Raw genomic sequence first — 461,373 nt, 5'->3', positions numbered from 1 at the left:
AGATCAAGGCCGCCCGCAAGGCGGCGGTCGCCGATGCCGCCATCCGCCGGGTGATCCAGTATGCCCGCCAGGGCTACAAGGACATCGACATCGCCATCTACGACACGGACTGGGACGGCGAGGCCTATCTCACGGTCGCCGGCCAGAATTCCAACAATTCCGTGCGCGTGACCGATGCCTTCCTGCGCGCGGTGGAGGAGGACGCCGACTGGAACCTCATCCGCCGCACCGACGGCAAGGTGGCCAAGACCATCAAGGCGCGCGAGCTGTGGGAGAAGATCGGCGGCGCCGCGTGGCACTGCGCCGACCCCGGCATCCAGTTCCACACCACCATCAACGACTGGCACACCTGCCCGGCGGGCGGCGACATCCGCGCCTCCAATCCGTGCTCGGAATACATGTTCCTGGACGACACGGCCTGCAACCTCGCCTCGCTGAACCTGCTGCAGTTCCGCGACGCCGCGAAGCAGTTCGACGTGGCGAGCTACGAGCATGCGGTGCGGCTGTGGACCATCGTGCTTGAAATCTCGGTGCTGATGGCGCAGTTCCCCTCGCGCCGCATCGCCGAGCTCTCCTACGAATACCGCACCCTCGGCCTTGGCTACGCGAACATCGGCGGCCTGCTCATGTCGGGCGGCATTCCCTATGATTCCGCCGAGGGCCGCGCCATCTGCGGCGCGCTCACCGCCATCATGACCGGCGTGTGCTACGCCACCTCCGCCGAGATGGCGCGCGAGCTGGGGCCGTTCCCCGCCTACAGCGCCAACGAGGGCGCCATGCTGCGGGTGATCCGCAACCACCGCCGCGCCGCCTATGGCGAGGCGGAGGGCTATGAGAACCTTTCCGTGGCCCCCGTTCCCCTCGACCGCGCCGCCTGCCCGGACGCGCGGCTGGTGGTGCATGCCGCCGCGGCCTGGGACAAGGCCCTGGAGCTGGGCGAGCGCCACGGCTTCCGCAACGCCCAGGTCTCGGTCATCGCCCCCACCGGCACCATCGGCCTGGTGATGGACTGCGACACCACCGGCATCGAGCCCGACTTCGCGCTCGTGAAGTTCAAGAAGCTGGCCGGCGGCGGCTACTTCAAGATCATCAACCGCGCGGTGCCCGATGCCCTGCGCGCGCTCGGCTACGGCGAGGCGGAGATCGCCGAGATCGAGGCCTATGCGGTGGGCCACGGCTCGCTCGCCCAGGCGCCGGCCATCAACCACTCGACCCTGCGCGCCAAGGGCTTCACCGACGCCGCCATCGCGAAGGCGGAAGCGGCGGTGAAGACCGCCTTCGACATCAAGTTCGCCTTCAACCGCTGGACCTTCGGGGAGGAATTCCTGAAGGACGCCCTGAAGGTGCCGGCGGCCCAGCTCGCCGATCCCAAGTTCGACCTGCTCGCCTTCCTCGGCTTCTCGAAGGCCGACATCGAGGCGGCGAACATCCATGTGTGCGGCGCCATGACCCTCGAGGGCGCGCCGCACCTGAAGGCCCAGCACCTGGCCGTGTTCGATTGCGCCTCCCCATGCGGCCGGCTCGGCAAGCGCTACCTTTCGGTGGAAAGCCACATCCGGATGATGGCGGCGGCCCAGCCCTTCATCTCCGGCGCCATCTCCAAGACCATCAACATGCCCAATGAGGCGAGCGTGGAGGATTGCAAGGCCGCCTACCTGCTCTCCTGGCGGCTCGCGCTGAAGGCCAACGCGCTCTACCGCGACGGCTCCAAGCTCTCCCAGCCCCTCAACGCCCAGCTGGTGGCGGACGACGAGGACGAAGAGGACGCGGTGGACGCGCTGATGGCCCAGCCGGCCGCGGCGCGGGCCGCCGCCGTCACCGAGAAGATCGTCGAGCGGGTGGTGGAGCGCATCGTCGAGCATCGCGTGCGCGAACGCGAGAAGATGCCCGATCGCCGCAAGGGCTATACGCAGAAGGCGCTGGTGGGCGGCCACAAGGTCTATCTGCGCACGGGCGAATACGACGATGGCCGCCTCGGCGAGATCTTCATCGACATGCACAAGGAGGGCGCGGCGCTCCGCTCGCTCCTGAACAACTTCGCCATCGCCATCTCCCTCGGCCTGCAATACGGCGTGCCGCTGGATGAATACGTGGACGCCTTCACCTTCACCCGCTTCGAGCCCGCGGGCCCGGTGCAGGGCAACGACACCATCAAGTACGCCACCTCGATCCTGGACTACGTGTTCCGCGAGCTGGCGGTGTCCTACCTCGCCCGCAACGACCTCGGCCACGTGGACCCCCACGACACCGGCTTCGACGCTCTGGGCAAGGGCGCGGACGAGGGCAAGGCGCCCACCAATCCGGCGGCGCGCATCGTCTCCAAGGGCCTGGTGCGCGGCAAGACGGTGAACCTGCTCGCCACCGCCCAGCCCGCGCCCGGCCCCGAGCCGCGGGCCGCGGGCGACAACGTGACCGTGCTGCGCGCCCGCACCGAGGGCGCCACCGCCCTGAAGCCCGAGGCTTCGGAGCTGAAGGCGCCCGAGGTCGAGGTCCACGAGGAACCGGCCGCGGCCGAGGCCGGGCTGGAGACGACTCTCTCCTGGAGCACCTCGGCCCGCAAGGCCGAGGCTCGCGCCGAAGCCCGCGCCAAGGGCTACGAGGGCGAGGCCTGCCCGGAGTGCATGAACTTCACGCTGGTCCGCAACGGCACCTGCCTGAAGTGCGACACCTGCGGCGCAACGACAGGGTGCAGCTGAGGGGACGCTGCTCCTGTTGTGAGCCTGACGCGTCATTCAATCTCGCTCTACGACGCGAAAGTTCGCTCGAACGTCATTCAAAGTTCGCTCACCCCCAAATTCCGGGGGGTTAGGCTGGTACGGAGCGGCGTTTGAAAGAAGTGTGCGATCTGCGGCGACACGACCGAGACCGTGGTGTCGTGGAACCCAAAGTGTGGTGGCACCCAAAGTTTGGCAAATCCGGGCCATAGTTCGGCTCGATGCCAGCCATAGATTGGCGCTGCCGACGAACGAATGAGAAAGGGGCCGTTGCGAAAGCATCGGCCCCTGTTTCATGACGAGCGAGCTCTCGGGACGAGGAGATGTAGACGTCACCAAAGGATGGTCAGAATCCACCCATAGTGCGCCTCGTTGAGAGCCAAAGGTTGGCGCAGGTTTAGAAAATCGAGGGCTGAAGACGTTTCTATGCGTCGTCAGCCCTTATTTTCTTTCTTGATAATCTCTCGGCGAAGGGTTGCTTGTTTAGCTTAGAAAGTGGCTGGCTCTGACGCTGCGGTATTGCCTCGTTGGGGAACGTCGAGGGAACCCAGCGGCACGTTCACCTCAAGCAGTTGGCCGGAGCCGAACAAGTTCGAGCCGAATGGAGCAGGGAGTGCCATCCCGATATCAAATTTTCAGGCATGGGGGTATGTTGACGAGAAGGACGTCTACCGGCGTTCGACACGCGATGGATGGTAGGATTTGTTCTTCGTCACCGGCATTTCTGGGGTAGGAAAGACCTACACAATTCAACGAGCGCGACAGCTCAGGCCGGACTTCGGTTATGTTCGCGCCAGTGCTCTTCTTCAGGAGGTTGGCCAGCCCGTGCGCAACTTGTCCCCGGAAGAGATGCACGAAAACCAAATCGTGCTGAGGGACGAACTCCTTCGCTACTATCTCCTGCACTCTGGCAAGCTGATTTTCGATGGACACGCAATGATCGAGACGGTCGATGGACCGCTTGCAACGTGGCGGGAGCTCGGATCCGAGTTGCCTATCACTGCCATCCTCATGATCGAGGCCTTGCCCTCGGAGCTCGTCGTGCGCCGAAGAGGTAAAGGAAAGAACGACACGGAAGAGGGTATTGTTTCCCTTCAAGACTTCGAAAAACGAGAATCCCGCGCATGGGCAGAGTTCACCCGCGTTCCATTCACAATCATCGAAAGCGGTGATGTCCCATCCTTGCTGAGCATCATGGATGAGTTCAGTGGCGCGGCCCCGTCAGGTGCCCGTTAAAGACCAACTCTTTCTTGCCGGTTCGATAGAAAGAATCGAGACACTCGGTGAGCTCGAAGCCAAGCCTCGACAAAACCGCCGCGAATTCGGGCATCCGTTCCTCGGGGACGGTCGCGAGGGGACGCGATGTCCCGAGCCAATCGCAGCCATGACGAATGAGCCGCACTCCCATTCCCGTTCCCTTGTAGGCGTCATCAACCCACACGGTGCAAATCTTTCGCTCGCATGCTTCAAGCTTGGCAATGAGTACGCCCACGATCCGCCCGTCGCGGATAACCGTGTGAACAAGGCGCGTCCCGTTAAATGTGCCTGGAACGACCAAGCCCCAGAACCAATTATCGAACGCGGGATAATAAGCGGACAGATGGACGATACGCTCGTGAACAGTCGCCATTGAGACGAACGAATTCGTCCCCGTCGCGACGGGGGCTATAAGATTCGATCCGGGCACCATCATTTCCATGCCGAAAGACTACACCAAGGGAATGAAAATGTCATTCCCGCCGGCGCTCTTGGCGCGCGATGCCGATCAGTCGGTGGCACCGCCGGAAGCCCCACGGGATGGACAGAAGGACGACAAGAATACACGCGAGGACGAGGAAGGCCCATGCATCGCCGTTCATCCAGGAGCCTTGATTGGCGAAACAGTTCGCCAAAAATCCCTCGAAGCCACTTCCGAGGCCGCCCAGGAGGACGATCCCGGCTACGTACCAGATGATCGGCTCACGTAGTCGGCGGAATCGCGCCAAAGCCACGAAGCTTTCGATTCCCGAGCTTCCAGCACCGCTTGTGCTACGCCAATGGTAGACGATCATCTTCCTCAGGTCGCTTTGGGGAAGCGACGGAGGCAGATACCCGCTCCAAAGGTTTTCCTCCATGCGACGCATCTTGTGCATCGAGGCATGCGATGCGACGAGCTCGAAGCTCGTATCGCGGATTAGGAAGCAATGTGCGGACGTGACATTGAAGGCATGGGCGTCGCCCCCTCCCATCCGCTGCGCGATCTTGAACGGAAGGTTTCGCACCTCGTTGAAACGCAGCTCCGTGAATTCCTCGCTGAGGACGGAGGAGGTAATGAAGTCGCCCCATCCCTCCCGCTTGATGCTGAAGTCCTTGGCCCCGCTCTCGTCCAAATCGAAGCGGAGCCTCACGTAATGCTCCCCGGGCTCGTGCAATTTCCGGCAGAATTCGCTGCTGAACTCAAGCGATGTCCCCAGGTTATCGCCCCTCTCGCGCACATCCGTCAGCACGAAGTCTTGGCCTGGGGTTGCTGAATGGAAGGTGAGATAGTGTGTTGCCCGCCGCGTCGTGGCGTATCCGCCATGCTCGTAGACGTTCCCAACCTTGATAACGTCATTGAATACGGCGCTCAGCAAGGTGTCGTCGCACAATTGCTTGCTGAGGTCCCTTACTGAGTCCTTCGTTACTTGCGTCGGCAGGAAGAGATGAATCCTTCCGATCTCGTAGGTGTTGGATAGGAGCAGGCCGACGTCCAGGAAGTTCGATTCCAGGCTGCGCTTGCCGATGTGGCGCCAGAGGTTCAGGTGGACCTCCACCTCGGCCGCGGATCCGTCGGAGGCGGTCGTTCTCCAGCGCTCGTACCAGAGCGCCATGCTGTTTGCCATCTTGCCCCGAACTCACGTCGTCGCGCTGAGCGGAATATATGCCACAAACGCCTTGTATCGGTGAAGATCCATTTAGGGGCCGCGTGTAACATGGAATCAGTATCGGGGCAGTCCATCTCGCGAGGACTCATTGTCCGCGAGCCCTGGATCTCCCTCATTCTCGACGGCGGGAAAACGTGGGAGCTTCGAGGCAACCGCACGACCATTCGAGGCCGCATCGGACTGATCGCATCGGGCAGCGGCAAGGTCATTGGCGCGGTCGACCTCGTGGATGTCGTTGGCCCAGTCGATCGCGAGATTCTGTCAAGGACCGTCGATCGGCATCAGATCCAGATCGATTGGCAGGCGGAACGTCTGCCCTATTCGTCAGTCTTCGCTTGGGTGCTTCGGGAACCCCAACGGTTCGCGACGCCCAGATTGTACGTGCACCGTCCCGGCGCAGTGATTTGGGTGAGACTCGGAGATTGACGATACCATCCTACGATTCTGATTGCCGGATTCACGAGGGTGAAATCGGCCCAGACGCGACAATTTGTCGTTGTCGTGGCACCCAAAGTTTGGCAAATCCGGGCCATAGTTCGGCTCGATGCCAGCCATAGATCGGGGCTGCCGACGAACGAATGAGAGAGGGGCCGTCGCGAAAGCGTCGGCCCCTTTCTCATGACGAGCGAGCTCTCGGGACGAGGAGATTTACTCTGTCATTGGAACCGGGCCTCATTGCCATGATTCCGATTTGGACTATGTCTGAAGTCGGACATGGAGGCCGAGATGCCCAAGGTTGAGGCCCGAAGGCCCGTTCCATCCGGACCGCAGATCGTTGGGGATGAGATTTTCACGCCCGCCAAGCGTCGCCAGGTGAGTGGACCCGGCCTGCGCACGTTCGTTGCGCTCGCCAACCTCTGGGACCTCACCGAGGAACAACGCCTGCGCATTCTCGGCAGCCCATCGCGTTCGACCTATTACAATTGGGTCAAGGCGGTGCAGCAGCACCGGGACCTCACGCTCGGCTTCGACACCTTGGTGCGCATTTCCGCGGTCCTGGGCATCTGGTCGGCCCTGCGCATTCTCCATGAAACCGAAGTCCAGGGCATCGCGTGGCTTCGCGGCCCCCATCAGGCATTGGTCTTCGGCGGCAGAACCCCTCTCGAGGTGATGGCGAGCGGAACGCAGGACGCTCTTCTGACGATCCGGCGCTTCCTGGATGCCGCCTCCGACGGCCCCTACATGGAACCCAATCAGGTGGACGAGAACTTCGAACCCTATCGGGATGAGGACATCGCCTGGTCGTGACCTACAGATTCTCGGACACTCCGGAGCCGTCCTACCGGGTCATTCCGTCCCGCTTCCCCCGATCTCGGTGTTCGACACAGTCGCGACGGCCTCCGACCTGGAAGCGGTCATGGACCTTGCTGGGTGGACGAGCGATCGACTCTTTGTCGTGCAGACCCGAAATCTGACTCCACACGCCCCAGATCGGGCGCTGCTGGTATGGGAGTTCGGACTCCAAATGCCGAAAAGCATGACTTAGGCGGTGTGGACGGATTTGGCGGGGTCGAAGCGGGGGGATTCCCTTCCGGCTGTTTCGGTGATTCATAGAGGGTCGGCTTTTGGCGAGGTCGACCATGCTGACGCGGATGACGGACGAGGATTGGGCGGTGGCGCTGGATGTGTTCCACGCCTGCCGCTCGCGGCGGGGCGACAAGGGGCGAGACGACCGCAAGTTCCTCGAAGCCATGCACTATTTCACCGTGCACAACATCTCCTGGCGGGCGCTGCCGGCGGAGTTCGGGTCCTGGAACAGCGTCTGGAAACGGTTCTGGCGGCTGCGCCAGGCCGGCGTGTTCGAGCTGTTCTTCGAAACGCTGGCTTCGCTCAGCCGCACCGCGCATCTGGTTCAGATGTTCGATTCCACCGTGGTGCGTGCCCACGTCTCCGCCGCCGGGGCAAAAGGGGGCAGCAAGGCCACGCCCTCGGGCGCTCACGCGGCGGCTTCTCCACTAAGATCCACCTCAAGAGTGACTTCGAGGGCCACCCGATCGCCTTCCACCTGACCGGCGGCGAGGCCGGCGACAGCCCGCTGTTCAAGCTGCTGCTGGATCTTGGTCCCGATGTGAAGCCCCGCGCGGCGCTCGCCGACAAGGGCTATGACGCCAAGGCCAACCGGGCGCTGGCCCGAGCGCGCGGCATCGCGCCCGCCATCCCGTTCAAATCCAACGCGAAGGATCGTCCCGCCTTCTTCCCGAAGGCGCTCTACAAGGGCCGGGCCCGCATCGAGCAGTGCTTCGGAAAGCTCAAGCGTTTCAAGCGCGTCGCCCTGCGCTGCGAGAAGACAGAGCGCGGCTTCGCCGCAATCGTCGCGCTCGCCTTCTCATTCATCCTCATCAAATCCGTCCACACCGCCTAGGCGTCGTGGACAAAGCTTGACGTGAGGCGCGTTGGTTGATTCAAGGCTGTCTTTTGGAGGCGGCGTTGGGCGAGCGGATCGGGGTATCGGACGAAGAGTGGGCGCTGATCGGGCCGTTGCTGCCACCCGAACATGGTCGCGGATGCCGTCCGGCGGATGACAACCGGCGCTATTTCGAGGGCATGATGTGGATGGCGCGGTCAGGGGCGCAGTGGCGTCTGCTGCCGGACGATTATGGCAAGTGGAACAGTGTCTTCCGGCGCGACCGGTGCTGGGTCGAGACCGGGGTCTTCGACGCCCTGCTGGAGACGCTGGCCCAGATGGTGGAGCGCAACACCAGCGCCGACATGATCGACAGCACGGTGGTTCGAGCGCATCATTGCGCCGTCGGGCTTAAAAAGGGGATCAAGAGGCCCAGGGGCTTGGCCGGTCGCGCGGCGGCTTCACCACCAAGCTTCACGCCCGCTGCGAGGGACACGGCCGGCCGCTCGGCTTCGTCCTGACGCCGGGCAGAGACATGATGTGAAAGGCTTCGGCCCGCTGTTTCGGATGCTCGGCGACCGCATCGAAGCACTGCTCGCGGATAAGGGCTACGACACCGATGCCATACGGGCTGAGCTTGCGGCAGCCGGTGTCGAGGCGGTCATCCCCACCAAGAGAGCAATCGGCGCATCCCGATCCCGCTCGATCGCGCGAAATACCGCTGGCGTCATCTCGTCGAGCGCCTGTTCAGCAAGCTCAAAAACTGGCGGCGCGTTGCCCGCCGCTACGACAAAACCAAGGAATCCTACCTCGGCTTCGTCGCCCTCGCTTCAATCAAGCTCTGGATACCCTTTGTCCACAACGCCTAGGCGGTGTGGACGGATTTGATGAGGATGAATGAGAAGGCGAGCGCGACGATTGCGGCGAAGCCGCGCTCTGTCTTCTCGCAGCGCAGGGCGACGCGCTTGAAACGCTTGAGCTTTCCGAAGCACTGCTCGATGCGGGCCCGGCCCTTGTAGAGCGCCTTCGGGAAGAAGGCGGGACGATCCTTCGCGTTGGATTTGAACGGGATGGCGGGCGCGATGCCGCGCGCTCGGGCCAGCGCCCGGTTGGCCTTGGCGTCATAGCCCTTGTCGGCGAGCGCCGCGCGGGGCTTCACATCGGGACCAAGATCCAGCAGCAGCTTGAACAGCGGGCTGTCGCCGGCCTCGCCGCCGGTCAGGTGGAAGGCGATCGGGTGGCCCTCGAAGTCACTCTTGAGGTGGATCTTAGTGGAGAAGCCGCCGCGTGAGCGCCCGAGGGCGTGGCCTTGCTGCCCCCTTTTGCCCCGGCGGCGGAGACGTGGGCACGCACCACGGTGGAATCGAACATCTGAACCAGATGCGCGGTGCGGCTGAGCGAAGCCAGCGTTTCGAAGAACAGCTCGAACACGCCGGCCTGGCGCAGCCGCCAGAACCGTTTCCAGACGCTGTTCCAGGACCCGAACTCCGCCGGCAGCGCCCGCCAGGAGATGTTGTGCACGGTGAAATAGTGCATGGCTTCGAGGAACTTGCGGTCGTCTCGCCCCTTGTCGCCCCGCCGCGAGCGGCAGGCGTGGAACACATCCAGCGCCACCGCCCAATCCTCGTCCGTCATCCGCGTCAGCATGGTCGACCTCGCCAAAAGCCGACCCTCTATGAATCACCGAAACAGCCGGAAGGGAATCCCCCCGCTTCGACCCCGCCAAATCCGTCCACACCGCCTAGCGGGAGATCAAACCCATGCGAACCTTCCTGCGCGACAACGGCCTGACGCTGGTGCTGAGTCTGATGTTCGCCGTTTGCGTCGCCGGCATGCTTTTCGCCGGCCAAGCCACCTATAATAAGCAGTTCGCGGATCAGGGGCAATCCGGACTGGATTTGCTGGGCTATGTGAGCAGCGGTGAATTCCTATCCGCGCTGTTCGAGAACTGGGAAAGCGAGTTCCTGCAGATGGCGGCCTATGTCGTGCTGACTGTCCGTCGTCAGAACATTTGGCGCAGATCGCGGCGTAGATTAGCGGAGTGCGGGCCTCGTCTGGGGTTTGATGTTAGGCGGCGAGCATACGGTGCTGCAAGCGCCGATGTTCGATAGTCTGTCGCTTGATCCTCATCCGCTGTTGGATGATGGCCGGAGCCCTGCCGAAGTAGGCGTCGGCGGGCGTCACGTTGGCCAGGCTCTCGTGATAACGCTGGTGATTGTAGTGCTCGACGAAGGCCTCGATCTGGGCCTCGAGGTCGCCGGGCAGGAAGTAGTTCTCCAGCAGGATGCGGTTTTTCAGGGTCTGATGCCAGCGCTCGATCTTGCCCTGGGTCTGCGGATGGCACGTGGCGCCGCGCACGTGGCTCATATTGTTGGCCTCGATATATTCCGCCAGTTCGCCAGCGATGTAGCTGGGTCCGTTGTCGCTGAGCAGCCTGGGCTTGTGTAGCACCGTGGCGGTGTCGCAGCCTGAGGACTTGAGGGCGAGGTCCAGCGTGTCGGTCACATCCTCGGCTCGCATGTTCGTGCACAGCTTCCAGGCGATGATGTAGCGCGAGAAGTCGTCGAGCACGGTCGACAGATACATCCAGCCCCACCCAATGATCTTGAAGTAGGTGAAGTCGGTCTGCCACATCTCGTTCGGGCGGGTGGTCTGGGTGTGGAACTGGTCGGCCGCCTTGATCACGACATAGGCCGGGCTGGTGGTTAGGTCGTGGGCCTTGAGCAGCCGGTAAACCGTGGCTTCCGACACGAAGTACCGCTGCTCGTCGGTGAAGCGCACGGCCAGCTCCCGGGGGCTCAGCTCGGACTGTTCCAGCGCCAGCTCGATGATCTGGTCGTGGATCCTGGCCGGGATGCGGTTCCACACCCGGCTCGGCGCCGAAGGCCGATCTTCCAGCGCTTCCGGCCCGCCCTCGAGGTAGCGATCATACCAGCGGTAGAACGTTCGGCGGGGGATACCGAGCTGGTCCAGCGTGCGCTTGGCCGACAGGCGTGACTGCTCGACGATCCTGATGATCTCGAGCTTCTCGGATGCAGGATACCTCATTCGTCGTCGCCCCCATCCGCGATCATGCTTTTTTTGAGCAGACGGTTCTCGAGGGTCAGGTCGGCCACGCATTCCTTCAGGGCGCGGGCTTCGCGGCGCAGGTCCTGGACCTCACCGGTGGTCGCGGCACGGGCGGTGTCCCCCGCCAGGCGGCGCTTGCCCGCTTCCATGAACTCCTTCGACCAGGTGTAATACAGGCTCTGGGCGATGCCCTCCTTGCGGCACAGCTCGGCAATGCTGTCATCGCCACGCAGGCCTTCGAGCACGATGCGGATCTTGTCCTCAGCCGAGAAGTGGCGCCGGGTCTGGCGCCGGATGTCCTTCACCACCCGCTCTGCAGGGGCTTTCGTCGCCGATTTTGCATCGGAGGATCTGGGCTTCATCTTCGTTCCTTCGTCACTGCGACGAAGCCCAGATCCTCCTTAAATCACAACCTCAAATCTGTGCCATTAGTGCTGACGGGGGACAGCAATGCCGGACCAGAACCACTGCAGCTCAGTTCGCGTGGCCGACGGAGGCCGCCCGGGAGAAGGCAAAGGTGGACGTCCCGACCGATCCGATTTGCGCCGTTTGATACCCACCGCAACCTCCTTCGTTCGGGTGTTGCGACGACCATTTGAATCCGCCCAATATGCTGCCGAGGCCTGCCGACGGGCGCTTGCCACAGCGGGCATCCCCCATCCATGAGCCGAGTAAGCACTATTTCTGCGGCAGGATCCTTGCGGTGTTCCCCAGATCCAATCAGAATTAACCAGCCTATTGATTGGAGTACAGCATGTATGAACCGCATCCGCTAAAGCGCGCAGGATTGAGGAGGTTTCTCATTTGCGTCCATTTCAAATCCATACATATAAAATGGTTGCGGTGGATTTTTTATTTCAAAAATTTCTATAATGTTGAATCTGCTCGAGGTGTATTAATATTGACCACGAGAGATAAAAACTCTTTTATTTTTGTTCGACGGAACGAATGGAGGGTGCTGCAATTGATGCCAATACTGCACGCAATCCGCCATCATTTTCATCAATTCTGCATAAGGTCAGATATCTGAAAGTTGATCCAAAGGCGATAGTGGGCTCGTGTCGGGATGTAGTTATAACCGGCAAATCGATATCGTTACCTTGGTTTACCAAATTAAATGCACCCAAAAGAGTTAAGTCGATTATTGTATCATTTACTGATATCCATGCGTGAGCGTTTTTTATTGGATAATATATGCCTCGTTTTATTGAATTATAGGCGTATTTGCACTCTGCATGTGCGCTATCTGTGCTCCATAGAAATTTATCGTCCATTGATATATTTCCGAGCTCTAAATAAATTGTATGATTTTCCATCTCGGGCAAATTATTTTTTATAAAGCTTTTCACGATATCAAATAAGTATATATGGGCAAGAAGGCGCTGATCGTTTGGAGATATATTTTTATTGTCCTAAAAATTTCGAGTCCATATAATAAGTGGTTTCCAAAATTTTCGCTGGGGTTCGGTGATGAGCGCTTATTTTGATTGTGTCGACTAAATAAAAACAATTTTTTAATTAAATTTGCAAACATGATTTGCCTATGTATCTTTGCACTTTGTGGGGGGTATTGTGGTCGGTTGCCGTCGCGATCGCCTTCGAGGCGGAGAAGTTTTGGTATATCCTGGGACCAATATCACCCCCCGCCGCGGTGACGCAGCTGCTGAATTTTCAATGCGCCCGTGCGCCGCCACCCTCAGCATACCGCCGGAGCACAAAATCCCAGACCTGCGCCACCTTCGCGTCCCATAGGGCCTGCGGATAGGGTTCTTCGGGAAGGTCATTCAGGCGCACGCGGATTTCGCTGAACACGGCGCCTCGTGTTTCCTGCCCGCGCACCCAGTCTATCGTCTTCACCAGCCCATCCAGCTTCGTCAGCAGTTCCCGGGCAACCCGCTTCACCTCGGCCTCCTGCGCAGGGGTCAGCTTCGGTTCGGGGGTGGTGAGCAGGTCGAAGATCGCCAGCTCTTCCTCATTCAGGCCCTCTCGCGCGGCTCGCTGTTCCTCCTCGTCGAGGTCGGCAACAAACCCCTTGAGCGCTTCAAAGAACCGTTCGGTATCGATGGACCCGGCGTTGTATTCGGCAACCAGCTTTTCCAGCTTCTCGACCAGATCGATGCGCGTGGGGTTCGCTTCGGCCATCTGCCGGGTCTTCCCCTCGGCCTCGGCGCGCAATTGTTCGGCGGCGACCTTGGGGCTGCTCTCGAACAGCGTGGCCAGTTTCCCGAAGTCTATGCCGGACAGATCGACGCGCCCGTTCGCACCCTCGCCCTCGACAATGGGCGTCAAGATCGCCACGCCTTCCAGCTTGTCATCGAGCAGTTCGGCGATCTTGGTCCGAATGGCCGAGAGGTCCGCCGGCCCCAGCTTTGCCCTCACCGCGTCGGCGAGCATGTGGAACGCGGCGACCCTCTTCAGGTAAGGCGCGGCCCGCTCGTCAGGCAGCAGCGCCTTGTAGGCTTTCGTCACGGCGCCGGCGAGCTGGAGGAACTCTCGCCGCCGCTCGTCGGGCGCGACCAGGATCTCCACCGCCCTGGCAATCAACCCCAGCCGAGAGAGCGCATCCGCCGCCATGATGGCGGGAATATCCACACCGAGCGGCTGCACGAATGCGCCAGCCTGATCCAGCACGTCCTCCAGAGCCTCGACGAGCGCGGCCTTGTCCTTGATCGGCGTTTCGTCCGCCCCGCCGCCGGTGCTGCCAGCGTAGATCGCCAGCGCCTTTTGCAGGTTGTTGAACACGCCCACGTAGTCGACGATCACGCCGCTGGTCTTGCCCGGTGCATTGCGATTGGCCCGCGCGATGGTTTGCATCAGCGTGTGGTTCTTCATCGGCTTATCGAGATAGACGGTCCCGATGCTGGGAACGTCGAAGCCGGTGATCCACATGGCGCAAACGAAGACGAGGCGGAGCGGGTCGTTCTTGTCCTTGAACTTCGCCTCCAGGTCCTCTTTCTGCATCCGCTCCCGATGGGGCAGGATGTCGAGGCCCTTCTTGCGAAGGTCGTCCACCTCGTTCTGGCCCTGGCTGACCACGACCGCCATATCCAGCTCGCGTAGCCATTGCAGCCGCTCTGCAATGGCTGCGCCTTCCGCCTCATGCGCCGTCCTGAGCGCAGCCTCGTCCGCCATGATCAAAAGTCCGACGGCCCGCTTCACCCGGTCATGCATGGAGACGGCCGTCGCCTTGTCGATGGCGACGAACATGGCCTTCCCGCGATAGCCGCGCATGGCAAAGTGGTGCGCAAGGTCTTCGGCCACCTTGTCGAGCCGGTCCGGGTTGGTGATGAGCGTATATTGCCGGGCGAATTCGCGCTGGAGCTTCTTTTCCTGCTCCTCGGTCAGTTCTACTTCGTCGAGCAGTTCGTCCAGCTCCGCCTTTAATTCATCGGCATTGAGCTGGAGTTCGGCTTTGCGCGATTCATAATAGAGCGGTACCGTCGCGCCATCGCGGACCGACTGGGCGAAATCATAGACCGAGACATAGTCGCCGAACACTTCGCGGGTCCGGCTTTCCTCGCCCTGGATCAGCGGCGTGCCGGTGAAGCCGATGAAGGCGGCGTTGGGCAGTGCGGCCCGCATGTTGGCCGCCAACTGGTCATACTGGCTGCGGTGCGCCTCGTCCGTGATGACGATGATGTCCGAGCGGTCCGAAAGCACCGGCATTGCCTCCCGGTCGGCGGTCGAAAATTTCTGGATCAGCGTGAAGACGTAACGCTCGTTTCCCGCCAGCAATTCCTTGAGATGAGCGCGGCTCCCCGCCTGGGCCTGATCGATCTGCTTGGTGAGCGCGCCGGCGCTGGCGAATTGCCCGGCGATCTGGTCATCCAGCTCAGTCCGGTCGGTGACGATCACGAAGGTGTAGTTGCCGCCGAGGCGGCGCAGCACTTTCTCCGCGAACATCACCATGGAAAGGCTTTTGCCGGAGCCCTGGGTGTGCCAGAACACGCCGAGGCGGCCCTTGTTGGCGGTGACATGCTCCACCGCCGATATGGCGCGGTTCACGCCCAGAACCTGATGATACTTGCCGACGATTTTCCGCAAGCCGCCTTTGGCCTCGTCGAACAGCGTGAAGTTCTCGATCAGGTCGAGGAAACGCGCGGGGGCGCAGGTGGCGCGCAGCATGGTGGCGAGGCTCGGGTCTTCCGGCCCGTCCTCCTCCAGCCTTTTCCAAGGAGCGAAGAAGTCGAACTCCGTATGCGACCCGCCCATGAGCGAGTCATGGCCGTTGGAGAGGATCACGAAGCCGTTGAACGGAAACAGTTGCGGGATGGTGTCGCGGTAATCCCGCAGATTATCATCATACGCATTGAAAACGGGCTTGGAGAGCGCCTTCCACTCGGCCAGCAGCAGTGGCAGGCCATTGATGAAGCCGACCGTATCGGGGCGCCTTCTGTGCAGCAGGCCCTGAATCCACATCTGGCTGGCGACCAGAAAGTCGTTCGCCCCCACATCCTTCCAGTCGATCACGCGAACGGTGAGCGTTCTGGTCTTGCCGTTGTCGGGGTTCTTCACCTCCACCCGCACGCCTTCACGCAGCAGATGGTGGAACGCGCGATTGGCTGCGATGGGGGAGAGGGCCGAGCGATCCTCCACCAGCGCCGCCTCGGCCAGCGCGAGGGCTTCCGGCGGCAGGCCGGGATTGAGCCGCGCGAGCGCGGCCTTCAGCCGGGCCGGGAGAAAGGCCTGCTGGAAGTTGGTGCGGCCCGTGGGATTTTCCGGCCCCGCTACCTCTTCCCGCAGATTCAGATGCTGCCAGCCGAGCTCTCGCAACAGCTCAAGGGCCGGCTGCTCCACTGCGCTGTCTTCCGAATATTGGCCGGAGAGCGACGTGGAGACCATGTCAGGCGGCCTCCAGTTCGCGTTCGGCCTGGGCGACCGAAAGCTGGCCAGATATTAGGCGGGGGAGAAGGAGGTCGCGGGAGGCGGCGAGGCGTTCGTTAGACGATCCGATTTGGCCGACGAGTTCCAGCATCGGCCATGCGGCCTTCTCGAACAGATCGAACAGGTTATTCATTGGCGGAATGGCGATAACGAAATCCGCGACGCTATCGGTGCGGGCGCGCTGCCGCCCGCTCGCACCTGACATCGACATTCGCGCGTGATCGCGAAAGGCAGGCAGGCGCGATAGGCAATAGGTGAAAGCAGGACCTGCTCTTCCACCGCGCATGACGATAAATTCGGTTGAACCAAAACCCACGCCATCGGGGCCGGGAAGATTGCGCACAAGGCCGGTCTTCCCATTCTCAAGGCAGGGCGTGATCCGAGCGAACAAGGTATCGCCGTTCTGAAACTTGGATCCGGAATTACCGTCGCGCGTTTCCGGTTCCGCGATTAGAGAGGTTGAGGTGTCGAGGTGCCCCATCGGGATAAAGGGTTTCTCGCCTTCACGCGGAACGCGGGTTCGAGGATCGAACAGAAGCAGATCGCTAGCAGTTCCCCAACTCCAACCCGTCGGCAGGGAGCCATCAGGTGTATCCTCAATGGGCAACACTTCATGGCCAGGGAAACGGAAGCGGACGAACCATTCCTCGAACAGCCCGCGCGCCATCTCCTCAAGCACCGCGATCCGCCGCCGGTTGACCTCGATCAGGTCGTCATACGCCCCAAGGATTGAGGCGATGCGGCGCTGAATTTTCAATGAGGGAATTCGAATCTGTGCTTCGTTCAGAATGCCGAGCGTAAGAAATTTTGTTGCCGCCCCTGTAGAAATAGATCGGAATTCAGAAAGTTTTAGTCTCAATGAATAATATAGGAACCTAATATGCAGAATATCTTTTTTTAGCGGCGTGATAATGTACGTCCTTTGATACGCATCGAATTTTCCATCGAAATATTTTAGAGGAAATATGCCTGCCGCATTATTTCCAGCCAACAATACACATTCCGTATCAAAACTAAATGTATTGGTTCTGAGTGTTTCTTGCGAACACGTAAAAAATGGGTATTTTCCATCCAACACAGCAGCATTTGAATCAAGCTTACCTGTCTTGAAGCGGGCGATATCCCCTAGTTTTTCGGTTCGCCAATCCGGTTGTGACTTCATATTAACACCTCAGCCACATTCGCCGCGATCACATCCTGCAAGCGCGCCGCCTCGGCGTTCAGCCCTTCCAGTTCCTCCTGCAAGGCCTCCAGCCGCTCGCGGAAATCCTCGTCTTCCACCTGCTCGCCCGGTGCGACGCCGACATAGCGGCCGGGATTCAGGCTCCAATCCTGCGCGGCGATCTCGGCGCGGGTGGCGACTTTGCAGAGGCCGGGAATATCCCGATAGTCACCCTCATCCCCGAACAGCCGGGTCATTTCCGGGCCAGAACCGGCCTCCAGTTCCTCCTCCTCGCCACGCCATAGCCGCACGATATTGCCCAGCAGTTCGATCTGTTCAGGCGTGAAATCGCGGTGCGCCCGCGTCACCTGGTGGAAGATATGGCGGGCGTCGATGAACAGCACCTCGTCGGCGCGATTGGAGCCCTTCTTCCCCTTGTCGAGGAACCACAGCGTCACCGGCAAAGTGACGGTGAAAAACATATTGGGCGACGTTGCAACAATGACATCGACCGCGCCGCCCTCGATCAGCTTGTGCCGCATCTCCCGCTCGGAACCGCCCGCATCGCTGGCGGAATTGGCCATCACGAAACCGGCGCGGCCCTTCTCGTTCAGCGCGGCGGCGAACAGGCCGATCCAGAGGTAATTTGCGTTGTTGACCGTGGGGATGCCGAGGCTGAAACGCGCGTCCACCGCGCCCGCCTCATTCACCAGCCGGGCCTGATCGACCTCCTTCTGGTTGAAGGGCGGATTGGCCATCACGAAATCGAAGGCGCCGACCATATGGTGCGGGTCTTCATAATAGGACGACGCCACCCGCACATCGCCGCTGAGGCCGTGGACCGCGAGATTGAGACGGCAGAGCTTTTGCGTGTCCGCCATCTTCTCCACGCCGTAAATGCTGATGGCGCGAGCGGGATTTTCATTATGTCGGCGGACGAACTCGGCGGAATGAACGAACATGCCGCCGGAGCCGCAGGCGGGATCGAAAATCTTGCCGTGGTATGGCTCGATCACTTCCACGATCAGCTTCACGATGGAGGATGGCGTGAAATATTCCCCGCCCTTCTGCATGAAGGCGCTGGCGAACTCGCCCATGAAATATTCGAAGATCAACCCGTAAGCGTCGCCGGTGATCTGAAGCGGCTGCAACAGCCGCAGCAGCTCACGCAGCACCGAATTGGGCAGCGAGCCGTAACCCTGCGGCAGCACACCGGCGAGATCGGGATTGTGCTCGGCAATCGTCTTCATGGCCTCGTTCAGCGCATCGGCCAGGTTCTCCGTCTCCGGCAGTCCGAGCAGATGGGAGAAGCGCGCGTGGGGCGGCAGGAAGATGGCGCCCTTGGCGTGATAATCGGCGGGCACGGGGTTGCCCAGCCGCCCCCCGCGCGGCAGCCCCGCGTCCACCAGATCGAACCGCGCTTCCATCTGGCGCAAGGCGATGAGCGCCAGAACCGGCTGCGCATATTGATCCGGCCGCAGCTCGGTATTGGTCCAGAGCTGGTTCGCCGTCTGGAACAGGCGCCGGGAGAGGTCTTGCAGGTCGATGTCTGCGGTGTTGCTTCTGGTTGCGGCGGGCTGCGGCGCGACACGAGAACGCGGCGGCGCAGATGGCCGAGGGGGCGCCTCGTGTTCCACGGCCTCGTCGTCCTCAGAGGATCCGTCCGTGTCCGCTATGGAAACCGAGCCGCCGCGACCGCGCCCGATCTTCAGGAGGCCCTCTTCAACAAGCTCTTCCTTCACACGGACGTAGGTCGTTTCCGCCCACCCCAAGGTATCACGAAGCCGCCCGTTTCCCGCAGACCCACCCAAATCAATGAGAGTTGCCAGCAATTTATCCCTGAGCGTCAACCGCGACATACCCGAAACCCCCATCTTCACCGCCGCCACATTCAAGTGTCGGAGGTGAAGCTGAATCAAACACCCTGCGTTGCAGCCTAGCTGCACGCGCTGCGCAATCTGTGCCAAACTGCGGCCCGATGCCAAGAGCGTTTTCCGCCTCGGCAGGAGCAATCAGCCGTGAGAGTTTGAGGCGCGCCGTCTCGACGCGCCAGCGGGCTTGGCGAGGATCATGTCATCGCGTTCCTTGGCCTCGGCCTTCGGGATGTTGTCGACGGGTGTCGGTGACTACGCAGACGGTGTAGATCGACGTAATTCTGTATATGCGGCTCACATCCCATCGGGAAATGTGGGCGTTACTGTTCAGAATCTCTCCTGAGCACAACGCCGATAGTCGCTCCTTCTTGAACAAAGACTATTCCGGCGTCTCCCAATGCGCATCCTACTGCCTCGCGAACACGCCTTATGGGTTGTCGAGAGCCGTCCTCGAAAGCAGAAATGGATCTGACAGCGACTCCGGCCTTCTCTGCCAGCTCACGCTGATCCCAGCCGAGCAGGTTGCGCGCCGCCTTAATCAGGCGCCCGTTAACCATGTCGAGGCTTAAAGGTTGCATAAAATACGCAACTTTTGCAGTCTCGGACTGTGAACGGGAAGGCGTCTGATCGTCGGTCGGCATCGCCTTCGTCTCGTAGTGGCAACTGAGATTTCGCACGGCAGGCCCCTTCCGCCGAAGCGCGAATCCACCCGTTTCTAAACCCTACCACGCCAATTCGTCACCCAGAGCCCTGGGCGCGAATCCATTTCCACGTTCGGAGTCCTTCTCCGGCGATTGCGGAGCTATGCCATGTTCGCAACCGTTGAAAATAGATCCAGGATTCCCTCCGGTCCGAGGCATCGGTGTCCAAGGGATTGGCTGGCCGATGCGCTGGACACGCACCTCATCATGGCGCCGCGGGTCATTCATTTCCGACCCGATCATCGAGCCAAGGAGAGACTGCGTTCAGCCATGGCTCCTCGAGGCACGATTGTGCGTCTCGCGAGGCTGACCGATCGAATTCTCATCGTCGTGGCGGTTCCCGGGGAGGGGGCTGCACCCGCGAGCCTACGGCGAAGGCTGGCCGCGAACTGGGGCACGAGAAATGTGCTGGTGGTGAGGGAGGCCTGGCTTCTGCGGGAGCCCCGGCTCGAGGTCATGTCGACGGCGGTCGCTTGCGTTGATCAGATGCCGTCTGGGACAGACTGGCTCCGGATCGAGCGTCACCTGTTGGAATTAGGTGGAAGCTCATGCCTTGAGGAGTGCGCCGCTCAGGTTCGCCAGCATGAAGATCCGGTCGGCGCGGTGCTGGCACTCGTTGCGGCCGGATGGCTGCGTATTGAGATGCATCGGCCGCTCTCCGGTGACAGCGTCATCTCGCTGCCGGTTCGCCGTGATCGGGGCCGTTCGGTGGTGGGAGGCTGAGCTATGGCGATGGGATCCTACGAGAAATCCGTACGCACCCGCGCCGCCCGCGCCGCCGAGAGCTGGCGTCGCATGCCATATGGGGAGCGGGATGGTTTCGGCTACGAGGCCGTGCGTGTACGGCCCCTCCCGTCACAACTGCTCTTCGGCCTGCTATTCGCCCGCATGCTGGACCGACAGCCTGACGTCGCGCATGCCATTGGCGCCGCTCCCTCGGTCATCTCTGTGAAGGTGCCATCGGAGCAAGCGGCGGAAGTACTTCTCAAAGTCGCGCCATACGTCGCGCAGAAAAGATTTCCTCGTCGTGAAAAGGAACGCGAGGCTGCGGACTCGGCACGGAGGGTCTGTACGCTCAAGGAGCATGAACGCGGCGTCGGTGGCATGCGGAAGGAGGAGGCCAGGGAGCGTCTCGCGGGGGGCGCTTCGGTGCTCCACCTCTGGTATGAGAGCGAGGGGACCATGCCGGCGGAACTGCTCGCGGTTGTTACGGATAGCGTGACATTGCCCAAGATCGACGTATCGACACTACGGTGGCTCGGCCGCGTCGTAACGGGCGAGGCCTGTCATATCACAATCGGGCATCCATTCGAGGCGCTGACGCCGGCGCAGATCGATGTCGCGTTCGCCTACGGCCTCACCGCCGCCGAGTGTAACGGGCGCTTGGCGGCTTTCGCTCCAGTCCCTCTGACCGAAGCCGTGATGCCGTCGGCCCAAGACGAAGCCAAGCCCTCGACACTGCGCGAGTTGCGCGCATTCGGCGCCGCGACGGACTGGGGCCTTCAGCTTGCTGATGATCTGGCGGCATTCAAGGCGGGGCATCTATCCTGGAGTGAGGTGGATCGCGGCGCGCTTCTTTATGGTGCGCCCGGTGTCGGCAAGACCACGTTTGCGCGAACTCTTGCAGCTACCTGCGACGTCCCCCTGATCACGACATCGGTCGCTCAATGGAATGCTCGTGATCATCTTGGCGCAACGCTCAAGAAGATACGAGAGGATTTTGCTGAGGCAGCCAAGGCGGCGCCCAGTATACTGTTTATTGACGAGATCGATGGCGTGGGTGATCGTAATCAGATCGGCGACAGACACAGAGAATATTGGACCCAAATCGTAAATTGCGTGTTGGAATCGTTGGATGGGGCGGACCGTCGGCAGGGCGTCGTGGTCGTGGGCGCATGCAATGATCCGGGGCGCGTTGATCCTGCTCTCCGTCGTCCTGGCAGGCTTGACCGGTCAATCAGGATTCCGCTCCCCGACGCGGAAACGCTTGAAGTCCTTTACCGGCACTACCTCGGCGCAGACCTGCCCGGTCTGGATCTGGGGCCACTCGCAGCGATCTCGGACGGCCGGACCGGCGCCGAAGTCGAACAACTGGTCAGGCAGGCCCGGAGGTCGGCGCGGAGGGAAAGGCGCCCGCTTGCCCTGTACGACCTCGTCAATGAGGTGCGGGGTAATGCTCAGTCGATGTCACCAGACACTATGTGGCGGATCGTGGTCCACGAGGCCGGACATGCTGTCGTGGCTATCGTTCTGAACATCGCTCCAAACATCACCGTCAGCGTGGGCAACGGCAAACTCGGGGCCACTCGATTTGAACGGCCGGCGGATATCATCGATACGCGCGCCACTGCGCTGAACATCGTGCGTCACGCCCTCGCTGGACGTGCCGCCGAAGAGGTGATCATTGGCGACGTCAGCGGCGGCTCCGGTGGTGTACAGGGCTCGGACCTCGCGCAGGCGACACGGATCATCGCCGCGCTCGAGGGAGCGATGGGTCTTGGAGAGCACTCATCGCTGACGTTCTGGGGCGACGCGAGCGACACCTGGCGTCATCTCGTCCAACCCCACATCGCCGTGGCCGTCGAGACGACCCTCGCGAGACTCTACGAAGAAACCCGCGAACTCGTCATCGCCCACAGAGAGAGCGCGATCCGCGTGGCGGAGGGCCTGAAGACAAAACTTCATCTCTCTCATTCCGAGCTCGTCGAACTCATCGGCAGCGCCGCCACCAGCTCTGCCTCCGATTGTGAAGCGGCGTGAGGGGGTGGCGATGAACCTCTGGATCATGAGCGACCTACACCTCGATGCTCATCCCCTCGAGCTTCTGGCACCGGAGACGAAGCCGAACGTGCTGGTGGTCGCTGGAGACATCTCCACACCGCTATCGGCCGGTATCCGATGGTTAAGCGAGACCATCAAAGTGCCTATCGTTCTGGTCACCGGCAATGCTGACTTCTATGGCACCCGAATTGCGGACGAGAGGGACCTTGCCCGCCAGCTTGCAGCGGAGGCCGGGATCGTCCTCCTCGAGGAGGATATGGCCATCATCGAAGGGGTCCGGTTTCTCGGAGCCACGCTCTGGACCGACTACCGGTTGGACGGCGACTACTCGGGCTCCGTGAAGGCGGCCGCCATGGGCATGGCAGACCACCGGGAGATCGTTACGGCTTACGGGTCCTTTCGTCCTGAAGATGCGGAGGCGGCTCACCGGCGGGCAAGGGCCTGGCTCGATGCGATGCTTGCTGAGCCCTTTGATGGTTCGACCGTTGTCATCACCCACCATGCGCCGACGCTGCGCTCCATCGGTTCGCGCTTTGCCGGAGATCCATTGAACCCGGCGTTCGCGTCGGATCTTAGCGATCTCATCCTTCGGCATCAGCCCGCGCTCTGGGTTCACGGGCACGTGCACCAGAAGTGCGACTATCAGCTCGCGGCGACACGTGTCGTCTGCAATCCGCGGGGATATCCATCGGAAGTGAGCGGGTTCGATCCGGAGTTTGTAATTCGCTTGCAGTGAAAAATCGACGGGAAATGCCTACGAAGCAGCGTTGCGCCGGCACACCTCTGCATCACCATGGTCATATCGGTTGTGTGTTTTGAAGAGGAGATTCTACATGGAGATTGGTAACATCGAAAAGATGGACATTAGAGCGATGGAGCGAGGGCGAATTCGAGTGCTTACGAGGCTTCTCGACGCGGGATCAACGCGAATTTTCGATTGTTGGATGGAGCAATTCATCCCCTCTCTCCAGATGTCGAGAAGCGATGAAATTATTGCCGCGCTGGCAGAAATCAATGCGCGGGCAGCGCAAGCAAAGGAAATCGAGAAGCAGTACGGAAGGGGAAGTGCTCTTAATCTCGACCACCCCTTCGCGCAAGCAGCGATCCATGCCTATATGCAGAGGGGCAGTCGAGCCATCTCCGGGGAAGAGATCTCCGCTGCAATTTTACACAAATGCACGCGATCAAGGTTCTCTTGATGATGCATTCTGCTCGATGAGTAGTTCATCTATGGTGTCTCGCTCTGCGCCAAATAAAATTCGATAAGTGGTCTTGTTATAAATATATCCTATACCTTCATTATTTTGATGCGCGAACAATACAACCTCAGAATTTCTGTCGGCCAAAGTGCTTATAATCCACATTTGTTCAAAAATGGCATCTAGTAATCTTTTTTTCATTGCATTTATCTGGGCTTGGTCTATCTCCGCTCTCTCGTTCGCTGCGCCTTTCTCCTGCTGAAATCTTATCTTATATCTCCTAATATCGTCGAGCGCTCTGAGCAATCCGTCGTATCCAGGGTGCGGTCCTCCAATTTTCACTCCATTAAAGCAGGCGAAAAATACGCAGTAATCAGCCTTTTCGCCGAGAAAAGAAACTCCAATACTAAACATTTTTATCTCCAATACTTGACGGTGGAGCTTATCAATGGTGGCTTTCCCGAAGCTTGGCGCATGTCAGAGGTCGGTCGCGCGAAGTGTCGACCGCACCCTCAGCCGCCGTTAATGTCCGGTCGCACAAAATATTTCTCTGGTATGCATTGAGATCTTGCGCGGAAAACCGTTCCCGGATATCAACCGCGTCCCTCGCATCGGAGCCCCCATGCTCACCCTGAACACCATAGCGATACTCGACCGGCGGAGTGCCCGCGGTCGGATGCTCGTTCAGGCGGTGCGCACCGCCTGAGGGCGGTCCGATCCAGCTCCGCCCGGTTGCTTCCCGGTCACTGACCAGGGAGTGAGTTCCGAGGTGGGGACATTAAAACCCCTTCCTATCGACAAGAGCCGACGGATAGTCCGTTGGCTCGCCATGTGGGGCGTTGCGACCTGTCTCAAGCGCCAGTGATCGGCCTTGGGCAGACGTTGACTTCGGCCCGGTTCAACTTGCGCCCGATGCGCGAACCAGAGGAGTGGTCATGTTCAACAACATCTACAGCATCCACTGCCTCCCGCGCCCGGCTTCTCTCCTGACCGATCGCTCGATACGCCCCGCGGCCTGACCGCAGGACGCGTATCCGCCCACTCCGAATTCACGGGATGGCCGGCCCGCAGCCAAGAGCTGCGGGATGAGGAGACACGTGCCATGGACAGCAAAATCGGACAGCCTTGGCGACCTCCTGAGGAAAGTCGGGCCTGCCGGAAGATCAGCACGCGTATGCGGTCGACGTATCGCGGCCACATCGTTGATGGCTTGCGGAGCCGCGTCCTTCAGTATGAGAGCAAGCTGGAGAGGGATTTTCTCTCTATTGCACTGGTCTCTTCCTCTGTCGCTGAAGTCGTCGAGCAGCCGACTTACCTCGAGTATCGGGATTCCGCCGGTCATCTCCGGACCCATGTCCCTGACGCGTTGGTGACTATGGTCTCCGGCACGCGCATCGCTGTGGCATTGAAGCCAGCCGCCAAGGTCGAGAGCAGTCAGATCGAACAGATCCTCGATTTGCTCGCAAAGCAGGTCGGCGCAGATTTTGCTGATCGCTACGTCGTACGCACCGAGCGGCATCTCCATCCCGACGACGTGTTCGACGCCAGGACGATCCTTCGTGCGCGGGCATTGCCTGACACCGCCGCAGACGACGCCATCGCCGAACTCATCCGCACCCAGTGCGGCTGGTCCCGCTTATCCCACCTTGTTGCAGCCAGCGCGGCCGGGGCTGCCGGCTTCAACGCCATCGTGCGTCAGATTGGAAAGGGCCATCTCGTTGTCAGGGATGGCAAGCGCATTTCTCAGAACTGCCTGGTGCGGCCGAAATATTGAACGGAGGTTCCGATGAGCATTTTACATAAGATGATCCGGAGTTTTGAAAACTACACGCTCCCCCCTGGCCACATCTTTGCGATCAGGAATCCGGAGGAGACACTCTACGAGTTCATCGATCGCAATCGTGACGGGGTTAACATTCGCCGTGTCCAGCCTCCTCATCTCTGCGAGGCGCTCAGCAGCGAGGAGTTCGATGATCTGGTGAAGCGTGGACTGGTGGATCCGCACATCGGGTCGAGCGCCCCCATGCGTGGTGACCGTCGGCACGCTGGCCAGAGGAGGGGCGATCTGCCGCCCGAAGACCGCGAAGCCGTCGATTTCTATTTTGAGCTCTGCCGTCGCGTAGATGCCAAGTACAACGCGAGGGAGCTCCGGCTCACCGATGCGTCCCTCCGCGAAAACCTTCCCGCGATTGCCGCGGATCTCATGTTCGGTGGCGGCGCCGGCAAGAGGCTTTCGACCGGCGGGCCTGCAAGGCGTGGAAGCAAGAAAACTGCGCCGAGCTCGGATCATAAAATCTTGGCTCGCAAGCGGCATGCTGTTTTCCATTTGCCGAGCGCAAGCACGATCAGGTCGTACATCCGGCGCCTCAAAGCCAAGGACTGGGACCCGCTGGAAATCCAGGACCTGCGCAAGGGACGCCGCCGGCAGGTTGGCTCCCGGTACGACAGCTCAGTCTGGGGCATCATGGGCCCCTGGGTGAACGCGTACATGTGCGCGAGTAAGCCGAGCAAGGCACTCCTGTACAAGCTCATGGTGGGTAGCCTTGCTGTTGAGAGCGCTAGGGTCCAGACTCGTTCAGAGCCAGAAGGCCAGAGCAGTGGCGAGGGCAACGCCGGACAGGAAGTTGATGGCGAGCTTGTCGTAGCGGGTAGCGACGCGACGGAAGTCCTTTAGTCGGCCAAAGGCGTTCTCGATCAGGTGGCGTTCCCGATAGCGCTCGTGGTCGTAGCGGATACGGGGCTTTCGGCTCGCCCGGCCGGGAATGACGGGCACGGTGCCGACCTGACGCAGCGAGCGGCGCAATGCATCGGCGTCGTACCCTTTGTCAGCCAGCAGGTAGCGAGCGCCTCGGGCACGGGCGAGCAGTTCAGGCGCTGCGGTCACATCGGCGACGTTACCCGGCGTGAGGATCAGCGCGTAGGGGCGGCCGATGACATCGGTGAGCGCGTGGACCTTGGTGGTCTGGCCGCCGCGCGACCGACCGATCGCTTGCGCTTGCGCCCCCCTTTTCCTCCGAAGGCTGATCGCTGCGCCTTCACGTAAGTACTATCGATCGCGGTGCTTTTGGTCACCGCACCAGCCTCCACCAGTGCGTCAAGCAACCTGAGCCAGAACCCTCGGCGCGACCACCGGTTGAAGCGATTGTAGATCGTTGTGGCGGGACCATAGGCAGCCGGGCAATCAACCCACCGACAGCCACTCTTCAGCACGTGGAAAATCCCCGAGATCACCCGGCGATCGTCCACCCGCCTGGCTCCGGGCTGGTTATGCGGTAGATGCGGCTCGATCGAGGCCCATGCCTCGTCAGTCAACCAGAACAGCGACGCCATCATCACCTCAGTCGCCCCCGCAATGGAATGAATCACCAAACTCCAACCGTATCAATCCGGTGATTGGGTTCTGAGCCTAATATGGAGCGTCTGCGCAACAACAAGCGCACCGTCCCGGTCGACGATCTTCGTACGTTCGCTCTCGAGAACGATGAACGTGCGCGGAAGGATCTGGATCTGCTCCCCGTTCCCTCAAAGCGGACGTTCGAGCGCGAGATCGAAAAGCTCAACCAGTTTCATGTTGTGGCCGCGCGGGACGGTGAGAACGCTGCGCGTCGGAAGTTCCGTATCGGCGGTCGCAGGGAAGGGGCTCTCACCGCTGGCGAAAAGATCCTAATCGATTGCTGGCGTGTCCAGCTTAAGAGCCTGAAGTTACCGGGACAGTTCTGGGTGGGCCTGGCAGAAGAAGAGATCAATCAGCTCAAGCGGCTGAGGTTCGCTGTGTGTGCCGCCATGTGCGAAGCCAGCAAGGTCGTTGTTGGCATCCGGATCTGCCTCAATCCGGATGAGGAGACGGCGATCGAGACCCTCGAGATGATCTGCCGCGATAAGACGAATATCGCGCATGAGGCCGACTGCATCAGCACTTGGTCCCAGGCGATCACGCCGGGCGAGGTCGGTGTCGATAACGGGAGTGAATTCATCGGTGCTCGGTTCCAGGATGCCCTCATTGGGATCGGGGCACAGTACGAGGCGGGTCCTGCTCGCCAGCCCGATGCGCGTCCTGGCATCGAGCGCTTTTTCCGTACTGCGGACAACCAGCTTATGCCCCTTTTTCAGGGGCGCACGTTCGGTAACGTGGCAGCGAAGGGCGACTACGACTCGGATGCCAAGGCCAACGTCACTATCGACACGCTGAGCCGGGCTTTAATCCGTTGGATCGTCGACGTTTACCACAACACGCCGCACGAGGGGCTTGGCGGAGAAACGCCGAAAAATGCCTGGGACAGGCTGGTCAGCACCTATGGCGTTCTGCCCCCGCCTTCTGCGGAGACGATGCGTGCGGTGTTCGGTGTGTCCACGACGCGTCGCATTCAGAACCGGGGCATTCGTGTCATGGGGCTGTTCTACCGCCGCAGTGAGGACAACCGCCTCGGCAAGCTGCGGATCAAGATCGGCCAGGGAGATGTGCGGATCAAGATTGACCGCCAGAACCTTGGGTCAATTCTGGTCCGTGAAAATGTCAACGGCGCCGAGTGGTTCCAAGTCGCATGTGATCTCGACGAGATGGCGGGCGTGGATGCGCTCTCGTGGATCGAGACATACCGGAGCATCCGCCGGCGCAACCTTGACCAGAGCAAGCTGAGCGAAGCGGTGGTCCTGGGGGCCCTTCGGGACATCCGGCGGCTGGGACTGGAGAGCGCGAGGGCGGCAGGTCTCGGGCCGTCGACAATGACGAGAGAGAGCTTGCTGGAGATCGAGGAGCGCGAGTTCCGGGACGTCAACATCGTGGCGCCTAGGCGGTGTGGACGGATTTGATGAGGATGAATGAGAAGGCGAGCGCGACGATTGCGGCGAAGCCGCGCTCTGTCTTCTCGCAGCGCAGGGCGACGCGCTTGAAACGCTTGAGCTTTCCGAAGCACTGCTCGATGCGGGCCCGGCCCTTGTAGAGCGCCTTCGGGAAGAAGGCGGGACGATCCTTCGCGTTGGATTTGAACGGGATGGCGGGCGCGATGCCGCGCGCTCGGGCCAGCGCCCGGTTGGCCTTGGCGTCATAGCCCTTGTCGGCGAGCGCCGCGCGGGGCTTCACATCGGGACCAAGATCCAGCAGCAGCTTGAACAGCGGGCTGTCGCCGGCCTCGCCGCCGGTCAGGTGGAAGGCGATCGGGTGGCCCTCGAAGTCACTCTTGAGGTGGATCTTAGTGGAGAAGCCGCCGCGTGAGCGCCCGAGGGCGTGGCCTTGCTGCCCCCTTTTGCCCCGGCGGCGGAGACGTGGGCACGCACCACGGTGGAATCGAACATCTGAACCAGATGCGCGGTGCGGCTGAGCGAAGCCAGCGTTTCGAAGAACAGCTCGAACACGCCGGCCTGGCGCAGCCGCCAGAACCGTTTCCAGACGCTGTTCCAGGACCCGAACTCCGCCGGCAGCGCCCGCCAGGAGATGTTGTGCACGGTGAAATAGTGCATGGCTTCGAGGAACTTGCGGTCGTCTCGCCCCTTGTCGCCCCGCCGCGAGCGGCAGGCGTGGAACACATCCAGCGCCACCGCCCAATCCTCGTCCGTCATCCGCGTCAGCATGGTCGACCTCGCCAAAAGCCGACCCTCTATGAATCACCGAAACAGCCGGAAGGGAATCCCCCCGCTTCGACCCCGCCAAATCCGTCCACACCGCCTAGCGACCGCAGTGGCGCATTGACGGACTTCGAGCGTCCGGCAGAGCCGCTCCGGGACGACGAAGGCCGCTCTGGTGGCAATGTCGCGCCTGGGCCTGAAGCCGCACCGGCAGAAGTCCCCTACACGCGCCGTCGGGGCGGTGTTGGCAAGAGCTTCCTGGAGGATTGAAATTGGACGCGACCCAGGAAACCAAGGATGACGTCTTCTTTCGCCGCCTCCTGACGAACCAGAGCGAGGCGCGTCGCCATGTAAACGAAGCGATGGCGCGTTTGCTCTCCATCTACGTGCCCAACCGCTTCACGCGGCTCATGGACGAGCATTTGGACTGGCTGTTCGACACGATGGCGCTTGAGCTGGGTCGCCAGCCGGGCATGCCTCATCCTGAGGAGGCAGTGCGCGGCGGTCGCGCGTTAGTGCTGATTGGAGAAGCGGGTGCAGGGAAGTCGCGGACGTTGCGCCACGCCTTCCGCACGCGGCCCGAATTCAGTGGTTATGAGGAGGGTATCCAGGCTTCCTCGTTGCTGTCTGTCGTTGCGCCCTCGCCCTTCACCATGAGCGCGCTTGGCAACGAGATCGTCCGAAAGCTGGGGTACGCGGCCAACAGGGACATTCCCCATTCGAAGGTCTGGCCGGTTGTCCGTTCGCTCATCAAGGAGCAGCAGATCCGCATCATTCACATCGACGAGGGGCAGCATGGTGACGAGCTCTCCTCGGCTGGCATGCTTCAGGAGATGGAAAACACCCTGAAGCGGATGATGGAGGAGGCGGATTGGCCGACGTGGCTAATCCTGTCTGGGGGGCCCGCGCTCGCCAGTTTCTGTCAGGCGGATCCCTCCATGCGACGGCGCGTCCGTGTGCTTCGGTTCCATCCACTGTCTCTGGCCGATCATGGGGAGGACGTGAAGCAAATCGTGAGGTTGATCGGCAAGGAATGTCCGTCGATCTGTTGCGAGCAGATCCTGACCGTCGACTTCGTCGGGCGGCTCCTGCACGCCGCGTTCCACCAGTTCGGCATCGTGATCGAGTTCGTGCAGGACGCGTTTGGCGAATGTCTCGCTGCATCTCACGACACGCTGTGCCTCGGCCATTTTGCCGATGTCTACACCGCCCGCACCGGCGAGCCCGCTGATGATCTCAATCCATTCCTCGCGCGCGATTGGGCTTCGATCCGGGTCGAGGAAGCCTTGTTTGAGGAGGTCACGAACAGCCGAAGCAATAAGGGCGGGAGGGTGCGCATGAAGGATCGTCGCAACAAGGGGGGGCTTTGATGAGCATCCCCTGGACACTTGAACCCGGTGACAAGGAAATGCCGTCGGATTTTGCATCACGGTTAAGCGCCCGCGTCTGCCGAGACGACCTTTCGGGCTTTTGTCGCGACTTCGATCTTGATTGTCGAGGCCTCGTTGATGGAGTGCGACCTGCGGTCGACGGGCTTGCCGCGCTGGCTGGGGTGGATGCGGAAGGCATTGCGAGGGAGGCCTTTACCCGGCTCGACGGGCAAAAGCGATTTCTGCACAAGGGCCACCAGGTGATCCAGCAAAACCTGCCGCGGGATAGGGTGCGGGCATGTCCTGCGTGCCTACAAGAGGATCTGGCAAAGTACGCGTTTCGAGAGGCCGCGCGGCCGCACCGGCGCAGCACCTGGCTGATCGAGTATGTGAGGACCTGCCCGCGTCACGGAATGGCGCTGATGGCGCTTGGTTCGGCTTCCCTGAAGGCGCGTAGGCACGATACGTCGCTTGTCCTGGCAGCAGCCATTCCCGGGATCGACGCGCTCGCAAGAGCCGCGGTGCGGAGGCCTGTATCTGCCTTCGAGACGTATCTTCTGGAGCTCCTCGAGGGCACTGCGCGTCCGGTGCCCTGGGTCGATGCCCTCCCGTTCCATGCGGTGATGCGCCTTTCAGCCATGGTGGGTGGCGCAGAAGTTCTTGGCCCCCGGGTCGCAATAGATTCTCTTGAGGACCATGCGCGTTGGGAGACCGAGGCTGTTGGCTTTGATATCCTGCTCGGTGGCGAGCAGCGCATCCTCGCCTTCCTGGATCGCCTCCAGTCGTCCTTTACTGAAGGACGGGTGCGGTGCGGCCCGCATCCGCTGTTCGGGCACCTCTATGAGTGGCTCGCGCACCAGACGGACGATCCTGCCTATAATCCGATAAGGGACCTGATGTGGCTTCACGCGCGTCAGACGTTACCCATTGGGCCCGGCGACCGGATGTTCGGATGTGAGATCCAGGGCAGGGACCTCCATTCCGTTCGCTCTGCGTCGCAGGAGCATGCTCTCCATCCGAAGACGACCCGGAGGATCCTGATGGACGCAGGACTCATTGCTGCCGCGTCCGACGCGCTGCCCGATGATCGGGTCGTGTTCGACGCCGCGGCAGCCGACCGTCTGCTGTCTGACGTTGCGGAGTCGGTCAGCCTCGCGGCTGCGGCCAGGTATCTGGGAATGACCAAGCCGCATCTCATGCTGTTCGTGGATGCCGGTCTTGTCAGCCCCTGGATCGCCGGCGCGCGCGGAGAGCGCAATCACGGGTTCCTGCGTGCTGATCTCGACGGCTTCCGGGGCCGCCTGTTCGGGGCGTGGCCGGTCATGCCCGAAGCACCTGCGGGGTACGTCGCACTGCCCGTTGCAGCAAAGCGTGCCTGTTGCTCCCTGACTGAGATTGCGAAGCTGGTCATCGAAGGTCGTTTGGATCGCATCGCCAGGGTCGAGGGCTTCGAAGGATTGGCCTGCCTGGTCGTTGATCCCGCCGAAGTCCGCCCGTTGGTGGTAGGCAGAAGGCACGGAACCCTGACGCTTCGGGAGGCCGAAAGGGAGCTCGGAATGTCGACCTCCGCGGTCAAGAGGCTTATCGAGGAGGGGTTCCTCGCGACCGTATTGGTTGAGAACCCGGTGCGTCGGCAGGCGCAGCGGGTTATCGAACCGGAGGCCTTGCTGGAGTTCCAGCGTCAGTACGTGTCGCTCCACGCGCTGGCGAAAGAGCGGCGGAAGGCCATTCGTTCTCTGGGCCGCGAACTCGCGACGGTTGGCGTGGTCCCGGTCCGAGATCCGGCTGCCCTTCACCTCACGCTCTATGATCGCGCAGACATTCCGTAATCACCACAGGCTAGAGCTTCCCATCGACCCCCGACCTGCCAAGGCCGGGGGTTTTCTTTTGCCCTCGCTTAGGCGGAGTTGGATTCTGAGCGATCTTTCAGTGACGTAAAGCCGAGCGAGGGTAATGCAGTCAAAAATAGTCATTTCAAATCAATGAGTTATTTTAGTTCTGAGCGAGAATGAATGACGCGTCAGGGTGAGCCTGACGCGTCACTGAATCTCGCTCAACGGCGCAAAAGTTCGCTCAAACGTCGCACGAAGTTCGCTCACCCCCTTTTTTCGAGGGGGTGAGCTTGGTCCGAAGCGAAGTTTGCGTGAAGTGTGCCATCTGCGGTTTCACGACCGGGTGACAACGCCACTTTCGCGGCGCTTGTTGTTGTGAAGGCATCCAAAGGTTGAGCAATCTGCGCCATAGTTTGGCGCAGTGGCAGCCAAAGGTTGGCTCACAGGCCTGAAGTGGTACTCGAACAAGGAAAAGGCCCGTAGCTGGTAAGGTAACGGGCCTTTTCGCGTCGCAGGGCGCGAGCGGTCACCCAAGGCTCTCAGCGGATTCGGAAGGGGTAGCGTCCTCGCCCTGCGACTGAGGGGAGGATGTCGCGGGCGAGCGGTGCATGAAGAACCACTACATCCCGCAGTTTTATCTGAGGCGCAGGGCGGGGATGGCTGCCTCGTCGAGATCGCGCGCCGTCGACCAGTGTGGATTTACGCGTATTTGAGCTCATTCACCCTTCACGGGCTCAATTGACCCATAGGCCGTGCTCAGGGGAAATTTGTAGATGCTGTGCCGAGGCGTTTGAACGAGCTTCGGCGTGAGGCTCAGGCATAGGCCCGCCCCGACGAATACCGCGGCATTGTCCTCTCGCAGCTCGGTCAGGAATTTTTGGACAAACTCCTCGCGCCCCATACCGATCCATCCCCCATGCAATGCACTTTGTCATTGCCTCGTTCTAGGTCCTGTTGACGAATGTACGCGTCCATAGACGGACGGCGGCGATGAGGACGAAGCCCAGGTAGCTGTCGGCGGTCTTGTCGTAGCAGGTCGCCAGACGGCGCTAGTTCTTCAACCTGTTGAAACAACGCTCGATCCGGTTCCGGAGCGTGTAGACATGGTCGTCTACGGGCAACTGGACCTTCCGACTTCGCCGCATCGGAATGATCGGGTGACGCCCCGCGCTTCCATCTCTGTGCGAATGGCATCTGCATCGTAGCCGCGATCGGCGAGAAGAAGCTTCGGCTCTGGCCCGCCGGCGTCGAGGAGAGGCAGAGCGCCGGTGTAATCGGAGGCTTGGCCGGGTGCGATGTCGACGGCTATGGGGAGACCGGCGCCGTTGGTGCGGAGATGAATTTTGGTCGAAAACCCACCTCGCGAGCGCCCGAGACCCTGCCTCGGAGTCCCCCCCCCCTTGCGCCGGCGGCGCAGTGGTGCGCCCGGATGACGGTCCTGTCGATCATCTGGACCGTCTCGCCGACGCCCTCGGTGTCGTTCAACACCTCAAGCAGCAGATCCCAGAGCCCGGAGAGGGTCCATCGGCGAAACTGGCGGTAGACCGACGACCACTTTCCGAAGAACTCGGGCAGATCACGCCACTGCGCGCCGGTGCGGGCGATCCAGAAGACGCCGTCGAGCACACGACGATGATCCTGAGCCCGTCGGCCGCTGTGTGGGCCTCGTCTCGTCACGAACGGCTCGAAGAACGTCCATTCCTCGTCGCTCATCAGGTCTCGAATCAACGTCGCTGCCCTCCGAAAGCGACGTTGAATCACTCCTCGGCCCAAAGGGGAATCATATTCGTCAACAGGACCTAGCGACCCGTCCACAGCGGCCTGTTGCGACGCTAAGCGGAGACCGATATCGAAACCACCTATTCTAGGCTACCGACGGTGCCCCGCGAAGGCCGTCGAGCTTGAAGTTTGTTCTGGCCATTGCGTGGGCCGGGACATGAAGCGCAGCCGCTTTTCGGAAGAGCGGATTATCTCGATGCTGAAGGCGCATGAGGCCGGGATCCCGGTGGCGGAGCTGTGCCGCGCCAGCATCTAGAAATGGAAGGCGCGCTTCGACGGCATGGAGGTGTCCGAGGCCAAACGGTTGCGGGCGCTGGAGGATGAGAATGCCAAGCTCAGGCGCGTGCTGGCCGATGCCACGCTCGACAATGTGGCACTGAAGGATCACTTGGGAAAACGGACCTTTTTGGAAAAAGAAGTGGTGACGCCCGCAGCCAGGCGGAAAGCCGTCGCGCATCTCGTGGGGCGTCGCGGGATGAGCGAAGGGCGAGCGTGTAAAGCCGCCGGCTTCTGCCGCATGACGATGAGATGCCAGGCGAAGTCGGGCGACGACGGGGCCCTGCGTGAGCGCAACGGGGCCATCGGGACGCGAGCGCCCATGATGACCCCGACGCGTCCCCAGGCGCGCTGGTCGCTCGATCGTCGCGATGAGCGGCTGGGCTGTGCCTCTCGAGGAAGCATAGCCCGGCCTTCTTCATGCCTGCTGGTTCAGGCCGAATGCCGGGTGATGGAGCAGCTCTCCGCGCGGCGCCGTGCCGTCGAACGGTAACGCCTGAACCACCTCGGGCGGGCAGCCGGTCACCCCCAGGCCGGGGAAGGCTCGAAAGCCGAAGCGGCCGTAATAGGCGGGGTCGCCCACCAGCGCCGCGCCCCGGCTGGTCGCCCGCAGTCGGCGGAGGGCTTCGGCCATCAGGGCCGTGCCGATCCCCTGGCGATGCCTCGACGGCAAAACGACAAGGGGGCCGATCAGGCTCCAATTGTCCTGCGTTCCGACCCGCGCCGGTGAGGCGGCGAGATAGCCGATCGTCTCGCCCCCCTCTTCGGCCACGAGCGAGAGGGCCAGCGCACCCTCTGCCCGCAGCTTTTCAACGATGCGCGCCTCGGTTCCGGTGGATTGCGCGAGCATCCTGAGGGCTTCGGTTACAAGTCGGCTGATCGCCGGGATGTCGCTGGCCGTTTCATCGTGGATCAGCATGTCATGCCCCCTGGTTGTCGAGTTGCGCGCGGACTGTGGCGCGACCGCGTTTCGATATCCGATACGGGCTGCCTGACCGGGATTCGATCAGCCGCTTCCGCCGCAATCGGGTGAAGACACTCAGGTCGAAGTCGACCAGGAGCATCCCCCCGCGTGTGAAGCATGTCACGGATGTGATCTTGGGCCCGTCGCCGCGCGCGTGGAGAATGCAGCCGCCAAGGGCCAGAACGTGCAGCGCACGTTGTTCATTTTGCGAGATGTTCATGGAGGTCTCGTACGACAGACGTGAAAACGCGCCCCGGCGCACATGCACCGGGCGATTTTGAATTCACGAGGCCCTCTGAGATTCAGAGAGCCCTGTCACACAAGCTCCGACATCCAGTCTCCATCAGCCGGGCAATGCGCATCATCGTCGCCCGGATCGCTAATCTAGGGAACGTGGGCCCTTGGAACAACCCCGTGGAATGACGGGTGGTAACGGCCAGCGCGGCGCTTCAATTGCCAGTTTCGCGCCGTGCCATGGCTGCCGGCACCGGCTGACTATCGCGGCGGGCAAGCGCGGCGCGGTTCAGGGTTTCGCGCAGGGAACGTTCCTCGCCGTGTCGCGGGTGACGGCTCCGCTTTCATACCAGCCCTTGGAACGGTTCACGATCCAGACGACGGACAGCATGACGGGCACCTCGATCAGCACGCCGACGACGGTGGCGAGCGCCGCGCCGGAGGCGAAGCCGAACAGGGAGATGGCCGCCGCCACTGCCAGCTCGAAGAAGTTCGAGGCTCCGATGAGGGCGGAGGGGCCGGCGACGCAATGCGCCTCTCCGGCGATCCGGTTCAGCGCGTAGGCGAGGCCGGCGTTGAAATAGACCTGCAGGAGGATCGGCACCGCCAGCAGCGCGATCACCAGAGGCTGGGCGATGATGGCTTCGCCCTGGAAGCCGAACAGCAGCACCAGCGTCGCCAGCAGCGCCGCCAGCGAGAGGGGGCCGAGCCTGGCCAGGAGCCGGTTCAGAGAGCCCGGCCCGCCCACCGCCAGCAGCCGGCGGCGCAGCAATTGCGCGGCGATCACCGGAACGACGATGTAGAGCACCACCGAGAGCACCAGCGTGCCCCATGGCACGGTGATGGCGGAAAGGCCGAGGAGCAGGGCGACGATGGGGGCGAAGGCCACCACCATGATGGCGTCGTTCAGCGCCACCTGCGACAGGGTGAAGTGTGGCTCGCCCTTCGTCAGGTTCGACCAGACGAAGACCATGGCGGTGCACGGCGCCGCCGCGAGAATGATGAGGCCGGCGATATAGCTGTCGATCTGGTCGGCGGGCAGCAACGGGCGGAACAGCCAGCCGATGAACAGCCAGCCCAGGAGCGCCATGGAAAAGGGCTTCACCGCCCAGTTCACCAGCAGGGTCACGCCGATGCCCCGCCAGTGCTTGCTCACCTCGCCGAGGGCTGCGAAGTCGATCTTCAGCAGCATGGGCACGATCATCAGCCAGATCAGCACCGCCACCGGCAGGTTCACCTGCGCCACCTCGATGGCGCCGATGGCATGGAACACCGCCGGCGCCAGATGGCCGAGCAGCACGCCCGCGACGATGCACAGGCCGACCCACACGGTGAGATACCGTTCGAACAAGGACATGCGGGTTCTCCTCGGGTTCAGCCGGCGATGCGACGGCCGGCCTCGTCCACCACCCGCGCGCCGTCCTCCTTGGTGAAGGCGCCCCGCTGGGGCGGCAGCAGGTCCAGCACCAACTCGGACGGGCGGCACAGGCGCACGCCTGCGGGCGAAACCACGATGGGCCGGTTGATGAGGATGGGATGGGCCATCATGGCGTCCAGCAGCGCATCGTCGGAGAGGGCCGGGTCGCCGAGGCCGAGTTCGGCATAGGGCGTTCCCTTCTCTCGCAGCACATCCCGCGCCGAGAGGCCGGCGCGGGCGATGAGCTGCTGGAGCAGCGCGCGCGATGGCGGCGTTTTCAGATACTCGATGACATGGGGCTCGATGCCGGCGTTGCGGATCATGGCCAAGGTGTTGCGCGAGGTGCCGCAATCGGGGTTGTGGTAGATGATGACGTCCATGGCGGTTCCTCAGGCTGCATCGGGGCGGGGCGCGGTCGCGCCATTCAAGTTGCCGTTCCCCTTGTTCGGCTCACAGGTGCAGGACAGGGCCGCGACGGCGGGCGCGCACACCTCGGGATGCCCGTTGCAGCAGTCGCGCATGAGGAAGGCGATGAGAGCGGAGAGCGCGGGCAGGGCGGCGCTGTAGATGATGGAGCGGCCTTCGCGGCGCGACTGAACCAGCCCGGCGTGCTCCAGGTGGCTCAGGTGGAAGGACATGCGCGATGAGGAGGCGCCTTCCATGGCGGCGCCGATGGCGCCGGCAGGCATGCCTTCGGGGCCGGCCTGCACCAGAAGGCGCACGATGCGCAGCCGCGTCTCCTGGGAGAGTGCGGTGAAGGCCGTGAGGGCTTGGGCTTCGTCCATCGGTCAATATATCAACTGATATTGAGATATGAAGTTGATACGCCGGCACGAACGGGAGATCAACCCTCCGGATGGGCCTGGGGTGCCTGATCCAGGGTTTGGGCGGCGCGCTCCTTTCGCGGGAGCGGAGGGATGCGCCATGGGCCGGGTTCCGCGCGGGTGCGTCAGGCCGACGGCGGCGATCCGGCGGGCGATGCTGAACCGCCTCATTCCAGCGTCTTCAGGCAGTCTTCTCGGTTTGAAGTGACTGCCCGAAGTGCATGGGATGTATAATTTCGTCCTGAGCTTTACATCGTGCGGTCTTCAGCAGGAGGTTTCGCCCTCCCGCTCTGCCAGCAGGGTCGCTTCATTCTCCATCTCCTTTTCCAGCGCTTCCAGTCGTGCGGCATGGGAGGCATGGCGGCCGGCCAGAAAGCTCACGATGATGAGCTGGAGAAAGTGGTAGATCATGATCGGCGTGATGATCAGGGACATCTGCGGCAGTGTGCTGAACATCACGGTGGCCATGGGCAGGCCCGTGGCCAGGGACTTCTTGGAACCGCAGAAGGTCACCGCCACGGTATCCGCCCGGTCGAACCCGGCAATGCGGCACACCAGCAGCATGAGCAGATACACTCCCGCGAACAGCAAAGCCGAGCCCACCGCGATTTCCACCAGAAGCGCGGGGCTGCGGTCGCTCCAAAGGCCCGCGGCCACGCTGTCGCAGAAGGCATTGTAGACAATGGCGAGGATCACCGCCCGGTCTGCGATCTTGACGATGACACGGTGCTTTTCCACGACCTTCAGCAGCGGGGGACGCAGCAGCTGGCCAATCACCAGCGGCACGATGACGATCATCACCAGCTTGAGAATGACATCTGCGAGCGCCAGCCCTTCGCCTGTCGAGTGGAGATACCAGGCCATGAGCAGCGGCGTGACGAAGACGCCGATGAGGCTGGAAACGGAGGCATTGAAGATGGCCACCGGCACGTTTCCCCGCGCCAGCGAGGTCATGGCCACCGATGATGACACGGTGGAGGGGAGGGCGGCGAGGAAGAAGAACCCCGTCGTCACATCCTCTGGAAAGATGTTCCGCAGCAAAGGCATGGCGAGCACCACCACGAGCGGAAACACCACGAAGGTGGCGATCTGCACCAGCAGGTGCAGCTTCCACCGGGTTGCGCTCTGAATGAGCTTCTTCGTGGGCAGGGAGATGCCATAGAGGAAGAAGACGATGGCGATGCCCCAGTTGGCGGCCTTGTCGGCATGGAGCGGGCCGCCTGTCACGCCCGGAGCCGGCCACAGCAGCGCCAGCACCACGACAATGACGAGGGACAGCAGAAACGGATCGATCTTGGTGCGCGCCAGCATGATGCTCAAAACACTTGGCAGAGAAAACAGCCGGGCTTGCGCCCTCCAGGGCCGTGTTTCTCTGGCTCGGGGCATGCAGCCTGCCGGCTGCCTGGGGTGACGGGCCGGAAATCCGGCCCGCGGGGTTCAGTCGATGGCATGGCCGGTGTGGCGCGGGAGCGTCTGCACTAGGCATGGCCATGTCCGGTCATTCTTCAATGAAGCCCGGCCTTCCGAATGTAATGTTATGTATTTTCGGTTGGTTTGGACTTCACCGGAGGCTGATTCCATCGGGTATTGCATGGCATCACCATGCCGCGACGCTGCCATCGCTGCGCGGATCTTCGCCGCCCTCGATCCAGCCATCGGGGTGCAGCACCAGCGCGCCGGCGTGGCCCATGCGCTCGTCGAACTCCGCCGCCACCTCCACCGGGTGGCCCATGGCGCGCAGGGTTTCGATGATATCGTCCGGGTAGCGCGCTTCCAGCTTCAGGCTGGTGCTGGCCTCCGCCCATGTGCGGCCCAGAAGCCAGCGCGGGGCCGCCACCGCGGCGCGGATATCGTGCCCGCCCCAGACATAGCGCGAGAACACGGCCGCCTGGGTCTGGGGCTGGCCTTCCCCGCCCATGGTGCCGTAGACGAGCAGCCGCCCATCCTTCAGCCGCGCCATGGCCGGGTTCAGCGTATGGAAAGGCTTGCGCCCGGGCGCGAGCGTGCGCAGTCGGCCCGGCGCCAGATCGAACGCGCAGCCGCGGTTCTGCCAGACGATGCCGGTTTTCGGCAGCACCACCCCGGAGCCAAACTCGAAATAGATGCTCTGGATCATGCTCACCGCGCGCCCGTCGCGGTCGATGGCGCCCATCCAAGTGGTGTCGCCATCGGAAACCGGAGCTGGCCAGGGGCTGGCCTGTTGCAGCGGAATGGCGGCGGCACAGGCGGCGATGGTCGCGTCATCCAGCAGGTGGGCCGCGTCTATCTCCATCAGGGCGGGGTCGCCGATATGGTGGTCGCGCAGCACGAAGGCCTGCTTGGTGGCTTCCACCAGCGCGTGGATGCCGGCGGCCGTGTCGGGCGTCCATCCCGGCTGGCGGATGCGATCATAAATGGACAGGATGAGCAGGGAGGCGAGCCCCTGCGTGGGCGGCGGCATGTTGAAGATCCGCCCGGCGCTGATCTCCCGTTCCAGCGCCGGCTTCAGCACGGCGCGGTGCGCGTTCAGGTCTGCCTGCGTGACGGGGCTGCCCACCGCTTCCAGATCCGCGCCGATGCTGCGCGCGAGGTCTCCGGTGTAGAAATCCTGCGCGCCGGCGCGGGCCAGTTGCTCCAGCGTGACGGCAAGGGCGGGCAGATTGTGGCGCGTGCCATAGGCCGGCACGTCGCCGCGGGGCAGGAAGGCTTCGGCAAAGCCCGGCTGCGGTTCCAGCTCGGCGCGCTTGGCGCGGGTGTTGGCCTCCTGGCTGCGGGTGACGGGGAAGCCGGCGCGGGCATAATGGATGGCGCTTTCCAGCAGGCGGGAGAAGGGCAGCCTGCCGCCCCAGACGCCGCGGCTGTGCTCATAGGCCCGCCCCCAGCCGGAAATGGTGCCCGCCACCGTGCAGGCCGCCAGCGGGCCACGCCAGGGAATGGTGCCGTGCCCCTCGTAAAGCGCGGGCGTGGCGTGCGCGCCGGCCGCCCCGCAGCCATCGATGGCCTGCACCGGCGCGCCGGGCGCATGCAGCAGCCAGAAGCCGTCGCCACCGATGCCGGTCATGTGCGGATAGACCACCGCCAGCGTCGCCGCCACCGCGATGGTGGCCTCGATGGCGTTGCCCCCTTCGCGCAGAATGTCGAGGCCGGCCTGTGACGCGAGAGCATGGGGCGCGACAACGGCCCCGTTTGTGCCGAGGATCGGGTTCATCTGTGTTCTTTCACCCAATATCTTCTTTGACCCAGGCATGTTCGAGCGACGTGGGGGTCAGTCTGTGCGGGGAAAGTCCAGCCACTCAACTCGTGGAGGTTTTCTCTTGCACAATGAAATGGAACTGAGCTCTGGCGTCACCATGCGCTGGCGTTCATCTTTCCAGGTACGGGCGCGGTCCAGGCGGCAGATGTGAGTGTGGCGGCGTTGCGGGCGGCCAGGAGGTGGGCGCGCATCTCGCGATAGGCCGTGCTGCCATCGTGTTTCAGGATGGCGTCGACAATGGCGCAATGTTCCTCGAAAGAGGCGCCCATGCGCTCCAGATTGCGGAATTGCGACCGGCGGAATGGCGCCACGCGGTTGTGCAGGCTGGTGATCTGTTCAATCAGTATGCTGTTGTGGCAGCCCTGCAGAATGCTGTTGTGAAAGGCGCGGTTGGCCTCGTCATACTGGTCGATGTCGCCGGCCTGCAGGGCTGCCCTGTTGGCATCGTGAATGGCGGCCAGCTCTTTCAGCTCATCCGCGCTCATGCGCACGGCGGCATGGCGCGCGCATGCCGCCTCCAGCTCGCCGATGGCCTCGAAGGCCATGTCGAGCTGCGTGATGGAGAGGCTGGTGACAATGGACCCGCGATTGGGCCGCGTCTCCACCAGCCCCATGCTGGAGAGCTTCTTCAGCGCTTCGCGAATGGGCGTGCGCGAGACCTGGTAGCGCTCGGCCAGCGAGACCTCATCGAGCCGCGTGCCGGGTTCGAGCTGGCCGATGACGATCTCATCCGCGATGCACTGGCTCACCTCATCGGCAAGGTTGCCGCGGTTGCGGCCGGGCCGGGAACGCGGGGCGCTCATGGCGTTGCCTCCGTCTTGAGCTCCTGCGCCGTCTGCCAGCAGCTCACGGTGCCCTGCGCGGTCGGGGTGCGCGGCGGCACCTGGCTGCGGCAGCGCTCGTCGGCCAGCGCGCAGCGCGGTGCGAAGGAGCAGCCGGCGGGCAGGCGGGCGAGATCAGGTGGGGAACCGGGAATGGCGGCCAGCGGCCGGCCGCGATCCTCCGGGCCCACGGTGGCCGCCAGCAGGCCGCGCGTGTAGGGGTGGCGGGGCGTGCGCACGATATCGCGCACCGGCCCTTCCTCCACGATGCGCCCGGCGTACATGACGGCAACGCGGTCCGCGACCTCGACAGCGGCGGCGATGTCGTGGGTGACGAAGATCATCGACATGCCGGTTTCCCGCTGCAATTGCCGCAGCAGCAGAAGCACCTGGATCTGCACGGTGGCATCGAGCGCGGTGGTGGGCTCATCCGCCAGCAGCAGCTGCGGGCGGCAGGAGAGGGCGAGCGCGATCATGGCGCGCTGGCGCATGCCGCCGGAAAGCTCGTGCGGATAGGCATCGAGACGCTGGCGCGCCTGGGGAATCTGCACATGCTCCAGCATCTGCAAGGCCCGCTCGCGCGCGGCTTCGGCGGAGATCTTCTCATGCGCCCGCACCGCCTCGCCGATCTGGCTGCCGATGGTGTAGACCGGATCGAATGCGAGCCCCGGCTCCTGGAAGATCATGGAGACCTTGCCGCCGCGATACTGCTCCAGCGCCTTTCCGCGCAGGGCCAGCACATCATGGCCATCCATGGTGATGCGGCCATTGATGCGGGTGCGCTTTTCCGGGTGCAGGCGCAGCAGGGTGCGCAGGGTGACGCTCTTGCCTGAGCCGGACTCGCCCAGCAGGCACAGCACCTCGCCCTTGCCCAGCTCGATGTTCACGCTGTTGAGGGCGCTCGCGGTGCGTGCGCCCTCGAAGCGCACGGTGAGATCCTGAATGGACAGCAGCGGCGCGTTCATGCGGACAGTCTCCCCGAAGCGGCGCCGTGGCCGGAGGCGGGATCGTTCATGTGGCAGGCGGCGCGGTGCTCGCCGTCATTCCCCACCTGCATCAGGGCGGGGGCACGGGCGGCGCACACCTCTTCCGCGAAGGCGCAGCGGTCGCGGAAGCGGCAGCCGCTGGGCGGATTGATGGGGTTGGGCGGATCGCCGCTCAGGGGCGGGGCCTCGGTGCGGTGATCCGGGTCCATGGAGGGCACCGCGGAGAGCAGGGCGCGCGTATAGGGGTGCGCGGCGTGGCTGTAGATGCGTTCCACCGGGCCGGATTCCACCACCTGCCCCAGGTACATCACCATCACCAGATCGGAGATGTAATGCACCACGTGCAGGTCGTGGGAGATGAACAGATAGGTGAGGTTGCGCTCGGCTTTCAGCTCCTGCAGCAGGTTCAGCACCTGCGCCTGCACGGATTTGTCGAGCGCGGCGACGGATTCATCCAGGATGACGAGGCGCGGGTCGAAGGCCAGGGCGCGGGCGATATTGATGCGCTGGCGCTGGCCGCCGGACAGCTCATGCGGATAGCGGCTCGCGAACTGGCCGGGCTCCATGCCGGTGCGGGCCAGCAGGTCCCGCGCCAGCTTCATGGCCTGTGCCGCCCCCATGCCATGCACGCGCGGCCCGAAGGCGATGGTCTCGGCGATGGTCAGGCGCGGGTTGAGAGAGGCGAAGGAATCCTGAAACACCATCTGCAGGCTGCGCCGGAATTCCTTGTGGCTGATCTTGCGAAAGTCCGCCAGCGACTCGCCGTCGAAGATCATCTCGCCGCTGTCGGCCTTCATGAGATGGGCGATGAGGCGGGCGGTGGTGGACTTGCCGCAGCCGGATTCCCCCACGATGCCAAGGGTCTTGCCCTTGGGGACGGAAAAGCTGACGCCATCCACGGCATGCACCACCCGCTTCTCGCGGGAGAGGAAGCCGCCGCGCACGGGGAAGTGCTTGGTAAGCCCTTCCACGATCAGCAGGGGCTGGGCCGGTCCGCCGCGATCCTCGTTCGCGAATGCGGGCTGCGGCTGCGCGGCGACGGGCGCCTGGGGCGTGTGAGGCTGCATCATCATGCCCGGATATCCATGGCGGAGCGCACGCTGTCGGCGAGCAGGTTGAAGGCGATGGAGGTGGCGAAGATGAACAGGCCGGGCAGGGCGGCGACCCAGGGGTTGCCGTAGATGGCCGAGCGCAGCGTGTTCAGCATCAGCCCCCATTCGGGCTCCGGCGGCTTCACGCCAAGGCCGAGGAAGGACAGGCCCGAGGCCAGGATCATGCTCACCGAGAGCAGGCCGGTGGTGTAGACGAACACCGGCCCCAGCACATTGCCCAGCACATGCACGCGGATGATGGTGAAGGCCCCCGCGCCGCTCATGCGCGCGGCCTCGATGTAATCGAGCTTGCGCACCTGGGTGGTGGCGCTTTCCGCCACGCGCACCACCTGCGGCACGAACACCAGCGTGAGCGCGATCAGGCAGTTGCTCATGCCGGAGCCGAGCGCGCCGGAAATCGCCACCGCCAGCAGCACGGAGGGGAAGGCGTAGAAGATATCCAGCGAGCGCATGATGAGCATGTTGACCCGCCCGCCCGCATAGCCCGCGAACACCCCGATGAGCGAGCCGAAGACGAAGGCAGCCAGCACCGGCACCACGCCCATGAGCAGCGAGAGGCGCCCGCCATGCATGAGGCGGGTGAGCATGTCGCGTCCCAGCTCATCGGTGCCGAGCAGGTGCCCCGTCGTGCCGATGGGCTGGAGACGGCGGATCATGGAGCCCTTGTAGGGGTCTGCCGGCGAGATCCACGGGGCGAGAAGCGCGGCGCCGATGATGAGCACCAGCACGGCGCCGCTGATCCAGGCCATGCGGTCGCGCTTCAGGCGCTGCCACACCATGGCCCAGTAGCTGCGGCTGGGCGGGGCGACCTCGACGGGCGGGACCGGAGCCGCGACGGGAAGTTGGGTCAGGGCGGTCATGTCAGGCTCTCCCCATGCGGGGGTCGATCAGGGGCTGCAGGATGTCCACCAGCAGGTTGAGCACCACGAAGAACATGCACAGCACCAGGATGGTGCCCTGCAGCAGGGGAATATCGCGCTGGAAGATCGCGGCATTCAGCAGGAAGCCGGTGCCGGGCCATGCGAAAACGGTTTCCACCAGGATGGAGCCGCCCATCAGGTAGCCCACCTGAAGGCCCGCCACCGCCAGCACCGTCGGCGCGGTGTTCTTGATGATGTGGAGGAAGATGCGTCGGCCGGAGAGGCCGCGGGCGCGCAGCGCCGTGACGAATTCCTGCTGGAGCATGTCGGAAACCAGCGCCCGCACCGTGCGGGTGATGATGCCCATGGGAATGACCGCGAGGGTGAGCGCCGGCAGCACCAGATAGCGCATGTGCTCCCAATCCCATTGCCATGCGGAGGACCCGCCTGGGCCCGCGCCCATGGCCGGAAAGATGGGCAGCCAGATGGACAGGCAGATGGTGAGCACCAGCCCGAGCCAGTAATGGGGAATGGACACGCCGATCACGGAAGAGCCGGTCGCCATGCGATCGATCCAGCCGCCGTGAAAATAGCCGGCGACGGCCCCGAGGACGCAGCCGATGACCACCCCGATGAGCGCCGCCACGCCCGCCAGCAGCAGGGTATTGCCCACCGCCTTCATCACTTCCGCCACCACCGGCCGGCCGGAGGCGATGGAGGTGCCGAGGTCTCCCTGCACGGCATGCAGCAGCCACAACGCATACTGGACGACGACCGGTCGATCGAGCCCGTAGCTTTCACGCAGGGCGTTGATGACTTCCTCGGGCGCATCCGCCGGGGCGATGGCGTTGAGCGGGTCGCCTGGCGCCAGATAGACCAGCATGAAGGAAATGACCGTCACGCCAAGGGCAATGGGAATGGAATACAGAACGCGTTTCAGCACATAGGCCAGCATGGCAGCTTTCCCTCATGGGGCCGGCGCATGGTGCGCCGGCCCCGTCTCGGTCACGGGCGGGAGATCACTTCTTGGCCGTTTCCATGCCGATGGTGGTGAGGTCCTGGAACCAGTGCTGGGCCTGGATGAACTGCTTCACCTTGGGGGAAAGGGCGTGCGGGTTCACGTCATGCACCACCCAGAGCATCAGGGCGTCGTCGACCATGTTCTGGTGAACGGAGGCGAGCAGCGCATCCTGCTCCTTCGTGTCGAAGGTGGTCTGGATCTTGTTGATGGCCGCATCGACCTTGGGGTTGGAATAGCCGCCCCAGTTCACGCCCTTGGGCGCCACGTAACCCGAATAGGCGAAGCGGGTGATGGCGTAGAACGGGTCGGCCGTGACATAGCCGAGATTGATGGCCGTGATGTTCTTGCCGGCATTCATCTCGTTCTTGGCGCCCGCGCGCCAGTGCAGATAGAGGTTTTCCAGCTCCACGACTTCGAACTCGACATCGATGCCGATTTCCGAGAGGCTCTGCTGAATGAACTCGTTCATCGGCAGGGAGAGCATCTGCCCCGTGCCGCCCTGGGCGATGATGACCTTGGCCTTCAGCGGCTTCTCCGGGCTGTATCCGGCTTCCTTCATCAGGGCCTTGGCGGCCGCGGGGTCATACTTGATGTCGAACTCGGGCTTGCCGAACCACGGGCTGGTGACATCCACCTGCCCCTTGGCGGGCGTGGCCAGGCCGCTCAGCAGCGCCACGACAGCGGCGCGGTCGACAGCAAGATTGGCCGCCTTGCGCACGCGGATGTCGGCCCAGGGCGAACCCTCCTGCGTGGAGAAGTGATAGGGCCACACATGGGGCGTCACGTTCTGGACGATGGAGAAGCCGTTGGCCTTCAGCTGCGGCAGCACATCCGGCGGCGGGGTTTCGATGATGTCCACCTGGCCGGTGAGCAGCGCGTTGGCGCGGGTCATGGCATCGGGAATGGGCAGCAGCACGATGCGGTCGGTCTTGGCCTTGCGGCTTTCATTCCAATAGGCGTCGTTCTTCACGAGCTCCGCACGCTCGCGCGGCACCAGCTTGTCCAGCTTGAAGGGGCCGGTGCCGGAAGGGGTGCTGGCGAACTTGTTCCAGTCGCGGCCCACGGCCTCCCACTGGGCGGGGCTGGAAATGAGGAACCACGGCAGCTGATAGGGGAAGAGCGCGTCCACCGCCTTGGTGGTGATCTCGACCTTGTTGTCGCCGATCTTGCGATAGGAGGCGATGGAGGGAATGCGCGGCACCACCTGCGCGGCCTGCTTGGCATCGAACTGCGGGGACTTGCTGTCGAGAACCTTGTCCAGGTTCCAGATCACCGCATCGGCGTTGAAATCAGAGCCGTCATGGAACTTCACACCGTCCCGCAGGGTGAAGACCCACTTGGTCTGGTCGGACGGGTTCACTTCCCACGCGGTGGCGAGGCCGGGCACCAGCTTGCCGGGGCGGTCTCCCACATTGGCTTCCCAGGCGATCAGCGGGTCGTAAAGGGTGTGGCCGGTGAACTGGTAGGCGCCCGCGCCACGGTCCGGCTGGCCGGTGGTGAGGGGAATATCGGCCATTGAGATGCCATAGCGGGCAACAGTTTCCGCATACGCGCCGCCACACAGCATCATGGCGACAGGTACGGCCGCCAGCCAGCCCGCCACTCTCTTACGTCCACGCATATCGTCCATCTCCACGCAGTTGCTGCCATGGAGTTTGCATGCAGTGTGCCATTTGAAAGCTGGCAAAGGATGTATTTTCGAACCTTCAAAAATAACAGTGAGTTTAAGGGTATTGTACTGATTTTGCCCCGCCTCCGGCGCCTGCCATCCGCAGAATGGACGTGCTTAGTTTGCATGCAAGTGTGGTATTTATCGGCACTTTCCAGTTGATATTGAATGCAATCCGCGCGGCGCATATCGGGTGCGAACGGGCTGTGCCGCATTGTCGGAGCGGGCGATACGGGCCCTTGAGTGGGCTCTGAAACGCTGTTGAAGGTCGGTGAGCAGTGCGTGAACGCCCGATCGAGGACGCGCGGCTGAACGTCCGTCTCGTTACAGCCGTTCTCCAGTTCATCGGTCACGGACTTGTCTTCGTGCCCAAAGAACCGGCTGCAGCCCACATTGGCGGTCTTCCGTGGGGGTTGGAGGCCGGCTCGAATGCGCGGCATCCCGCCGGCGCTGCTGTTGGGGCACGCGTGCCGCAACGGCCGAACGGCTCAGGGGAACGTCACCACTTGCCGGGAAAATGTCTGGCCGCCTGTCGCGCGCGGGCAAGGTTCCCGGGTCACAGGCCCGATCAATCCAGATCAATCGGGCGCGTCAGGCGGAGGCCGGCGTTATAGATGACCTGAATGGGCAGTTCCAATCCCGCCGCCCGAAACCTTGCCCTGAGACGCGTGAGGGCGGCGTCGATCATCCGGCTTTCCGCCGACAGCTCCGTCTTGCCGAATATGGCGGCGATGTCGTCGCGCGACACCGTCATTCCCGGCCGCTGCGCCAGATATTCGAGAAACAGGGTCTCACGCGGCGAGAGCCTGAGGAGCGTGCCGTCCGGCGCGAGCAGGGTGTGGCGCCGCCGGTCCAGAACCAGGTGAGGCGCGGCGGGAATTTCCTCGGCCGCGGGGGGCTGCGTCCTCGCCGTGTCGGACCGCCGCGTGCGGCGGGTGAGGTTGGTGATGGCGAGGGCCAGTTCCTCGCTGTCGACCGGCTTCATGAAATAAAGGTCCGCGCCCTGCTGATAGCCGTGTATCCGGTCGTCGCGCCGGGCGCGGGCGGTTAGCATGATGATACCCATGTCGCCAAGGGCCGAGAGCTGGGCCGCCAGATCAAATCCGCTTGTATCCGGTAAGTTCACGTCGAGAACTGCAATGTCGTAACTGCCATGGATCAAGTGGGTGCGGCATTCCGATCCAGAGGCAGCCTCGGTTACATCCACGCCACGCAGGCGTAGATACTCCGATATGCTCTTCCGTAGAACATCATTATCTTCGACAAGAATGATGCTCGGCCGAAGCCCGGCGGTGCTGTCCTTATCTGGCGTCAAGGCTTGCATCGCAATCCACGATTATGCTTGATTATTCCTATTTTCGTGGGCGACCATATCAGGGGTGCTTGAATTGGCACAAGTGGGCGGGTTTCATTCCGTGTTTCTCCCGGTGGGCCGCAGCCGCGAGAAGGTTCTCTGTTTCATGACGCAGTTTTTGCTGCTGTTCTCGTTCCTGACGCTGTTCTTGTTTCCCGCCGCCGGACGGGCGAACGACCTGCCGGACGCTGCGGGACTTCCCGCCCTCAAGGGGCACATTGCGATTCTGGAGGACCCGACGTCTGCCCTGTCGCTCGCCGATATTCTCGATCCGGAGCGGCAGGCGGCCTTTCGTCCGGTCGTCGGTGATGGCGTCAATTTCGGCTTCATTCGCCATGCGGCCTGGGTGCGGCTGTCGCTGCCTGCCGCGGGCGATACGCAGGGCGTGCTCTCGCTGACGCCCAATTTCCTCGATCTCATCGATGTCTACACGGCTATGCCCGGCATGGGCGGGCGGGCGGAGGATTATACGCGATACGAGGCGGGCGATCACCGCCCGCCATCGCGCAACAACCTATCCAACATCGAGGATGCCGTGCGGCTGGATTTCGCCGCCGGAAAGACGACGATGGTATTCATCCGAATCGTCAGTCCGACATCTTCCGTTCATATCAATTTCTCTCTCACGCCGGTGGATGATTATTCATACGAGAGCGTTTCCAGATCCAGTGTATTCGGTGTCTGGTTCGGTGCGATGGGTGCCCTGGTCATAATACAGTTCGTTTTCTTTTATTTCGACAGAAGGATCGAGTATCCGCTGCTGGCGTTCAGCACGCTTGGCATCATGCTCATATATTTCGGAAATCTCGGCTACAGCCACGTCTATCTGTTTCCCACGAACGGAGCGGCCAACGACATTTTCCTCGGCTTCAATGCCTGGGCCGGCCTTGCGGCGAGCGCGCTGGCCTACGACCGCATCCTCGACCTGAAGCGCCGGAGCCCGTGGTTGCACCGGATCTATCTCGGGATCGCCGTCATCGGCGCCATCGGCGTGCTGCGCGCCTTTCTGGAGCAGGGCGCGGCCTTCGGCAGCTTCGGTGTGTCGCTCAGCATTCTCGTCGGCGCGCTCAACATGGGCGCGGGCCTGCGCTACGCCAACAGCGAGGGCGCGGCGAGCCGGCTGACGGCCGCAGCCTTCAGCGCCATCTTCATCGGCATCTTCCTCTCGATGCTGCAACGGCTTGGCATCGCAGGGGTCCCGAACTGGGTTCACAACAGCTATGGCGTCGCCGGCCTGGTGCAGACCATGCTGCTGACCGGGGCGCTCGCCGTGCGGCTGCGCGCCGCCGAGGCGTTGAACAGCAGCATGAAGGACCGCCTGCTCGAAGAAGCCCAGAAGGCCGAGCGGATCGCGGAGGGGCTGGTCGAGGAGCGAACGCGCGAACTGGTGGCGGCGCGTCGGGTCGCCGAGGACGCCCTGAATGCGGAGCAGCAGTCCCAGCGGCGGCAGGTGCGCTTCATGGAGGTGGTCTCGCACCAATATCGCACGCCGCTTGCCGCCATCCGCACCGATATCGACAGCATCGGCCTGTCCCTCGCAGGCGATGACGGAGCGAACCGCAGCCGCATCGAGAGGGTGCGCCGGTCAATCAGCTGGCTGGTCGGCATCCTTGAAGTCAATCTGGAGCGCAGCCTGCTGCAAGGAGCCTCCTTTCGTCCGCAGTTCGCCTCGGTGTCGCTCGGTGTGGTGCTGCTGGCGGCACACCAGCGGGCGCGCGACCTCCTCAATGGCCCGGCCATTCGCCTCGACATGCCGCTGGCCGTCGCCAATCTGCGCATCCGCGCGGATGCGGGCATGCTTGAGCTGGCCGTCTTGAACCTTCTGGAAAACGCGGTGAAATACACTGCCCTCAAAGGCGAGGCGGCGGTAACGCTGGCGCTCAAGACCAGCGCGGAAAGCGGCATCGTCATTTCGGTTCGGGATCAGGGCATCGGCATTCCCGCAGCCGATTTGCCGCATGTATTTAACAGCGCCTTCCGCGGCTCCAACACCGGCCGGGCGGACGGCACCGGCATGGGCCTGCCGCTCGTCGCGAAGATCGCCGAGGCCCATGGCGGAACGGTGGATGTCGAAAGTGTCGAGGACGAGGGCACCTGCGTTCGAATGACCCTGCCGCTGCACGGCGGCTGAGTATTCGCGAGTCTGCGCCGGATTGCGAGACGCGATTCGACTCTCTCTATTTCCCGTGGAAACGGCGGAAATCCCGGCGGGCAAGTTCCGCGTGGTCCTTCGGGGCGCGCGCCGTCCCTGTATCTCCTGGCTGCGCGATTTGGCGCGCGCTGTGACGCAAAGGCAACGGATTCTGTTACATTCGTTGCGGGGCGTTACATTCGTAACAATTGATTTCTATTGGTTCCCAGGGGCTTATCTATACTTGTGCTCAATGGCCGTGAGGTGCTGACAAGCCGCGTGAGGCGGTATCATGTTGGCGCATGAGGTGCGTTCGCGAGGACGCGCCGGGTGGCGGCGGACTGAGCGCGGGGGAAGTCATGGTGCCGGGAAATGTCTTGGGCGGACGGCGGAAGCTTGATGTTGGCGCGGGCTTCATGACCCCGAGGCATGCCGGTGCCGATCGGGCATCCATCCGGCGTGGACTGCTGCTCACCTCGGCCCTGGTGCCGGCCCTGGCTCTCTCGCTGGCGGCGGTGGCCCCGGCGTTCGCAGCGCCCACGGGGATCTTGATTCCTGTCGAAGCGGGTGGTGCGGGTGGTGACGGCGGCGTGGGTCGCAATCTTGGCAGCGGTCCGGGCGGTGGCGGTGGTGGTGGCTCGGGCGGTGGTGGCGGCGGTGGCGGCGGTAGCGGTGCCGCCACCAGCGGCGGCAGTGGCGGGCAGGGGGGGTACGATGGCACGTCGGCGTCGGGTGTTGGTGGCACCTCGGCCGGAGGTGGAGCGGGCGGGATCGGCGGTGGGACTTCCGGCGCTGGCGGCTCCGGCGTCTCCACCAGCGGTGCGGGCGGTGCGGGCGGCGGCGGCAACGCCGACGGCCAGAGTGGTGTCAGCGGCGGTTCCGGTGGCGGTGGTGGCGGCGGCGGCGGCGGCGGGCACGGCTATTTCGGGAGCGCGCTGCCCACCGCCAGCGTGAATGGCGGAGCGGGTGGTTCCGGCGGTTTCAGTGTTGCGGCCGGCGGCGGGGGTGGTGGTGGCGGTGGTGGCTTCGGCGCCATCGTGGTCGGGGGTGGGAACCTCGGCGAGCTGACAACTTCCGTTATTGGGGGGGCGGGGGGCAGCGGCGGCGGTTCCGGTGGCCCGCCGGCCCGCGCCGGTAAGGGCGGGGCAGGCGGTGGCGGTCTCTTCATCTCCAGCGTCGCGCTCGGGGCCGCGACCATCAATGGCGGCGTGCTTGGCGGCCAGGGCGGCGCGGGGGGCGATGGCGCGGGCAGCGTGGGGGGCGCGGGCGGCAGCGGCATCTATGTGGATAACGCCAGCGGAGGCGATACATTCGCCCTCGACCTGAAGAATCTCGCTGTCGTGGCAGGTGGTGCCGGCGGAGCGAACAGCCTCTACACAGGAGGGGCGGGCGGCGTCGGCATAGCGGGCAGCAACCTTTCGATCGCCCTCGCTGCGGGTGCGCAGGTGCGCGGCGGCGCGGGTGGCGATGCCACGAATGCGGGAGTGGGCGGCGTCGGAATTTCGGGTAGCAGCCTGTCGATCACCCTCGCGGCGGGCTCGGCTGTGTCGGGCGGTCTTGACGGTTTCGGTGTCACGCGGGCCAATGCGATCCACTTCACGGGCGGAACGAACGTTCTGACCCTCATGAGCGACTCGTCCATTTCCGGCTATGCCCAGATCACAGGCAATGTGGTCGGCGGCGGCAACGACACGCTTCGGCTCGCCGGCTCCGGTGCCGCCTTGTTCGACCTAACGCAACTCGATGGTGGTGCGGGCGGCAGCACCAAGTTCCAGTCCTTCGAGGCTGTCTCGATCACCGGTGGCGGGACGTGGGCTCTGATGGGAACCCAGGGCGGCACTGACGATATCGCCTGGACGATCGATGGAGGAACTGCGCGGCTTGGAAGCTTGGGCCCGGCTACGCTGCGCGGCACCGTCACTGTCAACACCGGAGGCACGCTGACGCACGTCTATCCCGGCGGCACCCAGACCATCCAGGGCTCGCTCATCGTGAACAGCGGTGGCCGGCTGGTGTTGACTGCGCAGCAAGGAATGCCAGCCATCAACGTGACCGGCGGTTCTTTGAATTTGAACACCGGATCGTTTCTGTTCGTCACCCTCCTCTCGCCGACGGCGACCCCTTTGCTCACGGTTCAGAACGACTTGGAGTACAAGGGCACACTCTATATCCCCGTCAAGGGACAGCTGGCGGAAGGGACTTATACGCTGGCCAGTTATGGTGGGAACATTATTTCCGGCTCTGGATTCTCGGACATCAGCGGGCCGTCGGATTTCGATTACGCGGTCAGCGTCGACACCACGAATAAGCTGCTCCTTCTGGAAGTGGCCACCCCGATACTCTATTGGAACGGGACCACGACGGACGGCAGCACGTCTGCCGTGGTTGGCGGCTTCGGCACCTGGAGTGCCGCCGGCACCACGAACTGGACCAATTCCGGCGGAACCAGCCATGTCGTGTGGGCCAGCGGAAAGGCCGCCGCGTTCGCAGGCACCTCCGGCATCGTCCGGGTGGACACAAGCGCGGGCGCCGTGGTCGCCAAGGGGCTCGAGTTCATCACCTCGGGCTACCAGATCGCGCCCAATTCCGCGGGCGATCAGCTCACCCTGGCGAATGCGTCGGCGAAGCCCAAGGTGAATGTGGTGGGGGCCTTCTCGTCCGCCGGCATCTCCGTGGGGATCATCGGCTCCGACGGCCTCGAAAAGACCGGTGACGGCAGGCTGATCCTCCTCGGCGAAAACAGCTATACTGGCGGCACCACCATTACGGCGGGCACCCTGCAGCTTGGCGGCGGCGGCACCTCGGGCTCCATAACGAGCGATGTGGTGAACAACGGCACGCTCGTGTTCAACCGCGCCGACGACGTGATCTTCGCCGGCGTCATCTCCGGTACCGGCAAGCTGGAGAAGCAGGGCGGGGGCACGCTGAGGCTGGCGGGTGCGAACACTTACTCTGGCGGCACGAGCGTGTCGGCTGGCACGGTCCAGGTTTATGACGGGGGTGCGTTGGGGGGTGGTTCTCTGGCGCTTTCGGGGGGTGGGACGCTTCGGGCGAGCGGGAGCTTCAGCTATGGGCAGGCGATCTCGCTGACGCCGGTGGGCGGGGTCGGCGGGGGCACGTTCGAGGTGGACGAGGCCGAGACGCTGACCCTGAGCGGGGCCATCGCCGGGCTCGGCAGCCTGGCCAAGACCGGCACCGGCACCCTGGTGCTGGGCGGCGCCAACAGCTATGGCGGCGCCACCGACGTGACGGCGGGCACGCTGGTGGCCACCGGCGGCGGCGCCATCGGCGATGCCAGCGCGGTGAGCGTGGCCGCGGGGGCGCGCTTCGTGCTGCAGGCGGCGGAGACGGTGGGCTCCATCGCCGGGGCGGGCGGGATCGAGCTCGGCGCCAGCCTCACCATCGGCGGCAACAATGCCAGCACCACCTTCGCGGGGGCCATCACCGGCACCGGCGGCCTCGCCAAGACCGGCTCCGGCACCCTGACGCTCTCGGGCGCCAGCACCTACAGCGGCCCGACCGCGGTGAACGCCGGCACCCTCGCGGTGGACGGCAGCCTTGCCGGCGATGTCTATGTCCACGACCAGGCGACGCTCTCCGGCGGCGGCACCATCGCGCAGACGGTGCACGTGCTCAACGGCGGCACCCTGGCCGGCACCCAGGCGAGCGGGCTGACCATGGGCGGGCTCGACCTGTCGTCCGGCGCGACGCTGGCGGTCGGCCTCGGCGCGGTGAGCCAGAGCGCGGTGTTCAACGTGAACGGCAACGTGACGCTGGACGGCACGCTGGACGTGAGCGCCAGCACCGGCTTCGGCCTCGGCATCTACCGGGTGATCCGCTACACCGGCGCCCTCACCGACAACGGCCTCGAGGTGGGGACCATGCCGCTCGGCTATGCCGGCAGCATGCAGACCGCGCTCGCCGGGCAGGTGAACCTGGTGGTGGAGGATCCCAACAGCCCGATCCTGTTCTGGAACGGCCCGCACACCAGCCCGACCCAGGCGGTCGAGGGCGGCACCGGCACCTGGACGGCGGGCCCGCAGACCAACTGGACCAATGCCAGCGGCACCCTCTCCAAGGCGTGGAACAGCGGCTTCGCGGTGTTCCAGGCCGGCCCCGGCACGGTGAACGTGGACAATGGGCAAGGCCAGGTCACGGCCCTCGGCATGCAGTTCGTGGACACGGGCTATGTGGTGAGCGGCGGCGACATCCTGCTCTCCGGCGCCGCGCCGGCGCCCATCCGCGTGGGTGACGGCACCCAGGCGGGGGCGGGCACGCGCGCCACCATCGCCAGCGTGCTGAAGGGCGCGAGCGGCGTCGAGAAGAGCGATTTCGGCACGCTCGTTCTCACCGGCGCCAACACCTACACCGGCGGCACCACCATCTCGGGGGGCACGCTGCAGCTGGGCGACGGCGGCGCCACCGGCTCGATCCTGGGCGACGTGGTGAACAACGCCACGCTGGCGTTCGACCTCTCGGGCGAGAGCACCTTCTCCGGCGCCATCTCCGGCACCGGCCGGGTGGTGCAGCAGGGCGCCGGCACGGTGACGCTGAGCGGAGTGAACAGCTTCTCGGGCGGGCTCTCCATCGCCTCCGGCACGGTGCGGGCGGCGTCGGCGGGCGCGCTCGGCAGCGGGGCGCTGGGGCTCAGCGGGGCGGGCGCGCTCAGCGCCGCCGCCACCTTCGCCTATGGCGGCGGGGTGACGCTGGCGGCGGCGAACGGCAGCGGCGGCGGCACCTTCGCGGTGGACACGGCCCAGGCCCTCACCCTCTCGGGCGTGGTCTCGGGCAATGGCGCGCTCACCAAGTCCGGCGGCGGCACGCTGATCCTGACCGGGACCAACACCTATGCCGGCGGCACCGTCATCGCCGCGGGCACGCTGCAGCTCGGCAACGGCGGCACCACCGGCTCCATCGTGGGCGACGTGGTGAACAACGCCAGCCTGGTGTTCAACCGCTCGGACAGCTACGCCTTCACCGGCTCCATCTCCGGCGCCGGGCAGGTGACCTTCACCGGCGGCGGCAACGTGGTCTTCTCCGCGCCCTACCAGGGCCCGGTGGCGGTGGACAACAGCGCGGTGGTGCTGGAACGCGGCACGGTGACGGCCTCGCCGTTCACGGTGAACGCGGGCGGCACCCTCGGCGGCACCGCGACCATCGGCGGGCTGACGGTGAACGCGGGCGGCATCGCGGCGCCCGGCTACTCGCCGGGAATGCTGACGGTGAACGGCGCGGTCGCCTTCAACGCGGGCGCGGTCTACCGGGTGGACGTGACGCCGGCCGGCGCCCACGACCTCATCATCGCCTCCGGCGCCGTCACCCTCTCCAATGGCGCCACGGTCGAGGTCCTGGCCGAGAAGGGCCGGTATCCCGCGTCCAGCACCGTCGCCATCCTCACCACCTCCGGGACCGTGAGCGGCACCTTCGGCGGGGTGACCTCGGACTACGCCTTCCTGGACCCGACGCTCAGCTACGACGCGCAGAACGTCTACCTGACGCTCGGCTACACCGGCATCGACTTCATCTCCTACGCGCGGACCATGAACGAGGCCGGGGTGGCGGTGGCGGCGCAGGCGCTGGGGGCGGGCAACGCCATCTACGACGCCATCCTCTCCCTGCCGGAGGGGGCGGTGGCGCCGGCCTTCAACGCGCTCACGGGCGAGGTCTACGCCTCGGTGGACGGGGTGCTGCAGCAGCAGTCCATCTATGTGCGCGAGGCGGTGGGCACGCGCCTGCGGCAGGCGGCGGAGGGCCCCGACGCCCTCGGCCGCGCGGCGCAGGGGGCGGGCCCGGCCACGGCGCGGCTGAGCAAGGATCTCGACGTGACCCTGTGGGCGCACGGCTACGGCGGCTGGGGCAACGGCTTCGGCAACGGCAACGCGGCCTCGGTGTCGAGCAGCCTCGGCGGCTTCCTCATCGGCGCGGACGTGGCGGTCGCGCCCAATGCGTGGGCCGGCGTGTTCGGCGGCTACAGCCGCTCGAGCTTCGACGTGGATGCCCGCGCCTCCAGCGGCAACAGCGACAATTACGATGTCGGCTTCTACGCCGGCGGGCAGTTCGGGGCGTGGGCGCTGCGGGGCGGCTTCGCCTACGGCTGGCACGACATCTCGACCAGCCGGATGGTCTCCTTCCCCGGCTTCAGCCAGAACGCCAGCGCGGGCTATTCCACCGGCACCACGCAGGTCTTCGGCGAGGTGGGCTACGACGTCGCGCTCGGCGGCTACGCCTTCGAGCCGTTCGCGGGCCTCGCCTATGTGAACGTGGCCGGGGCGTCCTTCTCGGAGGGGCTCTCCAGCGCCGCTTTGGCGGTGGACACCGCCGCCATGGACACGCTCTACAGCACGCTGGGCGTGCGGGCGGCGACCTCGGTGCAGCTGTTCGGCCGGGCCCTGACCCCGAGCGTGACGCTGGGCTGGCAGCACGCCTTCGGCGACACCGCGCCCTCGGCCGCCATGCGGTTCCTGGGCGGGGCCACGCCGTTCGCGGTCTCCGGCGTGCCGATCGCCGCGGACACGCTGCTGGTCAACGCCGGCCTCGCCTACGGCCTGACGGACGCGGCGACCCTCGCCGTCACCTACTCCGGCCAGTTCGCGACAGCCGCAACCCAGAACGCCTTCTCGGCCCAGTTCTCACTCAAGTTCTGAACTCAAGCCCCCCCGGCCGCTCCACCCCGCCGGGGGGCTCCAATGACGACAAACGGCCTTCCAACGCGCGTTCACCGATCATCCCCGCGTGGCCGAGCCCCTCGCGAATAGCGGAAGCACCAGGGCAAGCGCGATGGTGACGAGCGCGGCGTTGACGCCGACTGCCATCGGGTCGGCCGGACGAATGCCCCAGACCAGCCCATGTGCCGCGACGACCGCCAGGATCGCCAAGGCCGTGGCAAGGCGCAATCCGTGTCCCGCTTGGGCCGCATCCCTGGTGAGCCGGGCATAGGCGAAGGCGGCGACCATGGTTCCGGCGTAGATTGAGAACGGCGGGACAGCGGCGACGAGGGACGCCAGGGCCGTCGTCGCGAAGGCGAGCGGCTGGCTCCATCCAAGGGCGGTCCAGGCCTTTTCCCAGCCCGGCAGCGGACGCCCCTTGTCACGCCGGCGCACGAGCCAGATGGTGACGCCATTGTAGGCGATGATGGACAGCGCCAGCCCCAGCACGCCATAGGCGAGCTTCACCGGAATGCCGCCGAACCAGCCGAAATGGAGTGGTTGCAGCATGCCGAGAATGCGCTGGCCGACCCCGCCCGTCTCCAGGCCGCCATCGCCCAGCGGCTGTCCCGCGCCATTGAAATAATAGACATTGGACAGGGCGAGGTGCCCCGGCGTCTTCATGCCCAGGTGCACCACCTGCCCCGCCGTGGCCACGTGCTGCAGGTTCGCGCTCACGAATTCCGCATCGGGTGAGGCGAGCTTCACGTGGCGGACCATCGCGGCGATGTCGGGCACGGGCGCGGGGGTGTCATCCGCCTGCGGCATGGGCCCGAGAATCGCGGAGAATGCCTTTTCGGAATTGCCGTCATAGGCCGCCAGCGCCAGCACGCCGACGATCAGCGTCGACAGGCCGATCAATGCGCCGGTGAGCGACACGGCGATGTGAAACGGCAGGCCCCACACCGCAAGACGGTTGTGCAGGTCCGCCTCCCGCAGGCGACGCGATCCACCCCAGCGCAGCGCGAAGGCATCCTTGAAGATGCGGGGATGCGAGAGCACGCCCGAGATCAAGGACGAGAGCAGAGCCACGCCGACAAGGCCGACAAGCAGAAGCCCCCATGTGCGCGGCAGGTGCAGCGCGGTGTGAAGCTCGGCAACGAACTCCGACCATGGCGCGGAGATGGGTGTGACGAGCTCGCCCCGCGCATTCGCAAGCCACGCGCCCTCGACGCCGCTCGCGTCGTCGTGGAAATAGACCGCGAGGCGGGAGCTGTTCCCGCCAGGGCCCATGACGAACAGGTCGTGGGCCCCGCCCTCGGCTTTCGCCTTTTCATAGCCGTTGGCGACAACGGCGGCGATGGCATCGATGTTCAGGCCCGGCGCGACCACCGGTGCATCCGGCTGCTCCCAGCGCTGCAGCTCGTTCACGAACACGGCGAGCGTGCCGCTGAGGCAGACGACGTAGATCAACGCCGCAAACGCCAGCCCCAGCGCCGAATGGCCAGCCAGCATCTCGCGCACGAAGCCGGGAGAAAGGAAGGGCCGGCGGGCGGGCCGTATATTCGCTTGCTTATCCATCATGAAAACAGCCCGGGCAGGAAGGCCACGCCATAGCCGAAGGCGCTGATGGCCAGCAGGGCGCAGGCGGCGCGCAAGAGCCTCGCGTCGCACAGCGTCCACGCCATCCCCGCGCCCCACAGCACCGGCACCAGAAGCCCCCCGAGCACGATGCGGTCGTGGATTTCGAGGGGCATCGCGAGCGCGAACGCGATGCCGAGGCCGATGGCGGCGACGCCCGAAAGCACGATGGCGAGAAACGCCTTGGCCGCGCCGCGTCCCCAGTTCGTGCGCCGGGCCTGCGGGGCGAGGGATGTCGCGTGCGTCGCCCGCAGGCGGGCGGATCCATAGTCCCCGCCCGTGAACACGACGAGGTAACCCACGAGCGAGAAGGCGATCAGCCCATAAGCGAGCCCCGGTTCCGGCCTCCAGCCGAGCACCATCGCAACCCCGCCGGCCAGGATCAGCAGCCAGCCGAACGCGACATAGGGCGGCCCGGCATCCGCCCTGCGCTTCCAGCGGCGGCGCAGGGCGAGCACACCCGCGAGCATGGAGATGACGCCCCCGAGCGTCAGCGACACCTGGACCAGAGGCAAAGTCGACATTGGACTTCCCCGCGCTCCCTTCAGAATTCGCAGATGAGGCTCGCCGGGCGGAGCGGACATGGACCGCCGCGGCGCGCGCGTTTCCGCATTCAACCGCTGCGTGACAGCAGGCCGCGTCCGGTGCGGCCTGTCGTGGCCGCCCCAGCCTTCGCCTTGCGCGCGCGGCCGACACGCCCGGCCCTTTTCTTCCACCAGATCACCACCCCCGTCACCGAAAGCCCTGCGATGGCCACGCCCGTGATGGCGATGAGGATGCGGCCGGGCAGGCCGAGGATGCGACCGCCGTGGATGGGCAGCTGCATCTGCAGGAAGATGTCGCCTGCGGTGCCGACACCGGGAATCATGGACCCCGTGGGCTTGGCGGTGACGCCGTCGAAATAGAGCCAGCGCAGGCCGAGCGCGGCATCGTGGTCACCGAAGGACGCACCGAAGGTGTTGTAGTGCGGGGAATAGAAGACCTCGTGCGGCGGCTCGTTCCAGCCGCGCGCCCGCGCGTCCTCGCGCGCCGTTTCCAGCATGGTGTCGAAGCTCAGGACGCGCGGGCTGGCCTTCTCTCCCGGCGGCCCCGAGAACGGCCCCGGCGTGAGCCGCGAGAACAGGCTGACGACGGGCTCCAGCACCTCGTACCGCAGGTTCATGGCCACGGACGAGACCGCCACCAGCAGCAGCACGACGAACAGCCACAGGCCCGCCGCGCGATGCAGATCGAGGTTGAGGCGGAAGCTGGAACCACCCTTCACGCCGAAGGCCGCGCGCCATTTGGCGAAAAACGGGCGCCCGCGCGGAAAGGTCAGCGCCAGCCCGACCACGCTGTCGATCACCCACAGCACGGCGACGAGCCCCATGAACACCACGCCGTATTCACCGGGCAGGCTGAGGTTGTGGTGAAACTCATAAAGGAACGGGATCAGCCGTTCGCGCGAGAAGCAGCATTCGCCCCACAGGCGCGCGGAGAGGATTTCGCCGCTCACCGGGTCGACGCTGAACCAGTCCTTGTCCAGCTCCACCGGAATGCCGGTGACCGGGTCGGGCCGCCCCGTGGCCCCCACGCGCGCCGCCCGGCCGGGCTCGCGCGGAAGGTCCATGTACCAGACGGAACGGTCGGGATGACCCGCCTCCACCCGCCGCGCCAGCTCCTCCGCCGGCAGGGGCATGCCCTCGGCCGTGGCACGGTAGACTGCGGGGTTCAGCCACTCGTCCAGTTCCTGGTTGAACGCCAGCACGCTGCCGGTGAGGCCCGCGATGAACAGAAACAGTGCCGTGGAGAGGCCGAGAACGCGGTGGCTCCACACGAGAAGCGGGCGCAGCGTGAAGCTGCGCGCCACCCTCCTGTTCACGCCTGCACTGCCCATGGGCATCACCAGCGGTACTTGGCGGAGGCCAGCACGGTGCGGCCCTCCGTCCAGTACCAATAGCCCTCGTTCAGTAGCGCCACTTCATCATCGAAGAGGTTCTTCGCGTTCAACTGGAATTTCCAGGCGTCCTTTTCATAATAGAGCGCGGCATCGACCATCGTCTGTGCCTTGTTCTTGTAGGTATTGGTGTTGTCGGCCCAGAACTCGCCGATGTAGCGTACGCCAGCGCCCACGCCGAAGCCCTTCAGCGCCTGATCCTGGAACATGTACTTCACCCAGACGGAGCCGGTATTTTCCGGCATGTTCACCGGGACCTTGCCGATAGTCGCGGGATCGAGGGAGGAGATGATCTCGCCCTTGGAGAAAGTATAGGCCGCTGTCATATCGAGGCCGGGCAACGGCGCCGCGGAGGCCTCGAACTCGATGCCGCGGACCCGGACATCGCCCACCGAGGAATAGTAAAGGTTGGCGGGTGGCACCGCCACGGCGTAGTTGGTCTGGGTGATCTGGTAGGCGGCGAGCGTGAACAACGCCTTCATGAAGGTCGGCTGATACTTGAGGCCGGCCTCATACTGCTCGCCGTAGGACGGCGCGAGAAGGTTGCCGGAAATATCGACATTGGAGGACGGCAGGAAGGACGTCGCGTAGCTCGCGTAAGGTGCAACGCCGTTGGAGAATTCGTAGAGCAGGCCGGTCTGCCACGTGAAGGCATCGTCATCGCGGCTCTGGCCGATGATCGAGTAGGAGTTGGTATTGTCCTGCGAAGCGAAGTCCTGCCGCACGCCGATGTTGAAGTGCCAGCCGTCGCCGAACTTCATCTGGTCGCTGGCATAGAGGCCGAGCTGGTTGGTGGTGATGTCGGTGGTGCTGCTGATCGCCGGCATGATGGCGTGCATCGGCAGGTTGGGCATGAGCAGGTAAAGGGGCGTGATGTCGTTCACGCCGCCGTAGCCGAGGCCCTGGTTGTTGTTCATCCAGAGATAGTCGAGCCCGAACAGCACCCTGTGGTTCACGGGGCCGGTTGCGAACTTCGCCTCCGCCTGATTGTCCACGGCAAAGGTGTCGAGCGTCTCCTTGAGGTTCACGGGGTAGCGCCCGATCACCAGCGGCGAGATGAAGCCGTAGAGTTCGCCATAATAGGCGTGCTCGTCGATGTGCCCATACCTGAGGTTCTGGCGAACGGACCAGACATCGTTGAACTCATGTTCGAGCTTGTAGCCGATCTGTTCCTGGGTCTGCTCGATGTCGTTGAAGTTGGTCGATGCGGGAATACGCGACGGCGGCACGCTGGGGCCGAGCTGAAGGTAGTAATTCGACGCCGGCACATTCGCGTCCAGAATGCTGGCGATGATGGTGAGATTGGTGGAATCGTTCCGGAAGGTCACCGAGGGCGCGAGGTAAAGCTCATTGTTGGGAGAGTCGGTGACCGAGCCATCCGCCTTGCGCGCGACGCCGGTGATCCGGTAGAGGACCGATCCGTTTTCGGTCGCCGGCCCGCCGAAATCGAACGCGACCTGATACCACGCGGGATCGCCGACCTGCACCTCCGCCTCGCCGAACGCCTTGTCGGTCGGCAGCTTCGAGATGCGGTTCACGAGGCCGCCGGGAACCGTCTGGCCATAGAGCACGCTGGCCGGGCCCTTGATGATGTCGATGCGCTCCAGGCCATAAGGCTCGGTGCGGAAGTAAGCGAATGAGCCGTTCGCCTGCCGCAGGCCGTCCTTGTAGTCGCCGAGCTGGGTGGTGGGGAAGCCGCGCACGTAGATGACGTCGAACCGGGGCTCGTAGCCATAGATGCCGGTCACGACACCAGCCGTATAGCCGACGGCATCGACCACGCTCTGCGCGCCGCGATCGCTCATTTCCTCGCTGGAGACCACGGAAATGGAGCGTGGCGTCTCGATGAGCGGCGTGTCCGTCTTGGTGCCGGCAGCGCTGTTCGTCGCCACATAGCCGCCCACGGGCCCCCAGGCCGTTGCCGTGTTGGCCTGCACCTCAACCGCGGGCAGGTCGACGTTCTCGGCCTGCTGAGCTTGGGCCGCTGCGGCCGTGACCAGCAGTGCGCCGAGTGCAGCCGGCAGGTGCGCCGAAGAAAGAAGTTTATTTTTCAGGTCGCGCATATTTTTCCGCCGCGCAAATGTAATTAACTCAGCGGAAATATAGGCAAAACGCTCTTTTCCGCAATGGAATGCGGCGCAAATGTGCTTAATCTATATTTCTTCTATTTCGAAAGAGGCCGGCAGTCAGCGCTGGACGACGGACTTGGTGGCCGGCGGCGATGTCGTGGATTCCACCGACTGGGCGTGGGTCGCCGGTTCGGGGCGGAGCATGTGGGTGCCGGACCGGTGCGGGATGTCGATGGCCCCTGTGGTTCCGATCGATCGCGCGAACCCGAAGCGCACGCATCCCGCCCGGAACGTTCGCGCGCCCTGCCGGTCATTCAAGCGACAGCATCCGATCCGACGCGTCCGCCCGTTCCGCGCCACCGGCATCCCGAGCCCCCGAAGGTTCGCGCTCCACCCTCTGTTTTCCCGTTTGGCCCAACCTGTTACAGGCACGGGGGTCGCTCCCCATGCGGGGGCGTGGATTGAAACGCTTCGCGCCTTCTCGAGCCGTACAGGCGCATCTCGGTCGTCGCTCCCCATGCGGGGGCGTGGATTGAAACGCGAATGTATCCGGCAAGGTCGGCCAGAGAGTCCGCGTCGCTCCCCATGCGGGGGCGTGGATTGAAACGCTGGACGCGGCATAGCTCCCTCATCTCCTCAAATCGCTCCCCATGCGGGGGGCGTGGATTGAAACACCGGCGAGGTCGCGCGCATCGGCGCCTGGCTCGTCGCTCCCCATGCGGGCGGCGTGGATTGAAACGGCGCGCATCGCGTCACATCGCGGCCGCGCTCCACGCGGCGAGGGGCGTCCATGGAAATGCGGCCCTGCGCTGGGGCTTGGCGGAGCGGGTTTGCGCTGGCGTGGACGCCGCCCTCGCGCACGGCGCCTCCTCGGCGCGCCGGCCATTGCGCGAATGGACGATCCTTGGGCATCTCACTGTAAGCAGCTCACAATATCTGCCCACTTTGGCGGCGGAGGAATATCATATATTTGATTTAAAATGATATTTTAAAAATCGTGCTGCTCTCACTTTGACCTTTCAGTGTGCCAATCCTCTTCGTAAGCTGCTCACAGATCGGCTGAGGAGTGATCAGCATGGGCGAGAATCACGACCACGGGGCAGGTTCGGCGGCGGTGCTCGAAGTGCCCAGCGCCACCCTGAAGGGTAACCAGGCGTACGACATGCTTCGGCGCGAGATCGTGTCGTGCCGTTTCCTGCCCGGCACCCGCTTCACCGAGGCGGAGCTGATGGAGCGGCTGGAGATCGGCAAGGCCAGCTGCCGCATCGCGCTCCAGCGGCTGATCCAGGACGGCTTCGTCGTCTCCATGCCCCGCCACGGCTATCGCGTGGCGCCGATCACCGTGAAGGACGTGGAGGAGGTGTTCGCGCTGCGCATGGTCCTGGAGCCGCTCGCGGCGCGAGGGGCCGCCGGCCGCGTGAACCGCGCGCACCTGGAGCGGCTGGAGGAGGCGTGCCGCGTGAAGGTGCCGATCGACGTGGGCAACCAGATCGACTTCTTCCTGGAGGCCAATCGCAGCTTCCACATGGCCATCGCCGAGGCCGCCGGCAACCAGCGCCTGTGCCGCACCCTTTCCAGCCTGCTGGATGAGATGACCCGCCTCGTCGCGCTCGGCTTCGGCGTGCAGCGCGTGCGGCCGAACATCGCCGACGATCACGTGCTGCTCATAGAATACCTCACCGCCGGTGACGCCGCCGCCGCCGCGGAAGTGGCGCGCCGCCATGTGGAAACCTTCCGCGAGATGACCATGGAAAAGGTCATCGCCAGCCTGCGCGACTCCTCCTCCCTGGTCCCGGTGGGGTCCTCCTCGAGCGTGATCGGGAGCGAGCGTTGAGCGTCGTGCGACTGGAGAGCGTCGGCAAGTCCTTCACCCGGCGCGATGGCGAGCAGCTCGAGGTTCTGCGGAACATCGACATCGAGGTGCCGGATCGCTCGATCGTGGCGCTCGTGGGCGCCTCCGGCTGCGGCAAGAGCACCCTCTTGAACATCGTGGCGGGCCTCGTCTCGCCCGATCAGGGCACGGTCTACCTGAAGGACACCAAGGCGAGCGCGTTCAAGGACTGGCGCTCCATGACCTACATGTTCCAGGAGGATCGCCTGTTTCCCTGGCGCACCACGGCCCAGAACGTGGCGCTGGGCCTGGAAGCGTTCGGCGTGCCGCGCGCCCGGCGGCGCGAGCGGGTGATGCAGGTGCTGGAACTGGTGGGGCTGGAGAAGTTCGCCGAGTCATTTCCCCATGAGCTGTCCGGCGGCATGCGTTCCCGTGCCGCGCTCGGGCGCAGCCTCGTCACCGAGCCCTCCATTCTGCTGATGGACGAGCCCTTCTCCAAGCTCGACCCCTCCATCCGCTCGCAGATGCACGGGGAGGTGCTGCGCATCGCCGCCCTGAAGGGCATGTCGGTGGTGTTCGTCACCCACGATGTCGAGGAAGCGGTGGTGCTCGCCGACAAGATCGTGGTGCTCATGCCGCGCCCCGGGCGCGTCAAGGAAACCCGGCGGATCGACCTGCCGCACCCGCGCAACCCCCTGTCGCCCGAGGTCGCGGAAGAGGTGCGCCAGCTGCGCCTCGCCCTGTGAGCCCGCCCGTCCCTCCCGTCAGCAGAACCGGTGCCATGACGCGCTCCCAACTCCAGATGATCCAGGATCGCCGGCTGCGCCTGATCGGCCTGCGCATGCTGCTGCTGTTCGGCCTTTTGGCCGCATGGCAGCTCGCCTCGCTCAACGCTCCCGCCTTCATCCTGCCGAGCCCGGAGAAGGTATGGGGCGTGTGGACCCGGCTGGTGGTCACGTCGGGCTTCTGGGCCGATTTCGGCATCACCTTCTATCGCATCGCCATGGGCTTCGCGATCGCCACCGTGGTCGGGGGGGCGCTGGGCCTGGTGCTGGGGGCCAGCCGCACCTTCGGGGAGTTCTTCGAGCCGCTGCTGGTCATCATCAACACCGTTTCGTCCTCCATCTGGGCCATCTTCGCGCTCATCTGGTTCGGCCTGTCCAACTGGTCCACCATCTTCGTGGTGTTCATGACGGCGATGCCGCTGATCCTGACCAACGTCTGGCAGGGCACGCGGACGGTGAACCGCGAATACATCGAGCTGGCCCAGACCTTTCGCATGTCCAAGGCGCAGGTGCTCACCAAGATCTACCTGCCCACCATCCTGCCCCTGTTCTTCGCCGGCGCGCGTCTCGCCTTCGGCTTCGGCGCCCGTGTGAGCATCGTGGCCGAGACGCTCGGCGCGTCGAGCGGCATCGGCTATCGGCTCCGGCAGGCTGCTGACCTCGTGCAGACAGATCAGGTCTTCGCGTGGACGCTGACCCTGGTCGCCCTGATGATCGTCCTCGAGGCGGTCGTTCTAAAGCCTCTTGAAAGGCATCTGTTCTCCTGGAGGGAGCGTCGGTCGGCCTAAACAAAAAGAAAAGTACGACGAAAACAACCTTTCACCTAAGGGGACTTGTTATGAAGCGTCTTACTCTTCTCGCCGCGGCGATTGCCGTCGGCCTGTCGGTCCTGCCCGCCGAGGCCGCGAAGGTGCGGATCGGATACTGGAGCTCCGGCGTCAGCCTCGGCTTCGGCTCCTTCCTCGAGAGTGGAAAGTTCATGGAGAAGCAGGGGCTTGAGGTCGAGTACGTCAAGTTTCCCGATGTGAACGCGCCGACCAAGGCCATGGCCGCCGGCGCCATCGATTTCGCCATCGGCGCCAGCGCCGGCAGCGCCTTCGCCGTGGCCTCGGAAGGCCTGCCCATGAGCATCGTGCTCGCCACCCAGGTGGCGGACCTCGATTTCGTCGTGTCGGCGGATTCCCCCATCACGAAAATGGAGGAGCTGAAGGGCAAGAAGATCGGCATGTCGCCGGCGGGAAGCGCCACCGCGGCCATCACCTCCGCCATCCTCGTCAAGAATTACGGCATGTCGCCGAGCGATTTCGAGGCGGTCCCCGGCAACGATTCCCGTCTCGCCCAGTTCCTGGCCCAGAAGAACATCGATGCCGCGGCCCTGCGCACCGTCACCATCGCCCTCCTGCCGGACATGAAGCTGCGCACGCTCTCCACCTTCCGCGCCGAGTGGAAGAAGATCACCGGCAAGGAGGCGCCGCCCGTGCTCGGCGTGGGCCTGATGCGCAACGCGTGGCTGAAGGAGAATCCTCAGGCCGCCGCCCAGGTCATCGCCGCCATGCGCAATGCCTATGACGCGGGCAAGGCCGACAAGGCCGCCGTCGCCAAGGCCCTCATGGTTGCAGGCAACATTCCGGAAGCGGACGCCAAGGCCTACGCCGCTCTGTGGGACGGCATCTATACCGTCACCATGGACCCCGCCGCCATCGCCTCGCTGAAGGCCGAGTTCGACGTGTTCAAGAGCGTCGGCGTGGTGCAGGGCGCGCTGCCGGACGCTGCCCTCGATCCCGCGCCCTACGAGGCCTCCAAGTCCATCAAGTGAGGGAAGGGGCCATCACGTGGGGAACGGGGCCAGTGTGCCCCGATCCCATCCGCTGAAGACGTGCGGCCAATAAGTCCAAAGATTTGAAAATCCCCAAGAGAGAGAAGTGGAATGCCCGAGACCCTGCCCAAGACCATGAAGGCCCTGCTGCTGAAGCAGCACGGCGACGTGAGCGATCTTGTCGTCGTGAACGACTATCCGGTGCCGGCCCCCAAGGCGGGCGAGGTGGTCATCCGCGTCGGCGCCTCTTCCTTCAATTATCACGACGTCTTCACGGTGAAGGGCATGCCCGGCATCAAGGTGCCGCTGCCCGTCATCATCGGCCTCGACATGGCCGGCGAGATCGTGGAACTGGGCGAGGGTGTCTCCGGCTGGGCCGTGGGTGACCGCGTTCTCGTGAACCCGCTCAACCCCGCCAAGGGGCTGATGGGCGAGATGCTGGATGGCGGCATGGCGCAGTATTGCGCCGTCACCGCCGGCCAGCTCATCAAGATGCCCAAGGACGTGAGCTTCGTGGACGCCGCTTCGCTGCCGGTGGCCTACGGCACCGCGCACCGCATGATGGTGACCCACAAGACCGTCAAGCCCGGCGACAAGGTGCTCGTGCTCGGCGCCTCCGGCGGGGTAGGCACCGGCTGCGTGATGCTGGCCAAGCAGATGGGCTGCGAGGTGATCGCCTGCGCCGGCTCCGACGACAAGATGGCCCGCCTGAAGGAACTGGGCGCCGACCATGTCGTGAACTACCGCACCACCGATTTCTCCAAGTGGGCGATCGAGAAGTACGGCAAGCCCCAGCGCCGCACCTATGAAGGCGGCGTCGACGTGGTGGTGAACTTCACCGGCGGCGACACCTGGGCGCCCTCCCTGAAGTGCGTGAAGCGCGGCGGCACCATCCTGGTGTGCGGCGCCACCGCCGGCCACGACCCCAAGGAAGACCTGCGCTACATCTGGAGCTTCGAGCTCAAGGTCGTCGGCTCGAACTCCTTCTACCACGAGAACCTCTCCGCCCTCATGGACATGATCCAGGCGGGCGAGCTGAAGCCGGTGGTGGACAAGGTTCTGCCGCTCGAAGAGGCCGCCGAGGGCCTGCGCATGATCCGCGACCGCGAGGTCATGGGCAAGATCGTCGTCACCCCCTGAGAGGCCGCCATGTCTGATACCCCCCTGACCAAGGAACAGGTGGAAGCCCTGCTGCTGAAGGGCCCGTTCCACCAATGGCTCGGCCTCACCGTGGAAGAGGTGGGCGAGGGCACCATCCGCCTGCGCGCCAAGTGGCGGCCGGAATGGGTGGTGAATGCCGAGAAGGGCTATGCCCATGGCGGCATCCTCGCCACCCTGGTGGACCTCACCGCCGACTGGGCGCTGGTGTCCAAGACCGGGCGCGGCGTGCCCACTGTGGACCTGCGCGTGGATTATCACCGCGCGGCCATGCAGCATGATCTCATCTGCGTGGGCAAGGTCATCAAGTTCGGCGGCCAGCTCTGCGTTTCGGAGGCGCAGATCCTGGACGAGGCCGGCAAGCTGCTCGCCAGCGGGCGCGGGGTCTACATGATCCCGCCCAAGGCCTGAGGAGAAGACCCGTGGCCGCGCTCGACCATGTGGTGATCAACACCCTCAAGTCCATGGACGCGGCCGCGGACCTGTTCGCGGCGCTGGGCTTCACGCTCACGCCGCGCGGGTACCATTCGCTCGGGTCCATCAACCATCTGATGATGACGCCCGGCGCCTATCTGGAGCTGGTGGGCGTTCCCGAAACCGGCCCGCAGCGCCAGGAGGTGCTCTCAAGCCCGCTGGGCCTCAATGGCCTCGTGTTCCGCACCGATGACGCCGACGCCACCTTCGCCACCCTTGATGCCGCCGGGCTCGCCCCGGTGGGGCCGGTCGCCTTCTCGCGGCCGGTGGAGGTGGAGGGCGCCGTCCACGATGCCCGCTTCCGCACCGTGCGCCTGCCGCCGGAGGCGTTTCCGGGCGGGCGGGTCTATTTCTGCCAGCACCTCACGCCCGAACTGGTGTGGCGGCCGGAGTGGGAAACCCACCCCAACGGCTTCTGCGGCATCGATCGCTTCGTCATCGAGAGCCCCGACGCCGAGGATGAGGCCCGGCGGCTGGCCGCCGCCTGCGGCGCGCCGGCCCGGCCGCTGGCGGCCGGGTGGCATCTCGAGCTCGGCGATGCCGAGGTGCAGGTGGTGCAGGGGCCCAAGGCCAACTTCCTCACCACCCACCTGCGCTTCTCCAGCCTCGACGAGATCGAGGCGCGGGCGGTGCCGCGCCGGGACGCGATCTGGCAGCGGCATTCCCGAACCGTCGGCACGCTGATCCTGCCGACGCTTTTCCTGAACCTGACCTGCCGGAGCCGCCGATGAGCGCACCCGTGAACCTCGGCGACTTCGTCTGCCGCACCAATGCGCCGGATCACCCGCTGTTCATCGGCCTGGACCTGGAAGGCGGCGTCACCGTCATGACCGGCGCCGCGTTCGATGCCTTTGCCGATGCGGTCGCCCGCGGCCTGCTGCGGGCGGGACTGCTGCGCGGCGACCGCGTCGCCATCCTGGCCGCCAACCGGCCCGAATACGTGGCGGTCGTCATGGGCGCCATGCGGGCGGGCATCGTGCCGGTGCCGGTGAACTTCAAGTTTCCGCCGTCGCGGATCGCCGAGGTGATCGCCGATTGCGGGGCGCGCATCGTCATTCACGACGCCGAGCGCCGCGCCGCGCTGAACGCGGAAGCGCCTCCCGGCGTCACCTTCGTCGATTTCGACGGGACCGGCGCCGCGAGCCTCTCCGCGCTGCTCGCCCCAGGTGCGTTCGAGCCGGTGGTGCCGGCCCCGGACGAGCCCGCCCTCAGCCTCTACACCTCGGGCTCGACCGGCCGCCCGAAGGGGGTGCTGCTCTCCCACGCCGCGCACATCTGGGTGGCCGGATCGCGCATGCGCGATACCGATCTCTCCCGCGAGCGCATGCTGATCGCGGCCCCGCTCTACCATATGAACGCGCTCGCCCTGGCGCTGCTGGCCTGCGCCTCCGGCACCACCGCCGTCATGCTGCCGCAGTTCAAGGCCGTGCCCTACATCGAGGCGATCAGCCGCCACGGCTGCACGTTTCTCACCGCCGTGCCGCCGATGATCGCCATGATGCTGCGGGAGAAGGAGGCTCTGGCCCATGCGGATCTCTCCGGCGTGCGCACCGTGCGCATGGGCTCTGCGCCGGTGACGGACGCGCTTTCCGAGCAGATCCGCAGGCTGCTGCCCAATGCCCGCATCATCAACGCCTACGGCACCACCGAGGGCGGGCCGATCGTGTTCGCCGGCCATCCCGAGGGGCTGGCGACGCCCGTGGGCTCGGTGGGCTATCCCCATCCGCAGGTCGAGGTCCGGCTGGAGGGGCCCGATGCGCCTCGGGCCGGCGCGCTGGAGATGAAGAGCCCGGCCGTCATGCTCGGCTATCACAATCGGCCGGATGTCTCCTCCCCCATCACCGCCGACGGATACTACCGCACCGGCGACGTGTTCCGCCGCGACGACCAGGGCTTCTACTATTTCCTCGGGCGCACCGACGACATGTTCGTGTGCGGGGGGGAGAACATCTTCCCCGGCGAGGTGGAGGCAGTGCTGGATCGACACCCGCAGGTGCTTCAATCCTGCGTCGTGCCGGTGGATGACGAGATCAAGGGCGCCAAGCCGGTGGCCTTCGTGGTGCGCCGGGCGGGGGCGGACATCGGCGAGGAGGCGCTCAAGCGATATATGCTGGCCAATGCTCCCGCCTATCAGCATCCGCGGCGGATCTGGTTCCTCGACCAGATGCCGCTCGCCTCGACCAACAAGATCGACCGCGCGGCGCTGAGGCGCCAGGCCGATGCGGACCTCAACGACACCCAGAGCCGGACATGAACACCATTCTTCCCCCGCGCCCCATTCGCGACCGCGCCTGGGTGGCGGAAGCCATCGGCCGCATCGAGGCGGACATCAACCGCTCGGCGGATACCCACCTCATCCGCATCCCGCTGCCGCGCACGCCGGGCATCACGCTGTACCTGAAGGACGAATCCAGCCACCCCACCGGCAGCCTCAAGCACCGGCTGGCGCGCTCCCTGTTCCTCTATGCGCTCTGCAACGGCTGGATCGGGCCGGACACCACCATCATCGAATCCTCCTCCGGCTCCACCGCCATCTCCGAGGCCTATTTCGCCCGCCTGCTGGGCCTGCGCTTCATCGCCGTGATGCCGCGCAAGACCTCTCCGGAGAAGGTGGCGGCCATCGCCTTCGAGGGCGGCGAGCCCCACCTGATCGATGGCTGGAACACCTCGGAGGAGGCGCGCCGGCTCGCCGCCGAGATCAACGGCCATTACATGGATCAGTTCACATTCGCCGAGCGGGCCACCGACTGGCGGGGCAACAACAACATCGCCGAGAGCATCTTCGCGCAGATGTCGCGCGAGCCGCATCCCGTGCCGGCGTGGGTGGTCTGCGGCGCGGGGACCGGCGGCACCGCCGCCACCATCGGCCGCTTCATCCGCTATCGCAAGTTTCCCACGCGCCTGTGCGTCGCCGACCCGGAAGCCTCGGTGTTCCATCGCCACTATGCGGACAGCACGGTGCAACGGGTGGAGACCTGCAAGAGCGCCATCGAGGGCATCGGCCGCACCGTGGTCGAGCCCTCCTTCATGCCCTCCATCATCGACCGCATGGTGGCGGTGCCGGACGCCGCCTCCATCGCCGCCGCCCGCCGGGTCAGCGCGGTGACGGGCCGCTCCTGCGGCGGCTCCACCGGCACCAACATCTCCGCCTGCCTCGACATCATCTCCGAGATGGACGCGCGCGGCGAAGCCGGCTCCATCGTCACGCTGCTGTGCGATTCCGGCGCGCGCTACAATTCCACCCTCTATGACGACGCCTGGCTCGCCGGCCAGGGCATCGACCTTTCCCCGCATCAGGCGCGGCTCGACGCCGTGTTCGGTCCGCGCCCCTGAGCCCTTCCGTTCCTCGCTTCCGGGACGATCCGTGATGAACGCTTCCTTCGACTGGACCGCCGGCTATCCCTCGCGGCGCCTGCCGGTGTTCGGGAACAATGTGGTCTCCACCTCCCATCCGCGCGCGGCGCAGGCGGGCCTGCAGATGATCGCGAACGGCGGCAACGCGGTGGATGCCGCCATCGCCGCCGCCGCCGTCATGACCCTGGTGGAGCCGTGCAGCAACGGCCTGGGCTCCGATGCCTTCTGCATCCTGTGGGATGGCCGGCGCCTGCACGGCCTCAACTCCTCGGGCTTCGCCCCGGCCGCGTGGACGCCGGAATATTTCCGCGCCAAATACGGCGCCGACGCCAAGGCCCTGCCCATGCGCGGCTGGGACGCGGTGACCGTGCCCGGCGCGGTCGCGAGCTGGGTGGCCCTCTCCGAGCGCTTCGGCAAGCTGCCGTTCGCGGACCTGCTGGAACCCGCGATCCGGATCGCCGAGCACGGCTATCTCGTCTCCACCAACGTGCAGCACAAATGGGCGGCGGCCGCGACCTTGCCCCAGCTCACCGCTCAGCCCGGCTTCAGGGAGGTGTTCCTGCCGAAGGGCCGGGCGCCGTTGGTGGGCGAGCATTTCCGCATGCCGGGGGCGGCGCGCGCGCTCGCCCGCATTGCCGAGACCAGGGGCGCGGCGCTCTATGGCGGTGAGATCGCCGAGGCCCTGGAGGCCCACGCGAAAGCCCATGGCGGCGCGCTCACGGCGGCCGACATGGCGGCCTTCGCCCCCGAATGGGTGGAGCCGGTGGCGCAGGATTATCGGGGCTATACGGTGCATGAGATCCCGCCCAACGGGCAGGGCATCACCGCGCTGATGGCGCTCGGCATGCTCTCCCACTTCGATCTCGGGGGGCTGGGGGTCGACAGCGTGGAGGCGCAGCATCTTCAGATCGAGGCGGTCAAGCTCGCCTTCGCCGATGTCTATCGCTACGTGGCCGATCCGGTGGCCATGCCCTTCACCCCGGAGCGGCTGCTGGACCCCGCCTATCTGGCCGCGCGGGCGCGCCTCATCGATCCGCGCCGCGCCCAGCCGTTCGCGCCGGGCAATCCGGTGAAGGGCGGCACCATCTATCTCACCGCGGCCGATGCCTCGGGCATGATGGTGAGCTTCATCCAGAGTAATTACATGGGCTTCGGCTCCGGCGTGGTGCTGCCTGAATGGGGCGTGTCGCTGCAGAACCGGGGCTTCGGCTTCAGCCTGGATGCGGCGCACCCGAATGTGGTGGCGCCCCGCAAGCGCCCGTTCCAGACCATCATTCCCGGCTTCCTGACCAGGGATGGCGCCCCCGTGATGAGCTTCGGCGTGATGGGCGGCAACATGCAGCCGCAGGGCCATGTGCAGACCCTGGTGCGCATGCTGGACTTCGCCCAGAACCCGCAGGCCGCCTGCGACGCGCCGCGCTGGCGGTTCGACCAGGGGCTGTCCATCAATCTGGAGCCCGGCAGCCCGCCCGCCTTGCTGGAGGGGCTCGCGGCCCTGGGCCATGAGGTGGCGGTGCTGAACGACACCTACCAGGACTTCGGCGCCGGCCAGTTCATCTGGCGCATGGGCGATCCCGCCGTGGAAGGCTATGCAGCCGCCAGCGACCCGCGCCGGGACGGGCAGGCCGCCGTGAGCTGAGCCTCGCCGCGCGCTTTGGCCCCGGCGGGCCCGGCCCGGCGGGGGCGGCCGCGCCGGCGAGCCTCACACCAGCCCGGCGGCGATCTTCTCCGCCATCATGATGACGGGGATGTTGGTGTTCGCCGTCGGCAGGCGCGGCATGGCGGAGGCGTCGGCGACGAAGACGTTCTCGGTGCCGATCACGCGGCCGGCGGGGTCCAGCACCGCGTCCGGGTCGTCCGGGGCGCCGAGGCGGCAGGTGCCGCTGGCGTGCCACACGCCGAAGACGTTGCCGCGCACGAAGGCTTCCAGCCGCGCATCGTCCGTGACCAGCTCCGAGAGCACGACGCCGGAGGACATGAAGCGCCGCAGCGCGGCCTGCCGCAGGCGGGCGGGCACGTCCAGCATGGCGCCCAGCAGCTCCGTCACCATCGCATTGGCCGGCGACACGCGGCTGAGCCGCTTCACGAACGGGGAGAAGGCCGCCGGGAACAGGTCGCCCGGATCGGGGTTGAGGGCCGGCGACACCAGCAGCCCCACCAGCGTGCGCACGCCCGCCGCCATCCGCGCGAGATCGTCGGGATGGCTCAGCAGGCCCAGGTCGGCCTCGGGATAGGCCTCGGGATCGGGCGAGACGAGCCGCACCCGGCCGCTGGACTTCGGCCGGTTGCACCACAGGAAATAAAGGCCGAGGCGCCGCCCCAGCCCATGCCAGCCGGCCCGCGCCGATGCCGTCGCGTACATGTCCGAGGCTTCCCCGCCCGGCAGGCCGGAAGAAAAGCGCAGGGCGCTGAAGGCGGCGCGGCGATAGGACATGGACAGCCGCAGGCGCGCCGGCAGGTATTGGCAGAAGGTGAGCGTGGGGTGGTCGCGCAGGTTCTGCCCGACGCCGCGCCGCTCCACCGCCACGGGAATGCCGAGGGCGGAGAGCGCCGGCCCCGGCCCGATGCCGGCCCGCATCAGGATGGCGGGCGTCTGTAGCGCACCGGCCGTCACCACCACCCGCCCGGCGGAAACCTCCAGGCGCGCGCCTTCGCGCACCAGGGCGACCCCGGTGGCGCGCGCGCCCTCCATCACCAGCCGCGTCACGCGGGCGCGGGGCCAGATGGCGAGGTTCGCCCGCGCGCGCGTCGCGGCATCGAGATAGGCGACGGCGGTGGAGACCCGCCGGTCGTGCGCGTTGTTGAACGCGGGCGGGAACACCCCGTCCTCGAAATCGCCGTTCTGGTCCAGCCGGCGCGGCAGGCCCGAGGCGGCGAAGGCCGCGGTGGCCGCCTCGGCGAAGGGCGGCCAGCCGGGCGGCAGGATGCGGCGGATGGGAATGGGGCCATCCGTGCCGTGCAGCGGGCCCTCGCAGTCGAGGTCCCGTTCCAGCCTGCGGAAGAAGGGCAGCACGTCGTCCCAGCCCCAGCCGCCGGCGCCGAGCGCGGCCCATTCGTCATAGTCGCGGGGCAGGCCGCGATTGGCGGACTGCACGTTGATGCTGGAGCCGCCGCCCATCACGCGGCCCTGCTCATAGGCCCGGCTGCCGCGCGTACCATCCTGGCGGCGGGTGGTGAAGGCGGAAAGGCCGGGCCAGATGAAGCGGTCGCCATGGAACAGGCCCATGGGGTAGCTGTCGGCGATGGGCTCGGGCACGGCATCGGGGGGCGTGTCCTCCCCCGCCTCCAGCAGCAGCACCCGGTGGGCGGGATCGGCCGAGAGCCGGTTCGCCAGCACGCAGCCGGCGGAGCCGCCGCCGATGATGACGGTGTCGAAGAAGGGAACCTCGGAAGACGCCATGGCGCGCCGGCTCCTGCGGCCCCTCGGGGGCGCCGCGGCTGGAAATGGGGGACACGGGGGAGGAAAAGCCTCACGCCATCGGCCCCGGCCTTCGACCGGTGCCAGGCGGGTTTCGCCCAATTGCCGCGTGGGTTTAGCCGGAGGTCCGCGAGCCGCGCCCGTGGACCTCCGGCGTCAGACGACGCCGGCCTCCTGGTAGATGTGCTTGATCTCCATGAAGTCGATCAGCGCGTCATAGCCGTGCAGGCGGCCGAGCCCGCTGCGCCGGTAGCCGCCGGTCTCGGCCTCCGCGAACAGCTTGTTGTGATCGTTGATCCAGACCGTGCCGTTGCGCAGCGCCCGCGCCACCCTGAGCGCCCGCGCGCCCTCGCGGGTCCACACGCTGGCGGAAAGGCCGTATTGGGAGTGGTTGGCGCGGCGCACCGCGTCCTTCTCGTCGCTGAAACGCTCGATCACTACCAGCGGGCCGAAGATCTCCTCCTGCACGAAGAAGGCCCCGGTGTCCGCGTGGGCCACCAGCGTCGGGGTGAGGAAGGCGCCGCCCTCCGGCCCCCCGGCGGGGCGGGTGCCCGCGAGCACCACCTCGTCGGCGATCGCCATCGCTTCCGCCGTGCGCTGCTCCACGGCGGCGCGGGAGGCGGTGTCGATGAGCGGGCCCATCTGCGCGCCGTCGGCGTCTCCCGGCGCCACCTTGAGCGCCGCGAGGGCGGCCTTTAGCGCGCCCTTCATCTCGTCGTAGCGGCTCTCGTGCACCAGCACCCGGCGCGCCGCCGTGCACTGCTGGCCGGAGATGATGGTGGCCGCCGCCGCCAGCCTCGGCGCCACGGCGGGGATGTCCGCATCCTCGAACACGAGGCAGCAGGACTTGCCGCCCAGCTCCAGCGAGAGCTTCTTCATGGTGGGCGCGGCATCGGCCATGATGCGGGCGCCGGTGGCGTTGGAGCCGGTGAAGGAGATCACGTCCACGTCGTCCGAGGTCACCAGCGCCTGCGCCACCTCGTGGCCGGTCTCCGTCACCAGGTTGACGACGCCCTTCGGCAGGCCCTCCACCTCGGTCAGGGTGCGCAGGATCTCGGCGGTGACGAGGGCGGTCTGCGGCGCCGGCTTCACCACCGCCGTGCAGCCGGCCGCCAGCGCCGGGGTCAGCGCCCGGACGAGCAGCACCGCCGGCGCGTTCCAGGGGATGATGAGGCCCGCCACGCCCGCCGGCTCCTTGAGAAGGGTGGCGAAGGCGCCCGGCTCCACCTCGAACACGTGGCCGGGGATGTAGCGGGTGATGCCGGCGTAATAGCGGATCTCGGAGATGGAGCCTGCGATCTCGCCCCGCGAGTGGGCCAGCGTCTTGCCGTTCTCGGCCGTGAGCAGGCGGGCGAGGTCCTCGGCGCGGCGCTCCATGGCGTCGGCCCAGCGCAGCATCACCATCTGCCGGAGGCGCGGCGCCTGGGCCCAGTCCGGCCGCTCGAAGGCGCGGCGGGCGGCGGCGACGGCGGCCTCCGCATCGGCCCGGCCGCTGGCGGGGAAATGGCCCAGCACCGCCCCGGTAGCGGGGTCGAGGCTCGGCGCGGTGGCGCCGGAGACGGCATCGACCCAGGCGCCGTCCACATGGTTGCGGGCCTTGAGTGAGGTGATGGCGTTCATTGTTCTTCCTCCCGCTTTCCGGTGGCGCGCCTCGGTGCGGGCCGCGTTCGTTCCCGGATCGTCCATGCCGCGCGGCGCCCGCTCTTTCCGGCGGGCGCCCGGTGGATGCCTCAGCCCTTGCCGTGCCCGGCCTTCAGCGCCGCCGCGCGCAGGCCGGAAAGGGTGGCGGAAGGGGTGATGGCTTCCGGGTCGATGACCAGCTCCAAAAGGGCCGGGCGCTTCTCCTCCGCCGCGAAGGCGCGGGCGCGGGCGAAGGCATCGGCGAAGGCGGCCGTTTCCTCCACCCGCTCGCCGAACGCGCCATAGGCTTGAGCCAGGGCCGGAAAGTCCGGGTTCTCCAGGCTCGTGGCGTACACCCGGCCCGGATATTCCCGCTCCTGGTGCATGCGGATGGAGCCGTACATGCCGTTGTTCACCACGATCACCACCACGCCCGCCCCGTATTGGCGGGCGGTGATGAGCTCCTGCCCGCTCATGAGGAAGCAGCCGTCGCCGGCGAAGCACACCACCTCGCGCCTGGGATCGTGCAGCTTGGCGGCGATGGCGGCCGGCAGGCCGTAGCCCATGGCCCCCGAGGTGGGCGCGAGCTGGGTGCGGAAGCCGCCGTAGCGGTGGAACTTGTGCACCCAGATGGCGTAGTTGCCGGCGCCGTTGGCGATGATGGCGTCCTTCGGCAGGGTCGCGCGCAGGTGCTCCATCACCGCGCCGAGGTCGAGCCGGCCGGGCATGGCGCCCGGCGTCTGGTCGGCGAGATATTCGGCGCGCGCGGCCTTCACGGATGCGCTCCAGGGCATGGGGGAGCGCCAGCCGGCGGGGCCCTTGCCCTTCAGCGCGGCCGCCGCCGCCGCGAACTCGCGCATGCCGGCGTTGATGAGCAGGTCGCCCTGGTAGACGCGGCCCAGCTCCTGCGGATCGGCATGGACATGGACGAAGCGCTGTGCCGGGCGCGGCACGTCGAACAGGGTGTAGCCGCCGGTGGTGGTTTCGCCCAGGCGCGGCCCCACCGCCAGGATGAGATCCGCCGCGCGGATGCGCGCGACCAGCTTGGCGCTGGGCCCGAGGCCGGCATGGCCGATGTAGTTGGGGTTATGGTTGTCGAGGATGTCCTGGCGGCGGAAGGCGGCCGCCACCGGCAAATCGAATGCCTCGACGAAATGCCTGATGTCGCGGCACGCCTGCGCGTCCCATCCGCCGCCGCCGACGATGACGAGGGGGTGGGCGCTCGCCTCCAGCATCGCCCGCAGGCGCGCCATGTCGGCCGCGCCCGGATGGGCGGCGACGCGCTTGTAGGCGCCCGCGTCGCGCGCTTCGGCGCCGGCCGCCAGCACGTCTTCCGGCAGCGCCACCACCACCGGACCGGGACGGCCCGAGACCGCCACGTGGAACGCGCGGGAGACCAGCTCCGGAATGCGTTCGGGCCGGTCGATCTCCACCACCCACTTGGCCATGCCGCCGAACATGGCGGGATAGTCCACCTCCTGCCAGGCTTCGCGCTGGCGCATGTCCGAGCCCACCTGGCCGATGAACAGCACCATGGGGGTGGAATCCTGCGAGGCGGTGTGGACGCCGATGGCCGCGTGGCTCGCCCCCGGCCCGCGGGTGACGAAGCACACGCCGGGCCGGCCGGTGAGCTTGCCGTAGGCCTCCGCCATGTTGGCCGCCGCCGCCTCGTGGCGGGTGACGATGGTGCGGATGGCGCCCGCCGCCCCGGCCAGCGCGTCGAGGGCGGCGAGGAAGCTCTCGCCCGGCAGGCAGTAGACGGTGTCGACGCCGTGGACCTTGAGCGCGTCCACCAGGATTTCGCCGCCGGTGCGGATGTTCGCGGAGTGCTGCATGGTGTTGCCCGTTCTTGCTTTTGCGCGGACCCCGCGCGAGGCGGTCCGCGCCGGCCCCGAAGGCCGGCGCGGTCGATGTTAGCGGAAGTTGCCCTTGGTCTCCGGCACGATCAGCGCACCGACGAGGTAGAGGACGAACACCGCGCCCGCGAAGATGGAGAGCGACAGCGGCAGCGCCGACGGGGTGGGGCTCGCCAGCGAGACGAAGGTGGGCATCATGCCGCCGACCGCGAAGCCGATGTTCCAGGACAGGCCGGTTCCGGTGGCGCGCATGGCCGTGGGGAACCGCTCGTTCAGGAAGATCAGCACCGGGGCGTAGCCGGCATTGCCCATGAAGGCGATGCCGAGCGCATAGAGGACGATGGTCTTCAGGTCGCTCGCGCCCGCCATGCCCATGTAGAAGGTCGGCAGCAGGACGATGGCGGCGACGCCGACCAGAAGAAAGGTCTTCTTGCGGCCGATGATGTCGCTCAGCGTCCCCACCAGCACCGCCGCGACCAGCGCGGAGACCGAGCAGGCCATGAGGATGTAGGACGAGGTCTGGTTGGGAAGCTGGTTGATGAGCTTCAGGAAAGTGGGCATGTAGCCGGAGGTGAGGTAGTAGCCCGCGCCGCCGCCGACGGTGATGAAGAGGTTCACCAGCAGCACGTTGCGGTAGCCGCCCGCGAACAGGGCTTTCAGAGGGGTGTGGCTTTGCTCACCCTGCGTCTTCTTGGCGGCCTTCTGCTTCTGCATTTCCTTCCAGTAGGGGGATTCTTCCAGGTTACGGAAGATGAACCAGCCGAGGAAGGAGGAGAGCAGGCCGGAGAAGAACATCACGCGCCAGCCCGTCTCCGCGAACGCCTCGCCGGGGAACAGGGTGGAGGTGACGAGGAACACGACGGACGCCAGCAGCGCGCCGATGCCCGCGCCGCCGCCGCCCACCAGGCCCGACATGAAGCCGCGCCAGTTGGCCGGCACCGATTCCGTGCCGATGGTGTGGGTGGAGGCCACCACGCCGCCCACGAACACGCCCTGCACCAGCCGCAGCAGGATGAAGATGACGGGCGCGATGGCGCCGACCTGGTGGATGGTGGGCAGCAGGCCGAATGCCGCCGTGGACAGGCCCACGCCGATAATGGCCACCAGCATCGCCCCCTTGCGGCCGTGGGCATCGGCGTAATGGCCGAACACCGCCGAGCCGATGGGCCGCATCAGCAGCGTCACCGCGAACGAGGCATAGACCGCCGCCAGCGACCACGTGGGATGGGTGGAAGGGAAGAACAACTGCCCGACCACCGGTGCCACATAAAGCAGGATGAACAGGTCGAACAGATCGAGGGACCAGCCGAGCACGGAGGCCACGATGGCGCTGTTGCGCTGGCGGTTCCCCACCGCCATGGCGGTGGGGGAGAGGGATGTATCTTGCGCGGACATTTTTTCGTTTCCTCCCGTGGGCTTCTCGCGTCCGTCAGAGGCCCTTGAACGTGGGCTTGCGCTTTTCGTGGAAGGCCTCGACGCCCTCCTTGAAGTCGTGGGACTGGCGCAGGCGGCTGTAGCAGTGGCCTTCCAGCTCGATGGCGATGGAGAGCGGTGAATCCTCGGTGTCGTTCAGCAGCTTCTTGGCGGTGCGCTGGGCGATGGGCGAGAAGGCGACCAGCTCCGCCACCAGGGCGTCGGTGGCCTTTTCCAGGTCGGCGTCGGCCACTTTCTCGGTGGCGATGCCCCAGGCCAGGGCCTCGTCGGCGCTGATGCGCTTGGAGCGCATGACGATGTCCTTGGTGCGGGTGATGCCGACCATCTTCTGCAGCCGGGCCGAGCCGCCGGAGCCGGGGATCTGGCCGAGCTTCTGCTCGGGCAGGGCATATTGGGTGGTGTCGGTGACGATGCGGAAATCGCAGGCCAGCGACAGTTCGAAGCCGACGCCGAAGCAATAGCCGCGGTTGGCGGCGATCACGGGCTTGGCGGCGCGGGCGGGGGCGGCGATGTTCCAGGCGAGCCTGGAGACGTGCTCCGGGGAGGCCTCCATGAAGCCCTTGATGTTGCCGCCGGAGGAGAAATGCTCGCCGATGGCGCGCACGACGATGACGCGCACGCGCTCATCCTCGTCGAGGGTCTCGAAGGCGATGCGGAGCTGGTCGCGCTGGGCCATGGAGACGACGTTGTAGGGCGGGCGCTCCAGGATGATGTCGGCGCGGGCTTGGGCCTCGTCGATCTCGACGCGGAAGCCGTCCAGGGCCGAAAGGCGCGGATCGGCGAAGGGGTAGGCGGCGGGCATGTGCTTCTCCTTGGGGTAACTGGCTGATGAGGGAAATCGAGGGTCAGGCCGCGCCGCGCGCGGAGGGCGTCTCGGGCGCGTATTCGCCGGCCACGAGCTGGCGGCGCAGCAGCTTGCCCACGGGCGATTTCGGGATGTCCTGCACGAACACGAAGCGGCGCGGGCGCTTGAAATTGGCGAGGCCGCTGTCGCGACACCAGCGGTCCAGCTCCTCCACCTCCACCGGCGCCTTCCGCTTCAGGAAGGCGACCACGATCCGGCCCCACTTCTCGTCGGGCAGGCCCACCACCGCCACTTCGGAGACGGCGGGGTGCAGCGACAGGCAGCTCTCGATCTCCACCGGAGAGACGTTCTCGCCGCCGGTGATGATCATGTCGTCCACGCGGCCGGTGACGAAGAGGTCGCCGTCGGCATCCATGAAGCCGGTGTCGCCGGTGAAGTACCAGCCCCCGCGCAGGGACTTGGCGTCGGCCTCCGGGCGCCGCCAGTAGCCCTCGAAGGCTTCGTCGCCGGCCAGCAGCGCGATGATCTCGCCCTCCTCGCCCGTCGGCGCGGCATCGTCCGGCGTCCGGGCGTTGAGGCGCACCACGCGCACCATCTGGTTGATGCCCGCGCGGCCGGCGGAGCCGGGCTTCAGCACGGCCTTCTGGTCGATGGAGAAGGTGTAGATCTCCGACGATCCGTAGTGGTTCACGAACAGCTCGGGGTGGAACGCGGCATCGAGCTTCTTCAGCAGCCCGTCGGTCATGGAGGCGCCGGCGAAGCCGAGCTTGCGCACGCTCGACACATCGGTGGCGGCGAAGGCGGGATCGTGCACGAGGTCGTGGTAGAGGGTGGGCACCAGGTAGAGGTTGGTGATGCCCTCGCGGGCGATCAGCTCCAGCGCGGTGCGCGTGTCGTAGCGCGGCAGGCATACGAAGGTGCCGCCGATGAGCGACATGGCGATGAGCGAGCGCACCCCCATGGTGTGGTAGAGCGGCATCACGCCCAGCGTCACCTCACCCCGCCGGTAGAGGTTCTGCGCCACATGGGCGACGCCGGCCGCGCGCTCCGCCCGGTGGCGGCGTGGCACGCCCTTGGGGCGGGAGGTGGTGCCGGAGGTGTAGAGCATGATGGACCAGGCATCCGCACCCACCCGCGCCACCGGCGCGCCGCCCTCGCCGGCCACCAGCTCCGCGAACGGCAGGGCGCCTTCCACGTCGGCGCCGATCGAGATGCGCACGAGGCCGGCGGCCAGCTTCGCCTCGGCGGCGGCCTCGGCCGAGACGGGCTCGAACACCAGCGCCTTGGCCTCGGCATTCTCCAGGCAGAAGTCGATCTCGTCGCCCTTCGCGCGCCAGTTGATGGGGGTGATGACGAGCCCGGCGAACTGGCAGGCCCAGTGCAGCGTCGCCGCCTCCCAGCGGTTCTGGAGCACGGAGACGATGTGGTCTCCCGGCCGCAGGCCGAGGCGGTCGAAGGCGCCCACCAGGGCCGAGATCCTGGCCAGCCACTGGCGGTAGGTGAGGCGCAGGTCGCCGTCCACGACGGCGATGGCCTCCGGATCTCGTTCCACGCTGGCGAGGAAGCTGGTGCCGAGGTCAAGCATGGGCGGTTTCCTCTTTGTTTTTCTGGAGTTCCGCGGCGGCCTCCAGGGCGGCGCGGACGATGGGCGTGTAGCCGGTGCACCGGCACAGGTGGCCGGAGATGAGATCCCGCACGGCGGCCTCGTCGGGCTCGGGGTTCGCCTTCAGGAAGGCATCGAGGGACATGAGGATGCCGGCGGAGCAGAAGCCGCACTGCAGCGCGTGGTTGCGCCGGAACGCGGCCTGCAGCACGGAGAGCCGGTCCGGCGCGGGCGCGAGGCCCTCCACCGTGCGGATGGCGGCGCCCTCCACCTGCACCGCCAGGGTGAGGCAGGAGCGGGCGAGCATGCCGTCCACCTCCACCGTGCAGGCGCCGCACACGCCGTGCTCGCAGCCCACATGGGTGCCGGTGGCGCCGATCTCGTGGCGCAGGAAATCCGAGAGCAGCGTGCGCGGGCTGGCGAGGCCCGCGACCGGGCGGCCGTTGAGGGTGAAGGACACGGTGTGGCGGCGGTCGGCGGTCAGGCGCGGCATCGTTTCGCCTCCTCGATGGTCGAGCGGCCGATGCGGCGCACCAGCTCGCGGCGATAGCGGGCGCTCGCGTGCACGTCGTCGCGGGCGTCGAGCTCGAAGGCGAGGGTGTTGAGCGCGTCGTCTAGGGCGGAGCCGTCGAGGAGCGGTAGGTCGCGCGCCACCGGCATGTCCGCGACGCCGCCCACGGCGAGCCGGATGCCCCGCGCGCTCACCCGCGCGCCGCAGGCGACGATGGCGAAATCCCCGTGTCGGCGGGCGATCTCGCGGAAGGCGGTGCCTTCCCCTTCCGCGACCGGGAAGGAGACCGCCTCGATCATCTCGTCGTCGGCCTTGGCGGTGGCCATCATGCCGGTGATGAACTGCTCGGCGGCCACCTTCCGCCGCCCGGAGGCGCTGGCGAGGTGCACATGGCCCTTCAGCGCCACCAGGCAGAGCGGCAGCTCCGCGCTCGGGTCCGCATGGGCGATGGAGCCGCACACGGTGCCGCGGCTGCGGGTCTGGGCGTGGCCGGTGAAGGGCAGGGCCCTGGCGATGAGCGGCAGGGCGCGGGCAAGCCCCTCCCATCCCAGCAGTTGCGCCTGCCGCACGCCGGCGCCCACCACCACCTCGCCCTTGTGCGCCTCGATGGTGGTGAGGTCGTCGAGGCGCATGATGTCCACCAGCACCCTGGGGCGGGCGAGGCGCATGTTGAGCATGGCCATGAAGGACATGCCCCCGGCCAGGATGCGGGCGTCGGCGCCTTCCGCCTTCAGGACCGCCAGGGCTTCCTGCCGGCTTTCGGCACGCACGTAGTCGAAGGGGGCCGGCTTCATGGTTCGCGCCTCCCGAAAAGAGCGGAGAGCCGGGCGAGCAGCCGGGACAGAAGTCCCGGCGCCGCTGCCCCACCGCCCCCCGCTTTGCGGGCGAGGGCAGCGAAGAATTGGCCGATGATCACTTTGGCGGCGCCGTCCAGCAGGCGGCCGCCGACGCTCGCCACCTTGCCGCCCACGAAGGCCTCGTAGGTGTAGGCGAGGTGGGTTCCGCCGGCGCCGTCCGGGGTCAGCGTGACGGCGCCCCTGCCGCCGCCGAAGCCGAGGTTTCCATCCACCCGGCCGCTCAGGGTCACCGCCTTGGGCGGGTCGAGATCGGAGAGGGCGACTTCCGCCTTGTAGCGGCCCTTCACCGGGCCGATGCCGAGGGTGACGTCGGCGCGGAAGGCGGTGTCCGATACCTTCTCCACCCCATGGGCGCCGGGAATGATGGCGGCGAGGGTCTCGGGGTCCAGCAGCATGGCCCAGATGGCCTGCGGTGCGGCGGCCACATGGGCCTTGCCTTCGCCGCGCAGGAGCCGCTCGCCCTTTCCCCCGCCGGCCGGCGGTGCCGTGACGGGCCGCAGGCCGGCGGGGGCGGGCGCCTCCGCCCCGTGAATCAGGGCGGCCAGGGCGGAGGGCACCAGGGGAAGGCGCACATCCTGCACGCCGAGGGCATCGGCCACCGCATTGGCGAGGCAGACGGGGGTGGACATGCAATTGCCCTCGCCCACGCCCTTGGCGCCCAGCGGGGTGAAGGGGGAGGGGGTCTCGGTGTGGACGATGACCGGCTCCGGCACCTCCATGGCGGTGGGCACGAGATAATCGGCGAGCGTGCCGGTCAGGAAGCTGCCGTCGGGGCCGTAGGCGTATTCCTCCAGCAGCGCCGCGCCGAGCGCATGGGCGAAGCCGCCGCGGATCTGCCCGTCCACCATGCCGGGGTGGAGGATGGTGCCGCAGTCGTGGGCCGTCACATAGCGGTCGATGCGGATCTCGGCCGTGTCGCGGTCGATCTCGATGCCGCAATAATCGAAGATGAAGCCGTGGCAGAGGGAGGAGTTGATGTGGTCGGCGTCATCCGCCGCCGTCAGCTCGGGCGGGGTCCAGAACACGGTTTCGCGGATGGTGGGGGCGGTGTCCTCCGGCAGCTGCGCCGGCGACCAGTGGGACAGCGCGGCGACGCGGGAGAAGGCGAGCGCGTTGGCCGGGTTCGAGCGGGCGCAGAGCTTTCCGCCCTGGAACACCACCTCCTCCGCCGGCACGTTGAGCTGGGCGGCGGCGATGCGCGCGAGCCGGGCCGCGACGCGATCCGCCGCGAGCCGGGCGGCCCCCGCCACGGCGGCGGCGAAGCGGCTGGAATAATTGCCGGAGGCGATGGACCAGGCGTCCTTCGCCGTGTCCATCTCCGCGTTCACCTTGATGTCGGCGGGCGCGAGGCCCAGCACGTCGGCGACCACCTGGGAGAGCACCGTGCGGTGGCCCTGGCCCTGGGGCACGGAGGCGACGTGCACGCTCACCGAGCCTACCGGATCGATGGCGATGGTGGCGGTGGCCTGGGCGCCGTTCTTCGGCCCCGCCTTCCTGCGCTCCAGGGGGGTGAGGACGGTGGCGATGTAGCCCATGTTCGACACGGAGGGCTCCACCGCGGCGGCAAATCCGATGCCGTAGAGCCGCCCTTCCGCCCGCGCGGCATCGCGCCGGGCGATCAGCTCGTGGAGCCGGCCCGCCTCGATGCCCTTGGCGAGGGTCGCCTGGTAGTCGCCGGAATCCAGCAGGGCGCCCGGCGCGGTGCGATAGGGGAAGGCGCCCGCCGGGATGAGGTTGCGGCGGATCACCTCCAGCGGATCGAGGCGAAGCTCCACCGCGATCCGCTGCATCAGCCGTTCCAGGGCAAAATAGACCTGCGGACCGCCGAAGCCCCGGTTCAGTCCCGTGGGGCACTTGTTGGTCACCACCACGCGGTTGCGCACCGCCAGATGGGGGATGGCATAGGCGCCCGTGAGGTTGCCGTGCATGCGATAGAGGGTGGCCGGCTCCGGCGCGCGCAGGTGGGCGCCGCAATCCTCCACCTGGTCGTAGTCGAGGGCGGTGATGCGGCCGTCTTCCGCCACCGCCGCCGAGATGGTGGTGGCGCGGTTGGTGGCCGAGACCGAGGCCATCAGGTGCTCCAGCCGGTCCTCGATCCACTTCACCGGGCGCCCGCTCACCCGCGCCGCCACCGCGCCGAGCACGATGTAGGGGAAGATGCCCTGCTTGACGCCGAACGAGCCGCCGCTGTCGCGCGGGGTGCGCAGGCGCAGCCGGTTTCCCGGCACCTTGAGCGCCCGCGAGATCACCGCATGGATGGAGAACGGACCCTGGAAATTGGCGAGGACGTCGTATGTGTCCTCGTGCGGATCGTATTCGGCCACCAGCCCGTAGGTCTCGATGGGCGTGCAGGAATTGCGGGGATAGGCGACCGAGATCGACACCTTGTGCGCCGCCTCCGCGAAGGCGCGCTCGGGATCGCCGTAGCGGAATGTCCGGTCGGAGGCGACATTGCGGGGGAAGCCGTCGTGCAGCAGCGGGGCGCCCTCGGCGATGGCGTCGAGCGGGTCCACCACGGCCGGGCGGGTGTCGTAGGCCACCTCGATGAGGTCGAGCGCGTCCTCGGCCACGTAGCGATCCCGCGCCACCACCAGCGCCACCGGCTCGCCCACGTAGCGCACCCGGTCCACCGCCACGGGCCAGCATTCCACCGGCGCCTTCACGCCCACCACCAGGGAGGAGGTGTGGCGCTGGACGTCCGCCCCGGTCAGCACGGCGGCGACGCCGGGCAGGGCCTTGGCGGCGGCGGTGTCGATGGCGCGGATGTCGGCATGGGCGTGGGGCGAGCGCAGGATCGCCATGTGCAGCGTGCCCGGCTTGACGCCCAGGTCGTCCAGGTAGCGCCCGCCGCCGGAAAGGAGGGCGGCATCCTCCACGCGCTCAATGGCGCGGCCGACCCATCCATTCTCGCGGGTGACATCCAGCATCTGGGCTTCCCTTCCCTGGGGCGTCATTCGGCGCATCGGGTGCGCCGTGTGATGCAGGAAGGTGCAGGGAGGGAGCGGCCGGAACCATGCCGAGCCGTCTCATCATTTACCCTGGCGTCTCATTCGCCGTTTTGCGATGCAGTATTCATGCGGGTGAGACGGTATTCGGAAGCTGAGATGAGCGCTCTGGATGCACCCGTGCAGATCTATCGTTATATATGTGTGAATATAAAGAAGAGCGCCGGACCTTCCGTTTCGGGAAGGGCGGTGCGCAGGCGGAGGGAGCCGGGCCCCCGCGCGATGGGTTCGCGCGGGGTCATCTGATCAAAGGGCCATGCGGGAGATGCTGCGGAACGCGCTCGGCGTCACGCCGGTATGGTCGCGGAAGAAGCGGGTGAAGTGGGAGGGCGCAGCGAAGCCCAGCCGCTCGCCGATGTCGGAGAGGCTGCCCTCTTCCGCCGTCACCGCCGCCACCGCCGCCTCCACCCGCATCACGTTGAGATAGATGCGCGGCGGCACGTTGGTGGAGGCCTCGAACAGGCGGAAGAAATGGGCGCGCGACAGGCCCGCCTCCTTCGCGAGGGCGGTGGCGTCCACGTCCTCGCCCAGGTTGGCGCGCATGCCCTCGACCACGCGGCGGATGCGCCAGTCCATGCGCCGCTGCGCGTCCAGCGTGCGGATGGAGGAGAAGGAGCGCCAGGGCGTGAAGCGCTCCACCACCGCGATCATGAGATCGGCCAGGAGCGCCTCGTGCGTCTTCGCCGCGTCCGGCCGCGCCATCATCTCTTCGGCGAGATCGTGGGTGAGGCGGAAGATGCGGGGCGAGACCTCGCCGCATGGCTGCTCGAAGAAGCCGGGTATGCCCGAGGCGCCCCATCCGGGCCGGAAGGTCTTCAGCCATTCCGGCTCGATGTAGAGCGCGAGGATCACCGTCTTCGGCTGCTCGGGCTCGTGAACATAGGCATGGGGTTCCCAGCCGTTCACCAGCACGCAGGTGCGGTCGGTGAGGGGGGCGACCCCCTCACCGACCGCGAAGCTGGTGTCCGCGCCTTCCACCTTCAGCAGCACATGGCAGTGGGGGTGGGCATGGCGCACCAGGGGGCGGTCCATGTCGAGCAGGGCCACCCGCCCGAACGCGCCGTGCGCGATCCTCAGGGCATTGGACATTGACGCCTCTCCGCGCTCACGCCCGCGCCTTCCAGGGGATCAGGAACCGCTCCACCTCGTCCAGGATGGCGGAGAAGACGAAGCCGAGCAGCGCGATCACGAGCAGGCCGACATACATGGTGTCAACGGTCAGCACCTGCCATGCGTTCCAGATCATGTAGCCGATGCCGTCGGAGGCGGCCACCATCTCGGAGATGGCGATCAGGATCAGCCCCATGCCCATGGCCAGCTTCACGCCCGCCATGATGGAGGGCAGGGCGCCGGGCAGGGCGATGGTGCGGAACACCTGCCAGCGGTTGGCGCGGAAGTTGTGGCCGACATCCAGGTAGATCTTGTCGATGTTGGAGACGCCCATCACCGTGTTGATGAGGATGGGGTAGAAGGCGCCCAGCGCCACCATCACCACCTTCGACATCTCGCCCAGGCCGAAGATGAGCAGCACCAGCGGCAGGATGGCGCTCTTCGGAATGGGGTAGGTGGCGGAGATCAGCGGGTCGATGGCCGCCCGCAGCGGCTTCGAGATGCCCATGGCGAGGCCCAGGAACAGGGCGGGCACGCCGCCCACCAGCATGCCCAGCAGCAGGCGCCGCAGGCTGGCGAGGAGGTTGCTCCACAATTCGCCCGACGCGATCAGCGCGCCGAAGGTGTGGACGATGCTCGACGGCGGCGGGAAGAAGCGCGCATCGATGATGCCGAGCCGCGCCGCCGCCTCCCACAGGCCCAGCAGCACCAGGGGGGTGAGGAAGCCGATGAAGCGGTCGCCGAGGGGGAAAGCCTTCTTCTGTGCCATCACTTGCCTCCCTCGGCATTCAGGCGGGCGCGCTGCACTTCCTCGCGCAGCTGCTCCCAGATGTGGAATACCAGCTCGCCGTAAGCCGGGTCGTGGCGCAGCTCGATGACGTTGCGCGGGCGGGCGAACGGCACGTCGATGATGGCCTTCTCGCGCCCAGGATTGGCGGTCATGATCATGATGCGGTCGCCCAAGGTCACCGCCTCGTCCACCGAGTGGGTGATGAAGACCACGGTCTTCTTGGTGGCCTCCCAGATGCGCAGCAATTCTTCATGGAGCAGCATCTTGTTCTGCTCATCGAGGGCCGAGAAGGGCTCGTCCATGAGCAGGATCTCGGGGTCGTTGGCGAAGGCGCGCACGATGGAGACGCGCTGGCGCATGCCGCCGGAAAGCTGGTTCGGGTAGCGGTCGCGGAAGCGGTAGAGGCCGATGCGCTCCAGCCACAGCTTCACGCTCTCCTCCACCTCCTTCTCGTGCACGCCGCGCATGCGCAGGCCATAGGCGGCGTTCTCGTACACCGTCATCCAGGGGAACAGGCTGTCGCCCTGGAACACCATGGAGTTTTCCGGCCGGCTCGGGTCGATCCGGTTCAGGGTCATGGTGCCTTCGCTGACGCTCTCAAGGCCCGCGAGCATGCGCAGCAGCGTGGTCTTTCCGCAGCCGGAAGGGCCGACGATGACGAAGAATTGTCCCTGCGGGATGTCGATGTCGATGCCGTCCACGGCGATGAAGCCCGACGAGCCGAAATACTTGCGCACGCCCCGAAGCGAGATCTGCACGGGCACCTGAGCGGGGGCGACGCTCGGTTTCGGGCTCAACATGCTCACGACGGCCATAATCTGGATCCTCCCGGTCCATCTGGAGCCCCGTGGCCGCGGGCGCGGGCCGGGGTCTTCTCGTTTGGGGTTCGGAAAACGGGCGGGCGCCGGGCTGTCGGCGCCCGAGGGTCGCGTCAGTTCTGGGCGGCCTTGTCGGGGCCGAGCACCTTCACGGCGGCGATGGCGAACGAGGGGTCCACCACGTCCTCCACCTTCGCGGGCTTCTCGAGATAACCGTTCTCGGAGAAGAACTTGAGGTCCGCCGCCATGGAGGCGGTGTCCACCTTGCCGTCCGGATCGATGCCGTTGGGGATCATCTTCTTGAACAGGTCGGCGTCTTTCAGGCCGGTGGTGCGCATGATGGTCTTGACGACCTCGTCCGCGCCCTTGCCGTCGAACCTGCCGCCGGCGGTGGCATCGTTGAACACGCGGGCCGACTTCACATAGGCGTTCATGAAACGCTGGGCGACGTCGCGGCGCTTGGCGATGAAATCGCCGCCATAGAGCAGCACCGCCACCTGCTGGTTGGGGTAGCCATCCACCACGAAGCGCACGGCGACATTGTTGTCCACCGCCTGGGTGGCGGAGGGCTCGGTGGTGATGGCGGCGTCGATGGCGCCGGTGGTGAAGGCGGCGATCTGCTGGGGGTAGCCGATGTAGTTGTTGTTCACGTCCTTGTAGGTGAGCCCGGCCGTGCCGAGGATGTGGGCGAGCTTGGCGTTGGTGGCCGCGCCGGGGCCCACCGCGCCCACCTTCAGCCCCTTCAGGTCGGCCACCGTCTTCACCTTGCCGCGGTCCACCAGGTCCTTGCGGACCATCAGGGGCATATAGTCGTAGCCCTTGGGGGTGGAGCCCTTGTCGGCCACCACCTTGATGTCGATGCCGCGGGCGGCGGCATTGTAGAGACCGGCCGAGGAGGCGCCCGCGCCCACGTCGATCTGGCCGGCGCCGAGGGGGGCGATCATCTTCGGGCCGGAATCGAAGGTGACGAGCTCCACCTCAAGTCCCTGCTCCTTGAAGAAGCCTCGCTCCTGGGCGAGGTGGAACACCACGTCGGAGATCACGTTGTTGATCCCCACCCGCACCTTGTCCGCAGCGCTGGCGGGGCCGGCGGCGATGAAGGCTGCCGCGAGCGCGCCGGCGGCGAGGAAACGCCTTCTGGTCGTCATGAGCTGTGGTCCTCCCGGTTTCGCATGTCCGGTGCGTCGTCGCGCCCGGCTTCTGTGATTTCAGAGTGGGGCTTGGCGACCCCGTCGAGCTTCTGGCGCCGTCACGACACCTGTGCCGTCACGATACCTGCGCCACGATGCGCGCGAAGGCGGCGTTGGGGTCCTTCACCAGCACCTCGGAGAGGTTCACCTCCTCCTCGCCCTTCACATGGATGCGGCGGAAGGCCAGGGGATCGTCGGAGAGGGGCGCGGTGGCGTCGAGGCCGAGCTTGGCGCCGATGCCGTCGTCGGTGGAGGGGTCGAGCTTGGAGCCCTGGGCGCCGGAGACCACCACCATGTCGCGGTCCGCCTGGAAGCGGGTGGCGATGGCCCATTCGATCTCGTCGGCGCTGGAAATGTCCACGTCCTTGTCCACCACCACCACCTGCTTCACGTCGTAGTGGCCGCCGAACGCGCCGAGGATGATGTTCTTGGCCTCGCCCTCCCGCGTCTTGTCGATCTTCACCACCAGGTGGTAGCGGCAGGTGCCGCCACGGGTGAGGCGCACGTCGAGCACGTTGGGGAAGGAGCGCTTCAGGTGCTGGAGCAGCGTCGCCTCGCGCGGCACGGCGCCGAGCACCAGATGCTCGAACGAGCCGCCGACGATGGTGTGGAAGATGGGGTGGCGGCGGTGGGTGACGGCATCCACCTCTATCACCTCCCGCGCCGCCCGCGGGCCGTAATACTGCGGGAACTCGCCGAACGGGCCTTCCGGCTCGCGCACCTTGGGCAGGATGCGCCCTTCCACCACGATCTCCGCATGGGCCGGCACGCGCACCGAATTGGTGCGGCACTTCACCATCTCCACCGGGCGGCCGAGCAGCGCCCCGGCGATCTCCATCTCGTCCTCGTCGAGGGCGCAGATGGCCTGGGAAGCGAGCAGCAGCGCCGGATGCACGCCGATGACGATGGCGATGTCCAGCGCCTCCCCCGCCTCTTCCGCCATGCGGTAGTAGGCGAGGGTGTGGCGCGGCAGCAGCAGCACGCCGATGCGGTCCGGCCCGCTGATCTGGCAGCGGTGGATGGAGACGTTCTGCACGCCGGTGACGGGATTGCGGGCGATGAGCAGGCCGGCGGTGATGTAGGGCCCGCTGTCCAGCTCGTTGTGCTTGGGAATGGGGAGCTGCTTCAGCAGGTCCACGTCCGTGTGCACCACTTCCTGCGCGGCGGCGGAGGTCACCTCCACCCAGGGCAGCGGATCGCGCGCAGCCGCCAGGAAGCGGGGCAGCAGCGCCTCCTCGCTCACCTCCAGGGCATCCGCCACCCAGGCGCGCTGGGTGAACAGGTTCACCACCACGGGGATGTCGTGCCCGTCGGGGCGAGGGAACAGCACCGCCTTGTCGCGCTCGGTGCGCTTGGCCACGGCGGCGAGCTCGTCGGCGAGGGCGACGTTCTCGCGCGCCACCGCCAGCTCCCCCCGCGCCGCGAGGGCGGCGAGCCAGGAGCGGAGATCCGCGGGGGTCTGGGCATCGGCGGGACGAAGGCGGGGTTCGCTGGACATGGCTGGCCTCTCGGTCGGCGGACGTGTTGGCTGTGGTGGCACGGGCGGGCGCGCGGCGCTCTGGCGACTCAGGCTCTCGCGATTCATGCCCTTACTTGGCGCAGCGGCGGCGTGCGGCGCTTCAGGTCCGCATCCTCGCCCCAGCGGCGCACCACGCCGAGGTCGATGTCGAACAGGTCGAGCACCCGCCCCACGGTGTGGTCGATCAGGTCGTCGATGCTCTCGGGCTTGGCGTAGAAGGCGGGCACCGGCGGGGCGATGATGGCGCCCATCTCGGAAACGGCGGTCATGGTGCGCAGGTGCCCGGTGTGCAGCGGCGTCTCGCGCGCCATCAGCACCAGGCGGCGGCGCTCCTTCAGCACCACGTCGGCGGCGCGGGTGAGCAGGCCGGTGGTGACGCCCGAGGCGATCTCCGACATGGAGCGCATGGAGCACGGCGCCACCACCATGCCCATGGTGCGGAACGAGCCGGAGGAGATGGCGGCGGCCATGTCGTCCTGGGCGTGGCAGACGGCGGCGAGCGCCTTCACGTCGGCCACCTTCATGTCGCTCTCGTAGGCGAGGGTGATCTCCGCCGTCCGGGACATCACGAGGTGGGTCTCCACCCCCGCGTTGCGCAGGAGCTGGAGCATGCGCACGCCGTACATGACGCCCGAGGCGCCGGAAATGCCGATGATGAGGCGCTTCTGATCCAACATGGCGACATCCTTTCCGCCCACGGGCAGAGCATGTTCGACATCCGGAGCGCGCGAAGGGGTTCGGAGCGCATGGCGCCCGGCCTTTCCCGCCGTCTCCTCCCGTGCCGTGCAGCTTCTGCCGTCCGTTTTTCGGAAGCGGCTGCGTTCCCGGCGCATCGGCACATGTTTCGTGCCGTTGATCGATTCATAGACAAGGGCGATAATCACTTCAAATAATGAATGTTTATCGCGGCGATCATTTATGATGATTGCATGACGCAGCGTGGCGCCGCGGTCGGGGAGGATGGGAGAAGCCCATGGATCTCAAGCAGATGCAGTATTTTCTCTGCCTCGCCGAGGTCGGCAACGTCACCCGCGCGGCGCGCCAGCTCAACATCGTGCAACCGGCGCTGAGCATGCAGATCGCCAAGCTCGAGGCGGAGTTCGGGCAGCGGCTGTTCGACCGCACGGCGCATGGCGTCGCCACCACCGTGGCCGGCGAGGCGCTGGTGCGGCTCCTCACCCCCATCGTGCGCGACGTGGAGCACGCGCGGCAGGAAATGGCCCGGTTCGACGGCCGCGTCTCCGGCCGCGTGGTGGCCGGGCTCATCACCTCGGTGGCGCAGAGCACGCTGGCCAGCTCCTCGGCCCGCGTCGCCGCGCAGTTTCCGGATGTCGCCCTCTCCGCCTGCGAGGGTTACACCGAGACGCTGATGGACTGGGTGACCACCGGCCAGCTCGACCTCGCCATCATCAACGTGCCGAAGCACCGGCGCGGCCTCAACGCCCACCACATCCTGGACGAGGAGATGGTGTTCGCCTGCCGGCATTCCGCGCCCGCCCCGGTGCCGGCGCACCTCACCTTCGCCCACCTCGCGCGGTGCGATCTGGTGATGCCCTCGAAGCGCCATGGCTTGCGGTTGATCCTGGAGGAGCAGGCGGACGCGGCGGGCATCGAGCTCAATCCGCGCATCGAGATCGACACGCTCTCCGCCATCTGCGAGGTGGTGGCCACCACCGATCTCGTCACCGTTCTGCCCACCATCGCGCTGCACCAGTTCCTGGCGGCGGGGCGGGTGCGCGCGCACCATTTCGCCACGCCGCGCCTCACCCGTTCCATCGCGGTGGTGCACCACCCTCGCCGCTCGGTCTCGGCCGCCGCCGATGCCGTGGTGGACGTGATCCGGGACGATCTGGTGGCCGCCGCGTCCTCCGCCGCCCGCCTCGTCCATCCCGCGGGAGAGACGGGCGCGCCGGCGGCGCGGCCCAAGGGGACACGCAAGCGCGCGCCAGCCCGATCATGAACAGTGATCGCAGCGATAATTCCTAATTATTTGCGGTGATGAGCCGCACGGCTCTACCAAGAAAGGCAACAAGAACAGACACGAGGAAACGCGCCATGACGCGCATCTCATCGGGCACGCTGCCGCCGCAGGCGTCGGCGCCCGCAGGCTCTCCGCCGCAGCCGCCGTCCGCCCAGGCGTGGGGGGCGGGCTCCGGCACCAGCGCCGCCGCCCGGCTTCGGCAGCGCATGCCGACGCTGGATCATCTGGAAAATGCCGCGCGCCGCCGCATTCCCCGCTTCGCCTTCGATTTCATGGACGGCGGCACCGGCGCCGACGTGGGCGTGCGGCGCAACCGCGCCGCCCTCGATGCGGTGGAGCTGGTGCCGCGCTATGGCGCGCCCGCGCCCGCGCAGACCGAGGTGGAGCTGTTCGGCACCCGCTATGCGGCACCCATCGGCATCTCGCCGGTGGGGGTGGACGGGCTGGTGTGGCCCGGCGCGACGCGGCTCCTGGCCCGCGCGGCGGCCACGGCGCGCATTCCCTACATCACCGGCACGCTCGCCGGTGCGTCCATCGAGGAGGTGGCGGCGCTGGCCGGGGACTGCACATGGTTCCAGCTCTACGGGCTGCCCCGGCAGGACCACCGCGTCACCTTCGATCTGGTGCGCCGCGCCGAGGCGGCCGGCGCTCGCGCGCTGGTGGCGACGCTGGACGCCCCGGTGCGCTCCAAGCGCCCGCGCGACCTCGCCAACGGCCTCGTCGTGCCCTTCCGCGCCACCGCCCGCACGGTGGCCGACGTCGCCCTCGCATGGCCGTGGGCGCTGGCGCTGCTGAAGGCCGGCACGCCCGCCTTCGCCAACATGATGCCCTATGTGGACGCCCCCGCCACCCTGGCGCGGACCGCCGGCTTCGTGCAGAGCGAGATCAAGGGCACCTTCTCCTGGGAAGCGGTGAAGCGCCTGCGCGACGCCTGGCCCCGTGTCCTGGTGATGAAGGGCATCATGCACCCCGCCGATGCGGAGATGGCGATCTCCATCGGCGTGGACGGCATTCTCGTTTCCAACCACGGCGGCCGGCAGCTCGATGCCGCGCCGGCGGCCATCGACGTGCTGCCGGCCATCGCCGCGGCGGTGGCGGGGCGCGCCACCGTTCTGTTCGACAGCGGCATCCGCTCCGGGCTCGACGTGGCGCGGGCGCTCGCCCTGGGCGCGCATGGCACCTTCTGCGGGCGCGCCTTCCTCATCGGCCTCGCCGGCATCGGCGCGCGCGGGGCGGACCATGTGGCGGATCTCCTCATGGAGGAGCTGCAGGTGGCCATGGGCCAGCTCGGCGCGGCGGACCTTCCCGCCCTCGCGGGCGTGACGCGGCGCCATGGCGGCGCCTTTTCCTTCGGCGCGGCGGAGGTCCGGCCATGAGCGACCCCCTGCTTTCCCCGCCTGGAGATGATGTGCTCGATCGCCTGAAGGCGGTGGTCGGCCCCGCTGGTTTCTTGGAGGCGCCGGCGGATACCGAGCCTTACCGCACCGGCTTCGGCGGCACCTTTCGCGGCGCCGCGCGGCTGGTGCTGCGGCCGGCTTCCACCGTGGAGGCGGCGGCCGTCGTCGCCCTCTGCTGCGAGGCGCGCATTCCCATGGTGCCCCAGGGCGGCAACACCGGGCTCGCGGGCGGCGCCGCGCCCGACGGGTCGGGGGCGGCGGTGGTCATCTGCCTGGATCGCATGCGGCGGGTGCGGGCGGCGGATGCGGACAACGACACCCTCACCGTCGAGGCCGGCGTTACCCTTTCCGAGGTGCAGGCGGCGGCCGCGGGCATCGACCGGCTGTTCCCGCTGTCGCTGGCCTCGGAGGGCTCGTGCCGCATCGGCGGCAACCTCGCCACCAATGCCGGCGGCACGCAGGTGCTGCGCTATGGCAACATGCGCGCGCTTACCCTGGGGCTGGAGGTGGTGCTTCCGGACGGGCGCGTGTGGAACGGCCTGCGCGGCCTGCGCAAGGACAATGCCGGCTATGACATGAAGCAGGTGTTCATCGGCTCGGAAGGCACGCTCGGCCTCATCACCGCCGCGACCCTGCGGCTGTTTCCCCGCCCCCGCGCGGTCGAGACGGCCATGCTGGCGATCGCGGACGCTGGCGCTGCGGTTCGGCTGCTCGGCCGCGCCCGCGGCCTGCTGGGCGAGAGCCTGACCGCCTTCGAGCTGATGCGCGCGCCGAGCCTCATCCACGCCATCGCCGCGGTGCCCGGCCTCGCCTCGCCGTTCGCCGCCGCCCATCCCTGGTACCTGCTGGTGGAAGCGAGCGGGCAGGACAGGGGCGACGGCCTGAAGGCGGCGCTGGAAGCCTTTCTGGAACGGGCGTGCGAGGACGGGCTGGCGGCGGATGCGGTGGTCGCGGCATCCCTTGCCCAGCGCCAGCGGCTGTGGGCCCTGCGCGAAGCCCAGGCGGAGGCGCAGAAGCACGCGGGGCAGGGGGTGAAGCACGACATTTCCGTGCCGGTCTCCGCCATTCCCGCCTTCATCACCCGCGCCGATGCGGCGCTGGCGCAGGCGTTTCCGGGCATCCTGCCCTTCACCTTCGGCCACGTGGGGGATGGCAACCTGCACTACAACCCCGTCATGCCCGCCGGCTGGTCGGCGGACGAGCGCGCGGCCGGGCCGGCGGCCATCACCCGCATCGTCCATGATGTTGTGGCGGACCTCGGCGGCTCCATCAGCGCCGAGCACGGCCTCGGCCAGCTGCGCGTGGCGGAGGCCGAGCACTACAAGGCGCCGGTGGAGCTGGCGATGATGCGGGCGCTGAAGGCGGCGTTCGATCCCCTCGGCCTCATGAACCCCGGCAAGGTCCTGCGGGCGCTGCCGGAGGCCGTGCCATCCCCCGCCCCCGGCGCGCCCGGAGCGGACCCGGCGCGCCATTGACGCCTGCCGGGCGGCTCTGTGCTCCGCGCCGTGCGTGGGGCGCGGGCTTGGCCGGGCGCGCCATCAGGAGCCCGGCCCGTCCGGGCGCGGGCGTGCCATGACGTCGGGGTGTTTCCGCTTTGAGAACCCGGCGGTATCTTGTGCCCGATGACCTGCCCGTCCCGTGGCAGACGGATGCCACGCCATGGCGAAGCGGCGCGCATGCGCTTGTTCGCCATGGCCTTCCACTATCGGCCCCGGTGAAGCTTCGTCCAAGCGCCGCGCGGGTTTAGCCAGAGGTCCGAGAGTGGAGCTCAGGGGCTTTCGGTCGTCCTGATTGCCCTGCGCGGCAGGCGGCGGCACCGATCCGCCGGTCGCGCCGTCGCCCGTCCGTGATGGGGTTTCGCCGTTTCGGCTCAGGCCACCTTCACCACCGCCATCATGCCGGTGGCCATGTGGTAGAGGTGGTGGCAATGCAGGAACCATTCGCCCTTCGGCCCGGCGTCGAAAGCGATGGTCACCGGCATGTGCGGGGGCACCATCACCGTGTCGCGCAGCGCGCCCGAGAATCGCCGCGCGCCGATGCCCACCACCTGGAAATGGTGCCCGTGCAGATGCATGGGGTGGCTCATGGAGGTGGGGTTCATGAAGGTCATCTCCACCCGCTCGCCCTGGCTGACGGCAAACGGCTCCGCCTCGCCATAGGTGCGGCCGTTGATGGTCCAGCGATAGCCGGCCTCTTCGCCGAGCATGATGGGGAAAGCCTTGTCGGCCGCGCGCGGCGCGAGCGGCCTGGCGGCGGCGAGGCGCCCTTCGAAAGTCAGGTCGAGAAGGCCCTGCGGCTGCTCCGCCGCCTCGGCGATGCGGGCGACGGACGCGCCCGCGGTCGCCAGCATGATGCCGGTGCGGCGGGGCGAGGCTTCCACCTGCGCCAGCACCGGGAAGGCGCCGCCGCCCGCCGGAATGTCCGCGAGAAGGTCGATGCGCTGGCCCTGGGCCAGGGGGAATGCCTCCGCCTCCAGCGGGAGGCAGGGCGTGCCGTCCACGGCGACGCAGCGGGGCTTCAGGCCGGGTACGGTGATGAAGAAGGCGGTGGCGGTGCCGCCATTGATGATGCGCAGCCGCACGCGCCCGCCCTTTTCCACCGTGACCACCTCCGGGTCGGCGAGGGTGCGGCGGTTGGCGAGGAAGGCGTCGTAGTCGACATCGTTGGCATGCGCCGTCATGCCTCCCATGCCGCCGCTTGCCCCGCCCCCCGTGCCGTGCGCCATGTGGCCGTCTTGCCCGCCCGGCGCGGCCCCCGTTCCGCCCATGGCGTGGCCCGAATGGTCCATGCCCGGCATCGCCATTCCCGCCATGCCCTGCATCTGCTGGCCCATGCCGTGGCCCCCATGGGCGCCGTGCGCGTTGGCGCCGCCGAGGCTGGCCAGGATCTCCTCCGGGCTGCGGAAGGAGAAATCGTGCAGCATCACCACCACGTCCTGCACGTCGCCCGCATCCGCCTCGCGGGTGACAAGGGGGGCGGCGAGCAATTGCTGCTCGCTCAGGGTGTGGGAGTGCATCCAGTGGGTGCCGGGGGTGAGGAGGAAATCCACATGGTCGCTCGCGCCGGGGGCCAGCTCCCCGCCTTTCGGGCGGGCGCGGTCCTGGTCCGCCGGGGCGAAGATCTGGCCGTGCCAGTGCATGACGGCGGGGGTCTGCGAGGCGTTGAGGACCGCGCCGGAGAGGCGCTCCCCTTCCTTCGCGAAGATGCCCTCGCCGGAGGGCCCCTTCACGGCGAACACCCTGGCGGCCTTGCCTTTCACGTCGAGGGTGACGCTTTCCACAGCGAGGAGCGGGGCGGCGAAGGCGCGGTTCCACCCGCCGGAAAAGGTGAGGGCGCCGGCGGCGGCGCTACCGGCGAGAAAGGCGCGGCGGGAGAGGTGGGGCTGGATCAGCGGTCGGTTCACGGTCGGCCTCCTTGGCCCGCTCCCTGCCGGGGAGGCGAAGCGGGGCGGGATCGGGTTTCCGGGAGCTGCCTCGGTCCTTGGCCTGGGCGGAGGCGCGGGTGCGCACGGGCGAGGATCTCGCCTGCCGCCACCTTCATGCCGAGGGGCTTGAAGCGGCCTCGGAGCGGCGAGGCGGCTGGCACGGTGAGTGCGAGGTCGTGCATCCGCGCGCCCGTCGCCGGGACCGCGTCGGCGCGAGGGCTGGCGCCCGCTTTCCGCCGCTGAGGGAAACCCATGCCTCGACCCGTCCGTTGGCAACTCCGGTACGGGAGCCTGATAACGCTGCAGTTGTCACCGCGCGTATCGCTTCTGTATCAGTTTGTTTCAGGCCGGGAGCCGATCGCCGTCGCAAAGCCTTCGGCGCAGGCTTCGCACCCGCTCCGGCACGGCGTGGATGCGGGCGAGCGAGGCGCGGGGGTGATGGGCTTGGCCAGATGGTCGTCCACCTCTGGTCCAGTCCCACGGTCCATTCACTGCCGCGCGCGGCTAGCACGATGATGGGCATGTGGGAGGGCGGCGGATGTCCCGGCACAGGGCAGGCCCGCGCGTGCCGGGCCGCATGATGTCGGGGATAGCGAGGTTCGCGGGGCCGTGGTCAGGGTTTCCCGTATCCCACGCCCATCCTGCGCGCAGCCGCCTTCAGCTCGTGCGATCTGGCCGGAGGCGGGAGGCCATGCGGCTTCTCCCGCCTCCTTCCCCCGCGCCGCCGCCGCTCGCTATCGGCCCCGGACGAGGTCTTGCCCGGTGCGCACGGTCGCGGCGGCGGAGGGGGTGTTCAGAACACCTGCATCAGGCGCAGCGAGCCGCGGAAATCCTCCGGGAACCCGCCCGAAGTGTTGAAATCGCGCTGCACCGACGCCATGGCCTGGAACGTGGGCGTGATGAACTTGGACAGCTCCAGCCGCACTTGGTCGCGCTCGGTGGCGTTCCCGGTGGCGACGCCGGCCAGATACTCGGTGCCGCCCCAGAACCGCGAATATCCGGCGGCCGCCGACCATGTGGGCGCAAAGGCGTAGGAGAGCCACGCCTGGAACTGATAGGTGTTGTCCTGCGTCAGGGTCAGGTTGCCGCCGCCGGCCTCGGTGTTGGAGCCGTACCAGATGACGTCGCCGGAGAGCTGCAGGGCGAAGCCGTTGCCGAGGCCCTGGTACCACGCGCCTTGCAGGTCCAGCTTCCAGCGGTTCTCACCCATGTTCAGCGCCTGGCTGGAATCGTACTGCCCGAGCGGCACGAACAGGTAGGGGGCGAGGGCAACGTAGCTCTCGCTCGCCTTGTTGTTCACGAGCCAGACCACGCCGGAGAGGATGGGGTCGCCCGCGCCGGCCGCGGAGCCGAGGTCTGCCCCATCGAGGCGTCCGTTGTAGAGCGTGCCGGCCGGCAGCAAGGCCTGCGCCGCCATCCGCACCCCTACGAAATCGAAATAATGCACGTAGCGCAGGATGTTCACGTAGGAATCGAGGTTCGTGTCCCGCGAGATCGTCGTGCCCGAGGCGCTCACATATTCGCTGCGGGTGGCGTATTGGCTGTAGAACAGCAGCAGGTTGGTGCCGGCGGGCGCGGGCAGGTAGTCGGCGGAATTGATGTCGATGGCGTGCGCGGCCTGGGGCCCGGCCAGAAGGCCGAGAATCCCCCAAAGGCGCGCAAGCTTCCGGATGCGGCTCATGTGTCCTCCCGTCATTTGTTTTTTGATTGGTGACCGCGGCGCCGGCCGTCGACCGGCGCCGCGCGGCCGCTTCAGGCGCGCAGGCGCGCGAGCTGGTGCAGCACCGCCTCCGGCTGGGCGCTCTCGGGGATCTCCGCGAAGTAGAACTGGCCGGCGCCGAGGGGCGCGAGCGGCTCCTCGTCCCAAAGCGCGGCGCTGACATCGAGCCCGCTGGCGAGATCCCCGCCCTCGGCCGGCACCGGCGAGATGACGGTGTCGAAGTCCGCCGCCGCGCCATTCGCCGCGCCGCGCAGGGCGACGCCCCAGCGGTAGTGCCGGGCGGTGTTCACCAGCGTCCGGTAGGCGCCGGCATCGCCCGCCGCGCCGCTGGCATCCTCCTCCAGCAGCAGCCCGCCGACGGGATGGCCCGACACCGCCCGCACGAGGTCGGCCATGTACATGGTCGCATCCTCGATCAGGCCGGCGTCGATCTCGATGCCGGTGCGGCCGGCGGCGGCCGCCGCTTCCGTGAGCCAGCGTCGCGGCGCGGGCAGGGCGAGCACCAGCGGCGCCTGCCCCCGCAGGCTCGCCGCCACCGCTTCCACCACCTCGCTCAGCAGCCGGCGCGGGCCTTCCTCCTCCAGCATGCGCTTCAGGGGGAAGGCGGGGCGCTTCTTCGCGCCCATCTCGGCCTTCAGGGCGGGATGGCGCGCGAGCCAGGAGCGGTAGAGGTCGCCCACGTCCACCACCGCCACGTCGGGGCGCAGCAGGCCCTGGGCCTGGTTGAAGAAGGCGAGGTAGCCGGCCGCGCTCTCCCAGGGGTCGCCATCTCCCCCCAGGAGGAGCCGCCGGGCATAGCCCGACGACTTCAGCCATACGCGCAGCCCGCTCGCCCCGGAAGGCCGGGGCAGGGCATCGGCGAGGCAGACGCTCATTGCTTCTCGCCTCCCATCGCGCCCACGGCGGCGAGGCGTGCCTCCAGCTCGGCGATGCGCACGTCCTTCGGGTGCGTCATGTAGTTGGGGCGCGGGGTATCGGCGGCGCGGGTCTTTTCCGGCGAGCCCATGTAGAGCACGGAGACATCGTCGCCCCACGCGCCGAAATACTGGAGATGGGACGGGGGCCTGGGCTTGCTCCAGCCCTTCACGAACTCGGAATAGGGCCTGGAGCGGGCGATGCGCGCCTTGCGCTCGGCGGCGCGGGCCGCCTCGGTCGCGGCGTCATCGATGGCGAGGGTCTCGGGGTCGAACACCACCTTGTAGAGGCGCGCCGCCACCGCCGGGGAGATCAGGCCCTCCTCGATGTCCTTGATGACGCCGCGCGGATCGCGCTCCAGGAGATCGCCATAGCCCGCGCCGGCGCCCTGGGAGATCATGAACAGCTCGCCGCGCTTCGAGATCTCGAAGCCCATGCCCATGTGGTGGGTGGTGTAGCTCGCGCCCTCGAAGGGCCGCTCGTTCATGATCTCCTCGATGGAGTGCTTGAACTTCTCCGGGGTGTTCATGAGCACCTCGTAGACGTCCACGCCCTGCACCTTGGAGAGCGGATAGGTGCCGCACGCATAGCCGCCGAACAGGCCCTGGAGCGGCGGGATCTTGGCGCCCTGGGCGGTGGTCATGAAGCCCCACTGCTCGCTGTCCTTGGTGGCCACCATCATGGTGTAGCCCTGGCCGCCGCGATACTTGCCGGGGGCGATGGCATCACGCGTCATCTTCTTGGACACGAGCTGCAGGAAGGGCACTTCTTCCTCGTTCAGCTCCTGCTCGCCGATGTCGGCCATGGTCGCGAAGATGGGGGCGAGGGCGTGCTCGCCGTCGCGGTCGATGGTGGCGCCGGCGCCCATGCCGTTGAGGTCGGCGCAGAGGTTGCCCAGCGTCTCGCCGTGCTGGGAGACACCACCCCAGATGAAGGTGTTGATCATGTTGAAGGTGGGTGCGTGCACCTTCGTGAACTTCTCCGGGCAGGAGTAGAGGAACTTCGCCACCGCGTGCTGGCCGGCGGTGAAGCCCGTGAAGATGGACATCAGCGACTGGGAGTTGGGCGCGTCATAGGAGCAGTTGACGATGGAGTGCGGGTCGGTGATGACCTCGATGGGCGCGAACGCCGCCTGGCCGCGCGGCAGATCCGGCCACACGTAGCACAGGAACACCTGGGCCAGCATGCCCTTGAGGCCGGCGACGATGGTATTGGTGGCGCGGTTGGTGAATTCCGGAGAAGAGCCGCGGAAATCGAAGATCAGCCGGTCGCCGGTCTTGGTGAGCTTACAGTTGATCTTGACCACGCAGTTCTCGCGCAGGGTCGAGTCCTGGATGATATAGGTGCGCACCGTCATGTCCGGCCATTCGGAAACGCGGCGCTTCACCTCGGCGCGCACGTTCTCCATGGTCAGGCGCAGGGTGGAGACGAGGGCCTCGGGGCCATCGGTGTTCAGCGTCTCCTCGAGGCGCTGCTTGATGCGCAGGCAGGCGAAGAGCTTCACCTTCATGTCTTCATACTGCAGCTTCGGCTCGCGCACCGAATTCTGCAGGAAGGTGAGGATGTCGCGCTTGATCTGGTAGTTCTCGACCACCTTGAAGGGCGACATCTTCAGGCCCTCGTCGGAGGGGCTCTCCGCCATGGAGGGCATGCCGCCCGGCTCGATGGCGCCGTTCTCGCCCTCGTGCACGGTGGAGGCCACCCAGCACACCAGCCTGCCCTCGTGGAAGATGGGCAGGATCATGGACTGGTCGGTGTTGTGCACGTTGCCGTAGCGGCTGTCGTTGTGGATGAAGCCGTCGCCCTCGCGCACGCCCACGGTGGGGTCGTTCATCCAGTTCTTGATGATGAACTTGATGGGGTGGTGCACCAGCGCCGAGAAGATCAGCACGCCGCCGGCCGAGGCAATGGCAAGATCGCCGGATGCCGAATACACGCCGGTGATGACGTCGCCCCACTTGGCGCCGGGCGCGGCGCCCATCTGCTCCACCATCTCATAGCCTTCGTCGCAGCCGGACTGGATGCGGTCGCGGATCTTGGCGATGATGTGGCTGTCGGCCACCTTGGCGATGGCCTCGTCCTCCTGCGCGCTGCGCGGCATGAGGTCGTGGTTCTGCATGATCTCGGGATCGGGGCCGAGGAACAGGGTGGTGTCGTTCAGGAACTTCTGGACGAGGGCCACGTCCTCGGCGCTGGGCAGCTTGCCGCGGCCGGTGTTGCTCATGTCGTTCATGGGGTGTCCTCCCGGACTGTCTTCGCGGATTGTTTCGCGATGGGCGCTTGCCCCCCGCCGTGGCGGGGGGCCGGGTGTCAGTGCGTGAGCGCGGGCGTCTTGGCGCGCAGGAACCAGGAGGCGCCCTGCCTGGCGGCGACGAACGTCCAGCCCGGATTGACCAGGAAGGTCGTGACCTCGGAGGCGACGATGGCCGGCCCCTCGATGGCGACGCCGGGCAGGATCGAGGCGCGGCTCCACACCGGCGTCTCCACCGGCCCGTCCTGGCCCACGAAGTGGCACACGCGGGTGGAGGCGGGCGGCGGCGGCGCCTTGCGCTCGGCCTCGGGCACCGGCTTGATGTCCTCGAAGCGCACCGTCTCGTGGTGCACGTAGGCGGCCACGCGGATGGTGTTGATGCGGATGCCCGCCTCCGGCGCCTGGGAGCCCTCGCCGAACCGCTTGCCGTAGTCCGCCGAGAACTGGGCGATGATGGCGAGCACCTCCGCCGGCCCGTGGACCTCGTGCTTCTCGATCACCGCCGTGGTCTGCACGAGCTGGTTGCCGTAGCGCATGTCCAGCTCCAGATTGTGGCGGATGTCGGCCAGCGGCACGCCCTGGCGCAGGAGGTCCTGGGTGCCGCGCTCCTTCAGCTCGGCGACGATGGCGTTGAAGCGCTCATAGTCGTCGAACAGCGCGCGGGTGTTGCTGTCGTACAGCACCATGTAGAGCGACTGCTCGTGGATATGGAGCTGGTGCATGTTGCCCGCGCCCACCGCCGAGAAGACAGAGGAGAGGGGCGGGGCCAGGATGCGGTCGATGTTGAGGTTCTGGGCGATGCCGCAGCAGTGCAGCGGGCCGTTGCCGCCATAGGCGAGCATGGTGAAGTCCTTGGGGTCGTAGCCCCGGGCGCGCAGCTCGGTGAAGAGCCCGTTGGCCATGTTGTCGTCCACCTTCTCGCGGATCAGCAGCGCCGCCTCGATCACCGAGCAATCGAGCTCGTCGCACAAGGTGTCCTCGATGGCCGCCTTGGCCCGGCGCGGGGTGAGCGGAATGGAGCCGCCCGCGTAGTTCTCCGGATCGAGATAGCCGAGCAGCAGGTCGGCGTCGGTGACGGTGGGGCGCATGCCGCCGCGGTCGTAGCAGGCGGGGCCGGGATCGGAACCCGCGCTTTCCGGGCCGCACTTCACGGTCTTGTACATGCGGTCGTAGGAGGCGATGGAGCCGCCGCCGGCGCCGAGCGTGACGAGGTGCACCATGGGCACCGACACCAGCCAGCGGTCGATGACGGGGTTGAAGTCGTAATGCTTCACGCCGCCTTCCACCACGATGCCGATGTCGTAGCTGGTGCCGCCCATGTCGGTGGCCACCACGTTGCCGAGGCCGGTGAGCATGGCGAGGTGCTCGGAGGCGCCGATGCCGGAGACCGGGCCGGAATGGATGGTCTGCAGCGCGTCGGTGGAGTTGAGCTGCGCCATGCCGCCGGAATTGTGGATCACCAGCATGGGCTTCTCGTAGCGATGGGCCCTGAGGTTCTGCTCCAGCGCCGAGAGCGCGTGGTACATGGTGGCGTGCAGGTAGCCATCCACGATGGCGGAGGTGGCGCGCACGTATTCGCCCTTTCGCCCCGCCACCTGGTGGGAGAGGATGACCGGAATGGCGCCGAGCAGGTGGGAGGGGTATTCCTCCAGCAGGATTTCCTCGATCCGCTGCTCGTGGGCGGGGTTCACCACCGCGTTCACCAGCGCCACCACGATGATCTGGGCGCCGCGATTGACCAGCTCGCGGATCTGGACGCGCACGTCCTCCTCGTCGAGAGGCATCACCAGCTTGCCCTGGAAGTCCACCCGCTCGCGGATGCCGCGGATCATGTGGGCCTCCACCAGCGGATCGGGCCGCTTGGCGTTGGGCATGTCCTGCTGGCCGAGGTTGTCGAGCCCCTCGCCATAGCCGCGGGCGCGGCTCAGCGGCACGGTCGCCTCATAGCCGGCGGTCACCAGCATGCCGATGCGCGGGCCCTTGTGCTCGATGAGGGCGTTGGTGCCGAGGGTGGTGGCGTAGCGCACGCTGTCCACCGCGCCGAGAATTTCCTCAAGCTGAAGCCCCAGCACGTTGCACGCCTTGCCCAGCGCTTCGTTGAAGCCCATGGCGAGGTTGTGGTGGGTGGTGAGGGCCTTGGCCTCGATATACTGCTGGTCCCAGACCACGAAGCAGTCGGTGAAGGTACCACCGATGTCGACGGAAACGCGTTTCATGTCTCCTCCCTGAGGCATTGGGGTGGGCGCCGGGCGCCGCTGATGTTGTTGTGTTCGCCGCGAAGGGCTGCTCCCCCTCCCGTCGGGGAGGGGGAGGATTGTTCAGTGGCCGTGGCCGTCCTCGCGGGCGACCGCCGGGCCGGCGTAAGGCGCGGCCGCTTCGCCCCGCGCGGCCCACTGGGCCTTCAGGGCGTCGACGTCCACTTCCATGTCGTAGAGCGGGGGGTGGCCGGGAACGGCGTATTCGGTCTCCACCTGCGTGCCGCAATGCGGGCAGCAGTATTCGAGAATGCGCACCCACTCCGGGTCCGGGCTGAAGGTGAAGCGGTACTTCTCGGGATCGATGATCGGGGGATGGATCTCGGTGGGATCACGATCGTGGACGAGCAGTCCTTCCTTGTAGTTCCCGCGCGCGGGCGCGATCTCGTGATCGCACACCCGGCATTCCCATTTCTCCGATCCAAGGTCGATGCGGAGATACTCGGTCATCGCGACTTTCATTCTCTCAATCCTTCCGGCTCAGCAGGATGTCTCCCGCATCGCTGATGACGAACTGCCAGCCCTCGGGGACGCGGCAGGTGAAATAGTCTTCCTCCAATACGGCCGGCCCGGCCGCGAAATGGCCTGCGGCGAGATCGGCGAGGCGATAGACCGGCACATCGATGCGGCCGTGGCCGCGGATCAGCACGTTGCGCTTGCCATGGGCGGGCGCAGGCGCCTTGGGGGCGAAGGCGGCGGCCTTCTCGGCGGCCGAGCGCAGGCTCTTCACCGCCTTCAGCTCCAGCTCCACAGAGCGTGCGGCGGTGAAGGCGGCCGGCACCACCGGCTGGTCGCCGAGCACGAAGGTCTCGGTGCGCCCGTCGCCGAAATCCGCCACCAGGCGGGCCTCGAGGGTGTAGCTGCCCTCGGCGCAGCCTTCCGCGAACATGTCGCGGGCGGCCTTCACCTTCAGCGTCGCCAGCGTCTCGGCCAGCATCGCGGGATCGGAGATCGTCACCTGGTAGCGCTGGGAAATGTCGCAGGCGCCGATGCCGTAGGCGGAGAACACCGCCGCCATCTGCGGGATGGCGACGCGGCGGATGCCGGCCTTGTCGGCCACGCCGCAGGCGTTGAGCGGCCCGGCGCCGCCGAAGGCGAGCATCACCGTCTCCGGCGAGATGGCGGTGAAGCGGTGCAGCTCCGCCGCGATCTTCTCCTCATAGGCGAACTCCATGCGCAGCAGCGCCTCGTCGAGGCTCGCGCCGAGCGGCGTCGCGATGCTGGCGGTGACCGCCGCCGCCGCGCGGTCCAGGTCGAGCCCCATGCCGCCGCCGAAATAGGAGGTGGGGTCGAGCAGGCCGCTGAGCAGGCTCGCGTCGGTGATGGTGGCCTCGCGCCCGCCGCGGCCGAAGCAGGCCGGGCCCGGCACCGCGCCCACGCTCTCGGGGCCGATGACGATGCGCCCCTCCACTACCTTGAAGATGGAGGAGCCGCCGGCGCCCGCGCTCAGGATCTCGCACAGGGGGAAGGACACCGAGATGCCCTCCACATGGCCGCGCCGCACCTCGGCCACGGTGCCGTCCTTGTACTGGCCGATGTCGGTGGTGGTGCCGCCCACGTCGATGGAGACGGTATCCGTGAAGCCGTAGCGCCGCGAGAAGGCCTTCATGCCCTCCATGCCGCCGCGCGGGCCGGAGGAGTAGGTCTTGATGGCGATGGTCTTCGCCACGCGGGAGGCGTCGCCGTCGTTGCGGAAGATCAGCAGCGGGTTCTTGGTGCGGTAGGCGCGCAGCCGGTTCTCCGCATTGTAGAGGAACGCCTCCATGGAGGGGTGCAGGAAGGAGTTGATGAGCGCGGTCCAGGTGCGCCGCTCCCCTTCCACGTCGGTAGTGAGGTCCGAGCCGTAGAGGATCGGCACCGCGCCCAGCAGGTGGCGCGGATACTTGCGCAGGGCGATGAGGCGGAAGCGGTCTTCGAGGGCGAGGAAGTCCGGCCCGTCGAAGCTCACCACCAGCCGGTTGGCGCCGGTGGCGGTGAGGGCGTTGATGGCCTTGACCACCTCCACGTCGGCCGCCTCGCCGTTGATCGTGGCGGCGTCGAGGAACACGATGCGGTCGCCCACCAGGGCCTCGAACACCTCGGCGTCATGGGCGGCGAGGCGGCTCGGCAGGTCGCGGGCGGCGGCATCGAGGATGAGGCCGAGGCGCGGTCCCTTGCGCTCGCAGATGGCATTGGTGCCCTGCGTGGTGGAATAGCGGATGAGATCCAGCTCTTCCAGCAGGCGTTTCACGTCCGGCGCGCCATAAAGCACGCCGGATGCCTTGGTGAGCCCCTCGAAGAAGCATTTGCTGAGGTCGTAGGGGGTGGTGAGGACCTTGGTCTTCTTCACCACGTCATCCGCCATGATGCAGATGTCGGTCAATGTGCCGCCGTTGTCGATATTGATCTGCAGAGCCATGCGAGCTGTCTCCTCCCTTTTCTTTTGGGGTGCCGGTGCGCGGCCGCGTGTCCCGCCCTCGTTGCGGGGCGGTCGATCGCGTCGCCGCTCTGATCGCAAGGCGCGTGCCAGGAGGTCTGGCTCAGGGCTGGGTCAATATTTCCGTTGAGTCCGCTCTATTTCGAGACGGGCCGAAGAGATCTTCCTCCGCGTGCGCGACTGCTTTGCGAATACGCGTCCGAAAACCGGACGCTCTTGTGCGACGCGGGAGCTTCCTGCCGCGGTGCGAAAGGGCGCGCGGCGCAAAAAAGAACGCCGCCGGTTGGGGCCGGCGGCGTGGAGGAGGTCTTTCGGGGGAATCGAAAGCGGCTTTCACTTGGCAAGCGGCGTGCCACGGCACAGATGGCCCGCCGCGGGCGTGCTACATCTGCGTGCGGCGGACCTCGTCCACCGCTCCTTCCAGGTCATAGCGGCGCAGCTTGGCGTACACGGTGCTCTTGGCGATGCCGAGGCTGCGCGCCACCGCCGTCACGTTGCCCCGGTTGGCCTGCATGGCGCCGATCAGCGCCGCGCGTTCCGCATGCTCCATGCCGCTGAGGCCGGGCGCGGGCGGGCGCGGGCCGAAGGCGGCGTCCGCCGGCGCGACGGCCGGCTCGGACGGCGTGCGGATTTCGTCCGGCACGTCGGCTTCGCCCAGCTCGGGGCCTTCGCCGATCAGGAGCATGCTCTCGATGACGTTGCGCAGCTCGCGCACGTTGCCGGGCCAGCCGTAGGCGGCGAACAGCTCCAGCACCCGCGGCGAGAGCGGGCGCGCCGGCACGCCCTGGCGTAGGGCGAGCTCGTCCACCAGCCGCGACGCGATGAGGGGAATGTCGCCGGCACGCTCGCGCAGGGCGGGAATGGTGATGGAGGTCACCGCCACCCGGTAGAACAGGTCCATGCGGAACTGGCCGGCCTGGATCTCCTGCCGCAGGTCCCGGTTGGTGGCGGCGATGAGGCGGAAGTTCACCTTGCGCGGGCGCGTCTCGCCGATGCGGTAGACCTCGCCGGCTTCGAGCACCCGCAGGAAATGTGGCTGCATGTCCTTCGGCATCTCGCCGATCTCGTCGAGGAACAGGCTGCCGCCGTCGGCGGCTTCGATCTTGCCCATCATGCCGCCGCGCCGGGCGCCGGTGAAGGCGCCTTCGGCATAGCCGAACAGCTCGCTGGAGAGCAGCTCGCGCGAGAGGCCGCCGCAGTTCAGGGCCACGAACGGGCCGTCGCGGCCGGGGCTGGCGGCGTGCAGGGCCTGGGCGAAGACGTCCTTGCCCACGCCGGTCTCTCCCAGCAGCAGCACCGGCGCGCGGCTCTTGGCGAGCTGCTCGGCGCGGGCGACGGCCTGCCGGAGCGCCGGCGAGCGGCCCACCAGCCTGCCGAAGGGGCCGGAGGGGGCCGGGGCCTCCGCGGCGCGCCGCGCCGGCGCGGGTCCGGCTCGGCCGGGAATGGCGAGCACCACGCCGAGCCGCTCGCCATCCGCCACCACCGGCTCCAGCCACTCGCGGCGCACCCAGGCGGGCAGGCCGCGGGGCAGCTCGTCGTCCCGGCGCCAGTCGAGGCGCAAAGCGGAGATGTCGGTGGAGGGCAGGTCGCCATGGCGCCGCTTCAGGTCGATCAACGCGTCGTCCGCGGCGCCGTTGGCCTTCACCGCGCGCCCGCGCCGGTCGAACACGATCACGCCGTCGGTGGTGCCGCCGGAGAGGCGCTCCATGCAGCGTTCCAGCAGCCGCAGGCGCGCGTCCATCTCGATCTGCGCGAGCCGGTTCTCGATGCGTCCGGCGGTGGCCACCACCAGGGCCAGGCTGTGCCGGTTGAAGGTGTCCGAGAGGCCGGACACGTCCACCACGCCGAGGATGGAGCCGTCATAGGGATCGCGGATGACGTCGGCGGAGCAGGACCAGCGCTTGATGCCCGAGCAGAAATGCTCGGCCGAATGGATCTGCACGGGCTGGCCGACCGCGATGGCGGTGCCGATGGCGTTGGTGCCGCAGGCCATCTCGCTCCAGGTGGCGCCGGAGAGCAGGTGGATGTTCTCCGCCGCGCTGCGCAGGCGCTGGTCGCCCTCCAGGTTCAGGATGACGCCGGCATCGTTGGTGAGCACCATCACCGTTCCGGTTTCCGCGAGGAACTCCCGCGCGGAGGCCATCACCGGCGCGCTGGCCTCCAGGAGGTCGCCGCACCGGTCGCGCAGGGAATAGAGGCTGTCCTCCCGCATGGGCGGCGGGGCCTGGTCGCGTCGCGGGTCCACGCTGCCGGAGAGGCAGCGGCGCCAGGAATCGTCCACGAGGCGGCGCAGGGCGTCGGAGCCCTCCGGGTCGCCGCCGAGGAAACGCTCCCACGACGTCATGATCTTCTGGTCGTTCTCGGGCACCGAGAAACGCTGTCCGGGCCTTGAGAAAGGCATTGTCTTTCCTCCCCCTGCGCCGCTCCCGCGTGGCGGGACGGGCGTGCCGCCCGGGACAGATCTCGAGTCTGGCTTCCTGGGGCGGGCTTTGGCGTGTGTCGTGCGCGGCTGCACGGGTCCAGGCGTGCGTTCCCAAGCCGCGGGCCCAGGCTGCGGGCCGGTGTGCGGACGTTCCGTCGCGGCGCCGTTGAGGCGTCCGCGCGGTGGCGAATGTGAAAGCCTAGCATCGATCGTGCCAGCGCGCATCGGGGCGCGGGCGGGAACTTTCAGGTTTCCGGGGCGCGCCATGCCCTTGCGTCCGGCGATTGACGGGGTGGCCGATTTTCGAACCCGGCCGGCTGAAAATCGAACGCTCCCGGTGCGCGCGGTTGTCGGGGCCCGCCTTCGGCGCCGTGGCACGCCGGTTGCTGCGCCCGCCGGCAAAGCACCGGGCGAAGGCCCGGACGGAGGAACGCCATGACCGACCCCGCCCTCGACGCGCGCATTCCCGTGACCCTGCTCACCGGCTTTCTCGGCGCCGGCAAGACGACGCTGCTCAACCATCTGCTGCAGCAGGACGCCTTCGCCGGCACGGCGGTGCTCATCAACGAGCTCGGCGCCATCGGCATCGACCAGCACCTGGTGCAGCATGTGGGCGAGACCACGGTGGTGCTCGAATCCGGTTGCATCTGCTGCGCCGTGCGCGGCGACCTGGTGGCCGCCCTGAAGGAGCTGCACGAGAAGCTCTCCCGCCGCCAGCTCCCGCATGTGCGCCGGGTGGTGATCGAGACCACCGGCCTCGCCGACCCCGTGCCCGTGGTGTGGACGCTGATGGAGGAGCGCTTCGTCGCCGCCCGCTTCCGCTGCGATGGCGTGGTGACGGTGGTGGACGCGGGCCTGGGCGCGGCCCAGCTCGACGCCCATGAGGAGGCGCGCCGGCAGGTGGCCCTGGCCGACCGCATCGTGATTTCCAAGCCGGATCTCGCCGGCCGATCCGCGCGCGAGGCGCTGGAGGCGCGCCTTGCCGCGCTCAATCCCGCCGCGCCGCGCATGACGGCATCGCACGGCGCCATCGCCACGGGCTGGGTGGCGGGCGCCGGTGTCTATGCGCCCTCGGATCGGGCGGCGCGGCTCGGGGCGTGGCTCGGCACCGAGGAGGCGCCGGCGGCGCAACACGAGGGAGGCGTCGCCAGCTTCACCCTCCATTTTGGCCGGCCGGTGCCCTGGAAGGGGTTCTGCGTGGCCCTCGGCGGCGTGCTGGCGGACCACGGCGACCGCATCCTGCGCCTGAAGGGGCTGATGAACGTGGCGGGGCTGGCCGGGCCGGCGGTGGTGCAGGCGGTGGGCCGCGTCGCCTATCCGGTGGTGCGCCTGCCGCGCTGGCCGGGGCACACGGGCCGTCTCGACCGCGGCCGCTTCGACATGCGCGGGCGGCTGGTGTTCATCACCCGGCACCTGCCGGAGGAAGGGGAGGCGGACATCCGCCGGCGGCTCGATGCGCTGCCGGATGACGGCGCCGCCCTGCGCGCCGCCGCCACCACGCCGCTGCTGCCGACCCGCTGCTGGCTCGGCGCCCGGATGCCCCAGGCCGGACGCGGCGGCTTCGAGACCGAGGGCTGGCGGGTCCAGCCCCTGCGCCCCGCCGCCCGCCGTCCCGTTCCGGCCTGAGCCGAAACCGGAGCGGCGCCGCGTGTCGTCGGGCGCGCCGGTTCTGCCGGTGGCGGGATGTTCCGGCAGGACAGTAACATCATCGCGAGTCTTCATCCTTCTTCTTCGTGAACGAGAAGATCGGGCTTCCGGATACAGTGTCACGGGGGAATTCTTTTGTGCAGTCCCCGGTTCGCGCTGCTTGACAGGCCGGCGATTTTCGAGCCATTGAACGACATGCTCCGCTTCGCGAACCGCATGATGATCCTTTTCCGCGCCCTGGCGTTTCGCCGGAGCGTGGTGATGGCGCTCGTCATCGGTCTCGTCGCGGGCCCGATGCTCAATGCGGTGAGCGCGCGCCACGTGGATGAGGCGAAAGCCGCCGCCGTGGGGCTGGACCTGGGCTTTTCCGATCCCGGCGGCCTCGTTCCGGACATCGCCTTCGCCGGCCATTCAGCGGATCAGGCCCAGCGCGACGATACGTCCTCGCCCTTGGCCGACGCTTCCGCCGTCGACCATGGCTGCCATGGTTGCGTCGCCTTCATGCTGCCGACTGTGGCCGCTGCGCGGTTCGAGCGCCTGACATCCGCCGCCAAGGCGGGCAAGCCGGTGCTCACCGCCGGCCGCATCGTCCCCACCGAAATCCGTCCTCCCTGCGCCTGATCTGATCTCTGTCCGCGCGCGGGCGCCCTGCGCCTGCGCTCAGCTCACAGTCATCGGATCAGACCATGCCGCCTCGTGCCCTCGCGCGTGCGCTTGCGGCAGCCCTCGTGCTGCTGCCGGCGACGCAGGCGCGCGCCGAAACCGCGCGTCCTCAGCCCACGCGTTCCCAATCCGCGCGTCCCCTTGTCTTGACCAGCGCGCTGGCGAGCGCGCTCGCCGCCAATCCGCGCCTCACCGCGGCGGAGCGGGATATCGGCATGGCCTCCGGCCGGTCCACGCAGGCCGCCGCGCTGCCCAATCCCGGCCTGTCGCTGGAGGTGGACAACGCCATGGGGTCCGGCTCCTACCAAGGGTTGGACCTGGCGGAGCAGACGCTTCAGATCAGCCAGCTCGTGGAGCTGGGCGGCAAGCGCGAGGCGCGCATGGCCGCCGCCGGAGCGGGCGTCACGGTCGCGCGCTGGGAGCGGGAGGCGACCCGCCTGCAGGTGCTGGCGGAAACCACAGCCGCCTTCTCCGCCGTGCTGGGCGCGCAGCAGCGCGTCTCCATCCTCGATCGGCAGGCGGCGGCCATCGCCCGCCTGTCTCCGCTGCTGCAGACGCGGGTGGAGGCGGGCGCCTCGTCTCCGGCGGAGATTTCCCGCGCCCGCGTCGCCGCGGATTTCGCCAAGGTGGAGCTGGACCGGGCGAAGGCCGCCCTCGGCACCGCGCGGCGCGATCTCGCACTGCTCATGGGGCTGGACGAGGCGAAGTTCGGCAGCGCCACCGGCAACCTGTTCAAGGTGAGCGCGCCGCCGCCCCTGCCGCGGCTCGTCAAGGACGCGCAGGGCAATCCGCAGCTCACGCGCTTCACCGCCATCCAGGGGCAGCGCCGGGCGGAGCTGCGCGCGGCCCAGGCGAAGACCGTGCCGGACGTGACCCTGGGCGTCGGCTATCGCCACTACAACGAAACCGCCGACAGCGGCATGCGCCTCACCCTCTCGGTGCCGATCCCCGTGTTCGACCGCAACGAGGGCGGCATCTACGAGGCGCAGGAATCCCTGCGCCGGGCCGAGGCCGAGGAGGCCATCGCCCGCAGCGCCCTGATCTCCCAGCTCGGCCGCGCCCATGACACGCTGAAGGCGGCCTATGAGGAGATCAGCCTCCTGCGCGCCAGCACCATTCCCGGCGCGCGCAGCGCCTTCGAGGGCGTGGAGCGCGGCTATGGCGAGGGTCGCTACACGCTGCTGGAGCTGCTGGACGCCCAGTCCACGCTCACCGATGCGTCGCTGCGCGAGCTCGACGCGCTGGTCAATTTCCACACCGCGCTCGCCACCATCGAGGGTCTGACCGGCCGGCCGGTGAACCTCAACAAGGGAAAGACGAAATGAGCCGCACGGCGCGACGCGACCTGGCGATGCTCGTGGTCGGCCTCGTGGCCGGCGCGGGTGCGCTTTATGCCTTCCAGGGCCCCACGGCGCCTGTCGCCGGCACGGTGGCCGCCGAGGGCGGAGCTGGCGCCGAAGGCGGCCACGGGGAGGGCGGCGAGTCCCACGGCGAGGGTGCCGTGGAGCTGAACGACGCCAAGCTTTCCGCCGCCGGCATCGGCCTTGAGACGGCGGGGCCGGAGCAACTGCGGCAGAAGCTGCGGCTCAACGGCCTGGTGCAGACCAACCAGGAAACCGTGGTGCAGGTGACACCGCGCTTCCCCGGCATCGTGCGCGAGATCAGGGTGCGCATCGGCGACACCGTGCGCAAGGGCGATGTGCTCGCGGTCATCGAGAGCAACCAGAGCCTGACCACCTATGACCTGAAGGCGCCCATCGGCGGCACGGTGGTGGACCGGCAGGTGGCGCTCGGCGAATACGTTTCCGAGCAGAAGCCGGCCTTCGTGGTGGCGGATCTCTCCACGCTCTGGGTGGATCTCTCCGTCTACCGCCGTGATTTCGCGCGGGTGCGCGCCGGCGACAAGGTGGAGGTGGACCCGGACGACGGCGGTGCGCCGATCGCCGGCGAGGTGGCCTATGTGTCGCCCATCGGCGCCTCCGATACGCAGACCGCGCTCGCCCGCGTGGTGATCCCCAATGACGGCCTGCGCCTGCGCCCAGGCCTGTTCGCGGTGGGCACCATCACCCTCGCGGAGAAGCCGGTGGACCTCGCCGTGCGCACCGGCGCGCTCCAGACCATCGACGGACGCACCGTGGTGTTCGTGCGCAACGGCGATGCCTTCGAGCCGCGCGACGTGGAGATCGGCGCGCGCGACGCCGAATGGGCCGAGGTGCTGTTCGGCCTGATGCCGGGCGATGTCTATGCCGCGAAGAATGCGTTCGTGGTCAAGGCGGAGCTCGCCAAGGGGAGCGCCAGCCATGAGCATTGAGAACGCTGCGTCCGAGGGCCTCAGGCTGCTGACCGCCCTCATCCATCCCCACCTCGAGGAAAAGGTGGTGCGCGCGTTGCAGGAGCGCGCGGAGTTCCATGGCTTCACCATCGTCGAGGCGCGCGGCCAGGGCCGCGGGCGCGGCGTCGGCGGCACTTATGTGGCGAGCGAGTACGACCTCGTCTACCAGCGCCACCTGCGCCTGGAGATCGTCTGCCACGCCCATGAAGTGGAGGCCGTCAGCGCCGTGATCGCCGCCGCCGGCTGGACCGGGCGCCGCGGCGACGGGGTGGTGTTCGTCACCCCGGTGGAGGGTTTCGTCCGCATCCGCGAGGCGGGCGCCCCGGCCGAAGGCACGGAGGCGGCGCGATGATCGACGCCATCCTCGCCTTCTCCATCCGCCAACGCTGGCTGGTGGTCATCGCCTGCCTCATCGTCGGCGCGTTCGGCGCGTGGAACTTCACGCGGCTGCCCATCGATGCGGTGCCGGACATCACCAATGTCCAGGTGCAGATCAACACGTCCGCGCCCGGCTTCTCGCCGCTGGAGGTGGAGCAGCGCATCACCTTCCCCATCGAGACCGCCATGGGCGGCCTGCCGGGGCTGCAATACACCCGCTCGCTCTCCCGCTACGGCCTGTCCCAGGTCACGGTGGTGTTCCGCGACGGGACCGATATCTACTTCGCTCGCCAGCTCGTGAACGAGCGCATCCAGCAGGCGAAGGACCAGCTTCCGCCCGGCGTGGAGACCGCCCCCGGCCCCATCTCCACCGGCCTCGGCGAGATCTACATGTATACGGTGGAAGCGAAGGAGGGCGCGAGGAAGCCAGACGGCACCCCCTTCAGCCCCACAGACCTGCGCACCATCCAGGACTGGATCATCAAGCCCCAGCTGCGCACCGTGCCCGGCGTGGTGGAGGTGAACACCATCGGCGGCTCCGCCCGGCAGTTCCACGTGCTGCCGGACCCGGCGCGGCTGATGGCCTACAACATCTCGTTCCGCGACGTGATGACCGCGCTGACCGCCAACAACGCCAACGTGGGCGCCGGCTACATCGAGCGCAACGGCGAGCAGTACCTGGTGCGCACGCCGGGCCAGGTGGCGAGCGTGGAGGAAATCCGCGACATCGTCATCGGCAGCCGCGACGGCACGCCCATCCGCGTCGGCGACATCGGCGAGGTGCGCGAGGGCCGCGAGCTGCGCACCGGCGCGGCCACGCTGAATGGCGAGGAGGTGGTGCTGGGCACCACCATGCTGCTGATCGGCGAGAACAGCCGCACCGTGGCCCAGAGGGTGGCGGCGAAGCTTCAGGACATCTCCCGCTCGCTGCCCGAGGGGGTGGTGGCCCGCGCCGTCTACGATCGCGCCCATCTGGTGGAGGCCACCATCGCCACGGTGGAGAAGAACCTGCTGGAGGGCGCGCTGTTCGTGGTGGTGGTGCTGTTCGTGCTGCTCGGCAATTTCCGCGCCGCCATCGTCACCGCCTGCGTGATCCCGCTGTCCATGATGCTCACCGTCACCGGCATGGTGGAGAACAAGGTCTCCGCCAACCTCATGAGCCTCGGCGCCATCGACTTCGGCATCATCATCGACGGCGCCGTCATCATCGTGGAGAACTGCCTGCGCCTGCTGGCGGAGGAGCAGCACAAGCGCGGCCGGCTGCTGACGCGGGCGGAGCGGTTCCAGACCATCCTCGCCGGCGCGAAGGAGGTGATCCGCCCGAGCCTGTTCGGCACCATGATCATCGCCGTCGTCTACCTGCCCGTGCTCACCCTCACCGGGGTGGAGGGCAAGATGTTCACGCCCATGGCGGTCACGGTGCTGATGGCGCTGGCGGCGGCGGCTCTGTTCTCCATGACGTTCGTGCCGGCGGCGGTGGCGCTGCTCGTCACCGGCAAGGTTTCGGAGCACGAGAACATCATCATGCGCACGGCGCGGCGCATCTACACGCCGCTGCTCGACGCCGCCATCAACTATCGCGCCGTGGTGGCGCTGGCGGCGGCGGGGCTCATCGTCGCCACCGGCGTCGCGGCCTCGCGCATGGGCGGCGAGTTCATCCCGAGCCTCGACGAGGGCGATGCCGCCATCCAGGCGCTGCGGGTGCCCGGCACCAGCCTCACCCAGTCGGTGGAGATGCAGGAGGCCCTGGAAAAGCGCCTGCTGCAGGTGCCGGAGGTGAAGGAGGTGTTCGCCCGCACCGGCACGGCGGAGGTGGCGACCGATCCCATGCCGCCCTCCATCTCCGATGGCTACGTCATCCTGAAGCCGCGCGCCGAATGGCCCGATCCGCGCAAGCCCAAGGCCCAGGTGATGACCGACATCGAGGAAGCCGCCGAGGACGTGGCCGGCAGCAATTACGAGCTGTCCCAGCCCATCCAGCTCCGGTTCAACGAGCTGATCTCGGGCATCCGCTCGGATGTGGGCGTGAAGATCTTCGGCGACGACCTCGACACCCTGCTTCAGGTGGCGGGGCAGGTGGAGGCCGTCATCCGTGCCGTTCCCGGCGCGGCGGACGTGAAGACCGAGCAGGTCTCGGGCCTGCCCATGCTCACGGTCTCGCTCAACCGCCCGGCCATGGCCCGCTACGGCGTGAGCGTGGCGGAGGTGCAGGAGCTGATCGAGGTGGCGGTGGGCGGCCGCTCGGCGGGCGTGCTGTTCGAGGGCGACCGGCGCTTCGACATCATGGTGCGCCTGCCCGAGGAGCTGCGCACCGACATCGAGGCCCTGCGCGCCCTTCCCGTGCCCCTGCCGCCAGCGACCGCCGACCGGGAGAAGCCGCGCCCGGCGGTGTGGGCTTCGGGCGCCAACGCGCAGATCCGCTACGTGCCGCTCGCCTCCATCGCGACCCTCTCCATCTCCCCCGGCCCCAACCAGATCAGCCGGGAGGATGGCAAGCGCCGCATCGTGGTGAGCGCCAACGTGCGCGAGCGCGACCTCGGCTCGTTCGTCACCGAGGCGCAGCGCCAGGTGGCCGAGAAGGTGAAGCTGCCGGAAGGCTACTGGATCGGCTGGGGCGGGCAGTTCGAGCAGCTGGTCTCCGCCACCCAGCGCCTCGCCATCGTGGTGCCCATCGCGCTCGCGCTCATCTTCCTGCTGCTGTTCATGAGCTTCGGCTCGGTGGCGGATGCGGCGCTGGTGTTCTCCGGGGTGCCGCTGGCGCTCACCGGCGGCATCGCGGCGCTGCTGCTGCGCGACCTGCCGCTCTCCATCAGCGCCGGCATCGGCTTCATCGCGCTCTCGGGTGTGGCTGTGCTGAACGGCCTCGTCATCATCGCCTTCATCCAGAGGCTGCGCGAGGAGGGGCGGGAGATCGTCGCCGCCGTGCGCGAGGGCGCCCTCACGCGCCTCAGGCCCGTGCTGATGACGGCGCTGGTGGCCTCCCTGGGCTTCGTGCCCATGGCGCTCGCCACCGGCCCCGGCGCGGAGGTGCAGCGGCCGCTCGCCACCGTGGTCATCGGCGGCATCGTCTCCTCCACCATCCTCACATTGCTCGTGCTGCCGGCGCTCTACGTGCTGTTCCGGCGCGAGACCAAGGCTGCCGCGCCCTCGCACGCGGCGGCGGAAAACCCTGCCTCCTGAACATCTGAGAACGGAGACCAACCCATGTTGAAGCATCTGATCGTCGCGGCGAGCCTCCTGGCCGCCAGCCCCGTGCTCGCCCAGGCCAACGCCGAAAGCGGCCATGCCCACGGCGCCCAGAAGGGACCCCATGGCGGCGCGCTGGAGGATATCGCCGGCGTGCACGCCGAGATCGAGGTGTCCGGCAAGACGCTGACGGTTCACGTGCTCGATGGCGCGGGCAAGGGCGTGGACACCACCGGCTTCTCCGGTTCCGCGATGCTGGTCCTCGGCGGGGCGCGCCAGACCCTCGCCCTGAAGCCCTCCGGTGAAACCCTCGTCGGCGAGGCGCCCGCGCCCATCGCGCCGGGCACCGCCGTGACGCTGGTTCTCAAGACCGCCGCCGGCAAGTCCGGCCAGGCGAAGTTCACGACGCACTGAGGAGACGTCCCATGACCATGATCGGAAAGCTCGCGCCGCGCGCCGCCGCGCTCGGCGCCCTTGCGGCGCTGGTTCTGCCGGCTGGCGCCGCCCTCGCGCTCGATCCGCAGCCGAAGACCTATCGCGAGAAGCAGGAGCACCAGTTCCGCGACGCGCAGCTCGGGCTGACCCACCCCGCTCCGCACGGCCGCAGCACGCCAGCGAACGCGGGGTCGGGCGGCGGCGCGGATGGCAGCAAGGACAACGCAGGCGCGCCGGCACGCAGTGGCCAGCCCGCGGCCGGGCAGCCTTCGCGGGACGGAGCCGCCCGGTGACGGCGCCTGCGCTCGACCGGCCGGCGGGAGTTGCCAGGTGAGCAGGCTGCTGCGGCTCGTCCTGCTGCGTCTGCTGCTGGTGGCCGGGTTGTGCCTGGCGCCCCTCGGCGCCGGCGATGGCCTGTATGCGTATGCGCAACCCGCGGCGGCCGTGAGCCTGACCGATGCCGCGCATCACGAGGAGCGGGATTCGTCCTCCGGACAGCCGATCTGCGCGCTCGTGCGGTGCGAGTGCCATGCCTGCCCGCATCTCGCCGTGATGGTACCGCCCAGCTGGCCGATCCGGTGGGATGTGAGGGGCCGGTGGCTGAGCGCCGATCGCGTCGCGGCCGGCGTCGCCCCGGAGGTGGAGCCGCCGCCGCCCCGAGCCACGAATGTTGAAATGGCCTGAACAGTTCAAGACGACATTCAACATTCGAGGTTCAATCATGAAGCGTTACATCATCGCCCTGGGTTTCGTCCTTCTCCCCGTCGTGGCTTCGGCCGAGCCCTATTCCCCGACGCTCAGCGCCGAGGAGCAGGAGCGGCACGAATTCATCGACGCCCAGAAGAACAACTATCCGAGCGGGAAGGCCGAAAGCGCCTCGACCGCGCCCCGGCCTCAGCCGACCGACGCCAGGAGCCAGGCCGGCCGCGTCGGCGGCACGGCTTCCGGCACCCAGCAGTGATGCTGATGGCATGACTCGAGAGGGGCGGCACCGTCGCCCCTCTCACCCTTTCATGGCCCCGGCGCCCGAAGGGGCGGGGCCGCCCTCTAGCGACCGCCGATGGCGTCGAAGCGGTAGTTCACGGTGAGGGCCACGGTGTCCAGGCTCAGGCCGTCGGGCGCGAGGTTGACGCCGGCCAGGGAGGGCGGCGCGGTGGTGGTGAAGGGCGAGGAGCCGCCAAAGTCGAGATGCTTGTATTCCAGCCCGACCGACAGGTTCGGCAGCAGGGCGTATTCCACGCCGGCACCGAGGGTCCAGCCGGTATTGGTGCTGTTGTCGCGGAGGATCTGGCCGACGAAATTGTAATTGTTGAACAGGTCCCTCTGGCGGTCCCAGGCGAAGCCGCCACGGGCATAGACGAGGGTGCGGTCGAAGGCGTAGCCCAGGCGCCCCGTCACGGTGCCGAGGGCGTTGACACGGCTGCCGCAGTCGAAACCGGACTGGGAGCCCGCCTCGGCGGTCGAGAAGCAGGTGTTGGTACCCACGAAGTCGGCCCAGGCGGCGGTCGCCTCCACGCCGAAGACGAACGCGCCCATCTGGTAGTCGCCGCCCACGGCGACGCCGGCCAGCGCCCCGCCGAGGTCCGCCTCGTCGCCGCTCACCGGGGGCGGGAAGGGGGAGGCGTAGGTGGAGCGCCCCTTGCCGCCGCCGAGCGCGCCGCCGACATAAAGGCCGGTCCAGCTCACTGGGGCCGGAGCTGCGTTTTCCGGGCTGGTCGCGGCCGGGCCGTCGATCGGGGGAATGTCGCCGAAGCGATAGGAGGCCTGCAGGAACGCCCCGTAACGCTCGGTGTAGAAGGTCATGGGCGAGCGGAAGAGCGTGCCGGGGAACTGGGTGGAGGCGCTGTCGGTGGTCATGAACCAGTAGCGGCCGCCGAGGCCCACATCCAGCCTGTCCGTCACCGCATAGCTCAGCACCGCCTCGATCTGGGCGCCCCATCCGGAGCCGCTCTCCACCTGCGGGTTGATGTCGGCGCGAAACCAGTGGTTGTCCATGCTGGAGCGCGTGACATAGGGCAGGTAGGCGGCATTCACCTCCAGCCGCAGCCGCTCCGAGAGCGCGAGGCGGGTGTTGAGGCCGAGCGCCACGCCCTGCCAGGTCTCGGTCTCGCTGAGGCCCAGATTGTCCAGCAGCGCCGGCTCGCTCGCCGCCGATTGCACGGCGCAGGTGAGGTCGCTTGCGATCTGCCGGCAGCCGAAGCCGTTCACGCTCTGGTACAGCGCCCGATAGCCCACGAAGGCGCCGAGGCTGCCCCCGCTCTGCCGCAGGATGTCGTAGCCCACATCGAGCCCGCCATAGGCGAGCTGGCCGTTGCGCAGGCTCGACAAGGTGTTCGAATAGACGACCTCGGCCGGGAAGTCCTCGTCATAGAGGCTGCCGCCGGAGAGCGTGCCGAGCCCGGCGAAGCCCTTCAGGAACAGGCCATCCTTGTTCTCGAAGCGGAAGAAGGTCTCCAGCGATCGGCCGGTGGTGTCCTCGTAGATCAGCCGGGAGTTGAGGCGATCCGGGGGCAGGGGCGACATCAGGTCCTTCTGCTGGCGGCCGGTGCTGAGGAAGGCGCGCGCGCCCACCTCGGTGCTCCAGCCGGCGGGCGGCTGCGGTGCCTTCATCCCGCCTGTGCCGCCGTCTTCGGCGCCTCCGAAGCGATAGTTGAGGCCCATCCGCACCACGTCGAGCCGCTGCTTGAAGCTCGCGGAGGCACTCTTGCCCGAGCCGGACAGCGTCAGGTCCTGGGTGCCGAAGTCGTAATAATCGTATTCGATGAAGGCCGAGAAGCTCCGCGTCAGCGCATATTCCACGCCCGAGCCCAGCATCCAGCCCCAGCGGGTGCCGGAATCCGTGAAGCGGCGCAGGTTATGGGTGGGGAACACGGTGCTCATGCCCGAGGCCCAGGCGGCGCCGGCCTTGCCGTAGAACAGGAGATCGCCCCAGCTCTGCCCCAGCCGCCCGGTGATGGAGCCGAGCCTGTCGATGCCGTTCTGGCAGCCGTGGCTCTCGGGCCAGCCGAGATTGCCGGAGATGCACTTCGCATAGCTGTTGAGATTGGCCGCGCTGGCCGAGACGTCGAGGCCCGCCACCCAGGGCCCCACCTGGTAATTGTAGCCGAGCTGGGCGCCGCCGATGAGCCCCATGGCACTGCCCGAGCCCGGAAAGCTGCCGCCGGCGGTGTCCGCCAGCAGGAAGCCGGTGCCGGAGGTCCATTCATCCCGGCCCCAGGCGCCGCCGGCGTGGAGGCCCAGGTAGAAGCCGCTCCAGTCCCGTCCCGGCACGGCCAGGGCCGGCCCCGTCTTCGGCAGGGGCCCGCCCCAGGGGCGCCAGTTGAGCCCCAGCTTCACCATCTGCGCCGATTGGGCGATCGCGGCCGAGGACGCCTGGGGCGGGTTCGCCAGGGTGGTGCCCTCGGAGCCGAAGTCGAGATAGGCGTATTCCGCCTTGGCCGAGAGCTGCGGCGTCAGCCCCACCTCCACGCCGCCGCCCGCCGTCCAGCCGGCGCGCGCGCCGGAGCCGGTGAACACGCCGGGATAGGCCACGCCGCTCACCGTATAGCTGTTGTTCATGAACGCCGCGCCGAGCTTGCCGTAGAGCAGCACATTGTCGAACGCGTAGCCGAGCCGCCCGGCGATGGTGGCCAGCAGGTCGGTGTCGGAGGTGCAGACGGAGACCCATTCGCGCAGGCACCGCGCGCGCGAATAGAGCGAGCCGAGGCCGATATCTCCTTCCACGCCCGCGACAAAGGCACCGAACTGGTAGTTGTAACCGAGCTGGGTGCCGATCATCGCCCCGGCCGTGGAGCCCTCGCCGGGTGCTCCCGCCGGCTGCGGCCCGAGAATGCCGGAAGCGGGGCCCCAGCGGGTGTCGACGCTCGCGGAACCCACGTAGCTGCCGATGTAGAAGCCGGTCCAGCTCCCCGCCTCCTGGGGCGCCGCCGTCACCTGCGCGTGGCCGGGTTGTTGGGTGGCGACCAGCGTCGCCAGCGCGGAAACCGATGCCAGAAGAATGCCGCGCGCCATCATCGCTTCGCCCCCGTCGCGATTCCCGAAGAGCCCGGAATGTGCCGTGTCGCGTCGGGCCAAGGAAGCCGCCGGCGAGACCTGTGCCCAGGCATTCAGCCGCATCCCGGATTGCTTGCGAGAGGTTCCGCGCGCGGTGCGGGTTGAGGCCGGTTGGGGGCGGTGCTGCTGGTGCTGCGGGAGATGGCGTCTTTCGCCCAGAAGGGAATCGCAGTGCGGGCTGTTGCCGGTGCGCAGCGGGCGGAGAATTCCCCGACTGGAAGACGGTACGCACCCTCAGGTGCGTGTTGCTCCCATGATGCAATTCATAATTGCGCCATGTTGGCCTTTGCGCGGACATTTCGCGCCGGCAAACTGATACCGAAAAGACACATTATGACACTTTCATGCTTTGCCGACGCAAATGCGTCGATGACGGGGCAATCTCCCGGGGAGCGCGCGTTGCTCAACCGCAGGTCGCCTTCTAGACAATTGAGGTCGTGAGCAGACGACGGGCTGTTTCTCAAGGCCGCGCAGACGGCCGATCCAGGCTTCAGAGGGGCGGATGATGGGGCGGGCGGCATTCGGGGACGGGCAGGCGGATCGGAACCTGATATCGGGCGCGGCGCGGGGCTCGCGTTCGTCGTGCCGCTGGCGGCTACTCGTGACGTCCGCCCTCGTGCCGGTGCGCGATCTGTTGCCGCGCGGCGCGGCGGGCGCATTGCCTCTTCTCGTGGCCGGTCTCCTCGGCATCCAGCCGGCGTCCGCCGGGTGCACGGTCGAGGGCGCCACTACCCTCTCGCACTGCGACACGGATTACGTCAGCGTGTTCGTGGCGCCGGGAACCGGTGCGCTGACGGTGGACGGGGTGACGACCGGCTATGTCGCCTATGTTCCGCCCTCCATCCCCGGCAGCTACGACCAGACGCTCAACCTCACCGGCGGCACGGTCATCGACAGCACCACACATACCGGGGTGGTCATGCAGCAGGCACCGGCGCCCGGCGTCACCATGAATTCCGTGGTGAACATCGAAAGCGGCGTGCGCGTCACCTCGGTCGGCGGCGATGGCGCCGTCTGGCTGCGCAACGACAATGCCGGCACGGTCACCATCAACAATGCTGGCACATTGCAGGGCACGACCGGAACATTACGCGTCGAAGCATTTACCCTCTCCGGCGTGACCAACCTCGGCGCCGTGACCATCACCAACAGCGGAACGGTCACCGCCGCCAACAATCGCGGCATCTATGCCGACGGCAATCACGATGGGGCCACAGCCGCGACGGTTTCGGTGACCAACACGGTCACAGGCACGGTCACCGCCTACACGGCCGGCATCCGGGTCATCGATTATCTCGGCCTCGCCACCATCGACAATGCGGGCACCGTCAACGCGACCCTGCAGCAGGGCCTGATCGCCTGGTCGAACAATGGCGACGCCACCATCACCAATTCGGGCACCGTCACCTCCGGCAACGACAACGCGATCTACGCCGCCACCGAGACCGGCAAGGCCACGGTGACCAACAGCGGTTCCGTCACCGCCGAGGGCGATCCCGCGCTCGATGCCGACCATGCGGCCCTCAAGCCCCCGCAGGGCTACAACGGCCTGCGCGGCTCGGCCGACACCACCGGCGACATCGCCATCACCAACACCATCACCGGCACGGTGGAAGCATCGCGCGACAGCGGCATCCGGGCGGAAACGCCCCAGGGCGATGTCACCATCGTCAATGCCGGGCAGATCACGGCCTTGACCGGCATCGTCGCCAACAGCGGCCTCGCGAGCGGCGTCACCAACGCGACCGTCTCCACCATCGACGGCGCCATTTCCGTCACCAATTCCGGCACGGTGAATGCCACCGATCTGGCGGTGTCCCTCGATGGCACCACCAATGAGCTGATCAACACCGGCAGTCTCGTCACCACCGGTGCCACCGCCGTGCAGACGGGCAATGGCAACACCACCGTCTTCAACAGCGGCACCATCTCCGCCGGCTCCGCCTCCGGCACGGCGATCAGCATGGGCAGCGGCAGCAACCGCCTCGTGCTGGCCGACACGTCCGTCATCGTCGGCCGGGTGGTCAACGCCGGCTCCGGCAACACGCTGGAGCTGACGGGCACGGGCACCGGCACGCTCTCGCTGGCCGATGTCGGCGGGAGCGGCGCCTACCAGGGCTTCGCCGACCTCGACAAGTCCGGCACCGGCCAATGGACGCTCACGGGCGGCGGCTCCAGCCTCACCGGCACCGTGAATGTGAAGGCGGGCACGCTGGCTCTGGCCTCCGGCGGCCAGCTCTCCTCCCTCGGCGTGACCATCGGCGGCGCCGCGGCGACGAGCGGCGCGGTCATCGTGGACGGCGCGACCTCCGCCTGGACCGTGGGCGCCAACCGCATCGGCGTCGGCGTGGACGGCACCGGCACACTGACCATCCGCAACGGCGCGAGCGTGACCTCGCCCGGCGCGGTGCTGGGCTGGAACGCGACCGGGGACGGCAGCGCGACCGTCACCGGGCCGGGCAGCAGCTGGACCAACACCGCCGCCCTCTATGTGGGCAACCTGGGCGCGGGCCACCTTTCCGTTCTCGACGGCGGCGTCGTCACCAGCACGGATGCCTATGTCGGCACGGTCAGCGGCGCCCAGGGCACGGTTTCCATCTCTGGCGCCGGCTCGGCGTGGACCCTCAGCGGTGCCTTCATCGCGGGCTACGAGAGCGGCACCACGGCGAACGTGACCCTGAGCGCCGGCGGCCGGCTGAGTGCCGTAACGGGCACGCTGGGCGACCTGAACGGCGCCTCGGGAACCATGACCGTGACCGGCGCGGGCTCGACGTGGACGGCGGTGGGCGACGGCACCGGCTATTCGGGCTACATGAACATCGGCCGGCTCGGCGACGGCAGCCTGACCGTCACCGACGGCGGCGCGGTTGAGGCCTATCGCCTCTATATCGGCAACGACACCGGCTCCACCGGCACGGTCACCGTGAGCGGGGCGGGATCGTCCGTCACCACCGCCAGCAACCTCTACATCGGCACCGGCGGCGACGGCACGCTCACCGTTTCCAACGGCGCGCAGGTGAGCGCCGAGATCATCAAGATCGCCTATTTCAGCGGCGTGAACGGCACCCTCAACATCGGCGCCGCGGCTGGGCAGGCGGCGGTGGCGGCCGGCGCGGTGTCGGCGGACGAGATCCTCTTCCTGGACGGCACCGGCAAGATCGTCCTCAACCATACCGACACCGGCTATGTGCTCGGCGCCGCCATTTCCGGTACCGGCGAGATCGACGTGCTGAGCGGCACCACCATCCTCAGCGGCGCCAGCACCTATTCCGGCGCCACCCGCGTGACGGGCGGAAAGCTGGTGGTCACCGGCTCCGTCCTGCCCACCGGCGGCCCTTCGACCATGGACCTGACGGTGGCGGGCGGCGCGGTGGAGGTGAGCGGCGGGGGGCTTCTCTCCACCCGCGGCGCCTTCATCGGCGGCACCTCCGGCACCAGCGCGGTGACCGTCACCGGGGCCGGCTCCACGTGGGTGAACGGCGACTGGGGCGTCTACCTCTCCACGTCCGCCGGGCAGTCCGGCTCGCTCACCGTCAGCGACGGCGCGAGCCTCCAGCTGCGCACCGGTGCCTTGTTCATGGGAGCCGGCGGCGCGCTGCGCGTTTCGGGCGCAGGCACCCGCGCGGAGATCGGCGACCCCGCGGTGCCCAACGGGCGCAACTGGCTCTATGCCAACGGCGGCGTCATCACCGTCTCCGGCGGGGCCAGCCTCTACGCCAACGGCGCCTATGTGGGCGGCGACGGCGGCGCTCTGGCCACCATGACGCTGACCGGCCAAGGCACGACGCTGAACGCCGAGGAGCGCCTCTATGTGGGCGGCCAGAACGGCACCTACGATCTCAACCCCGTGAACGGCAATGGCGCGCTCACAGTCTCCGCCGGCGCCACGGCGACGGCGGGAACCGTCGGCATTGGCATGGACCCGTCCTCGACGGGCACCCTGCTGCTGACCGGCGCGGGATCTCAGGTGTGGGCCAAGGCCAACGCCGCCATCACCCCGGCCCCGACCCTCGGCAATTTCTACGTGGGGTATAATGGCGCCGCCCTGGTGGTGGTGGCCGACGGCGCGACGCTGAAGGCCGACAACGAGGTGCGCATCGCCTACGACACGCAGGGGTCAGGCGTGCTGGCCATCGGCGCCGCGCCCGGCGCGGTCGCGACGGCGGCGGGCAGGGTCGATGCGGCGCGGGTGGTGTTCGGTCCGGGCACCGGCGCCCTGGTGTTCAACCACACCGATGCGGCCTATGTGTTCGCGGCCGAGATCAGCGGCGGCGGCTCCCTCACCCAGGCGGGCAGCGGCACCACCATCCTCACCGGCGCCAGCAGCTACACCGGCGGCACCACCATCTCGGGCGGCACGCTGCAGATCGGCAACGGCGGCACCTCGGGCTCCATCGCCGGCAATATCACCGACAACGCGGCCCTGGCGTTCAACCGCGCTGACGACATCACCTTCGCGGGCGCGATCTCCGGCACCGGCACGCTCCTGAAGGCCGGCGCCGGCACGCTGGTGCTGACGGGGAGCAACACCTACGCGGGCGGCACCACCATCACCGCCGGTACGCTGCAGATCGGCAACGGGGGAACCTCGGGCTGGATCGCTGGCGATGTGGCGAACGCCGGTACGCTGGCCTTCGCCCGCGCTGACGACATCGCCTATTCGGGGGCGATCTCGGGCACCGGCACGCTTCTGAAGGCCGGCGCCGGCACGTTGGTGCTGACAGGGAGCAACACCTACACGGGCGGCACCACCATCGCCGCCGGCACGCTGCAGATCGGTAACGGCGGCACCTCGGGCGCGATCACCGGCGACATTGTGAACACCGGCGCGCTCGTGTTCAGCCGCGCGGACGATAGCGCCTATTCGGGGGCGATCTCGGGCACCGGCACGCTCCTGAAGGCGGGCGCCGGCACGCTGGTGATGACGGGGAACAGCACCTACACTGGCGGCACCACCATCGCCGCCGGCACGCTGCAGGTCGGCAACGGCGGCACCTCGGGCGCGATCGCCGGCGACATCACCAACAATGCGGCCCTGGCGTTCAACCGCGCGAACGATAGCGCCTATTCGGGCGTGATCTCGGGCACCGGCTCGCTCCTGAAGGCCGGCGCCGGCACGCTGGTGCTGACGGGGAGCAACACCTACGCGGGCGGCACTACCATCACCGCCGGTACGCTGCAGATCGGCAACGGGGGCACCTCGGGCTGGATCGTCGGCGATGTGGCGAACACCGGCACGCTGGCCTTCAACCGCGCGGACGACATCACCTTCGCGGGCGCGATCTCCAGCTCTGGAAGCGTGGTTCAGCAGGGCACCGGCACGCTGACCCTCAGCGGCGCGAGCACGTTCTCCGGCGGGCTGCGGCTCGCCTCCGGCACGGTGCGGGCGTCCTCTGCGGCGGCGCTCGGCGTGGGCCCGCTCGCCCTCCAGGGCAGCGCGGTCCTGAGCGTCGGCGGTACTTTCGCCTTGGGCGGGAACGTCACGCTCTCGCCGGCCGGCGGCACGGGCGGCGGCACGTTCCAGGTCGACGGCGCGCAGGTGCTCACGCTGTCCGGTGTCGTTTCGGGCGCGGGCGGGCTCACCAAGACGGGCGCCGGCACACTGGTGCTGACCGGGAGCAACACCTACGCGGGCGGCACCACCATCGCCGCCGGCACGCTGCAGATCGGCAATGGCGGCGCCTCGGGCGCGATCGTCGGCGACGTCTTGAACACCGGCGCGCTCGTGTTCAACCGCGCGGACAATTACACCTTCACCGGTTCCATCACCGGCGATGGCGACGTGTCCTTCACAGGCGGCGGCACGGTCGTCTTCTCGGCCCCCTACCAGGGGCCGGTGACGGTGAACGACGCGACGGTGAAGCTCGTGCCGGGCACTGTGACCACCTCTCCCTTCTCCGTGAACGCGGGCGGTAGCCTGGGCGGAACGGCCACCATCGGCGCGCTGACGGTCAATTCCGGCGGCACGGTGGCGCCGGGCTACTCGCCGGGAACGCTGACCGTCAGCGGCGCAGTGGCCTTCAATGCCGGCTCCGTCTACCGCGTGGACGTTACCCCCGCCGGCGCGCACGACCTCATCATCGCATCCGGCGACGTCACCATTTCCAGCGGCGCGACCGTCGCGGTGAACGCCACGGCGGGGCGCTATCCCGGATCGAGCCTAATCCCGATCCTGACCACCTCGGGCACGGTGAACGGAACGTTCGGCGGGGCCACATCGGATTATGTCTTCCTCGCCCCGACCCTGACCTATGACGCCCAGAATGTTTATCTGTCCCTGATCTACAGCGGGGTCGATTTCATCACTTACGCGCGGACGCCGAACGAGGCGGCCGCGGCCCTGGCCGCGCAGGCGCTGGGTGGCGGCAATCCCGTGTACGATGCCATCCTCGCCCTGCCCGAAGGGGCGGTCGCCCCGGCGTTCAACGCGCTTTCGGGCGAGATCCATGCCTCGGTCGGCACGGTGCTCCAGCAGGAGGCCATCTATGTGCGCCAGGCGGTGAACGCGCGCCTGCGGCAGGCGGCAGCGGGCGCGGACGCGCTGGCGCGGGCGGCTGACGCCGCCGGCCCCGCCACCGCGCGGCTGAGCCGGGACCTCGACGCGACCTTGTGGGCCCACGGCTATGGCGGCTGGGGCAACAGCTTCGGCAACGGCAACGCGGCCACCATCTCCAACAGCCTCGGCGGCTTCCTCATGGGCGCCGACGTGGCGCTGGCGCCCAATGCCTGGGCCGGCGTGTTCGGCGGCTACAGCCGGTCGAACTTCGACGTGAACGCCCGCGCCTCCAGCGGCAACAGCGACAATTACGACCTGGGCGCCTATGCCGGGGTCCGGCTCGACGCGCTCGCGCTGCGGGGCGGCTTCGCCTACGGCTGGCACGACGTTTCCACAAGTCGCCAGATCTCCGTTCCCGGCCTCTACCAGAGCACCGAGGGCGGCTATTCCCTCGGCACCACCCAGCTGTTCGGCGAGGTGGCCTATGGCCTGCCGGCGGGCGCCGCCACCTTCGAGCCGTTCGCGGCCCTCGCCTATGTGAATGTGGGCGGCGCCTCGTTCTCGGAGGCGCTCCGCAGCGGCGCGCTGGCGGTGGAGAGCGGCTCCATGGACACGCTCTACGGCACGCTCGGCCTGCGGGCGGCATTCTCCACGGCGCTGCTGGGGCGAACCCTGACGCCGAGCGTGACGCTGGGCTGGCAGCACGCCTTCGGCGACACCACGCCCGCCGCGGTCATGCGCTTCCTCGCGGGGACGACGCCGTTCTCCGTCTCGGGCGTTCCGATCGCGGAAGACGCGCTGCTGGTGGACGCAGGGCTGGCCTACGACCTCTCCGACGTGGCAAGCCTGTCGGTGGCCTACACGGGTCAGTTCGCCGCGTCGTCCGCGCAGAATGCCTTCACCGCGCAGCTCTCGGTAAGGTTCTGATCCCTCCGGCGGGGGCGGCGATCGCGCCGGCCCCACGTCCTTTCGTCCTGGGGGCCGGCTCCGGGCCTCTTCGAGTGTCCCGGGTTGCGGCGGTGCGCGCGGTCGCTGTCGCCTGAAGCACCTCCCGCGCACGCCGCGCTGCGGCGGACGCCGCAGGGCCGGGCGAGCTACTTTTCGCCGGTGACCTGCTTCGGCTCGCTTTCCTGCGCGCGCGCCTCCGTGCATTTCGTGGACCTGGAGCTGCCCGTTGCGTCCGCGGGATGGCAGAGGCCGAGCTGGACATCCCTGAAATCATGCCGCGCCCGCGACTTCTGGGTGGCCGGGCGCGGGTCGAGCGCGCTGGCGGTGTCGGCAAGCGGCAGGGCCAGCAGCGCGGCGGTGGCGAAGGCCGCGCCGGTGGATGCGGTCCAGTGTCTGCGCAGGGGTGTCTTCATCGTCTTGTTCCTCAATGTGATGGAATGAAATGCCCGCGGCCGTCGGCCGGGCCGGCGCGGGAAGCCGCCTGCCGGAAGGCGATCAGGCCGCGCCCTTGTCGATGCGCGCGGGGGTGTTGGCGGCGGCCGGCGCATGCTCCTGGCCGGGCACGCGCCGGCGGCGCGGCTGGCGCGCCCAGGGCCGGCGCAGATCGAAGGTCGCGACGTAGGGATAGATGACCGGCAGCACCACCAGGGTGAGCAGTGTGGCCGAGACCAGCCCGCCGATGACCACGGTGGCGAGCGGGCGCTGCACCTCCGCCCCGGCGCTGGTGGAGACTGCCATGGGCAGGAAGCCGAGGCTCGCCACCAGGGCCGTCATCAGCACCGGGCGCAGGCGCATGGCGGCGGCCTTCTGGGCGGCGGCGCGGGGCAAGAGGCCTCGCGCCTCCTCGTCGCGCACATAGCTCATCAGCACCACGCCATTCAGGATGGCGATGCCGAAGGTGGCGATGAAGCCGATGGCGGCGGAGATGGAGAAGGGCATGTCGCGCAGGTAGAGGGCGATGATGCCGCCGGTGGCGGCCACCGGCACGTTCAGGAAGATGAGGGCGGCAACCCGCGCATCGCCGAACATCACCACCAGCGCGACGGCGATGGCCGCCATGGCCGCGGGCACCACGATGGCGAGCCGGGCGGTCGCATCCTGCATGTTCTGGAACTGGCCGCTCCAGACCATGGAATAGCGCGGCGGCAGCCTCACCTTGGCGGCGACGGCGGCCTGCGCCTCCGCCACGAAGCTCTGCACATCCCGCCCGCGCACGTTGGCCTGCACCGAGATGCGACGCTGCAGGCGGTCGCGGCTCACCTGCGCGGGCCCGGACGCCACCTCCACCGTGGCGACGCGGGAGAGCGGCACCATGGCGCGGCCGGAGCGGCCCACCGGCAGGTTGCGCAGGCGCTCGGCATCGCTGCGGTCCTCGGGCGGCACCCGCACCACGATGTCGGTGATGGAATTGTCGTCGCCGTAGACCATGCCGGCCGTGCGCCCGCCGATGCTCTCGACCACGTCGAGCACCTCGGAGACGTTGATGCCGTAGCGCGCGGCCATGGCGCGGTCGATGGCGATGGAGAAGGAAGGCTGCCCGGCCTGGGATTCCGCCTTCACGTCCGCCGCCCCCTCGACGCCCGCCACCACCCGCACGATCTCGTCGGCCTTCTCCCGCAGGAGCTTGAGATCGTCGCCGTAAAGGCTGATGGCCACGTCGCCGCGCACCCCTTCCAGCAGGTCGTCCATGCGCATCTGGATCGGCTGGGAGAAGCTGAAGGCGACGCCCGGCACCTTGGCCCGCAGGCGCTCGTCGATGGCGGCCACCAGCGCGTCCGGGGTGTGCGCCGTGGTCCAGGTGGCGGGGTCGGTGAGGGTGATGAAGCTGTCGGTCGCCTCGACCCCCATGGGATCGGTGGGGATCTCGGCGCTGCCGGTGAGCGAGACCACGCGCTTGACCTCGGGAAACTCCTTCAGCACCTGCTCCATGCGGTTCACCGTGCGCACGGAGGCTTCGAGATTGATGCCCGGCAGCTTCTCGGAGGTGATGACGATGGAACCTTCCGAGAGCTTGGGCAGGAACTCGCCGCCGAGCCGGCTGGCCAGGAACACGCTGGCGCCGAACACCGCCAGGGTAAGCGCCACCGTCATCGCCGGATGGCGGGTCGCGCGCTGGAGCGTGGGCGTGTAGAGCCAGCGCGCCGCCCGCACGAGGCGCGTCTCATGCTCCGAGATCCGGCCGCGGGCGAGGAACAAAGCGGCGAGGGCGGGGATCACCGTCATGGTCAGCACCAGCGAGCCGGCGAGCGCCAGGATGACGGTGATGGCCATGGGGCGGAACATCTTGCCGGCCACCCCGTCCAGCGACAGGATGGGCACGTAGACCACGATGATGATGGCCACCGCGAACAGGATGGGCTTGGCCACCTCGGCGGTGGCGTCGCGGATCACCTCATAGGGGTTGCGGCCCGGCTCCTCGGCGCGCCGGCGCATGACGTTCTCGATCATCACCACCGCGCCGTCCACGATCAGGCCGAAGTCGATGGCGCCGAGGCTCATGAGATTGCCGGAAAGGCCCAGGGCCCGCATGCCGGCGAAGGCGATGAGCATGGACAGCGGGATGGCGGCGGCCACGATGAGCCCGGCCCGGAGGTTGCCGAGGATCAGCAGCAGCACCACGATGACCAGCACCGCGCCTTCGATGAGGTTGTGCGTCACCGTGGTGATGGTGCGCTCCACCAGGGTGCTGCGATCGTAGAAGGGGCGGATCTCCACCCCGGGCGGCAGCTGGGCTTGCAGCTCCGCGACGGTGGCCTTGATGGCGCCCACCACGGCGCTGGCGTTGGCGCCGTACTGCATCATCGCCACGCCCACCACGGTCTCCCCGGCCGCGTCGTGGGTGACGGCGCCGAGGCGCACCTTGGGCGCCTCCACCACCTCGCCCAGGGTGCGCACCGTGATCGGCACGCCGCCCTCGCCGGTGGCGACGACGATGTCGGCGATGTCGCCCATGGTCCGCACGAGGCCGAGGCCGCGGATGACCTCCTGCTGGTCGTTGTGGCTGAGATAGGCGCCGCCGCGGGCGGAATTGTTTTGCTCCAGCGCGGTGAAGAGCTGGGCCATGGTGACGCCGTAGCGGCGCAGGGCGTCGGAGGAGACGCGCACCTCGTAGGTGGGCATCTCGCCGCCGTAGATGTTCACGTCGGCGACGCCGGGCGTGAGGCGCAGGCGCGGCGCGATGGTCCATTGCAGCAGGCGGCGCAGCGCCATGGGGGAATGGCCGGGCCCGCGCACCTCGAACTGGTATACCTCGCCGAGGCCGGTGGCCATGGGCCCCATCTGCGGGTCGCCCACGCCGGGCGGCATCATCGCCTTGGCCTGGGTGAGGCGCTGGAACACGTCGTCGCGCGCCTGGGCGAGCGGCACCCCGTCCTCGAAGGTGGCGTAGACCGCCGACACGCCGAAGCGCGAGACCGAGCGCACGCTGTCGAGCCCCGGCGCCCCGGCGAGCGCATTCTCCACCGGGAACGTCACGAGCCGCTCCACCTCCAGCGGACCGAGGCCGGGAGACTGGGTGAGGATCATCACCTGCTTGGGCGAGATGTCCGGCACCGCGTCCACCGAGAGGGCCCTGAGGCTGACCAGCCCGGCCAGCGCGCCGGCGAGCACCAGCACCAGGATCAGCCGGCGGCGGGCGATGAGAAGGGAGAACCAGGCCTTCATGGGTGCCTCCTCACTCGCCGGAACCCAGGAGGGCGCGCAGCAGCACGGCCTTGAGGGCGAAGGAGCCCTCGGCGGCGACCATCTCGCCATCGGCGACGCCCTCGCGGACCTCCACCCAGTCGGTGCGCTGGAGGCCGAGCTTCACCGCCCGCCGCTCGAACGCGCCGTCGGTCCGCTCCACGAAGACGATGGGCCCCTCCTCGGTCTGCTGCACGGCGCCCGCGGGGACGGTGACGCCGCGCCGGCCGAGGTCGGCGGTGATCTCGACGGTGACGTACATGTTGGCCTTCAGCGCCCCGCCGGCATTGCCGATCTCGACGCGCGCGAGGGCGGTGTTGGTGGCCATGTCGAGGGCGGGGTTCACGGAGGCGACGCGCCCCGCGTAGCTGCCGTCCAGCACGCCGGGCGCCGCCACCACGGCCGGGTCGCCCGCCTTGACGAGCGAGATGTCGTCGCCGAACAGATTGGCCTTCACCAGCACCTGGGAGGGATCGGCGACGGTCAGCGCGTCGCGGGTCGCGTCCACCACGTCGCCGAGGGTGACGCCGAGATCCACCACCACGCCGGAGATGGGCGAGACGATGGCGCTGGTGCCGGGCTCCTCCCCCGGCGGCGGCGCCAGCCGCTGGTACTGGGCGGCATAGAGGTCCACCTGCGCCTTCGCCGACTGCACGGCGGCGCGGGCCTTGGCCGCATCCACCTGCCGCCGCTCCAGGTCGATCTGGGCCACGCGCCCGCTCTGGATGAGGACATTGCCCCGGTCCAGCGCGGTCTCGGCGATCTTCTCGCCCACCTGCGCCTCGGCCAGCGCGGCCTGCGCGGCGGCGAGGCCGTTGCGCGCGTCCAGCACCCCGCTCGCGTCGAGGGTCGCGAGCACGGCGCCTGCATTCACGGTGTCTCCGGGGCGCACGGCGAGGGAGAGCACGCGGCCCTGGGTGCGCGCCTTCACGCGGGCGATGCGCCGCTCGTCGAAGGCCACCGTGCCGGGCGTGCGGACGATCTTGCGGATGTCCCGCGCTTCCGCCGGGGCGGTGGCGATGCCGAGGTCGCGGCGGGTCGCCGCGTCGAGGGTCACGAGACCGGGGTCGGGCACGGGCGTGGCCGCGATCGGCTCCGCCGGCGCCTCCGCCGCCGTGAGGGGCATGTCATGGGATGCGGCCATGCCGAGCGCAGCCAGGGCGATGACGCTAACGGCGCCGCGAATAATGTTTTTCATGCCCATGTGTCCCAGGATGCGCAGATGTTCAGCAGCGGATGGCGCGTGAAAGCTTTCATGCGATTGGCGCATGAACCCGCAGAAACGAGATGGTCTTGCGCTATGAAAGGCGTCACTTCCGCAAGTCGTCCATATCCATGGGTTAGAAGCCATGGCGCGCGGCGAAGCCATTAAATTCGAGTTTAGAGTTATCTCCCGCGGGAATGCGCTATGACTGTTTCCATGAGCCGGGCGGATGGGCGGGAGAACCCGGCGAGGGACGCGCGTGATGGCGAAGGTGCTGTTGATCGAGGACGACCGGGAGACGGCGGAGGAGGTGCTCGGCGACCTGCGCGGGCGTGGGCACGAGGTGCATTGGGCCGCCACCGGCCCCTCCGGCCTCGACCTCGCGCGGGAGCGCGCCTGGGACATTCTCGTCACCGACCGGCTCTTGCCGGGGCGGGACGGGCTGAGCGTGCTCCAGGAACTGCGGAGCGAGGGCGTGCGCACCCCGGCGCTGGTGCTGAGCGCGCTCAGCAGCGTGGACGAGCGCATTCGCGGGTTGCGGGCGGGCGGCGACGATTATCTCGTCAAGCCCTTCGCCTTCGCCGAGCTGGCGGCGCGCATCGAGGCCCTCCTGCGGCGGCCGGCCGAGCCGAAGGAGACCCTGCTGCGCGTCGGCTCCCTGGAGCTGGACCTGATCTCCGCCGCGGCACGGCGCGGCGAGCGGGAGATCGACCTGCTGCCGCGCGAGTTCCGGCTGCTCGAATATCTGATGCGCCGTCCGGGGCAGACCATCACGCGGGCGATGCTGTTCCAGGACGTGTGGAAGTATAATTTCGTGCCCAAGTCCAACCTGGTGGATGTGCACATCGGCCGCCTGCGCCACAAGCTCGACGCTCCCGGCGAGCCGAGCCTGATCGAGAATGTCCGTGGCGTCGGCTTCGTGTTCCAGCCCGATGCGTAGGCTCCTGAAGACCACTGCTTTCCGCTGGGCCTTCGCCATCGCCGCGTGGTCCAGCCTGCTGTCGCTGGTGCTGTTCGCGTTCGTCTACTGGCAGACGGTGTCCTTCGCCCGCGAGCGGCTCGACCATCTCGTGCTGCACGAGGCGGGGTTCGCCGCGGAGGCGCCGGCCGAGGCGGCCCACCGCCTGCAGATGTGGCTGCAGGAGGACTTGCACAGCGTGCGCTTCGCCGGCCTGTTCTCGGCCGAAGGCGCCCCCCTGGCCGGCAATCTCGGCTATTTCCCGCCGGACCTGCCCGTGGACGGGATCGCGCGCCGCATCCAGATGACGGTGCAGCTCGGCGGGCAGGACATTTCAGAGGAACTGCGGGCGGTCGCGGTGCGTCTCGACGACGGGCGGCGGATCGTCGTCTCCCACGACCTCGACGAGGTCCAGCGTGGCCGGGGCGTCATGCTGCGGGCACTGGCGCTGGCCATGGGGCCCATGCTGCTGCTTTCCGTCGTCGGCGGCGTCTTCCTCGCGGCCCAGGCGCGCAGGCGGGTGGGGAAGGTGGAGGCGGTGCTCGCCAAGCTCATGCGCGGCGACCTGCGCCACCGCCTGCCGGTGAATGGCACCGGCGACGAGTTCGACCGCCTTTCCGCCGGGGTCAACAGGCTGCTGGCGGAGATCGAGCGGCTGATGGACGAGGTGCGCGGGGTCGGCGACAGCATCGCCCACGATCTGCGCACGCCGCTCACCCGCCTGCGCGCGCGCCTGGAGCGCAGCCGCGACGGCGCGCGGAGCGTGGAGGAATTCCAGCAGGCCATCGACCAGGCCCTGGTCTGGCTCGACCAGACCCTCTCGCTCATCACCGCCGTGCTGCGCATCGGCGAGATCGAGCATGAGCGTCGCCGCGCGGCCTTCCATTCTTTCGATCTCGGCCCGATGCTGCGCGAGGTGGCGGAGCTCTACGAGCCGACGGCGGAGGAGAAGGCGATCCGCCTCACGCTGGACACGGCGGACGGAGAGGCGGCGATCACCGGCGATTGCGACCTGATGTTCGAGGCCGTGGCCAACCTCGTGGACAATGCGGTGAAGTTCACGCCCGCGGGCGGGACTGTCCGCCTGGGCCTCGGCACGCGCGCCGGCGCGCCGGTGATCTTCGTGGAGGACACGGGGCCGGGCATTCCGCCCGCGGAACGCGCGGAGGTCTTCAAGCGCTTCTACCGCTCCGCGCCCGAGCGCCACAGCGATGGAAACGGGCTCGGCCTCAGCATCGTCGCCGCCATCGCCGGGCTCCATGGCTTCACCGTCGGCGTCGTCGAGGCGCCCGGCGGGGGCTGCCGCTTCGAGCTTTTCTGCCGGCGCTCGCCCGCCGGGGACCTCGACGGATCGTTCCGGCCGGCCGGCGTGGATGGCGCCGAGGCTGACGGTATCGGCTCGGCCGAGGTCCTGCGGCCGCACCGGCTGCCGTAGGCCCGGGGCGGCGAGGTCCGGTCCATGCCCCGTGGCGGGCGGTGCGGCCTCCGTTGCCGCCGTTTCGGAGCTTTCTTGATCCTAAGGCGAGCTTGAAACGTATCTCGGGAGATGGATAGGCTAGGGCCGCCGCCGGCTCGCGCGAGCCGGCGCAACGCCCCCACGGCACCCGCAAGAGGTGCCGGCGGGCGGGGACGAGCCCGGATGGATCGCAGAGGTCCGTTGCGCGTGGTCTCGTCCCGGAGGGATGGGAGCACGCCATGTGGGGATTTCCGGGCAGGAGCACGGCCAGGATCGAGGCCGCCGTCGCATCGGCGCAAGCGGGCGCGGCCGAACAGCGGGATGGCCAGGGCAAACCGGCGGCCGACGAAGCCGCGACGGCGGAGCCGGCGGCGCTGCGTGCCGATGCCGACCTGATCGGCCTGCTGGAGGCCGACATCCGCCGCGCGGAGGCCCGGCTGGCGCGTGCCGGCGCCGACATGCGCGCCAGCGCCGCCGCCGGCGTGCGCGACATGGCGCGCATCCGCGGCGATGCCGAGGAGATGACGGCCGAGACCGCATCGGCCAAGGAGAATGCCGCCGGGCTCGCCCGCGCCATCGGCGCCTTCGCGGAAACCACGCTGGAAATCGGCCGGCAGGCCCAGGTTTCCGGCCGCCTTGCGGGGGAGGCCGAGGCCGCCAGCCGCGACGTGAGCGCCGCCACCCAGGAGCTTCACGGCGCCATCACGCAGATCCAGGCCATCGTCGCGCTCATCGCCGACATCGCGCGCCAGACCAACCTCCTGGCGCTGAACGCCTCCATCGAGGCGGCGCGGGCGGGCACGGCGGGAGCCGGCTTCGCGGTGGTGGCGAACGAGGTGAAATCGCTGGCCGGCCAGACCCAGAAGGCGACGCAGGACATCTCCCAGAAGATCGACCGCCTCGCCCTCGCGGCAAAGGCCAGCGATCAGGCCATCGGCCGGATCGGCACCACCATCGCCGAGATCAGCCCGGTGGCGGCCCGCGTGGCCGATGCCGTCGCCGGGCAGGCGGACACCATGGATCAGATCCATCGCAGCGCCGAGGGTGTGGAGCGCTTCGCCGAGACGGTGGCCTCCCGCGCTCTCTCCATCAGCGCCGCCACCGGCGCCGCCGCCGAAACCGGCGCCGAGATCGAGCGCAGCACCGGCGAGGTGGCTGACGGCGTGCGGGAGATGGCGCGCCATCTCCTCAGCGTGCTGCGGCAGACCGCCATGGGCGATCGCCGCCGGTTTGAGCGCTGGCCGGTGGAGATCCACGGCCGTGCCAGCTTCGCCGGCTCCAGCCAAGGCGCGAAGACGCTGGACCTGTCGCAGGGCGGGGTGCTGCTCGCCGCGCTTTCCCCCGCGCCGGCGGTGGGCGCGCCGGTGCGGCTGGAGCTGGGCGGCATGGGGCTGCTCGCCGGCCGGGTGGCGGGCATCAGCACGCTCGGCTGCCATGTCGCCTTCGACGACTGCGAGAATGCGGGCGTCAAGGCGCGCCTCGCGGCGCTCGCCGCGGAGGCGGCGCCTGCCATCGCCCGTGCGAGCGCGGGGGCGGAAAAGGTGCGCCTCGTCCTCGAAGAGGCGCTGCGGAACCGCCTGATCTCGCAGCCGGAGCTGTTCGATACCCAATACCGGCCGGTGCCCGGCTCCGATCCCCAGCAGGTGACGACCGCCTCCCTCCCGCTGCTCGAAAGGCTGCTGCCCGCCGTGGTCGAGGCGCTGGTGGAGGAGGACCGCAGCCTGGCCTTCTGCGTGGCGGTGGACATCAACGGCTATCTGCCGGTGCACAACGCGCGCTATTCCAGGCCCCAGCGGCCGGGCGATCCCGCCTGGAACAACGCCAACAGCCGCAACCGCCGCATCTTCGACGATCGCGCCGGCCTCCTGGCCGCGCGCAACACCAAGCCCTATCTGGTGCAGGTCTATGCCCGGCAGATGGGCGGCGAGGTGGTGATGATGCGCGAGGTGGATGCGCCCATCTTCGTCGCCGGCCGCCACTGGGGCGCGTTCCGCACCTCCTACAAGCTCTGATCGCGGGGCCGCTCGCGATATCTCACGGCGCTCGGGCGCGCTGCGGTGCCGGCCGAGGCGGGGCCGATCCGGCAGAAGGGGCGCCGCGCGGTCGGGAAGTGCCGCTACGCCACCCGCGCGAGGCTCCGGTTGAGCGCGCGCACGGCCCATCGCCGCCCGTCGAAGCGCAGGTCGGTGAGGCTCAGCGGCTCCACATCGATCCGCCAGAAGGCAGCCGCCGGCGCATCGAGCGCGAGAAGGACGGCGCATCGGATCACGGCCGCATGGGTGATGGCGAGCGTGTGCCCACGCCCGCCGCTCTGGCTCTCCATCCATGCGGAAAGGCGCGCCCGGAGGTCCGCCAGGGTCTCGCCGCCACGGGGCGGGCGGATGTCGTCCCGCATGAACGCCTCGAGGGCCTCAGGCTCGGTTGCCGCGATGTCGGCGATACCGCGTCCGGCCCACGGGCCGTGATCCAGCTCCGCGAGGGCGGGCTCCGCGCCGGCCTCGATGCCGAGGGCATCCGCGGTCTGCCGGGCGCGCAGGGCGGGGCTCATGAACGCGCGGTCGTGGCGAGGCAGGCACGCGGCCAGCCCGGCGAGTCCGGCCAGGGCCTGCGATTCGACCGGCTCGTCCGCCGGGAAGGCGGCCCGGCGCATGGCCAAGGTGGGGGCGTGGCTGAGAAGCGTGAGGCGAAGCATGGCGTGCAAAATGCCATGATGCAGCACCGCGATGCCACATTCCGTTGACACGCGGGCGTGCCGGCGCCTAGCTTGGATTGTCGAATGCGGATTGGAAGCCGGTGAAATTCCGGCACGGTCGCGCCACTGTAGATCGGGACCTCCCTTGTCGTCCCGAAAGTCAGATCTGATCAGCGCTCGACCATATTCACCCAGCGGGACGCGTCATCCCCGGAGTGCGCCATGTCCGATCTTGTCCTGAAGCCTGCCGTCCACCCCGCTCCCATTCCGGTGGGCGAGATTCTGCCGTGGGCGGTGTTCGCCGGTCTCATCCTCCTGCTCGCCATCTATTTCGTCGGCGCGGAGGAGGGAGCCACCTCCCTCATTTCCGGTTCCTACGTCCACGAATTCGTGCACGACGGGCGTCATCTCCTCGGCTTTCCCTGCCACTGAGGAGCGCGTCATGGTCGGAAATCTTCTGCTGCGTGGCATGCTTGTCGGCGTGGTCGCGGGCCTTCTCGCGTTCGGGTTCGCGCGGGTTTTCGGGGAGCCCCCGGTGGCGCACGCCATCGCCCTGGAGGAAGCCGCGGGCCTTGCCAAGGGCGAAGCGCCCGAGCCGGAGCTCGTGAGCCGCGAGATGCAGGCGGGCCTTGGCCTGTTCACCGGCGTCGTCACCTTCGGCGCCGCCCTGGGCGGCCTGTTCGCCCTGGTCTTCGCCTTCTCCCAGGGCCGCCTGACGCACCTTTCGCCGCGGGCGACCGCGGGCCTTCTGGCGCTGGGCGGCTTCGTCGCGCTCGTGCTGGTGCCGGGGCTGAAGTATCCGCCCAATCCGCCGGCGGTGGGCGATCCCGAAACCATCGGCCTCAGGACCCAGCTCTACTTCGCCATGCTGGTGGCCTCGCTGGTCGCCGCATCCGCTTCTGTGGCGCTCGGCCGCCGGCTGCATGCCGGGCTCGGCACCTGGAACGCCGTGCTCGCCGGGGTCGCGGCCTATGGGCTGCTCGTGGTGCTGCTGCAGGCCGCGCTGCCTTCGGTCAACGAGGTGCCCGAGCAGTTCCCGGCCACGCTGCTGTGGCAGTTCCGCCTCGCCTCCCTGGGCATCCAGGCGATCATCTGGACCACGCTGGGCCTGCTGTTCGGATACGTGGCGGAACGCTACCTCGCCAACGCCCGCCCCGGCTCCGCGCGGCTCACCTCCGTGGCTGGCGCGCGCTAGAGCAATTCCAGCGAAAGTGCGCCGCGGTTTTGCGTCCGGAATTGCGTCAAGCCAATAAGTTAGAGCATTTCCGGCGGATCGGTTTTCGCCGGAAATTCTCCAGCGCGTTCCCGGTCGGGGGAGGCTGAAGCTCCGCCTGCGTACCATCGGCTCACGGCCTGCGCGATCGCCGTGAGCGGATGGTGTCCTCTGTTGCGGACCCGATAAGCCTCGTCCTTCACCCGAGATTGGACGTCCCCTGTTATGAAGAAGAGCGGAGCCGATGCGGGCGGCAGGCGCGCTGGCGCATGTGCCCGGCGGCTGGCGGTGCTCGTCGTGGCGCTGCTGGCGCCGCTTCAGGCCCTCGCGCACCGGGGGACCGCGCCGGGCGACCGCAGCGGCCTTGAGATCGCCGGCGTCACCCATGGCGAGATGGCTGTCATCGCGGGCTTCGCGCCGGCCATCCGCGCCGTGGCGCAGAACCAGACGCGTACCGACCCCACCTTCCGGCGGCTCGCGAACTTCGCCGCGCTCCAGCGCACTTATTGCCTCTGGGGCCTCATGCCCGGCAGCGTGAGCGACGAGGACAGCCCCTTCAACGCCTGCATGCACGCCTATCTTTCGGCGCTGCGCGCGGTGCTCGTGCACATGCGGGACATGCCGGGCCGGCAGGATGCGGCCCTGCAGCTCGACCAGGAGATGACGCAGGAGCTGGCGCGCCACGCCGCCTTCAACGTCATCTGCCAATACAGCAGCGAGAGCTTCAACACGGCCCAGGTCATCATTCCGGAATGGCGGGACATCGCCCGCCATCCGCCGAGCCTGCTCGCGGCCGGCGCGGTGGCGGCGATGCTGGGCGCTGCCGGGGCGGCGCTGTTCCGCCGGCCGCGCGCCCGCTGAAATGCCGCTGCTCCGCCGCCGCCGGGGCGCTCAGCCGCGCCGCAGCAGATAGGTATCCATGATCCAGCCGTGCCGCGCGCGGGCGGCGGCGCGGGTGGCGACGATGCGGGGGGCCGCCTGCGCCAGCGGGCCCGCCTCCAGCACCTGCTCGGGCATGCCGAGGAACGCGCCCCACCAGATGTGGAGGCCCTCCGGCTCCAGCCCCTGGAAGCTGCATTCGCCGTCCAGCATCACCACGAGGGTGTCCGCGCCCTCGGGCCAGCCGTGGTCGCGCAGGCGTCGGCCGGTGGTCACGGTGACGGGGCCGTTCACGGTGTTGAACGGGATGGCGTGGGCGGCGGTGAGCGCCTGCAGCGCCGAGATGCCGGGGACCACCTTGATGCGCGGGCGCGGATCGAGCCGCGATGCGATGCGCAGGGTGCTGTCGTAGAGCCCCGGATCGCCCCACACCATCAGCGCCACGGGGCCGTCCGGACGCGCCTGCGCGATGGCCCGCCCCCAGATGGCGGCGATCTCGTCGTGCCAGCGCCGCACGCGCTCCAGATAGGGCAGGCTCTCGTCGCGGACGGGCATGTCGAATTCCGCAACCGGCGCCGTGCTGCCGCAGTCGGCGAGGATGGCGCGGCGCAGGTCCGCGAGGTCGGCCTTGTCCGGTCCCTTGCGGGGCACGAGTACTAGGGCGGCCGCGCGCAGGGCCCTCTGAGCCTCGCGTGTCACGTGGTCCGGATTGCCGGTGCCGATGCCGATCAGCCAGAGCTCAGTCAAAGCCCACTCCCAGTTCCGCGAGCGGGCCGTAGACGATGAGCGCGGGCCTGGGGCTCACCGCGCCGGCGAGGCGCTTCGCCAGGATGGCCACCGTGAGGCGCTGGAGCGCCTGCTCCGGCGTGCCCACCGCCTCCGCCAGAAGGGCAGGCGTGTCGCCCGGCAGGCCGCGCGCCAGCAGCGCCGCCGCGAGGGCCGGGAAGGTGCGCTGGCCCATGAACACCACCGTGCAGGCCCTGGGATCGGCCAGCGCCGCGAGGTCGATATCCTCCGGCAGCCCGCCGTCCGCATCGTGCCCGGTCACGAACTGCACGCGCCGCGCGGTGAGGCGCCGCGTCAGCGGAATGCCGCAGGCGGCGGCCGCCGCGCAGGGCGAGGGCACGCCGGGCACGATCTCGTGGGTGATGCCCGCCGCCCGCACCGCCAGCAGTTCCTCCTCCAGGCGGCCGAACAGCCCGCCGTCGCCGGATTTCAGGCGCACCACCCGCCCGCCGGCGCGCGCATAATCCACCAGCAGCCGGCTCACGTGATCCTGGCGGGGGGAGGGGCGCCCGGCGCGCTTGCCCACGCCCACCAGATCGGCGCCGGGCCGGGCGAGGGCGAGGATGGGCCCCGCCGAAAGGTCGTCGAACAGCACCGCGTCGGCCCGCTTCAGGCGGTCCGCGGCCTTGAGGGTGAGAAGCTCGGGGTCACCGGGGCCGGAGCCGACGAAGCTGACGAAGCCGCTCACGGGCGCTCCTGTGCGATCAGGTGGAAGAAGGTTCCGCTCACGGGCCCGCGGCGCGAGCCGGTCTCGGCCACGGCGGCGCCGTCGGCGTCGGCGACGCGGGCGAGCGGCGCGTCGGGCTGCGCGAGGATGCTCGAATAGTGGAATTCGTGGCCGCGCAGGATGGCGCCTGCCGCGAGCCCCGGCATCGGCGCCAGCAGCTCCGCCCGGCGGTAGCCGAGATGGAGCTTGCGCGCCTCATAGCTGGTGACGAGCCCGAGCAGCCCCGCCATGGCGTGGCGCGTGCCCTCCTTGTCGATGAGCGCGGCGCCGAGCACCATGTATCCGCCGCACTCTCCGTGAACCGGCCGGGTCCGCGCGTGGTGGCGCAGCCCTTCCAGGAAGCGCGCGGCGGCGGCGATGCGCCCGGCGTGAAGCTCGGGATAGCCGCCGGGGAGCCACACCAGGTCCGCCGTGGGATCGGGCGGCTCGTCCGCGAGCGGCGAGAAGGGCAGGATTTCCGCCCCCGCCGCCCGCCACCCCTCGAGGAGGTGCGGGTAGGCGAAGGAGAAGGCGGTGTCCCGCGCCAGGGCGATGCGCTGGGCCGGCGGGGAGGGCAGGGGACTGGACAGGGGACCGGGCGCCGGCCTTGTGGCTGCGCGAGCGGCGGCCCTGATGGCGGGAAGGTCCGCGTGGGCGCGCAGGAAGGCGGCGTAGCGCGCGATGGCGGCTTCGAGATCGGGGTGCTCTGCCGCCTGGATGAGGCCGAGATGCCGCTCGGGCAGCGTGAGATCGCCTCGGCGGGGCAGGGCGCCCAGCACCGTGAGGCCGGTGCGCGCCATGCCGAGCCGCACGAGGCGCTCGTGTCGCGGGCTCGCCACCCGGTTCAGGATCACCCCCGCGAACGGCACCTCCGGCGCATAGGCGCGGAAGCCGAGCGCGGTGGCGGCGGCCGACTGGGCCTGCCCGCCCACGTCCAGCACCAGGATCACCGGCCAGCCCATGGCCTGCGCCGTCTCCGCGCTCGCCCCGAAGCCCGTGAGGCCGCGTGTCGCGACGGCATCGTGCAGGCCCATGGAGCCCTCGGCGAGGCACAGGTCCGCCCCCCGCGCCCGCGCCGCGATGGCGCCGAACAGCGCGCCGTCCATGGCCCAGGTGTCGAGGTTGAAGGAGGCGCGGCCGCAGGCGGCGTGGTGGAAGCCGGGGTCGATATAGTCCGGCCCCGACTTGAAGGGCTGCACGGCGAGCCCGTCCTCCGCGAGCGCGCGCAGCAGGCCGAGCATCACCGTGGTCTTGCCCGTGCCCGAGGAGGGCGCGGAGACGAGGAGGCCCGGCGGCAGGCCCTGGTGGTGGGCGTCACTCATCGTCCGGCGTCCATTCGGCCCAGGCGCTGCCGGCGGATTGGGGGCGATAGCGGCGGTCGTAGTCGGTCGCGTAGAGGCGGCTTTCCGCGAAGCCCCGCGCGGCCAGCGCCGGCCCCACCAGGATGAGCGCGGTGCGGGCGATGCCGCCGCCCAGCGCGGCTTCGATGGTGGCGAGGGTCGCGCGGATGATCCGCTGGTCCGGCCAGCTCGCCCGGTAGACCACGGCCACCGGGCAGTCGGGCCCGTAATGGGGGGCCAGATCGGCCGTCACCTGGGCGATGTTCTGGATCGAGAGGTGGATGGCGAGGGTCGCGCCGGTGGCGGCGAAGGCGGCCAGCGTCTCGCCCTCCGGCATGGCGGAGGCGCGGCCGGGCGTGCGCGTGAGCACCACCGACTGGGCGATCCCCGGCAGCGTCAGCTCCGCCCCCAGCGCCGCCGCCGCCGCCGCGAAGGCGGGCACCCCCGGCGTCACCGTATAGGGAATGCCGAGCGCCTCGATCCGCCGGATCTGCTCGCCCATGGCGGACCACACCGAAAGATCCCCGGAATGCAGCCGCGCCACATCCTCCCCCGCCGCGTGGGCGCGGGCCATCTCGGCCACGATGGCATCGAGGTCGAGGGGCGCGGTGTTGATGATCCTCGCGCCCGGCGGGCAATGGGCCAGCACCGCCTCGGGCACCAGCGAGCCGGCATAGAGGCAAACCGGGCAGGCGGCGATGAGATCGCGCCCGCGCAGGGTGAGAAGATCCGGCGCGCCGGGGCCGGCGCCGATGAAATGCACGCTCATTGCGCCTCTCCCCTCACAGCACCGCCCGCCATTGCACCACCGGATAGGCGGCCTTCCAGCCGCGCCGCTCGCCCAGGGGCGCGGCCTGCGCCAAAGCGATGCGCAGCAGCTCGCCCCCCAGGCGCGCCTGGGCCAGCGTCAGCGCCGCCTCGGATTCGAGTGTCACCGCATTGGCGACGAGGCGCGTTCCGGGTGGCAGGCGCGCTTCCAGGGCCGCCAGCAGCGCCGCGTCGAGGCCGCCGCCGATGAACACCGCCTGGGGCGGGGGCAGGCCCTCCAGCACCTCCGGCGCCGCGCCCTCCACCACCTGCAGCCGGTCCATCCCCAGCCGCGCGGCGTTGGCGCGGATGCGGGCGGCGCGGCCGGGCAGCACCTCGATGCCGATCGCCTCCATCCGCGGATGGCTCAGCAGCCACTCGATGGCAATGGAGCCCGAGCCGCAGCCGATGTCCCACAACAGCTCGCCGGGCCGCGGCGCCAGGGCCGAGAGGGTCAGCGCTCGCACCGGGCGCTTGGTGATCTGCCCGTCAGTGTCGAAGAAGTCGTCGGCGATGCCCGAGGCGCGTGTCACCACGGCGCCAGCGCCCGCCACCTCCACGCCGACGCAGACCGGGTGCGTGAAGCCCTCGGAAGGGAGAGCATCGGCGCTGGCCTCGCTCACCCGCTCGCGCGGGCCGCCCAGCGCCTCCATCACGTGCAGGCGGCTGGCGCCGAAGCCCTGCGCGCGCAGATAGGCGGCAAGCTCGCCCACCGCCGCGCCGTCGCGCAGCAGCACCAGGGCGCGGGCGCCGGGCGCGAGATGGGGGCGTAGCCGCGCGAGGGGCGCGGCGTGGAGGCCCAGGCAGGCGGTGCGCTCCAGCGGCCAGCCCAGACGGGCGGCGGCGAGGGAGAAGGCCGAGGGGCCGGGCAGGGCGCGCCACTCGCCGGGCGCGAAGGCGCGGGCGATGACGCTGCCGGCGCCGAACCAGAAGGGATCGCCGGAGGCCAGCACCGCCACCGTCCGCCCCCGCAGGGCGCGCAGCAAGGACAGGCCGTCATTGAAGGGCACCGGCCAGGCGATGCGCTCGGCCTTCAGGTCCGGCAGCAGGGAGAGGTGGCGCGGGGGGCCCATCACCACCTCGGCGGCGTCGAGCGCGGCGCGGCTTGCGGGTGGCAGCCCCTCCGGTCCATTTTCGCCGAGCCCGATGATCGTGAGCCAAGGAACCTCAGCCATGCGTCCCAACCTCCTGATCCTGGCCGGAACGACCGAGGCGGCGGCGCTCGCACGCGCGGTGGCCGGGGCGGGACTTTCGGGCACCGTCTCCTTCGCCGGGCGGGTGGAGCGCCTGCCCGAGCAGCCGCTGCCGCAGCGGATCGGCGGCTTCGGCGGGGTGGAGGGGCTCTCGGCCTATCTGCGCGAAAACCGCATCACCCATGTGGTGGACGCCACCCACCCCTTCGCCGCGCAGATGAGCGCCCATGCGGCGGCGGCCTGCGCCGAGACGGGCGTGCCGCTGGTGGTGCTCACCCGCGCGCCCTGGAGCGCCGTGGCGGGCGACCGCTGGCTCCGCGTGGCGGACATTCCCGCCGCCGTCGCGGCGCTGGCGCGGCCCGCGGCGCGGGTGATGCTCGCCGTCGGCCGTATGCACCTGCAGGAATTCGCGCCCAATCCCCAGCACTTCTACCTGCTGCGGCTGGTGGAGCCGCCCAAGGCGCCCTTCCCCTTCCCCGACCACCATGTGGTGGTGGATCGCGGGCCCTTCAGCGCGGAGGCGGACCAGAGGCTGATGGAGGCGCACCGCATCGACCTCGTGGTCTCGAAGAATTCGGGCGGCACGGGGGCCTATGCGAAGATCGCGGCCGCGCGGGCGCTGGGGCTTCCGGTCATCATGATCGACCGCCCGCCGTCGCGGGCGCAGGCCCGGGCGGAAAGCGTGGAGGCGGTGCTCGACTGGGTCGCTCATGCCGGCACCGCCCTCGGCGTGTAGACCAGCGGGCGTCCCGCGCGCGCGATGAGCCGGGTGGCGGAGGAGCCCACCAGCACCACGGTGCGCATGTCCGCCATCTCCGGGCGCGCCTGCGCCAGGGGCACGACGCGGATCTCTTCCTCCGGCGTGGTGACGGCGCGGGCGAAGATGACGATCCGGGAGGGCGCGCAGGCCGCGCGCAGCAGGTCGAGCACCCGCGCGAAGCCCTCGGGCCGGGCGCTGGAGCGCGGATTGTAGAGCGCCAGCGCGAAATCACCCTCCACCGCCAGCCGGAGGCGCCGCTCGATCAGGCTCCAGGGCTTCAGGTTGTCGGAGAGGTTGATGGCACAGAAATCGTGCCCCAGCGGCGCGCCGATGCGGGCGGCGGCGGCCAGCATGGCGGTGACGCCCGGCAGCACGCGGATGTCGAGCGCGCGCCAGGCCGGATCGCCCTGTTCCAGCGCCTCGAACACCGCCGAGGCCATGGCGAACACGCCGGGATCGCCGGAGGAGACCACCACCACGCGGCTCCCGCCGGCGGCAAGCGCCAAAGCGTGGCGCGCGCGCTCGATCTCCACGCGGTTGTCGCTTTCGTGCAGGCGCAGCCCGGCGCGCGGCGCCACGCGGCGCACGTAGGGGATGTAGCCCACGATGTCGGTCGCGGCATCGAGCGCCGCCGTCACCTCGGGGGTGACGAGGGCGTCATCGCCGGGGCCGAGCCCGGCGATGACGAGCCAGCCGCCCCCCGCGCCTGCGGGTCCGCCCATGGTCTGCGCTGCGTTCATGATCCCTGCCCGCCGGGCCGCTGCCCGTTCATGGCCGCCGCCCCCGCCCGTGGACGACGATGATGGAGAAATAGGGCGCGGCCTCGCCTTCCACCGCGCCGAGGGGGGTCACGCGCTCGCCGCTCATGCTGGCGTATTCCACCAGGATGGCGCGTTCCGCCATGCCGGCGGCGGCGAGGGCGCGGCGCACGCGGCCGAGGTTCCGGCCGATCTTCATCACCACCAGCGCGTCGGCCTCCGCCATGCGGCGGGCCAGCTCGGCCTCCGGCAGGGTGCCCGCGAGCACGGTGAGCACGTCGTCGCCCCAGGTCACGGGCGCGCCGGTGGCGGTCCAGGCCGCCGACATGCCGGTGATGGCCGGCACCACCTCGACCGGCACATGCGCCTTCAGGCGGGCGTGCAGGTGCATGAAGGAGCCGTAGAAGAAGGGATCGCCCTCGCACAGCACCACCACGTCCTCCCCGCCTTCCGCCAGGGCGCACAGATGCGCGCTCGCCTCGGCATAGAAGCCCGAGAGGAGCGCGTTATAGCGCGGATCGGCGAACGGGATCTCAGTGGTGATGGGATAGTCCATCGGATGCTCGCGCGCATCGGGGCGCACCATGCCCTCGACGATGCCGCGCGCCCGGCCGGCGAGGCCCGCCTTGCGGAAATAGGCCACATGGGCCGCGCCCCGCACCAGCCGGTCGGCGCGCACGCTCATCAGCTCGGGATCGCCGGGGCCGAGCCCCACGCCATAGACGGTGCCGGCGCTCATTCCGCGCGGCTCGCGATGGCGTTGACGGCGGCCACCGTGATGGCGCTGCCGCCGAGGCGGCCCTCCACCACCAGGCAGGGTGCGGGGCGGGCCGCCCACAACGCCTCCTTCGATTCCCGCGCGCCGACGAAGCCCACCGGGCAGCCAATGATGGCCGCCGGCCGCGGGCAGGCGGGGTCCTCCAGCATTTCCAGCAGGTGGAAGAGGGCGGTGGGCGCGTTGCCGATGGCGACCACCGCGCCTTCGAGGCGGGGCCGCCACAGCTCCAGCGCCGCCGCCGAGCGGGTGGTGCGCAGGCGCGCCGCGAGGGCGTGGACCTCCGGCTCGTGGAGCGTGCAGATCACCGGATTGGCCGCCGGCAGGCGGGTGCGCGTGATGCCCTCGCCCACCATGCGCGCATCGCACAGGATGGGCGCGCCGGCCTCCAGCGCGGCGCGCGCGGCGGCCACCACGCCGGGGGAGAAGCGGATGTGCGCTTCCAGGCCCACCATGCCGGCGGCGTGGATCATGCGCACCGCCACCTGCTCCTCTTCGGGGGTGAAGCGCGCGAGGTCCGCCTCCGCCCGGATGATGGCGAAGGAGCGGGCATAGATGGCCGCGCCGTCGGTTTCGTAGTCATAGGGCATGTGTCAGCCGCCGATGATCTCGGGCACCGCTTCGGGGGCGATTCCGCGGCGCGCGGGCTCGTCCCAGGGTGCTCCATGGGTGATGAGGTCGAAGGCGCCGTCGCGCCCCACCAGGGTAATGTCGGCGCGGCCGGGGAGGGCGCAGCCCTTGGCGCAGCCGGAGACGTGCAGCATGGCGCCGCGCGGCACCAGGGGCGCGAGGGCGCGGGCGAGCGCGCGGGTCGCCACGCCGGCCTGCGGACACCCCGGCGCCCCGGTGCAGGCGATGACGGCGAGGAGAGGATCGTCCGGCGCGAGGATCAGGTCCGGGGCGTCGCCCACGGGGCCGATGCCGCGCACGTCCGGCAGGTGGAGCATGCGGTAGGGCGTGACGCGCAGCACGCTGGCGCCGCTGCCGGCGAGGCGGCGCAGGTCCGGCGCCCGGAGCTGGCCGAAGGCCACCGCCACGTTGAGCCCGGCGCCAAGCTCCGTGGCCACGGGGCCGGGGCGCGGCGTCGGCGCCTCGGGATTGGGGCGCGCCTCGCCGGCGAATGCGGGGGGAAGCGCCGCCCCGGCTTTGAGGTACCCGCGCATGCGGCCGCGCCCGTCCGCCCCAACCCCGCCCGAGGCGAGGAACCAGCGGGCGAGATCCAGCGCCGCGCGGACCGCCTCTCCGTCATCCGCCGCCGTGCGTCCGCGCGCCATGCCGTCCGCCCGCACCAGGAGCCGCGCGCCCGCCGCCTCGATGCGGATGTCGCCGCTGATGCCGGCGAGCCGCCGGCGCGGCCCGGCATCCACCACGAAGCCGAACTTGGAGGGCAGGGCGCCGAATTCCGGCGCGGCGAGGCCATGCGCGAGCGCGCGGGCGCAGCGCGCCTGGATGTCGTCCGCCCCGAGCGGCCGGAACGGATCGGTCACGATGTTGCGCCGGCCCTCAGCTTCCGGGGCCGCATCCAGCAGGCCGAGGCGCGCCAGGGTCTCCAGCACTGCCGGGTGGCCTGCCGCCGTGACGCCGCGCAATTGCACGTTGGCGCGGCTCGTCAGTTCCAGAAAGCTGTTTCCGTGGCCCTCCGCCAGGTCCGCGAGTCCAAGCGCCTGCTCCGGCGTCAGCTCACCCAGCGGCGGGCGGACCCGCGCCACCAGCCCGTCGCCGGACGCCATGGGGCGATGGGCACCGGGGCACCAGCCCTTGATGTCGGGCGCGCTCATTCCACCGTTCCCAGCGCTGCGAGCACGGAGTTGCGGCGTGAGCGCCACAGCCCCGCCGCATGGAGGGCGGCGAAGCGCGCGCGCATGGCCGCATGGGCTTCCGGGTTCGCCTCCTCCAGGAAGGCGCAAACCTCGGCATCGCCCAGGGTCGAGTCCCAATAGAGATCGAAGAGATGGGCCGGCACCGCCCCGGCCAGATGGGCGAAGGCGGCCATGTTCTCCAGCGTGGCGGCGATTTCCGCCGCACCGCGGAAGCCGTGCCGGCGCATGCCCGCGATCCAGCCGGGATGGGCGGCGCGGGCGCGCACCACGCGGGCGATTTCCTCCGCCAGGGCGCGGGCGCGCGGGCGGGCGGGATCGGTGTTGTCGAGGTGGTAGAGCGCGCCGCCGCCGCCCGCGAGGTCCCGCGCCGCGGCGAAGCCGGCCTCGTGCGCCGCATAGTCCTCGGCGAGGAGAAGGTCGGTTTCCGGCAGGTCCTGGAGATGCACGAAGGCGTCGGCCCGCGCCACGCGCGCGCGCAGGCCTGCCTCGTCGCGGGTGGCCTCGGCCCCGTCGTGGGCGAAGGCGCTGGCGGCGAGCCAGGCCTCGCCCGCCGCGCGGCGGCCGTCCGCCGAATAATCCTGCAGCGCGCCGCCCATGCCGAGCCCGAAGCCGCCGGGGGCGGGGCCGTAGACGCGCGGCTCCGGCCGGCCCGCATAGGGGTTCCACTCCTGCTCGCCCTCGCGCGCGGCGAGCGCGCGCACCGCCTGCTGGAACAGCGCGGAGAGGGTGGGGAACACGTCGCGGAAGAGGCCGGAGATGCGCAGCGTCACGTCGACGCGCGGCCGCTCCAGCTCGGCGACGGGCAGCACCTCGATGCCGGCGACCCGCTCCGATCCCGCGTCCCACACCGGCCGCACGCCCATGAGGGCGAGCGCCATGGCGAATTCCTCGCCCGCCGTGCGCATGGTGGCCGAGCCCCACAGATCGACGATGAGGGCGCGCGGCCAGTCGCCCTCGTCCTGCATGTGCCGGCGCACCAGCTCCCCGGCGAGCCGCACGCCCTGGGCATAGGCCGCGCGGGTGGGCACCGCGCGCGGATCGGTGGTGTAGAGGTTGCGCCCCGTGGGCAGCACGTCCGCCCGGCCGCGATAGGGCGAGCCGGAGGGGCCGGGCGCGATGCGCCGGCCGTCGAGCGCGTCGAGGAAGGCGCGCCGCTCCGCCGCCGCCGAGGCGCGCGCATCGAAGGCGCCGGGCGCCGCGGGGGCGCGGCCGAAGACGTGGAGGCCGTCGCCGAACTGGCTCTCCTTGACGTCGCAGACGAAGCGGTCGATCCGTGTCACGGCCTCGTGCGGGGGCAGGCCGGCTTCGATACCCAGGTCGCGCTCCACGCCCAGGGCCTGGGCCTCGTCCCGGATGTCGCGGACGAGGCGGGCGCGCCGCTTCGGGTCGAGCCCGTCGGCGTTGGAGAATTCGTCGAGCAGCGCCTCCAGCCGCGCGAGGCGGGCCGGGGCGCCGGAGGGCCGCAGCGGCGGGGGAACATGGCCGAGCGTCACCGCGCCGATGCGGCGCTTGGCCTGCGCCGCCTCGCCGGGATCGTTGACGATGAAGGGGTAGATGACGGGCAGGGCGCCCGCCAGCGCCTCCGGCCAGCACGCCGCGCTGAGCGCCACCGCCTTGCCGGGCAGCCATTCCAGCGTGCCGTGGGCGCCGATGTGGACGAGGGCGTCCGCCTCCGCGCGCAGCCACAGGTAGAAGGCGACATAAGCGTGGCGCGGCACGCGGGAGAGGTCGTGATAGTCGCCATCCCGCCGCACCGGAAGGCCGCGCTCGGGTTGCAGGGCGACGATGGCCTTGCCCCGCCGGACAGCGGAGAAGGCGAAGCCTTGGGGGGTCATGTCCGGGTCGTCCTGCGGCGCGCCCCACGCCGTGTGCAGCTCCGCGCGCAGCGTTTCCGGCAGGCTGCCGAGCGCCGCCTCATAGGCATCGCGCGGCCAGTAAATGCGCCCTTCCGCGAGGGCGCGGGCGAGGGGCTCGCCCGGCGCCGCGTCGTATCCCTCAGCCGCGAGGTCGGCGAGCATCGCCTCGGCCGAGGCCAGGGGATCGAGGCCCACCGCATGGGCCATGTTCCAGGCGCGGCCCGGATAGGTGGAGAGCACCAGGGCTGGGCGCCGGGCATGCGCCGGCCGCGCCGCCAGCCGCGCCCAGGCGGCCACGCGGTCGGCGATGGCGGCGACGCGGCCGGGATGGGGGGCGTGGACCGCCCGCGCGTATTCGAGCTGCGGGTCGCGCTCCGCCGGCGCCTTAAACGAGGCGACCCCGGCGAAGATGCGCCCGTCCACCTCCGGCAGCACCACATGCATGGCGAGGTCCGCCGGCGAGAGTCCGCGCGCGGCGGCGCTCCAGGCCTCGATGGTCGAGGTCGCGAGCGCCACCTGGAACACCGGTACGCCCGCCGCGTCGAGCGGCGAGGCGCCGCCCTCCTGCCCCTTGTTTTCCTGCCGGCCCGAGAAGGCGGTGGCGTTCACGATGGCTGCCGGCGCGAGCGTGGCCACCTGCCGGGCGAGCCATTCCGCCGCGCCGGTCGCCTTCAGCGAGGGCGCGAACAGGCCCAGCACACGGAAGCCGCGTTGCCGCAGGGCCGAGAACAGTGCCTCCACAGGCGCCGTGTCGGCCGCCACGAGGTAGGAGCGGTAGAACACCACGAGCGCCAGCGGCGCGCCGTCGCCGCCGATGGCCGGTTCCGGCGCGCGCACGCCGTCCTCGGGCGTCCAGGCGCCGTAGGGCGGCAGCGTCTTCGCGCCCGGCACCGGCGGGGCATAGAGGCCGGCGGCCAGCGCCATCTGCGCCAGCGCCGCCTGGGCCGCGACCGCGCCGCCCGCGTCGCACAGCGCCGCCAGCCGCTCCAGCGTCGATCCCGGCACGGTGGAGACGGCGTCGAGCCGTGCGTCGGGCCGTCCGTCCGCCGGCAGCACCGCGAGCGCGATGCCCCTGGCGCGCGCCAGCGCCTCGACCTGGCTCACGCCGTAGGGCCAATAGGGCAGGCCGCCGATGAGCCGGACGAGGATGCCCCGCGCGCCGGAAAGGGTGCGCTCCACATAGGTGTCCACGGAGAGCGGGTGCCGCAGCGCGGCGATGTTGGCGAGCCGCAGGGAGGGCATGCCCCCCTCGCGCCCGCCGCCGCGCCGCCAGCCGGCCGCGAAGGCGCCGAGATCGGAATCGGAGAAGGACAGCACCACCAGCTCGGCCGGGCTCTGGCCGAGATCGGCGGGCGTCTCGGTCTCGTCGAGGCCGTGGCTTTCGCGGAAGACGACGTGCATGGCCTATTCGGCGGCCTCGGCCCGCGGCGCGAGGATGGCACGGATGGCGTCGGCATCCACGTCGTCATGCTCGGCGATGACCACGAGCCGGCCCCGGCGCCGCTCCTGCGGTCCCCACGGCCGGTCGTACTGGTGGCGCACCCGCGCGCCCACCGCCTGGACCAGGAGGCGCATGGGCTTGCCGGCCACCGCCGCATGGCCCTTCACCCGGAGGATGTTCCGCCGTGCCGCCAGCTCGGTGATCCGCGCCGCCAGCTCGGCGGGGTCGGCCAGCTCGGGGATGTCGATGACCACGCTGTCGAAATCGTCGTGGTGGTGGTCGGAGGCGTCGTCATGGTGGCTCGGGCGGGCGTCGAGGTCATCCTCGGCGGCGGCGCCGAGGCCGAGGATCACGCGCGGGTCCACGGCGCCGTCCACCACCTCGATGACGGGCAGGGGGCGCGGCGCCTCTGCGTGAATGATCGCCTTCGCCTTGGCCACGCCCTCCGGGCCGGCGAGGTCGGCCTTGGTGAGCAGGACGATGTCGGCGCAGGCGATCTGGTCCTCGAACACCTCGCTGAGCGGGGTCTCGTGGTCGATGCTCGCGTCCGCCTGGCGCTGGCGGTCCACGGCCGCCGTGTCGGGCGCGAAGCGGCCGGCCGCCACGGCTTCCGCGTCGGCGAGGGCAATGACGCCGTCCACGGTGATCCTGGAGCGGATGTCCGGCCAGTCGAAGGCCTTCACGAGCGGCTTGGGCAGGGCAAGGCCGGAGGTCTCGATCAGGATGTGCTCGGGCCGGGGATCGAGCGCCATCAGCGCCTCGATGGTGGGGATGAAGTCATCGGCCACGGTGCAGCAGATGCAGCCGTTGGCGAGCTCGATGATGTTCTCCGCCGGGCAGTCGGGCAGGGCGCAGCCCTTCAGGATCTCCCCGTCCACGCCCACGTCGCCGAACTCGTTGACCACCACCGCGAGGCGCCGCCCCCCCGCGTTGCGCATCAGGTGGGAGATGAGCGTGGTCTTGCCCGAGCCGAGAAAGCCCGTGATGACGGTGACGGGTAGCTTTTCGAGGTTGGCCATGGCGCCCTTGGTCCCACATGGTGATGGCACAGGGGGATTCTCATGGCGGGCGGGTGCGCGCGCAGCCCTCCCGACACCGGTGCACCCCGCCGGCTTCGTCGGTTTGGGCTGGCAGGTCTCCCGGCTTGCGGAAGTCAGAGGCGCCTTTCGGCCCTCTGTCGGGCGCCCTGCCTTCCCGGTGGCGAAACCAGTGGCGTCGGGCGACCTCTCCGGTCACGGTCGCGGGGGCGGCTGCGCTTGGGCCGTGCTCCTGATCGGAGCGGCCTGGCGCATTCCCTTTTCATCTGTTTACACAGACACCAGCGTCGGGGGAATGTGCCCGAACGGCCCGCCCTGTCAAGCGCGAAGGAACTGAGATGGAAGACCTGACCGCCCGCCACAACGCCAAGATGAAGGTCGTCAAGGCGGCGCGGGACGAGTTGATGAAGACGAAGACGCAGGAGAAGGGGCTCGTCATCGTCCACACGGGGGCGGGCAAGGGCAAGTCCTCCTCCGGCTTCGGCATGGTCCTGCGCTGCATCGCCCACGGCATGCCCTGCGCGGTGGTGCAGTTCATCAAGGGCGACCGGGATACCGGCGAGAAGACCCTGCTGCGCGAGCGGTTCGCGCAGGAGTGCCGCTTCTTCGTCTCGGGAGAGGGCTTTACCTGGGAGACCCAGGACCGCGAGCGCGACGTGGCCGCCGCCCGCAACGGATGGCGCATCGCCCAGGAGCAGATCCTTGACCCTGAAATCCGCTTCGTGCTTCTGGACGAGATCAACATCGCCCTGCGTTACGACTATCTCGACATTGCCGAGGTGGTGGATTTTCTCCTCACGCGGAAGCCGCCCATGACCCACGTCTGCCTCACCGGCCGCAACGCGCGGCCGGAGCTGGTCGCGGCCGCCGATCTCGTGACAGAGATGACGCTCGTGAAGCATCCCTTCCGCGACGGCGTGAAGGCCCAGGCGGGGATCGAGTTCTGATGAATGCCGTGGAGAAGGTGCGCCCGGCCAGCCCCTGCATCGGCGCCTGCGCCATGGACGAGGCGCGCGGCCTGTGCACCGGCTGCGCCCGCACCCGCGATGAGATCGCCATCTGGGGCTCCGCCGACGAGGCGACCCGCGACCGCGTCTGGCGCGCGCTGCCGGCACGCGCCGCCGCGCTCGGCCTCGCGGTGCGGCGGCTCCCCTGGCGGGGGGAGGCGCTGCTGGACGAGGTGGAGCGCCGCTTCACCGAGGCGCAGGGCACCTTCGTCGCGGGTGTGCACGGCGCCGTGGCGGAGGTGCTGCGCGCGCCGGGGGAGGCGTTCGAGGCGCGGCGCGCGGGTGCGACGCTGACCCTGCGCACGGCCCGCGCGGCGCTCCGCCTTGAGGCGCCCCCGCATCTGGCCGCGTTCGAGATGACGCGGGCCGGTGCCGCGCCGCTCATCGCCCTGGCGGTGCCGGCGGGACGGGTGGGCCCCGAAGGCCCGCGCGCGCTCACCGCCCTCGGCCCGGACACGGAGGCGCTGCTCGCCCGCGATGGCGGGGGGATGCGCTTCGACCTCGGCCTCGGGCGCCGGGCGGCGCGCTTCTCCATCCGCTGCTCCGCCGGGCTCGCCTCGCGCGTCGCCGACCATTGCGGCGCGCCCTGGCCCGAATGCCTCGCGCGCATCGGCGGCGCCGTGCTGGCGGAGAGCCCGGTGCGGGTGGTGGAAGCGCCCTGTCTTCGGGCGGAGGTGGATGCCCCCATTCCCCCGCCCGAGGGGCGATCGCCGGAGGGGCCCCACACCCACCTCCTGCCGGAGGTGCTGGCCCATGGCCTCGACGCCCCGCCGGGGCTGGCGCTGCCGAAGGGCTACATCCTCTCCCTCCTGTTCTACCCGGCCTGATCCCATGGCGCGCGCGATCATGCTCCAGGGCACCGGCAGCAATGTCGGCAAGTCCCTTCTCGTGGCCGGCCTGTGCCGGGCGGCGCGGCGGCGCGGGCTCTCCGTCGCGCCTTTCAAGCCGCAGAACATGTCGAACAACGCGGCGGTGACCGCCGACGGCGGCGAGATCGGCCGTGCCCAGGCGCTGCAGGCGCTGGCCTGCGGCCTTTCCCCCCACACCGACATGAACCCGGTGCTGCTCAAGCCCGAGAGCGACGTGGGCGCGCAGGTCATCGTGCAGGGGCGGCGCCTCGCCACCGCGCGGGCGGGGGCGTATTTCAAGCTCAAGCCGCAGCTCCTGGGCACCGTGGTGGAGAGCTTCCGCCGCCTTTCCACCGCCCATGACCTCGTCATCGTGGAGGGCGCGGGCAGCCCGGCGGAGGTGAACCTGCGCAAGGGGGATATCGCCAACATGGGCTTCGCGCGGGCGGCCGATGTGCCGGTCATCCTGGCGGGCGACATCGACCGCGGCGGCGTGATCGCCCAGATCGTCGGCACCAGGGCGGTGATCGACCCGGAGGATGCGGCCCTGGTGGCCGGCTTTCTCGTCAACAAGTTCCGTGGCGACCCGCGCCTGTTCGACGACGGCTACGCCCTGATCGCGGCCGCGACCGGCTGGCGCGGCTTCGGGGTCTGCCCCTGGTTTCCCGATGCCTGGAGGCTGCCGGCGGAGGACGCGCTGGATATCGGCGCCCCGCGGCGGGCGGGCGGGCCGCACGTGGTGTGCCTCGTGCTCTCGCGCATCGCCAATTTCGACGATCTCGACCCGCTGGCGCAGGAGCCGGGCCTGCGCCTCACCATGCTGGGCCCCGGCCGGGCCATTCCCGGCGATGCGGACCTCGTGATCGTGCCCGGCACCAAGTCCACCCGCGGCGATCTCGTCTTCCTGCGGGCGCAGGGGTGGGATGTGGACCTTGCCGCCCACCGCCGTCGGGGCGGCCGCGTGCTGGGCATTTGCGGCGGCTACCAGATGCTTGGCCGCACCATCGCCGATCCGGAGGGAATCGAGGGCCGGGCTGGCAGCGACCCTGGCCTCGGCCTGCTGGAGGTCGAGACCGTGATGACGCCGGACAAGCGCCTCATCGAGGTGGAGGCCGTCCATGCGGCTTCGGGCCGGGCGTTCCACGGCTATGAGATCCACATCGGCCGCACGCAGGGGCCCGATTGCGCGCGCCCCTTCGCTTATGTCGGCGCCGCAGCGGAGGGCGCCGTCAGCGCCGATGGGCGGGTGGTTGGCAGTTACCTTCATGGCATGTTCCGCGACGACGCGTTTCGCGCCGCCGTGCTGGCCGATCTCGGCGCCGCCGCGTCCGTGCGCTACGGCACGGGCGTGGAGGCGACCCTGGACGCCCTGGCCGTGCATCTGGAGGCCCACCTGGACGTGGAGGGGCTGCTCGCCACCGCGCGATAGGCCGGTTTTGGCCGGCGGCCTCCTTGCGGATTTCCGGCCTCCCGCTCGTGTTTTCTGGGGATCGCGCCGGCCAATTCTCGGAAAAGCCGGAGCGCCTCTTGCCTTCGCGCCCGCATCGGCCCGCCCCGACCTCAAGATGAGCCGAGGCAAAAAGGTCATATCGAGGGCGGTCCATGTATTGTGCAGTGCGAATAGCCCCATCCCGGCGGGAAATATTCGCCCTCGCGCCCGTCAACGAAACCCCGTGGACCTCCCGCGGACAATCGATTGCGTCGAAGTCCCAATAGCCCATCTTTCATGGCGCGGGTCGATTATGTCCAGAGCGGTGCTCGTCATCTTACCTTCGTCATCGACGCGGCAGACCTCCTCCTTGATTCGGAGTCCCGGACCTGTGTCTTTGTCGCTGACAGCGGGGTGGAACGTGTGGTAAGGGCGGAGTAGCGAAAGTGGCGAGACTTTCATGAACACGTTCTGCGCGAACTGCTGGCTGCTGCATCCATGACAGCTCCGCGAGGTCCACGGTCCCAGCAGGCGGATTTTGCATTGAGCAAAAACAGCGACACTTGCGGCGAGGCAACCGTTTCCAGGCGCGATGGCGCGGGAGCCGGGCGTACCGGCGGCGTTCTTGAGGCTTATCTGCTGGAAAAGCTGTTTTCCCACCGTTCTCTCCCGGAGGGCGAGGGCCGGTTCTCGGCGGGGGAGGCGGGCCTGCTCCTGCCGGCGCTCTACCGGCCCGTCGCCGATGCGCGCTATGCCGGGCGTATCCTGTGCGTGCCGCGCCCGGGCGACGGGCGCACCGATCCGCAGCTGTGTGCCCTCTCGGGGGCCGATCTGGTCCTGCGGGCGGATGTCTCCGGCGGGGCGGGGGGCATCGAGGCCTTCATCGATTCCCTTTCGTCCGCCGCCTTCGTGCTTTGTGGCTGCCTGCCGGCGGCGGTCGTCGCCGCGGCCTATGGGGTGCCCTTCGCCTTCTGGGGCGAGACGGCTTCCGACCCTTCACCGGAGCTGCGGCAGTTCGCGGAGGAGGTCGGGCTTCCGGCTGCCGCCGCCGCGAATGCCATTTCGGGCCGCAAGCTTCATGATGCGCTGGGGCGCGCTCTCACGTGGCCGCCGCTGCCGTGGCGGGCCCTGGCTTCCGCGCCGTGGCCCCTTCGGCCCGAGGCGCTGGAGCGCATCCTCGCCCATTTCGATCGTTCCGGCTCCGCCGGCAAGGACCGCCTCGCCGGCGCGATCCGCTCTTGGGCGAAGGGGCGCGGGGCCGCCGGCGCGCCCTCGGCCCGCACCGATGCGCCGAGCGGCGCATTCTCCGAGGACGACGCCCTCGCCCAGGCGGAGCAGCGCATCGCGCGCACGACCTCCCATTACGAGGATGCGCTCTCCCGTGCGGAGCAGCGCATCGCGGGCATGACAGCGGTGGGCGACCGGTTCGTCAAGGAGCTGTGGTCCGCCAATTCCCACCCCTGGCGCCCGCTGTGGCGCGGGGTGCAGCGCACCGCCCTGCGCTTCGTTCTCCTGTTCCGTCCGGCGCTGCCGAAGCGTAGCCGCGACAGCCTCCGCCGTTCGCTGGACAAGCGCCGGTCGGCCCGCTACCAGCGCGAGTGGGATCTCGCCTGCGGACGCCTGGAGCACTGGCCGGCGCCGCATCCGGACGTTCCCGGCCAGAAGGCGCCGCCGCTGGCTGTGGTGCCGCGCCTGCCCCTGCGCCTGCAGGGCGCCGCCGAGCCGGTGGTGTCCATCATCATTCCCACTTACGGCCAGGTGGACTACACCATCGGCTGCGTCGCCTCGCTCGCCGCCCATCCGCCCGCTGCACCGTTCGAGGTCATCGTCATGGACGATGCCTATCCCGGAGACGATGCCGCCCGCCTGCAGGGGGCGTTCGAGGGCGTGCGCGTCATCCGCAATCCGGCTAACCAGGGGTTCCTGCTCACCTGCAACGCGGCGGCTCGGGAAAGCCGGGGCAAATATCTGTTTTTCCTGAACAACGACACGCAGCTGCAGCCCGGCGCCATCGATGCGCTCGTCGATGTCCTGGAAGGCGACGCGACGGTCGGCATGGCCGGCTCCAAGCTGATCTATCCGGATGGCTCGCTGCAGGAGGCCGGCGGCATCATCTGGTCCGATGGCTCCGCGTGGAACTACGGGCGTGGCGGCGACCCGTCCAGGCCGGAATACAATTATCGCCGCGAGGCGGATTACATCTCCGGCGCGGCGATCATGGTGCGCGCGCCGCTGTTCGAGGCGCTGGGCGGGTTCGATGAGGCCTATGTGCCGGCCTATTGCGAGGATTCCGATCTCGCCTTCCGCATCCGCGAGGCCGGGCTCAGGGTCGTCTACGAGCCGCGCTCCGTCGTGGTCCATTTCGAGGGCAAGAGCCACGGCACCGATGTGGGCAGCGGCATCAAGGCCTATCAGGTCGCCAACACCGAGCGGCTCCGCGAGAGGTGGAAGGCGGTTCTCCAGCGCGATCACATGGCCGATCCCAAGGATGTTCTGCGGGCGCGGGACCGGGCGCGGCACCGGCCGGTCATCCTGGTGGTGGACCATTACGTGCCCGAGCCGGACAAGGATGCCGGCTCGCGCACCATCATGGCCTTCCTGCAGGCCCTGTGCTCGGAAGGCTGGGTGGTGAAGTTCTGGCCGCAGAACCGCGTGTATTCCCCGGACTATACGCCGCCGCTGCAGGATCTGGGCATCGAGGTCATCGACAGCCGCTGGAGCGGCAGTTTCGAGAACTGGATCGCGCTCAACGGCCACGCGCTGGATCATGTCCTCGTCAGCCGGCCGAACGTGGCCATGGATGTCATCGGCCCTCTCGTCAGCCACACGCTCGCGCGTCTCAGCTATTACGGGCACGACCTGCACTTCCTGCGCATGCGGCGGCAGGCGGAGGTGACGGAAGACGCCGCGCTGCTCGAGGATTCGAAGCAGATGGAGGCGCGCGAACGGAACCTCTGGCGGCGCTTCGACAACGTGATCTACCCGTCCGTGCTCGAGACGGATGTGGTCGCCGCCGAATCGCCGAGCATTCGCGCGCGAACGATCGTGCCCTATTTCTTCGAGGCGTTCGAGGAGAGGGAAGCGCCGCCGGAAGGCAGCACCGTGCTGTTCGTCGCGGGGTTCGCGCATCCGCCGAACATCGATGCCGCGAAGTTCCTCGTCCAGGGGGTGATGCCCCTGGTGTGGGCGAAGATGCCTCACGTCCACCTGCAGCTCGTCGGCTCGCACCCTTCCGCCGAGGTTCGGGCGCTGGCCGGACGGCACGTGGAGGTCACCGGCTGGGTGAGCGCGGAGCAGCTCCACCGCCACTATCTCGATGCGCGGGTGGCCATCATCCCCCTGCGCTTCGGCAGCGGCATCAAGAGCAAGACCGTGGAGGCGATGAGCGTCGGCTTGCCGCTGGTGACGACGTCCATCGGCGCGGAGGGTCTTCAGGGTCTCGGCGACATCTGCCCCATCGACGACGATCCGCAGCGTCTCGCCGCCGGCATCCTCCATCTCATGGGCGATGACGCGGCGTGGCTGGAGCAGTCTCGACGTCAGGTACGCTACGCGGAGGCGCATTTCTCGCTTCACGCTTTGAGCGAATCCCTGCTTTCCGCCCTCGACGAGAAGCGTGAAGGGGCCGGCGGCCCGCATTGAGGGCGAGCCGCTGAGGGGCTTCCTCCATTTCCGCGGGGGGGCGATCATCCCTCGGGGCGTTCTCCCGATGCCGGGGGCATGGCCGAGCATGGCTGTGCCAGGATGCCGAAGAATAGGCCGCTCCCGCCTGATGCGCCCGCCGGGCGTTTCATGAAAACCGGCATCCCGGATTCGATTTTCCGCGAAGCGATGGACCCGCCGGCGTGCGCGCCTTCATCCGTGCACGCCCGTAAGCCTTGCGTGCCGCCCGCTCCGGCGGTTCAGCCCCGCGAGGCGAGGAAGCGGCGGAAGGCGGTCAGGGTCTTCTCGGAGACGTAGTGCTCCATGCCCTCGGCGTCGGCCTCCGCGGCTTCGCGGGGCACGCCCACCGCCAGCAGGAAATCCACCACCAGCCGGTGGCGCGCCCGCACGCGCTCCGCCATGGCCGCGCCTTCCTCCGTGAGGAAGACGCCGCGATAGGGGCGGGAGGTCACGAGCCCCTCCCGCTTCAGCCGGGCGATGGCCTTGGTGGCCGTGGGGTGTGTGACGCCCAGGCGGCGGGCGATGTCCGTCACCCGCGCCTCGCCGTGGGCGGCCAGGAGATCGGCGATGAGCTCGGTATAGTCTTCGAGGATCTCGGCCGAGCGGGCGGTCCGCGCCCGGTTGAAGCGCAGCACCTCGTCCGCCTCGGCGGCGTGGATGTCGAGGGGGGCGGGCTCGCTCCGGCTGGCGCCTTTTTGTTCGGCAGTCAATCGCTCCCCCATGGTGGCCCCGGCCGGGTGGCACCCGCCCGCCGCCGCGGCCCGCCGCATGACGGGCCGGAGCCGGAAGTCATTCCCATTATCGGTTCGGGGTGGGGCTTTGCAACCGCGGCCGGTTCGCCGTCCACCGGCGCCGCCCCCGCGCTGCGTCTTCGAAAAAGGCCATTGCAATGAATGTAGCCATGGCTACATTATAGAGCATCTGCAACACGGGCCCGCCCCATGCCCTTTTCGCCGTTGTCTTCCGCGCCGGTACCGCCATCGACGCTGCCGCTTGCTCCCGTAGGGGAGGGCAGCTCCGTCTCCGCGCGCACCAGCGCCGCCATCGCCGAGGTCCTTTCGGGCCGGCGGCGGGGCGGCACGCTGCTGTTCATGGGGCCGGCGGTGATCGCCTCCATCGCCTACATGGACCCCGGCAACTTCGCGACCAACATCCAGGCCGGCGCCCATTACGGCTATGCGCTGCTGTGGGTGGTGGTGGCGGCGAACCTCGTGGCCATGCTGTTCCAGGCCCTCTCGGCCAAGCTGGGCATCGTCACGGGGCGCAACCTGGCGGAGCTTTGCCGCTCGGAGCTGCCCAGGCCCATGGTGTGGGTGATGTGGGCGGTGAGCGAGGTGGCGGCCATGGCCACCGACCTCGCCGAGTTCCTCGGCGGCGCCATCGGCCTCTCGCTGCTGCTGGGCCTGCCGCTGCTCGTCGGCATGGGCATCACGGCCGTGGTCACCTATGGCATCCTGCTGTTCGAGCGGCAGGGCTTCCGGCCCATGGAGCTCATCATCGGCGGCCTCGTGGGGCTGATCGGCCTGTGCTACCTGGCGGAGCTGTTCATCGCGCCGGTGGACTGGGGCGCGGCGCTGGTCGGCGCGGTGCGCCCGCAGATGCCCGACGGCCAGGCCCTCATGATCGCGGTGGGCATCATCGGCGCCACCGTGATGCCCCACGCCCTCTACCTGCACTCGGGGCTGACGCAGAACCGCATCACGCCCGAGAATGTCGCCCAGCGCCGCCTGCTGGTGCGCTTTTCGAATCGAGAGGTGATGCTGGCGCTCTCGGTGGCGGGCCTCGTGAACATGGCCATGGTCATCATGGCCGCGAGCGCCTTCCACCTCGGCCATTCCGAGGTGGCGGAGATCGAGACCGCCTACCACACGCTGACGCCCCTTCTGGGCGCAGGGGCGGCGGGCATCTTCCTCGTGTCGCTCATCGCTTCCGGCGTGTCGAGCTCGGTGGTGGGCACCATGGCCGGGCAGATGATCATGCAGGGCTTCGTGGGCTTCCGCATCCCACTGCTGGTGCGTCGGCTCGTCACCATGGTGCCGGCGTTCGTGGTGGTGGCCATGGGGGTGGACACCACCTATGCCCTGGTGCTGAGCCAGGTGGTGCTTTCCATCGCGCTGCCGGTGCCCATGATCGCGCTGGTGATGTTCACCCGCCGCCGTAACCTGATGGGCGAGTTCGCCAACAGCACCCTCACCAACGTGCTCGCCATCGGCGGCAGCGTGCTGGTGCTGGGGCTGAATGGCGTGCTGCTGGCGCAGACCTTCGGGCTCGACCTGGGCATCTGAGGCCCCGCGCCCGCGGGAAGCTGGGGTCCTGATCCGGGTGGGGCGCCGCCGCCGCGCCCGGCGCAGGTTGAGCCGGTTTTCGCCGGTGCCGCGGGCCTCTCTCCAACGCCGCGTGGGCTACACCAAAACCCGTGAGGACAGCTCACGAGCCTCGGGCATTACTCCTGGCGCACGTCCGCCAACTGCCCGCCGGTGATCTCCACCAGCTTCGCGGTGGAGGTGCGGAAGACATGCTGCGGCGAGCCCGCGGCCGCCCACAGGGGATCGAGCGCGAGCAGGTCCGTGTCGATCAGCACGACGGGCGGGTGCGCGTGGCCTACCGGGGAGACGCCGCCCACGGGAAAGCCGGTGCGCCCGGCCACCCATTGCGGATCGGCCGGCTTCACCGCGAGACCCGTGGCGGCGGCAACCTTCCTGCGGTCGATGCGGTTCGCGCCGGAGGCGATGACCAGAACCGCCTCTTCCCCAGCGCGGAAGACGATGGACTTGGCGATCTGGGCCAGGGCGCACCCCACCGCCGCGGCGGCATCGGCGGCGCTGTGTGTGCCCTCCGCGAAGGCGAGAATGGTGTCCTCATGCCCCGCCGCTGCCAATGCGCGCCGCACGCGCTCGACGCCTTCCACCTTTCCGAGCCCCCTCAGCCCGCCTTGGCCGCGAGCAGCGTGGCGCTGAGGTCCGACGCGGGGGCGAGGCCGGCGGCGGCGAGGGGCATTAGTTTCACCTCGGTGGCGGCTTTCAGGCTGGCGAAATCGAGCCCCACATAGTTCATCCCGGCGTAGGTGCGCACCAGGAAGCGGCCACCGGCGAGGTCGGCGAGCGAAATCCACGAGGTATATTCGGTGGTGTACTCGCCCTCTCCCTCCGGTTCCGCGCCCTCCACCTCCAGGTCTCCCGCGCCGCGCGGATCGATGGTGATGCCCTTCGGCCGGTCGAAATTGTTCATGACGTGCGCGAGGGTGGAGAGCGCCGCCTCGGGCGCGGCGCGCTCCGCATATTGCGCATAATAGGCCGCGCGCACGAACCGCCCGACGGCGGTGTTGGAGGCGGGAAGCCCCGCCGTGGCGATGCCCGAATCGGGCTGGCGCACCTTGAGCGACCCGAAGCTGCCTTCCGACCGGTCGAGGTTGGTCAGGAAGGAGTAGTTGTTCATGTTGGTGAGGTGCCAGGGGAAGTCCGGCCCGTTGGTCATCACCCCGATGGGATTGTCGTAGACGTTCTGCCGCCCGTCCGCGAACTCGATGACGAGGGAGGCGCCGGTGCGGTCATGAACGATGAAGTGGAAGGGCGTGCGCGCCCCGTGCAGCGGCGCCAGTGCGGTGAGCAGCACCGGCTGGGCGGCGAGCGCGGCCTTCACCTCCGCCGCCGTCTCGAACAGGCCCAGGGTCCACATGCCGAGGTCGATGGCGGCCAGCGCGGCGCGGGTCATCTGGAAGCTCGCGGCCGGGCCATCGGCGCTGGGGAAGGCGAGCACGCTGAAGGAGAGGCCCTTCTCGTTCATGCCCTCCACCAGCTTGAGGTCCTCCACCGTGCCATTGGGCACGGTGATGCCGATGATGGCATGGCGCGTCTCGAAATCCAGCTCCGCCCGGCCGGGCACATTGGAGGCGACCTTGCGGCCGGCGGGCACGTAGGAGAGCAGGTAGGGCAGCTCCATGGGCAGCTCCATGGAGCGGCCGGCATAGGCGCCGCCCTTGTTGTCCCGGTAGAGCAGCGCGGTGCAGGCGACCACCGCATCCACTCCGCCATGGGGCGTGAGCAGCGCCAAGGCGAGGAATGCGGCGAACAGCGCCAGGGCCAGGGCCGGCGGGCAGGAACGGCTTTCGGAGGCGCGGTCGGCGAACATGCTGGCTCCCGTCATCAAGTGACTATCGCGATTCTGCCGCGCCTGGAGCGATCTCCCGCGGGCACGGCCGTGCTCAAGAGTGTTCCGGCCGCGCCGGCGCGCGTCAACCGTCGCGCCGGCGCAGCATTTCGCCTCAGTTGTGGTTGAAGCCGCTCGCCTCGTCGGAGGTGAGCGGCGCGGTGACGGGATGCTTGGCGAAATAGTCGAGCGCCCGCTTCATGTCGTCGATCAGCAGCCCGGCGAGGTCGCGGCTGACCCCGTGACGCACCAGGATGCGCTGGATCACGAGATCCTGCCGGTTCGCAGGCATGGAATAGGCGGGCACCTGCCACCCGCGCGAGCGCAGGCGGTCGGCGAGATCATAGAGCGTGTAGCCGCCGATGCCGGCCTTGTCGTCCTTCAGCTTCCAGCACAGCGCCGGGATGCCGGCCTTGCGGTCGCCGTCGAACAGGATCTCGAACGGGCCGAGCGCGCCGATCTCGCGGGCGAGAAATTCGGCGGTGTCGTAGCAGGCGTTCTGGATCTTGGCGTAGCCCTCACGGCCGAGGCGGATGAAATTGTAGTATTGCGCGATCACCTGTCCGCCGGGACGCGAGAAGTTCAGCGCGAAGGTGGGCATGTCGCCGCCCAGGTAGTTCACGTCGAACACCAGCTCCTGGGGCAGGTCCCCGGCCTCGCGCCACACCACCCAGCCCACGCCCAGCGGGGCGAGGCCGAACTTGTGGCCGGAGGAGTTGATGGACTTCACCCGCGGCAGGCTGAAGTCCCATTCGAGGTCGGGCGCGCAGAAGGGGGCGAGGAAGCCGCCCGAGGCGCCGTCCACATGGATGGGGATGTCGAGCCCGGTGTCCTTCTGGAGCCGGTCGAGGGCGTCGCTCACCGCCTTCACGGGCTCATACTGGCAGGTGAAGGTGACGCCGAGGGTGGGCACCACGCCGATGGTGTTCTCGTCCACCCGCTTCAGCACTTCCTCCGGGCTCATGATGAGCCGGTCGCCCTCCAGCGGGATCTCGCGCAGCTCCACGTCGAAGTAGCGGGCGAACTTGTGCCAGCAGATCTGCACCGGGCCGGTGACGAGATTGGGCTTGTCGGTCGGCTTGCCCTGGGCCGCGCGCGCCTTGCGCCAGCGCCATTTGAGCGCGAGCCCGCCCAGCATGGCGGCTTCGGATGAGCCCACGGTGGAGCAGCCGAGGGTGGTGCGCGGGGTGGGCGAGCGCCACAGGTCCGCCAGCATGCGCACGCAGCGCGCCTCGATCTCGGCGGTCTGGGGGTATTCATCCTTGTCGATCATGTTCTTGTCGATGGACAAGGCCATGAGGTCCTGGATCTCGGGGTCCACCCAGGTCTGGCAGAAGGTGGCGAGGTTCTGGCGCGAGTTGCCGTCGAGCATCAGCTCGTCCCGCACGGCGGCGAAGACGTGGCGCGGCTCGTGCTCCTGCGCGGGGAAGCCGAATTTCGGCATCTGGACGTGCAGGTCGCCGGAGGAATAGACGTCGTCGAGCAGCTCCGCGCGCAGGCTGGCGCTGGAGGGGGCTTTGGAGAGGTCTGCTGTCATGGGTCGGCCTCCTCTGGGCGGGGTCACCGCGCGTGCGGCGGGAATGGGTCGCGCCCCGAAGGGGCTACCGCCGCATGGAAGCGCGGAATCCTCCCCGGAGCCTTGAGCTTGCGCAAGCGCCTCGCCCGTGCCGCCGTAGAAGACACGCTTCGTGTGACGTTTTCACCGGCCCGCTCCGGGGCGGAGCGGCGCAGCGGGCGGGCATGGCGGGGCAGGTCTGCGAAACCCGCGCCACGACGGGGCGGCGCCGAGGGAGGCCGGGCGGGGACTTCGCCGTGCGGCGACGCCGCGCGCCTCCGGTGGGGATCAAGCATGACCGGGAGTAAGCGACAATCCGGCTCTGAAATCAAGCGCCGATGGTCTTGATCCCATTGAGGAATAGGCAATATCCCATTTGGGAGACAAGTCCAGGGCGTTTCCCGTTTCGTGGAATCGGGAAACGCCCTGGACTCGAGTTGACGCGTTTTCTGCGCCCGAGCCGGTCTCCACTTCGCGCGACAGCGCTCTAGGCGGGGCCACGGCTCCCGGCGGGGCGATCGACTCCGATGAGGTGGCGCACCCGCGGCGGCGCCTCGCCCCGGTGGAAGCGGATGGCCTCGGCCTGCACGTCCGCGTCGGCATGGGAGACGCGGCGGTGCTGGCGCAGGTGCTCGGCCCAGGATTCCACCATGAACCACTCCACCAGCAGCTCGGGGTCCGCGGAATCCTCGGTCACGCCCCAGGCATAGGCGCCGTCGCGCCGGCGGGCCGCCGAAAGATGGTGGAGCGCGGAGAGGAAGGCATCCCGCTCCGCCCGCGCCACCCGGTACTCGATCTCGATGAGCACCGGGCCGCGGTCGTTGTCCACGGCCTCCGCCAGCAGCGGCTCGGGCCAGTGGAGGGAGGGGGTGAGGTCCGCCTCGCCCTTCGGCAGCGCCACCCGGTGGAGCGCGAGCCCGGTGAGGGCGAGCCCCGCGCCGGCGACGACCAGCGCGGCGGAAAGCCCGATCTGCTGCGCCACCACGCCCCACAGCAGGCTACCGCCCGCCATGGTGCCGTTGAACACCGTGAGATAGACGGCGAGCGCCCTCCCGCGCACCCAGTTGGGCAGGATGGACTGGGCGGTGGCGTTGAGGGTGGTGAGTGCGATGATCCAGGCCGCGCCCATGGCCAACAGCACGGGCAGCGCCAGCGCCGGGGGCGGGGCCAAAGCGAGGCCGGCGGTGGCGGCGGCGCTGACCAGCCCCGCGGCGAGCACCAGCCCGTCGGCATCCAGCCGCGCGCGCAGGCGCGGGAGCAGCAGCGCGCCCAGGATGGCGCCCGCGCCCACCGAGCCCAGCAGCAGGCCGTAATAGGCGGCGTCGCCCTTCAGGAGGTTGCGGGAAACCAGCGGCAGCAGGGCCCACACCGCGCTCGCGAAGGAGAAGAAGAAGGCCGCCCGCAGCAGCACCACATGCAGCTCGCGGCTGGAGCGCGCATAGCGCAGCCCGGCCCGGAACGCGCCCGTGAAGCGCTCGGAGAGGTCGTCCTCCGCGCCCGGCGCGCGGCGCCACCACCACAAAGCGGCGATGACGATGACATAGCTCGCCACGTCCGCCCCGTAGGTCACCGCCGCGCCGAAGGCGGCGAGCAGCAGGCCGCCGGTGGCCGGGCCGATGGCGCGGGCGATGTTGATGCCCAGCGAGTTGAGCGCCACGGCGCTCTTCATCTCCGCGCGCGGCACCAGCTCCGGCACGATGGACTGCCAGGTGGGCGCGGTGAGCGCCGCGCCCACGCCGCCGAGGAAGGTGAGGGCGATCAGCGACCAGACGGTGACGAGGCCGGAGGCGGACAGCACCACCAGCGTCGCGCTCACGCAGCCCAGGGCGAGCTGGATGACCATGAGGAAGCGCCGCCGGTCCAGGATGTCGGACAGCACGCCGGCCGGGATGGCGAGCAGGAACACCGGCAGCATGGCCGCCGCCTGGATGGCCGCCACCGCGGCTGGGGAGGCGGAGAGATCCGTCACCAGCCAGGCGCTCGCCACGTCGCGCATGAAGGAGCCGGTGTTGCCGAGGATGGTCGCCGCCCACAACACCGCGAACACGCGCCGGCGCAGCGGCGCGAAGGCGCCGGATGGGGGAGAGGAAGGGGTGGCTGCCGGCTGATCGCTCACGCGCGCGCCTCGCTTTTGGGGTGGGGCAGTTTGGGGTGGGTCAGGTCGTGCCACGCCACGAGCACAAAGGCCCCCGCGAGGCCCAGATGCTCGAAGAAAGCGTTGGCGGCGAGCATGCGCTCGGCACCCGCCAGGGTCCAGAAACGGTTGGCGAGCAGGGCGGCGGCGCAGGTGAATGCGGCCAGCGCCAGCGCGCCCGCCCAGCGCCAGAGCCCCGAGAGCACGAGCGCCGAGGCGCCGAGCTCCAGGGCTATGACGGCGAGCGCCATGGGCGCCGCCGGGGCGAGCCCGAAGTGGGTCATCTCCGCCATCGCGCCGGGGAAGTCGAGCGCCTTCGCGATGCCGCCCTGGAGATAGGCGCCGGTGAGGGCGAGCAGGGCCATCGCGCGCACCGGCGCGGGGGCGAGAAGCCTCCGCGCCAGCCGCTCGGGGAAGGGTGCGCGCGGCGCCGCCACGGTGGGCCTCACACCGCCCAGCAGGCGCAGCCGAGCGCCCCGAAGAAGGAGCGCGCGTCCGCCACCGGCAGGCGTGAACCCCAGGCCTGGGCATGGGCATGGCCGTGCACCGTGCAGGCATTGGCGCAGCCGCAGGCGGAGAAGGCGCGCCGCTCCGCCGCCGGGCGCGGCTGGTAGCCGGCGAAGGTGCGCGCGGGCGACCAGTCCGGCATGGCCGGCGGCAGTTGGGGGGCGAGCGGCTTGAACTCGTCCGCGCCGTGCACCGGCACGCCGCCGAGCAGGGTGAGCACGGCGGTGATGTCCTGGATCTCCTCGCCGGGAACGGAGAAGTAATCGTCGGAGAGCACCACCAGGTCGGCGAGCTGACCGGCCTTGATCTGCCCCTTCTTGCCGGTTTCGGTGGAGAACCAGGTATTGGCCTCGGTCCACAGCCGCAGCGCATCCTCGCGGCTGAGCTGGTTGGACGGGGGATAGAGCGAGAGGCCGCCGAGCGTGCGCCCCGTCACCAGCCAGGACAGGGAGACCCAGGGATTATAGGAGGCGACGCGGGTGGCATCGGTGCCCGCGCCCACCTTCAGGCCGGCATCCAGCATGCGGCGGATGGGCGGGGCGTGTTCGGCGGCGCGGGCGCCGTAGCGCTCCACGAAATATTCGCCCTGGTAGGCCATGCGGTGCTGCACCGCGATGCCCCCGCCCAGCGCCGCCACCCGCTCGATGTTGCGCGGGGTGATGGTCTCGGCATGGTCGAAGAACCAGTTGAGGCCGGCGAGCGGCACGTCCGCGTTCACCTTCTCGAACACATCGAGGGCGCGGGAGATGGTCTCGTCATAGGTGGCGTGGAGGCGGAACGGCCAGCGGTTTTCCGCCAGCAGCCGCACCACCGGCTCAAGGTCGCCCTCCATGTTCGGCGGCATGTCGGGGCGCGCCTGCTGGAAGTCCTCGAAGTCGGCGGCGGAATAGACCAGCATCTCGCCGGCCCCGTTGTGGCGATAGAGGTCGTCGCCGGTGCCGGGCGTCACCTGCTTCGCCCAGCCCGAGAAGTCGGCCAGCTCTTCCTTGGGCTTCTGGGTGAAGAGGTTGTAGGCGATGCGCACCGTGAGCTGCCCCTCGCGGTGCAGTTCCTCGATGATGGCATAGTCTTCCGGATAGTTCTGGAAGCCGCCGCCGGCATCGATGACGGAGGTGACACCCAGCCGGTTCACCTCGCGCATGAAGTGGCGGGTGGAATTCTTCTGGTATTCGGGCGGCAGCTTCGGGCCCTTGGCCAGGGTGGCGTAAAGGATAGTGGCGTTGGGCGCGGCGATGAGCAGGCCCGTGGGGTTGCCGGCACTGTCGCGCACGATCTCGCCGCCGGGCGGGTTGGGCGTGTCCCTGGTGTAGCCCACCACCCGCAGGGCCGCCGCGTTGAGCAGCGCCCGGTCGTAGAGGTGGAGGATGAACACCGGCGTGTCGGGGGCGATCGCGTTGATCTCCTCGAGGGTGGGCAGGCGCTTCTCCGCGAACTGGTGCTCGGTGAAGCCGCCCACCACGCGCACCCATTGCGGCGGCGGGGTGAGCGCCACCTGCTTCTTCAGCATCTCCATGGCGGTGGCCAGCGAGCGCACGCCGTCCCACCGCAGCTCCATGTTGTAGTTCAGCCCGCCGCGGATGATGTGCATGTGGCTGTCGATGAGGCCGGGAATGACCCGCCGCCCGCCGGCATCGATGGTGCGCGTCTGCGGCCCGGCGAGGGCCATGGCGTCCGCGGCGGTGCCGGCGAGGAGGATGCGGCCGTCCTTCACCGCCACGGCCTCGGCCTGCGGGTTGGAGCGGTCGAGGGTGGTCACCTTGCCGTTGATGAGGACGAGATCGGCGGTAGCGGTCATGCCTTCGTGCCTTCGCGCGTGTGAAGTGTGAGGGGCCGCGGCGGCCCCGCGTCCCCTGAAACGCCGGGCCGCCTTGGCTCCTGCGAGGGACCGCCGCCGGCCGCGCCGGCAGGCGCGCCCTCAGGAGCGGTGCTTCCTGTCGTCGCCGGGGGCGTCCCCGGGCGTTGCGTCCTGCTGGAGCGCGGCATCCGCCTGGCGGCCGGGAAGCTGGCCGAGCACGTGGTCCGCGCAGTCGGCGAGGCCGATGGCGGCGCGCAGGCTGTCGCCCTGCAGCAGGTGGCGCGCCACCGGCACCACCTGCTCGCCCACGAGAATGCCGAGGAGCCCCACCAGCGCCACCACCGGCGGCGCCGGCGAGCGCACGTTGATGAGGCTGTAGACGATGCCCACGAGAATGCCGGCCCCGAGCGAGGCGAGATAGAGCTTCATGCCGTCCACGCTGTGCGATGGGCGGCGCCGGCGGGGGCCGGCGCCGCGGGGGATCAGGCCTTCACGAAGGCCAGCAGGTCGGGGTTGAGGACCTCGGCGTTCACGGTCAGCATGCCGTGGGAGAAGCCGGGATAGGTCTTCAGCGTGCCGTTCTTCAGCAGCTTGATGGAGAGCCGGGCGGCATCGTCGATGGGCACGATCTGGTCGTCCTCGCCGTGCAGCACCAGGGTGGGCACGGTGATGGCCTTCAGGTCGGCGGTCTGGTCGGTCTCGGAGAAGGCCTTGATGCCGTCGTAATGGGCCTTGGCGCCGCCCGCCATGCCCTGGCGCCACCAGTTCTCGATGACGCCCTGGCTCACCTTCACGCCCGGCCGGTTGAAGCCGTAGAAGGGGCCGGTGGGCACATCGAGGAAGAACTGCGCGCGGTTGGCGGCCAGCGCCGCGCGGAAGCCGTCGAACACCTCGATGGGCAGGCCGCCGGGGTTGGCGGCGGTCTTCACCATCAGTGGCGGCACGGCGGAAACCAGCGCCGCCTTGGCCACCCGGCCCGAGGGCTGGCCGTGCTGCGCCACGTAGCGCGCCACCTCGCCGCCGCCGGTGGAATGGCCGATGTGCACGGCGTTCCGGAGGTCGAGCGCTTCCACCACCGTGAAGACGTCGGCGGCGTAGTGGTCCATGTCATGGCCGTCGGAGACCTGGGTGGAGCGGCCGTGGCCGCGCCGGTCATGGGCGACCACGCGGTAGCCGTTCTGGAGGAAGAACAGCATCTGCGCGTCCCAGTCGTCGGCGGAGAGCGGCCAGCCGTGGTGGAACACGATGGGCTGGGCGTCCTTCGGGCCCCAGTCCTTGTAGAAGATGTCGACGCCGTCCTTGGTGGTGACGAAGGGCATGGGGGAGTTTCCCTTGGCTGTGACGGGGGAAGGGGAGGGTGCGCCCGTGGCGCGGGCCGTTGCGGGCAGGCCCAGCGCCGCCGCGAGGGCCGCGCCGGCACCGAGGCCGAGCACGCTCCTGCGGGTGGCGCCGGGCGCGGCGGCCGGAGGAAACGCGGCCGGTGCCATGCTCAGTGGCCCTCGGACGCGCCGAACATGGTCTTGGCGTAGATGACGCCGAGGCCGTAGGCGCCGCCGAGCTTCTTCGCGACGCCGGTGGTGAAGTCGTAGGTCTCGGTGCGGGCCCAGTCGCGCTGGAGTTCCAGCAGGTACTGAAGGGAGGTCATGGGACGGGCGCCGGCCTGCACCATGCGCTCCATGGCGCGCTCGTGCGCCTCTTCCGAGACATCGCCGCAGGCATCCGCGATCACGTAGACCTCGAAGCCCTGGTCGATGGCGGACAGGGCCGGGCCGACGATGCACACGCTGGTCCACAGGCCGCTGAGCACGATGCGGCCCTTGCCGATCTCGTTCACGCGGGCGATCACCGCCGCATCCTCCCAGGTGTTCATGGAGGTGCGGTCCAGCAGCTTCTGGCCGGGGAAGGCGTCGGTGATCTCGGAGAACATGGGACCGGAGAAGCTCTTCTCCGCCACCGTGGTGAGGATGGTGGAGACGCCGAAGCCGGCCGCCGCATGGGCGACCAGGGCGGCGTTGTTGCGCAGATTCACCGCATCGATGGACTTGGTCGCGAACGACATCTGCGACTGGAAGTCGATCATGACGAGGGTGTGGTCCTTGGGCGACAGCAGCAGGGCGCCGGGGGCAGCGACGGCGTGGGGCAAGGCACTTCTCCTGTTGATGGACGGGTCAGCTTGCGACACATGACAGGCACCGGCCGGGGCCGGGACACGCCTCCTCGTTCCCGCTCCGGCCTGCGCGCAGGCCGGAACGGGCCGGGTCCGAAAATGCCCGCAGACGGGCAAAGGGCACTCAGAAGGCCGCCGCTTACCCACCGCGTGGAGCGGCAGGCCCGCGCCTCCGCCGTAACGCGGCAAAGCGGGCATGGGTTCCGGGAAGGCAGGGGGGCTGGTTTCCGCGGCCGGCGGGGGCCGGCGCGCGGGGGCCCAAGGGGACGGTCATGGCTGTGACTACCGGCGGTCCTTGTGTCGCGCCGGGACTATCGCGCCGCGCCCGCCGGGCGTCTTGCACGAAAGAGGGCGGTCTTGGACAAAAGCACTCCGGTTGTGGGCTATTGGCGCCGCCGCCACGCGCCGGGCGTGACCCCCGTGAGCTTCGTGAACACCCGCGTCATGTGGCTCTGGTCGGAGAAGCCGCAGGCGACGGCCACGTCGGCGATGGGCAGGGGCGACTGCACCAGCAGGTCGCGCGCCCGCGCCACCCGGTGGCGCAGCAGCCAGTGATAGGGCGTGACGCCCGTGGCTGCCCGGAAGCCGCGGATGAAGGCGCCGCGGGAGACGCCACAGGCATCCGCGATGTCGCCGATGAGGATCTGGCCGTCGAGCGCGGAGGCGAGCATCTCCTTCGCCCGCGCCAGCTCGCCATGGGAAAGGCCGCGCGCCCGGCTGTCACGCGCGGTGCCGCCGTGATAGCGCCGGGCCACGTGGCTCTGCATGGCGAGGATCACGTGGTCCGCGAACACTGGCGTGGCCGAATCGGGCGCCGCCAGCGCCGGCAGCAGCGCCTGGGCGAGGTGCGCCAGCACCGGGTCGTTCTGGCCCGGCGCGCAATAGAGCCCGTCGGTCACCGGAAGCTGAAGCTCGGTCAGGGTGCGCTCCAGCGCGCTCGGGGAAATCTCGATGAGGCAGAAATCGAAACCGCTCTCCATGTCGGCGCGGTAGGGCTCGGAGAACGGGCGGAGATAGCAGCCCCCGGTATCGAAGGTGCTGAGGGTGGCGCGCTTGCCGGCGATGATGCGGCGCCGGTGCCCTGCCGAAAGCGCCACGCCCAGCAGCAGCCCACGCCCGCTCGGCGGGGTTTCCACGCGCCGGGTTTCTCCGGCAGCCATGGTGCGGCGGTAGGCGACGAAGCCGGGACCGCTCAGCTCCTGCCGGCAGCCGAGCGCATCCAGCGCGCAGCCCAGGCTGTCGCGCGGCATCTTTGGGAGAGGAGACGCGGGCCGGGCCCCCGTCGCGGCGTTCCATGCGGACATCGTGGTGGCCCCACCGTGCCTTCCGGCTCGCGGGGCGGTTGCGCTCCCGCAGCGGGCGCCTACGTCCCGCACCGCCGGTCAGAGGCCGCGCAGCTTGGCCCATGGCCTTGAAATGTCAATGCGCACGCAGCGGCAACAGGGTGGAAACGGGCGCGCGGATCGTCAGTCCACGTCGTCGACGCTGTCGGGTCCGCCGCCATAGGCGCGCTGGGCGAGGGCAGCCTGCATGAAGGGATCGAGGTCGCCGTCCAGCACCTCCTGCGGGGTGCCGGAGGTGACGCCGGTGCGCAGGTCCTTCACCAGCTGGTAGGGCTGGAGCACGTAGGAGCGGATCTGGTGGCCCCAGCCGATGTCGGTCTTGGCGGCCTGCTCGGCGGCGGCTTCCGCCTCGCGCTTTTTCAGCTCCATCTCGTACAGCTTGGCGCGCAGCATGTTCCACGCGGTGGCGCGGTTCTTGTGCTGGGAGCGGTCGCCCTGGCTCACCACCGCGATGCCGGTGGGCACGTGGGTGAGGCGCACGGCGGATTCGGTCTTGTTCACGTGCTGGCCGCCGGCGCCGCCGGAGCGCATGGTGTCCACCCGCACGTCCGCCTCGTTGATCTCCACCACGATGCGGTCGTCGATCACGGGGTAGACGTCCACCGAGGAGAAGGAGGTCTGGCGGCGGGCGTTGGAATCGAACGGCGAGATGCGCACCAGGCGGTGCACGCCGGCCTCGGTCTTCAGCCAGCCGTAGGCGTTGTGGCCCTTCACCTGGATGGTGGCGGACTTCAGGCCCGCCTGCTCGCCCGCGGATTCGTCCACCAGCTCCACCTTGAAGCCGTGCCGCTCCGCCCAGCGGGTGTACATGCGCAGCAGCATCTCCGCCCAGTCCTGGCTGTCGGTGCCGCCGGCGCCGGCGTGGACTTCCAGATAGCTGTCGTTGGCGTCGGCCTCGCCGGAGAGCAGGGATTCGAGCTCGCGCCGGGCCAGTTCCACCTTCAGCCCGTCCAGGGCGGCGGCGGCCTCGGTCACGACGCTTTCGTCGCCCTCGGCCTCGCCGAGTTCGATCAGTTCGATATTGTCGGCGAGATCGCGGGCGACGCGGTCGACGGCGCCGAGCCCGTCCTCCAGCGTCGTGCGCTCCTGCATGATCTTCTGTGCCCGGTCCGGCTCGTCCCACAGTGTGGGGTCCTCCACCATGGCGTTCAGCTCGGCCAGGCGTCGGCGAGAGCGGTCCACGTCGAGGTGGGACCGCAGCAGGTCCAGGGATTGATTGATCTCGTCGACTTTCGCGGCGAGTTCCGCGCGCATGGCTTCATGGTCTCCGGATGGGGCCGCGGAAAATAGCGGCGGCGGGCGCGGGTGTAAACGGCGCAGGCGGGAAAGCGCTGCCGGGCCCGGCCCAGGAAGAGGGAGCCGGCGGCGTGAGGGCGCGGACGGCGCCGCGCAGGGTCAGGCGTGGCCGGCGGCGGAGCGGATGTTCTGATGGAGCCGGGCGGCGAACCAGGCCTCGAAATCCTCGGTGGAAAGCGGCCGGGCGAACAGGTAGCCCTGGGCCGCGTGGCACTTCAGGTCGCGCAGCAGTGCCATCTGCGCCTCGGTCTCCACGCCTTCCGCCACCACCGACATGCCGAGGCTCTGGCCGATGCGGATGACGGCCGTGGCCAGCGCCTGGGAGTTCTCGTCCTGCTCCAGGCTCATCATGAAGGAGCGGTCGATCTTCAGCTCGGCGATGGGCAGGCGGGCCAGGGAGGACAGGCTGGAATAGCCGGTTCCGAAATCGTCCATGGCGATGTGCACGCCAAGCCCCTCGATGGCGCGCGCGGTGGCGAGGGAGTTCGGATGCTGGTCCATCATCACCCGCTCGGTGATCTCCACCCGCAGGTCCGAGGGCTCGACATTGTGCTGGCGCATGCAGCCGGAAATCACATCCACGATGGTGCCGCTGCGGAAGCTGAGCGGCGAGAGATTCACCGAGATATGGGGGACAGGCAATCCCTCCGTACGCCATTTGGCGATCTGCGCGCAGGCGGTCTCCACGCCCCATTCGTCGATGCCGTCGACGATTCCATATTCCTCGGCGAGGGCGATGAAGCGTGGCGCGGGGACGTCACCATGCACGGGATCATGCCAGCGGCTGAGCGCCTCCACCCCGTGGAGGGAGCCATCGGAGATGCACACCTGGGGCTGGTAATATTGCTTCAGCGCCTTGTTCTGGATCGCCTTGCGCAGCGCCACCGACAGCACCAGCCGGTTCTGGACGCGCTGGTTGAGGTCCTCGGTGAAGAAGCGGAACTTGCCGCGCCCCTCCCGCTTGGCCTCGTACATGGCGGTATCGGCGTGCTTCAGCAGGGTCTCTGCGTCGCGCCCATGCTCCGGGAACAGGGTGATGCCGATGCTCACCGACATGGAGAGGTTGAGCCCCTCGATGTTCACCGGCGCCGCGAGATATTCGAGCAGGCGGGCGGAGATGCGCGCCGCCTCGTCGCCGCGGCAGTTGTGGATGAGGATGACGAACTCGTCGCCGCCGATGCGCCCCACGATGTCGCCGGTGCGCAGCTGCGCCTTGAGGCGCCGCGACATTTCCACCAGCAGACGGTCACCGGTGGTGTGGCCGAGGGTGTCGTTGACGTCCTTGAAGTGGTCGAAATCGAGAAACAGGAGCGCCAGCGGCAGCTTGAGGCCGTCCGCCCGCAGCAGCTCGTCGCTCATGAGATGCAGGATCTCGCTGCGGTTGGGCAGGCCCGTGAGCGAATCCATGGAGGCGAGGCGTGCGATGTGGCGCTTGGATTCCTGCCGCTCCAGGGCAAGCGCGCACAGGTGTATGCACGCGTTGACGATCTGCTCATGCCATGCTGTGGGGCCGCGGCGGTCGGAGAAATAGAAGGCGAAGGTGCCGGCCACCTTGCCGGAGCGCAGCTTGACCGGCACCGACCAGCAGGCGACGAGGTTCGGCGGCAGCGGCAGCCAGCGGAAATCCTCCCACAGCGGGCTGGTGGCGATGTCGTCTACCAGCACCGGCTCGCCGAGGAAGGCGGCGGTGCCGCATGTGCCGACCTTGGGGCCGATGGCCACGCCCTCCAGCGCGGCGCTGAAGCTCTGCGGGAGGCTCGGTCCGGCAATGGGCTGGAGCAGGCCTTCGTCGCTCACGGCGATGATGGAGGTGATGACTCCGGGCGCGATGGCTTCCACCTTGCGGCAGATCAGCTCGGCGACACTGCCGAGCGGCTCGTCGGAAACCACAGACGCGAGCACGTCGCGCTGGAGTTCCTCGATCTGCTTGATTTGCGTGATGTCAGCGAGCACGGCGACGATGTTTGCGATCTCGCCCGTCGCGCTGTCGATCACACGATTGAAGGTCGCAGACACCCACACGCCCTTTCCTGAGCTATCAGAGAATAGTACCTCTTCCGTGAAGCCCGGCAACTGTTTTAGGCGCTCAATGAGACGGTCTGTTAACCCATTTGAGGTATCGTGGTTCGAAAGCAGGGAAAAAGGCAGTTTCCCCAGTACCTCGGTGGCCGTGTAACCAAACATTTCCGAGAAGGCTTGGTTAATGTAGGCGGCTTCGCAGCGCCCGTTCATGACCATGACTGCACGCCCGGTCGTTTCCGCAACCAGGGAGAGTATGCGCATCTGCTCGCGGCGGCGAACGTCGTCGGTGATCTCGCGCACGAAGGCGGTGTAAAAGACCTTGTCGCCCATGTCGGCGCGCGAGAGCGCGAGCTGGCCCCAGGCGAGGCTGCCGTCCGTCCGCTCTATGGGCACATCGCGCGTGGTGCCGACGATCCGCTCCGCGCCGGTCCGGCGCTGGGTTTCGATGAAGCCATCGTGCTGGCCGCGCCACTGCAGCGGCACGAGCTGCGACACGTTCCTCCCCAGAGCTTCCGCGCGCGGCATTTTCCAGAGCCGCTCGGCTGCGTCGTTGAAGAAAATGACCTCGTTCTTGTCATCTATGAAGACAACGGCATCCAGGCACCGGCTCAAAGCCAGCTGGTTAAGATCCTGGGCCACCTCGTCGTCCATGATGTCCCGCCCCCTGCGGTTCCCCGTTGCGAGCCGGGCGGCGCGTGCGCCGTCCAAGCCCGCAGGCGTGGATCTCCATTTTGAGGGACGCGCGGATACCGTCAAGCTTATCCAAAGCTTCGTCGCGACATAATTCTACCGTGCGCGGCGGGTAGCCGCGCATTCTGTGAATGAACGCAATATGTTGACGCAAATTCACGACGTGGAGGAAAACCCCCTCGCCGCGCGGCGGCCTCAGTAGAGGCCGCCGGTCCCGGAGCCGCCGTCGGCGGGCGCACCGCTGGGCGAGCTGCTCGAATAGTCGGCGGAATAATAGCTGTCGGGCGGGGCGGTGCCGGGCTTGAAGCCCTCCAGGATGGCGTTGCCGTCGCCGGAGCCGGTCCGCTGGCCGCTCTTGCGGTCGATGCGCACCAGCTTGATGCCGGCCGGCACCTTGAAGGGAATCGCGGGCCGCTCCGCCAGTGCCACCTTCATGAAGTCCCGCACCACGGGCGCGGAGATGAGGCCGCCGGTGGAGCCCTTGCCCATGGGCTTCGGCCGGTCGTAGCCGAGATAGACGCCCACCACCATCTCCGGCGTGAAGCCGATGAACCAGGCGTCCTTCTCTTCGTTGGTGGTGCCGGTCTTGCCCGCGATGGGCTTGCCCAGCTCCTTCAGCGCCGTGCCCGTGCCGTGCTGGATCACGCCCTCCATCATGGAGGTGATCTGGTAGGCAGTCATGGGGTCCAGCACCTGGGGGCGGCGGTCGATGAGCGTGGGTTCCGGCTGGTTCGCCCAGTGGTCGGCGTCGCAGTCGCGGCACTCGCGCTCGTCATGGCGGTAGATGGTGTGGCCGTAGCGGTCCTGGATGCGGTCGATGAGCGAAGGCGTCACCTTGCGCCCGCCGTTGGCGATCATGGCGTAGGCGCCCACCATGCGCATCAGCGTGGTCTCGCCGGCGCCGAGCGCCATGGAGAGCATGGGCGGCATGTTGTCGTAGATGCCGAAGCGCTTGGCGTATTCGGAGATGATCGGCATGCCGATGTCGTTGGCGAGCCGCACGGTCATCACGTTGCGCGACTGCTCCAGGCCGAAGCGCAGGGTCTGCGGCCCGTAGAACTTGCCGGAATAGTTCTCCGGCCGCCAGGTGGCCTGGCCCGCCTGCTCCAGCTCGAAGGGGGCGTCCACCACGATGGAGGAGGGGGTGTAGCCGTTGTCGAGCGCCGCCGAATAGACGATGGGCTTGAAGGAGGAGCCGGGCTGCCGCATGGCCTGGGTGGCGCGGTTGAACTGGCTCTCGTCATAGGAGAAGCCGCCGGAGAGGGCGAGCACGCGGCCGGTGGTGGGCTCCATCACCACCATGGCGCCTTCCACCGCGGGAATCTGGTGCAGGCGGTACTGGCCCTGGCGGTCGGCGATGGGCTCCACATAGACCACGTCGCCGGTCTTCAGGAAGGTGGAGATGGGGCGGCGGGTCCACTTGGCGCCGTCGGCCGTGATGAGGCCCACCTCGCGCTCGGTGGAGCGGGCGCCGGACTTGGTGCGTGGCGGCTGCAGGCCGATGCGAGCGGAGTCCTTGCTCACGTCCAGCACCACCGCGAGGCGCCAGGGGATGTCGCCGAACTCCTTCACCTCGCCGAGCTTCACGCCCCAGTCGGCGCCGGTGATGTCGATGTGGGTGACGGGCTTGCGCCAGCCGCGCTGCTCGTCGAACCTCACAAGGCCGTCCGACAGGGTCTTCTTGGCGAGCACCTGAAGCTTGGGGTCGAGCGGGGTGCGCACGGAGAGGCCGCCGGCGTAGAGCTTGCCCTCGCCGTAGCGCTCGAAGATCTGGCGGCGCACTTCCTCCGCGTAATACTCGGCGGCGAAGATCTGGGCGCCGGAGGGGCGCGGGGTCACTTCCAGCGGGGCCTTCTTGGCCGCGTCGCCGTCCTCGGGCGAGACGAAGCCGTTCTCCACCATACGGTCGATCACCCAGTTGCGGCGATCGGTGGCGCGGGCGCGCTCGCGGAAGGGATTGTAGGTGGAGGGCGCCTTGGGCAAGGCGGCGAGATAGGCCACCTCCTGCACGTTCAGCTCTTCCACTGACTTGTCGAAATAGACCAGCGCGGCGGCGGCGATGCCATAGGCGCCCATGCCGAGGTAGATCTCGTTGAGGTACAGCTCGAGGATGCGGTCCTTGGAATAGGCGCGCTCGATGCGCAGCGCCAGGAGCGCTTCCTTGATCTTGCGGTCGACGGAGACCTCGTTGGTCAGGAGGAAGTTCTTCGCCACCTGCTGGGTGATGGTGGAAGCGCCCTGGGGCCGGACGTTCTTGCCGTAGTTCTGCAGGAAGAAGGACGCGGCGCGGAAGATGCCGGTGGGATCGACGCCGCCGTGCTCGTAGAAGTTCTTGTCCTCGGCCGAGAGGAACGCCTCGATCACCAGCTTGGGCACCGACTGGATGGGCGTGTAGAGGCGCCGCTCCTTGGCGTATTCGGCCACCAGAGATCCGTCCGCCGCATGCACGCGGGTCATCACCGGCGGCTCATAGTTCTGGAGCTGCGTGTAGTCCGGCAGGTCCTTGGAATACTTCCACACGAGATAGGTCGCGCCACCCGCCCCCACCAGCAGGACGAGGGAGAACAGCGCGAACAGGAAGCCCAGAAACCGCAGCAACAGACTCATCTCGCAGGGCCCCTCCACATGATTGCCGCGCATGCCGCAAGGGCACGCCGCCCGGTCTCATCCGCCGCACCGGAACCGCGGAGACATCGCCTTACCGCGATTATCCTCCGCTGCGAAGCGGCAGATGCCGCAGCGCACGGCGAACCCGCACGGCACCGCCATCACAACAGCGCGAAGCCGCGCGCCGGCCTCGACCGCAGCAAGGCGAGCATGCCTGCCCTATGGCCGGCAAACATGGCCGCTTCGCGACGGCGGCGGGGAACGGCGGACGAACGCAACCGCGCGCACCGCGCGGCCGGCCGAATCGCCGCGGTCGGGAGGGGGAGCCGCGGCGTGGGTGCCGCTACGTCAGTCGCGCGCCTTGCCGGGCTCGGCGCGGGCGGTCTGGCCGGCGGCGCGCGTCGCGGCGAAGAAATCGCCGATGGCAGCGGCCATGGCGTCGCTCACCTGGTCGCGCCAGGCGTCGGAGGTGAGCAGCTTCAGGTCCTCCTTGCTCGACATGTAGCCGAGTTCCACCAGCACGGAGGGCACGTCATGGGCGCGCAGCACCCGGAAGCCGGCGGATTTCAGCGCCCCCCGATGGGTGCGCGCCACGCCCTTGAGGCCGTGCACCAGCTCGCGGGCGAAATGGGCGGAGAAGGAGCGGGTCTCCCGCTGGGCGAGGTCCACGAGAATCCCGGCCACCGCATCGGATTCGTCGCTGAGGTTCACGCCGGCGATGAGATCGGCCTTGTTCTCCTGCTCGGCAAGGCGGGCGGCGTCGGCATCGCTCGCGGTGTCAGAGAGGGTGTAGACGCTGGCGCCGCGGGCCTTCCCGTCGTTGCGGGCGAGGGCGTCGGCATGCAGGGAGATGAAGAGGGAGGCCTGGTGAGCGCGGGCGATGCGCACCCGTTCCCCGAGGGGGATGAAGGTATCCGTGTCGCGGGTCATCACCACCCGGTAGGCGCCGGTCTTCTCCAGCTTGTCGCGCAGGGCGCGGCCGATTTCGAGGACGATGTTCTTCTCGGCATAGGCGCTGTAGCCGGTGGTGCCGGAATCGATGCCGCCGTGGCCGGGGTCGATGACTATGACCGGCCGGGTGTCGCCAGCCGGGGCCGCGGCCACCGGCGTGGGCGCGGCGGCGGCGGGCGGGCGGGCCGCGCTCGCGAGGGTGCGGGCGAAGGTGGCGGCGTCGGTGGGCACCAGGTCCACCACCAGCCGCGCGGGCTGGTCGTCCACGGCGTCGAGGATGAAGGCCTTTTCGATGGCCACCGGGCCGCCGACGTCCAGCACCATGCGCGCCTTGCCGGGGGCGAGCGCCCCGTAGCGGCTGGCGGTGACGATGCCGCGCTGGAGCTGCGCGGGCGCCGGTGCCATGGCGAACACCACGTCGTCGAGGTCCACCACCACCCGGTACGGGTCGGCGAGGGTAAAGGTGCGGATCTCCACCGCCCGGTCGAGATCGAGCACGAGGCGGGTGCGCCCGTCGTCTCCGGCGATGCGGGCGTCGCGGGCGAGCACGGGCGGGCGCGGGGCTTCCGCGGGCCGGCTGATGCTCCCGGTGGTGTCGGCGGCGGCTTCCGCCACGGTGTCGGGCTGGGCGGCGCCGGGCTCGGCGGCGCGGGCGGGGCCGGGCTCGGCGGCGCGGGCGGGGCCGCACAGCACCGCGCCGGCGAGGAGCAGGGGCGGCAGCAGGCGGCGAATCAAGCGGCCGCCGGCGCCCGGCCCGGCCGATCGAAAAGCTGTGATGTGCCAAGAGCCCTGGACCATGCGCATCCCGTCGTGCCGGCGGCCGGGCGGCACCCGGCCCCTAAGGGCGTGCCGCTCCGCAGTCCCTTCACGGATAGGGGCAGGTCCGTTAACCCTTGGTTGACACCTCGCCGATGCCCGGTGGACTGATGCGACGTCATGTTCGCGACGGCCGGGAGACGGTGTGTCGGCAAGCTGTCGCGCGGGGGCGCGATGCCGAGGCCGAATGTCTCCACACGCATAAACCTTGCCAAGCATCGATCAGGGCGTCTACAAAAGACGGGTACACAGTTCGCGTTCCGGACCAGGCCCTTCGGCCTCCGGCTGCCGCGGCTGCCGCGGGTGCTCCGCCGGTTTGGAAGTCTGCGTGGTCCTGAGCGGCGCGCGCTTCCTCGTTCGGCGCGGCGCCCTTGGTCGCAGGTCGTTCTCCTCGGGCGCGGAGCGCCGGGATCGGGACGCCGGCGGCGTATCGCGCGGCGGTTCAGGCAGCCCTCCCGAAAGATGCCTTCGAGGAACGATCTGGGGAATCGGGCGGGCGTGTGCCGTAGCCGGATCGGAGCCTAGGCGCCGGGGCCGGTTGGACCTTTCATCGAGGACCGGGTAGCCGAGGGCATGGACCTTTATCCGCACGACCGGCGCGTTCGCCGCGCCAGAGTGTGCCCCGACGCCGTGGGTGTGAACGACACGCCCCGGCGCGACCGAGCCTCTGCCTCTTTCCGTCATCACATCCGGCGTTCCGGCGGCGTTCCTGCGGGGTCCTGCGACACCCCACGGCGCCTGCGGCGGGGCTTTGGCCCCGGCGCCGTGAAGAGAGAATTCCATGGCCAACAAGATGCTCATCGATGCGACCCACCCGGAGGAGACCCGGGTCGTGGTCGTGCGCGGGAACCGGGTCGAAGAGTTCGACTATGAGTCCGCATCCCGCAAGCAGCTGCGGGGCAACATCTATCTGGCGAAGGTCACGCGCGTGGAGCCCTCGCTCCAGGCGGCGTTCGTGGAGTATGGCGGCAACCGCCATGGCTTCCTGGCCTTCAGCGAGATCCACCCCGACTACTACCAGATCCCGGTGGCCGATCGCCTTGCGCTGATCGAGGAAGAGGAGCGCGCCGCGCGCCTTGCCGAGGATGAGGCGGACCTGCGCGAGAAGCGCCGCGAGCGCGGCCGTTCCAAGCGCTCCCGCGCCGATGCCAGCGTGAGCGAGGAGACCGCGCTCGCCGATGAGGCGGAGGCCGCCGCGTCCGCGCAGGAGGGGGAGGCGGTTTCCGAAGCCTCGGCTTCCGAAGCTCCGGTGGCTGCCGCGCCGGCCGAAGATGTCGTGGCCTCAGACGCTGCCGCGCCCCAGGCCGAGCCGGCCGCTGAATCGGCGCCTGCCGAAGGCCCGTCCGAGGTCGCGCCCGTCGACGCTCCGTCCGAATCTCTCGCCGAGGCCGCTCCGAAGGCCGAGGCGCCCCGGCATGTCGATACCGTAACCTCCCTTCTCGCCACCGCCGAAGCGGCGGAGCAGGAGGAGGCGCGCGAGGAGGAGGCCGCCGAGTCCGCCCTCGGCACGTCGCTGCCCGCCCCCGCCGAGCAGGCGCACGCCGACGAGGCCGAGCGCCGCCACGAGGCCGAGGAGGGCGAGGTGCATCCCGCCCCCATCCTGCCCGAGGACGAGGAGGCCCCGGTCGAGGCCCGTCGCTCCGACGATGACAAGGATGACGACGAGGAAGATGAGGACGACGGCGACGTCGACCAGATCGACGAAGAAGAGGAAATCGAGCACCTCGGATCCGACGACGACGCCCTGGAGGAGGTGCCCGAGCGCGCGCCCCAGCGGCGCGCCCGCACCTACAAGATCCAGGAGGTCATCCGCCGTCGCCAGGTGATGCTCGTGCAGGTGGTGAAGGAGGAGCGCGGCAACAAGGGCGCGGCTCTGACCACCTACCTCTCCCTCGCCGGCCGCTATTCGGTGCTGATGCCCAACACCGCCCGTGGCGGCGGCATTTCCCGCAAGATCACCAATGCCGTGGACCGCAAGCGCCTGAAGGAAGTGGTGCAGGACCTGGAGGTGCCGGAGGGGATGGGCATCATCCTGCGCACCGCCGGTGCCAACCGCACCAAGACCGAGATCAAGCGCGACTTCGAATATCTCCTGCGCCTGTGGGAGACGGTGCGCGAGCTGACATTGTCTTCCGCTGCGCCGAGCCTCGTCTATGAAGAGGGCTCGCTCATCAAGCGCGCCATCCGCGACCTCTACAACAAGGACATCGACGAAGTCCTGGTGGCGGGCGAGGACGGCTACACCGAGGCCAAGGACTTCATGCGCATGCTCATGCCGAGCCATGCCAAGATGGTCCTGCCCTATCGCGAGCCCCAGCCCATCTTCGCGCGCTACGGGGTCGAGCAGCAGCTCGACGCCATGTTCTCCCCCGTGGTGCAGCTCAAGAGCGGCGGCTACATCGTCATCAACCCGACGGAAGCCCTCGTCTCCATCGACGTGAACTCGGGCCGCGCCACCCGCGAGCACCATATCGAGGACACCGCGCTCAAGACGAACGTGGAGGCCGCCGAGGAGATCGCGCGCCAGCTCCGGCTGCGCGACCTCGCGGGCCTGATCGTCGTCGACTTCATCGATATGGAGGAGAAGCGCAACAACCGGGCGGTGGAGCGCAAGCTCAAGGACTGCCTGAAGAACGACCGGGCGCGCATCCAGATCGGCCGCATCTCCCATTTCGGCCTGCTGGAAATGTCGCGCCAGCGCATCCGCACCGGCGTGCTGGAGAGCTCGATCGAGGTGTGCCCCCACTGCGGCGGCACCGGCCACGTGCGCTCGGCGGCTTCCGTCGCGCTCCAGCTCCTGCGTGCGCTGGAGGAACAGCTCCTGCGCGCGGCTTCGCACAACCTCATCGCCCGCACCCGCGCCGAGGTGGCGCTCTATGTGCTGAACCAGAAGCGCGCCCACCTGCGCGACCTGGAGGAGCGGTTCCATGTCACCCTCATCGTCGCCGCCGACGAGACGGTGACCGGCCACCAGCCCTTCCTCATCGACAAGGGCGATCTGGCGGTGCCGCCGGCTCCCGCGCCGCGCGCCGCGCCGGTGGTGCACCCTGATTCGATCGCTCCCGATGAAGCCTTCATCGAGGAAGAAGAGGAAGAGATCGAGGAAACCGCCGAGGCGGATGCCGAGGGCGATACGGCCGAGAAGTCCGACGACAACAACCGCCGTCGCCGTCGCCGTCGCCGTCGTCGGCGGCCGGGTGAGCGCGAGGACGGCCGTGAGCCGGGCGCCGAGGGCGAAGAGGAAGAAGATGCCTCCGCCGATGAGGCCGAGGGCGAGGAAGAGGCCGCCTCCGAAGAAGATCGCGGCGAGGACGAGAACGGGGATGACGACGCGGCCGACCGCCGCCGTCGCCGCCGTGGCCGTCGCGGCGGTCGCCGCAACCGCCGCGAGCGGGAGGGAGATGAGGACATCGCGGAGGAGGGCGCCGATGAGGAGGCTGCCGCCGCTGCCCCCTCGTCCGAGGAAGCTCCTGCCACGGAAGCACCGGCCGAGGCCGAGCCCGTGCGTGAGCGGGCCCGCAAGGTGAAGGCGGACGAGCCGGCTCCGGCTCCGGAGCCCGTGGCTGCCCCGGCCGCCGAGGCGGAGCCGGCGCCCCGCCGCCGCCGCTCCACGGTGCGCGAGAAGGCCCCGGTGACGCAGGTCGTGGCCGAGGAGGCCTTCGCCACGCCGGCCGAGGTGGCGCCGCCCGCGGAGCCCGTGGCCGAGCAGGCGGCGGAAGCCCCTGCCGCAGCTCCTGAGGCGGAGCCCGTCGCGGAAGTCGTGCCGACGCCTGAGGCGACGGAGCAGCCGGCCCCCGAGCCGGCCGCCGAAACCCCTGCGGAGCCGCCGGCCAAGCCGCGCTCGGGCTGGTGGCAGCGCAAGCTGTTCGGCGAGTGATCTGGCGCCGCCCGGAACCCCTCGGTTCCGGGCGGCGCGGTTTTCCTGAAAGGCCGGCGTCCTGCCTTGCCGGTGGGCGCGGCCCCCCAGGGGCGGCTTTGCGCCGGGTTGGATCGAGGCGCATCCCGGCTGGCTTTGTCGGCCAGAAAAGCTTGCCTTCCAGAGGTTGGCGGGTTCCGGCGGTCTTCGCGACTTCGGCGCGGGATCAGGCCGCAGCCTTATATGCGCGGAGCCAAAGGCGCATTACGGTGCTGGAGCGCTACGGGGACGTTCGCGGCGCGCCTGTCGTCGCGGGGGGCGACGCGGCGGTGGTGCCCCAGCTTGGAGAAGAAGCGCGCGATCACGTCGCGCTCGCGGGAAAGCCGCCGCTGAAGCAGGGACGGCGCCGGTTGCTCTTCTGCGGCATGTCCTGCTTCTGGATCAGACGGCGGATGCGGTTGGCATCCATGAATTCGCCCGCCGGCGCGTGAGCGCGCACCTCAGACCATCCATCAACGCACTTCTCGCAATCCGGGGGGATGCGCACCGGCACGTGAGCGTGCTGCCGAGGTGACCCGGTCGCGCGGCGGGGATCTGGCCGTCGTGCGGCCTGTCCGGCGATCGAGCCGCGCGGGGAGCCCGACGCGTCAGGAGCGACAGGGATCCTGGCCCGAGGCGGCCTCGGGATCGCGCGGGAACGGTCGTCCGCCCCCCTTCTGCCGTCGCGGCCCGCAGGCAAGCGTGACTGCAGGTGGTGTCGATCATCCGGATGTCGCCCTGGCGCGCGACAATGCGCGCGCGAGGGCGATCGCGTCCATCGGGCGTTTTCCTGCTCCTGCCGCTGGACGTAGCGCGGAGCGGGTCGCGCGCGGGCCGCGAGGCTCCGCCCGGTCGCGCGATGGTGCGGCGGATCGCGAGATCCGGACCATGTCGTTCGGCACGTGGCGGGCGTCGATGCGCGGCCCGCCACGCGGCGCATTGGGCAACAGCGGCCCGATCCCGCGCCCCGTGGACAAGGCCCGGTTGCCGGTTCAAGACGAGGCTCGATCAGGATCGGCTTCCGTATGAAGGCCGAAAGCCGATGGACCAGCCCGCTCCGGATAGGGAACAGCCTTCTGTTTGAGCCGCTTCCCTTTGCAACCGAGGACCGAATGTGAACCTGCGTTCTGAAAAGCAGAAGATGCTGGCGGGCCAGCCCTATCATGCCGGCGACCCCGAGATCGTTGCGGATCAGTTGGCCGCCGCGGAATGGATGCACCGTTTCAACGCCGCGGCCGCCGCGCCCCTGGCGGATCGCGAGGCGCTTCTGCGCGAGCGGCTGGCGGAGGTCGGAACAGGATCGACGATCCGTCCGCCGTTCCATTGCGATTATGGCTACAACATTCATCTGGGCGCCGGCGTGTTCCTCAATTTCGGTTGTGTGATCCTGGATGTGGTGCAGGTCAGCATCGCCGACGGCACGCAGATCGGCCCCGGTGTGCAGATCCTGACCGCCGATCACCCTCGTGACCCGGCCGAGCGCGCGGCCGGAATCGAGTGGGGCCGCCCGGTGCGCATCGGCCGCAATGCCTGGATCGGCGGGGGAGCCATCATTCTTCCCGGTGTGACCGTGGGGGAAGGGGCGGTGATCGGCGCCGGGAGCGTGGTCACGCGAGATGTGCCGCCGGGCGCCACAGTTGTCGGGAACCCCGCGCGAGCGCGAACACCCTGAATGGCCCGGCGCGGCATGCGCTTTTCACGCGTCTCGGTTCCGCCGATTCAAAGGGGTGCGGCCTCGGGAGCCTGCCGGAGGCGGGGAGCCTATGCGCGCTGGCGGCGCGCCGGAGCAGCCGGGATCGGCCGCTCTCCGCCCTGTCACGCAGGCACGTGTCCGGCAAGCTCAGCTTCTTCGAGCGTGTTCCAAGCCTTCGTGTGAACGCAGCTCCGGACGCAATCCCGCCGCGCACCTTGCTGGATTCGCTCCGGATTTCGTTCCTTCGGTCATCGGCCATGCGCGGATGCTGGGCGGGGCGGTCCGGTCGCGAAAGCCGCGATTGGACGCCGCTCGGTGCCGCCTGCGCCGCTCGCGCTCAGGCGGCACCGGTCCCTCTGCGCGAGCGACCTCGCATGGGAAAGGCTGCGGCGCCCCGCCGGGGCCGGCGTTCTATTCGATGTCGGGTGTCTTCAGGCTGCCGCCGTGGAAGGCCTTCAGCCTCGCCTTCAGGGCCGGCACCGGCGGGGCATAGAGAAAGCCGAAGGAGACGCAGCCTTCCCGGCCCTCCACCGCGTGGTGGAGCCGGTGCGCCTGCACCAGGCGCTTGAGGTAGCCGCGCCGCGGCACCCAGCGGAACGGCCAGCGCTGGTGCGCGATGCCGTCATGCGCGACGAAGTAGAGGAAGCCGTAGGCGGTCATCCCCACCCCCACCCACAGCACCGGGGCGCCATGCCGGCCGATATAGATGAGCCCGATGGCGATGGCGGCGAAGAACAGAGCGTAGAGGTCGTTGCGCTCGAACAGGCCGGTGCGCGGCTCGTGGTGGGAGCGGTGCCAGCCCCAGCCGAAGCCGTGCATGACGTATTTGTGCGCCCACCAGGCGATGCCTTCCATGGCCGCCACGGTGAGGAGCACGATCAGCAGGTCGCGGAGGATGGTCATGGCGGCGGGCTTCGGCCCCTCGGCTTCGGATCGGCAAGATTTAGGCGCGGACGCGTGGCGGCGCCATGGCGAAAGTCAAAATGTCGCCGAAGGGCCTTTGGCCGGGCCGGCATGGCATTGGAGTGGAGCATGGCTGGTGCCGGTCAGGGACCGGGAGCCGATGACATCATGCCGAAGGCCTTCGAGCCGCGCGCATGAGCCTCGGCATCACCCGCCCATCCGCACCCACCCTCATGGCTTCGGGCGGCGCCGGCGCGGCATTCGCCTGAAACCGCCCGGCGCGGGCGGAGGATCGGCGGAGCAGAGCGGCTTCGGCGCGTCCCGGCTTGGGGTGGTCGTTCCGGGCAGGTGAATCGACGTTTTGCCTTGCGCGAACAGATTCCCGCCTCGCTTGAACAGGCGCGCGGGCATCACGCCATGCGCGCCGCGCGGTCGAGCAGCGCCCAGGTGAGCACGGCGCCGCCGAGGCCGGTGGCGAGCAGCACCCCCAGCGCCGGCAGCAGCGCCTCCATCGGCGCACCGCGCCACAGCACGTCCTGGTAGGCCTCGATGCCCCAGGCGGTGGGGGTGAGATCGCCCAGCCGCTGCAGCCATTGCGGCATCAGGAAGCGCGGCGCCATGGAGCCGCCCACCGCCGAGAGCAGCAGCACCACGAAGGTGGAGAGGGTCTGCGCCTGCTGGCGGGTGTGGCTCGCGGCCGCGAGCGGCAGCGCCACCCCGGCGGCGGCGGCGGAAGCGGCGGCCGAAACCGCGAGCCACCCCGGAAGATGGCTGCTCACGTCCACCCCATAGGCGAGCTGCGCCACCGCGAACAGCACCGCCGAGAGCGCGAGCCCCTGCAGCACCAGGAAGGCGAATTTGCCGGCCACCAAGGCGCGCACCCCGCCCTCGCTCATGAGGATGCGGTCGAACACCCCGGAGCGGCGCTCCTCCACCAGGCTGGCGGCGCCCTGCACCGCCGTGAACAGCAGGAACAGCAGCGCGATGGCGCCGGCATAATAGGCCACGGCCGGCTGCGGCCCGCTTCCCTCCACCGCGCGGCGGGCCATCAGCTCGGCGCCGCCCGCAGCCACCAGTTCCGGCGCGTGGGCGATGGCGGCCTTCAGGCGCTCGGCCTGCACCGGCGTGAAGGGGCCCACCAGCACCTGCAGCTGCCCCGCCACGCGCGAGAGGGCCATGCCCGGCAGCGCGTTCGTGAGCAGGGCCTGGATGCGCGCCGCCAGCAGCGCGCCGGCCACCGCCCGCGCGGGATCGGCCACCACCACGAGGGGCGCGGCCTGGGTGGCGATGGAGGGGTCGTCGCGCACGATCAGGCCGGCATCGGCGCGCCCCTCCCGCACCCGCGCCTCCACCTGCGCTTCGGCGTCTTCGCCGGCGATCAGGTCGAGGGTGGTATCGGGCACGGCGGCGAGGGCTTCCAGGAAGGTGCCGGCGGCCGGGGCCGCGGTGAGGCGCGCGGCGGCCACCCTCAGCGCGCCCGCCTCGCCCCCCGCGCCGGAGAAGATGGCCGCGAACAGCAGGAACAGCAGCGGCGGCAGCACGAAGGTCATCACCAGCGCGCCGCGGTCGCGCAGCAGGGTCAGCGCCATGGCGCCCATCACCGCGCCCATCACGCCGCCGGGCCGGTGACGGCGGCGTAGAGGGCGGAAAGGCCGGGCATCCGCAGGGTGAGCGCGTGCGGCTGCAGGCCCAGCGCCTCCAGCCGAGCCAGCAGCTCGCCCACCGCGCGGGGTGAATCGGAGATGAGCCCGCGCGCGCGCTCGCCTTCCACCTCCAGGCCGAGCGCCGCCAGCGCGCCCAGCCGCAGGGGGGGCGGCGGCGCGGCGAAGGAGAGCTCCACCACCCGGCGGTGGGCGAAGCGCTGCGCCACCAGATCGCAAAGCGCGCCTTCGAGCACGATGTGCCCGCCCACGAGCACGGCGGCGCGCTCGGCCACCTTCTCCGCGAACTCGAAATCATGGGTGACGAGCAGCACCGCGAGCCCGTCCTGCGCGAGGTCGCGCACCAGGGCCGCGAGGTCCTCGCGGGCGGCGGCGTCCACCCCGGTGGTGGGCTCGTCCAGCAGCAGCAGGCGCGGGGCGCCCACCAGCGCGGCGGCGAGGTTGGCCCGCCGCTGCCAGCCGCCAGAGAGCCGGTCGATGCGCTCGTCCTGCCGGGCGGCGGTGCCGGAGCGGGCCAGCACGGAAGCCACCCGCTCCCGCGCCGGGCCGAGCCCGAGGCCCGCCAGCTCCGCGAACAGGGCGAGGTTCTCCGCGATGGTGAGGGCGCGGTAGAGCGCGATCTCCTGTGGGGCGAGGCCGATGAGGCGGCGGGCGGCGGCGGTGCCGGCGGCGAGGCCGCAGATGGAGACCGTGCCCGCCCGCGCCGGCAGCCGCCCGCAGATGGCGCGCACCAGGGTGGACTTGCCGGCCCCGTTGGGGCCCATGAGCACGCTCACGCAGCCCGCCGGCACCGTCAGGTCCACGCCGTGCAGCACCGCGGCGCGTCCATAGCCGGCATCGAGCCCGCAGATGGCGAGCGGCGGCGTGTCCCCCGCCGCGCGGGGTGGCCCTGGCGGGGGCGGCTCCGGCGGCGGCACGAGGCGCAGGTGGGAGGGGTTCATGGTGCGCTCCCGGCGCTCTCAGGCGCCAGCCGGGGCCAGCTCGCCGAAGGCGGCGGCGAGGAACAGGCGCAGCGGCTCGTGCCCCTGGTCGTTGGGGCCGATGCGGCGGGAGGCGGCGGCGGCGCTGGCGAGATGCTCGTCCAGCAGCCTGCGCGCGGCCGGCGCGCCGAGGGCGGCGATGACGGTGGCCCGGCCGGCATCCTTGCCCACGTCCTTGCCCAGGGCGGCGCCGGAGGCGGTGGCATCGAGGATGTCGTCGAGGATCTGGTAGGCGCGGCCCACATGGGCGGCGAAGGCGGCGAGATCGGCCCGGCGCGCCTCGTCCGCCCCGGCGACCCGGCCGGCGATCTCGGTGGCGGCGGAGAACAGCACCCCGGTCTTGCGGCGGTTCACGTCCTCCGTCACCGTCACTGGGCGGCCGGCGGCGGGGCGCAGGTCGTCGAGCTGGCCGCCGCTGAGGCCGAGCGAGCCCACCGCGAGAGAGAGGGTGGACACCGCCCCGAGCCGCGCCTCCGCGCTCACGCCCGGCGCGTCCGCCGCCACCCCGAACGCCCGCGCCAGCAGGCCGATGGCCGCCAGCAGCGCCACATCCTCCCCGAACTGCACGTGGGTGGCGGGCCGGGCGCGGCGCGTGGCGGCGTCATCCATGCACGGCAGGTCGTCCATGATGAGCGAGGCGGCGTGGATCATCTCCAGCGCGCAGCCGAAATCGAGCACCGCGTGCTCGGAGGCGTCGAGCTGCAGGGCCGCCGCCATGGCGAGCAGGGGGCGCAGCCTCTTGCCGGGCGCCAGCAGGATATGCCGCATGGCCGCGTGCAGCGCCGCCGGGTGGATGGCGGGCGGCGGCACCAGCAGGCCGAGCCGCCGGTCCACCACCGCGCGCAGGTAGGAGAGGTCCTGCAACGGGCGGCGTGGCGTGTCCTGGTCGTCATGCGCCGCGTGGTCGGGGGACGCGTCCTGGCCGTCGGCTTCCTCCCGCGCGGGCGCTTCCTCCTCGCCTGTGCGGGAGCGCGCGCCGTCCGCGCCGGGGCTTGCCTTGTGCGTCATCACCATCCGCCCGTCATGCCCCGGCCGGGGATCACTCCCCCCGCGGCGGGGCCTGTCTCGAACGACTTTAGACCACCCCTTTCCGGCGGAAGCCAGAGGCCGGCGCGCCGGCCTGCCGCCATCGCCGCCCGGCTGTGTGAAACCTGCATCGTTTGACGGTATTATGATGTGCGGCGCGCGTGCCGGTCGCGCGATGGCGGCCTTGAATGTGCGGGGCTGCTGGATCAGGCTGTCTGCCCGCGCGCCCCCGTGCTCGCTGCGAATCGGCGTCCCGGCCGGCTCGCGCGTGCCCGCGTGTTCGCGACGGGCGCGGCAACATCGAGCCCCAAGGTCCGCATGACCCTTCCCACCGACCCCGCCGCGCCCCCGGCCGAGGACGCCGGGCGGCGCAAGAGCGACCATATCGAGGTGGTGCTCTCCGGCCGCGCCGCGAGCCGGCGCGACCCCGGCTTCGATGCCGTGCGCCTGGAGCATTGCGCGCTGCCGGAGCTGGCGCTCCACGAGGTGGACCTCGCAACGGTTTTCCTGCGCCGGCGCCTCACCGCGCCCATGCTGATCTCGGCCATGACGGGCGGGCCGGCGCGGGCGGAGCGCATCAACCTCCATCTGGCCGAGGCGGCGCAGGAGCTGGGCATCGCCCTCGGCATCGGCTCGCAGCGCATCGCGCTGGAGCGGGGCGGGGCGGCGGGCCTGGGGCCGGAGCTGCGGCGCCGCGCGCCGGACGTGTTTCTGCTGGCCAATCTCGGCGCCGCCCAGTTCACGCGCGGCTACGGGCGCGAGGAGGCCCTGCGCGCGGTGGAGATGGTGGGGGCCGATGCCCTGGTGGTGCACCTCAACGCCCTGCAGGAGGCGGTGCAGCCCGAGGGCGACCGCGACTGGCGCGGCGTGCTCGACGCCTTGGGGCGCCTCGCGGCCGGGCTGCCGGTGCCGGTGGTGGTGAAGGAGGTGGGCTTCGGCCTCTCGCCCCCCGTGGCGCGGGCGCTGGTGGCGCGCGGCATCGCCGCCTTGGACGTGGCGGGCGCCGGCGGCACCAACTGGGCCCTGGTGGAAGGCGCGCGGGCCGGCGGGCGCGCGGCCGCCGTGGCCGCCGCCTTCGCCGACTGGGGCATTCCCACCGCCGAGGCGGTGCGGCGGGTGCGGGCGGCCTGCCCCGAGGCGCCGCTCATCGCCTCCGGCGGGGTGCGCCACGGGGTGGACATGGCGAAGGCCATCCGTCTCGGCGCGGACCTCGCGGGGCAGGCGGCGGCGGTGCTGCCGGCGGCGGTGGCCTCGACGCGGGCGGTGGTGGAGCATTTCACCATCATGCGCGAGCAGCTCCGCGCGGCCTGCTTCGCCTGCGGCGCACGCGACCTCGCCGCCCTGCGCGGCGTGCCGCTGCTGGAGGGGGCCTGAGATCTATTCAGATATTCTTGGGCTGGGTAATTGATCGATCTCGGACTTCGACGGTCGACGCGAGCGGCGTCATGCTGGCTGGTGGCGGTCGTTCACGCGCAGAGTTCGGCGCTTGCCTTTTTCAGGCGGACACCAGGGACGGAATTTATCATAGGCGATCCCGTCTGAGGTTGCAGCTTGACAAAAGATGTTTTTATGCTAACGGGTGGCACATACCAATGCGTGTAGATATGATGTGTATCTACAATAAGTGGTGCGCGCTTTAATTTGCGTTAGGATCGGACCCGCTTGTCATGAAACGCGACCTCATTTTCGATATCGGGCTCCATAAAGGGCTGGACAGCAATTTTTATCTTAGAAAGGGTTTTGACGTCGTAGGCCTGGAGGCGGTTCAAAGCTTATGTGATTTGGCTTCCAGCCTGAACAAAAATTACTTGGATTCTGGAAAATTCCATATCGTTAATAAGGCGTTGTTTTATCGATCTAATGAAACTGTAGAATTTTATGTGAACGACGAAAAGGATGATTGGGGGAGTCTTTTCCAAAATGCTGCAGAGAAGGGGGTTGGATCTTCTCGTAGGGTTGTTGTGGATACGATAACATTAAATGAATTAATTGATAATTATGGTGTTCCATATTACATAAAGTGCGATATCGAAGGTGGTGATGCGATATTCGCAGAACAACTTTTGAAAGTTGTGGAGATTCCTCGTTTTGTTTCGTTGGAGGCGACGCGTGCAGACGACATCGCCTTGCTTCGAGCTGCCGGATACGACCGGTTTCAGTTGGTGAACCAGTATTTGAATCCGTTTACTCGGGTGGTGAATCCGCCAAAGGAGGGGGGATTTGCCGACTTGACCTTTACCCATGAAATGAGTGGGCTATTTGGTCTGGAGCTGCCGTCCTCTCACTGGTGCGACTTCTCTCAGGCGATCGAAATGTTCGTTGATTGGTATAATTTAAGGAACCGGAACCCAAATCTCGCCATCGGGTGGCTGGATGTCCACGCCTGCAGGAGCGAAAACATCGGGTGAAACACGAGTCCGTTCGCCCGTGGAGCCGTTGGACACATCTGGTCGGCTGAGGGTGCAATTATTGTGCCGTGATCATGGCGGTGAGGCGTCTGTGTGACCTCCATGAGACTTGATGAGGTGGCGGATCATCAATTTAAAGACGGATTGCGCCGAGTTTGCCAACGGCTCCAAGCTCTGAGAAGCTAGAGCCTCTGGTAAACTCAGCGCGTTCCTGTTGCCAGATCCAGATACCCCTCTGCTTTTTCTCGAAAAGGGCTCCGAAGACCCGCCCCGCCTCAGTTCGACCAGTGGTCGAGCCACATCTTCTCGCCGATGGTGCAGGAGGCGCGCGGCGCGCGGGCGGAGGCGGGCACCGCCAGGCCCGGCGCGGCGGAGGGCTCCACGCCCGCCACTTCCAGCACCAGCTTGGTCTTGATGGCGCGGGCGAACTCCGCGATGTGCTCCACCGGGATCACGAACGCCCCCGGCCCGCCGATGACACAATCCTCATAGTAGATGTCGAGCTCGGGCACGTCGATGGCGGAGCTCTCGGCGCGCTTCATCACCAGCGGCAGGCCGTTCACCGTGATTCCGCGCTCCAGTACGGAGTCGCGCGCCACCTGCACCGGCGGGCCCTGGTTGTTCACCCCGTCGCCGGAAATGTCGATGACCCGGCGCAGGCCGTTGAAGCCGTTGAGGTCGAACTGGTCGGCGCTGTAGAGCAGGGCGCCGGAGATGGAGGTGCGGTAGATCCGGCGCAGGGGCGCCGCCTTCAGCGTGTCGGCGAAGGCGTGGGCGCTCTCGCGCCCGTCGATGACGCGCCAGCTCACCACCACCTGCTGCTCGCTCTCGCCCGCCCATTCCACATAGGCCACCGCGATGCGCCCGCGGGGGCCGAGCCGCAGGGCATCGAGGAACTCGGGGGAGGTGACGGCGGCGGCGTAGCCGTCGCGCTGGAGCGCCTGCTCCTCGGTGTCCATGGAATAGGAGACGTCCACCGCCAGGACCAGCTCGAGGTCCACCGGGGTTCCCGTGCTCCCGGCGGTCGCCGGGGTGCCCGGCGCCAGCAGCGCGAGGGCGAAAAGCCACGATCCGTGCCAGAGCCTCAGCGCCATCATCTCCCCGCTCCCTGTCCTCAGCGCCCGCGACATGTGGTCGCGATGATGCTGGCACCTTCCGGCCGGGGGCAAAAGAGCTTAGCCGCCTCTTCTTATGGGGGAGAGGCGGCGCAAATGGGCATGGATGCTGTAAGGGGGTGAGGAAAGCGCTGTCGCGCCATTGTCACAATCGCTTGAGGCCCGCCGGTCGGCGCCGCATGTGCGCGGGCCGGCGGGCCTCATGGATCACTGGTCGAGGCTCACTGGTCGAGGGTTTCGGTGTCCGTGATCTCGATGCCGAAGCCGCCCAGGCCCACATAGGTGCGCGCCTTGGAGGCCAGGAGGCGGATGGAGACGATGCCGAGATCGCGCAGGATCTGGGCGCCGAGGCCCACCTCGCGCCAGTGGCGGTCGCGCTCGGCCTCGCTGGAGGACATCTCCCCGGCGCCGAGGGCGGAGGGCGGCACGCCGGCCGTGCCGTCGCGCAGGTAGACCAGCACGCCGCGGCCCTCGGCCTCGATGCGCTCCAGCGCCTTCTGAATGGACTTGCCGCCGCCGAAAGCGTCGCTGATGGGGTCGGCGCGGTGCAGGCGCACCAGCACCTTCTCGCCGTCGCCGATGCGGCCCTTCACCAGGGCGAGGTGGTTCACCGCGTCGAACGGGGTGGTGTAGGAATAGCCCTGCAGCTCGCCCACGCAGGTGGGCACCGGGAATTCGGCGGCGCGGGTCACCAGCTTCTCACGCGCCTGGCGATAGGCGATGAGGTCCGCCACCGAGATGCGGGTGAGCTTGTGGGTGTCCGCGAACTCGCTCACCTGGGCGCCGCGCTTCACGGTGCCGTCGTCGTTCACCAGCTCGGAGATGACGCCCACCGGCGGCAGCCCGGCGAGGCGGCACAGGTCCACCGCCGCCTCGGTGTGGCCGGAGCGCATGAGCACGCCGCCCTCCTTGGCGATGAGCGGGAACACATGGCCCGGCCGCACGAAATCCGCCGCGCCCATGTTGGGGTTGGCCAGCGCCCGCACGGTGTTGGTGCGCTCCTCGGCGGAGATGCCGGTGGTGGTGCCGTGCTTCACGTCGATGGAGATGGTGAAGGCGGTGCCGAGGGGGGCGTCGTTGTTGGAGACCATGGGGTCGAGCCGCAGCCGCTTCGCCTCGGAGGGCGGCAGCGGGGCGCACACGATGCCCGAGGTGTTGCGGATGATGAAGGCCATCTTCTCCGGCGTCGCCAGCGAGGCGGCGAGGATGAGATCGCCTTCGTTCTCGCGGTCGTCGTCATCGGTGACGACGATGATCTCGCCACGGGCGAATGCCTCGATGGCGGCCTGGACGCGGGACTGGGTGCTGTCGGTCACGGGGGAACCTCGCGGGATGAGCGGGGGAAGACCGAGGAAATCGTTGGGGGTCACCGCGTGGCCGGTGGCCTCTGCGATCCTCTCGGCCGTCTCGCGGGAGATCCAGGCCCTCTCGTCGTTGCACAAGGCGGTGACGCTGGCGGGGGACAACCCCACCTGCCGCGCGAACGCGCTGCGCTTCGTGCCGGTGCTCGAAAGCCATTCCGCGAGCTTCATGGGGCGAGCATAGCAGCGCCGATTTCAGTGACAATGAAATTTTCAGATATTCAGCACCGCTGAAATTTACCCCCTGCCGCCCGGCGCCCTTGCGGCGCCCCGGCAGGCGCGCCACTCTCAGAACGGGAGCGGAGGGGGCATGGGATGAAGGACTGGCTTGCGGTCCATTGGGTCACCGGCGCGATGTTCATGTGCGGCGCGCTGCTGCTGGTGCTGCCGGTTCTGCCGGGCGGCCCCGAGCGCATCATCTACCTCGCCGGGCCGCTCTACATGCTGCACCAGGTGGAGGAGCACCTGGGCGACCGCTTCCGCACCTTCGTGAACACCCGCGTGTTCGGGGTCGAGGCGCTCACGGTGGCGGACGTGCTGTGGGTGAACCTGCCGGGCGTGTGGGGCCTCAACCTCGCGGCGCTCTACGCGGCGGCCGCGCTGGGGCCAGGCTGGGGGCTGGCGGCGGTCTATCTCATCCTGCTCAATGGCATCAGCCATATCGGCATGGCGGTGGCGCTGAGAAGCTACAATCCCGGCCTCGTCACGGGGGCGGCGCTGTTCGTGCCGTTCGGACTGTGGGGCATCGCGGCCGTGCCGGGCACCATGGCCCAGCAGGCGTTCGGCCTCGCGGTGGCGGTGGCGGTGCACGCCGCCATCATGGTGGCGGTGAAGCGCAACGCCGCCCGCGCGCGGGCCGGCGCTTCCGGTGCCGTCAGCGGTTGAAGGGCCACAGGGGCGGCTCGCCCACCTGCCCGCGATGGCGCAGGCGGTGGTCCGCCAGCACGCACCACACCATGGCCTCGCCCACCGGCACGGCGCGGATGCCCACGCAGGGGTCGTGCCGGCCCTTGGTGAACAGCTCCGTCTCCTCGCCGTAGCGGTCCACCGTGTGGCGGGGCGTGAGGATGGAGGAGGTGGGCTTCACCGCGAACCGCGCCACGATGGGCGCCCCGGTGGAGATGCCGCCCAGGATGCCGCCGGCGTGGTTGGAGAGGAACTGCGGATGGCCCTCGTTGCCGCGGCGCATCTCGTCGGCATTCTCCTCGCCGGTGAGGGTGGCGGCGTTGAAGCCCTCGCCGATCTCCACCGCCTTCACGGCGTTGATGCCCATGAGGGCGCTCGCCAGCTCGGCGTCGAGCTTGCCGTAGAGCGGCGCGCCGAGGCCGGGGGGCACGCCCTCGGCCACCACCTCCACCACCGCGCCCACGGAGGAGCCCTTCTTGCGGATGGCGTCGAGATAGTCGCTCCACAGGGGCACGGTGCCGGGGTCGGGGCAGAAGAAGGGGTTGTTGCCCACCTCGTTCCAGTCCCAGCGCGCGCGGTCGATGGGGATGTTGCCGATCTGCACCAGCGCGCCGCGCACCGTGACGCCCGGCAGCACCTTGGCCGCGATGGCGCCGGCGGCCACCCGCATGGCGGTCTCGCGCGCCGAGGAGCGCCCGCCGCCGCGATGGTCGCGGATGCCATACTTGATGTCATAGGTGAAATCGGCGTGGCCCGGCCGGTAGGCGCCGGCGATGTCGGCATAGTCCTTCGAGCGCTGGTCCACGTTCTCGATCAGGAGGGCGATGGGCGTGCCGGTGGTGACGAGCCCGCCCTGGGGATGGTCCAGCGCGCCGGAGATCACCTTCACCGCGTCCGGCTCCCGGCGCTGGGTGGTGAAGCGGGACTGGCCCGGCCGGCGCCGGTCCAGCGCGGCCTGCACCTCCTCCACCGTGAAGCGCAGGTTGGGCGGGCAGCCGTCCACCACGCAGCCGATGGCCGGCCCGTGGCTTTCGCCGAATGTGGTGACGCGGAAGAGGTGCCCGAAGGTGTTGAACGACATGTCTCGGCCTTGATTCGCCTTCGCCCAATAGACGACATCTGCCGATTTTGGAACAGCCCGCCCCTGCGACGGTATCACAATGCGTGGATGTCACGCCGAAGCTGTCATGGCACGCTAAAGATGATAAGGAGAGACTGACGGAGCCCCATTTTCCCGCCATGCCTTTCCTTGAGATTCTCATCGTGGTCGCCCTGGTGCTGCTGAATGCGGTGCTCGCGGCGGCGGAATTGTCCATTGTCTCCTCGCGCCCGGCGCGGCTGAAGCCCATGGCCGAGCGCGGCCGCTCCGGCGCCCGCGCGGCGCTGATGCTGGGGGCGGAGCCGGGGCGCTTCCTCTCCACGGTGCAGATCGGCATCACGCTCATCGGCATCGTGGCCGGCGCCTTCTCGGGCGCGGCGCTCGGCTCCCAGCTCGGCGATGCGCTGCGCGAGGCCGGCATGCCGGCGGGCGTCGCCGGGCCGGTGGGCTATACGGCGGTGGTGGCCGCCATCACCTATGTCTCGCTGGTGATCGGCGAGCTGATCCCCAAGCGCCTCGCCCTGCAGAACCCGGAGCGGCTCGCCTGCATGGTGGCGCCGCTCATGGTGAGCCTCTCCAAGGTGGCGGCGCCGGCGGTGTGGCTGCTCGATGCCTCCACCCGCATGGTGCTGCGGCTGATGGGCGAGGGCGGCGACCGCGATTCCGCCGTCACCGACGAGGAGATCCGCGCCATCATCACCGAGGCCGAGACCGCCGGCGTCATCGATCCCGCCGAGCGGCGCATGATCTCCGGCGTGATGCGCCTCGCGGACCGCCCCGTCACCGCCATCATGACCCCGCGGCCGGACGTGGAGTGGGTGGACATCTCCAAGAGCCCGGACGAGGTGCGCGCCGAGCTTCTGGAAACCCCCCATTCGCGCCTGCCCGCCTGCGAGGGCTCGCCCGAGGAGACCATCGGCGTCATCCAGGCCAAGCGCGTGCTCGACGCCTACCTGAAGGGCGAGAACCCCGACCCGCGCGACTTCGTGCAGCCGGCGCCGTTCCTGGTGGAGAACGTGGGCGCGCTGGAGGCCATGCGCATCCTGCGCGGCGCCGAGGTGCCCATGGGCATCGTGGTGGACGAGTATGGCGACATGGTCGGCGTGGTCACCGGCTACGACCTGCTGGATGCCATCACCTCCACCGTGCCGGTGGACACCCAGGCGGAGCGCCACATCGTGGAGCGGCAGGACGGCTCCTACCTCGTCGCGGGCGACACGCCCATCGACGAACTGATGGAGCTGCTGGACGTGGACCTGCCGGTGGACGAGAGCTTCCACACCGTGGCCGGCTTCGCCCTCTCGCGCATCAAGGAGCTGCCGGAGGAGGGGGCCGTGTTCCCCGCCCATGGCTGGCGCTTCGAGATCGTGGACATGGACGGCCGGCGCATCGACAAGCTGCTGGTCTCGCGCCCCCACGTCCTGCACCGCCAGAAGGCGTCCGACGCCGAGTAAGCTGCGCCGGCGCAGGAAGGCGCCTCAGGAGCCGGCGCCTCAGGTCTTGGCGGGGACGGGCTCCGCGCATGGGAAGCCCCGCGCCGGCGCGCCCCGGCCTTTCGCCGACGCGGCGGGGCGCCCACGGCTCGGCGCCCTTCGGCAGGCGGCCGGGACGGTGCGGCATGGACCGGGGAAAGGGACCCGGAATCCGAACCTCGCGCCGCGAGCTGACACGGCTTCATTGGTTCGATGCTCCTCGGCTTGCCGGCGTCTTGCAGTCGCCTCAGCGCCGCGTTGCGGTCCTCCGCATGACGCCTGCCCGGCTTTTCGCGTGAGCGTCCGGCTTCTTCCTCCACCATGTCGCTGGTCCGGGAGAGCCCCGCCGCATGGCTCGGCACCCTTCGGCGGGAGGCTGGAAGGCGCGGCATGAAGCACGGAAACGGAGCCGGAATCCGAACCTCGCGTGGGGCTCGCCGCGCCGGGCCGCTGCTCGGGCGTTCCCCGGCCTGCCGCCGCTTGGCAGCGTCCCCGGCGTTGTATTGTGGTCTTCCGCACGACGCCTGCCCGGCTTTTCGCGTGAGCGTCCGGCTTCTTCCTCCACCATGTCGCTGGTCCGGGAGAGCCCCGCCGCATGGCTCGGCGCCCTTCGGCAGGAGGCTGGAAGGCGCGGCATGAAGCGCGGAAACGGGATCCGGAATCCGAATCTCGCGCCGCGACCCGGCACCGGGCCGCCGCTCCGGCGTTCCCCGGCTTGTCGCTGCTTGGCAGCGTCCCCGGCGCTGCATTGTGGTCCTCCGCGCGACAGCTGCCGGGCCTTTCGCGTGAGCGTCCGACTTTTTCCTCCGCTATGTCGTCGGCACGGGAGGGGGCCGCTGCCCGGCCGGGTGCTCCCCGGCCTGCCGCCGCTTGGCGGTCGCCTCGGCGCCGCATCGTGGTCCTCCCTCGACGCCTGCCCGACCTTCTGCGCGAGCGTCCGGCTCTTTCCTCCCCCATGGCGCTGGTGCGGAAGAGATCCGGCGCATGGCTCAGTGTCTTTCCGCAGGAGGCCGGGGCGGCGCGGCATGGTGCGCGGAAATGGGACACGGAATCCGAGCCTCGTGCCGGGGGGGGGCGCCGCGTCGCTGCTCCCGTGCGCTCCGGCTTGCCGCCGGATGGCAGCGCTTCCATGGCGCGGAAGCCGGCCACGGCTTGCCGGCAGGCTCAGGCCAATGCCGCCTCGATGCGGTCGGCGGCCTCGGCCGCCCCGCCATGGGTCGCCATCTCGGCCGCGAGGCGGCGGGCGGCGGCGCGGGGGCCGGGCGTGGAGAGCACCTCTTCCAGCGCGCGGGCGAGGCGGCCGGTGCGCGCGCGGGCGGCGGGCACCACCCGCGCCGCGCCGGCATAAGCGAGCCGGGCGGCGGTGGCCGGCTGCTCGAAGGCGATGGGCATGGCCACCAGCGGCACCCCGGCGGCGAGGGCATCGAGCACCGTGTTCATGCCGCAATGGAGCACCGCCGCCGCGCAGTGCCGCAGCACCGCGCGCTGGGGCACGAAGGCATGCACCTGGGCCAGCGGCGAAAGCCGCGCCGCCTCCCGCGCCGAAAGCAGTCCGCCGTGGGCGATGACGAGCCGGGCGCCCGCCCGCGCCGCCGCCTGCGCCACCTTCATGAAGAGGGCGCCCCGCGCGCCCTGGAGCGTGCCCAGGGAGCAGAACACCAGCGGCCGCCCGTCGTCCGGTGGCGGCGTCCAGGGGGCGCCCGCGGGCTCTTCGGCATCGCGCCAGGGCGAGCCGTAATGGAAGGTGGCGGGTAGCGCGGCGCGGGGAAAATCGAGCCCGCGCGGCATCTGCGCCACCGTCAGCAGGGGCGAGAAGCCCTGGTCCCGCTCCGGATCGAGGCCGAAGGCCGCGCCGTGGCGCGCCAGCACCCGGCGCATGGGGGTCATCAGCAGGTCGGTCACGCGGTAGCCGCCCCGGTTGCGGATGAGCCCGCGCTCCGAGGGATCGTAGGGCCAGGGCACGAAGGGCGGCGGCACCCCGATCTCGCGATCGAGCGGCAGGGCGGTGGCGGTGGAGACGACGGGCAGCCCCAGGTGCCGCGCCACCAGCGCGCCGGCCGCCTCGGTCTGGTCCGCGATCACCGCCTGCGTGCCGATGGCCGCGAGCGCGCCGGGCAACTCGCGACAGAGCATGTCGGTGATGGCGGCGGTGGCGCGCAGGGTGGCGATGAGGTTGAACAGGCCGTTCGGCCGCGCCAGCCGGCGGAGGTAGGCCTCAAGCGCGCCGGGCGGGTGGCTCTGCCGCCCCACCGCCGCGAAGCCGGCGCCGCGCCCCGCCACCAGGGCCGCCGCATCCGCCATGTGGAGGAAGGTGACGCGGTGGCCGCGCCGGCCCAACTCCCGCGCCAGCGCCAGCAGCGGGTTGTAGTGGCCAGGCAGGGGCGGGGCGACCACGGCGAAATGGGTCATCGCGGGCGGGTCCTGGGCAGGGCGGCCCGCGCCAGCCGGCGGAGGTAGGCCTCGCGCGCGCCGGGCGGGTGGCTCTCCTGCCCCACCGCCGCGAAGCCGGCGCCGCGCCCCTCCACCAGGGCGGCCGCATCCGCCATGTGCAGGAAGGTGATGCGGTGGCCGCGCCGGCCCAGCTCCCGCGCCAGCGCCAGCAGCGGGTTGTAGTGGCCCGGCAGGGGCGGGGCGATCACTGCGAAATGGGTCATCGCGGGCGGGTCCACAGGTGCGCCGGCCGCGCCGGGGCGGGGCCGGCGAGGCGGGTGCCCGCCGCCTCTGCGATGCCGCGCGCCAGCAGCGCCAGCTTCTCGCCGGTGCCGGTGGAGACGCGCGCGTCCCACGCCGCGGCCCCGCGCCGGCGCACCTTGCGGCCGATGGCGCGGTAGACCCCGCGCGCGGCGGAAATGGCGCAGGCCGAGCGCCAGGGCAGGGCGCGGATGCCCAGGAGCGCCTGGTCGTAATAGGGCTCCGCCGTGTCGAGCATGCGGGCCACCGCGCGGGCGAGGGCGGGGCGGTGGAAGCCATCCGCCAGCCCCGCGACGGGCACGCCTTCCGCCGCCAGCAGCTCGGCCGGCACATAGATGCGGCCGATGGCGGCATCCTCCACCACGTCGCGCGCGATGTTGGTGAGCTGGAAGGCGAGGCCGAGGTCGCAGGCGCGGTCGAGCACGCTCTCCTCCCGCGCGCCCATGACGAGGGCCATCATCACCCCCACCACCCCGGCCACGTGGTAGCAATAGAGCAGCGTGTCGCCCATGGTCTCGTAGCGCCGGCCTTCCACGTCCATGCGGAAGCCCTGGAGCAGGTCGAGCGGGTAGCGCTCGGGAATGGCGTTGCGCCGCACCACCTCGGCGAAGGCGGCGAAGGCCGGGTGGGCCGAGGGCGCGCCGCGATAGGCCCGCGCCGTTTCCTCGCACAGGGCATCGAGCCGCGCCTCAGGGGAAAGCGCCTGCGCCACCCGCCCGTGGCCCAGCACCTGCCCGTCCACCACATCGTCGCAATGGCGGCACCAGGCGTAGAGCATCACCGCATCGGCGCGGGTGCGCGGATCGAACAGGCGGGCGGCGGCGGCGAAGCTCTTGGAGCCCTGGGCAATGGCCGCCTCGCTCGCCCCGAGCACGCCTTCCGGCGGTGCCTCTTTCCTGAGCGTGCTCATGTCCGGCGCGGCCGCACCCGGCCGGTGGTGAAATCGGCGAGGATGAGCCCGGCGGTGGCCTTGGCCGAGCCCACCACCCCCGGCACCCCCGCCCCCGGATGGGTGCCGGCGCCGACGAAATAGAGGTTCGCGATCTTGGAATCGCGATTGTGGGGCCGGAACCAGGCGGATTGGGTGAGGATAGGCTCCACCGAGAAGGCAGAGCCCAGGTGCGCGTTCAGCTCGTCGCGGAAGCCGAAGGGCGTGAGCATGCGCGAGGTGACGATGTTCTCGCGCAGCCCCGGCAGCAGCCGCAGCTCCAGGTTGGAGAGGATGCGCTCGCGATAGGCGGGGCCCACCTTCTCCCAGTCGAGGGGGGCGGTGCCCAGGTGGGGCACGGGGGAGAGCACGTAGAAGCCGGTGCAGCCCTCCGGCGCGAGGGCGGGATCGGTGACGCTCGGCGCGTGGAGATAGAGCGAGAAGTCTTCCGCGAGGCCGGGGCGGTTGAAGATGTCGCTGACGAGGCCGCGATAGCGCGGGCCGAACAGCACGGTGTGCTGGGTCAGGTGCTCCCAGGTGCGCTTCACGCCGAAATAGGTGACGAACAGCGACATGGAGTGACGCTTGCCGGCCAGCCGCTGCCCCTCGTGCCGCCCGCGTGGGGTGCTGCCGAGCAAAGTGGAATAGGTGTGCACCACGTCGGCGTTGGAGGCGACGATGTCGCACGGCACGCTCTCGCCGCCCTTCAGGCGCACGCCGGTGGCGCGCCCGCCTTCCACGATCACCTCCTCCACCGGGGTGGAGAGGCGGATCTCGCCGCCCAGCTCCTCGAACACGCAGGCGAGCGCGCGCACCAGCGCGCCGGTGCCGCCGCGCGGGAAGAACACCCCCCATTTGCGCTCCAGCGCATGGATGAGCGCATAGATGGATGAGGTGGCGAAGGGATTGCCGCCCACCAGCAGCGAGTGGAAGGAAAACGCCTCGCGCAGGTGCTCCTCGGAGATGAACTTCGCCACCATGGAATAGACCGAGCGCCACGCCTGCAGGCGCAGCAGCTGCGGCGCGGCGCGCAGCATGTCGGAGAAGTGCAGGAAGGGCACCGCCCCGAGTTTCAGGTAGCCTTCCTCGAACACCTGCTGGGAATAGGCGAGGAAGTTGCGATAGCCCTCCACATCCTCCGGCGCGAAGCTGCGGATCTGCGCGTCGAGCGAGGCCTGGTCGTTCACATAGTCGAACGAGCGCCCGTCCGGCCACATCAGCCGGTAGAAGGGCGAGACCGGCAGCAGCTCCACATAGTCCGAAAGCCGGCGGCCGGCGGCGGCGAACACCTCCTCCAGGCAGGAGGGATCGGTGATGACGGTCGGTCCGCCATCGAAGGTGAAGCCCTCGTCCTGGTAGACGTAGGCGCGCCCGCCGGGCTTGTCGCGCCGCTCGTAGATGGTGGTGGCCACCCCCGCCGCCTGCAGGCGGACCGCGAGGGCGAGGCCGCCGAAGCCGGAGCCGATGACGGCGGCGGTGCGGAAGGGGCGGGTCTTGTCGAGCATCAGCGGGGAGCCACGGCGCGTTTGGTCTCCGAAAGGCAGCGCGCGGCGCGCAGGAGCGGGACCGGGGGCCGCCCGGTCAGGATGCGCGCCTTGTCGGCGAGGGTGAGGCGGTCACCATAGAAGCGCGCGATCAGCCCCTCGGGCAAGCCGTAGAAACGTTGCAGGACGGCGTAGCGCCGCTCGGGCGCGGCGGCGCGGAACAGCATGCGGTTGAGCAGGCGGAAGAAGCCGCGCCGCTCCCAGGTGGAAATGGCGTGGCGGCGGATCGCTTCCGCCAGCGCCGGGCCGGAGAGATCGGGCAGGGTGCTCACCAGCTCCGCCAGCGCCACCGCATCGGGCAGGGAATAGCCGGTGGTGGGGTGGAACAGCGCGGCCCTGAGGCCGGTGCGCGCCACCTGCGGCGGCCCTTCCGCCAGATGGGCGCGGATGTCTCCGCCGAGGGCGATGGGCAGCACGCCCGTCTCCTCGCGGACCACGTAATCGGCCACGAAGCCCTGGGCGGCGAGATAATCGGCGATGCGCGCGCGCACGGCTTCGAGGGGCAGCTCCGGCCCGTCGGCGTAGCAGGTGTCCTCCACCAGCAGGGTCTCGGCATCGAGCGGCAGCACATAAAGGAAGCGATAGCCGTCGAGCTGCGGCACCCGCGCGTCCATGATGATCGGCCGCCTGAGCCCGTGCGGGCGGGCAAGGCGCACCTCCTGCCCCAGGAACTTCTGCCAGCCGAGGTCCAGGTGGGGCGCCGGCGCGGCGCCGCGCCCGTCCACCACCGCATCGGCCGTGAGGCGGGTGCCGTCGGCCAGGGTGACGTGGAAGGGGGCCACCTCCACCACCTCCGCGCGGGTGCGGATGCGGGCGCACACGCGCTCCGCCAGCACCGTGGCGAGCTGCTCCGACGTGACCGAGCCGTAATGCCCCGAGAGGGTGCGGGAGAAGGCGGGAAAGCGCACCTCGTGGCCGATCCAGGCCAGGGCGCGGAAGGGGGCGATGAAGGCCGCGCCGGCGGCGTCGAGGTCCGAGGCGTGGAACGACCAGGTGTGGTTGCCGCCCACGCTCTCGCCCGCCTCCAGCAGCGTGAAGCGCACCTGCGGCCGCCGCTCGAACAGGCGCGCGGCGATCAGGCTGTTGGCGAGGCCCGCCCCGACGAAAAGGATCTCCATGCGCCGGCCCCTCCACGCTTTGGCATCCGGTCGGCCATCGATCTCGCATAGCCCGTTCCCGCCGCCACGGCCAGCCCTCGGGTCAGCGGGACGGGTGTGTTTCCTGGTGCGGATGCAACCAAGGGTGAGCGTTCCGGCCCCATCCGGCTTTCTTCTGCGGCGGCATCGTGTAACCTGCGCTCGCGGCGCGCCGCCGCCCGGCGCGCGGGCTCCGCGCAGGTTCGATTCCTGGAAGCGACGATGAGGCTGGACTTCCAGACACTCTACCTGATCATCCTGCTCAACTCGCTCTGCTATTGCGTGATCTGGGCGGGCTTCGCCTATGTGCACCGGGACATTCCCGGCGCCCGCTGGTGGCTCGGCGCGGCTGTCATGACGACCCTTGGCGGCTTGCTCATGTCCGGCGACGGCACGCCCTGGGGCCGCGCCTTCATGATCATGGGGAATGCGGTGGTGGTCGCGGGGTTCGTGCTGGTGTGGCAGGGCATCCGCGAGTTCCACGGCTTCCGCACGCGCCTGCGCACGGGCGCGTTCATCGTGGCCGGGGCAGTGGCTGCGGGCCTCCTGGCGGGCGACACGCGGGCGGGGCAGAACGTGGCCTATGCCGGCAGCCAGCTGGTGCCGCTGGCCTTGTCGTTCCTGGTGCTCTGGCGGTGGGGCCACGGCATGTTCGGCACGCGGGTGGCGGCGGCCGGCATCCTCATCGCCATCGCGGGCCAGGCCACCGAGGCCGGCTTGAACATCCTGCGCCTTCTCGGGCGGCTTTCCGATGCGGGCTATTATCAGGTCGCCGCATATCTGCTGCTGGCCGTCATCGTGGGCGCGGGCTTCTGGTATCTGGGCTTCCTGCTGATGGCGGTGGACCGGCTGCGCCTGAAGCTCGCCCGGCTCGCGACTTCCGATCACCTCACCGAGCTGCCGAACCGGCGCCACTTCCTGGAGGCGGCGCAGGAGGCCTTCGGCCGGGCGCGGGCCGAGCGGCAGGCGCTGGCGGTGCTCCTGATCGACCTCGACAATTTCAAGGGCGTCAACGACCGGCTGGGCCATGCCGCCGGGGATGCCTGCCTGCGTCACTTCTCCGCTTTGTGCGCGGTCTGTGCCGGGCCACGGGGCATGGCGGCCCGGTTCGGCGGCGATGAGTTCGCCATGCTGATCGACGACCCGCTTCCCGGCGAGGCGGCAGAGGTGGCCGCGCGGCTGGTGCGGCTGGTGGCCGAGGCGCCGCTGCACTGGCGCGGGCACTCCATAGGCCTCACCGCCAGCGTGGGGGTCGCGATGGCGGATGGATCGGGGCCGGGCACGCTGGACCAGCTGATCGAGGCTGCGGACCGCGCCCTCTACGAGACCAAGGACTCCGGGCGCAACGGCTTCACGCTGGGCGGCGGGGCGCTTGCGGCGATGCCGGCGGGCGCCTGAGCGCGCCTTCGGCGGGCCCGGCGGCTCACCCCACCTCCCCGTTTTCCCACCGGGGCCGGGCGGGCTTCGCCGGAATGCCGCACGGGCTCGCCCGACATCCGTGAGGCGAGGCCGCCGGCCCCTGGCCTCAGTCCCGCCGGGCGAGGGAGCGCAGGAAGCCCTGGTATTCGTCCGTCAGCTCCATCTCCACCGCCGGCGCCATCTTCAGCAGCATGTTGGCGATGAAGGCCTGGTCGTTGCGCGGGTCCTCCAGCAGCTCGCGCAGCAGGGGCACGTTGTCCTCGATGTGGGCCATGAAGGCGATGCCCTTTTCCTGGGTCTCGGTCCACTTCTCCCGCGTCCACCTGGCGAGCGGGAACATGATCTCGCTCACGAAATTGGACTTGCGGGCCTTCTCGAAGAAGCGCAGCCCCGCGTTCCAGTTCTCCTTGGCGCGCATGGGGGGCGGGGGAATGTCGCCGGCCAGCATCTTCTTGCCGGCCTGGCCCACGAAGTCCTCGAGCGTCTGCGGCGCGTCGATCTGGGCGCGGAAGTGCCAGAGGGCGAAATTGCCCGGATATTCCTTGCCCATGGCTTCCACGAGCGCGCCCTCCACCTTGTCCACGGCGGCCTTGTCGCCTTTCAGCGCGGCGGTCATGGCGAAGGCGAACACCGTGTCGTTGCCCACGTTGTGCACGCCGCCGGTGGCGAGCTGCGCCGGCGTGAGGGCGGGCGTGCGGCCCTCCACCGGGGCCACCGGCTCGCCCGCGCGCTGGGCCATGATGTAGGCGGTGATCTCCAGCCACGGCATGTAGCTGGCGATGAAGGCGTCCGGGTCCACGTGCACGATGGCGAGGTTGAGGGGCATCTTGCGCTTCTGCAGCTCGGCCATGTCGGTCATGGAAATCCCCTGAAATACTGGAATGAACGGTTCGACGAAACGCGCGCGGGCGCGGGACGCCCGCCGCCGCGCGTCGCCTTCGCGACAGCGCGCGGCCCAACGATTTGTCGCAGCAAGAAGAATGCCAGGGAGAGGGGAGGGGCCCCGCGCCGATGCGGCGGGTGGCCGGGCGCTCAGTCGGCGACCGCGAAGCGCCCGCCGGCCACCACATAGACCGCGCCCTGGCGCACCGGCAGCACCGCCGCCTCGCCGGAGGGCATGCCCGCCAGCACATGCAGCGCCGCGCGGATGACGCCGCCGTGGGTGACGATCACCGCATCGCCCGTCAGCGTCTCGATGGCGGCGAGCACCCGGCGCGAGAGGTCCACATAGCTCTCGCCCTCGGGGGGCACGAAGGTCCACGGCTCGCGGTCGCGCCGGCGCACGGCGTCGAAATCCCGGCGCCGCAGCTCGGGCCAGGTCTGCCCCTCCCAGCGGCCGAAGGAGAGCTCGGCCAGGCGGATGTCGGTGGCGAAGTCGTGGGCCGGCAGGTCGAGGCTGGTGCGCAGGATGCGCATGGTCTCGGTGGCGCGCACCAGCGGGCTCGATACGAAGGTGAGCTGCTCCGCCGGCCCCGCGAGCTGGTGCAGCACGCGCCCCACGCGCCCGGCCTGGATGCGGCCCAGGGCATTGAGGGGCACGTCGCGCCGGCCCTGCAGGCGGCCCGCCACGTTCCAGTCGGTCTCGCCGTGGCGCACCAGGAAGAAGCGGCGCGGGGCCTCGTGAGCGGCGGCGGGCGGAGGCGATTCGGTGGAGGCTGCGGCGGAGGTCATGGCCGGCGCCCTGCCGGCAGGGTCGTGGCGCGTGAGCGCGCGCACGGCGATGCGGAGTGCCCCGCGCCGCGCGCCATCGTCTCGCCCCCGCTGGCGGCCATCAGCGGGCGGGCACCGGCACGACGTGGTCGTACCACGCGCCGAGGGAGGGGTAGGTCACGCGCAGGGTCACGCTCTGGCCGGAGGCGCGGCGGCCCTTGAAGAAGACCACGGCGCCCTTGGTGGGCCGCCCCAGGCAGGGCGTGGTGGCGCCGCCATCGGTGCCGGTGATGGTGAAGGGCGCGTAGGCCACGCTCACCTTGGCGCCGGGCGGGGCGGAGACCACGTTGATGGTGGGCACCTGGCTCTGCTGGCAGTTGTAGTCCACGGTGCCGGCGGCGAAGATCGCGCCCTTGGGCAGGCGCGCGCCCGGGCCCATGCCGGTCATGTAGGAATAGCCAGAGTAGCTCGGAGTCACGTAATCGGGGAAGAAGGCGCCGCCGGGGCCGAGGATGCGGTCCCGCAGCGGGTATTGCTGGAGCGTCGGCAGGCTCTGCGCCGCGGCGCCGGTCGCCCCGATCGCGAGCGGCAGCACGAGGGTGGCGAGGGCGAGGCGCAGGGCGGTCCGCATGTCAGGTCTCCTGTCGGCGCTGGCCGCGGGGCGGCTCAGTCACGCACCAGCGCCAGGTCCGGCGCATCGGGATGCTTCATGCCGACGATATGATATCCGGCGTCCACATGGTGCACCTCTCCGGTCACACCTCGCGACAAATCGGACAGCAGGTACACGCCCGTGTCACCCACCTCGTCGGTGGTGACGGTGCGGCGCAGGGGCGAGTTCAGCTCGTTCCACTTCAGGATGTAGCGGAAATCGCCGATGCCGGAGGCGGCGAGCGTCTTGATGGGGCCGGCCGAGATGGCGTTCACGCGGATGGCCTTGGGGCCGAGGTCGGCGGCGAGATAGCGCACCGAGGCCTCCAGCGCCGCCTTGGCCACGCCCATCACGTTGTAGTGGGGCATCCACTTCTCGGCGCCGTAATAGGTGAGGGTGAGGAGCGAGCCGCCGTCCTTCATCAGCTTTTCCGCCCGCTGCGCGATGGCGGTGAAGGAATAGCAGGAGATGAACATGGTCTTGGTGAAGTTGTCGGCGGTCGTGTCCACATAGCGGCCGTCGAGCTCGTCCTTGTTGGAGAAGGCGATGGCGTGGACCAGGAAGTCCAGCTTGCCGAACAGCCTCTCCGTCTCGGCGAAGACCGCGTCGATGGTCTCCGGCTCGGTCACGTCGCAATGGCCCACGAGGTGGCCGCCCAGCTCGGCGGCGAGGGGCTCCACGCGCTTCTTCAGCGGCTCGCCCTGGTAGGTGAGCGCGACCTCCGCCCCCTGGGCGCGTGCCGCCTTGGCGATGCCGTAGCCGATGGAGCGATTGTTGGCGACGCCCAGAATCAGCCCGCGCTTGCCCTTCAGGAGACCGCTCGCGAAACCGTCCGTCGCCATTTGCCCGCACTCCACATTCTCAAGCCGTTGATGCCGCACGGGCCGGCGCCGCTTGCGCGGGGCACCCTGTGGCCGGCTTCCTATGGCATGGGGCCATCCACCGTTCAAGCGAACAGGGCTGAACTTGGCACTTGCATCCCGGAGAAAGAGCATGCTAGGAGCAGCGCCCTGGGCACGGAGTGTAGCGCAGTCTGGTAGCGCACCACGTTCGGGACGTGGGGGTCGCAGGTTCAAATCCTGCCACTCCGACCAGTGCCTCAGGTTTCCGGCGCACCAGTCGCCGGATCTCGAAGGGAGCGCCGCACCTAAGGGTGTCGGGCTCACCGGGACCGCAAGGTCCTCCGCCGTTGGCGGTCAGGCTTTGGCCGAACTGTTTCCTTCATTTCTTCGCTGGTGTCGTTCGCATACGGCAGCGGCGCGCTCGCGCGAATCATTCCTCCTGCCGACTCCTGCCGGCGGTGGAAGATGATGATTCGCTGCGGATGATTCGAATCGGGCGCGCAGCCTGTCCGCTTCCGAGGCTGATTCGCGCGTGCCGCAGGCGAGCCTGAGGCTGCCTCAGAAGATCTTCAAGCGCTCCTGGAGCGCTTCGGCGGCGCTCTCTTCGGCCTGCTCCTGCCGGTCCAGGCGGTCGAGGCGATCGAAGATTTCCCGAAGCCGTGCTTCCACGCGCATCATCCACAGCAGCGCGACGACGGTGACGATGGCGAAAAATGCGGTCGTCATGGCCACATCCTCATGTTCCGGAGCGCGCGGGCGGCGGCTCCAACGGTCCACGAAAACAATGCTGCGCCAAGTACGCCGGCGTATGAAAGCAAGGTTGCAACAAGTGGCGCCTGCCAGCAATCGCCTTTTGGGCGGTGGTGGCCGTGTCCTTCTTTCGCGGGGGCCCTTTGCGCCGTCCGGCGGGCTTTAGGCGATCTCCAGGCGCCAGCCGGAGGAGAGGCTGTAGCGCATGGGCGCGAAGCGCCGCCACAGGCGCGTCATGTCGTCGATGGAAAGCGCCTCGGCGCCGAGGCGCGCGTGGAGGCCGGCCGGCGCGGGCTCCGGCAGGTGCAGGCGGGTGGCGGCCGCCGCCATGTCGTCGGCCTCGATGCGGGGGCGGGCGAGAAGCGCAGCGCTCGCGTGGCCCATCAGGCGGTGCACGTCGAGGTCGGTGGCCGCGAAGGCGCCGATCAGCAGCCGCAGGCGCCAGCGCGGCTCGGCGGTGGCCGCGGGGTCGCGCCCGGCGATGTCGTGGAGATGCACGAACAGGCCGTGCTCCGGCCCCTGCCAGGGGGAGCTGACGCGCACCACCGGCTCACCGGGCAGGCGCGCCATGGCATCCTCAAGAAGGCCGCGCAGGGCCTCCAGGGCGATGGCGGGGAGATCGGGCTGGGCCATGGCGTCGTCCTTTCCCCGGAGGGTGCCCCCTTTCATTGAAACGGGGGAGACCCTCCGGCCGCTTACGTTGACACGTTTCCTGCGCGCGAACCGGTTTCCGCCGCGCTCCAGAGCGCCCTGGGGGTCAGCAGCGGGAGCGCAGGCGCCATGCGGCCAAGGCGAACAGGCCGCACGCCGCCGCCGCGAAGAAGGCGAGCCCATGCGCGTGAACCTGCATGGAGATGCCCGCCCCGAGCGGCCCCACCAGGGCGCCGAGGCCCCAGAACAGCCCGCTCACCGCATAGATGCCCACCAGATCGCCGCCCTTGAAGCGGGCGCCGACGATGGTGATCATGATGGTGTAGATGCCGACGAAAGCGCCACCCCAGGCGAACAGCAGGGCATAGGTGGCGAGCGCATGGCCGAGCGCCAGCGGCCACACCGCCGCCCCGAGCGCGGAGGCCGCCGCGAGCGCAATCACCAACCGCCGCCGGTCCATGATGTCGCCCAGCCAGCCGATGGGGAGCTGCAGCAGGATGGCGCCCACCATCATCACCGACATCAGCCGCGTCGCCTCCATCTCGCCCCAGCCGAGGCCCATGGCGTAGAGGGCGAGGAAGGAGAGGCCGGCGGTCTCGATGGCGGCATTGAGCGCGGTGGCGCCCAGCGCCAGCGGGGCGAGGCGCAGATAGTGCACGGGCGAGCCCACGCTCGGCTCATCGAAATGCGGCGCCGGCACCCGCGGCGAGGCCACGAACGCCGCCGCCGCGAGGCAGATCGCCGCCCCGAGCGCATAGGGCAGGACGCCCTCAGCGCCCACCAGCGAGAGGATGAGCGGCCCGAGCGCGAGGCCGATGGAGAGGGCGGCGGTGTAGGCCGCCATGGCGCGGGCGCGGGTGCTGTCCGTGGAGAGGGCGTTGATCCAGGTCTCGGAGGTCACGAACAGGGCCTCGGCCGCCATGCCCAGCACCAGGCGCAGCGGAAACCACAGCCAGACCGTGGGCATGGCCGGGAACGCCACCAGCGTGAGCGCCGAGATCGCCACCGCGCCGATGATGACGCGCCGCGCCCCCAGCCGCCCGACGATGCGCGGCAGCAGCATGGCGATGACCAGCACGCCCACCGCATGCATGGCGGCGTTGAGGCCGATCAGCGTTTCCGAGAGCCCGTGCTGAGCGAGCCCCAGCGCCACCAGCGGCGCGCTGAGGGAGTAGGTGAGCCCGAACACCGCCGCGGTGGCGATCACCGCCCCGCGCGCCAGCAGGTGGCCTTCCCCTCCGCCGGGAAGGAGCGGGGCGGTTTCGGCGGCGGTGTCCGGGGCGGTCATGGCAGGCTTCCTTCGGGGGCGGCGGCGCGGCGGGGGCGCAGGCGGCGCAGGAAATCGGCGAGCCGGGCGAGGAAGGAGCGCTCGCCCGGCTCCACGATGCGCTTCAGGGTGCGGGCGTAGTCGAGCACCAGGCCGGGGGTCCAGCTCATGCTCTGGGCGCGCGAGCGGATGTAGGCGGCGGCCCACAGGTCCGGGTTCAGCAGCAGCATGGCGAGGCGCAGCCACGGCATGCGGGTGGCGAGCGCCCCCTCCAGGGCCGAATCGAGCGCCGCCGCCACCGCCACCGAGCAGTTGCGGTTGGTGAGGTTGTAGGTGTCGTCCTGCCGGTAGCCGGCCCAGTAGGCGCGCAGGCGGCGGGTGTCGTAGGTGTGGAAGTCCACCCTCTGGTCCGCCTCGCACCAATTGGCGGATTCCTGGGCATAGGACGGCTGGAAGCGGCCGCGCACGTTGTTCTCGGCCGAGGCGCGCAGGCGGCGGGTGAATTCCGAGGCGCCGGTCTCGATCTCCTGCGCCGGATAGTGGCTGATGTAGAGATCCGGCCCCAGCTCCAGCGCCGAATGGCCGGTGGAGATGGAGCCCTCGGTGTCCACGGCGGCGATGTAGCGGTCGATCAGCGGGCGGCGCTCGCGCACGTCGGCGGAGCCGACGGGGGTCCACACCCGCACCGTCATGGGCTCGGCGTGGCGCTCGGGGCGCGAGGGCGTGGCGCTGTCGTCGTCCACCAGCACCGGGGCGTTGTCGTACCAGTCGCGGGCGCCGAACACCGGTAGCGCCAGGATCGCCACCTCGTCGAGGTGGGTGCGCAGCATCAGGGCGGTGCGCAGCACCACCCAGCCGCTCAAGATGAGCAGCAGGCTCATGCACACCGGCACGTTGTAGCGGTGCGGCATGGGCCAGTCGGCGACCACCAGCGCGGCCAGCACCACCTCGGCGGCGCCGACCGCCGCCATGATGCGCCAGCGCGGGAAGCGCACCACCCAGGAGGAGAGGATGCGCGCCGCCCCGTCCACGACGAAGGCGAGGCCGAACAGGATCGCCACCGCGGTGTCGTTGCGCAGGGGCAGGTCGATGATGAGGATGCCGAGCGCCAGCAGCAGCAGCGAGCGGGCGATGGTGAACACCCGCCCCGCCGGGCTGGGGCTGGCGATGCCGATGAACAGGCCCAGCAGGCCCTCGAACAGCAGCACGTAGCCGAACAGCTCGGCGGCGATGCTGACGGTGCCGTCGAAAAGGTCGGAGATGATGAGGGCGGCGAGCGCGAACAGCGCCAGCGCGACGATGAGGAGAACCCACCACCGCCGGCGCAGCGCGCGCGCGCCGACGAGGATGAACGCGAGCTGCACCATGGGGCCGCTTCCAGGAAGAATCTTCAGCGAGGCCGCGGAGGATGCTCCGGGGCACCGGCCGGGCGCAATGGCGAAATGCGCCCGGCCGCCATCGTTTCAGCTCACAGCACGGTGCCGTGCAGGAACATCCAGGCCACCGAGAAGTAGATGACGATGCCGGTGACGTCGACCAGCGTGGCGATGAAGGGCGCCGAGGCGGTGGCCGGATCGAATCCCAGGCGCTTCAGCGCGAACGGCAGCAGGGAGCCGGCCATGGAGCCGAAGGTCACGATGCCGACCAGCGAGGCGCCGATGGTGACGGCCAGCAGCTTCCAGTACTCGCCATAGTCGAAGATGCCGGCTTCCTGCCAGACCACGATGCGGATGATGCCGATGACGCCGAGGATGGCGCCGAGCACGATGCCCGTGGGCAGCTCGCGGATGGCGACCCGCCACCAGTCCTTCAGCGTCACGTCGCGCAGCGCGAGGGCGCGGATGATGAGCGAGGTGGCCTGCGAGCCCGAGTTGCCGCCCGAGCTCATGACCAGCGGGATGAAGAGGGCGAGCACGATCGCCTTCTCCAGCTCGTCGGAGAACACCTGCATGGCGGAGGTGGTGAGCATTTCCGAAAGGAAGAGCACGCACAGCCAGCCGGCGCGCTTGTGGATCATCTTGAAGAAGGAGATGTCGAGATAGGGCTCGTCGATGGCCTCCATGCCGCCCATGCGCTGGACGTCCTCGGTCTGCTCCTCGATCATCGCGTCGATGACGTCATCCACCGTCACGATGCCGATGATGTGGCCGGTGGTGTCCACCACCGGGATCGCCAGGAAGTCGTACTTGGAGATGGTGCGCGCCACCTCCTCGCGGGAGAGGGTGGGGGAGACGGTGATGGGCGCGTAGGGCTGCGCCACGGTGAGGATGTTGGCCTCCGGCGCGCCGGAGATGAGGCGGCGCAGCGTTACCGTGTTGATGAGCCGGCGGGTGGCCGGGTCGAGCACGTAGATGGCGTAGACCGTCTCGCGCGAGCTTTCGACGGCACGCACGTGGTCCAGCACCTGCTGCACGGTCCAGTCGGCGGGCACGCTGACGAACTCCGTCGTCATCAGCGAGCCGGCCGTGCCCTCGGGAAACGTGAGCAGGTGGTCGATGGCGGTGCGGGTGTCGACGCTGAGGCCGTTGCGCAGGCGGGCGCGGGCCTCGTCGTCCACCCAGCGCAGCACGTCGGCGGCGCGGTCGGCGGACATGCCTTCCAGGATGGAGACGGCCTTGTCCTGGGGCAGGGCCTCGATCACCTCGCAGGCATCGTGGAACTGCGGCTGGTCGAGCACCTCCACCGCCCAGGCGAGCGGCATGGCGGCGACCACGTCGGTCGCTTCCTCCACCTTCTTGGCGTTCAGGAACTCGACGATATCGGCGACGTGCTCATGGCCGAGGCGGCCGACCAGCGCGTTAGACGCGGTGCCGGCCATGGCATCGGCGTTGATCTTGCCCACGTTCATCCCATTTCTCCCCCGTAGAACGCCACTCTCGGCCGGCTCGGGACCTCGCCTTCGGCATCGGAGCCCGCCGCGGCGCGAATGCCCGCGCGGCAAGGCCCCGACCTTCTCTAATCTGCCGTTGATGACAGTATGAAATCACCACCGCCGGCGGTTCAGGCGGCGTGGAAGTCCCCGTCCTCCCGCAGCACCTCCAGCCGGCCGGTGGCCACGCCGAAATAGGCGCCGTGCAATCCCAGGTCCCCGGCGGCGACGCGCTCGCGCACCCAGGGGAAGGAACCGAGGTTGGACAGCGAGAGTTTCACGCAGCACTGCTCGCAGAAGCGCGCGCGCTCGGTCGCCGGCAGGTCCGCTTCGGTGGTCATGCGGCGGGCGGGCTCGGCGATCTTCATCCAGCTCGCCACGAAGTCCTGAGCATTGGGAGGGGCGCCTTCCAGGAGCGCATGGACGCCGCCGCACTGGGCGTGGCCCATCACCACCACATGCTTCACCTTCAGCACCCGCACCGCGAACTCGATGGCGGCGGAGGTGCCGTGGTAATTGGCATCGGGCTGGTAGGGCGGCACCAGGTTCGCGACGTTGCGCACCACGAACATCTCGCCGGGGCCGGCATTGAAGATCATCTGCGGGTCCACCCGGCTGTCGGAGCAGGCGACCACCAGCGTCTCCGGCTTCTGCCCCTTGGCAGCGAGCTGCTCGAACACCTGCTTGCGCTCCGGCCAGGCCACCTCCCGGAAGCGCTTGTAGCCCGCGATCAGTTCATCCACCGCGTTTCTCCTCACGTCCTCGTGTCCCGCGCACGGAAAGCCGGCGCGGCGCGCGCGTCAAGGCCCGGTGTGACAAGTTTTTCCTTTCCCGTGCGGGAGGATGGGCGCCGCCGCCGAGGCCGGAGGTGGGCTCCGGTGGCGGCGATGCGCAGGGATCGTCATGGCGATGATTTGTGCAACTGCCTGGATGATGGGCTGGTGTGAGGTATTTAGGTATGTATTCGCCTGCCGCGGGCCCGGCCGGGCGCGCGATTCCCCCCATGCCTGCCCGCTTCCGGTTGCGCGCCCGGCGCTTGGCATGGCCCTTGCTGTTTGGGCATGCCCGGACCGTTGAACGGCAGGGCGGGGAATGGCCAGAGGGAGACGGGCATGCGCCGTTTGTTCGAGAGGGCGGGCAGGGGACTGAGGCGGCTTGCCGCCGTGACGGCGCTGGCGGGCGCCACGGCCGGCACGCTGGCGGGCGCGGGCGGCGCCGCGCGGGCCGAGGACACCATCAAGGTCGGCATCCTGCATTCCCTGTCCGGCACCATGGCCATCAGCGAGACCACGCTGAAGGACGTGATGCTCATGCTCATCGAGGAGCAGAACAAGAAGGGCGGCGTGCTCGGCAAGAAGCTGGAGCCGGTGGTGGTGGACCCCGCCTCCAACTGGCCTCTGTTCGCCGAGAAGGCCCGCGAGCTCATCACCAAGGACAAGGTTTCAGCGGTGTTCGGTTGCTGGACCTCGGTGTCGCGCAAGTCCGTGCTGCCGGTGTTCAAGGAATTGAACAACATCCTCTTCTACCCCGTGCAGTATGAGGGCGAGGAGAGCGAGCGCAACGTGTTCTACACCGGCGCCGCGCCCAACCAGCAGGCCATTCCGGCGGTGGACTACCTCGCCAACGAGGAGAAGGTCGAGCGCTGGGTGCTCGCCGGCACCGATTATGTCTACCCCCGCACCACCAACAAGATCCTCGAAGCCTACCTCAAGTCCCGTGGGGTGAAGGACGAGGACATTATGATCAACTACACGCCGTTCGGCTATTCCGACTGGCAGACCATCGTGTCCGATATCAAGAAGTTCGGCTCCCAGGGCAAGAAGACGGCGGTGGTCTCCACCATCAACGGCGATGCCAACGTGCCCTTCTACAAGGAACTCGCCAACCAGGGCGTGAAGGCCACGGACATTCCGGTGGTGGCCTTCTCCGTGGGCGAGGAGGAGCTCGCCGGCATCGACACCAACCCGCTGGTGGGCCACCTCGCGGCGTGGAACTACTTCATGTCCATCGACACGCCGGAGAACAAGGAATTCATCGCCAGGTGGCTCGCCTTCACCAAGAACCCGAAGCGGGTGGTGAACGATCCCATGGAGGCGCACTACATCGGCTTCAACATGTGGGTGAAGGCGGTGGAGAAGGCCGGCACCACCGACCCCGACAAGGTGATCGCGGCGCTGCCGGGCATCCGGCAGGCGAACCTCACCGGCGGCATCTCCGAGATGCTTCCCAACCACCACATCACCAAGCCCGTCTTCATCGGCGAGGTGGAGGCCAATGGCCAGTTCGACGTGGTGTGGAAGACCAAGGAGCTGATCCCCGGCGAGGCGTGGTCGCGCTACCTGGAAGGCTCCAAGAACCTGGTGGCCGACTGGGTGAAGTACAATTGCGGCAACTTCGACACCGTGAAGAACGTCTGCCTCGGCTCCGCCGCCAAATGACGGGCGCCGCTTGAGCATCCGCGCGCCCGCCGTCGCCGTCATGGCGGTTGCGGGCGCGCGCGTCATTCGCCTCGGGTGATTCCGGCCGGCCTCCCGGTGGGGGCGGGCCGCGTGGAGGCGAGGGGCTTCTTCCGCAAAGCAAAGCTCTCGGCCGCGCGGAAGGGCTTCACACCCGGCCCTCTCCCCCCAGCCCGGGGAGAGGGCGCGCAACGGCCGAAAGGCCGCATCCCTCCACCCCGCAGCGGCGCCACGGCCCCGCCGCGCGGGGTGGGCCGGGGCGGCCCCTCCGGTTCCAGTCCCCGGCTCCAGTCCTGGGTGATTCCACCATGCGCCTTTCCGTCCCGCGCCTTCCGTCCCGCCCCGCCCGATCGCTCCGCGCCGCTTCGGCGCCCTGGATGCGGGCGATGCTGGCGGCCGTTCTCCTCCTGTGCGCGGCGCTGGCTGCGCCCGCCGCGCGGGCCGAGACGGCGCCGGACCTCTCCGCCACCGTGGCCCGCTTCGCCAACGACAGCTATTCCGACACCGCCGACGCCCTTGCCGCCCTTGCCGCCACCGGCAGCGCGCGGGCGGCGGCCATCGTGGCGGCGCTGGCGGACGGGCGGCTGCTGTTCGATCCCGCCACCAGGGCGGTCTTCATCCGCACCCCGGCGGGCGCGCTGGAGGAGGCCGCCACCGGCGCCCCCGTGGCCGCGCCCCCGTCGGGCCTTTCCCCGGTGCGGGCCAACAACCGGGTGCGCCGCGCCATCGAGGCGGCGGCCGGCGCCCTCTCCCTGCTCGATCCCGACCCGGCGAAGCGCCGCGAGGCGGCCGCCGCCGTGTTCAAGTCCCGCGATGCCGCGGCGCTCGCCACGGTGGAGGCCGCCCTCGCCCAGGAGAAGGTGCCGGACGTGCGGGCGGCGCTGGGCGAGGCCCGCGCCGCCATCCTCATCGGCAAGACCGACGCGCCGGAGGCGGAGCGGCTGGCGGCGGTGAAGCTCATCGCCGCGCGGGGCGACCAGGAGGCCCTGGGCCTGCTGCGCACGGTGCCGGCCACCGCCCCCGCCGCGGTGACGGCCGCCGCCGCCCAGGGCATCGACGCCATCGCGCGCAGCCTGAAGCTGTGGTCGGTGGCGCAGAACGTCTGGTACGGCCTTTCCCTGGGCTCGGTGCTGCTGCTGGCCGCCATCGGCCTCGCCATCACCTTCGGCGTCATGGGCGTCATCAACATGGCCCATGGCGAGATGGTGATGCTGGGCGCCTACACCACCTTCGTGGTGCAGAACGCCATCCGCACCTCGGCGCCGCACCTGTTCGACTGGTCGCTCGCCATCGCCCTGCCGGCGGCGTTCGTGTTCACCGGCCTCGTGGGCATCCTCATCGAGCGCACGGTGATCCGCTTCCTCTACGGCCGCCCGCTGGAAACGCTGCTGGCCACCTGGGGCGTCTCGCTCATCCTGCAGCAGGCGGTGCGCTCCGTGTTCGGCCCCACCAACCAGGAGGTGGGCGCCCCCTCGTGGATGTCCGGCGCATTCGAGCTGGGGCACCTCTCCATCACCTGGAACCGGCTCTGGATCATCGTGTTCGCGCTGCTGGTGTTCGCGGCGCTGCTGGTGGTGCTGAAGCGCACGCCGCTCGGCCTCTATGTGCGGGCGGTGACGCAGAACCGGCGCATGGCGGCGGCCATGGGCATCCGCACCGGGCGCATCGATGCGCTCACCTTCGGCCTCGGCTCCGGCATCGCCGGCATCGCCGGGGTGGCGCTTTCGCAGATCGACAACGTGAGCCCGAATCTCGGGCAGGGCTACATCATCGATTCGTTCATGGTGGTGGTGTTCGGCGGGGTGGGGAACCTCTGGGGCACGCTGGTGGGCGCCTTCACGCTCGGCATCGCCAACAAGCTGCTGGAGCCTTTCGCCGGCGCGGTGCTGGGCAAGATCCTGCTGCTGGTGGCCATCATCCTCTTCATCCAGAAGCGCCCGCGCGGCCTGTTCGCGCTCAAGGGCCGGGCGGTGGAATCATGAGGGGCATCATCGACCGCACCGGCGGCATCTTCCTCGTTCTCGTGCTGGCGGCGGCGGTGCTGGTGCCCGCCTCGAACCTGCTGCTCTCCCCCGCCAATCCGCTGCATGTGCCGGACTACATGATCCCGCTCATCGGCAAGTACCTGTGCTACGCGCTGCTGGCGGTGGCGGTGGATCTGGTGTGGGGCTATTGCGGCGTGCTCTCGCTGGGGCACGGCGCCTTCTTCGCGCTCGGCGGCTATGCCATGGGCATGTATCTCATGCGCCAGATCGGCCCGCGCGGGGTCTATGGAAATCCGGTGCTGCCGGACTTCATGGTGTTCCTCAACTACAAGGAACTGCCCTGGTTCTGGCTGGGGTTCGACTGGTTTCCCTTCGCCATGCTCATGGTGCTGGCGGTGCCGGGGCTGCTCGCCTTCGTGTTCGGCTGGCTCGCCTTCCGGTCACGGGTCACGGGCGTGTACCTCTCCATCATCACCCAGGCCATGACGTTCGCGCTGATGCTGGCCTTCTTCCGCAACGATATGGGCTTCGGCGGCAACAACGGCCTCACCGATTTCAAGGACATCCTGGGCTTCTCCATCCAGGCGCCGTCCACGCGGATCGTGCTGTTCGTGGCCTCGGCGCTGGCGCTGGCGGCGGGCTATCTCGTCTGCCGCGCCCTCGTCACCTCCAAGTACGGCAAGGTGCTGGTGGCGGTGCGCGACGCGGAAAGCCGCACGCGGTTCCTCGGCTACCGCGTGGAGAACTACAAGCTCCTCGCCTGGACCCTCTCGGCCATGCTGGCGGGGGTGGCGGGGGCGCTCTACGTGCCGCAGGTGGGCATCATCAATCCCGGCGAGTTCGCCCCCGCCCAGTCCATCGAGATGGTGATCTGGGTGGCGGTGGGCGGTCGCGGCACGCTGGTGGGGGCGGCGCTGGGCGCGCTCATCGTGAACGCGGGCAAGACCTGGTTCACCGGCGTGCTGCCGGAGGCGTGGCTGTTCGCCCTCGGCGCGCTGTTCGTGGTGGTCACGCTGTTCCTGCCCAGGGGCGTGCTGGGGCTGTGGTCGCAGCTCTCCGGGCGCCTGAGGCGGCCGGCGCCCGCCGCCCCCTCGCCTACGCCCGCGGAGTGAGCACCATGGGCCTCACCCCCCTCAACGCCCGGCCGCTCGCGGCCAAGTCCCTCGCCGGCGCGCCCCTGCCGGGCACCATCGCCGCCCCGCCGCCGGAGGTGGTGAAATCCCCCGGCGCGCTCTCGCTGGAGGCGGACGACGCGCTGTTCGCCGCCGCCCGCCCGCCGCGCGATCCGCAGGCGCTCACCTCGGCTCTGCTCTATCTCGATGCCGTCACCGTCTCCTTCGACGGCTTCCGCGCGCTCAATGCCCTTTCGCTCGTGATCGGCGAACGGGAGATGCGCGCCATCATCGGCCCCAACGGCGCCGGCAAGACGACCATGATGGACGTCATCACCGGCAAGACCCGGCCCAATGCGGGCACCGCCTTGTTCGCCGGCGTGCACGACCTCACGCGCCTCGACGAGGCGGCCATCGCGGAGCTGGGCATCGGCCGCAAGTTCCAGACCCCCACCGTGTTCGACATGCACACGGTGGAGGACAACATTCTGCTCGCCGTGAAGGCCGACCGGCGCGCCTTCGCCAACATCTACTGGCGCCGCACCGCCCACGAGAAGGCGCGGGTGGACGAGCTGCTGGAGCGCGTGCGCCTGAAGGACCACCGCGCCCGCCGCGCCGGCGACCTCTCCCACGGGCAGAAGCAGTGGCTGGAAATCGGCATGCTGCTGGCCCAGGAGCCGCGCCTGCTGCTGGTGGACGAGCCCGCCGCCGGCATGACCGACCAGGAGACGGCGGACACGGCGGTGCTGCTGAAGGAGATCGCCCGCACGCGCGCCGTGGTGGTGGTGGAGCACGACATGCAGTTCGTGCGCGACCTCGACGTGAAGGTGACCGTGCTGCACGAGGGCTCCGTGCTGGCCGAGGGGCCGCTCGACCAGGTGAGCGCGGACCCGCGCGTCATCGAAGTCTATCTGGGGAGGTGAGGGCCCATGCTGAAGGTGGAGAACCTCGACCTCTATTACGGCGCCGCGCTGACGCTGAAGAAGGTCTCCCTCACCGCCGAGGCCGGCAAGGTCACCTGCGTGCTGGGGCGCAACGGGGTGGGCAAGACATCGCTGCTGCGGGCCATCGTGGGCCAGCGGCCCATCGCCGGCGGCGCCATCACCCTTGGCGGGGAGGACATTTCCCGCCTGCCGACGCCGGAGCGTGCCGCGCGCGGCATCGGCTTCGTGCCCCAGGGGCGGGAGGTGTTCCCGCTGCTCTCGGTGAAGGAGAACCTGGAGACCGGCTTCGCGCGCCTCGCGGCCAGGGACAAGTTCGTGCCCGATGAGGTGTTCGAGCTGTTCCCGGTGCTGAAATCCATGCTGAGGCGGCGCGGCGGCGATCTTTCCGGCGGGCAGCAGCAGCAGCTCGCCATCGGCCGCGCGCTGGTCACCCGCCCGCGCCTGCTGCTGCTGGACGAGCCCACCGAGGGCATCCAGCCCTCCATCATCAAGGACATCGGCCGCGCCATCTCCTACCTGCGCGGGCGGGGGGACATGGCCATCGTGCTGGTGGAGCAGTATTTCGAATTCGCGCAGGAGCTCGCCGACACGTTCATCCTCATGGACCGCGGCGAGGTGGTGGCGTCTGGCGACAGGAGCGGACTGGATGGAGACGACGTGCGCCGCCTGATGGCCATCTGAGGAAAGCCGGCCATTTGAAGGGGCGCGGCGCCAGTCGCTGAGGAGGCCGCAGATGCCCGCCGGGATGCCCCGCGCCGCCTATGCGCAGATGTTCGGCCCACGGTGGGCGACAAGGTGCGGCTCGCCGACACCTCACTCTTCATCGAGGTGGAGAAGGACTTCACCCGCCACGGCGAGGGAGTGAAGTTCGGCGGCGGCAAGGTGATCCGCGACGGCATGGGCCAGTCCCAGGTGGCGAACGCCGACGGCGCCATGGATACCGTCATCACCAACGCCGTCATCCTCGACCGCTGGGGGGTGGTGAAGGCGGACGTGGGCCTCAAGAACGGGCGCATCGCCCGCATCGGCAAGGCCGGCAACCCGGATGTGCAGGACGGGGTGGACATCATCATCGGCCCCGGCACGGAGATCATCGCGGGGGAGGGCAAGATCCTCATCGCCGGCGGCTTCGACAGCCACATCCACTTCATCTGCCCGCAGCAGATCGAGGAGGCGCTGGCCTCGGGCGTCACCACCATGCCGGGCGGCGGCACGGGGCCGGCCACGGGCACCTTCGCCACCACCTGCACGCCGGGGCCCTGGCACCTCTCGCGCATGATCGAGGCGGCCGACGCCTTCCCCATGAACCTCGCCTTCGCCGGCAAGGGCAACGCCTCCCTGCCCGGCGCGCTGGAGGAGATGGTGCTGGCCGCCGCCGCCGCCATCGACTGCTGCCTCTCTGTGGCGGACGCCATGGACGTGCAGGTGATGATCCTCACCGGCACGCTGAACGAGAGCGGCTTCGTGGAGGACACGATCGCCGCCTTCAAGGGCCGCACCATCCACGCCTTCCACACGGAAGGGGCCGGCGGCGGCCACACGCCGGACATCATCAAGGTGGCGGGCCTGCCGAACGTGCTGCCCTCCTCCACCAACCCCACCCGGCCCTATACCCGCAACACCATCGACGAGCCTCTCGACATGCTCATGGTGTGCCACCACCTGGACCCCGAGATCGCCGAAGACCTCGCCGTCGCCGAGAGCCGCATCCGCAAGGAGAGCATCGCGGCGGAGGACATCCTGCACGATCTCGGCGCGCTCTCCATGATGAGCGCGGACTCACAGGCCATGGGCTGTGTGGGCGAGGTCATCATCCGCACCTGGCAGACGGCGGACAGGATGAAGCGCCAGCGCGGCGCCCTGCCGGGCGAGGCGGGCAACGACAACCGGGGCCGTTGGTATAAGCTGCCATCGGGCGAGAACCCAGGAGGATGAGATGATCCGCGCCACCACTGTTGTCCGCCGCCCCGCCGTCCGCGACGAGCGGGTCGCCGACGAGCTGACCCTCGACCACCAGGCCCGGCATCGCCGCCGCTTCGCCTTCACGGCCGACGGCGGCCTCGCCTTCCTGCTCGACCTCGACAAGGCCGCCGTGCTCGACGACGGTGACGCCGTGAAGCTGGAGGACGGCCGGCTGGTGCGCGTCAGGGCTGCGCCGGAGCGGCTGGTGGAGGTGCGCACCGCGAGCCCCCTGCGGCTGCTGAAGGTGGCGTGGCACCTCGGCAACCGGCGCGTTCCGGCCGAGATCACGGAAGACGCCATCTATTTCGCCGAGGACCATGTGCTGGTGGAGATGGTGCGCGGGCTCGGCGCCGCCACCGCGATCGTGGAGCGCCCCTTCCGCCCCGAGAAGGGCGCCTATGCTGCTGCGGCCGCCCATGGGGGGCATGAGCACGCCGGCCACGATCACGATCATCACGCGCACAAGGAGGCGCATGTGCACGGCCCCGGCTGCGGGCACGATCACGGCCATGATGACCACAAGCACGGCCATCACGAGCACGCGCACGCCCATGTCTCGCACGGGGAGGCGCATGAGCATGGGCCGGGCTGTGGGCACGATCACGGCCACGATGACCACAAGCACGCGCATGGCCATCATGCGCATGAGCACGCTCATGGCGCGCACGAGGAAGCGCATGTGCACGGCCCCGGCCCCGGCCCCGGCTGCGGGCACGACCACGGCCACGACGACCACAAGCACGGCCATCACGAGCACGCGCACGCTCACGGCGCGCACGAGGCGGCGCACGCGCACGGGCCGGGCTGCGGGCATGACCATGGCGACGAGCATGCGCACCACGAGCACGGCCCCGGCTGCGGCCACGATCACAAGCATGGCTGACGCCGCCGGGCCGGATGCGCCGTTGCCCGCTGCTGCGGACGGTGGCGCGGCCCTCGGCCTGCTGCCCCTGTTCGTGTGGCTCTCCCCCGGATTTCCGGTGGGGGCCTATGCTTATTCCCACGCGCTCGAATGGGCGGTGGAAGGCGGGCGACATCACCGGCTCCGGTGATCTGGCGGCGTGGCTCGAAGACCTGTTCACCTGCGGCTTCGTGCTGCGCACCGATGCCATCCTCCTCGCCCAAGCCCAAGCCCAAGCCCCTGCCCAGGCGGCGGCCGCCGCCGGGGCGGGCGAGACGCTCGCGGATGTGAACGACCTCGCGGTGGCGCTCGCGCCCTCGGCCGAGCTGCGGCTGGAAACGTGCCCGCAGGGGCGCTCCTTCCTCGATGCGGTGATGGCGGCGTGGCCGGCGCCGGGCCTCGCGCCCGCCCTGGCGCCGGAGGCGGCTTATCCCGTGGCGGTGGGGCTCGCCTGCGCCGCCCACGGCCTGCCTCTGGTGGCCGGCGCTCGAAGCCTTCCTGCTGGCGATGGCGCAGAATCTCGTCTCGGCGGCGGTGCGCCTCGCGCCCATCGGCCAGACCGCCGGCACGCGGGTGGTGGCGGGGCCGGCGCCCGCCGCGCGGCGGCTGGCGGCCGAGGCGCCGGGCCTCACCCTCGACGATATCGGCGCCGCCACCTTCCGGGCCGATCTCGGCAGCTTTCGCCACGAAACCCAGTATACGAGGCTGGTTCGCTCATGAGCGCGTCCAAATCTCCCCTGCGCGTTGGCATCGGCGGGCCGGTCGGCTCGGGCAAGACGGCTCTGATGGAAGCCCGCTGCGCGACCGCTATGACATCTGCGCCGTCACCAACGACATCTGCACCAAGGAGGACGCGCGCCTGCTGACCGTGGCCGGCGCCCTGCCGCCCGAGCGCATCCTGGGGGTGGAGACCGGCGGCTGCCCGCACACCGCCATCCGCGAGGACGCCTCCATCAACCTGCGCGCGGTGGCGGGCATGCAGGCGCGCTTCCCCGGCCTCGACCTGGTGCTGATCGAATCGGGCGGCGACAACCTCGCGGCCGCCTTCTCGCCCGAGCTCGCCGACCTCACCGTCTACGTGATCGACGTGGCGGGCGGCGAGAAGATCCCGCGCAAGGGCGGGCCGGGCATCACCCGCTCGGACCTTCTTGTGGTGAACAAGACCGATCTCGCCCCCCTGGTGGGCGCCGACCCGGATGTGATGGAGCAGGACACCATCCGCATGCGGGCCGGGCGGCCTTATGTATTCTCGGCCATCCGCAGCGGGCGCGGGGTGGCGGAGGTGGCGCGCTTCATCGAGGCCGCCGGTGGACTTGGGGCGGCCTGAGGCGGCGCTGTCAATCCGCAGTCATGGGGCGCAGCTAGTGCTGCATGCACAGGCAAGGCCGTGTCGAGTAGGAGTGCCCCATGCGTTTGGCCGACTTGAGCATCCGCACGAAGCTCGTGCTGGCTGCGGGTGCGCTGTGCACGCTTTCCATGCTGATGGTGGCGGGCGTCAGTCTCTGGGTCACGGCGGAGGCCGCGACGCGTGACGCCCAGGCCCGCGCCCAGGCGCTGCTCGGCGAATATGCGCAGACCATCGCCAGCCGCATGGGCCGCGCCATCGTCATCGCCGAGACGGGCGGCCTCGCGGTCGAGGGGCTCGTCAACGGCGGCATGGCGGACCGCGACGCCCTCGGCGCCCTGATGCGCCGCATGGTCACCGGCAATCCCGACCTCGTGGGCATGACGCTCGCGTTCGAGCCCGACGCGCTCGATGGGCGGGACGCGGATTTCACGGAGCACCCCTTCTCCGATGCCAAGGGCCGCTTCGTGCCCTACTTCTTCCACAAGCCGGACGGCTCGGTGGATGTCGAGAAGCTGGTGATGACCAAGGAGGCCGGCACCGAGGGCTGGTATGACAGGCCGGTGCGGGAGAACCGCGCCCTCGTCACCCCGCCTTATGATTATCCGGTGGATGGCAAGAGCGTGCTGATGACCACCACCAGCGTGGTCGTGCACCGCGCCGGCAAGCCCATCGGCATCGTCACCACCGACCTGCCGCTCACCGGCATCACCCGCTTCGTGCAGAAGCTGCGCCCCTTCGGCGACGGGCGCGTGACCCTGGTGGGCACCGACGACCTCTGGATCGCCAACGACGACGCCAATCTCCTGGGCAAGGCGGTGGAAGACCCCGCCCTGCGCGCCCTGGTGTTGCGCGCCAGGGCCGGCGAGGCGGCGGAGGCGGAGCTGCGCGATGGCGCCGGAAGCTGGTCCGTGCGGGCCACCGCCGTGAGCCTGCCGGGCGTCAGCGAGCGCTGGGTACTGGTGATGAGCGTGCCCCACGCCACCTTGTTCGCCGCCGTGGCCGAGACCCGCAACACCCTGCTGCTCACCGCCGCGGTGACGCTGGCGGTGGTGCTGGCGCTGGTGTTCTTCGGCGCCCAGGCGCTGGCGCGCCCGATCCAGCGCATGACGGCGCGGATGCGCCAGCTCGCCGGCGACGACACCTCCATCTCCGTGGACGGCATGGACCGCAAGGACGAGATTGGCGAGATGGCGCGGGCGGTGGACGTGTTCCGCCTCAATGCCATCGCCCGCAAGGAGCACGAGGAGGCCGTCGCGCGCGCCAACGAGGCGCGGATGGCCCGGCAGGCGCGCATCGACGCGCTCATCGGCGGCTTCCGGCAGAGCGCCACCACCGTCATCGACGAGGTGGGCCGCGCCATGGGCGATCTCGATGTCGTTTCCGGCGAGCTGACCGGCGCGGCCGAGACCAGCCGCCTTGACGCCGCCTCCGCGCAGCAGAGCTCCGAGCGCGCTTCCGGCAACGTGCAGGCGGTGGCCGGCGCCGCCGAGGAGCTGAGCGCCTCCATCCGCGAGATCGCCCAGCAGATCGCCCGCACCTCCCAGATGGTGGCGAAGGCCACGCAGGGCGCCGGGGTGGCGAACGGGAAGGTGGCGGGCCTCGCCACCGCCGCCGGCCGCATCGGCGAGGTGGTGGGCCTCATCGAGGCGATCGCGCAGCAGACCAACCTCCTGGCCCTCAACGCCACCATCGAGGCGGCGCGGGCCGGGGACGCGGGCCGCGGCTTCGCCGTGGTGGCGGCCGAGGTGAAGGAGCTGGCCGGACAGACCGCCCACGCGACCCAGGAGATTTCCCAGCACGTGGCCGCCATCCAGGGCGAAACCACGGAGGCGGTGGCCGCCATCGGCGCCATCCTGGCCCAGATGGAGGAGGTGGAGCATTTCGCCACCGCCATCGCCGGCGCCATCGAGGAGCAGACGGTGGCCACCACCGAGATCAGCTCGAACATCGAGAGCGCGGCCTCGGGCACCGGCCAGGTGGCGCACGACATCGGCCGGCTGAACGTGGCCGTCACCGGCACCAGCACCTCGGCGGCGCGGGTGCGCGACGCCTCCCGCACCGTGGGCACGGTCACCACCCGCCTCGACACCGAGATCGACGGGTTCCTCCAGCAGGTCGCGGAAGCCTGAGGCCAGGGGTCGGTGAGCTTCTCTCACGGGCTCCTGGCCGGCCCGCTTTTGGAGAGACCCCCCACTGCCGCGCCCAGGGAATGGGGCCGCGGCATCAAGGCACGTCATGCGTCCCCGCGTCCGCCGAACGGGCTCCACCGCGATGCGGGCACCCGGCTCCGCCGTCATGCGCGGCCATCGCCCTCGGCCGCGGTTCCTTCGGGCATCAGCGCGCAGAGGCCATGGCCGCTCGGCCGCGGCGCCTTGCCGTCCCCACCCGCGTGGGCGGCAGGGCGTGGGCCGTTGCCGGCTTCCCTTTCGTGCTTCAGGGTTTGGAATATCGCGGTTCCGGTGGACGGTGGGATATGCGCCACCATCGCGGACGCGGAGCCGATGCGAGAGCGCGAGGAACGGGGGAGCGCATGGCGGTGGGGAAGCCGTAACCTCTCCCCGCGATACCCAAAGGCGAAGAGGCAGGGAGCCCGCCTCCACCACGATTGATACGAGCGGCCCCGGTCCTTGACCGGTGCCGAGTGGATCCGCTCAAGCGCCGCGCGGGCTTAACCAAAGGTCCATGAGTCAAGCTCATGGGCCGTTGGTATGAAACATCGCGCAGGCCGAGCGCTGATGCGATCCGGGGGCGGAAATGCGCTCCGGCCTTGCCGCCTCCGAGCGTGCGGGCAGGCGGCGGGGCCACCCAAGCGGCGCCATCGGCGCGCCGATGGGCCTCGCGTCGGCAGCGCGGGCTTGGACTGCGGCTCAGGCGGTCCCCGGCGAACCCCATCCGGGCGCAGGCGCGCCGTGCCCCGCGGAGGCGCCCGCACCGGTCTCTCCCCGCGCGCGGGAACGCGCGGCCACCGCCTGCCGGGGCCGCGCCCGCCATGCCGCAGGCGTTCGCCGCCGCGCCTTCAGCCGCCCTTCAGCTTTTGGGCTTGCAGGCCGCTTCGAAGGCGGTGAGGGCCTCTCCGGCGCCGGAGAGGCTGATCTTCTGCTTGGCGCCCTTCACCTCCACGGTGAGGCTGGAGCCGCCCTTCAGCAGCGCCTTCACGTCGGCGATTTTGGCCGGCGCCTCCACGTCCACGCTGGTGCTCTCGTCACTGCCCACGGCTTTGCCGGCGAGGGTCTTCTTGACGCTGCCGGCGGTGAGGATGAGGCGGGCCGCCGCCTCCCGCTCCAGGCCCTTGGAGCCGATCTGGCTCTGGGCGGTGATGGCGTCCGCGCCCGGCTTGCAGACGAAGAACAGCAGCACTTCCTCGGACTCGGGCACGCCGAAAACGAGGGCGGCGCTCTCATCGCTCTGCTGAACGTGCCACGTCATCTTCTGCTGCGCTGCGGCCGGGAGCGTGAGCGCGACGAGGGCGGAAAGGGCGAGGAGCGGACGGCGCATGGTCGTGTTCCTGTTGAAGCGGGCGCGATCATAGTGGTTGTCACGACAAGGTGAAGGGGCCGCGCGCGCGAAAGCTGGGGCTCGCGGCGCGGCCACTCAGCCGGCTACCGCCCGGCTTGGCAGGCCTTGCGGAAGTCGCCCAGCTTGGCCTTCGCGCCGGTCAGCGGGAAGCTCTCCGTGGCGCCCGGCGCCCGCACCACGAGGGTCTCGCCGCCGGAGAAAAGATCGAGCACGCGCGCGTCGAGGCTCACCGCCGCCTCCGCCACCACCGCCCCGTCGGTGGCGCCGCGGAAGGTGGAGGCGGCCAGCTCCAGCCGCCGCTTGCCCGCCGCGAGGGAGAGCGCGACCCCCTCGCCCGAGCGGATCTTGGGAGAGGTGATCTCCACAGTGAACTGGATGAGCCCGGCGCCCGGCTGGCAGGCGATGGCGAGCACCGGGTCCGCCGCCCCCGGCGGGCCGAATCGCAGCACGGTGGTGTCGCCGGCGCGGGCGAGCGCCCAGGCCCGGTTGTCCTTGGGCGGCTCGGCGTGCTTCGCCGCCTTGGCCTTGCCGGGGTCCGCCGCATGCGCCGCGCCGCCGGCGCCGAGCATCAGGGCGGCGGCGAGAAGGAGGGGCAGGGCGGCGAAGGCGCGCGCCGTGTCAGGCTGGGTGTCGTGCTGCATGTGTCCGGATTCCGTCGCACGCCAGAAGGACCGGCGGCGGCTCCGCACCGCGCCGGGGTGGCATCCGATCGCAGATTTGCTTCCCCCGCGCCGTTGGCATATCACGACGCCCATTCGTCCGCGACCGATCAAGCTATGGCTTTGCGTCGCGGGCGTGCGGCCAAGGCTCCGCCAAAGGCCTTTAATTACCGTGAAGCCGGTTCAGAGCATTTTCGAGCGAAGTGGACCCCGGTTCGCGTGAAGAGAATGCGTAGTCTCAACCACCTGGAGCGATTGCCGCGCGCCGGCGCGCGCGGAGAGAGCTTCAGCCGGAGCAGGGCGCCGGGCATGCGCATCGATCGACTTCTGGTGGAGCGCGGGCTGTTCGAGAGCCGCGCGCGGGCCCAGGCGGCGGTGGCCGCGGGGCTGGTGCGGGTGGAGGGCGTCGTCGTGCCCAAGCCCTCGGCGGAGGTGGCGGAGGATGCCCGCATCGAGGCCGCCGACGTGCATGATTTCGTTTCTCGCGGGGGGCTGAAGCTGGAGGCGGGGCTGAAGGCGTTCGGCTTCGATCCGGCGGGCGTTCACGCTCTCGATGTGGGCGCCTCCACCGGCGGCTTCACGGATGTGCTGCTGCGCCGGGGCGCCGCCCATGTGCTGGCGGTGGATGTCGGGCGCGGGCAGTTCCACCCCAGCCTGCGCGCCCGGCCCGAGATCACGCTGATGGAAGAGACGGACATCCGCGCCCTCGACCGCGCGGCGGTGCCGCGGCCGGTGGCGCTGGTGGTGGTGGACGTGAGCTTCATCTCGCTCAGGCAGGTGCTGCCGGCGGCGCTGGGTTTCGCCGCGTCCGCCGCGCGGCTCGTGGCGCTGGTGAAGCCGCAGTTCGAGGCCGGGCGCGAGGCGGTGAAGAAGGGCATCGTGCGCGATGCCGCCGTGCGGCAGGAGGTGTGCACGGCGAGCGAGGACCTGGTGACCAGCCTCGGCTGGCGGGTGCTCGGCATCGTGCCCTCGCCCATCACCGGCGGCGACGGCAATGTGGAATATCTTCTGGGAGCGGAGCGCCCGTGACGGCGACGATGTTGGACGTGACGGTGCGCCGCGTGGGCGCCCAGGGCGATGGCGTCGCCGAGGGGCCGTCGGGCCCCGTGTTCGTGCCTTACGCGCTGCCCGGCGAGCGGGTGCGCGGCACGCTGGAGGGCGAGCGCCTCGCCCTCGCCGAGATCCTGGAGCCGAGCCCCGAGCGTGTCGCGCCCGCGTGCGCGCATTTCGGCCGCTGCGGCGGCTGCCTGCTCCAGAACTGGCGGCCCGAGCCCTATCTCGCCTGGAAGCGCGCCCTGGTGGCCGAGGCGCTGGCGCGCGAGGGGCTGGAGACGGAGGTGGCGCCGGTGGTGGATGCCCACGGCGCCGGCCGCCGGCGCGTCATCTTCCATGCCCGCCAATATGGCGCGCGCACCGTGGTGGGCTTCGCCGAGCGCAAGTCCCACGCCATGGTGGCGCTCGAAGGCTGCCCGGTGCTGGCGCCGGGCCTCGCCCAGGCGCTGCCGGCCTCGCGCGCGGTGGCCGAGGCGCTGGCGCCGCTGAAGAAGCCGCTCGACCTGCAGGTGATCGCCACCGACAGCGGGCTGGACATGGACGTGCGCGGTTCCGGCCCGCTGCCCCCGGCGCTGCTGATGGACCTGGCCGCCCTGGCGGAGCGCTTCGGCCTCGCCCGGCTCACCCGCCACGGCGAGCTGGTGCTCCAGCGCGCCGCCCCCGCGCTGGCCATGGGCGCGGCGCGGGTGGAGCTGCCGCCCGCCGCCTTCCTCCAGGCCACCGCCGAGGGCGAGGCGGTGCTTTCCGGCGCCGTGCTCGCGGCCACGCAGGGGGCGAAGCGCGTGGCCGACCTGTTCGCGGGGGTGGGCACGTTCGCGCTGCGCCTCGCGGCCGGGGCGCGGGTGTTCGCGGCCGAGAGCAGCGCGCCGGCCCTCGCCGCCCTCATGAAGGCGGCCCACACGCCGGGGCTGAAGGCGGTGGCGGGCGAGGCGCGGGACCTGTTCCGCCGCCCTCTGCTGGCGCAGGAGCTTTCCGCCTTCGACGCGGTGGTGATGGATCCGCCCCGCCAGGGGGCTGAGGCGCAGGCGCGCGAGCTTGCTGGCGCCAAGGTGGGGCGCCTCGTCTATGTCTCGTGCAATGTCGCCACCTTCGCGCGCGACGCGCGCATCCTGGCGGAAGGGGGCTGGCGGCTTGGCGGCGTCACGCCCGTGGACCAGTTCCGCTACTCGCCCCATGTGGAGCTGGTGGCGACCTTCGACCGGTGATGATGGAATTGCGCGTTCGAACTGTGAAATAATCCACATTTCATAATTGTATGGATTATATTTCTAAGAACGCTTAAACCCGGTGAAATGAGCGCCGCGGACGAAAGGGCAGGGCCTGCGGCGGGGCATGAAGGAGCAGCCGGGTCGATGTCGTCTGAGCGCATGACGCATTTGAAGCGTCTGGAGGCCGAATCCATCTTCATCATGCGGGAGGTGGCGTCCGAGTTCCGCAATCCGGTGATGCTCTATTCCATCGGCAAGGATTCCGCGGTGATGCTGCATCTCGCGGTGAAGGCCTTCTACCCCTCGAAGCCGCCTTTCCCGCTGATGCACATCGACACCACCTGGAAGTTCCGGGAGATGATCGCCTTCCGCGACCGCATGGCGCGGGAGCTGGGCTTCGAGCTGATCACCTACACCAATCCCGAGGGACTGGCCCAGGGCATCAACCCCTTCGACCACGGCTCCAGCCTCTACACCCACGTGATGAAGACCGAGGCGCTGAAGCAGGCACTGACCCTGCACGGCTTTGACGCGGCCTTCGGCGGCGCCCGCCGCGACGAGGAGAAGAGTAGAGCCAAGGAGCGCGTCTTCTCCTTCCGCACCGCCAACCACGGCTGGGACCCCAAGACACAGCGCCCCGAGCTGTGGAACCTCTACAACACGCGCGTGAAGGGCGGCGAGAGCATCCGCGTGTTCCCGCTCTCCAACTGGACCGAGCTCGACATCTGGCAATACATCCTCGCCGAGCGCATCCCCATCGTGCCACTCTATTTCGCGGCCGAGCGGCCGGTGGTGGAACGGGGCGGCCAGCTCATCATGGTGGATGACGACCGCCTGCCGCTCGCCCCCGGCGAGGTGCCGCAGGTGAAGCGCATCCGCTTCCGCACCCTGGGCTGCTACCCGCTCACCGCCGCCGTGGAGAGCGACGCCGACACGCTGGAGGCCATCGTCGCCGAGATGCTCACCGCCCGCACCTCCGAGCGCGCCGGCCGCCTCATCGACCATGACGAGGCCGCCTCCATGGAGAAGAAGAAGCGGGAGGGCTACTTCTGATGTCCGTTCAGCCCGAGATTTCCAGTTTCACCGCCTACCTCGCCGCCCAGGAGAGCAAGAGCCTGCTGCGCTTCCTCACCTGCGGCAGCGTGGACGACGGCAAGAGCACCCTCATCGGCCGCCTGCTCTACGACACCAAGCTCCTGTTCGAGGACCAGCTCGCCTCCCTCTCCGCCGACAGCCGCAAGCACGGCACCGCCGGCGACGACCTGGACTTCGCCCTCCTGGTGGACGGTCTCGCCGCCGAGCGCGAGCAGGGCATCACCATCGATGTGGCCTACCGCTTCTTCGCCACCGACAAGCGCAAGTTCATCGTCGCCGACACGCCCGGCCACGAGCAGTACACGCGCAACATGGCGACGGGGGCCTCCAACTCCGATCTCGCGGTGATCCTGGTGGACGCGCGCCAGGGCATCCTCACCCAAACCCGGCGCCATTCCTACATCGTCAAGCTGCTGGGCCTGAAGCACGTGGTTCTGGCGGTGAACAAGATCGACCTGGTGGACTTCTCCCAGGCGCGGTTCGACGAGATCGTGCGGACCTATTCCGATTTCGCCGCCGATTTCGGCTTCGAGACCCTGGTGCCGATCCCGCTTTCCGCCCGCTTCGGCGACAACGTGCTCGAGAAGAGCGCCAACACGCCCTGGTACAGCGGCCCGACCCTGCTGGAGCACCTGGAGCATGTGGAGGTGGCGAGCGACGCGCTCGCCCGGCCGTTCCGCATGCCGGTGCAGTGGGTGAACCGGCCGAACCTGGATTTCCGCGGCTTCTCCGGCACCATCGCCTCGGGCCTCGTGCGGCCGGGCGATGCGGTGGTGGTGGCCGGCTCCGGCGCCACCAGCCGCATCCGCGCCATCGTCACCAGGGACGGGGAGCTGGAGGAGGCGGGCGCGGGCGAGGCCGTCACCCTCACTTTGACGGACGAGGTAGATGTCTCCCGCGGGGATGTGCTGGCCGCCGCCGCCGACCGGCCGGAGGTGTCGGACCAGTTCGCCGCCCACCTCATCTGGATGCATGACGAGCCGCTGCTGCCGGGCCGGCCCTATCTCATCAAGATGGGCACCCGCACGGTGGGCGCGCAGGTCACCGAGATCAAGCACAAGCTGGACGTGAACACCTTCCAGCGCCTCGCCGCCAAGACGCTCGGGCTCAACGAGGTGGCGGTGGTGAATCTCGCCACCCACGAGGCGATCGCCTTCGACCCCTTCGCCGACGTGCCGGAGACGGGCGCCTTCATCGTCATCGACCGCATGAGCAACCTCACGGTCGGCGCCGGCATGGTGGATTTCGGCCTCAGGCGCGCCACCAACGTGCACTGGCAGCAGCTCAACGTCTCCAAGGAGAGCCGCGCGGCCATGAAGGGCCAGCGGCCGGTGGTGCTGTGGTTCACCGGGCTTTCCGGCGCCGGCAAGTCCACGGTGGCGAACCTCGTGGAGAAGAGGCTCAACGCCGAGGGCCGCCACACCTACATGCTCGACGGCGACAACGTGCGCCACGGCCTCAACAAGGATCTCGGCTTCACCGAGGCCGACCGGGTGGAGAACATCCGCCGCGTGGCGGAGGTGGCCCGGCTGTTCGTGGACGCGGGGCTGGTCACGCTCGTCTCCTTCATCTCCCCCTTCCGCGCCGAGCGGCGGATGGCGCGGGAGCTGATGGGCGAGGGAGAGTTCATCGAGATCTTCGTGGACACCCCGCTCGAAGTGGCGGAAAGCCGCGACGTGAAGGGCCTCTACAAGCGCGCGCGGGCCGGGCAGATCAAGAACTTCACCGGCATCGACAGCCCCTATGAGCCGCCGGAGGCGCCCGAGATACGCCTCGAGGCCGGGGTTTCGGCACCGGAGCAGATGGCGGACCAGATCGTGGCCCATCTGCGCGAGCGCGGCTACCTGGGCTGAGGGCCGAGTCGAGTTGAGCAGCGCTCCCGGCGGACGGGGGCGCGACGCAGCCCTCCCGCCTTCGCTCCGCCCCGGTGCGGGCGGGTGAGGGTTGCGCCGGTGGCGTGCCCATCGCCTGCCGGCCCTGCGCCGTGCTAGAGCAGTTCCGGCGCAGATACGCAGCGCTTCCGCGCCTGCCATCGCGGACGACGAAGAGTCGGGGCGCGGCAGCGCGCGTGTGCGCCGGTGCGCCCCAGAGGGAAGTTCATGAGCCCGCCCGCCAAGCCCAGGGCTGCCGCCACGCCGGCGGCCGCCGATCCCGCCCCCGCCGCGCCGGCCGCCGCCGACACGGCCCGGGCGCAGGCCACGCCCGAAGCCGCCACGCCCGCCGCCCCGATGCCCCTTCTTGACGAGCCGCCTTCGCCGGCCGAGCCCTTCTGGCGCACCACCCCGCTCGCCGCCATGAACGCCGCGCAATGGGAAAGCCTGTGCGACGGCTGCGGGCGCTGCTGCCTCGTCAAGCTGGAGGACGAGGACACAGGGCAGATCGCCTACACCGATGTCGCCTGCCGTCTGTTCGACACCGGGAGCTGCCGCTGCTCCGATTACGCGCACCGCTCCGAAAAAGTGGAGGATTGCGTGCGCCTCACGCCGGAGGCGGTGGCCACCCTCTCCTGGCTGCCGCCCACCTGCGCCTACCGCCTGCTGCAGGAGGGCAAGGACCTGCCCTTCTGGCATCCGCTCATCTCGGGCGACCCCGCGAGCGTGCACGCGGCCGGCATCTCGGTGGCGGGCCGCGTCGCCGGGCTGGAGGATGCCTTCGGCGTGTTCGAGCTGGTGGAGCGCCTCGTGGACTGGCCGGTGCGCTGGCCCAGGGGCGCCAAGGGCACCGGCCGCCGTCAGCGGAACGGCGGCAGGCGGGACAGCGCGTTGAGCAAGTAAGCATACATGGCGTAGTGCGGCGCCCACAGGCTCACCAGCACCGAGGCCAGCGCCGAGCCGATGAACAGCACCATGCGCCGCTCGCCCGCCCGCGCCTGGGCGCGCATCTCCTCGGGCACCTCAAGCCGGTGCAGGGCCACGGAGAACAGGCCGAGGGCGGCCATGTTGCCCGCATAGACCCACACCGCCGGCGGAAACTGCCCGTAGCGCCCCACCACGGCCGAGGAGAACGGCACCATGGTGACGAACAGCAGGTACCACAGCCAGGCTTGCAGCGTGCCCCGCGCCACGCCCTCGGTATCGTGGCGCATGGCGATCACGTTGCGCCACAGGGCGGCGAGCACGAAGAAGGAGATGACGTAGGCCACCGCCTGCGGCATCAGCGCCGCGAGCCGGCGGGTCAGCTCCCCGGCGCTGGTGACCTCCAGGCCCTCGGGAATGCGGATGTCCACCACCAGCAGCGTCATGGCAAAGGCGAAGATGCCGTCGGTGAGGGCATCGACGCGGGCTTTGGGAAACGGGCGCATGGCTGGCCTTCGCGAATCCGGGCGCGCCGATGCTAGAGCGTTTTCGCGCGAAGCGGGAACCGGCCCGCGTGAGGAAATGCGGCGGCACAACGTGTTGAAGTGCCTTCCGGGTGCCGGAATGACAGGCGCGGGCATCGTGGGTCGTAACGGTCTTCCCGCCGGGTGGCGCCGCGCTCCCGCCTTGCCGGCGCGGCGTGGCGCCTGATTCCCGGCGGTGATCCTACACGGCAGGCAGGGCGGGCCGGCGCGGCGGTGCGCATGTTTCGGGCATGCCCTGCATTGCGCCAGGGGCTGAGCTGAAAAAGGCGCTCAGACGCCGCCCGTGGACATCCGAATGCGCCGTTTTTGATCGTGATCAAGGTTTGGTCATCGCCCATGGCCCTACCTTGTTCGCGAGGGGTTTGCCGCGGGCCGCGAGGCGGCGGGACCTCCTTGAAACCTCCTTCGCCTTTTCGGCGATCCCAGCATTGATCACGGAGCATTCCATGTCCGCCGTTGCCCAGACCGCCGAAGACGTCCTCATCCACGTGCGCTTCCAGCCCAACGCAGAGGTGTGGACCATCGACAACTGCCCCGAGGGCGTGAGCCCGAAGGCGTGGTACGAGCGCCTGCTCGCCGGCGCCGCCTCTTATTACCAGGCCCTGGCCAATGGCCGCGGCTTCTTCCGCATTCCCGCCGCCACCTTCGCCGGCATCGCCGCGAAGTGATCCGGCGCCGGCCTTTCGGCCGGCAGGCACATTGAAGGGCACTCCGGCGCGGTCCGCCGGGGTGCCTTTCGCATTTCGGGGGGGATCTGCGCGCGGGCCGCGCGGGGGCCTCCCGCTATCGGCACCGGTCCTTCACCGGCGCCGGCTCAGCTTCGGGCAGACGCCGCGCGGCGTTCCGTTTCGCTCAGGCGCCGCGCGGGCTCGGAGAAAAGCCCGCGACTCACGCCCCCCAAGGCTGCCGGCTCAGCCGCCGAAGCGGCGCCCGGCGGCGATGGTGAGGCCGATGCCCACTGAGCCGAAGGTGTCGCCTTCCACCACCTTGGCGGCGGGCAGGGCGGCGGTGATGGCCGCGCGCACATGGGCGAGGCGGGTGGAGCCGCCGGTGAGGAACAGGGCGTCGATCCGCTCCGGCCCCACGCCCGCCCGCGCCAGCACGGTCTCGATGCGGCGGGCGATGCGGGTGGCGAGGTCCGCGGTGGTGTCCTTCAGCTCCTGGCCGGTGATGCCGAGGGTGAGCCCGGCCTCGATCCAGTCCAGGGGAACATGCGCGCGCGGGGTGCCCGCGAGGTCGATCTTCGCCGCCTCCACCGCGCCCGCCAGCGCGTGCCCGCGCCGCTCCTCGATCACCTGCTCCAGGCGCTCCAGGCGCTCCGGCTCCATGGCGTCGCGCTTCACCTCGCGGATCTCCCGCGCCACCTTGGGCTCGTAAACGCGGTTGATGGAGTGCCAGCTCGCGAGATCGTGATAATAGGCCGAGGGCACGTCGATGGCCTTGGAGCGCATGGCGCTGCCGTAGCCGAGCAGAGGCATGAGGGTGGCGAGGCTCAGGACGCGGTCGAAGTCCGTGCCGCCGATGCGCACGCCGTCATTGGCCAGGATGTCGCCGGCGCGGTCCGCGCGGGCCCGCCGCTCGGGGCTGATGCGGACGATGGAGAAGTCCGAGGTACCGCCGCCGATATCGGCGATGAGCGCCAGCTCCTCGTGGGTGATCTGCCGCTCGTAGTCCAGGGCGGCGGCGATGGGCTCGTACTGGAACACCACTTCGCGGAAGCCGATCTCGCCGGCGATGGTGCGCAGCGTCTCTTCTGCCTTGCGGTCGCCCTCGGGGTCGCCGTCCACGAAATGGACGGGGCGCCCGTGCACCACCGCCTCCAGCGGGGCGCCGGCGGCGGCTTCCGCCCGGCGCTTCACCTCGGCGAGGAAGCGCGCGATGACCACGCGGAACGGCGCGCGCTCGCGGCCGATGCGGGTCGCTTCCTCGATGAGGGCGCTGCCGAGCACGGACTTGAGCCCGCGCATGAGGCGCCCCTCCACCCCCTCCACATAGGCGTCGATGGCGGCGCGGCCGATGCGGTAGGTGCCGTCGGTGCCGAAGAACACCGCGCTGGGCACTGTCACATTCCTGTCTTCGAGTGCGCATAGGCGCGGCACTCCCTCCGCGAGAATGCCGAGGGTGGTGTTGGATGTGCCGAAATCGAGGCCGCAGGCGCGCATGTCAGTCTCCGGGAGTGTGGGTTCCACCAGAGTTGCGAGGCCATTTCAAGGTGCGGCGGAGCTGTCAGCCATGCACTTTCGGTGGGCAAGGGGGATGCGCCATGTGAATGGAGCGGGTGGCAGGCTGCCGCAACCGTCTCCCGCAAGCTTGGTTTCTCGGCTATCTTCGGTACTATCATGACTGATCCGGCGGCCCATCTGCTTCATCTTCAGGAAGAGAGCCCTGCGCTCCTCGCTGCCTTCGACGCGAGCGGGCGCCTGCGCCACGCCAACGCGGCCTATCGTGCCGCCTACGGCCTCGACGGGGAGGGCGCGCTCGCCGCCGAGGGGGCGCCGGTGTGGTTCGACCTCATGCGCGCCAGCGCCGCGCTCAATCCCGGCACGGTGCTCGAGGGCGAGGCGGTGGCCGCCTGGGTGGACGCGGTGGCCGCGGGCAAGCAGGCGCGCCCACGCACGCTGGAAGCCAAGCTGGCCGACGGGCGCTGGCTGCTGCTGCACGAGAACGTCTCGGCCGACGGCTGGAGCTTCTGCGTGGGCTGCGACATCACCCGCCTGCGCGCCGACGTGCGCGCCGTGCGGCGCGATCGCGACGAGGCCCTGCGCGCCGCCCACACCGACGACCTCACGGGGGTCGCCAACCGCCGCTTCGTCATCGCCCGCATCGAGGAGATGCTGGCCCATTCCATCCCGGCCGAGGGCCCGCACGCGCCCGGCACGCTGTGCGTGCTCGACCTCGACAATTTCAAATACATCAACGACCGCTACGGCCACCAGGTGGGGGACACCATTCTGCGCGACTTCGCCGGCTGCATCAGCGGGCAGGTGCGGCGCACCGACTGCTTCGGGCGAATCGGCGGGGAGGAGTTCGTGCTCGTCCTGCCGGATACCGCGCGCGACGAGGCGGTGGGCATCGTGGAGCGCATGCTGGGGCTGGTGCGCGCCTCCCGCCCGCTCAAGGAGCTGCCGGACTTCACCTATGCCTTTTCGTGCGGCGTGGCGGGCGTGCGGGAGGGGGACGATTTCGCCTCCATCTATCGCCGCGCCGACAAGGCGCTCTACGCCGCCAAGATGGCGGGCCGCAACCAGGTGCTGCTTGAGGAAGACGATGCCCAGGAGGCCGACGAGGCCAAGGGAGTGCTGGGTATTTAATCCTGTTTTTTCGATAATGGGATTTTAATCCTTGACAGCGGTGCGCTGTCAGGGTAGGGTTTTGCCATGTTCAAGAGTTGCGCCCGCTCGCCGCCGGCGCCTCTTCCGCCTCCAGCTTCGGACATCCCCATGGCATCACCACCGCCGCGTCGGCAGACGCCCGCGACGGCGGGGCTCGCGCGCCGGCTCTATGCCGAGGGCGTGCCCATCGCCGACATCTGCGCGCGCACCGGCCTTTCCACCGGCGCCGCCTATCACTGGATCGACCGCGAGGTGGCGGCGGACGGCAGCATCGCCCTGCGGCCCATCGGCCGGCGCGCCGGGAAGACTTTTGCGCTCCAGCCGGCGGAAACGCCGCGCGCCCGCCTGCTCGCCCGGCTGTGGCGGGCGGCGGAACGGCAGGTCGCGGAGATCGAGGCCCGCATTCCACGCCCCGAGGGGGCCGACGCGGCCCCGCCCCGCGCCGCCGCCGATGCCGAGAAGGACGCCCGCGCCCTGGCCCTGCTCGCCCGCACGCTGCGCGAGCTGGCCGCCGCCGAGGGCGAGGCGGATAAGCCAGGGAAGGATGCCGATGACCCAGCCCGCGACCTCGACGCCTTCCGTCGCGAGCTTGCGCGCCGCCTTGAGGGACTGCGCGCGGACGAGCCCGATGCTGGCGCGCCGCTTCCTCCTGAGCCTCTCGGAGACTGAGCTGCGCACCTTCCTTGCCGACTGGGCCTTCTGGGCGCGGGCGGACCAGCTTCCCCCCGCCCTGGCCCAGGGTGGCGGCCCCTGGAGCACCTGGCTGGTGCTGGGCGGGCGCGGCGCCGGCAAGACGCGCGCGGGCGCCGAATGGGTGAGGGGCCTCGCCCTGGGCCGCCCGCCTTTCGCCGCCCGCCCCGCCGGGCGCATCGCGCTGGTGGCGGAGAGCATGGCCGACATGCGGGAGGTGATGGTGGAGGGGGTCTCGGGCCTCCTGTCCGTCCACGCGCCCGCCGAGCGGCCGCGCTGGGAGCCCTCCCGGCGGCGGCTGGAGTGGCCCAACGGCGCGGTGGCGCTCGGCTTCTCCGCCGATGACCCGGAAAGCCTGCGCGGCCCGCAGTTCGATGCCGCCTGGTGCGACGAGCTGGCCAAGTGGCGGCGGGCCGAGGCGGCGTTCGACATGCTGCAGTTCGGCCTGCGGCTGGGGGACCGGCCGCGCCAGATGGTGACCACCACGCCGCGCCCCACGCACCTGCTGCGCCGCCTGCTGGACGACCCGGCCACGGCGGTGACGCGCGCCCGCACCGCCGACAACGCCTTCCATCTCGCCCCCGGCTTCATCGCCCGCGTGCTGGCACGCTATGGCGGCACGCGGCTGGGCCGGCAGGAGCTGGACGGCGAGATCATCGAGGACCGGCCGGACGCGCTGTGGAGCCGTCCGGCGCTGGAGGCCGCGCGCGTCGCCGCCGCCCCGCCGCTGGCGCGGATCGCGGTGGCTGTGGACCCGCCGGCTTCCTCCCGCGCGGGGGCGGATGCATGCGGCATCGTCTGCGCCGGCATCGATGCCGGCGGCACGGTGCATGTGCTGGCGGACGAGAGCGCCTCCGGCCTGCGCCCGGCCCAGTGGGCGGCGCGCGCCGTGGCGCTGTTCCACCGTTTTGAGGCCGACGTGGTGGTGGCGGAGGTGAACCAGGGCGGCGAGATGGTGCGTGCCGTCCTCGCCGAGGTGGATGCCGGCGTGCCGGTGGAGGCGGTGCGCGCCACGCGGGGCAAGTACCTGCGCGCGCAGCCGGTGGCCGCGCTTTACGAGCAGGGCCGGGTGCGCCATGCCGGCACCTTCCCGGCGCTGGAGGACGAGCTCTGCGATTTCGGGCCCGACGGCCTCTCCTCCGGCCGCTCGCCGGACCGGCTGGATGCGCTGGTGTGGGCGGTCACCGCCCTGGCGCTGGGCCCCAGGACAGCGCCGCCGCGCGTGCGGGAGCTGTAAGGCGGGGCCGCGCTCCAGAGCATTTTCAAGCGAAGCGGATGCCGCTTGGCGCAAAGAAAATGCGTCGCCTCAAAAACCTGGAGCGCTTGCCGCGAGGCGGTGTAAGCGCTCCAGGGCATTTTCAAGCGACGCTGATACCGCACCGCGCGAAGAAACGCCGCGCCCTGATGCGCTATCGCGGCTGCGCCGGTACCGGAATGCAGGTCGCGCGGATGCGCTGGCCCTCGGCGCGGCGCGGCCATGCGGGGGTGGGCCGGCGGCTCGCCCGCCAGCAGGCCTGCTCGGTCTCGTAATAGCCGATCAGCTGTTGGTTCTCGATGGTGGCGAGATAGCTCGATCCCACCTGCACCGGCCAGTCCGGCGCCGGCGTGTACTGATCGATCCGTGTGGTGGTCGAGATGATGAGTACCAGCGCGTACAGCATGCGCCCTCCCGATGCTGCGTCAGCCTGATCTTACACCCCTTTCATTACGTCCTGAACCTTGCCGGGGCCTGCCGTGCGCGGCGCCGGCGCGCCTGCCGTGGAGCCCTTCATGCTCGCCTCGTTTCTTGCCCCGTTCCGCCCCCGGCCCGCGCCGCCGGAGGCCAAGGCCAGCCGCGCGGCGGCGCTGGTGGCGCTGTTCTCCGCCGGCCGGGCGCGCTGGAGCCCGCGCGACTACACTTCGCTCGCCCGCGAGGGATTTTCGCGCAATGCCATCGCCTACCGCGCGGTGCGCCTCATCGGTGAGGCCGCGGCCACCGTGCCCCTGGTGCTGATGGACGGCCCGCGCGAGATCGACACCCACCCCATGCTCGATCTTCTGGCGCGGCCCAACCCGCGCCTCACCGGCTCCTCCCTCATGGAGGCGCTGGTGAGCCATCTGATGGTGTCGGGCAACGCCTATGTGGAGGCGGTGGCGGTGGAAGGCCGCGTGCGCGAGTTGCACGTGCTGCGGCCGGACCGCATGCGCGTGGTGCCGGGGCCGGATGGCTGGGCCGAGGCCCATGACTACACCCTCGCCGGCCGCACCGTGCGCATCCCCCAGGCGAGCGTGAGCGAGACGGGGGACGTGCCGGCCATCCTGCACCTCACCGCCTTCAACCCGCTCGACGACCATTACGGCTTCCCCCCGCTGGAGGCCGCCGGCCAGGCGCTGGACCTGCACAATGCCGCCAGCGCCTGGAACAAGGCGCTGATCGACAATGCGGCGCGGCCTTCCGGCGCGCTGGTGTACGGCGGCGGCGGGGCGCTGAGCGAGGAGCAGTTCGAGCGGCTGAAAGGGGAGCTGGAGGCCTCCTTCCAGGGCGCCGCCAATGCCGGGCGCCCGCTGCTGCTGGAAGGGGGGCTGGACTGGCGCCCCCTCTCCCTCTCGCCCAAGGACATGGATTTCGAGGCCGCCCGCAACGGGGCGGCGCGGGAAATCGCGCTGGCGGTGGGCGTGCCGCCCATGCTGCTGGGCATTCCCGGCGACAACACCTACGCCAATTACGCGGAGGCCAACCGCGCCCTGTGGCGCCAGAGCGTGGTGCCCCTGGTGCGGCGCCTGGCGGAAGGCCTCTCCAACTGGCTCGCCCCCGCCTACGGCGCCCCCCTGCGCCTGGTTCCCGACCTTGACCAGGTGGAAGCCCTCGCCCCGGAACGCACCGAACTCTGGACCCGCATCGGCGCCGCCGACTTCCTCACCGCCGAGGAGAAGAGGGCGGCGGTGGGGTATGGGTGAGGGGGAGCGGGTGGGCGCCAGGAGCCGACATTTGGCGTGCTGGGCGTGCTGGGCCGCTTCCGACCTCGAGCGGACGTTCAGCACAACGCGGCCGCCAGCACACCGCTTGTCACGCCTCAAGTTCGCGTATACGATACATATATGAATCGTATATTCGAGGGTTCGCAGTGGGAATCGTAAATATCGAGGATGATCTGCACGAGCAACTGCGCCGGGCGAGCAAGGTGTCCTATCGGTCTATCAATGCCCAGGCGGCGTTCTGGATCAGGATCGGCATGCTCTGCGAGCTGAACCCTGGCCTCACCTTCCAGGAGCTGGTGGCGCGTGAGTTGAAGGATGCTGGCGTCGACGCCCCTGTTTCCGAGGCTGTGGCTTCATGACGAAGACGCCGGCCGAGGTTGAGCTCCTGGCGGAGTCGGGCCGTTTGCTCGCGTCGGTGTTCGCGCACCTGGATGGGCGGCCCCTCGCCGGATTGACCACCCTGCAGGTCAACGACCTCGTCGAGGCGTTCATCGTCGGTCAGCTCGAAGCCCGGCCCGCCAGCAAGGGCCAGTACGGCTACGGTTTCGCCCTGAACAGCTCGATGAACAACGTCGTCTGCCACGGCGTGCCGTCGAGGGATGACGTCTTGCGGGACGGCGATATCGTCAATTTTGACATCACGCTCGAGAAGGGGGGCTATATCGCGGATTCCAGCAAGACATTCCTCATCGGGAATGTGGCGCCCACTGCCAAGCGGCTCGTTCGCACCACCTATGAAGCCCTGTGGAAGGGCATCCGCGCGGTGCGCCCAGGTGCCAAGCTCGGCGACATTGGCTCCGCCATCGAGCGGCATGCGAAGCAGAACGGCTATTCAGTCGTGCGGGAATACTGCGGCCATGGCATCGGGCGCGAGATGCACGAGGCGCCACAAGTGCTTCATTTCGGAAAGCCGGGAACTGGCCTTACTTTGCGGGAGGGCATGGTCTTCACGATCGAGCCCATGCTGAACCAGGGGCGCAGGACGGTCCGAACAGAGGATGACGGATGGACTGTCGTCACCGTGGACGGGAAGCTGTCCGCACAGTTCGAACACACGGTCGCGGTCACCCGTGACGGCGTCCGCGTGTTAACGTTGCGTCCGGACGAGGCACGGCCCTAGACGTCCGCAATCCACCCTGAACAGACTTTCATAGGCTGGAATTCGAAAGCCCTCTTTGGGTCATGCAGGCCCTTTCGCTGTCGCCCCGCTCCCCCACCCCACGAGCCTTGCCATGGATACCCTCATCCGCAGCTTCGCCGAGCGGGGCGATCTGGCGCATTTGGCGTTGCTGGTGTGGGCGCTTTCGGCTTCGCTCGCGTTCTGGCGGGTGCTGGGGGAGCTTTCCCGCGCCACGCGGCGATTCGATGAATTCATCCGCGAGCTCGCCAGCTTCAACGCCCGCTACGATGACAAGGGCTGACACCGCCCCGCGCTGCTGATGTTCGCGCGGCCCGCGCCCGCGCCCCGCCGCTCGCATCCCGCCGCCGCGCCCTTGCATCCCGGCCCACCCGCCGCGCGCCGGCCCTTTCAGCTTCATCCGTTCCATAGTCCGGAGACATTCGATGCGTGCTCCTTCCCAGAAGGCGCCGGCGCCGCGCACCCGCGCGCCCGGCGGCGCCCCTTCGCGCGCCAAGGCCAAGGCTCTTGCCAAGGCCCCGGCGCGCAATGCGCCGGCCGCCCCCCGCGGCGCGGCGGAGAGCGCCGCCCCCGGCGCCGCGCCCGTGTTCCGCGCGTTCATCGCGACCCTGGAAAAGCTGGACCGGAGCCGCCGCCGCGCGAAGCCGGCCGGCGCGGAGGGCTGAGGCATGGCGGAAGCAAGCTTCCTCTCCCCGCTGCCCGCCGCCGGCTTCGCGGTGGAGGGCTATGCCTGCCTGTTCGGCATCGCCGATCTCGGCCGCGACATGGTGCTGCCCGGCGCCTTCGCGCAGAGCCTCGCGCGCACCGGCGCCGCCGGCGTGCGCATGCTCTACCAGCACGATCCGGCCGAGCCGGTGGGCGTGTGGACCGAGATGCGCGAGGACGCGCGCGGGCTTCTCGTGCGCGGCCGGCTTTCCATGGCGGTGGCGCGCGGGCGCGAATGCGCGGCGCTCATCGCCGAGGGCGCGCTCGATGGCCTTTCCATCGGCTTCAAGGCGGTGGAGGCGCGCACCGATCCGCGCACGCGGCTGCGCCGGCTGGCGCGCATCGACCTGTGGGAGGTCTCCATCGTCACCTTCCCCATGCAGCCCGGCGCGCGCATCGCGCCCGTGGCGCCGCCGCTGGCCGAACCCGCGCTGGCGGACACCACGCTGGCCGATTCCACGCTGGCCCTGGCCGGCGCCGCGCGGCGGCTGCGCGCGCAGCTCGCCGCCCGCTGATCCCTCTTTTCCTTCCCATCCCCTTCCCAACCCCGAGGACCCCTCCATGCCGAACGCCCTCAGCGCCCCCGAGACCAAGGTGGCCGCCCCGGAGCTTGCGAACCCGGACCCCGCGAGCCCGCAGGCGCGCGCCGCGATGGCGGATTTCCTTTCCGCCTTCGAGGCCTACAAGGCCGCCAACGACACCCGCCTCGCGCAGATGGAGCGGCGCGGCGCCGATGTCCTGACGCTCGACCAGATCGCCCGCATCGATGCCGCGCTCGATGCCCAGCAGGCGCGGCTCGATGCCCTGGCCACCAAGGCCCGCCGCCCTGCTTTGGGCGCGCCCGAGCGCACGGTGGCCGAGAGCGCCCACGCCGGCGCCTTCGACACCTATGTGCGCCACGGCGAGGCCGGCGGCCTCAAGGCCTTGGAGGCGAAGGCCCTTTCTTCCGGCTCGGGGGTGGACGGGGGCTATCTGGTGCCGGTGGAGGTGGAGAGCGAGATCGGCCGGCGGCTCTCCGCGCTCTCGCCCATCCGCGCCATCTCCACGGTGCGCGCCATCGGCGGCGGCACCTATCGCAGGCCGTTCATGACCTCCGGCCCCGCCGCCGGCTGGGCGGCCGAGACGGCCGCCCGCCCGCAGACCGACGGCCCGGTGCTCGCCGCCCTCGATTACCCGGCCATGGAGCTTTATGCCATGCCAGCCGCCACCCAGGCGCTGCTCGACGACGCCCAGGTGAACGTGGAGGAATGGCTGGCCGCGGAGGTGGAGACCGCCTTCGCCGAGCAGGAGGGCGCGGCCTTCGTGAGCGGCGACGGCGTGGCCAAGCCCAAGGGCTTCCTGGCCTATGACACGGCGGCGGAAAGCGCCCGCGCCTTCGGCAAGGTGGGCTATGTGGCCACCGGCGCCCCCGGCGCCTTCCCCGCCGCCGGCGCGGGCGACCGGCTCATCGAGCTGGTCTATGCCCTGAAGGGCGGCTACCGGCAGAATGCCGCGTTCGTCATGAACCGGCGCACCCAGTCCGCCGTGCGGCGGCTGAAGGACGAGAACGGCAATTACCTGTGGGCGCCGCCGCCGGTGGCGGGGCAGGGCGCGAGCCTCATGGGCTTTCCGCTGGTGGAGAGCGAGGACATGCCGGATATCGCGGCCGACGCCTTCCCCATCGCCTTCGGCGACTTCCGCCGCTTCTACCTGGTGGTGGACCGGGCGGGCGTGCGGGTGCTGCGAGATCCCTTCTCCGCCAAGCCCTACGTGCTGTTCTACACCACCAAGCGCGTTGGCGGCGGCATCATGGATTTCGACGCCGCCAAGCTGCTGAAGTTCGCCGCGAGCTGAGGGAGGAGGAGCCGGCGGCGCGCACGGCGCGCCGCCGGCTCTTGCTGTGCTTGTCTCGCCTTCGCTTCTGCCTGAATGTGGACCGGGCGTGCGTGCGGGTGCTGCGCGATCTCTTCTCCGCCAAGCCCTGCGTGCTGTTCCACACCACAGAGTGCCCTGGCGGCGGCATCATGGATTTCGATGCCGCCACGCTGCTGAAGTTCGCCGCGGGCTGAGGGGGAGGAGGTGGCGCCCCGAACCGCCGCCCCGCCGGGTGGGCCTGCCTCGCCTCCGCGTCTATCTGGTAGTGGACCGGGCGGCCCTACGGGTGCTGCGCGATCTCTTCTCCGCGAACCTCTGCGTGCCGTTCTACACCACGAGGCGCGTGGACGGCGGCGGCATGGATTTCGACGCTGCCAAGCTGCTGAAATTCGCCGCGAGCTGAGGGAGGGCGAGGTGGCGGCGCGGACGGCGCGCCGCCACTTCCCTGGTTTGAACCTGTATCGCCTTCGCTTCTGCCCGGTGATGGACCGGGCGGCGTGCGGGTGTTGCGCGATCCCTTGTCCGCCAAGCCCTGCGTGCTGTTCCGCACCACGGAGTGCCTTGGCGGCGGCATGGATTTCGACGCCGCCAAGCTGCTGAAATTCGCGGCGAGCTGAGGGAGGGCGAGGCGGCGGCGTGGACCATCTCCCGTCCGGTGCCACCGCCCCATTGGCTTGAGCCGGTATCGCTCTCGCTTCTGCCCGGTGGTGGACCGCGCGGGCACGCGGGTGCTGCGCGATTCCTTCTCCGCCAAGCCTTACGAGCTGTTCTACACCACCGAGTGCCGTGGCGGCGGCATCGTGGATTCCGACGTCGCCAAGCTGCTGAAGTTTGCCGTGAGCTAAGGAGGGTAGGGGGCGGCGCGGACCTGTTCCCGTCCGATGCCGCCGTCCCCTTTGGCGCGGCGTTTGTCCGGGCTGCGATCCGGAGGTGCCGGTCTGTCCGCCCGGCGGTCCTGCTCCCGGCGCGGCGCCTCCTGTCCTGCACCAGCGGCCCGCGCGGCGCTTGCGGAATGGTGTCTCCGGCTGATCTCGACTCGCCCCTCCTTGGAACCCTGCGATAAGGCCTGCAATTCCACATGCCCTCAAGGATGGCGCGGCGGCGCCACTGCACGCGTGGGTTCCCGCGCCGGGTGTTTCGGACCTCCGCGATGCGGGGCCGGTGGCCGCTTCTCGCCTGCGCCTTCGCAATGGCGGCCGACACGGGCCAACGGTGGCCCACAGCGGCTCTCCTCGCGCGCGTTCGTCCCACGCGCGCTCCAAGAATGCGGTGTTTAGCGCGGGGCCGGGGTCTCCGCATTGCGCGTCCGGGTTCCCGCGCGTGTCGGCGGTCGCACCGCCGCGCATGGCGAACAGGGGCCGCCGGCCATGTGCACCTTCGTTCCACGCGCGCGCCGAGAATGCGGTGTTCGGCGCGTGGCCGGAGTCTCCGCATCGCGCGTCCGGGTCCGCGCGCGTGTCGGCGGTCGCACCGCCGCGCATGGCGCAGGGACCGCCGGCCATGTGCACCTTCGTTCCACGCGCGCGCCGAGAATGCGGTGTTCGGCGCGTGGCCGGGGTCTCCGCATCGCGCGTCCGGGTCCCCGAGCGTGTCGGCAGACGCACCGCTGCGCATGGCGAACAGGGGCTGCCGCCGGCCGTATGTGCGTTCGCCCCACGCGCGCGCCAAGAATGCGGTGTTTAGCGCGGGGCCGGGGTCTCCGCTTTGCGCGCCTGGGCTTCGGTGCGCACCAGCCGACCTGTCGCCGCGCGATGCGGAGCGGGGCTGGCGGTCAGTTCGGCAGCACGATGCAGGGGCCGCCAGCCTTGCGCAGGCGACTGCAGAGGGCGTTCGCCTCGGCGCGGGTCTGTGCCGGCAGGCGCACGCGGTAGAAGGTTCGCGCGCCGCGCCCGGCCATGCGGGTGGCGATGATGACCGGCACCGCATCGCCGAACACGGCCTGGTATTTATCCGCCGCCCGCCGGAAGGAGGCGAGCGCGAGGTCCTTCGAGAAATTGCCCGAAACCTGCACGCCCCAGGGCGCGAACAGGGCGTTGGGTCTGGCTTCCGGCGCGGGCGCGCCCAGGCGCAGGGTGGCGAGGGTGGTGAGGCAGGGCGCGTCCGTTTCCGGCCGGGGCGCCTCGCCTCGCCGCTTCAGCGCTGCCCAGTCCTCGGCCGTGCGGCCGGTGATGAGGCGCACATAGGTGCGTGTTTCCTGCGGCAGGCCGCCGCCGGCCAGGAAGCCGGAGACCCGTCCCGGCCCCGCATTGTAGGCCGCCGCCGCGAGGCCGAGGTTGCCGAACTGGCGCTCCAGGTCCGCCAGCAGCGCCGCCGAGGCGGGAATGGCCTCCTCTGGATCGAACGGGTTCGAGAGCCCGCGCTCGCGGGCGGTGCCGGGCATGAACTGGGCGATGCCCTGCGCCCCGGCGCGGCTCACCACATGGGGCCGGAACGAGCTTTCGCGCCAGATGAGCCGCGTGAGGAAGGCCGCCGGCAGCCCGGATTTCCGCGCCGCCCCGTCGATGAGGCGGCACAGGGCGGCATCGATGCTCTCGCCCTGCCGCCCGCCTCCGGCTTCCTGCGCCGACGGCGGGGGCTGGACGGCCTGCGTAGCGGCACGCGCCCCGTCTCCGAAGGCTGGTGGCGCCTGCGCCTGGGCGGGAGCGGCGGGCTTGATCGGAGGAGCGGAGGCGGCCCTGCCGTCATCCGCGTCGCCTTCGCTCGTGGTCGTGGCGGATGTTTGCGCCTCCTGCCCGCTTCCGGAAACCGTGGCGGGCGTTCCGCGTGCGCCGGTGGCGGGGGCAACCTGGCCACCGCTGCCGGCCGCGGGGGAGGCGGCCTCAGCCGCCGTTCCACGCACGGGGGAGGCCGGTCGCTGTTGCCCCGGTGCGCGAGGGGCCCCATTGCCGCCGGTTGCCTGTCCGGCGCGCGTCTCGCCATTCGGGTTGCCATCTATGCGCTGCAAGTACGGCTCGGTCGGAGCGGGGGTGGCCGCGCCTTCATCCGCGCCGCTTTCGCTCGCGGCCGCAGCGGATGCAGCCGATGTCAGCCGGTCTCCGGGAGCGGCGACGGATGCGTCGGGGGCGGCGGCCGACTGGCCGGGGCCGCCGGTCGCCGCCTCGCGTGCGGAGGAGGCTGGCTTCTGTTGCTGGCGCGCGCGAGGGCCCCCATTGCCGCCGGTTGCGTGGTTGGCACGCGTCTCGCCATCCGGACCGCCGCCTGCGCGCTGCGCGGTCGGCCTGGTCGGAGCGGGGGTGGCCGCGCCTTCATCCGCGCTGCTTTCGCTTGCGGCCGCAGCGGATGCAGCCGATGTCAGCCGGTCTCCGGGAGCGGCGACGGATGCGTCGGGAGCGGCGGCCGACTGGCCGGGGCCGCCGGTCGTCGCGTCGCGTGCGGAGGAGGCTGGCTTCTGTTGCTGGCGCGCGCGAGGGGGCCCATTGCCGCCGGTTGCGTGGCTGGCACGCGTCTCGCCATCCGAACCGCCACTTGCGCGCTGCGCGGTCGGCCTGGTCGGAGCGGGGGTGGCCGCACCTTCATCCGCGCTGCTTTCGCTTGCGGCCGCGATGGTCGCGTCGGGAGAGGCGGCCGACTGGCCAGGGCCGCCGGTCGCCGCCTCCTGTGCGGAAAAGGCCGGTCGCTGCCGCTGCGCGAGAGATGTCCCATCGCCACCGGTTGAGCGGCTGGCGTGCGCCTCGCCACCTGCGCGCCGGGCGCCCGGTTCTGTGGTCTCGCGGATGAGCAGCAGCCCGGCGCCGGCCGCAAGCAACAGCACCAGGACGGCCACGGCCCCCCGGCGTGCCGCCCGCGTGAGGAGGGGCGACGCCGGGGCCATGGTCAGCGGCCGAGGGGGCTGCCGAGGGCGGCGGCCGTGGCGGTGATCCAGTCCCGGTGGAGGGATACCAGCGTCACCCCCGTGACGCCGCCGCAACCGCGGGCGCCGCCCGGCCCGGTGGCCCAGCCGATGACGCCCGCCACCGCCTCGCCCTGGAAGGCGGGCCCGCCGGAATCGCCGGTGCAGGCGCCGGCCGTGCCCGCAGGCGGGGCGAGGCGCACCATGATGCCGCCGGTGGTGCCGATGGAGGGCAGGCGCACCGCGCGCAGGGTGCCCGCGCTCTTGGTGGCGCCCTCGGCGGTGACGCCGAAACCGGCGAGGGTGAAGTCCGCGCCCTTGGGCGGCAGGCCCTCGGCATCGGTGAGCGCCGCCGGCCGGAAGCGGCCGGGCAGGGGCTCGGCGAGCTTCACCAGCGCGAGATCCGGCGTGGGCCGGCGGGTGCGGAACTGGTCGGCGTTGAAGCGCGGATGAAGCGCCACCCGCGCGGCCGGGAGCAGCTTCGGCGGCCCGTCGTCCACGATGGCCACCGCATAGTCTGCTTCCGGCTCCACGCAGTGCGCGGCGGTGAGCAGCAGGTCCGGTGCCAGCACCGTGGCGGTGCAGGCCGCCCCGCGCGTGGAGACCAGCATGGCCGCATGGGCCGCGATGCCGGCCCCCGCCGGCGCGCCGCCCACCATGGCGCGAGCCGGCACGGTGCCGAACGCAGAGATGCCGAGGAGCGCCGAGACGCCGAAGGCGCGGAGAAGCGCCGGGACTCCGCGAGCGGCCCAGGGGCCCAAGGCCGCTCGGGCGCCAAGCGCCGCCACGGGGCCAAGCGCCGCCACGGGGCCAAGCGTCGCCACGGGGCCAAGCGTCGCCACGGGGCCAAGCGTCGCCACGGGGCCAAGCGTCGCCACGGGGCCAAGCGTCGCCACGGGGCCAAGCGCCGCCATGGGGCCAAGTGCCGCCTGGGCGCCAAGCGCCGCTCGGGGGGCGAGGCCGGAAAGGGACGCGCGCGGGGTGCGAAAACCGTTCATGCGCGCGTTCTGCCGCCGCGTCGGCGCAGCGTCAATGCCTTCGCGGGCCTTCACCCCAAAAGGAGAACGAGCATGGCAGAACTTCTCGCCGGCCCCGCCGCCGAGCCGCTGACCCGCACCGAGGCCAAGGCCTTCCTGCGCATCGACCACGACGACGAGGACACCCTCGTCGATGCCCTGGTCGCCGCCGCGCGCCGCGCGGTGGAGGCGGCCACCGGCCGGGTGCTGCTGGAGCAGACCTGGCGCTTCACACGCGCGGGCTGGCCGCTCAGCGGCGTCATTCCCGCCCCGGTGGCGCCGGTCTCGGCCATCCTCTCGGCAGAGGTGCGCCTTCCGGGCGGCGGCACCCTCGCGGTGCCCGAGGGCGCGCTGCACCTGAAGGCGGACCGCGCGCCCGCGCTGATCCATGTGGACACCGCGCGCGTGCCGCAGGCCGCGCCGGGCGGCATCGTCATCACGGTCAAGGCCGGCTATGGCGCCACGGCGGCCGAGGTGCCGGCGGACCTGATGCAGGCGGTGCGGCTGGTGCTCGCCCATTTCTACGAATACCGCGACGGCTCGGGCGAGGCGCAGGCGCTGCCCGCCACGGTGGCGGCGCTGCTCTCGCCCTACCGCCTGGTGCGGCTGTGAGCGTGGCGGCGGCCCTGCGCCACCGCCTGGCGCACCAGACGAGCGTGGACCAGCCCGACGGCGTTGGCGGCGTCACCCGCGCCTTCATCACGGTGGACATGCTGTGGGGATCGGTGGAGGCGCTCTCCACCGAGTTCGGCCTGGGCGAGGAGCGCCCGCGCGCGGCCCAGGTGATGCGCATCACTGTGCGCGCGCCCAACACCATCGCGGTGGGCGACAGGCTGCTCCTGGGCGCGCGGGTGTTCCACGTGGAGGCGACGGGCGACGCCGACGGGCGCGGCCGCCTCACGCGCTGCCGCTGCCGGGAGGAGCAGCCATGAAGCCGTCCTTCACCGCGCGTGGGGCCGAAGGGCTGGCCGCGCGCCTCGCCGCCCGCGCCCTCGCGCCCGCCACGGCGGCCCTCGCCGCGCGGGCGGCAGGCGACCTTTCCGCGCGGATCACCGTCGCCACCGGCGCCGCGCCCCGCCTTGCCGGCACGCCGGAGCGCCCGGTGGTGCGCGTCGCCGACCCGGTGGTGCTCGCCAGGGTGCGCGGCGATGCCGTGCGCGAGGGCGACCCGGTACTCGACCGGGTGCGGCTCGATTTCGCCCGCGGCCGCGCCCCGGCCGGGAAGGAGACCCCGTGAGCCCGCCTTTGACCAGCCCCGCCCTGAGCCTGCGCAGGGCCATCCACATGGCGCTCTGCGCCGATGCCCCGCTCCTCCTGCTGCTCGGGGGCCCGCGCGTCCACGACGTGCCGCCCCGCGAGGCGGAGTTCCCCTTCGTGGCCCTGGGGGAGGCGGTGGTGAGCGACTGGTCCACCGCCACCGAGGCCGGCAGCGAGCAGGCGCTCACCCTCCATGCCTTCTCCCGCAGCGGCGGGCGGGCGGAGGCCTTCGCCCTCGCCGCCGCCGTGGGGCAGGCGCTGCACGATGCGCCGCTGGCGCTCGATGGCCACCGCCTCGCCAACCTGCGCGCCACCACCAGCGAGGTGGTGCGCGAGAAGGACGGGCGCACCTTCCACGCTCTGGTGCGGTTCCGCGCCGTCACCGAGCCCCTGTGACGAGACCCGAGGGAGATTTCAGATGAGCGCGCAGAAGGGCAAGGACCTGCTGCTGAAGATCCACGACGGCACGGCCTATGTGACGGTGGCGGGCCTGCGCTCGCGCACCCTCGCCTTCAACGCCCAGAGCGTGGACGTGACCCATTCCGAATCCGCCGGCCGTTGGCGCGAGCTGCTGGACGGGGCGGGCGTGAAGCGCGCCGGCGTCTCCGGCTCCGGCGTGTTCAAGGATGCGGCTTCCGATGCGCTGGTGCGGCGGATGTTCTTCGACGGCACGCTGGCCCCGTGCCAGGTGGTGGTGCCCGATTTCGGCACCCTCACCGGCCCGTTCCAGGTCACCGCCCTGGAGATCGCCGCCGAGCACGACCGCGAGGTGACCTTCGACCTGACGCTGGAGAGCGCGGGCGAGATCGCCTTCGCGGCGCTCTGAGAGGGGGACCTCATGGCCAATATCAGGCGCGGCGAGATCGACGCCGTCATCGAGGGGCGCACGCGCACGCTGGTGCTCACGCTCGGGGCGCTGGCGGAGCTGGAGGCCGCCTTCGGCGCCGCCGACCTCATGGCGCTCGCCGAGCGCTTCGAGCGCGGCCGCCTCGGCGCGCGGGACGCGGCGTATATCCTGTGCGCCGGCCTGCGCGGGGCAGGGGAGGACGTGAGCCTCGCGGAGGTGGAGCACATGCGGGTGGACGGCGGGGCCGCCGGCTTCGTGCGCATCGTCGCCGCCCTGCTCGCGGCCACCTTCGGCACCGGCGAGGCCGCCGGCCCCCCTCCGCCGCCGCAGGATGCCTGAAAGGCGGCCCGCCCGCCGCCACGCCCCCGGCCTTCCCCTGGGCGGAGGCGATGGGGCTCGGGCTCGGCATCCTGCGGCTTTCGCCGGACGCGTTCTGGCGCATGACCCCGCGCGAGCTCGCCTGCGCCGCCGGGGCGCTGGCGCCACGCGCCGCCCCGGCCCTGGGGCGGGCCGATCTCGCGGACCTCATGGCCCGCTTCCCCGATGCGCCGGCCGGCGCGACACGTCATGACACAGGAGCGCGCCCATGACAGAGACCGTCGATATCGCGGTCGCCGTGGACACCCGCGAGGCCAAGGCGGCCTTCGGCGAGATGGAGGTTTCCGCCAAGGGGCTCGCGAGTGCCCTCGGCTCGGCCTTCACCGGGCTCGCGGTGCAGGGCAAGGACCTCGGCGCCGTCATCGAGCAGCTCGGCACGCGGCTCTCCGGCATCGCCCTCACGGCGGCGCTGAAGCCGCTGGAGAATGGGCTCTCCGCATTACTTTCCGGTGCCGCCGGCAGCCTAGGGGGCGGGCTCGCCTTCGCGCGCGGCGGGGTGATCGCGGATGGCGCGGTGCTGCCCTTCGCCAAGGGTGGGGTGCTGGCGGGCGGCGGGGCGCCCCATGCGGGCGAGCCCTTCGCCGGGGCGCGGGTGCGGCCCTTCGCGCGCGGCGGGGTGGTGGCGGCGCCCACCTATTTCCCGCTCGGCGGCGCCGGCTTTGGGCTGATGGGGGAAAAGGGCGCGGAGGCCATCCTGCCCCTGACGCGCGGCGCCGACGGCAGCCTGGGCGTGCGGCAGGCGGAGGGCGGCGCCCGTGCCCAGGTGACGGTGAACGTGGCGACGCCGGATCTTTCCGCCTTCCGCCGCTCCGATGCCTATCTCTCGGGCCTCGTGGCCCGCGCCGTCGCCCGCGCGCAGCGGGGCGCGTGAGGCGCCTCGCCCTCGCCGTCAGGGACGACATGCGGAGCGGGCCGGCGCCGGGTGTCTCACGGAGGCATTCTGCTCACGCGAACAGATGTCCATCTGGCGCGCGGATGCTTCAGGTCAGGCACGGGTGCGCCGGGCAGGGCCTGAGGCTTTGTTCACTGCGTCTCCGGGCACCGGCTCGCGGCGCGCTCGCGCCGGCTTTTCTTCAGCGCGCCTGTTTCCACGGATCGGAAGAGGATGCCTGCGTGTCGCTGCCGGCGGCGCCGAGGGCCGTCCCGGAATTGCCGAAGGATGAATTGCGGGAGACGCCGGTGCCGCTGCCGCCGTCCGCCTGCACCGCGCTGCGCATGCGTACGCAGGTGTCGGAGCCGGGCATGCGCACGAAGCCATCGCCAAGGCTCGCGCAGGGGGAGGCGCCGCCCTTGGCGGGGCTGGCGCTCTGCGCGTGGGCGACGGAGGCGGCGGTCGCCGCCGCGCAAAGGGCCAGGACGGCGAGCGCGCATATCCGCGTTCCCATCCGGAAAGATGTCGCGCCCGGCTGCTCCGTGCGGAGGCCTTCGATGGACATCGCCCGCGATTTCAGTGGCGCGGAGGAAAGCGGCAGGTCGCGAGACGGCATGGAATGACAGCCCTGGAATGGACGTTTCCGGGGACGACGGCGCGCCGTTCCGTCCTCGGCGAGCGGACTATGGCACACCCGGCGGGCTGCACCAATGCTGCCCCAGCGCGAGCCCGTCCACGTCGAGGGAACGCCCGCCGGCGCCTCGCCGGATTCGGCGGGGCTGGCTCCGGAGTTCGTCCATTGCCAATGAGGATGCCTTCGGCGGGGTTTCCACGGCTGGCGCGTGGGGCGCGCGCGGAGGCAGTCGCGTCCACTCGCCGCCACCGCTCGCGGATCGCCAAGTGCGTCACGGCCACTTCGGTTGAGCCCGCGCGGCAGGATGAGCGCGGAGCAGGACGCCGCTCCCCATGCCGGGCGCGTCGCAGCAGGGCGCACGCACGGTGCGCCGCCTGGCCGGGCCTCATCCGCCTGCGGGCCTCGGGCTTCACCCGAGGCGGAGCCTCACGCGGCAACCTTCCCTCGGTATGATCCGAGGGCAAGATCGCGTCACGCCTTGGCGGGGGCGGCCTTCGCCTTGGGCGCGGCCTTCTTCGCGGGAGCGGGTTCGGCCTTCTCGGCCGCCGGCTTCTTGGCGGCCGCGGCCTTCGCCGCGGGTGCCTTCTTCGGCGCGGCGGCATTGGCCGGCTTAGCCACTTCGGCTTCGGGCGCCGCCTTCACCGGTTCGGCCTTCGGCGCGGCGGCCTTCGTGACGACGGGTTTGGCGCTGGCGGGTTTGACGCCGGCCTTGGCCGCCGGTTGCTTCGCGGCGGCGGGCTTCTCGGCGGGCGCTGCGGGAGCGGGAGCCTTGGCCGCCACGGCCTTCGGCGTGGGAGCTTTCGTGGCCGGCGCCTTGGCCGCAGGGGCCTTCACCGCAGGGGCCTTCACCGCAGGGGCCTTCACCGCAGGGGCCTTGGCGACCTTGGCCGGCGCGGGGTCCACGACCGCCTTCGCCGTTTTGGCCGGCGCCGCCTTGGCCGGAGCAGAAGTGGCGGCCGCGCTCTTCGCCGTGGTGGCCTTGGGGGCGGCTTCCTTGGTCTTGGAGATCTTCGTCGCGGCGGGCGCGCTTTCCGCCGGCTTGGCTTTCGCCGCGGCCTTCACCGTGGCGGGCTTCTCGGCGGCGCTCTTGGCGGGCGTCGCTTCGGCGGCGGGTTTCTTCGTGGCGGGCTTCTTGGCGGCGGTTTTGGTGGCCGTGGTCTCAGGTGCCTTCTCGGCGGGGGCTGCCTTCACCGGCGCTGCTTTTTCCGCAGCCGGCTTTTCCGCAGCAGCCGCAGGCTTCTTAGAGGGCTTCGTAGCCATGCATCTGCTCCATCCTCAACGAGGCTATCAAAGTCAAGGCGCCGCCTTCAACTATGTCAAGGCTGTTTCTATTGCTCCGGGTGAAGAAATGGGGACGAGGGGACCAAATGGCTGCCTTCCATGACATTCTGTTTCCCATTGACGTCGCTCTCGGCGCCTCCGGCGGTCCCGAGCGGGTCACGGAGGTGGTCACCACCGCCACCGGGCGCGAGGAACGCAACACGCGGCTGGCTGATTCGCGCCACCGGTGGGATGCCGGCTACGGGGTGAAGACCCTCGCCGCCCTCTCGGAAGTGGTGGCCTTTTTCGAGGAGCGGCGCGGGCGCCTTTACGGCTTCCGCTGGCGCGATCGGCTGGACCATTCCTCCGCTCCGCCGGGGCACGCGCCAGGCCCGCTCGACCAGCTCCTCGCCATCGCCGATGGCGCCACCGCCGCCTTCGGCCTCGCCAAGACCTATGGCGCCTTCCACGCGCCCTATGCGCGGCCCATCGCCAAGCCGGTGGCGGGCACCGTGCGCGTGGCCGTGGACGGGGTGGAGCAGGTGGAGGGCACGGCCTTCTCCACCGATGCCGCGGGCGGGCGCGTCCTCTTTCTTCCGGGCCATGCGCCGCCGGCCGGCGCGGCCGTGACCGCCGGCTTCCTGTTCGACGTGCCCGTGCGTTTCGACACGGATTTCCTGGAGGTGAACCTCTCCGCCTTCGCGGCCGGGGAGATCCCACGCATCCCGGTGATCGAGATCCGCCTCTGAGCCCGCCCCCACGCTTCGGAGAAAACCATGCGCAGCCTTCCCCCCACGCTCGCGGCCAGCCTTGCCGGCGGCGCCACCACCCTGTGCCACGGCTGGCGCCTCACCCGGCGCGACAGCATGGTGCTGGGCTTCACCGACCATGATCGCGACCTGCCCTTCTCCGGCCTCGTGCTGAAGGCGGCCTCCGGCGTCGCCGCCTCCGAGAGCGCCGCCGCCGAGGGGCTGGCGGTGACCGGTGCCGAGCTTTCCGGCGCCCTCAGCGCCGATACCCTCACCGAGGACGACCTTGCCGCCGGGCGCTATGACGGCGCCGCGGTGGAGCTGTTCCTCATCGATTGGCGCGACCCGCAGGCACACCTGCTGCTGCGCGCGGGCACCATCGGCGAGGTCAGGCGCGAGGATGGCCGCTTCACGGCCGAGATCCGCGGCCTTGCCGATGCCTTGAACGAGGCCCGCGGGCGGGTCTACGGCACGCGCTGTGACGCCGACCTGGGCGATGCGCGCTGCGGGGTGAACCTCGCCACCCCGGCATGGTCCGCCAGTGGCACGGTGGGGGCGGTGGAAGGCGCGCTGCGGCTGGCGGTGGAGGGGCTCGCGGCCTTCCCCACCGAGACCTTCGCGCGCGGGCGGCTCACCTTCACCTCCGGCGCCAACGCCGGTTTCGCCACCGAGATCAAGAGCCATACGCTGGAGGGCGGCCGCGCCCGCCTGCGGCTGTGGCAACGCCCGCCGGTTCCGGTTTCCGTGGGCGACGGGGTGGCCGTGACGGCCGGTTGCGACCGGCAGTTCGCCACCTGCCGCGACCGCTTCGCCAATGCCGCGAACTTCCGGGGCTTTCCGCATATGCCGGGCAACGATTTCGTGGTCTCGGTGGCGGTGCCGGGCGAGGGCGGATACGACGGAAGCCTGCTGGCATGACGGCGCCGCTCACCGGCGCCGCGCTGGTGGCCGAGGCCCGCGCCTGGATTGGCACGCCCTATCGCCACCGCGCTTCCCTGAAGGGCGTGGGCGCCGATTGCCTGGGCCTGGTGCGGGGGGTATGGCGCGCCTGCGTCGGCCCCGAGCCCGAGCCGCTGCCGCCCTACGCGCCGGACTGGGCCGAGGCCGGACGCCGCGAAACCCTGGCCGACACCGCCCGCCGCCACCTGCTGCCGGTGGAGCCCTTTGCCGCGCGCCCCGGAGACGTGGTGCTGTTCCGCTTCCGCGCCCATCTGCCGGCCAAGCACGCGGCCATCCTCAGTGGCGAGGACCGCATGATCCACGCTTATGATGGCGTCAGCGTGTGCGAGAGCGCGCTCACCCCCTGGTGGCGCCGGCGGCTCGCCTTCGCCTTCCGCTTCCCCGGCCTCGCCGATCCGTAGGGCGGATTGGCCGGAGGGATGAGGGCGCGCCATCCATTCCCTCTCCCGCCTGGGGGCCGGTGGGCGCGGTCGAGGACGGATCGAGGCGGTGGCGGCATCGTTCGCCGAGGGGGGCAAGGCCGGGGCTCAGATCCGGCGGCTCAGACCTTGCGCTTTCCTCCCGCCTCTCCAGCCCTTCCCTGCAAGCGGGAGAGGGGCCGGGCGCGACCAGGAACCTCGAATATCGATCCGGCCTGGGCGGGCCGATGGCGGGAACCACGCATGGGCGGCGGGTTCCAGCCCCCATGCGAGGGCCGCGCGGGGCCGGGTCGGCGCAGTCGCCTCCCGATTCCGGGGACGCCGCTGCCTGGGTGCCCGGCGCCAGGGCAGGGGCGCGTTCCACCGCCGCTCCCGCGCGGGCCGGCGCGGCTCGCGGGCATCCATCCCATTCACCAATGCGAGGATCTTCCATGGCGACGCTGCTTCTCGGCGCGGCCGGCGGGCTTGTGGGCGGGGCCCTGTTCGGGCCGCTGGGCGCGGTGGCCGGGCGGGCGCTCGGCGCCCTCGGCGGCGCGGTGCTGGACCAGACACTTCTGGGCGGCAGCCGCACGGCCTCCACCGAGGGGCCGCGCCTCTCCGATCTCGATGTGACGGCCTCCACCCCCGGCGCCGCCATCCCGCGCCTCTATGGCCGCGCGCGCCTTTCGGGGCAGGTCATCTGGGCCACCCGCCTCACCGAGGTGCGAAAGACCGGGAACGCCGCCGCCGTCGGCGGTAAGGGCGGCAGCCTTGCCGCCAAATCCAGCACGGTCACCTACACCTATTACGCCAATTTCGCGGTGGCCCTGTGCGAGGGGCCGGTCTCCCGCATCGGCCGCATCTGGGCCGATGGCAGGCCGATGGATGTGGCCGGGCTCACCATCCGCGCCCATCTCGGCGGCGCGGACCAGCCCGTCGACCCCTGGATCGCCGCCCGCCAGGGTGCGGAGGGCACCCCGGCCTATCGCGGCGTGGCCTATCTGGTGTTCGAGAATCTCGACCTCACCGATTACGGCAACCGCCTGCCCCAGCTCACGGTGGAGGTGGAGCGCGCGGTGGGCGCGCTGGAGCGGCAGGTGCGGGCGGTGACCCTCATCCCCGGCGCCACCGAGTTCGGCTACGACACGGTGGGCACCGTGCAGGTGCTCGCCCCCGGCAGCTACGGGGCCGAGGCGCGGCACGTTTCCACCGCCGGCACCGATTTCGAGGCCTCCCTCGACCAGCTTCTCGCCGCCTGCCCGAACCTGGAGCGCGTCTCCCTGGTGGTGTCCTGGTTCGGCGACGACCTGAGGGCGGGGCGGTGCCGCATCCGCCCCCGCTGCGAGCGCCACGTGAAGTCCAATTTCCCCCAGGAATGGGCCGTGGGCGGCCTCTCCCGCCTGGAGCTGCCGGATGTCTCCCAGTACGGGGGCCGGGCGGCCTATGGCGGCACGCCCTCGGACATCACCGTCATCCGCGCCATCCGCAAGCTGAAGGCGGCGGGGCTGAAGATCACGCTCAACCCCTTCGTGATGATGGACATTCCCGCCGGCAACACGCTCACGGACCCCTGGACCGGCGCCCCTTTTCAGCCGCCCTATCCCTGGCGCGGGCGCATCGTGTGCGATCCCGCGCCGGGGCGGCCGGGCTCGGCGGAGGGCACGGCGGCCTGCGCGGCACAGGTTTCGGCCCTGTTCGGCGCCGCGAAGGCGGGCGACTTCCACCGCGCGGGCACGCTCGTGCTCTATTCCGGCGCGGAGGACTGGGGCCTGCGCCGTATGGCGCTGCATTACGCCCATCTGGCGGCGGCGGCCGGCGGGGTGGAGGCCATCCTGATCGGCTCGGAGATGGAGGCGCTCACCCGCCTGCGCGACGGCGCTGGGGCCTTTCCCGCCACCGCCGCCTTCGCCGCCCTGGCCGCCGATGTGAAGGCGGTGGTGGGCGGGGGCACGCTGGTTTCCTACGGCGCCAACTGGGCCGAGTATGGCGCCCAGGTGTTCGCGGGCGGGGATGTGCGGTTCCCGCTCGACCCGCTGTGGGCCTCCCCTGCCGTCGACTTCATCGGCATCGATTATTATCCCCCCATCACCGACTGGCGGGACGGAAACGCCCATCTCGATGCGGCCCACGCGGCCGCGATCACCGATCCGGCCTACCTCAAGGCGGGGCTGCGCGGGGGCGAGGCGTTCGACTGGTATTATGCCGACGACGCCGCGCGCGACGCCCAGGCCCGCAGCCCCATCACCGATGGCGCCCACGGCGAGCCCTGGGTCTACCGCCAGAAGGACCTGTGGTCGTGGTGGGCCCATGCCCATCACGAGCGCTTCGCGGGCGTCCGCGCGGCGAGCCCCACCGCCTATGTGCCGGGCGCCAAGCCCATCCGCATCATGGAGGCGGGCTGCGCCGCCGTGGACAAGGGCCCCAACCGGCCCAGCACCTTCCCCGATCCCAAGTCGTCGGAGAACGCGCTTCCGCCCTATTCCTCCGGCGCCCGCGACGACATGGTGCAGCGGCGGACGCTGGAGGCCATCCTCGCCACCTTCGAGCCGGCGGCGGGGGCGGGGCTCGCGGACAATCCGGCCGCGCCGCTCTACGGCGGACGCATGGTGGCGCCGGGCTGCGTGTTCCTGTGGACCTGGGATGCGCGGCCCTATCCGCAGTTTCCCCTGCTCACCGATGTCTGGGGCGACGGCGCCAACTGGAACACCGGCCACTGGCTCACCGGCCGCCTCGGCGCCGCGCCCCTCGACGCCCTGGTGACCGCCCTGTGCGCGGACTTCGGCGTGAGCGTGGATGCCACCCGCCTCTCGGGCGTGGTGGAGGGCTATGTGGTGAGCGACGTCATGTCCGCCCGCTCCGCTTTGGAGCCGCTCGCCCGCGCCTTCTCCTTCGCCGCGGCGGAGGCGGGGGAGCGCATCGTCTTCCACCGGCGCGGAGACGGCGCGGTCACCGCTCTCGGGGCCGATGACCTGGTGCGGCCGGACGACGGCGGCCCGCTCGTCTCCCTCACGCGGGCGCAGGAAAGCGAGCTGCCGCTGGAGGTGACGGTGGGCTTCATCGATCCCCTGCGGGACTACCGCAGGGCGACCGTCTCTTCCCGCCGCCTCGCCGGGCACAGCCGCCATGTCACGGAGGCGACGCTCGCGGTGGTGGCGCCGCCGGCCGTGATGGCGCGCGCGGCCGATGTCTGGCTGCAGGATCTGTGGGCCTCGCGGGAGACGGTGAGCTTCACCCTGCCGCCCTCGCGCGCGGCGCTGGTGCCGGGCGACGTGGCGCGCCTCACCCTCGATGGGCGCGAGCGCCTCGTGGAGATCACCCGCGTGGAGGAGGCGGAGGCCCGCGCCGTCACCGCCCGCTCCATCGATCCGGAGGTGTTCGACGCGGCTCTGGAGGAGGCCGTGGGCGGCAGTGTCGCCGTGCCGGCGGCCTCCGGCCCGCCGGAGGTGGTGGTGCTCGACCTGCCGACCACCGAGGGCGCCGATCCTCTTCCGCTGCAATATCTCGCGGCGGCGGCCGCGCCCTGGCCGGGCACGCTGGCGGTGTGGCGCTCGGCCGACGGCGAGAGCTTCGAGGCGGTGGCGGCGCTCACCGCGCCGGCCGCCCTCGGCACGCTCCTCACCGCCCTGCCGCCGGGGCCGCTCTGGCGCTTCGACCGGTACAACGCGGTGCTGGCGGCCATGGCCTCCTCGCAGCTCGTTTCCGCGAGCGAGGCGCAGGTGCTCGACGGCGCCAATGCCGTCGCCCTGTTCGCGGAGGGGCGCGAGCCGGAGATCGTCCAGTTCACCGAGGCCGAGCTGGCGGATGCCGGCACCTACCGCCTCTCCGGCCTGCTGCGCGGGCGCGCCGGCACCGAGGCCGCCGGCGCGCTGGAATGGCCCGCGGGCACGCGCCTGCTGCGGCTCGACGGCACCCTGGCCACGGTGGCGAGCGGGCTCGGCGCCCTCGGGCGGGCCTCCATCTTCCGGGTGGGGCCGGCGCGGGGCGACCATGGCGGGGAGGATGTGGCGCAGGTGTCCGCCACCGTGGCGGGCCGCGCCTTCCGGCCGCTTGCTCCTGTGCACCTGAAAGCCCGACGCACGGCGGCGGGCATCGCCATCGGCTTCATCCGCCGTACGCGGCTCGACGGCGACGGCTGGGATGCGGTGGAGGTGCCCCTCGGCGAGGCCGGCGAGGCCTACCGGGTGGAGATCATTTCCGGCGGCGGCGTGGTCCGCGCGTTCGAGACGTCCGCCCCAGAGGCGCTCTACGCGGCCGCCGACGAGATCGCCGATTTCGGCGCGCCCCAGGCGCGCCTCACGGTGCGGGTGAGCCAGCTCTCGGCCACCGTGGGCGCCGGCGCGGCGGCCGTGAGCACCTTCACCCTCTGATCCTCGCCCCTCATCCTTTCTTCACCCCCGCGTCTCCCGGTCGCCTGCCTGGAGATGCCATTCGCTCGGGAGAGCCCATGGCGTCCGAACAATCGGCGAATCTCGCCCTGCCGTACCTGGCGGCGGCGCAAGCGCAGAAGCACGTGACCCACAACGAGGCGGTGCGCCGCCTCGATGCCTACGTCCAGCTCGCCCTCGAAAGCGTGACCGCGCCGGCGCCCCCGGCCGCGCCGGCCGAGGGCGCGCGCTGGTTCGTGCCCGCCGGCGCCACCGGCCTCTTCGCCGGGCAGGCCGGCAGGCTCGCCGCCTACGAGGCCGGCGCCTTCGACTTCCTCGCCGTGCCGCGCGACACCCTCGCCTATGTGCGTGACACCGGCCGCTTCGCGCGCTTCGACGGCACCACCTGGACGTCGCTGGCGGTGGAGGCCGGTGGGGCGGCCGCGCCGCTCGTGCTCGAAAGCATCACCGCCGCCGCGCCGCCGGCGGTGCCGGGGGAGGGGGCGTGCTGGTTCGTTCCGGCCGGAGGCACGGGAGCCTTCGCGGGACACGACGGCAAGCTCGCGACCTACGCCACCGGCGCCTTCGCCTTCCGTGCCCCGGTGGCGGGAATGCTGGCCTTCGTCCGCGACGAATGGCGCCTCGCGCTCCATGACGGCGGCGAGTGGGTTTCACCCCTCGCCGCGCGCCCGGCGCGCGCCGCCATCGAGGCGCGGGTGCTGGAGGAGGACGTGGTGCTCTCCGGCGGCGTGGTGGAGACCACGATCGCCATTCCGGCGCGGGCCATCGTGCTCGGCGTTTCCACGCGCACCCTCTCGGCGGTCACCGGGGCCGCCTCCTATGATTGCGGCATCGCCGGGGAGGCCGGCAAGTTCGGCGCCCTGCTCGGCGCCGCGCTGGGCTCCTCCAATTCCGGCGTCATCGGGCCCACCGCCTTCTACGCCGCTACCCCGGTGCGCCTTACCGCCAATGGCGGCGCCTTCACCGGCGGGCGGGTGCGGGTGTCGATCCACCTTCTCATGTGCCCGGCCTCGTCCTTCCCGCAGCGCGAGGCCGCGTGGTGGACCGATGCGCCGAGCCTCCTCGACGGTGTCGCGCCCAGCCTTTCGGCGGATTTCTCGCGCGAGCGCTATGCGCTGGGCGGCGCCCACGGCTCCTCCACCAGCATCGTGCAGCGCGCCGGCGGGACGAAGACCGTGGTCTCCGTGGCCGGCGAGCGGATGACGGCGGCCGCCAACACGGTGGCCTTCGATTATTCGAGCGGCCGGCGACGGCTGCTGCTGGAGGGTGCGGCCACCAACCTCTTCACCGGCTCGTCGGCGCCCACGGCGGCGCAGGCCATCACGGTGACGGCGCAGCCCTACACGCTCTCGTTCTGGGGCACCGGCGCCATGGCCCTGAGCGGGGCGGCCAGCGCCACGGTGACGGGCACCGGCGCCAACGCCCGCACCACCTATACCTTCACGCCGGGGGCCGGCGCCCTCACGCTCACGCCCTCCGGCAGCGTCACCAACGTGCAGCTCGAGGTAGGCGTCCGCGCCAGCTCCCACATCGTCACCGCCACGGCGGCGGCCAGCCGCGTGACGGACGTGTGCGCCCTTTCGAGCGCTGCGGTGGCGGCGCTGGCGTCTTCAGGCCCGTGCACGCTCGCGTGGCGTGGTTCCTGCTCGCAGACGGGCTATGCGTGGTTGTTCATGGTGTCTGGCAAAGAGCTGATCCGCCGTTCCACGGATGGCTTGCAACTGCTCGCCGTCGTGCCGCTGGCGCAGGGCACGGGCCTCGCCATTACGGCCGTGGGCACCACGCCGCTCGGCATCGTCATCGGATGGGACGGGGCGGGTGGCATCGCCTCCGCCAACGGCGCCGCGGCTTCAGCCAACGCCACCGCGCCCAGCGGCGCCATCACCTCCGCTTATATCGGCGGAACGGGCGGCGTGAGCGGGTGGATCGAGCTGGATGCGCTCGTGATCTGGCCGGTGAAGGGCAGTTCCATCGCCGTGCAGGCCCAGGCGCACGCCTGGAGCTGAGGAGAAGGCATGAACACGATCCATCTCAAGTTCGCGGACCGCGCCGAGGCGCTCTCGGCGCTCACGGCCGTATTGGGCTACGGGCCACAGGCGGATGGCGCCGCGCTCTGGTGGCCCACGGCCGGCACCACCGGCGGTGTCCGCTATGACCTGTGCTTCCTCGCCGACCAGGGCGTGGCCACCGGCGGCGATGGCGACCACGTCAACCTGCTCTGGTGGGGCGATAAGGAGACCGCGCCGGATTTCGGCGCCCATGTGGTGGCGCCGCAGACGCCGAGCGCCATTTTCGCGGCCTGAGGCTGCGGCGCGGCGTCGCCGCCGCGCCGGCTCATCCACCGCCGTGCGGCTTCCTCAGAAAAACGATCGTCGTATCGCGCGGCAGTATTCCAAGGACGGGCAGCAAGGTCACGGCACCGGCATAGGCGATCCCGTTCAATAAGCGTGACTGGCCTTCGACGTAGGACACCCGCTGCCGAAGCCCCTTCGCCGTGATCGGGGACAGGCGGATGACATCCTGCTGCTCGAAGCCCGCCTTTTGCCCGAGCGCCGTCAGGTGCCGCGCGCCAAAGTACCACACGTGAGGCGAGGGCAGCCCATGCTGCCATAAGCGCTGGATCGGCTGTGAAATTCCAAGCCGATCCAGAAAATCCGCCAGGCGGTAGAACACACCCCCCTGGTCCGGGCAGTTCAATACCAGGATGCCGCCGGGGTGCAGATGGCGTTCGCTCGCCATCACCGCCGCCTCCACCTGCGGTATATGTTCCAGAACATCGTTGAACACGATTCCATCGAAGCGCTCATCTGCTCCAAGCGCATCCGGAAAGAAGCCGTGCCGGGCCGGAGCTCCGCTCGCCGCCCGCGCCCTGGCCACGACGTTTGCATCCGGCTCCACGCCTTCCGCCCGAAAGCCACGGCTTCGCGCCTCCTTGAGGAACAGGCCGGGGCCGCAGCCGACATCGAGCAGCGAGCGGTCGGTTCCTCCCAGGAGCCGGACGAGGGCATCCAGGATGGCCACATTGCTGCGTCTGCGCGGCTCGGAGAGCCCGGCAAGGCGCGCGTCCTCGTCGAGCCGTGTCTGTGTTTGCTCCTGCGGGATCGCCGGCTCCAGCGTGGATGCCAGCACCTTGCAGCCACCGCAGCGGAACAGCCAGTCGTGGCGGATACGGTGGAACGCAGCTCCGCATACGGGGCAGGACGCACAGTGCGGATGCGTATCGCTCATTGGGCTTCGTTCCTCCGCGACCTGAGGCCGGCCTCCCGGCCTCGCCGCCGTTCCGTACCCCGGAGCCCGCTGGATATCGCAATCGAGAAAGATGGGCACCAGCCGCGTGCCCGGAGGGGGATCGGCCGCGCCGGATCATCGCCTTTTCCCGGAATGGCCGGATGCTCCCGCGTCGCCTGGCGTGAGGCGGGCGCGGCGCTTTACGGCCGCCTGCGCCATCCGGCCCGCGCATGGCGCCCTGTCCAGGCCTGGGGGCGCGCATCGCCCTCCCGGCGGTACGTGAAAACCTGTCACCCCTGCATTCATGTTCAACGTGGCGTGCGCCCCGGGCGTGCGCCCGCCTGCCATCGAAGGAGCGACCATGACCACTTATGCCTTCGCCTCCCTGGAGGCCGAATATGCGCATCGCTGGGCCGCCATGGCGGTGGCGCCCGCGCGCCTTTCCTCCATTGAGGGCATGGCGCGCCGGATCGTCGCCGGCAAGGCGCGCTACCGGGCTGTCGAGGCCCGCACCGGCGTGCCCTGGGCCTTCATCGGCGTGCTGCATGCCCGCGAGTGCGGTTGCGACTTCCGGGGCGTGCTTCATAACGGCGAGCGGATCCTGGGTACCGGCCGCCGGACCCGGCTGGTGCCCGCCGGGCGCGGCCCGTTCGAGACGTGGGAGGAGGCGGCGGCCGATGCGCTCGCCCTCAAGGGCTATGGGCCCGGTTTCCCGTGGACCCTTCAGCGCTGCCTCTATGAAGGCGAACGCTTCAATGGCTTCGGCTACCGCATGCGCGGGGTGCCCAGTGCCTATCTGTGGAGCGGCTCGAACCAGTATGCGCGCGGCAAGTATGTGGCCGACGGGGTGTGGAGCGGCACCGCCGTGGACAAGCAGATCGGCATCGCGCCGCTCATGAAGCGACTCATGGAGCTCGACTCCGATGCCGGCCTCGGGCCGGGTCCGGTGTCTTCCGGCGCGCCCGGCGGCGAGCTGGATCCCGGCGCGGTCCGCGCCCTCCAGCAGCGCCTGCGTGATCTCGGCTATGCGGAGGCGGGCCAGGCCGATGGCGTCTTCGGCCCGCGCACCACGGCGGGTGTCGCGGCCTTTCAGGCGACCGCGGGGCTTCCCGTCTCCGGCCGTCTCGACGCCGGGACGGCGGCCGCGCTGGCCACCGCCGCGCCGCGCCCCGTTGCGCCGGAGCGGGCGCGCCTCACCGCCGGGGCGCTGGCGGCCAAGGGGGATGCGGTGGTCGCCGCCGCGGGCTGGAGCAAGCGCGGCGCGCTGCTGCTGGGCGCGCCGGCCGTGCTGCTCGGCGTGCTGGAGCAGGTGCCCGAGGCGCTGGGCCGCCTGGCGGCGCTGCGCGACGCCCTGGGCGGCCTGCCTTCCTGGAGCTGGCCGCTGGCCGTCGCGGCGGTGGCGGCGGGGCTCTACACGCTCGCGCACCGGGCCGAGACGGCCGAGGTGGAGGCGGTGCGCACCGGCCGTGACGCCGGGCCTGGCTGAGAGGGGCAGGGGCGGCGCGGAAGGCCGCCTTCTCCTGGGGAGAGCGCGCCGGCGCCATGCGGCACGAGGCTGCGCCGGTAGTGCTTTTCCTTCCGCTCAAGTCCAACTAAGACTGTTGCAACTCAGGCTGTGCGGCGGCCCGCTTCCGCGCCGCATGGCCATGGCGTTGAAAGATCCCGTGCGATGTCCGTCCGTCAGGTGCCCGCGACCCTCAGTGCCCTCGTTCTCGGAGCGCTCCTTTCGGGCTGCGCCAGCGATGCGAATTCCAGCCTGAAGGGCACCGCCAACATCGCCCTGCCCACGGCGCCGGTGATGCGCGGCGCGGTTTCGGGCGGGCTCATCAGCGGCGCCATCGGCAACGGCCTCGACGATGCCGATCGGCAGAAGGCCTTCGACGCGGAGGTGGCGGCCCTGGAGACTGGCGGTCCGGGCTATCCCACCGGCTGGAAGAGCGACAGCGGGGCGCACGGCACGGTCATCGCCGGGCCGCCCTACCACCGTCCGGGCTTCCAGACCTGCCGGGACTATTCCCACACCATCTATATCGACAACCGCCCGCAGATCGCGCGCGGCGCCGCCTGCCGCAATGCGGACGGCAAGTGGCAGGCGGTGGGCTGAGGCCGCTTCTCAATAGGACATGAGCAGCGGCACCGGGCTCTCCCCGAGCAGGGACTGGGTGACGCCGCCGAGCACCCATTCGCGCACCGCGGAATGATGGAAGGCGCCCATCACCAGCAGATCGGCGTTGAACAGGCTGGCCTGCTCGCGCAGGGCGCCGGCGATGCCTTCGGCCTGCACCACCAGGTCCTTCACGCTCACGTTCACGCCGTGGCGCGCCAGGTGGGGGGCGATCTCGGCGCCGGGCACGCTGCCCGCCAGCTCCTTCTCGGTGCCGATGGCCACCACCTCCACCGCCGCCGTGGACTTCAGGATGGGCATGGCGTCGTTGACGGCGCGCGCGGCGCGGGCGCTGCCGTCCCATGCAATGAGCACGCGCTCGTGCCGGAAGGCGTCCCACCCCGGTGGCACCACGATGAGCGGGCGGCCGCTTTCGAACAGCAGCGCCTCGATGAGGCCTCTGTCGGTGCCGGCGGTGGCGGCCGCAGCGTCGAGCACGCTGATGTCGTGCACGCGGGCCTGGGCGACGAAGGCTTCCGCCAGCTCGCCGTAAGGCAATTGCAGGTTCTCCACCGCGCAGGCGACACCCTGGGCCGCCGCCTCGCCGGCGGCGCGCTCGGCCACCGCCGTCGCCAGGGCGCGCAGGCGCCGGTTGTGATCGGAGACGATTCCCGCCGCCATGCCGCTGACGAAGGCGGTGCCCAGCACCACCTTGAGCGAGGCGGCCTGGATGGTGGCATGGGCGCCGGCCTGCCGCGCCAGGGAGAGGCCGTAGGCGAGGGCGGAGGAGGGCTCGTCAATGCCTTCCTCGGTCACGCCGATGAGGACGCTTCTCAGGTTGTGCAGCATGGGCCTTCCTCGAAAGTTGCGCAGGTCCGCGAACGGCTTGCCTCGGGGGACAGTAAGGGCCGGCGAAACGACGGACGTTGCGTCAGGTCAACGCCTGTGTAGACCCCCGCGCCCCCCGGTTGAAGCCCCGTCCTCACCCGGCGGGGGCCGCGAGGGTGCGGTAGCGGCCGCGATAATAGAGCAGCGGCGCCTCTTCGCCCTCGGCATGCATGTGCACCACGCGGCCCACGAAGATCACGTGGTCGCCGCCGTCGTAATGGGCATAGGGCACGCACTCGAAGCAGGCGTGGGCGGGCAGCAGGCGCGGCGCGCCGCTGGGCCCGCGCTCCCACTGTGTGTCCGAGAACTTGTCCGCGCCGGCGGTGGCGAAGCGGTTGGACACCTCCTGCTGGTGCTCCAGCAGGATGTTCACCGAATAGGCGTTCGCCTTCTCCAGCCGGGAGAGGGAATTGAGCTTGCGCGACATGCAGAACAGGATGAGCGGCGGATCGAGGGAGACGGCGGAGAAGGAATTCACCGTCACGCCCATCAGCCCCTCGCCGTCGGCGGCCATCACCACGGCGATGCCGGTGGCGAAGCGGCCGAGGGCGTTGCGCAATTCGCGCGGGTCGAGGCTGGCGTCGAGGTCGAGGGTGGTCATTCGATAGGGCTCGCTGGGAACGGGTTCGTCCGGTTGGCCTATCCTAGCCTCCTGGCGCGGACCTTTCGATGCCGGCGGCGCGCTTCCCCCGGCGGCGGGATGGGTCTAAAGGCATCGGCCCATGGCCTATGCTGTCAAAGAGATGTTCAAGACCCTGCAGGGGGAGGGCGCCCAGGCCGGGCGCGCGGCCGTGTTCTGCCGCTTCGCCGGCTGCAACCTCTGGTCCGGCCGCGAGGCCGACCGGGAGGACGCCGCCTGCCGTTTCTGCGACACCGACTTCGTGGGCCTGGACGGGGACGGCGGCGGGCGCTTCGCCCGCGCCGAGGAGCTGGCGGCGGCGCTGGCGCGGGTCTGGGGGCCGGGCGCGGGGCGCCGCTTCGTGGTATTCACCGGCGGCGAGCCGCTGCTGCAGCTCGATGCGCCCCTGGTCGCGGCCGCCCATGCCGCGGGCTTCGAGATCGCGGTGGAGACCAACGGCACGCTGCCCGCGCCCGAAGGCATCGACTGGATCTGCGTGAGCCCCAAGGCCGGCGCGCCCCTGCTCCAGCGCAGCGGGCAGGAGCTGAAGCTCGTCTTCCCCCAGGCGGGGCTCGACCCCGAGACGCTTTCCGGGCTCGACTTCGCCCAGTTCTTCCTGCAACCCATGGATGGACCCGACCGGGCGCGCCACACCGCTGCGGCGGTGGCCTATTGCCTCGCGCATCCGCGCTGGCGCCTGTCCGTCCAGACCCACAAGATGATCGGCATTCCATGACCGCACCGGCGCCCACCATGCGCATCACCCAGGGCTTCACCTTCGAGGCGGCGCACTTCCTGCCCCGCGTGCCGGAAACCCACCGATGCCGGCGCATGCACGGCCATTCCTACAAGGTGGAGCTGACGCTGGAGGGGGCGGTGGACCCCGACACCGGCTTCGTGGCGGACTTCTTCGACATCGAGGCGGTGTTCGCGCCGCTGCTGGCGCGGCTCGACCACCATTGTCTCAACGACGTGGAGGGCCTGGACAATCCCACCGCGGAGAACATCTGCGCATGGCTCTGGGCGCGGCTGAAGCCCGAGCTGCCGCAGCTCGCCGGCGTCAGGGTGTTCGAGACGCCCCTCTCCTATGCGGAGTACGACGGGCGCTGAGCCCGCCGCGCCGTCCGGCTACATCTGTCGCGCAAGCTCGGCCTCGCCATCGTGGAGGTCGTGGTCCGGGATCGACGCGGCGGCGGCCTGGAGCGTCGGCAGGATGTCCTCGATGCGGTCGGCGGTGAGGATGTCCAGGGGGCGCTCGGCGGGCAGGAAGCCGGCATCCTGCATGTGGCCGATGAGGTCCAGGAAGGGATTCCAGAAGCCGTCGAGATTGGCGAGCAGGATCGGCTTGCGGTGGCGGCCGAGCTGGGCCCAGGTGAGCTGCTCCACCAGCTCCTCCAGGGTGCCGATGCCGCCCGGCAGGGCCACGAACGCATCCGCCCGCTCGAACATGAGCCGCTTGCGCTCATGCATGTCGGTGACCTCGATCATCTCCGCCCGGTGGCGGAAGGCGCGCTCCACCCGCACCAGGAAGCGGGGGATGATGCCTGTGACCTCGCCACCGGCGAGGGCGGCGGCGCTCGCCACCTCCCCCATCAGGCCCACGCCGCCGCCGCCATAGACGAGGCGGATGGAGTGGGCCGCCAGGATCTCGCCCAGCCGGCGCGCGCCGTCCGCGAACGCCGGGTCGCGGCCGTGGGAAGAGCCGCAATAGACACATACGCTTTCAATTTTAGCCATGGACCCACTTTAGCACTGTTTCGCGCACAGCGACGCCTGCCTTACGGGCCCGCTGTTCTCATCCACCTTCCGCGTGGGGCGCGACGCGCGCGTGACAGGGCCGTCTTGAAATGGTCATTGTCATCGTCTATCGCCGATGGACGAGGAGTTGAGTGCCGAGACGCGCGTTGACCGTTCCGCCCGAAATCTCCCCCGCAGACGAGGGGAACCTTTCCCCCGCCACCCTGGACGCTTTGGCCGAGCGCCTGCGCGCCCTCGCGCATCCCGCGCGCCTCATGGTGCTGCAGACGCTGGCGCGCGCGGACCGCTGCGTGTGCGGGCAGATCGTGCGCGGCCTGCCGCTGGCGCAATCCACCGTGTCGCAGCATCTCAAGGTGCTTGGTGATGCGGGCCTCATCCGCAGCCGCGCGGAAGGCGCGCGCATCAGTTATTGCCTCGACCGCGCGGCGCTGCGCGCGCTGCGGGCCGAGATCGAGACCGTGTTCGACACGCTCCTTCCCGAGGATGCGGCCGACCCCACGGCGGAAGGTTAGGCTTCATGTCAGACGGTTCAAAGGTTCCCCGCCCCGGAGCAAGCGGCTCCGGCGCTTCCGGCCGGCCCGCTCCCGCCCCTGCGGGCGAGCGGATGCTCGGCACCCTCTCCCGCCTGTGGCCCTACCTGTGGCCGAGCGACCGGGCCGACCTGCGCGCACGCGTGATCGTCACCATGGTGCTGCTGTTCGGCTCCAAGGGCGCCACCATGGTGGTGCCGTTCGTGTTCAAATGGGCGACCGACGCCCTGAGCGCGGAAGCCAACGGCGCGCCGGTGCCCTCGGGCTGGGCCTATATTCTCGCGGCGCCGGTGGCGCTGACGTTGGCCTACGGCCTTGCCCGCATCGTCATGGCGGCCATCACGCAATTGCGCGACGGCATTTTCGCCAAGGTGGCGCTCCACGCAGTGCGCAAGCTGGCGCTGGAGACCTTCCGGCACATGCATGACCTGTCCCTGCGCTTCCACCTGGAGCGCAAGACCGGCGGGCTCACGCGCGTGCTGGAGCGGGCGCGCAACGGCATCGAGACCATCGTGCGCATGGCGGTGCTGCAGCTCGCGCCCACCATCGTCGAGCTGGTGATGGTGCTTGGCGTGCTGCTGTTCGCCTTCGACTGGCGCTATGTGGTGGTGGTGACGCTCACAATCGCGGCCTATGCCGTCTTCACCTACCGGGCGAGCGAGTGGCGCCTCTCCATCCGCAAGGAGATGAACGACAGCGACACCGAGGCCAACACCAAGGCGGTGGACAGCCTGCTCAACTACGAGACGGTGAAGTATTTCGGCGCAGAGCGCTGGGAGAATGCCCGCTACGACCGCTCCATGGCCCGCTACGAGACGGCGACCGTGCACACCTACACCTCGCTCGCCTGGCTGAATGCGGGGCAGGCGGTCATCTATTCCATCGGCCTCGCCATCATCATGGTGATGTGCGTGTTCGACATTCGCGCCGGGCGGCAGACCGTGGGCTCGTTCGTCATGATCAACGTGATGATGCTGCAGCTCTACGTGCCGCTGAACTTCCTCGGCTTCATCTATCGCGAGATCAAGCAGGCGCTGCTGGACATCGAAGCCATGTTCCAGGTGCTGGCACGCGATCCGGAGATCCGGGACCGGCCCGACGCGCCAGGCCTCGCGGTGCGCGGCGGCACGGTGCGGTTCGAGGACGTGCGCTTCTCCTATGAGGCGGGGCGGGAGATCCTGAAAGGCGTGTCGTTCGAGGTGCCGGCGGGGCGCACCCTGGCCATCGTCGGCGCCTCCGGCGCCGGCAAGAGCACGCTGTCGCGCCTCCTGTTCCGCTTCTACGACGTCTCCGCCGGCCGCATCCTCATCGACGGGCAGGACATCCGCGAGATCACGCAATCCTCTCTGCGGGCCGCCATCGGCATGGTGCCGCAGGACACGGTGCTGTTCAACGACACCATCGCCTACAACATCCGCTACGGCCGCCAGGACGCCGCCGAGGCGGAGGTGGAGGAGGCGGCCCGGCTCGCGCGGATCGACGATTTCATCCGCTCCCTGCCCAAGGGCTACAGGACCGAGGTGGGCGAGCGGGGCCTCAAGCTTTCCGGCGGCGAGAAGCAGCGCGTGGCCATCGCCCGCACCCTCCTGAAGGCGCCGCCCATCCTGGTGCTGGACGAGGCCACCTCCGCCCTCGACAGCCATACCGAGCGCGACATCCAGGAGGCGCTCGACAAGGTTTCCGAGGGGCGCACCACGCTGGTCATCGCCCATCGCCTCTCCACGGTGGTGGGGGCGGACGAGATCCTGGTGATGGCGGACGGGCAGGTGGCGGAACGCGGCACCCACGCGGCACTGCTCGCCCGCGGCGGCCTCTATGCCGACCTGTGGCGACGCCAGCAGGAGGCCGAGGAAGCGGCCGCGCCGGCCCCTGCCGAGGCGGCGTTGCCCCCCTCCGGCGGCGCAGCCAGCCTGGACCCCGCGCGGCTGGAGGACGCGGAGGAAAACTACCAGGACAATGCCTCACGCGCAGTCGGCTGATGCCGGAGGTTCACGCGCCTCTGTCGCGGGCCCGTGGCCAGGCCCGCGCGGCGCTTGAGCGAAGCGCGCTCGGCTCCGGTCGAGGACCGGGGCCGACGGTATGCGGCGCGACGCCCTCCGGTCTCACGGGCGCGCCATGCTCCAGGCGCCGTCGAGGGCGCCGTCACCGCCCATGTCGCCGGGCTTCATGTCCTTGCTGAAGTGGTAGAGGGGCTTGCCCTTGTAGGCCCATTGGGCCGTGCCGTCCGCATGGGTGACGATGGTCCACGGCCCCATGGGCTTGGCATTCATGCCCGCCTTCAGAGGCGGCCAGACCGCGGCGCAGGGTCCGGTGCAGGCGGGCTTGCCCGGCATGTCGCGGGAGAAGACGTAGAGCGTCATGCCCGAGGCGTCGGCCAGGGTCTTGCCCTTGGCTGTCTCCATGATCATGGCGGGCTCGGCGGCGCGGGCCGGAAGGGCCGGCAGGACCGCGAGCCAGAGAGCGGCTGCTGCTGCGACAGGGACGGGGCGCATGGCGTGTGTACCTCCCGGGTCCGGTCCCGACGGGCGCGCCGGAACGCGTTCTGGCCGTTGAACGCCGGGTGGCGGACCGCGTTCCCCAGGGGCGGGCTCACGGGCGTGTGAGCGACATTACCGAACCGTAATCCCGTCGCCAGGGAACCGTAAGGCTCGGGGCCCTACCTTCACCCTCGAACCTGCCGCCGGGCAGGGCACCCGATGGAAGAAGTGAGACCCGATCGCATGACCCGCTCTGACAAGACCTCCTCCGTGACGAAGCGCCGTCGCCAGGCCCTGCTCGCCGGCGTGTTCGGCCTCGCGGTCGCCGGCATGGTGGCCGGCGAGCTCCTGCCGGGCACCGCCACCCCCGCGTTCGCGCAGATCACCACCAGCCAGCCGGCCGGCACCTTCTCCTTCGCCGATATCGTCGAGAAGGTTTCGCCCGCGGTCGTCTCCGTGAAGGTGAAGAAGGACGGCGACCAGGTGGCCATGAGCGACGGCGACCTGGGCGGCGGCAATATCCCGCCCCAGATCGAGCAGTTCATGAAGCGCTTCGGCTTCGGCGAAGGCCGTGGCCCGAACGGCCCGATGGGTCCCAACGGCCCGATGGGTCCGCGCGGCCATCGCGGCCCGGGCGGCGAGCGCCCGGTGGTGGGCCAGGGCTCCGGCTTCATCATCTCCGCCGACGGCTATGTGGTGACCAACAACCACGTGGTTGATGGCGCCGACGAGGTGGATGTGACCACCACCGACGGCAAGGAGCATGTGGCCAAGGTGATCGGCACCGATCCGCGCACCGACGTCGCCCTGCTGAAGATCAACGACGCCAAGGACCTGCCCTGGGTGAAGCTGGCCGACACCGCGCCCCGCGTGGGTGACTGGGTGATTGCGGTGGGCAACCCGTTCGGCCTCGGCGGCACGGTCACCGCCGGCATCGTCTCCGCGCGCGGCCGTGACATCGGCTCGGGCCCCTATGACGACTTCATCCAGATCGACGCCCCCATCAACCGGGGCAATTCCGGCGGCCCGACCTTCTCGCTGAACGGCGAGGTGATCGGCATGAACACCGCTATCGTCTCTCCCTCGGGCGGCAACGTGGGCATCGCCTTCGCCATCCCCTCCGAGACCGTGAAGACGGTGGTGAACCAGCTCCGCGAGAGCGGCTCGGTGGCCCGCGGCTATATCGGCGTGCAGATCCAGCCGGTGACCGAGGAACTTGCCTCCGGCCTCGGCATCAAGGAGACCGAGGGCGCCCTGGTGGCGCAGGTGCAGCCCAACAGCCCCGGCTCCAAGGCGGGCCTGAAGGCTGGCGACGTGATCGTCAAGCTCAACGGCGAGGCGATCAAGGATGCCCGTGACCTCACCCGCAAGGTGGGCATGATGAAGCCCGGCACCGAGGTTCAGCTCGCCGTCATCCGCGACGCCAAGCCCGTCACCGTGGCGGTGAAGCTCGACCAGCTCCCCAACGAGCAGGTGGCCCGCGCCGACAAGGGCAATGAAGACGCCGCCGGCAAGGACATGCCGCGCCTCGGCCTGCAGCTCGCCCCCGCCAAGGGTGTCGACGGCGCCGGAGACGAGGGTGTGGTGGTCACCGGCGTCGATCCGAACGGCCCCGCCGCCGCCCGCGGCTTCCGCACCGGCGACGTGATCCTGAAGGTGGGCGACAAGGCCGTCTCCACCCCCAAGGACGTGCGCGACGGCCTCGCCGCCGCCAAGGCCGATGGCCGCAAGGCCGTGCTCGTCCAGGTGAAGAGCGAGCAGGGCGTGCGCTTCGTCGCCATCACCCTGGACACCAAGGCCAAGGGCTGAGGTCTCGAGGGCCGAGGCTCATCGAATCCCGGGCCGGCGCAGACCGGCCCGGTGCGAGCCGACCGGCGGGGCATCGCCCCCAGCCCCCCGCTCCGCCGGCCGGTCCCCTTCCGGCGCCATATCCGACGTGTCCCCAGCCCCCCGAGCGTCGGCCGGCGCTGCAGGCGCGGGAAGCTCCAGAGGGCTTCCCGCGCCTTTGTTTTTGGCACCCCGCGCGCCGCTTCGTCCCGTGCTCAGCGCCTGTTCGGGCGGCCGGTCCCCTTTCGCTCCAAATCGCTCTAGAGTGACATGAACGCGAATCTCGATCCGGATACACTCAACGCCATGCGCCTCCTCCTCGTCGAGGACGACCGCGACGCCGCCGAATATCTCCGCAAGGCCTTCCGCGAGGCCGGGCACGTGGTGGACCACGCGGCCGACGGCGAGGAGGGGCTCGCCCTCGCGCTCGCCGACAAATACGACGTGCTGGTGGTGGACCGCATGCTGCCCCTGCGCGACGGCCTCTCCCTGGTGGCGGAGCTGCGCGGGCGCGGCCACGCGACGCCGGTGCTCATCCTGTCCGCCCTCGGGCAGGTGGACGACCGGGTGCAGGGCCTGCGCGCCGGCGGCGACGACTACCTGCCCAAGCCCTACGCCTTCACCGAGCTGCTGGCGCGGGTGGAGGCGCTGGCCCGTCGCGGCGGGCCACAGGCGACCGACACCGTCTACAAGGTGGCGGACCTGGAGCTGGACCGGCTCGCGCACCGCGTCACCCGCTGCGGCAAGGAGATCCCCCTCCAGCCGCGCGAGTTCCGCCTTCTGGAATATCTCATGCGCCACGCCGGGCAGGTGGTGACCCGCACCATGCTGCTCGAGAACGTGTGGGACTACCATTTCGACCCGCAGACCAACGTCATCGATGTGCACGTGTCGCGGCTGCGCTCGAAGGTGGACAAGGGCTTCGAGGTGCCGCTGATCCACACCGTGCGCGGCGCCGGCTACATGGTGCGGGCGGGACTGGCGTGAGGGGCGCGGGGCGCACGGGCGCGGTGGCCGGGCGCGCGATCGGCGGCTTCGCCCATCTCGCGCGGCTGGTGCGCACCACCGCCTTCAAGCTGCTGGCGGCCTATCTCGCCGTGTTCGCCCTGTTTGCGGTTTCCGTCATCGGCTACACCGCCTGGCACACCCGCGAGCTGATCCAGAACCAGGTGGCCGACAACCTCGACCGCGAGGTGCGCTTCCTGGCCGAGCAGTACCAGGTCGGCGGCATCCAGCGGCTCGTCTACGTGATCGACCGGCGCTCCCGGCGGCCGGGCTCCTCCATCTACGTTTTGGCGAACTTCCAGGGCGAGGTTCTCGCCGCCAACGTTTCGGACCTGTCTCTCAGCCTGCTCAATGATGCCGGCACCCGCTTCACCACCTACGACCGCCAGGAGGACAGCGGCGCCACGCGCAGCCATGTCGCGTTCGTGCAGGTGTTCATCCTGCCCGGCGGCTACCGCCTGCTGGTGGGCCGCGACATCGAGGAGCGCGACACCCTGCGCGATCTGGTGGCGCGGCCGGCGCAATGGGCGGTGGTGCTCATCGTGGTGCTGGGGCTCGCCGGCGGGGTGTTCGTCACCCGCCGCGTGCTGAAGCGCATCGACGCCATGACCGCCACCACCGAGACCATCATGGCCGGCGACCTTTCCGGTCGCCTCGCGGTGGCGGGCACGGGCGACGAGTTCGACCGCCTCGCCCACTCCCTCAACGCCATGCTGGAGCGCATCGAGGCGCTGATGCAGGGCCTGAAGGATGTCTCGGACAACATCGCCCACGACCTGAAGACGCCCCTCACCCGCCTGCGCAACCGTGCCGAGGAGGCACTTCGCACCGCCCGCACCGAGGACGAGTGGCGTGCCGCGCTCGACACCACCATCGAGGAAAGCGAGGGCCTCATCCGCACCTTCGACGCCTTGCTGATGATCGCCCGCGCCGAGGCCGGGCAGGCGCGCGACAACATGATCGACCTGGACCTCGCCGATCTCGCCGGGAACGTGGCCGAGCTCTACGAGCCGCTGGCGGACGAACAGGGGCTCGACGTGACGGTGGCGCTGGAGCCGGTCATGGTGCACGGGATGCGCGAGCTGCTGGCGCAGGCCCTTTCCAATCTCATCGACAACGCCATCAAATATGGCCGCCCCGTCGGCGGCGGGCGCGGGCGCATCGCCATCGACCTCTCCCACGAGGGCGGTGAGGCGGTGCTCAGGGTGGCCGATTGCGGGCCCGGCATTCCGGCTGGCGACCGGGAGCGGGTGGTGGAGCGCTTCGTGCGCCTGGAGGCGAGCCGGACGCGGCCGGGTTCGGGGCTCGGCCTGTCGCTGGTGTCGGCGGTGGCGCGCCTGCACGGCGGCGCGCTCGCCTTCGCGGACAATGGGCCGGGGCTCGTGGCCGTGCTGCGCCTGCCGGCGCGGCCCGCCGTCGCCGCCGATGGGGGTGGGGATGCGGCGCGGGATCCGGCCAGCCGGCGTTAACCCGGATCGGTCACAAAGGGCGGGGACCGACCGGCGAATCGGCCGCCTCGGCGCGGCGGCGGTCCCGAGCCTTCTGTAGGGGCTTGCGCATTGCGCGTCCCCGTGCCTTTAGGTCATTCCATGCGCGCGCCCCAAGCTCCGGACCACGTATCGGATTCGTCCGAAGGACCCGTTCTCGCCGTCATGATGCGGGAGGCGCCGGTCGTCCGTGATGCGGCGGCCGCGGCGATTCGCTTGTCCCATGCCCTGGAGCGGCTCTCGCCGGAGGAGGGCGCGGCGCTGGAAGCGCTGTTCGCGGCGGGGCCCGCGGCGCGCGACGTGGCGCTCAGCGTCGCGGAGGGCTCGCCCTTCCTGCTGGAGCTGATCCGGTCTGAGCCCACCCGGCTGCTGCGTGCGCTGGGCAGCGCGCCGGATGCCCATCTCGCGCGCCTTATCGCGGACTGCGCGGAAGCCTGCCTCAGGGCCACCGAGGAGACGCAGGCCATGCGCGCGCTGCGGCGCATGCGCAGCGAGGCGGCGTTGCTCATCGCGATCGCCGACATGGGCGGCGCCTTCGACCTGGTGGCCGTCACCGCCGCCTTGAGCGACGTGGCCGATGCCGCCGTGCGCGGTGCCCTCGATTTCCTGCTGGCGGAAGCCGCCCGCGCCGGCCGCCTGACGCCGGCGGACCCCGAGCGCCCGGCGCAGGGCTGCGGCCTCGCGGTGATCGCCATGGGCAAGCATGGCGCCCGCGAGCTCAACTATTCCAGCGACATCGACCTGATCGTCGTCTACGACCGCGACCTCGCCCCCCTGGCGGAGGACGTCTCCGCCTCCCCCTTCTTCGTGAAGGTCACCAAGGGGCTTGTGCGCATGCTGCAGGAGCGCACCGGCGACGGCTACGTGCTGCGGGTGGACCTGCGCCTGCGGCCGGATCCCGGCTCCACCCAGGTCGCGCTCTCCATCAACGCCGCGCTCGACTATTACGAGCGCGAGGGCGCCACCTGGGAACGCGCCGCCTATATCAAGGCCCGCCCGGTGGCCGGCGATCTCGACCTCGGCCGGCGCTACCTGTCCGATCTGTTGCCCTTCGTATGGCGGCGGGTGCTGGATTTCCAGGCCATCGCCGACGTTCACGCCATGAAGCGCGAGATCCACGCCTTCCGCGGCCATGACGTGGTGGCGGTGGAGGGGCACAATGTGAAGCTCGGGCGCGGCGGCATCCGCGAGATCGAGTTCTTCGTGCAGACCCAGCAGCTCATCGCCGGCGGGCGGGACCCCCTGCTGCGCACCTCCCGCACGCTGGAGGCGCTGGAGGCGCTCACCGAGCACCGCTGGATCGCGCCCAAGGTGCGCGACCAGCTCACGGAGGCCTATCTCTTCCTGCGCCGGGTGGAGCACCGCATCCAGATGGTGGCGGACGCCCAGACCCACGAATTGCCCGAGAGCCGGGAGGCCATGGAGGGCTTCGCCCGCTTCATGGGCTATGCGGACCGCGACGCCTTCGCCGCCGCGCTGGTGGAGCGGCTCCAGTGCGTGCAAGGCCATTACGCCCAGCTGTTCGAGGACGCGCCGCCCCCGGCCGTGCTGGACGCGGCGCTGGTGTTTCCCCCGCAGGAGAACGACCGCCCGACCCTGGCCGCCCTGGCGCGCCTCGGCTTCCGTGATCCGGCGGCGGCGAGCGGCATCGTGCGCGGCTGGCTGGCCGGCGTCCCCCGCGCGCTGAAGGGCGAGACGGCGCGCATGCATCTCGCGCGTATCGTGCCGCTGCTGCTGGAATCGCTGGCGCGGGGCGGCGATCCGGATGGCGCCCTCATCGCCGCCGACCGCTTCCTCACCGACCTTTCCGGCCCGCACCTGCTGACGGCGCTCGACCGCCACCCGGATCTCGTGCGCCTGTTCGCCACCATCCTCACCGCCGCGCCGCGCCTCGGCGAGACGCTGGCGCGCCGCCCCTCCCTCGCGGACGCGCTGCTCGACCCCGCTTTCTTCGATGTGCTGCCCGACGAGCGCAGCCTGGAGGCCCACCTCGACAGCCTGCTGGACTCCGCCGACACCGAGGAGGAGCAATTCGACCGCGCGCGGCGCTTCCGCCAGGAGCAGCACGTGCTCATCGGCGTGCGCATCGCCTCCGGCACCCTGCCGGCCGCCCGCGCGGGCGAGGCCTATGCCCGCCTCGCCGAGGTCATCATCCGCGCACTGCACCGCCGGGTGTGGGCGCGCTTCACCGAGGCGCACGGCCATATCGCGGGCGGGCGCACGGCGGTGCTCGCCATGGGCAAGCTGGGCGGGCGGGAGATGACCGCCGGCTCCGATCTCGACCTGATCGTGCTCTATGACTACGACGCCGATGCCGACCCCACCTCCGACGGGGGACGGCCGCTGCAGGGCGCGCAATATTTCGCGCGCTTCACCCAGCGGCTGGTGACGGCGCTCACCTCCCTCACCAATGCCGGCAAGCTCTATGAGGTGGACCTGAGGCTGCGCCCCTCCGGCCGCTCGGGGCCGCTGGCCACCCGGCTCGTCTCCTTCGCCACCTATCAGCGCGAGGAGGCCTGGACGTGGGAGCACATGGCGCTCACCCGCGCCCGCGTCATCGCTTCCGATGGGGATTTCCGCGTCCGCGTGGAGGAGGTCATCTGTGCCGTGATGCGCCAGCCGCGCGACCGGCGTACCCTGGCCCGAGACATCCTGGACATGCGCCGCGCCATCGCCGCCGAGAAGGGCGAGGATGACCGCTGGAACCTGAAGCACGCCGCCGGCGGGCAGGTGGATGTGGAATTCCTGGCGCAATACCTCGTGCTGGCCCACGCCCACGGACACCCGGAGATCGTGGACACGGCCACCGCGCGCATTCTCGCCCATGCGGAGCGGCTCGACCTTCTGGAGGCGGAGGATGCCCATGTGCTCATCCGCGCCTGCCGGCTCTATCAGGACATGACGCAGGTGCTGCGCCTCGCTGTGGACGCCCATGTGGTGCCGGCGGATGCGAGCCCGGCGCTCAAGGCCCTGCTCGCCCGCGCCGGCGAGATGCCGGACTTCGCCACGCTGGAAGCCTATCTCGCCGAGACCCAGCAGAAGGTGCGCGCCATCTTCGAGCGCATCCTCCAGGCCGGCGCGGCCTGAGCGGTTCTCGCGCTCGGGCGGGGGACGAAGGGCCGCGCCGCCGGCGGCTTGCCCCGCACGCGCCCGCGCCTCTATGTTGTTCCGCAACGTAAGCTTGGTGGAGATCAAGCAACGTGGCGCCGTGAGCGCGTCATCCCTGCCTTATGATCCCACTCCGGGGGCTGCTGCTCGTGACAGTGACAGACCAGGATCGCCGCCTGGAAGCTCATTCCGCCCCGACAATCGAGAATCGCGACTGGCATGCGCGCTCCCATGCGGAGGTCTTCACCGCGCTCGACACCTCCGTGGCGGGAATTTCCCACGCGGAGGCCCGCCGTCGCCTCGATGTCTACGGCGCTAACGCCCTGCCAGAGGCGACCGCGCGCCACCCCATCGTCCGCTTCCTCGCCCAGTTCAACAACGCGCTCATCTATTTCCTGCTGGCCGCGGCGGTGGCGGCGCTGGCGCTGGGGCACACCATCGATGCGGTGGTCATCGTCGCCGTGGTGACGGTGAACGCCATCGTCGGCTTCATCCAGGAAGGCAAGGCCGAGCAGGCGCTCAGCGCCATCCGCGACATGATCGCCCCCCACGCCGCCGTGGTGCGCGACGGGGTGCGCACCACCATCCCGGTGAAGGAGCTGGTGCCGGGTGATCTGGTGCTGGTGGAGGCGGGGGACCGGGTGCCGGCCGACCTGCGGCTGGTGCGCGCCCGCAACCTGCTGGTGGACGAGGCCATGCTGACCGGCGAATCGGTGACCGCGGAGAAGCACGACGCGCCCGTGCCCGCGGAGGCGTCGCTCGGCGACCGCGCCTGCATGGCTTTTTCGGGCACGCTGGTGGCCGCGGGGCAGGGGGCAGGCGTCGCGGTGGCCACTGGCCGCCACACGCAGATCGGCCGCATCAGCACCCTCATCGCCAAGGTGGAGCCGCTCACCACGCCGCTGCTGCGGCAGATCAACAGCTTCGGGCGCGGCTTCACGGTGGTGGCCTTCCTTTCTGCCGCGGCGCTGTTCGCGTTCGCGGTGCTGGTGCGCGCCCATGACTGGGTGGATGCCCTCATCGCCGTGGTGGCGCTCGCCGTCGGCGTGGTGCCGGAAGGGCTGCCGGCGGTCATCACCATCACGCTCGCCATCGGCGTGCGGCGCATGGCGGCGCGCAACGCGGTCATCCGCCGCCTGCCGGCGGTGGAGACCCTGGGCGCCACCTCCATCATCTGCTCCGACAAGACCGGCACCCTCACCCGCAACGAGATGACGGCGCGCCGGCTCGTCACCGCCACCCACCATCTGGAGGTGGCGGGATCCGGCTATGCCCCGGTGGGAGCCTTCACCGCCATCGGCTCCGACGATGATGTGGCGGCGCTGGAGGCGGCGGAGGAGCTCATCCGCTGCGGCCTGCTGTGCAACGATGCCGTCCTTGCCGAGGCCGGCGGACGCTGGCGCGTGAATGGCGATCCCATGGAGGGGGCGCTGGTGACCCTCGCGGCCAAGGCCGGGCTCGACCCCGACCACCTGCGCGCCGAGTGGCCACGGCAGGATGAGATCCCCTTCGATGCCCAGCACCGCTTCATGGCGAGCCTGCACGGTCGCCCCCAGGGCGGGGCGGTGCTGTTCGTGAAGGGCGCGCCCGAGGCGCTGCTCGCCCGCTGCCGCACCCAGGCCGGTGCCTCCGGCCCCGAGGCGCTCGACGCCGCGCGCTGGAACGCGGAGACCGCCCGGGCCGCGCGCGAGGGCGAGCGGGTGCTGGGCTTCGCCGTGAAGACCCCGAGCGCGGATGCCGGCCGGCGGCTCGGCTTCGACGCGGTGACGGACCTCTGCTTCCTCGGCCTCGTGGGCTTCATCGATCCGCCGCGGCCGGAGGTCATCCGCGCCATCGCCGAATGCCGCTCGGCCGGCATCGCGGTGAAGATGATCACTGGGGACCACGCCGCCACCGCCGCCGCCATCGCCGGCCAGCTCGGCCTTTCGGAGCCGCTGGAGGTGGCGACCGGCGCCGATGTGGATGCCGCCTCCGACGACGCTCTGAAGGCGCTTGCCACCCGCGCCAGCGTGTTCGCGCGCACCAGCCCGGAGCACAAGCTGCGCATCGTGCGGGCCCTTCAGTCCACCGGTGCCGTGGTGGCCATGACCGGCGACGGGGTGAACGACGCGCCCGCCCTGAAGCAGGCGGACGTGGGCGTCGCCATGGGCGTCAAGGGCACGGAGGCCGCCAAGGAGGCTTCCGAGATGGTGCTGCTGGACGATAATTTCGTCTCCATCGTCTCGGCGGTCCACGAGGGGCGCACGGTCTATGACAACGTGCGCAAGGTGATCTCCTGGACCCTGCCCACCAATGGCGGCGAGGTGCTGGCGGTCATCGCCGCCATCCTGTTCGGCTTCGTCATGCCCATGTCGGCGGCGCAGATCCTTTGGATCAACCTCATCCTCACCATCACCCTCGGGCTGGTGCTGGCCTTCGAGCCGCCGGAACCGGACGTGATGCGCCGGCCGCCGCGCCGGGCGGATGCGCCCCTGCTTTCCCCGTTCCTGCTGTGGCGGGTGGTGTTCGTCTCGGTTCTGTTCACGACCTTTACGCTCGGAGTGTTCTTCCACGCGCTGGCCGAGGGGCGGGACCTCGCCACGGCGCGCACGCTGGTGGTGAACACTATCGTGGTGCTGGAGATCTTCTATCTCTTCAACGTGCGCTTCATGCACATGACCTCGCTCACCTGGCGCGGCGCGCTGGGCACGCCGGCGGTGCTGCTGGCGCTGGCGGCGGTGGTGATAGCCCAGCTCGCCTTTACCTACCTGCCGGTCATGCACGAGCTGTTCGGCACGACGCCGGTGACGGTCATGGACGGCTTGATCATCATCGCCCTGGGGGTGATCTTCATGGCCGTTCTCGAGGGAGAGAAGGTGCTGCTGCGCCGGCTCGGCCTAGTGAATTGAGCGCCCGCCCGGCGCCGGAGGAAAGGTTGGGGATGATCGACATGACGCAACGGGACACACCGCGCCGCATCCTGCTCGCCACCGATCTCAGCGCCCGCTGCGACCGGGCGATGGACCGCGCGCTGGCGATCGCCGCCGCCTGGAGCGCGGAACTGGTCGTGGTCCACGCCCTCGATGCCTGCGACCCACGCCCCGGCGCCATCGCCGAGCGGGACCTGCCCTCCTGGCAGCGCGGGCCCGAGCCGGCGCGGATCGTCGCCGAAACCCTGCGGGAGGACCTCAAGGGCGCGCCCGTGCCGGTCTCCTTCATCGTCGAGCCGGGCGATCCGGCGGAGCTGATCCTGAAGGCGGCGCAGGAGCACGGCTGCGGCCTCATCATCACCGCGGTGGCGCGCGACGAGATCCTGGGCCGCTTCCTGCTCGGCGCGACGGTGGACAAGGTGCTGCGCCGGGCCCAGGCGCCGGTGCTCATCGTGCGCCAGCGGCCGCGCCATCCCTACGCGGGCATCGTGGTGGCGGCGGATGTCTCGCCGGCCTCGCGCGCCGCGCTGCGCCGGACCGTCGCCTTCTTTCCCGATACGCCCTTCCACGTGTTCCACGCCTTCGATCCGCCCCTCGACGGCCTGCTGAGCGACCCCACGGGCTACCGGGAGGCGTTCGGGGAGCTGGCGACGCGGGACCTGGAGGCGTTCATGGCGAAGTCCGGCATCGCCGCTGGCCATGTCCTTGACGTGCTGGTGGAGCGCGGAAACCCGGCCCAGCTCATCCAGCAATATGTGACCGCCTTCCACGCCGATCTCGTGGTGCTCGGCACCGACGGGAAGGGCGCGCTGCTGGAGCTGTTGGTGGGCTCCACCGCCAAATCGGTGCTGGACGGCCTGACCTGCGACGCCCTGGTGGTGCCCACGGCTGCCGATCCAGAGTGACGCGAGGCCACTTCGACGCGCCGCGCAGCGCCTCCAGGGCGGCGCTGCGGGCGGGAGGCGCCGTGACCGAGCGCATGAACGGCGTTTTCGGCACGCGGGCCGGTGCCCGCTTCGCCTGAGAACGCTCTATGCCATCGGCCCCGGTCTTCCGTCGGCGCCAAGTGGCTTCGTCCAAGCGCCGCGAAGCCTTGGCAAAGACCCGTGAGTTAAGCCCACGGGCCTTCGGCATCAGTTGCGCCGCGTTGACTTCGGGGATTTCTCGGGGCGGGCGGCGGGCTGACGCGTGAAGGTGCCGATGCCGTTCTCGTTGAAGAACTCCACCGTCATGGTGGGGGCGCCTTTTCCCTTCAGCGCGAAGACGACCTCGGAGAGGGTGCCGGGCGGTGCGCTTTCTCCCGCAGGTGCGTAGGTGAAGGTGTCTCCGCTCCAGTGGCCGAGGGTGGCCACCACCGGCTTCGGCCCCACGGTGAGCACCAGGTGGCCATCTTCCACCCGCACGGTGGCGGGCCCGAAATAGGAGTTGGCATAGGTGCCGGCATAATCTTCGAGCTTGCGGGCCGGTTCGGGCGTGGCCGGTGCCGGCAGCCCGGTGAGGGCGCCGAGCGGCTGGTAGAGCGGCGCCATCAGCGCGCTGTAGGCGGCGAACCAGTCGCGGGTGATGGAGCCGAACTGCACGTAGTCCATGAACTGCATGGCGAGCGCCTCGGCCGCGCCCACCGGCTGCGCGTTGGTGAGCACGGTGATGCCGATCTTCTCGGACGGCAGCATGGCGAAGGTGGTGCCGGCCCCGAGAATGAAGGCGCCCGAGTGGGAGAGCACGACGCGCCCCGACGGCGCGACCGACACATTGAAGCCGTGGCCGTAGAAGCCCGCCCGCGCGCTGCTGGTCGGCGAGGGGGCGGACACGATCTGCGCCGTGATCGCCGGCAGCAGGGCTGCCGCGGGTGCGATCTGCTGTCCCTCGTAGGCGCCGTTGCCGAGCACGAAGGCGAGCCAGCGCCCCATGTCGCGCGCGGAGCTGCTCACGCCGCCGGCGGGGGACTGGGCGTCCGGCTGGCGCTGATACCTGGCGACGAAGGCGCCGTTGTCGCGCACGTGGGGCACGGCGCGGTTGGCACGGGCGATATAGTCGGAGAAACGGGACGACGTGGCGCTCATGCCCAGCGGCTTGTAGAGCACCTCGTCCGACAGCGTCGCCCAGTCCTTGCCGGAGGCGGCCGCGACGCCCTCGGCGGCGGCGGTCAGGCCGAAGTTTGTGTAGGCGTAGGTGACGCGGAACGGCGCCAGCGGCAGCAGTTTCAGCCGCTCCAGGATCTGACGGCGGTCGAAGCCCAGGTCCTCCAGCTCGTCGCCCGCGTGGTCGGGCAGGCCTGAGCGGTGGGTGTAGAGATCGGCCACCGTCACGTGCTCGCCGACCCATGGGTCCTTCAGCGAGAACCAGGGCAGGAGCTTGCGCAGCGGCGTGTCCCAGGTGACGACGCCTTCTCCCACCTGATGGGCCACCACGCCCGCGCCGACGGCCTTGGAGAGGGAGGCGAGCTGGAAGACCGTATCGCCGTCCACGGTCTCGGGCTTGCCCGCCTCGCGCACGCCGAAGCCCTTGAGGTAGACGGTCTTGCCCTCATGCACCACCACCACCGCCATGCCGGGAATGCCGGAGCGCTTCATGAGCGCGGTGGCGAAGTCATCGAGCTTGGCGATGGCGGCCTCTACCTGTCCCTTGGGGATGCCGAGGGCCACCGTCTCCGTGGGCGGAAGCTTGGGATCGATGGCGAGCGCCGTCTCGGCGCTCGCGGTGGGCGCCGCCAGGGCGGCGGCGCAGGCGCCCGTGAGAAGCGCCGCGCGAAGGCGGCTTGGACGGAACAGGCGGAAAAGCGCAAGCAAGCTCATTGTGCGACCCTGTGGCTGCTCCACCGCGCCGATCACATGACCGCGGCGAGCTTCGGCGTCTCGTTGGAATTGGCAGCCCGCCCGCTCACCGGCAGGCGGACGATGACGGCGGTGCCCTTGCCCTCGGCGGAGCGGATGCGCATGGCCCCGCCGTGCAGCTCCACCAGCGACTTGGCGATGGCGAGGCCGAGGCCGGAGCCCTTGTGCGTCTTGGTGAACTGGCTCTCCACCTGCTCGAACGGGCGGCCGATGCGCGCCAGCGCCTCGCGGGCGATGCCGATGCCGCTGTCCTCGATGGCGACCACCGCCGCCGAGCCGTTGATGCGCGCGCGCACCGAGATCTTGCCGCCCTCAGGCGTGAACTTCACGGCATTGGAGAGCAGGTTCAGGAGGATCTGCTTCAGCGCCCGGCGATCGCCCTTGATGTGGAGGTTCTCGCCGGGGGCCACCGTCATGGCGATGCCCTTCTCATCGGCGTTGACGGCGGTGACTCGCATGGCATCGGCGATGATCTCGTCGAGCGCCACGTCCTCCACTTCAAGCTGCATGCGGCCGGCTTCGATCTTCGACATATCGAGGATGTCGTTGATGACGTCCAGCAGGTAGGTGCCGGAGCCTTTGATGTCGGTGCAGTATTCGGCGTATTTGGGGGAGCCGAGCGGACCGAACATCCCGCTTTCCATGATCTCCGAGAAGCCGATAATGGCGTTGAGCGGCGTGCGCAGCTCATGGGACATGTTGGCGAGGAACTCGCTCTTGGCGCGGTTGGCGTCCTCGGCCTTGTTGCGCTCTTCCGAATACTTCTCCGCGAGCTCTGCGAGCTGCTGGGCTTGGTGCTCCAGGGTCTGCTGGGATTTGCGCAGGTCCGTCACCAGCGCCATCAGGCGCTTCTCATTGTCCATGAGGCGCTCCTCATGGCGCTTCATGGTGGTGATGTCGGTGCCCACCGAGACATAGCCGCCGTCCTTGGTGCGGCGCTCGGCGATCTTCAGCCAGCGGCCATTGGAGAGCTGGGCCTCGAACGCGCGCGAGCCTTCCTCCGGCTTGTCCTCCGGCTTCAGCGGGGTGCGGGTGACGGGGTGGCGGCCCACGGAGGCGATGACCTCGAACGGGGTGCCGGCCTGGATCGCGTCGTCCGGCAGCTCGTGCAGCGACTGGAACTTCGAGTTGCAGAGCACGAGGCGGTTCTGGCTGTCCCACAGCACGAACGCCTCGGAGATGCTCTCGATGGCGTCGCGCAGGCGCATGTCGGCGGTCACCGTGCGCTCGGCCATGTGCTGGGCCTCGGTGACGTCCATGGCGATGCCGATGAGGTGGGGCCCGTCCTCCCCCGCCTGCTGCACCACCTCGGCGCGCATGCGCAGCCACACATAGTCGCCGCGCGCGGTGCGCATACGGAACACGCGGTCTACGGCCGCGCCGGGCCGGTCGGCGAGATCCTTCGCCAGCTCGTAGAGGTCCACGTCGTCCGGGTGCACCAGCCGGGCGATGTCGCCGAAGGAGATCAGCTCGTCCTTCCGCTCCAGGCCCAGGATCTCGAACATGGTGTCGGACCAGTACATGCGCCCGCGCGCCATGTCCCAGTCCCACATGCCGCAGCGGCCGCGATTGAGCGCGGTGTCGATGCGGCGGCGCACGGTGTCGTAGATGTGGTCCGCTTCCCGCGCGCGGCTCGCCTGCCAGTGGAAGGAGAAGCCCAGGATGAGCAGCACCGCGCCGGTGGTGGTGAACAGGGTGATGGTGAGCGTCGTCGTGTCCGCCCAGGCGGCGAGCGCCTGCGACATGGGCTGGACATAGACGATCTGGCCGAGCGGCCCCTTCAGGTTGCGCACCGTGGCGAGCATGCCCTGGCCGGCGGGCTCGCCCTGCGCGCTCATCTCGGTGCCCATGGGCACTTCCAGCACGCCGGCGCGCTCGGCGAAGATGACGAGGGGCTGGGTGGGGTCGATGAGGTCGGCGAGGGTCGCGGGCGGGTTGGCCATGGGCGGGGCGCTGGCGACGATGCGCCCGCTGGCGTCGGTCACGTAGACCCGGCGGCCGGAATCGGTGGCGCGTGGCGGCAGGCTCTCGGCGAGCGCCTGGGGCGCACGGTCGAGCGCGCCGGTCATGTGCTGGGAGAGGCTTTCGGCGGTGGCGAGCGCGAGCAGCGCCAGGTCGTCCTTGGCGTTGTCGACCACGGTAAGGCGGTGGCTATGCACCTGCACCACCGCGCCGGCGCCGATGACCACCAGGAAGGTGACGATGAGGGCGGGCACGATCCTCCGCAGGACCGGCTCGGCGTCGAGCAGGCGCTGGTACGCAGGGCGCGCTATCGACCTCGCCAGACCTCGAATGGCTTGGTCGCGCGCGCCGACGCTCGCAGCGTTGGCGCGTGCCATCGCCGGTCTCCTCCGGGTCATTCGGAAGGCTTGGGCGGCCTAAGCCCGCGCCTTCCACGTCCTCGATCTGGAGGGACGTGCCGCATCTCTCCGAATCGTGACCATTGGAATCGAATCGGGGGTGATTTGTCCAGGGTCGGGACACTGTCAAGAGTTAAAAAATCGGGCGTTCGGAGGCCCGAAACAGCGGGTTTGACTCGCTCCAAGGCTTGGTGGGGTAGCGGCGTGCCCCTGGGGACAGCGGGGACAAGTCGGACCGGTCATGTGAGCGTCGCGCGCACACGGTCTTGGAGACGGCGAAGGTGTGGGACAGGAACGCAAGGACGGAAAGCCGCTTTCCTTCTGAGAATAATATTTTACAAGAACAGCTCCTGGAACCGCCCGAAAGGACAAGACATGACCGACATCTGGTTTAAGACCGGTGAAGCAACCGTGCTCGCGAAGGACGGGCAGGCGACGGACGCCATGCCGGAAGTGGTGATCGGCTCGGTGCGCGGCCCGGTGGGGCAGGCGTTCGCGTCCATGATGGGGCAGGCGGCCGGGCACACGCGCATGTTTGTGGTGCGCGACCTGAACCAGCAGGTGCGCCCCGCCACCATGATGACCTCGAAGGTCACCATTCCCTCCGCCGCCTATGTGGAGCTGCTGGGCGGCGTGGTTCAGGCCGCCATGGGCGACGCTATCGTCGATTGCCTGAGCGAGGGCATCCTGCCCAAGGACCAGGCCGACGAGCTGTGCATGATCATCATGGTGTGGCTGGACCCGCGCTGCCCCGAGGACCCGAACCTCGACAAGGCCGACCTCTACCGCACCAATTACGAGGCGACCAAGATCGCCATCTCCCGTGCCATGACGGGCAAGCCGACCGCTGACGAGTTGATCGCCAACCGCAAGAGCGTCAAGCACTACGCGCTCGACGGCGTGGTGGAATATTGAGCTGAGGCGGTGCCGGGGCCGTCCGGCTTCGGCGCCGCCTTCCGCGCGCGGGCGCGTTTCAGGTGTCGGCGCTCTGCCGGGTTCGTCGCGGGGTGGCGCCGGCGCGCTGGCGCGCGAGGTCGGGTGCCAGCCGGTGGTCGAAGATCTCGGCCAGGAAGTTCAGGAATACCCGCACCTTCAGGTCCAGCGTGGCGCGGGCCGGGAACAGGGCGACGGTTTCCAGCGGCTCGCGCCGCTCCCATTCGGGCAGCAGGATTTCCAGCTCGCCGGCGTCGAGGCGATGCTGGCTCAGGCAGTGGGACAACAGGGCGACGCCTGCGTCGGCGAGGGCCTGGCGCATGGCGAGAACGGGATCGTTGGTCACGAGCTGCGGCTCGATCTTCAGCTCCACACCCCCGTCCGGCCCTTCGAGCGCCCACATGAGGGGGCCGGGCGCAGAACGGATGCCGATGAGATCATGCTGCATCAGGTCTCGCGGATGCTCCGGGCGCCCGTGGGCACGCAGATAGGCGGGACTCGCCATCAGGTGCAGCGGCGACAGGCCGAGCCGGCGAATGTGATAGCTGGAATCCCGCACCGGCCCGTGTCGCACGGCGAGGTCGAAGCCATGCTCGACGAGATCGAGCGGGTGGTTGTCCAGGGTGATGTGCAGCTGCACCTTCGGGTGGCGGGCGCGGAAGGTCGCCATCTCCGGCTCCAGGAAGAGGATGCCGGTGGAGTGGGGCATCAGCACCTTCAGGGGCCCTTCCGGCTCGCGGGTGAGGGAGCGTACCTGTGCATCCGCCTGATCGAGCAGCGCGACGGCGCCGACACATCGCTGGTAATAGGCCTGCCCGGCGTCGGACGGCCATACCTTGCGGGTGGTGCGGTGGAGAAGCTGCACGCCCAGGCGCTCTTCCAGGGCCTTGATCTTGCGGCTTACCGAGGTGGCGGGCAAGCCCAACTGCTGGGCGGCGCCATGAAAGCTGCCGCGCTCCACGACGCGGACGAACACCTCGACATCATCGAACCTGGACATGGTGCTTCTGCTCCGAACCGCTTGCCGCCGCCGAGCCGGGACCCGGCGCATGGCCGGGCCTCCTTTCTGTAGGAGATAGGCGCTTCCGCGGAGATCTCCAGATCAGGCGCCCGCTCCGGTTCTCTCGGAGCTCCCCGAGTAGGTGCGGCGCCGGGGCTGGCCGAGGTCAGTTGGTGCCGAGGCCGCGGTCGCCCTGCTCCAGGAAGCGCTGATCGGGGCTCTCATACCGGGGGTCATACCCGGGCTGGGGGAAGATGCGCTGGATCTGCTGCGCCCGCGTGGACGCCGGGGCACGGTAGCCGAGAGCGTAGGGAACGCTCTGGTGCGGCTGTTCCGCTTCCTGCCAGGATTCGGCCGCGACCCGCGCGGATTCGTCATTTTCCTGCGAGACGTCTTCTTCGGCGCGGGCGACCCCGGCGAGCGAGAGCGAGGCGGCGAGCGCGAGGGCGGCGATGGTGAACGTGCGCATTGTTCTTCTCCCTTGAGTGGTGCGGCTCGTGGAGCCGCTTTCGATGAGGGAGAAGTAAGGGTTCGCCGCTGGCGGGATAATGGGTCGTTATTGAATGACTTTATGCCGTTTCCAGCAGCAATGGATGCGGCGGCCGGCCGGGAAGGGGCCGGCCGCGCGTTTCAACCCAGGGCGCGGGTGGCGATGTCGGAAACGTCCGCCGACAGGCCGGGCGTTTCCGCGACGCGGCGCAGGGCGGCCTCGGCGCTGGCGCGGCGCACGGGCTCGAGCTGCCGCCAGGTCTTGAACGACGACAGGAGGCGCGAGGCCACCTGCGGGTTCTTGGGATCGAGGGTCAGCACCGCATCGGCCACGAAGGCGTGGCCCGCGCCATCCGGACGGTTGAACTGGGTCGGGTTGCCGGCGGCAAAGGCGCCGATCAGCGAGCGCACCCGGTTCGGATTGCCGAGGGAGAAGGCGGGGTGCCCCATCAGCCCCTTCACCCGCTCCAGCGTGTCCGGCGCCGCGATCTGCGCCTGGAGGATGAACCACTTGTCGATGACGAGGGCATCGTCCTTGAAGCGCTCGTAGAAGCGCGCCAGCGCCTGCTCGCGCTCCGGCACGTCATGCTGCGCCAGCACCGCCAGGGCGGAGAGGCGGTCCGTCATGTTGTCGGCGCCCTCGAACTGCGCGGCCGCACGGGCGATGCCTTCGGCGGAGGCGGTGACGGCCAGATAGTCGAGCGCGAGATTGCGCAGCGCCCGGCGTCCGGCGGAAGCGGCGTCGGGCGTGAACGGGCCCGTGGCGGCGAGCGCGCCGTAGGTTTCCGCGAGCGGGCTGGCGAGGGCGGTGCCCACCGCGATCTTCAGCTCCTTGCGCGCGGCGTAGACCGCGTCGGGGTCCACATCGGTCGCAAGCTCGCGGGCCACCTCCCCCTCGCCGGGCAGGGCGAGCGCCTGGGCCTTGAAGGCGGGGTCCAGCGTGCCATCCCCCAACAGGTTGCGCGCGGCGCCGATGACGGCCTCCGGCGCTACCGCCTTTCCGCTGCGCGCGCCCTCCTTCAGCAGGCCCAGGGCGAGGCCCTGCAGCGCATCGAACCGGTTGAACGGGTCCGCGTCATGGGCTGCGAGGAACACCCGGTCGTCGGCCGAAAGGCCGCTCACCACGTTCACCGGGGCCGAGAAGCCGCGGTTGAGCGAGGGCACGGGCCGGGCATCGATGCCGGTGAAGGTGAAGCTCTGCTCAGCCTTGGTCAGCTCCAGCACGCCGCGCTCCACCACCTTGTTGCCGAGGGTGAGCGGCAGGTCCGTGCCGTCCGGCCCCACGAGGCCGATCACCAGCGGGATCACCATGGGCTGCTTGGTGGGCTGGCCGGGCGTGGGTGGCACGGACTGCGACACGTCGAGCCGGTAGGTGCGGGCGGCGGCGTCATAGGTGCCCTGCACGGTCACCACCGGCGTGCCGGACTGCTCGTACCACAGCGAGAACTGGCTGAGGTCGCGCCCCGTGGCATCCGCGAAGGAGGCCACGAAATCCTCGATGGTGGCGGCCTCGCCGTCGTGGCGCTGGAAGTAGAGGTCCATGCCGGCGCGGAAGCCTTCCTCGCCCAGCAGGGTTTTCAGCATGCGCACCACCTCGGCGCCCTTCTCGTAGACGGTCGCCGTGTAGAAATTGTTGATCTCGCGGTAGGTCTGCGGCCGCACCGGATGGGCGAGGGGGCCGGCGTCCTCCGTGAACTGGGCCGCCTTCAGCGCCCGCACGTCGGCGATGCGCTTCACGGGGCGCGAGCGCTGGTCGGAGGAGAACTCCTGGTCGCGGAAGACGGTGAGGCCCTCCTTCAGGCACAGCTGGAACCAGTCGCGGCAGGTGATGCGGTTGCCGGTCCAGTTGTGGAAGTATTCGTGGGCGATCACCCCCTCGATGCCGGAATAGTCGGCGTCGGTGGCGGTCTGCGGGCTTGCGAGGACGTATTTGTCGTTGAAGACGTTGAGCCCCTTGTTCTCCATCGCACCCATGTTGAAGTCGGAGACGGCGACGATGTTGAAGACGTCGAGGTCGTATTCACGGCCGAAGGCGGTCTCGTCCCAGCGCATGGAGCGCTTCAGCGCATCCATGGCGTAGCCGGCACGCTCCGCCTTGCCCTCCTCCACATAGATGCCCAGCGCCACCTCGCGGCCGGAGGCGGTGACGAAGCGGTCGCTGACCTTGGCGAGCTTTCCGCCCACCAGCGCGAACAGGTAGGAGGGCTTCGGCCAGGGGTCCTGCCACACGGCGTAATGGCGCGTGGTGCCGTCGATGGCGCCGCTCTCCACGAGGTTGCCGTTGGAGAGCAGGATGGGTGCCTCCTCCCGCTCGGCCTCGATGCGGGTGGTGTAGACGGCGAGCACGTCCGGCCGGTCGGGGAAATAGGTGATGCGGCGGAAGCCTTCCGGCTCGCACTGGGTGGCGTAGTTTCCGGACGAGCGGTAGAGCCCCATCAACTGGGTGTTGGCGGTGGGGTCCACCAGGGTCTCGATCTCCAGCGTGAAGCTGTCGGCCGGCGGGTGGGCGAGGGTGAGCCGGTCGGGCGCCGCCTCGAAGCTGCTGCCGGCCAGGGGCTGGCCGTTGACGGCGAGGCGCACCAGGGTGAGGCCGTCGCCCTCGAGGACCACGGGGGCGCCGGCGGTGCCCTTCGGGTTGCGCCGCAGCGCGAGGCGGGCGGTGACGCGGGTCTGGGTGGGATGGAGCGCGAAATCGAGGTCCACCTTGTCCACCAGCCATTCGGGCGGGAGGTAATCGGCAAGGCGGATGGGCTGCGGCTCGGCATCACGCATGGAACTTTGCTCCTGTGGACACCGCGGGCGTGAGGGAAGGCGCGCTGGCGCGACCCACGGTGCGCTTCGGGGCGGCAGAGTAGTGCGCGATCGTGGCGGAGGAAAGCCGCCGACCGGCTTCAGCGGTGCTGCCAGAGCTTCACGGCCGACCACGCGAGCACCAGCGCCAGCAGCGGCATCAGCATGGCGGCGGGCACCAGCCCCAGCAGGCGGCTGCCCACGAAGGTGCCGACGATGGAGCCGAGCGCCATGAGCGCCAGGAAGCCCTTGTTCTCCGCCAGCACGCCGAATGCCGCATGGCGGCTGTAGCGCGCGAAGCCCACCAGCATGGTGGGCAGCGAGATCACCAGGGAGAGGCTGCCCGCGAGCTTGATGTCCACCCCGAACAGCAGCACCAGGGTGGGGATGAGCAACTCGCCGCCGGCCACGCCGAGCAGCGCGGCGACAATGCCGATGGCGAAGCCCGCAGCGATCCCGGCCGCCATCTGCGGCGTGCCCGTCAGCAGCGGGGCCGCGGCGGCGGGGTGGTGCAGCGTCACCAGCACCAGCGCGATGAGCGCCAGCAGCACCGCGATGAGGCGGAAGAAGGTGCGGGAGGCGAGGTGCGTGGCGAAGCCCGCCCCCACCCAGGCGCCGATGAGGCTGCCGGCGAGCAGGTTCGCCACCACGCTCCATTGCACCAGCAGTTCCGCCGCCGGCACCGTGCCCATGCGAAACGGCAAGGCGGAGGCGACCACCACGAGGCTCACCGCCTTGTTGACGATCACTGCGTTGAGCGGATCGAGCCGGAATGCGCCGATGAGCAGCGGCAGGCGGAATTCGGCGCCGCCGAGCCCGATCAGCCCGCCCAAAGCGCCGATGGCGCCGCTGGCGGAGAAGGCGAAGAGGGGGCGTGGGGCGACATGCATCGTGGCATCGGCCTGTTGAAGCTCCGATGACGAGATATGAGCCGCGCTTCAAATAAAGTCTAATGAAATAGTAGTATTCATCTGGATATAGCAGCGCTGTTCATTTGCGCTGCGAAGTATAGCTGTATTTCGCCATATACATTGTGGGGCGCGCCGAGGCCGCGAGCGGTCGCGCCGCACCGTGCAGCCACGGTGCGGGAAGAGGGGCAGGGGCGTGGCGGCGAGCGGGCGCCTCAGGCGCCGAGCCGCGCTTCCAGCGCCTCGTAGAGCGGGTTGTCGGCGGCGAACACGTATTCGATGGGCGCCACCGTCACCATGCTGGCGCCGCGCGCGCGCAGGAAGGTGGCGAGGCCGTGCAGCGTGTCCGGCGGGCAGTGCAGCGTCAGCATGCCGGAGGAGGTGGGCCCGCCGAACGGCGCGATGCAGCGGAACTGCGCCACCGCCTCGTCCACCAGCGAGGTGTCGCAGCTGGAAAAGCGGGTGCGCACCTCGCGCTTGGTGCGCGCGCGCTTTTCCGCGCCCAGCCGGTCGAACATGGCGCGGGCGGCCTCGCGCGCTTCAAGGCTCCACGCGGCGGTGAGGGAGGCCACGAGATTGGCCTCGGACCGCAGGATGACGCCGTCGTCCACCACCTTCAGGCCGTTGGCGGCGAGCGTGGTGCCGGTGGTGGTGATGTCCACGATCAGCTCGGCGCTGCCGGAGGCGGGCGTGCCCTCGGTGGCGCCGGCGCTCTCGACGATGCGGTAATCCACGATGCCGGAGCGGGCGAAGAAGCCGCGCGTGAGGTTCACATATTTGGTGGCGACGCGGATGCGCCGGCCTGTGCGGCTGTGGAAATGGGTGGCGACATCGTCGAGGTCATCCATGGTGCGCACGTCGATCCATGCCTGCGGCACCGCCACCACCACATTGGCGTGGCCGAAGCCCAGCTTCTCCAGCAGCGCGACGCGGGCATCCGCCTCCATGATGTTCTCGCGCACCAGATCCTCGCCGGTGACGCCGAGGTGGGCGGTGCCAGAGGCGAGCGCGGCGGCGATCTCCGAGGCGGAAAGATAGGCCACCTCCACATTGTCCACCCCGCCCAGGGCGCCGCGATAGTCGCGGGCGCCGCGCGCCTGGGTCAGGGGCATGCCGGCGCGGGCGAAGAAGGCGTGGACATTCTCCTGCAGGCGCCCCTTGGAGGGCACGGCGAGGATGAGCGGGCTGGACGCGGTCATGACTGGGCCCCGCTGGAGGAAAGGGCGTCGAGGCTGGCGAGGCGATCCACCCAGGCGGCAAGGCCTACCCCGGTCACCTCTATTGTCGCACCCAGGCGCGGCAGCAGCCGGTCGTAGCGGCCCCCGGCCACCAGCGCGCCGCTGGCGCGGCCCGCGGGGTCGTGGAGCTCGAACACCATGCCGCTGTAATAATCGAGCGGCCGCCCGAAGGCGGTGGAGAAGCGCACGTCCGTAAGGTTTACGTCGTGCGCGGTGAGGAAGCCGGTGCGCCGGTCGAACAGGTCGAGCGCGGCGTCGATGTCGATGCCCGCCTCGCGCGCGAGGGCGCGCAGCTCGGCCGAGGCGGCGTCGGGCTGGCCGGTGACGGCGAGGTAGCGGGTGAGGATGGCCGCGGTCTCCTGCGAGAGCCCGCCCGCCTCCAGCGAGGCCTGTTCCAGAAACCGCTCGGCGATTTCCGAAACCGTGCGTCCGCCCACGGTGGAGATGCCGGCGATGGAAAGCAGGTCGGTGATGAGGGCGCGCGCCGCCTCGGGGTCGGCGCCGGCGAGGGCGTTGAGCACGCCCGAATGGGCCGCGGCGGGACTTTCGGCCGCCGGGCGGGTGAGATCGGGGCCGAGCCGCCCCTGGCCGAAATCCTTTAGTAGCCGCCGGCGGAAGGCGGGTGCCAGCGGCAGCGCATCCAGCAGCGCGGCGAACAGGCCCACGTCGCCCAGCCGGATTTCCGGCTGCTCCACGCCGTAAAGGGTGCACACGTCGAGCCCCAGGGCGAGGATCTCGGCGTCCGCCGCCTCGATGTCCGTGCGCCCGAAGCTCTCGACCCCCGCTTGGCGGAACTCGCCCGAGCCCTCGCCGCGGAAGCGGAACACCGGGCCGAGGTAGCTCACAGCCGCCGGCAGCGCCATGGCGTTCTGGAGCACGGCGCGGGCGACGGGAATGGTGAGGTCCGGCCTCAGGCACAGCTCCCGTCCGTCCGCATCGGTGGTCAGGAACAGGCGCCTGCGGATGCTCTCGCCGGAAAGGTCCAGGAACACGTCGGCCGGCTGCAGGATGGGCGGGTCGAGGCGCGCATAGCCGGCGGCGTCGAAGCGGGCGACAAGGGCCTCTTCGAGGATGCGGGGGTCGTGCACGGGAAGGGACGCGGGGGCCGCGGCGGACATGGGGCGACTTTCCATCTGAATGCGGGGCTTCTAGCAAAGGGGGCGCCGTTGGGCCACCCCTCGGGCGTCGGTGGGCCGCCGCCCGGCTTCGACCGCGCCGGTCCTCTCCGCTATGGTGCCCGGCCGGGAATCAGCAGGAGACGGCCATGGCCGAGGCAGCAACGGGCGGCGCGCCGAAGGGCGCAAAGGCGGCAAAGGCGGCGGACGTGGCCGCCCTGTCCTTCGAGCAGGCTCTGGCGGAGCTGGAGGCAATCGTCGCGAGCCTGGAGAAGGGCAATGTGCCCCTTGAGGAGTCCATCGCCATCTACGAGCGCGGCGAGGCTCTGAAGAAGCGCTGCGAGGCGCTGCTCAAGCAGGCGGAAGCGCGGGTGGAGACCATCACGCGCGACGCCGAGGGCCGCCCCGCCGGCGTGCTCCCGCTCGATCCCGAGAACTGACGCCGGGCAGGGCGGGGTTTCCCGCCCAATGTCTGAGGTGAAAGGGCGCGCGCCACGAGCGGCGGCTATTTGCGCCGCTCTGTCCCGTTTCGGCACATGGTCGGGTGGAAGGGGGAACGGGGCGTGACCGAATCGCTCCCTGCGCCGTGTTCCACCCCTGTTCCCGTTCCAAGCCTGTGTCCCACAATGGGACATTACCCCGGCGCGCCGGGGCCGAACCCGGAACGAAGCCGGCGCGAATCACGTTCCGCGCGCGGTTCCGGCTTCGTGCCGGGCGCGCGCGCTGGCTGTGCCATGATGGGACGCGGGCCGCATGAAACGTGAACGCAGCATGACCGAATCGGTGATCTGCCGCGTGTCGCCTTTCGTTCCGCTCGCTCTCAGTAGATGCCGGGAATGATCCGCTTGGTGCGGCGCACATAGGCGTCGTACTGGGTGCCGAAGGCTTCGCGCATCATCTGCTCCTCCCGCCCCACGCGGAAGAAGAACAGGATGCCGAAGCCCACGAGCCCCGCCGGCCCCGCGATCCAGTTGGGCAGCAGCAGGGCCTGCGCCAGCGCCCACATGAAAAAGGCCGAGTACATAGGATGCCGTACGCGGGCATAGACCCCGGTGGTGACCAGCTCGTGCTTCTCCTTGATCTCCAGCGTCACGGACCAATACTTCCCGATGGCCCTGTGGGTACGCCAGAACAGCCACAATGCGCAGATGAACACGATCACGCCCGCCGCCACCTGCGCGAAGGTGAGGGGATAGGAGGCGAAGCGTGGCTGGCCGCTCACGGCATAGATGGCGGGGATGATGCCGAGGCCCAGGGTGGAGATGGAGAGCAGCGTCATGTCGCGCAGGGTGCGGTGGCTGGCGTTGGTCACCTTCATGCGCCGCGCCTTCATCTCGAAGGGCAGGCGCAGCACATACCAGGCCGCGACGCCGACCGCCCAGGCGATCTTGGAAAATGCGAGGAGGGTCATCACGCTCTCAGTCGTTGGAGGGGGCCTGCGCGTCCGCGCCGGATGCGGGCGGGGCAAGCCGCCCGGCTTCGTCGAGGAACGGCAGGAGGCCGCCGGGGGTCGCCGCCAGCGCATCGAACGGCACCGGGCCGCACACATAGGCGTGGAAGTCGTGCTGCGCCCGCTTGTCGCCCGCCAGGAAGCACTGGCAGTGCAGGCGCATCATGTCGAAGCGGAAACGATTGTAGGTCGCCGGGGTGATCATGTCGCGGATGGCGACGTGGCGTACCAGCGGGCGCAGGGCATAATCGCCGCGCTTCAGCTTTCCGTCCACGATTTCCGCCGGGCCGAGGGTGACGGGGTTCACCTTGTAGAAGCTCACGATATCGTCGCGGGACTGGATCTCCAGCCAGCCGATGGCGGGCGTCGCCGCCACGCGCGCAGCCGCCACGCGCAGCCGCTCACCCGCCGGATGCAGCGCGAACTTCGCCGTGGTGCTGCCGAGCGTGAGCAGGCGCACCGGCACCGCCTGGCCGAAGGCGGGGTCGGCTTCGGCCGCCCCCGCCAGCGCGCAGATGGCGTGCATGGCGCCGAGGCTGTGGCCGGCCACCACCACTTCGTCCAGTTCTTCCGCTGCCGCCGGCCCCGCCACCTCGGCGATGCGCCGGGCGAAGGCGCCCACCCTGGCGTCCACCTCCGGGTGCCGGCCACGGGCGAAATCCACTGAAAATTCCGAGAGGTCGAGGGATTGCCTGAGGTGCAGGGGCTCCCCCGGCCAGCGCATCAGGACGAGGCCGCAGGCCAGGGCGAGCGCCACCCCCGCGATCCCGCCACCGAGCGCGCCGATGACGGGCACGAGCGCGAGTCCGGCCGCCGCGCCGGCGAGCCCCGCCGCGCTCCACAGCACCGTCAGCGCCAGATAGGAGAGGATGAAGAATATGCCGTAGCGCCGGCTGGCCTTGAAATAGCGTGCCAGCGTGCCGCTCGCCACCATGTCGGCGACCGCCCTGAGCTGCCCTTTGATGTGGGACCAGCCCGAGCGCGCCATGTCGGCGCGGGCGAGGTCGTCCCAGGCGAGCACCTCGAAGGTGGTGTGCGTTTTCCAGCCGGGGCCTTCGGCTTCGATGCGCCAGAGCGCGCCTGTGGGGGTGGGGCGGGGCGACGCGTCGAGGAGGCGGGTCTCGACCGACCACACCTCTCCGAAGCGTTCAAGCTCGCGCTTGAACACCCGGAAATGGTCCTCGACGGTCATGGGGTGATACCCCGCCGAGAAGAAGACATGGCGACGCATCACGCGTCCGCTGGAGCCGTCCCGCATGGGCGCGCCTTCTAGAGGATTTTCAGCTTTTGTTAAGCTGCAAACGCGCCGTGCCCACCGGCCTCCGGCGGGCACGAGGGCTTGTCTTCGCCGCCGGGGAAGGGCAGGAAGGGCGTGGCCGGCGCGTTCCGCGGTGGGGCGACGGCGCCGGCGGGAGCCGAGCCGTTCTGTGTCCGCCACATCCGCCCTCGCCGCGCCGCGGCTCACCGTGGTGTTCGTGACCTACAACAGCGGCGCCGTGATCGCCCGCGCGGTGGGGAGCGTGCCCGACGACTGCGACGTCGTGATCGTGGACAACGCCAGCCCCGAGGGCACGCCCTGGCGCGAGAGCCTGCCGCGGCCTGTGGATTTCCTTCCCATGGGGCGCAATGCCGGCTTCGGCACCGCCTGCAACGCGGGTGCCCGGCGCGCGGCGACGCCCTATGTGATGTTCCTCAACCCCGATGCAGTGCTCGCGCCCGGCGCGGTGGACACGCTGCTCGCCGCCGCTCGCGCCTATGGGAACCACTCCATCCTCATGCCCGCTATCGTCGGTGACGAAGGAAAGCTGATGCGCAAGGAGGGCACGATCTTCGAGAAGGTGCCGCGCGGGGCCCGCCTGAAGGCGGCGGAGATCGCCGGGGACTATTGCACGCGCTTCATCCACGGCGCGGCCTTCATGGTGTCGCGGCCGGCCTTCCTCGATCTCGGCGGCTTCGACGAGGGGATCTTCCTGTACCATGAGGATGACGACCTTTCCCTGCGCGCGCTGGCACGCGGCATGCCCATCGTGGTGGTGACGGGGGCGAAGGCCGTGCACGCCGGGGGGCGTTCTTCCACACCCAGCTTCGCGCAGACCTTCGCCATCAATCGCGCCAAGCAGCAGTCGGAACGCTACGTGCGGGCGAAATATGCCCGCGGGCGTCCGCTCTCCCTCACGGCTCTGAAGCTCGCGGGCGGTTGCCTTCTGGCGGGGCTGCTGTTCGATTTCCACCGGGTGGCGGTGCGGGCCGGCAAGCTGCGCGGCCTGTTCGATCCGTTGTCCGCTCCGACGCGGCGGCAAGGTGGGAAACCATGATGCAGGAAAAGGCCGCCGGGCAGCCGCCCGCGCACACGGCGATCGACCGGCCGCGGGTGGCGCGCCACCTGGTGACCGCCGCGGGGAAGCTGCTGCTGGGGCGCGATCCGGCGCACAATCTGCGAAAAGCCCTCTCGCTGCTTCACGCCGGCTCTGAAACGGCCGTGGCGGGGCCGGGCGAGGACACGCCGGTGGAGGCCCAGCGCCTCGCGGTGGTGCGCCCCCTGCCGGCGGGTGAGGGGCCGGTGTGCCTGCTGGTGAGCTACACGGCGGACGGGCGCTTCTGGCCCCATGTGCTTTCCTACGCGCGCAGCCTGCGTGCGGCCGGTTGCCGGGTGGTGCTGATCGCCACCACCGACCGGGCCGATCTGCGCTGCCTCGATCCGGGGCCCGAGACCGCCGACGCGCTGGTGGTGCGGGAGAACCACGGCTACGACTTCGCGGCCTGGGCAAGCGTGCTGCGCCTGTGGCCGCGGCTGTGGGACTGCGAGGCCCTGTGGTTCGCCAACGACAGTGTCTACCACACGCCCGCGCGCTTCCCTGCCTTCGCAGCGCGCATCGCCGCCGTGCGCGCGCCGGTGGTGGCGGCCACGGCCTCCGATCTCTTCGCCCCCCATTTTCAGAGCTATTTCTTCGTGCTCAAGCGCGAGGCGCTGGGGCTGGCAGGCACGCGCGCCTTCTTCTCCGGCGTGCGGGCGCTCGCGGACAAGAATGCCGTGATCCGCGCCTATGAGGTGCCGCTGGAGGAGGCGCTCAAGGCAGCTGGGGCGGAAGTCGAGGTGCTTTCGGGTGCTGCCGCTGCCGGCAATGCCACGCTCACCGGCTGGCATGCGCTGGTGGAGGCGGGGCTTCCTTTCCTTAAGGTCCAGCTTCTGCGGGAAAATCCCTACAAAGTGGATCTCTCCGGGTGGCGCCGCGTCACCGCGGCCCTGGGCTTCGATGTCGCGGAAATGGAACTGCACCTGGGGGCATACACCCTTCCTGCCGCAGCGTTACTGGTCGATTAAGGATCCCTATTTACATTTTGACACACCAGATTTGTTCATAAGAATGGTGGCTGGCTGCCGGGCGCGTTGGCATTTGATCTTCCATCGGCTATTTTGCCGGAGTACGACGGTAGGGTCCCGGTGCCGTCGAAGGTGGGCGGCGTCGCTCGGGATTCGTGGTGGTTCGGCGTGTGTCGCCGGCGGTAGGGGCTGGATGTTCGATCTCCCCGTCGCCGATGCGCGTGTGTCCGGTCCGCATGCCTGGTGCGCACGCAGCGCCGGGTAGCTCGCAGGGATCAAGTTGTGCAGAACTTCTTCCAGTGGTTCGAGCGTTTCGACGAGCGTGCAGCCAAGCCGTGGCTCATCGTCGGCAAAGGCCGGACCTACGACTGCATCGAGGCCTATGGCCCGGACAATTATCATCTTTTCACCCTGAACCATGTGGTGCGCGACCGCCCGGTGACGCTGACCCACGCGGTGGACATCGACGTCGTCGTCTCATGTGCGGAGGTGATCGACGCCAACGCGCGCTTTCTGGTGATGCCCTGGGTGCCGCACACCGACTTTCGCCCGCGCGAGAAGACGCTCGCCGATTACGTCAAGGAAGTTCCGGTTCTGTCCAAGCTGGACAAGGAGGGCCGCCTTCTCACCTATGACGCCGAAACCGCGCCGGCCGCGCAGCGCCGTGGCGACGGGCATGTGGTTCCGCTGTCCTATTTCAGCGCCGAGGCCGCTCTCGGCCTGCTCGCTCTTTCGGGCGTGAAGGACATCTACACCATAGGTGTCGATGGCGGTACGGCGTATTCAAGCAATTTCAAGGACCTGGAAGAGAGCACCAAGCTCACCAACGCGCAGCAGAGCTTCGACATCCAGTTCGAGAAGTTCGCGCAGATCCTCTACCGCACCAAGGCGCGCCTGCATCCTCTCGGCATCCAGTCCCCGGTGAAGGTGTTCGTGGGCGCGGAGCCGGAACAGGAGCTTGCCGTCGCGGTGCTGGCTGATTCCATCCAGCGTCATGCCTCCATGGCGGTGGACGTGGTGTCGCTGGCGGATGCCGATATCCCGATCCCGCAGGCGCGGGACCCGAAGAACCGGGGCAAGACGCCCTTCTCCTTCCAGCGCTTCCTCATCCCCCAGCTCTGCGGCTACGAGGGGCTGGGGGTCTATGTCGATTCCGACATGCAGGTGTTCAAGGACATCCGCAGCTTCTGGACGACGGACGACGACGATTTCGACCTGCGCACCGTGAAGCTGCGCCCGGGTTCCAGCCGCCTGCAGCAGAATTCCGTGCTTCTGCTCAACTGCGGCCGGCTGAAGTGGGAGATCGGCGACATCGTCGACCGGCTCGACCGCGAGGAGATGACCTATAAGGCGCTGATGGAGCAGATGGTGGTGAGCAACCGCCCGCCCGAGCGCGTCATTCCCCATGTCTGGAACGACCTCGAATATTACGAGCCCGGCGTCACCAGCCTCATCCACTACACCGACATGACCCACCAGCCATGGGTGTCGCACCAGAACCCGCTCGGCTACCTCTGGTTCGAGGCGCTGTTCCGGGCGGTGGACGACGGCGCCATTTCGCCGGAGCTGGTGGAGCGTTCGGTGCGGCTCGGCCACGTGCGGCCCACGGTCGCCATCCAGCTCGAGCGCCGCATCGCGGACGGTCGCCGCCTCAAGGCGTCGGATCTTGCCGCCGACTCGGACTTCGTTGCCCCCTGGCAGCATCTCACCGGCTACATGAAGCCGGGAGCGCATCTGCCCACCGGCATCCTCTGGCGGCTCCAGCGTCGCTTCGCGAAGCTCATGCCGGGCGCCTGAGCGCGGCGGCTGGCGCGGGGCGGAGTTTCCCGCGCCTTGAAGCCGCCCCAACGGGGCGCGAGAAGATGCGCACGTCACAGGTCTAATGGTTAAAGCGGTGCGTTGCGCCGTATCATTTCCCTGTGTAAGCCTCGCTTGTCGCCGGCAGGTCCGGCGCGGAGTGGTTCCGTGACGCCTTTGAAGACCCCGCTGCTCGATACCATCAAGGATGCCGCCGACGTGCGGCGCCTGCCCCAGGAAAAGCTGGCCCAGCTCGCCGCCGAACTGCGCGCGGAAACCATCGATGCGGTATCCGTCACCGGCGGGCACCTGGGCGCGGGCCTCGGCGTGGTCGAGTTGACCGTGGCGCTGCACCACGTTTTCAACACCCCCCACGATCGGCTCATCTGGGACGTGGGGCACCAGTGTTATCCCCACAAGATCCTTACCGGACGGCGCGACCGCATCCGCACCCTGCGCCAGGGCGGCGGCCTCTCGGGCTTCACCAAGCGCTCGGAGAGCGTCTACGATCCGTTCGGCGCGGCGCATTCCTCCACCTCCATCTCCGCCGGGCTCGGCATGGCGGTGGCACGGGATCTCTCGGGCGTGGACCGCAACGTGGTCTGCGTCATCGGCGACGGCGCCATGTCCGCCGGCATGGCCTATGAGGCCATGAACAACGCTGGCGCCATGGATTCGCGCCTCATCGTCATCCTCAACGACAACGACATGTCCATCGCCCCGCCCACGGGCGCCATGTCGGCCTATCTGGCGCGGCTCATCTCGGGGCAGACCTACCTGTCGCTGCGCGAGATCGGCAAGCAGCTCGCCGGCCGGCTCCCGAAGTTCGTGGAGCGCGGCGCGCAGCGGGCGGAGGAGTTCGCCCGCGGCTTCTGGACCGGGGGCACGCTGTTCGAGGAGCTGGGCTTCTATTATGTGGGGCCCATCGATGGGCACAATCTCGACCATTTGCTCCCGGTGCTGAAGAACGTCCGCGACGCCAAGAGCGGGCCGATCCTGGTGCATGTGGTGACCCAGAAGGGTAAGGGCTACGCCCCCGCCGAGGCGAGCGCCGACAAGTACCACGGCGTGGTCAAGTTCGACGTGCTCACCGGCACCCAGCAGAAGGCGAAGTCCAACGCCCCCTCCTATACCCGCGTGTTCGCCGAGAGCCTGATCGCCGAGGCGGGGCGGGACGAGAAGGTGGTGGCCGTCACCGCCGCCATGCCGTCGGGCACCGGGCTCGACCTGTTCGGGCAGGTCCACCCCGCGCGCACCTTCGATGTGGGCATCGCCGAACAGCATGCGGTGACGTTCGCCGCCGGGCTCGCGGCGGAGGGCTTCAAGCCCTTCTGCGCCATCTATTCCACCTTCCTCCAGCGCGGCTACGATCAGGTGGTGCACGATGTGGCCCTGCAGGGGCTGCCGGTGCGCTTCATCCTCGATCGCGCCGGCCTCGTGGGGGCGGACGGCGCCACCCATGCCGGCGCGTTCGACATCGCCTTCCTCGCCTGCCTGCCCGGCATGGTGCTGATGGCGCCTGCCGACGAGGCTGAGCTGACCCACATGATGGCCACCGCCGTGGCCTACGGCGAGGGGCCGCTCGCCATCCGCTTCCCGCGCGGCGAAGGCGTGGGCGTGGAGCGGCCGGACCGTGGGCAGGTGCTGCCCATCGGCAAGGGGCGGCTGGTTTCGGGCACCGGGGAGGGCGACGTCGCGCTCGTGTCTCTTGGCACCCGCCTCGCCGATTGCCTGAAGGCCGCCGAGCGCCTGGAGGCCAAGGGCTTCAAGGTGAGCGTGGCCGACGCGCGCTTCGCCAAGCCGCTGGATCGTGATCTGCTGCTGAAGCTGGCGGCCGGGCATCGCGCCCTCGTCACGGTGGAGGAGGGCTCCGTGGGTGGCTTCGGCAGCCATGTGCTCCAGCTCCTCACGGATGAAGGGATGCTGGATCGTGGCGGCCTGAAGGTGCGCGCCATGGTGCTGCCGGACCTCTACATCGACCAGGAGACTCAGGCCCACCAGCTCGCCCAGGCCGGGCTCGACGCCGACGCCATCTTCGCCAAGGCCGAAGGGCTGCTCGCCGCCGGACAGGCGGGGCGGGGGCTCTCGAAGGCGGGCTGACGCCGGCATCGGCGCCATGCCCGCCAAACGGTTGTTGTGACACCCCAGTCCGCGCCATGGACTGGAGACCGAGTTCGCTGGATCAGCGCCGCCGCTCCACACCGTGCCGCAGTGGCCGGTTCCTCACGTGGTTGGCCGTGGGCGTGCCGCATGGCTCCCGCGCTATCAGCCCTGCGCCAGAACGGCGGCCACGTTGCGCCGGTGCACCGCCTCGTAGGGCTCGAAATAGGTGATGGCACCGGTGGCGAGGGCATCTGTCGCAAAGGTGCGAAGGTCCTGCCTGGCAAGGTTGGGCTCCGCCTTCAGCCGCAGCAGTTTTTCCACGTAGAGGCGCGTCGCCGCGATCAGCTCCGGCCCGTAGCCGCCGGCGGCGATGACCTCCTCCGTGCCGTGGTTGGGCAGGATGCGGCCGGCGTCGAGAGCCGTGAGATGATCGAGGTTTCGCAGGTGGACGGCGAGCCGGCCGGGCTCGTCCACATAGGTGATGGGGTCTTCCAGCGTGTCGCCCGCGAGCAGGATGCCGCCGGGCAGCAGGGCCACCACCCCGTCGCAACTATGGATGTCCATGTGGTGGAGCTGCACCGCGAGGCGCCCGACCGTCAGGTCGAGCCGCCCGGTGAATATGCGGTTCGGCAGGACGAGGGGCCGGATGGGCGGGTCGCCGCCTTCGAGGCGCGCGCGGTTCCGTTCGAGCAGCGCCGCCGTCTCGGCGCTGGCGATGATCTCGCAATCCGCGAACACTGCATTCCCCGCCACGTGGTCGTCGTGCCAATGGCTCAGCACCAGCCGCATGCGGCGCACGCCGCGCGCCTCCAGCGCCGCGCGGACGAGCCGGGCGTGGGCGAGGGTGATGTGGGGGTCGTAGACCAGCGCGTCCTCGCCGTCGAAGACGGCGTAGGAGGCGATGCCGAGGGCGAAGGCGCCGTCATCCAGCCAGTTCTCCGCGGCGCTATGGAGCCGCGTGCCGGGGATGCGCCCGTCATAGAAGGCGAGCAACCGCCCGTGGGGCGGCTGCTTGGCCGGCTCCAGCACCCGCAGGGTGGAGCCGGGGGGCACGAAAGTCACGCGCCCGGCGGCGGGAGGGACCTGTTCGCCGGGCAACGCGCCTGTCACTCCGCCGCTTCCTGGGTGTGGCCGAGGCGCTGGGAGAGGGTGTGCAGCAGCTCGGCGGCGGCATCGGCGATGACGGTGCCGGGCGGGAAGATGGCCTCGGCACCATCGGCCTTCAGCGCGTCATAGTCCTGCGGGGGGATCACGCCGCCCACCACCACCATGATGTCGCCGCGGCCCTCCGCCTCCAGCGCCTTCTTGAGCGCCGGCACCAGCGTGAGATGGCCGGCGGCGAGGGAGGAGATGCCCACCACGTGCACGTCGTTTTCCACCGCCTGGCGGGCGGCTTCCTCCGGCGTGGCGAACAGGGGGCCGATGTCCACGTCGAAGCCGAGGTCGGCGAAGGCGGAGGCGATCACCTTCTGGCCGCGGTCGTGGCCGTCCTGGCCCACCTTGGCGACGAGGATGCGAGGGCGGCGGCCTTCCGCGATCTCGAACGCCTCCACCTGCTTCTGCACCTTGCCGACCTTGTCCGTCATGGCGGAAGCCTCCCGCTTGTAGACGCCGGAAATGGCGCGGATTTCGGCGCGATGGCGGCCGAACACCTTCTCCAGCGCGTCGGAGATCTCGCCCACGGTGGCCTTCACGCGGGCGGCATTGATGGAAAGCTCGAGCAGGTTGCCGTTACCGGCGGCGCCGTTGGTGAGGGCGGTGAGGGCGGCCTCCACATCGGCCGGGTTGCGCTCGGCGCGCAGGCGCTTCAGCTTGTCTATCTGGGCGGCGCGCACGGCGGAATTGTCCACCTTCAGCACGTCGATGATCTTGTCCCGCTCCGGCTTGAACTTATTCACGCCCACCACGGTCTGGGCGCCGCCGTCGATGCGGGCCTGGGTGGTGGCCGCCGCCTCCTCGATGCGCAGCTTGGGGATGCCGGCCTCGATGGCCTTGGCCATGCCGCCCAGCGCCTCCACCTCCTGGATATGGGCCCAGGCCTTGGCCGCGAGGTCGGCCGTGAGCTTCTCCACGTAGAAGGAGCCGCCCCACAGGTCGATCTGCCGGGTGGTGCCGCTCTCCTGCTGGAGCATGATCTGGGTGTTGCGGGCGATGCGGGCGGAGAAATCCGTGGGCAGCGCCAGCGCCTCGTCGAGGGCGTTGGTGTGCAGCGACTGGGTCTGGCCCTGGGTCGCGGCCATGGCCTCGATGGCGGTGCGCATCACGTTGTTGAACACGTCCTGCGCGGTGAGAGACCAGCCGGAGGTCTGCGAATGGGTCCGCAGCGGCAGCGACTTCGGGTTCTTGGCGCCGAGATCGGTCATGAGACGCGTCCACAGGAGGCGGGCGGCGCGCAGCTTGGCCACCTCCATGAAGAAGTTCATGCCGATGGCCCAGAAGAAGGACAGGCGCGGGGCGAACTTGTCGATGCCCAGCCCGGCGGCGACACCGGCGCGGCCGTATTCGACGCCGTCCGCCAGGGTATAAGCCAGCTCCAGGTCCTGGGTCGCGCCGGCCTCCTGCATATGGTAGCCGGAAATGGAGATGGAGTTGAAGCGCGGCATCTCCTTCGAGGTGTAGCCGAAGATGTCGGAGATGATGCGCATGGAAGGTGCGGGCGGATAGATATAGGTGTTCCGCACCATGAATTCTTTGAGAATGTCGTTCTGGATGGTTCCGGAAAGCTGGTCGTGCCGCACGCCCTGTTCTTCCGCCGCCACCACATAGAGCGCGAGAACGGGCAGCACCGCGCCGTTCATGGTCATGGACACGCTCATCTGGTCCAGCGGAATGCCAGAGAACAGGGTGCGCATGTCGTAGATGCTGTCGATGGCGACACCCGCCATGCCCACGTCGCCGGCGACGCGCGGATGGTCGCTGTCATAACCGCGGTGGGTGGCGAGGTCGAAGGCCACCGAAAGGCCCTTCTGGCCGGCGGCGAGGTTGCGCCGATAGAAGGCGTTGGAATCCTCCGCAGTGGAGAAGCCGGCATATTGGCGGATGGTCCACGGCTGGGTGGCGTACATGCCGGCATAGGGCCCGCGCAGGAAGGGGGCGATGCCGGGATAGGTGTCGATATAGCTTAAGGCCGCGATGTCCGCGGGGCCGTAGAGGGGCTTCACGTCGATGCCCTCGGGCGTGGTCCAGCTCGGGGCGGCGCTCGAAGGCTGCGCCACGTCGGGGGCGCGCCAGTCGAGGGCGGCGAAGTTCGGGATCTGGCTCATGGTTCTATCCCCTTGAATGCGTCGGCTTGTCCGTGGCCCGCGGCGGCAGCGCCCGGACCGGCCCTTTGATCTTGCCGGGCGCGCCAGGGCGCGCCGTGTCTCTTCCTGCGCTTACGAGCGGTGCCGCTTTCCGGCGCTCACGCGCGTTTGGCGAACCAGGCGCCGGAGCATTTGGGCTGCGGCGAGGTCCAGTCCCCGGAAGCGGTGTCACCCTCCACCAGCCCCTTCGCGATCACGCGCTGGTGGCCGTGGGCGAGCGTCATGCTGATCACGCCGAGCTTGTTGATGCCGCCGGTGGCCTTCACCGGCCAGAAGCCCGCATAGGTGACCTTGCCACCCTTCACCTTGAGCTTGAAGTCGAAATTGGTGTCGCAGGTTCCGGCTTCGGCGGCGGTGGTGATGCTCCAGGTGCCGTCGTGGCGCGAGCCGGCGGCGGCCGGCGCTGCCGGCAGGGCGCCCGCGGCGAATGCCGCGAGGGCCAGGGCGAGCGGTGCCCGTGAGAGGGGCGCCATCACTTCAGCCCCGCGGCGGCCTGGGCGGCGGCGAGGGTCTCCAGGGCATTGCAGCCGGCGAAGATGAAGCCGGAGACACCCGCCGCCTTCAGCTCCGCCTCGATCGCCGCCGGCTTGCCGGAGAGCCACACGGTGCCGGCGCCTGCCGCCGTCAGCGCCTTGGCGGCGGCTGCCGCGTCGGCGCCATAGACCTCGTCGGAGGACACGAGGCAGGCGAAGGGCGTTCCGGCCGCCTTGAAGGCCGCGACCAAAGCGTCGAGGTCGGCGAAGCCGTCCGGCACGGCGGCGGCGATGCCGCCCGCCTCGAAGAAGTTCTTGGCGAAGGTGGCGCGGGCGGTGAAGGCCGCCACCGGGCCGAGGGTGGCCAGGAACGCCTTGGGCGCCGTGCCGGCCGCATCGGCCTTGTCGCGCAGCGCCTCGAAGGCCTCGGCGATGCGGTGGGGCTGCAGCGCGCCGTCGGCCGCCGGGGCGGGCTCGGCGGCGAGGGGGGCGAGCACCTCGGGCGCCTCCTGCACCAGGATGGGGAATTCCGAGGTGCCGGTGATGGGCGCCTTGCGGGTGGCCACATCCTTGTCGCGCCGGGCCTTCACTTCCGCGATCTCGCCCTGGAGCCAGCGGTCGGAGAGCACGTCGGCGAGGCCGCCGCGGCGCTCGATGGTGCGGAACAGGTCCCAGGCCTTCTCGGCGAGGCCGTCCGTGTGCGCCTCCACCGCGCCGGCGCCGGCGCCGGGATCGGCCACGCGGTGCACGTTGGATTCCTCGATCAGCATCACCTGGGTGTTGCGGGCGAGGCGGCGGGCGAAGGCATCCGGCAGGCCCAGGGCCTGGGTGAAGGGCAGCACGGTGACGCTGTCCGCCCCGCCGACGCCGGCCGCGAAGGCGGCCACGGTGGTGCGCAGCAGGTTCACATAGGGGTCGCGGCGGGTCAGCGAGCGCCAGGCGGTGGTGGCGTGCACCTTCAGCGCCGTGGCGGGCAGGCCGCACTCGCGCAGCACCGCGCCCCAAAGCAGGCGGATGGCGCGGAACTTGGCGATGGTCGCGGTCTGGTTCACGTCCGCCACCAGCGCGGCTTCGATGCGGGTGGCGGCTTCCTCCAGCGGCACGCCGGCCTCGGCATAGGCCTTGAGGTAGGCGACCGCCCCGGCGAGGACGGCGGCCAGCTCCTGCGCGTCCGAGGCGCCGGCGGCGTGGAACACGTTGCCGGTGGCGCGGGCGAACGGTCCCTTGAAACCCTTGGCCGCCAGGATGGACGAGGTCTCCGTGAAACGCTTGGCCAGCAGGCCCCAGGTGATGGGCATGGAGCCTTCGGCCGCGAAATCGCCCAGCGGGTCGAGGCCGAAGGAGACGGAAACGGCCTTGGGATCGTGCCCGCGCTTCTCCACCAGCGCGGCGAAGGCGAGCGCATCCTCGCGGCCCACGAAGCGGCCGCTCTCGATGCGGGTCTCGATGAGGTCCAGCATCACGCCCTTCAGCAGGGCGTCGAGGTCGGCGCCCTCCGGCAGGCCGAAGCCGCGGGCCTCGGGCGAGGACGCGAATACCAGCGCGAGGCCGGAGGCGCCACCGTCGAGGTCCTCCAGCGCCTGGGCATTGGCGGCCGCGGTGTCCGGCTGGTCCACGCGCATGGAGATGGTCCAGGGCGCGGCGGCGGCGCGGCCGGCGAGGAGGGGGGCGGCGGGCTTGCGCTGGGGCAGGGCATCGAGGGCGAGGCCCTCGTAGGTGGCCGTCACCATCCTCTTGTCATAGGGCGCGCCCTTGAGCACGCCGTCCACCAGCTTCAGCCAGTCCTCGCGGGTCACGGTCGGCAGGTCGGTGGCGAAGGGCAGGGTGGTCATGGCTGGGCCTCCGAAGGGAAGGAATGCGGGTTGGCGCGGCGCGCGGCGCGGGCCGCGGCGGCCTCGGGCCGGGCGGCGGGGCACGGTGCGCACCGCGCATGGGGAAAGGGGGGCGGCCGGGTGCGCCGGCGGGCGGGAAGGGCGGCGGCGCGCGGAGCGGTCATGTCCGCCCCTCCTGCGCCGCCAGCGCGCGCTCGGCATCGACCATATAGTCGCGCAGCACCGGCACGTCGTCGCGCTTTTCAGAGAGCAGGAGCTGGAACACCATGTTGGAGCCGTGCAGGAAGCCCAGCTCCACCGCGGCGAGGTAGAATTCCCACATGCGGCCGAAGCGCTCGCCCATCATGGCGTCCACTTCCGCGCGCCGCGCCATGAAGTTCCGGCGCCAGGCGCGGATGGTCCAGTAATAGTGCAGGCGCAGCACCTCGCAGTCATCCACCCACAGGTGCGTGCGCTCGGTGGAGGCGAACACCTCTGAAAGCGCCGGCACGTAGCCGCCGGGGAAGATGTACTTGCGGATGAAGGGCGCCGTGGTGCCGGGCGGAGACATGCGGCCGATGGCGTGCACCAGCGCGAAGCCGCCCTCGGCCAGCAGGTTGCGGATGGTGGTGAAGTATTCGTCGTAATGGGCGACGCCCACATGCTCCATCATGCCGATGGAGACCACGCGGTCGAACTTGCCCTTCAGCTCGCGATAATCCACCTCGCGGAAGTCGATGCTATCCGCCACGCCCGCCACCTCGGCGAGGCGCCGGCTCTCGGCGAGCTGCTCGGGCGAGACGTTGATGGCGGTCACCTTCGCCCCGCATTCCTTCGCCATGTAGATGGCGAGCGCCCCCCAGCCCGAGCCGATCTCGGCCACGCGCATGCCGGGGGTGATCCTGAGCTTCGCGGCGATGTGACGGAACTTGTTGCGCTGGGCCTCCGCGAGCGGCTCCTCCGGCTCGCGGAAGTAGGCGCAGGAATAGGTCATGGTCTCGTCCAGCCACAGCCGGTAGAAGGCGGCCGGGTGGTCGTAGTGGGAGGAGACGTTCTCCTTGGCCTTGCCGATCGGGTTCGCCTGCTGGAAGCGCCGCACGGAGCGCCACGCCTGCCTGAGTGCTTGCTGCACCGGATGGGCGCCGAGGCCCTTGCGGTTGAGGGAGAACAGATACAGCAGCTCGAAGGCGCCGGCCCCGTCCTCGAAGGTGAGGCGGCCGTCCATATAGGCTTCCGCGGCCACCAGCTCCGGATTGAAGAAGAGCTCCTTCTCCAGCTTCCTGTCGTGCATGCGCACGGTGACGGAGGGCCCGCCCTCGCCCGAGCCGAAGACATGGCGCACGCCGTCGGCGGTGAGGACCGTCAGCCGGCCCTTGTCCACGAAGCGCTTCAGCAGATGGGAGAGCAGGCGCATTCAGAGGCTCCGGCAGTCTCCCTCTCCCGAAGGGCGGGAGAGGGACGGGGAGGGGGAGAGACCCCTGAAGAGTTTCACACGCCGGGGCGGATGGCCAGAAGGCCCCCGCCCCGTGCGACGGTCCTGCGGCGGTTCACCTCACCGGCCATCCCACGCGGGGTGGGCCGGCGGTCTCCCACCGCCGGCATCAGGCGAATTCCAGGATCACCGCATCCACGGCGAGGCTGTCGCCGGGCTTGGCGTGGACCGCCTTCACGGTGCCGTCGCGCTCGGCGCGCAGCACGTTCTCCATCTTCATGGCTTCCACGATCGCGAGGATCTCGCCGTTCTTCACCTCCTGGCCGGGGACGACGGCGATGGAGACCACGAGGCCGGGCATGGGGCACAGAAGCTCCTTGCCGCCGCCGGCCGCTTCCTTCTTCGGCATCAGCGCCGCGAGGGCCGCGGAGAACTCGGTGTAGACCCGCGCCTTGGTGGCGACGCCGCGGTGGGCGAGGGCGACGCCGTTGGAGATGGGGCGCACCTGCATGGTGGCCTGGTCGGCGTCGATGGTGCCGGTCCACACCGGGTCGCCGGGCTTCCAATTGGAGCGCAGCACGTGGGCGTGGCCGGGGTTGCCGTCGGCGTCGAAGATCTGGACCTTGTAGCCGCCGTCCACGTCATCCACCTCGCAGGGGGTGGAGGTGACGTGCTCGCCGGTGGTGAGGGTCACGATGCGGTGCTTGGCGAAGCTCACCGGCACGCCGGAGGTCTGGCCCGAGATCTGCCGCTTGCGGGCGTTCTGGATGTGGTCGATCACCGCCGCCACCGCCGTGAGGGTGTGGACGATCTCGCCTTCCGGCACGCGCGGGAAGAAGCCCTCGGGATACTCTTCGGCGATGAAGCCGGTGGAGAGGTGGCCTTCCTGCCAGCGCTTGTGCGCCATCAGGGCCGAGAGGAAGGGGATGTTGTGGCCGATGCCGTCGATGGCGAAGGCATCGAGCGCGTCCGCCTGGGCCTCGATGGCCATGGCGCGGGTGGGCGCGTGGGTCACCAGCTTGGCGATCATCGGATCATAGAACAGCGAGATCTCGCCGCCCTCGTAGACGCCGGTGTCGTTGCGCACGGTGATGGGGCCGGTCTTGCCTTCCTCCGGGGGCCGGTAGCGCACGAGGCGGCCGGTGGAGGGCAGGAAGTTGCGGTAGGGATCTTCCGCATAGATGCGGCTTTCCACCGCCCAGCCGGTGAGCTTCACGTCATCCTGGGTGATGGAGAGGGGCTCGCCGGCGGCGACGCGGATCATCTGCTCCACGAGGTCGATGCCGGTGATGAGCTCGGTGACCGGATGCTCCACCTGCAGGCGGGTGTTCATCTCCAGGAAGTAGAAGCTCTTGTCCTGGCCGGCGACGAACTCGACGGTGCCGGCGCTGTCGTAGCCCACGGCCTTGGCCAGGGCCACGGCCTGCTCGCCCATCTTCCTGCGGGTGGCTTCGTCCAGCAGCGGGGAGGGGGCTTCCTCCACCACCTTCTGATTGCGGCGCTGGATGGAGCACTCGCGCTCGCCCAGGTAGATCACGTTGCCGTGCTTGTCGCCCAGCACCTGGATCTCGATGTGGCGGGGATCGACGATGAACTTCTCCACGAACACGCGGTCGTCGCCGAAGGAGGACTTGGCCTCCGAGCGGGCGCGGTCGAAGCCGTCCTGCACTTCCGAGCGGGAATGGGCGATGCGCATGCCCTTGCCGCCGCCGCCGGCGGAGGCCTTGATCATCACGGGATAGCCGATCTCGTCGGCGATGCGGGCGGCTTCCTCGCCGTTCTCGATCACGCCCAGGTAGCCGGGAACGGTGGAGACCTTGGCCGCCGCCGCCGCCTTCTTGGACTCGATCTTGTCGCCCATGGCGTCGATGGCATGGGGATTGGGGCCGATGAAGACGATGCCGTGCTCGGCCAGCAGCTTCGGGAAGGAGGCGCGCTCGGAGAGGAAGCCGTAGCCGGGATGCACCGCCTCGGCGTGGGTGAGCATGCAGGCTTCCACGATCTTCTCGGCGATGAGGTAGGACTGCGCGGCCGGCGGCGGGCCGATGAAGACGGCCTCGTCGGCCATCTCCACATGGAGCGCGTCCTTGTCCGCCTCGGAATAGACGGCGACAGTCTTGATGCCCATCTTGCGCGCGGTCTTGATGACGCGGCAGGCGATCTCGCCCCGGTTCGCGATCAGGATTTTCGAGAACATAGCGTTCGGTTCCTTGAAGCGCCTGTGGCAACGGCGCTGAAAATCTAGGAGCGGGTTCCCCCTCCCGCCCTTCCCCGGCGGGGGAGGGGGCTTTCGCCGCCGGGCCCCGCTCGGCTTCTCCCCGATCAGGGAAGAGGCGCGCGGACGGCCCGGCGGGAGGGGCCTTCTATCGTTCCCAGCCGCTCAGAGCGGCATGTTGTCGTGCTTGCGCGGGGGCTGCTCCAGCTTCTTGGTGCGCAGCATGGCGAGCGCGCGAGCAAGGCGGCGGCGGGTCGAGCGGGGCGTGATGACCTCGTCGATGAAGCCGCGCTCGGCCGCCACGAAGGGCGAGAGGAACCGCTGCTCGTAGTTCTTGGTCTGGGCGGCGATCTTCTCCGGGTCGTCCATGTCCTGGCGGAAGATGATCTCCACCGCGCCCTTGGCGCCCATCACCGCGATCTGCGCGGTGGGCCAGGCATAGTTGACGTCGGCGCCCACATGCTTGGAGGCCATCACGTCATAGGCGCCGCCGAAGGCCTTGCGGGTGATGACGGTGACCAGCGGCACGGTGGCCTGCGAATAGGCGAACAGCAGCTTGGCGCCGTGCTTGATGAGGCCGCCGTATTCCTGCGCGGTGCCGGGCAGGAAGCCGGGCACGTCCACGAAGGTCACGATCGGGATCTCGAACGCGTCGCAGAAGCGCACGAAGCGGGCCGCCTTGCGGGAGGCGTCGGAATCGAGCACGCCCGCCAGCACCATGGGCTGGTTGGCCACGAAGCCCACCGTGCGCCCCTCGATCCGGCCGAAGCCGGTGACCATGTTGCGGGCGTAGGCGGCCTGGATCTCGAAGAAGTCGCCCTCGTCCACGACCTTCAGGATCAGCTCCTTGATGTCGTAGGGCTTGTTCGGATTGTCCGGCACCAGGGTGTCGAGGCTGTCGTCATAGCGGCCGGGATCGTCGAACGACGGCCAGGCGGGCACGCCTTCCTGGTTGTTGGAGGGCAGGAAGTCGATCAGCCGGCGGCATTCCAGCAGCATTTCGACATCGTTCTCGAACGAGCCGTCGGCGACCGAGGACTTGGTGGTGTGCACCTTGGCACCGCCCAGCTCCTCGGAGGTGACGGTCTCGTTGGTGACGGTCTTCACCACGTCCGGGCCGGTTACGAACATGTAGCTCGTGTCGCGCACCATGAAGATGAAGTCGGTCATGGCCGGCGAGTAGACGTCGCCGCCCGCGCACGGGCCCATGATGAGCGAGATCTGAGGAATCACGCCCGAGGCGAGCACGTTGCGCTTGAACACCTCGCCGTAGCCGCCCAGAGCCGCCACGCCTTCCTGGATGCGGGCGCCGCCGGCATCGAACAGGCCGATGATGGGCGCGCGGGTCTTCAGCGCCATGTCCTGGATCTTGGTGATCTTACGGGCATGCTCCTCGGAGAGGGAGCCGCCGAACACCGTGAAGTCCTTGGCGAACACGAACACCTTGCGGCCGTTCACCGTGCCCCAGCCCGTCACCACGCCGTCGCCGGGAACCTTCTGGTCCTCCATGCCGAAATCGACGCAGCGGTGCTGCACGAAGGTGTCGTATTCCTCGAACGTCCCACGGTCGAGGAGCAGCTCGATGCGCTCGCGGGCGGTGAGCTTGCCGCGGGCGTGCTGGGCCTTGATGCGGCGTTCGCCGCCGCCCAGGCGCGCGATTTCGCGCCGGCTCTCCAGCTCTTCGAGGATTTCCTTCATGCGACGCCCCCCAGTTGTGGGTTGTTTGGAGACGGAGTGTGGCTGCCGCAGGAACGAGGGAAGGCAGGCTCGCGCGCACCTTCCCTCGAACCCCTGACCGGCATGTTGCCGGCTCGGTGGCTAACAGCACTCCCAGGGGATTTGAATGTGTAAAAGTTTTGTGTTGTAATTTGTGAAACCTTCACAAATCGGATGTGTCGAAGGTCCGGCCGGGGAGGGCGGGTTGCGTCAGAAGGTCTATGCAGGCCATGCGGTGCGGCGCCTGCGCGAGAAGCTCGGCCTCAAGCAAGGCGAGCTCGCGCAGCGGCTCGGCGTCTCGCCTTCTTATGTGAACCAGATCGAGAGCAACCAGCGGCCGCTCACCGCCTCCGTGCTCATCGCGATTTCCCGCACCTTCGCCGTGGATATCACCAGCTTCGGCGCGGAGGATCTCGATCGCCTGGTGGCGGACCTCCGGGAGGTGACGGCGGACCCCCTGTTCTCCGATCTCGGCCTGGGCCTGCAGGATATGAAGGCGGTGGCCAATCTCTCCCCCGCCTTCGCCCACGCCTTCCTGCGCATGCATGTGGCCCTGCGGCGCACGGCGGAATGGCGTGCTTCCCTCGATGATATGCTGACCGCCGGCGTGCCGCCCCGCGCCGACGAGGCCAAGCTGATCCCCTACGAGGAAGTGCGCGACTTCTTCCATTATATCGACAATTACGTGGACAGCCTGGACCGGGCCGCCGAGACCACGGCTCTCGCGCTCGGCATCCTCGACCGGGCCGACCCGGCGAGCGCGTTCGCGGGGCACCTCGCCCACCGCCACGGCGTGACAGTGGAGGTCGGGCATGCCGATCCGGCCGCGCCGCTCTCCCAGTTCGACCCGCGCCTGCGCCGGCTCACCCTTTCGGGCGTGCTCTCGGCGCCGACGCGCGCGTTCCGCATGGCCGCCACCATCGCCCAGCTCGAGCATGCCGATCTGGTGGCCGAGACAGTGGCCTCCGCCCGCTTCCGTAGCCAGACGGCGGCGGAAATCTGCCGGCTCGCGCTGTTCAACTATTTCGCCGGCGCGGTGATGCTGCCCTACCGCCGCTTCCTCGATCTGGCCCGCACGCTCCGGCACGATCTCGACCGGATGGTGCTGGAGACGGGGGCGAGCCTGGAACAGGTGTGCCACCGCCTCTCCACCCTGCAGCGGCCGGGTGCGAAGGGCGTGCCTTTCTATTTCTCCAAGGTGGACCGGGCCGGCAACATCACCAAGCGCCATTCCGCCACGCGCTTTCAGTTCGCTCGCCACGGCGGGGCCTGCGCGGCCTGGAACGTTCACGAGGCGTTCGAGCTGCCGGGGCGCACCCTCGTGCAATTGGGCGAGATGCCGGACGGGGTGCGCTACATCTGCCTCGCCCGCGCGGTGACGGCGCCGCCGCTGCGCCACGGCGGCCCGGTGCGGGCGTTCGCGCTCGGCCTTGGCTGCGAGGTCTCCTTTGCCCACGACATGGTCTATGCCGACGGGTTGGACCTGAAGGCCGCGCCCGTGGCGCAGCTCGGCGTCTCCTGCCGCATCTGCCCGCGGCCGGCCTGCGAGCTGCGCGCCTTCCCTCCGCTCGACCGCGACATCCGCATCGACGAGAATGTGCGCGACATCATTCCCTTCACCATATCGTGACGCATTTCGGCCGTGCTCTCGCTCGTGAATGGCCTTGCCTTCGCACATGAAACGCCATGGCGGGCCGTTTAGATTGGCCGCTCGACTCGCCCGAGTCGAAAGGGAGTTGTCCATGAAGATGCTGAGACTGGCCGGCCTTGCAGCCGGCCTGGCGGTGGCGGGCATCGGCGGGGCGGCGCACGCACAGGCGCCGGGTTTTTCGACCGCGAACGTGAACATCCGCACCGGGCCCGATACGCAGTTTCCCTCGCTGGGCGTCATCCCCGAGGGTTCGCCGCTCGACATCGAGGGCTGCCTGCAGGACGAGTCCTGGTGCGACGTCACCTGGGACGGCTACCGCGGCTGGGTCTACAGCGAATATCTCGGATATGAGACGCCCCAGCGCCGGGTCGAGGTGGTGCCCGACCTGGGGCTCGCCGCCATCGGCATCCCGGTGGTCGCCTTCGCGGCGTCCGATTACTGGAACCGCTACTACGTCAATCGCCCGTGGTACGTGAACCAGCCGTGGTACGCCGACCGCGGCCGCTGGATCGGCTATGCGCCGCCGCCCCGCCCGGGCTGGCGCCCGCCGCCGCCCGGGCCGCGCGTGCCCGGCTGGTGGCGCAGCGATTATGCGCCGCCGCCGAACATGCCCCCGCCGCCTCCGCCCGGCGGCTGGCATCGCCCGCCCCCTCCGCTCCAGCCGGCGCCCGGACCGGGCTTCGTCGGCCCCGGTGGACCGGGTGGTCCCGGCTGGCAGGGTGGTGCCGGTGGCCCTGGCGGTCCCGGCCATGTGATGCCGCCCGGCGGCCCGGTGGGTCCCGGTGCACCCGGAGGCCCTGGTGGACCGGTGGGTCCTGGCGGTCCTGGTGGACCGGTGGGTCCTGGCGGCCCTGGTGGTCCGGGAGTTCCCGGCGGGCCCGCTCGCCCGCTGCCTCCCGGTCCCGCAGGCAATGTGGTGGTTCCCGGTGCGCCTGCGCGGCCAGCGCCGCTCGGGCCGCCGGTCATCCCGCCCGGCATGCCCGGCGGCACCGCGCCGGTGACTCGACCGGTGCCGCCTCCCGGTGCGCCCGTGATGGCGCCGGGCGTGCCCGCCGGCGCCCCTCTGCGCTCCGTGACACCCGCGGCTCCGGCCGCGCCGCCCGCTGGCGCGCCGCTGCGGGCCGTGAGCCCGGCCGCGCCCGTGGCGCCGCCTCCCGGTGCTCCCAACCGGGCGGCACCGCCTCAGGGTGCACCCAACCGGGCCGTGCCGCCCGGTGGGCCGGGGGCGCCCGGAGCTCCGCCGCGTCCCGCCGCGCCCGCCGGTATCTCCCCGCAGCAGCAGATGCAGATGCAACAGCAGCAGCGCCAGCAGGATCTTCAGCGGGTGCAGCAGCAGAGGCAGCAGCAGCTCCAGCAACGCCAGATGCAGGATCAGCAGCGTCTCCAGCAGATGCAGCAGCAGAGGCAGCAGGATCAGCAGCGTATCCAGCAGCGCCAGCAGGAATTGCAGCAGGGCCAGCAGCAGCGGCAGCAGCAGCTCCAGCAACGTCAGATGCAGGACCAGCAACGCCTTCAGCAGATGCAGCAGAACCGCCAGCAGGAGATGATGCGGATGCAGCAGCAGCGCCAGCCGCCGCAGCAGGGCCAGCCTCAGGGGCAGCCCCAGGGCCGGAAGCCGCCGCAGCAGTGCAACGGCCCCAACTGCCCGCCGCCGCAGCAGCCACGCTGATCCCCGAAAAGAGCCGGGCGGATGGGTTCCGCCCGGCTCTTTTCTTTCCAAGCCTTTCGGCCGTGCCGCTCGCCCGTTGAAATCGCGAGAGGGCCATCGACGCGCCGCGCGCATCGGTCTAGAGCGTGTCCCTGTTTCACGGAATCGGGGAAACGCTCTAGATTCTTGAGTTGACGCGTTTCCCTTACGCGAACCGGTTTCCACTTCGCTCGGAAACGCTCTATGCCCCTGCCCATGTCCGAACGCGCCCCTTCAGACCCCGCCGCTTCCGAAGCGGCCTCGCCCTTGTCCGCCGTGCCCGCCCGGCCGGTGCTGCGCTTCGCGCCTTCGCCCACGGGGCTGCTGCACGTGGGCAATGCCCGCACCGCCCTGCTCAATGCATTGCTGGCGCGGCGCGGTGGCGGCACCTTCATCCTGCGCTTCGACGATACCGACACCGCCCGCTCACGCATCGAGTATGCAGATGCCATCGCGGAGGATCTCGCCTGGCTCGGCATCACGCCCGATGCGGTCTACCGCCAGTCCGAGCGCCTCGGGCTCTACGCGGCGGCGGCAGAGCGGCTGCGGGCGGCCGGTCGCCTCTATCCCGCCTACGAAACCGAGGACGAGCTGGAGCTGAAGCGCCGCATGCAGCGCGCGCGCGGCTTGCCGCCGGTCTATGATCGCGCGGCGCTCGCTCTCACGGACGCCCAGCGCGCCGCGCTGGAGGCGGAAGGCCGGCGGCCCCACTGGCGCTTCCGTCTCGATCACCGCACCGTCACCTGGGACGACGGCGTGCGCGGGCCGCAGCAGGTGGACACGCAGAGCCTTTCCGATCCGGTTCTGGTACGGGCCGATGGTTCCTTCCTCTATACCCTGCCCTCGGTGGTGGACGACCTCGCCCTGGGGGTGACGCAGGTGGTGCGCGGCGAGGACCACGTGACCAATACCGCCGTGCAGATCGAGATCATGGAGGCGCTGGGGGGCCAGCCGCCGCGCTTCGCCCACCACAACCTGCTGACCCTGCCGAGCGGGGAGGGTCTTTCCAAGCGGCTCGGCCATCTCTCCCTGCGTACGCTGCGGGCGGCGGGCGAGGAGCCGCTGGCGGTGGCCGCCACCGCCGTGCTGGTGGGCACTTCCCATCCGCTGCAGGCGGTGGAAAGCCTCGATGCCCTCGCCGCCTTGGTGGACCTGTCCCACATCTCGCGCGCGCCGGCGCGGTTCGATCCGCAGGAGGTGACGGGCCTCACCGCCCGTACCCTCCATGGGCTGCCGTTCGCGGCGGTTGCGGCGCGGCTGTCGGCGGCGGGCATCGGCGGCGGCGAAGCGTTCTGGCTGGCGGTGCGGGGCAATCTTGCCACCTTCGCCGATGCCGGCGCGTGGTGGGCCGTGTGCGCGCAGCTGCGGGGCGGTGCCATGGAAGAGGCGGACCGCGCCTTCCTCGCGGAGGCGGCGGAGCTGCTGCCGGCGGAGCCGTGGGACGCCGGAACCTACGGCGCCTGGATCAAGGCGGTGAAGGCGGCGAGCGGACGCGCCGGCAAGGCGCTGTTCCATCCCGTCCGCCGTGCGCTCACGGGGCGGGAGACGGGGCCGGAACTGGCGAGCCTGCTGCCGCTGATGGGCCGCGCGCGCGCCGTGGCACGGCTGCGCGGAGAGGTGGGCTAGGCGGTGTGGACGGATTTGGCGGGGTCGAAGCGGGGGGATTCCCTTCCGGCTGTTTCGGTGATTCATAGAGGGTCGGCTTTTGGCGAGGTCGACCATGCTGACGCGGATGACGGACGAGGATTGGGCGGTGGCGCTGGATGTGTTCCACGCCTGCCGCTCGCGGCGGGGCGACAAGGGGCGAGACGACCGCAAGTTCCTCGAAGCCATGCACTATTTCACCGTGCACAACATCTCCTGGCGGGCGCTGCCGGCGGAGTTCGGGTCCTGGAACAGCGTCTGGAAACGGTTCTGGCGGCTGCGCCAGGCCGGCGTGTTCGAGCTGTTCTTCGAAACGCTGGCTTCGCTCAGCCGCACCGCGCATCTGGTTCAGATGTTCGATTCCACCGTGGTGCGTGCCCACGTCTCCGCCGCCGAGGCAAAAGGGGGCAGCAAGGCCACGCCCTCGGGCGCTCACGCGGCGGCTTCTCCACTAAGATCCACCTCAAGAGTGACTTCGAGGGCCACCCGATCGCCTTCCACCTGACCGGCGGCGAGGCCGGCGACAGCCCGCTGTTCAAGCTGCTGCTGGATCTTGGTCCCGATGTGAAGCCCCGCGCGGCGCTCGCCGACAAGGGCTATGACGCCAAGGCCAACCGGGCGCTGGCCCGAGCGCGCGGCATCGCGCCCGCCATCCCGTTCAAATCCAACGCGAAGGATCGTCCCGCCTTCTTCCCGAAGGCGCTCTACAAGGGCCGGGCCCGCATCGAGCAGTGCTTCGGAAAGCTCAAGCGTTTCAAGCGCGTCGCCCTGCGCTGCGAGAAGACAGAGCGCGGCTTCGCCGCAATCGTCGCGCTCGCCTTCTCATTCATCCTCATCAAATCCGTCCACACCGCCTAGAGCATTTCCGGCGAAAGCCGGTCCGCCGGAATTGCTCTAACTTATTGGCTTGGCGCAATTCCGGACGCAAAACCGCCCCGCACTTTTGCTGGAATTGCTCTAGAGCGTTCCGCGCGCGCATCGGCTCGCGGCAGTTGCTTCAGATTCTTGAGATCACGCATTTTCTTCAAGCGAACCGGCATCCGCTTCGCCTGAAGACGCTCCAAGGGCGCGGTGCTGGCCGCGCCCGCATCACTGCTGCTGCGGCGCGTTCTGCGAGCGGGGCAGGGGGATGACGCGCACCGCGCGCTGGCCCGGCTGCTCCGAGGCCGGGGCGAGCGGGGCCGAGATGTTGGCGGCAGGGCTTCCGGCGTGCGCAGCGTCGCCGGTGGTGGCCGGGGCACTGTTGGCGCCCTTGCCCTTGGCACCGGACGCGGCGTCGGCGGGCTTCGGCTGGGACATCTCGCGCGCCTGCTCCTCGGTCACGAGGATGTCGCCCTTCTGCAGGGTGGTCTCGTCCTCGACCCCGGCGAGCGCCTGCGCCCAGGACTGCCCGGCCGCGCGGCAGGTGCAGGAGGAGACGAACTCCTTGCGGTAGCGCAGCGCGTTGGGCGTGGACATGTAGGACTGGCCGGAGATGCTGTAGGCGTTCCGGATGTCCTCGCCCGACATGGTGAAGAGCTGGGCGTCCGTGTTGGGGCACAGCTTCTTGCAGAGCTGGTCCTCGCTCACGAGGCGGCTGGAGTTGGACGAGCGCGACAGCGGGAAGTAGTAGCCGTCGCACATGCGCACGCACACGGTGCGGGAGCCGCCGCCGGAAGGCTTGCTCGGCGCCACCGCGTTCAGGTCCACGTCAGGCGCGGCTTCCTCGGTGTCGCTCTGAACCGGCCCGCCGAAGATGGATTCGAGGAAGTTGCGCGGACGCTGCGGCTGGGCCGGCGCGTTGGTGGCGCGCACCGCTGCCGTGTACTGGGCGCCGCAATTGTTCTGCGCCAGCGCGAGGATGAGCGCGCGGCGCTGGCCCGCCTGATCGGAGCCGCCGCCCCGCTCCAGCCCGGCGATGGACGAGCGCAGGCGCGAGATCTGGTCGTCGATCTGGTCGCACTGGGGCGGGCGCGAGGGGTTCTGGAAGATGAGGAAGCCGCGCGGGGCGTCGCAGCCCATGGTGCGGGCCTGGGCGGAATAGCGGTCGAGGTCGCCCTTCAGCTTGGCCGCCTGCGCCTGGCGCGAGGCCCAGGAATCCGAACCCCGGTCAAGGGAGCCGAGGGAGGCTTCGAGCTGGGCGCAGGTGGAATTCTGCTGGGCGAGCGCGCCCGCCGCGCCGGCCGGCAGGGCGGCCGCCACCAGGAGCCCGCGGGCGAGGGTGCCGAAGCGTCGCGAAAATCCCATCCTCAGCCTTCTCAAGGTCAGTCGAAGCCGCAGGCAAGCGCCGATTGGTCGTCTATAGCCCGGCGGCGGTGTCAAATGGTGACCAAAGTGTGGAATCCCGCCCGGCCCTGACGCAAGGGCCGCGGCCCTCGGGGCGTTGCCGGGCCTTGCGTCGGCGCTGGCGCGATCACGCGGGTTTGAGCGCGCGGCCCGCCTCAGCTCTTGCCGCGGTTGCGGATGTTGAAGCTGTCGAAGGCGTATTCGGCGATCTGCCACCACACCAGCTGGTCGGTGCGCACGGCATTCATCGAATCGAGCCCTTCCTTGAAGGCGGGGTTGGTGGCGGCGAGCTCCTTGTAGAGCTCCAGCGCCGCCTTGTGCCCGGCTTCCATGATGGCGGGCGGGAAGGGGCGCAGCTCCGCGCCCTGCTGCACCAGCCGGCGCAGGGCGGGCGGGTTCACGTAGTCGTACTTGGCGAGCATCCAGGCGTTGGCCGCCTCGCACGCCAGCTTCACGATCGACTGGTAGTGCTTCGGCAGGGCGGCCCAGCGCTGGTTGTTGACGATGAGGTGGAGCATGGCGCCCCCCTCCCACCATCCGGGATAGTAATAATATTTCGCCACCTTCACGAGGCCGAGCTTCTCGTCGTCATAGGGGCCGACGAACTCGGTGGCGTCGATGGAGCCGCGCTCCAGTGCCGGGTAGACGTCGCCGGGGGCGATCTGCTGCGGCACCACCCCCAGCTTCGCAAGCACCTGCCCGCCCAGCCCGCCGATGCGGAACTTGAGGCCCTTCAGGTCGTCGAGGGAGGTCAGCTCCTTGCGGAAGAAGCCGCCCATCTGGCAGCCGGAGTTGCCGGCCGCGAAGGCGGTGACGTTGTAGTCCGCGAGGATGCGGTTGGTGAACTCGGCGCCGCCGCCGAAGTGCCACCAGGAATGCTGCTGGCGCGAGTTGAAGCCGAACGGCACGCCGGTGCCGAAGGCGAGGGCGGTGTTCTTGCCGGTGTAGAAATAGGTCGCGGTGTGGGCGCAGTCCACCGAGCCGGTGGAGGCGGCGTCGAGCGCCTGCATGCCGGGCACGATCTCGCCGGCGGGGAAGGTCTGGATCTGGAACTTGCCGTCGGTGGCCTCGGCCACATACTGCGCGAGGATCTGGGCGGTGCCGTAGATGGTGTCGAGCGAGCGCGGGAAGGAGGAGGTCAGGCGCCATTTCACCTCGGGCGCGCTCTGGGCCAGGGCCGGCGCGGCGACCGCCGTGCCGGCGGCGGCGGCGGCCGTGGCGCCCATGAATTGGCGGCGCTTGATGTCCATCAACGATCTCCTTCGGCCTTCGGGCGCCGGCTCTGCCTGTGCGGCGAAGCTGGCGCCGGCCCTCGGGCCGGTATGCGGCCCGGTATTCCCGGGGGGTCCTGCGGTGGCGGGACCGCAGGGGTGTCATGGGCGGCGCCCGGCGTCAATCGGAATGCGCCGCTTCCGCTCGCGGGCGCGGCGCCCCATATGGGGGGGCATCCGTTCCCGAGGGGGCTTTATGATGGCAAAGGTGACTTTCATGCGGCGCGCGGCGATGGCGGCGATGGCGGGCCTCGCGCTCTCGGCCGGTGCGGCGGCGGCGCAGGAGCCGGACCTCATCCTCAAGAAGTCCACGGTGTGGAAATTCCTGACGCCCGACGACAAGCTCGCGGTCTACGGCATCGACGACCCCTTGGTGGAGGGTGTCGCCTGCCACTACACCACCCCCGAGAAGGGGGGCGTCTCCGGCATGCTGGGCGTGGCCGAGCAGGTCTCCGACATCTCCCTGGCCTGTCGGCAGGTGGGGCCCATCTCGTTCAAGGGCAAGTTCGAGCAGGGCGACGTGGTGTTCCGCGAGGGCCGCTCGCTCTTCTTCAAGAAGATGCAGATCGTGCGCGGCTGCGATACCAAGCGCAACGTGCTCGTTTACCTGGTCTATTCCGACAAGCTGATCGACGGCAGCCCGAAGAACTCCACCTCCACCGTGCCCATCATGCCCTGGGGCGGCAACGGCGAGGTGCCACGCTGCGCCGATTACCTGAAATAGGCCGGGGCGCCGGCCCCCCTCAGCGGCTACAGGTGATGGCTACCGCGCTCTCGCACAGGGGGCTGGAGCAGGCCGTTCGCGTCCCGGAGGCGGTGGAGACCTTCGGCTCGTTCTCCACGCGGCCGAAGTCCAGCGCGCGAGAATAGTCGTGGGAGCGGCACCAGGCGGTCGCCACCTGCTCGCCGCAGGGGGCGCCGGAGGCGAGGCAGCCATCCACGCCATAGCTGTCGGATGCGTCGATGATGAAGATGCGCGTGTCGCCGGACGCGAGCGCTGCGGTGGACATGAAGGCGACGCCGGCCACGGCCAGCGCACGGAAAATCGGCATGGACAGGAGCTTTGCTTCCGGTTTGCGCCACGCCCGGTGCCGGCGGCGCGGCGCATGCGCGGGGGCGGCGGAGCGGGACGGGGCGACGTGAATTGGCCGTGGCATAGCCGCGCCGCCCGCGGCGGGTCAACCCGCGCCGTCCGCGCCACAGCCTCCCGCTTTCGGCAGGGCCGGGCGCCGTCCGCGCCGCTTTCGGCCGCGCGAAAACCCTTGACGGATGCGTGCCGGCGAACCATTGTCCCGCGCCATGAACGGCCCTGTTTCCATCTTCGGCATCTGCCTGCCGATTATTTGCGGTTAGCCCGAGACGCTCGCCGCGGCCGTCCCTTGCTGCACCCTTAAAGCCCTTAAGGACCTGGACGCCCCGGCCGGCGGACCGGCATGCGCGCACCTTCGTGCGTGCGCTTCACGGCCATGCGCGCATCCCGGTGCGCGCTCCAAAGGGATATGCGCGCGGTCCTGCGCGCTCTATGAGGGAAGCGGAGCGATCCATGGAGCTGCGGCTTCACAACACCCTGACCCGGTCGAAGGACGGCTTGCGCCCCCTCGATCCCCGGAACGTGCGCATGTATGTGTGCGGCCCCACGGTCTATGACCACGCCCACATCGGCAATGCGCGGCCGGTGATCGTGTTCGACGTGCTGTTCCGCCTGCTGCGCCGCCTCTATGGGGTGGAGCACGTGAAGTACGTGCGCAACATCACCGACGTGGACGACAAGATCAACGCGCGCGCGGCCGATCGCGGCATCTCCATCCGCGAGCTGACGGAGGAGACCTACCGGTGGTTCCGGGAGGACACGGCGGCCCTCGGCTGCCTGCGGCCCACCGTGGAGCCCCGCGCCACCGAGCATATCGTGGAGATGCGTGCGCTCATCGAGCGCCTCGTGGCCTCGGGCCACGCCTATGTGGCGCAGGAGCACGTGCTGTTCAACGTGCCCTCCATGCCCGATTACGGCGCGCTTTCCCGCCGCCCGCTCGACGAGATGATCGCCGGCGCGCGGGTGGATGTCGCCCCCTACAAGCGCGACGCCATGGACTTCGTGCTGTGGAAGCCCTCCGATGCCGGGGTGCCGGGGTGGGAATCGCCGTGCGGCATCAAGACCCCCGGCCGGCCGGGCTGGCACATCGAGTGCTCCGCCATGAGCTGGAAGCACCTGGGCGAGACCTTCGACATCCACGGCGGCGGCATCGACCTGGTGTTCCCCCACCATGAGAACGAGATCGCCCAGTCGCGCTGCGCCTTCCACACCGGCGTGATGGCCCAGATGTGGCTCCACAACGGCTTCCTGATGCTGGAAGGCGAGAAGATGTCGAAGTCGCTCGGCAACTTCGTCACCATCCGCGAGCTTTTGGAGGAATGGCCGGGCGAGGTGCTGCGCCTCGCCATGCTCTCCACCCATTATCGCCAGCCCATCAACTGGACCCGCCAGGGCCTGGGCTTCGCCGCCAAGACGCTCGACAAATGGTACCGCGTCATCGGCGAGGTGGAGGCCGAGGGCGGGGAGGGCAACCCCTTCGAGCACGAGATCGCCGAGCGGCTGGCGGATGACCTCAACACACCCTCCGCCATCGCCCACCTGCACCATCTCGCGGAGGTGGCGGAGCACGAGGACGCCTCCTCCGCCCTGCGCCGGCGCTTCAAGGGCGCTGCCAACCTCCTCGGCCTCCTCGGCGAGGCCGAAAGCGGGTGGCGCGCGCGCGCCAAGGCGTCCATCACCCTCGATGAGGGGGTGGTCTCCGGCCTCATCGCGGAGCGCCTCGCCGCCCGCAAGGCCAGGGACTTCAAGCGCGCCGACCAGATCCGCGAGGAACTGGCGGCCAAGGGCATCGTGCTCATGGACAACAAGGACGGCACCACGAGCTGGGAGGTGGCGCGATGAGCGCGCGCGTCTCCCTGCGCCCCTTCCTGCCGGCCGATGCGCCCGCTTTGGCGGCCCTGTTCCGGGCCTCCATCGCGGAGCTGACCGGCGACGATTACGACACCGACCAGCAGGAGGCCTGGGCGGCCGCCGCCGATGACGAGGAGGCGTTCGCCGCCCGGCTCGGCGCGCTGCTGACCCTGGTGGCGCTGCGCGGCGGCGCGCCGGTGGGCTTCGTGGGGCTGAAGGACGACAGCCACATCGACCTGCTCTACGTGCACCCGGAGGCGGTGGAGAGCGGCATCGCCGCCGCCTTGTGCGACGCCGCCGAGACCCTGGCCCGCGGCCGTGGCGCCAAGGCGGTGACGGTGGACGCCAGCGACACCGCGCTCGGCTTCTTCCAGCATCGCGGCTACCAGCCCGAGCGCCGCAACACCGTTTCGCTTGGCGGGGAGTGGCTGAGCAACACCACCCTGCGCAAGGTGCTCGGCGAGGGAGGCCGGCTGCAATGACCCGTGAGCGCCTCTATCTCTTCGACACCACCCTGCGCGACGGCGCGCAGACCAACGGGGTGGACTTCACAGTCGCCGACAAGCTGAAGGTGCTCGGGCTCCTCGACCGGCTGGGCGTGGACTATGTGGAGGCCGGCTATCCCGGCGCCAACCCCACCGATACCGAGCTGTTCTCGCAGGAGCATCCGGCGAAGGCCCGCATCACCGCCTTCGGCATGACCAAGCGGCCGGGCCGCTCCGCCTCCAATGACCCCGGCATCGCCGCGCTGCTGGAGGCGCGCTCCGATGCCATCTGCTTCGTCGCCAAGTCGTCCGCCTATCAGGTGCGGGTGGCGCTGGGGACCACGAAGGAGGAGAACCTCGCCTCCATCCGCGAGAGCGTCGCTGCGGCGGTGGGCGCCGGGCGCGAGGCGCTGGTGGATTGCGAGCACTTCTTCGACGGCTACAAGGAGGACCCCGCCTTCGCCCTCGCCTGCGCACGTGCGGCCTACGAAGCCGGGGCGCGCTGGGTGGTGCTGTGCGACACCAACGGCGGCACGCTGCCCCACGAGGTGGAGGCCATCGTGCGCGAGGTGGTGAAGGTGGTGCCGGGCGATCACCTGGGCATCCACGCTCACAACGACACCGAGCAGGCGGTGGCGAACTCGCTGGCGGCGGTGCGGGCCGGCGTGCGGCAGGTTCAGGGCACGCTCAACGGCCTCGGCGAGCGCTGCGGCAACGCCAACCTCTGCTCGCTGATCCCGACCCTGCTTCTGAAGCCGGACTATGCGGAGCGGTTCGAGATCGGCGTGTCGCCGCAGGGCCTCGCGGACATCTCCTCCGTCTCCCGCGCCCTGGACGAGATGCTGAACCGCGCGCCGGACCGCCATGCGCCCTATGTGGGCGAGAGCGCGTTCGCCACCAAGGCCGGCATCCACGCCTCCGCCATCCTGAAGGACCCGGCGACCTACGAGCACGTCCCGCCCGAGGCGGTGGGCAACCGGCGCAAGCTGCTGGTGTCCGACCAGGCGGGCAAGTCCAACGTCATCGCCGAGCTGGAGCGGCTCGGGGTGTCCGTGGACAAGGCCGACCCGCGCCTTTCCCGCCTGCTGGACGACGTGAAGACCCGTGAGGCGCTGGGCTATTCCTACGAGGCGGCGGACGCTTCCTTCGCCCTGCTGGCGCGCCGGGCGCTCGGCTCGGTGCCGGATTTCTTCACGGTGGAGCGCTTCAGCGTGAACGTGGAGCGCCGCTACAACGCCAAGGGCGAGCTTTCCACCGTGGCCGAAGCCATCGTGAAGGTGCACGTGGGCGAGGAGGTGCTCATCTCCGCCGCCGAGGGCAACGGCCCGGTGAACGCGCTGGATGTCGCGCTGCGCAAGGATCTCGGCAAGTACCAGCCGCTGATCGCCGGCCTCCACCTCACCGACTACCGGGTGCGCGTGCTGAACGGCGGCACCGAGGCGGTCACCCGCGTGCTGGTGGAGTGCGCCGACGAGAAGGGCGAGCGCTGGACCACGGTGGGCGTCTCCCCCAACATCATCGATGCCTCGTTCGAGGCGCTGCTCGATTCCATCACCTGGAAGCTGCTGCAGGAAGGCGCCACCGCCTGACGGCGCCACCCGCTCCGGAGGGGGCCCGCGCGTCCGGCGCGCTGGCCCTGGGCCGCGGCCGCCGCCCAGGGCAGAGAAAGTCAGCGGCCTTGTCCGAAATCAATGCCTACCCCGGTACTTGGAATGACCATATGGTCATAAAGGCGGCTTTCAGATGTTTGAAAGCAGCCGTGCGTGCGTATCGGGAAAGGTACCGCCATGTCCCAAATCAACTCACGGTTTGACCTGACTAACCCTATGGTTGTGACGCGCATCCTCTGCGGCGTCTTCTACTTCCCGCATTCCATCTCCAAGATCATCGGCTTCGCAGCTTCGGTCGGCTTCTTCACGCGCGCCGGCTTTTATCCGCCTGAGCTTTTCGTGGTGATGTCCATCACGATGGAACTGATTTGCGGCATCGGCCTCACGCTGGGCATCGGCACCAAGTATCTGGGCGTGGTTTCCGCGGGGATGATGGCGGTTGCCGCCTATGCCATCATCGCCATCTACGGCCTCAGCTGGTTCTGGGGCGGGCACGGCATCGAATATCTGGTGTTCTGGGCCATCGCTTCGCTCGCGGTGGCGCTCAATGCCTGGAACGAGAACCCCGGCATCTTCGGCTATTTCGCCTTCCGTCTGCGGCCGGCGAAGGGCTGAGGCCGGCGCTGGACAGCAAAAAGCCCCCCGAGCATCTGCTCGGGGGGCTTTTTCGTTTTTCTGGCCGGGTCAGGCGTGGCCGTGCCGCGCCCGGCCGGCGAGCAGCGAGCGGATGAGCACGGCGATGGTGGTGCCGTTGTGCAGCGCCGCCGTGGCGATGGGCGAGAGATAGCCCAGCACCGCCGCCGCCAGGATGGCCGAGTTCGCGCCCACCGCCACGTTGAAGTTGGAGCGGATGAGCCGCATGGTGGACTGCGAGATGTCCACCATGGCGGCGAGCGAATCGAGCCGGTCGTCGGTGAGCACGATGTCGGCGGTGGCGCGGGCGATGTCCGCCGCCCGCGGCATGGCGATGCCCACATGGGCGGTCATCAGCGCGGGGCCGTCGTTCACCCCGTCGCCTACGAACGCCACCTTGGCACCGGCGGCCTGCAGGTCGGCGATGATGCGGGCCTTGTCCTCCGGCTGCTTCTCGTAGAACACCTCGTCGAGCCCCAGCGCCTCCCCGAGGGCGAGCGCCTTGGCGCGGTCGTCGCCGGTGATCATCACGATGCGCTTGACGCCGAGCTCCCGCAGCCGGGCGAGGGTGGCCGGTGTTTCCTCCCGCAGCCGGTCGCGCAGGGCGAACATGGCGAGCGGCTTCTGGTTGCGCGCCGCGTAGAGCAGCGACTTGCCCTCTGCCTGGAAGGCCGCCACCTGCGCCCGCTGCCGGGCGAAGGAGATGTTCTCGTCATCCTCCAGGTAATGGCGGCTACCGAAGCGGATGATGTCGTCGCCCACCTCCGCCTCCACCCCGTGGCCGACAATGAAGTTGACCTCCTCGTGCGGCACATGGGCGAGGCGGCGCTGGCGGGCCAGCTTCACCACCGCGCGGGCGATGGGGTGGTTGGTGTGCTCGCCGAGCGAGGCCACCAGCGCCAGCGCGTCCTCCTCGTCCACATGGGGATTGAGGGGGCACACGTCCGTCACCTGGAGGGTGTTGTGGGTGAGGGTGCCGGTCTTGTCGAACACCACGGTGTCCACGTCCGCCAGCAGCTCGATGGCCTGCCCGCTCTTGACGAGGCAGCCCTGCTTCGCCGCCTGGAACATGGCGGTCTTGAGCGCGATGGGGGTGCCGAGCTTCACGGTGCAGGAATAGTCCACCATGAAGACGGATTCCATGCGCCGCCAGTCCCGCGTCAGCGCGAACACGCCCGCCGCCGAACCGAGCGTGATGCCCACCCGCTTGTCGGCCAGCGCATCGGAGACGCATTCGATCTCCGCCGGCCGCTCCAGGGCGTCCTGGATGTAGCGGGCGATGCGCCCCGTGGTGGTGGCCTCGCCCACCCGCTCGGCGCGGATCACGAGCCGGCCCTCGGTGACGATGCCGCCCGCGAGCGCGGTGCCGCCCGGCGCGCGGGGGATGGGCAGGCTCTCGCCGGTCACTGCCGACTGGTCCACATAGGCATCGCCGCCCACCACGGTGCCGTCCACCGGAATGGTCTCGCCGATGCCCACCACCACGTGCTCGCCGCCCCTGAGGCTGTTGAAGGGCACCTGCACCATCTCGCCCCCGGCGGTCTCCACCCACACGTCGTCCGGCGCGCGGTGGAGCAGGGAGCGCAGCAGCTCGTCGGAGCGCTCGATGGTGGTGGATTCGATGTATTCCGCCAGCTCCACCAGCAGGCGGGTGAAGTTGGCGGTGGTGTATTCGCCGCGCGCCGCGGGCAGGCCCATGGCGATGGCGTCGAGCACCTCCACCTTCAGCCCGTGCTGGATGGCGGCGGTGATGCCGCGCACGAGGGTGGGGGCGATGTTGGCGAAGGTGAGCGCCGCCGCCGCCGGGCGCGGCAGCAGGCGGGCGGCGGCCAGCGTCGCCGCCGAGAGCACCAGCGGCGCGGCGTCGGAGCCTTCCGCCTGCACCATGGGCGGGGCGCTCGCGGGCGGGTTGGCGGCGCGGGCGAGAATGCGCGCGCGGACGTCCTCCCCGCCGTCGTAGCCCACCACCAGCGCGCGGCAGCCGGGATTCATGCGCACGGCGGAAACGCCGCGCACATCGCGCACGGCGGTGGCCGCGCGTGCCAGTGTATCGGGGTCGGAGCCGAGCCGCAGGCGCAGGCGGCCCGGCACCTCGTGAACGATGCGGACGCTCACAACACCTCCTCAGTTGCCGGAGATGGGCGCGAGGGGAGCCTCGGCCTCGGGCTCCACCGGAGCGGGCGTCGCTGCCGCGGCCACCTCGGCCTCCGCGTCGTGCAGGCGCTCCTTCAGCTCCTCGACGCCGCCCTGGAGGAAGCTCCAGATCTGCACCGCCGTGCGCAGGATGGTGCGCTGGGCGGTCTCATTGGTGAGCAGGTAGGCCGCGCCGGCGCCCACCGCGAGGCCCTTGATGAGGGAGTCCGCCGCCGGGTGCTGGTGCCAGTTGAGGCCGGCACCCTGCTGGGGCTGGGCATTCTGGGGCCCCGTGGTGCCGGGCATCGCGCCGGGGCCGAATGGGAAACCGGGCGGGGGAAAGCCGGGCGGGAAGGCGCCGGCCGGCCCCTGCTGGGCGCCTGGGCCGTAGCCGCCCGCCTGTCCGCCGTCCTGCGGCGCGGGGGCCGCCTGGTGCGCGCCCTGCGGGGCATGGCCTCCGGCCGCTTCCGGGCCGTAGCCGTAGAAGTGATAGTGGTAGTGCACGCCCTGGCTGGCGCCGTTCTCATCGGACATGATTCAGCTCCTGGATTCTGTTCGCGGGGGGAAGGCGCGGCGCCCGGTCAGGGCTTCGGCGGCGTGTCGCTCGCGCCGGCCTTGCTGAAGACGGAGGAGAAGGCGGCTCGCACGTCCGGGCGGTTTAGAAGAACCACCACGCCGGCGCCGATGGCCGTGCCGATCCAGAAGTTGGAGCCGCTCGCCCGCGCGATGCGGGTGAGGTTGGAGAGGCTGAAGCCGTCTTTCAGCACGCCTTCGAGCACGTCGAGGGCATCGATGCGCGGCCCGCCCTGCTGGGCGCCGCCCGGCTGGGGTCCCTGCGGTCCATATCCCGGCTGCGGGCCGAACCCGGCCTGGGGCCCATAGCCCGCCTGCTGTCCGTAGCCTTGTTGTCCGTATCCTTGCGCGCCGTAGGTTCCCTGGGCTCCGTAACCGGCCTGCGCGCCGCCCGTCGGGCCAGCATTCCAGCCGGCGTAGGAGGACCACTGACCGCCGGGCTGCGGGCCGCCCTGGGTCGGACCGGATTGCGAACCAGGCCACTGTTGGGACTTCTTCGACATCGGCTCTTCCTCGGATCAAGAATGCGGAAAGATGAAGGTTCGCTTCGCCGGGCGCGGGGTCACCGCACGTGGGCGGCGAGCACGCGCTCGACTTCCTCGGCTTCGGCCACCAGCAGTCGAGGCCAGAGCGCGGCGGGGATGAGATGGGGGTCGTATTCGACCACGACGGTGAGGGCGGCGGCGTTCGTCCGCGTCGACGTCACGCCGCGGATGCGGCCCACGAGGTCGACGAACGGCGCGGGGTCCACCTTCGGCAGGTGCATGAGGGCCGCGAGGTCCAGCTTCAGCCGGATGCGGCCGGGCACGTGGTGAGCGATGGAAACGAACCGGCGCAGGTGCAGGAACGGCGAAAGATCGGGGATCATGCGGCGGCCCCATCCGCGCCGCGCGCGGGGGGAGCCGTGCCTGCCGCATCCCGTCCACATGGCCTGGCGGGGGCATCCGCCGCCATCGCGCCCGACACTTTCACATGCGCCATCGACCCGTGTCTCCGTCGGTCGTTCGCCTCGGGGCCGGGGTGCCGGCTCCATACGGCGTTACTACCATCCTAGCCGTGATGGCAGAACATAGACTTTGACATAGGTCAGGCGAAGTGTTTTCGGGTCGCAGGCCTGCGGATCAATGCAATATTGGAAACAGTCTAAGAAGCAAATTGGAATTGATCTAAGAAAATTCACCGCGCGCCTTGGCGATGCCGGCGCGCGGGGCTCTTCGGCGCGGCCTCAGCCCTGCAGGTGGCGGATGAGGATCGAGGCGCCGATGCCGATCAGTATCGCGCCGGCCAGAACTTCGGCGATGCGGCCCCAGCGCTCGCTGATGAGCCGGCCCATCAGCATGCCGCCGGAGGACATGAGGAAGGTGGCGAGCCCGATGGCGAGGGCGATCACCAGGATGTTCACGTCGAAGAAGGCGAGCGAAACGCCGACCGCCATGGCATCGAGGCTGGTGCCGACGGCGGTGGCGATGAGCACCGGCAGGGAGGCTCTGGGCGGCTCCGCCTCTTCCGTGCGGCCCAGCGCCGCCCACATCATGTGCAGGCCCACGGCGCCCAGCAGGCCGAAGGCGATCCAATGGTCCACCGCCTCCACATAGCGGCTGGCGGCGACGCCGGCGGCCCAGCCGATGAGCGGCGTCAGCGCCTCCACGAAGCCGAACACGGCGCCGGTGCGCAGCGCCTCGGAATAGCGCGGGCGGCCCAGGGCGGCCCCGCGGCCCACCGAGACGACGAAGGCGTCCACGGACATGCTGAAGGCAAGCGCGGCGATGGCGAAAGGAGACATGAATCGAGGTCCGGCGGACGATCTTGACCGCGTGCCGACACACCCCGTCCGGGAGGATGCGTGGTTCACGACGGTCTTGCCGGGCCGAGGGATTTCGGCTGGACGCGCCACGCTCCGATGCTTCCGTTCCGCACCGGCGCGAGTGTGTTGACGCGACCCCGCTCAACGGCGGTGGCTACTCCCCGATAGGGGGCACATAGCGGTAAGGAGGGCGGGAGTCAAACCTTGCGGCGCTGAAGCTGCCGCGGCGCGGCATCCCCGGGGCTCCCGTCCTCAGCGGTCGCGCAATGGGTGCCGGGGAGGGCGAGGCTCTCGGCCGATCCCTTCGCGCGCGGCCGCCGCCGCCCGAACAGCCGGCCCGAGATGCCCGGCCTGCGGGACTGCGCGATGAGCGCCCCCGGCGGAAAGAAGGTGCCGCCGCCCATGATGAAGGACAGGGCGTTCATGGCCACCTCGGGCGCGGTGCCGGTGTGGATGAAGCCCCGCGCGCCCATCCGCAGGGCGCGCACGGCCTCCGCATCGTCGTCCCGGTCCGAGAGCACCACCAGCGGCGTGTCGGGAAGACGGGAAAGAAGGCTGCCGATCCACCGCGTCGCGGTGCGCTCGTCCACCGAAAGGCCGCCCAGGTTGAGGATGCCCAGCACCCACCGCTGGCCGGGGCCGGCGGTCGTTTCGTGGTTTCCCGTGGCGGCGGGATCGCAGGGATGAAGCGTCACCCCGCGCGCATCCGCCCATTCGCGCAGGAGACGCAATGTCCCCTCGCGTCTGAGGCAGAGGGCGTCTGCCACGAGGACCGATCTGGGCTCCGCTGGGACGAGAATGGACAAGGCGGCACCTGAGCATTGGATCCTCCTCGCCGCAGCCCCCGACATCGCACGCCGCGCGATGTTCTTCGAGAGTTCCTCTCAAGGGCCGAAGAGAGTTATAGGAATGATATTCAGGAACAGCCTAATCAACAATTTGGCCTGACGAATGACTCACCTTTACGCGTAGGAAGGTCGGGTCATTCGCGAATTATACTATCAGTGGCCTTGCCCGGTTCGCTCGCTCCCGCCGGGCCGGGCTCGGCGGGTGTCGCGCCCGCGCGGCGTCGCGCGCGCCAACGACCCGGCGGAGCGCGGCGGATGGTCGATGGTGTGGGAATGGGCACCGCATTCGCGATGGGGCGGCGCGTCGGGCGTGGAATTCGGGAGCTGTCTGCGCCGCTGCCAATGCCGGGCGTGCCGGCTAGCGGAAGTGCCGGAAGGTATCGCTGAGCTTTCGCGCGCACCGCACGCCCCCGCGCGTGCCGGCATCTGCTTTGCCCGAGGATGCTTCAGGCCAGTGGCGCCCGAGGGGCGCCTAGAGAAGGAGGGGGGAGTGGGCGGCTTCCGCCGTGAGGCGGGTGTCGGTCTGCGCCTCGCCGGCGCCTCCCTGCTCGATGCCGCAGAGGGCGGCCTGGGTGCGGTTGGAGGCCCCGAGCTTCCGCATGATCTGGCGGACATGGACCTTCACCGTGGACTCGCACATGGAGAGCTCCCGTGCGATGTGCTTGTTGGAATAGCCCTTCTGGAGCAGGCGCAGCACCGAGTTCTGCCGCGCGGTGAGGTTGGCGCAGTAATTGGGATCGCGCGGGCCGCGGGCGCGGGACCAGTCGTCGCTGCGGTCGATGTCGTTGGCTCGCAGCAGCGCGTTGGCGGGGAAGTAGACGCCGCCACCCATGATGAAGCGGAGGGCCTGGAACACCACCGGGGGGGCGATGCGGGCGCAGATGAAGCCGCTGGCGCCCGCCTTGAGCACGTCCACCACCTCGTTCACGTCGTCATTGTCGCAAATGACGACGAGGGGCACCTGCGGCAGCACCTGGCGCAGGGTGTCGACCCGGGCCTTGAGCGCCGGGGCGGCGAGAGAGGCGCCGCCGATGTTGAAGACGATGAGCTGCACCTCCATATCGGAGAGGTCGGCCCCGACGCTGTCGGGCTCGATGGTCTCCAGCTGTAGCTCGTCCTCCGCCGCCCAGTCTTCCAGAAGTCTTCTGATGCTGGCTCGCCGCAAGGGGAGATCATCGATCAGCATCAGACACATGTTCCCCTGAAGTTTCCCGATACCCGTGTGCATGACGACCTCCGCCTCATGGCTCGCGGGTGGTCCGACAGCCTGCGGGACACTCCTCCCGAGGCTCCCATCGCCCACCGAATGTCCATCTTGAGCACTTCGCGCAGAGCCTTCGAAAACTGCCCCCGGCACCGGAGGGTACTTATGACGCCTTGGGCCGGGATGGCTGGTCTGCGGCTCTCTTTGTTATTATTTTGGTGGATACTGTCACAAACTTAGTATTCGTAAGCATGTAGGTAATTTAGATAACTGCTTTTTATGCCTCGCGCGCTACTCAAGTACGTGGTATCGCGATGGCGTCGAAGGGCTTACGTTTCGGTATATACGCCATATGTGGCGCACTTTGAGAGCAAATACAACCGAATTTTGAGTCGTATTATAAACGTAAGTGGAACTTAGCTATCTATATTTGTCGCCATCGGTTGTATCTGAAAATCTACATTCATACCTCCCTGAAGCTTCTCCTCAGCGTGTCGCGGATGGGCTCCAGGAGGTAATCCACGAATGTCCGCTCCTGGGTTACGATCAGTACTTCCGCCGGCATTCCCGGCTGCAGCTCCACCACGCTCTTGAGGCGGTCGAGCTCGCCGCGGTCCACTTCCACGCGGGCGAGGAAGTAGGCCTGGCCGGTGCCCTGGTCCACCAGCCGGTCCGCCGAGACCGAGGTGACCACGCCGTCGATGCGGGGCAGGGCGTAGCGCGAGAAGGCGGTGAGGTGCACCTGCGCCGGCAGCCCCTGGTGCACCACGTCGATGTCCACCGGCGAGACGCGCGCCTCGATCAGCAGGCGCTCGCTGTCCGGCACGATGTCGAGGATGGCCTCGCCGGGGCGGATGACGCCGCTGAGCGTCTTGAAGCGCAGGTTCACGATGGTGCCGCTGATGGGGGCCGTCACCACCGTGCGGGCGAGCACGTCGCGGCTCGCCTGCAGGCGCTCCATCACGCCCGCCAGTTCCACGCGCACCTTGTCGAGCTGCTCGGAAACATCGTTGCCGCGTTCCGCGTCCAGGGAGAGAAGCTGGACCTGGGTCTCGCCGATCTGCTGGCGGGCGCGGGCGATCATGCCGAGATACTCTCCCCGCCGGCCCTCGATGTCGGCCCGCGCGCGCTCCAGGGCCAGCAGCTCGGGCTTGCGGATGAGGTTCTTCTCCAGCAGCACGCGCTTGCCCTCGAGCTCTTCGGAGATGAGCAGAAGCTGGACCTGCGCGCTCGCGGCCTGGGCCTCCAGCGCCTTGATCTGGTGCAGCGACTGCTCGATCCGCTGCTGCAGGATCTCCCGCTGCCTCTGGAGCGAGACGCGCCGGCTCTCGAACACCACGCGCTGCCCGCGCACGATGGAGGCGAGGTCGGCGCCCGCCCGCGCGTTCATCAGTTCGTCGGGAAAGAGGATCTCCGGCTGGTCGGCCAGCTCGGCGCGCAGGCGCGCCTGCATGGCGATCAGCGTGTAATATTGGTTGAGCAGGGCGTTCAGCGTGGTTTCCGCCTGCACGCGCTCCAGCAGCACCAGCGGCTGGCCCGCCTGCACCTGGTCGCCATCGCGCACCTTCAGGTCGGCGATGATGCCCCCTTCGAGATGCTGGATGGTGCGGCGGCTGCCGTCGGGGCTGATGACGCCGGAAGCCACCGCGCCGCCGGCGAGCGGGGCCGACAGCCCCCACAGCAGGAACCCGCCCAGGAACACGATAATCAGCAGAACGCCGACGACGGTGGGCGCGCGCAGCGCTTCCCGCAGGGCGCCTTCCGCGCCCGGGGGTGGCGAGGTCCGGCCCTGTTTCGGTTCGTCGAGCACGGTCAGAGACTGGGACATGGGATGCCTCCTCATGATGCTTGGACGGCGCCGGCGGTTCACGACGCCGGCCCCATGGCCGGCATGTCCGCCTGCGTGATGCGTTCGGCCGGGCTCGGAGCGGGGGCCGCGGCCGGCGCCGGGCTCGATGCCACGAACCGCAGGCGCTTCAGCACCTCGTCGCGGGGGCCGAACGCCTCCACCCGGCCGTCGCGCAGCAGCAGGATCTTGTCGGCCTGCACGATGGTGGAGGGGCGGTGGCCGACGATGAGCAGCGTCGAGCCGCGGCGCTTCATCTCCTCGATGGCGGCCGAGAGGGCGGCTTCGCCCTGCTGGTCGAGGTTGGCGTTGGGCTCGTCCAGCACGATGAGGGGCGGCACGCCGTACACCGCGCGGGCGAGGCCGATGCGCTGGCGCTGGCCGCCGGAGAGGCGGTGCCCGCCGTCGCCCACCGGCGTGTCGTAGCCGTTGGGCAGGCGCTGGATCATCTCGTGGGCGTGGGCGAGCATGGCCGCCTCGATCACCGCCGTCTCGTCGCCGCCCTTCATGCGGGCGATGTTCTCGCGCACGGTGCCGGGGAACAGCTCGGTGTCCTGCGGGAGGTAGCCGAGATAGCGCCCGAGCTGCTCGGGGTCCCAGTGGGTGAGGTCGGAGCCGTCGAGGCGCACCTCCCCGCCCGAAGGCCGCGCCACGCCCACCAGCAGTCGGCACAGGGTGCTCTTGCCGCTGGCCGAGGGGCCGACGATGGCGATGGCCTCGCCCGGCTTCGCCTGGAACGAGACCTGGTGAAGCACCGGGCGGCCGCCCGGCGGGGTGTAGGTGACCGCGTTCACCGCGACGATGCCGGTAGGCGTGGGCAGGGCGAGGCGCCGGCGTTCCTGCGGCGTCGCATGCAGGCGCGACTTCAGCCGGTGGAAGGCCAGCCGCGCCACGGAGAAGTTGCGCCAGCTGCCCATGGCCATCTCCACCGGCGCCAGCGCCCGGCCGAGCAGGATGGAGCAGGCGATCATGGCGCCGCCGGAGAGCTCGCCCTTCAGCACCAGGTAGGCACCGAGGCCGAGCGCCGCCGACTGCATGAACAGGCGGGCGAACTTGGTGATGCCGATGATGAAGCTCGACCGCTCGCCCGCTGCCTGGGAGGCGCTCACGCTCGCGTCGTTGGCGGCCCGCCAGCGATCGGTGAGCGCGGGCAGCATGCCCATGGCCCGCACCACCTCGGCGTTGCGGATCACGGTTTCCGCCTGGAGGGTGGCGTTGATCTGGGCCTGGTTCGCCGCCGCCGTGGCGCCGCGGGTGGTGGCCTCGTTGGCGAGGCCGAGCGCCAGCAGGATCACGGCCGATGACACCGCCAGCACGCCCAGCGCCGGATGCAGGATCCAGATGAGCGCCAGGAACACCGGCGACCACGGCGCATCGAAGAAGACGGTGAGGGCCGGCGAGGCGATGAAGTTCTGGATCTGCGTGATGTCGCGCAGGGGCTGCGCCCCGCCGCTGTCGCCCATGAGCCGCGCCCGGACGCAGTGGGCGAGGTAGACCGGCCCGAGCCGGTCGGAGAGCCAGGAGCTCATGCGCACCGCGAGCACGGCGCGCAGGGCATCCAGCAGCCCCATCAGCAGCATCGCCGCCGCGGTGAGGATGGTGAGCAGCACCAGCGTATTGATGCTGCCCGTCACCATCACGCGGTCGTAGATCTGGAGCATGTAGAGCGGCGAGGCCAGCATCAGCAGATTGATGGCCAGGCTGAAAAGGAGGAGCGTGCCGGCCGACCGGCGGCACTGCTCCATGGCGAAGTCGAGCTCGGTGGCGCGTCCACCCGGCCCGCTGCGATCCCGTCGCGACATGACCTGTCCTCCCTCTTGCGCAGGCCTTGCTTCAGGCGATGAGGCCGGAGTCCACGAACAGGTCGTTCTGGACGAAGGTGGTGGCCGCCGTCTGGGCCGCCGCGAGGTCGGTGAGGGAACCCACGATCACGTAGGTGGTGTGGGTGCTCCCCACGAGGCGCACCGCCAGCGTCGGATCGGAGCTGCCGTACACCTGAACCAGGTTGGGCGTCTGGGTGAGGCTGTTGACGTAGACGTCCTCGCCCGTCTGGTATCCGGCGATGAGGTTGGTGCCGGCGAGGATCTTGAAGGTGTCCACCCCCGCCGTGCCGCCGTCGGTGACGCCCTCGCCGTAGAGGGTCTTCGAGCCGGCGCCGTTGGCCACCAGCACGTCGTTGCCGCTGCCGCCGCGCAGCACGTCGTTGCCCGCGCCGGAGACGAGCTTGTTGTCGCCCGTGCTGCCGACGAGGGTGTCATTGAAGGCGGAACCGATGATGTTCTCGATGGTGTTGAGCTGGTCGCCCTGGGCGTCGCCGCCGCTGCCGATGGTGGCCTGGGCGGGATTGGCCGTAAGCGTCACCGTCACGGCGGCGGAGGACGTGGAGTAGTCGGCGGTGTCGATGCCGTCGCCGCCCACCAGCACGTCGGCCCCGGCGCCGCCGCGCAGCGTGTCGTTGCCGGCGCCGCCCTCCAGGCGGTTGGCGGCGGTGCTGCCGATGAGGGTGTCGTTGAAGGCCGAGCCGGTGAGACTCTCGATGCCGGTGAGCTGGTCGCCCTCGGCATCGCCGCCGGAGCCGATGGTGGTGGCGGTGGCGCTGATGGAGACGGTGACACCGGCGGCGGACGTCGAATAGCTGGCGGTGTCGGTACCGTCGCCGCCGATCAGAATGTCGGCGCCGCCCTGGCCGCGCAGGGTGTCGTTGCCGGCTCCCCCCTCCAGGCGGTTCGCCACGGCGCTGCCCTGGAGCGTGTCGTTGAAGGCCGAGCCGATGAGGTTCTCGATCTGGCTGAGCTGGTCGCCCTGGGCGTCGCCGCCCGCGCCGGTGGTAACCACATTGGGGTCGTCGCTGGCGAAGAGGGCGACGCCGACGGCGCTGGAAGAGGCCGAGTAGTCGGCGGTGTCGATGCCCGCGCCGCCGATCAGCCGGTCGGCGTCCAGGCCGCCGACCAGGCGGTCGTTGCCGGCCCCGCCGTCGAGACGGTTGGCGCCGGCGCCGCCGATCAGCACGTCGTCGAAGGCCGAGCCGATGAGGTTCTCGATGCTGGTGAGCTGGTCGCCCTCGGCGTCGCCGCCGATGCCGGTGGTGGTGGCGAGGGCATCGAGCGTCACCGTCACGCCCGCGGCGGAAGAGGAATATTCGGCGGTGTCCGCGCCGCCGTTGCCGTTGAGGATGTCGGCGCCGGCGCCGCCCATGAAGATGTCGGCGCGCGCGCTGCCAATGAAGGTATCGGCGAAGGCGCTGCCGATCAGGCGCTCGATGAGGATCAGGGTGTCGCCTTCCGCGTCGCCGCCGAGGCCGGTGCCGGCGGCGGTGGGATCGGCGTCGGTGGCGTTGAGCTGGATGGTGACGGCCGCGGCGGAGCGGGAATAATCCGCCGTGTCGATGCCGCCCTGGCCCACCAGGGTATCCGCCCCGCCGCCGCCGGTGAGGGTGTTGTCGCCGGCGTCGCCCGCCAGGATGTCGTTCCCCGCCGAGCCGATGATGTTCTCGATGGAGTTGAAGGTGTCGCCCGCGGCCGCGCCCGAGCCGGCGTTGGCGGTAAGGTCCACGCCCACCGGTCCGCCGGCCGAGTAGTCCGCGGTGTCGATGCCGTCGCCGCCGTCCAGAAGGTCCGCGCCGCTGCCGCCGTCGAGGGTGTCGTTGCCGGCGCCGCCGTGGAGCTGGTCGTCGCCGCTGCCGCCCATGAGCTTGTCGTTGCCGGCGTCGCCGAACAGCTGGTCGGCCCCGTCGCCGGCGTTGAGGTCGTCGTCGCCGTCGCCGCCGGAAAGGTAGTCATCGCCGCTCGAGGCGTTGAGCATGTCGTTGCCGGCACCGCCAAGCAGGGTGTCGTTGCCGAAGCCGGCCAGGAGCTGGTCGTCGCCGTCGCCGCCGTCGAGCACGTCGTCGCCGTCGCCGGAGCTGAGCAGGTCGTCGCCCATGCCGCCATAGAGGGCATCGTTGCCGAAGCCGCCGAGCAGGGTGTCGTTGCCGCCGCCGCCGAACAGGCGGTCATTGCCGGCGCCGCCGTCCAGGGTGTCGTTGCCGCCGGCGACGGTGGTGTTCACCCCGTCGGGGATGCCGTCGCCGTCGTCGTCATCGGGAACGCCGTTGCCGTCCTGGTCGATGATGGTGTCGCCGATCAGGGTGTCGTCGCCGTCGTTCCCGCGCAGCACATCGTTGCCCAGCAGGCCGATCAGCACGTTGTCGAGGCCGTTGCCCGAGAGCACATCGTTATAGGCCGAGCCGATGAGGTTCTCGATGCCCTGGAGGGTGTCGCCGGTGGCATCGCCGCCGGCCCCGCGCGCGACGAGGGTGGGATTGAGGCTGAGCGTGATGGTGACGGCGGCGGAGGAGGTGGAATAGTCGGCGGTGTCGATGCCGTCGCCGCCGACGAGGGTGTCGCCGCCCGCGCCGCCGCGTAGCAGGTCGTTGCCCGCGCCGCCGTAGAGCTTGTCGGTGCCGGCCCCGCCGTCGAGCACGTCGTCGCTCTCGGCGCCGGTCAGGGTGTCGTTGCCGGCGCCGCCATCGAGATAGTCGCCGCCGTCGGTGCCCGCCCGCACGGTGATGATGTCGTTGCCGGCGAGGCCCTGGATCTTGAACCGCCCGGAGGCGGTAAGTTCATAGGTGTCGTTGCCGGAGGTGAGGCTGACGAGCTGGTAGGAGGGCGGAACGGTGGCCGCGGTGAGCGCGAGCGCGCTCGTCGCCGTGTTGATGCTCAGCGGACTTGCGAGCGTGGATGCCGAGGCTGAATCCAACGTGGAAGTCGTGGACGATGACCCGATTACCAGTCGAGAAATCTTTATAGCTGTCGACATGACCCACTCTCCCGTTTTCCGATCCATTGTTCGGATGGAGTGGGTGAAACCTTAAATGCCGCAGAGTACGCCAAACAACAGCCCACATGGGGCGGCAGCCGTTCAGTCGAGGGGGGTGTATGTTCGTAATACTCAAGGGGTAGATTGTCGCGCGATTGCTTCACTATCAGCTATGTTATTGCTGCAATGCGAAAAACGGGAGTGACGCTTTCCCCTCCGGGCGGTGCCGGGAAGTCATCGGTATGTCTAAGATGGTGCGGTGCAAGATATGGAGGCGCGAAAGTACCACCAGAGCAAAAACGCGGCGAAAAAGTAAAAAGGAGCCCTGGGGGCGGCGGCCCCAGGGCTCCCAGGCAACTGGAAACTGAATATGTTGCCGTCTTCGTGCGGCAATCAGGCGACCGCGGAGTAGCCCGACAGCGCGATGCTGGAGAACTCCTCGGTCGTCACGACGGCGAGGTTCACCTCGGTGGCGCCGTTGTCGCCCACGGCCTGCACGTCGACGTTGAAGCCGGCGAAGTTGCCGCTGATGTCGATGCACATGTCGAAGTTCACCGACGGATCGAACGAGCTCTCATAGGTGGTCGTGGTGTCGAAGTTGATGTCGACATACGACGCGAAGTCGTAGGTCACATCGAGGTTCCAGTTGAAGTCGCCATTGTCATGACCGCCGTGGCCGCCGTTCCAAGGATCGTTGGACATGTTCGTCTCCATTGCGAAGATGTCGAGCATTTCGCCGACATCGAGAAAGTAGTTTTTCCGTGGTCTGAGGTCAAAAGAGCAACCGGATGACTAAACCAACGGAGTATATTTCATTCACCCAAGGGTATCGTTCTGGTGGAGTGCTCCGCAATGGGAGCGTATGATAGTGCTGCCAGGCGGCCGTGTGCTTGTGCCGTGCCGCTTCAACCGATGGCGCCGGTGACCACGACCGACACGCTCGAGAGCTGGTCCTCGACGGTCAGGGCGGAAAAGTCCACGAGGGTGAGGCTGTTGTCGCCCACCGCGACGGCCGAGATGTCGAACAAGGCGAGATTTCCCTCCACCGTGATGTCCCAGCCGTCTGGAGCGCCGCATCCGCACGCGGGAGACGTTGGCTGCGGCTCGGCGGCGGCCGGCGCCTCCGTTGGGGGCGCGGTGCCGGTCGCGGTGGTGTCCTCGAAGGCGATTCCCGGAATGCCGTCGATATCGAGCGCGAACAGCTCGGTGAGGGAGGTAGCCGACCATTCGGACGACGCCTGGTCCTGGCTGGAGAAGGTCGCCGTGTAGCTGAGGCTGAAAGTATGGTCGGCGTCGCCGATGATGGCGCCGGCGCTCGATGCCGTGGCATAGGCGCTGGCCGTATCCTGGCCCCAGGCGGAGAACTCGCCGACGGCGTAGGCCGATTGCACCTGCGCGTCGCCCGCCACCACGACGTCCACGGCCGCGGTCGCGAGAGTGTTCTCGCCCGCGGCGAAGGCCTCGCCCGATAGCTGAACCGCCATCCCCTCCTCGTGGGTGGGGGTGGCGGGCCCGGTCGCGACCGCGAGGGAGATGGACGTCAGATCCTGCGAGCTGGTGTCGCCCCCGGACCCGCTCCCGGTCTGCACGACCGACATGTTCTGACTGAACGTCGAAGCATATGCGGATGACATGGCGCGTCTCTCAGTCTAGTGCCTGCAGCATTTTAGCGGATGCACAGTGCAGAGAAACGCGGGATTACGCTTTACTCACCCAAGGAGCGTTTCCGGGGCGAAGGAAGTAGAGGGAAGGAGCAATCTGTACATTACTCCATATGCGCCCAACCTGCTGGTGGAGTGCCCCAGCGCCATCCCTCGGCGGACGGCCTTTTGCCCGGCCTTCGAGCCGGCGCGACGCGTGATGCGCAGGATGCGATGGAGGTTCCCGGAGAGGCGCGCGCCAGGCATCGCCCACTCGCCGGGGCGGCAGATGCGGAGCCGGCGCGGGGGGCTTTCCGCGCGCCGGCTGCCGCCTTGTCCGAACGACTGCTGGAGCGCTTGTCGCTCGCATCGGCTCGCGGCAATCGCTCCAGGCTGTCGAGGCCACGCATTTTCTTCGAGCGAAGCGGTACCCGCTTCGCTGGAATTGCTCTGAATCCGAGCTCTGTCGCAATTCCTGGCGCGAAACCGCTGCACACTTTCGCTGGAATTGCTCTAGCTCCAGAAGTTGATGTCGATCAGATGGAGGTCGGGCCTCCCGATCGCTTCGCTCAAGTCCTGGGCGGTCGGGGTACTGGAATCGCCGCCTGCAAGGCGCAGCTCCGGGTGCGCGCCCGCGCAGAACCGCGCCGAGAAGGTGGTGAAGAAGGCGTCGGTCCACACCCAGCTCGTCGGCCCGGTGAAGTGCGCCTGGGGCAAGCCATGCGCACCGCCGCCCCCAAGCGACCCGCCCCCAAGAGACCCGCCGCTGGAGCCGGAGCCACCGGTGCTGCCACCGCCGGGCGCCGTGGTCGGATCACCCGACCCGCCCAGGGACCCGCCGTCACCGGGCTCGAAGGGAATGCCGGGATCGGCGGGAGGATCCACGCCGGGATCGACCGGGAACGCGCCGCCGCCGCCGGGCGGGTCGCCGCCGTCGCCTTCATCACCGCCACCATCGCCACCGGGATCGCCGCCGCCGGGGTCGCCGCCGCCGGGGTCGCCGCCGCCGGGATCGCCGCCTCCGGGGTCGCCGCCGCCGGGGTCGCCGCCGCCGGGGTCGCCGCCGCCGGGATCGCCGCCTCCGGGGTCGCCGCCGCCGGGGTCGCCGCCGCCGGGATCGCCGCCACCGGGATCACCGCCGCCGGGATCGCCGCCACCAGGGTCGCCGCCGTCACCGCCATTCCCGCAGCCACAGTCGCGCTCATAGTCGACGGCGGCGGTGAGCGCGGCATAGGTGCTGGAGAGGCGGTCCTCCACGGCGAGGTTGGTCACATCGACGGTGACCATGCTGTCGTCGCCCTGGGCGACATTGTCGACGTTGTATTGCGCCAGATTGCCGGAGATGAGCCCCGGCAGCTGGCACATGGCGGTCTCGTAATCCATCTCCATCAGCAGCGGACCGTTCACGGGCGCGAGCCCGGCGATGTCGATGGCGAGGAAGACGACATCGGTGGTGGAAGCGGTCCAGACGGAGTCGCCGAACGCACCGCTGCCATACTGCGATTGATTGATGACGAGGATGAGGTCCGCGCCGGTGAAGTCGAGGGCGCAATCGGTCTGGGCGAGCAGGGCGTCGCCCTCGTTGCCCAGCGCCAGGGCTTGCAGGGAGGCGTGGCCGATGGCCAGCGCGCCCCATGAATAGGTTTCCAGCTCAAGAGAGATGTCGAGGGAGGTGAAAGTATCCGTGCCAACGGCATCGGCTGAAGCATTGAGGCCAATGCCCATGCCGTTGTCGTTCGGGCTCTGGGTGAAGGCGAGGCTGGCCAGGAGCTGCTCGATGGACGAGACGCTCATGATATCCCCGAACGAGGTGCCCAGGATGCTTGATAGATCCAAAGGCGGAGCCAGTACGATATCTTTCTGTTCCGCCTGTATTACAGGGTCCAGTGCCATCATGACCCCCATTCGCATGAAAACTGTTGTGTCATTCATAGCGCGGGGTCCGGCGGCGCTGAACATTGCAAAGGGTGCTCGTTCCACTGGCGGGAGCTAAGGCTTCGGTGGCCCCTCCGATGGGGGAACGCAGGGGAGGGGGCAGCCGAAGGTGCGCGGCCGGAAGGAGGAGGGCGCAGGGGACAGGCTCGCCATGTGCGAGGTCCGCCGTCGCGGGCGCTTCATCGTGGCGTGCTACGCGGGCGGAATGATCTGCTTGAATTACATTGCGTCATCCCGGAAACTGCCGCGGCACTCCATCGGAGCATCGAATCCGGACCGGGGCCGCGTGTCGTCCATGCCGCGACATCGCCCGGCCGGACCTTCACCCTGGGGCTCATGCGCACGTTTCCCGATCACGACATGGGGCTGAAGGCCGGCCGGGCGCTCCGCATCGCCCTGTTCGTCCATGCCTTCTATCCGGATCACGTCTACGGCACGGAGTTCTACACCCTCGCCCTGGCGCGGGCGTTCGTCGCGCGCGGGCACAAGGTGGTGGTCGTCACCGCCCGCGAGGCGGGTGAGCCGCCCCAGGCGCGAGAGGTGGAGAGCTACGTCCACGCCGGCATCCGCGTGCTGCGCATCGACGGCAACCGCCACCCGCCGCGAAACGTGCGCGAGGCTTATGACCAGCCTTCGCTCGCCCCGTTGCTCGCCGCCCTCCTGCGGAGGATCGCGCCGGACGTGGTGCACGTGTGTCACCTCGCCAACTTCACCGCCGTGCTGCCGCAGGTGGCGGCGAGCCTCGCAATCCCCGTGTTCGCGACCCTCACGGACTTCTTCAACATCTGCCTCACGGGCATGTTGGAGCAGGCCCACGGCGGGGCCTGCGGGGGGCCCGACGCATCGCGGCTCAACTGCATGCGCTGTGGCCTTACCCTGCGCAGCCAGGAGCAGCCCTTCTCGCCCTTCTGGCGGGCCCTCGGCCATCCCGCGCTCCGGGATGCATGCGCCTGGGCGTTCACGCGGTTCGCGCCGTTCCTGCTTTTCTCCGGGGGGGCGGATGCGCGCGCGGTGTTGAGCCGGCCGCAGGTCATGCTCGCCGCCATGGCGCATTACCGCGCCGCCATCGCCCCCACCGCCTTCCTGGAAAACGCGTTCCGTGCCCAGGGCGCGCCCACCCGGCTCGTGCGCAGCAATTTCGGCATCGAGATCGACCGGCGGCCGAAGCCGGCGCGCCCGGCGGGGCCGCTGCGGCTGGGGTTCATCGGGCAATTGCTCTCCCACAAGGGGCCGCACCTGGTGCTGCAGGCGCTGCGCGCCCTGCCTCCGGGCTCGGCCACCCTCGATATCTGGGGTTCCGAGCAGCTCGCGCCGGACTATGCGCGCGACCTTCGGGCGGTGGCGGAGCGCATGCCGGTGCGCTTTCGCGGCCTATTCGATCCCGCCGACACCGCTACGGTGATGGCCGGGCTGGACGTGCTGGTGCTGCCGTCCCTCTGGTACGAGAACGGACCGCTCACGCTGCTGAAGGCGCTCGCCACCCATACGCCGGTGGTGGTCTCCGACGTGCCGGGCATGACGGAATTCGTGAACGAGGGCGTCAACGGCTTCGCCTTCCGGCGCGGGGATGCCGAGGCGCTGGCGGCGGTCCTGCGCCGCTTCACGGACGATCCCGCCCTCGCGCCGCGCATGAGCGCCGCCACGCGCTACACGCGCACCGAGGCCGACATGGCGGACGACGTGCTCGCCCTCTATGGCGCTGCGGCCTCCGGCACCGGCGCGGCGCCACGGGCGCGGGAGGCATGAGGATCGCGATCCTCGCCTCCAGCTACCTGCCGGTGCTGGACGGGGTGGCGGTGAGCGTGCACGAGCGGTTGACGCGGCTGGCCGCCGCCGGGCACGCGGTGCTCCTGCTCGCGCCCCGGCCGGGCCGGGAGATCCCGCCCGGCCTGGTGCCGCCGGGCATCGTCCATGTCCCGCTGTCGAGCGCGCCGTTCGGCGGCGTTCCGGGGGATCGCAACCCGCTGCGCGCCGCCCAGAGGGAGATCGAGCGCGCGCTTTCGGCGTTCCGTCCCGATGTCATCCATGTGGACGAGCCGGACCGGCTGGCGCTGGGCCTGCTCCGGGTGCCGGCCGGCGCCTTCGCCCGGCGCCATGGCATCCCCGTCATTGCCTTCTTCCATACGCCGTTCGTGGACTATGTGGTGGGAGAACGGCGCCCGCGCTGGCTTTCGGCCCTGGGCTGGCGGGCGGTGGCGGCGCTGTTCAATCGCTATGACGCCACCCTGGTGCCGGGCGCGGCCATGCTGCGGCGCCTGGAAGGGGCGGGGCTCGCCAACGGCGTGTGCGGGCCGTTCAACGGCGCCGACACCTCTCTTTTCACCCCGGCGCTGCGCCGCGCGGGCTATTGGCGGGAGGAATGGGGCCTGCCGGGGCTCGATGCGCGCTTCGTGCTTCTCATCGTGGGCCGGCTCACGCCGGACAAGGGCTGGGCGCAGTGGGCCGAGGCCCTGCCGCGCCTCGGCCGCCTGCTCGGCGATGGGCTCGCGGTGGTCGTGGCGGGGGAGGGGGAGCTGCGGCCACGGGTGGAAGCGATGCTGGCGCGGGACCTTTCCCACGGCCACCTGCTGGGGGCCGTGCCGCGCGCGCGGATGCCGGCCCTCCTCGCCAACGGCGACGCCTGCGCCACCCTCTCGCGGCATGAGAATGCGAGCCTCGCGGTGCTGGAGGCGCAGGCCAGCGCGCTGCCTGTGGTGGCCCCGCGCGCGGGCGGGCTGCCGGACCAGATCGCGGAGGGGACGACCGGCCTTCTGTTCCCGCCATCCGACACCGAAGGCCTCGCCGCCGCGGTGGCGCGGCTGGCGCGGGACGAGGCGTTGCGCGTGCGGCTGCGGGAGGGGCTCTCTGCCCGCCGCGCGGCCATCGGCTGGGATGCGGCATTCGAGGCGTGGCTGGGCGCGGTGGAGGCCGTCGTCGCCCGCGCCCGCTGATGGCCGCGCGCGGGAGGGGGCGAAGCGGGCTCGGTGCTCGTCAAAGAGCCGGGCTGATAACCTCAGGCGCGGCCGAGGCCGAGCTTGGCGCCCTCTTCGGCGAGGGCCGAGATGGCGGTGTCGATATGGCCCGGCTGGTGCGCGGCTGAGATGAAGAAGCGCAGGCGCGCGGAGTGCTCCGGCACCCCCGGCGGCAGCACCGGGAAGGCATTGACGCCCCGCTCCAGCAGCCGCTGCGCCAGCGTGACCGTGCGCAGCGCGTCGCCCACCATCACCGGCACGATGCCTGCGCCCCAGGCGGCGCCCGTGTCGAAGCCCGCTGCCGCCGCACGGTCGCGGAAGCGGCGGCTGTTAGCCTGGAGCCGCGCCACGCGCTCCGGCTCCGCGCGCAGGATGGAGAGCGCGGTGCGCGCCGCCTCGGCGACGGGCACCGGCATGCCGACGGAATAGACCATGCCCGGCGCCAGCGCCTTCAGATAGGCCGTGAGCACGGCCGGGCCGGCGATGTATCCGCCGCAGCTCACCAGCGTCTTGGAAAGGGTGCCGAACCAGATGTCCACCCTGCGGGGATCGACGCCCGCATGCTCCGCGATGCCGCGGCCGGTGGCGCCGAGCACGCCCAGGCCATGGGCATCGTCGATCATGAGCCAGCAGCCGAAGCGCTCCTTCAAGGCCACGAGGCGCTCGAGGTCCGGCCCGTCGCCGTCCATGGAGAACAGCCCCTCGGAAACGATGAGCACGCGCTCGAAGCGGTCGCGGTCGCGGGCCAGCATGGCTTCGAGGGCGTCGAGGTCGTTGTGGGGGAAGTTGCGCCGCGCGGCGCCGGACTGCTGGGCGCCCAGCACCACCGAATTGTGCATGAGGGCGTCGTGGACGATGAGGTCCTTCGGCCCCAGCAGGGTCGGCAGCACGGCGAGCGGGGTAGCGTGGCCGCTGACGAAGACGAGCGCGCTCTCGGCCGCGTAGAGCGTGGCCAGCGCCTGCTCCAGGGCGTGATGGGCGGGCCGCTCGCCGGCGGAGAGTCGGCTGGCGGAGACGCTGGTGCCCCATTCCGCCGCCGCCTGCGACACCGCCCGGGTGATGCGGGGATCACCATTCAGGCCGAGATAGTCGTAGGAGGCGAAGTTGACGATCTCGCGCCCGGCGATGCGGGACAGGGCGCCCGCCCGCACCTCGTGCATGCGGTGGTAGGGGTTTTCGAGGCCCAGCATCTGGGCGGCGAGGGCCTGGTCGCGCAGTTCGGTGACGCGGGGCAGGGTGGCGAACGAGACGAGGGCGGCCCGCGAGGCCTCGCCTCCGGCCACTGGCCGTGCGGCCGCAGGGGCGCGGGCCGCCTGGGGAGGGCGCACCCGCATGTCGGCCATCAGCCGCGCGAGCTCGTCCTCCGAAAGCGTGCCGCGCCCGGTCATGCCCGGCGTGCTCCGGCCACCGCGCGCTCCGGCGCGGGGGCCGGTTCGTCGGCCGTGGCGGCGGTGTCGGCGCCGCGCAGGCTGGCGATGGCGACCCGCGTGAGATCGCCGAGCGTGCGCCCGCTGCCGATGGAGAGGAGGGGCAGCTCCAGGGCGAACTTCTTCTCCAGCGTCAGGCGCAGCTCCAGGGCCATGAGCGAATCCATGCCGAGGTCGGCGAGCACGGCGTCGGCGTTCACCGCGTCCAGCGGCAGGCGCAGGATGGCCGCGATCTCGCGTGCGAGCACGGCGTCGAGGATCTCCTGGGCCTCCTCCTCGGTCTTGCCGTCGATGCGGTCCTTGAGGTCCTCGCTCTCGCCGATGGCGCTCTGGGCGGCGCCGGGGAACAGGTTGGGGAAGGTGGGTGTCCGCAGCACCGCGAGCTGCCGGGCGATGGCGCTGCCGTTCACCTGGGCGTAGACGTTCACCACGGGCGCCGCCGCGCCCAGGCCGATCAGCCGGCCGAGATAGGCGAGGCCCTCCCGCGAGGTGATGCCGGCGACGCCGGTGGCCCGCGCGAGGCGCTGGCCCAGCGCCTCGTCCTTGGCGATGACGCCCACGTCGGCGATGGCACCCCAGCCCACGGAAAGGCCCGGCAGGCCGCGCCGGCGCCGGTTGCGCACCACGCCTTCCAGGAAGGCGTTGGCGGCCACATAGGCGCCCTGGCCGGGGCTGCCGATCATGGCGGAAGCCGAGGAATAGACCACGAACTGGTCCACCGGGTGGCGCTCGGTGATGCGATCGAGCGCGAGCACGCCGTCCACCTTGGGCGCGAGCACGGTGGCAAGGCTCTCCGGGCCGAGGTTGGCGATCAGCCCGTCCTCCAGCACCATGGCGGTGTGGTAGAGGCCGCGCAGAGGGCCGTGCTGCGCCACCTGCCGCTCCACCAGGGCCGAAAGGGCAGCCGGGTCGCGCGCATCCACCTGCGCGGACAGGATGCGCGCGCCGGCCGCGTTGGCGGCCTCCATGCGCGCGACGAGCTCGGGGTCGCGCACGCCGCCGCGGGAGGCGGCCACCACCATGCCCTTGGTGCGCTGCGCGATCCACATGGCGGTCTCGAAGCCGAAGCCGCCGGCGCCACCCACCACCAGGTGGACGCCCTCGCGCAAGGCCGGGGCGGGCGGCTCCGCCGTCCGCACACGCCCGCGGCGGGCGGGGCGCACCACGATCTTGCCCACATGGCGGGCGCCCTGCATCTGGCGGTAGGCCTCCTCCACGTCCTCTCCCGCCATTACCCGGTAGGGGATGGGGCCGAAGGCGCCGGAGGCGAACGCCGCACCGATGTCGCGCATCATCACCTTGGCCTGGCTCGGATCGTGCGCCAGGAGCTGGTCGAGATCGACGCCGAAATAGCTGATGTTGCGGGCGAAGGGCCGCAGGCCCAGGGCGGTGTTGGCGAGGAAGTCGCGCTTGCCCAGCTCCACGAAGCGGCCGAACGGCTTCACCAGCCGTAGGCTCGCCGCCATGGCGTCGCCGGCGAGCGAGTTGAGCACCACATCCACCTTGCCGTGATCGCGGGCGATGTCGGCGGCGAAGGCGAGGTCGCGCGAGTTGTAGACCGCCGAGACGCCCAGGGCCTTCAGCAGCGCCGCCTTCTCCGGCGTGCCCGCGGTGGCGATGACGCGCGCGCCGCGGCTCAGGGCGATGGCCACGGCCGCGAGGCCGACGCCGCCCGCCCCGCCGTGGACCAGCACGCTTTCTCCCGCCGTGAGGCGCGCGCGCTCCACCAGCGCGAACCACGCCGTGGCGAAAGCGACCGGAATGGCCGCCGCCGCCTCGGCCGGCACGCCTTCCGGCACCTTGAAGGCGTACCATTCGGGCACCGTCACGTGGGTGGCGAAGGCGTCGGGCGCGAAGCCCATCACCATGTCGCCCACCTTCAGCCCGGTGACGCCGGGGCCCACGCGCACCACGGTGCCGGCGCACTCGAAGCCGAGGGAAGTGCTGGTGAGGCCGGGGCCGAGAATGTCGTCGTCCAGCGCGCCGAGGGCGAGCATCACGTCGCGGAAGTTGAGGCCGGTGGCCGCCACTTCGATCTCGACCTCGCCCGCCTTGGGCGCGAGGCGCGGCTCCGCGATCCATTCCATGGAGGCGAGCACGCCCTGCTGCGGCACGTGGAGGCGCACGCGGCGGGCCTCGTCCGCCGGGGCTTCGGTCCGGGCGGTTCCGCGCAGCACGCGCAGGCCGAAGTCGCCCGCGGGGCGGGAGGCGATCTCGGCCTCCCAGCCGGCATCAAGGATGCGGGCGCGCAGGCGCGGTGCCGCCTCCGGGGCGAGCGCCTCGGCATCCAGCAGGCGCAGGTCAATGCCGGGATGCTCGTTCACGGCCACCCGGCAGAAGGCGGCGAGCGCCACCGCCACCGGATCGAGTGCCTCATCCGCAACCGCGCGCGCACTGGTGGTGAGAACCCATACGCGCCGCGTGCCGCCGTCCTGCGCCCAGGCGAGGATGCGCTTTAGCGCCAGAAGGTGACCGGCCAGCGCCGCGCGTGGCGCCTGGCCCTCGTCCGCGGCGAACGGCACGATCACGGTGCGCGGCGCGGGCTCGCTCGCTGGAAGCGGCGCATCGAGGCCGATCACCATGTCGCCTTCGCCCGCGAGGGCGGAGCAGAAGGCGGCGGTGCGGGGCGTGGCGAGCACGAGCAGGCGCTCGGCCGCCGCCGTCGTCTCGGCGGCGGGCAGGCGGCCCTGAAGGAGGCAGGCGGCGCCGGTGCCGCTGCGCGTGAGCGTGCCGCAGCCCGCCTCCGCCAGCATGGCCTCGGTCTCGGCGGCGCCGGGGATGCACCGTCGCGGCGCGTCGGCGACGCCGAGCAGGATGTCCATGGCGGCGTCCGGCGCCGGGCAGGACACCAGCACCTCGGCCCCGGCCGCGCGGCCGGCGACGCGGCGGGCTTCCTCTACGTCGCCACCGAACAGGGGCGCGGCCGCAAGGCCGACCACCAGGTCCACCGGCGCGAGGCGCGCGGTGTCGTCGGCGGGATCGAGGAAGGCGAAGGTGCCGTCGCCGGCCCCGGCCACGATGCGCTCGAAGGCGGTGGCATCGGCGCCGGCAAAGGTGACGTGGGCGCGGCCCGAGCGCGCGAGCGGCAGCAGCACGCGCACCAGTCCCGCCGTCCAGGGCCGGGCCACCAGCAGGTGCGGCCGGCAGGGCGCGGCGGCTTTCATCCGCGCGTCGAGCGTCCGCGCCAGCGCGTCGAGCGCCGGGCGGAAGGCGAGGGCGTCCGCCTCCGCCAGCTCCGCCAGGGGCGGGGGCGGGGCGGTCGGCGCGCCGCGCGTCAAGGCGTCCTTCAGGGTCGCCATGAGATGGGCGGCGAGGCGGATCTCCGCGATCGCCTCCGGGTGGCGCGCCGCGAGGGTCCGGAACACGGCGTCCGCGGCCGGCAGTTCGGCTTCCGCAAGCTGCCAGCCCGCGTCCCCGCCCTCGGCGAGGCCCAGTGTGGCCAGATGCTCCAGCAGGCTGGACAGGAGCGTCTCGGCGCTCCGGTCGATCTCGCCGGTGAGGGCGAGGGCGGCCGGCAGGAGGTCGGTGCCGAGGGCGCGCACCGTCTCGTAGACGTGCGAGCGCACGAAGCCGCGCAGCAGGAGCTGGGCGGGGGCATCGGCGCCTTCCGGCACCGCCGGCGCGGGCACCTCGGCGGCGGAGCGGTGTCCGGCCGGCGGCAGCGGCTCCAGCTCCAGGTGGAACTGGCGCTCCTCGTCATCGTGCCGCGAGAGCAGCACGTCGCGCAGCACGAGGTCCTTGATCTCCGCCACCACGGATTTGTCTTCCGCCATCAGGATGACATCGACGGCGGCGGTGAAGCGGTTCTCGCGCGCGCGGCGCAGAATGGTGTGAACGATGGGCACGCCGGGCTGCCACACCGTCAGGCTGGCGATGCGCACCGGCAGGTGGGTGCGGACCTCGCCATAGATCGGTTCCGAATCCAGCGAGAGCGGGTGGAGCGCGGCATCGAGGCCGGCGGGGTCGATGACGTGCCGGTCCTGGAACCAGCCGAGCGGGAGCGTGCCCGGCGCCAGGAGGCCGATGCCCTCCTCGGCGTTGCGTTCGAGCGAGACCATGCGGCGGAAGCTTGGCCCGTAGTGGAGGCCGCAGCGTTCGGAGGCGGCATAGACCTCCGCGCCCGTCACGGGGACGAGGCGCGCGCGATCGGGCCAGACCGGCTTCGCCGGGGTGCCGGAGGCGGGCGCCACGTGCCCCACCGCGTGGAGCAGGAAGGGGCCGCCGCTGAGACGACGCCGTGCCCAGATCTCACAGCGCCGCGTCGCCTCGTCGAAGCGCGTGGACACCTCGCGCATGGCGCCGTCCGAGAGGGTGAGCGGGCGCAGCACGTCGAAGTCCGAAAGCGCCAGCGGGCCGTCGCCGAACATCTGCCGCCCCACGGAGAGCACCATCTCGGCCAGCGAGGCGCCCGGCACCACGATGTCGTCCTGGACCTGATGGTCCGCGATGTAGGGGACCACCTCGGCGTCCACGAAGCCCCGCCATTCCGGCACCCCGTGGCTCACCTTGCGGCCGAGGATGGGATGGGATGGCGTGGAGCCGAACAGGCTGCCGAACACGTCCAGCGCCTCGCTGGTCTCGGGCAGCACGAAGCGCTGGCGCTGGAAGGGGTAGGGGGGCAGGGCCGCCGGCCCGCGCGGCGCCGGGCCGAACACCCGCGCCTCGTCCACCCGCGCGCCGCGCGCGACCGCCCGCGCGGCCGTCACGGCCACCGGGTCGGCCTCGCTCCGCTCGTCCCGCTCCGAGAGCGAGCCGATGCAGGCGGCGGAAACGCCCGCCGCGCGCAGCGTCTCGCTGGTGGCGGCCAGCAGGATCGGCCGGGGGCCGATCTCCAGGAAATGGGTCACGCCCAGCCCGGCGGCGCAGGTGACCGCATCGCTGAAGCGCACCGGCTCGCGGATGTTGCGCCACCAGTAGCCGGCATCGAGCGTCTCGCCCGCGGCAAGAGAGCCGGTGACGGTGGAGACGAGATCGATCCGCGTCGCGCGCGGCGAGAGCGCGGCGAGATCGGCGCGGATGCCCTCTTCCGCGTCGTCGAGCAGGTGGGAATGGAAGGGATAGTTGACGCCGATGGCGACCGTGGCCATGCGCCGGGCGCGTGCCACCTTCTCCGCCGCCGCGATGGCCTCGCCCGATCCGCTGAGGGTGACGGAATGGGGACCGTTGATCGCCGCGAGCTGAAGGTCCGGGTGGGCGAGGGCGTCCATGAGGGCGCGGGCCTGCTCTTCGGAGGCCGCCAGCGCTAGCATGCGCCCGCGCCCGGCGGCGATCTCCTGCCGCAGGCTGCGGTGGTGGATGAGATGGACCGCCTCCCGAAGATCGAGCGCGCCGCTCGCCGCCGCCGCCGCCACCTCGCCGACGCTGTGGCCCAGCACCGCATCGGGCCGCACGCCGAAATCCGCAAGCGCGCTGGTGAGGGCGGTCTGGATGGCGAAGATCAGGGGCTGCGCCACCGAGGTCCGCTCGATGTCCGTCTCCAGGTCCGGCGCCAGGAGCTTCTCCCGCAGCGACCAGCCGCCTTCGGCGACATAGAGCCGGTCGATTTCCTCGAAGGCGGCGCGGAACGCCCCGCTGCGCGCCAGGGCGGCGCGGCCCATGCCGGTCCATTGGGCGCCGTTGCCGCTGTAGACGAAGGCGAGCTTACCCTGCCGCGCGCCGGCGGTTCCGGCGGCAACGCCCGCGTCATCCTTTTCACCGGCCGCGAACCGGCGCAGGGCGGCTGCCGCGGCGGTGGTGTTCTCCAGCGGCACGGCGAGGCGCTGGTCGAGCAGGTCGCGCTGGTGGCGCACCGCGGCGGCCGTTTCGGCGGGGATGCCTTCGCCGTTCTCGATCCGCTCCGCATGGAGGCCGGCGAGGGCCCGCAGCGCCTCCTGGGACCGGGCGGAAAGCACGAGCAGCCGGGCCGAGCCGGCTGCGGAAGGCGCCGCCGGCGCCGGGTCCGCCGCCCGCAGCACCACATGGGCGTTGGTGCCGCCGAAGCCGTAGTTGCAGATGCCCGCGAACGGCGTGCGCGCGATGTCGAGCGCCACGTCCGCGGTGGCGGGCGCGAGGTTCAGCGCCGCGAAATCCACGCGGGGGTTGAGGCTCTCGAGGTGGATGGTGCGCGGATAGACCTGGTGCTGGAGCGCCAGGGTCGCCTTCATGAGGCCGGCGAGGCCCGACACGCACTCCAGGTGGCCGATGTTGGACTTCACCGAGCCCACGGGCAGCGCGGTGGCGCGCGCCTTGCCGAGCGCGGTGCCGATGGCCTCGGCCTCGATGGGGTCGCCCACGGGCGTGCCGGTGCCATGCGCTTCGACGAAGGCGAGGTCATCCGGACTGACGCCGAGCGCGCCGTAGGTGTCCGCGATCAGCCGTCGCTGGCCCTCCACGGAGGGCAGGGCGATGCCGGAGGTGCGGCCGTCGGAATTGACGCCCGTGCCCGCCACCACGGCGTGGATGCGGTTGTTCGCGGCAAGCGCGTCCTCCCGCCGGCGCAGCACCAGCGCGATGGCGCCTTCCGAGCGCACGTAGCCGTCGGCGGCACCGGAGAAGGGCCGGCAGCGGCCGGTGGGCGAGAGCATGGAGGCGCGCGAGAAGCCCACGAACGGCGCGGGTGAGAGCAGCAGGTTGACGCCGGCCACCACCGCCGTGTCGATCTCCCCCGCCTTCAGCGCGCGCGCCGCCTGCGCCAGCGCGACGAAGGAGGACGAGCAGGCGGAATCCACGGTGAAGCTGGGGCCGACCCAGTCGAACACGTAGGACAGGCGGTTCGAGATGATGGCCAGGGCGTTCCCGGTCATGAAGTGGCTCTCGACCGACGCGGGATCGCCCGAGGCGCTGGACTGGTAGTCGACGTTCGAGGCGCCCACGTAGACGCCCACCGACCGGCGCGCGGTGGCGGAGGCGGCAATGCCGGCATCCTCCAGCGCGCGCCACACCACTTCCAGCAGAACGCGCTGCTGGGGATCGATCTGCTGCGCCTCGCGCGGGGAGATGCCGAAGGCGACCGGATCGAACGCGAACGGATCTTCGATGTATCCGCCGGCGAAGGTGTAGGCGTAGCCCGGCTCGGTGCGGCGGGGGTGGAGCGCACGATCGATCGCCCAGCGGCCCTCGGGCAGGTCCCGAACGGCGGAACGCCCCTCCAGCATGAGGCGCCACAGGGCGGCCGTGTCGTCCGCCCCCGGGAGGCGGCACGCGTGGCCGATGATCGCAAGGTCACAAGCAGCAAAAGAAATCAATGTCATGCCCATTTACTGGTGTGAGCCAGCGTTATTCTGTATCCAATGTGTCGTGCGGTGAGAGATTTTTATTGTTTGAGGCGCTACCACAGGTTGTCTTCTGCAGTTCCGGCCTCGCCACCCTGAAATTTGATGTACCGCAACGTCGCCTGACGGTCGAGCCAAAACCTGTTGCAGCGCATTTACGTTGCAAATGAAGCTTCATGTGCCCTCCACATCTGTGGAACGGTCCACGTGCGGGGCGCGCTGATTCGGCGAAGTCTCAGGCATGGGCCCATTCAAGGTAGCGCGCGGCTGCAACTTCCACGGGCAATGGCGCCTTGAGGTTCTGGTGGAAGTGCGCCCAGTCTTCCGCGTCCGTTGCTGCAGCGAAAAGGGTCTCGCCCCAGTCCGCCGCGTTGCCGACGCCCACGTGCCGCCCGTCCATGCCGTCGCGCACGTGCTCGGCCATGCCGCCGATGTTGGAGCACAGCACCGGCCGGCCGTAGCGGAAGGCCTCCTGGATGACCACCGGCGAGTTTTCCCACCACAGCGAGGGCACCACCACCCAGTCGATGCGGGCCATGCGCCGGGCGAGGTCCTCGCGATGGTAGGCGCCGGGCCAGTGCACCACGCCCTCTTCCATGAGCGGCCGCCGTAGCGCCTCGATGCGCGCGCGGAAGGCGTCCTCCTGCTGGTCGAGGTTGGCGCCGTGGATTTCCAGGTGGATCTTCGCGCGCCTGGCCCTGGGCAGGCCGGCCACCGCCGCCAGCAGCACGTCCACCCCTTTGAAAGGCGTGACCTGGCCGAAGAAGGCGAAGCGGTTGCGCTGCCCGCCCGGCGGCAGGGCGCGTGGCGGGAGGCGGGCGCCGGCCGGCTGGCCGTTTTCGATGACCGCGATGCGCTCAGCCGGCAGGCCCCACTCCACATAGCGCCGGCGCAGGAATTCCGAGGGCGCGACGAAGCGGTCCACCACATCGAAATGGCGGCGGATGAAGTGCCGGCGCAGCCAGAAGTCCTCCTCGCTCCGCTCCGGAAAGCAGGCGACGCAGCCCTGGGGGCTCGCCCCGAAGCACAGCTCGCGCGAGGCGCGTTTCACCATCTGGCCGTCATTGGCGCAGATGGCCTGGAACTCGTGCAGGGTCAGCACGATGCGCGCATCCGGGCAGGTGCGGCGGATCTCGCGCAGCAGATCCAGCCCCATGTGGGCATAATGATGGACGAAAACGACGTCCGGCTTCAGCCGGTCGAGGAAGGCGCGGAACGGGCCCGTCACCGCCTCGCCACCGCCGGACTGGAACTTGAACCAGTCGCCCATGTCGGTGCGCCACAGATACTCGTCCTCCCGCAGCAGGGTGACGAGGCCCGAGCGCGGGCCGCCGCCGTGGCGGGCGAGCAGCGTCACCCGCCCCGCCGCGCCCGAGCGGCGCAGGGTGCGAAAGAGCTGGTCGGCCGCCACCTCGGCGCCGCCGGTGCTGAATTCCACATGGCCGTGGGCGATGACGAGGATGTTCGCGGGAGGGCGCGCGGTCGCGGTCATGGCTGCTCCTGCGTTCCAAGCCCGGCCTCGCGGTCGAGGGCGGTGTGCCAGCGCTCCTGGTGCAGCCAGGCGTTGAACAGCGTCACCCGCGTCCGGAAGGCGCCGCTCTCGCCCAGCCCCACCGACTGGCGCTCGAGGTGGGTGAGGGCGATGTCCCGCGCCACCCCTATCCGCCGGCCGGCGGCCCGCGCTTTGAGGCACAGATCGGAATCCTCGAAGTCGCCGATGAGATAGTCCTCGCTGAAGCCGCCGAGGCCGAGAAGCTCCTCGCGATGGCCGATAAGGCAGGCGCCGGTGGCGGCGGGCACGTCGGCCACCGCCCCCTCCGCCGCCGGCAGCGGCGGGAGGCCCTTGCCGGGGTGGTCGTTCAGGTAGACGCTGTAAGCGAGGCTGCGGGTGAAGCTCATGCCGTCGTGCTGCACACCGCCGTCGGGGAAAAGAAGCCGCGTGCCGAGCAGCGCATGGCCTGGGCTGGCGCCCAGGCGCGCGCTCAGCGCCGCGAGCCAGCCGGGCCCGAGCGGGATCACATCCGAGTTGAGGAACAGCACCTTGCGGCCGCGGGCCAGGGAAAGCCCGAGATTGCTGGCGCCGGAAAAGCCGCGGTTGCGCCCGCCCCAGACCACGCTGAAGGGCACGCCATAGGCCGCCCACCAGCGCGGCAGCGCCGCGAGCACAGGCTCGGCGAGGCGCGGATCGTCCACCACGTAGATGACCTCGCAGCGCGCACGGATGAAGGGGTCGTCGGTGAACTCCAGCAGCTGGTGGTCCACGAAGTCGAAGCGCCCGTAAAGGGGAATGACGAGGGAAACCTCGGGCGCCGCCACCGGCGGGCCGGCTTGGCGCACCAGGGGCGGCGGCCCCTTGGCGTCGCGGGCACGGGCGATGAGCCCGCGCAGCAGCGCGCCGTCGTGGACCGCGAAGCGCTCGGCCATCCGCTCGTGCGGGACCGGCAGCGAAAATGCCCAGCGCGCATAGCTGACGGGATCGCGCGGCGCGGGCTCGGCGGGGCTTTCGTCCACCAGGAACAGATCGTCGCCGCTGCGCGCGACGAGGCGCACGGCGCCGAGGCCCCCGGCGGGCGGCAGGGCCTGCAGAAAGCCGGCCTCGGCGGCGCCGGCACCGTAATCACCGGCGAACGTGTCGAGGATGTCGGGCCTCATCCAGCGCATGGCGCCGGCAAGGTCGGTGCAGCGTCCTTCTGCGTCCACCAGGAAGAAATCGGCAGATCCCAGCATCCAGCCCACGCAGAGGCCGCCGACGCCCGGCGCCATCTTGAGCTGTTCGATCTTGCCGAGCGGGCCGCCCGGAAGGGCGCCGTGGATACAGGTCGCGGCGAGGGCGCGCACGGCCGGCGGCCTGTCCTGCAGGGCATCGAACAGCGCGCCGCGCGCGGACGCATATTCGAGGGCGATGCGCTCAAGGGTCGGCTCACGCTCGGCCGGGGAAAATTCCTCCGGCCGCTGAAACCGGCGCGGCCCGCTGCCGGCCAGCGCCTCCACTCCGGCGCCGGCCGGCAGCGGCCCGCGCCAGAGGCAGAGGAAGCCTTTCACTCCGTGCGGAAGGGCGTAGGTGGCCGCCACGTCCGGCCGCTCGACCTCCACCCGCACCAGAGGGGGAATGGCGGCCCCGTCGGCAACCAGCGCGACACGCCCCTTGCCGCAGCTCCACCCCGTGATGACCAGCGCGTCGCCGTCGAAATAGATGCGATCAAGCCCGGCGCCGTCGCGCCCCTCGGCCAGCAGCGGCGACCAGACCGGCCCGTCAGCCGGGCGGGCAGCTTCATCCGTGGGCACAGGGGAGGGGGAGAGGGGCGCGGTATCCGGTGAGGCGGCTTCGATTCCGGCGGAGGCACGCGTTCGGTGTCCGCTGCGATTCCCAAGCCAAAACATCGCGTTCGCCACCCCCGCAGCCCCGAACTCGCCGTGGCGGGGCAGGCATTCATTAAGATTTGCTGGGCGGAACGTCAAATAAGTTCGCTGGCATTGACGTATCGTTGCTTCGAATATGCTTCAACAACTAATGGTTATTTTTTATATTTAGCTCAACCGCTAATTGATACTCGTGGCGGCCCTCGCTGTGGACGTACGGGCATGGGATGTCGCTTGGCGCGTCGGGCTGGACAGGCGCCTCGGCGGGGGACAGAGCCTTGGATTTTCCTGTCACACTATCGACTTCTGCGCTTGCAATAGAGAAACTGCGACCATTGAGGGTGTCCGCCGGCAGCTCCGGTGGCGGCCGTCGGGAGACAAATGACCGTGCCGGCAAAGGCGCGGCGAGAGCCTGGGAGGCCGGCAAAATGCATGAGGGAGTCGCCGCGCATTCGGGCCGGTTCTTGGCACTGGACTTTTTCCTGGCTGCGGCATCGCGGCAGGCTGCAGACCCCTTGCCGCAGGTGCGTTCGAGTAGCAAGAATCCCGCAGGTGAGCGCGGCCGGCTGCCGCGACACGCCGCTCTCCGCCGGTTCTCCGGATGCAGGGCGCAGGTGGCGCTTTCTCCCATGTCCGGCCGGTTGGGCGCGGCCCTCGGCGCGGGACCCGAACGGTTCTGGTGAGCGATGACCACGGGCAGCTTTCAGGCCGAGGACGGCGCGAGACTGACCTATTCCGATGAAGGGACGGGGCTGCCTTTGCTGGCGCTCGCCGGCTTCACGCGCACCCGCCGCGACTTCGACTATCTGGCCCGCCACCTCTCAGGCGTGCGGCTGATCCGGCTCGACAGCCGCGGCCGGGGTGATTCCGAATGGACCGGGGTGGAGACCTACAACGTCGCGCAGGAGGCGCGCGACGCCCTGGCGCTGCTCGATCACCTGGGCGTGCCGCGTGCCGCGGTCATCGGCACCTCCCGCGGCGGGCTGTTGGGCATGGTGATGGCGGCCACCGCCCCCGAACGCATATGCGGGCTGTGCCTCAACGACGTGGGGCCGGTGCTGGAACGGCCGGGCCTGGAGCGCATCGGCACCTATATCGGCGTCGAGCCGGCCGTCTCCACCCTGGAGGAGATCGCCGACCGCATGCCGGCCGCCATGCCGGGCTTCACGCGCGTGCCGGAAATGCGCTGGGAGCAGGAGACCATCCGGCGCTACATCCAGACCAGCCACGGGGTGGAGCTGCCGTACGATCCGGCATTGCGCGAGGCCTTCGACAAGGCCCTCGCCTCCGCTCCGGCCGATGCGTGGCCGCTGTTCGATGCCTGCCCGCACATTCCGATCGCCCTCATCCGCGGCGCCAATTCCGATGTGCTCAGCTGCGGAGCCGCCGACGCCATGGTGCGCCGGCGGCCGGACATCAGCCGGGTCGATGTGCCGAACCGGGGGCACACGCCCTTCCTGGACGAGCCCGAGGCCCTGGCCACAATCCAGGCCTGGATCGCCCGCTGCGCCCACGAGCTGGAATGCCACCCGCTGCCCGCTGCCGCGAGCGCCGGCGCCTGAGCTGCCGCGGCGCGTTTCCCGCACCGCCCGATGCGCGGAACGCCGGGTGCAAGACTGTCGCTGCTCGCGGACGGGGATCAGGCGAGGTCCATCTGCGGGGCAAAAGGGGCCCGAGAGACCACTGTTCATTACGACGCCGGCCGCGAGGCTGCGACCTTGCCGGCTTCAATGCCGGTGAGGAGCGCCGCATGCTGTTCGGCATTGGCTGGAGCCGGCTTTGCCCTGGTTTACGCCGGAGGCGCCCGGGCAGAGAATGCCGAGCTGACGGTGCTCTTGGCCTGCGCCGCGCCGCCGCCTTATCCGCCCCGTTGGGTGTGGGATGCTGCCGAATCCGGGTGACGGCGCATTTTCGCGAGCGGGGTTCACCTCAGCCGCGCGGAGCTGCCAGAGCCTCCGCCGCTGCGGCGAAGCTGTCGCCACCGTGGCCGCGACCTGCGCCGGTGCGGGGCTTTGGGGCGCTGATATCGGTCGTGTCTCCGTCCGCGGCGTCCGCACAGCAGAGGGGGCGTCGCACGCGTTCAGGCGCCCTCGACCTCGTCTTGTCCATCGGCGGTCTTCGCAACGTTCATGATGGCGTTGCGCTGATCGGATCTTCGGACGATTGCACGACCCATGTCGCGCTCTTCGCACGTGGAGCGCGAGCGTCGCTGGCGCGCGCCCAGCGACCTTCTGGCGGACATCCGAAAAAGCTGCGGCAGTCCGCCGATCGAGCCGCAATGTCCTGTGCCCAGGCTGTCACCGTGCAGACGACGCATGTTAAATGCGACGCCAAAATTCTGGGAATCAATGGGTTTTGCGTGTGTAAATCGAAAAATACAACCTGTAGTCATGTCGATAACGGATACTTCTCCGGTATTCGCTGCAATGTTGTCTGGATGCGTGGCGTCGCGCGGACCAAATTTTGGTGTGGCGGTGCGCAAAATCGCTCGATAGTTGTATCTCTCGCGCTCGATGATGCAGAATGACGGCCACGTCGAAGCGGCTTTATTTTCGGCGTGGTTGCGTCGAGGGCCGGTTCGCGGCGTTCAACGGCGTATACGTGCTCCTGCTGCTCATTTCCGCGCTAGCTTCGGCCGCGATTGCGGTCGTCTACGCGAAATGGAGCGCCGGCAGAGACGGCACGCCGGCTAGCGAGCTATTTCTGCCTTTTCTGAGCGTGGCGGCAATTCCGGAGTCTACCGAGAGGTTTACCTTCCTTGCGGTGTCGCTTCTGGTTTCTGTTCTTGCGCTGCTGGCAGCGGCGTTTCAGCCGCCCGCGTTGCCGCGCCGAATGATGGCTTTTTCCGCTCCGCTCAACGCCTGCATCTATTTCACGCTTGCGGTGCTGGTCTTCTGGGGGCTGTCCGAACTCGATTTCGGCCGATCGCTGTGGGTGAATGCGGGGGCTCCTCCGGGGCCGGTGCTGCTCAGGCTCGGCGGGTGCGTGGTGGTGGCCGCATGTTGCGTGACCGCCGGGGCCATCTGGCCGCGCCGGCATCTTCTGCTGCGAAACGCCGCGGGTGTGGTCGTGCTGGCGGTGTTCGCGACCGCCGTGGGCCTGCAGGTTCTGTCCTGGCGCATCGTGTCGGAGGCGTCGATCACGCCGGACGGAGTCTGGTCCATTCATGCGGATGCCCTTGTCTATGTCATCCACCAGGTTTCCGTGGGGAAAATGCTCTTGGTGGACCTGCCATCGCAATATGGATTTTACGCCGAATTTTTGGCGGTTATTTTTAAGGTATTTAATTTTTCCATCTATAACATGTCAATTATATTTGTATTTATGCAGATAATTTCGTTATTTTGTATTTTGTTTGTATTATATAATATTGTTTCATATTTTTTGTTTCGTGCTGTATCTGGTCTTGCAATAATTTTTATGACATTTTTGACGGTAAGTTACGTCGTTGAACTTCGTGAGTTCTATTTTCAGTATTGGCCAATCCGGTTCCTTTGGCCGGCGGTCTCCGTGCTCTGTTTCTGGCTTTACCAATCTTCCCCCAACCAGAGGCGTGCGGCGCTCGTGTCGCTCGTCGGCGCGGTGGGGGCAGTGTGGAACGCTGACACCGGCCTCATGATCGTCGGTGCGTTCACGAGCTTTCTGCTGGCCAAATGGGTCGTCCTGCGCGCCCGCGGCTGCGCGGGGGATGTTGTCGCGCGCCGTCACCTCCTGAAGGCGCTCGCGCTTCAGTGGGCCATCTTCGCCGCGGTGATCGGCGCGGGCGCGCTCTATCTGATCTGGCGTAGCGATCAGGCGATCCATTGGGAGTGGCTGGTCCGCTATCAGCGCCTCTTCTATGACTATGGGCTCGCCATGCTGCCGCTGCCGCTCGGCCCCGCAAATCCCTGGATGACGGTGCTCGCCGTCTATCTCCTGGGGGCGCTCAGCGCGATGGCGCGATGGCGCCGCGCGCCCAGGGCGCGGGGGGCGGATCTCGTCTTCTTCGTCAGCGTGCTCGGGTGGGGGCTTTTCGTTTACTACCAGGGGCGCTCGCACATCCTGAACCTCATCACCGTGTGCTGGCCTGCGCTTCTTGTCGCGACGATCCTCGCCGATCGCGTCGTGCGGGCGGTGGAGGCGGGGGCGCTCGGCCGGATTCACCTCGTGCTTCCGGTGACCACACTCGCCGTGCTGTTTTATTGCGCGCTGCCCTTTGTCTCCAATCTCGGCATGTTCTGGCGCGACGCCCGCAATACGCTCCTGGGTCCTAAGCGCATCGCGTCCGAGCTGGTGGCGGAGGAACTCGCCTTCATCCGCGCTCACAGCACGCCGGGCGAGGAGTGCCTGGTCCTGAGCCTGAGGCAGGGGCTCTACACCGCGCTTGCGGGCCTGCGCACCCCGACGCACGGGCCGGGCTATGTGGAGATGCTCACCATCGAGGACAGGGACGACTTCCTGCGCCAGCTGCACGCGCGCCGCTTCGGGTGCGTGTTCATTGGCCTCGGCGCGCAGACCGCCATGAACCTCGGCGTGGACCTCATGGAGCCGTTCCAGGACTATGAGAAGGTCGCCACCAGCGGGCACGGCACGCTCATCCGCCTGCGCCCGCGTGAGCCTTAGCCGCCCCGCGGACTGTTCCGGCGCCACAGCCGCCGGCCTGTTGCCCTTCATGGAGAGGTGCCGGAGGCGTCGTTTAATTTGTCGTCTTACAGCTTGCCACAATCTGCCACATTCAAATATGGTTCTGGAATTAAATGCTTTTTGAAGCCCTGGGTTGTATCTTCGAATGCGGCGCGTCGCAGAAGTCACCTTTCGCCCCGACCTCCAGGCCCTCAGGGGATTGGCGTGCTGTGCCGTTCTGATCGGCCATGGCTATGTGTTCACCAGCGCCCTGAAGGCCGACTGGCCTGATAGCGCGGGGTGGCAGGTCGCGCATTTCATGGTTTCGGGGCTGCTCAACCCGCAGCCGGCGGTATTGGTGTTCCTGGCGCTGAGCGGATACGTGCTGGGCTGCCAGCTGGAGCTGTCGCCCGTGCGGGACACCGCCTCGCTGCTGGCCTATTATGTCAGGCGCGCCTTCCGGCTGCTGCCGCTCATGCTGGTGTCGATCGTCTTCGCCGCCGCCCTCCGGGCGCTCCTTCTGGGGCCTCCGCTGTTCCTCAAGAGCGTCTTCATCGCGCCCGAAGTGCCCTGGCTGCAGACGATCCTGCTCCAGGACTTTCGCCTCAATGCAGTCCTTTGGACGCTCAACGTCGAGATCGCGGCGAGCGTGGTGCTGCCGGCGTTCTATCTGCTGGCATCCCGTGGCAGCGCTGGCTTGAATGCCCTCGTCGCGCTGCTGCTGGTGCCGCTGATGTGGGTGCAGGAGCCGTTCTTTCTTCAGTTCCTCATCTTCTTTTATGCGGGGTTGCTGGTTCCATACCTGCCGCGCCTGTCATTCGTGGATCGGACACCGGTGATGGTCGTGTGCGGGCTGCTGTCGCTGGCGGTCATCCAGTGGGCGCCCGATGTGCTGGCTGGCGCGGACAGAAGCTGGCTCATCACGCAATGGCAGGGCTGGATGTGGATCGAGCCCCTGGCCGTGATGGCGCTGCTCTACTGCATCGTGCACAACAGATCGGCGCTCGGCTTGCTGCTGGAGCGGACGTTCCTCCGGAAGATCGGCGACATCTCTTTCGGCATCTATCTCCTGCACCTTCCAATCATGTTTGGGCTGCTGTCGCTCTCGATCCATTTCGGCTTCACGCCTGATTCGGCGTCGCTCGGCAGCACCTACCTGTTCTTCGTCATCATCACGGCGATCACCTTCGCGCTCGCGGTCGGCCTGGCGATCCCGGCCTACCGGTGGTGCGAGCTCCCGTTCATGGAGATGGGCAGGGATCTTGCGCGCCGGATCGTCCGGCGGCCGGCGATGGTGGCGACGGTCGTGTGTTCCGAGCCATCGGCCTGAGCGCGCCTGCCGCGCCGCCACGTGCGGGGCGCTCTCATTTCCTGCGGCCGTAGGTGACGGCGATGGTCACAGAGATGGGCCGGGGCGGCATGCCGAAGGGCGCGCTGGCCGCGACCGTCTTCAGCGCGTTCTCGTCGAGCAGCGGTTGGCCGGAGCTTTCCGCGATCCGGAGCGAACCGGCCTGGAGCGCGCCGTCGGCCTGGAGCGTGAAGGCGACCCGCGCGGTACCTTTCAGGCCCTGTTGCCGTCCCGCGGCGGGGTAGACGAGGTTCTCCTGCACCTTTTTCGTCAGCGCCTGCACATAGCGCCGCAGGCTCTCGGCCTGGTTCTGCTCGATGGCGAGGCTTTGGGCCTGCCGGACCTCCGCGCTGCCGACGATGTTGGTTGCCCCCGCGTCGCCGGACTGCGCCGACGCCGGGGTGGCGCTCTCGGACGCCGGGCTCTGCTGCGCGACCTGCTCCGGTGTCGCTGCGATGGGGGGCGGGGCGGCCTCCGTGCCTTCCGGTGCGGCCGGTGTTTCCGGCTGCTCCGGAGCGGGCGGCTGCGTAGCCTGGGGCGTCGGCTGCGGCTCCGCGCCATCCCGCGTCGTCTGGTGCGGGGCGCCACGGACCTGCTGCTGCACCTGCTGCTCGTTCTGGCTGTCGGCCACGATACCGTGAAGCTCCAGCACCAGCAGTTCCGGCTGCGGAGGCGGCTCCTCCTCCACGGCAAGGGCGAACGGCAGCAGCACCGCGCCGTGCAGCGCCAGGGACAGCGCGAAGCCGTGGGCCAGGGTGAAGGTCATGGGGCCGCCTCCGGCGTCGCACCGCCGGCTACCCCCTGGGTCTGGATGCCCACCTTGGCGAAGGCGAGCTGCTTCAGGAGGTCCGCCACGTCCACGAAGCGCTGGAAGGGGAGGGTGCGGTCGGCGCGGATCAGCAAAGCGGTGTCCTTCGGCAGGGGGCCGAGCCGCTCGCGCAGAGCGGGAAGATCAAGGGCGGCGCCGTCGAGATGGATGGTGCCGGAGGCGTCGATCTCGATGATGGTCTCGGCCTGCTGCTCCACCTTCATGGGCGCGGCCTGCGGCAGCGCCAGCGGAATGCGGCCCACGGCGATGAAGCTCGCCGTGGTCAGCACCATGGTGAGCAGCACCAGCATGATGTCCACGAACGGGATGACGTTCAGGCTCTCGAAAGGCTTCTCATCCACGGGCGGCATCCCCCGTGGAGGTGCGCGCGGCGGCCTCGTGCGCGATTTCCCATTCCAGCATCAGCACCTTGGCCGAGCGCAGCAGCGCGTTGTAGGCCACCACCGCGACCAGCGCGACCACGAGCCCCGCCGCCGTCGCCTTCAGCGCCAGGGCAAGGCCAACCATGATCTTGCCGGGGTCCGCCCCCGCCGAAAGATCCATGGAGGCGAAGGTGAGCATGATGCCCAGCACTGTGCCCAGCAGGCCGATATATGGCGCGTTGGAGGCGACCGAGGCCACCACCATCAGCCGCTTCGTCAGGTCCAGCTCCAGCGCCTTCGCGGATTGGTAGAGGTGGGGCTTAAGCGCGCGATAGAAGAAAATCCGCTCCAGAACCACCGCTGCCACCACCACGCTGAGCACCAGCAGCAGCCCGATGACCCCGTAGTCGACGGCTTCCTTCAGCCAGCCCATGTCCGTCATGTGCCCTCTCGCCGTCAGAAAGTGAGGCCGGCCTGCACCAGGCCCACGGTGCCGCGGTCATAGCCCGCCGCGGCCTCGCCGCCGCCCACGGTCCAGGCCACGTATCCCTTCAGCAGGAAGGCGCGGCCGGGGGCATATTCATAGGTGCCGTAGTAGCCGAGCCCGATGTCGCCGAGCTGCACGTAGTCGGGCTGGGTGACGGTGTAGCTGCCGTCCTCCAGCGCGGCGCCGCCCACATCGGCATAGGCGCTGACCGCGTGGCGCCAGGCGAGGATGTCGGGCAGCGCGTACTTCAACTCCGGGGTCACCAGCCAGCCGCTGTCGCCGGAGAGGCCCTCGTCGTAGGAGCGGATCCCGTAGAAGCCCGTGAGCGAGAATTGCTCCGAGGAATCGAGGTTTCCGGTGAAGGACTTCTGCCCGCGGATGTTGACCGAGAAGGAGAGCTGCTCGGTGAGGCCCACCGTGGCCACGAGCGAGGCCGTGAGCTTGGAGAAGCCGCCTGCCGTGTCGGCCCCCTGGGCGTTGGTAAGCTGCTGCTCGGGGTTGGGAAACTCCACGTTGCCGAAAGTGATGGCGACCGCGGCCGAGGTGACGAGCGGCAGGCCGAGGACGGTGCCGTTGGTCTCGCGGTTGAGACCGATGATGCCTTCGCTGATCCGGCGATGGGCATAGGAGATGTCGAAGGTGAGGTCGTCGAGGTTCTTGTAGGTGTAGGCGGCCGAGCCCCAGATGGAATCCGCGCGCGAGCGCAGGAACGGATAGGCGAGGGTGGCGGAGATGCCGTCGGCGACACCGGTCGCGTCGAGGTCGGCATAGGCGTTGCCGAGCTCGTAGGTGGTGCGGAAGGCGGCCACCTCCGCCCTGAGGCCATCGTAGCCAAGGGGCAGGGCATAGGCGAGACGGCCGTTGGCGAGGTCGGTGGACTGGGAGATCATGCCGAAGCCGGAAAGACGGTCGCCGATGCCGAGGGGCGAGTTGAGGTTGAGCCCGGCGGTGGCGCGCCAGCGCCCGGTGTAGGGCGCGCCGAAATTGTCGCCCAGCAGGAAGCCGTCGAGGCGCTGCTCTTCGGGCACCTCGAACAGGAAGTCCGAGGTGCCCGGCGCGCCGCCGGCGCCGATCACGGAACGCGGCATGTTGGCGCCGTAGAGATCGGAGATGAGCAGCATCGCCCGTTCGAGCGGCGCTCTTTCGATCAGCTCGCCGGTGGAGACCCTCTGGTGGCCGAGGATGCCGGCGAGATAGTCCTCGCGCACCAGGGAGTCGTTCTTCACAGTCACCGCGCCGAAGCGGCCGGGTAGCAGCTTCATGGTCAAGGTGCCCTTGCGGGCGTCCTGGGCGGGCACATAGACCTTCGCCACGAGGTAGCCGGCTTCGCGGTAGAGGGCGGTGAGCCGGTCCGCCGCCTGGTAGATCTGCGCCAGGGTAAGGTCCTTGCCCTCGTAAGGGGAGAGCACCTCCCGCACCTTGTCCTCGCTCACCGAGAGCCCCTCGACGCGGGTGAGGACGATGCGCCGGATGCGCAGGGTCTGCCGGTTGTCGAACGTGAACTGCGGTTCCGCGAGCTGCGGCAGCACCAGAGGTTGCGAGGGCCGCACCTGGGGCGCGGCCTCCTGAGCCTGCTCGGTCGCGCGCACCGCGGCGCCGATATTGAAGGGAAGCTGCTGGCCGTGAGCCGTGGCGGCGGGCGCCAGCGCCGCCGCGGCCACGGTGGCCGCGAGGATGGGACGCGAGGCTGAGGTGAGCGAACAGGCCATGGCGATACCTTGAATTATATTTGATTGAATATAGCTTTCGGCAACATGCGGCCCCGGTCCCGCCCTCGTCAGGAGCCGAGTGCGGCGGCCCGGTCGAAGGCGGCGGGGAAGCCCTTCAGCGAGACGGGAAACGACACCGGCTGCCCGCCGTCGCTCACCGCGCCGACGCTCGCCTCCGCCGCCTTCCGAAGGGCCGCGAGGGCCTTGGCGTCGAGCGCGAGGGGCACGAAGCAGCCCTGCGGCAGGCAGGTGCTGAAGCGCAGGGCGGGGACCAGGTCCGCTTCCCCCGCCTTGAGCGACACGCCCTTGTCGAGGGCGAGGCCGAACGGCAGCACCAGAAGGCCTTCCGCGCCCGCGCCCTTCGGCTGGATCTCCACGCTCAGAATGCGCTGGCGGGTCTTGGGGTCGGCCTGCTGCTGGCCGATGGCGCAGCGCTTCACGCCTTGCGGCATGGCACAGGCCACCTGCCAGTCCTCGAACGTTTCGCTGAGCGACTGGGCGCCGCCGGGCAGCCCGGCGGCGCTCGCGGGCTTCGGTGCCTGTGCCTTAGCCGGAAGCGCGGCGGGGCCGGCGGCCAGGGCCAAGGCGATGACGATGCCGGGCAGGCGCCGGCCGCTCGGGATGGGAAGCTGCATCATGGTCTCCTTGCGGCTGCGCCACAGGTCCGCAGTCGGATCGGCGGCTGGCTGCTGTTCGGCTATGGGGCGGCGGCGGGTGTCACGTGCCTGGAGGGATACCTCCGGCGCACGGCATCCACTCCGCGTCTTGCTTGTCGTCGCGCGGGGCCGGCGCCCCTGCGTCTGAACGCCCCTCAATGAGCAGGCGCAGCGGGCGTGGCCGGGGCCGCGCTGCCGGAGGTGGGAGCTGGGTCGCCCTGGCGCTCCAGGTCGAACTTCTGCCCATCGACCTCGATGGAGCGGATGCTGGCCCCGTATCCCGCCGGCGCGGCCGCAGACGGGCGTCGCTGCGATGCGGGGCGGCGCTCACGCTCGTTCTCGTTCTGCGGCACCGTCGTTTCGGCCGGGGGCGCCGCGCCGAGATCGATGTTGTCGTCGATGCTGGCCAGGGCCGGGCTCCAGCCCGCGCCCGGCGCGCCGGAAGTCGGGGCCCCCGCCTGGGCGCTGGTGACGCCGCTGGTGGCCGACACCGTTGCCGCGCGCATCGCCTGCTGCGCGGCCGCGGAGGGGCGCCTGTTGGGAGTGGGTGCGCTCGGCTGCGCCCCGCCGCCGGAGCTCTCGCCACCGAGTGCTTCGCCGGGCGCTCCGGCCGCGTTGTCCTGCGGGGGGGCGGCGTTGCCGGTTTCGCCCTCGTTACCGCCGGGGTTGGCCTGGGCGCCGCCGCCGGAGTCTCCGCCGGCACTCCCCGTGGCGCCGCCATCGCTATTTCCGCCGCTTGCTCCCGATCCCGTGCCGCCGCCGGCATCCGCCCCGCCGGTGCCGCCGCCGTTGTCCGGGCCGCTGCCGCCGCCGGAGGTGGGCGGGGTGTAGCCGACCGGCCGGCCGCCGTTCATCACATTGTTCAGGCTTTGCGCGGCGGTCACCGGGCTGGTCCGCTGCTGCGCCGTGACGGTTGCGAAATCGGCCGCGCTGAGGCCGACCGCGCCGCCGTGGAACTGTGCCGCCGTGAGGTTGGTGCCGAAGGCCTGATTGACGGCGTCGAGCATCGGCGTGCCCCCGCCGCCGCCGTGATGCCCGCCCCCGGTGGGAATCTGGTTGCCTCTACCGTCGGATGAGAGCCCCGCGGTTTCGGCATTGAAGGCATTCATGACGGAGAAGGCCGGCAGCCAGAAGACGGTGAACCCGGTAAAGCCGCCCAGCAGTTCGGTGCGTCCGGATTCGGACGTCACCTTGCCGCTCGACGAGGAATTCACGATCGTTCCGTAATTGATGCCGGCGAAGCCCCCGGCGCCCGCGCCACTCCAGGTGGGTTCCCGTGCGGATGTGTAAGGATCCAAACCGTAGGCCTGCTCATAGAGCTGGCCGTCGAGCATGTGCACGCTGCCGGTCGCGCGACTGGAATAAACGCGTGCATCCACCATGGTGCCCACGAATCCGCCGACATAATCGGAGCCGGTGACGTTTCCGGTGGCGTAGCTGTCCTTGATGTCCGCCGAGAGATAACCGGCGAAGCCACCCGCCGAAACCATGGTTCCCACGATATATTTACCGGCGACAACATTGCCGGTGGCGTAGCTGCCCTGCGCGTTGGCCCACATTGTGCCGGCAAAGCCGCCCACCGAGGTGTAGCCTGTCGCGGTGACGTCGACGTCCGCATAGGAGTTGACGACGTGGCCGTTCAGCGTTCCCGCAAGGCCGCCGATTGAGCAGCAACTGTCAATCCGCCCCGCCTGGGTCGCCTGCATGATGCCGGTGGCGAAGACGTTCTTCAGTGTCGCCGAATTGAAGCTCTGCCCGATCAGCGCGCCGACATTCTTGACGCCGCTGCCGGCGACATCCACCACCGAAATGTTGACGTCGGTTACGCCCACATTGCTGACGACGCCCCGATCCGGAAGGATCAGGTTGCCGGTCCACAGCCCGCCAGCGCCGATTTCGTGCTGCTCGGTGAAGCCGTCGACAATCTGGAACAAGCCGCCGTGGGTGGATTTCAGGTTTGAGATGGTGTGTCCGAAGCCATTGAAGTTTCCAGAGAAAATGGCTGTCGGCACGGTATCGGTCGCGTAGGTGGCGATCGGCATCCAGTCACCGATGGCGCTGAGGTCGATATCGCTGCCGAGGATGTAGCTTCCGCCGATGAGATAAGCGCTGCAGTCCGCATAGTAGCAGGCGGTAAATGCGGTGCGGACTGCATCGAGTTCCGCCGCGCTGTTGATGACGGTATAGGATTTCAGCTCCCCGAGCGGTCCCATCATGACGGTGCCGGTGCTGTTGAAATCGATCCTTCCGGCAAAGCTGTCTGCGTTTGTACCGTCAGGATTCACGGCATAGGCCATATTGAGACCGTAGAGCTCGATGTCGAACTGTGCTTCGGTCAGGAAAGCGTTGCCATTGTTCCGGTTCACCATGCGGCTGCGGCCATAGGAGGCGACGAGGCTGCCGTTGCCGGTCACGTCCACAACGGCGTTGACGTTGATGTCCCGGAGCGTCACCAGCGAGAGGGTGTTCGTGCTCCAGCCGAAGGCCTCGTCGATCGTGATGGCGCCGCTCGTCGATGACAGGGTCACGTTGGCATGGGCAAGCGTCGCGGTGAGGGTCGTCCCGCGCACGGTGGTGCCCACCACTATGTCGCCCGGCATGATGAGCGACCATTCTCCCATGGGGCCGCCCGCGCCTTCGGCCAGGATCCGAACGTCCGGCGCCACGATCACCGTTCCACCGGCCGTGGCCACTGCTCCGCCGGCGCCATCCGCGGCGACATCCAGAACGCCGCCGACCTTTACGGCGCCGCCCAGTATGGCCGGCTTGTTTCTGGAGAGCAGGCCGGCGTCCTCGTTGTCGAGCGTGATCTCCGTTCCGGCCCCGAGCAGGATATCGCCGCCGTGAGCGACGATGCGGCCGTGGGTCTCGACCTCGCTTCCCAGCAATGCGACGTAGCCACCATCCGCCGCGACGATGACACCGGAGTTGCGCACGTAGCCTGCGGTGCCCCCGGCGGAGGTGAAGGCAAGGTTAGCTGCGTTGAAGTCGTTATCCGACAGGGCGAGTGAGCTTGCCACCAGGCTGCCGGCATTGACGATCGAGCCCGCGGTGAAAAGCACGCCGTTGGAATTGACGATGAACACCTTTCCGTTCGCCGTGATGGCGCCGTCGATGATGCTGGCCTCGTTGCCGATGACGCGGTTCAGGGTGACCGAATTGGGGGAGGGCTGGTCGAAATTCACCACCATGGTGGCGGGCACCGAGAACGACTGCCAGTTGATGATCGCCCTGTCGGTGGCCTGGCTGATGTTGGTGAGGTTCGCGGTCTGCGTGATCGTGGCTGTGCCCGACACCACAGTGCCGCCCTGGGGGCCCGAGAACAGCGATGGCTGGCCGCCATGGACGTAAACGGTGCCGCTGGCGCCCGCGAGCGTGTAATTGCCGCCGTCCTGCACCAGCGCCAGGTCCGCGAGGCCGGTGATCGGCTGTAGCCCCGTGGCGGCATCGGCGATGGTCAGCGCGCCGGTCAGGACCACCTGGTCCCCGCCGATGATGTTGGCGACGGCGAGCGCGCTGCCTGCCACACTGGTGTTGCCGTCATAGGCGGAGGAGCCGATGAGGCGGACGGGTCGCGGCGTGATGTTGGCGCTGCCCGTGCCGGTGGCGAGGGTGTAGTTGCCGCCGTCCACGCCGGCGAGCGTGCCATTCACCGTCACGGCGATGGTGCTGCCCGCATTGCGGTCGGCGAAGGTCGCCGCGGCGGATCCCACGTGCACGATATCGCCGGCGATGACGCCGCTGAGCATCGCGCCCGTGACGGTGGCGCCTGTCGTGCCGTCGTAGACCTTGTCGGCGACTGAATAGGTCGCGGTAATGGTCTTCGGCGTGATCGCGCCACGTGCCATCGCGTCACCGGAGGCGACGTAATTTTTCGTCAGAGTGCCGCCGTAGGTAAAGGTGTAGTTGAAGTCCACGGGTATATCCGAGCCGACATTCCTGCTTCTGAATGTCGCGGACTGGAAAGCAACGGTGACGGCTTCACCCTCCACCGGGGTCAGCGTTCCGCCGGTGACGTTGGCCGCCAATGTTCCATCATAGACCTTATCCTCCACCACTACGCCGGTGATGGCGACCGCCTTCGGATCGACAGCGATCAGGCCCCGGATGGAAGAATAGGATGTGGACGCCAGGACATCGCCGGCTTCATGCACGCCCGCATTGAGCCGGCCGTAGGGCGACAGAAGTCCTGCATTCGGAGCGTAAGTGAAGGCTGCGGCCGTATCACCCCATTGAAGGCCGGTATAGATGAAATCATGGGGGCTGTAGGTGTCGCCATATTGCTTCGCCGGTCCAATCGGCGCCACGGTTACCGGCATCTGCCGAAGGATCGGGTGCCCTTCGGCGGAAGACGCCCAGTTCTGCACGCTGAATTCCGTGTAGCTGGCGATGTCCTTCGCCTGCTCGCTGGTCAACTGGGTGCTGCGACGATCGGTGAGGTCGTTGTTGGCTGTCCAGTAGGTGCGCGTCCACCCGCTTGAGCCGCTGCCGGCGAAACCCTTGGCCGTGGGGGTGCCGCCGCCGGTCGCGACTGTCGCGACCATGCTTGTCGTGTAGGCATCCGTGATCGTCCCTCGCGAGATGGTGCCGACAAATCCGCCGGCCATGGCGCAATATGTCGAGCTTGTCGCGCAGGTCGTCGTCTCGCTCGTTGTCTCGCTCGTTGTCTCGCGGACGTGGTTGTAGCCGGTCACATGTCCCGTTGCATAAGCCAGAGTGATCGTGCCGCCGGAATGGGTTCCGACGAAGCCGCCGACCGATCTTCCCTCCACGTCTCCCGTCGCATACGCGTTGGTGACGGCGCCGGCCGTGTTCGTTCCGATGAGACCACCGGCGGACACCAGCCCACTCCCGTTGGTGGAGACATCAACGCTGGAATAGGACAGGGCAATATTGCCCGCATTGCTGCCCACCAGCCCGCCATAGCTGAAAGTCATCGTGCTTTTGGGCACGTTCGAGTGCAGGGAGCCGGACGAAAAGCTGCTTACGATGCTACCGGAGGCCGCATTGCGGCCGGCGAGGCCGCCAATGGCGAGGGCCGTCGTCGAAAGGTCCATGTCGACCACGGCATAGCTGTTGGCGATGAGGCCGTAGTTATAGCCGACCAGCGCACCAACTTCAGAATTGCTGCCGCCCTGCGCCGCCCTGATTTCGCCGGTGACGAAGCTGTTGACGATGGCGCCGTAGCTGGCCCCGGCAAGGAGCGCCGTCGAGCCCACGGTGAGCGTATCGACCGCGAGGCTGGCATCGACGACGCCGATGTTGCTGATGGTGCTGCGCGCGGTGCCGAAAATGCCATAGCTGGCATGCGTTGCGTCGGCAACCACCGGATTGGACAGGACATGGCCGAAGCCGTTGAACTTGCCGGTGAAGTTCTGGATCAGGCCGATCGAGGTGACCAGGGTCGAGTTGAAGTCGATATCGCTGCCAAGCACGTAGTTCCTGGCAAGATCGCTCGACGTGTCCGTAGCGTCACCGATGGCGTTGAATGCGGCGACGGTATTGATGACGCTGTATAGCTCATTCTGAAGCTTGACCGTGCCATTGCCGCTGAAGTTGACCTTGCCGGCAAATGTGCCTTGGACACCCTGCACGGCGTAGAGCCCATAGGGCGCGCCCTTGTAGATGCCTTCGGCGTTGGTGCCCTCGCCCCAGGTGGCCACGAAGTGGGCTTCGCCGGTCGCGGTGAGGGTGCTGTTGATGAGGATGTTTTCGGCGGCGGTGAGCGTCAGGGTGTTCTTCTGCCAGGTGATGGGATCATTGATGACGATGTCCCCGCTGGTGGTCTGCACCTCGTAGCTGCCCTGGGTCGCAAGATAGTTGGAAATGAATGCACCGCTGACGTCGCCGCCTGCGCCGACGGTGAAGCCCACCGGGTCCACGAGCCACGTTCCGCCCGTCCCCTGCTGCGCGGCGGTGAGGATGGATGCCGTATCGGCGATGCTCACCTTGTCGCCGCTCGTGTCGATGAATCCGCCGTCGCCGCCTTCGGGCGCGGACGCATCGAGCTTGCCTGATACCTTGGTGCTGCCGCCCTCCGCCTTGAGCTTGATGGACCCCTTGCTGTAGCCCTTGCCCGGCGCCCCGCCGCCGGTGAGCGCTGCCATGGTGCGTGCCTGGACGATGCCGGAATTGTTCACCTGGGCGGAGAGCACCGCGTCCGCCGCGCGGGCGGTCATGACCACCTTGCCGCCGTCGGCCTTGATGACCTGCCTGTTCTCCACCAGGGCGTCCATCACGCCCTTGTCGATGGAGACGTCGAACAGGGAATTGCCTTCGAAGTTCAGCGTGATCTTCGAGCCGGCGGTGAGCGCCACCGTGCCGAGGGTGGCGGTGATGACGCCCTCGTTCGAGACGCTCTTGCCCATCAGTGAGATGTAGCCGCCGTCCTTCGCGGTGAGCGCGCCCCTGTTGACCACCGATTTCGTCGACGCGCCGGAGAAGACATACTTCCCCGAGATGAAATCCTCGTTCGAGATGTCGAGGGTCGAGGCCACGAGGCCGCCCACGTTCACCTGGGATGTGGAGGTGAACAGGATGCCGTTCGAATTGACGAGGAAGACTTGGCCATTGGCGTTGATGGCGCCCTGGATGACCGAGGATTCGTTTCCGATGACGCGATTGAGCGTCACGGCACTGGCATTCGGCTGGTTGAAGTTGACGGTTTCCTGCTGCCCCACGGAAAACGACTGCCAGTTGATGATCGCCTTGGCGGACGACTGGTCGATGCTGGTGATCGTGCCGCTCTGGGAGATGGAGGCGGCGCCGGAGATCACCCGCCCGCCCTCGGGGCCGGCCGCGGCCGGCTTCTGGAACGCGAGCAGCGCGGCGACGGCGGTGGTCGCCGCCAGGGCCCGCCGGAAGGTCCGTCCATCGGGAGCGATGCGTCGTGTCGCGCGCAGGATCGCCAGGGGAAGGGGGATCGCCCTGCGTGTCTGGCGGGTTCGGAGCTTCACCGCGCGTGCCTTCGGCCACCCCAACGACGACATGCAACCCTCCAGGCAAAATTCGAGTGTCCGCCGGGCCGTGGCCCGAGCGCTATATTCAAATGAGCATATCTGATGGTTGTACCGTGGTGCCGCATGGGCACGCTATGATTACGGTCATAGGAGCGGCGATCTTCCGCCAGTTTTGGGAATTTGTTGCGCGGTGGCGGCTTCGCTCGGGCATTGCGCCGCGCTGGAAGCTCTGGATCGCGCGCGGGATGTTCCGCGGGAGGCGCCGCGTCATGTCCTGGGGCGAGTAGCGTATTCGCCGCGGGAGTGCCGCGGCCGGGACGCTGCCGGACCGCTCAGGGGGTGCGGAGCAGGACGATGGAGGTGCCGGCGCGCTCGATCTCGCCGTCTTCGGCCATGCGGGCGAGGGTGCGGTAGAGCACCTCGTGGGTGAGGCCCAGCTCGGCCGCGAGCTCCTTGAGGGTTCCCGCCAGCGTCACGCTCCGCCCGTCCTGGCCGAGGTTGAGGATGAGGAAGTGGCGGATGCGATCGCGCGCGGAGTGCATGCTCAGCCGCTCCACCAGTGTTCGCGCCGTCATGAGCTGGCGCGCGAGCATCGCGGTGTAGGCGGCCGCGAAATGGGGATTGCGCTCGAACTCCGGCAGCAACAGCCCCTTGGGATATAGCCGCACGGTGGAGCGGGTGACCGCGGTCGCCTCGCAATGGTAGACCTTGCACAGGATGGAGGCTTCCGCCAATGGATCGCCGGCGCGCGCCACATAGAGCACCGCTTCGTGACCCGAGGCGTGGGTGCGCGCAAGGCGCATGCGTCCCTTGAGCACCTCGAACACGCCGACCGTGGGGCTGCCCTGGGCGAACAGGGTCTGTCCGGCCTCGATCGTCTGGACGGTGCTTGCGTCCCTGATGGCGCGGGGCAGGCATTCATCGAGAGTCATCGCTCGGGTCCTCGCCTCGGTCTGCGGCGTTGGGGACGTCCGCGCCTGTTTCTCAATGGCGCGGCGGGCGGGTGGCGCGCGGGGCGGCGCGAGGAACGGCCCACCCCCCTGTCGCGCGCCGCCCTTGGCGATGACGCCCGTTTTCGGCGGTGGAGGAGCGTTCTGGTCGTTATGTCCAAGCGGATATTAAGCGCGCCCTGGCTCCACGCCAAGACCCGAACCGCAAATCGGTGGCGGTATCCGGTTGAAGGCTGCCTCTAGGGCAGTGTCTGGCGCAGGATCCGCAGCGCTTCGGCATTCATCTGCGCCACATTGAAGCGCATGAGGTCACGCGCCGACTGGGCGACGCTGAAGACATTGCCGGGCGCGAGCACCATGCGCTCGCGCAGCGCCGCCTTCGCCACCTCCGCCGCGTCGCGTCCGTCCGGCAGGCGGCACCACAGGTAGAAGCCGCCGCGCGGGAGGGTCCAGGGCGTGATGCCCAGGCCCGCGAGATCGGCAAGGACCTCCCGGCGTCGTTTCGCAAGGCGGCTGCGCAGGCCCGCCACATGCTTGCGATAGCCCCCATCCGCGAGCACACCGCGAACAATCTCCGCCGCGACCGGGCTCGGCCCGCCGAAGCAGGTGGCCACCTGGAGATCCACCAGCGCCTCGATCCATTCCGGCCGGGCGATGACGTAGCCGCAGCGGACCGAGGCGGAGACGGTCTTGGAGAAGCTGCCGATGCGGATGACCCGGCCAAGGCCGTCGAGAGCGGCAAGGCGGGGGGAGGGCTCCGGCTCGAACGCGGCGAAGATGTCGTCCTCGACGATGACAAGGTCGTGCGCCGCCGCCGCGATCAGCAGCCGGTGGGCGGTCTGGGGAGAGAGGGTCGCGCCCGTTGGGTTGTGGAGGGCGCAATTGGTGATGTAGAGGCGCGGGCGGTGGCGCTCCAGGGCCTCGGTGAAGGCGACGATGTCCGGTCCCGACGGCGTGAACGGCACGCTGGCGATGCCCACCCCGTGGGCCCGCAGGAGCGCCTGGAAGTTGAAATAGCAGGGGTCGTCGAGGAGCACGGTGTCGCCGGGGCGCAGCAGCAGGCGGCAGACGAGATCGACGGCCTGGGTGCCCGAGGCCGTGAGCAGGACCTGATCCGGCCCCACCTCGATTTCCTCCTCGGCGCAGCGGCGCGCCAGGAGCTGGCGCAGGGCCAGCGGGCCGCGCGGCGCGCCATAGACCGTGAGCGCGGTCTCGTCGGCCTTGGCAATACCCCGGATGGCGCGGCGGATGGCGGCATTGGGCATCCATTCCGGCGGCAGCCAGCCGCACCCCGGGCGTAGCGCCTCGGGCGCGGAATCCAGGGACTGCCGTGCGACCCAGAGGGGATCGAGCGCCCGGTCGAGCGCCGGCCCTGGCGCAGCAGGCGCCATGGCGCCCGCCAAATGGCCATCCAGGTGGCCGGCCATATAGAAGCCGGAGCCGGGGCGCGAGCGCACGAGCCCTTCCGCTGCCAGCCGCTCGTAGGCCTCCACGACGGTGGAGGGGGAAACCTCCAGCTCCCGCGCCAGCCGGCGGATGGAGGGCAGCTTCTCGCCCGCTGCCAGCGCGCGGCGCGCCATGCCGCCGCGAATGGCGGCCATCACCCGTTCCGTGCGCGTCGCCGTCATGCCTGCGTGATCGCTTCCGCCCCGCCGCTTCCAAACCGTATGGGGCTGGCGGCCACACTGTTCGGCTTCACCGTATGGCTCCGTTCCTGTCTCCGCAAGCCCGCATGGCCTATGGCGGGCGGGGGCGCGGAGGCGGTCATGCGGCATATGGAAGGGTGGGGCAGCGGCCTCGCCGGGGTCATCATCTTCAGCGGCTCGCTGCCGGCCACGCGGCTCGCCGTGGCCGGCTTCACGCCGCTGTTCCTCACCTCCGCGCGGGCGGTCATCGCGGGGCTGCTCGGTGCGGCGCTGCTTTTGGCGCTGCGCCAGAGGCGCCCGGCCGGCGCGGATCTGGCGTCGCTCGCGGTGGTGGCGTTCGGGGTGGTGCTCGGCTTTCCGCTCCTCACCGCTTTGGCGCTGCGGCACATCACTTCCGCGCAGTCGATCGTCTTCATCGGCCTGCTGCCGCTCGCCACCGCCATCTTCGCCGTCATCCGGGCGGGCGAGCGCCCGCGGCCCGCCTTCTGGCTGTTCTCGGCCGCGGGGGCGGCGGCGGTCGCCGGCTTCGCGCTGGCGGGCAGCGGGGCAGTGGCGCCGGCGGGAGCGCTGCCCATGGTGGGTGCCATCGCCGTCTGCGGCCTCGGCTATGCGGAGGGCGCACGGCTTTCGCGGCGGCTCGGCGGCTGGCAGGTCATCTCGTGGGCGCTGGTGGTGGCGCTGCCGCCCATGGCTGCCCTGGCTCTGTGGACGGCGCCCGGAACCTGGAGCGGCATCGGCGGCGGGGCGTGGCTCGGGCTCGGCTATGTCTCCGTGTTCAGCATGCTGGTGGGCTTCGTGTTCTGGTACCGGGGGCTCGCGCTGGGCGGCATCGCCGCCGTGGGCCAGCTCCAGCTGCTGCAGCCCTTCTTCGGGCTGGCGCTCGCCGCCCTCCTCCTCGGCGAGCCGGTGAGCGGGGCCATGATTGCCGTCGCGGTGGCGGTGGTGCTCTGCGTGGCCGGGGCGAAGCGCTTCGGTTGAGCGCGGCGCCGGTGGGGACGGGAGGCGGGACGGACTCGACCCGGAAACGTCACGCGCGCATGCTTGTATGCGGGGCCCGGCCGGCATGGCCGGAGCGCGAACGGGGCCGCGGCGGGCGCTGCGGCAGGGGGAGAAACTCGATGGCGGGAATGACGGAGAGGCTGCGGCACGGGGCTGTCGCGGCCATGAGCGCGGTGTGGGTGGGCCTTGCCATCGCAGGCTTTGCCGCGGCAGGGCCGGCCATGGCGCAGAACGATCCGCTGGCGCCGCCGCCGGACCTCGACGCGGCCGGCGTGCCGGTGCCGGTGGATTCCACCGCGATTCTCGGCAACAACCAGCCGCCGTCCGAGATGATGGCGATCCCCGCCCCGCCCAGCACCTGCGCCGGCCTCGCGGCGGCGGTGCGGCAGGAGGGCTCGGTGCTGGTGCCGACCGGCGACGGCAACGCCCAGCGCTACGTGATCGACGACCGCTATTGCGCCGAGGATGAGGTGACAAAGCCGGCCTGGCTGCCCATGCCGGACAATCCCCGTTGCTTCGTCGGCTACACCTGCGGCATGGCGAACAACGACGGCGGCAAGTAGGCGCCGGGCGGGGGAGGGCGGCGCGCCGGCCCCGCTCTTCTTCGCACCGTGGCGCGGACGGGCTCCGCGCCAGCCGCCACGCCCGCGCCGGGACACCGGCCATGGCCACTCGGGGCGCGGACAGGGGCGCCGGAAAACTCCAGGGATCGCCTTAACGGCGGCGGGGCGATGGCGCCCCATCCGGCGGCGATGTCTCCACGGGCGGGGCCGCCGCATCGGCGGCATCCGGCACCGCCTTGGTCAGGGCCGCCGCCAGCACCGCCGGATCGCCCTCCACGCGGAAGGTCTTCAGCCGCGCCGTGGCGCCGGCCGTGAGCACGACGCGGGAGGCCGGGACGCCCAGGGCCTGTGCGATGACGCGCGCCACCGCCGCGGTGGCCGCGCCGTCCTCCGGCGCCGCGCGCACCCGCACCTTCAGCACGCTGCGGCCATCGGCCAGCAGGGCGACCCCGTCCAGCGCGTCGCGCCCGCCCTTGGGCGTGGCGCGCACGTGAAGCTCGATGCCGCCGCGGACCGGGCGAAAGACGCCCAAGGCCTCAGAACACGTTGGGGTAGATGTAGAGCCCGATCACCCGCTGGATGAAGAAGATGATCAGGATCAGGATCATCGGCGAGAGATCGATGCCGCCGAGGCTCGGGATCACCGAGCGGATGGGCGCGAGCACCGGCTCGGTGATGCGGAAGAGGAAGTCGCCGACATTGTGAACGAACTTGTTGTACGGGTTCACCACGTTGAAGGCGACGAGCCAGGACAGGACGGCGGCCGCGATCAGCAGCCACACGTAAAGGTTCAGGACGATCAGGATGACGTCGAGCAGCGCGCGCATGGCGGTGGAGGTCCCTCGGCAATGTGGAGGCAAGCAATAGCCTCTCCGCGGGGGCTCGAACAAGGCCGTTGCGCGGTGCGGGATGTCACGCCCCCGTCAGGCGCGCGGCGATCCCCCGCAATGTCCCGCCCTTGACTTGGAGCCCCCGCGCGGGCAGCTTCCCGCCGCATCGGAGGGGCTAAGAGCAGTCCTTTCCAACCCCACGGACAAGCATGCGCAGCTATCTGGACTTCGAGAAGCCGGTCGCCGAACTCGAGGCCAAGGTGGAAGAGCTGAGGGCGCTGTCGGCTTCCAACGGCGTCGCCATCAGCGATGAGGTGCAGCGGCTCGAGGCCAAGGCCCACGATGCGCTCGTCGCCCTCTATGCCAATCTTTCCCCCTGGCAGAAGACCCTCGTCGCCCGCCATCCCCTGAGGCCGCATTTCGCCGCTTTCGCGGAGCGGCTGTTCGAGGAGTTCACGCCACTCGCGGGTGACCGCAAGTTCGGCGAGGACGAGGCCATCATCGGCGGTTTCGCCCGCTTCCGGGGCGAGAGCGTCTGCGTGCTGGGCCACGAGAAGGGCTCCACCACCGAGACCCGCATCCGTCACAATTTCGGCATGGCCCGCCCCGAGGGGTACCGCAAGGCGGTGCGCCTGATGGAGCTGGCCGACAGCTTCGGCATCCCCGTGATCTCGCTGGTGGACACCGCCGGCGCCTATCCGGGCATCGGCGCCGAGGAGCGCGGGCAGGCCGAGGCCATCGCCCGATCGACCGATGCGTGCCTCGCCCTTTCGGTGCCCAGCGTCTCGCTCATCATCGGCGAGGGCGGCTCGGGCGGCGCCATCGCGCTCGCCACCGCCAACCGCGTGCTGATGATGGAGCACGCCATCTACAGCGTGATCTCGCCGGAAGGCGCGGCCTCCATCCTGTGGCGCGACACCGCCAAGGCCCAGGAAGCGGCCACCAACATGAAGATCACGGCGCAGGACCTGCTGAAGTTCGGCGTCATCGATTCGATCGTGAAGGAGCCCGTGGGCGGCGCCCATCGCGATGCCGATGCCGCCGTCGCGGCCGCGGGGGACGCCATCGCCGATGCGCTCGCCTCCCTGGCCGAGCTTGACGGGCCGGGGCTGCGCCGGGCGCGGCGGGAGAAGTTCCTGGCCATCGGCCGCGGTCTCTGAGCCGCGGGCGGGGCGCCTGGAACCATCTCATCTTGGCCGCAATTGGCTCATTTCCTGGGATGGAGCACGAGCCTTGCCGCGGAGGGCGGTTCCGCCGCCCGCGGTTTAAGGTTTCGTTAAGGGGCAGGGGCTGAAGATGGCGGTTGCGCTATCCGGACAGGTATCAGGAGTTCCGCGTTGAACCGTCCGAAGACGACAGTCTCGTCGCGCGTCCGCATGGCGGCGTTGGCCGCCACCGCCGCGCTCGCCCTTTCCGCCTGCAACCAGACCGACGAGGTCTCGCGCAAGGCGAACAAGCCCCTTTCGCCGCAGATGCTCTCGCTCATCAGCGAGAAGAACATGGCGCCGTCCACCCCCATCCTGGTGCGGATCTTCAAGGAAGAGGCCGAGCTGGAGGTGTGGAAGGAAACGTCCTCCGGCAATTACGCGCTGCTGAAGACCTATCCCATCTGCCGCTGGTCGGGTGAGCTGGGCCCCAAGGTCAAGATGGGTGATCGGCAGGCGCCCGAGGGTTTCTATGCCATCGCTCCGGGGCAGATGAACCCCAATTCCAGCTACTATCTCTCGTTCAATCTCGGCTTCCCGAACGCCTTCGACAAGGCCTACGGGCGCACGGGTGAGTTCCTGATGGTGCACGGCGACTGCTCCTCCGCCGGCTGCTACGCCATGACGGACGAGCAGATCTCCGAGATCTTCTCGCTGGCGCGGGAGAGCTTCGCAGGCGGGCAGCGCTCCTTCCAGGTGCAGGCCTATCCCTTCCGCATGACGCCGAAGAACCTCGCGCGCCACCGCACCAATCCCAACATGGCGTTCTGGCGCAACCTGAAGCAGGGCTACGACCATTTCGAGGTCACCCGCCAGGAGCCGAAGGTGAGCGTGTGCGGGCGCCAGTATGTGTTCGACGCCCAGCCGGCTCTCGGCGCGCGCTTCGACGCCGATGCCGCCTGCCCGCCCTATCAGGTGGCGCCGAACATCGCCAATGCGGTGGCTGCCAAGGCCCGCGCCGACGACGCGCAGGTGGCCGCCCTCTCCCAGAGCGCGCCCGTGGCGCCGGTCAAGACGGGTGCCGACGGCGGCATGCACCCGGTGTTCCTGGCCGAGATCAAGCGCAAGCAGGGCGATAATTCCTACGCCTTCGCACCCCAGGCGCCCGGCACCATTCCCGAGACCACGCGGCCGCCGCGCCTCGACGAAAGCGTGGCCCTGAGCAGCCTCGGCCCGTCCGCCGATCCAGCGGCGGTGCCTGCCGCCGCGCCGGCTCCGGCCGCTGCCCCGGCCGCGCCGTTGGCGCCCGCCACGCCGGCGGACAAGCCCCAGGCATCGGCCACACCGCTGCCGAAGCCCTCGCTGGTGGTGGCGGGCCGCCCCGCCAATGTCAGCACTTCGGACACGCTGACCGGCGCCGCCGACGTGGTGCCCACCCAGACCTTCACACGCTGAGGGCAGACGCGGCCTCGCACGCCTGCCGCGTCTCCGGTTCCTCGCGAGGACACGGGGGCGGCGCGGAGCGCAGGGCTTCGCGGGGCATCGATGGAAGCCGGCATCCTGGCGGCGCGCCTTCGCCGTGGCATCCCTCCTTTATCGAAGCGTGAGCGCGGCTGAGGCGGAACGCGCTCTCCTGGCGGCGCTTCCACGCCCTCCGCCCGCGCGTTCCTGCCGTTGCCGGGGCTTCGGCGGGTGGGCGCCGCAATCTCCGGCAAGCACTTGCATACAGGGGGCCGACGGTTGCGCAGGGGGTGTGCCTCAGCCTGATCGGGCCCTTTTTTATCGTGCGAAGTCCTTGAGGCGTCGTCGCTTCTTCGCAGTCGCCCCGCTATCTTTCCGGAGGCCGGTATCGAAGCACGCTGCTTGGATGCCGCGACGGGGAGGGGGCTTTCGCTCCGTCGCGGTGCGGACCGGCCGGAACAGGAAACTGGGAGACACAGACAATGGCATTCAAGAAAATGGCCGGGCGCCTGTCGCTGATCGCCGGTGCTGCCGTTCTCGGCGCGGTGTCCGCCTTCGCGCAGCCGATCGTCGGCGAGGGCGCGGTCGACGTGAGCCAGGTCAAGGTCTCCGTGATCGCGGTCGACGCGGATACCCGTCAGGTCGTCCTCAAGGGGCCGGAAGGCAACATCTTCACCGTGAAGGTGGGGCCCGCCATCAAGAAGTTCGACGAGATCGCGGTCGGCGACACCGTGACCATCACGGAGACCGATGCGGTCATCATCGACATCGCCAAGCCCGAGGCGGGCGCCGGTGTCGGCATCCAGGTGTCGCAGGCCGTGGCCACCGATCCGAACAGCGCCAAGCCCGCGGGCGCGGTGGTGGACACCATCCGCCTCACCGGCGAGATCGTGCGCATGGACCCCGATGACGCCACCCTGACCCTGAAGGGGCCGGAGGGCCGCCTCTATGTGGTCCAGGCCAAGAAGCCTGAGCACAAGGAGAAGGTGAAGGGCGTGAAGGTCGGCGATCTCGTGCAGGTGACCTTCAACCAGTCCGTCGCCATCGCGGTGACCAAGTAAGGTTTGGGATCTGCGCCCGGCGCCGGCTTCCCTGCCGGCGCCGGGCGCCTTGATGTTCCGGGCGTGCCGGGCGGCTTCGTTTCGGCGGGTTCGCTCTTGGTAAATGGGCTTTGGTCAGGCCGGCTTCGCCGCGCCGATAGCCCGCAGGGCTGCTCAAACGCATCCTGGATAGAGCTTCGCCGGGTCGGTTTGACGGCTGCATGCCGGTCTGAAGCCGGCGATGTCCGCCGACACCTGTGGCGCCGCTGTCGTGCGGCTCAGGGCACGGGACGCCGGCAATTCAGGCGTGCCCCCCATCCGTGCACGCCCAGCCGGTCTGCTGCGCTGAAGCGCATCCATGTGAACGGGCCGCGGTTCACGTCAGGACGGTGCGCGAACTCGATCATATCCGAACGGTTCCGTCGAAGCGCGATAGCGATGCCGGAGATTCATCCTTCGCGCGCCGGGGCAGGGGCGTCCTGCCAAGGCATTCCCGTTGAACGCGTCTAGGAGCGCCGGCGCCGATAGCGCGCAGGGTGCAAGGCGTGGAGCGCACCTCAAAGCACGGAAGGGGCCGGCGCGCGCCGCATCGGGCGCGCGCCGTGCCTCAGGCGAAGCGGCCGTGGCAGTGCTTGAACTTCTTGCCGGAGCCGCAGGGACACACCTCGTTGCGGCCGACCTTCCCCCAGGTGGAGGGATCCTTCGGATCGCGCTCCGCCACCGCGATGTCTCCGCCGAGCGGCGGCAGAGGGCGGGAGCCGATGGCGGCGGCGGCCTCGGCGATCTCGTCCTCCCCCGTCAGCGGATCGGCGTGGTGCGCTTCCATCATCGGAAGCTCCTCCACCGGTGGCTGGGTGACGATCTCCACGCGCATGAGCTGGGCCGTGACCACCTCGCGCAGGCGGTTCAGCATGGCGGAGAAGAGGTTGAACGCCTCGGACTTGTATTCGTTGAGCGGGTCGCGCTGGGCGTAGCCGCGCAGGCCCACCACCTGGCGCAGGTGGTCGAGCATGGCGATGTGCTCGCGCCACAGGTGATCGAGGGTCTGGAGAAGGATGGACTTCTCCACGTAGCGCATCAGTTCCGGCCCGTAGGTGGCGGCCTTGGCAGCCATCGACTCGTCGGCGGTGCGGATGATGCGCTCGGTCACCTCGGGGCCGGCGATGCCCTCCTCCTTGGCCCATTCCTCCACCGGCAGGTCGAGGTTCAGGGCTTCGAGCAGGGCCTGGTGCAGGCCGGTGGTGTCCCACTGCTCGGGATAGGCGTTCTCGGGGATGAACTTGGCCACGGTGTCGGTGATGAGGGCATGGCGCATGTCCTCCACCGTTCCGGCCACGTCCTCGTCGTTCATCAGCTCCAGGCGCTGCTCGAACACGACCTTGCGCTGGTCGTTCAGAACGTCGTCATACTTCAGGACGTTCTTGCGCATGTCGTAGTTGCGGGCTTCCACCTTCTGCTGGGCCTTTTCCAGTGCCCGGTTGATCCAGGGGTGGATGATGGCCTCGCCTTCCTTCAGGCCGAGCTTCTGCAGCATGCTGTCGAGCCGGTCCGACCCGAAGATGCGCATCAGGTCGTCTTCCAGGGACAGGAAGAACTTGGAGTGGCCGGGGTCGCCCTGGCGGCCGGAGCGGCCCCGAAGCTGGTTGTCGATGCGCCGGCTCTCGTGACGCTCGGTGCCGAGCACGAACAGGCCGCCGGCGGCCAGAGCCTTCTTCTTGAGCTCATCCACCTCGGCCTTGATGCGGGCCGCGGCGGCGTCCCGCTCCGGGCCTTCCGGGATGTCGCGCAGCTCGTTCTCCACGCGCATCTCGGCCGAGCCGCCGAGCTTGATGTCGGTGCCGCGCCCCGCCATGTTGGTGGCGATGGTGATGGCCCCCGGCACGCCCGCCTGGGAGACGATGTAGGCCTCCTGCTCGTGGTAGCGGGCGTTCAGCACCGAGAAGACCTTGCCCGAGGTGTCGATGCGGGTGAGGGCGGCGGGGTCGGAATAGTCCTTCTGGTGAAGGCCCGCCTTCTTGAGCAGGTCGGCGAGCAGCTCCGACTTCTCGATGGAGGTGGTGCCCACCAGCACCGGCTGGCCGCGCTCGCCGCAATCCTTGATGAGCTCGATGATGGCGTCATACTTCTCGCGCGCGGTGCGGTAGACCTCGTCGTCGTCGTCGGCGCGGGCGATGGGCAGGTTGGTGGGGATTTCCACCACGTCGAGCTTGTAGATGTCGCCGAACTCCGCCGCCTCGGTGGAGGCGGTGCCGGTCATGCCAGCGAGCTTCTCATAGAGACGGAAGTAGTTCTGGAAGGTGATGGAGGCGAGCGTCTGGTTCTCGGGCTGGACCTGGACGTGCTCCTTGGCCTCCAGCGCCTGGTGCAGGCCTTCCGAATAGCGCCGGCCCGGCATCATGCGGCCGGTGAACTCGTCGATGATGACCACCTCGCCATTGCGGACGATATAGTCCTTGTCGCGCTGGAACAGCGCATGGGCGCGCATGGCCTGGTTCACGTGGTGCACCACCGAGACATTCTCGATGTCGTAGAGGCTCTCGGACTTGAGAAGCCCGGCCTCCTTCAGCATCTGCTCCATTTTCTCCATGCCGTTTTCGGTCATGGTGACGGTGCGCTGCTTCTCGTCCACCTCGTAATCATCCTTGGCGAGGCGGGGGATGTAGGTGTCGATGGTGTTGTAGAAGTCGGAGCGGTCGTCGAGCGGGCCGGAAATGATGAGGGGCGTGCGCGCCTCGTCGATGAGGATGGAGTCCACTTCGTCCACGATGGCGAAGAAGTGCGGGCGCTGCACCATCTGCGCGCGCTCGTACTTCATGTTGTCGCGCAGGTAGTCGAAGCCCAGCTCGTTGTTGGTGGCGTAGGTGACGTCGCAGTGATAGGCGGCGTGGCGCTCGGCGTCGTCGAGGCCATGGACGATGACGCCGGTGGTGAGGCCCAGGAAGCCGTAGAGCTTGGTGAGCGATTCCGCATCGCGCTTGGCGAGGTAGTCGTTCACGGTCACCACGTGGACGCCCTTGCCCGCGAGGGCGTTGAGGTAGACCGGCAGGGTGGCCATGAGGGTCTTGCCCTCGCCGGTCTTCATCTCGGCGATGCCGCCCTGGTGCAGCACCATGCCGCCGATGAGCTGCACGTCGAACGGGCGCATGCCCAGCACGCGCCTGGCGGCCTCGCGCGCGGTGGCGAAGGCGGGCACCAGGAGGTCGTCGAGGGTCTTGCCGTCCGCGATCTGCTGGCGGAACTCGCCCGTACGGGCGCGCAGGGCGTCGTCGGAGAGGGCTTCCAGCTCTTTTTCCAGGGCGTTGATGGCCTGGACCCGGGGTCGGTACCCCTTCACCCGGCGATCGTTTGCGGAGCCGAAGAGCTTGCGGGCAAGTCCACCTAACATGGTTGTTCTCTGTTCCGATCCGTCGGGTCTTGAAGGAGGGCGGAGACGGGCCGCCGGACCCTCCGGGAAATGGTGCGCCTTTGGACACCCCCAATGGGGCGCCAGCAAGTCGGACGGGGTCTTCGGCGGGTGCTGCGACGATGCGCGCAGCCGCCGCCCCTCCGCCTTTCGGCGGGTAGCATGCCACGCGGACACTTATGAACGGGTCGGGGCAATGTCAATGCAAGGCGGCCCGCGCACGTGGCGGCGGTGGCGTTACCTTATGTGACCGGCGCCGCGCGGCGTCCGGATGACGCGTCGCAGTGCGATTTGCCGTGTAGAGTAAAATGGTAGGGTCACAGAAGCGTCCAAATCCTCGCATGGACACGTCATCGGTCGGCGCCTAGTATCCCGCGCAGTTGCGCAATGGGGGATTTCGCATGGTGGGGGGTATCCGGGCGGCCGCATTTCTGCGGCGCACAGGAGTGGTGTGCAGCGCGGCCTTCCTTCTCGCGGCGTGCGAGGAAAAGAACACCTACGTGGCGCCGCCGCCCCCGACCGTGACGGTGGCCGAGGTGACGCAGCAGCCGGTGACCACCTTTCTGGAGCTCACCGGCAACACCGCTTCCATCAATTCCGTGGATTTGAATGCCCGCGTCCAGGGCTTCCTGACCTCCATCAACTATGCGGACGGCCAGGTGGTGAAGAAAGGCGACCTGCTCTTCGTCATCGAGCAGGATGTCTACAAGGCCGACGTGGACCAGGCCAAGGCGACGCTGGCCGCTAAGCAGGCCGCGCAGGTCCAGGCCGAGGCCGAGTTCAACCGCCAGAATCAGCTCGCCAAGCAGGACTTCGCCTCCCAGGCCGTCCTCGACCAGGCGCGCGCCAAGCGCGACGCGGCGGTGGCCGACGTTCAGAACGCTCAGGCGTCCCTGGAGCTGGCGCAGATCAACCTCGGCTATACCGAGGTGCGTGCCCCGTTCGACGGCGTGGTGACGGCCCACCTTCAGGACGTCGGCGCGCTGGTGGGCTATTCCGGCCCCACCAAGCTCGCCACCATCGTCGAGGTGAACCCCATCTACGTCTGGTTCTCCCTGAGTGAGCAGCAGGTGCTCAACATCAAGGAGGGGATGGCCAAGGCGGGGCACAAGATGATGACCCTGCGCGAGAATCCCAGCGCCATCCCGGTCGAGATCGGGCTGCAGACGGAAACCGGCTTCCCGCACCAGGGCAAGCTCGACTACATCGCGCCCCAGGTCGATCCGAACCTCGGCACGCTGACGGTGCGCGGCATCTTCGACAATTCGAATCTGTCGCTACTGCCTGGCCTGTTCGCCCGCGTGCGGCTGCCGCTGGGCATGCCGGTCCCCACGCTGCTGGTGCCGGATTCGATCATCAGCGAGAATCAGCTCGGGCCCTACGTGCTCACCGTGGACGCGGACGGCAAGGTCTCGCAGGCGCAGATTCGCCAGGGCCAGCTCCAGCCGAACGGGCTGCGGGCGGTGGAAGGCGGGCTGAAGCTCGGCGACCGCGTCATCGTCAACGGCATCCAGCGCGCGGTGCCGGGCTCGAAGGTGACGGTGGAGATGGGCAAGATCACCGCTCCGGTGCAGCCCACTCCGGTCGAGGGCGCAAGCCCCGCGGCCCAGCCGGCTCCCGCGGCGCCGGCGGCCCAGCCCGCAGCTCCGAAGAACTGACCGGCCCCTCGAACGCCAGAAAGCTGCGCCCATGATCTCGCGCTTTTTCATCGAGAGGCCGGTTCTTTCGAACGTGCTGGCCCTGGTCTTCGTGCTGATCGGCCTCGTGTCGCTGATCCGCCTGCCGGTGGCGCAATATCCGAACATCGTGCCGCCCACGGTGTCGGTCACCACCAGCTATCCGGGCGCCTCCGCCAAGACGCTCATCGACACCGTCGCCCTGCCCATCGAGCAGCAGGTGAACGGCGTCGAGGGCATGCTCTACATGCAGTCCTGGTCAGCATCCGACGGCACCTACACGCTGGTCGTCACCTTCGCCATCGGCACCGATCCGAACATGGCGCAGGTGCTGGTGCAGAACCGCGTCAACATCGCCCTCTCCTCGCTGCCGCAGGCGGTGCAGTCCCAGGGCGTGACCATCCTGCAGAAGGGCACCTCCATCATGGAGTTCGTGACCCTCATCTCGCCGGATGGCCGCTATGACGGCCTGTATCTCAACAATTACGGCATCATCAACATCCAGAACGAGCTGGCGCGCGTGGACGGCGTCGCCAACGTCACCATCTTTGGAACCGGCACCTATGCGCTGCGCGTGTGGATGGACCCGGACAAGATGCAGGCGTTCGGCCTCACCCCCAGCGATGTGTCCAACTCCATCCAGAAGCAGAGCCAGCTCGTCACCCCCGGCCAGCTGGGCATTCCGCCGGCCCCGTCCAACGCCGCCTTCCAGTACACGGTGAACGTGAAGGGCCGCCTCAACGATGCGGCGGACTACGAGAACATCATCGTCAAGGTGGACAACCAGGACGGCGGGCGCATCGTCCGCCTGCGCGATGTGGCGCGCGTGGAGCTGGGCGCGCAGAGCTACTCGCGAGACTTCACCCAGGACGGCAAGCCCGCCGCCGGCGTCGCCATCTTCCAGCTTCCCGCCGCCAATGCGCTCGACGTGTCGAACCGCGTCGCCGCCAAGATGGAGGAGCTGAAGAAGGACTTCCCCGAAGGGCTCGAATACACCATTCCCTTCAACACCACCTGGTTCGTCACCGCCTCCATCAACGAGGTCTACAAGACCCTCTACGAGGCGGCGATCCTGGTGCTGGTGGTGATCCTCATGTTCCTCCAGGACTGGCGGGCGACGCTGGTTCCGGCGACCACGGTGCCGGTGACCATCATCGGCGCCTTCGCCGCCATGGACGCCATGGGCTTCACCATCAACATCTCGACCCTGTTCGCCATCATCCTCGCCATCGGCATCGTGGTGGACGACGCCATCGTGATCGTGGAGGGCGTGTCCCGCCATATCGAGGAGGGCATGGACGGCCAGCCGGCCGCCGAGAAGGCGATGGATGAGCTGTTCGGCCCGGTGATCGGCATCACCCTGGTGCTGATGTCGGTGTTCCTGCCGGCATCCTTCATACCGGGCCTGTCGGGGCAGATGTTCAAGCAGTTCGCGCTGGTCATCGCCGCTACCGCCTTCATCTCGGCCATCAACGCCGCCACGCTGAAGCCCACCCAGTGCGCCCTGTGGCTGCGCAAGCCGGTGCCGCCGGAGAAGCGCAACTTTATCTTCCGCGGCTTCAACGCCATCTACGGCAAGGCCGAGCATTGGTACGCGGGGCTCATGTCCCGCATGGTGCACCATTCCAAGCTGATGGTGATCATCGCGTTCGCCCTCATCGGCGTGGCGGGCTACGGCATCACCAAGGTGCCCACCTCCTTCCTGCCCATCGAGGATCAGGGCTACTTCCTGGTGGCGGTGCAGCTGCCGGATGGCGCCAACATGAACCGCACCAAGGTGGTGATGGGCGAGGTTTCCGAACGGGTGCGCAAAGTGCCGGGCGTGCAGACCGCGCTCGCCATCTCCGGCATCTCTGTCATGGACAACTCCGCCACCCTCGCCAACGCCGGCGTCATCTACGTGACGCTGACCCCCTGGGACGAGCGCTATTCCGGCAAGGTGAAGGGCGAGGACCTGCTCTCGCTCTACCAGAACCTCAACAAGGCGGTGGCCGATGTGCAGGAGGCGCAGGTGCTGATCCTGGTGCCGCCGGCCATCCAGGGCATCGGCAACGCCGCCGGCTTCACCATGCAGCCGCAGCTGCGCAACGGCAATTTCGACTACCAGCTCCTCGCGCAGATCACCAACGCCCTGGTGGAGAAGGCGAGCGCGCAGTCGGCGCTCCAGCATGTCGCGACCTCCTTCCGGGTCGGCGCGCCGCAGCTGGAGGTGACCGTGAACCGCACCATGGCGGAGACCCTGGGCGTGACCGTGGGCCAGGTGTTCGAGACCATCTCGTCTTATCTCGGCTCCACTTACGTCAACCAGATCACCCGCTTCGGCAACACGTTCCAGGTCTATGTGCAGGCGGACGCGAAGTACCGCGTCACCCCGGCCGACCTCTTGGCCCTGAAGGTGCGTACGCCGAGCGGCAAGATGGTGCCCCTCGGCTCCATGGTGGAGGTGAAGACCGTCCAGGGCCCGCCCTTGATCTCGCTCTACAATCTCTATCCCTCGTCCACCGTCGTGGGCTCCAATGCCGCCGGCTTCTCCTCCGGCCAGGCGATGCAGCTCATGGAGCAGATCGCCGCCTCCACCATGCCGCCGGGCACCGGCTTCGAGTGGACCGCCATGTCCTACCAGGAGAAGGCGGTCGGCAATCAGATCTACTACGTGTTCGGGCTCGCGGTGCTGCTGGTCTACTTCGTGCTGGCGGGGCAGTATGAAAGCTGGATCCAGCCCATGTCGGTCATCCTGGCGGTGCCGCTGGCGCTGCTGGGCACGGTGGGCGCGCTTCTGGGGCTTGGGGTGTCCAACAACCTCTACACCCAGATCGGCCTCGTGCTGCTTATCGCGCTCGCGGCCAAGAATGCGATCCTGATCGTGGAATACGCCCGCGAGAAACGGGCGGAGGGCATGGAGATCACGGATGCGGCGGTGGAGGCGGCGCGGCTGCGGTTCCGCCCCATCCTGATGACTTCTTTCGCCTTCATCCTCGGCGTGCTGCCGCTGGTGTTCGCCACCGGCGCGGGCGCCAACTCCAGAAAGTCCATCGGCATCGCCGTGGTGTCGGGCATGCTCGCCTCGACCTGCCTCGCGGTGCTGTTCGTGCCGTCCTTCTTCACCGTGCTGCAGCGCTTCGAGGAGCGGGGCAAGAAGAAGAAGGGCGCGCCGCAGCGGCCGCCGGAGGAGTCGACCCCGCCCACCGAACCCGCATCTGCCTGAGATCGGGTCCGAACTTATGCGCAATACGGCGGCAACTGCCTCAAAGGGAGGCGGCTGCCGCCGTAAAGTCGCGCTTCCGCGTCCGCACAGCCTTGTCTAACCTTGTCCCATTCACCCGAGGGCCTCACCGGCCCGCAGGACCAGGTGCTTCTTCATGTCCATCCTCGCGAGCCTGCATCACGTCACGAGCTATCGCTACGAGCGCCCCGTCGCGCTCGGCCCGCAGGTCGTGCGCCTGCGGCCGGCGCCCCATAGCCGGACCGAGATTCCCGCTTACGCGCTGAAGATTTCGCCTGCCGAGCATTTCATCAACTGGCAGCAGGACCCGTTCGGCAACTGGCTGGCCCGCATCGTCTTTCCGGAGAAGATCGAGGAATTCAAGGTCGAGGTCGACCTGCTTGCCAAGCTCGACGTGATCAACCCGTTCGACTTCTTCGTCGAGGATTATGCGGAGAACTTCCCCTTCGCCTATGCGCCAGAGCTGAAGGCAGAGCTGGCGCCTTATCTCGAGCTGGAGCACGAGGGGGCGCTGTTCGATTCGTTCCTGGCCACTGTGCCGCGGGAGAAGAAACGCATCGTCGACTTCCTGGTGGAGCTGAACCAGCGGCTCCAGACCGAGATCGGCTATGTCATCCGCATGGAGCCGGGCGTCCAGACCCCCGACGAGACGCTCTCCAGGAAGCTGGGCTCCTGCCGCGACACCGGCTGGCTCCTGGTGCAGATGCTGCGCCACCTCGGCCTCGCCGCGCGCTTCGTCTCCGGCTACCTGATCCAGCTGAAGCCCGACGTGAAGTCCCTCGACGGTCCTTCGGGCACCGATGTGGACTTCACCGACCTGCACGCCTGGTGCGAGGTCTACGTGCCCGGCGCGGGCTGGATCGGCCTCGATCCCACCTCCGGCCTGCTGTGCGGCGAGGGGCACATTCCGCTGGCGGCGACGCCGCATTACCGTTCGGCGGCGCCGATCTCCGGCTATCTCATGGAGAAGGCCGAGACCGAGTTCGGCTTCGACATGAGCGTGACCCGCGTGGCCGAGGCGCCGCGCGTCACCTATCCGTTCTCGGACGAGACCTGGGCCGCGCTCGACGCCCTCGGCCGCAAGGTGGACGAGGACCTTGCCGCCGGCGACGTGCGCCTCACCATGGGCGGCGAGCCCACCTTCGTGTCCATCGACGACTACCAGGCGGCGGAGTGGAACACCGAGGCGCTCGGCCCTCAGAAGCGGGTGCGCGCGGATGATCTCATCCGCCGCCTGCGCAAGCGCTTTTCCGCCGAGGGTGTGCTGCACTATGGCCAGGGTAAGTGGTATCCCGGTGAGCAGTTGCCGCGCTGGTCGTTCGACCTGTTCTGGCGCAAGGACGGCCAGCCCATGTGGCGGCGCGAGGACCTGATCGCCGACGAATCCACCGATTACGGCGTGGGCCCGGCCGATGCCGAGCGCTTCGCCAAGCTGTTGGCCGAGAAGCTGAAGGTGGGTGCGCAGTTCGTGCAGCCCGCGTTCGAGGACAACATCTATTACATGTGGAAGGAACAGTGCCTTCCCGAAAACATCTCGCCCGGTGACGAGCGGCTGGCGGACGAAGCGCAGCGGCGCATGCTGGCCCGCACCTTCAACCAGGGGCTCGCGAACCCCACGGGCGCGGTGCTGCCGCTGCGGCGCATCAGTACCGCCGAAGGCCCCGGCTGGGCCTCCGAGGCGTGGACCTTCCGTCGCGACTTCCTGTTCCTGATGCCCGGCGAAAGCCCGATGGGCTATCGCCTGCCGCTGGATTCGCTCCATTATCTGGCGCCGACGCGCTACCCGCACACCGCACCCATGGACCCCTTTGAGCCGCGCGGCCCGCTGCCGGACGCGGCGGAGCTGTCCGAGCGCTATCGGGGCACGGGCGCGGACGGGCGCGAGCGCTATTCGGTGGCGCCCCGCACCTCGGCCTATGGCGTGGGCGAGCGGGCGCAGGCGCTGGTGCAGGAATATCTGCTGAAGCACGACCAGCAGATCTCCACCATCGACACCCGCACGGCGCTGTGCGTGGAGCCGCGCGGCGGGCGGCTGTGCGTGTTCTTGCCGCCGGTCGACGCGCTGGAAGACTATGTGGATCTCATCGCCGCCATCGAGCAGGTGGCGATCGAGCTTGATACGCCCCTCCACCTCGAAGGCTATCCGCCGCCCTTCGACTACCGGCTGAACCTCATCCGCCTCTCGCCGGACCCCGGCGTGCTGGAGGTGAACATCCACCCCTCGTCCTCGTGGGAGGGCTGCGTGGATGTCACCCGTATCCTCTACGAAGAGGCGCGCCTTGCCCGGCTCGGCACCGAGAAGTTCATGGTGGACGGGCGCCACACCGGCACCGGCGGCGGCAACCATGTGGTGGTCGGTGGCGCCATGCCGGCCGACAGCCCCTTCCTGCGCCGGCCGGACCTGCTCAAGAGCCTGCTGCTCTACTGGCAGCGACATCCCTCGCTGTCCTACATGTTCTCGGGCCTCTTCATCGGCCCGACCTCCCAGCATCCGCGCATCGACGAGGCGCGGCACGACAGCCTCTACGAATTCGAGATCGCGCTCTCGAAGATCCCGCTGCCCGGCGGCGAGCTGCCGCCGCCGCCGTGGCTGGTGGACCGGCTGTTGCGCAACATCCTGGTGGACGTGACGGGCAACACCCACCGCACCGAGATCTCCATCGACAAGTTCTACTCGCCGGACGGCCCCACGGGCCGGCTGGGCCTGGTGGAGTTCCGCTGCTTCGAGATGCCGCCGGACTGGCGCATGAGCCTTGCCCAGCAGCTGCTGCTGCGCGCGCTCATCTCCCGCCTGTGGCGCGCGCCGGTCCAGGGCAATTGCGCCCGCTGGGGCACCATCCTCAACGACCGCTTCATGCTGCCCCATTACGTGTGGCAGGATTTCTCGGACGTGCTGGAGGACCTCGGTGACCACGGCTACGTCTTCGATCCCGAGTGGTTCAAGGCGCAGTACGAGTTCCGCTTCCCCGCCTTTGGCAAGGTGCAGCGTGCCGGCGTGGACCTGGAGGTCCGTCAGGCGCTGGAATGCTGGAACGTGCTGGGCGAGGAGGGCGTCATCGGCGGCACCGCCCGCTACGTGGACAGCTCGGTGGAGCGCCTTCAGGTGAAGGTGGAGGGCTTCAACCCGGCCCGCCACATCGTCACCTGCAACGGCCGGCGGATGCCGCTGGCGCCCACGGGACGCAACGGCACCTTCGTGGCCGGGGTGCGCTACAAGGCGTGGCAGCCCTGGTCGGGCCTCCACCCGACCATCCCGGTGCACTCGCCGCTCACGTTCGACGTGGTGGACACCTGGAGCCAGCGCTCGCGGGGCGGCTGCGTCTACTACGTGTCCCATCCGGGCGGGCGCAGCTACGACACCTTCCCCGTCAATTCCTATGAGGCAGAGGCCCGCCGGCTCGCCCGCTTCCAGGATTACGGGCATACGCCGGGCGTCACCCACGTTCCGGCCGAGACGGCGCCGGACGAGTTCCCGACCACGCTGGACCTGCGCCGGCCGATCGGGGTGTGACGCGGCGCCGGTCGCGGACAGCGCTCGCATTCGGAGCAGGGGCGGCGGTGTGCCGCCCCTGTTCGTGTCGGCTCCCGCTGCGGCGGGCATCCCTTCCGGGGCGCCTTGCCTTGAGGGGGCCTTGGCGCGGATGATGCTTCACGCGCCAGTTTTGGCATAATCGCAAACCCGGCCGCCCGCGGCCGAGGGGAAAGGGTTCTTCGTGTCGGGTGCGGAACAGCGCAGCGAGGTCTTTGAGAAAGCTGCGGCCGAGAGCCTGCTCGGCGGCTACCGCACCCTGCCGGGCGTCCGCGACGAGATGCTGGATGGGGAGGGGCGCCCGCGTGCCCATTGGGTGCCGTTCCTCGCCGCCCTCGCGCAGATGGGGCCGGAGGAGCTGCGCCGCCGCTTCGGCTCCGCCGACCGCTATCTCAGGGATTCCGGCGTCTTCTATCGCGTCTATGACGATGCCGGCGGCGGCGAGCGCCCCTGGTCGCTCAGCCATGTGCCGCTGCTGATCGAGCAATCGGACTGGACCGCCCTTTCCGCCGGCCTCATCCAGCGCGCGGAATTGCTGGAGGCGGTGCTTCAGGATCTCTACGGCCCGGCGCGCCTCGTCAGCGAGGGGGACCTGCCGGCGGCCGTGGTCGCGGGCAGCGACGAGTTCCTGCGGCCCCTGGTGGGTGTGAAGCCCTACGGCGGGCGCTACCTGCGCCTTTACGCGGCCGATGTGGGCCGCGGCCCGGATGGGCGCTGGTGGGTGCTGGCCGACCGCGCCCAGGCGCCCTCCGGCACCGGTTATGCGCTGGAGAACCGCCTCGCGATGACGCGCGCGCTGCCGGATGTCTCGCGCGCGCTGCGCATGCAGCGGGTGGCGGGCTTCTTCCAGGCGCTTCGCACCTCGCTGATGAAGCTCGACCGGACCGGGGAGGGGCGCATCGGCCTGCTCACCCCCGGCCCCATGAACGAGACCTATTTCGAGCACGCCCTGCTGGCCCGCTATCTCGGCTTCCTGCTGGTGGAGGGCGAGGACCTCTCCGTGCGCGGGGACCGGCTGCATGTGCGCACCGTGGCGGGCCTCAAGCCCATCGACGTGCTGCTGCGCCGGCTCGACGCCGATTTCGCCGACCCGCTGGAGCTGAACGCGCGCTCGCGCCTCGGCGTGCCGGGCCTCGTGCAGGCGCTTCGGGAAGGGGGCGTCGCGTTCGCCAACGCGCTGGGCAGCGGCTTGGTGGAGGCGCCGGCGCTGCTCGCCTTCCTGCCGCGCATCGCCATGCGCGTGCTGGGGGCGCCCCTGAAGCTGCCCCACGTGGGCACCTGGTGGTGCGGGCAGGATGCCGAGCGCGCGCAGGTGATGGAGCACCTGGACGAGCTCGTGGTCGGTTCCGCCTTCGGGCGGCCGGTGCCGGTGCTGCCCTCCGGCGGCTCGGTGCTGGGGGCGGATCTCGGCGCGGCCGACCGCCGCCGCCTCTCGACCCTGCTGGCGCGGCGCGGGGTGGAACTGGTGGGGCAGGACATCGCGCGCCTGTCCACCACCCCCGTGTGGACCGGGGACCGGCTGCAGCCGCGCCCCTTCATGCTGCGCGTGTTCCTCGCTGCCACCGACAACGGGTGGGTGGTGATGCCCGGCGGCTTCTGCCGCATTTCCTCCACGCCCGATGCGCGGGCGATCTCGCTGCAGAAGGGCGACCGCTCCGCCGATGTCTGGGTGCTGGCCGACCACGCGGTGTCGGATGCGACCCTGCTGCCGAGCCCGGACAACGTGAAGGTGCGCCGCTCCTCCGGCACCCTGCCGAGCCGGGCGGCGGACAATCTCTTCTGGCTCGGCCGCTATGTGGAGCGGGCCGAGGCGACGCTGCGCCTCTCGCGCGTGCTGGTGGGGCGCCTCGCCGAAAGCGGCGACACGGGCACGAGCCCGCTCGTCTCGCGGCTGCTGGGCCTTCTGGGCGCCTGGGGCGCCATGCCGCGTGATCTCGCGCGGGCCACGCCCGCCCGTTATGCGGTGGCGGTGCTCACGCGGCGCGACGTGCCCGGCGCGCTGCCGCAGCTTGTCGTGGCGGCGCGGGCGGCGGCCTCCGTCATCCGCGACCGCTTCTCGCCCGATGCCTGGAAGGCGCTGGTGGACCTCGAAGCCTGCGTGCTCGCCCCCATCAACGCCGCCCCTTCGGAAGCCGATGCCCATGAGCGGGCGGATACGGCGCTGCGCATCATCGCCGCCTTCTCGGGCCTTGCCAGCGAGAACATGAACCGTCTCACCGGCTGGCGCTTCCTGGAGCTGGGCCGGCGTACGGAGCGGGCCATCAGCACCCTGCGCTTCGCCCGCACCTTCGGCGAGCAGGGGGCGCCGGGCTCCCTCGACGCGCTGCTCCAGGTGGCCGACAGCCAGATCACCTATCGCAGCCGCTATGTGATGATGGAGGCGCGCGGGCCGGTTCTGGACCTCGTGCTGCTCGACCCCGACAATCCGCGCTCGGTGGCGTTCCAGGTGGATCGCATGGCGGAGCACCTGCGGGTGCTGCCCGGCCGCGACCACGATGCGCCGCCGCCCCTGTGGGAGCGGCTTGTGGCGCGGATGCGGGCCGAGCTGGCCGCCGCCACGGCCGAGAGCTTCGATGCGGCCTGGTTCGACGACAGGGAGAAGAATTTGATGCGGCTGTCGGATGAGATCGCCGCCCACTACTTTCTGCAGGGTCATTCGCCCGAAATGACCATGACCCTGGCGATGTGAGGCGGCGGCATGCTCTACGACATCCGCCAGACCACCTCCTACACCTATGCCGTTCCGGTGCGGGTGGCGCGCCAGGTGCTGCGCATGACGCCCGTGGACCGGCTCGGCCACCAGCATGTCATCGCCCACGTGCTCGACCTCTCGCCGGAGGCGGCGGAGCTGGAGCGGGGCGTCGACTTCTTCGGCAACGGGCTCACCTGGCTGACCCTCGACCAGCCGCACGACCGGCTCCAGATCTCCACCCGCAGCCGGGTGGACGTGAGCGCGACGCCGCTGCCCGAGCCTTCCGCCACCCTGAGCGTGGACGATGTGCGCGCGGCGGCGGCCGGCGCTTTCGATCTCGGGCCCCGCTCGCCGGTGCACGGGCTGTTTCCCAGCCGGGCCATCCCGGTCGATGCCGCCATCACCGAATGGGCGGGCCTGAGCTGCCCCGGCGACCGGCCGATCCTGGCGGCCGGCCTGGAGCTGATGCAGCGGATCAAGGACGATTTCACCTACGAGCCCGGCTCCACCATGGTCACGACACCGCCCCACGAGGCCTTCATGGCGCGGCGGGGTGTGTGCCAGGATTTCGCGCAGGTGATGATTGCCGGCCTGCGCGGCATCGGCCTGCCCGCGCGCTATGTGTCGGGCTATCTGCGCACGGTGCCGCCGGAAGGCCAGCCGCGGCTCGAAGGGGCCGATGCCACCCACGCCTGGGTGGAGATCTGGTGCGGCCCGGAGGTGGGGTGGATCGGGCTCGACCCCACCAACGCCATCCCCGCCGGGGACGACCACATCATCCTGGCCGTGGGGCGCGACTATGCCGACGTGGCGCCGGTGGACGGCGTGATCGTCTCTTCCGGCGACCACATGCTGGCGGTGGGCGTGGACGTGATTCCGGTGGAACGGTAGGGCGCCGGTCGGATGGCGACCGCGCCGAAGGGCCGGCTGGGCGTGGCGCCCGAGAGCGCTTCCGAGCGAAGCGGGCACCGGGTTTCTTGAAGAAGGCGTGTCGCCGCGGAAACCTGAAGCGCTTGCCGTGCTGACATGCACGGCAAGCGCTCTGGCGTTCATTGGAGCGTGGCGGGCGCCTCGGTCTTCTCGGCCGCCTGGGCGGTAGCTTCGTGGGCCTGCAGGCCGGCGGCGAGTTCCTCCAGGATGCGCTGCACCTCGTGGCTCGCCGTGTTGAGCGTGGTCAGGGCCTCGAGCGCCTCGCCCGGGCGGTTCTCCTCATGCAGGCGCAGCGCCAGCTGGGCGGCGGCGTGCACCTGCCGGTGCGGCTCCACCAGGGCCGTGAAGGCCGGCAGGCGGCGGATGGCGGGAATGTCGACCCGCTCGTACCACTTGCCGAGGCGGCAGTTGTGATGGTCCGGCACCTCGTGGACATGCCACTGCGAGCGGCCCATCAGCACGTCCACCACCCGCTTCTTGAACAGGACATGGTCGATCTTCGCCATCTCGCACAGGGCGAGCGGGGAATCCGCGTTGAACCAGTCGCGGGCGGAGCTGGAGAAGCGGTCGTTGCTGTTCTGCAGGCTGGTGGCCATGCGCATCAGCATCTTCTCGTTCTCGGTGGAGAGGTCGGCGCTCTGGCACACGCGCGCGCCGATCTCCTCGCTGGCGATCTTCTGCTGCGAGAGCACGGTGGCGATGGCTTCCATGCTGCGGGCGACGGTGTTCACCGTGCCGTCGATGTCGGTGACAGCGGCGGAGACCTGCTCGATGTCCTCGATGCTGGCGCCCACGGCCTCCTCCGAGCGGGCCATGGCCTCGCCCATGCGGGTGATGACGGCGCGCATGCCGTCGACCCGCTTGCCGATCTCCTCGGTGGCGGCGCCGGTCTGGTTGGCGAGGGCCTTCACCTCCTGCGCGACGATGGCGAAGCCCTTGCCGGCGTCACCCGCGCGCGCAGCCTCGATGGTGGCGTTCAGGGCCAGCAGGTTGGTCTGCCTGGCGATGGTGTCGATCACCTTGAGCACGTCGGCGATCCGGTCGAACGCGGCCACGAGTTCGGTGGAGCGCTTGCGCGTCTCCTCGGTCGCATCGCTGATGGCGACGGTGGTCGCGCGCAGGCTCTCCACCGCCTGAGTGGCGCGGCCCGAGGCCTGGCTCGCGCCCTGGGCGTCATTCAGCGCATCATTGCTCGAACGGGAGATGTCCTCGATGCTGGTGACCAGCTCGCTGACCGCCGAGGCGACGCTCTGGGAGCCCTCGGTCGCGCGGTGGGTGTTGCGCGTGAGGTAGGCCAGCTCAATGGACACCTCGTTCACGTTGGCGACGGTGCCGGCGAGGTTCTTCAGGTTCCTGAGGTCGCGCTGGTGCGCCTCGTCGATGATCTGCCGCGAGAGGGCGCGCACCGCGATCGTGCTCTCCACCGCCGCCACGGCGGAGGCGAAGCGGCGGCCCACGCTCTTGAGCGAGGCGGCGCGGCCGGGCAGGAACACATGCCGCGACAGGCGCAGGCAGGTGCCTTCCATGGCGGCGTCCAGGGCGTTGAGCAGCACCTGGGCCGACATGCCTTCGTCCAGCAGGCGGTTCACAGCCGCGTTGGAGGGGGAATCATAGAGATCGGTGACCGCCTGGCCGACCTGCAGCGCGAGGCTCGGCTCCAGACCCGCCGTCGCCGCGGCAATCGCGGCGGCGATCTCGGGCGCCTCCTCATGGGCGGGGGCGTAGGAGGAATGGGACACGGCAGACACGAGGCGCTCCTCTTATCGTTCAGTTGGTCCCGCCGCCGCGGGCCATATGGCGAATCGCGGCGGCGTGGACGAGCTTGTGTGTCTCCTTATTATTCCCAAGGGCTGTCTTAAACTCTCCGGTAATTCCCTAGCTGGCTCTCCACCGTGCCGCGGCGTCAGAGCGTCGCCATGTCGATGACGAAGCGATACTTCACGTCGCTCTTGAGCATGCGCGCGAAGGCGGCCTCGATGTCGCCCATGGCGATCATCTCCACGTCGGCGGTGATGCCGCGCTCGGCGCAGAAGTCGAGCATCTCCTGCGTCTCCGCGATGCCGCCGATGAGCGAGCCGCCGATGGAGCGGCGGGCGAAGATGAGGTTCGCGACCGTGGGAGAGGGGTGGGGCGAGGAGGGCACGCCCACCAGCGTCATGGCCCCGTCGCGCTTCAGCAGGACGGTGAAGGCGTCGAGGTCGTGCGGTGCGGCGACGGTGTTCAGGATGAAGTCGAAGCTGCGGGCATGCGCCTTCATCTCGTCGGCGTTGCGGGAGACCACCACCTCATGGGCGCCGAGGTCGCGCGCCGCCTGCACCTTGGAGGCCGAGGTGGTGAAGGCCACCACATGGGCGCCCAGGGCGCGGGCGAGCTTCACCCCCATGTGGCCGAGCCCGCCGATGCCGACGATGCCCACCTTCTTGCCCGGCCCGGTCTTCCAGTGGCGCAGCGGCGACCACGTGGTGATGCCGGCGCAAAGCAGCGGCGCGGCGGCGGCGAGGTCGGCGGCGCCGTGGGTGATCCGCAGCACGAAGTGCTCGTCCACCGTGACCGCGCCGGAATAGCCGCCGTAGGTGTTCTCGCCCGAGCCGTCGAGCCAGCCGCCGTAGGTCTGCTGGAAGCCGTGGGGCCCCTCGCAATACTGCTCCAGGCCATCGTCGCAGGAGAAGCAGTGGCGGCAGCTTCCGACCAGGCAGCCCACGCCCACCGTGTCGCCCACCTTGAACTTGCTCACCGCGCCGCCGATGGCGGTGACGCGCCCGACGATCTCATGGCCGGGCACCATGGGATAGCGCATGCCGGGCCACTCGCCGCGGGCGGCGTGGAGGTCGGAGTGGCAGACGCCGCAATAGAGGATCTCGATGGCCACGTCCTTCGGGCCGGGGGCGGCACGCTCGATGGTGATGGGGGCGAGGGGGGCAGTGGCGAACTGGGCGGCGAAGGCTTTCGTTTTCACGGGATGGTCCTTTGCGGCAGGCATGACCCGCTTGGCTTCGGGTGCCGGACGGCGCGCTTTGGCGGTGGCCCCGCGGGGCAGGTCGGAATGCGATGCAATGTGCCGCGCGGGGCCTCGCCCCACTATCGCGATGATGCCAATCTTTTGCACGATCCTGCCAATGTGCACCGCCCTGGCTTTCCGCGCCGGGCGCAGCATGCGAGGAGGGCGAAGGAGGTCCTGCGATGCGCGAGCTTCTCGAAACCATGTGCGGCATCGTGGAGCGGCATGTGCCCGGCGAGCGGCAGGAGACGCCGATCGAGGGGCTCGCCCTCTACCGGATGCGCACCAGCCGCCATCCCCTGCACGCGTTTTACTACCCGCGGCTTTGCATCATTCTGCACGGAAGCAAGAGCGTGAGCCTGGGGGAGGATGCGTTCGAGGTCGATCCCGCCACCTTCTTCCTGGTGGCGGCGGACCTGCCGGTGTCCTCACGGGTATTCGTCGCCGCGGACGGGCGGCCGCACATGGCGCTCACGCTCGATCTCGACCGCGCGCTGCTGGCGCAGGTGCTGGCGCGGCTGCCGGAGCGGGCCGGCGCGGCCGAGCCGTCGGCGGGCCTCGTCACCGCGCCCATGCGGCCGGAACTGCTGGAGCCGCTGGCGCGCCTCCTCGCCCTGCTCGACCGCCCGCAGGAGGCGGGTTTCCTCCTCCCGCTGATCCTCCAGGAGGTCTATTTCCGGCTGCTGCTTGGCCCGCTGGGCGACACGCTGGCGCAATATGCGATGGGCGGTTCGCGGCTGTCGCAGATCGGCCGGGCGACGGACTGGATCAAGTCCAACTTCGCCGGGCCCATGAGCATCGAGGCGCTGGCGGAGCTGGCGGGCATGAGCGTCACCTCGTTCCATCGCCACTTCAAGGGCATCACGCGCATGACGCCGCTCGAATACCGCATGCAGATCCGCCTGCAGGAGGCGCGGCGCCTGCTCTTGACGCAGCGCCTGACGGCCGGCGCGGCGGGGCTGGCGGTGGGCTATGACAGCCAGTCCCAGTTCAGCCGCGACTACAAGCGCATGTTCGGCGCGCCGCCGGCCAGCGACACCGCGCGCCTCGTCTCCGCGCCGTGAGGCGAGCGGACCCGGCCGGAGGGGCTGGGTCCGCTTCTCTTCCGGCAGGCGCCTTCAGTAGACGCTTTCGTAGATGCGCTCGATGTCGGCGCGGGTCATGTCGCGGGCATTGCAGGCGATCAGCCGGCGGATGCCGGTGTCCACCTCCTCGGCCATGGAGGGGATGGCGTCCCTCGGCACGCCCAGCTCGCGCATGCGGATCTCGAGACCCATGGCCGGAACCAGGGTCTCGATATCGCTCACCAGGGCCTCGGCCGCCTCCGCGTCGGAAGCGAAGGCGCGGCCCGGCAGGGTCTGGCGGGCAAGCTCGGCATAGAGCGGCGTCGCCACCGGCAGGTTGAAGCGCATGATGGGCGCCATGACGATGGCGTTGGAATGGCCGTGGGGCACGTGGTAGCGCGCGCCCAGCGGGTAGGCCAGCGCGTGGATGGCAGCCACCGAGGCGTTCACGAACGCCATGCCCGCCAGCAGCGAGCCCTGGAGCATGGCGGCGCGGGCATCCACGTTCTTGCCGTCCTTCACCACCGTGCGGATATTGGCGGAAAGGAGCTGGAGCGCCTTCACGGCCAGGGCGTCGGCCAGCAGGTTCTTGGCGGTGCGGCTGGTGAAGGCCTCGATGGCGTGCACCATGGCGTCGAGGCCGGTGGCGGCCGTGATGCGCGGCGGCAGGCCGAGGGTCAGCTCGGGGTCGAGCAGGGCCACGTCGGGCAGGAGCTGCGGGGCGTAGATGGCCTTCTTGCGCCCTTCTTCGTCCGTCACCACCGAGACCCAGGTGACCTCAGATCCGGTGCCGGCGGTGGTGGGCACCTGGATCAGGGGCGCGCGGGTGCCCTTGGCGAGGTTGGTGCCGTACATCTCCGCGATGGGCTGGTCGCTCCTGATCATGAGCGCCACCAGCTTCGCGGTGTCGAGGGACGAGCCGCCGCCGATGCCGATGACGCCGTCGGCCGCGAAGGCGCGCGCCCGCTCCACGGCGGCGAGCACCACCGAGACCGGCGGATCGGCCGCCACGTCGGAGAAGACGTCCACGGCGATGCCGGCCTCGGCCAGCGACGCCTTGGCGGTGTCGGCGAAGCCCAGGGTGACGATGCCGGGATCGCACACGATGAGCACGCGGGTGGAGCCCAGCTCCTTCATGAGGGCGCCGAGGCGCTTCAGGCCGCCGGCCTCGCTGACGATGCGGCGCACGCTTCTGAACGTATAGTTCATGGCACTATCCAGATCTTCGAATGTTGTCGGAACGTGGAAAGAACGCGCGCTCAGCGGATGCCGCCGAGGCACATGTACTTGATCTCCACGAAGTCATCGACGCCGTATTTGGAACCTTCCCGGCCGATGCCGGATTCCTTGATGCCGCCGAAGGGCGCCACCTCGGTGGAGATGATGCCCTCGTTGATGCCGAGGATGCCGTATTCCAGCGCTTCCGCCACCCGCCAGATGCGGCCGATGTCGCGGGCGTAGAAATAGGCGGCGAGGCCGTACTGGGTGTCGTTGGCCATGCGGACCGCCTCGTCCTCGGTCTCGAACTTGAACAGCGGCGCCACCGGGCCGAAGATCTCCTCCGAGAACAGCTCCATCTCCTGGGAGACCTCGGTGAGGATGGTGGGCTCGTAGAAATTGCCGCCCAGCGCATGGGGCTTGCCGCCCGCCAGCACCTTGGCGCCCTTCTCCACGGCGTCCTTCACCAGCCGGTCCACCTTGGCGAAGCCCTTCTGGTTGATGAGCGGGCCGGTGGTGACGCCGGCCTCGAAGCCCTGGCCCACCTTCATGGCCGAAACCGCCGCCGCCAGCTTCTCGGCGAAGGCGTCGTAGACGCCGGCCTGGACGATGATGCGGTTGGCGCACACGCAGGTCTGGCCCGCGTTGCGGTACTTGGACATCATGGCCCCGGCCACCGCCGCATCGAGGTCGGCGTCGTCGAAGACGATGAAGGGCGCGTTGCCGCCCAGCTCCAGGCTCACCTTCTTCACGGTGCCGGCGCACTGCGACATGAGCAGCTTGCCCACCGGCGTGGAGCCGGTGAAGGACAGCTTGCGCACGATGGGGTTGGCGGTCATCTCGCCGCCCACGGCCGCGCCCTGCTGGGCCGTCACCACGTTGAACACGCCGGCCGGAATGCCCGCGCGCTCGGCGAGCTCCGCCAGGGCGAGCGCGGAGAGGGGCGTGTCCTCGCCCGGCTTCACCACGGTGGTGCAGCCGGCGGCCAGCGCCGGCGCCACCTTGCGGGTGATCATGGCATTGGGGAAGTTCCAGGGCGTGATGGCCGCCACCACGCCGATGGGCTGCTTGATGACGAGGATGCGCTTGTCGGCGCCGTGGCTCGGGATCACGTCGCCGTAGATGCGCTTGCCCTCTTCGGCGAACCACTCGATGAACGAGGCGCCGTAGGCCACCTCGCCGCGCGCCTCCGCGAGCGGCTTGCCCTGCTCGGCGGTCATGATCTTCGCCAGGTCGTCCTGGGCGGCCATGATCAGCTCGAACCACCTGCGCAGGATGATCGCGCGCTCCTTGGCGGTCTTGGCGCGCCAGGCGGGCAGGGCCTTGTCCGCGGCCGCGATGGCGCGGCGGGTCTCGGCGGCGCCCATGTCCGGCACCTGGGCCAGCGTGGTGCCGTCGGCCGGGTCGGTCACGGCGAAGGTCCTGGCGCTGTCGGCGGCGGCCCAGGCGCCGTCGATATAGGCCTTGTCGCGCAGCAGCGCGGTGTCGGTGAGGGTGGGAAGGGCCATGGCGGGAAGCCTCCTCGGCAGATCGGCTTGAAATTGCGGCGGTGGCGGCACGTTCTGCCGCCACCCTGTCTTGCACCGGGCTCAGAGCACCGACTGGTAGATGGCGAAGGCGTCGGCCTGGGTCACGGGCCGCGGATTGTTCATCAGCAGCCGCTCCACCTTCATGGCGTCCACCGCCAGGCGCTCCAGGTCGGCCTCGGCCACGCCCACGTCGGTGAGGCGCTGGGCGAAGGGCATGCGCGCCACCATCTCCTGCATGAAGGCGATGAAGGCATCCGCGGCGGCGTATTCGGTGCCGAAGCCGCGGCCCGGCAGCACCACGCCCGCCAGCTCCGCATAGAGCGCGGTCGCGGCCGGCTTGTTGAAGTGCAGCACCGGGGTGAGCACCAGCGCGTTGGAGAGGCCGTGCGGCACGTGGAAGTGCCCGCCCAGGGGATAGGCGAGGGCATGCACGGCGGCCACCGGCGCATTGGCGAAGGCCATGCCCGCGAGCATGGAGCCCTGCAGCATGGCCGAGCGCGCCTCCACGTCCTTCCCGTCGGCGATCACGCGGTCCATGTTGGCCGCGAGCAGGCTCAGGGCCTTGATGGCGAGGGCGTCGGAGACGGCGTTCTTCTTGTGCTTGCTGGTGAAGGCCTCGATGGCGTGCACCATGGCATCGATGCCGGTGGCGGCGGTCACCGCCGGCGGCAGGCCGGTGGTGAGGCTCGCGTCCAGCACCGCGATGTCGGGGTAGAGCAGGGGGCTCACCACGCCCTTCTTCTCGTGGGTCGGGGTGGTGACGATGGAGATGGGCGTCACCTCCGATCCCGTGCCGGCGGTGGTCGGTACCTGGATCAGCGGCAGGCGCGGCCCGCGGGCGAGGCCGATGCCGTAGATGTCGCGCAGGGCCTGGGGATTGCCCAGCAGCAGCGCCACCAGCTTCGCGGTGTCCATGGAGCTGCCGCCGCCGATGCCGATGATGACGTCGGCGCCGGCGATCCGCGCGGCGTCCACGGTGGCGAGCACCACGTCCTCGGGCGGGTCCGCCTGCACGTCGGTGAAGACCTCCACCGGCTGGCCGGCGGCGGCGAACGCCTCCAGCACCGGGGCGATCACGCCGGACTTCACGAGGCCGGCGTCGGTGACGATCATCGGCTTCCTGGCGCCGAGCTCGGCGGCGAGCGCCGGCAGGCGGGCGGCGCCGCCGGTTTCCTGGATCACGTAGGGAGTGGTTTCGAAGGAGAAGTTCAGGGTCATCGCAATCGCCATGGAAACGAGGGCAGGAGAGGGGGTCAGCTGGCGGTGACCACCCCGCGCTCGATGTTGAACACCTGATCGACCAGATCGGACGAATGGGTGGCGTCGGATTCCGAGAGGAGCACGCACATGCCCTCGCTGCGCAGCTTGCCGATCACCTCCGTGAGGCGGCGCGAGAGCACCGGCGCCACGCCCTCGAACGGCTCGTCCAGCAGCAGGAGCCGCCGGCCCGGCATCAGCGCGCGGCCGAGCGCCACCAGCTTCTGCTGGCCGCCCGAGAGCTGGAGCGCCTTGCGGTCGCGGTACTGCGCGATCTCGGGCATGAGGGAATAGATCCACTCCAGCCGTGCTGGGGCATCCTTCAGCTTGTTGGCCCAGGCTGGCATCAGGATGTTCTCCTCCACCGTGAGGGTGGGGATGAGGCGGCGGTCCTCCGGCAGGTAGCTGATGCCCATGGGCGCGCGGCAGTGGGCCTCCCGGTCGCCGATGGAGGCGCCGTCGAACACGATCTTCCCCGCGATGGCGGTGAGCCCCATGATGGAGCGGATGAGCGTGGTCTTGCCGGCGCCGTTGCGGCCGATGAGGCCCACCATCTTGCCCGAGGGGATCTCCATGCTCACGTCCCGCAGGATCGGGATGCCGGCGATGGACACGTCGAGGTTGGAGATGGCGAGGGTCATGCCACGGAACTCCCCTGCTGGGCGGCGGGCTTGTGGTCGGAATGGCCGGTGACGAGCTCGCGCACGCGGGCGTCGGCGAGCACGGCTTCCGGCGGGCCGTCGGCGATGATCTCGCCGCTGTAGAAGGCGAGGATGCGCGACACGTAGCGGCGCACCACCTCCATGTCGTGCTCCACGAACAGCACGGTGAGGCCGTGGTGGCGCACGGCGGCCATCACCGTGTCCATGAGGTCGCCCTTCTCGTCCACGCTGACGCCGGAGGTGGGCTCGTCGAGCAGCAGCATCTTGGGGTTGCCGATCATCGCCATGGCGATGTCGATGAGCTTGCGCGAGCCCTGGGGCACGGCGGTGACGCGGGCGTCGCGGTAGGCCGGGACCTTGAACTCGGCCAGGATCTCCTCGGCCTTGGCGATGCGCGCCTTGGTGTGGAGCGGCTTCAGGAACGAGGGGTGCGGGCTCTCGGCCGCGGCGAGCGCGATCACGAGGTTGTCCAGCACGGTGAGCTCCGGGAAGAGCTGCGCCACCTGGAACGAGCGGGCGAGGCCGGCGCGGGTGATGGCGCGGGGAGCGAGGCCCAGGATGGGCTTGCCGTCCATGAAGATCTCGCCCGAGGTGGGCGGCAGGTAGCCGGTGACCATGTTGATGAAGGTGGTCTTGCCGGCCCCGTTGGCGCCGATGACGCCGACGATCTCACCCTTCTCGATCTTGACGTCGAGGTCCTTGGCGGCGGTGACCGCCCCGAAGGATTTGTTCAGCTTGCGGGTTTCGAGGATGGCGGTCATGCGCGGACGCCTCCGGTGCGGGCGTTCGTGGGAGAGGAGGCCGCTGGCACGGGGGCCTCGGCGCGGCGGGTGAAGAGGCTCCACAGGCCCTTGGGCAGGAACACCACGATGCCGAGCAGGGTGAAGCCCAGGATCATCTGCCAGGCGTTGGGCAGGAACTCGATGGCGTAGGTCCGCACCAGCGCGAACACGATGGCCGCCAGGAACGGCGCGAACACGCTGCCCGTGCCGCCCAGGAGGGCGATGAACACGAACTCGCCGGAGGTGGTCCAGAAGGCCATGTCCGGGTCCACGTGGCCGGTGGCCAGCGCGGTCAGGCCGCCGCCCAGCGCCGACACCGCGGCCGCGGCCACGTAGTTGGCGTAGTTGATCCAGCGCGGGGAGAGGCCGAGGTATTCCACCCGCACCTCGTTCTCGCGGATCGCCTCGCAGGTCATGCCCACGGCCGAGCGGTAGTAGCGGTGGAGGAAGAAGGCCACGCCCGCAGCCGCGATGACGGTAAGCACGAACACCACGTGGGTCGCCTGCTCGCCGCCGGTGATGGTCTGGCCGAGGAGGGTCCAGCTGTTGACGTTGAAACCGTCGGTGGAGCCCAGCTCCTGGCTCTTCACCAGCACCCCGTAGAGGATCATGGAGAAGGCCAGCGACAGCATGGCGAAGAAGATCTCGCGGTAGCGCGTCATCAGCAGGCCCAGCACCATGGCGAGCACCACCGCCGCCGCCACGCCCACCGCCAGCAGCACGAGGCCGGCGGAGACGCCCAGGAACTGGCCGCCCATGCCCACCGCGTAGCCGCCGACGCAATAGAAGAGGCCCTGGCCGAAGGAGACGAGGCCCGCCTTCATCTGCATCACCACGCCCTGCACAACGAGTGCCTTGGCGAGGGCCATGGTGAGCAGGAAGATCAGCCAGCCGGGGGCGACCAGCGTGCCGCCCGCGAGCAGGACGACCGCAAGGCCGATCAATGCGATTTCAGTCTTGTCGAGGCGCATGGGTCAGATCTTCCTTGCGAGCGTGCGGCCGAACAGGCCCTGCGGCCGGATGGCCAGCACCAGGGACATGACGCCGTAGATCACGAACAGCTCGAACTGCGGGGCGAAGTGCACCGCGGCGGCGCGGGAGAGGCCGAGCAGCAGGGCGCCCACGGCCGCGCCCTCGATGGAGCCCATGCCGCCGACCACCACCACCGCGAAAGCGAGCACGATCACCTCGACACCGATGCCCGGCACCACCGAGATGGACGGCGCGGTCAGCGCGCCGGCGAGCGCGCCGAGCGTGGTGCCAATGAGGAAGGTGAGGGTGAACATGCGCCGCACGTTCACGCCCATGGCGCGGGCCACCTCCCGGTCATGGATGACCGCGCGCAGGATCTTGCCGAGGTTGGTACGCTCCAGCCACGCCCACAGGGCAAGGCCCACCGCCAGCGCGATGGAGATCAGCAGCAGGTCGTAGTTCGACACCTTGAGCCCGGCGATGGTGGAGCGCCCGAGCGCGGTATAGGGCTGGTAGGCGAAATAGGGGTTCACGCCCCACACCAGCTTCATCGCGTCTTCGAGAATGAGCAGCAGGGCATAGGTGATGATGACCATCAGGATCTCATCGCGCCCGTACATGAACTGCAGCAGGCCGCGTTCCACCAGCGCGCCCACCACGAGGCCGGCGACGATGGCGCTGCCGATGAGGAGCAGGAAGCTCACGCCGGCCGAGCCCGTGCCGTCGGCGAAGTACCAGCCGATGGCGGAGGCGGCCGCATAGGCGCCGATGGCGTAGAACGAGCCATGGGCCATGTTGAGAATGCGCATGACGCCGTAGATCACCGTCAGGCCGGCGGCGACCAGGAACAGCCAGGACGCATAGATTGTGCCGTCGATCAATACGGCGAGGAAGCTCATCATAGGACCGCATCCGTCTTAGGGGCGAGGGAGCCGGCGGGGGTTGCCGCCGGCTCCGGGGGCTCGGGATCGAGGCCGGTCAGGAGATCCCGAGCTGTCGCAGCTTCTCGAATTGCCGGCGCTTCAGCCGCCGGTTCTTCAGTTGCTCAGTTGCACAGTTGCTCAGTTGCACTTGGCGCCGGGGAAGCCGGCCTTGATCCACGCGTCGGAGGTGGTGCCGTCCGGCGGGGTCACGCAGTCGCCCGAGAAGGTGATGACGTTCTCGATGGTCGCCTTGCCGGCCTTCGCGTCGTACTTGTAGGTGCCGTAGGAGATGGGCTGCACGGCCTGGTGGCCGTCGGCGCGGTCCATCTTCACGGTGCCGCTGACGGACTCGAAGGTGGAGCCCTTGAAGGCCGCCGCGATGGCGTCGGTGGCGGGGAGGGTGCCGTCGCCCTTGCCGGCCTTCTCGGCCGCCGCCTTCAGGCCCAGGATGGCCTGCGCCATCTTGGTGGCCGGGTAGGTGGGGGCCATGTCGTAGGCGGCGGTGTAGGCCTTGATGAACCAGTCGTTCAGCTCATTCTTCGGGGCGAAGGCGCCGAACGGGCCGCGCGCGCCGATGATGGTGCCGTTGGGGGCCTGGTCCTTGAAGCGGTCGATGGCGGACTCGCCGCAGGTGAGCACCAGCGTGGTGTCGTCCAGCAGGCCGCGGGCGTTGGCCTGGAGCACGAAGGCTTCCATGTCGCCGCCCCAGAAGGAGGAGTGCACCACTTCCGGCTTCTTCACGGAGAGCGCCGAGATCTCAGCGCCATACTGGCCCTGGAAGACCTTCGGCATCTGGTTCTCGACCACCTTGGTCTTCGGCATGGTCTGCGCGAGGGCGAGGGTGAAATCGTGCCAGCTGTCCTGGCCCCAGGCGTAGTTCTGCTGGATGCCGGCGATCTTGGTGACGTCGGGCTTGGTGGCCGCGAGGTAGCGGGCCGCGCCGATGTTGTCCACCGCCGCGTCGAGGCCGGTGCGGAAGGAATACTTCGGGTTCGCGTCCTCGACGAACAGGCGCGAGGTGCCGCAATCGTAGAACACCGTGAGGGCCTTCAGTTCCTCCGCCACCGGGGCGATGGCGAGGCAGTCGCCGGAGGAGATGTAGCCGACCACGGCGTCCACCTTCTGGCGCTGCACGAGGTTGCGGAACTCCTCCACCTGCTTGGTGGCGCCGCCGGCCTCGTCGATGATGACGGCCTCGATCTCGGCGCCGTTGATGCCCTTGGTGTTGTAGGGGGCGGGCAGGGTGCCCTTGTTGAGGCCTTCCACCAGCACCTTGGCAGCATTGGCGGAGGGAATGCCGAACGGGCCGGCGGCCGGGCCGGACAGGAAGGTGACGATGCCGACGCGGAACTTGCCGTTCTCCGCCGCGGCCGCCGGGCCCGCCAGCATGGTGGTGGCGAGGGCCGCGGCGGCGACGCCGGCCGCGATGCGGCCATGCGTGCGGGGGGTGGATCCGTTTGTCTTCACTTGACGTTCTCCCTTTTGAATATGCTCGTCATTGAGTGGGGTTGGCCGCGGCGCGGCGGGCGCGCACGAGGTCCGGCGGCTGGCGCAGGTCCTCGGCGGAATAGGCGCGGATGTTGCCCAGCATGGCCTTGGCCGGGGGGAAGCGGTCGTCGGGCACCGGAGTGCCCACCGCCTGGGCCTGGAGGATCTGGTGGGTCTCCGGATCGATGACGGAGCCATACCCCTCCGGATCCTCCGGCAGGCGGAGGCGCATGCCTTCCAGCGCGGCGATGAGGGCCTTGTCGTCGGTGGCGTTGCCGACCTGCGCCACCGCCTTCGCGATGGCGACTATGCCGGTGTATGCACCCTCCGCCGCATAGGTGGGGTAGCGCCCGGTCATGGCCCGGAATTCGCTCACGAAGCGGCGGTTCTCGGGGGTGTCCGGCCAGTTGTTGTTGTGGCGGGCGGAGAGGATGAGGCCGGGCGGGGGATTGGCGCCGAGCTGCACCAGCACGTCGTAATTGGCGCCGGTGTCGAAATTGGCGACCCGCATCTGGGAGAACAGGTCCACCGCCTGCGCCTGCTTCAGGAAGGCGAGGAAATCGCCGCCCCACAGGGCCGTCACCACGATGTCCGGCTTCAGCTCCTTCAGCGCCTGGATGTAGGCGGAGTAGTCGGGCTCGTAGAGCTTGGGCCACAGCTCAGCGACCACATCGTACTTCATCCCCAGGCCGTCCATGGCGGCGAGCAGGTCGTCGCGGGAGACATGGCCGTATTCGTAGTCGGGGTTCAGGATGGCGATGCGCTGCCAGGGCTGGTCGGCGCGGATGTCGCGCAGGTAGCGCGCGCCGGCCGCGTTGGAGGTCCAGCTGTCGTTGGAGACGCGGAAGTAATGGGGGTGCCCCGCCTCGGTGGTGAGGCGCGAGGAGGCGTGGTCGGTACCGACCAGGATGGTGGAGCGCCGCCGCGCGAGGTCGCTCACCACCTGGGCGACGCCCGAGGAGACCATGCCGCACAGGAAGCGCGCGTGGTCCTTGTCGATGAAGTCCTCGGCCAGGCGCAGGCCGTAGGAGGCCTTGGAGAGGTCGTCGTCCACCACCACCCTGAGGCGCGGGCCGGGCTTGCCGGTCACGCGGCCCTCGGCGATGTCGCGCAGGGCGAGGCGGATGCCCTGGATGCTGTCGGTGCCGTAGATGGTGGCCCGGCCGCTCATGGGATAGAGGCAGCCCACCACCGCGTCTGCGTCCTCCTCGGAGGCGCCGAGGGTCACGCGCTCGGCGCGGACGGCAAGGCTCGTCGCAGCCAGCACGCAGGCGGCGAGCACGGCGTGCTTCAAGAGCCGGCGCACGTTGCGGCCCACATGGCGGCCCACACGATGGCGCGCGTGGCGGCACGCCTGATGGCACACCTTCCGTGTCTCCACGGCATCCTCCTCCCTTGCGAGCGCTCGCTCGCTTCATTCTTGTTGGACAGGGATCAGCAAGGGCCGTGCCAGCGCTCGGGGGCGGACGGCGTCCTTGCGGAGTCAGTAGTTTTTTGCAGGGGTGATGAGCGGTGAGCGCGCAGCTGAGCGGAATTCGCTCCCCTGAGCGGCGCTCATGAGCGGAAAGCGCTCAAGATGCGCGCTCAGAGGCCGAGGCGCTGGAGCCTGCGCTTCAGGGCGTGGCGGGAGATGCCGAGGGTCTCGGCCGCCCGCCCCTTGTGGCCGCTGGCGCGGCTCAGCGCTTCCTGGAGCAGCTGGCGCTCCGCATGGTCCATGTGGTCGCCGATGGTGCCGGCGCCCGCGCTCGCGCCCGCCGCGTCCGCACCGGCGGCGAGGGGGGCCGCGCCGCCGCGCAGCTCCTGGGGCAGGAGATCGGGCGAGATGACCCGGCCGGGATAGAGGATGGTCAGGCGCTCGATGAGGTTCTTCAGCTCGCGCACGTTGCCCGGCCACGGATGGGCTTCGAGCAGGGCAGCCGTCTCGGGCGCGAGGGAGACGGGCGCGCAGCCCTCCTGGTGGGCGTAGCGGGCGGCGAAGTGGTCCGCCAGCACCAGGGCGTCGCCGGCGCGCGCGCGCAGGGCCGGCACCGCCACGTTGATGACGTTGAGGCGATAATAGAGGTCCTCGCGGAACTGCCCCTCGCGCACCAGCGCGGCGAGGTCCCGGTTGGTGGCCGCCACCACCCGCACGTTGCCGGCATGGACGCTGGAGGCGCCCACCGGGCGGTAGGTGCCGTCTTCCAGGAAGTGGAGCAGCTTGGCCTGCAGCGCCAGCGGCACCTCGCCGATTTCGTCCAGGAACAGCGTTCCGCCCTCGGCCACGGCGACGAGGCCGGTGCGCTTCTGGTGGGCGCCGGTGTAGGCGCCCTTCTCGGCGCCGAACAGCTCGGCCTCGATGAGCTGCTCCGGCAGGGCGGCGCAGTTCACCTCCACGAACGGCTGGTCGGCGCGGCGGCTGCCGGCGTGGATGGCCCGTGCCACCAGCGCCTTGCCGGTGCCGGACTCCCCGTGGATCAGGATGCGCGAGGTGCCGCTGCCGGCCACCCGCTCCACCGCCTCGCGCAGGGCGGCCATGGCGGCGCTGGCGCCGATGAGGCTGGCGGTGGAGAGCTGGCGGCTGCGGTGGTACTCGATCTCCCCGGCCATCCGCTGCCGGTCGAGCGCCTGGCGGATGCAGTGGATGAGGTCGTCGAGCTCGAACGGCTTGGTCAGGTAGTCCACCGCCCCCGCCTTCACCGCCTGCACCGCGGCGCGGGTGTCGCCGTGGGCGGAGATCATGATGACCGGCAGCTCCGGGGAGAGCGCCTTCATGCGTGCGAGGGTCTCCATGCCATCCACATCAGGCATGCGCAGGTCCACCAGGGCGAGGTCGATTGGGCCGGCCCGCAGCGCCTCGAGGGCGGCGGCGCAGGAATTGACGCCGGTGGGCTTCATGCCCTCCTTCTTCAGGGCATAAACCAGGGACCGCACGAAGGGGGCTTCGTCGTCCACCACCAGTATGGATGCCGTCTGCATGGCCGGATGGGTCCTCCCTCAGGCCCCTTCGCGGGTCGGGTCCTCCGCCGGAAAGCTCAGGCAGATCAAGGTGCCGACCCCGAGGGTGCTCTCGATTTTCATGGTGCCTTCATTGGCCTCCACCATCTGCTGGGAGATGGTGAGGCCGAGCCCGGAACCGGTGGGCTTGGTGGTGAAGAACGGATCGGTGACGCGGCCGATGTCCTCCCGCGCGATGCCGTGGCCGTCGTCCGCGATCTCGATGATGGTGCGCATCCCCTCGCGGCGAGAGCGGAAGGTGACGGTGCCGCCCCGTGTGCACGCCTGGAGGGCGTTGAGGCCGAGATTCACCAGGATCTGCTGCACGTGATCCTCGTCCGCCAGGAGGCGGGCGCTGGAATCCCCGGTGGAGGCGAGATGCACGCCGCGTTCCGCCGCCACGGGCTTCAGCAGGGTTGCGGTGCGGCGAAGCATCTCGCGCACGGCGAGGGGGCCGCGTGCCGCCGGATGCGGGCGGCCGTAGGTGAGCAGGTCGTTCACCACCCGGTTCAGGCGGTCCACCTCGGCCTCCAGGTCCACGAGCAGCTCGCGCCGGTCGGCGTCGGGCTCGTCGCGGCTCAGGCTCTGCACGGTGGTCTTCATGGTGGCGAGGGGATTGCGCACCTCGTGGGCGACGCCGGTGGCGAACTGGCCCAGCACCGCCATCTTCTCGGTGCGCACGGTGCGGTCGATCATGTCCTTCACGCGCTCGGCCATGGTGTTGAACGCGGAGGAGAGGGCGTTGATCTCGTCGGCCTGGCGGGTGAGGGGCAGGCGGTAGGTGAGGTTGCCGCTCGCCACCGCGTTCGCCCCCTCCACCAGCAGGTCCACGCGCCGCCGCATGCGCAGGCCCAGGTGCACGAACAGCGCCACCACCACCGTCATGATGAGCCCGCCGCCCACATAGAGCCAGCCGCGCGCCGAGCGCAGGGAGTTGAGCACGTCGGGTGAGCGGTGGTCGCGCATCAGCCGCCAGCCGGGCAGCACCTCGGGGCCCGGCGTGAGGTCCTGCGCCTCCCGGATGGGGCGGCCGGTGGCGTCCAGGATGGCGCCGGAGGGGGTGGAGAGCAGCATGCGCACGATGGCGCTGGTGTTGGACTTGTCGAGCTGCTCGGTCATGGAGGCGAGGCGCACGTGCAGCGCCACGGTGCCGCCGGGGCCGTTGCCGCTCTCGCGCATGGGGCGGCGCAGCAGGATCCAGCCGGCCCGGCCGGGCTCGGGCAGCGCGGGGCCGATGATCTCCACGCCCTCCTTCACCACCACCGGCAGGCCGGTGATGGACCAGCCCTTGCTGGTCCAGTAGGGCGGGCCGGAGGCGGCCTGGCCGGCGACCGCGTATCGTAGCTGGTCCTTGGCGTCGAAGAAGAGGATGCCGTAGAGGTCCGGCACGTCCGCCTCCAGCCGCAGCAGGGCGGCGATGTCGGCGGTGGCCGGCGCCTCGGGGGCCGAGAGGAAGGCGTTGAGGCCGGGATAGTTGGAAATCTTGGTGAGCTGGTACTGCATGGTCTCCAGGAAGGCGGCCATGCGGTTGGCGGTGGCGGCCTCCTGCGCCGACTGGCGCTCGCCCACCAGGGTCGTTTCCAGGTCCTTGGTGAAGCGGTCATAGAGCGCGCCGACGCTCACCAGCGCCACGGCGAAGATGGTCACCGTCACCACCACGTAGCGGCCGACCACGCTGGACAGGCGCAGGTTGCGCCAGCGCGGCAGGCGGAGGCGGCCGTCGCGGGGGAAGCCCTCGGCCGCGGCGGGAGGGCTGCCCTCGGCGGTGCCTGCAGGCGTGCGGATGGGATCTTCGCGTTTCAAGGTGCGCGCACCTAACCACAGGTGCGGGCGAAACCGGAAGCCTTGAAGTATGGAGGTGCGCCGCGCGCCGCCGCAACCGCCCTTGCCGCCTCCGCCGGAAACCTTGGCCGTGGGTAACCCGCCGCCCGCCGCAATGGCGCCGTGTTCGCACGGTGGTGTCCTTGCGTCCGCGGCAGGCGCGGACGGCTCCGTTCGAGGTTCAGGATGCGCTCATCCCTTCATGCCGCCGCCGCTTTCGCCTTCGCCGGCCTCTCCGCCTTCTCCGCGCCGGCGGCCCTGGCGGCCACCATCACCGTGGTGGGCGAGGCGAAGGTCTCGGCGGTGCCCGATTCCGCCGTTCTGTCCACCGGCGTGGTCACCGCCGGCAAGACCGCCGACGAGGCACTGGTGGCCAATTCCAAGGCGGTGAGCGCCTTGATCGACACCATCAAGGCGGCGGGCATCGAGCCGCGTGACATCGCCACGTCCCAGTTCTCGCTCCAGCCGCAGTATGCGCCGGTGCAGAACGGGCAGAAGGAGGCGCCGCGGCTGATCGGCTTCGAGGTGCGCAATGCGGTGCGCATCACCGTGCGTGACCTCAATGCCCTCGGCCCCCTGCTCGACAAGATGGTGCAGGCCGGCGCCAACCAGGCCTCGGGCCTCTCCTTCATTCTCTCCAACCATGCCAAGCTGGCGCAGGACGCGCGCGTGGCGGCGGTGAAGGACGCCATGGAGCAGGCCAATGTGGTGGCCGGCGCGGCGGGCCTGCGGCTGGTGCGCATCGTCTCCGTCACGCCCGATGCCGACGGCGCCAGCCCCATCATGCCCGCGCCGATGCTGATGAGGGCCGACGCCGCGCGCATGGCTGTGCCGGTGGAGGCGGGGGAGATCGAGGTGCGCGGGCGCGCGACCATCGTTTATGACGCCGAGCCGCAGTGAGCGGGCGGTGACGCCTTCCCCTTCGGCGCGGCTGTGGTAGACCAGCGCCGGAATCGATCTCGGCTCCGGGGCGCGGCCCTCTCCCGCTCCGGAGCCTTGCGGGAGCCGAGGCGGATCGCTCATGCCTGTGTCTGGCAACGGGCACCCGGGGCGCCGGGTGCAATATGCGGCATTGCCTTATCGCGTGCGCGCCAACGGCGAGGTGCAGCTGCGCCTCATCACCTCGCGCGAGACGCGGCGCTGGGTGATCCCCAAGGGCTGGCCCATGAAGGCTCTCTCCCCCGCCAAGACGGCGGCGCGGGAGGCCTATGAGGAGGCAGGCCTCATGGGCTCCATCGCCCGCGAGGCCATCGGCATCTATACTTATGAGAAGAACCTCGGCATCCGCTCGGTGCTGTGCGATGTCATGGTGTTTCCGCTCAAGGTGAAGCGGCTTCTCAACAAATGGCCGGAGCGCGCGCAGCGCTACGGCTTCTGGTTCTCCATCGACACCGCCGCCGCCGCCGTGCAGGAGGAGGACCTCAAGGCGCTGATCCTCTCCTTCGGTGACCTGATGGCCGCCCGCCTCGCCGCCAAGGCTGCCAAGGTCAAGGCCGCCAAGGCGGAAGCTCCCGAGGCGCGGAAGGCCGAGCCCGCGGAGAAGCCCGCCGACAGGAAGAACCGCGAGGCCGGGCGCGCGGAAAAGTCCAAGGCGAAGGGCAAGTTGCCGGCCACCGGTCCCGCCGCGCCCGCCGATGCGCCGCCCGTCGCCGCCGGCAAGCGCGCCGCGAAGGCTGCCTCCAAGGTCTCGGGGAAGGGCATTGGCGGCAGCAGCGCCGAGGACGCCGTGACGGTGGCGCCGGAGGCCGTGGCCGATGCCGCCCCGCACAAGCCGTCCAAGGCCAAGGCATCCAAGACCAAGGCGAAGACCAAGCAGAAGGCCGCCGCCACGGCAGCGCCCGAGCCCGCGTCGGAGTCCGCTGCGGTCATCGCACACCAGGGCGGGCCTGCGGCTCCCGCGCCCGGCGCGGGGGAGGGGGCGCCGGAGGCGGTGCGCACGCGCGCCGGGGCTCGCGTCACGCGATCGTCGCCCGCCGGGAGGGGCGTTCGCAAGGCGGCGGAGCCGGTGGGGCCCGCCGCGGTGGGGGCAAAGCCGGCGACGCGGGTGGCCGCAAGGGCCGGCGCTTCCAAGGCATCAGCTTCCAGGACTGCGGCGCCCAAGACTGCTAATCCCAAGACTGCTAATCCCAAGACTACTGCGCCCAAGACGACCGCTCCCAGGACGTCCGCGTCGAAGACGCCGGCGTCCAAGCCTGCCGCTCCGAAGTCGGCTGCCTCCAAGCCGCCCGTGCGCCGCGGGACAGGCGCGGTGCCGGCCAAGGCGCCACCGGTGCCGGCAGGCGCGACGCCTGCTCCTGCCGCGCCCGATGCGCCGCTCGCCGGTCTCGTGAAAAAGCTGCCCAAGAAGCCCACCCGCGGCCGCAGGCGGGCTTCCCCGCCGGCCAAGCCCGGCGCTCCGGCAGGCCCCGGTCCTGCCCCTCGCGCTCCAGGCCGGCCCGACAAGCGCTGACGGCGCCTCCGCCGGGAGGCTATGCCCTTTTGCGCCGGCCCTGGGCGGGCCGCGCGAAGCCGGGTCGGCGGGGGGAGATGCGCGCGGAGCACACGCCTCCGGGGCTCTCCCCGCGCACGGGTCGCCAGAGTGGCCTGGAGCATTTCCCCGAATTCCATGATGCGGGATAATGCTCCAAGACGTTGATTTCACGCATATTTTTCACGCGGACCGGTTGCCGTTTCGCTCGAAGGCGCCCTATGCCTGCGGCGGCAGCACGGCTCTGCGGTAGAGGTGCCAGGTGGCGTGCCCCAGCACCGGCAGGGCCACCACGAGCCCCAGGAAGGCCGGGAGCGCGGCGACCACGAGGGTTGCCACCACCACGGCGCCCCAGGCGATCATGGGGCCGGGGCTCAGCAGCACCGCCTGCACCGAGGTGATCATGGCGGTCACCACGTCGAGGTCGCGCTCCATCAGCAGCGGGAACGAGACCACCGTCAGCGAGAACACCGCCAGCGCCAGCGCCGCGCCCACCACATGCCCCACCGCCAGGAAGGCGAGGCCGTCGGCGGTGGTGGTGAGCACTGTCAGGAAGTCATGCAGGGTGGCGAACGAGGCGAAGCCCAGGAACAGCGCGAGCAGCAGCCGCACCTGATACATCCACACGATGAAGGCGAAGATGCAGACGAACGCCATCCAGCTCATCTCGCGTTTGCGCTGCTCGAACATGGTGTGCAGCACGCGGCCCCAGCTCGGCCTTTCGCCCGCCTCCAGCTCGCGGCTGACCTCGTAGAGCGCCGCCGCCACGAACGGCCCGATGAGCACAGAGCCGGCCATCAGCGGATAGGCGAGGTATCCGCGCCCGAGCGCGAACACGGCGGACAGCAGCGCGATGCCGCCGGCCGCGTAAATCCCGCCGAACACGAGCCCGAAGGCGGGCGCGCGGCGGAAATCGGCGAGGCCGGCGCGCAGGGCATCGGCGACATCGGAGAACGTGACGGGGCGCAGGCGCGGGGCGGGCGTCGCCGCCGCCCCCTTATCGAAGACGTCCGACATGATTGCCTCCCTCCAGAACACTTCTTCTTTTTCCAGGAAGTGTGAGATCGGTCCGGGAGGTTGTAAAGGGGCCGCCGCGCGTGGCGGCGGCTTCAGCCGGTGAGCATCTCGATGCGCGCGGTGGCGCGGCGGATGCGGCCCGCGAGCAACAGGGCGAGATTGCGGATGATGCGCTCGGCCACGCGGGGGTGGGTTTCCTGGAAACGGCGGAACTCGTCCATGGAGAGTTCCATGCAGATGGCCTCGCCATCGGCGCGCACGCTGGCGGCGCGCGGCTGGCCGATGAGGGCGAGCTCGCCGAAGGCCATGCCGGGAATGAGCGTGTCCACGCGCTCGCCGTTGCGGTCGCGCGCGCTCACCACGCCGCGCAGCAGGAAGTGGACCTTGTTGGGCGGCGCGTCGATGGCCATGATCTCGCTGCCGGCGGGGTGGACCTTGCGGATGCAAAGTCGCTCCAGCTCCGCCACGTCCTGGGCGGCGAGGCCGGAGAGCAGGCCCTGGCGGGCGAGGACGGAATCCGCCCCGCGCTCGGGAAAGCCGCCGCGGCGGAAGATGATCTGGTCCTCCGCCCATTCCACCGCCGCCTCGTAGGTGGCGAAGATGCGCACACGCGCGCCCTCGCCCTTCAGCGTCCAGGCCCGCGGGGCCACCGGCGCCCCGGCGTCCACCCCGGCCAGAACGGTGGTGGTGCCGGCCGGCAGTTGCTCCTGCAGCATGTCGATGAGCAGCGTCATGGCCGCATCGGTGATGGTGGTGACCCGGTGCAGGTTGAGGATGAGGAACTCGGGCATGCCGGCCGGGTCGGCGAGGCGGCGGCTCACATAGTCCATGCTGGCGAAGGAGAGGCGGCCCGCCAGCTCCAGCACGCGGATGGCCCCCGGCCGCGCGGCCAGGATCTCCTCCTCCCGCGATTGCCGTCCGGGCTTGGCCGGCACGGTGCGGAAGTCGTAGTCCGCGAGCACGCAGGCGCGCACGTCGTCCCGCCGCGAGAGCATGTGCAGGTCGAACGCCTCGGCCATCATCTCGCAGGTCTTGATGCCGCGCACGCTGTTGCCGTGGACGTCGAGCCGGGGAGAGAAGGTGCCGAGCCCGAGCTGGGCCGGGAGCGCCGCCAGGATGCCGCCGCCGACCCCGCTCTTGGCCGGCACGCCCACCCGGTAGATCCACTCGCCGGCGAAATCGTACATGCCGGAGGAACTCATCACCGCCAGGGTGCGGGCGATGGCGTAGGGCGAGGCCACGGTCTCGCCCGTCAGCGGGTTGACCCCGTGGTTGGCGAAGGTGGCGCCCATCACCGCGAGATCGCGGGCGGTGACCAGCAGGGAGCATTGGCGGAAGTAGACATCCAGCACCTCGTCCACGTTGCCGCGCAGGCCGCCGTAGTTGCGCAGCAGGTAGGCGATGGCGCGGTTGCGGTCGCCGGTGGCGCGCTCCGAGAGGAACACCGCCTCGTCCACCTCCAGCGCGCGCCCGGCGAACCGGCCGAGGGTGGCGGCGATGAGCGGAAAGGCCTCCGCGCCCACGGCATCGGCGATGAGCCCGCTGCAGGCGATGGCGCCGGCGTTCACCATGGCGTTGAAAGGCCGGTTCTCGGCGGTGAGGCGGATGGAGTTGAACGCCTCGCCGGAGGGCTCGACATCGATGGCCGCCTCCACCTGCGCCGCCCCCAGGGTGTCGAGCGCGAGGGCGAACACCACCGCCTTGGAGATGGACTGGATGGTGAAGGGAACCTGTGTGTCCCCGGTCTCGTAGACGTGCCCGTCGATGGTGGCGAGGGCGATGCCGAACTGGTCCGGGTCCGCCTTCGCGAGCTCCGGGATGTAGCTCGGCACCTCGCCCTCACGGAGGGGGGCGAGGGTGTCGCGGGTGCGGGCAAGGAATTTGAGCAGGGGAGTCTGGAGCACGGCGATCCGGGGCGATGGGACACGGGAGCACCGCGGAGCCTAGAGCGTTTCCCCGTGTCTTGGAATCGGCGAAACGCTCTCGTTTCTTGAGTTGGCGCGTTTTCTTCACGCGAACCGGCTTCCACTTCGCTCGAACGCGTTTTCGACCGTTTTCATGCGGCGTGGATACGGGGCGCGTCAAGAACGCGTGCCGCCCTCTTCGCTCAGGTCTGGCTCCTCGCTTATGTCACCTGCCGCTTGGCCAGCTTGCGGGCGAGGGTGCGGCGGTGCATGCCGAGGCGGCGGGCGGTTTCGGAAACGTTGAAGCCGGTTTCCGCCAGCGTCTCGTGGATGCGCTCCCATTCCAGTGTTTTGAGGGAGCTTTGCCGCGCGCCCAGGGCGACGCCGGGATCACCCACCGCGCGGCCGAAGGCGGCCTCGATATCGTCGGCATTGGAGGGCTTGGCCAGATAGTGGCAGGCGCCGAGCTTGATGGCCTCCACCGCCGTGGCGATGCTGGCGAAGCCGGTGAGCACCACGATCCGCATCTCGCTGTCGAGCGCGTGCAGGCGCTGGACGCAATCGAGCCCCGAGGCGCCGGAGACACCGGAAAGCTTCAGGTCCACCACCGCGAAGCCGGGGCGGAAGTCCGCCAGCATGGGGTCGAGATCCTCCGGGCGCGGGCACACGCGCACCACATAGCCCCGCCGCTCCAGCGAGCGCTGCAGGGCGCGGGCGAAGGCCGCGTCGTCCTCCACCACCAGGAGGTTCCTGTGGGCGTCGGCCTCAGGCGGCATCGGGCACCTCGCCGTCTCCCTCGGGCGGCATTGCCAGCGCGCGCACGGGCAGCCGCAGCTCCACGCGGGCGCCGCCCTCGGGCCGGTTGCTCGCCGCGATGGCGCCGCCGAGCTTGCGCAGCACGTTGACCGCAAGGAACAGGCCGAGCCCGCGCCCCGGCCCCGCCTTGCTCGACTGGTAGGGTGTGCCGAAATGGGCGAGCGCGGCCTCGGTGAAGCCGGGCCCGTCGTCGGTGACGCGCACCACCAGTTCCTCGCCTTGCAGCGTCGCCTCGACGTCCACCCGGGCGCGGGCCGCTTCCAGCGCATTGTCGAACACGTTGAACAGGGCCTGCTCGATCACGCTGTCGCTGGCGATCTCCACCCGTGCGGACACGGCGTTGCGGTAGTCCAGCGCGGGCGGGCGGCGGCTGTCGCGCCAGCGACCGACCAGCTCGTCGAGGAAGGCGGAGAGGGTGGAGCGGCGGGCGCGCTCGCCACGCGTCTCTCCCGCGGCGATGAGGATGTGGGAGACGATGGTCTTGCAACGGGCGAGGGCGGCCTGCATCTCGTCCAGCTCCTCCGCCAGCTCCGCGTCGTCGCGGAAGCGCGGCATGCGTCGCCAGTCGCTGAGGATCACCGCCAGGGTGGACAGAGGCGTCCCCAGCTCATGCGCGGCGCCGGAGGCGAGCAGGCCCATGCGCACCACGTGCTCCTCCTCCACCGCGTGCTGGCGCAGCTCGGCGAGGCGCGCGTCGCGCCGGCGCAGATTGCCGTTGATGCGGGTGACGAACAGCACCACCAGCGCCGAGGCCAGCAGGAAGCACAGGAACATGCCCTGGGTGTGCAGGTCGGTGGCCGGCAGATGGTGGCGGAACCCCGGCATGTCCAGCGGCTGGTAGAACCGCATCAGCCCCACGAAGCACGCGCTCGACACGCCGACGATGACCCAGGTGGCCAGCGGCGAGAGCAGCACCGCCCCCAGGATGACCTGGAGCAGGTAGAGCGAGATGAAGGGATTGGTGGCGCCCCCGCTCAGGTAGAGCTGGATGGTGAGGGCGGCGACATCCGCCAGCAGCTCCGCGCACAGCTCCGTGTCGCTCACCGGGCGCGCCGAGGCGCAGCGGCGGATGCTGGCAAGGTTGAGGCCCATGAGCAGCAGGATCACGAACCCCATCTGGGCGACGGGCAACGTGATTCCGAGCCACAGGTGCACCACCGCGATGGCGAACACCTGCCCGGCCACCGCGACCCAGCGCAGGGCGATGAGCAGCCGCAGGTTGCGGCAGCTCGCCTCGGCATCGGTGGTCGGGTCGGTCATGGCGTCGCCGGCGCGGTCTGTCATGGCCGGTGCTCCTTTGGGCGGGCGCCATCGCCGGGCGCGCGCGGCAGGGCGCCGGCGCAGGATGTGGGCGGGATGGGCGCGTTCATGAGCGTGAATCGTGGCGGAAGGATCGGGGCGGGGTCAAGCTGGGCGGCCCCGCCCTGTGCGGCGGCTCGGATGGGCGCCACCCGCCCACGATGGCGGCGCCGGCCGGGGCGGGCGCCGTCATTGCGTCATCGCGAGGCCAACGCGTGGCCCACCGTCAGGCCTCGCGGCCCTCGGCCTCGGCGCGGGCGCGGTCGTCGATCAGCTCGTACCACATGGCGTTGAGCACGGCGAAGGCGGCGGCCAGGGGCAGGCCGAGCAGCCAGGCGAAGTACCACATTGCAATTTCTCCTTTCCCAGGGCGTCTTCGCGCGGGGAATGCCCGTCCGCGGGCGGAAGACGCGTCGGATTCAAGATCTGGAGCGGCCGCGACCCTAATAGGCGTGGCCGGAGCCGTCGGTGATGGAGCGCTCCTCCACCTTCCCCCACAGCACCCGGTAGACGAAGCTCGTGTAGGCCACGACGAGGGGCACGAACACCAGCGCCACCACCAGCATGATGAACAGGGTCATGTGGCTGGAGGAGGAGTCCCACACGGTGAGGCTGGAGCGCGGGTCCACCGTGGAGGGCAGGATGATGGGGAACATGGAGAGGCCCACGGTCGAGATGATGCCGAAGATGGACAGCGCGCTCATGAGCAGCGCGCCCACCTCGGACCGCGCGCGGAACAGCACGAAGGCGAGCGCGGCGCCCAGGATGCCCAGCGCCGGCCCCGCCATCATCCACGGATGGGCCGCATAATTGGCGAACCAGATGTGCGGGCCCACCTCCACCGTCTTGGCCAGCGGGTTCGAGGGGCCGTCGACCACGAACGCGCTGGTGATGCGGTAGCCGTCGATGCCGGCATAGAGCCACACGCCGCCGAGCACGAACAGGGCGATGGTGACGAGCGCAGCCGCCGAGCCCGCGGCGCGCGCCCGCGTCGCCACCGGCCCCTCGGTCTTCAGCACCAGCCAGGCGGCGCCGTGCATGACGAGCATGGCCACCGAGACCAGCCCGGCGAGGATGCCGTAGGGGTTCAGCAGCTCGAACAGCGTGGTGCCGTCGTAGAAGATGCGCAGCTCGCCGTTGAAGTGGAAGGGCACGCCCTGGAGCACGTTGCCCACCGCCACGCCCATCACCAGCGCCGGCACGAAGCCGCCGATGAACAGCGCCCAGTCCCACGCCGCGCGCCATGCCGCGCTCTCCCGCTTCGAGCGGTACTTGAAGCCCACGGGCCGCAGAATCAGCGCGAACAGGATCGCGAACATGGCGAGGTAGAAGCCGGAGAAGGACACCGCATAGAGCGCCGGCCAGGCGGCGAAGATGGCGCCGCCGCCGAGGATCAGCCACACTTGGTTGCCTTCCCAGACCGGGCCCACCGCGTTGATGACCACCCGCCGCTCGGTGTCCGTCCGCGCGACGAAGGGCAGGAGCATGCCGGTGCCGAGGTCGAACCCGTCCATCAGCGCGAAGCCGATGAGCAGCACGCCGAGCAGCAGCCACCAGATGACGCGGAGGGTGTCGTAGTCGATGAGAGTGTGAAGGACCATGGGATTACTCCGCACCGGCGAAGGCGTGGGGGATGAGCACGGCTTCCGGCGCCTCGTCCGGTTCCGGCCCCTTGCGGATGGCGCGGACCATCAGGCTCATCTCGATGATGAACAGCACGGTGTAGATGGTCACGAAGCCGGCGAGGGTGACGAGCACCGTGGTGGCGCCGAGGCTGGAGACGCCCGCCACCGTGGGCAGCACACCTTCGATGTTCCAGGGCTGGCGCCCCACCTCGGCCACCACCCAGCCGAGCTCCGCCGCGAGCCAGGGCAGCGGGATCGCCACCACCGCGAGCTTCAGCAGCAGCGGGTAGCGGTCCAGCTTCCGGCGGGCGGAGAGCACGAAGAAGGTGCCGAGGAACAGGATGAAGAAGAAGCCGAGCCCCACCATGATGCGGAACGACCAGAACAGGGTGGGCACGCTCGGCACCGTGTCCCACGCCGCCTGCTTGATCTGATCGGCGGTGGCCTGGCGCGGATCGTCCACGTAGCGCTTCAGCAGCAGCGCATAGCCGAGGTCGTGGCCGTATTCCTCGAACGCCTGCTGGGCGGCGGGCGGGATGGCGGCGGTGCCGCCGGCGGCGCGGATCGCCTGCAGGGCGTCGAACGCCTTGATGCCGTTCTGGATGCGGCCCTCGGCGTGCGCCACGAGTTCCTCGATGCCGGGGATCCGCGTGTCGAGCGAGCGGGTGGCGATGAGGCCCAGCGCCCACGGAATGCGCACGGCGAAGTGGGTCTCGCGCTCGTTCTGGCTCGGGAAGCCGAACAGGGTGAAGGCGGCGGGCGCCGGCTCCGTCTCCCACATGGCCTCGATGGCGGCGAGCTTCATCTTCTGGTGCTCGGTGGCGAGATAGCCGCTCTCGTCACCCAGCACCACCACCGAGAGGGAGGCGGCGAGGCCGAAGGAGGCGGCCACCGTCATGGAGCGCTTGGCGAGGTCCGTGTGCCGGCCCTTCAGCAGGTACCACGCGGAAACGCCCAGCACGAAGATGGAAGCGGTGACATAGCCCGCCGAGACGGTGTGCACGAACTTGGCCTGGGCGACCGGGTTCATCACCACGTCGAAGAAGTTCGCCACCTCCATGCGCATGGTCTGCGGGTTGAAGACGGCGCCCACGGGGTTCTGCATCCAGCCGTTGGCGACCAGGATCCACAGCGCCGACAGGTTCGAGCCGATGGCCACGCACCACGTGGCGGCGAGGTGGCCGACCTTGGAGAGCTTGTCCCAGCCGAAGAAGAACAGGCCGACGAAGGTCGCCTCCAGGAAGAAGGCCATGAGGCCCTCGATGGCCAGCGGCGCGCCGAAGATGTCGCCCACGTAGAGGGAATAATAGCTCCAGTTCATGCCGAACTGGAATTCCATCACGAGGCCGGTGGCCACGCCGACCACGAAATTGATGCCGAACAGCGTGCCCCAGAACTTCGTCATCTGCCGCCAGATGGTGCGGCCGGTCATGACGTACACGGTCTCCATGATGGCGAGCAGCACGGAGAGGCCGAGGGTGAGGGGCACGAACAGGAAATGGTAGAGCGCGGTCGTCGCGAACTGGAGCCGCGACAGGTCGAGTACGTCGAGGGTCATGAGGTCTATCGGGCGAATCCCGCCTCCTTGCGGTGCCAGACGCGCCGGGCAACGACGCGGGAAAGGGCGAAAGGCCGCCCGCTCGGGCCTCCGTTCGCCATGTGGATCGCCGCCGCGCCCGGCCCGGGGGCAAGGCGCGCCGCGCGGGGCCGGCCGCCGAGGCGGCGGGGAAAGGTCGCGTCGGGCGTGTGTTCAGGCGCGATCTCCCGGAGCGGGATGTCCTGCGCATGCTTGAAGCGAACCATGGCGCGTTCTCGCGCCGCGCCATGCGGTGGGGCGAGTGGACAAACTGTCCAAGGCCGGGCAGGCGCGCCGGCCGGCGCGCGGCGGGGCGCGACGCGAACGGCGGTGCTTCAGGATCTTCGGAAGGGGCGCGGCAGTCGCCCATGGGCCGTTCCGGACGAAACGCCGCGCCTGTCGCGCGGCGGTCGTTCCGGTTTCCGGCACGGCCGTCGCTGGCCGCTTGCGCGGGTAAGCCTCAGCGGGGCGGGAAGCCCCGGCGCGCGTTCACGCCATCAGTGCAGGGAGGTGGGGCTGATCTCTGTCGCCGCCGGCAGGGGCGCAGCCTGGGATGGTGTCAGCGGGGGCTGGACTGCCTGGGACTGGGCCGCCTGGGCGGGCGAGGATTGTGCGGGCGAGGGCTCCTCGGCTCCCATCTGCGCGGGGGCGATCAGGACGGGCGCCACCTCCTGCTCGGCAGCCGCCTCCGCCTGGGCGGCGCCGGGGGCAGGCTGCGCGCTCGCGGGCGGCGGTGGAGGGTTGTCGCAGAAGGACTTGGCGCTGCCGGTCCACTCGCCCACCCCCGCTTCCACGAGATTTTTCATCACCCGGCAGACATAGCGATGCTGGCCCACGGTATTCTTGGGGCCGGCATTGTAGCGGGCGAGGGCCATGGTCCAGCTTCCATGGCGCTTCTTCAGCTCCTGGAGGAAGCGCGCCGCCTGCTCCACGTTGAGGCGCGGATTGAAGATTTCTTCCAGCGAGTTGAACTCGTCCTTGTGCCAGTAATAGTTCACCTGCATGCAGCCGATGTCGATGAGCTGCACGCCGCGCCCGTGCGCCTCCCGGAACAGCTTCAGCGCGTCCTGGAGATTGTTGGAGATGTAGTCCTTGCCCTCGATGTAGAGCGTATAGGGCTGGAGGAAGCCGGCATAGCCGCTCTCCGTGAGGCCCACCGCGTAGAGGATCTCAAGGGGCACATTGTATTTCTTGGAGGCGCGGGCCAGCTCGCGCTCGCAGATGTTCGGCGGCCCGCCCTTGCGGACGGCCTTCTGGGGCTTCGCCGCCGGCGCGCCCGCGGCCTTGCCGGCATCCTTCGGGGCATCCTTGGGCGCGGGCGCGGCCTTCGCGGGCGGCGGGGCTTCCCGCATGGGGATGGTGCCGAAGGGCGTGGCGCCGGCGACCTCAGTCGTCAGCAGAGTCAGAAGAATGCCGAGAGCGAGATTGCGCATCGTCATTTTGATTGCCCCTGCCTGAATTTTCCCCATTCCTCCCCTGTTCACGACGTTGCTGGCCGTCCTGCTCCGCGTTGGCGCCCGAGGACTGCGGCGCCGACCATGCCGGCCGCACCGATGCCTCCACCGGGCTCGCGATGGACTTCACGATATCGAGGTTGTCCACCTTGGTGCCGCTGCGCTCGATGATGCGCACCAGGGCGTCATGGTCCTGGGCGAGCATCTGGGCGGTGGCCGCCTCGCTGGCGCGCACCCGCACCTCCAGGCCGTTGGCGGTGAGGCGCATCTGGATCGTCACCCGGCCGAGGCTTTCGGGCGTCACCGTCATCTCAAGAATGCGCACCGGCCCCTGGGTGGTGGTCTGCGGCCCGGCGGGCTCGCCGCTGCGCATGCGCGCGGCCTCCTCGGTGATGGCGCGGCTCACCTGGGCGGCGGTGGTGAAGGGCAGGCTGGTGAGCCCGGAGAGGCCGTTCGCGGTGCCGGTGCCGGAGGCGCCCGCGGCGCCGGTCGTGGTGGCGCCGGCCTGGGCCGATTTCTCGCCGACGGCGGCCTTGCCGCTGCCGGAGGCCTTTGCTTCGGTCTCCGCCTGCGCCTGTGCGAACTCCTGGGTGGCGACGTCGCGCGCGGCGGCCTTCGTGTCGGCCGTCGCGGCCGCATGCTGCTGATTCAGGTCGAGGACCGGCGCGAAATGGGTCTCGCGCCGGGTCACGCTCACCTTGATGTGGTTGACCTGATCGTCGCCCTCGCCGGAGGCCGGCCGGGCATCGGCGGCGCCATCGGTGCTCTGGCCGCCGCTGGAGGACTGCTCGCCGTCGTCGCCCTGCGCCTTGCCCCTGGCCGCGGCCTGCTGAAGCTGGGGCAGGGCCGCGCCCGCAAGGCTCGCCAGCGCGGTCGTGGGCGCGGCCGCGCCCGCTGCATCTGTGGTCGCGCTTGGCTGGGGCTCGGCCGCAACCGCGGCCTTGGGGCCCTTCCCCTTGTCCGTGCGGTCGGTCGTCTGCTGGTCGGAATCAGGGCTGTCCGCCCGCCGCGTCTCCTCGGCGCCCGTGGCGCCATCTGCCTGAGGATCGGCCTTGTCCGCCTGTGCGCGGGCCTCCCGCACGTCCTTGGCCGCGCGCGCGTCAGGTGTCATGCGCACCTTCGGCTGGTCGGCGGTGGGGGCGGGCGTGCCGGCGCCGGTGGCATCCGGCGCATTTTCATCCTGGCTGTCATGCGCCGGTGTCTCGGTCGACGGAGGGAGCGTGGCCGCGGATTGCTGCTCGCCCCGGCCTTTCACGGCCTTGCCCTGCGCCGTGGCGGCGTTCCGCGTCGTGGCTTCCTCGTCCGTCGCGCCCTGCGCCGCAGGCGTCGCGGCGGTTTCCTCGCCATTGTCCCAGCGCTGCAGAAGGCGGCCGAAGGCGGCGGCGTCGCGCGCTGAGATGCTCTTGCCCTTCTTTTCCCCGGCCTTTCCGTCCTCGCCGGCGGTCTTGGCCTCCTCGGCGGACTGCTGGGCCACGTCCGAGAAGATGTCGTCGAACTGGCCGGCGCCGGCGCGCGCCTTGCCGTGATCGGCGCCGCCGATGGCGGAACCGGTGGTGGCCGCAGTGGCGAAGGAGGTGTCGATGGAAGTGGTCATCGGGGCGCGGCCTTCAGTAGCGCGTCGATCTTGGTCAGGGCCTCGCGGGCGCGAGACACGGCAGGCGACGACTTGATCTCATCGGGAGCGCCGGCGACCGGTGCCGGGCCCCGCCTCTCGGGCGGGGGCACCTGATCGGCCTGGCGCAGCGTGTTGGCGGTGGCGAGGGCGGCGTCCACCAGCGCCGCGTCGGAGGCATCGAGGCGGTTGCGGTCCACCCGCTTCAGGGCGTCGGTGGCCGCCTGGAAGCGGTCCGGCATCACGGCCTGGGCGGCGCCAAGGTACACCTGCGCCCGCTCCGCGTCGCGGCTGGCGGTAGCCGCGAGGTCGCGGGCCCGCAAGGCGGCTCCGGCGGCGAGGGCCGTCTTGCCCTCCATCAGCGCCGCGCGCGCCACCAGCAGGTACATTTCCCGCTTGCCCTCGTCGTCGAGCACGGCAAGCAGGTCCTTCAGGCGCTCCAGCCCCTCCGCGCCATCGGCACTCTGCATGTGGGCCATGGCGCTGGCGAATCGCTGGCGGAAGTTGTCCGCATAGGCCGAGCGGTTGAAGCGATAGAGGTAATGCCGCGAGAGGCGCTCGAAGCCGGCCATGTCGCCGGCCTGGGCGGCAACCAGGATCTCGCGGCGCAGCGCGGCCTCCTCCACCAGGGTGCCGGGCGCCAGCAGGCGGGCGAGATCGAGCAGCTCGGAGGCCTTGCGCGGGTCCTGGCGCACGGTCAGCGTCGCCTGGGCAAGGGCGATCTGCGCGCCGAGCATGTTGGGCAGCTTGCGCGCGTCCACCTCCCCGAGCTCACGCAGGGCGGCGTCCTCGCGTCCCTCCACATAGAGCAGGGTGCCGAGCAGCAGCTTCTCGTCGATGGACGGTCGCGGCTCGCGCGTGATGATGGCGCGCAGCACCGCCGGCGAGCCGCCGCTGAGGAAATAGCTCACCAGCGCGCGGGCGTTGGCGGGGTCCTGCCAGATGGAGGAATCGGCCGCGGCGAACGCCTGATCCATCTCCGCGATGAGCGCCCGCTGGGTCGAGACGCCTTCCAGCGAGCCGGCGGCGATACTGTCCTGAAGGCGCTGGAGCCGATGCACCATCTGCACCGGCTCCAGGCCGCTGCCCGCGGCCGGTGCCGCGGCAGCCTGCGCCCGTGGGGCGGGGGGCGCGCTGGGCACGTCCGGAGCAACGGTGGCCTGTGGCGTCGACAGGGGCTGCGCCGGCGCGGCCACGGCCGATGCGGAGGCGGCCGGGCTCGGCGCCGCGGCCGGGGTCTTCTCGCCCGCGACGACAGGGCGCTCGGGACCCGGCGCCTCGGCCAGCGGAGCGGCGGCTGGCGCTGCGGGCACGGGCACGGTCTGCGGCGCGGGTACCTGCTGCGCCACGGGGGCGGGGACGCTCTCCGTGCCCGCCGCGGCGGGCGATCCCTCGGGCGGGGGAGCGGATTCGCTCAACGTGCGCACCACCGGAGGCTCGGCCACGGGCGCGGCCGGCGTCGTCGCCTCAGCCGCCGGAACCGGCGGGGCGACAATCACCGGGACCGGGACGGGAACCGGCATCGGAGCAGCGGTTGCGACATCGGGGGGGGCCACCGGCCGGTTCGGTCCAAGCGGTCGCGGCGCCGCCGGAGGCGGCACGGCAGGCTGCGCGACGGCGGGCGCATCCATGCGCGCCGGAGGCAGCGGCCGAGCGGCAACGGGCGGCGGGGGCGCCGCGGTGGCGGTCGCCGGCGGTGCCATGGCCGGACGGCGCGGCGGCAGCGGCACGCTCGCCTGCGGCGGCTCGCTCGGTGCCGGCGGCGTGCTGGCGGCGCGCGGCTGCGGGCGATTGCTGGTCGCGGGCGGTTCCGCCGGCAGAACGGCGGGGCGGGGCGGGGCAGGCGGGCGCGGACGGGCCGTGGGCTGACTCTCCGCCGCTGGCGCAGCCGCAGGTTGCGCGCTGGCGGGGCGCGGCGCCGGGCGATTGGCCGTCGCGGACGGCTCCGGCTGCGGCGACAGCACTGCGGGCGGCGGCGGTGTCGGCGGGCGCGGGCGGGCAGAGGGCTGCGCTTCCGCCGGCGCCTGCTGTTCCGCGGGCACATCCCCTCCCACGCGCATGCCCAGCCAGGGGTCTCCCGCCTGCGCGCGCGCGGCCGGAGCCGTCAGGCTCGAAGCCAGCAGCGCCGCCAGGAGCACTGGCAGCACGACGGGAAGAGACGGCCCTCGCATCATGGCGCGGGCGTCCGCAGCAGGATCTCGATGCGCCGGTTGTGCGGCGCGTAAGGGTCATCCGCTTTCTTCAGGTCGCGATCCGCCACGCCCTCGATCTTGACGACGCGCTTCTCGTCGAGACCGCCGCGCACCAGCATGTAGAGCGCCATTTGGGCGCGAGCCGAGGACAGCCGCCAGTTGTCATAGGTCTCGGAACGGAAGGGCCGTCCGTCCGTATGGCCGCGGATGGTCACCTGGCCCGGCCGATTCCGCAGGGCGTGGGCGATCTGCTCCATGGTGCGCACCAGCCGCCCGTCGGGAATGGCCGAGCCCACCGGGAACATGGAATAGTCGATGTCGTCCGTCAGGTCGATCACGAGCCCCTCGGGCGTGGCCTTCACGCTGAGGTTGGGGGCGTGCGGGCCGTTGACGGCGCCCGCGAGCGTGCTCTTCAGCTCGCCTTCGAGCGCGTTGGCGGCATTGTCCTGCGCGGCGGCCTGCTGGGCGGCCTTGTCGCCGCCGCGGGCTGCGCCGGCGTCCTTGGCATCGGGCCCGGTGCCGGTGCGCCCGGCGGCGGCCGCGGCCTGCCGCGCCGCTTCGGCCTGCTGCGCGCGCGCCTGCTGGGCGGCGGCGGAGGCTTTCCAATAGGTGGGATCGAACGGGTCGCGCGTCACGTCGCCGGCACCGGTGCCGGGCGAGCCCAGGTTTCCGGCCGCCGGCGGCGGCGGGCCGCCGACGCTTGGGTCGGAATCATGGGCGAGCTGCTTGAGCACCGCATAGGGGTCCTGGAACGCCGCGCGCTCCTTGTCTCCCTGCTGCCGGTCGTCTCCGGCGCCGGTGTCGTGGCCCACGCTGTTCTTCAGGGCGGAAGGCTGCTTGCCCTCGGCAGAGGTGCCCTTGTCCGAATCGTCCTTGGGATCGTTGACGCCCTTCACATCGCTGATGCTGGCGGCGAGATCCACGGGGTTGAAGTAATTCGCGATCGCCTTGCGTGTCTCGCTGTCGGTGACGTTGATGAGCCACATGATGAGGAAGAACGCCATCATCGCCGTCATGAAGTCGGCGTGCGCCACCTTCCACGCGGTGTTGTGGTGCTCGTGCTCCTCTTCCTCGTGACGCTTGATGATGATGAGCTCGCCATGGTCCTTCTTGTCAGCCATGGGCGCCGGCCTCCTCGACCTGGCCCTGGGCCGCGGCGAGCCGTTGCACCCAGGCGCCGAGGCGGGTCTCGATGAGGGTATCGGCGCAGGTCGTCTCGATCTCCGCGCCCGGCCCCGGGCTGAAGGTGACGCCCTCCGGATCTCCGAGGCGATCCTTCAGGACCGCAAGCAGGTCCGCCGGGCCGCGCACCGTGATGGCGGGCAAGGGGCTGTCCGGAAGCGTCGGCTGGCTGATGAGCGCGGCGATGGCGTGCCGCGCGTCGTCCAGCGCACGCCCGCGCATGGCCTCGCTGGCGAACGGGGCGAGAATGCGCCCCAGCACGTCGCAGATCCGTGTCTCCATGGCCTGGAAGGCCTCACTCATGCTGGCGGCCAGCCGGTCGCCCTCCGCCTCCGCCCATTCCGCGCGGGCGGTGGCGAGGCGATCCCGCAACGTGGCCTCGAAGCGCTCGGCATCCTCCTGCCGCGCGGCCTCGCTCGCAGCCAGCTCCGCCCTCGCCTTGGTCACGGCCTCGCGAACGGCCTGGGAGACGGCGAGGCCGACCTCTTCCTGGGTGAAGGTGGGTGGCGGGGGAGCGGCTGCCTGGGCGGCGCTCTGGAGCAGCGCCTCGGCCCCCGAGCGCGCCCGGTGTCCCTGGCCGTCGCGGCCCGCAGACCGCTGCCCGCCGTCCGGAGTGAAATGGGGCAGGTAGCGTGACAGCGTCTGCATGGTCAGGACCGGGCCTCCTGGTGCAGCCATTGCCGCAGGATGGCGACCGCCTGATCCTCGTCATACTCGACGATCTGTTCCAGACGCTTCTGCGGCGAGCGATTCTTGCGGCTGGTAAGGTCGCCGATGAGGTTGACGGGCTCGTCGTCGCCCGCCTCGAGCGCGGGCGCGGTGGGCGGCGCCGCGATGGCCGGGGTGCCGCCGGGGCCCGCCACCGCGGGCACGGTCTCCGCCGCGAGCATGGCGGTCTCGATGTCGGCCACCTCCTGCTCCACCTCGTCGTGGGGCCGGGAGAGGATGGCGCGCACGGCGGGCCGCAGGCCGAACCAGATGAGGAGGGCGGCCACCGCCAGGATGGTGAGGGCGTTGATCATGGTTCCCGCCTGCCGCAGCAGCAGCTCGGTCCAGGGCAGGGGCGGCACCGGCTCCATGGCGTGGCCACCGTCCGCGAAGTTCACCGCCGCGACCTTCAGCTTGTCGCCGCGATCCTTGTCGTAGCCGGCCGCCGAGGCGACGAGCTGCTCCACCTCGTAGATCTGCTGCTCCACCGGGATCGCTTCGCCATTGGGGCCGGCAGGTGGGGCAAGGCGATCGCGATTGACCAGCACTGCGATGGAAAGACCCTTCACCACATAGGCGTCGCGCACGGTCTGGACGGTGCGGCTCGAGACCTCGAAGTTGGTGAGTTCCTCACGGCGCGAGGAGCTCTCGTTCGCATCGGTGGTGGGCTGGGTCGTCGGCTGGCTGTTGGGAATGTTCTGCTGCACCGTGGTGGTGGGCTGCTTGGTGCGGTTCTGGCTCTCGCCCAGCTCCTTCACCACGCGCACCGAGCGCTCCACGCGGGACTGCGGATCGAAGGTGGTTTCCTGGGTCGTCACACGGTCCGTATCCAGGCGGGAGGACACGCTGACCTCGAAATTGCCCATGCCGAGATAGGGCGTGAGGGTGCGGCGGATCTTCTCCTCGGTCTCCCGGTTCACCTGCTGCTGCAGCGCGGCCTTGCGGCCGGTCGCGGCATTGGCGCCATCGTCGGGGGAGGAGAGCACCGCGCCCTCGGTGTTGAGCACCGTCACGTCGTCGAGCCGGAGGCCGGGCACGGCGGCCGCCACCAGGCGGCGGATGGCCTGCGCGGTGGAGGCATCCTCTGCATTCTCGGTGCGGATCACCACCGAAGCGGAGGCCTGCTGCTGGTCGCGCCGGAAGGCGGCGCGGTCGGGCAGCACGATGTGCACGCGCGCGGCCTTGATTCCCTTCATGGTCTGGATGGTGCGGGCGAGCTCGCCCTCCAGCGCGCGCACCCGCGTCACTTCCTGCATGAAGGAGGTGAGGCCGAAGGAGCGGACGTCGTTGAACAGCTCGTAGCCGGTGTTGCCGCTCTGCGGCAGGCCCTTCACCGCGAGCAGCATGCGCGCCTTGGCGGTGTCGGCGTGGCTGACCATCACCGTGGTGCCGTCGGCATTCACGTCGAAGGGGATGCTCGCGTCCTTCAGGGCGCTGCCGATGCGGTTCACGTCCTCGCGCGTGAGGTTGGCGTAGAGCGGCTCGCGCTCCGGCTGGCCGAGGTAGTAGACGCCCACCGCAATGGTGCCCACGACCGTGAGGCCGATGAGACCGAGGGCTATCAGCCGGCGCGCGCCCAGGTCGCGCAGATTCTGCCACAGGAGTTCGAGCTGTTTCTGGCCGATCATCCGCCGATCTCGTCCACTTCCGCTCCCGCCCCGCGCGGGGCTCCGGCGCGGCGGCAAATCTGAGGATCGGCGCCCGAAGCCCAAAGGCTCCGACCATGCGCCGAGCTTCAATGTCGGCGGTCAAACTTGCCTGGGCGTTGCAGGGCCACGCGAGGAAGGAGCCCACACCCGCGTGGGCAGCCAGCCCACCCGCCTTCGCGTATCGCCATGCTACCGCCGGTCTTTTCCGATGTTGGGGCGCGAAAAGAAAAAGGCCGCGCTCGAAACGAGGCGCGGCCGAAAAATCCATTCGGGGGATTGAATGGCAGGTATCCAGATTGCCCTAAAAGAGCTCCGGAATTTATGAAGCCGCCGCGCCCAGGAGGGTTGGGCGCGGCGGCCCTCACATCAGCGGAAGAGCTGCAGCACGTTGGAGGACGAGCTGTTCGCGATGGAGAGCGACTGGATCGCCAGCGACTGCTGGGTCTGCAGCGCCTTCAGGCGGGTCGACTCTTCTTCCATGTCCGCGTCCACCAGCGTGCCGATCGAGGACTTGTTGAGGTCGATCAGGCTGTTGGCGAAGTTCTGCTGAGACTGCAGGCGCGAGGCGTTGGTGCCGAGCGTCGCTGCACCGCTGACCACAGCCGCGCGGGTCGAGTCCACGATCTTCATGTAGGACGAGATCAGGTCGATGTCGTTATCCGTCAGCGCAGAGATGTCGATCTCCGACAGAGACGCCGCCGCCGTGGTGGTGGCGGCCGTGCCGCCCACCTGGGTGTAGGTGACCGTATACTTGGTGTCCATGAAGCCGCGAGCGCTCGAGCCGGTGTCGAGGGCCACGGTAGCCGCATTCACGCCCGAAGCGGTGTTGGCCGCAACGGAGGAGTTACTGATGATGTTGTTGATCTTCGTGGTGACGGTCGAGGTCGAGCCGCCACCCGCGGTGTTGGCGTCGTACAGACGGAACTCACCGGTGTCGATCGTGGTCGTGGAGACGCTCACGGTGTCGCCGCTGCGCGAGAAGGACGCGAGCAACGCCTTGTCTTCGGTGAACGACGTGGTGTTGCTGGAATCCACCGACAGCCAATTGTCGCCGGCGGAACCCGAAATGGAGCTGGTTGCGGCGGTCTTGATGTTGGTGAGCGCGGCAGCAATGTCCTTCTGGAGAGCGCCGCGGTCGGCGTTCGCAGAGAGGGCGCTGGCCAGAGCCTTCTTGATGGTGTCGAGGTCGTCCTTGACCTGAGTGAGGCCCTTCGAAGCCGTGGTCACAGCGTTGCTGTCCAGGGCCATCGCGTCCGTCACACCCTTGAGCGTGTTGTTGTCGGACGTCAGGGTCGTGGCGATCGACCAGTAGCTGGCGCTGTCGGACGCGTCGTTGATCTTCTTGCCCGTCGAGACGCGGTTGTTGGTGGTCTCGAGGTCATTGTTGATCGACCGCAGGGTCTGCAGGGCGACCATTGCGGAGTTGTTGGTAAGCATGCTGGTCATGATAAAATGTCCCTCTTCAAGACACTGACGAAGATTTTAGGGGGACATGCCGGACTTTCACCGGAATGACAGGACGGCATCATGCCTTTGAGTCTGGATCTTTGAGATCGCCGGTTCGCAGAAGCAAACCACTCAACCTGTCATGATTGGAAGCTAGCACGCGAAGCTTGCGCGAAGCAAGCTTCGCCGGTGCCTTGGAACAAAAATGCCGCGCCCGGGAACAGGCGCGGCATCGGCCGAAATGCGCGCTGGAATCAGAAGAAAGACCGCACCAGCCCGCTTACCAGCAGGTTCCAGCCATCGATGAGAATGAAGAACAGGATCTTGAACGGAAGGGAGATGACCGAGGGCGGCATCATCATCATGCCCATGGACATCACCAGCGTCGCCACCACCAGGTCGATGACGAGGAACGGCAGCACGATGAGGAAGCCGATCTCGAACCCGCGGCGCAGCTCGGAAATCATGAACGCCGGAATGAGGATGCGCATGGAGACCTTCTGCGGGTCCGCTCCCACGCCGGGTGCGGCGCCACCGCTCGCGGGCGGGGCGGACGGCGTGATGATGTTCTGGCGCACCGCGATGTCGGAGAATAGCTGCAGGTCCTTGCCCCGGACATGATCGAGCATGAAATCCCGGAACGGGTCCGAGATCTTCTCCAGGGCCTCCTGTTCGGTGATGCGATTCTCGGTGAGCGGAACGACCCCTTCCTGCCAGGCGCGGTCGAAGGTGGGCGCCATGACGTAGAAGGTCATGAACAGGGAGAGCGAGATCAACACCAGATTCGCCGGAGTGGACGGCAGTCCAAGCCCCGAGCGCAGGAAAGAAAAGGCGATGATGAAGCGGGTGAAGCTGGTCAGCATGATGAGCAGCCCCGGCGCCACCGACAGCACCGTGAGCAGCGCCACCATCTGGATGATGCGCGCGGCGGTACCGCCACTGTATTCGGGCAGGAGCTGATCGAGGCTCGGGAGCGCGTTGCCGGACGAGGCCTGGGCGAGGGCGGGTGCGCTCCAGATGACGAGCGGGAGCGCGAAAAGCGCCATCATGCCAAGGGCGGCGAGCGGCCCCTTTCGCGACGCCACGCGCCGCGCCTCCCGGCGCACGGTCACTGCACCACCAGGGTCAGGAGCACGAGCTCCGTGATCTTGCCCTGGGAGCGGATGCTCGCCCGGTCGTTGAGATCCTCGCGCACGTGCTGCAGGGCGCTCGGGCCTTCCAGCTGGCTGAGGGACAGGGAGCGCATGTAGGCCATGATGTCCTCACGCACCTCCGCCGCCGTCACGTCGGGATTGGCGAGAGTCCCGTTCTTGAAGACCAGCGCCGCCTCAACGCGCACGAAGGTGGAGGATGGGGCCGCGAGGTTCACCACCACGGGCTTCAGTTCCTTGAGGGTGAGGTCGCCGGAGTAGCGCAGGGCGCCCGCGTCCTTCCCGCCCGGCTGGGAGGTCATGCGCGCGCTGACGGACGCCTCCACGGTGTTGCCGAGCAGGAAGCCGATTCCCGCGCCGGTGACCGCGGCAATCAGCGTCAGGACGGCAAGCGCGATCAGGAGGCCGCGCTTGCCGGAAGGCGGGTTGGCGTCATTGTCCTCATCGGCCATGGAAAGCGGTCCTCACCAGGGCGCGACGACGTCGTAGATACGCTGACCCCAGGCCGGTTGCTGCACGTCCATCTGCCGCCCGCGGCCGCCGTAGGAAATGCGGGCCTCGGCGATCTTGTCGTAGGGAATGACGTTGCCGGAGGAGACGTCGAGCGGGTTCACGATGCCGGCGATGTTCAGCACGCGAACCTCGTAGTTCACCTTGATCTCTTGCGAGCCGCTGATGATGAGGTTGCCGTCGGGCAGAACCTCGGTCACCACCGCCGCGATGCTGAGGCGCAGCTTCTCGGAGCGGTCGATGGTGCCCTTGCCCTTGGTTTCGGTGTCGCCATTGACGTTGAAATTGCCGGTGGCCGCGCCCGCATTCGCGCCGCGCCCGAAGCCCGAGAGGGTGAGGCCGGTGTCGAAACCGAGGTCGCTCTTCGATTTGCGCGAGCGGTCGGTCGCGTTGTCGAACTGCGCCTTGTCGTCGAGGGCGATGGACACGCGGATCACGTCACCAACCTTGGAGGCGCGCAGATCGCGGTAGAGGCTGCCGGAGCGGTTCTGGTCCCAGGTGGAACGGAAGCTGCGGACGGGGGCCTGCTGGAACGTCACCGGAACCGGCTCGCGGCTGGTTTCGAGGCCGGAGCCGAGCGGGCTCAGGGTGGGGCCGGTGATGAGGTTGTCGTGGTCGGTCTGGCAGCCGGCGACGAGGAGCGCGGTGCCGATGGTCAATGCGAGGCGTCTCATCCGGGCCGGCCTTCCTGCGCGCGGCGCGAGAGGCCGACCAGGGTGGAGGTGAGGCGCGCGGCGCGCGCGGGCTCGAACTCGTTGAGGATGGCGCTCGCCACCCGCGGATTCAGCTTCGACAGCAGGGCGGCTGCCATGTCCTCGTTCATCGCCGCCATCTGCGCGGCGGCGGCGTCGGGACGCATCTGGGAGATCACCGCCACCAGTGATTCGTCAGCCTTCTTCAGGAAGGCCTCGCGGCGCTGGAGCCAGTCCTGGTATTCGGCGCGCTTGGCCTCGAGCTGGGCGATGCGGGCCTCGATTTCCTTCTCCATCGCGGCCAGCGCTTCCTTCTGCCGCGCGAAGCGGGCATCGGCAGCAGCATCGGCGATGTTGCGGCAATACTGGGCGGCCTGATCGTCGCGCGCGCCCTGCGCCGGGGCAGCCTGCTGCGCGCCTTGCGTCTGCGCGCTCTGGGCCTGCGCCTCTCCGGGGCTGGCGGCGCCGAGCATGGCGGCCAAGGCGAGAAGGGGCACGCCCCGTCCCGCGACCCGCGCCGCGCGCCGGCTCACGGCGGCGCCCGAACGGCGGGCCGCCACGGCCGTGAACAGGGTGGGCAGCGTGAGGTTCATCATGCACTCCCTCCGTGGTGAGAGCGCCGCTTCGCCGGCGCGGCAGAGCAGCGGATGACTCAGGTTCTAGAAAGACTGACTTGCGCGACGCTGACCTATGGGCCGCCGATCCGCTTCGGCGAGGGTCAGGCTGCGCGGGCCGCGGCGCCGGAGCGCGTCACGGCCGGCTATTGGAACACAAGCTCCGCCTGCAGGGCGCCGGATGTCTTCACCGCCTGGAGGATGGAGATGATGTCCGTGGGCTTCAGGCCGAATCGATTCAGCCCGTTGACCAGGGATTGGAGCGATGTGCCGCGGACGATGCCGATGGGCCCGCCGCTTTCCTCGGCCGCGATGTCGGTGCGCGGCACCACCACCGTCTCGCCGAAGCTGTAGGGCATGGGCTGAGACACCTCGGGCGTCTCGGTGACCTGCACCGTGAGGTTGCCCTGGGTGACCGCGAAGGTGGAGATCTGCACGTTGCGCCCGATCACCACCGTGCCCGTGCGCTGGTCCACCACCACGCGGGCCGGCGTGTCCGGCTCCACCTGCAGCTCGCCGACCTCGGCGAGGAAGCGCGCCGGGTTCACGCCGGAGGGGCGCTGTACCAGCACGGTGCGCAGGTCCACCTCGCGCGCGAGGCGCTTGCCGTAGCGGGCCTGGGTGTAGGCGTTGATGACGTCAGCCATGGCGGCGGCGGTGCGGAAATCGGGATTGGTGAGGTCCAGGTAGAATTCCGGCAGCTCGCTGAGGCGGCCGGGCACCTGTTTTTCCACCAGCGCGCCGTTGGCGATGCGGCCGGCGGTGGGCACGCCCTGGCTCAGGGTCTCGGCCTGGCCGGTGATCTGGATGCCCGAGACAAGCTGGCCCTGGGCCACGGCATAGACGATGCCGTCCGCGCCGTTGAGGGGGGTCACGAGCAGGGTGCCGCCGCGCAGCGAGGTGGCGTCGCCCAGCGAGGCGATGGTCACGTCGATGCGGCTGCCGACCGCCGCGAACGCCGGCAGGTTGGCCGTGACGGCGACCGCCGCGACGTTCTTGGCACGCAGCGCGATGCCCTGGACGTTGATGCCCATGCGGTCGAGCATGGATTGCATGGCCTGCTCGGTGAAGGGCGAGTTGCGCAGGGTGTCGCCACTTCCCTGAAGGCCGATCACGAGGCCGTATCCCACCAGCAGGTTGTCGCGCACGCCCTGGACCGAGGAGATGTCCTTGATGCGCGTCATCGCGGCGGCCGGCAGGGCGCCGAGGCCGCACAGTCCGGCGACGATGAGAACGGCGAAGCGCAAAAGGCTGGTCATCTCATCTTGATCCTGACGGAGCCGTCGGCCTGAACCTCGCCGACGATGATCTGGCCGCTGTCCAGGTTCTTGAGGCGGACGATGGCGCCCGCCGCGCCCGATTCGAGGGGGGTGGCATAGCCGGAAATCAGCAGGCCGCCTTCCTTCAGCACCACGCGCGCGGTAACGCCCTTGGTCACCATCACGGCGTCGGTAACGGCGCTCATGGGAATGGGCATGCCGGCGGGCAGCACACGCCGCGCCACCTTGCCCGCAACCGCCTCGGCCCGCGGGGCATAGGTGCCGCTCTCGATCACGCTGCGCAGCGCCGGTTTATCGGTCAGCACCGCGCTGTTCAGCGCGTCGCCGGGATAGAGGGTGACGTTCGGCACGGGCAGGGTGAGGCTGATGTCCGCGTGGGCCTCGGGCGCCGGCGCCTTGGCCGGCGCAGTGTGCTCGACGGGGGCGGCACGCTCCGCCTCCGCCTGGGCGGCAAGCGCGGAGATGCTCTCCGCGCCGGCGGGCCCGCCGAGCGAAAGCGCCAGCGCGAGGCCGAGGCAGGCGAGAAGGGCGGGGCGCGCGCGCATCAGCGCAGGCCCGTGGAGACGATCTTCGACATCTCGTCAGCGGCCTGGATCACCTTCGAGTTCATCTCATAGGCGCGCTGCGCCTGGATGAGGTTGGTGATCTCCTTCACCGGGTCCACGTTGGAGCTTTCGAGATAGCCCTGGACCACGGCGCCGAAGCCCACGTCACCCGCCACGCCTTCCACCGGCTGGCCGGAGGCGGGGGTCTCGCGGTAGAGGTTGTCGCCCAGCGGCTCGAGCCCCGCGTCATTGGCGAAGGTGGCGAGCTGGAACTGGCCGAGAAGCTGCGGCGCGGTCTGGTTGGAGATCTGTGCGTAGACCTGCCCCGATTCGTTGATGACGATGGAGCTGGCGTTGGTGGGCAGCGTCATGGCCGGGTTCACGACATAGCCGTCCGCGGTCACGAGCTGGCCGGTGGCGCTGCGATTGAAGCTGCCAGCGCGGGTGTAGAGCGTCTCGCCGGTCGGGCTCGTGATCTCGAACCAGCCGTGCCCGTTGATGGCCACGTCGAGCGGGTTGGAGGTCTGCGACAGCTCACCCTGCATGTGCAGGTTCCGGATGCCGATGGTGCGCACGCCGAGGCCGATCAGCGCGCCTTCCGGCACCGGCTCGGCGCCGTCCTGGTTCGGCACGCCGCGGGCCCGCTCGGCCTGATAGAGCAGGTCGGTGAACTCGGCGCGGGCGCGCTTGAAGCCGGTGGTGGAGATGTTCGCGATGTTGTTCGCGATCACCTCGACGTTGGTCTGCTGGGCCGACATGCCGGTGGCGGCGATGGCTAGGGCTCTCATGATGGCTCCCCCGAAACGTCAGATGGTCATGCGGCTGATTTCTTGATAGGCGGCGACCACCTTGTCGCGCACCGAGAGCGCGGTCTGCAGGGTCTGCTCCGCGTTCATCACCGCCTCCACCACCTGCTGCACCGAGGCGCGGCCGTTGATGCCCGAGATGGAGGTGGCTTCGCCGGCCTTCAGCGTGTCCACCGCGTCGGAGGACATGCGGGCGAGCATGCTGGAGAAATCGGTGGGATCCACATTCTGCGCGCCGGCGACGGGGCCGGCCTGCGTGGTCTCCATCCGCGTGTTGCTGCGGCTCAGCGAAAGGCCGGGAGTCGAAGTGCTCGTCGTGGAAAGGCTGAGGGAATTGATCATCACGACGTCCTCAGAAGGTCGATGGTCATGGCCACCATGGACCGGGCTTGCTTGATCATCTGGAGGTTGGCCTCATAGCTGCGGCTCGCCTCACGCATGTCGGCCATTTCCACGAGGGGGTTCACATTGGGCTTGAGCACCCAGCCCTTCTCGTCGGCCGCCGGATTTCCAGGCTCGTATTCCGAGCGGAACGGCGCGCTGTCGACACCCGTGTTCTTCACTTTCACGCGAGAGAACCCGAGCGCGCGGTCGAGCTCCGCGGAAAACTGGACGGTCTTGCGCGAGTACGGTTCCTCACCGGGCGTGGAGCCGGTGGAGTTCGCGTTCGCGAGATTCTCCGCGACAATCCGCATGCGGGTCGACTGGGCTTCGAGCCCGGAGCTGGCGATGCGCGTGACCGCCTTCAGGGGATCGATGGTGTTCATTTCAGGCTCGTCAGAATCATGCGGTTGAAGGATTTGACGATGCTGGTGTCGAGCGTGTAGGCGCTGTTCACCTCGTTGGCCTTCAGCATTTCCTGCTCGATGCTCACGGAATTGCCGGAAGCATTGATGCCCCAGCCGTCCTTGGCGTCGCGGGTACGGGTCGTCACTTCCGCCGCGGGGGTGCTGAGGTGGCTCTCGGACGTGCGCGCGAGCGTGAGGCTGGTCTGGTTCATCACAGCGTCGAATGCCGCCGTGTCCACCGCCTTGTAGCCAGGGGTGTTGGCATTCGCGATGTTGCCGGCGATGGCCGTCTGGCGCACGGACGCCCACTGCGAATGACGAGATGCGAGGCCGAACAAGTAGAGAGGCTGCATGGCGATCTCCGCGGAACGACTCCCGGTGCGATCAACGTTGATAATCTCCGCGGCGCCCCTGTGCGGGGCGAGTACCGCGAGTTCATCTTCACCTTCTACAGGGCGAGGCTTGCTTGAGGCTGATGGAAGCCGCCTACGACGCGGCGCGGGAATCCTCGAGCGCGGCACGCAGCAGCTCGAGGCCCTCGTCGTGGCTGGCGTGGGGCACCCGGAAATCGATGCTGTCGATGGACACCCCCACCGAGGTCGCGTCGAACACCAGCTTGAAATAGACCGACAGGGTGGCGTGGTGGAACTCGAGGTCCAGGCTCACGGTCGGCGGCCGCCCCCAGTCGGAATGGGTGAGGGCATGGCGGCCGTAGCGCAGGGCGCCCGGCTTCAGCGTGCGCTCCGCCGAGGATGCGACGATGTCCTCGATGTTGTTGGCCTGGCCGGCATTGATGTAGCCGATGAGCAGGCCCGCCTCGGTGAAGAACAGCTCCGCAACGACCCCGCGCAGTGCCATGGCCAGCACGCACTCGAAGGCCTGCGCCTCCAGTTCGGGGCGGGTGTTCAGGGCCAGGATGTGTTGGCAGCTATTTGGAACCATTGGGGCGCTTCGAATAAATGAAGTGAAGAACCTGGGCTACCGGGCGGTAGAACTCACGCGGGATCCACTGATCGACTTCGACTGCATCATACATGGCACGGGCCAGGGCCCGGTCCTCGACGACCGGAATGGCATGCTGCTGCGCGATCTCCCTGATTTTCAGGGCCACGAGGTCAAGCCCCTTCGCCACCACGAGGGGGGCGCCGCCGAGATCGCGATCATACTTCAGTGCAATGGCGTAATGGGTCGGATTGGCAATGACAACCGTTGCTTTCGGCACCGCTCCCATCATTCGCTGGCGGGCGCGCTGGCGCTGGATGGAGCGCATGCGCGCCTTCACCATCGGGTCGCCTTCCGACTGCTTGACCTCGTCCTTCACCTCCTGCCTCGTCATGCGCAGCTCGGCCTTCCAGTGGAAGCGCGACCACACCAGATCGGCGCCCACGAGGACGATGGTGGCCACGCACACCGCCGAGACCAGCCGCATGGCCAGCTCCAGCACCGCCGAGGGCAGCCGTAGGGGGTCGGTCAGCATGGCGTCCACCACCCGGTGCTCTTCCCAATAGAGCACCAGCCCCGCCACGAACCCCACCGCCAGCAGCTTGAACAGCGACTTGCCGAAGTCGATCTGCCCCTGGATGCCCATCAGGCGCTTGAAGCCGGAGGCGGGCGACACCCGATCCCACTTCGGCGTGATGCGCTCCAGCACCAGCGACGGCACGTTCTGGAGCGCCGACGCCACCACGCCGGCGATGCCGAGGATGATGATCATCGGTGTCAGGAAGCGCCCCGCCACCATCAGCGTGTCCCAAAGCAGCTCGATGGCGTCGCTGCCGTGCTCCAGGCGGAAGCCGCCGGGATCGTCGATCAGGCGCGCCAGATCCTCCGTGAGCAGGCGGCTGGGCGCGGCCACGAAGAAGGCGAGGCAGGCGAGAATCCCGAGCAGCGAGGCGAACAGGGTCGCCTCGCGGGAGAAGGGGACATTGCCCTTCTCCATGGCGTCGGAGATTTTCTTCTCCGATGCCTCCTCGGTTTTACTCTCCTTGTCCTGGTCCTCAGCCATGACCCCCCATCCCGCCGACGCGCCGGTGCGTCTTCTTTTGAACCAGACAACCAGACACGCCGCCCGGCCTCTTTTGAAAAGGCGTCAGCGCACGTAGGAATCTTCGTCGCTGTCGCTGTTGAGCTCGATCTCGCCGCGGCCGGCCATGTCGAGGGCGAGGTCGGTGATGGTGCGCCGCGCCTCGGTGACCTCGCGCGCCGGCACCGGCTCGCCGCTCGCCATCTCCTGCTCCACCATGCGCCGGATACGGCCGCCGAGCGATTGCAGGATCATCTCGCGGAAGTCCGGATCGGTGCCCTTCAGGGCCAGCACCAGCTTGTCGGTGGGCACCTGGTCGAACAGCGACGTGCGGGCGCGCGGGGTGAGCTTGATGATGTCGTCGAAGGTGAAGAGGAGCCCCTTCAGGATCTCCGCCGACTTCGGCCGCGTGGAGGCCAGGCTGGTGAGCACCGTCTCCATGTCGTCGCGGTCCATCTTGTTGATGATGTCCGCCATGCGGGCGTGCGGGTCGGCGCCGGCGTTGCGCGAGAAGTTCATCATGAAATCCTCGTACACCGTCCGCTCGATCACCTGCATGGTGGCATCGACGATGGGCTTGAAGGTGAGCATGCGGCGCAGGATGCCGTTGCGCCGCTCCTCGGGCAGGAAGCTCAGCACCTTGGCGGCGCAGGCAGGGCGCACCTTCGAGAGCATCAGGGCCGCGGTCTGCGGATGCTCCTTGGCGATGTAGGAGGCGAGGATGCTCTCCGAGACCGTCGAGATGCGCTCCCAGATGGAGTGGTTCGCCGTGCCGAGCAGCTCGGCCATGATGTCGGCGATCTGCTCCGGCGGCAGCACGCCCGTGAGCAGCCGCTCCACGTCGGACGCGGTGCCGATGAGGCTGGCGCCGCTCGCGAACTGGGTCGCGAAATCCTCGACGACGGCCTCGATCTGCGCCGGGTTGACCGACTTCAGCTGCGCCATCGACCGCGTGATGAGCTTGATCTCGTCCGGGTCGAAGTGCTTCAGCAGACGGTTCGCCGTCGGCGGGCCCATGGTCATGAGCACCGCGGCGACCTTCTCGGTTCCGTGCAGGGGGCGCGACTTGCCCGGGTTCGGCGTCGCCATCGGCGTGTCTCCGTCAGGCTACGTCAGGCTTCGTCATTGCCACCGGGGCCGACGATCTCGGTCAGGGAAACGCCGAAGCGCGAGCTGTCGTCCTCCACCACCATCACCTCGCCACGCGCGATGATGCGGCCGTTCACCACCACGTCCACGGGCTCACCCACCCGGTGGTCGAGGGGCACGACCGCGCCGCGCCCGAGCTTCAGCAGGCTCGAGACCGGCATGCTGGCCGAGCCGAGCACCACCTGCAGCTGCACCGGAATGCGCTTCACGGCCTCGAGGCCCCGGCTGCTGCCGAGGGTCTCCTCCGCCTCGCCCGCGCCCTGCGCGGGCGAGAGGAGGGCTTCATCGAGGGCGGCTTCGGTCTTGTTGTCGGAATCGGGCATGGCGTCCTCTGGAGCAGGAGGAGGAAAGGATATCAGTGCTGCTTCATCTTGGCGTCGCCGGCATCGCCCTTGCGGGCGTCGAGCTCGGCGATGACACCGTGGGCGTCGTCGATGCGCTTGGACAGCATGGTGAGCACCTCGCGCCCGTCGGTGCTGAAGGTCTGCAGCGAGTCGCGGGCGGCGGTGAGCGCCTGCGCGGCATCGGCCAGCGCGCGGCCATAGTCGGCGTTCAGCCGGTCGAGGCGCGACAGCCGGCGATAGAGTGTCACCACGCAGACGGTGGTGGCGAGCAGCGCGGCGAG

At 69.3% G+C, this 461,373-nt stretch carries 358 protein-coding genes, 1 tRNA gene, 12 pseudogenes and 2 riboswitches (2 of these 373 running past the window's edge); of the genes and pseudogenes, 157 read left to right on the top strand and 214 right to left on the bottom strand.

Going from position 1 to position 461,373, the window contains the following annotated elements; translation table 11 throughout:
• Together V5F75_RS18960 and V5F75_RS18955 are read left to right on the top strand one after the other, a co-directional pair.
• Positions 1–2,696, top strand: partial view of a vitamin B12-dependent ribonucleotide reductase gene (locus V5F75_RS18960; protein ID WP_394035076.1) — the 3' portion only. The gene continues 1,039 nt to the left of window position 1, outside the view; only the last 2,696 of its 3,735 coding nucleotides appear in the window; its start codon lies off the left edge, out of view; it ends in the stop codon at positions 2,694–2,696.
• 720 nt (positions 2,697–3,416) lie between these two features.
• The gene (locus tag V5F75_RS18955) at positions 3,417–3,950 is read left to right on the top strand and encodes an ATP-binding protein (RefSeq protein ID WP_394035075.1); all 534 of its coding nucleotides are present in this window, start codon (positions 3,417–3,419) and stop codon (positions 3,948–3,950) included.
• On the opposite strand, the gene V5F75_RS18950 is transcribed toward V5F75_RS18955, so the two are convergent.
• On the bottom strand, positions 3,919–4,413 hold the full coding sequence (locus V5F75_RS18950) for a GNAT family N-acetyltransferase (RefSeq protein WP_394035074.1): 495 nt from the start codon (positions 4,411–4,413) through the stop codon (positions 3,919–3,921). The two genes, V5F75_RS18955 and V5F75_RS18950, sit on opposite strands and share 32 nt — an antisense overlap.
• Positions 4,414–4,444: 31 nt before the next feature.
• Complete coding sequence (locus V5F75_RS18945; protein ID WP_394035073.1) at positions 4,445–5,563, bottom strand: hypothetical protein; 1,119 nt, start codon at positions 5,561–5,563, stop codon at positions 4,445–4,447.
• 102 nt (positions 5,564–5,665) lie between these two features.
• Between V5F75_RS18945 and V5F75_RS18940 the strand changes: the two genes are divergently transcribed.
• From V5F75_RS18940 to V5F75_RS18910, 7 genes and pseudogenes are all read left to right on the top strand, one after another.
• Entirely contained in the window at positions 5,666–6,043 is a 378-nt protein-coding gene (locus V5F75_RS18940; protein ID WP_394035072.1) for an ASCH domain-containing protein, read from the top strand.
• A gap of 300 nt (positions 6,044–6,343) precedes the next feature.
• Entirely contained in the window at positions 6,344–6,865 is a 522-nt protein-coding gene (locus V5F75_RS18935; RefSeq protein ID WP_394035071.1) for an antitoxin Xre/MbcA/ParS toxin-binding domain-containing protein, read from the top strand.
• A pseudogene (locus V5F75_RS18930) lies at positions 6,862–7,007 on the top strand (RES domain-containing protein); the annotation flags it as partial. The gene V5F75_RS18935 and the pseudogene V5F75_RS18930, both read left to right, overlap by 4 nt.
• Before the next feature lie 190 nt (positions 7,008–7,197).
• Positions 7,198–7,365: pseudogene (locus tag V5F75_RS18925) on the top strand (transposase); the annotation flags it as partial.
• Positions 7,338–7,979: an IS5 family transposase gene (locus tag V5F75_RS18920; RefSeq protein WP_509212177.1), complete on the top strand. Its 642-nt coding sequence runs from the start codon at positions 7,338–7,340 to the stop codon at positions 7,977–7,979. The pseudogene V5F75_RS18925 and the gene V5F75_RS18920, both read left to right, overlap by 28 nt.
• A 65-nt stretch (positions 7,980–8,044) precedes the next feature.
• Complete coding sequence (locus V5F75_RS18915) at positions 8,045–8,482, top strand: IS5 family transposase (protein WP_394038153.1); 438 nt, start codon at positions 8,045–8,047, stop codon at positions 8,480–8,482.
• Positions 8,483–8,528: 46 nt separating this feature from the next.
• Positions 8,529–8,849, top strand: coding sequence for a hypothetical protein (locus V5F75_RS18910; RefSeq protein ID WP_509212179.1), 321 nt, complete (start codon positions 8,529–8,531; stop codon positions 8,847–8,849).
• On the opposite strand, the gene V5F75_RS18905 is transcribed toward V5F75_RS18910, so the two are convergent.
• Together V5F75_RS18905 and V5F75_RS18900 are read right to left on the bottom strand one after the other, a co-directional pair.
• Positions 8,827–9,414, bottom strand: coding sequence for an IS5 family transposase (locus V5F75_RS18905; protein ID WP_509212174.1), 588 nt, complete (start codon positions 9,412–9,414; stop codon positions 8,827–8,829). The two genes, V5F75_RS18910 and V5F75_RS18905, sit on opposite strands and share 23 nt — an antisense overlap.
• Positions 9,393–9,596: pseudogene (locus tag V5F75_RS18900) on the bottom strand (transposase); the annotation flags it as partial. The pseudogene V5F75_RS18900 and the gene V5F75_RS18905, both read right to left, overlap by 22 nt.
• A 125-nt stretch (positions 9,597–9,721) precedes the next feature.
• Between V5F75_RS18900 and V5F75_RS18895 the strand changes: the two are divergent.
• Positions 9,722–10,072 (top strand): DUF6766 family protein, encoded by a 351-nt coding sequence (locus tag V5F75_RS18895; RefSeq protein WP_509212114.1) that lies wholly within the window; start codon positions 9,722–9,724, stop codon positions 10,070–10,072.
• Here the strand turns inward: V5F75_RS18895 and V5F75_RS18890 are convergent.
• From V5F75_RS18890 to V5F75_RS18870, 5 genes are all read right to left on the bottom strand, one after another.
• A protein-coding gene (locus tag V5F75_RS18890) for an IS3 family transposase (protein ID WP_394037967.1) occupies positions 10,029–11,392 on the bottom strand; the annotation gives its coding sequence in 2 pieces (ribosomal slippage) (positions 10,029–11,044 and positions 11,044–11,392; 1,365 coding nt in all). The genes V5F75_RS18895 and V5F75_RS18890 overlap by 44 nt on opposite strands.
• Before the next feature lie 1,309 nt (positions 11,393–12,701).
• A complete protein-coding gene (locus V5F75_RS18885) occupies positions 12,702–15,872 on the bottom strand; it encodes a type I restriction endonuclease subunit R (RefSeq protein ID WP_394037965.1) in 3,171 nt (1,056 codons plus the stop codon).
• A 1-nt stretch (position 15,873) separates the two neighbouring features.
• A complete protein-coding gene (locus V5F75_RS18880) occupies positions 15,874–17,076 on the bottom strand; it encodes a restriction endonuclease subunit S (protein WP_394037963.1) in 1,203 nt (400 codons plus the stop codon).
• Entirely contained in the window at positions 17,073–19,061 is a 1,989-nt protein-coding gene (locus V5F75_RS18875; protein WP_394037961.1) for a type I restriction-modification system subunit M, read from the bottom strand. Before V5F75_RS18875 ends, V5F75_RS18880 begins: the two co-directional genes overlap by 4 nt.
• Positions 19,062–19,270: 209 nt before the next feature.
• On the bottom strand, positions 19,271–19,591 hold the full coding sequence (locus tag V5F75_RS18870) for a helix-turn-helix domain-containing protein (RefSeq protein ID WP_394091641.1): 321 nt from the start codon (positions 19,589–19,591) through the stop codon (positions 19,271–19,273).
• Between the two features lie 786 nt (positions 19,592–20,377).
• Here V5F75_RS18870 and V5F75_RS18865 point away from each other — a divergent pair.
• The 3 genes from V5F75_RS18865 to V5F75_RS18855 all read left to right on the top strand — a co-directional run bounded on the left by V5F75_RS18865 (position 20,378) and on the right by V5F75_RS18855 (position 23,631).
• Entirely contained in the window at positions 20,378–22,411 is a 2,034-nt protein-coding gene (locus V5F75_RS18865) for an AAA family ATPase (RefSeq protein WP_394037957.1), read from the top strand.
• Positions 22,412–22,421: 10 nt separating this feature from the next.
• Complete coding sequence (locus V5F75_RS18860) at positions 22,422–23,168, top strand: metallophosphoesterase (protein WP_394037955.1); 747 nt, start codon at positions 22,422–22,424, stop codon at positions 23,166–23,168.
• A 97-nt stretch (positions 23,169–23,265) separates the two neighbouring features.
• On the top strand, positions 23,266–23,631 hold the full coding sequence (locus V5F75_RS18855) for a hypothetical protein (protein WP_394037953.1): 366 nt from the start codon (positions 23,266–23,268) through the stop codon (positions 23,629–23,631).
• Here V5F75_RS18855 and V5F75_RS18850 read toward each other — a convergent pair.
• The gene (locus V5F75_RS18850) at positions 23,617–24,045 is read right to left on the bottom strand and encodes a hypothetical protein (protein ID WP_394037951.1); all 429 of its coding nucleotides are present in this window, start codon (positions 24,043–24,045) and stop codon (positions 23,617–23,619) included. The genes V5F75_RS18855 and V5F75_RS18850 overlap by 15 nt on opposite strands.
• A 688-nt stretch (positions 24,046–24,733) precedes the next feature.
• On the opposite strand from V5F75_RS18850, the gene V5F75_RS18845 reads away from it, so the two are divergent.
• Complete coding sequence (locus V5F75_RS18845; protein ID WP_394037949.1) at positions 24,734–25,405, top strand: hypothetical protein; 672 nt, start codon at positions 24,734–24,736, stop codon at positions 25,403–25,405.
• A 12-nt stretch (positions 25,406–25,417) separates the two neighbouring features.
• Positions 25,418–26,305 (top strand): hypothetical protein, encoded by an 888-nt coding sequence (locus V5F75_RS18840; RefSeq protein WP_509212113.1) that lies wholly within the window; start codon positions 25,418–25,420, stop codon positions 26,303–26,305.
• On the opposite strand, the gene V5F75_RS18835 is transcribed toward V5F75_RS18840, so the two are convergent.
• A protein-coding gene (locus V5F75_RS18835; protein ID WP_509212173.1) for an IS5 family transposase occupies positions 26,207–26,961 on the bottom strand; the annotation gives its coding sequence in 2 pieces (ribosomal slippage) (positions 26,207–26,649 and positions 26,649–26,961; 756 coding nt in all). The genes V5F75_RS18840 and V5F75_RS18835 overlap by 99 nt on opposite strands.
• A gap of 81 nt (positions 26,962–27,042) precedes the next feature.
• Here V5F75_RS18835 and V5F75_RS18830 point away from each other — a divergent pair.
• Entirely contained in the window at positions 27,043–28,440 is a 1,398-nt protein-coding gene (locus V5F75_RS18830) for a TnsB C-terminal domain-containing protein (protein WP_509212112.1), read from the top strand.
• Here the strand turns inward: V5F75_RS18830 and V5F75_RS18825 are convergent.
• Together V5F75_RS18825 and V5F75_RS18820 are read right to left on the bottom strand one after the other, a co-directional pair.
• The gene (locus V5F75_RS18825) at positions 28,418–29,005 is read right to left on the bottom strand and encodes an IS5 family transposase (protein ID WP_509212174.1); all 588 of its coding nucleotides are present in this window, start codon (positions 29,003–29,005) and stop codon (positions 28,418–28,420) included. The genes V5F75_RS18830 and V5F75_RS18825 overlap by 23 nt on opposite strands.
• Positions 29,006–29,031: 26 nt before the next feature.
• Positions 29,032–29,187: pseudogene (locus tag V5F75_RS18820) on the bottom strand (transposase); the annotation flags it as partial.
• 278 nt (positions 29,188–29,465) lie between these two features.
• On the opposite strand from V5F75_RS18820, the gene V5F75_RS18815 reads away from it, so the two are divergent.
• Both V5F75_RS18815 and V5F75_RS18810 read left to right on the top strand, forming a co-directional pair.
• Positions 29,466–30,563 (top strand): ATP-binding protein, encoded by a 1,098-nt coding sequence (locus V5F75_RS18815; protein ID WP_394037858.1) that lies wholly within the window; start codon positions 29,466–29,468, stop codon positions 30,561–30,563.
• Positions 30,563–32,392 (top strand): TniQ family protein, encoded by a 1,830-nt coding sequence (locus V5F75_RS18810; protein WP_394037860.1) that lies wholly within the window; start codon positions 30,563–30,565, stop codon positions 32,390–32,392. Before V5F75_RS18815 ends, V5F75_RS18810 begins: the two co-directional genes overlap by 1 nt.
• Before the next feature lie 947 nt (positions 32,393–33,339).
• On the opposite strand, the pseudogene V5F75_RS18805 reads toward V5F75_RS18810, so the two are convergent.
• Positions 33,340–34,108 (bottom strand): annotated as a pseudogene (locus tag V5F75_RS18805) (IS5 family transposase).
• Between the two features lie 223 nt (positions 34,109–34,331).
• Between V5F75_RS18805 and V5F75_RS18800 the strand changes: the two are divergent.
• Positions 34,332–34,814, top strand: a pseudogene (locus tag V5F75_RS18800) (transposase); the annotation flags it as partial.
• 54 nt (positions 34,815–34,868) lie between these two features.
• On the opposite strand, the gene V5F75_RS18795 reads toward V5F75_RS18800, so the two are convergent.
• The 14 genes from V5F75_RS18795 to V5F75_RS18730 all read right to left on the bottom strand — a co-directional run bounded on the left by V5F75_RS18795 (position 34,869) and on the right by V5F75_RS18730 (position 48,914).
• On the bottom strand, positions 34,869–35,369 hold the full coding sequence (locus V5F75_RS18795; RefSeq protein ID WP_394037862.1) for a GNAT family N-acetyltransferase: 501 nt from the start codon (positions 35,367–35,369) through the stop codon (positions 34,869–34,871).
• A 1-nt stretch (position 35,370) separates the two neighbouring features.
• Positions 35,371–35,634: a YjhX family toxin gene (locus V5F75_RS18790; RefSeq protein ID WP_394037864.1), complete on the bottom strand. Its 264-nt coding sequence runs from the start codon at positions 35,632–35,634 to the stop codon at positions 35,371–35,373.
• Positions 35,635–35,937: 303 nt separating this feature from the next.
• Positions 35,938–37,005, bottom strand: coding sequence for an ACR3 family arsenite efflux transporter (gene arsB / locus V5F75_RS18785; RefSeq protein ID WP_394037866.1), 1,068 nt, complete (start codon positions 37,003–37,005; stop codon positions 35,938–35,940).
• A 17-nt stretch (positions 37,006–37,022) separates the two neighbouring features.
• Positions 37,023–37,445 carry an arsenate reductase (glutaredoxin) gene (gene arsC / locus V5F75_RS18780; protein ID WP_394037868.1) on the bottom strand — a complete coding sequence of 141 codons (423 nt, stop codon included), beginning with the start codon at positions 37,443–37,445 and terminating at the stop codon, positions 37,023–37,025.
• 9 nt (positions 37,446–37,454) lie between these two features.
• On the bottom strand, positions 37,455–37,850 hold the full coding sequence (locus V5F75_RS18775; RefSeq protein ID WP_394037870.1) for an ArsR/SmtB family transcription factor: 396 nt from the start codon (positions 37,848–37,850) through the stop codon (positions 37,455–37,457).
• A gap of 303 nt (positions 37,851–38,153) precedes the next feature.
• Positions 38,154–39,200, bottom strand: a complete 1,047-nt coding sequence (locus tag V5F75_RS18770) for a bile acid:sodium symporter family protein (protein WP_394037872.1) — start codon at positions 39,198–39,200, stop codon at positions 38,154–38,156.
• Positions 39,201–39,486: 286 nt separating this feature from the next.
• Entirely contained in the window at positions 39,487–41,076 is a 1,590-nt protein-coding gene (locus V5F75_RS18765; protein WP_394037874.1) for a gamma-glutamyltransferase family protein, read from the bottom strand.
• Positions 41,077–41,213: 137 nt separating this feature from the next.
• Positions 41,214–41,924: a GntR family transcriptional regulator gene (locus V5F75_RS18760; RefSeq protein ID WP_394037876.1), complete on the bottom strand. Its 711-nt coding sequence runs from the start codon at positions 41,922–41,924 to the stop codon at positions 41,214–41,216.
• Positions 41,921–42,907, bottom strand: coding sequence for an ABC transporter ATP-binding protein (locus V5F75_RS18755; RefSeq protein WP_394037878.1), 987 nt, complete (start codon positions 42,905–42,907; stop codon positions 41,921–41,923). The genes V5F75_RS18760 and V5F75_RS18755 overlap by 4 nt, the downstream gene beginning before the upstream one ends.
• Complete coding sequence (locus V5F75_RS18750) at positions 42,904–43,995, bottom strand: ABC transporter ATP-binding protein (RefSeq protein WP_394037890.1); 1,092 nt, start codon at positions 43,993–43,995, stop codon at positions 42,904–42,906. Before V5F75_RS18750 ends, V5F75_RS18755 begins: the two co-directional genes overlap by 4 nt.
• Positions 43,996–43,997: 2 nt before the next feature.
• Entirely contained in the window at positions 43,998–44,900 is a 903-nt protein-coding gene (locus tag V5F75_RS18745; RefSeq protein WP_394037880.1) for an ABC transporter permease, read from the bottom strand.
• A gap of 1 nt (position 44,901) precedes the next feature.
• Positions 44,902–45,855: an ABC transporter permease gene (locus V5F75_RS18740; RefSeq protein ID WP_394037882.1), complete on the bottom strand. Its 954-nt coding sequence runs from the start codon at positions 45,853–45,855 to the stop codon at positions 44,902–44,904.
• A 64-nt stretch (positions 45,856–45,919) separates the two neighbouring features.
• Positions 45,920–47,491, bottom strand: a complete 1,572-nt coding sequence (locus V5F75_RS18735) for an ABC transporter substrate-binding protein (protein WP_394037892.1) — start codon at positions 47,489–47,491, stop codon at positions 45,920–45,922.
• A 667-nt stretch (positions 47,492–48,158) separates the two neighbouring features.
• A complete protein-coding gene (locus V5F75_RS18730; RefSeq protein WP_394037884.1) occupies positions 48,159–48,914 on the bottom strand; it encodes a response regulator transcription factor in 756 nt (251 codons plus the stop codon).
• A 136-nt stretch (positions 48,915–49,050) separates the two neighbouring features.
• Here V5F75_RS18730 and V5F75_RS18725 point away from each other — a divergent pair, with 136 nt between their 5' ends.
• Entirely contained in the window at positions 49,051–51,075 is a 2,025-nt protein-coding gene (locus V5F75_RS18725) for a sensor histidine kinase (RefSeq protein WP_394037886.1), read from the top strand.
• A gap of 290 nt (positions 51,076–51,365) precedes the next feature.
• On the opposite strand, the gene V5F75_RS18720 is transcribed toward V5F75_RS18725, so the two are convergent.
• Positions 51,366–52,670, bottom strand: coding sequence for a hypothetical protein (locus V5F75_RS18720; RefSeq protein ID WP_509212111.1), 1,305 nt, complete (start codon positions 52,668–52,670; stop codon positions 51,366–51,368).
• Positions 52,671–52,700: 30 nt separating this feature from the next.
• On the opposite strand from V5F75_RS18720, the gene V5F75_RS18715 reads away from it, so the two are divergent.
• Complete coding sequence (locus V5F75_RS18715) at positions 52,701–57,719, top strand: autotransporter domain-containing protein (protein ID WP_509212110.1); 5,019 nt, start codon at positions 52,701–52,703, stop codon at positions 57,717–57,719.
• 78 nt (positions 57,720–57,797) lie between these two features.
• Here the strand turns inward: V5F75_RS18715 and V5F75_RS18710 are convergent, their stop codons facing one another.
• From V5F75_RS18710 to V5F75_RS18695, 4 genes are all read right to left on the bottom strand, one after another.
• Positions 57,798–59,234, bottom strand: coding sequence for a PepSY-associated TM helix domain-containing protein (locus V5F75_RS18710; RefSeq protein WP_394035525.1), 1,437 nt, complete (start codon positions 59,232–59,234; stop codon positions 57,798–57,800).
• A gap of 65 nt (positions 59,235–59,299) precedes the next feature.
• Positions 59,300–59,884, bottom strand: a complete 585-nt coding sequence (locus tag V5F75_RS18705) for a hypothetical protein (RefSeq protein ID WP_394035507.1) — start codon at positions 59,882–59,884, stop codon at positions 59,300–59,302.
• Positions 59,885–59,973: 89 nt separating this feature from the next.
• Positions 59,974–61,236, bottom strand: coding sequence for a PepSY-associated TM helix domain-containing protein (locus V5F75_RS18700; protein ID WP_394035505.1), 1,263 nt, complete (start codon positions 61,234–61,236; stop codon positions 59,974–59,976).
• Between the two features lie 5 nt (positions 61,237–61,241).
• The gene (locus tag V5F75_RS18695; RefSeq protein WP_394035503.1) at positions 61,242–63,359 is read right to left on the bottom strand and encodes a TonB-dependent siderophore receptor; all 2,118 of its coding nucleotides are present in this window, start codon (positions 63,357–63,359) and stop codon (positions 61,242–61,244) included.
• Between the two features lie 1,081 nt (positions 63,360–64,440).
• Here V5F75_RS18695 and V5F75_RS18690 point away from each other — a divergent pair.
• From V5F75_RS18690 to V5F75_RS18645, 10 genes are all read left to right on the top strand, one after another.
• The gene (locus V5F75_RS18690) at positions 64,441–65,199 is read left to right on the top strand and encodes a GntR family transcriptional regulator (RefSeq protein ID WP_394035501.1); all 759 of its coding nucleotides are present in this window, start codon (positions 64,441–64,443) and stop codon (positions 65,197–65,199) included.
• A 5-nt stretch (positions 65,200–65,204) separates the two neighbouring features.
• On the top strand, positions 65,205–65,942 hold the full coding sequence (locus V5F75_RS18685) for an ABC transporter ATP-binding protein (RefSeq protein ID WP_394035523.1): 738 nt from the start codon (positions 65,205–65,207) through the stop codon (positions 65,940–65,942).
• Positions 65,943–65,977: 35 nt separating this feature from the next.
• Positions 65,978–66,769: an ABC transporter permease gene (locus tag V5F75_RS18680; protein WP_394035499.1), complete on the top strand. Its 792-nt coding sequence runs from the start codon at positions 65,978–65,980 to the stop codon at positions 66,767–66,769.
• A gap of 50 nt (positions 66,770–66,819) precedes the next feature.
• Positions 66,820–67,797: an ABC transporter substrate-binding protein gene (locus tag V5F75_RS18675; protein WP_394035497.1), complete on the top strand. Its 978-nt coding sequence runs from the start codon at positions 66,820–66,822 to the stop codon at positions 67,795–67,797.
• A 135-nt stretch (positions 67,798–67,932) separates the two neighbouring features.
• Complete coding sequence (locus V5F75_RS18670) at positions 67,933–68,937, top strand: quinone oxidoreductase family protein (RefSeq protein WP_394035521.1); 1,005 nt, start codon at positions 67,933–67,935, stop codon at positions 68,935–68,937.
• Positions 68,938–68,946: 9 nt separating this feature from the next.
• Positions 68,947–69,366 carry a PaaI family thioesterase gene (locus V5F75_RS18665; protein ID WP_394035495.1) on the top strand — a complete coding sequence of 140 codons (420 nt, stop codon included), beginning with the start codon at positions 68,947–68,949 and terminating at the stop codon, positions 69,364–69,366.
• A gap of 11 nt (positions 69,367–69,377) precedes the next feature.
• Positions 69,378–70,160 (top strand): VOC family protein, encoded by a 783-nt coding sequence (locus tag V5F75_RS18660; RefSeq protein WP_394035493.1) that lies wholly within the window; start codon positions 69,378–69,380, stop codon positions 70,158–70,160.
• Positions 70,157–71,683: a class I adenylate-forming enzyme family protein gene (locus tag V5F75_RS18655; RefSeq protein ID WP_394035492.1), complete on the top strand. Its 1,527-nt coding sequence runs from the start codon at positions 70,157–70,159 to the stop codon at positions 71,681–71,683. The genes V5F75_RS18660 and V5F75_RS18655 overlap by 4 nt, the downstream gene beginning before the upstream one ends.
• A complete protein-coding gene (locus V5F75_RS18650; protein ID WP_394035490.1) occupies positions 71,680–72,762 on the top strand; it encodes a PLP-dependent cysteine synthase family protein in 1,083 nt (360 codons plus the stop codon). The genes V5F75_RS18655 and V5F75_RS18650 overlap by 4 nt, the downstream gene beginning before the upstream one ends.
• A 34-nt stretch (positions 72,763–72,796) precedes the next feature.
• Entirely contained in the window at positions 72,797–74,422 is a 1,626-nt protein-coding gene (locus tag V5F75_RS18645; RefSeq protein WP_394035488.1) for a gamma-glutamyltransferase family protein, read from the top strand.
• A 63-nt stretch (positions 74,423–74,485) separates the two neighbouring features.
• Here the strand turns inward: V5F75_RS18645 and V5F75_RS18640 are convergent, their stop codons facing one another.
• The 15 genes from V5F75_RS18640 to V5F75_RS18570 form a co-directional block, all read right to left on the bottom strand.
• Positions 74,486–76,183, bottom strand: a complete 1,698-nt coding sequence (locus tag V5F75_RS18640; protein WP_394035486.1) for a GMC family oxidoreductase — start codon at positions 76,181–76,183, stop codon at positions 74,486–74,488.
• A 174-nt stretch (positions 76,184–76,357) separates the two neighbouring features.
• The gene (locus V5F75_RS18635) at positions 76,358–77,821 is read right to left on the bottom strand and encodes an aldehyde dehydrogenase family protein (protein ID WP_394035484.1); all 1,464 of its coding nucleotides are present in this window, start codon (positions 77,819–77,821) and stop codon (positions 76,358–76,360) included.
• A 110-nt stretch (positions 77,822–77,931) separates the two neighbouring features.
• Positions 77,932–79,656, bottom strand: a complete 1,725-nt coding sequence (locus tag V5F75_RS18630; protein ID WP_394035482.1) for a thiamine pyrophosphate-binding protein — start codon at positions 79,654–79,656, stop codon at positions 77,932–77,934.
• A 78-nt stretch (positions 79,657–79,734) separates the two neighbouring features.
• Positions 79,735–81,072, bottom strand: coding sequence for an MFS transporter (locus tag V5F75_RS18625; RefSeq protein WP_394035480.1), 1,338 nt, complete (start codon positions 81,070–81,072; stop codon positions 79,735–79,737).
• A 34-nt stretch (positions 81,073–81,106) separates the two neighbouring features.
• Entirely contained in the window at positions 81,107–81,913 is an 807-nt protein-coding gene (locus V5F75_RS18620) for an enoyl-CoA hydratase/isomerase family protein (RefSeq protein WP_394035478.1), read from the bottom strand.
• Positions 81,914–81,956: 43 nt separating this feature from the next.
• Positions 81,957–83,501 carry an AMP-binding protein gene (locus V5F75_RS18615; RefSeq protein WP_394035476.1) on the bottom strand — a complete coding sequence of 515 codons (1,545 nt, stop codon included), beginning with the start codon at positions 83,499–83,501 and terminating at the stop codon, positions 81,957–81,959.
• A complete protein-coding gene (locus V5F75_RS18610) occupies positions 83,494–84,012 on the bottom strand; it encodes a (2Fe-2S)-binding protein (protein ID WP_394035474.1) in 519 nt (172 codons plus the stop codon). Before V5F75_RS18610 ends, V5F75_RS18615 begins: the two co-directional genes overlap by 8 nt.
• The gene (locus V5F75_RS18605; protein ID WP_394035472.1) at positions 84,000–84,824 is read right to left on the bottom strand and encodes an FAD binding domain-containing protein; all 825 of its coding nucleotides are present in this window, start codon (positions 84,822–84,824) and stop codon (positions 84,000–84,002) included. Before V5F75_RS18605 ends, V5F75_RS18610 begins: the two co-directional genes overlap by 13 nt.
• Positions 84,821–87,814 (bottom strand): xanthine dehydrogenase family protein molybdopterin-binding subunit, encoded by a 2,994-nt coding sequence (locus V5F75_RS18600; protein WP_394035470.1) that lies wholly within the window; start codon positions 87,812–87,814, stop codon positions 84,821–84,823. The genes V5F75_RS18605 and V5F75_RS18600 overlap by 4 nt, the downstream gene beginning before the upstream one ends.
• A gap of 324 nt (positions 87,815–88,138) precedes the next feature.
• Positions 88,139–88,981 (bottom strand): helix-turn-helix transcriptional regulator, encoded by an 843-nt coding sequence (locus tag V5F75_RS18595; protein WP_394035468.1) that lies wholly within the window; start codon positions 88,979–88,981, stop codon positions 88,139–88,141.
• Positions 88,982–88,997: 16 nt separating this feature from the next.
• Positions 88,998–89,771 (bottom strand): ABC transporter permease, encoded by a 774-nt coding sequence (locus tag V5F75_RS18590; RefSeq protein ID WP_394035466.1) that lies wholly within the window; start codon positions 89,769–89,771, stop codon positions 88,998–89,000.
• Complete coding sequence (locus V5F75_RS18585; RefSeq protein ID WP_394035464.1) at positions 89,771–90,607, bottom strand: ABC transporter ATP-binding protein; 837 nt, start codon at positions 90,605–90,607, stop codon at positions 89,771–89,773. The genes V5F75_RS18590 and V5F75_RS18585 overlap by 1 nt, the downstream gene beginning before the upstream one ends.
• Before the next feature lie 116 nt (positions 90,608–90,723).
• Positions 90,724–91,758 (bottom strand): ABC transporter substrate-binding protein, encoded by a 1,035-nt coding sequence (locus V5F75_RS18580; protein ID WP_394035462.1) that lies wholly within the window; start codon positions 91,756–91,758, stop codon positions 90,724–90,726.
• 118 nt (positions 91,759–91,876) lie between these two features.
• Complete coding sequence (locus V5F75_RS18575) at positions 91,877–93,298, bottom strand: UbiD family decarboxylase (RefSeq protein WP_394035460.1); 1,422 nt, start codon at positions 93,296–93,298, stop codon at positions 91,877–91,879.
• 83 nt (positions 93,299–93,381) lie between these two features.
• On the bottom strand, positions 93,382–93,996 hold the full coding sequence (locus V5F75_RS18570; RefSeq protein WP_394035458.1) for a UbiX family flavin prenyltransferase: 615 nt from the start codon (positions 93,994–93,996) through the stop codon (positions 93,382–93,384).
• Between the two features lie 296 nt (positions 93,997–94,292).
• On the opposite strand from V5F75_RS18570, the gene V5F75_RS18565 reads away from it, so the two are divergent.
• From V5F75_RS18565 to V5F75_RS18555, 3 genes are all read left to right on the top strand, one after another.
• Positions 94,293–95,279, top strand: coding sequence for a LysR family transcriptional regulator (locus V5F75_RS18565; RefSeq protein ID WP_394035456.1), 987 nt, complete (start codon positions 94,293–94,295; stop codon positions 95,277–95,279).
• A gap of 95 nt (positions 95,280–95,374) precedes the next feature.
• The gene (locus V5F75_RS18560) at positions 95,375–96,676 is read left to right on the top strand and encodes an alpha-hydroxy acid oxidase (protein ID WP_394035454.1); all 1,302 of its coding nucleotides are present in this window, start codon (positions 95,375–95,377) and stop codon (positions 96,674–96,676) included.
• Positions 96,673–98,172: an FAD-binding oxidoreductase gene (locus tag V5F75_RS18555; protein WP_394035452.1), complete on the top strand. Its 1,500-nt coding sequence runs from the start codon at positions 96,673–96,675 to the stop codon at positions 98,170–98,172. Before V5F75_RS18560 ends, V5F75_RS18555 begins: the two co-directional genes overlap by 4 nt.
• 395 nt (positions 98,173–98,567) lie before the next feature.
• Here the strand turns inward: V5F75_RS18555 and V5F75_RS18550 are convergent, their stop codons facing one another.
• The 8 genes from V5F75_RS18550 to V5F75_RS18515 form a co-directional block, all read right to left on the bottom strand.
• Complete coding sequence (locus V5F75_RS18550) at positions 98,568–100,100, bottom strand: multicopper oxidase family protein (protein ID WP_394035450.1); 1,533 nt, start codon at positions 100,098–100,100, stop codon at positions 98,568–98,570.
• An 814-nt stretch (positions 100,101–100,914) separates the two neighbouring features.
• The gene (locus V5F75_RS18545; RefSeq protein WP_394035448.1) at positions 100,915–101,802 is read right to left on the bottom strand and encodes a transporter; all 888 of its coding nucleotides are present in this window, start codon (positions 101,800–101,802) and stop codon (positions 100,915–100,917) included.
• Between the two features lie 71 nt (positions 101,803–101,873).
• The gene (locus V5F75_RS18540) at positions 101,874–102,716 is read right to left on the bottom strand and encodes a hypothetical protein (RefSeq protein ID WP_394035446.1); all 843 of its coding nucleotides are present in this window, start codon (positions 102,714–102,716) and stop codon (positions 101,874–101,876) included.
• Positions 102,713–104,989 (bottom strand): hydantoinase B/oxoprolinase family protein, encoded by a 2,277-nt coding sequence (locus V5F75_RS18535; RefSeq protein ID WP_394035444.1) that lies wholly within the window; start codon positions 104,987–104,989, stop codon positions 102,713–102,715. Before V5F75_RS18535 ends, V5F75_RS18540 begins: the two co-directional genes overlap by 4 nt.
• Positions 104,990–105,066: 77 nt before the next feature.
• Positions 105,067–107,223, bottom strand: coding sequence for a hydantoinase/oxoprolinase family protein (locus V5F75_RS18530; RefSeq protein ID WP_394035442.1), 2,157 nt, complete (start codon positions 107,221–107,223; stop codon positions 105,067–105,069).
• A gap of 102 nt (positions 107,224–107,325) precedes the next feature.
• Positions 107,326–107,712 carry an acetone carboxylase subunit gamma gene (locus V5F75_RS18525; RefSeq protein WP_394035440.1) on the bottom strand — a complete coding sequence of 129 codons (387 nt, stop codon included), beginning with the start codon at positions 107,710–107,712 and terminating at the stop codon, positions 107,326–107,328.
• A 16-nt stretch (positions 107,713–107,728) separates the two neighbouring features.
• Positions 107,729–109,660 carry a hydantoinase/oxoprolinase family protein gene (locus V5F75_RS18520; RefSeq protein ID WP_394035438.1) on the bottom strand — a complete coding sequence of 644 codons (1,932 nt, stop codon included), beginning with the start codon at positions 109,658–109,660 and terminating at the stop codon, positions 107,729–107,731.
• 400 nt (positions 109,661–110,060) lie between these two features.
• Positions 110,061–112,079 carry a sigma-54-dependent Fis family transcriptional regulator gene (locus V5F75_RS18515; protein ID WP_394035436.1) on the bottom strand — a complete coding sequence of 673 codons (2,019 nt, stop codon included), beginning with the start codon at positions 112,077–112,079 and terminating at the stop codon, positions 110,061–110,063.
• Between the two features lie 456 nt (positions 112,080–112,535).
• On the opposite strand from V5F75_RS18515, the gene V5F75_RS18510 reads away from it, so the two are divergent.
• From V5F75_RS18510 to V5F75_RS18465, 10 genes are all read left to right on the top strand, one after another.
• Entirely contained in the window at positions 112,536–113,726 is a 1,191-nt protein-coding gene (locus V5F75_RS18510; protein ID WP_394035434.1) for a CobW family GTP-binding protein, read from the top strand.
• 282 nt (positions 113,727–114,008) lie between these two features.
• Positions 114,009–114,368, top strand: coding sequence for a hypothetical protein (locus V5F75_RS18505; protein WP_394035432.1), 360 nt, complete (start codon positions 114,009–114,011; stop codon positions 114,366–114,368).
• Positions 114,369–114,433: 65 nt separating this feature from the next.
• Complete coding sequence (locus tag V5F75_RS18500; protein WP_394035430.1) at positions 114,434–115,735, top strand: TolC family protein; 1,302 nt, start codon at positions 114,434–114,436, stop codon at positions 115,733–115,735.
• Positions 115,732–116,721 (top strand): divalent metal ion exporter adaptor subunit IhpB, encoded by a 990-nt coding sequence (gene ihpB / locus V5F75_RS18495; protein WP_394035428.1) that lies wholly within the window; start codon positions 115,732–115,734, stop codon positions 116,719–116,721. The genes V5F75_RS18500 and ihpB overlap by 4 nt, the downstream gene beginning before the upstream one ends.
• Positions 116,711–117,094, top strand: a complete 384-nt coding sequence (locus tag V5F75_RS18490) for a P-II family nitrogen regulator (RefSeq protein ID WP_394035426.1) — start codon at positions 116,711–116,713, stop codon at positions 117,092–117,094. Before ihpB ends, V5F75_RS18490 begins: the two co-directional genes overlap by 11 nt.
• Positions 117,091–120,300: an efflux RND transporter permease subunit gene (locus V5F75_RS18485; protein ID WP_394035424.1), complete on the top strand. Its 3,210-nt coding sequence runs from the start codon at positions 117,091–117,093 to the stop codon at positions 120,298–120,300. Before V5F75_RS18490 ends, V5F75_RS18485 begins: the two co-directional genes overlap by 4 nt.
• 24 nt (positions 120,301–120,324) lie before the next feature.
• On the top strand, positions 120,325–120,720 hold the full coding sequence (locus V5F75_RS18480) for a hypothetical protein (RefSeq protein WP_394035422.1): 396 nt from the start codon (positions 120,325–120,327) through the stop codon (positions 120,718–120,720).
• An 11-nt stretch (positions 120,721–120,731) separates the two neighbouring features.
• Entirely contained in the window at positions 120,732–121,034 is a 303-nt protein-coding gene (locus V5F75_RS18475) for a hypothetical protein (RefSeq protein WP_394035420.1), read from the top strand.
• A gap of 37 nt (positions 121,035–121,071) precedes the next feature.
• Positions 121,072–121,425 carry a hypothetical protein gene (locus V5F75_RS18470; RefSeq protein WP_394035418.1) on the top strand — a complete coding sequence of 118 codons (354 nt, stop codon included), beginning with the start codon at positions 121,072–121,074 and terminating at the stop codon, positions 121,423–121,425.
• A gap of 37 nt (positions 121,426–121,462) precedes the next feature.
• The gene (locus V5F75_RS18465) at positions 121,463–121,702 is read left to right on the top strand and encodes a hypothetical protein (protein WP_394035416.1); all 240 of its coding nucleotides are present in this window, start codon (positions 121,463–121,465) and stop codon (positions 121,700–121,702) included.
• Positions 121,703–121,788: 86 nt separating this feature from the next.
• Here V5F75_RS18465 and V5F75_RS18460 read toward each other — a convergent pair whose 3' ends face one another.
• On the bottom strand, positions 121,789–124,755 hold the full coding sequence (locus tag V5F75_RS18460; RefSeq protein WP_394035414.1) for an outer membrane protein: 2,967 nt from the start codon (positions 124,753–124,755) through the stop codon (positions 121,789–121,791).
• Between the two features lie 640 nt (positions 124,756–125,395).
• Between V5F75_RS18460 and V5F75_RS18455 the strand changes: the two genes are divergently transcribed.
• The gene (locus V5F75_RS18455; RefSeq protein ID WP_394035412.1) at positions 125,396–132,217 is read left to right on the top strand and encodes an autotransporter-associated beta strand repeat-containing protein; all 6,822 of its coding nucleotides are present in this window, start codon (positions 125,396–125,398) and stop codon (positions 132,215–132,217) included.
• A gap of 167 nt (positions 132,218–132,384) precedes the next feature.
• Here V5F75_RS18455 and V5F75_RS18450 read toward each other — a convergent pair whose 3' ends face one another.
• From V5F75_RS18450 to V5F75_RS18440, 3 genes are all read right to left on the bottom strand, one after another.
• Positions 132,385–132,651 (bottom strand): hypothetical protein, encoded by a 267-nt coding sequence (locus V5F75_RS18450; protein WP_394035410.1) that lies wholly within the window; start codon positions 132,649–132,651, stop codon positions 132,385–132,387.
• Positions 132,652–132,733: 82 nt separating this feature from the next.
• A complete protein-coding gene (locus V5F75_RS18445) occupies positions 132,734–135,901 on the bottom strand; it encodes an efflux RND transporter permease subunit (RefSeq protein WP_394035408.1) in 3,168 nt (1,055 codons plus the stop codon).
• Between the two features lie 10 nt (positions 135,902–135,911).
• Positions 135,912–137,117, bottom strand: coding sequence for an efflux RND transporter periplasmic adaptor subunit (locus tag V5F75_RS18440; RefSeq protein WP_394035406.1), 1,206 nt, complete (start codon positions 137,115–137,117; stop codon positions 135,912–135,914).
• Between the two features lie 268 nt (positions 137,118–137,385).
• Between V5F75_RS18440 and V5F75_RS18435 the strand changes: the two genes are divergently transcribed.
• From V5F75_RS18435 to V5F75_RS18425, 3 genes are all read left to right on the top strand, one after another.
• Entirely contained in the window at positions 137,386–138,063 is a 678-nt protein-coding gene (locus tag V5F75_RS18435) for a response regulator transcription factor (RefSeq protein ID WP_394035404.1), read from the top strand.
• The gene (locus tag V5F75_RS18430) at positions 138,056–139,516 is read left to right on the top strand and encodes a sensor histidine kinase (RefSeq protein WP_394035402.1); all 1,461 of its coding nucleotides are present in this window, start codon (positions 138,056–138,058) and stop codon (positions 139,514–139,516) included. Before V5F75_RS18435 ends, V5F75_RS18430 begins: the two co-directional genes overlap by 8 nt.
• 260 nt (positions 139,517–139,776) lie before the next feature.
• Positions 139,777–141,549 (top strand): methyl-accepting chemotaxis protein, encoded by a 1,773-nt coding sequence (locus V5F75_RS18425; protein WP_394035400.1) that lies wholly within the window; start codon positions 139,777–139,779, stop codon positions 141,547–141,549.
• Positions 141,550–141,653: 104 nt separating this feature from the next.
• Here V5F75_RS18425 and V5F75_RS18420 read toward each other — a convergent pair whose 3' ends face one another.
• Positions 141,654–142,229: a histidine phosphatase family protein gene (locus V5F75_RS18420; RefSeq protein ID WP_394035398.1), complete on the bottom strand. Its 576-nt coding sequence runs from the start codon at positions 142,227–142,229 to the stop codon at positions 141,654–141,656.
• Positions 142,230–142,295: 66 nt separating this feature from the next.
• Positions 142,296–142,450, top strand: a riboswitch (adenosylcobalamin (AdoCbl) riboswitch).
• A 1-nt stretch (position 142,451) separates the two neighbouring features.
• On the opposite strand from V5F75_RS18420, the gene V5F75_RS18415 reads away from it, so the two are divergent.
• From V5F75_RS18415 to V5F75_RS18405, 3 genes are all read left to right on the top strand, one after another.
• Complete coding sequence (locus V5F75_RS18415; protein WP_394035396.1) at positions 142,452–142,661, top strand: CbtB domain-containing protein; 210 nt, start codon at positions 142,452–142,454, stop codon at positions 142,659–142,661.
• Between the two features lie 10 nt (positions 142,662–142,671).
• A complete protein-coding gene (locus tag V5F75_RS18410) occupies positions 142,672–143,424 on the top strand; it encodes a CbtA family protein (protein WP_394035394.1) in 753 nt (250 codons plus the stop codon).
• 243 nt (positions 143,425–143,667) lie between these two features.
• The gene (locus V5F75_RS18405) at positions 143,668–144,303 is read left to right on the top strand and encodes a hypothetical protein (protein WP_394035392.1); all 636 of its coding nucleotides are present in this window, start codon (positions 143,668–143,670) and stop codon (positions 144,301–144,303) included.
• Positions 144,304–144,333: 30 nt separating this feature from the next.
• Here the strand turns inward: V5F75_RS18405 and cobF are convergent, their stop codons facing one another.
• The 5 genes from cobF to cbiE are packed head-to-tail and all read right to left on the bottom strand — an operon-like array spanning position 144,334 to position 149,135.
• A complete protein-coding gene (cobF, locus tag V5F75_RS18400; RefSeq protein WP_394035390.1) occupies positions 144,334–145,068 on the bottom strand; it encodes a precorrin-6A synthase (deacetylating) in 735 nt (244 codons plus the stop codon).
• On the bottom strand, positions 145,061–145,795 hold the full coding sequence (gene cobA, locus V5F75_RS18395) for a uroporphyrinogen-III C-methyltransferase (RefSeq protein WP_394035388.1): 735 nt from the start codon (positions 145,793–145,795) through the stop codon (positions 145,061–145,063). The genes cobF and cobA overlap by 8 nt, the downstream gene beginning before the upstream one ends.
• Entirely contained in the window at positions 145,792–147,111 is a 1,320-nt protein-coding gene (locus tag V5F75_RS18390) for a cobyrinic acid a,c-diamide synthase CobB (RefSeq protein ID WP_394035519.1), read from the bottom strand. Before V5F75_RS18390 ends, cobA begins: the two co-directional genes overlap by 4 nt.
• A gap of 16 nt (positions 147,112–147,127) precedes the next feature.
• Entirely contained in the window at positions 147,128–147,922 is a 795-nt protein-coding gene (cobM, locus tag V5F75_RS18385) for a precorrin-4 C(11)-methyltransferase (protein ID WP_394035386.1), read from the bottom strand.
• Between the two features lie 13 nt (positions 147,923–147,935).
• Positions 147,936–149,135: a precorrin-6y C5,15-methyltransferase (decarboxylating) subunit CbiE gene (gene cbiE / locus V5F75_RS18380; protein WP_394035384.1), complete on the bottom strand. Its 1,200-nt coding sequence runs from the start codon at positions 149,133–149,135 to the stop codon at positions 147,936–147,938.
• Here cbiE and V5F75_RS18375 point away from each other — a divergent pair.
• Positions 149,134–149,889, top strand: a complete 756-nt coding sequence (locus V5F75_RS18375; protein ID WP_394035382.1) for a cobalt-precorrin-6A reductase — start codon at positions 149,134–149,136, stop codon at positions 149,887–149,889. The genes cbiE and V5F75_RS18375 overlap by 2 nt on opposite strands.
• On the opposite strand, the gene cobJ is transcribed toward V5F75_RS18375, so the two are convergent.
• Genes cobJ through cobW form a run of 6 tightly spaced genes read right to left on the bottom strand, consistent with a single transcriptional unit; the run spans position 149,862 to position 157,582 of the window.
• Positions 149,862–150,653, bottom strand: a complete 792-nt coding sequence (cobJ, locus tag V5F75_RS18370) for a precorrin-3B C(17)-methyltransferase (protein ID WP_394035380.1) — start codon at positions 150,651–150,653, stop codon at positions 149,862–149,864. The genes V5F75_RS18375 and cobJ overlap by 28 nt on opposite strands.
• Before the next feature lie 28 nt (positions 150,654–150,681).
• Complete coding sequence (locus V5F75_RS18365; protein ID WP_394035378.1) at positions 150,682–151,410, bottom strand: precorrin-2 C(20)-methyltransferase; 729 nt, start codon at positions 151,408–151,410, stop codon at positions 150,682–150,684.
• The gene (locus V5F75_RS18360; RefSeq protein ID WP_394035376.1) at positions 151,407–152,036 is read right to left on the bottom strand and encodes a precorrin-8X methylmutase; all 630 of its coding nucleotides are present in this window, start codon (positions 152,034–152,036) and stop codon (positions 151,407–151,409) included. Before V5F75_RS18360 ends, V5F75_RS18365 begins: the two co-directional genes overlap by 4 nt.
• A 3-nt stretch (positions 152,037–152,039) precedes the next feature.
• Complete coding sequence (gene cobG / locus V5F75_RS18355; RefSeq protein WP_394035374.1) at positions 152,040–153,224, bottom strand: precorrin-3B synthase; 1,185 nt, start codon at positions 153,222–153,224, stop codon at positions 152,040–152,042.
• The gene (gene cobN / locus V5F75_RS18350; RefSeq protein WP_394035372.1) at positions 153,221–156,523 is read right to left on the bottom strand and encodes a cobaltochelatase subunit CobN; all 3,303 of its coding nucleotides are present in this window, start codon (positions 156,521–156,523) and stop codon (positions 153,221–153,223) included. The genes cobG and cobN overlap by 4 nt, the downstream gene beginning before the upstream one ends.
• Before the next feature lie 3 nt (positions 156,524–156,526).
• Positions 156,527–157,582, bottom strand: a complete 1,056-nt coding sequence (gene cobW, locus V5F75_RS18345; protein ID WP_394035370.1) for a cobalamin biosynthesis protein CobW — start codon at positions 157,580–157,582, stop codon at positions 156,527–156,529.
• A gap of 93 nt (positions 157,583–157,675) precedes the next feature.
• A riboswitch (cobalamin riboswitch) is annotated at positions 157,676–157,901 on the bottom strand.
• A 37-nt stretch (positions 157,902–157,938) separates the two neighbouring features.
• Between cobW and cobO the strand changes: the two genes are divergently transcribed.
• The 4 genes from cobO to V5F75_RS18325 all read left to right on the top strand — a co-directional run bounded on the left by cobO (position 157,939) and on the right by V5F75_RS18325 (position 164,526).
• On the top strand, positions 157,939–158,547 hold the full coding sequence (gene cobO / locus V5F75_RS18340; protein WP_394035368.1) for a cob(I)yrinic acid a,c-diamide adenosyltransferase: 609 nt from the start codon (positions 157,939–157,941) through the stop codon (positions 158,545–158,547).
• The gene (locus tag V5F75_RS18335) at positions 158,547–159,434 is read left to right on the top strand and encodes a DUF1289 domain-containing protein (protein ID WP_394035366.1); all 888 of its coding nucleotides are present in this window, start codon (positions 158,547–158,549) and stop codon (positions 159,432–159,434) included. Before cobO ends, V5F75_RS18335 begins: the two co-directional genes overlap by 1 nt.
• A 4-nt stretch (positions 159,435–159,438) precedes the next feature.
• Entirely contained in the window at positions 159,439–160,884 is a 1,446-nt protein-coding gene (locus V5F75_RS18330) for a cobyric acid synthase (RefSeq protein ID WP_394035364.1), read from the top strand.
• 543 nt (positions 160,885–161,427) lie between these two features.
• On the top strand, positions 161,428–164,526 hold the full coding sequence (locus V5F75_RS18325) for a glycosyltransferase (RefSeq protein ID WP_394035362.1): 3,099 nt from the start codon (positions 161,428–161,430) through the stop codon (positions 164,524–164,526).
• A 260-nt stretch (positions 164,527–164,786) separates the two neighbouring features.
• Here the strand turns inward: V5F75_RS18325 and mntR are convergent, their stop codons facing one another.
• A complete protein-coding gene (gene mntR, locus V5F75_RS18320; RefSeq protein WP_394035360.1) occupies positions 164,787–165,269 on the bottom strand; it encodes a manganese-binding transcriptional regulator MntR in 483 nt (160 codons plus the stop codon).
• 219 nt (positions 165,270–165,488) lie between these two features.
• Between mntR and V5F75_RS18315 the strand changes: the two genes are divergently transcribed.
• On the top strand, positions 165,489–166,832 hold the full coding sequence (locus tag V5F75_RS18315) for an Nramp family divalent metal transporter (RefSeq protein WP_394035358.1): 1,344 nt from the start codon (positions 165,489–165,491) through the stop codon (positions 166,830–166,832).
• A 158-nt stretch (positions 166,833–166,990) separates the two neighbouring features.
• On the opposite strand, the gene V5F75_RS18310 is transcribed toward V5F75_RS18315, so the two are convergent.
• From V5F75_RS18310 to V5F75_RS18245, 14 genes are all read right to left on the bottom strand, one after another.
• Positions 166,991–167,455: a YbaK/EbsC family protein gene (locus V5F75_RS18310; RefSeq protein WP_394035356.1), complete on the bottom strand. Its 465-nt coding sequence runs from the start codon at positions 167,453–167,455 to the stop codon at positions 166,991–166,993.
• 14 nt (positions 167,456–167,469) lie between these two features.
• A complete protein-coding gene (locus V5F75_RS18305; protein WP_509212109.1) occupies positions 167,470–168,690 on the bottom strand; it encodes a linear amide C-N hydrolase in 1,221 nt (406 codons plus the stop codon).
• 118 nt (positions 168,691–168,808) lie between these two features.
• Positions 168,809–170,230 (bottom strand): glutamate decarboxylase, encoded by a 1,422-nt coding sequence (gene gad / locus V5F75_RS18300; RefSeq protein WP_394035352.1) that lies wholly within the window; start codon positions 170,228–170,230, stop codon positions 168,809–168,811.
• Between the two features lie 505 nt (positions 170,231–170,735).
• Positions 170,736–172,364 (bottom strand): MFS transporter, encoded by a 1,629-nt coding sequence (locus V5F75_RS18295; RefSeq protein WP_394035350.1) that lies wholly within the window; start codon positions 172,362–172,364, stop codon positions 170,736–170,738.
• Positions 172,361–172,819, bottom strand: coding sequence for a DoxX family membrane protein (locus tag V5F75_RS18290; RefSeq protein WP_394035348.1), 459 nt, complete (start codon positions 172,817–172,819; stop codon positions 172,361–172,363). Before V5F75_RS18290 ends, V5F75_RS18295 begins: the two co-directional genes overlap by 4 nt.
• A gap of 8 nt (positions 172,820–172,827) precedes the next feature.
• Positions 172,828–174,684, bottom strand: coding sequence for an amidohydrolase (locus V5F75_RS18285; protein ID WP_394035346.1), 1,857 nt, complete (start codon positions 174,682–174,684; stop codon positions 172,828–172,830).
• A 120-nt stretch (positions 174,685–174,804) separates the two neighbouring features.
• The gene (locus V5F75_RS18280; RefSeq protein ID WP_394035344.1) at positions 174,805–175,113 is read right to left on the bottom strand and encodes a XapX domain-containing protein; all 309 of its coding nucleotides are present in this window, start codon (positions 175,111–175,113) and stop codon (positions 174,805–174,807) included.
• Between the two features lie 53 nt (positions 175,114–175,166).
• Positions 175,167–176,003: an alpha/beta fold hydrolase gene (locus V5F75_RS18275; RefSeq protein ID WP_394035517.1), complete on the bottom strand. Its 837-nt coding sequence runs from the start codon at positions 176,001–176,003 to the stop codon at positions 175,167–175,169.
• 170 nt (positions 176,004–176,173) lie between these two features.
• Entirely contained in the window at positions 176,174–176,764 is a 591-nt protein-coding gene (locus V5F75_RS18270; protein ID WP_394035515.1) for a hydrolase, read from the bottom strand.
• 470 nt (positions 176,765–177,234) lie between these two features.
• Complete coding sequence (locus tag V5F75_RS18265) at positions 177,235–178,101, bottom strand: helix-turn-helix domain-containing protein (protein ID WP_394035342.1); 867 nt, start codon at positions 178,099–178,101, stop codon at positions 177,235–177,237.
• Positions 178,102–178,317: 216 nt separating this feature from the next.
• Complete coding sequence (prfB, locus tag V5F75_RS18260; RefSeq protein WP_394035340.1) at positions 178,318–179,448, bottom strand: peptide chain release factor 2; 1,131 nt, start codon at positions 179,446–179,448, stop codon at positions 178,318–178,320.
• Positions 179,449–179,589: 141 nt separating this feature from the next.
• Positions 179,590–182,163 carry an EAL domain-containing protein gene (locus tag V5F75_RS18255; protein ID WP_394035338.1) on the bottom strand — a complete coding sequence of 858 codons (2,574 nt, stop codon included), beginning with the start codon at positions 182,161–182,163 and terminating at the stop codon, positions 179,590–179,592.
• A gap of 234 nt (positions 182,164–182,397) precedes the next feature.
• Positions 182,398–184,809, bottom strand: a complete 2,412-nt coding sequence (locus tag V5F75_RS18250; RefSeq protein WP_394035336.1) for a penicillin-binding protein 1A — start codon at positions 184,807–184,809, stop codon at positions 182,398–182,400.
• 348 nt (positions 184,810–185,157) lie between these two features.
• A complete protein-coding gene (locus tag V5F75_RS18245; protein ID WP_394035334.1) occupies positions 185,158–186,495 on the bottom strand; it encodes an N-acetylmuramoyl-L-alanine amidase in 1,338 nt (445 codons plus the stop codon).
• Positions 186,496–187,357: 862 nt separating this feature from the next.
• Here V5F75_RS18245 and V5F75_RS18240 point away from each other — a divergent pair.
• From V5F75_RS18240 to V5F75_RS18230, 3 genes are all read left to right on the top strand, one after another.
• On the top strand, positions 187,358–190,453 hold the full coding sequence (locus tag V5F75_RS18240) for an Rne/Rng family ribonuclease (RefSeq protein WP_394035332.1): 3,096 nt from the start codon (positions 187,358–187,360) through the stop codon (positions 190,451–190,453).
• Positions 190,454–190,701: 248 nt separating this feature from the next.
• Positions 190,702–190,923 carry a hypothetical protein gene (locus tag V5F75_RS18235; RefSeq protein WP_394035330.1) on the top strand — a complete coding sequence of 74 codons (222 nt, stop codon included), beginning with the start codon at positions 190,702–190,704 and terminating at the stop codon, positions 190,921–190,923.
• Between the two features lie 689 nt (positions 190,924–191,612).
• The gene (locus V5F75_RS18230; protein WP_394035513.1) at positions 191,613–192,143 is read left to right on the top strand and encodes a sugar O-acetyltransferase; all 531 of its coding nucleotides are present in this window, start codon (positions 191,613–191,615) and stop codon (positions 192,141–192,143) included.
• A 432-nt stretch (positions 192,144–192,575) separates the two neighbouring features.
• Here V5F75_RS18230 and V5F75_RS18225 read toward each other — a convergent pair whose 3' ends face one another.
• The 4 genes from V5F75_RS18225 to V5F75_RS18210 all read right to left on the bottom strand — a co-directional run bounded on the left by V5F75_RS18225 (position 192,576) and on the right by V5F75_RS18210 (position 196,716).
• Positions 192,576–193,067 carry a sterol desaturase family protein gene (locus V5F75_RS18225; protein WP_394035328.1) on the bottom strand — a complete coding sequence of 164 codons (492 nt, stop codon included), beginning with the start codon at positions 193,065–193,067 and terminating at the stop codon, positions 192,576–192,578.
• Positions 193,068–193,477: 410 nt separating this feature from the next.
• Positions 193,478–194,677, bottom strand: coding sequence for an ABC transporter permease (locus V5F75_RS18220; RefSeq protein ID WP_394035326.1), 1,200 nt, complete (start codon positions 194,675–194,677; stop codon positions 193,478–193,480).
• Complete coding sequence (locus tag V5F75_RS18215; RefSeq protein ID WP_394035324.1) at positions 194,677–195,669, bottom strand: ABC transporter ATP-binding protein; 993 nt, start codon at positions 195,667–195,669, stop codon at positions 194,677–194,679. Before V5F75_RS18215 ends, V5F75_RS18220 begins: the two co-directional genes overlap by 1 nt.
• A gap of 18 nt (positions 195,670–195,687) precedes the next feature.
• The gene (locus V5F75_RS18210) at positions 195,688–196,716 is read right to left on the bottom strand and encodes a polyprenyl synthetase family protein (RefSeq protein WP_394035322.1); all 1,029 of its coding nucleotides are present in this window, start codon (positions 196,714–196,716) and stop codon (positions 195,688–195,690) included.
• Positions 196,717–197,052: 336 nt separating this feature from the next.
• On the opposite strand from V5F75_RS18210, the gene fni reads away from it, so the two are divergent.
• Together fni and V5F75_RS18200 are read left to right on the top strand one after the other, a co-directional pair.
• Positions 197,053–198,108, top strand: coding sequence for a type 2 isopentenyl-diphosphate Delta-isomerase (gene fni / locus V5F75_RS18205; protein WP_394035320.1), 1,056 nt, complete (start codon positions 197,053–197,055; stop codon positions 198,106–198,108).
• Positions 198,109–198,401: 293 nt separating this feature from the next.
• A complete protein-coding gene (locus V5F75_RS18200; protein ID WP_394035318.1) occupies positions 198,402–199,142 on the top strand; it encodes an FkbM family methyltransferase in 741 nt (246 codons plus the stop codon).
• Positions 199,143–199,417: 275 nt separating this feature from the next.
• Here V5F75_RS18200 and V5F75_RS18195 read toward each other — a convergent pair whose 3' ends face one another.
• Together V5F75_RS18195 and ribB are read right to left on the bottom strand one after the other, a co-directional pair.
• Positions 199,418–200,239, bottom strand: coding sequence for a DUF1194 domain-containing protein (locus V5F75_RS18195; protein WP_394035316.1), 822 nt, complete (start codon positions 200,237–200,239; stop codon positions 199,418–199,420).
• 239 nt (positions 200,240–200,478) lie between these two features.
• Positions 200,479–201,789 (bottom strand): 3,4-dihydroxy-2-butanone-4-phosphate synthase, encoded by a 1,311-nt coding sequence (gene ribB, locus V5F75_RS18190; protein WP_394035314.1) that lies wholly within the window; start codon positions 201,787–201,789, stop codon positions 200,479–200,481.
• A gap of 144 nt (positions 201,790–201,933) precedes the next feature.
• On the opposite strand from ribB, the gene V5F75_RS18185 reads away from it, so the two are divergent.
• Positions 201,934–202,503: an HXXEE domain-containing protein gene (locus tag V5F75_RS18185; protein ID WP_394035312.1), complete on the top strand. Its 570-nt coding sequence runs from the start codon at positions 201,934–201,936 to the stop codon at positions 202,501–202,503.
• On the opposite strand, the gene aroC is transcribed toward V5F75_RS18185, so the two are convergent.
• The gene (aroC, locus tag V5F75_RS18180; protein WP_394035310.1) at positions 202,493–203,605 is read right to left on the bottom strand and encodes a chorismate synthase; all 1,113 of its coding nucleotides are present in this window, start codon (positions 203,603–203,605) and stop codon (positions 202,493–202,495) included. The genes V5F75_RS18185 and aroC overlap by 11 nt on opposite strands.
• 158 nt (positions 203,606–203,763) lie before the next feature.
• Here aroC and V5F75_RS18175 point away from each other — a divergent pair, with 158 nt between their 5' ends.
• Positions 203,764–205,077 (top strand): hemolysin family protein, encoded by a 1,314-nt coding sequence (locus V5F75_RS18175; protein WP_394035308.1) that lies wholly within the window; start codon positions 203,764–203,766, stop codon positions 205,075–205,077.
• A gap of 1,182 nt (positions 205,078–206,259) precedes the next feature.
• Here V5F75_RS18175 and V5F75_RS18170 read toward each other — a convergent pair.
• Genes V5F75_RS18170 through crtY form a run of 5 tightly spaced genes read right to left on the bottom strand, consistent with a single transcriptional unit; the run spans position 206,260 to position 211,376 of the window.
• Positions 206,260–207,504, bottom strand: a complete 1,245-nt coding sequence (locus tag V5F75_RS18170; protein ID WP_394035306.1) for a glycosyltransferase — start codon at positions 207,502–207,504, stop codon at positions 206,260–206,262.
• Entirely contained in the window at positions 207,501–207,749 is a 249-nt protein-coding gene (locus tag V5F75_RS18165) for a hypothetical protein (protein ID WP_394035304.1), read from the bottom strand. Before V5F75_RS18165 ends, V5F75_RS18170 begins: the two co-directional genes overlap by 4 nt.
• Positions 207,746–208,696, bottom strand: a complete 951-nt coding sequence (locus V5F75_RS18160) for a phytoene/squalene synthase family protein (RefSeq protein ID WP_394035302.1) — start codon at positions 208,694–208,696, stop codon at positions 207,746–207,748. Before V5F75_RS18160 ends, V5F75_RS18165 begins: the two co-directional genes overlap by 4 nt.
• Positions 208,693–210,219 (bottom strand): phytoene desaturase, encoded by a 1,527-nt coding sequence (locus V5F75_RS18155; protein WP_394035300.1) that lies wholly within the window; start codon positions 210,217–210,219, stop codon positions 208,693–208,695. Before V5F75_RS18155 ends, V5F75_RS18160 begins: the two co-directional genes overlap by 4 nt.
• Positions 210,219–211,376, bottom strand: a complete 1,158-nt coding sequence (gene crtY, locus V5F75_RS18150) for a lycopene beta-cyclase CrtY (protein ID WP_394035298.1) — start codon at positions 211,374–211,376, stop codon at positions 210,219–210,221. Before crtY ends, V5F75_RS18155 begins: the two co-directional genes overlap by 1 nt.
• Before the next feature lie 240 nt (positions 211,377–211,616).
• Between crtY and V5F75_RS18145 the strand changes: the two genes are divergently transcribed.
• Positions 211,617–212,792, top strand: a complete 1,176-nt coding sequence (locus tag V5F75_RS18145; protein WP_394035296.1) for a GGDEF domain-containing protein — start codon at positions 211,617–211,619, stop codon at positions 212,790–212,792.
• Between the two features lie 127 nt (positions 212,793–212,919).
• Here the strand turns inward: V5F75_RS18145 and V5F75_RS18140 are convergent, their stop codons facing one another.
• The 4 genes from V5F75_RS18140 to fabI all read right to left on the bottom strand — a co-directional run bounded on the left by V5F75_RS18140 (position 212,920) and on the right by fabI (position 215,957).
• Positions 212,920–213,672: a hypothetical protein gene (locus V5F75_RS18140; RefSeq protein ID WP_394035294.1), complete on the bottom strand. Its 753-nt coding sequence runs from the start codon at positions 213,670–213,672 to the stop codon at positions 212,920–212,922.
• A gap of 173 nt (positions 213,673–213,845) precedes the next feature.
• Entirely contained in the window at positions 213,846–214,484 is a 639-nt protein-coding gene (locus V5F75_RS18135) for a histidine phosphatase family protein (protein WP_394035292.1), read from the bottom strand.
• 100 nt (positions 214,485–214,584) lie between these two features.
• Positions 214,585–215,094, bottom strand: a complete 510-nt coding sequence (locus tag V5F75_RS18130) for a hypothetical protein (protein WP_394035290.1) — start codon at positions 215,092–215,094, stop codon at positions 214,585–214,587.
• A 35-nt stretch (positions 215,095–215,129) separates the two neighbouring features.
• Complete coding sequence (gene fabI, locus V5F75_RS18125; RefSeq protein WP_394035288.1) at positions 215,130–215,957, bottom strand: enoyl-ACP reductase FabI; 828 nt, start codon at positions 215,955–215,957, stop codon at positions 215,130–215,132.
• 175 nt (positions 215,958–216,132) lie between these two features.
• Here fabI and V5F75_RS18120 point away from each other — a divergent pair.
• Positions 216,133–216,209, top strand: a tRNA-Pro gene (locus V5F75_RS18120).
• 306 nt (positions 216,210–216,515) lie between these two features.
• Here V5F75_RS18120 and V5F75_RS18115 read toward each other — a convergent pair.
• The 6 genes from V5F75_RS18115 to V5F75_RS18090 form a co-directional block, all read right to left on the bottom strand.
• Complete coding sequence (locus V5F75_RS18115) at positions 216,516–216,683, bottom strand: hypothetical protein (RefSeq protein ID WP_394035286.1); 168 nt, start codon at positions 216,681–216,683, stop codon at positions 216,516–216,518.
• A 186-nt stretch (positions 216,684–216,869) separates the two neighbouring features.
• Complete coding sequence (locus V5F75_RS18110; protein WP_394035284.1) at positions 216,870–217,340, bottom strand: Pvc16 family protein; 471 nt, start codon at positions 217,338–217,340, stop codon at positions 216,870–216,872.
• A 124-nt stretch (positions 217,341–217,464) separates the two neighbouring features.
• Positions 217,465–218,646: an MFS transporter gene (locus tag V5F75_RS18105; RefSeq protein WP_394035282.1), complete on the bottom strand. Its 1,182-nt coding sequence runs from the start codon at positions 218,644–218,646 to the stop codon at positions 217,465–217,467.
• Entirely contained in the window at positions 218,643–219,992 is a 1,350-nt protein-coding gene (locus V5F75_RS18100) for a protease (RefSeq protein ID WP_394035280.1), read from the bottom strand. Before V5F75_RS18100 ends, V5F75_RS18105 begins: the two co-directional genes overlap by 4 nt.
• Before the next feature lie 101 nt (positions 219,993–220,093).
• Positions 220,094–221,473: a magnesium transporter gene (gene mgtE / locus V5F75_RS18095; RefSeq protein ID WP_394035278.1), complete on the bottom strand. Its 1,380-nt coding sequence runs from the start codon at positions 221,471–221,473 to the stop codon at positions 220,094–220,096.
• Positions 221,474–221,625: 152 nt separating this feature from the next.
• A complete protein-coding gene (locus V5F75_RS18090) occupies positions 221,626–222,237 on the bottom strand; it encodes a carbonic anhydrase (protein ID WP_394035276.1) in 612 nt (203 codons plus the stop codon).
• 369 nt (positions 222,238–222,606) lie between these two features.
• On the opposite strand from V5F75_RS18090, the gene urtA reads away from it, so the two are divergent.
• From urtA to V5F75_RS18030, 12 genes and pseudogenes are all read left to right on the top strand, one after another.
• A complete protein-coding gene (gene urtA, locus V5F75_RS18085) occupies positions 222,607–223,932 on the top strand; it encodes an urea ABC transporter substrate-binding protein (protein ID WP_394035274.1) in 1,326 nt (441 codons plus the stop codon).
• 404 nt (positions 223,933–224,336) lie between these two features.
• A complete protein-coding gene (gene urtB / locus V5F75_RS18080; protein ID WP_394035272.1) occupies positions 224,337–225,932 on the top strand; it encodes an urea ABC transporter permease subunit UrtB in 1,596 nt (531 codons plus the stop codon).
• Positions 225,929–227,047, top strand: coding sequence for an urea ABC transporter permease subunit UrtC (urtC, locus tag V5F75_RS18075; protein ID WP_394035270.1), 1,119 nt, complete (start codon positions 225,929–225,931; stop codon positions 227,045–227,047). Before urtB ends, urtC begins: the two co-directional genes overlap by 4 nt.
• Before the next feature lie 5 nt (positions 227,048–227,052).
• Positions 227,053–227,970 carry an urea ABC transporter ATP-binding protein UrtD gene (gene urtD / locus V5F75_RS18070; RefSeq protein ID WP_394035268.1) on the top strand — a complete coding sequence of 306 codons (918 nt, stop codon included), beginning with the start codon at positions 227,053–227,055 and terminating at the stop codon, positions 227,968–227,970.
• Positions 227,971–227,976: 6 nt separating this feature from the next.
• On the top strand, positions 227,977–228,672 hold the full coding sequence (urtE, locus tag V5F75_RS18065) for an urea ABC transporter ATP-binding subunit UrtE (RefSeq protein ID WP_394035266.1): 696 nt from the start codon (positions 227,977–227,979) through the stop codon (positions 228,670–228,672).
• Between the two features lie 52 nt (positions 228,673–228,724).
• Positions 228,725–229,878 (top strand): annotated as a pseudogene (locus tag V5F75_RS18060) (urease subunit alpha); the annotation flags it as partial.
• Positions 229,879–229,927: 49 nt separating this feature from the next.
• Complete coding sequence (ureE, locus tag V5F75_RS18055; protein ID WP_394035264.1) at positions 229,928–230,836, top strand: urease accessory protein UreE; 909 nt, start codon at positions 229,928–229,930, stop codon at positions 230,834–230,836.
• A complete protein-coding gene (locus V5F75_RS18050; RefSeq protein ID WP_445329413.1) occupies positions 230,829–231,005 on the top strand; it encodes a hypothetical protein in 177 nt (58 codons plus the stop codon). Before ureE ends, V5F75_RS18050 begins: the two co-directional genes overlap by 8 nt.
• Positions 230,944–231,276, top strand: a pseudogene (locus V5F75_RS18045) (urease accessory UreF family protein); the annotation flags it as partial. The gene V5F75_RS18050 and the pseudogene V5F75_RS18045, both read left to right, overlap by 62 nt.
• Before the next feature lie 85 nt (positions 231,277–231,361).
• Positions 231,362–231,574 carry an urease accessory UreF family protein gene (locus V5F75_RS18040; protein ID WP_445329414.1) on the top strand — a complete coding sequence of 71 codons (213 nt, stop codon included), beginning with the start codon at positions 231,362–231,364 and terminating at the stop codon, positions 231,572–231,574.
• Positions 231,571–232,181, top strand: a pseudogene (gene ureG / locus V5F75_RS18035) (urease accessory protein UreG). Before V5F75_RS18040 ends, ureG begins: the two are co-directional and overlap by 4 nt.
• 80 nt (positions 232,182–232,261) lie before the next feature.
• Positions 232,262–234,331, top strand: coding sequence for a methyl-accepting chemotaxis protein (locus V5F75_RS18030; RefSeq protein ID WP_394035262.1), 2,070 nt, complete (start codon positions 232,262–232,264; stop codon positions 234,329–234,331).
• Between the two features lie 898 nt (positions 234,332–235,229).
• Here the strand turns inward: V5F75_RS18030 and V5F75_RS18025 are convergent.
• Positions 235,230–235,697, bottom strand: coding sequence for a hypothetical protein (locus tag V5F75_RS18025; RefSeq protein ID WP_394035260.1), 468 nt, complete (start codon positions 235,695–235,697; stop codon positions 235,230–235,232).
• Between the two features lie 104 nt (positions 235,698–235,801).
• Complete coding sequence (locus V5F75_RS18020; protein WP_394035258.1) at positions 235,802–236,359, bottom strand: hypothetical protein; 558 nt, start codon at positions 236,357–236,359, stop codon at positions 235,802–235,804.
• A gap of 327 nt (positions 236,360–236,686) precedes the next feature.
• Between V5F75_RS18020 and V5F75_RS18015 the strand changes: the two genes are divergently transcribed.
• From V5F75_RS18015 to V5F75_RS17995, 5 genes are all read left to right on the top strand, one after another.
• A complete protein-coding gene (locus tag V5F75_RS18015; protein WP_394035256.1) occupies positions 236,687–237,406 on the top strand; it encodes a TlyA family RNA methyltransferase in 720 nt (239 codons plus the stop codon).
• A gap of 8 nt (positions 237,407–237,414) precedes the next feature.
• Positions 237,415–238,635 (top strand): class I SAM-dependent RNA methyltransferase, encoded by a 1,221-nt coding sequence (locus tag V5F75_RS18010; protein ID WP_394035511.1) that lies wholly within the window; start codon positions 237,415–237,417, stop codon positions 238,633–238,635.
• Positions 238,636–238,782: 147 nt separating this feature from the next.
• On the top strand, positions 238,783–239,691 hold the full coding sequence (gene cysD / locus V5F75_RS18005; protein WP_394035254.1) for a sulfate adenylyltransferase subunit CysD: 909 nt from the start codon (positions 238,783–238,785) through the stop codon (positions 239,689–239,691).
• A complete protein-coding gene (gene cysN, locus V5F75_RS18000) occupies positions 239,691–241,586 on the top strand; it encodes a sulfate adenylyltransferase subunit CysN (RefSeq protein ID WP_394035252.1) in 1,896 nt (631 codons plus the stop codon). Before cysD ends, cysN begins: the two co-directional genes overlap by 1 nt.
• Before the next feature lie 375 nt (positions 241,587–241,961).
• A complete protein-coding gene (locus tag V5F75_RS17995) occupies positions 241,962–242,507 on the top strand; it encodes a YcgN family cysteine cluster protein (protein ID WP_394035509.1) in 546 nt (181 codons plus the stop codon).
• Here the strand turns inward: V5F75_RS17995 and V5F75_RS17990 are convergent.
• Positions 242,465–243,034 carry a TMEM175 family protein gene (locus V5F75_RS17990; protein WP_394035250.1) on the bottom strand — a complete coding sequence of 190 codons (570 nt, stop codon included), beginning with the start codon at positions 243,032–243,034 and terminating at the stop codon, positions 242,465–242,467. The genes V5F75_RS17995 and V5F75_RS17990 overlap by 43 nt on opposite strands.
• A 485-nt stretch (positions 243,035–243,519) precedes the next feature.
• Between V5F75_RS17990 and V5F75_RS17985 the strand changes: the two genes are divergently transcribed.
• The gene (locus V5F75_RS17985; protein ID WP_394035248.1) at positions 243,520–243,741 is read left to right on the top strand and encodes a hypothetical protein; all 222 of its coding nucleotides are present in this window, start codon (positions 243,520–243,522) and stop codon (positions 243,739–243,741) included.
• Positions 243,742–243,984: 243 nt separating this feature from the next.
• On the opposite strand, the gene V5F75_RS17980 is transcribed toward V5F75_RS17985, so the two are convergent.
• A complete protein-coding gene (locus V5F75_RS17980) occupies positions 243,985–245,235 on the bottom strand; it encodes an Hsp70 family protein (protein ID WP_394035246.1) in 1,251 nt (416 codons plus the stop codon).
• 177 nt (positions 245,236–245,412) lie between these two features.
• Between V5F75_RS17980 and V5F75_RS17975 the strand changes: the two genes are divergently transcribed.
• The 3 genes from V5F75_RS17975 to V5F75_RS17965 all read left to right on the top strand — a co-directional run bounded on the left by V5F75_RS17975 (position 245,413) and on the right by V5F75_RS17965 (position 248,332).
• A complete protein-coding gene (locus V5F75_RS17975) occupies positions 245,413–246,384 on the top strand; it encodes a GGDEF domain-containing protein (protein WP_394035244.1) in 972 nt (323 codons plus the stop codon).
• Between the two features lie 129 nt (positions 246,385–246,513).
• Positions 246,514–247,074, top strand: coding sequence for a hypothetical protein (locus V5F75_RS17970; RefSeq protein ID WP_394035242.1), 561 nt, complete (start codon positions 246,514–246,516; stop codon positions 247,072–247,074).
• On the top strand, positions 247,034–248,332 hold the full coding sequence (locus V5F75_RS17965; RefSeq protein WP_394035240.1) for a DNA-packaging protein: 1,299 nt from the start codon (positions 247,034–247,036) through the stop codon (positions 248,330–248,332). The genes V5F75_RS17970 and V5F75_RS17965 overlap by 41 nt, the downstream gene beginning before the upstream one ends.
• A 172-nt stretch (positions 248,333–248,504) precedes the next feature.
• Here the strand turns inward: V5F75_RS17965 and V5F75_RS17960 are convergent, their stop codons facing one another.
• On the bottom strand, positions 248,505–248,756 hold the full coding sequence (locus tag V5F75_RS17960) for a hypothetical protein (protein WP_394035238.1): 252 nt from the start codon (positions 248,754–248,756) through the stop codon (positions 248,505–248,507).
• Positions 248,757–248,865: 109 nt separating this feature from the next.
• Between V5F75_RS17960 and V5F75_RS17955 the strand changes: the two genes are divergently transcribed.
• The 10 genes and pseudogenes from V5F75_RS17955 to V5F75_RS17910 form a co-directional block, all read left to right on the top strand.
• Positions 248,866–250,032, top strand: a complete 1,167-nt coding sequence (locus V5F75_RS17955) for a phage portal protein (RefSeq protein ID WP_394035237.1) — start codon at positions 248,866–248,868, stop codon at positions 250,030–250,032.
• A 167-nt stretch (positions 250,033–250,199) separates the two neighbouring features.
• The gene (locus V5F75_RS17950) at positions 250,200–250,412 is read left to right on the top strand and encodes a ParD-like family protein (protein WP_393989480.1); all 213 of its coding nucleotides are present in this window, start codon (positions 250,200–250,202) and stop codon (positions 250,410–250,412) included.
• Positions 250,409–251,173 (top strand): type I methionyl aminopeptidase, encoded by a 765-nt coding sequence (gene map / locus V5F75_RS17945; RefSeq protein ID WP_393989481.1) that lies wholly within the window; start codon positions 250,409–250,411, stop codon positions 251,171–251,173. The genes V5F75_RS17950 and map overlap by 4 nt, the downstream gene beginning before the upstream one ends.
• Before the next feature lie 112 nt (positions 251,174–251,285).
• On the top strand, positions 251,286–251,474 hold the full coding sequence (locus V5F75_RS17940) for a hypothetical protein (RefSeq protein WP_394035236.1): 189 nt from the start codon (positions 251,286–251,288) through the stop codon (positions 251,472–251,474).
• 142 nt (positions 251,475–251,616) lie between these two features.
• A complete protein-coding gene (locus V5F75_RS17935) occupies positions 251,617–251,856 on the top strand; it encodes a hypothetical protein (RefSeq protein WP_394035235.1) in 240 nt (79 codons plus the stop codon).
• A gap of 3 nt (positions 251,857–251,859) precedes the next feature.
• Complete coding sequence (locus tag V5F75_RS17930) at positions 251,860–252,411, top strand: HK97 family phage prohead protease (protein WP_394035234.1); 552 nt, start codon at positions 251,860–251,862, stop codon at positions 252,409–252,411.
• Positions 252,412–252,457: 46 nt separating this feature from the next.
• Positions 252,458–253,729 (top strand): phage major capsid protein, encoded by a 1,272-nt coding sequence (locus V5F75_RS17925; protein ID WP_509212108.1) that lies wholly within the window; start codon positions 252,458–252,460, stop codon positions 253,727–253,729.
• A 50-nt stretch (positions 253,730–253,779) separates the two neighbouring features.
• A complete protein-coding gene (locus tag V5F75_RS17920; protein WP_394092817.1) occupies positions 253,780–253,944 on the top strand; it encodes a hypothetical protein in 165 nt (54 codons plus the stop codon).
• Between the two features lie 56 nt (positions 253,945–254,000).
• Positions 254,001–254,153, top strand: a pseudogene (locus tag V5F75_RS17915) (phage major capsid protein); the annotation flags it as partial.
• Positions 254,154–254,454: 301 nt separating this feature from the next.
• A pseudogene (locus V5F75_RS17910) lies at positions 254,455–254,595 on the top strand (phage major capsid protein); the annotation flags it as partial.
• A gap of 926 nt (positions 254,596–255,521) precedes the next feature.
• On the opposite strand, the gene V5F75_RS17905 reads toward V5F75_RS17910, so the two are convergent.
• Together V5F75_RS17905 and V5F75_RS17900 are read right to left on the bottom strand one after the other, a co-directional pair.
• On the bottom strand, positions 255,522–256,589 hold the full coding sequence (locus tag V5F75_RS17905; protein WP_394036700.1) for a lytic transglycosylase domain-containing protein: 1,068 nt from the start codon (positions 256,587–256,589) through the stop codon (positions 255,522–255,524).
• Positions 256,590–257,563: 974 nt separating this feature from the next.
• The gene (locus V5F75_RS17900) at positions 257,564–258,577 is read right to left on the bottom strand and encodes a S1 family peptidase (protein WP_394036699.1); all 1,014 of its coding nucleotides are present in this window, start codon (positions 258,575–258,577) and stop codon (positions 257,564–257,566) included.
• A gap of 72 nt (positions 258,578–258,649) precedes the next feature.
• Here V5F75_RS17900 and V5F75_RS17895 point away from each other — a divergent pair, with 72 nt between their 5' ends.
• The 8 genes from V5F75_RS17895 to V5F75_RS17860 are packed head-to-tail and all read left to right on the top strand — an operon-like array spanning position 258,650 to position 261,948.
• On the top strand, positions 258,650–259,207 hold the full coding sequence (locus V5F75_RS17895; RefSeq protein ID WP_394036697.1) for a head-tail connector protein: 558 nt from the start codon (positions 258,650–258,652) through the stop codon (positions 259,205–259,207).
• A 2-nt stretch (positions 259,208–259,209) separates the two neighbouring features.
• Positions 259,210–259,527: a phage head completion protein gene (locus tag V5F75_RS17890; protein WP_509212107.1), complete on the top strand. Its 318-nt coding sequence runs from the start codon at positions 259,210–259,212 to the stop codon at positions 259,525–259,527.
• A complete protein-coding gene (locus tag V5F75_RS17885) occupies positions 259,524–259,832 on the top strand; it encodes a hypothetical protein (RefSeq protein WP_394036693.1) in 309 nt (102 codons plus the stop codon). Before V5F75_RS17890 ends, V5F75_RS17885 begins: the two co-directional genes overlap by 4 nt.
• Before the next feature lie 8 nt (positions 259,833–259,840).
• Positions 259,841–260,248 (top strand): DUF3168 domain-containing protein, encoded by a 408-nt coding sequence (locus tag V5F75_RS17880; RefSeq protein ID WP_394036707.1) that lies wholly within the window; start codon positions 259,841–259,843, stop codon positions 260,246–260,248.
• 22 nt (positions 260,249–260,270) lie between these two features.
• Entirely contained in the window at positions 260,271–260,678 is a 408-nt protein-coding gene (locus V5F75_RS17875; RefSeq protein ID WP_394036691.1) for a phage major tail protein, TP901-1 family, read from the top strand.
• Positions 260,679–260,690: 12 nt separating this feature from the next.
• Complete coding sequence (locus tag V5F75_RS17870) at positions 260,691–261,038, top strand: gene transfer agent family protein (protein WP_394036690.1); 348 nt, start codon at positions 260,691–260,693, stop codon at positions 261,036–261,038.
• Between the two features lie 50 nt (positions 261,039–261,088).
• On the top strand, positions 261,089–261,289 hold the full coding sequence (locus V5F75_RS17865; RefSeq protein ID WP_509212106.1) for a rcc01693 family protein: 201 nt from the start codon (positions 261,089–261,091) through the stop codon (positions 261,287–261,289).
• On the top strand, positions 261,286–261,948 hold the full coding sequence (locus tag V5F75_RS17860; protein ID WP_394036689.1) for a phage tail tape measure protein: 663 nt from the start codon (positions 261,286–261,288) through the stop codon (positions 261,946–261,948). Before V5F75_RS17865 ends, V5F75_RS17860 begins: the two co-directional genes overlap by 4 nt.
• Before the next feature lie 202 nt (positions 261,949–262,150).
• Here the strand turns inward: V5F75_RS17860 and V5F75_RS17855 are convergent, their stop codons facing one another.
• Positions 262,151–262,462: a hypothetical protein gene (locus V5F75_RS17855; protein ID WP_394036688.1), complete on the bottom strand. Its 312-nt coding sequence runs from the start codon at positions 262,460–262,462 to the stop codon at positions 262,151–262,153.
• Between the two features lie 591 nt (positions 262,463–263,053).
• On the bottom strand, positions 263,054–263,842 hold the full coding sequence (locus V5F75_RS17850) for a hypothetical protein (RefSeq protein WP_394036686.1): 789 nt from the start codon (positions 263,840–263,842) through the stop codon (positions 263,054–263,056).
• A 107-nt stretch (positions 263,843–263,949) separates the two neighbouring features.
• Between V5F75_RS17850 and V5F75_RS17845 the strand changes: the two genes are divergently transcribed.
• The 6 genes from V5F75_RS17845 to V5F75_RS17820 all read left to right on the top strand — a co-directional run bounded on the left by V5F75_RS17845 (position 263,950) and on the right by V5F75_RS17820 (position 272,637).
• Positions 263,950–264,591 carry a phage distal tail protein, Rcc01695 family gene (locus V5F75_RS17845; RefSeq protein WP_394036684.1) on the top strand — a complete coding sequence of 214 codons (642 nt, stop codon included), beginning with the start codon at positions 263,950–263,952 and terminating at the stop codon, positions 264,589–264,591.
• A 27-nt stretch (positions 264,592–264,618) separates the two neighbouring features.
• A complete protein-coding gene (locus V5F75_RS17840) occupies positions 264,619–265,509 on the top strand; it encodes a phage/gene transfer agent baseplate hub protein (protein ID WP_394036682.1) in 891 nt (296 codons plus the stop codon).
• Entirely contained in the window at positions 265,506–265,952 is a 447-nt protein-coding gene (locus V5F75_RS17835) for an NlpC/P60 family protein (protein ID WP_394036681.1), read from the top strand. The genes V5F75_RS17840 and V5F75_RS17835 overlap by 4 nt, the downstream gene beginning before the upstream one ends.
• A 449-nt stretch (positions 265,953–266,401) precedes the next feature.
• Entirely contained in the window at positions 266,402–270,316 is a 3,915-nt protein-coding gene (locus tag V5F75_RS17830; RefSeq protein ID WP_394036680.1) for a baseplate multidomain protein megatron, read from the top strand.
• A gap of 77 nt (positions 270,317–270,393) precedes the next feature.
• Positions 270,394–272,340: a DUF2793 domain-containing protein gene (locus V5F75_RS17825; protein ID WP_394036678.1), complete on the top strand. Its 1,947-nt coding sequence runs from the start codon at positions 270,394–270,396 to the stop codon at positions 272,338–272,340.
• A gap of 9 nt (positions 272,341–272,349) precedes the next feature.
• On the top strand, positions 272,350–272,637 hold the full coding sequence (locus tag V5F75_RS17820; protein WP_394036676.1) for a hypothetical protein: 288 nt from the start codon (positions 272,350–272,352) through the stop codon (positions 272,635–272,637).
• Between the two features lie 31 nt (positions 272,638–272,668).
• Here V5F75_RS17820 and V5F75_RS17815 read toward each other — a convergent pair whose 3' ends face one another.
• Entirely contained in the window at positions 272,669–273,562 is an 894-nt protein-coding gene (locus V5F75_RS17815; RefSeq protein WP_394036674.1) for a class I SAM-dependent methyltransferase, read from the bottom strand.
• Positions 273,563–273,923: 361 nt separating this feature from the next.
• Here V5F75_RS17815 and V5F75_RS17810 point away from each other — a divergent pair, with 361 nt between their 5' ends.
• Complete coding sequence (locus V5F75_RS17810) at positions 273,924–275,048, top strand: peptidoglycan-binding protein (RefSeq protein WP_394036672.1); 1,125 nt, start codon at positions 273,924–273,926, stop codon at positions 275,046–275,048.
• Positions 275,049–275,231: 183 nt separating this feature from the next.
• On the top strand, positions 275,232–275,666 hold the full coding sequence (locus V5F75_RS17805; protein WP_394036670.1) for an RT0821/Lpp0805 family surface protein: 435 nt from the start codon (positions 275,232–275,234) through the stop codon (positions 275,664–275,666).
• A gap of 9 nt (positions 275,667–275,675) precedes the next feature.
• Here V5F75_RS17805 and V5F75_RS17800 read toward each other — a convergent pair whose 3' ends face one another.
• Together V5F75_RS17800 and V5F75_RS17795 are read right to left on the bottom strand one after the other, a co-directional pair.
• Entirely contained in the window at positions 275,676–276,515 is an 840-nt protein-coding gene (locus V5F75_RS17800) for a universal stress protein (RefSeq protein ID WP_394036668.1), read from the bottom strand.
• A 133-nt stretch (positions 276,516–276,648) separates the two neighbouring features.
• Positions 276,649–277,155, bottom strand: coding sequence for a flavin reductase family protein (locus V5F75_RS17795; protein ID WP_394036666.1), 507 nt, complete (start codon positions 277,153–277,155; stop codon positions 276,649–276,651).
• A 121-nt stretch (positions 277,156–277,276) separates the two neighbouring features.
• Between V5F75_RS17795 and queE the strand changes: the two genes are divergently transcribed.
• Both queE and queD read left to right on the top strand, forming a co-directional pair.
• Positions 277,277–277,909, top strand: coding sequence for a 7-carboxy-7-deazaguanine synthase (gene queE, locus V5F75_RS17790; RefSeq protein ID WP_394036664.1), 633 nt, complete (start codon positions 277,277–277,279; stop codon positions 277,907–277,909).
• 17 nt (positions 277,910–277,926) lie between these two features.
• Positions 277,927–278,283 (top strand): 6-carboxytetrahydropterin synthase QueD, encoded by a 357-nt coding sequence (queD, locus tag V5F75_RS17785; protein WP_394036704.1) that lies wholly within the window; start codon positions 277,927–277,929, stop codon positions 278,281–278,283.
• A gap of 18 nt (positions 278,284–278,301) precedes the next feature.
• Here the strand turns inward: queD and V5F75_RS17780 are convergent, their stop codons facing one another.
• Entirely contained in the window at positions 278,302–278,910 is a 609-nt protein-coding gene (locus V5F75_RS17780) for an LOG family protein (RefSeq protein WP_394036662.1), read from the bottom strand.
• 167 nt (positions 278,911–279,077) lie between these two features.
• Between V5F75_RS17780 and V5F75_RS17775 the strand changes: the two genes are divergently transcribed.
• A complete protein-coding gene (locus tag V5F75_RS17775; protein WP_394036660.1) occupies positions 279,078–279,443 on the top strand; it encodes an ArsR/SmtB family transcription factor in 366 nt (121 codons plus the stop codon).
• Between the two features lie 5 nt (positions 279,444–279,448).
• A complete protein-coding gene (locus V5F75_RS17770; RefSeq protein ID WP_394036659.1) occupies positions 279,449–281,440 on the top strand; it encodes an ABCB family ABC transporter ATP-binding protein/permease in 1,992 nt (663 codons plus the stop codon).
• A 123-nt stretch (positions 281,441–281,563) separates the two neighbouring features.
• Here the strand turns inward: V5F75_RS17770 and V5F75_RS17765 are convergent, their stop codons facing one another.
• The gene (locus V5F75_RS17765) at positions 281,564–281,953 is read right to left on the bottom strand and encodes a COG4315 family predicted lipoprotein (protein WP_509212105.1); all 390 of its coding nucleotides are present in this window, start codon (positions 281,951–281,953) and stop codon (positions 281,564–281,566) included.
• A 228-nt stretch (positions 281,954–282,181) separates the two neighbouring features.
• Here V5F75_RS17765 and V5F75_RS17760 point away from each other — a divergent pair, with 228 nt between their 5' ends.
• The 6 genes from V5F75_RS17760 to V5F75_RS17735 all read left to right on the top strand — a co-directional run bounded on the left by V5F75_RS17760 (position 282,182) and on the right by V5F75_RS17735 (position 293,179).
• A complete protein-coding gene (locus tag V5F75_RS17760) occupies positions 282,182–283,747 on the top strand; it encodes a Do family serine endopeptidase (RefSeq protein ID WP_394036656.1) in 1,566 nt (521 codons plus the stop codon).
• A 288-nt stretch (positions 283,748–284,035) separates the two neighbouring features.
• Positions 284,036–284,752, top strand: coding sequence for a winged helix-turn-helix domain-containing protein (locus V5F75_RS17755; protein ID WP_394036654.1), 717 nt, complete (start codon positions 284,036–284,038; stop codon positions 284,750–284,752).
• Between the two features lie 23 nt (positions 284,753–284,775).
• Positions 284,776–286,239: an ATP-binding protein gene (locus V5F75_RS17750; RefSeq protein WP_394036652.1), complete on the top strand. Its 1,464-nt coding sequence runs from the start codon at positions 284,776–284,778 to the stop codon at positions 286,237–286,239.
• 120 nt (positions 286,240–286,359) lie between these two features.
• Entirely contained in the window at positions 286,360–289,344 is a 2,985-nt protein-coding gene (locus V5F75_RS17745; protein WP_394036650.1) for a bifunctional [glutamine synthetase] adenylyltransferase/[glutamine synthetase]-adenylyl-L-tyrosine phosphorylase, read from the top strand.
• A 176-nt stretch (positions 289,345–289,520) separates the two neighbouring features.
• Positions 289,521–292,253 (top strand): HAD-IC family P-type ATPase, encoded by a 2,733-nt coding sequence (locus V5F75_RS17740; protein WP_394036703.1) that lies wholly within the window; start codon positions 289,521–289,523, stop codon positions 292,251–292,253.
• Between the two features lie 41 nt (positions 292,254–292,294).
• Positions 292,295–293,179: a universal stress protein gene (locus V5F75_RS17735; protein WP_394036648.1), complete on the top strand. Its 885-nt coding sequence runs from the start codon at positions 292,295–292,297 to the stop codon at positions 293,177–293,179.
• Positions 293,180–293,407: 228 nt separating this feature from the next.
• On the opposite strand, the gene V5F75_RS17730 is transcribed toward V5F75_RS17735, so the two are convergent.
• Together V5F75_RS17730 and V5F75_RS17725 are read right to left on the bottom strand one after the other, a co-directional pair.
• A complete protein-coding gene (locus V5F75_RS17730) occupies positions 293,408–295,069 on the bottom strand; it encodes a serine hydrolase (protein ID WP_394036646.1) in 1,662 nt (553 codons plus the stop codon).
• A 32-nt stretch (positions 295,070–295,101) separates the two neighbouring features.
• The gene (locus V5F75_RS17725) at positions 295,102–297,447 is read right to left on the bottom strand and encodes a sensor histidine kinase (protein WP_394036644.1); all 2,346 of its coding nucleotides are present in this window, start codon (positions 297,445–297,447) and stop codon (positions 295,102–295,104) included.
• A 396-nt stretch (positions 297,448–297,843) separates the two neighbouring features.
• Here V5F75_RS17725 and fae point away from each other — a divergent pair, with 396 nt between their 5' ends.
• A complete protein-coding gene (fae, locus tag V5F75_RS17720) occupies positions 297,844–298,383 on the top strand; it encodes a formaldehyde-activating enzyme (protein WP_394036642.1) in 540 nt (179 codons plus the stop codon).
• Between the two features lie 58 nt (positions 298,384–298,441).
• Here the strand turns inward: fae and V5F75_RS17715 are convergent, their stop codons facing one another.
• The 6 genes from V5F75_RS17715 to V5F75_RS17690 form a co-directional block, all read right to left on the bottom strand.
• A complete protein-coding gene (locus tag V5F75_RS17715; RefSeq protein ID WP_394036640.1) occupies positions 298,442–299,401 on the bottom strand; it encodes a LysR family transcriptional regulator in 960 nt (319 codons plus the stop codon).
• Between the two features lie 166 nt (positions 299,402–299,567).
• Positions 299,568–299,870 (bottom strand): hypothetical protein, encoded by a 303-nt coding sequence (locus V5F75_RS17710; RefSeq protein WP_394036638.1) that lies wholly within the window; start codon positions 299,868–299,870, stop codon positions 299,568–299,570.
• Positions 299,871–300,031: 161 nt separating this feature from the next.
• Positions 300,032–302,662 (bottom strand): aminopeptidase N, encoded by a 2,631-nt coding sequence (pepN, locus tag V5F75_RS17705; RefSeq protein WP_394036636.1) that lies wholly within the window; start codon positions 302,660–302,662, stop codon positions 300,032–300,034.
• Positions 302,663–302,781: 119 nt separating this feature from the next.
• Positions 302,782–303,570, bottom strand: coding sequence for a sulfite exporter TauE/SafE family protein (locus V5F75_RS17700; RefSeq protein ID WP_394036634.1), 789 nt, complete (start codon positions 303,568–303,570; stop codon positions 302,782–302,784).
• Between the two features lie 233 nt (positions 303,571–303,803).
• The gene (gene hisG, locus V5F75_RS17695) at positions 303,804–304,787 is read right to left on the bottom strand and encodes an ATP phosphoribosyltransferase (RefSeq protein WP_394036632.1); all 984 of its coding nucleotides are present in this window, start codon (positions 304,785–304,787) and stop codon (positions 303,804–303,806) included.
• Positions 304,784–305,944 (bottom strand): ATP phosphoribosyltransferase regulatory subunit, encoded by a 1,161-nt coding sequence (locus V5F75_RS17690; protein ID WP_394036630.1) that lies wholly within the window; start codon positions 305,942–305,944, stop codon positions 304,784–304,786. Before V5F75_RS17690 ends, hisG begins: the two co-directional genes overlap by 4 nt.
• 146 nt (positions 305,945–306,090) lie before the next feature.
• Here V5F75_RS17690 and V5F75_RS17685 point away from each other — a divergent pair, with 146 nt between their 5' ends.
• Entirely contained in the window at positions 306,091–306,381 is a 291-nt protein-coding gene (locus tag V5F75_RS17685) for an exodeoxyribonuclease VII small subunit (RefSeq protein ID WP_394036628.1), read from the top strand.
• 380 nt (positions 306,382–306,761) lie between these two features.
• On the opposite strand, the gene V5F75_RS17680 is transcribed toward V5F75_RS17685, so the two are convergent.
• Both V5F75_RS17680 and V5F75_RS17675 read right to left on the bottom strand, forming a co-directional pair.
• Positions 306,762–307,352: a protein-S-isoprenylcysteine O-methyltransferase gene (locus V5F75_RS17680; protein ID WP_394036626.1), complete on the bottom strand. Its 591-nt coding sequence runs from the start codon at positions 307,350–307,352 to the stop codon at positions 306,762–306,764.
• Positions 307,353–307,359: 7 nt separating this feature from the next.
• Positions 307,360–308,583: a hypothetical protein gene (locus tag V5F75_RS17675; RefSeq protein ID WP_509212104.1), complete on the bottom strand. Its 1,224-nt coding sequence runs from the start codon at positions 308,581–308,583 to the stop codon at positions 307,360–307,362.
• A gap of 235 nt (positions 308,584–308,818) precedes the next feature.
• On the opposite strand from V5F75_RS17675, the gene V5F75_RS17670 reads away from it, so the two are divergent.
• The 4 genes from V5F75_RS17670 to dxs all read left to right on the top strand — a co-directional run bounded on the left by V5F75_RS17670 (position 308,819) and on the right by dxs (position 314,610).
• Complete coding sequence (locus V5F75_RS17670) at positions 308,819–309,706, top strand: glycosyltransferase family 2 protein (protein ID WP_394036622.1); 888 nt, start codon at positions 308,819–308,821, stop codon at positions 309,704–309,706.
• Complete coding sequence (locus tag V5F75_RS17665) at positions 309,703–310,713, top strand: hypothetical protein (RefSeq protein WP_394036620.1); 1,011 nt, start codon at positions 309,703–309,705, stop codon at positions 310,711–310,713. The genes V5F75_RS17670 and V5F75_RS17665 overlap by 4 nt, the downstream gene beginning before the upstream one ends.
• 282 nt (positions 310,714–310,995) lie before the next feature.
• Entirely contained in the window at positions 310,996–312,510 is a 1,515-nt protein-coding gene (locus tag V5F75_RS17660; RefSeq protein ID WP_394036618.1) for a hypothetical protein, read from the top strand.
• 168 nt (positions 312,511–312,678) lie between these two features.
• Entirely contained in the window at positions 312,679–314,610 is a 1,932-nt protein-coding gene (gene dxs / locus V5F75_RS17655) for a 1-deoxy-D-xylulose-5-phosphate synthase (protein WP_394036616.1), read from the top strand.
• Between the two features lie 165 nt (positions 314,611–314,775).
• Here dxs and V5F75_RS17650 read toward each other — a convergent pair whose 3' ends face one another.
• From V5F75_RS17650 to V5F75_RS17620, 7 genes are all read right to left on the bottom strand, one after another.
• Positions 314,776–315,723 carry an MBL fold metallo-hydrolase gene (locus V5F75_RS17650; RefSeq protein ID WP_394036614.1) on the bottom strand — a complete coding sequence of 316 codons (948 nt, stop codon included), beginning with the start codon at positions 315,721–315,723 and terminating at the stop codon, positions 314,776–314,778.
• A complete protein-coding gene (gene scpA / locus V5F75_RS17645) occupies positions 315,720–317,876 on the bottom strand; it encodes a methylmalonyl-CoA mutase (RefSeq protein ID WP_394036612.1) in 2,157 nt (718 codons plus the stop codon). The genes V5F75_RS17650 and scpA overlap by 4 nt, the downstream gene beginning before the upstream one ends.
• Positions 317,877–318,013: 137 nt before the next feature.
• Positions 318,014–318,388: a hypothetical protein gene (locus V5F75_RS17640; RefSeq protein WP_394036610.1), complete on the bottom strand. Its 375-nt coding sequence runs from the start codon at positions 318,386–318,388 to the stop codon at positions 318,014–318,016.
• Entirely contained in the window at positions 318,388–320,220 is a 1,833-nt protein-coding gene (locus V5F75_RS17635) for a methylmalonyl-CoA mutase subunit beta (RefSeq protein WP_394036608.1), read from the bottom strand. The genes V5F75_RS17640 and V5F75_RS17635 overlap by 1 nt, the downstream gene beginning before the upstream one ends.
• 160 nt (positions 320,221–320,380) lie before the next feature.
• Positions 320,381–321,613 (bottom strand): class I SAM-dependent methyltransferase, encoded by a 1,233-nt coding sequence (locus tag V5F75_RS17630; RefSeq protein WP_394036606.1) that lies wholly within the window; start codon positions 321,611–321,613, stop codon positions 320,381–320,383.
• A 187-nt stretch (positions 321,614–321,800) separates the two neighbouring features.
• On the bottom strand, positions 321,801–323,828 hold the full coding sequence (locus V5F75_RS17625) for an acetyl-CoA carboxylase biotin carboxylase subunit (protein ID WP_394036604.1): 2,028 nt from the start codon (positions 323,826–323,828) through the stop codon (positions 321,801–321,803).
• Positions 323,829–324,011: 183 nt separating this feature from the next.
• Positions 324,012–325,544 (bottom strand): acyl-CoA carboxylase subunit beta, encoded by a 1,533-nt coding sequence (locus V5F75_RS17620; protein ID WP_394036602.1) that lies wholly within the window; start codon positions 325,542–325,544, stop codon positions 324,012–324,014.
• Between the two features lie 223 nt (positions 325,545–325,767).
• Here V5F75_RS17620 and V5F75_RS17615 point away from each other — a divergent pair, with 223 nt between their 5' ends.
• The 5 genes and pseudogenes from V5F75_RS17615 to V5F75_RS17595 all read left to right on the top strand — a co-directional run bounded on the left by V5F75_RS17615 (position 325,768) and on the right by V5F75_RS17595 (position 331,402).
• Positions 325,768–327,192, top strand: coding sequence for a short-chain fatty acyl-CoA regulator family protein (locus V5F75_RS17615; protein WP_394036600.1), 1,425 nt, complete (start codon positions 325,768–325,770; stop codon positions 327,190–327,192).
• Positions 327,193–327,304: 112 nt separating this feature from the next.
• Complete coding sequence (locus V5F75_RS17610; RefSeq protein ID WP_394036598.1) at positions 327,305–328,882, top strand: SH3 domain-containing protein; 1,578 nt, start codon at positions 327,305–327,307, stop codon at positions 328,880–328,882.
• A gap of 294 nt (positions 328,883–329,176) precedes the next feature.
• On the top strand, positions 329,177–330,526 hold the full coding sequence (locus V5F75_RS17605; RefSeq protein WP_394036701.1) for a glutamate--tRNA ligase: 1,350 nt from the start codon (positions 329,177–329,179) through the stop codon (positions 330,524–330,526).
• A gap of 94 nt (positions 330,527–330,620) precedes the next feature.
• Positions 330,621–330,788, top strand: a pseudogene (locus V5F75_RS17600) (transposase); the annotation flags it as partial.
• Positions 330,761–331,402 carry an IS5 family transposase gene (locus V5F75_RS17595; RefSeq protein ID WP_509212177.1) on the top strand — a complete coding sequence of 214 codons (642 nt, stop codon included), beginning with the start codon at positions 330,761–330,763 and terminating at the stop codon, positions 331,400–331,402. The pseudogene V5F75_RS17600 and the gene V5F75_RS17595, both read left to right, overlap by 28 nt.
• Positions 331,403–331,633: 231 nt before the next feature.
• Here V5F75_RS17595 and V5F75_RS17590 read toward each other — a convergent pair whose 3' ends face one another.
• Both V5F75_RS17590 and V5F75_RS17585 read right to left on the bottom strand, forming a co-directional pair.
• On the bottom strand, positions 331,634–332,770 hold the full coding sequence (locus V5F75_RS17590) for a DUF2865 domain-containing protein (RefSeq protein WP_394034081.1): 1,137 nt from the start codon (positions 332,768–332,770) through the stop codon (positions 331,634–331,636).
• Between the two features lie 194 nt (positions 332,771–332,964).
• Complete coding sequence (locus tag V5F75_RS17585) at positions 332,965–334,053, bottom strand: TRAP transporter substrate-binding protein (RefSeq protein WP_394034095.1); 1,089 nt, start codon at positions 334,051–334,053, stop codon at positions 332,965–332,967.
• A 244-nt stretch (positions 334,054–334,297) separates the two neighbouring features.
• Between V5F75_RS17585 and V5F75_RS17580 the strand changes: the two genes are divergently transcribed.
• Positions 334,298–334,804, top strand: a complete 507-nt coding sequence (locus V5F75_RS17580) for a CreA family protein (protein WP_394034080.1) — start codon at positions 334,298–334,300, stop codon at positions 334,802–334,804.
• 19 nt (positions 334,805–334,823) lie between these two features.
• Here the strand turns inward: V5F75_RS17580 and V5F75_RS17575 are convergent, their stop codons facing one another.
• Positions 334,824–335,132: a hypothetical protein gene (locus V5F75_RS17575; protein WP_394034079.1), complete on the bottom strand. Its 309-nt coding sequence runs from the start codon at positions 335,130–335,132 to the stop codon at positions 334,824–334,826.
• Between the two features lie 491 nt (positions 335,133–335,623).
• Between V5F75_RS17575 and cysS the strand changes: the two genes are divergently transcribed.
• The 4 genes from cysS (at position 335,624) to V5F75_RS17555 (ending at position 339,731) form a co-directional block, all read left to right on the top strand.
• Positions 335,624–337,012: a cysteine--tRNA ligase gene (gene cysS, locus V5F75_RS17570; protein WP_394034078.1), complete on the top strand. Its 1,389-nt coding sequence runs from the start codon at positions 335,624–335,626 to the stop codon at positions 337,010–337,012.
• Positions 337,009–337,503, top strand: coding sequence for a GNAT family N-acetyltransferase (locus V5F75_RS17565; protein ID WP_394034077.1), 495 nt, complete (start codon positions 337,009–337,011; stop codon positions 337,501–337,503). Before cysS ends, V5F75_RS17565 begins: the two co-directional genes overlap by 4 nt.
• Positions 337,500–339,095, top strand: coding sequence for a citramalate synthase (cimA, locus tag V5F75_RS17560; RefSeq protein ID WP_394034076.1), 1,596 nt, complete (start codon positions 337,500–337,502; stop codon positions 339,093–339,095). Before V5F75_RS17565 ends, cimA begins: the two co-directional genes overlap by 4 nt.
• 198 nt (positions 339,096–339,293) lie before the next feature.
• A complete protein-coding gene (locus V5F75_RS17555) occupies positions 339,294–339,731 on the top strand; it encodes a DoxX family protein (protein ID WP_394077236.1) in 438 nt (145 codons plus the stop codon).
• A gap of 69 nt (positions 339,732–339,800) precedes the next feature.
• Here the strand turns inward: V5F75_RS17555 and V5F75_RS17550 are convergent, their stop codons facing one another.
• The 13 genes from V5F75_RS17550 to V5F75_RS17490 all read right to left on the bottom strand — a co-directional run bounded on the left by V5F75_RS17550 (position 339,801) and on the right by V5F75_RS17490 (position 356,490).
• Positions 339,801–341,864, bottom strand: a complete 2,064-nt coding sequence (locus V5F75_RS17550; RefSeq protein ID WP_394034074.1) for a heavy metal translocating P-type ATPase — start codon at positions 341,862–341,864, stop codon at positions 339,801–339,803.
• A gap of 9 nt (positions 341,865–341,873) precedes the next feature.
• On the bottom strand, positions 341,874–342,416 hold the full coding sequence (locus V5F75_RS17545; RefSeq protein WP_394034073.1) for a hypothetical protein: 543 nt from the start codon (positions 342,414–342,416) through the stop codon (positions 341,874–341,876).
• Between the two features lie 47 nt (positions 342,417–342,463).
• Positions 342,464–342,958, bottom strand: a complete 495-nt coding sequence (locus V5F75_RS17540) for a hypothetical protein (RefSeq protein WP_394034072.1) — start codon at positions 342,956–342,958, stop codon at positions 342,464–342,466.
• A 59-nt stretch (positions 342,959–343,017) separates the two neighbouring features.
• Positions 343,018–343,323, bottom strand: coding sequence for a hypothetical protein (locus V5F75_RS17535; protein WP_394034071.1), 306 nt, complete (start codon positions 343,321–343,323; stop codon positions 343,018–343,020).
• A gap of 357 nt (positions 343,324–343,680) precedes the next feature.
• A complete protein-coding gene (locus V5F75_RS17530; RefSeq protein ID WP_394034070.1) occupies positions 343,681–344,238 on the bottom strand; it encodes a manganese efflux pump MntP in 558 nt (185 codons plus the stop codon).
• Between the two features lie 218 nt (positions 344,239–344,456).
• Positions 344,457–344,954 carry a response regulator gene (locus tag V5F75_RS17525; protein ID WP_394034069.1) on the bottom strand — a complete coding sequence of 166 codons (498 nt, stop codon included), beginning with the start codon at positions 344,952–344,954 and terminating at the stop codon, positions 344,457–344,459.
• A 625-nt stretch (positions 344,955–345,579) separates the two neighbouring features.
• Positions 345,580–346,293: a LuxR C-terminal-related transcriptional regulator gene (locus V5F75_RS17520; protein WP_394077232.1), complete on the bottom strand. Its 714-nt coding sequence runs from the start codon at positions 346,291–346,293 to the stop codon at positions 345,580–345,582.
• Positions 346,294–346,774: 481 nt separating this feature from the next.
• Complete coding sequence (locus tag V5F75_RS17515) at positions 346,775–348,139, bottom strand: HlyD family type I secretion periplasmic adaptor subunit (protein WP_394034067.1); 1,365 nt, start codon at positions 348,137–348,139, stop codon at positions 346,775–346,777.
• Positions 348,140–348,177: 38 nt separating this feature from the next.
• The gene (locus V5F75_RS17510) at positions 348,178–349,959 is read right to left on the bottom strand and encodes a type I secretion system permease/ATPase (RefSeq protein WP_394034066.1); all 1,782 of its coding nucleotides are present in this window, start codon (positions 349,957–349,959) and stop codon (positions 348,178–348,180) included.
• Positions 349,960–349,990: 31 nt separating this feature from the next.
• Entirely contained in the window at positions 349,991–352,894 is a 2,904-nt protein-coding gene (locus V5F75_RS17505) for a beta strand repeat-containing protein (RefSeq protein WP_394034065.1), read from the bottom strand.
• A 453-nt stretch (positions 352,895–353,347) separates the two neighbouring features.
• Entirely contained in the window at positions 353,348–353,656 is a 309-nt protein-coding gene (locus V5F75_RS17500; RefSeq protein WP_394034064.1) for a hypothetical protein, read from the bottom strand.
• Between the two features lie 203 nt (positions 353,657–353,859).
• Complete coding sequence (locus tag V5F75_RS17495; protein WP_394034063.1) at positions 353,860–354,588, bottom strand: hypothetical protein; 729 nt, start codon at positions 354,586–354,588, stop codon at positions 353,860–353,862.
• 519 nt (positions 354,589–355,107) lie between these two features.
• Positions 355,108–356,490, bottom strand: coding sequence for a hypothetical protein (locus V5F75_RS17490; protein WP_509212103.1), 1,383 nt, complete (start codon positions 356,488–356,490; stop codon positions 355,108–355,110).
• 375 nt (positions 356,491–356,865) lie between these two features.
• Between V5F75_RS17490 and V5F75_RS17485 the strand changes: the two genes are divergently transcribed.
• Together V5F75_RS17485 and V5F75_RS17480 are read left to right on the top strand one after the other, a co-directional pair.
• Complete coding sequence (locus tag V5F75_RS17485; RefSeq protein WP_394034061.1) at positions 356,866–358,275, top strand: glycosyltransferase; 1,410 nt, start codon at positions 356,866–356,868, stop codon at positions 358,273–358,275.
• Positions 358,272–359,459 carry a glycosyltransferase gene (locus tag V5F75_RS17480; RefSeq protein ID WP_394034060.1) on the top strand — a complete coding sequence of 396 codons (1,188 nt, stop codon included), beginning with the start codon at positions 358,272–358,274 and terminating at the stop codon, positions 359,457–359,459. The genes V5F75_RS17485 and V5F75_RS17480 overlap by 4 nt, the downstream gene beginning before the upstream one ends.
• A gap of 62 nt (positions 359,460–359,521) precedes the next feature.
• Here the strand turns inward: V5F75_RS17480 and V5F75_RS17475 are convergent, their stop codons facing one another.
• The 4 genes from V5F75_RS17475 to V5F75_RS17460 form a co-directional block, all read right to left on the bottom strand.
• Positions 359,522–360,868, bottom strand: coding sequence for an aminotransferase class I/II-fold pyridoxal phosphate-dependent enzyme (locus V5F75_RS17475; RefSeq protein ID WP_394034059.1), 1,347 nt, complete (start codon positions 360,866–360,868; stop codon positions 359,522–359,524).
• Positions 360,865–368,136, bottom strand: a complete 7,272-nt coding sequence (locus tag V5F75_RS17470; RefSeq protein WP_394034058.1) for an SDR family NAD(P)-dependent oxidoreductase — start codon at positions 368,134–368,136, stop codon at positions 360,865–360,867. The genes V5F75_RS17475 and V5F75_RS17470 overlap by 4 nt, the downstream gene beginning before the upstream one ends.
• A gap of 256 nt (positions 368,137–368,392) precedes the next feature.
• Complete coding sequence (locus tag V5F75_RS17465) at positions 368,393–369,649, bottom strand: glycosyltransferase family 4 protein (RefSeq protein ID WP_394034057.1); 1,257 nt, start codon at positions 369,647–369,649, stop codon at positions 368,393–368,395.
• The gene (locus tag V5F75_RS17460) at positions 369,646–371,442 is read right to left on the bottom strand and encodes a glycosyltransferase family 2 protein (RefSeq protein ID WP_394034056.1); all 1,797 of its coding nucleotides are present in this window, start codon (positions 371,440–371,442) and stop codon (positions 369,646–369,648) included. The genes V5F75_RS17465 and V5F75_RS17460 overlap by 4 nt, the downstream gene beginning before the upstream one ends.
• Positions 371,443–372,203: 761 nt before the next feature.
• On the opposite strand from V5F75_RS17460, the gene V5F75_RS17455 reads away from it, so the two are divergent.
• Positions 372,204–373,079 carry an alpha/beta fold hydrolase gene (locus V5F75_RS17455; protein ID WP_394034055.1) on the top strand — a complete coding sequence of 292 codons (876 nt, stop codon included), beginning with the start codon at positions 372,204–372,206 and terminating at the stop codon, positions 373,077–373,079.
• A gap of 518 nt (positions 373,080–373,597) precedes the next feature.
• Here the strand turns inward: V5F75_RS17455 and V5F75_RS17450 are convergent.
• Entirely contained in the window at positions 373,598–373,999 is a 402-nt protein-coding gene (locus tag V5F75_RS17450; RefSeq protein WP_394034054.1) for a hypothetical protein, read from the bottom strand.
• 41 nt (positions 374,000–374,040) lie between these two features.
• Between V5F75_RS17450 and V5F75_RS17445 the strand changes: the two genes are divergently transcribed.
• Both V5F75_RS17445 and V5F75_RS17440 read left to right on the top strand, forming a co-directional pair.
• A complete protein-coding gene (locus V5F75_RS17445) occupies positions 374,041–376,119 on the top strand; it encodes a hypothetical protein (protein ID WP_394034053.1) in 2,079 nt (692 codons plus the stop codon).
• Positions 376,120–376,285: 166 nt separating this feature from the next.
• Complete coding sequence (locus tag V5F75_RS17440) at positions 376,286–377,449, top strand: acyltransferase family protein (RefSeq protein WP_394034052.1); 1,164 nt, start codon at positions 376,286–376,288, stop codon at positions 377,447–377,449.
• A 34-nt stretch (positions 377,450–377,483) separates the two neighbouring features.
• On the opposite strand, the gene V5F75_RS17435 is transcribed toward V5F75_RS17440, so the two are convergent.
• From V5F75_RS17435 to V5F75_RS17400, 8 genes are all read right to left on the bottom strand, one after another.
• Complete coding sequence (locus tag V5F75_RS17435; protein ID WP_394034051.1) at positions 377,484–378,233, bottom strand: energy transducer TonB; 750 nt, start codon at positions 378,231–378,233, stop codon at positions 377,484–377,486.
• On the bottom strand, positions 378,230–378,637 hold the full coding sequence (locus tag V5F75_RS17430) for an ExbD/TolR family protein (protein WP_394034050.1): 408 nt from the start codon (positions 378,635–378,637) through the stop codon (positions 378,230–378,232). Before V5F75_RS17430 ends, V5F75_RS17435 begins: the two co-directional genes overlap by 4 nt.
• Positions 378,630–379,100, bottom strand: a complete 471-nt coding sequence (exbB, locus tag V5F75_RS17425) for a TonB-system energizer ExbB (RefSeq protein WP_394034049.1) — start codon at positions 379,098–379,100, stop codon at positions 378,630–378,632. Before exbB ends, V5F75_RS17430 begins: the two co-directional genes overlap by 8 nt.
• Before the next feature lie 14 nt (positions 379,101–379,114).
• Positions 379,115–380,854, bottom strand: a complete 1,740-nt coding sequence (locus V5F75_RS17420; RefSeq protein ID WP_394034048.1) for a ShlB/FhaC/HecB family hemolysin secretion/activation protein — start codon at positions 380,852–380,854, stop codon at positions 379,115–379,117.
• Between the two features lie 68 nt (positions 380,855–380,922).
• Positions 380,923–381,492: an invasion associated locus B family protein gene (locus tag V5F75_RS17415; protein WP_394034047.1), complete on the bottom strand. Its 570-nt coding sequence runs from the start codon at positions 381,490–381,492 to the stop codon at positions 380,923–380,925.
• A 173-nt stretch (positions 381,493–381,665) separates the two neighbouring features.
• Positions 381,666–388,499 (bottom strand): two-partner secretion domain-containing protein, encoded by a 6,834-nt coding sequence (locus V5F75_RS17410; RefSeq protein ID WP_394034046.1) that lies wholly within the window; start codon positions 388,497–388,499, stop codon positions 381,666–381,668.
• 302 nt (positions 388,500–388,801) lie between these two features.
• Complete coding sequence (locus V5F75_RS17405) at positions 388,802–389,401, bottom strand: Crp/Fnr family transcriptional regulator (protein WP_394034045.1); 600 nt, start codon at positions 389,399–389,401, stop codon at positions 388,802–388,804.
• A 257-nt stretch (positions 389,402–389,658) separates the two neighbouring features.
• Positions 389,659–391,047 (bottom strand): aminotransferase-like domain-containing protein, encoded by a 1,389-nt coding sequence (locus tag V5F75_RS17400; protein WP_394092778.1) that lies wholly within the window; start codon positions 391,045–391,047, stop codon positions 389,659–389,661.
• Between the two features lie 147 nt (positions 391,048–391,194).
• Here V5F75_RS17400 and V5F75_RS17395 point away from each other — a divergent pair, with 147 nt between their 5' ends.
• Entirely contained in the window at positions 391,195–392,043 is an 849-nt protein-coding gene (locus V5F75_RS17395; protein ID WP_394034094.1) for a DMT family transporter, read from the top strand.
• A gap of 140 nt (positions 392,044–392,183) precedes the next feature.
• Positions 392,184–392,627 carry a hypothetical protein gene (locus tag V5F75_RS17390; RefSeq protein ID WP_394034043.1) on the top strand — a complete coding sequence of 148 codons (444 nt, stop codon included), beginning with the start codon at positions 392,184–392,186 and terminating at the stop codon, positions 392,625–392,627.
• A 151-nt stretch (positions 392,628–392,778) separates the two neighbouring features.
• Here V5F75_RS17390 and V5F75_RS17385 read toward each other — a convergent pair whose 3' ends face one another.
• A complete protein-coding gene (locus V5F75_RS17385) occupies positions 392,779–393,159 on the bottom strand; it encodes a DUF167 family protein (protein WP_394034042.1) in 381 nt (126 codons plus the stop codon).
• A gap of 4 nt (positions 393,160–393,163) precedes the next feature.
• Positions 393,164–393,454 carry a YggT family protein gene (locus V5F75_RS17380; protein WP_393986924.1) on the bottom strand — a complete coding sequence of 97 codons (291 nt, stop codon included), beginning with the start codon at positions 393,452–393,454 and terminating at the stop codon, positions 393,164–393,166.
• 212 nt (positions 393,455–393,666) lie between these two features.
• On the opposite strand from V5F75_RS17380, the gene V5F75_RS17375 reads away from it, so the two are divergent.
• The 3 genes from V5F75_RS17375 to V5F75_RS17365 all read left to right on the top strand — a co-directional run bounded on the left by V5F75_RS17375 (position 393,667) and on the right by V5F75_RS17365 (position 397,124).
• Positions 393,667–394,617 carry an acetyl-CoA carboxylase carboxyltransferase subunit alpha gene (locus tag V5F75_RS17375; protein ID WP_394034041.1) on the top strand — a complete coding sequence of 317 codons (951 nt, stop codon included), beginning with the start codon at positions 393,667–393,669 and terminating at the stop codon, positions 394,615–394,617.
• 216 nt (positions 394,618–394,833) lie between these two features.
• On the top strand, positions 394,834–396,057 hold the full coding sequence (locus V5F75_RS17370; RefSeq protein ID WP_509212102.1) for a L,D-transpeptidase family protein: 1,224 nt from the start codon (positions 394,834–394,836) through the stop codon (positions 396,055–396,057).
• A 488-nt stretch (positions 396,058–396,545) separates the two neighbouring features.
• Complete coding sequence (locus V5F75_RS17365) at positions 396,546–397,124, top strand: hypothetical protein (protein WP_394034039.1); 579 nt, start codon at positions 396,546–396,548, stop codon at positions 397,122–397,124.
• A 586-nt stretch (positions 397,125–397,710) separates the two neighbouring features.
• On the opposite strand, the gene secA is transcribed toward V5F75_RS17365, so the two are convergent.
• Positions 397,711–400,488, bottom strand: a complete 2,778-nt coding sequence (gene secA / locus V5F75_RS17360; protein ID WP_394034038.1) for a preprotein translocase subunit SecA — start codon at positions 400,486–400,488, stop codon at positions 397,711–397,713.
• Between the two features lie 419 nt (positions 400,489–400,907).
• On the opposite strand from secA, the gene V5F75_RS17355 reads away from it, so the two are divergent.
• The 5 genes from V5F75_RS17355 to V5F75_RS17335 all read left to right on the top strand — a co-directional run bounded on the left by V5F75_RS17355 (position 400,908) and on the right by V5F75_RS17335 (position 412,517).
• Entirely contained in the window at positions 400,908–402,164 is a 1,257-nt protein-coding gene (locus tag V5F75_RS17355; RefSeq protein ID WP_394034037.1) for an efflux RND transporter periplasmic adaptor subunit, read from the top strand.
• A 31-nt stretch (positions 402,165–402,195) separates the two neighbouring features.
• Complete coding sequence (locus V5F75_RS17350; RefSeq protein ID WP_394034036.1) at positions 402,196–405,387, top strand: efflux RND transporter permease subunit; 3,192 nt, start codon at positions 402,196–402,198, stop codon at positions 405,385–405,387.
• A 154-nt stretch (positions 405,388–405,541) separates the two neighbouring features.
• On the top strand, positions 405,542–408,916 hold the full coding sequence (locus V5F75_RS17345; RefSeq protein ID WP_394034035.1) for a transglutaminase family protein: 3,375 nt from the start codon (positions 405,542–405,544) through the stop codon (positions 408,914–408,916).
• Positions 408,917–409,118: 202 nt separating this feature from the next.
• The gene (locus V5F75_RS17340) at positions 409,119–411,623 is read left to right on the top strand and encodes a circularly permuted type 2 ATP-grasp protein (protein WP_394034034.1); all 2,505 of its coding nucleotides are present in this window, start codon (positions 409,119–409,121) and stop codon (positions 411,621–411,623) included.
• Positions 411,624–411,632: 9 nt separating this feature from the next.
• Positions 411,633–412,517 (top strand): transglutaminase family protein, encoded by an 885-nt coding sequence (locus V5F75_RS17335; protein ID WP_394034033.1) that lies wholly within the window; start codon positions 411,633–411,635, stop codon positions 412,515–412,517.
• Between the two features lie 158 nt (positions 412,518–412,675).
• Here V5F75_RS17335 and V5F75_RS17330 read toward each other — a convergent pair whose 3' ends face one another.
• A complete protein-coding gene (locus V5F75_RS17330; protein ID WP_394034032.1) occupies positions 412,676–414,304 on the bottom strand; it encodes a methyl-accepting chemotaxis protein in 1,629 nt (542 codons plus the stop codon).
• 155 nt (positions 414,305–414,459) lie between these two features.
• Entirely contained in the window at positions 414,460–415,512 is a 1,053-nt protein-coding gene (locus V5F75_RS17325) for an NAD(P)-dependent alcohol dehydrogenase (RefSeq protein WP_394034031.1), read from the bottom strand.
• A gap of 224 nt (positions 415,513–415,736) precedes the next feature.
• Between V5F75_RS17325 and V5F75_RS17320 the strand changes: the two genes are divergently transcribed.
• Positions 415,737–416,618: an AraC family transcriptional regulator gene (locus V5F75_RS17320; protein ID WP_394034030.1), complete on the top strand. Its 882-nt coding sequence runs from the start codon at positions 415,737–415,739 to the stop codon at positions 416,616–416,618.
• Between the two features lie 54 nt (positions 416,619–416,672).
• Here the strand turns inward: V5F75_RS17320 and V5F75_RS17315 are convergent, their stop codons facing one another.
• The 11 genes from V5F75_RS17315 to V5F75_RS17265 form a co-directional block, all read right to left on the bottom strand.
• A complete protein-coding gene (locus V5F75_RS17315) occupies positions 416,673–417,827 on the bottom strand; it encodes an iron-containing alcohol dehydrogenase (protein ID WP_394034029.1) in 1,155 nt (384 codons plus the stop codon).
• 50 nt (positions 417,828–417,877) lie between these two features.
• Entirely contained in the window at positions 417,878–419,344 is a 1,467-nt protein-coding gene (locus V5F75_RS17310) for an NAD-dependent succinate-semialdehyde dehydrogenase (protein WP_394034028.1), read from the bottom strand.
• Between the two features lie 81 nt (positions 419,345–419,425).
• A complete protein-coding gene (locus tag V5F75_RS17305; protein WP_394034027.1) occupies positions 419,426–420,583 on the bottom strand; it encodes an iron-containing alcohol dehydrogenase in 1,158 nt (385 codons plus the stop codon).
• 35 nt (positions 420,584–420,618) lie between these two features.
• Complete coding sequence (locus V5F75_RS17300) at positions 420,619–421,263, bottom strand: branched-chain amino acid ABC transporter ATP-binding protein (RefSeq protein WP_394034026.1); 645 nt, start codon at positions 421,261–421,263, stop codon at positions 420,619–420,621.
• Positions 421,260–422,045 (bottom strand): ABC transporter ATP-binding protein, encoded by a 786-nt coding sequence (locus tag V5F75_RS17295; RefSeq protein WP_394034025.1) that lies wholly within the window; start codon positions 422,043–422,045, stop codon positions 421,260–421,262. Before V5F75_RS17295 ends, V5F75_RS17300 begins: the two co-directional genes overlap by 4 nt.
• Positions 422,042–423,037, bottom strand: a complete 996-nt coding sequence (locus tag V5F75_RS17290) for a branched-chain amino acid ABC transporter permease (RefSeq protein ID WP_394034024.1) — start codon at positions 423,035–423,037, stop codon at positions 422,042–422,044. Before V5F75_RS17290 ends, V5F75_RS17295 begins: the two co-directional genes overlap by 4 nt.
• Before the next feature lie 3 nt (positions 423,038–423,040).
• Complete coding sequence (locus tag V5F75_RS17285; protein ID WP_394034023.1) at positions 423,041–423,940, bottom strand: branched-chain amino acid ABC transporter permease; 900 nt, start codon at positions 423,938–423,940, stop codon at positions 423,041–423,043.
• Positions 423,941–424,099: 159 nt separating this feature from the next.
• Positions 424,100–425,428, bottom strand: coding sequence for an ABC transporter substrate-binding protein (locus V5F75_RS17280; RefSeq protein WP_394034022.1), 1,329 nt, complete (start codon positions 425,426–425,428; stop codon positions 424,100–424,102).
• Positions 425,429–425,456: 28 nt separating this feature from the next.
• Complete coding sequence (locus tag V5F75_RS17275; RefSeq protein WP_394034021.1) at positions 425,457–426,830, bottom strand: ABC transporter substrate-binding protein; 1,374 nt, start codon at positions 426,828–426,830, stop codon at positions 425,457–425,459.
• Positions 426,831–427,033: 203 nt separating this feature from the next.
• A complete protein-coding gene (locus V5F75_RS17270; RefSeq protein ID WP_394034020.1) occupies positions 427,034–428,404 on the bottom strand; it encodes a sigma-54-dependent transcriptional regulator in 1,371 nt (456 codons plus the stop codon).
• Positions 428,405–428,422: 18 nt separating this feature from the next.
• Complete coding sequence (locus tag V5F75_RS17265; protein ID WP_394034019.1) at positions 428,423–430,225, bottom strand: sensor histidine kinase; 1,803 nt, start codon at positions 430,223–430,225, stop codon at positions 428,423–428,425.
• A gap of 204 nt (positions 430,226–430,429) precedes the next feature.
• Here V5F75_RS17265 and V5F75_RS17260 point away from each other — a divergent pair, with 204 nt between their 5' ends.
• Both V5F75_RS17260 and V5F75_RS17255 read left to right on the top strand, forming a co-directional pair.
• Positions 430,430–431,143: an SIMPL domain-containing protein gene (locus V5F75_RS17260; RefSeq protein ID WP_394034018.1), complete on the top strand. Its 714-nt coding sequence runs from the start codon at positions 430,430–430,432 to the stop codon at positions 431,141–431,143.
• Positions 431,144–431,264: 121 nt separating this feature from the next.
• Positions 431,265–432,692 carry an NUDIX hydrolase gene (locus tag V5F75_RS17255; protein WP_394034017.1) on the top strand — a complete coding sequence of 476 codons (1,428 nt, stop codon included), beginning with the start codon at positions 431,265–431,267 and terminating at the stop codon, positions 432,690–432,692.
• A gap of 237 nt (positions 432,693–432,929) precedes the next feature.
• Here the strand turns inward: V5F75_RS17255 and V5F75_RS17250 are convergent, their stop codons facing one another.
• The 29 genes from V5F75_RS17250 to V5F75_RS17110 all read right to left on the bottom strand — a co-directional run.
• Positions 432,930–433,727 (bottom strand): DUF2189 domain-containing protein, encoded by a 798-nt coding sequence (locus V5F75_RS17250; protein WP_394034016.1) that lies wholly within the window; start codon positions 433,725–433,727, stop codon positions 432,930–432,932.
• A gap of 92 nt (positions 433,728–433,819) precedes the next feature.
• Positions 433,820–435,631, bottom strand: coding sequence for a glutaminase A (glsA, locus tag V5F75_RS17245; RefSeq protein WP_394034015.1), 1,812 nt, complete (start codon positions 435,629–435,631; stop codon positions 433,820–433,822).
• Between the two features lie 221 nt (positions 435,632–435,852).
• Complete coding sequence (locus V5F75_RS17240) at positions 435,853–436,407, bottom strand: response regulator transcription factor (RefSeq protein ID WP_394034014.1); 555 nt, start codon at positions 436,405–436,407, stop codon at positions 435,853–435,855.
• Positions 436,397–437,731, bottom strand: a complete 1,335-nt coding sequence (locus V5F75_RS17235) for an ATP-binding protein (protein WP_394034013.1) — start codon at positions 437,729–437,731, stop codon at positions 436,397–436,399. The genes V5F75_RS17240 and V5F75_RS17235 overlap by 11 nt, the downstream gene beginning before the upstream one ends.
• Before the next feature lie 241 nt (positions 437,732–437,972).
• Positions 437,973–438,095: a cytochrome bd-I oxidase subunit CydX gene (gene cydX, locus V5F75_RS17230; protein WP_394034012.1), complete on the bottom strand. Its 123-nt coding sequence runs from the start codon at positions 438,093–438,095 to the stop codon at positions 437,973–437,975.
• 94 nt (positions 438,096–438,189) lie between these two features.
• Complete coding sequence (cydB, locus tag V5F75_RS17225) at positions 438,190–439,347, bottom strand: cytochrome d ubiquinol oxidase subunit II (RefSeq protein ID WP_394034011.1); 1,158 nt, start codon at positions 439,345–439,347, stop codon at positions 438,190–438,192.
• Between the two features lie 4 nt (positions 439,348–439,351).
• Positions 439,352–440,929, bottom strand: coding sequence for a cytochrome ubiquinol oxidase subunit I (locus V5F75_RS17220; protein ID WP_394034010.1), 1,578 nt, complete (start codon positions 440,927–440,929; stop codon positions 439,352–439,354).
• A 515-nt stretch (positions 440,930–441,444) separates the two neighbouring features.
• Positions 441,445–442,386, bottom strand: a complete 942-nt coding sequence (locus tag V5F75_RS17215; protein ID WP_394034009.1) for a lytic transglycosylase domain-containing protein — start codon at positions 442,384–442,386, stop codon at positions 441,445–441,447.
• Positions 442,334–443,995: a flagellar hook-length control protein FliK gene (locus tag V5F75_RS17210; protein WP_394034008.1), complete on the bottom strand. Its 1,662-nt coding sequence runs from the start codon at positions 443,993–443,995 to the stop codon at positions 442,334–442,336. The genes V5F75_RS17215 and V5F75_RS17210 overlap by 53 nt, the downstream gene beginning before the upstream one ends.
• Positions 443,992–445,536 carry a MotC family chemotaxis protein gene (locus V5F75_RS17205; protein WP_394091627.1) on the bottom strand — a complete coding sequence of 515 codons (1,545 nt, stop codon included), beginning with the start codon at positions 445,534–445,536 and terminating at the stop codon, positions 443,992–443,994. The genes V5F75_RS17210 and V5F75_RS17205 overlap by 4 nt, the downstream gene beginning before the upstream one ends.
• 647 nt (positions 445,537–446,183) lie before the next feature.
• Positions 446,184–447,326 (bottom strand): flagellar motor protein MotB, encoded by a 1,143-nt coding sequence (locus V5F75_RS17200; protein WP_394034006.1) that lies wholly within the window; start codon positions 447,324–447,326, stop codon positions 446,184–446,186.
• A complete protein-coding gene (locus V5F75_RS17195; protein ID WP_394034005.1) occupies positions 447,319–448,035 on the bottom strand; it encodes a hypothetical protein in 717 nt (238 codons plus the stop codon). The genes V5F75_RS17200 and V5F75_RS17195 overlap by 8 nt, the downstream gene beginning before the upstream one ends.
• A gap of 2 nt (positions 448,036–448,037) precedes the next feature.
• Positions 448,038–449,723, bottom strand: coding sequence for a flagellar basal-body MS-ring/collar protein FliF (fliF, locus tag V5F75_RS17190; protein WP_394034004.1), 1,686 nt, complete (start codon positions 449,721–449,723; stop codon positions 448,038–448,040).
• 387 nt (positions 449,724–450,110) lie between these two features.
• The gene (locus tag V5F75_RS17185) at positions 450,111–451,190 is read right to left on the bottom strand and encodes a flagellin N-terminal helical domain-containing protein (protein ID WP_394034003.1); all 1,080 of its coding nucleotides are present in this window, start codon (positions 451,188–451,190) and stop codon (positions 450,111–450,113) included.
• A gap of 254 nt (positions 451,191–451,444) precedes the next feature.
• The gene (gene fliP / locus V5F75_RS17180) at positions 451,445–452,239 is read right to left on the bottom strand and encodes a flagellar type III secretion system pore protein FliP (RefSeq protein WP_394034093.1); all 795 of its coding nucleotides are present in this window, start codon (positions 452,237–452,239) and stop codon (positions 451,445–451,447) included.
• Positions 452,240–452,298: 59 nt separating this feature from the next.
• Positions 452,299–452,793 carry a flagellar basal body-associated FliL family protein gene (locus tag V5F75_RS17175; protein ID WP_394034002.1) on the bottom strand — a complete coding sequence of 165 codons (495 nt, stop codon included), beginning with the start codon at positions 452,791–452,793 and terminating at the stop codon, positions 452,299–452,301.
• A gap of 12 nt (positions 452,794–452,805) precedes the next feature.
• Positions 452,806–453,525 (bottom strand): flagellar basal body L-ring protein FlgH, encoded by a 720-nt coding sequence (locus V5F75_RS17170; protein ID WP_394034001.1) that lies wholly within the window; start codon positions 453,523–453,525, stop codon positions 452,806–452,808.
• Positions 453,522–454,139 (bottom strand): MotE family protein, encoded by a 618-nt coding sequence (locus V5F75_RS17165; RefSeq protein WP_394034000.1) that lies wholly within the window; start codon positions 454,137–454,139, stop codon positions 453,522–453,524. Before V5F75_RS17165 ends, V5F75_RS17170 begins: the two co-directional genes overlap by 4 nt.
• A 164-nt stretch (positions 454,140–454,303) precedes the next feature.
• Complete coding sequence (gene flgI / locus V5F75_RS17160) at positions 454,304–455,416, bottom strand: flagellar basal body P-ring protein FlgI (protein ID WP_394033999.1); 1,113 nt, start codon at positions 455,414–455,416, stop codon at positions 454,304–454,306.
• Entirely contained in the window at positions 455,413–455,982 is a 570-nt protein-coding gene (flgA, locus tag V5F75_RS17155; RefSeq protein ID WP_394033998.1) for a flagellar basal body P-ring formation chaperone FlgA, read from the bottom strand. Before flgA ends, flgI begins: the two co-directional genes overlap by 4 nt.
• Entirely contained in the window at positions 455,982–456,770 is a 789-nt protein-coding gene (flgG, locus tag V5F75_RS17150) for a flagellar basal-body rod protein FlgG (protein WP_394033997.1), read from the bottom strand. The genes flgA and flgG overlap by 1 nt, the downstream gene beginning before the upstream one ends.
• A gap of 18 nt (positions 456,771–456,788) precedes the next feature.
• Positions 456,789–457,130 (bottom strand): flagellar hook-basal body complex protein FliE, encoded by a 342-nt coding sequence (gene fliE / locus V5F75_RS17145; RefSeq protein ID WP_394033996.1) that lies wholly within the window; start codon positions 457,128–457,130, stop codon positions 456,789–456,791.
• On the bottom strand, positions 457,130–457,555 hold the full coding sequence (gene flgC / locus V5F75_RS17140; protein WP_394033995.1) for a flagellar basal body rod protein FlgC: 426 nt from the start codon (positions 457,553–457,555) through the stop codon (positions 457,130–457,132). Before flgC ends, fliE begins: the two co-directional genes overlap by 1 nt.
• The gene (gene flgB, locus V5F75_RS17135) at positions 457,552–457,929 is read right to left on the bottom strand and encodes a flagellar basal body rod protein FlgB (RefSeq protein WP_394033994.1); all 378 of its coding nucleotides are present in this window, start codon (positions 457,927–457,929) and stop codon (positions 457,552–457,554) included. Before flgB ends, flgC begins: the two co-directional genes overlap by 4 nt.
• 133 nt (positions 457,930–458,062) lie before the next feature.
• A complete protein-coding gene (locus V5F75_RS17130; protein WP_394033993.1) occupies positions 458,063–458,518 on the bottom strand; it encodes a BspJ family T4SS effector nucleomodulin in 456 nt (151 codons plus the stop codon).
• Complete coding sequence (flhB, locus tag V5F75_RS17125) at positions 458,505–459,581, bottom strand: flagellar biosynthesis protein FlhB (RefSeq protein ID WP_394033992.1); 1,077 nt, start codon at positions 459,579–459,581, stop codon at positions 458,505–458,507. The genes V5F75_RS17130 and flhB overlap by 14 nt, the downstream gene beginning before the upstream one ends.
• Before the next feature lie 84 nt (positions 459,582–459,665).
• Positions 459,666–460,688 (bottom strand): flagellar motor switch protein FliG, encoded by a 1,023-nt coding sequence (locus tag V5F75_RS17120; RefSeq protein WP_394033991.1) that lies wholly within the window; start codon positions 460,686–460,688, stop codon positions 459,666–459,668.
• Positions 460,689–460,711: 23 nt separating this feature from the next.
• The gene (fliN, locus tag V5F75_RS17115; RefSeq protein ID WP_394033990.1) at positions 460,712–461,071 is read right to left on the bottom strand and encodes a flagellar motor switch protein FliN; all 360 of its coding nucleotides are present in this window, start codon (positions 461,069–461,071) and stop codon (positions 460,712–460,714) included.
• Between the two features lie 32 nt (positions 461,072–461,103).
• Positions 461,104–461,373, bottom strand: the 3' portion of a protein-coding gene (locus tag V5F75_RS17110; protein ID WP_394033989.1) for a hypothetical protein. 30 nt of this gene lie beyond the right edge of the window; only the last 270 of its 300 coding nucleotides appear in the window; the start codon falls outside the window, past its right edge; it ends in the stop codon at positions 461,104–461,106.

The organism is Xanthobacter albus, from assembly GCF_043194895.2.
Lineage (GTDB): Bacteria > Pseudomonadota > Alphaproteobacteria > Rhizobiales > Xanthobacteraceae > Xanthobacter.
Note: the sequence above shows the minus strand (reverse complement) of the source record. Positions and strands in the feature narration are given on the sequence as shown.

Excerpts from the sequence above, each read along its gene's own strand:
- V5F75_RS18365 (WP_394035378.1), bottom strand. The coding sequence starts at position 151,410 with ATGAGCGCCGGCACCGTCTATGGCGTGGGGCTCGGCCCCGGCGATCCC.
- cobW (WP_394035370.1), bottom strand. The coding sequence starts at position 157,582 with ATGGCCAACCTCGAAAAGCTACCCGTCACCGTCATCACGGGCTTTCTC.
- V5F75_RS18505 (WP_394035432.1), top strand. The coding sequence starts at position 114,009 with ATGGCGCTCGTCATCGGTCTCGTCGCGGGCCCGATGCTCAATGCGGTG.
- V5F75_RS17925 (WP_509212108.1), top strand. The coding sequence starts at position 252,458 with ATGCCGAACGCCCTCAGCGCCCCCGAGACCAAGGTGGCCGCCCCGGAG.
- crtY (WP_394035298.1), bottom strand. The coding sequence starts at position 211,376 with ATGGAGATCCTTTTCGTCGGGGCGGGCCTCGCCAACAGCCTGATCGCC.
- V5F75_RS18675 (WP_394035497.1), top strand. The coding sequence starts at position 66,820 with ATGAAGCGTCTTACTCTTCTCGCCGCGGCGATTGCCGTCGGCCTGTCG.
- urtD (WP_394035268.1), top strand. The coding sequence starts at position 227,053 with ATGGGCCTCACCCCCCTCAACGCCCGGCCGCTCGCGGCCAAGTCCCTC.
- V5F75_RS18515 (WP_394035436.1), bottom strand. The coding sequence starts at position 112,079 with ATGCCTTTCTCAAGGCCCGGACAGCGTTTCTCGGTGCCCGAGAACGAC.
- V5F75_RS18565 (WP_394035456.1), top strand. The coding sequence starts at position 94,293 with ATGGATCTCAAGCAGATGCAGTATTTTCTCTGCCTCGCCGAGGTCGGC.
- V5F75_RS18140 (WP_394035294.1), bottom strand. The coding sequence starts at position 213,672 with ATGACCGACATGGCCGAGCTGCAGAAGCGCAAGATGCCCCTCAACCTC.
- V5F75_RS17640 (WP_394036610.1), bottom strand. The coding sequence starts at position 318,388 with ATGGCGCCCCTCTCACGGGCACCGCTCGCCCTGGCCCTCGCGGCATTC.
- V5F75_RS18015 (WP_394035256.1), top strand. The coding sequence starts at position 236,687 with ATGCGCATCGATCGACTTCTGGTGGAGCGCGGGCTGTTCGAGAGCCGC.
- V5F75_RS17195 (WP_394034005.1), bottom strand. The coding sequence starts at position 448,035 with ATGCAGACGCTGTCACGCTACCTGCCCCATTTCACTCCGGACGGCGGG.
- V5F75_RS17965 (WP_394035240.1), top strand. The coding sequence starts at position 247,034 with ATGCTGGCGCGCCGCTTCCTCCTGAGCCTCTCGGAGACTGAGCTGCGC.
- V5F75_RS18460 (WP_394035414.1), bottom strand. The coding sequence starts at position 124,755 with ATGATGGCGCGCGGCATTCTTCTGGCATCGGTTTCCGCGCTGGCGACG.
- V5F75_RS18200 (WP_394035318.1), top strand. The coding sequence starts at position 198,402 with ATGAAACGCGACCTCATTTTCGATATCGGGCTCCATAAAGGGCTGGAC.
- queE (WP_394036664.1), top strand. The coding sequence starts at position 277,277 with ATGGCCTATGCTGTCAAAGAGATGTTCAAGACCCTGCAGGGGGAGGGC.
- V5F75_RS18100 (WP_394035280.1), bottom strand. The coding sequence starts at position 219,992 with ATGGTGCAGCTCGCGTTCATCCTCGTCGGCGCGCGCGCGCTGCGCCGG.
- V5F75_RS17795 (WP_394036666.1), bottom strand. The coding sequence starts at position 277,155 with ATGACCACCCTCGACCTCGACGCCAGCCTCGACCCGCGCGAATTGCGC.
- V5F75_RS17985 (WP_394035248.1), top strand. The coding sequence starts at position 243,520 with ATGTCCGCCGTTGCCCAGACCGCCGAAGACGTCCTCATCCACGTGCGC.
- V5F75_RS18570 (WP_394035458.1), bottom strand. The coding sequence starts at position 93,996 with ATGTTGGATCAGAAGCGCCTCATCATCGGCATTTCCGGCGCCTCGGGC.
- fliF (WP_394034004.1), bottom strand. The coding sequence starts at position 449,723 with ATGATCGGCCAGAAACAGCTCGAACTCCTGTGGCAGAATCTGCGCGAC.
- V5F75_RS18500 (WP_394035430.1), top strand. The coding sequence starts at position 114,434 with ATGCCGCCTCGTGCCCTCGCGCGTGCGCTTGCGGCAGCCCTCGTGCTG.
- urtC (WP_394035270.1), top strand. The coding sequence starts at position 225,929 with ATGAGGGGCATCATCGACCGCACCGGCGGCATCTTCCTCGTTCTCGTG.
- V5F75_RS18610 (WP_394035474.1), bottom strand. The coding sequence starts at position 84,012 with ATGCCGCGCCTGACCGCCGACCGCCGCCACACCGTGTCCTTCACCCTC.
- map (WP_393989481.1), top strand. The coding sequence starts at position 250,409 with ATGACGAAGACGCCGGCCGAGGTTGAGCTCCTGGCGGAGTCGGGCCGT.
- V5F75_RS17725 (WP_394036644.1), bottom strand. The coding sequence starts at position 297,447 with ATGGCACGCGCCAACGCTGCGAGCGTCGGCGCGCGCGACCAAGCCATT.
- V5F75_RS18465 (WP_394035416.1), top strand. The coding sequence starts at position 121,463 with ATGAAGCGTTACATCATCGCCCTGGGTTTCGTCCTTCTCCCCGTCGTG.
- V5F75_RS18215 (WP_394035324.1), bottom strand. The coding sequence starts at position 195,669 with ATGAACCCCTCCCACCTGCGCCTCGTGCCGCCGCCGGAGCCGCCCCCG.
- V5F75_RS18520 (WP_394035438.1), bottom strand. The coding sequence starts at position 109,660 with ATGGCTCTGCAGATCAATATCGACAACGGCGGCACATTGACCGACATC.
- flgC (WP_394033995.1), bottom strand. The coding sequence starts at position 457,555 with ATGAACACCATCGATCCCCTGAAGGCGGTCACGCGCATCGCCAGCTCC.
- V5F75_RS18420 (WP_394035398.1), bottom strand. The coding sequence starts at position 142,229 with ATGCTTCGCCTCACGCTTCTCAGCCACGCCCCCACCTTGGCCATGCGC.
- V5F75_RS18770 (WP_394037872.1), bottom strand. The coding sequence starts at position 39,200 with ATGCTGGCGCGCACCAAGATCGATCCGTTTCTGCTGTCCCTCGTCATT.
- V5F75_RS18640 (WP_394035486.1), bottom strand. The coding sequence starts at position 76,183 with ATGGCGTCTTCCGAGGTTCCCTTCTTCGACACCGTCATCATCGGCGGC.
- V5F75_RS17580 (WP_394034080.1), top strand. The coding sequence starts at position 334,298 with ATGCGGCGCGCGGCGATGGCGGCGATGGCGGGCCTCGCGCTCTCGGCC.
- V5F75_RS18145 (WP_394035296.1), top strand. The coding sequence starts at position 211,617 with ATGAGGCTGGACTTCCAGACACTCTACCTGATCATCCTGCTCAACTCG.
- V5F75_RS17995 (WP_394035509.1), top strand. The coding sequence starts at position 241,962 with ATGCCCCTTCTTGACGAGCCGCCTTCGCCGGCCGAGCCCTTCTGGCGC.
- V5F75_RS17930 (WP_394035234.1), top strand. The coding sequence starts at position 251,860 with ATGGCGGAAGCAAGCTTCCTCTCCCCGCTGCCCGCCGCCGGCTTCGCG.
- V5F75_RS17515 (WP_394034067.1), bottom strand. The coding sequence starts at position 348,139 with ATGTCCCAGTCTCTGACCGTGCTCGACGAACCGAAACAGGGCCGGACC.
- V5F75_RS18110 (WP_394035284.1), bottom strand. The coding sequence starts at position 217,340 with ATGGCCCAGCCCGATCTCCCCGCCATCGCCCTGGAGGCCCTGCGCGGC.
- V5F75_RS18650 (WP_394035490.1), top strand. The coding sequence starts at position 71,680 with ATGAACACCATTCTTCCCCCGCGCCCCATTCGCGACCGCGCCTGGGTG.
- V5F75_RS17565 (WP_394034077.1), top strand. The coding sequence starts at position 337,009 with ATGAGCGCGCGCGTCTCCCTGCGCCCCTTCCTGCCGGCCGATGCGCCC.
- V5F75_RS18270 (WP_394035515.1), bottom strand. The coding sequence starts at position 176,764 with ATGATCGACTTCCAGTCGCAGATGTCGTTCGCGACCAAGTCCATCGAT.
- V5F75_RS18740 (WP_394037882.1), bottom strand. The coding sequence starts at position 45,855 with ATGCTGGCCTATGTGCTGAAACGCGTTCTGTATTCCATTCCCATTGCC.
- V5F75_RS18540 (WP_394035446.1), bottom strand. The coding sequence starts at position 102,716 with ATGAGCGTCTGCCTCGCCGATGCCCTGCCCCGGCCTTCCGGGGCGAGC.
- V5F75_RS17120 (WP_394033991.1), bottom strand. The coding sequence starts at position 460,688 with ATGGCGACGCCGAACCCGGGCAAGTCGCGCCCCCTGCACGGAACCGAG.
- V5F75_RS18285 (WP_394035346.1), bottom strand. The coding sequence starts at position 174,684 with ATGACCGCTACCGCCGATCTCGTCCTCATCAACGGCAAGGTGACCACC.
- cydB (WP_394034011.1), bottom strand. The coding sequence starts at position 439,347 with ATGGTCCTTCACACTCTCATCGACTACGACACCCTCCGCGTCATCTGG.
- V5F75_RS17235 (WP_394034013.1), bottom strand. The coding sequence starts at position 437,731 with ATGACAGACCGCGCCGGCGACGCCATGACCGACCCGACCACCGATGCC.
- V5F75_RS18895 (WP_509212114.1), top strand. The coding sequence starts at position 9,722 with ATGCGAACCTTCCTGCGCGACAACGGCCTGACGCTGGTGCTGAGTCTG.
- V5F75_RS18305 (WP_509212109.1), bottom strand. The coding sequence starts at position 168,690 with ATGACGGGAGCCAGCATGTTCGCCGACCGCGCCTCCGAAAGCCGTTCC.
- V5F75_RS17400 (WP_394092778.1), bottom strand. The coding sequence starts at position 391,047 with ATGACGGCGACGCGCACGGAACGGGTGATGGCCGCCATTCGCGGCGGC.
- V5F75_RS18695 (WP_394035503.1), bottom strand. The coding sequence starts at position 63,359 with ATGCGCGACCTGAAAAATAAACTTCTTTCTTCGGCGCACCTGCCGGCT.
- V5F75_RS18220 (WP_394035326.1), bottom strand. The coding sequence starts at position 194,677 with ATGGGCGCGGTGATGGGCGCCATGGCGCTGACCCTGCTGCGCGACCGC.
- V5F75_RS17305 (WP_394034027.1), bottom strand. The coding sequence starts at position 420,583 with ATGACCCTGAACTTCTCCTTCGAAACCACTCCCTACGTGATCCAGGAA.
- urtA (WP_394035274.1), top strand. The coding sequence starts at position 222,607 with ATGCGCCGTTTGTTCGAGAGGGCGGGCAGGGGACTGAGGCGGCTTGCC.
- V5F75_RS17310 (WP_394034028.1), bottom strand. The coding sequence starts at position 419,344 with ATGGCCCTTCCCACCCTCACCGACACCGCGCTGCTGCGCGACAAGGCC.
- V5F75_RS18860 (WP_394037955.1), top strand. The coding sequence starts at position 22,422 with ATGAACCTCTGGATCATGAGCGACCTACACCTCGATGCTCATCCCCTC.
- V5F75_RS17300 (WP_394034026.1), bottom strand. The coding sequence starts at position 421,263 with ATGACCCTCGCCATCTCCAACCTCGACGTGTCCATCGCCGGCATCCCG.
- V5F75_RS17830 (WP_394036680.1), top strand. The coding sequence starts at position 266,402 with ATGGCGACGCTGCTTCTCGGCGCGGCCGGCGGGCTTGTGGGCGGGGCC.
- fae (WP_394036642.1), top strand. The coding sequence starts at position 297,844 with ATGACCGACATCTGGTTTAAGACCGGTGAAGCAACCGTGCTCGCGAAG.
- V5F75_RS18700 (WP_394035505.1), bottom strand. The coding sequence starts at position 61,236 with ATGGGCAGTGCAGGCGTGAACAGGAGGGTGGCGCGCAGCTTCACGCTG.
- V5F75_RS17185 (WP_394034003.1), bottom strand. The coding sequence starts at position 451,190 with ATGACCAGCATGCTTACCAACAACTCCGCAATGGTCGCCCTGCAGACC.
- V5F75_RS18025 (WP_394035260.1), bottom strand. The coding sequence starts at position 235,697 with ATGCGCCGTCCGCTCCTCGCCCTTTCCGCCCTCGTCGCGCTCACGCTC.
- V5F75_RS18315 (WP_394035358.1), top strand. The coding sequence starts at position 165,489 with ATGCCCTTTTCGCCGTTGTCTTCCGCGCCGGTACCGCCATCGACGCTG.
- V5F75_RS17840 (WP_394036682.1), top strand. The coding sequence starts at position 264,619 with ATGCGCAGCCTTCCCCCCACGCTCGCGGCCAGCCTTGCCGGCGGCGCC.
- V5F75_RS17955 (WP_394035237.1), top strand. The coding sequence starts at position 248,866 with ATGCTCGCCTCGTTTCTTGCCCCGTTCCGCCCCCGGCCCGCGCCGCCG.
- V5F75_RS17810 (WP_394036672.1), top strand. The coding sequence starts at position 273,924 with ATGACCACTTATGCCTTCGCCTCCCTGGAGGCCGAATATGCGCATCGC.
- V5F75_RS18490 (WP_394035426.1), top strand. The coding sequence starts at position 116,711 with ATGAGCATTGAGAACGCTGCGTCCGAGGGCCTCAGGCTGCTGACCGCC.
- V5F75_RS17480 (WP_394034060.1), top strand. The coding sequence starts at position 358,272 with ATGAGGATCGCGATCCTCGCCTCCAGCTACCTGCCGGTGCTGGACGGG.
- V5F75_RS18910 (WP_509212179.1), top strand. The coding sequence starts at position 8,529 with ATGCTCGGCGACCGCATCGAAGCACTGCTCGCGGATAAGGGCTACGAC.
- exbB (WP_394034049.1), bottom strand. The coding sequence starts at position 379,100 with ATGACGGACATGGGCTGGCTGAAGGAAGCCGTCGACTACGGGGTCATC.
- V5F75_RS18020 (WP_394035258.1), bottom strand. The coding sequence starts at position 236,359 with ATGCAGCACGACACCCAGCCTGACACGGCGCGCGCCTTCGCCGCCCTG.
- V5F75_RS18450 (WP_394035410.1), bottom strand. The coding sequence starts at position 132,651 with ATGAAGACACCCCTGCGCAGACACTGGACCGCATCCACCGGCGCGGCC.
- V5F75_RS18225 (WP_394035328.1), bottom strand. The coding sequence starts at position 193,067 with ATGACCATCCTCCGCGACCTGCTGATCGTGCTCCTCACCGTGGCGGCC.
- V5F75_RS18445 (WP_394035408.1), bottom strand. The coding sequence starts at position 135,901 with ATGAAGGCCTGGTTCTCCCTTCTCATCGCCCGCCGCCGGCTGATCCTG.
- V5F75_RS17770 (WP_394036659.1), top strand. The coding sequence starts at position 279,449 with ATGTCAGACGGTTCAAAGGTTCCCCGCCCCGGAGCAAGCGGCTCCGGC.
- V5F75_RS18580 (WP_394035462.1), bottom strand. The coding sequence starts at position 91,758 with ATGACGACCAGAAGGCGTTTCCTCGCCGCCGGCGCGCTCGCGGCAGCC.
- V5F75_RS17715 (WP_394036640.1), bottom strand. The coding sequence starts at position 299,401 with ATGTCCAGGTTCGATGATGTCGAGGTGTTCGTCCGCGTCGTGGAGCGC.
- V5F75_RS17625 (WP_394036604.1), bottom strand. The coding sequence starts at position 323,828 with ATGTTCTCGAAAATCCTGATCGCGAACCGGGGCGAGATCGCCTGCCGC.
- V5F75_RS18510 (WP_394035434.1), top strand. The coding sequence starts at position 112,536 with ATGACCGACCCCGCCCTCGACGCGCGCATTCCCGTGACCCTGCTCACC.
- V5F75_RS17465 (WP_394034057.1), bottom strand. The coding sequence starts at position 369,649 with ATGACCGCGACCGCGCGCCCTCCCGCGAACATCCTCGTCATCGCCCAC.
- cobN (WP_394035372.1), bottom strand. The coding sequence starts at position 156,523 with ATGCACGTCGTCTTCCGCGAAAGCCACGGCCTCGACGAGACCGAGACG.
- V5F75_RS17900 (WP_394036699.1), bottom strand. The coding sequence starts at position 258,577 with ATGAACGGTTTTCGCACCCCGCGCGCGTCCCTTTCCGGCCTCGCCCCC.
- V5F75_RS18410 (WP_394035394.1), top strand. The coding sequence starts at position 142,672 with ATGGTCGGAAATCTTCTGCTGCGTGGCATGCTTGTCGGCGTGGTCGCG.
- V5F75_RS17865 (WP_509212106.1), top strand. The coding sequence starts at position 261,089 with ATGGGGCTCGGGCTCGGCATCCTGCGGCTTTCGCCGGACGCGTTCTGG.
- V5F75_RS18185 (WP_394035312.1), top strand. The coding sequence starts at position 201,934 with ATGAAGGACTGGCTTGCGGTCCATTGGGTCACCGGCGCGATGTTCATG.
- V5F75_RS17380 (WP_393986924.1), bottom strand. The coding sequence starts at position 393,454 with ATGCGCGCGCTGCTCGACGTCATCCTGATCGTCCTGAACCTTTACGTG.
- V5F75_RS17940 (WP_394035236.1), top strand. The coding sequence starts at position 251,286 with ATGGATACCCTCATCCGCAGCTTCGCCGAGCGGGGCGATCTGGCGCAT.
- cbiE (WP_394035384.1), bottom strand. The coding sequence starts at position 149,135 with ATGGCTGAGGTTCCTTGGCTCACGATCATCGGGCTCGGCGAAAATGGA.
- V5F75_RS17510 (WP_394034066.1), bottom strand. The coding sequence starts at position 349,959 with ATGTCGCGACGGGATCGCAGCGGGCCGGGTGGACGCGCCACCGAGCTC.
- V5F75_RS17855 (WP_394036688.1), bottom strand. The coding sequence starts at position 262,462 with ATGGGAACGCGGATATGCGCGCTCGCCGTCCTGGCCCTTTGCGCGGCG.
- V5F75_RS17845 (WP_394036684.1), top strand. The coding sequence starts at position 263,950 with ATGGCTGCCTTCCATGACATTCTGTTTCCCATTGACGTCGCTCTCGGC.
- V5F75_RS18790 (WP_394037864.1), bottom strand. The coding sequence starts at position 35,634 with ATGAACATCTCGCAAAATGAACAACGTGCGCTGCACGTTCTGGCCCTT.
- V5F75_RS17745 (WP_394036650.1), top strand. The coding sequence starts at position 286,360 with ATGCGCGCGCCCCAAGCTCCGGACCACGTATCGGATTCGTCCGAAGGA.
- V5F75_RS17765 (WP_509212105.1), bottom strand. The coding sequence starts at position 281,953 with ATGCGCCCCGTCCCTGTCGCAGCAGCAGCCGCTCTCTGGCTCGCGGTC.
- V5F75_RS17675 (WP_509212104.1), bottom strand. The coding sequence starts at position 308,583 with ATGACCGTCGAGGACCATTTCCGGGTGTTCAAGCGCGAGCTTGAACGC.
- ribB (WP_394035314.1), bottom strand. The coding sequence starts at position 201,789 with ATGAAGCTCGCGGAATGGCTTTCGAGCACCGGCACGAAGCGCAGCGCG.
- V5F75_RS18330 (WP_394035364.1), top strand. The coding sequence starts at position 159,439 with ATGGCGCGCGCGATCATGCTCCAGGGCACCGGCAGCAATGTCGGCAAG.
- V5F75_RS17260 (WP_394034018.1), top strand. The coding sequence starts at position 430,430 with ATGCGCTCATCCCTTCATGCCGCCGCCGCTTTCGCCTTCGCCGGCCTC.
- V5F75_RS18280 (WP_394035344.1), bottom strand. The coding sequence starts at position 175,113 with ATGAAGCTCTATCTCGCCTCGCTCGGGGCCGGCATTCTCGTGGGCATC.
- V5F75_RS18755 (WP_394037878.1), bottom strand. The coding sequence starts at position 42,907 with ATGAACGCGCCGCTGCTGTCCATTCAGGATCTCACCGTGCGCTTCGAG.
- V5F75_RS18525 (WP_394035440.1), bottom strand. The coding sequence starts at position 107,712 with ATGACCGAGTATCTCCGCATCGACCTTGGATCGGAGAAATGGGAATGC.
- V5F75_RS17975 (WP_394035244.1), top strand. The coding sequence starts at position 245,413 with ATGACTGATCCGGCGGCCCATCTGCTTCATCTTCAGGAAGAGAGCCCT.
- V5F75_RS17270 (WP_394034020.1), bottom strand. The coding sequence starts at position 428,404 with ATGCAGACGGCATCCATACTGGTGGTGGACGACGAAGCCCCCTTCGTG.
- V5F75_RS17735 (WP_394036648.1), top strand. The coding sequence starts at position 292,295 with ATGACGCAACGGGACACACCGCGCCGCATCCTGCTCGCCACCGATCTC.
- V5F75_RS18885 (WP_394037965.1), bottom strand. The coding sequence starts at position 15,872 with ATGGTCTCCACGTCGCTCTCCGGCCAATATTCGGAAGACAGCGCAGTG.
- V5F75_RS18155 (WP_394035300.1), bottom strand. The coding sequence starts at position 210,219 with ATGCTCGACAAGACCCGCCCCTTCCGCACCGCCGCCGTCATCGGCTCC.
- V5F75_RS18730 (WP_394037884.1), bottom strand. The coding sequence starts at position 48,914 with ATGCAAGCCTTGACGCCAGATAAGGACAGCACCGCCGGGCTTCGGCCG.
- V5F75_RS18735 (WP_394037892.1), bottom strand. The coding sequence starts at position 47,491 with ATGATGCTGTGTGGCGGCGCGTATGCGGAAACTGTTGCCCGCTATGGC.
- fliE (WP_394033996.1), bottom strand. The coding sequence starts at position 457,130 with ATGATCAATTCCCTCAGCCTTTCCACGACGAGCACTTCGACTCCCGGC.
- V5F75_RS17405 (WP_394034045.1), bottom strand. The coding sequence starts at position 389,401 with ATGACTCTCGATGAATGCCTGCCCCGCGCCATCAGGGACGCAAGCACC.
- V5F75_RS17410 (WP_394034046.1), bottom strand. The coding sequence starts at position 388,499 with ATGTCGTCGTTGGGGTGGCCGAAGGCACGCGCGGTGAAGCTCCGAACC.
- V5F75_RS18135 (WP_394035292.1), bottom strand. The coding sequence starts at position 214,484 with ATGACCTCCGCCGCAGCCTCCACCGAATCGCCTCCGCCCGCCGCCGCT.
- V5F75_RS17665 (WP_394036620.1), top strand. The coding sequence starts at position 309,703 with ATGATGCAGGAAAAGGCCGCCGGGCAGCCGCCCGCGCACACGGCGATC.
- cydX (WP_394034012.1), bottom strand. The coding sequence starts at position 438,095 with ATGTGGTACTTCGCCTGGCTGCTCGGCCTGCCCCTGGCCGCCGCCTTC.
- V5F75_RS17800 (WP_394036668.1), bottom strand. The coding sequence starts at position 276,515 with ATGCTGCACAACCTGAGAAGCGTCCTCATCGGCGTGACCGAGGAAGGC.
- V5F75_RS17730 (WP_394036646.1), bottom strand. The coding sequence starts at position 295,069 with ATGAGCTTGCTTGCGCTTTTCCGCCTGTTCCGTCCAAGCCGCCTTCGC.
- V5F75_RS18590 (WP_394035466.1), bottom strand. The coding sequence starts at position 89,771 with ATGGCACAGAAGAAGGCTTTCCCCCTCGGCGACCGCTTCATCGGCTTC.
- V5F75_RS18160 (WP_394035302.1), bottom strand. The coding sequence starts at position 208,696 with ATGAGCACGCTCAGGAAAGAGGCACCGCCGGAAGGCGTGCTCGGGGCG.
- V5F75_RS18405 (WP_394035392.1), top strand. The coding sequence starts at position 143,668 with ATGAAGAAGAGCGGAGCCGATGCGGGCGGCAGGCGCGCTGGCGCATGT.
- V5F75_RS18545 (WP_394035448.1), bottom strand. The coding sequence starts at position 101,802 with ATGAGCCGCATCCGGAAGCTTGCGCGCCTTTGGGGGATTCTCGGCCTT.
- pepN (WP_394036636.1), bottom strand. The coding sequence starts at position 302,662 with ATGCGTGATGCCGAGCCGCAGCCCATCCGCCTTGCCGATTACCTCCCG.
- urtE (WP_394035266.1), top strand. The coding sequence starts at position 227,977 with ATGCTGAAGGTGGAGAACCTCGACCTCTATTACGGCGCCGCGCTGACG.
- V5F75_RS17415 (WP_394034047.1), bottom strand. The coding sequence starts at position 381,492 with ATGATGCAGCTTCCCATCCCGAGCGGCCGGCGCCTGCCCGGCATCGTC.
- V5F75_RS18845 (WP_394037949.1), top strand. The coding sequence starts at position 24,734 with ATGGACAGCAAAATCGGACAGCCTTGGCGACCTCCTGAGGAAAGTCGG.
- V5F75_RS18870 (WP_394091641.1), bottom strand. The coding sequence starts at position 19,591 with ATGCCGACCGACGATCAGACGCCTTCCCGTTCACAGTCCGAGACTGCA.
- V5F75_RS17980 (WP_394035246.1), bottom strand. The coding sequence starts at position 245,235 with ATGCGCGCCTGCGGCCTCGATTTCGGCACATCCAACACCACCCTCGGC.
- V5F75_RS18415 (WP_394035396.1), top strand. The coding sequence starts at position 142,452 with ATGTCCGATCTTGTCCTGAAGCCTGCCGTCCACCCCGCTCCCATTCCG.
- V5F75_RS18230 (WP_394035513.1), top strand. The coding sequence starts at position 191,613 with ATGCTGGCGGGCCAGCCCTATCATGCCGGCGACCCCGAGATCGTTGCG.
- V5F75_RS18935 (WP_394035071.1), top strand. The coding sequence starts at position 6,344 with ATGCCCAAGGTTGAGGCCCGAAGGCCCGTTCCATCCGGACCGCAGATC.
- V5F75_RS18615 (WP_394035476.1), bottom strand. The coding sequence starts at position 83,501 with ATGCTTGACCTCGGCACCAGCTTCCTCGCCAGCGTGGAACGAGATCCG.
- V5F75_RS18475 (WP_394035420.1), top strand. The coding sequence starts at position 120,732 with ATGACCATGATCGGAAAGCTCGCGCCGCGCGCCGCCGCGCTCGGCGCC.
- V5F75_RS18435 (WP_394035404.1), top strand. The coding sequence starts at position 137,386 with ATGGCGAAGGTGCTGTTGATCGAGGACGACCGGGAGACGGCGGAGGAG.
- V5F75_RS17870 (WP_394036690.1), top strand. The coding sequence starts at position 260,691 with ATGGCCAATATCAGGCGCGGCGAGATCGACGCCGTCATCGAGGGGCGC.
- V5F75_RS17680 (WP_394036626.1), bottom strand. The coding sequence starts at position 307,352 with ATGACCCTCCTCGCATTTTCCAAGATCGCCTGGGCGGTCGGCGTCGCG.
- V5F75_RS18625 (WP_394035480.1), bottom strand. The coding sequence starts at position 81,072 with ATGTCCGCGCAAGATACATCCCTCTCCCCCACCGCCATGGCGGTGGGG.
- V5F75_RS17215 (WP_394034009.1), bottom strand. The coding sequence starts at position 442,386 with ATGACGATGCGCAATCTCGCTCTCGGCATTCTTCTGACTCTGCTGACG.
- ureE (WP_394035264.1), top strand. The coding sequence starts at position 229,928 with ATGATCCGCGCCACCACTGTTGTCCGCCGCCCCGCCGTCCGCGACGAG.
- cysN (WP_394035252.1), top strand. The coding sequence starts at position 239,691 with ATGTCCGTTCAGCCCGAGATTTCCAGTTTCACCGCCTACCTCGCCGCC.
- V5F75_RS18530 (WP_394035442.1), bottom strand. The coding sequence starts at position 107,223 with ATGAAACGCGTTTCCGTCGACATCGGTGGTACCTTCACCGACTGCTTC.
- V5F75_RS17345 (WP_394034035.1), top strand. The coding sequence starts at position 405,542 with ATGTCCATCCTCGCGAGCCTGCATCACGTCACGAGCTATCGCTACGAG.
- V5F75_RS18175 (WP_394035308.1), top strand. The coding sequence starts at position 203,764 with ATGCCTTTCCTTGAGATTCTCATCGTGGTCGCCCTGGTGCTGCTGAAT.
- V5F75_RS17395 (WP_394034094.1), top strand. The coding sequence starts at position 391,195 with ATGGAAGGGTGGGGCAGCGGCCTCGCCGGGGTCATCATCTTCAGCGGC.
- V5F75_RS17295 (WP_394034025.1), bottom strand. The coding sequence starts at position 422,045 with ATGACCGCCATCCTCGAAACCCGCAAGCTGAACAAATCCTTCGGGGCG.
- V5F75_RS18560 (WP_394035454.1), top strand. The coding sequence starts at position 95,375 with ATGACGCGCATCTCATCGGGCACGCTGCCGCCGCAGGCGTCGGCGCCC.
- V5F75_RS17165 (WP_394034000.1), bottom strand. The coding sequence starts at position 454,139 with ATGATGAACCTCACGCTGCCCACCCTGTTCACGGCCGTGGCGGCCCGC.
- V5F75_RS18775 (WP_394037870.1), bottom strand. The coding sequence starts at position 37,850 with ATGGACGAAGCCCAAGCCCTCACGGCCTTCACCGCACTCTCCCAGGAG.
- V5F75_RS17290 (WP_394034024.1), bottom strand. The coding sequence starts at position 423,037 with ATGCGCCTCGACAAGACTGAAATCGCATTGATCGGCCTTGCGGTCGTC.
- arsC (WP_394037868.1), bottom strand. The coding sequence starts at position 37,445 with ATGGACGTCATCATCTACCACAACCCCGATTGCGGCACCTCGCGCAAC.
- V5F75_RS17255 (WP_394034017.1), top strand. The coding sequence starts at position 431,265 with ATGCCTGTGTCTGGCAACGGGCACCCGGGGCGCCGGGTGCAATATGCG.
- V5F75_RS17935 (WP_394035235.1), top strand. The coding sequence starts at position 251,617 with ATGCGTGCTCCTTCCCAGAAGGCGCCGGCGCCGCGCACCCGCGCGCCC.
- flgB (WP_394033994.1), bottom strand. The coding sequence starts at position 457,929 with ATGCAGCCTCTCTACTTGTTCGGCCTCGCATCTCGTCATTCGCAGTGG.
- gad (WP_394035352.1), bottom strand. The coding sequence starts at position 170,230 with ATGACAGCAGACCTCTCCAAAGCCCCCTCCAGCGCCAGCCTGCGCGCG.
- V5F75_RS18865 (WP_394037957.1), top strand. The coding sequence starts at position 20,378 with ATGGCGATGGGATCCTACGAGAAATCCGTACGCACCCGCGCCGCCCGC.
- V5F75_RS17320 (WP_394034030.1), top strand. The coding sequence starts at position 415,737 with ATGCGCGAGCTTCTCGAAACCATGTGCGGCATCGTGGAGCGGCATGTG.
- V5F75_RS18555 (WP_394035452.1), top strand. The coding sequence starts at position 96,673 with ATGAGCGACCCCCTGCTTTCCCCGCCTGGAGATGATGTGCTCGATCGC.
- V5F75_RS18680 (WP_394035499.1), top strand. The coding sequence starts at position 65,978 with ATGACGCGCTCCCAACTCCAGATGATCCAGGATCGCCGGCTGCGCCTG.
- V5F75_RS18130 (WP_394035290.1), bottom strand. The coding sequence starts at position 215,094 with ATGCGGACCGCCCTGCGCCTCGCCCTCGCCACCCTCGTGCTGCCGCTC.
- V5F75_RS17820 (WP_394036676.1), top strand. The coding sequence starts at position 272,350 with ATGAACACGATCCATCTCAAGTTCGCGGACCGCGCCGAGGCGCTCTCG.
- V5F75_RS18170 (WP_394035306.1), bottom strand. The coding sequence starts at position 207,504 with ATGACCCATTTCGCCGTGGTCGCCCCGCCCCTGCCTGGCCACTACAAC.
- V5F75_RS17470 (WP_394034058.1), bottom strand. The coding sequence starts at position 368,136 with ATGACATTGATTTCTTTTGCTGCTTGTGACCTTGCGATCATCGGCCAC.
- V5F75_RS17475 (WP_394034059.1), bottom strand. The coding sequence starts at position 360,868 with ATGACCGGGCGCGGCACGCTTTCGGAGGACGAGCTCGCGCGGCTGATG.
- cysS (WP_394034078.1), top strand. The coding sequence starts at position 335,624 with ATGGAGCTGCGGCTTCACAACACCCTGACCCGGTCGAAGGACGGCTTG.
- V5F75_RS18725 (WP_394037886.1), top strand. The coding sequence starts at position 49,051 with ATGACGCAGTTTTTGCTGCTGTTCTCGTTCCTGACGCTGTTCTTGTTT.
- V5F75_RS18620 (WP_394035478.1), bottom strand. The coding sequence starts at position 81,913 with ATGCCCGCCGCCTACCCCTTCGCCGATCCGCGCCTTTCGGCCCTGGAC.
- flgG (WP_394033997.1), bottom strand. The coding sequence starts at position 456,770 with ATGAGAGCCCTAGCCATCGCCGCCACCGGCATGTCGGCCCAGCAGACC.
- V5F75_RS17130 (WP_394033993.1), bottom strand. The coding sequence starts at position 458,518 with ATGGTTCCAAATAGCTGCCAACACATCCTGGCCCTGAACACCCGCCCC.
- secA (WP_394034038.1), bottom strand. The coding sequence starts at position 400,488 with ATGTTAGGTGGACTTGCCCGCAAGCTCTTCGGCTCCGCAAACGATCGC.
- fabI (WP_394035288.1), bottom strand. The coding sequence starts at position 215,957 with ATGGCGACGGACGGTTTCGCGAGCGGTCTCCTGAAGGGCAAGCGCGGG.
- V5F75_RS17970 (WP_394035242.1), top strand. The coding sequence starts at position 246,514 with ATGGCATCACCACCGCCGCGTCGGCAGACGCCCGCGACGGCGGGGCTC.
- V5F75_RS18880 (WP_394037963.1), bottom strand. The coding sequence starts at position 17,076 with ATGAAGTCACAACCGGATTGGCGAACCGAAAAACTAGGGGATATCGCC.
- V5F75_RS17590 (WP_394034081.1), bottom strand. The coding sequence starts at position 332,770 with ATGGGATTTTCGCGACGCTTCGGCACCCTCGCCCGCGGGCTCCTGGTG.
- V5F75_RS17175 (WP_394034002.1), bottom strand. The coding sequence starts at position 452,793 with ATGGCCGATGAGGACAATGACGCCAACCCGCCTTCCGGCAAGCGCGGC.
- V5F75_RS17520 (WP_394077232.1), bottom strand. The coding sequence starts at position 346,293 with ATGCTGATCGATGATCTCCCCTTGCGGCGAGCCAGCATCAGAAGACTT.
- V5F75_RS18030 (WP_394035262.1), top strand. The coding sequence starts at position 232,262 with ATGCGTTTGGCCGACTTGAGCATCCGCACGAAGCTCGTGCTGGCTGCG.
- V5F75_RS18630 (WP_394035482.1), bottom strand. The coding sequence starts at position 79,656 with ATGCAGCACTCCGCGAACATCCGCACCGGCGGCGAAATCCTGGTGGAC.
- V5F75_RS18585 (WP_394035464.1), bottom strand. The coding sequence starts at position 90,607 with ATGGCCGTCGTGAGCATGTTGAGCCCGAAACCGAGCGTCGCCCCCGCT.
- ihpB (WP_394035428.1), top strand. The coding sequence starts at position 115,732 with ATGAGCCGCACGGCGCGACGCGACCTGGCGATGCTCGTGGTCGGCCTC.
- V5F75_RS17825 (WP_394036678.1), top strand. The coding sequence starts at position 270,394 with ATGGCGTCCGAACAATCGGCGAATCTCGCCCTGCCGTACCTGGCGGCG.
- urtB (WP_394035272.1), top strand. The coding sequence starts at position 224,337 with ATGCTGGCGGCCGTTCTCCTCCTGTGCGCGGCGCTGGCTGCGCCCGCC.
- aroC (WP_394035310.1), bottom strand. The coding sequence starts at position 203,605 with ATGTCGTTCAACACCTTCGGGCACCTCTTCCGCGTCACCACATTCGGC.
- queD (WP_394036704.1), top strand. The coding sequence starts at position 277,927 with ATGCGCATCACCCAGGGCTTCACCTTCGAGGCGGCGCACTTCCTGCCC.
- V5F75_RS17630 (WP_394036606.1), bottom strand. The coding sequence starts at position 321,613 with ATGCGCCTGCTCTCCCATCTGCTGAAGCGCTTCGTGGACAAGGGCCGG.
- V5F75_RS17375 (WP_394034041.1), top strand. The coding sequence starts at position 393,667 with ATGCGCAGCTATCTGGACTTCGAGAAGCCGGTCGCCGAACTCGAGGCC.
- V5F75_RS18670 (WP_394035521.1), top strand. The coding sequence starts at position 67,933 with ATGAAGGCCCTGCTGCTGAAGCAGCACGGCGACGTGAGCGATCTTGTC.
- V5F75_RS17700 (WP_394036634.1), bottom strand. The coding sequence starts at position 303,570 with ATGCATGTCGCCCCACGCCCCCTCTTCGCCTTCTCCGCCAGCGGCGCC.
- V5F75_RS18750 (WP_394037890.1), bottom strand. The coding sequence starts at position 43,995 with ATGCAGCCTCACACGCCCCAGGCGCCCGTCGCCGCGCAGCCGCAGCCC.
- V5F75_RS18795 (WP_394037862.1), bottom strand. The coding sequence starts at position 35,369 with ATGCTGATCCACGATGAAACGGCCAGCGACATCCCGGCGATCAGCCGA.
- V5F75_RS17440 (WP_394034052.1), top strand. The coding sequence starts at position 376,286 with ATGCGGCGCGTCGCAGAAGTCACCTTTCGCCCCGACCTCCAGGCCCTC.
- V5F75_RS17420 (WP_394034048.1), bottom strand. The coding sequence starts at position 380,854 with ATGGCCTGTTCGCTCACCTCAGCCTCGCGTCCCATCCTCGCGGCCACC.
- arsB (WP_394037866.1), bottom strand. The coding sequence starts at position 37,005 with ATGTCCTTGTTCGAACGGTATCTCACCGTGTGGGTCGGCCTGTGCATC.
- V5F75_RS18255 (WP_394035338.1), bottom strand. The coding sequence starts at position 182,163 with ATGGACGACGAGGTGGCCCAGGATCTTAACCAGCTGGCTTTGAGCCGG.
- V5F75_RS18010 (WP_394035511.1), top strand. The coding sequence starts at position 237,415 with ATGTTGGACGTGACGGTGCGCCGCGTGGGCGCCCAGGGCGATGGCGTC.
- V5F75_RS17205 (WP_394091627.1), bottom strand. The coding sequence starts at position 445,536 with ATGCCGGTTCCCGTCCCGGTCCCGGTGATTGTCGCCCCGCCGGTTCCG.
- V5F75_RS17895 (WP_394036697.1), top strand. The coding sequence starts at position 258,650 with ATGGCAGAACTTCTCGCCGGCCCCGCCGCCGAGCCGCTGACCCGCACC.
- V5F75_RS18810 (WP_394037860.1), top strand. The coding sequence starts at position 30,563 with ATGAGCATCCCCTGGACACTTGAACCCGGTGACAAGGAAATGCCGTCG.
- scpA (WP_394036612.1), bottom strand. The coding sequence starts at position 317,876 with ATGAGCCAGATCCCGAACTTCGCCGCCCTCGACTGGCGCGCCCCCGAC.
- V5F75_RS17960 (WP_394035238.1), bottom strand. The coding sequence starts at position 248,756 with ATGCTGTACGCGCTGGTACTCATCATCTCGACCACCACACGGATCGAT.
- V5F75_RS18250 (WP_394035336.1), bottom strand. The coding sequence starts at position 184,809 with ATGAGTCTGTTGCTGCGGTTTCTGGGCTTCCTGTTCGCGCTGTTCTCC.
- V5F75_RS17875 (WP_394036691.1), top strand. The coding sequence starts at position 260,271 with ATGAGCGCGCAGAAGGGCAAGGACCTGCTGCTGAAGATCCACGACGGC.
- V5F75_RS17315 (WP_394034029.1), bottom strand. The coding sequence starts at position 417,827 with ATGAACTATACGTTCAGAAGCGTGCGCCGCATCGTCAGCGAGGCCGGC.
- V5F75_RS17250 (WP_394034016.1), bottom strand. The coding sequence starts at position 433,727 with ATGTCGGACGTCTTCGATAAGGGGGCGGCGGCGACGCCCGCCCCGCGC.
- V5F75_RS17990 (WP_394035250.1), bottom strand. The coding sequence starts at position 243,034 with ATGCGCCCGTTTCCCAAAGCCCGCGTCGATGCCCTCACCGACGGCATC.
- V5F75_RS17220 (WP_394034010.1), bottom strand. The coding sequence starts at position 440,929 with ATGACCCTCGACGTACTCGACCTGTCGCGGCTCCAGTTCGCGACGACC.
- V5F75_RS18050 (WP_445329413.1), top strand. The coding sequence starts at position 230,829 with ATGGCTGACGCCGCCGGGCCGGATGCGCCGTTGCCCGCTGCTGCGGAC.
- V5F75_RS18690 (WP_394035501.1), top strand. The coding sequence starts at position 64,441 with ATGGGCGAGAATCACGACCACGGGGCAGGTTCGGCGGCGGTGCTCGAA.
- V5F75_RS17335 (WP_394034033.1), top strand. The coding sequence starts at position 411,633 with ATGCTCTACGACATCCGCCAGACCACCTCCTACACCTATGCCGTTCCG.
- cobJ (WP_394035380.1), bottom strand. The coding sequence starts at position 150,653 with ATGAACGCAGCGCAGACCATGGGCGGACCCGCAGGCGCGGGGGGCGGC.
- V5F75_RS18425 (WP_394035400.1), top strand. The coding sequence starts at position 139,777 with ATGTGGGGATTTCCGGGCAGGAGCACGGCCAGGATCGAGGCCGCCGTC.
- mgtE (WP_394035278.1), bottom strand. The coding sequence starts at position 221,473 with ATGAACGTGGGCAAGATCAACGCCGATGCCATGGCCGGCACCGCGTCT.
- V5F75_RS18275 (WP_394035517.1), bottom strand. The coding sequence starts at position 176,003 with ATGCCCTTCGTCACCACCAAGGACGGCGTCGACATCTTCTACAAGGAC.
- V5F75_RS17610 (WP_394036598.1), top strand. The coding sequence starts at position 327,305 with ATGAAGATGCTGAGACTGGCCGGCCTTGCAGCCGGCCTGGCGGTGGCG.
- V5F75_RS18830 (WP_509212112.1), top strand. The coding sequence starts at position 27,043 with ATGGAGCGTCTGCGCAACAACAAGCGCACCGTCCCGGTCGACGATCTT.
- V5F75_RS18440 (WP_394035406.1), bottom strand. The coding sequence starts at position 137,117 with ATGAAAAACATTATTCGCGGCGCCGTTAGCGTCATCGCCCTGGCTGCG.
- V5F75_RS18430 (WP_394035402.1), top strand. The coding sequence starts at position 138,056 with ATGCGTAGGCTCCTGAAGACCACTGCTTTCCGCTGGGCCTTCGCCATC.
- V5F75_RS18710 (WP_394035525.1), bottom strand. The coding sequence starts at position 59,234 with ATGCTGGCTGGCCATTCGGCGCTGGGGCTGGCGTTTGCGGCGTTGATC.
- hisG (WP_394036632.1), bottom strand. The coding sequence starts at position 304,787 with ATGACCGCGTCCAGCCCGCTCATCCTCGCCGTGCCCTCCAAGGGGCGC.
- V5F75_RS17435 (WP_394034051.1), bottom strand. The coding sequence starts at position 378,233 with ATGACCTTCACCCTGGCCCACGGCTTCGCGCTGTCCCTGGCGCTGCAC.
- cimA (WP_394034076.1), top strand. The coding sequence starts at position 337,500 with ATGACCCGTGAGCGCCTCTATCTCTTCGACACCACCCTGCGCGACGGC.
- V5F75_RS17200 (WP_394034006.1), bottom strand. The coding sequence starts at position 447,326 with ATGGCTGACAAGAAGGACCATGGCGAGCTCATCATCATCAAGCGTCAC.
- V5F75_RS17455 (WP_394034055.1), top strand. The coding sequence starts at position 372,204 with ATGACCACGGGCAGCTTTCAGGCCGAGGACGGCGCGAGACTGACCTAT.
- V5F75_RS18485 (WP_394035424.1), top strand. The coding sequence starts at position 117,091 with ATGATCGACGCCATCCTCGCCTTCTCCATCCGCCAACGCTGGCTGGTG.
- V5F75_RS18945 (WP_394035073.1), bottom strand. The coding sequence starts at position 5,563 with ATGGCGCTCTGGTACGAGCGCTGGAGAACGACCGCCTCCGACGGATCC.
- V5F75_RS18195 (WP_394035316.1), bottom strand. The coding sequence starts at position 200,239 with ATGATGGCGCTGAGGCTCTGGCACGGATCGTGGCTTTTCGCCCTCGCG.
- cobM (WP_394035386.1), bottom strand. The coding sequence starts at position 147,922 with ATGAGCGTGCATTTCATCGGCGCCGGCCCCGGCGCGCCGGATCTTCTC.
- V5F75_RS18760 (WP_394037876.1), bottom strand. The coding sequence starts at position 41,924 with ATGAGCGCCCCGCGTTCCCGGCCCGGCCGCAACCGCGGCAACCTTGCC.
- V5F75_RS17685 (WP_394036628.1), top strand. The coding sequence starts at position 306,091 with ATGGCCGAGGCAGCAACGGGCGGCGCGCCGAAGGGCGCAAAGGCGGCA.
- V5F75_RS18635 (WP_394035484.1), bottom strand. The coding sequence starts at position 77,821 with ATGAACGCCATCACCTCACTCAAGGCCCGCAACCATGTGGACGGCGCC.
- V5F75_RS17365 (WP_394034039.1), top strand. The coding sequence starts at position 396,546 with ATGGCATTCAAGAAAATGGCCGGGCGCCTGTCGCTGATCGCCGGTGCT.
- V5F75_RS18575 (WP_394035460.1), bottom strand. The coding sequence starts at position 93,298 with ATGTCCAGCGAACCCCGCCTTCGTCCCGCCGATGCCCAGACCCCCGCG.
- V5F75_RS18600 (WP_394035470.1), bottom strand. The coding sequence starts at position 87,814 with ATGCTGGATGTCACCCGCGAGAATGGATGGGTCGGCCGCGCCATTGAG.
- V5F75_RS17755 (WP_394036654.1), top strand. The coding sequence starts at position 284,036 with ATGAACGCGAATCTCGATCCGGATACACTCAACGCCATGCGCCTCCTC.
- V5F75_RS17635 (WP_394036608.1), bottom strand. The coding sequence starts at position 320,220 with ATGACCACCCTGCCCTTCGCCACCGACCTGCCGACCGTGACCCGCGAG.
- V5F75_RS18605 (WP_394035472.1), bottom strand. The coding sequence starts at position 84,824 with ATGAAGCCGGCCCCCTTCGACTACGTGCGTGCCGAAAGCCGGCAGGAA.
- V5F75_RS18480 (WP_394035422.1), top strand. The coding sequence starts at position 120,325 with ATGTTGAAGCATCTGATCGTCGCGGCGAGCCTCCTGGCCGCCAGCCCC.
- flhB (WP_394033992.1), bottom strand. The coding sequence starts at position 459,581 with ATGGCTGAGGACCAGGACAAGGAGAGTAAAACCGAGGAGGCATCGGAG.
- V5F75_RS18715 (WP_509212110.1), top strand. The coding sequence starts at position 52,701 with ATGAGCGACTCGTCCATTTCCGGCTATGCCCAGATCACAGGCAATGTG.
- V5F75_RS17780 (WP_394036662.1), bottom strand. The coding sequence starts at position 278,910 with ATGGCTAAAATTGAAAGCGTATGTGTCTATTGCGGCTCTTCCCACGGC.
- V5F75_RS18645 (WP_394035488.1), top strand. The coding sequence starts at position 72,797 with ATGAACGCTTCCTTCGACTGGACCGCCGGCTATCCCTCGCGGCGCCTG.
- V5F75_RS18665 (WP_394035495.1), top strand. The coding sequence starts at position 68,947 with ATGTCTGATACCCCCCTGACCAAGGAACAGGTGGAAGCCCTGCTGCTG.
- V5F75_RS18335 (WP_394035366.1), top strand. The coding sequence starts at position 158,547 with ATGAATGCCGTGGAGAAGGTGCGCCCGGCCAGCCCCTGCATCGGCGCC.
- V5F75_RS17690 (WP_394036630.1), bottom strand. The coding sequence starts at position 305,944 with ATGTCCGCCGCGGCCCCCGCGTCCCTTCCCGTGCACGACCCCCGCATC.
- V5F75_RS17485 (WP_394034061.1), top strand. The coding sequence starts at position 356,866 with ATGCGCACGTTTCCCGATCACGACATGGGGCTGAAGGCCGGCCGGGCG.
- fni (WP_394035320.1), top strand. The coding sequence starts at position 197,053 with ATGACCCTTCCCACCGACCCCGCCGCGCCCCCGGCCGAGGACGCCGGG.
- V5F75_RS17170 (WP_394034001.1), bottom strand. The coding sequence starts at position 453,525 with ATGAGACGCCTCGCATTGACCATCGGCACCGCGCTCCTCGTCGCCGGC.
- V5F75_RS18040 (WP_445329414.1), top strand. The coding sequence starts at position 231,362 with ATGGCGCAGAATCTCGTCTCGGCGGCGGTGCGCCTCGCGCCCATCGGC.
- flgA (WP_394033998.1), bottom strand. The coding sequence starts at position 455,982 with ATGCGCGCGCGCCCCGCCCTTCTCGCCTGCCTCGGCCTCGCGCTGGCG.
- V5F75_RS17850 (WP_394036686.1), bottom strand. The coding sequence starts at position 263,842 with ATGGCTACGAAGCCCTCTAAGAAGCCTGCGGCTGCTGCGGAAAAGCCG.
- V5F75_RS18535 (WP_394035444.1), bottom strand. The coding sequence starts at position 104,989 with ATGAACGACATGAGCAACACCGGCCGCGGCAAGCTGCCCAGCGCCGAG.
- V5F75_RS18105 (WP_394035282.1), bottom strand. The coding sequence starts at position 218,646 with ATGACCGCCCCGGACACCGCCGCCGAAACCGCCCCGCTCCTTCCCGGC.
- V5F75_RS18855 (WP_394037953.1), top strand. The coding sequence starts at position 23,266 with ATGGAGATTGGTAACATCGAAAAGATGGACATTAGAGCGATGGAGCGA.
- V5F75_RS18655 (WP_394035492.1), top strand. The coding sequence starts at position 70,157 with ATGAGCGCACCCGTGAACCTCGGCGACTTCGTCTGCCGCACCAATGCG.
- V5F75_RS18265 (WP_394035342.1), bottom strand. The coding sequence starts at position 178,101 with ATGCCGCGCGACAGCCTGGGCTGCGCGCTGGATGCGCTCGGCTGCCGG.
- V5F75_RS18745 (WP_394037880.1), bottom strand. The coding sequence starts at position 44,900 with ATGACCGCCCTGACCCAACTTCCCGTCGCGGCTCCGGTCCCGCCCGTC.
- V5F75_RS17490 (WP_509212103.1), bottom strand. The coding sequence starts at position 356,490 with ATGATGGCACTGGACCCTGTAATACAGGCGGAACAGAAAGATATCGTA.
- flgI (WP_394033999.1), bottom strand. The coding sequence starts at position 455,416 with ATGACCAGCCTTTTGCGCTTCGCCGTTCTCATCGTCGCCGGACTGTGC.
- V5F75_RS17495 (WP_394034063.1), bottom strand. The coding sequence starts at position 354,588 with ATGTCATCCGCATATGCTTCGACGTTCAGTCAGAACATGTCGGTCGTG.
- V5F75_RS17860 (WP_394036689.1), top strand. The coding sequence starts at position 261,286 with ATGACAGAGACCGTCGATATCGCGGTCGCCGTGGACACCCGCGAGGCC.
- V5F75_RS18165 (WP_394035304.1), bottom strand. The coding sequence starts at position 207,749 with ATGACCCATTTCGCAGTGATCGCCCCGCCCCTGCCGGGCCACTACAAC.
- V5F75_RS18375 (WP_394035382.1), top strand. The coding sequence starts at position 149,134 with ATGCGTCCCAACCTCCTGATCCTGGCCGGAACGACCGAGGCGGCGGCG.
- V5F75_RS17885 (WP_394036693.1), top strand. The coding sequence starts at position 259,524 with ATGAAGCCGTCCTTCACCGCGCGTGGGGCCGAAGGGCTGGCCGCGCGC.
- cobG (WP_394035374.1), bottom strand. The coding sequence starts at position 153,224 with ATGAGCGCGCCCGACATCAAGGGCTGGTGCCCCGGTGCCCATCGCCCC.
- cobO (WP_394035368.1), top strand. The coding sequence starts at position 157,939 with ATGGAAGACCTGACCGCCCGCCACAACGCCAAGATGAAGGTCGTCAAG.
- V5F75_RS17240 (WP_394034014.1), bottom strand. The coding sequence starts at position 436,407 with ATGCCGCCTGAGGCCGACGCCCACAGGAACCTCCTGGTGGTGGAGGAC.
- V5F75_RS18360 (WP_394035376.1), bottom strand. The coding sequence starts at position 152,036 with ATGCCCTATGACTACGAAACCGACGGCGCGGCCATCTATGCCCGCTCC.
- V5F75_RS17535 (WP_394034071.1), bottom strand. The coding sequence starts at position 343,323 with ATGATCCCCGATCTTTCGCCGTTCCTGCACCTGCGCCGGTTCGTTTCC.
- prfB (WP_394035340.1), bottom strand. The coding sequence starts at position 179,448 with ATGCGCGCGGAACTCGCCGCGAAAGTCGACGAGATCAATCAATCCCTG.
- V5F75_RS17555 (WP_394077236.1), top strand. The coding sequence starts at position 339,294 with ATGTCCCAAATCAACTCACGGTTTGACCTGACTAACCCTATGGTTGTG.
- V5F75_RS18765 (WP_394037874.1), bottom strand. The coding sequence starts at position 41,076 with ATGAACCCGATCCTCGGCACAAACGGGGCCGTTGTCGCGCCCCATGCT.
- V5F75_RS18595 (WP_394035468.1), bottom strand. The coding sequence starts at position 88,981 with ATGTCCAATGCCCTGAGGATCGCGCACGGCGCGTTCGGGCGGGTGGCC.
- V5F75_RS18950 (WP_394035074.1), bottom strand. The coding sequence starts at position 4,413 with ATGGAAATGATGGTGCCCGGATCGAATCTTATAGCCCCCGTCGCGACG.
- V5F75_RS18240 (WP_394035332.1), top strand. The coding sequence starts at position 187,358 with ATGGCCAACAAGATGCTCATCGATGCGACCCACCCGGAGGAGACCCGG.
- fliP (WP_394034093.1), bottom strand. The coding sequence starts at position 452,239 with ATGATGGCGCTTTTCGCGCTCCCGCTCGTCATCTGGAGCGCACCCGCC.
- V5F75_RS17370 (WP_509212102.1), top strand. The coding sequence starts at position 394,834 with ATGGCGGCGTTGGCCGCCACCGCCGCGCTCGCCCTTTCCGCCTGCAAC.
- V5F75_RS17390 (WP_394034043.1), top strand. The coding sequence starts at position 392,184 with ATGGCGGGAATGACGGAGAGGCTGCGGCACGGGGCTGTCGCGGCCATG.
- V5F75_RS17545 (WP_394034073.1), bottom strand. The coding sequence starts at position 342,416 with ATGTCCGATGAGAACGGCGCCAGCCAGGGCGTGCACTACCACTATCAC.
- V5F75_RS17805 (WP_394036670.1), top strand. The coding sequence starts at position 275,232 with ATGTCCGTCCGTCAGGTGCCCGCGACCCTCAGTGCCCTCGTTCTCGGA.
- V5F75_RS17575 (WP_394034079.1), bottom strand. The coding sequence starts at position 335,132 with ATGCCGATTTTCCGTGCGCTGGCCGTGGCCGGCGTCGCCTTCATGTCC.
- V5F75_RS17815 (WP_394036674.1), bottom strand. The coding sequence starts at position 273,562 with ATGAGCGATACGCATCCGCACTGTGCGTCCTGCCCCGTATGCGGAGCT.
- V5F75_RS17620 (WP_394036602.1), bottom strand. The coding sequence starts at position 325,544 with ATGAAGGAAATCCTCGAAGAGCTGGAGAGCCGGCGCGAAATCGCGCGC.
- fliN (WP_394033990.1), bottom strand. The coding sequence starts at position 461,071 with ATGCCCGATTCCGACAACAAGACCGAAGCCGCCCTCGATGAAGCCCTC.
- V5F75_RS18705 (WP_394035507.1), bottom strand. The coding sequence starts at position 59,884 with ATGTCGACTTTGCCTCTGGTCCAGGTGTCGCTGACGCTCGGGGGCGTC.
- V5F75_RS17210 (WP_394034008.1), bottom strand. The coding sequence starts at position 443,995 with ATGACCACTTCCATCGACACCTCCTTCGCCACTGCGGCCACCACCGGT.
- V5F75_RS17760 (WP_394036656.1), top strand. The coding sequence starts at position 282,182 with ATGACCCGCTCTGACAAGACCTCCTCCGTGACGAAGCGCCGTCGCCAG.
- V5F75_RS18840 (WP_509212113.1), top strand. The coding sequence starts at position 25,418 with ATGAGCATTTTACATAAGATGATCCGGAGTTTTGAAAACTACACGCTC.
- V5F75_RS17710 (WP_394036638.1), bottom strand. The coding sequence starts at position 299,870 with ATGCGCACGTTCACCATCGCCGCCCTCGCGCTCGCCGCCTCGCTCTCG.
- mntR (WP_394035360.1), bottom strand. The coding sequence starts at position 165,269 with ATGGGGGAGCGATTGACTGCCGAACAAAAAGGCGCCAGCCGGAGCGAG.
- V5F75_RS17350 (WP_394034036.1), top strand. The coding sequence starts at position 402,196 with ATGATCTCGCGCTTTTTCATCGAGAGGCCGGTTCTTTCGAACGTGCTG.
- cysD (WP_394035254.1), top strand. The coding sequence starts at position 238,783 with ATGTCGTCTGAGCGCATGACGCATTTGAAGCGTCTGGAGGCCGAATCC.
- V5F75_RS17285 (WP_394034023.1), bottom strand. The coding sequence starts at position 423,940 with ATGATGAGCTTCCTCGCCGTATTGATCGACGGCACAATCTATGCGTCC.
- V5F75_RS17530 (WP_394034070.1), bottom strand. The coding sequence starts at position 344,238 with ATGTCTCCTTTCGCCATCGCCGCGCTTGCCTTCAGCATGTCCGTGGAC.
- V5F75_RS18210 (WP_394035322.1), bottom strand. The coding sequence starts at position 196,716 with ATGACGCACAAGGCAAGCCCCGGCGCGGACGGCGCGCGCTCCCGCACA.
- V5F75_RS17540 (WP_394034072.1), bottom strand. The coding sequence starts at position 342,958 with ATGTCGAAGAAGTCCCAACAGTGGCCTGGTTCGCAATCCGGTCCGACC.
- V5F75_RS18850 (WP_394037951.1), bottom strand. The coding sequence starts at position 24,045 with ATGTTTAGTATTGGAGTTTCTTTTCTCGGCGAAAAGGCTGATTACTGC.
- V5F75_RS17835 (WP_394036681.1), top strand. The coding sequence starts at position 265,506 with ATGACGGCGCCGCTCACCGGCGCCGCGCTGGTGGCCGAGGCCCGCGCC.
- V5F75_RS17445 (WP_394034053.1), top strand. The coding sequence starts at position 374,041 with ATGACGGCCACGTCGAAGCGGCTTTATTTTCGGCGTGGTTGCGTCGAG.
- V5F75_RS17500 (WP_394034064.1), bottom strand. The coding sequence starts at position 353,656 with ATGTCCAACGATCCTTGGAACGGCGGCCACGGCGGTCATGACAATGGC.
- V5F75_RS17355 (WP_394034037.1), top strand. The coding sequence starts at position 400,908 with ATGGTGGGGGGTATCCGGGCGGCCGCATTTCTGCGGCGCACAGGAGTG.
- V5F75_RS18115 (WP_394035286.1), bottom strand. The coding sequence starts at position 216,683 with ATGACGACCGCATTTTTCGCCATCGTCACCGTCGTCGCGCTGCTGTGG.
- V5F75_RS18940 (WP_394035072.1), top strand. The coding sequence starts at position 5,666 with ATGGAATCAGTATCGGGGCAGTCCATCTCGCGAGGACTCATTGTCCGC.